A 461,373-nucleotide genomic window follows, 5' to 3' on the forward strand; every position below is an offset into this window, starting at 1 on the left:
TACCTTCTGCTACAAGGATTGCAGACTTCTTCTGACCTTCTGCAATTAAAATAGCCTCACGACGCTCACGCTCTGCCTTCATCTGCTTCTCCATTGCATCCTGAATTGCTGCTGGCGGAATAATGTTCTTTAATTCAACTCGGTTTACTTTAATGCCCCAAGGGTCAGTTGCTATATCAAGGGATACTCTCATCTTCGTATTGATAATTTCACGAGAGGTTAACGTCTCATCTAATTCCAAATCACCTATGATATTACGAAGTGTAGTGGCTGTTAAGTTTTCAATTGCCATAATCGGATTTTCTACACCGTATGCATATAACTTTGGATCAGTAATCTGAAAGAATACTACAGTATCAATTCTCATTGTTACGTTATCTTTTGTAATAACCGGCTGCGGTGCAAAGTCAACAACCTGCTCTTTTAAAACAACTTTTCTTGCAATTTTATCAACTAATGGTAGCTTAAGATGTACACCAACGCTCCATGTAGCTTGAAATCCACCAAGGCGTTCCACTACGTATGCATGCGCCTGAGGTACAATTTTTACACAAGATGCTAAAATTAATAAAATAATGATTCCTAACCCTATAATCAGATAAAGTTGCATATTAATTTTCCTCCCTATATTCTGTTACAATTAGTTTCACTCCGACAATATTTACAATTTTGACCTTTGTTCCCGGTTCATAAATAACACCATCTGTTTCCGAACGAACGGTCCATTCTTGGCCATTTACCAATGCTTCCCCTGATTGATTGTCATTGTCTACCTTTTTTGTGATCTTTACTACTTTGCCTATAAGCCCCTCATAATTTGTTTTCACACGGCTTTTATTCAGATGCTTGACTGCAAATGGTCTTGTTACAAACAATAGCAGTAGGGACACCAGTAAGAACAGAATCATCTGTATCCAGAAGTCCACACCAAGCAAAGAAGCTATGAAAGCAATGAGAGCACCACCTGCAAACCATATCGTAGTCAAGCCGAGGGTAGCAATTTCTATGGCAAGCAGTATGGCAAGAACGATTAGCCAACTAAGTGATACCATAAACATCACCCCTATATGCGGTTGCATATTCCTTTCCTCTTTGATATCTACAGAATATACCATGACAAGAAAGGAATCAATAGTCTTTGCGTGAATTAAGCTTTTTTCTGCTTGAATTTTCTTAAAGCTTGTCCTATCTTAACTAAGATTTTCTCGATAATCATCGTCGTAACTATTTTTGAGATTTATTTCACGCATCCTCTCTTTATCGAGTTCATAATATCTCATGGAACGTAAAGAAAGTAGCCATCCACCGATTGGTATAAAACAATAACATAAAATTGCCACCATTTTTAAGGAACTGGTTAACTTATCATCTATCTGTGGTAGAGAGTATCGAAAACCAATCATAGCAACTACAAGACCAACAAAGGCAGTTCCAAAAGCAGAAACAACTTGATCAATTAAAGAAAATAATGCACCCATAATACCAGGGACATAATTACCACTACGATATACCTCATAATCAGAGCAATCTGCTATCATTGGTACCACTATATTATTACTTACAGCTTTACAGCCATTCAGTAAGATAAATACTCCAAAGAATAATATTGAGATCATATTCCATTTCGTTAATCCTATTTGAGGTAAGTCACCAAATACTAATAGGAATGTCATAAAGATTTGAAATACAATTGCTAACCACGTAAAGGATTCAAAGGCTTTCTTTTGTCCCAAACGCTGTGCCACCATAACACCAATCGTAACAACAATTAAATTCGGTAGCGCAGTTACTAAACCAATCTGCCCTGAAAGTTCATAGTTCTTCATCATGATTCCAAATATAATAACTCCGACTGTTATATTACTATAAACCATGGAGGTGAATTTATTCACAGAAGCAGCGGTTACCAACATTCTGATTGGCTTATTATGTTTTATAATACTAAAATAGTCCTTAACCTTTATTTTCGTTACTTGATTTGAATTACCAAAATACTCTTTTCTATCTTTACTCCATATACCAAATACTGCGCATATCGTACAAATTCCACCGATTAGTACAATCCAGAGAGTTAATTCTTGATATAATCTGGGACTTTGAAACCCGCCATACTTTTTCGTAAGATAAGACTGTGCATAAAGTGCTGTGCCACCATAGCTGGAAGTAATAAAAAGAGAATCAAAATAGGTCGATAGCGGCCTCATCTTCGGATTATTCGTCATTACCGTCTGCCCTGCTTTTGCAACCAACATCTGAAATGTATAACCAATCACAAATAAGACGTAGATTAAAATGAATACCGGTAATCTGAATACTCTTGGTATTGTATACGAACAATAATATAATAACAAAGAACTAATCGCCATTAAAAAATTTCCAAGTACCATAAAAGGTCTGAATTTTCCATATTTGCCTTCTGTTCTGTCTACGATATATCCGATAAATGGATCAATTAATCCATCAAAGACTCTAAGTCCTGTTAAGACGATCGATGTAAATACAACACCGAATCCTATAATGCCATTCACAAAATACGCGGTATATTCCATCAAAGCCATATATAATGTTGCCGCTGCTGTATTTAGAGAGAATAGCGCAATCTGAAAAACACTGGAATTATTATAGCGTGGATCTAATTTTTTTGTATTAAATAACATATGGTCCTCACAACTAGTTTTATTCTATTAATGGTAACATACTTTGCTATAGTATGTCAAATTCTTCCTCTTTTTTTATACTTACCAATATTCTGTAGAACATACATTTCATAATTTCCTATTTCACTCATATATTTTTTTGAAGAGGATTTGGAGTGAATGCGATGCTATTCCATACAATGTCCATACAAGATACCTTAAAAGCTCTCAAAGCAAATTCTTTAGCTGGGCTTACTACGAAAGAAGCACAAAAAAGGCAACAGGAATACGGCAAGAATCAATTGGAAGCAAGAAAGGGAAAAAGCATCCTCTCCCGCTTCCTTTCGCAATTTAAAGATTTTATGATTATCGTATTAATCGTTGCGGCTGTCGTATCCTTTGTTATCTCCCTGTTAAAGGGTCATGCAGATTACATAGACCCCATCATTATTTTTGCTATCATATTTTTAAATGCAACTTTGGGAGTAATACAAGAGGAAAAAGCTGAAAAATCACTCGAAGCACTAAAGAAAATGTCAGCGCCATCCGCAGAAGTGTTACGGGATAATAAACGTACTACGCTTCCCTCCTCAGAACTCGTGCCAGGAGACATTATCTACTTAGAAACAGGACATTACATACCAGCGGATGCACGTCTTATCACAAGCATTAATCTTCGGATTGATGAATCTTCGCTTACTGGAGAATCACATCCTGTTGAAAAAGATGCCAATGCCATATTGAAAGAAAATACAATGCTAGGAGATAGAAAGAATCTCGTTCCCTCAACTGGTATCGTTACCTTTGGCCGTGGTGTCGCTGTCGTTACTGCGATTGGGATGAAAACTGAAGTTGGTGCAATTGCACAGATGATTATGGAAGATGAAACACCAGAAACACCACTTCAAAAACGCCTTGCTAAAACCGGTAAAGCTCTTGGAATTGCAGCACTTGGCATCTGTATTGCTATCTTTTTACTAGGTACCTTACAAGGTCGTGAACTTTTTGATATGTTTATGACTAGTGTAAGTCTTGCGGTTGCAGCTATACCTGAAGGGCTACCAGCGATCGTTACAATTATGCTATCCCTCGGTGTTCAAAGAATGGCTAAGAAAAACGCAATTATCAGGAAATTGCCAGCCGTAGAAACGCTTGGTAGTGCAACCTTTATCTGCTCTGATAAGACAGGGACTCTGACTCAAAATGTTATGACGGTAACTCATATCGCTTCCATGAAAGGGATAGAGCCAGAAAATAATGTGTTTGGAAAGCAACTCCTTGAATGTGCAGCACTATGCAATGATGCCTATCCTTCCAATGATTCGAAAGAAGTAATTGGTGAACCAACAGAAAAAGCTCTATTAGTTGCAGCTATAAGAAATGGTTATGAAAAAAATATTCTTGATAAGAAGCATCCTAGAATCAGAGAAATTCCCTTTGATTCTGCAAGGAAGTTAATGACAACAGTGCACCAAGAAGCCGATGGCAGATATCTGATTATTACAAAAGGGGCCTATGATGTATTATTAATGCATTGCAGCAAGGTATGTAACAATGGGAGTGTAGAAAGTTTTTCTCAATCACATAAAGTAAAGTTTGACCGTAGTAACCTCTCGATGGCAGAAAAAGCACTTCGTGTGATTGCTGTCGCATATAAATATGTGGATCATAATCCAAATGGGATGACAGATTCCTCCTTAGAGCAAGATCTAATACTACTTGGGCTACTGGGTATGATTGATCCTCCAAGAGATGAGGTAAAGGGCGCTGTTTCGATGTGTAAATCCGCTGGAATCACCCCTGTTATGATTACCGGAGATCATATCTTAACTGCTTGTGCGATAGCAAAAGCGCTTGGCATCCTTTCGGAAGCTGAAGCAGAAAGTGTAAAACCACAGCAGAGCAAACTATACGGAAATAAAAATCGGGGTGAGAGTTTTAAGGCATGTGCTATCACTGGCGAACAATTAAGCCATATGTCTGACAAAGAGCTGGAAGATAATATCTATCAGTATAAAGTATTTGCACGTGTTTCTCCTGCCCACAAAGTACGTATCGTAAAAGCACTTCAAAAACGCGGTGAAGTTGTAGCAATGACCGGAGATGGTGTAAATGATGCTCCGGCATTAAAAGCTGCGGACATCGGATGTGCAATGGGAAAAGGAGGTACCGATGTTGCGAAGAATGCTGCGGATATGATTTTAGCTGATGATAACTTTGCAACCATTGTTGCTGCTGTGAAAGAAGGCCGCGGTATTTACGATAATATTCGTAAATCCATCCATTTCTTGCTTTCCAGTAATATTGGAGAGATTATTACCATATTTGTAGCTATTTTGTTTGGACTTCCAGCGCCATTACTTGCAGTGCAGTTACTTTGGGTGAACCTTGTTACTGACTCACTACCTGCCATCGCACTTGGCGTTGAGCCAGCACCAGATGATATTATGAGCAAACCACCAATTTCTCCAAAAAAGGGTATGTTTAGCGATGGTCTTGTTTTTAAGATTATCTTTGAAGGTGCAATGGTTGGTTCACTTGCACTGATTGCTTATACCTTAGGTGGAAGAACGATGGCATTTACTGTATTAAGTCTTTCTCAACTCTTTCATGCCTTTAACATGCGAAGTGAGCACTCTATCTTTAAGATTGGACTTTTTCGAAATAAGCAAATGGTAGTTTCATTCGTGGTATGTACCTTCTTACAAATTATAGTTGTTTCCTTTGAACCACTGACAAAAATCTTTAAGGTCACACCAATGCTACCTAACCAGTGGCTTATCGTGTTCCTTCTATCCGTCATACCAATTGTTATCGTAGAATTGCAAAAGTTTGTATCTAATAGGAATTGATTTAAATAAAAGCTTTATAAAATTATCGATACCATGAATACACGACCATACAAAGTCATCTCTATCTATATCAACAAAAAGTCTTTATCAATATGATAGGAAACTACATAAAAATAACGTGAACCATGCAAAACACTTAGGAATACTTCCTATGTTCCTGTTGAGCTTCTTGCTAGTTCACGTTATTTTTTATTAATCTATTCTGCCATTTTTCCTAATTCTAGCAAATCTTTGAATATCTGATAAACCTCAGGCTTTTCCTTCGCCAATCGAAACATCTTATACTCTGAATTTAAAAAGCAATGTTTTGTTTCTCCTATCGTACATAAATTACCTGTAGCCATGTCGATCACCTGGTATGCTACCGTTAACTTCACCCCGTTAAACTCTGTCACTCTAGGAAGAATCGCAACAATATCATTAAACCTAACCATTGATTTATATTCACAGTTTACACCGATTACTGGAATTATAACTCCACACTCTTCCATTTTCTGATAAGTAAATCCTACTTGCTCTAACAAATCTGTTCTTGCCTCTTCAAACCAACGAATATAATTGGAATGATGAACAATTCCCATCTGGTCCGTTTCATAGTAATGTACTTTATGATGATAAGCTTGTATCTCTTCTTTCACTTCATCTTCCTCCTAACCTTGAGTTTCTCATTGGTATATTAACCTACCTCTGTTCCCCTCGATAAATGGCTCTTTCGCCACCAATAAATTTTGGCCTTGTTCTGGCACATACCAGATTTGCTTCACCGATCCTAGTGATACTGAGACGAACTGGAACCGCAACCCTTTTTAAATGCATCCCGATTAAGGTATCACCGATATCCATTCCAGCTTTTGCTCTTATCTCTTCTACTGCGACAGGAGATTTCATATGTTCATACACTGTAGTCGCAAATGAACCACCTGCATGAGGTTGTGGTACAACACTCACGACTTCATATCCATAGGAAAACGCTGCTTCCTCTTCTAAAATCAAAGCACGATTTAGATGTTCACAACACTGCGCTGCCAAGTAGATTCCATTCTTTGAAAGGATTGGTGCCATCGCATCATATACAGCTCTTGCTGCAGACATCGCACTACTTGTACCAATTTTCTTTCCTACTATTTCACTGGAGGAACAACCGACAACCAAGATGTCTTTCTCCTTTAGTCCAGCGATTTCAATCAATTCTAACACCGCTTGTTCGGTATTTTTCATTATTCCATCGATCACTTAAATCCGACCTTTCTACGTTGTTTCTAATTATTATAGCTCAATTTTAAGATTATGAAAAGGGAAAAGAATACAGAAAAAACTTAAGTCAGCGAATAAGCTTGACAAGAGAAATCGTATGGATTACGATTATCCTATGACATAGGTTTTTTAGAAACCTTGCTGTATTACAGCTATCACAATTTAACAAATTAATGCGAGGTCTTTATGGAGAATACGAAAATACCCCCTTATGAACCATTATTGCCATATGATATTACCTATGGTGAAAATCATCTGTTATACGATAATATGACTTATGTCTGCGACCCAATCTTATGCAACAAGGAAGCGGTACATATGGACAGTGGGAACATAATAAAATTTTATGAATACTTACCATTGGAACCAATAAAAATAGGAGGAGTATAACTCCTCCTATTTTTATTTTATTTCATTTTTCTAAAAAGTAATCATTTGATATGCTATAATCATTCACGAATCAACTCTTGTTTGTCACAATTAATTTTAGTTATTTTAAAACTTTAAATGCTTTTCTACCAGGGTAAATAGCCGCCTGACCTAATTCTTGTTCAATTCGAAGTAACTGATTATACTTTGCAACACGATCACTTCTAGAAGGTGCACCAGTCTTAATCTGCCCAGCATTTGTTGCAACAGCAATATCTGCAATGGTGGTATCTTCTGTTTCACCGGAACGATGAGAAACGATTGCCGTCCATCCTTGATTCTTTGTCATTTCAATTGCATTTAAAGTTTCTGTTAGGGATCCAATCTGATTAAACTTAATTAATACAGAGTTTGAGATATCTTCTTTAATTCCCTTAGTAATACGATTTGTATTAGTAACAAATAAATCATCACCAACAAGCTGAATTCGATTACCAAGACGTGTGGTTAACTTCTTCCAACCTTCCCAATCTTCTTCTGCTAAACCGTCTTCTAAAGAAAGAATAGGATATTTATCACATAAGTTCTCCCAATAATCAATCATCTCATCCACAGTCTTTAACTCACCAGACTTCCAGAATAAATAATCGCCTTCTTTCCCGATCTTCTTCGCTTCATCATACATCTCGGTTGCTGCAGCATCCATTGCAATATAGAAATCAGAACCTGGTTCAAATCCTGCTTTTTTGATTGCTTCTACGATATACTGAAGAGCTTGCTCGTCCGAACTAAATTTAGGTGCAAATCCACCTTCATCACCTACTGCAGTTACATAGCCGTCTGCTTTTAATAATTTCTTTAAGGTATGAAATACTGTGGTACTATGCTCTAATGCTTCAGAAAAACTCTTAGCACCCACTGGCATAATCATAAATTCCTGAATATTTAAACTAGAATCTGCATGCTTACCACCATTAATTATATTCATCATAGGCACTGGAAGTGTTCTTGCATTGGTACCACCTAGGTATTGGTAAAGTGGTAAGGAAACAGCAGTTGCAGCTGCCTTTGCTGTTGCAAGAGAGACTGCAAGAATCGCATTCGCACCAAGCTTACCCTTGTTATCTGTACCATCAGCATCAATCATCGCAGCATCAATCTCAACTTGGTTTAATGGATTTCTACCACATACTGCTTCTGAAAGTTCTTTTTTTACGTGTTCTACTGCATTTAATACGCCATTACCAAGATAACGCCCCTTATCACCATCTCTTAGTTCTACTGCCTCAAATGCACCTGTAGATGCACCAGAAGGCGCAGCAGCCATTCCTACACTGCCATCACTTAAGATAACTTCTGCCTCTACGGTTGGATTTCCTCTGGAGTCTAAGATTTCTCTACCTTTTACTTTTTCAATGCTAAGTAATTTTTTCATATTAACCTCATTTCTGGCTTTGATCGCCTGTTTATTATATTGGCATTGCCTTTGGAAAAGTTGCCTGTTAACAATCAACCTTCCTTTATCAACATATACTCTCTAACTCATTTATAACCATAACTGTGCGTCTCTATACTAGTAATATAATAATAAGTATACCATTTACTTTCTAAACTTCAATACATTTTTCCAGAATCATCAAAATATTCCTATTATTTCGATATGATTACTCAGTATTTTGTCAAAATACCCAAATAGTCAAACAATAGGTGACAAACTTTTGCTCCATTAATTTATAATTAGTTACCTGTGTTTCAGATAAAATCAAACGATTCTACCATGACTTATTATAATAATCTTAGTAGAAGAAGGTGAATAAAACCATCTCTAACAAGTTTCTATCCATAGAGAGTATATTATACATTAGTTTATCTTTTTCTATAAAACAAGAAAAAGCACGCTTCGCGTACTTTTCCTTGTTATGAATAAAGAAGAGTGTTGCAACTCATAAAAAGGCAATGAGTGTTGCAACACCCCTTAGGGTTCATTCGTAATTTTATCTTAACACCTGATTATTTATCTTGAATAAAAGCAGTGATTGCCTAAAATGTAATATTTTTTATAACTTGAAGTTTTTGCTGTGTTTTTCATCCTGAAATACATATAATCGCCAATGTTATTGTTACCGGCAAGAGCTTCAATCGCAGCCTTTTTACAGCTTTCCGTCACCTTAGGTCTGAACTTTTCTATACGACCGGAATTCGCTCCAGAAAACTGACCTGGTGCATAGACAACATCATGAATTGTGTCTCCCCAATAACCATCTAACATACGGTTAACTACAACATTAGCTACTGCTAACTGTCCTTCATAGGATTCACTCATAGCTTCCATTGCTACTACAGTAGCAAGAAGGTAAATCTCTTCGTCAGATACTTCAATCGCTGCACGATTGGTTTTGGTAGGTTTATGCTTTTTCGCTTCTTCTAAATCTTTTGCAATCTGTACTGCTTTTTTTGCTTCTTCAATCTCTTCGATTGTAATCGCTGTTTTTAAGTTGAAGACAGAATCGGATAAGTCTTTACTAACATAGCCGATTTGACTATCATCATATTGGATCGCATACCACTCGTCATTGTCTTTTTCTGAGATGTGAATAAAACTGTCCTTACTTTTTGCTTCTGTTAATATCTCTCCAGTTAAATCAGGAGATTTTCTAATATTAACCGAACCAGCTGTTATAACAACTTGGTCAGCCTTCAGTTCCGATACAAGATTTCTTGCCTCTTCATCAAAATATAAGTATTGATTACTTGCATATCCGGTAACCTTGCCTGAGGTTATCTTTGTCCATTCTTCTCCACGCTCTACGATGGTTGCGTAAGAATTCTTATTTAATTGACCAACAACCGCTGCATCTGGGTTAGCTTCACTGCGTATGTTCAAATATTCATTTACCTTCGGAAGTACTTTCTCATACTCTTGTAAAGCTTCCGCCATACTGAATGTTACAATTTCTTCTTCAGGGTTAATACTTGCTGCAACGCTTCCTTCCACGCTACTAGCTACAGCCCTAGCAATTACATTCTCTTGTACAGCTTTTTGTTCTAAATCTTCTTTCATTGAATCGTTTGCATCTGCATCATTTTCATTTGTTAAACTTGCAACGGATACATTATCATCATTGGAAGATCTTAAGTTATCTGAGCTGTTATCCTCTTGTGCTTCTAAGGAGAACAAATCGATTTTTTCTGTATTCGCAAATTCATCCTGCTTCGATTTCGCAATATCTAATTGATTTGCTTCATCTTCCGAGGTATTTGTTGCAGCAATCTGTGAATCTTCTTCATAAGTGCCCCCTATGCTATAACAAGTAGTATCTGTTATAACCATGGTAGCAAAGAAACATACTAGCATCACAAGTATTACTGAAACTTTTGTTTTTGCTTTCATATTCGTCTAATTCCTTTCGATGTTTTCTATTATGGTCGAATTGTTACATTTGTAACACCATAATGAATGAACTATCTCATAATTATTACAAAAATATTACAAGGGAATTATACCAACGAAATGAAATTTTGTCAACCTCTGGTACAAACTACAGGATTTTCAAGCTCTTTCTTAATCTTCCAACAAGGAATAAACTAGTCTAATGCTAAGTTAAAATAGCCATTTGCATAGGCTTCTGTATTTAAACGAACCATTGCATACGGCATAAGTTCACCCTCAAATGCATAGTAAGATGGAACTGTTACGATTGCTTCCAAACATTCTTCCTCCATCATCAGATATGAAATTGCATCTGCAATCAAATCTTCTGGTAAGGTAGTTTCTTTGATCACTAACTGATTCTCTTTTTTGTAATACATAATGGCATAGGAGTGATTTTCAACGGTTAGTTTTAAAACCTTCCCACCAACAAACCTAGCTTCTTTTACAGCATAGGTAATCGCTTCTAGATTCCATTTCACATATCCTGGCCGATCAAAGTGAAAATCTCTGAGTTGCTTATATTCTTCTGGATTAATATCCTTTTTCTCATAGTTACGTTCATAAGCAAGAGATACCTCATGAACTCTGGTATGCTCTACTTTTAAAGTTGCTACAGAAACCATCTGTTGTGCTGCAGCTTTAAAATATAGTTGCTTTTTAAAGTAGATGGTTTGATAACCACGTCTTTCGTAATATGAAAACAGTTCTTTACTCGCTGGTACAAGAATTGTTCCGGCACTATATTTTTCTTCGCTTGTCCTACTCGCTACTTCCAAAAGTTCGGATGCAATCCCTTGCTCCCTTGCTTTTGGTAATGTAGCAACAGCATAAACATAGTGAATAGGTAGGGTTTCATCATCGGTGTAGCGATATGATGCCGGAAGTAGGGTAAGCATTCCTAAGATTTCTTCCCCTTTCTTATACACGTACGTATTCTCTTCTTCAAATCGATTATCATAATAGAAATCCACATAGGATAATTCGTCTTGAAAGCAAGTCTGCCACACTTTTTTTAGTTGTGGCAGCATTTCTTTCGTCGCTAATGTAATCAAGATACCTCTCCTCTGCTTTCCTTCATCCTCAAACTTATATCATTCGTTAGTCTTAAATACCGCTTTGTATTTTTCTAAAATTATGTCTGGATAATAGGATAATTTTGCTTTACGAAGTCCTTCATCCCCCATGTCATCTTCACGGTTGACATACTCAAAGTCTTGACACTCATGCAATACAAACTGCTGATTTATCATAGGATATGCGCCCTGAATATAAGAAAATGCCTTCTCAATATGAACAATAAACGTATTACTGTTAAGCGCCTCACCCATTGTAAAGGCAACCACTTCACCATCTAATCGAATCAAACCACCAACAAGCTTAAGCTCATCAAAATATTGAAATGCTGTTTTTACTGCACAGGACTCATGTACCAGATTAATATCCTCTCTACAATGGTAAAGCTCACACCACTTCTTACTCATTTTTTTACATTCTTCAATATTCTCCATCGTAATCGGTTCATAAACCCAAGTTGGATTATCTTTAAAACGAGCTATATGATTTCGCTTACCATGTAGCTTCTTACCTGCTAGTGTTGACAATCTCTCTGTCAGATAAACATAGTCTGCCTCATCACGTACAGAGATATAATCAAATTGTTCTGGAAACAGCTCTTTTAGTTCCGCTAGTTTCTCTTCTGGAATACCTCTCATCTCGAATTTGAGTCCTCGTTCTTTTGCGTCTTCCATTAATAGTTCTATTACTTCTTTAAGGTTTCCTTCCCCTGTAGGATATCCATAGGAGCGCATTACTCCAAATCCCCCTAGTGTACAGTAAAATCCATTCACATTGGCACATAATAAATTATATTGCTTTGCCCATAGGAAATTATTTGAGAAGGAATATTCAGCACCCATTAAATCAGATTTTTTAAGACATTCCTCTATCCATTCCCTATCGATTAATTCTAATGTTCTAAACGGTATCATATCTAATCCTTTCTTTTGTTACATTTTTCATTTTATCTTGTATACGCTTTCCAATTCCAAATATCTGTGGATTTTTGAACTGGGTGAAATAAAAAGTAGTTTTAAAGTTTCAAAAAATCAACCTTCCTATCCACAACACAGCGCATACTAAAGTTTGTACCATAACCTATATAAAGTACAAAACTTTTACCCTTTGTAATTGAAACAATTTTCTGAATATATTAACTTTATTATTACAACACAATAATATTGTATTCCTAATCCAGAAAAAATGTCGTGGCAACTGTTTACAATTTCATTAATAAAGCCGCATTTTCCTCCCAGTAACATAATCGTTGTTATCTAGAAGAAAAAGCGGCAAATTCGAAAAGTATGTTACTAGCTTTGATTGTTCACACGAACGTCAAAACCTCTCTTCGTTAAAGCTCTAATAATATCGTCAAAATCATTACATTCTACTCTTACAAACATCTCCTGCAATCCCAACGTTTCAGTATTAATTATTACAATGTTCTTAATATTACCGTCATGTCTTGCAATTGTCTCTGCTATTCTTGCCAGAGTACCTTTATAATCATAGGAATAGATTGTAAATGTATCGTAATTTTCGCCAAAAAGTTTTTGATATTCTTTAAATATTGCTTGTTGTGTTACAATTCCTAACAACTCCTCTTGTTTACCAACGACAGGAATAAAACGGAATTTGCTGGCGATGAAGATGGCTGCCGCTTCTTCAATCGAGGTATGCTCAGAAACCGTTACCATTTTAGTTCTCATCATTTCACGAACCGTGCGTTCTAAGAACTCCTCTTTTGTTCCGTTAAAATCACGGAAATAACTTTCATAAACATGTTGTTTTGATAAAGCTCCAATAAATTTGCGGTGGTCTACAACAGGCATAGATAGTAGTTGGTGTGCTTCTATCGTTTCTAAAGCCTCCCCTATCGTATTGTCCACACTGATGCATTTTAAATCTATAAATGGTATCATAATTGCTTTTACTTTCATATCGTTTCCTCCCTTGATATGCTATGGTACCCAAGAAGAAGTAACATATATCTTCTTTCCTTGTCTTGAATTATAATGATTCTATGCAAAAATTGCAAGATGAACTTGCATTTATGTAAAAAACAAGCTACTATATAACACAAGAAAAGTTTCGAATATGAAACTTTTCTTAATCTATATTCCCGCTATCTATCATAGTTTACATGCTTTTATACAACGAAAATTTGGATTAAGGATAATAATGTAACCAAGATATCTAGTTTGTTTTAACCAAGCGTGTTAACTATAGTGTGAATTATTGAATGAAAACCTATACAAAGTAATCAAAGTTAATAGAATATTTTTTATGATGAACTATTGCTTAAATTAAGAATAAGAAGTGAGGGAACTAATTATGAAGTTATGGGGCGGAAGATTTACCAAAGAAACTAACCAGTTGGTACATAATTTTAATGCTTCGATCTCGTTTGATCAGAAGTTTTATGAACAAGATATCCGTGGAAGTATTGCACATGTGACTATGCTTGCAAAACAAGGAATATTAAAAGAAGAAGAAAAGAATGAAATAATAGATGGTCTCAATGGAATTCGTGACGACATCGATTCTGGTAGTCTAGTAATTGACGGTACCTATGAAGATATCCATAGTTTTGTAGAAGCCCATTTAATCTCTCGCATTGGGGATGTTGGAAAAAAGCTTCATACTGGAAGAAGTCGTAATGATCAGGTTGCACTTGATATGAAACTATATACTCGTGATGAGATTACAGTTCTAGACGAATTATTAAAAAACCTTCTTGAAGTACTATTTACAGTAATGAAAGAACATACAGAGACTTATATGCCTGGTTTTACTCACTTACAAAAGGCACAACCTATTACTCTTTCCCATCATATGAGTGCTTATTTTGAGATGTTTAAAAGAGACCGTGATCGATTAAGTGATATAGTAAAACGAATGAATACTTGTCCATTAGGTGCTGGAGCACTTGCAGGGACTACTTATCCTCTCGACCGTGCTTATACTGCTTCTTTGCTCTCCTTTTCTGAGCCAACTAAGAATAGCATGGATTCTGTATCTGATCGTGATTATCTCATTGAACTACTTAGTGCCCTTTCCACAATTATGATGCACCTAAGCCGTTTCAGCGAGGAAATTATTATCTGGAACACGAATGAATATCGTTTTGTAGAAATTGATGATGCTTATTCCACCGGAAGTAGTATTATGCCTCAAAAAAAGAATCCAGATATAGCAGAATTAGTTCGTGGAAAGACTGGACGAGTATATGGAGCCTTGATGTCTTTATTAACTACAATGAAGGGGTTACCTCTCGCTTATAACAAAGATATGCAAGAAGATAAAGAATTGACTTTTGACGCAATTGACACAGTAAAGGGTTGCCTCTCCTTATTTACAGGAATGCTTCGTACAATGAAATTCAACCGTGAAATCATGAAAGCAAGTGCTGTTTTAGGTTTTACCAATGCTACGGATGCTGCAGATTATCTTGTGAATCATGGCGTAGCATTTCGCGATGCTCATGGTATAATCGGTCACTTAGTTCTTACTTGTATTGAAAAAAACTGTTCGATCGAAGATCTTAGTCTTTCTGAGTTACAAGCAATCTCCCCAGTTTTTAAAGAAGATGTTTATGATGCAATCTCTTTAAAAACTTGCGTAGAAAAGAGAAATACCATCGGAGGACCTGGTGTTGCTGCTATGAATGAAGTAATTAAGGAAAGCGCAAAGTATTTAGAAAATCATCCTTCAATTTCTTAGGAGCTATTATTATTCCTTCTATCCATAAATCAAATTTATCTCTGTGTATGGGTCAAGCTATCCTAAGAATAGAAATGTATGTTAGCTGAATAGCATGATGAATGATATTTTGTAATCTAATTACAATCTATTAATACTCTATCATGAATAAAGTGGGGAGAAATGAAACATCTTATCGAGTTTTCATTCCTCCCCACTTATTTATAAAACTTACATTTGTATTCTAATTTTAATTCTAAGATTGATCTCCAATTCCAGTTGTTTCTCTATAAACGTGCAATGAGTTTTCCACCTTTATTATTTAGATAACCTTGTAATAATCCAGATACTAGTAAAACAACCACTACAGTTGCGTACCCCAGAGCCAGCACATTAATACCGCTTACCATAAATAATAAAGCAATTGGAATCCCGACAGTAACAAAGCAACTTAGTGTTCCTATCATGGAAGCTGCACTTTGTTTTACTACAACAGTTTCATTCTTCCATTCAAGCATTGGTAATTTTAAATTAATGACTAAGCCAAGTACCGCAGTTAGATAACAGTAGGCAATTGGTAATGTTATAGTTAATAGTAAGTGCCAAACCCCCATTTTTAATCCAAATCCAGCAAGTAATGCTGTAAAAAAGGTAACTGGAACGGTAACAAGTAAACTAAAGATAATCTTCGCTCCTAGAATTGTTTTCGTTGCTACTGGTGCAGATTTTAAGATCCAAATATTTTTACCTTCCAATGAGATTGAGGACGCTGTGATAGCTACCATACCTACCATCAAACTCATCATGTAGGGTACCAATTCCTTTAACATTCCTGCAGCCGCAGGTATTTCAAGCATTTGTTCTATCTGTTCCGATTTAAAAAATAATAAAGCAATCGCACCAAATACCATCAGGACTAAACCAAATGCTGTATTAAACACATAGATTGTACAAGAGAAATAACGTTTCGCCTCTTTTTGAATCAACGCTTTTAGCTGACCATTACTCTTCATATCTTTTACATGATACTTTGAAGTAGTTTTTTTCGCACTCATTGCTGTATTCATCCACTTAAAATATCGACCAACAACAATAGAAAATACGATCAAAGCTAGAAAAGAAACACCAAGAAAAGCTGCATAAGAGAGTATATCATACTCAATAATACCCTTTAGATACCAGCCAGCTAACGGATAGATTTCTACCATCTTATCCCTTATTAAAGTTCCAAGTTCCGCAATCTGATTTTCACTCTGCATCTGAAAACTTATCACGAAAATAAGTAAAATTGAAGCAAACATTAATACCGTATGAATTACATTGCTATGCTTAAATCCCGCAGATATTACTGCTAAGATAACCCCAAGTATCGATGCTATGATGATTGGAATGATTGGTACAAAAAGCAACGACACCATAGAAATGATATAAAATACTGGTGACGGCTTTGCCATAATACCATAGATAATAAAGTTCGGTACTAAGAATGCTAAAACGAACACCATATTAATAAGATAAAGTAACATTAATCTACTTGCGACAACAACCCAGGATTTCACTGGTAGCGACATGACAATATCATAATCTTTAAAGCCAAACAATACTCCTTTTACCTTATATATGGAGGTAAATAGGATCATTAGGCATGTCACCGCCATAAATAATCCTGGCAAGACATCAAGTTCTCCAAATGACTTTAGCGCTGTTCCCATCATAAAACTATAAGTTCCTGATAAAAAAGCAAACATAAGAAAGCCAAGTACCAAAATCGTTGTGACACTGATATTCTTCTTTCTATTTTTGTTTCGTTTCATGTTTAAGAATTCAAATGCAGAGCCAAGCTGCATTCTTGTAAGCGTCCAAACCTGTTTCATTACTTCCTCCAATTCTGCACAAACGCCTTATTCTTCGATAAGCTCCATAAAAACTTCCTCGAGACTTTGATTTCCCTTAACCTCGCTTGTCGTACCAGAAGCAATCAACTTACCACCTTTGATAATCGCAATTTTATTACATAATTTTTCTGCTACCTCAAGGACATGAGTGGAGAAGAATATAGCACTTCCACTTTGGCACATTTGTGTCATAATCTGCTTTAATTGGTGAGCTGCCTTTGGGTCTAAACCAACAAAGGGTTCATCCAAAACCATTAGTTTTGGTTCATGAATTAAGGCTGAGATAACCGCAAGTTTTTGCTTCATACCATGGGAATAGGACGCAATGGAATCACCAAGATTCCCCGTAATCTCAAAGATATCTCCATACCTCTTGATACGTTCCTTCCTCTCCTTCTCCCCTACTTTAAATAAATCCCCAATAAAATTTAGATATGCAATCCCAGTTAGATGTTCATACAAATCTGGATTATCTGGTATGTATGCCATCTTCATTTTACATCCAACTGGATCCTTCTTTATCGATACCCCATCAATTAAGATATCTCCTTCTTCAAAATCAAGAACACCAACCACAGCACGTAAGGTTGTTGTCTTACCGGCACCATTGTGTCCAATAAAACCATAGATATCACCAGCCTCTACAGTAAGACTAAGATTATCTACAGCCTTCTTATTACCTTTATAGATCTTTGAATAATTTTTTATTGTAAGCACTTTGCTCTCCTTCCCTATTACAGATATTCTACATATTTTGTCATTTAGATATTTATCTAAATATTGATTATACTATATAATACCAACCTTTTAATGTCAAGAGATTTTTATGTATGAGGTGGTTTATAATTTTACTTATCATATTTACTGATATAGCATTAGGATTATTCCTAGAGTGATGCGAAAATCTATTGTTCGTGATAAAATATATCAAAATATCAATAGAAGAAGGAGATAACCTTCCCTTATCCTAGAAAAACACTTTCTACGAAATTTCTGGTTATCTCCTTAATGTCATTTTTCATCTTAATTTCTAAATCTAAACTTAATAATTCTAGCTATGCTGGTAAATTTTAGTTCTACTCACCAAGCAAAACCCTTTCAGGTGCATGGAATTTTATTCTTATTGGTTCTTTACCAGTTAACTGAATGCTCCTGGCATCTGGTTGAGAATCCCCAAGATACAACTCATAATCCCCTTGATTTAATATAAACTCACCTTCCTCGTTATATAAACCAAAGGCTCTGTCTTTTAACTCAATTAGAATGTCTCTTTCTTCTCCAGGAAGTAAGCTCACTTTTTTAAGTCCTTTTAGCTGACAATTTGGTGCATCTTCTCCTTTATATTTCACATATGCTTGTGTGGTCACCGCACCTTCATAGTTACCAGTATTTTTGACCCTTACCTTACACTCTATGTTGCATCCCTTACTTAATGTATCTGTATTGACACTAAGTAAGGTGTGCTCAAAGGTAGTGTAGCTTAAACCATATCCAAATGGATAAAGCGCCTCATTCTTCATATAGCGATACGTACGGTTTTTCATGGAGTAATCTGTAAACTCTGGCAATTCCTCTGTGGTACGATAGAACGTTACTGGAAGTTTTCCTTCTGGATTTCCTTTACCAAAAATTAATTCCGCAATCGCTCTACCACCTTGCGCCCCTGGATACCACCCCTGTAATATGGCTGGGATATGCTCGTCTGCCCAAGGTACTGCCAAAGCACTACCAGATAGAAGAACTAAAATAACAGGTTTTCCACATTCATAAATTGTTTTTAACACATCTTCTTGTATTCCAGGAAGCCCTAGAGTCATTTTATCTCCACTGGCAAACTGATTTCCCTGATCGCCTTCTTCTCCTTCTAATCCTGGATCAAGGCCCATGCAGGCTATCACGACATCGCTATGTTCACAAACTGCTCGAACCTCAGCAATGCGATCATTTTCCTGACCTAAATTGGAGATTTTCTTTTTATATAAATGACAACCTTCCGAGAAGTATACTCTAACATCTTCAGGCACAAACTGCTTGATACCCTCTAATACAGTAATGTATTCTGAAGCGGTTCCCTCATAATTACCCACTAAAGCATTACGATTATTCGCATTAGGTCCTATGACACCAATAGACTTTAACTTCTTTGGATTAAGAGGCAACATATTTTCTTCATTTTTTAATAGTACAACACACTTTTTGGAAGCCTTGATATTAAGATCTTTATTTAATTTTGTATCTACTTGGTCATAGGTAATATCGTGAAACGGAATCTTATTCTCTTCCTCAAAAAGCCCAAGTTTCATTCTCGTTGTAAAGAGACGTATCAATGCAGTATCAATTGTCTCTTCTTTCACATAACCATCTCTTACAGCCTGTAGCAAATTAACATAGATATTTCCACAGTTTAAATCACAGCCACGATTCATAGCGAGTGCAACTGACTCAACCGCATTGGAAGTAACCATATGGTGCTCGTGAAAATCTTTAATTGCCCAACAATCAGAAGTTACATGACCTTCAAACTCCCATTCACCACGTAAAATATCTTCTAAGAGTCTCTTACTTCCACAGCATGGTTCTCCATTCGTACGGTTGTAAGCTCCCATTACTGCTTCCACCTTGTGCTCTTTTACAAGTTTCTTAAATGCTGGGAGATAAGTTTCTCGTAAGTCCTGTTCCGATACTTCGGCATTAAAGCTGTGTCTAATATCTTCTGGTCCAGAGTGAACTGCGTAATGTTTTGCGCATGCAGCTGCTTTTAAGTAGGTTTCATCATGTCCCTGAATACCATCAACAAAACGCCCACCTAAGGTTCCACTTAAAAATGGATCTTCTCCAAAAGTTTCATGCCCACGTCCCCAACGTGGATCACGAAAAATATTCACATTCGGAGACCAAAAAGTCAAGCCTTTGTAAATATCACAATCTCCATATTTTTGTTGTGCATTAAATTTACCTCTTCCTTCGGTAGAAATGGTATCTGCTATCTCTTCGATTAAATCCTCATCAAATGTTGCAGCTAAACCAATCGCTTGCGGAAATACGGTTGCAACACCTGCTCTTGCAACTCCATGTAACGCTTCATTCCAATAATTATACGCCTTAATACCTAATCTCTCAATTGCTGGCGCTGAATGTAAGGTTTGAAAAACCTTCTCTTCTACTGTCATTTTCATAACTAGCTCTTTTGCTCGTTGTTTAAACTCTTGCTGTGTCTTCTCTGCTGTCATGGTAGGTTCCTCCCTAATTTAGAATTTAATAAATGCTACTCTTTCTCGTATGTTTGGTACAAGACGAGCCAGCAAGCTGTCTCATTTGTCGGAATAAAAGGTATTTCAATTCGTCTTTCTTATGAAAACATGTTGTACTGCGAAAATAGTACTATTTTTCATTCTAACAATAGATTATGATGAATTGGGTAGATAATCATTTCAAATATTGCTATGTTCCTATCATATTGTGCTAATTATTTGACACAGTTAATATATACTGCTAAATTATAGAAAATCTTAAGATTCCAGCTTCTAGGTTCTATTGCAATTTGGTTTCTATCTTAGTATCTTCTTACAAACTTTAGGTTTTGGAATGTGAAAGCTAAACGCAATATATTTACATTTTTATCATTTTGAGGTATTATTTGTCATATATTGCTTTATTTTTATCTATATATAGTGAAGGGTGAAGCATTAGCGTAAAGTAAACTTAAGTAATCCAGCTTAATTCTTATGCCTAGTGATGTATGGAAAAGGTAGGATCTTGGAATATACCAATATTATTAATCCTATCTTACTTGCATAGTAGGAAAAAATACTGTGGCACAATTTTACAAATTAATACTCTTTTGAAAGGAAATGTGATCATGCAACAGATGCAAATGAAAAATCCAATTCTATCTGGATTCTACCCAGATCCATCTATTGTCCGTGTCGGACCTGATTATTACCTTGTAAATTCTACGTTTGCTTATTTTCCAGGTGTTCCTTTGTTTCACAGTACTGACTTAATCCATTGGGAGCAGATTGCAAATATCTTAACTACCAAAGAACAGTTGGATCTGACGAATTCTCCTCATAGTGGCGGTATCTACGCACCTACTATCCGTTATCATAATGGAGTTTTCTATATGATTACTACCAATGTCTCTCATGGTGGAAATTTCATTGTAACGGCAACAAATCCATGTGGACCTTGGTCCATGCCTTATTACCTTAACGGCGCAGATGGCATTGACCCTTCCCTATTTTTTGATGATGATGGCAAATGCTATTATTGTGGAACCAAGGGTCGACGGGAAGGCGCTGCCTTTTTCGGTGATAATGAAATTTATGTTCAGGAACTTGACCTATCCACTATGGAGTTAATTGGTGAATCCTATGCCATCTGGCATGGGGCGTTAAAAGGAGTAGAATGGGTAGAAGGCCCTCATTTATACAAAAAAGACGGATGGTACTATTTAATGATAGCGGAAGGTGGCACAGGCCTAAATCATGCTATTACAATGGCAAGAAGTAGGTCAATCCTAGGTACTTTCGATGGGTGTAAAAGAAATCCAATTTTTACACATAGGCATCTTGGAAAACATTATTGGGCAATTAATACCGGCCATGCAGATATCGTTGAAACACAAGAAGGCGATTGGTATATGGTCCTATTAGCAAGTAGACCAACCAATGGATATTGTCTGTTAGGAAGAGAGACTTTTTTAGTCCCTTTATTATGGGAAGATGGTTGGCCTATTATAAATCCTGGAGTTGGGCTATTAGAACAAAATATCTCAATACCAAATAATAAGAATATTCCCTTAGAAAGCGTATCAGAAGAATCGATGTATCATGAAGAAATTGTGGATTCAAATCATGAACCTTATGAGAATACACCGCCAACTCATACGAATGAATCTAACTTAACCTACAAGGATATGAAAGAAAATTTTTGCTACAAAGAATTACCACCTTATTTTATGTATTTAAGAAATCCCAAGAAAGTATATTATGAGATTGGAAGAAAAGAAGGTCTTCGCTTGTACGCTTCTTCCGTCAAACTAAATGCAGATGATTCACCGACTGCTATCTTTCTTCGCCAAACAGACATAAACTATACCTTGGATACGAAAGTAAATGCTACACTAACCAATGAATCAAGCGAGGCTGGAATTCTATTGATGCAAAGCAATCATTACCATTATCGCTTTTGTTTTAGAAAAAGTACCTTGCCAACCATTACTTTGATCGCTTGCGAAGCTGGTAATGAAAAAATTGTAATAGAAAAAATACTTCCGAGAATTCCCCAATATCTCCGTGTGATAGAAAAAGGACTACACCTTAGTTTTCTCTATTCTTATAATGATGAAAATTATGAAAAACTGATATCCAATGTTGATGCAAGCCTTCTTAGTACAGAACGTGCTGGAGGATTTGTAGGAACTTGCTTAGGACTCTATGCTTACACTCCTTCTACTAACTTTGGTGAGGATTATGCAGATTTTTCTTATCTTCACTATCAGATACATAGGTAATTTTAAATATATCAAAAGTTGGGGCTTGAATATAAATAGGGAAGCTAAGAATTGTGTTTTTATCATTATTTTAACTTTGATGTTTTCTTTTGGCTTTGATGTTTTCTTTTGGCTTTGATGTTTTCTTTTGGCTTTGATGTTTTCTTTTGGCTTTGATGTTTAAAATTTATTAGTAACACAAACTTTAAAAAACGAGATAGGTCAAAATATGAGCGAACTTAGTTCCACTCATATTTTCTACTTATCTCGTTTTTACCCGATCTTATACAATCCTCTTCTAACAATTCTACATCCTTACAAAACAAACAAAAAACCTATTATTTTAGGAATCCATTCACAATCTGTGCTTCTGCCTCAGCTTCCGTTAATCCAAGGGTCATTAACTTTGTAATCTGCTCCCCTGCAATTTTACCTATTGCAGCTTCATGAATAAGACTTGCTTCCAAATGATTTGCTGTAATTTCTGGTATCGCACTAACACTGCCACGATCCATTAAGATAGCATCGCATTCCGTATGCCCATAGCACTTATTATTTCCATTAATTTTAGATAAGAAGATTTGGTGAGAATCCTCCTTTGCGACAGAACGAGAGATTACGTTGGCTCCACAATCTTCACCATTTAGATTCACTTCAAAATCAGTCTTTGCATACTGTTTTCCGTGTGTCATTATCTTCTCTTTAATTATTAACGTTGCCTTATCCTCTAAGGTCGCCTTTGTTGTACGAACAGTGGAATCCACACCTTTGATTTGAACAGTATCCATCTCCATGGTACCGCCCTCTTCAATATGAATAATTGTCTGTGGATTTAAGATTCTCTCACCGCTGCCATCCCCAGAACCATAATGCTTCTCAACATATTTTACTTTTGCATTTTTTCCTATAAAGAAGCTATGAATTCCATCATGCTCTGCCTTATCGGAACCACCGTTATGAATACCACAACCTGCAACAATTGTGACATCCGCATCTTCTCCGATAAAGAAGTCATTGTAAACTAATTCTGTTAAGCCACTCTGGCTTAATACCACTGGAATATGAATACTTTCATTCTTTGTACCCGGCTTTACAATAATATCGATACCTGGTTTATCTGTTTTTGTAACAATATCGATATGTTCTGTTGTATTTCTACCAGCACCTTGACCATTTACTCTTAAATTATAAGCTCCTTGTGGTACCTCATGGAGGTCAGCCACCTGTAAGAGCAATTCTTTTTGTATTGCATCCATTACTTATGCCTCCCCCTTATAAAATTTGCAGCTTGGCGATTGATTCAATAGTTTCGGTAGAATTTTTTCCTTCTCATCTACTTCTACTATACTGCCATTTGCTATTACAATAATATCGTCAGCTATATTTAAAATTCGCTCTTGATGCGAAATAATTACGATAGAACCATGGATTTCCTCATGCATTTTCTCAAATACACGAATAAGGTTATTAAAACTCCATAAGTCAATCCCTGCTTCTGGTTCATCAAATACAGATAGTTTTGTTTTTCTTGCAATTATTGTAGCAATCTCGATACGCTTTAGCTCGCCTCCAGAAAGACTCGAGTTTACTTCACGATTGATATAATCTTTTGCACATAACCCTACCTCAGAGAGGTATTCACAAGCTTTGGCTGTACTGATATTATTTCCAGCAGCCAGTGTGATTAAATCCTTTACCGTAATTCCCTTAAATCTAACTGGTTGTTGAAAAGCAAATCCAATTCCTGCTCTCGCACGGTCTGTAATACTCATCTTTGTAATGTCTTGCCCATCGAAGATAATCTGTCCGGAAGTAGGCTTTTCAATGCCTACTATAATTTTTGCAAGTGTTGATTTGCCACCGCCATTTGGCCCAGTAATTGCAATAAATTTATGATCATCTATTGTTAAATTGATATTTTTTAAAATATCTTTGTTCGTTTCACCGGAAACCCCAAAGGATACATTTTTTAACTCTAGCATGATTTATCCCCCAATCTACGTACCCAATCCGTAGCAAGGTGAATCCATCCCTGACATTCTGGGGTGACACCACGTCCATCTGAGTTTCTTGTTTCTTCATTTGCTAATGCTAACCCATGGCTTCCAACTGGGTACATATGAAATTCAGCAGAAATATTGTTCTTACGTAGTGCATTCAGAAATAATAGAGAATTTTCTACTGGCACCGAAGTATCGGTATAGGTATGCCATAAAAATACCGGTGGCATATTTTCATTTACCTGGTTCTCCAAGGACATTTTATCTACCAAGGTATCATACTGACTTCCAAGTAGTCGTAAGAAGGAGTCTCTGTGTGCATACTCTCCAGAAGTAATTACTGGATAACATAACACACATCCATTCGGTCTTAACATCTCTTTGGTAGTACTTAGTTTTTCAGAAAGAAAGTCTTCTGTCCAAAATACTCCTAGGCTTCCTGCTAAATGGCCACCTGCACTAAATCCAGATACCACAATACAATCTGGGTCTACATTCCATTCCTTAGCATGCTCTCTAACCATCTTAATACTAGCAGCTAGTTCAAGCAAAGCAACTGGATATTCCACTGGCGCTACATGGTAACGAAGAACAAAGGCATGGAATCCTGCTGCAAGGTATTGAATTGCAATCGGTTCAGCTTCACGGTCAGAAGTTCTACTATATCCACCACCTGGACAAATAATAACAGCAGGACGAATTCTATTGCTGTCTACCTGTGGTGTATTGTCCAATACATAAGTATAAAGCTTTGCATTCTCTGAAAGCTCATATCCTTCTAATTTAATATCAATAACTTCGTGCTTCATCTTAAACCTCCAAATGTACATCTGATACTAGCTTATTAATTACTCACTTTAAAAATCATAGCGAAAGTGCAACTATGCATAACATTTATGGTCTATGTATCAAATCCTTAATGTACTATGCTCTAATTTCATTCTGGTTTTTTCACCAACAATTTTCAGTATATCATACGTATGGTATTTTTTCCACAAAAACAAACAATTAGCTATCTTTGTTCCAATGAAGCTCCGCGTACATAATCTTGACATAGCGATAGCTTTCGAATATAATCTAATATGTATATTCTCATTTGGTCAAAAAGAAAAAGAACGTTTGATAAACTTTTTCTTATCAGAAATAAAAAAGAGCATTTGGAGTCTGCTTCTATTATATTATTGACCGAGAAGATATGTTCTGTTCACATAACATGGACATTGTCATGGACAAGTCCATAACACTACTCCATAGCAATATGGAATATTTTTATTATAAGGAGATGATTCTTTGGACCCCGTCGCCACGCAGCTAGTCGTGTTGTTTTTCTTGTTACTATTGTCCGCATTTTTCTCATCTGCAGAAACTTCTCTCACTACCGTGAATAAACTTCGTATAAGAAGTATGGTAGATCAAGGAGTTAAGGGTGCGAAAACTGTCAGCACATTGATTGAAGATCCTGGAAAGATGCTCAGTGCCATCTTAATCGGAAATAATGTTGTAAACCTAACCGCTTCTTCGTTAGCTACAACCCTTGCGATTTCGATATGGGATAGTAAAGCCGCAGGTATTGCTACCGGTGTATTAACCTTGTTAATCCTTATCTTCGGAGAAATTACCCCTAAGACACTCGCAACCATCCATGCCGAAAAATTAGCATTTTTTTATGCACCGTCTATATACTTCTTGACACAGATATTAACACCAGTTATTTTTATTGTGAACAAGATGTCATACCTTCTGTTGTTTCTCATGCGTGTTGATCCTAATAAAAAGTACGCAACGATGACAGAAAATGAACTCCGTACCATTGTAGACGTCAGCCATGAAGAAGGTGTAATCGAAAGTGAAGAAAGAAAAATGATTACCAATGTAGTGGATTTCGGTGATTCCCTCGCAAAGGATGTTATGGTTCCTAGAATTAATATGGCCTTTGCAAGTGTTGATATGTCCTATTCTCAATTGATTGAAGTGTTCCGCGAAGAACAATACTCAAGAATGCCCGTGTATGACGAAAACCGCGATGATATTATCGGTATCATCAACTTAAAAGATGTATTCTTTTTCCGTGGTGATTATAATGAATTTAATATTCGCGATTATATGAGAGAACCATATTACACTTATGAATACAAAAAAACCAGTGAATTGCTAAATGAAATGCGAAAAGAATCTTTACCAATGGCAATCGTACTGGATGAGTATGGTGCAACTGCTGGTTTAATTACTATGGAAGACTTACTTGAGGAAATCGTCGGAGAGATTCGTGATGAATATGACTATGATGAAGAAGATGTAATCACCAAACTTGGTGAAAACGAATACCTTGCCGATGGTTCAGCAAAATTAGATGAAATTAATGAGTTTATCGGATTATCCTTAGATTCTGAGAATTACGACTCCATTGCTGGTCACATTATACATCTGTTAGACCATTTACCAGAACAAGAGGAACAGATCACAGAAAATTATGTAACCTATACTGTATTAAAAGTTGAAAAAAATCGTATCGATAAGGTGCATATTAAAATAGAGCCTGAGTTTTATAAGTCAAAAACAGAAGAAAACGAAGCTTCCTAATGAATATTAGAGAGAGAATTCTGCAATACTTTGAGCAGAATTCTCTCTTTTCATATTAAAATACTTTATTCCAAGCGAACTCTCTTTCTGACTCTCTCGTAGATTATAAGGGAACCAGTTCTTTCTCTTAGTCACAAAATGTACCGGTAAAAAAACTTCATTTTTTTCCTTCATCTTCCATTGTATCATCCTTCAAGAAAATTCCTACACGCAGCGAATACCTATAGATTCATAATCCTCATCGCAATGGAAAAGTAAATCATAATGGAGCAAGTATCTACAATAGTGGTGATTAACGGAGCTGCCATTAATGCAGGATCTAGGTTTAAACGTTTTGCAAACATAGGAAGCATACAACCAATTGCTTTTGATAGGCATACGGTCGCAACTAAGGTAAGACCAACCACCAATGCTAATACTGGATCTTGATACTGTATTAAAATACGTAATGCATTAACAAAACCTAGCATAACACCGACTAAGGCTGCAACACGAATTTCTTTAAAGAATACACGGAACATATCCTTAGAACGAATTTCATCAAGCGCCATACCACGAATAACAAGGGTAGAACTTTGGGAACCACAATTTCCACCAGTGTCCATTAACATCGGAATAAAAGCAACCAACAGTGGAATTGCCTGAAATGCATTCTCGTATTTCGTTATCAGCATACCAGTAACTGTAGCTGAAAGCATTAACACTAATAACCAAACAATACGGTTCTTGGCATGTTGAAATACAGAAGTACGAAAATAAGTATCCTCAGATGGTGCCAGTGCTGCCATACGTTCAAAGTCTTCCGTATTCTCTTCCTGCATTACATCTATCGCATCATCAATGGTAATAATACCTACTAATCGAAATTCCTGATCCACGACTGGTAGTGCAAGAAAATCATATTTATCAAATTTTCTTACTACTTCCTCTTTATCATCATGCGTATTTAACGTAATAAGATTGGTCTCCATGATATCTGATAGAATTGTATCATTCGTTGCAAGGAGTAAGTCTTTTACTGTTACTATTCCTTGTAACCTTCTGCTCTCATCAAGAACATAACAGGTATAAATAGTTTCTTTATCCAATCCAATCTTTCTGATTTTTGCAAATGCTTCATCGACCGTCATCGTTGCTTTAAGATCAATAAACTCAATGGTCATAACGCTTCCAGCACTATCGGATGGATACTTTAAAAACTCATTGATTAGCTTTCGTTGATCTGGATGAGTTTGTCTTAATATCCTCTTTACAATATTCGCTGGCATCTCTTCGATTAAGTCTACTGTATCATCTAAGAAGAGTTCTGCCATAACATCATGTAACTCATTATCTGTCATAGCATGAATCAAACGTTCTTGTAGCTCAGTTTCCATATAGGAAAAGGTTTCTACTGCCGTATCTTTTGATAAGAACCGATATAGTAAAATCATATCTTCATTCTTAACTTCACTTAATATTTGTGCGATATCAGCACTATTTATAGTTTCTAAAACTTCTTTTAACTCATTGTAACGTTTACTTTCTAATAACTGTAATACTTTTTCTTGCATGGTTATGCCCTCCTATCATTTTCACTCAAGTTGGCATAAAACCATAGGCATCTTAATTGATAGCCACCCTTATTGCACGCCAAGGAGAAGAGACGATGTCAATTCAACCTCTATTTTTGCACATACTTCTTGTGCATATGGGGTTTTCAGTGACTTTGCTTTATTTAACTGTTTCCCCTTGACGTTACGCCTCTTTGGTTTTATGCCGCTACTACTGCAACTGCCATCGTCCATTCTCCTCACCTCTCTTTCTATAAAAAACATAGTCTTCGCTTTTGTTGTTGGATACACTACATATCATTATACCCATTACAACAAAAAAAGCCCTGCACTTTTACCAAAATCTTCGGCAAAAGAACAAGGCTTACGAATTCACGTATTCGCAACAATCAACCGTTCAAGCTTTAGCATCGCAGGGCATGGCATCCATTTAGGTGCCTTGAAATTGCGTTAGGTTATGCCTTGATTCGACACAACCTGCTAACCAACTAATAGTGTCTCCATTATTTCGCGGTAGCAATCCATATCCCTGCGGTAGCCTCACCTACCGAAGTTTAATTCCTTACATACTATACTACGTATATTTTCATATGTCAACAAACAATTTTATAATTTATCTGTCAACACTTTTATAAATTACAATTTTTCAATTCCTAATGTCTTCCATATCTTCAAAAAGATGATATTCTTCCTCTTGAAGCAATACTTTTCTTAATGACAACTGCCACAAGAACATCCACCACTGCAATTATGCTCTCCGTCTTTATGATCATGGTGATCACAGTTCGCTTCCGTGGATGGTTTTGTTGCTCCATCTAAGAAAGAAGCTACAGCAACATCAATATCACCTTGCATTCCAGGTACCACCAGGATATCTTCATCCATTAAAAGACCCATTGCAGCGCTACCAATTCCACCACAAATTACAACATCCACACCCATTTCTTTTAATAAATCTACAGTTGCAGCATGACCACTACCTGCATTTTTAAGGGTAGTTTTAGCTATCAATGAGTTTCCTTCTACTTCAAAAACAGTAAAGGTTTCACAATGACCAAAATGTTGGAATACATTATGATTCTCATCTGTTGTCACAGCTATCTTCTTTTTGATTTTTGCTGTTTTTGATTCTACTGGAAGTAATTTAGCAAGTGTTTTAGCTGCCTCATCTAGCCAATCACCCTGTAATTCTTCTGCTTTCCCAGCATCAATTGTCTTTGCAATTTCTGGATTGATTGGAAGCTTAGCCAGTACAGGTACTCCGAATTTCGCTGAGATTTCATCAATATGACTTTCTCCAAACACGCTTATCTTCTCTTTACAGTTATTGCACTCTAAATAAGAATAATTTTCTATAAAACCTAAGGTCTTAATATCCATTGCATTTGCCATGTTAACTGCTTTTGATACAATCATAGATACCAATTCCTGAGGACTAGTAACAATAATAATGCCATCTAGTGGAAGTGATTGGAATACAGTGAGAGGAACATCACCAGTTCCTGGTGGCATATCAACAAAAAGATAATCAACTTCACCCCATACCACGTCAGACCAAAACTGCTTTACCGTACCCGCAATTACAGGTCCTCTCCAAACGACAGGAGTTTCTTCATCCTCTAATAGTAAGTTTACTGACATTACTTCGATTCCATTTTTCGTGATTGCAGGTAAAATACCAAGTTCATTGGCTTCTGCTTTCTTATGAATACCAAATGCTTTCGGAATAGAAGGTCCTGTGATATCTGCATCTAAAACTGCAGTCTTATAACCCATACGATTCATAAGAACTGTAAGATAAGATGTTACGGTGGATTTTCCTACACCACCCTTTCCACTCACAATACCTATCACTTTCTTCACACGACTATACTGATTCATCGGTGCTAAAAAATCTTCCTTGGATGGTTTTCTTGAACTACAATTGGAGCTACAACTACTACAATTGCTGGAACAGCTGCTTTGTTGTTCATATACTTGTTCGCTCATGTGTTATCTCCTTTATGTTCTAGATTCTGCGTTTTTAGTCTCTTTATGGTTTGGAGTCTCTTCCTTTTCCATCTTACAGACTTTACATCGCTTTTTGCAATCGCAATGCGAGGTTGCTATGGAGTAATTTCCTCCTTCAACCAAAACGCCTTTTGCATCGCATAATGCCTCTGCACTCTTTTTTCTTGCTGAGTATAGAATACGTTGAAAAGTTCCTCTTGATACCTGCATTCTGCCTGCTGCATCTTCCTGCTCTAACCCCTCAAGGTCACAAAGCCTGAGTGCTTCCAACTCTTCTACATTCAGTGTTACATACTCTTTTTTTCCGCTTGCAGGTGTAAATACTTTATTCTGAAAATCCGCACACACCCGCCTGCATACTCCATTTCTAGGCATATTCACTCCTATAAAACATTTACTACACTAGCGAGGGTGCGCACGCACTTTCCTTTGGCGAGTATATCTATTCGCGTTTACGCACTCGCTAATACCAGCTAGCTAAGATACATTTTTAATATTTATTGTGCATATGCACACTAATTATTATAACCTAATGAGAAAGTTTGTCAATAGCTTAACTCACTTTCCTTATGTTTAACTTACTTTCCTTGCATATTGTTTTTCAACCTGTTTCATAACAATATGATAGGATACAAAAAGTAAAACAGCTGCTGCTACCCAAGCTGCTGGTCCTGCAAGACAAATACCAGCATATCCAATCAATCCAGGTAGTACAAATGCTGCAACAGAACGAGCTACCAATTCGAAGACTCCTGCCATTAAAGGCATAAAACTTTTTCCGACTCCTTGTAATACATTTCGATATACAAAGATTAGGAATAAGAATGGGAAAAAGATAGAGCATAATCGTAAATACATTAACGCAGCATCCATGATTGCTTGGTTATCTCCAACATCAAATAAATATAATAATGGCTTTGAGAAAATTTGTAAGAGTATCATTGCTAGTACAGCAAAAGAAAGGGTTAGCATCGCACACTTTTTAACACCGACTTTAATTCGGTCAATTCGATTCGCCCCTAAATTCTGTCCTGCATAATTAGCCATGGTAACGCCAAAGGTTCCTGCTGGCTGTGTTACCAACTGTTCCACTTTTGAACCAGCGGTAAATGCCGCAATCTTATCTTCTCCAAAAAGATTAAGTGCGCCTTGTAAGATAATCACGCCAATTGCTGTAATCGAGAACTGAAATGCCATTGGTAATCCAATCTGCAAATGTTTCCAGGCAAATCTTAGGTCCAGCTTAAAGTCCTTCTTTGATAAATGAAGCATTGGATATTTTACATAAGTATAAATTACACAAGCAAGACCAGATAAAAACTGAGATATTACGGTAGCCCAAGCTGCCCCTGCTACCCCCATATCAAAGGTAAGAATAAATAAAAAGTCAAGTCCTATATTTAAAACAGAAGAAACCGCCAAAAAATAAAGCGGTGTCTTGCTATCTCCAATTGCGCGAAGCAGACACGCTATCATGTTATAGAGCATACAAGCAAACACACCTAGAAAAATTACTATAATATAATCGTATGCCTCTTGTAATATTGTATCTGGTGTATTTATCAGTCGTAATAATGGTTTTGCAAGCAATACTGCAAGTACCGTCATAACAACCGTGATAAAAATTCCAAGCATGATGGAAGTAGCAACGGAGCGCCTTAATCCTTCCTCATCTTTCGCACCAAAACGTTGTGCAGCTATTACTGCGATTCCTCCTGTAATTCCAATAACAAAACCTAAAATCAAAAAACTTAGCGGTCCCGTTGTACCTACTGCTGCTAACGCATTTGAGCCAAGACACTGACCAACGATGATTGTGTCAGTCATACTATAGAGCTGTTGGACTACATTCCCTATCAGTAATGGTATGGAGAAGAAAAGTATTAATTTGGTTGGACTCCCCTGCGTCATATCTTTTGCGCTTGATCTAGCCATTTTAACCTCTATTCTGACGCTTCTTACGCCTTTTTTATCGTAGACATTTTGTGCTAACACATAACAATGTCAGTAGAAAAGTAGCTTTTAACTAACCTACTTCCTTGTTTAATATTTTAACCATTAACGCTACCATAGGATACCACGATATACTGGAACTCGCAATATGTTTTTCCTACAGAAAAAACATCTTTCTTATCATAAAGTAGTTCAATTATACTAGTTATCATACTCTCAAAGAAACTATTTCTATCCAAAAAAGAAGGCTATGAAAGCAAGATATTTTATAGAGATATGATTTAGAATCTATGTAAGTTGTAGTTGAGGAAATTCTAGAAGATTAGTATGTTGTGGTTCGGAAAGTTTTAGAAGATATGTATGTTGTGGTTAAGTAAATTTTATAAGATAAGTGTATTATAGTTGAGAAAGTTATAGAATGTAATCCAATAGATGCAACAAAAACAACTCGGATATTTCCTTAAAAAGTACAGGGCTTTCTAAGATTTATCCGAGTTGTTTTTCTTAAAAGGAAGTCTTTTTATAGAACAGCCTTTTCAAAATATATTTGGGAATAATTTGTGGTAAACTAACTTTTATTTTATTATGAAAGATTATCAAATAACTATTTATATTAGTTGTCGATTAACTTTTTCTTCTGAGTCCAGCTCATTAAGCTTCTTAACTCAGCGCCAACTTTTTCAAGCTGATGCTCAGATTCCATTCTTCTTCTTGCATTAAAGTTTGTACATCCAATCTGATTCTCAAGTAACCAGTTACGTGCAAATACACCTTCCTGAATGTCTTTTAGGACCTGACGCATTGCATTCTTAGTATCTTCTGTGATAATCTTTGGTCCGGTTATATAATCACCGTATTCTGCTGTATTAGAGATAGAATATCTCATACCTGCAAAGCCGCTTTCATTGATTAAGTCAACAATTAACTTCATCTCATGGATACACTCAAAGTATGCACTTTCTGGTTCATATCCAGCTTCGACAAGAACTTCAAAGCCACACTTCATTAATGCTGTAACACCACCACAAAGAACTGCCTGCTCACCAAAAAGATCTGTTTCAGTCTCTTCACGGAATGTTGTTTCAAGAACACCTGCTCTTGCACCACCAATTGCTAGTGCATATGCAAGACCTAATTCATGTGCCTTGCCTGTAGCATCCTGATGAACAGCGATCAAACAAGGTACACCCTGTCCTTCTTGATACTGACTTCTTACGGTATGTCCAGGACCTTTTGGAGCGATCATTAAAACATCGACATTCTTAGGAGGAATGATTTGACCAAAATGAATTGCAAAACCATGAGCAAACATTAGTGCATTTCCTGCTTCTAAGTTTGGCTCGATAGACTCTTTGTACATCTTTGCTTGCTTTTCATCATTGATAAGAATCATAATCACATCAGCCCTTTTAGCTGCCTCTGCAGCTGTATATACTTCTAAGCCTGCTGCTTCTGCTTTAGCCCATGACTTACTTCCCTCATATAAGCCGATAATAACATGTACACCGGACTCCTTCATATTAAGTGCATGTGCATGTCCTTGGCTGCCGTAACCGATGACAGCTACTGTTTTTCCCTCAAGTAGAGAAAGGTTACAATCCTGTTGGTAATAAATCTTTGCCATTCTATTATCCTCCTAAATAAAATTACTTTATTCTATGTTCAACCTGTTAAGCTCTCTTACTAAACAAGCGGGCATACCAATTATACGTAATCAGCGATGTCACCAGAACCTCTCGGTAATCCAGTAATCCCTGTTCTTACGATTTCTAAAATTTTAAAACCATCTAATAACTTAATAAATGCATCAATCTTTGCCTGATTTCCCGTCAATTCAATCATTAGGGACTCTTTGGCTACATCGACTATCTTAGCTCGGAAAATATCTGCTACCGCAATTACATCTTTGCGTTCAGATTCTCCTGCTTGAACTTTAACTAAAATTAGCTCACGACAAACGGACTCTTCACTATGTAGTTCTTTTATCTCCACAATATCTTCAAGCTTTTGAAGTTGATTTCTAATCTGCTCTAAGATCTGTTCTTCCCCGCTCACCACGACTGTCATCCTAGAGAATGCAGGATTCTCAGTTTCACCAACGGTCAAGCTATCAATATTATAACCTCTTCTACTAAAGAGGCCTGACACACGGCTAAGTACACCAGCAGTGTTTTCTACCAAAATAGATAAAACCATCTTTCTCATAAGATACTCCACTTCCGGATTCGCAGTCTTACTCGCTTTCCTGTTTTAAATTTACTAATTATTGTAGCAACAGTATATCGCTTTGTCAAGCTAATGTACTATAGTTTTGATATATTTCTCGCTTTTATTATAACCTTGAGTTATGTGTAAGCTGACAGTTAGAATAGTGACCTCTCAACCTACTATAAGGAGGCTCTAACTTAGCACATTGTTCTGAGGCAATTTGCTCGTAAACTTCAGCACTTTCTAAAAGATCAACACGGCCCTACGAAGCTTAATTTTTATTCTACTAAAAGAGCGTCACCAGATAGCTGGTCAAAGCCATTTGGTGACGCTTTAATTAATGACAAGGAAAAAGTTCGCGAAGCGTGCTTTCTCTTGTTACTTTATTACTACCGTTTAATTATTGATATATTACTCACTTACATAATTAACAAGATAATCATGTGCATTGTTAATTGCAACTAATATAGCCTTTGTTGTTATAGTAGCACCTGAGATACCGTCTACCTTAGTACCGTCTACTACTTCTGGTTCTTCTTCCTTCTCAGGCTCTTCAGGTTTTGCTTCCCCAGCTGCCTGACGAAGTGCCTCTTCCACCTGATTTACAAATTCCGTAATGTCAATACTTACGGTTGCAACAACATCAGTCTTTCCATTCTCATCTAAGGTAAGTCCTGTGGTTCCCTGATGCTCGATCACATATTTTGCAAGTGCCTGAGCTTGCTCAAACCAGGTTGCACCAGTTTCTGTCATTACATACTCACCGTTTTGTGACTGAATGCTCTTTAAGTTTCCGCTCTCATCTTCACAGTCCCAAACTACATCTGTAACTTTACCACCAGCTACTGTTAAACTTAATTTACTTAACCAGCCGTTATGAGCTTCGTCTGCTACGATTTCGTAAGTACCATCGTTTAATTTCACTTCTTCTTTCACACCAGCAGCCTGACGAATAGCTTCTTCTACCTGATCAACAAATTCATTGATAGAAATACTTACGGTAGCAACTACATCAGTTTTTCCACTCTCATCAAGAGTAAGACCAGTGGTTCCCTGATTAGCAATAACATACTGTGCAAGTGCCTGAGCCTGCTCATACCATGTTGCACCATCTTCTGTCATCACATACTCACCGTTTTGAGACTGAATACTCTTTAAGTTTCCGTTTTCGTCTTCACAGTCCCAAACGACGTCTGTAATCTTTCCACCAGCTACTGTTAAGCTTAATTTACTTAACCAGCCATTGCTTGCTTCATCTGCTACTATTTCATAAGTTCCGTCATTTAATGCAACAGTCTCTGCGCCCGCTGCCTGACGAAGACAATCTTCTACCTGGTCTACGAACTCATTGATAGAAATACTTACGGTAGCAACAACATCTGTCTTTCCACTCTCATCTAGTGTAAGTCCAGTTGTTCCTTGATTCTCTATGACATATTGTGCAAGTGCCTGAGCTTGTTCATACCAGGTTGCACCAGTTTCTGTCATTACATATTCGCCATTTTGAGATTGAACACTCTTTAAGTTTCCGTCTGCATCAACACAATCCCAGATTACATCTGTAATCTTTCCATCGGCAACCGTTAATTTTACACTGCTGGTCCAGCCATTGCTTGCTTCTGCAGCAACTTTTTCATAAGTTCCATCTTTTAATGTAGTTTCTACCTGTGTACCAGAGGCAAGTTTTAAACATTCCTCCACCTGTGCAACAAAATCACCGATAGAAATACTTACACTTGCTACAACGTCGGTTTTACCTGCTTCATCTATCGTAAGACCTGTTAATCCCTGATTTTCAATCACATATTGAGCTAAACTTTCCGCTTGTTCTGCCCAGTTAGGACCATCTTCTGTCATTACATATTCGCCATTCTTCGCTTGAACGCTCTTTAAATTTCCATCGGCATCAACACAATCCCAAACTACTTCAGTGATTGCTCCACCTGCTACTGTCATAGATAATTTACTAGTCCAGCCATTGCTTGCTTCATCAGCTATCACTTCATAAGTACCATCTTTTAAGGTAGAAGATGTAGTCATAGGTGCAACATCATTTACCTTAGAGGATGCAGAAGTTAAACTAACACCTGGAATGTAAATAGGAAGTTTAACACCCTTGAATTGATCTAAGAATTCTGGCTGTGTCATCTTTGCACCAAAGCCATCAGTCTCAGAATGGGAAACTACTTCAATACCTGTAATTGTATCTTTTTCGGCATTAAAACTGATTGCTAATTCCATTGGGGTTTCGCCAAAGCCTTTGGACTCTACATTTACTGTATAACCAGTAACAGCTCCTGACTTATCCTTTAATACTTGAACCTGTTTAATTCCCATGTCGGTACCTTCTTGAACAATTTCGATTGCTCCTTCTGGTCCTTTGTTTAGATTATTCTTTACAACGACAGCAGTAATTAAAGCTGCAGCAGTAATGCCTGCAAGTGCCGTAACGGCAATCCATCTCTTATTGTTTCTCATTGTTACATCCTCCACCAATAATATGTTCTAATGATTGTATAAGCAACGTTTGCATTAGGGTTTCCTCCCCCCTTCTGCATTAAGCGCTCCATGGATGATAAATCTCCAAACTAATAGCGAGTATCATCTTGTTAATATAATAACATGAAATGGCCTATGCGTAAATACTATAATTATTGGGTTATTTTGTATATTCCCAAGTTAATCGCCTTAATTTTTCCATTATATCACCATTTTAATATTTTTATCGGCATATATTACCATTTATTTTATAGAAAGCTAAAGTATTAAGAAACCACTTCGACATATAAGTATAGAAATTATTTGCATACCTTGACAGTAATCAAACAATCCCTTACAATGAATCTACTATTTTTAAGGAGCTTCTTTATGAGAAAATACCGTACAATTAAGACATTAAAACGAAAAAACTATAAATCAAATCAAGACCATAAAACTTTTTTAGAAAAAAGTGTAATTAGGTGTTGCACGCTAATAACACTAGGTACCGTTATGATAACTTTAAGTTCCTGTTCCGAAAATACCCCATCTGAAGATTCAGTGAAACCTACACCTACTGTAACAGAAATTGAAGCTACACCAACAGTAACGGAACTAGAAGCTACTACTCCAATATCCAAGACTTCATTCAAGTTAAATACAGTTGTGTCCATTACATTATATGACAGTCAAGACGAGAGTATCATTGACGAAGCGTTCCAACTATGCGATTATTATGAAAACCTGTTAAGCCGAACAAAGAAGGAAAGTGAAATCTATAAGCTAAATGAAGAGGGACATAATAGTTATACGATTTCTGATGAAACAAAAGAGCTCCTAACAGCTGGATTTCATTACAGTCAACTATCGAATGGTGCTTTTGATTTAACACTGGAACCACTTACAAGTCTCTGGAATTTTGGTACAAAAGAGGCACGCCTTCCAAGTCAGGAAGAAATAGAGGAAGCGTTAACTCATATTGGTTATCAATATTTAAAAATAGATGGCAATACGGTTACCTTCGATAAAGAGGGTATGGGCGTTGATTTAGGTGCTATTGCAAAAGGATATATTGCTGATAAGATGAAAGAATTTTTAATTTCAAAAGGTGTTAATAGCGCAATTATTAATTTGGGTGGTAACATTTTGTGTGTTGGTGATAAGCCAGATGGTTCTGCTTTCTTGGTAGGAATTCAAAAACCATTTAAAGATCGTAACGAAACGATTGCTGTCATGGAGATCCGTGACTTATCTGTTGTATCGTCTGGTATCTATGAACGATTTTTTACAGTAGACGGGAAGAATTATCATCATATATTAAATCCAGCCACTGGGTATCCTTATGAAAATGACCTTACTTCGGTAACAATCATCTCGAAAGACTCTGTAGATGGGGATGCGTTAAGTACTACTTGTTTTGCACTGGGTTTAGAAGAAGGTATGAAATTGATAAACTCGTTACCAGATACCTATGCTGTTTTTATCACTTCCGATTATGAATTACATTACAGCGACGGTTTTATAGAAAATATTAAGATCGTTGAATAACTAGAACTATAATTTATTTTCTAATTGATCTATTATTAGGACTAAAACGGTATTATTTCTTCCCGTTTTAGTCCTTTTTATACATTAATAAAGCAATCTACTGCTTGCTTCTTAAACGCTCCTTGTTTATTCTAACGCTGCTCTTTTTATTTTTCCATACCTATCGTTTCTCTCTATGATATACCCCACTAAAGTAGTAATAATTCAATGTTTTCAAATTGAATATTCAAACATAACAATTATCAAATAAGAGTATACATCGCAAGCTTCTACTTTACATGAACAATAAAAAGTACGCTTCGCGAACTTTTCCTTGTCATAAAAAAAATACTGAGAACGGCGACCTTAAGTCAACCGTACCCAGTAAATTTATATGATACAAGATCTCTATAGCTTTGTATTCTTCTTTGTTATATATCTACTTTAACTCCCCTGTTAAAAGCTTTCTATCATTTATTTTCTACGAATTATGTCGTCACGTCCAGGACCATTGGACACTAAAGTAACAGGAACTTCTAATTCTCTTTCAATAAACTCAATATACTTTCTGCAATTTTCTGGAAGTTCCTCATATGTTTTTATACCATGAATATCACATTCCCAGCCTGGAAGCACTTCATATACTGGTTTTGCTTTCTTTAATTTAACCGTTGTAGGGAAATCTTTCGTAACTACTCCATCGATTTCATAACCAACACAAACTGGTAATTCCTTTAAATAACCAAGAACATCTAATACTGTTAAGGCTACCTCGGTTGCCCCCTGCATTCTACATCCATATCGACTTGCTACAGCATCAAACCAACCCATACGTCTTGGTCTACCTGTGGTTGCTCCAAATTCACCGCCGTCTCCACCACGCTTTCTTAGTTCATCAGCTTCTTCTCCAAAGATTTCACTGACAAATTCACCAGCTCCTACTGCAGAAGAATACGCTTTTACAACGGTTACAATTTCTTTAATTTCATATGGTGGAATACCGGCACCAATTGCACCGTAAGCTGCTAATGTAGAAGAGGAAGTTACCATTGGATAGATACCAAAGTCAGGATCTTTTAATGCTCCAAGCTGTCCCTCTAATAAGATATTCTTACCTTCCTTCATTGCTTCATGTAAATAGGCAGAAACATCTGCTACATAAGGAGCCACCATATCGCGGTATTCAATCAGAGTCTTAAATAGTTCGTTCTTATCAATTAATGGTTTATGATACATATGCTCTAATAAGATATTTTTCATTTCACAGACACGTTCTACTTTTTCTTTCAGCTCCTCCTCATCAAATAATTCGGATACCTGAAAACCTATCTTCGCATATTTATCTGAATAAAAAGGCGCAATACCAGACTTTGTGGAACCAAAAGACTTTCCTCCAAGTCTTTCTTCTTCATATTGATCAAACAGAATATGATATGGCATCATAATCTGAGCACGATCAGAAACCAAAATTTTAGGCATTGGAACCCCACGATCAACAATTGATTTTATCTCTTTCAATAAGTAAGGAATATTTAAAGCAACCCCGTTTCCGATGATGCAGGTTGTATGGTCATAAAATACCCCAGAAGGAAGTAAGTGAAGTGCGAACTTACCATATTGATTAATAATCGTATGTCCTGCATTGCTACCACCTTGATAACGTACAATAATGTCTGATTCCTGACCAAGCATATCTGTTATCTTACCTTTTCCCTCATCTCCCCAGTTAGCACCAACAATTGCTTTTACCATAATATTGTTCCTCCTTAAGCTAAACTACAAAATAAACTCTGTTTCAAATTTTCCAAAGAATAAAAAAAGCATTGTAACAGTTATGCTACAATGCCCTATTACTTATGTATTATACCGTAGCCTAATACATAAGTAAAATCAATGTTTATTATATTTCATATAAGTCATAATTATACATTTTTTACTTTTTTATTACTTTGTCCCGGTACTACCGAAACCACCATCTCCACGTACTGTGTCAGTTAATTCCTCAACTTCTTGAAAATCAACGGATAAATACGGCATTACCACAAGTTGTGCAATTCGTTCGTGATTTGCAATCGTTTGAACTACATCAGTGTCATTATGAAGTGCAATAATATATTCACCACGATAATCACTATCTGCAACACCGACACAGTTTGCTGGGCGTAATCCGTTCTTTGCAGCAATTCCACTTCTTGCAAAAATTCCTCCAAAGTATCCAGTAGGAACTTCAATTGCTAGCCCTGTTCCTATTTTAACCGTTTCATGTGGTTTTATTTCGCAAGCATCTGTGTCTAAACATGCGTATAAATCATATCCTGCTGCCTCTACACTACCTCTTGTTGGTAACATTGCATTGTCTCTTACTTTTTTTATCTTTATTGTTACTGACATATAAACTCCATTCTAACCTTGTCATTTTTATATACGAACAAATCAACCAGATATGCCTACATATTTGGCTGATTATAGCTACAAGGTTGGAAGTTCTTTTCTATCAACTCTTCAACCTTAAAAACAAGCCCGCTTCATAAGCTGGATATTTGGTACGATGCAGGCACAAGTATCTGTGTGAATTATTTTTCCCCATTCACACTTCATATATGCCCTCTCAGTAGGCTGGAAGTTTGTGCCGAGGATAACGCAGGCACAAACTTCTGTGTGAAATTAGAAATTCTTAGTCAGTGTATTTTACTGGCTTAGAATTACTTTTCACACTTACATCTCACGTAGGAACGCCTCATATCCTCTCATCGCTTCGTAGATATCTGCTTTACTTGTAATCTCCCATGGAGCATGCATATTTAATACTGCGACACCGCTATCAATTACTTCCATGTTATACTGTGCCATAATATAAGCGATTGTTCCACCGCCGCCTTGATCTACTTTTCCTAGTTCTGCTGTTTGGAAGTTAACATCATGTTTTTCCATTGCTGCACGTAAGGAAGCAATAAACTCTGGATTTGCATCGTTACAACCGGATTTTCCTCTGGCACCAGTGTATTTGTTAAATACGATACCTCTACCAAAGTAAGCAGAGTTTTTCTTTTCCATCACTGCTGGATAGTTAGGATCAAATGCTGCGCTAACATCGGAAGAAAGCATATGTGAATTTTGGAACGCTCTTCTTAATTTTAGTTCAGAGTATTCTCCCATCTTATCCATTAATTCTGCAACTGCATTTTCAAAGAATTTGGAATGCATACCGGTTGCACCGACACTACCTACCTCTTCCTTATCAACTAATAAGCAAACTGCAGTACGATCAATCTGATCTAGTTTAAATAATGCTTTCATAGAGGTATAAGAGCAAACTCTATCGTCTTGTCCATATCCCATCACCATGCTACGGTCAATACCAAAATCACGTGCTTTACCAGCTGGTACAACTTCTAACTCAGCGGATAAGAAATCAGCCTCTTCGATGTCATAGAGTTCTTTTAATAGCTTAAGAATATTACCTTTTACCGATTCTTTCTCCTCACCCTTTAATGGTAGGCTACCGATAAGAACATTTAAGTCTTCGCCTTCTACCACCTTAGCAGCTTTCTTATCCATCTGCTCTGCGGATAAATGTACTAGTAAATCAGTAATACCAACTACTGGATCACTGTCTTTTTCACCTATTACGATGTTTACTTTTGTGCCATCCTTCTTCACAACAACACCATGGATAGCAAGTGGTAGGGTTACCCACTGATATTTTTTAATTCCACCATAATAGTGAGTATCAAATAATGCCATCTCGGTATCTTCATACAGAGGAACCTGCTTTAAGTCAATACGCGGAGAGTCAATATGAGCTCCGAGTAACTTCATACCTTTTTCTAAAGGTTCACTACCCACTAAGAATAAGGCTACTGCTTTATCCATGTTATTAAAGTATACCTTATCACCAGGCTTAACTTTTGTTAATGACATTAAATCCTTGTATCCTTCTTTTTCAGCCTGTCGAATCACTTCAAGCGCACATTCACGCTCTGTCTTACAATCCGATATAAATTCTTTATAACCTTCACTTAATTTCTCAACTTTTTTCAGCTCTGCATCCGTATACTTTAACCAAGCATTCTTGTTGGATTCTTTGTTTTTTAAACCTTCTACACTCTTTTTCTCTTTCATAATCTTATCCTTTCTGGTGCTTATTTTGTAATATCTTTCAGAACTAAATTATATTCCGATAGGTAACATACATCACATATACCACACCTTTTATTAGAATCTGCCTCACAGTATCTAATAAGTTGTTTTATCTTTTTTCTCTATTCATGTGTGCTAAGCATATCTTAGTTGAGTTAATAAAATTAATATCTTAGATTATATCTGTACAAAATAATTTCATTTCTTTCAACTTATCCTACCCAAAACAATAATAAACATGCAAAAGTACTCTTCGTGATCTTTTACTTGTCAAAAATTACACTCAGAATCTAAGCCCTAAGTTTGTCATTGGTAAATGCTATATTTTATTATACTTACTTTCCTTTAGTAATGCAAGAAGCTTCCTCGCAGCAGTAGAATGTGTAAACCTCTGATTTTCAACGACACAAAAATGTCTGCTTGGAATATCTGTCTTTAATTTCACCTCAAATAATTCACCTTGTTTCATTAGTTCACTTGCGAAATCTTCCACAACTAATCCAATTCCTAGACTTCTTTTCGCAAACTGCACTATCATATCGCTCGTTGCTAATTCAAACTCTGGTGATAAAACAACGCCATGTGAACTTAAGTATTCATCTACATATCGTCTCGTACTAGTATCATTTTCTAAGCATATCACAGGAAGCTCGGTAAGCTCTTTATAATCTATGGTCTGACCTCTAAGATAATCAAATCGTTTTCCAGCTACAAAGATATCCTTGATTTCTTTAACCTTAAGTACACTATAGTCATCCGGTAAAGAAAATGGCTCACTTACGATACCAAAATCAATTTGTCCATCTTGTAAAAAGGTAAGTGTCTCTGGCGTAGGTCCGTTGGTTACGATTACCTTTATCTTAGGATACTGGATATGAAACTTTTCTAGATAAGGTAGCAAATAGTATTGCAATGTCATATCAGAAGCTCCAATTCTAATTTCTCCAGACTCTAGATTTAGCATCCGCTCTAAGCGTTCCTCCCCCTTTAGGATAAGTTCATATCCTTGCTTCACACATTGATATAAAACTTCTCCCTCCTTGGTTAAACGCATTCCTTTCGCTACTCTAACAAAGAGTTGACAATTAAGAACATTTTCTAATTGTTTTATTGCCTGACTGACCGCAGGTTGTGAAATACATACCCGTTTGGCCGCCAACGAAATACTGCCTTCTTTGGCGACATAGTAAAATATTTTATAGTATTCCAGATTGGCATTTGCCATAGGATCACTCCTTATTTTAAGAATTTACGAATCATCTTTAGATTCTTCTCCGTATATGGATGATATCTCATCGGAAGATCAAGCCAATTCGCTTTTTTCACAATGCTCTTCGTATGACTAAACGTACGAAAACTTTCAATTCCATGATAACTTCCCATTCCACTAGCACCAACACCACCAAATCCCATATATGGTGTTGCAAGATGAATGATCGTATCGTTCACACATCCACCACCAAAAGAGATGTGTTTTAAGACTTTCTTTTCTATCTGCACATTCGTTGTAAATAAATAGCATGCCAATGGCTTTGGATGTCCTGTTACATATTCAATTACCTCTTCTATTGTTTGATAAGTAAATACAGGAAGGATTGGCCCAAAAATCTCCTCTTTCATAATACTTGATTCCGCCAACACATTCTTTAGAACTGTTGGTTCAATTTTCCGTTCGTTCTCCTGTCCCTTCCCACCGATTACGATATCTTCTCCTTCAAGGAGTGAAAGTAATCTATGATAATGATGGTCATTAATTATTTTAGGAAGATTTTCATTCTTTAAGGGTTCCTCCCCAAAGAATTTGTGTATCCACATTCCCATTTTGCAAAGAAATTCTTCTTCAATCTCTTTCTGAACAAAAACATAATCAGGAGCAACACAAGTTTGCCCTGAATTGAGGAATTTACCGAACGCAATACGCTTAGCTGCAAGATTAATATCAGCTGTTTTCTCAATGATACAAGGGCTTTTTCCTCCAAGCTCCAAGGATACCGGGGTTAAGTATTTGGCTGCTGCCTCCATAACAAGTTTACCAACGTGGGCACCTCCGGTAAAGAAAATATAATCAAACTCAGTAGCGAGTAACCCCTGATTTTCTTTTCTACCGCCTTCAATTACCGTGACATACTCCTTGGGAAAGCAAGCACTGATTAGTGTATTGATTATTTTTGACGTCTCTGCTGCATAGGCTGATGGCTTTAACACTGCACAGTTCCCTGCTGCAAGAGCTCCAATTAATGGCTCAATGCATAATTGAAATGGATAATTCCAAGGAGACATGATTAGTACAACACCATAGGGTTCCGGGATAGTAAAGCTTTTTGATGGGAATTGTGCTAGTGGTGTTCTCACTTTTTTTGGCTTCGCCCATTTTCTCACATGTGCAATACAATGCCGTATTTCATCAAGTACCATACCGATTTCCGTCATATAAGCTTCAAAATTCGACTTATTTAAGTCCTTCTTTAAAGCCTCCATAATTTCTGCTTCCCGCTTTTGTATCTCAGATTGAAGTTTCCGTAGTGCTTGAATTCTAAAATCTATTTGCTTTGTCTTACCAGTGCGAAAAAAAATCCTTTGTCTTTTCACAATTTTTTTATACTCTAATTCCATCTCACTCATCGCTACCTCCTATCATTCTCGTAACATTATGGAATCTTTTCCTAAAAGTTTACGCTTTATCAGTACCAATTATAAAGCATCAAATGAAATTATATTTGTCTAAATAAAATTATTACTCATGTTGTCTACTCAATCTTAGTATATTATACTATAACGAGAGAAAGGTTAAAAGGATATTTAATTTTTCACTACTATAAAACATTTATGTAGAAGCTTTAGACTATAATATAATAAAGAAAGCGAATTAGGAGGTGCTATGAAAATTGTAGTGGATGCAGACGCATGCCCAGTGAAGGGAATTATTGAACGAATCGCAAAGATCCATCAAATCGAAGTTATCATGTTTATTGATACTAGTCATGAACTATACTCAGACTATAGTAAAGTAATTACCGTGAGTAAAGCACCCGATGCAGTTGATTTTGCACTTCTAAATCAAACCAATCCTAACGATATCGTAATTACACAGGATTATGGAGTGGCAGCAATGGCACTTGGTAAGAAAGCAAAAGCATTGCATCCAAGCGGAAAGATATTTACCAACGATAACATTAATCAAATGCTATTTGAACGTCATATCGCAAAAGAGCAACGTCGTCATGGGAAGCAAAACTCCCGATGCAAATATAATAAAAAACGGACTGCCCAAGATGACATCCGTTTTGAATCTTCTTTAAATGATTTGTTAAAGTCTTTTCCAAACTGACCGCAGGAATGGTTCCCCACAACCTTCCTGCTAATCAGTGCTTCACGTTTCCTATGTAGCACTACAAGTGCTAACAAATCTTATCCTTCTAGAAAATAACTCCTCCTCGAAATGTTGAATATAACGTTGCCAAATATCGTAATTTGGATGCTTGGGATACTTCGCTGAAAACTGAGCCAACATATCGAGGCAGCGTTCGATATAAGCATTACCAACCTTAGATATTACTACATAATCCCCATTGAGTGTCTGCCACCGTGAATAGTCCTGCACTTCTTCTTGTAGTGCATCATTTGTAAAAATCTTAATATACATCAAAAAATCACCACCCAATAGCCTATTATATGCAGCTACTGGGTGGATCATGTTAAATTCTTTCTCTTGAATATAAAATTAGGTAATTTTGCACAACTTAAAATGCAATTAATCAATTCATTTCACTATAATGCTTGATAGATTTATACGTTAATTTCAGCCTTTAACCCAAGTAACTCTTTATTCTCTTCAAGGATAGGTCGAAGTACTAACTCAATAAATTCTTCGGTTTGCTCTTTGGCTCTTCCGGTATAGCGTGATGGTTCCATTACCTTTTTCAAGTCCTCTAAGGTCATATTAAAGGCAGGATCTGCTGCAATTAATTCTAAGAGGTTATTCTCTAATCCAAGCTCTTTTACATTACGACCAGCTTCCATGCTAAGAGTACGGATCTTTTCATGGAGTTCTTGACGGTCGCCACCAGCTTTCACAGCATCCATCATAATGTTTTCAGTCGCCATAAATGGAAGTTCTGACATTAGGCGTTTTTCAATTACCTTTGGATAAACTACTAAGCCATCTACGACATTCATATATAAGTCAAGGATACCATCGATTGCAAGGAATGCTTCTGGTACACTAAGACGTTTATTTGCAGAGTCATCTAAGGTTCTTTCAAACCACTGTGTAGCCGATGTAATTGCTGGATTTAAGGCATCAACCATGACATAACGAGCCAGGGAGGCGATACGCTCACTTCTCATAGGATTTCTTTTATATGCCATTGCGGAGGAACCAATCTGATTTTTTTCAAATGGCTCTTCAATTTCTTTTAAATGCTGAAGTAAACGGATATCATTGCTAAATTTATGAGCACTTGCTGCAATTCCTGCAAGTACATTTAAAACTCTCGTATCTACCTTTCTGGAATATGTCTGACCAGAAACTGCAAAACAATCCTCAAATCCCATCTTCTTTGCAATCAGCGCATCTAACTTCTTTATCTTCTCATGATCACCATCAAATAATTCTAAAAAGCTTGCCTGAGTGCCTGTGGTTCCTTTTGAACCAAGTAATTTCATGCAAGATAAGGTATGCTCGAGATCTTCTAAATCAAGTACCAATTCCTGTAACCATAGAGTTGCTCTTTTACCTACAGTTGTTGGCTGTGCTGGTTGAAAATGGGTAAATGCAAGTGTTGGGAGATCACGATATTCCATAGCAAATTTCGATAGTTCTTCCATAACACAAACTAGCTTCTTCTTAACCAGTTTTAAACCTTCTGTCATAACAATAATATCCGTATTATCACCAACATAACAGGAAGTAGCTCCAAGGTGAATGATTCCTTTTGCAGTTGGGCATTGAACACCATACGCATATACGTGTGACATTACGTCATGGCGAACCAAACGTTCTCTTTCTTTCGCCACCTCATAATTAATGTCGTCTTGATGCGCTTTTAATTCTTCTACTTGTTCTTTGGTCACTGGTAAACCAAGCTCATGCTCAGCTTCTGCTAATGCAATCCAAAGTTTTCTCCAAGTACGAAATTTCATGTCTGGTGAAAAGATGTATTGCATCTCCTTGCTTGCATATCGTTCTGACAACGGACTTACATAGTTATCTTGACTCATTGTAAACCAACCTTTCCTATCTCTTGTTTTCATTTATTATTCATACTATAGTTCCTACAACAGACTGTTCTAAGGTAATGCTTTTAGTGTAGTACTTTTTTTAGTTCTACAATTGTTTTAGGTAATGCTTTTGTTTTCATTTGTTACCATTAAAACACAAGCAGACTCTTTAAGCATCGTATTCTCCACGGATATCTTCCGTCGGAGGATCGATAGGATAACGCCCAGTAAAACATGCATCACAATATCCTAAATCACCCTCAATTAATTCACTAAGGCGATTCACAGACAGATATCCTAAAGAATCGGCACCAATAATCTTACAAATCTGTTCTACGGTATTATTATGTGCAATTAATTGATCATCCGATGGTACATCGGTACCAAAATAACATGGATATAAAAATGGCGGAGAGCTTATTCTAACATGAACTTCCTTTGCTCCTGCTGCTTTTAACATACCGACAATCCTTGCACAAGTAGTACCTCTAACAATTGAATCATCTATCATGACTACTCTTTTCCCTTTTACTGCTTCTTGTAGCACATTTAATTTAATTCTAACGCTGGACTCACGAATCGCTTGCTTAGGCTTAATAAAGGTTCGTCCGACATAACTATTCTTCACAAATGCCATGCCATATGGAATCCCTGTCTCCATAGCAAATCCCATCGCCGCTGCGTTTCCTGAATCCGGAACACCAACTACCAAATCTGCCTCCGCAGGATGCTCCTGAGCTAAGATACGTCCTGCCATAATTCTACTGTTATAAACACTAACTTGATCAATCTTACTATCTGGTCTTGCAAAATAAATATATTCAAAGATACACTTTGCCTTCTTTGTTTGGCACATAGAGGTATCTGATAATATTCCTTCTTTCGTAATGGTTACAATCTCACCTGGTAAAACATCCCGAATAAATGTTGCATTCACAGCATCAAGAGCACAACTTTCACTCGCAAGAATATACGTATTTTCTCTTTTTCCAATACAAAGAGGTCGAAAACCAAACGGATCTCTTGCCCCTATTAACTTACGTGGGCTCATAACAATCAAGGAATAGGAACCTTTTATCTTCAGCATTGCATTCTTCACAGCACCTTCTACATTTGCTGTCTTTAATCGCTCTCTTGCAATATGATATGCAATAACTTCAGAATCAATCGTTGTTTGAAAAATTGCTCCGGTATATTCTAATTCTTTTCTTAACTCAGGCGCATTCACAATATTCCCATTATGAGCAAGTGCAAGAGTACCTTTTACATAGTTTAATACAAGCGGCTGAGTATTTGCAATATTACTTGCTCCCGCAGTAGAATACCGAACATGCCCCACACCAATATCCCCGCGAAGTGACTCTAAACCTTCTGGCGTAAAAACTTCATTCACCAGTCCCATTCCCTTCATCGAGGAAACTCTACCCTTAGGTCCTAGTGTATCACTAACCGCAATACCACAGCTCTCCTGTCCACGATGTTGTAATGCGAAAAGGCCGTAATAAATCGAACCTGCTACGTCTCCACCATCCAAATCATAGACGCCAAAAACACCGCATTCTTCATGGATTTCCTCTGAGATCAATTCATTGATTCTTTCTGCCATCGCCTTTTCCTTTCTAATGCTAAACTGCTTTCATTGCTGTGAAAATGAGTAACAAAAGGGGATGTCGCATGTTTTTGCGTCAACCCCTTTTACATCATTGTAAAATATTATTCAATTCCAAGTCTTTTAAATACTTCCTGATAAGCGTCCTCAACATTACCAAGGTCTCTACGGAAACGATCCTTATCTAATTTCTCACGGGTCTTAATGTCCCATAAGCGGCAAGTATCTGGAGAAATCTCATCGGCAAGAATGATCTGATCATGATATCTACCAAATTCAATCTTAAAATCAATTAGCTCTATACCAATGCTTTCAAAATACTTTATCATTACTTCATTTACTTTATATGCATACTTAGAAATCGTATCAATCTCTTCCTGAGTAGCAAGACCAAGTGCTCTTGCATAAGATGAATTAATCATTGGATCTCCAAGTGCATCGTCTTTATATGAAAATTCCAAGGTAGGACATAATAACTTCTTGCCTTCTTCCATTCCTAACTTCTTCGCAAAACTTCCTGCGGATACATTACGAATAATAACTTCAAGTGGAACAATCTGAACTTTCTTTACGGCGGTCTCTCTATCACTTAACTCTTCAATATAATGAGTTGGCACGCCTTCTTTTTCTAACTGCTTCATTATGTAGTTAGACATTCTGTTATTAATCACGCCTTTTCCTACAATAGTTCCTCTCTTCTCACCGTTGAATGCGGTTGCATCATCTTTGTAATCTACGATCAATACATCCTCAACGTCGGTTTTGTACACTTTCTTGGCTTTACCTTCATAAAGTTGTTCTAACTTTGTCATGTTAATTATCCTCCTTGTGCAAACACCTTACCCTGCGTTTTAAGCAACCACTTTTTCGCTGTTGCAATTTTAATTATATCGTAGCAACAAAATAAGGCAAGGGCTTTTTCTTACTTTAAGGCTCTAGCGTAAAATTTCGGTTAAATGTACAAAAAGACAGTAGTTTTTTTGATAGTTTCTGTATAATAATTATTGCTTTTTTTCTAGTAAAATCAATGCTTATAAGCGTTATTAATGTCATTTATCATCGGTATTAATAGACTGATTTTTTGACTTTATCTTAGACGTCGATTTTCATATTTTGCCATCATTTGAAGTTTGTTTTTGACGATATCAACACGCTCTTCAATCGTACCTTCAAAAACTGGCAAATCGAGGGCAATTTCGATATTTCCCATCGTACGCTCATCGATATTTTTTCTTATACTATATAAAATTTCAAGTTTCTCCTCGCAATCTTTGGCATCAAGAAATGACATAAGATCAAGATTTGCTTCCGGATGCACTTCATACTTTGAAGAATTATCTGTTGTTCCTGATGGTTCTTTCTTAACTTTATCTATCAAACACTCATTCTTAGCTAACTGTTCCGTTGATAAGTCCTTATTTTGAGTGTCAAACTTTGCCTTCGCCATGCTATTTGAATCTGCATTCTTATTCTGTACGGCTTCCCTATTAAGATCCTCTCTTAACTTATGGGTAAATCGATATTGCCTCGTCACATTCGGATATTTTTCATGATCCACCTCACTAAGAAACATAGAAAGAGGTCTAGCATATGTCTTAAAATCACCATAAAGAGCTTGATAAATCACAAGCTCTTCTCCTGTTTCGGAGTGCTTTGCAACAGTAATGATCTGATATAGCATGCCCTTAAAATGTTGATATAGTTGCCCTGGTTGCGGTATATTTCGATCCAAAATGATTCATCCTCCCTTTTATTAATCCACCTAAAAATCCTTATCTTTATCGCTTATCTACCTATTTCCTAGCAGACAGATAATACTCTGCATATTCTTTTGTAATAAGTCTTGCATTTACCATCTGTTTGATATACAGATGAAATTCATCATTACTTATCTTAGCTTCTGTGAGCTTCTGTAGTAACTTTTTGATTCTTCCTTTAAATTCAGAAACCGTAATAACGCCATCCCTTAACATGATACTAAGCAAGTATGCTGCCTCAAAATATGGATTATGCATTTCGGGATCAGCGAATCTTCCCTCATAACTTAAATCAAGTTTTAACATATCCATTACGGTTCTAACAGAAGTGTTGGTTACTTTGATGTCTGGTGCCAGAACATATAAATTCTTTCGATATCCCTTTCTCCCATCTTTTGAATCCTCGTAAAGAGTTGGTAGATAGGAGGAAAAAACAATATGAAGAAACGATGGCTTTTGAAACCCCTCATAGTCAAGTAGTGGATTTGCTACCGCTCCCTTCTCATAGGTTATTTTTGAAACCTTTGACAAAGGAATCGTTACCTTTCTCGTCTCTTCTTCAAATAATAAGAGATTTAAATATCCTTGATCCGCCCAAATATAAGCAGGACATTGTCTGATTTTTTCACTTTGACACAGATCAATCATAATTGGTTTATGATCTTTGTTTACCTTATATTTTATGAAGATTCCTTTTACAGTCTCTTCATCATATTTTTCATAGATGTTTTCTTCTATGGATTCTTCCTCTTTTTGCTCTGTTGATGGGTTATCACTTAGCGCAAGTTCTGCGCGAGTTTTTTTCATGATTTGCTTCCCGGTTTTTTGAAACGAAAGTGAAGTAATAAAAAGAAACGCAACAAGAAAGCAAAATATCGCACTCATCCCCCATAACGGCGATTTTTTTGCTATCGTAAATCCGATACTAATGCTACCGAATACTAATAAGAATATAGTCGCAAGAATATAACTCTTTGTCTTTTTATTACCGTACCGTAATCCGTTCCAAATTTTATTCATTCGAAGCTCCATCCCATAAAATAATATTTTCTGACCGAAGCGATTCTTTCACCGATATAACTCGTTGATTCTCTGAACCTCGGAAACGAAGATTGATATTTTTCTTTTCTTCGATAAATTTTCCATCCACTAATACATCCAGATAAGATATTAACTCTTTGGTTTCCTGATGCTCCATGGCCATCTTACCTAATATATCGACATCAAACAGATATCCACTATAGCACCAGATATTCTTCGCAGGATATGCTTCCTTTACTCTACGTAATAGTGGCAGTAGCCCAAGCTGATTCTTAAATTCCAACGGCTCTCCACCAAGTAAAGATAATCCAGCGATATAATCCGGCTTTAATAAAGTAAGGATATGTTCGATAGTCTCTTCCGTGAATGGCTCGCCATAATGAAAATCCCAAGCAACTTCATTAAAACAACCTTTGCAGTGATGGGTACAACCACTTACAAACAAAGATACTCTTACTCCAGGACCATTAGCCACATCAAATGGCTTAATTGTTGCATAATTCATGATGTCACCTACCCCAAATTTTATTTCAGATTTACAGTGCTATCAATGCACTCTCTTTATAATAAGTATTAAAATCATATTGTGCTTACATTTAAGTTCATATTGTACTTGCAATTAAAATCGTATTGTACTTACCGATTATGGTGCAAAAGACTCACCTTTTTTGTATTATGATATAGGAAACGTCCCCAACATACTAAAGTAGTTGGCGACGTTTCCATGTTAATCCTATTCTATCATACTTTTTTCAATACTGCACTTTAAATATGCAGAACTCTTGCATTAATCTCTTTTGTTTTTCCTTTATTCCAGAAATTTTCACCTAAATATCCACAGGTTCTACGGGTTACATTCATCTTTGCATGGTCTTTGTTTCCGCAATTTGGACACTCCCATTCAAAGTCTTCATTAATTTTAATCTCTCCGTCAAAACCGCAGATATGACAATAATCAGATTTCGTATTAAATTCCGCATATTGAATATTATCATAGATAAATTTCACTATTTCTTCTAACGCTTCTAGGTTGTGGCGCATATTTGGTATTTCAACATAAGAAATTGCACCGCCGCTAGAGATGACCTGGAATTGGCTCTCAAAATTGAATTTGCTAAATGCATCAATATTTTCACGTACATCCACATGATAGGAATTTGTATAATAACCTTTGTCGGTAATGTCCTTGATCTCCCCAAAACGCTCTTTGTCAATTCTTGCAAAGCGATAGCAAAGAGATTCCGCAGGTGTTCCATATAATCCAAATCCGATTCCAGTTTCTCTCTTCCAAGTTTCAGTAGCTTCACGAAGGCGATTCATAACACGAAGAGCAAATTCGGTTCCTTCCTTCTGTGTATGGCTAACCCCTTTCATAAGCTTTGTCACTTCATACAAACCAATGTATCCGAGAGAAATCGTAGAATAACCATTGTGTAATAACTTATCGATGGTCTCTCCCTTTTTCAGTCTTGCTATTGCGCCGTATTGCCAATGGATAGGGCTAACATCAGATATTGTTCCTTCAAGGGCTCTATGTCTACACATAAGTGCTTCAAAACAAAGTGCTAGACGCTCCTCTAAAAGTTGCCAGAAACTTTCCTCATCCCCATCTGCAATAATACCAATTTGAGGAAGATTTAAGCTGACAACACCTTGATTAAAGCGACCTTCAAATTTATAATCCCCATTTTCATCCTTCCATGGAGATAGAAAACTACGACATCCCATACAAGAAAATACATTACCCTCGTAGTTCTCACGCATTTTCTTAGCAGAAATATAGTCTGGGTAAAGACGTTTTGCAGAACACTGAACTGCCAACTTTGTAATATAGTCGTATTTACCACCCTTTAGGCAGTTATGTTCATCCAGTACGTAGATCAACTTTGGAAATGCTGGAGTAATGTAAACTCCCTTCTCATTCTTAATTCCTTCCAAACGCTGACGAAGGATTTCTTCTATAATCATTGCGTTTTCTTCGATGTACTCATCATCCTTATCAAGATTTAAGAATAGGGTAACAAACGGAGACTGACCATTTGTTGTCATCAAAGTATTTATTTGATACTGAATTGTCTGAACTCCGGAGCGAAGTTCATCTTGTACTCTTTCCTGTACAAATTTCTTAATTACTTCTTCGCTAGCTTCTCCATTAAATAAAGATTCATAGCGTTTTCTATATTTATTCATACTGTAACGAAGATACTTTCCAAGATGGCGAATGTCAACAGATTGTCCACCATATTGGCTACTTGCAACAGCAGAAATAATCTGAGTCATAACGGTACATGCAACCTGAAAGCTCTTCGGGCTTTCAATTAATTTTGCATTCATTACGGTACCATTTTCAAGCATATCCTTAATATTAATCAAACAACAGTTAAATATGGACTGAAGGAAATAATCTGCATCATGAAAATGTAGGATTCCTTCCTCATGAGCTTTTGAAATCTTTTCTGGTAATAATAATCGTTTTGTTAAGTCCTTAGACACCTCACCTGCAATTAAGTCACGTTGTGTAGATGCAATGACAGCATTTTTATTTGAGTTTTCCTCCATAACATCCTGGTTACTATGTCTGATTAAACTCATAATTGACTCATCTGTTGTATTGGCTTTTCTAACTAATTCTCTGCGATAACGATAGATAATGTAGGTTTTGGCTAATGCGAACTTACGCTCTGCCATTAACTTTTGCTCAATGATGTCTTGAATTTCCTCTACATACATCGTATCTTTCTTTAGATTCTCGATGCCTGCAATAATTGCTTCAATTTTAGCCTCAGTAACTTGCTCTCTATGTTCTACCTCATCGTTTGCCTTACGAATCGCAACTAATATTTTATTTCTGTCATAATCCGTTACCCTACCATCACGCTTAATTACCTTCATATAACCTATCCTTTCTTGATTCCAAATTTTTTTCATTGGTATATCCCCAAAATGATGCCCCTTACTTTCCCAATCAGGGCGTAAGAGGCGATTATAATTAAATTATGCTTGTTTCCATGAATAGCCAAAGAAATTGTTAACTTTGACCATATAATTATTATAGCATAGTCAAAAGGATAAGTCTACTACATATTGTTTCTTTTTCACTTTTCAATTACTAGATATAGTGGTTTTAAATTTTCAATCTATTCTGAATTATTCATAGGATGCAGATAGTTTTCTGTTTTTAAGTGACCTAAGTCCTATTAAGATAGCCTCATTTTAAAGTCTTCATAGCCAAATTGTTTGACAATTACGACCCCTTCTTTTTCTGTATAAGCAATAATCGACGGAAGATTTATTCCATTAAAGGTATTATTTTTCACCATACTATAATGAGACATATCACAGAAAACTAAAATATCCCCCTCTTTTAATGGCTCATCAAAAGAGTACTCTCCCACTATATCACCCGCCAGACAGGTAGGTCCTCCAAGGAGATAAGTAAAGGTCTTTTCCCCTGCCTTACCTGCTCCAATAATTTCAGGTCGATAAGGCATCTCTAGAACATCCGGCATATGACAAGCTGCAGAGGTATCTAAGATAGCACATTCGCCATTAGCACCACAAACATCTAATACCTTCGCTACCAAATATCCCGTATTTAAACCAATAGCTTCTCCTGGTTCTAAATAAACTTCCACCCCGTAGGTCTCTTTGATATGAAGAATAGCAGAAATTAATCCTTCCATATCATAATCTACTCTTGTGATATGATGCCCGCCACCAAAATTTAGCCACTTCATTTTTTTTAGTAGGAAGCCAAACTTTTCTTCTATCACCTTTAAGGTACGAACTAACACATCTGAATTTTGCTCACACATGGTGTGAAAATGTAATCCTTCTAACCCTTCCAAGTCCTCTTCTTTTATATTATCTAAGATAGTCCCTAGTCTTGAACCCTTTGCACATGGATTATATAATTCTACTTCAATTTCTGAATACTGAGGATTTATTCTCAGACCACAACTTATTTTTTTCTCTGAACTTTGTATTATTTCCTTATACTTAAGCCATTGTTTTGGCGTATTGAATACCATATGATCACAAAGGGAGATGATTTCTTCTATCTCAGATTCTTGATAAGCTGGATTAAAAATATGTACTTCTCCGCCCATCTCTTCATTTCCAAGTTTTGCTTCAAATAAGGAACTCGCTGTAGTACCTGCTAAGTAAGATCCTATTAATGGATAATAATAAAACATAGAAAATGCCTTCTGAGCCAATAAAATCTTGCAGCCAGTTCGGTCCATAACACTCTTTAATAAGGATAAATTTCGTTTTAATAACCGTTCTTCAATAACATACGAGGGGGTTGGTATTTGAGTAAAGTCAATCTGTTTCATAGGTTCTCCTTTTCATACTCAATTATAGTAGAAGATTCTTATTGTATAGAATCTAAGGAAATAGTTTTCATGACACACATTTGAAAGATTCCTTCTTATAGTAATACAAAACAACTGATGTCTAAAAAAGCTGCTGCAAAAGTAATACGATTTTGCAACAGCTCTACTGCCTTTAATCTACCAATACAGGATTAAAATTTTCTTTCCATGGAAGTCCGAAACGAGTTAACTCCTCCATAAACGGATCTGGATTAAATTCTTCTACATTGAATACACCTGGTTTCTTCCACTTTCCTGTAAGAACCATCGCTGCACCAATCATCGCAGGAACCCCAGTCGTATAAGAAATTGCCTGGGATCCCACCTCTTTGTAGCATTCCTGATGGTCACATACATTATATACATAATAAGTAACTTCTTTCCCATTCTTTACGCCCTTATAAATACAACCTATATTGGTTTTACCAACCGTACGAGGTCCTAGCGTTGCTGGATCAGGTAATACTGCTTTTAAGAATTGAAGCGGCACAATTTGTTTGCCTTCAAACTCGATTGGCTCAATCGAAGTCATACCTACATTCTCAAGACATTTTAGATGTCTTAAATAACTCTCTCCGAATGTCATAAAGAAACGGATACGCTTAATTCCCTTGATATTAATTGCCAATGATTCTAATTCTTCATGATGTAGTAGATACATATCTTTTTGTCCTACTTCTGCAAAATTATAAACTTTCTTGATTTCCATTGGCTCTGTTTCTATAAAGTCACCATTCTCCCAATAGCTACCCTTTGCAGAAACCTCACGAATATTGATCTCAGGATTAAAGTTCGTAGCAAATGGATAACCATGATCACCCCCATTACAGTCTAGGATATCGATCTCATGAATTTCGTCAAAATAGTGCTTCATTGCATAAGCAGAGAAAACTCCCGTTACACCTGGATCAAATCCACATCCAAGAACCGCTGTGATTCCCGCTTTTTCAAAACGATCACGATACTCCCACTGCCACTTATACTCAAATTTTGCGGTATCTAGTGGTTCGTAATTTGCGGTATCTAGATAATCTGTCTTTGTCTCAAGACACGCATCCATAATTGTTAAATCCTGATATGGTAGTGCAACATTAATCACAATATCCGGTTTGTATTCCTTAATTAATGCGACAAGCTCAGGTACATTATCTGCATCTACCTGTGCAGTAGTAATCTTCGTTTTGCCACCATCTAACTTCTCTTTTAGGGCATCAGATTTTGATTTTGTTCTGCTGGCAATACAGATCTCTGTAAACACATCAGAATTTTGACAACACTTGTGTACAACTACACTTGCAACGCCTCCGGCGCCAATTATTAATGCTCTACTCATTATGCTTCTCCTTCAGTTCTGTTATATAAACGTAAAATCCCTTTTATTTTCTTATACTTTTATAGTTAATTCACTTATACTTTATTCCCTTATATCTTAATAACTTATACTTTATTTCCTTATATCTTAATAACTTATACCTTATTTCCTAATCTTAAGATAGTTACTACGTTTTTTATGAAAGTGAACTGCTATTCCAACTTTTCACAAACTTTGCTTTTCTTTATTTATAAGATTCACCCGTTATTTTGCTAGCATAAGCATCAGCTCTCGAAGAAGTTTACACGCTAACGCTGTGGAAGCACCACTTTGGTCATAGATTGGTGAAAGCTCATTCATGTCTGCTGCTACCACCTGTAATCTTGAAACCTTACGTAAGGCTTCAAATAATTGTAGGAAGGTAACTCCACCAGCCTCTGGTGTTCCCGTTCCTGGAAATACGGAAGGGTCAAGTACATCTAAGTCAACCGTAAGATAAACTGGTACTTTCTTTTTTTCCAATTCATCCACTACCAAATCCAAGGTGTGAAAATCGAATTTACAGGTAGTAACGTGTTCATTACTAAATAAAAACTCTTCCTTATCACCACTTCGGATTCCGAACTGATAAATCTTTTTATCCCCTACCAACTCATGACATCTTCTCATCACTGTTGCATGAGATAGTTTTGCCCCAAGGTAATCTTCTCTTAAATCCGCATGTGCATCAAAATGTAGGATATGCACATCCTTATACTGCTTTACAACCGCACGCATAGTTCCTAACGTAACCAGATGTTCTCCGCCAATCATAAGTGGGAACTTTCCATCTTTCAGTACTTTAGCAGTATATTCTTCGATCATCGCAAGCGGCCTTACTGGGTCACCAAATGGAAGTTCTAAATCTCCTCCATCAAAGATTTGGTAATCCGTTAAATCTTTCTCCTGATATGGGCTAAAGGTTTCAATTCCATAGCTTTCATTTCGAATTGCAGCACTTGCAAATCTAGTACCAGGTCGGTAAGAAGTAGTTCCATCGTAGGGAGCTCCAAACAATACCATCCTACTCTCTTCATAGCAAGCATCACAGCCTAAAAAGGTATGTATATTTTTATTCATTGCTGCTTAACAACTCCTTTACGTAATTTGGTAGATAAAAACACCCTTTGTGTAAGTCAGTATTATAATATCTAACCGGTAGCTTCAGATCGTTCCATTTCTTTTCGTTTAAGTCCTTAATTGGATCGTATTTCTTTGAAGCAAATCCAAATAGCCAATGTCCCGACGGATAAGATGGAATATGGCATTGATATACAGTACTTAATGTAAAAACAGAAGTAATGTGACGGTGTGCCTTTTGCACACTTCCGGAATGCTCATTATAAAATGGGCTTTCATGTTGATTAATTAAGATGCCATCACTATGAAGTGCCTTATAACAATTTCCGTAGAATTCTCTTGTAAATAACCCTTCTGCAGGTCCGAAGGGATCCGCACAATCTACGATAATCAAATCGTATTCATCTTGTTTTCCACGTACAAATCGAAGTCCCTCTTCAAAATGCATCGACACTCTTTTATCCTGCAACTTACAAGCGGTAAATGGCATATATTCTGTACAAACCTGTACAATTTCTTTATCAACTTCCACCATGTCAATATGTTCAATCGTTTCGTATTTTGTAAGTTCTCTTATGGTTCCTCCATCTCCTGCTCCAATCACAAGGACATTGCGGACATTCGGATGAACTGCCATAGGAACATGAGTTATCATTTCATGATAGATAAACTCATCTTTTTCGGTTATCATTAATTCCCCATCTAATACAAGTACGCGTCCATACTCGTAAGTTTCAATGATATCGATTCGCTGAAACTCACTTTTCACACTAATTAGCTGTTTTCTCATCTTCATCGAAAAGCGAACGTCTTTTGTGTGTTGATCTGTATACCAAAGTTCCATTACTCTACCTCGACAATATTGATATTTTCAATCTTCATGTCCTGAGTACCAGTCATGAAGCAACCTTTTTCCTTCGCATATGCGATGTAATGCAAGATATCTTCTGTGATGCGTTCTCCTGGCGCTAGAATTGGTATCCCTGGTGGATAACACATTACAAATTCTCCACAAATCTTTCCTTTGCTTTGATTAATAGGCATGGAACGTTTTTTACTATAAAAAGCTTCCTGAGGTCCCATCACAATTTGAGGATTAATATATTCATGATCAAACATTCCTGCCTTATCCTTCTCGTGAAGTCTCTTTATCTCTGAAAGAGCGGAAATCAGACGCTCAATCTCAAGATTTCGGTCTCCAGAAGAGATAATCGCCAGGATATTCCCAATATCACCAAACTCAATCTGTATCCCATAGTCATCTCTTAAAAGATCATATACTTCAATCCCTGCTAGTCCAATATTTCGTGTATGTATCGATAGCTTTGTTGTATCAAACGCATATACCGTATCCCCATTAACTAGTTCTTCACCGAAAGCGTAATAGCCTCCAAGTTTATTTATTTCCTCTCGTGCATAAGTAGCAAAATCTATCGTTTTATCAAACATACTCTTACCGTTTAAACTAAGATTCTTTCTTGCAATATCAAGCGAAGAAAGAAGTAGGTAAGATGCACTTGTTGTCTGTGTTAAATTAATTACCTGACGCACATAGTCAGCATTCACCGAATTTCTTGTTAGTAAAATAGAGCTCTGAGTTAAGGAACCTCCTGTTTTATGCATGCTTACCGCAGACATATCTGCTCCCGCTTCCATGGCGGAAACTGGTAGAGCCTCATGGAAATAAAAATGTGTTCCGTGAGCTTCATCTACAAGCACAAGCATGCCATATTTGTGAGCAATTTTAACAATCTCCCTTAGATTCGAGCAAATTCCATAGTACGTTGGATTATTTACAAGAACTGCCTTTGCATCCGGATTTTCTAGGATTGCCCGTTCCACATTCTCCACTGACATACCAAGGGGAATTCCAAGCTCTTTATTTGTACCCGGGTTGATGTATACTGGTATAGCCCCACACACTACTAAGGCATTAATTGCGCTTCGATGTACATTTCTTGGCATTATAACTTTATCTCCGTTTTTACACACAGCCATAATCATAGCTTGTACCGCCTGCGTAGTACCATTCACTATAAAAAATGCATCATCAGCTCCAAACGCCTCTGCAGTTAGTTGCTGAGCCTCTTTTATGACAGAAACCGGATGACAGAGATTGTCTAATGGCTTCATGGAATTCATATCAAGACTTAATGTTGTGTCTCCTAAAAAATGTTTTAATTCTTTATTTCCACGGCCACCTTTATGACCTGGCACATCAAAGTGAGCCAAACGATTCAGCCTTTGTTCCTCTAAGGCTCTGTGGATAGGGGTATCCTCCTGAGTCAATACCTTCATACTTCTCATACTTCCTTCCTTTTGTCATAACAAGAAGTTCCATGAAACTACATCAAAACTTTTCCATGTTTCCCCATGCGTCGATTTAGTATACACGATGAAAAATATTTTTGCAAGAGTAATATTAAACTACTTTCTTAGTATTACTGTTACTTTTGCCTGCATTTTTTTTACTTTTCAAAAAAGTAGAGGTTTTACTAACCACTAAATTTACTATTACTATACCTAAATTTCCTTTAAAAATCAGCTCTTTTTCTAGTTTGGAATAAATATCTAGTTCGTTTTAAAAAATACTCAAAAAAAAATTTTTTATTTTTTCAAATTCATAAAAGCAGCCAAAATAGATCCCTAAAATCCCCATATTCTAAAATACTTCACTTTGTTAAGAGCTTACTAAGTAATTAATTGTAGCTAACATCATCTTAAGGAAGAGCATACTTCTTAACTATCTAAAATATTTCATAACTCCATTTTATTATTTTAGTAATGTATAGATATGCATTTTGATTGTATAATATATCATTCAATTCATAAATTCTATTAATTTAATTATTTATTTCGATGTACAATATTTCAAAAAAGATAGACATTCGAATCTTCCTATAATAAAATACTACTGTCAAGGTGTATTAAATTGAGTGTTCCTATGCTCACTCATATGTTGATTTATTCAACCATTCTGTGATATTGACTATCTATCTTTTCTGGTTTCTTGCAGAACTTTGTTATTCCTAAGTATACTTGAATTACATTCAATGTAAAAATTTTTGTTGGCTTTTAACCTTTTTAAATCATAATTAAAATACTTGTATGGGGTACTTGAACTGCATATATATCAACAGGAGATTAATAAAGATATGAAAAATTTACAAAAGAATTACATAGCAAAAGATATTATTTCAAAACAACTGGAGAGATTTAGTTTTCACCCTTATACTTTTACTCACTATATTCAATCTCATCCAACAAAACTAAGAAATGAGGCTTTGGTACATTTTAAGATGCTCATCTTACTACATGGTGCATTTGATATCATTAGCAATAGAAAACAATATCATGTATCAATCCCTGGTACAATTATTATCATAGAACCACTTTTATTATTCGATTTATCCTTTCGTGAAAACAGTGGGGTAGAGTTTTATTATATCGATTTTGACATAACTTCAAATTCAGATATAGGCGAGATGACGTCTATATTAAGACCACAACCAATTAATATTCTTGATGATATGAATCATGAACTTATACTCTCTCTCTTTGCAGAAATAGACAAAAAAATTATCCACAAGAGTGCCGGAAATTATTATATGGTCAAATCATTGCTAGAATATATAATAGCCATGGTTTGGAGAACATATGTCAATCAACTACCTAATTTTCATTTTTTTGATTTAGAAAAAACCCCACAAGAGAAAATCGTACTAGGGTGTGTTAACTTCTTAAACCGTAATATGAATCGATATGTATCCGTGAATGAGTTATGCCGAGTCATTAATGTATCACAAAGCTATTTGTATCAATGTTTTATGTCTACACTAAATTGTTCTACAAAAGACTTTTTAACCAGCTATAAGTTGCGTCGTATTGCTTATGATTTAGTACAAAACCAACTATCCATAGAGGAACTAGCACGAAAATATGGATTTACTTCAATCTATTCCTTTAGTACTACTTTTAAAAAATACTTTGGGATTTCTCCTCTAAAATATCGTAAAGAATGGCTCTTAAAAGATCAAGTGAAAGACTATGAAAATAATTCATAATCATAATAGTACAAATTTATGGATTTTCTACCATTTATAAAAAGAGATATTGCATAGTTATGCAATATCTCTTTTACTTATTCTACACGGATCAGATGGATTAGCATGGATTTATAATCTCCCCAGAGACCAGTAATATCAATACCAGCCTGCATATAAGCTTCTCCAGACTGAGTTAAATTCATCTCTTCCCAACTGTACATTGCATCTGGATCAAGTCCTTTTAAATAAATCCTATAGGATTGGAAATTAGGTCGAGCTAAGACCTGTACGTAGGTTACAAGAGCTTCTGACTTATCTTTTGCTACTATCATATAACAGTCTCTACATGGATCATCAAGAACAGATGAAATTCTATAATAGTCTCCAGTACGAATGAGATCATTGTGCTTATGATATAGCGCAACCTGTTTTGGTATCATCTCTTGGTCTTCCTTTGATATTTTCGTTACATCCAGTTCATAACCAAAGGTACCAGCCAGAGCAACATGCCCTCTTGTCTCAAATGGTGTGATACGACCAACTGTGTGATTTGGACAATCGCTTACATGAGCACCTATACAAGAAATTGGATATATCATTGCAGTTCCTCTTTGAATCTTTAGTCTCTCTACTGCATCCGTATCATCGGAACACCATATTTGAGGACTATAATATAACATTCCAGGGTCAAATCTTGCGCCTCCACCAGAACAATTTTCAAGTAATAAATGTGGAAATTCAGTGATTAGTTTCTCTTGAACTTCATATACACCAAGGACATAACGATGGCTTAGCTCTCCTTGATTCTTTGCTTCTAAGGCATAACTTCCGAGGTCACAAAGTGGACGATTCATATCCCACTTTACATACTCAATATTGGCGCTATGTAATATCTTACTTATCCTCTGATAAATATAGTCACGAACTTCTTTTCTAGAGTAATCAAGTACAAATTGCTGTCTGCACTGACTTGGTTCTCTGCCTGGAATCTGAATTGCCCAGTCGGGATGCTTCCGATAAAGTTCAGAATCTGGTGAAATCATCTCAGGTTCAAACCAGATACCAAATTTCATACCAAGCTTATTCACCTCATTTACCAAGTATTCTAAACCACCTGGTAACTTTTCTTCATTCACAACCCAATCACCAAGCGCACAATCATCATTGTTTCTCTTGCCAAACCAGCCATCATCCATAACTAGCATCTCAATCCCTAACTTAGAAGCATTTCTTGCAATATCAAGTAACTTCTCCGTTGTAAAATTAAAGTAGGTAGCTTCCCAGTTATTAATTAATATTGGCCTCTTCTTATCTTTGTACTCTCCACGAATTAAGTGGTTTCGATAAAGATCATGAAATGTTCTTGTCATCGTACCGATGCCTTGCGAAGAGTACACCATAACCGCTTCTGGAGTAGTAAATTCTTCCTTTTCTTTTAATTCCCACTCAAATTCAACAGGATTAATTCCCATCTGAATCCTGATCAAATCAAATTGACTCCGCTCCGCTACTGCTGTAAAGTTTCCAGAATAAACAAAATTAACTCCATAAGCCTCACCTAACTCCTCCGTTGTATGTTCTGAAACAATAGCTATGAAAGGATGTTCCTGATGACCAGACTCACCACGAATACTAGATACACCTTGTATCCCATGTCCGATTTTTCGCCGCTCAATCTGTCTCTCTCTCGCCCAGGAACCATGCAACGTTATCATCTCATATCCCTTATCAGGCAAATCAAAGGATAAGGATAAGGCCTTCGTTAACATAATGGAGTCTTTTGACTGATTTCTTATTTTAACATTTCTTGTAATTGCATCAATATGTTCAAATACAGTATAGGAGAGTATAACCTCTAGATTTAAATGCTGATCTACGCATAAAAGTTCGAGTGTAGTACACTCCTCCTTATTCCCAAAAGTTGCAGGTAAACCTGACAATTTAGGTTTTCCAGCGTAAATTTGATGACTCTTATATGTAATACCAACCGCACGATGTCCTGAAACCGTTTTAACCTCAAAAGCAGACTGTCTAAAATCTCCGATTCCATGGGTTGGATATTCCTGTGGATATGCATCCATAAAAGAAACACGTTCTCTATTCCTACGGGATGGAAGTGGTCCCATAAGTTGTTGTTTCCAGAAACTTAAATTCGTATCTCTCAACCTCTTACCGTAGTATACATGCCCAATAAATCTCTCCTCATCTATTAGGCCAATCATATAAGTCGTATTCGGAGTATCAAGTTTAAAAATATGCTCCTGCTCATGATATATAATCCCCATATTCTCCTCCTGAAAATATATGTACAAAGAAAGCCTAAGAATTAGGCTTTCTAATGCCATCAAAGCTACAGTTTTTTGATATATTATTCTTTTACTTAGAAGTAGAAGGCATTATTGCCTCCGTACAATACTGCATTATTGCCTTTCTGGTTACAATTCCAATAAAACGGTCATCATCATCTAATACAGGGACAAAATTTTGGTTCATTACCAGATTAACTAATTCCTCTACTCTTTTGTCTGCCCTTACTGCAAAATGGTTTTTTCTACGAACAATTTGTTTTATCTTCACCTTACTAAAAGTATCAGGATCCTCATCTCCGTGTTCCAGTACGTACCATAAAAGATCCCCTTCTGTTACTGTTCCAATATATCTTCCATTCTTATCTATCATTGGTATTGCAGAATAACCGCGCTGCTTTAACGTCTCAAGCGCCTGTTTTACCGTAAATGTATCATAGATATACGCCACCTCAATTTTCGGGGTTAAGAAGAATAGTATATTCATCGTATGGCTTCCTCCTGCTTGTCTTACATCAAGATGATTATAGCACTTATCCGCACAACAGTAAAGGAAACTATCCTGATTAAATTCTAAAAAAAAAGGAAAATCTAAGTGCTGATAATGCTATTATGGTAATTCTTTTTGCTTTATAAAAAACGTTTTTTGGACATAAAAAAGCGGGAGAAAATCGTATGGTTTAAGATTGCTATAAGTCTTTTAAACCTTAGATTTGTCCCGCTTTGATAAATTAGATATTAGTTCCATAGTTGTAAAGCATTTAACATCCTTATGTATCTATATTCTTTTTACTAATTTGTAATATTGTTCTGCAACTATTCTTCCAATAATAGTTAACGCTAGGATGACATATACTGTTAAGTTAAAAGCTAATTGCTGATCAGCATAACCACTCTTTACATTAAAGAACGGATCAATAATTTTTAAAATCAACATTATTGATGCTAAACCAATTAAAATTGTGCTGAACGCTCTTCTACAGCTCTCACCGTGTTTCCACTCAAACTTCATCTTTAATCCTGTTAAGAAACTGGATATAGATAATATTAAACCAACTAAGTAGATTACTAATGGAATTGCCGCCATTATCACGAATGAGCCACCATCTGCTGTATCTTTAAAAATTTTATAGAGTAATTTCCAGGAGTTCCATAAGTAATATTGCGTATGACTTTCTAGTACACCTGCTTCATGATATAAATCAAAATAAGCTAATTTGTACAGCATTATAACGGGAATAACTAATGATAATACTAATAGCACATTATACATAACATTCAATGTTTTCATATTTGGTGCTTTTTTGTCAAGACTTTCGTTATTCCATTCATCATCTTTGTTCTTTTTTGACATTGCAATTCCTCCAATCGCCTTACCATATAATGTAAACGCTTACATATATATTATACATAATATTCATTTGTATTACAACATATTTATTGCATATTTTACATATTAATTTACAGTCTTTTCTATATTATTAAACCTATTGTACTATTATTCTTGATTTTATATTATTTTTTTGTGCACATCCATAATTTTAGTATATTTAAATTTAAATAGTAATAATCCATTTTTATTTATACTTTTATTTATACTCAATAAAAACAAATGCAATTAGTAACCTAAAAAATAACAATAAAAAGGTATATTTTATCATCTTTTCCTATTATAAAAGGACAAGCTTAATATTCTAAGTAATTGCTCTATGCAAAGAATGTTAAACTTGTCCTTATTGACTTATTATCCTTGTTAGCTTTCTTAATCCTAGTTAGTTTCTTAATCCTTGTTAGCTATTAATACTCATTATAGTTTCCTATTACTATTAAGCATTATGACTCATTTTTCATTGAAATACTATGATTTCATATTTTGTTGCATGGCTGCCTGCATTTTCTTAATCTTATCCTGTAATAAATTATATGCAATCTTTGTATCAGTTACATTTAATACTGTCTCCTCCATTGGACACATACCATCTCCAGTACGATTAACAATATACGGCACTAAGTTTTGATACTCAAATTCAATGTTATATTTTTGCAAACATTCAGTGGCATGCTCACTGATAACCTCTGCATGGAGATAAGAAATACCTCCCTCAATTAATAGCATTGCTGCAGCCTTACCTATTACTTTATCAGCAACGTAGGCACCACTTAGTAACTCTTTGTTTTCGCTAAGAAGCTCCATAATTGGTGCTATCCCTCTTTTTTCTGAAGTAGACCATTCTCCATCCTTATACAAAACGAAGGAATAGCCTCCTTCCTTTAACTTTTCTGTCACTCTATTTTTCTGATCCATGAAATAAACCACTCTTTCTACCTTGATAAACAATTGGAGGTATTAGTACTAATTGAATAAGAATCCCTGGTATTCCTTGAATAGTAGCATTTACTGCTGCAATTGGCCCCATCATCTGAAGATGTAACAACTTAGTTGCTACAAGCAAACATAATGCATATACTCCTCTTCCTGCTATCATAGCAATCACTAAGGATAAATAAATCCTAACAATAGAATTCTTTAACTTTAAGTTGCGATAACATAGCCCCGCTATAAGTCCATAAATCGCTAATTCAATCACCATAAATGGCAATCTCTGCAGTGGCGGCATTCCTGTTAATAAGGAACTAAGTGCAGGAGTGATACCTCCTACAAGTACTCCCCACCATGGTCCCATAAAAAAACCACATAGTAACACTGAGATATGCATCGGTAATAATACACTTCCGGTATTTCCTATTGGGATAAAATGAAATGCTTGGGGTATTACTACACCCAAGATTAAAAATACTGCACTATACACTATTTGTTTCGTTTTTGTCATATCTATTGTACCTCAAAGCATGTCGCCACTTTTTTCATGACATCACTAATTGGTATCGCTTGTGGACATACTTTTTCACACTTTTTACAACTTCTACAAGAGTCTGCTTTGTTTTCTATTTCTTCGTAGATTTCTTTCGCAGCATTCATCCCTTTTGCAACTGTTGCGTTATAGGCTTCAAATGTTTTTGGAATATCTAGTCCAAATGGACATGGCATACAATAAGCACACTTAGTACAAGATACCAATGCCATGGTATCATAAATACGCTTCGCGTTCACATACATCTCTTTTTGGTCATCGGTTAACATACCAATCTTTGATCTACTCGCATATTTAAGATTATCTTTGGTTTGCTCCATTGTGCTCATACCACTTAACAATAAGCTTACTTCTTTACGATCCCATAGAAAATCCAATGCCCATTCCACTGGTGTTTTTTCTTTACTTAAAACCTCTAATACATTTTGAGGAGGGTTTGCAAGCTTACCACCAAGTAAAGGTTCCATAATGATAACACCAAGCCCTTTGGAAGCAGCATATTCCATTCCTTCTAGCGTTGCTTGATTATGGATATCGATATAATTCATTTGGATTTGACAAAAATCCCAAGAATCATAGCAGTCTACTATGTTTATAAAAGTTTCTGCATTATCATGAAAAGAAAAACCTATGTAACGTATCTTTCCATCCGCCTTTGCTTGTTCCATCTTCTTAATTAGATCAAATTTCTGAATGACATTCTCAAACCGCTCTTTTCCAATTGCATGTAAAAGATAGAAATCAATCGTCTCCACTTGCAATTTACTTAATTGTTCCTCTAAGATACGATCAAAATCCTCTGGACATTTGATTGCCCATACTGGACACTTTGTAGCTAAATATGTTTTTTCTCGGTAGCCATCCTTTAACGCCTTACCTACTAATACTTCACTCATCCCTTGATGATAAGGGTAAGCAGTATCAACATAATTGACACCTTCATCAATTGCATGGCGTATCATTTTAATCGCTTCTTCTTCGTTAATTGTACCATCTTCTAATACTGGAAGTCTCATCGCACCAAAACCAAGTGCAGACACCTTTGCCCCAGTATTCCCCATACTTCTATATTCCATATGTTCCTCCAATCCTGCGCGTCACTTTTTACGCATTATAATCACCTTCTTTCGCTATCTTTTCATAAAAAGAGCCAAGCACTAAGACACAAAAGAAGGTTTTCTACTTCTTATTGTAAGTCTTAGAGTTGGCTCTAAGTCAAGTACTTTTTTTCATATCACCGTATTATATCGCTTTCATATCACTGGTTATGCAAAGTTAATTTCACATTAATAAAATTTCTTAAACTTTTAAGAGGTTCTCAATATTCAAAAGTCCCCATCCTTGTTTACTCTGGGGTTCTCCAAGACTTACACAGCTATCTCGTAGCTTAATTTTTACTTCCTTTGGCGTCAGATTCGGTCTAATTGATAATAGCAAAGCAATTGCTCCACTTACAATTGGAGTTGCCATACTAGTTCCACTTTTTTCAGTATAAAAATTACCATATCGCTCTCTGCCACCCTTCATATTAGCAGTAAAGCGATTTATATTTGAAGCACGAAACATATCCGTCCCATAAGACCTTGCAAGTGCACAACTCATAATATTACTCGCTGGTGCAACTATATCCGGTTTCTTAATACATTCAAAAGTTGGTCCTCTTCCGGAGTAATTTTTCGCACGATTTCCCATTAATTCAACTTCAATATTATCATCTGACGCACCTACGGTAATTATTTTCTTACTACTCCCAGGAACTGCAACACTGCCTAAATTCGGACCGCCATTTCCAGCAGCTGCTACCACTACAATTCCACTATTCCATACATTTTCAACTGCTTGAATTAAATTTCTTCCATCCTGACTAATTTCTTTGTTGCCCATACCAAAAGATAAATTGACAATACGGATACCAAGTTCCTCCTTATGCTTCACAATCCAGTCGAGTGCTATGAGTACATCTGATATATTTCCATCTCCTTTATAGTTCAAAGTTTTCAACATAATCAGATTACAGTTTGGTGCCACTCCCATATATTTACCACCAGAGGCATAACCGCTTCCTCCAATAATTCCTGCGACATGCGATCCATGGCCACAATCATCGTATAATCCATTCCTCTGATGAATAAAATCTTTAAAATAAATCTTACGATTACAATTTTTTAAAAAATCCGGATGCTGACATATCCCAGTATCTACTATTGCTACCCCTATCCCGGTTCCGTATATCCTATGATCATGAGCGTACCTTAGCCGGATGGTCCTGCTCGCTAGGTCCATTGCTGTCTCCATGCTATAAGGATTTTGATAAAGACTTCCTTATGTTTATTCTTTCATTCTCTATTATCTTATTCGTATTCTTTTAATCGGCTACTCCAATTGAAGAGTTCGTGATGATTATATTAGAAATAGAAAGGCTATCATCTATGAAGAGTTAGGCCAGCCTGCAATAATTTGTAACAAATAATTTATTAATACTTCCTACCTGTAGAATATAATTTATCACTTTATTACAATTATTTTCCTTTTCTTATACTTTCTCTGTTCAAAATGTTGACAACATGTTATTAATTTGTTATAATTCGTCTGTGTGATGTAATAATTCTGTAATATTTAACATCACAACTACCATCTATGTATAGTTCAGATGGCATACTTTGGAGGATTACAATGAAAAAAAGAGTCATTATGCAAGCAGCAACCTTGTTTATTGCACTATTTTTGTGGAATCAGGCTACAGCGGAAGCGAAAACTGAAGAAACAAGTTCATCAAGAATAAATAATGAAAGTACATTGTCCGGTGGCGGTATCGGTGGTATGTCAATGGCAATTGATAATTACTATGATGCCAGATTATCAGAATCCGGAATCTCAATAAATAATGCTACTACAACAATTCTAGTTGGAGGTGAACCACTCGCTCCAAGAGAATTTCCGCCAATTCAATTTCAAGGTATCGCAATTGCTAATGTAAATGACTATGTAAATATTCGTACCAAAGCTAATGCGGATTCAAGTCTTGCAGGCCGTCTTTCTCGTGGTTCTGCTGCAACTATCCTAGGAGTGGAAGGCGAATGGACAAAAATTGTATCCGGAAAAGTAGAAGGTTATATCAAGTCTGAGTACTTAGCAACTGGTGAAGATGCGGTAAGATTAGCTCAAAAAACTTATGTGCAATATGCTCAGGTTACTTGTACTACATTAAATGTACGTACGGAGCCTTCAGAAAGCAGCCCTCGCCTTGGACAAATTGCCAAAGGTGAGCAACTTGAAATTTTAGAAATCCTTGATGAGTGGGTTAAAGTCGACTATAACGAGTCTGATGCTTATGTTAATAAGAGCTATGTAGATTTTGTTTATAATTTCAAGTATGCAAAATCTATTGACGAAATAAAAACAGACATTAACTATATGGTTTGGCCATTACCATCAGATCATAATATCTATACGTATTATGGATATCGTAAAGCTCCAACTGCTGGTGCTAGTACTTATCACAAGGGTCTTGATATCGGTGGTGCTTATGGTTCTTCCATTGTATCCGTACTTTCTGGTCGTGTTGTAGGCGCTGGTTATAGTAGTAGTGCTGGCCGTTATGTTGAAGTTGATCATGGTAAGGGTGTTGTTACGAGATATTTACACTGTTCTAAGTTGTTAGTAAATGTTGGTGACTATGTAGACCAAGGACAAACAATTGCTTTGGTTGGTTCCACTGGAATTTCAACTGGACCACACTTACACTTTAGTTTATTAATCAATGGTAATAATGTAAATCCTTACCCTTATTTGAAATCTGTTCATTAATTGAAGTCTATGTTTCTCACGGAATTCTTCTTAAGAATAACAGTAGAAAAGCACTGAAATTTATCTATAGTAAGAATCAAGGGTGCCTAGCAAAAGCTAGACACCTTTATTTATTTATTTATTTATTTACGTTCTTGATACATATTTATCTACTTTCTCTATATGTAATCTTTTTCGCATTCTTTTGTTTGTCTTTATTCCTTCCTTACCTAGTATATGAATCTAATATAATTCTAAAGAATTATCGATATCTAAAAAAGCTCTTCTCCATCATTACCATTATGAAGTTAACTCTGATTAGTTATGACACTCTTAGAAAATCATACCTACAATTTAATTAGCTAGAATAATTAACAGCTTGTGAATTGAATAATTTATAGTATAAGCTATCTTGTTTCTCCATTAATTTCGCATGACTATCGTAATCTGATATTACACCACCATCAATAACTAAGATTTTATCACAGAATACACTGCTTGACATTCTATGTGAGATATAGAGTGCTGTCTTATCGCCAACCAGTTGATTGAAGTTCTCATAGATTTCAGCCTCAGCAAGCGGGTCAAGTGCACTTGTTGGTTCGTCAAGGATAATTAAGGATGCCTCCTTATAAAGGGCCCTCGCAATTGCAACCTTTTGACTCTCACCACCGGACATTTCAATCCCGTCTTCGTCATACGCCTTTCCAAATAGAGAATGGATTCCATTTGGTAATGATTCTACCTTTTCTTTTAGTCCAACCTTTTCTAATAATTCTGATGCCTTCTTTGTATCCTCTTGTGGCTCCTTACATGTAATGTTCTCTTCCATCGTAAAGGCAAATAAGCGATAATCCTGAAAAACAGCAGCCATACTCTTCATATAGCTTTTATGGTCATATTCAAAAATATCATGATCATTGATATAGATTTTTCCTTCCGTTGGACGATACAATCTACAAAGTAATTTGATTAATGTCGTTTTACCGGCTCCATTTAACCCAACAATTGATATCTTCTCACCTTTTTGAATCTCAAAGCTGATATCTTTTAGTACCTGTTTTTCACTACCTGGGTATTGAAAAGTGACATGTTCAAATCGGATAGAATCCACACTACTTTGAAATGGTAAATCTCCTCCAACTTTTTCTTCCTCCGGTAAATCCATAAACTCCATAAATGGTTGTAAGTATCCTAAGAATTGAGTTATTCTTATTACTTCTTCACCTAACGCCATAACAGAGGAGGTGAATTTTATTGCTGCAGTTACATACATTGTGAAGGAACCGATTCCAATCTTTTCACCAAACCAGTTTGTGATTACTCGTACACCCACGTAACCATATGCGATAGCAGCTTGTAAGTCATTAATAATCCTTAATAAACCTGCATATTTTCCTTGAGCTGTATAATACTTTGTAAACCATACGTTTATTTCATCGTTATATTGTCTAACACGTTTGGTTAACATTGGACTCATTCCATATAATCTAATATCCTTTTGCAATTTATCATTGTATGCTAACCCTACATAATAACCATACTTACGATTCACAGGGATAATCTCACTAAAGAAATTTTGCTGATACTTCATAAATTTCTTTTGTGCTACAAAGGTAATTATAATTGTGACAAGCAGAAATAGAACTAATGCTAAACTTAAAGAAAAGATTACTGCTAAAAGTCCAATTAACGTTACAATACTATTCAATAGATTGCCAACACTTATAATAAGATTCTCCATTGCTGATTGATTATTAGATGCAAAAACTGCTCTTTCTTTTAAATCCAAATAATAAGGATTTTCTAAGTAAGAGTATTCTACTTTCATAATCTTTTCTGACATTAGGTGATTCATCTTTTCTCTCATGAAGATTCCTTTTTCATCCATCACCCGTTTCATTGTCATGGTTAACCATGCAAAAAGTAAATTCGATAACACGATAATTCCACCAAAAAGCAATAATCGTTTCGACTGCCTTCCACCAAGCAATTCATCAATCAAAAACTTAGGTAAAACTACATTAATTAATACCTGCCCACTGGAAGCCAATGTATTAAGGAACAGTAATACGATGTACATAGGCGAGATTTTCCAAGATAGTTTAAAAAACATTTTAAAGCACTTCACTGAGTTCATCGTTCATAGCCGAGAAGTCTTCCTCTCGACGTTCCCTCCCTTCTGTATAGTACTTTCCTTGCACAGAAAACATTTGACTATAGGATCCGCCTAATTTCATCAACTCCTCATGATTACCGTATTCCTTTAAACCATCTTTGTCAAAAAGAGCGATTTTGTCACAGAATTTTGTGCTGGCAAGACGATGTGATATATAAACGGCTGTTTTACCTTTGACTAATTCACTAAAGTTCTCATAGATTTCAGCTTCGGCAAGGGCATCGAGCGCAGCGGTTGGCTCATCCATAATTACCATAGAGCTGTCTTTATAAAGAGCTCTCGCAATGGCAAGTTTTTGGCTTTGACCACCTGAAAACTCCGTTCCATCAGCCTCAATTATCTTTAACATCATCTGTTCTCTACCTTTTGGTAATTCATTGATTTTCTCTGTCAAACCTACTCGGTCAAGAGATTTGATAACACGAGTTTCATCTATCTCTTCGGAGGTACATGCTACATTTTCATTCACTGTAAATGCAAGTACATTAATATCTTGAAAAACAACAGCAAACATATTATATAATTCTTTTTTGTCAAATTGCTTGATTGGAATCTGATTAATTCGTATCTCTCCCTCAGTAACATCAAACAAGCCAATCATTAATTTCACTATGGTACTTTTTCCTGCTCCATTAATACCAACAATCGCTAGTCGTTCTCCTTTGTTAATCTTAAAGTTTAGGTCTTTAATTATGTATCGATCCGTATTCGGATACTTAAAGCTTACATTATCAAACTCGATTTCTAATGTATCATCCTTAATTGACTTGTGTTTACCACCTTTTGCACCTAAGTCACGGTCTAAAAAATTATAGAAATCGTAGACATAATGTGTTTCATTGATTACATAACTTATCTGCTCTGAGAAATTCTTTAGCATTGCAGATAAACTCACCACTGCCGCTAGGTACATTGAAAAATCAGCAATTGACATTCCATCCACTACTTTTTTAATTAAAATACCATAGGTCAGAGCGTCACTGAGTAGTAATGTAAATAATCCTAAGAAACCTAAAGCATACTCTCTGTTAAATATTTGCTTTTTGACAGCGATATAGCCATTGATTTCCTTATCATAATTGGATAAGATTCTGCCAGCTAAACCATAGAGCCTAATATCCTTTCCATAGGAAAAATCATGAGTCGTCTGGTAGTAATATCGTTTTTTTCGGTCAGCCTTTGCTAGTTGTTCCTTTCGCTTATATTCCTGTTTATGCACCTTCCTACTAATGTAAATCGTTACAAGAAGGTTTACTAGAAGGCCTAGTAAAATCAGTGGATTTATCATACCGATTAAAACTATAAGTACAATAATCGATATCATTACAGCCGGTATATCAAATAGTTTATGATAAACCCCCTCTACACCATTACTATTCGAACTTGTTGCTTCCATTGCTCGGTCATTTTTATCAAAGAACGTTGAGTCTTCCATGAATTGATAATCTGCACTTACTATCTTATCGAAAATTTCACCGATATAATCAATACGAAGCCTAGTAATTCTTGGATAAGCACAGTTAGATGTATAACTTTTAATAAATCCCACCATGGAAGCAAGGAGCAGATAGCCTACAATGATGATGATGACCGTCTTAACATCTGCTAAATCTCCTAAAACAAGCTCCCCTATTAATAATTTTGGCAATACTATTCCAAAAAACGGATAGATTGCTGCTGCAATTGTGTAAACAAATAACCATGCAAAAAGTGCCTTATTTTGTCGTTTCACATTTGCAAGCATCTTTCCAATTGTTTTAAAAATTGGATACTTTGACTCAGATTCCATTAGATCCTCCCCTTAATAATATTTATTTGTAAGATTTAAGATAGATTTACTTAAACCCTCCAATTTCTCTTGATTTAGCTCATAATATACTTTCTTAGACTTTGATGCATCCACTGTTAATAAGACATATCCCTCCGATAACAGTATATTAATATGGTGAGAAACAGTGGCAGGCGTTAGCTTTAGATTTTCTGCCATTTCCTGAATGTACATTCGTTTCATAGATAACATGTGAAGCATTTTTAATCTTGTTGTATCACTAATTGCTTTTAGATCTGCAACAAGCTGTGCATCATTAAATCTATTCTGATTACTCCTTTTTACTAGCTCGACCAAATAAATACCCACATGAAAATAATAAGTATCATCAACATATTCCATACCAAGTGCATTATATTGGCTGATACTAGGAATTAAAATAAATTTTTTACCACTCTCTATATGAATAAGGATAGATTCTTTTAATACTTCATCTAAATAATCCGGCTCCCTCATACGGACTAATTCTGCCTCAACGATATGCTTAACAATAGGATAGGATTTCTGTCCTAAGTCTTCTGCTATACGCTTTAATTTCATTAATTGATTCTTAATCACTTTACGGTCCATATACAAATTAATCAATCGCATTTTATATGTATCATCAAGGCTTTGACTATCTAAAAATAGAATTAATTCAGTAACATCTTTGACATATACTTTCTCATCCGATATTGTCTCTGAATACTGATCCTTATTTAGCATGTTAACAAATGCCAAATCTTCCACGGTGAATTCCCCAATGCCCTCATCTATTCTTAGCAGATTACGATAGTATAACAACAAAATAGAACCTTCCTCTATTTCTGTATCCGTCAATTTTAGTAAGGCTTTAAGCTTTGGAAATTCTTCTATTACAACACTAAACTGTTCTTTCACTTGATTACAAAAATCTTGAATAGGTTGAATATATTCTAGCATCTCTTCCTGGGTCATTCCAAACTTCTCATAGTTACTCAATATCTCAAATTTATTTTCTTTTGCAGTATAGCAATTGATTGCTTCTTCAAGATAGTCTGGTTTGGTAATTATGTCTTTTTCCAACATAGATAATATTCTCCTTCTATACTCAATAATACCTCAAACAGTAATCTCCTTACATTAATATTACTTTTATACCATATATTGTCATTTCATTTCAAGTATTATAAACAATTTTCTCCTAATATATTTCACATTATACAAACAAATTCTCTTCTTGTCAATTATATTAGATGCTTATCTAATATGTATTATATAAATCTATTATATGATGCATAGACTATTTAGAAACTTAATATAATTATCAATACTGATATTGAACTTATAAAATGTATCCCTAATAATACAGGTCAAATTATTAAAAGTAGAGTTTACACAAACTTTTTAACACAATCATTAACCCTAGGTTAATTTCTAAATCAAGAATCTAAGATAATAATAGGATAGAAAGAATGATATAAGTATGAGAGTGAAAACCTAAAAGAAAGATTTTCACTCTCATACTTTCGATTCTGTATATTAAAATTCTAGTGATTATTATTTGCTATATTTTGATGAGAAATATTCTTTTCCTGCATTTAGTCCTGTACCCCGGTATTCAAACAACTCCGAAATTGTAACCAACTGATAACCTTCTTTTGTTAGTTTTTGAATCACTTTTTCTGCTGCCGTTGCAGTAGTTGGGTAAACATCATGCATCAGTATAATAGCTCCATCTTTTGCACCTTTCATTGCTTCTTTAACTATCATATCAACATTTCTTGATTTCCAGTCTTCTGTATCTACTGACCATTCTATCATCGGATAATGAATTGCTGATCTTACGGTTTGATTCACAGCACCATAAGTCGGACGTACTAGTTTGGGCGTATATCCAGTACAACGTATAATAGCCTCTTGTGTTTTTGCTATTTCTCGTTTGATTTTCTCTACTGTAGATGTGGTTAATAAAGGGTGAGAATAAGAATGATTTCCTATTTCGCTACCTTCTTTAATCATACGATTTAATACTTTACTATGATTGTCAACCCGTTGTCCAAGGACAAAGAAGGTTGCTTTTCCTCCGTATTTCTTAAGAGCATCTAAAATTCTCACCGTATAAATATCATGTGGTCCGTCATCAAAGGTCAATGCAATCATTGGTTTATCTGGATCGATTTTACGACCTAATAATAGCTTCCCTTGCTCATCCAAGCATAAGTTCTTTGATATTGCGGTAATTGCTATCGACGTTGTAGGTGATAAGGACAACCCACTTAATAAATCATACTTAGGAAAGTATACGGTGATTTTATCTTGCGTTAAAGTAAATTGTAATCCATTTTGAACTGCATTCATGACCAAGTTTTGTATCATATCTTCATCTAAATATTTGCCGTAGATTTCCTTTGTTTTTAATTGGTGTATCACTTGATCATAAAAGTCTTGTTGGAAAGAGGTAGCAATAATATCCTCTAATCTAAGGTTTTTCCCTTCTTCTACTTGAAAACATAAAGTTTGAACAAAATCTCTTTTTTTCTCTTCCCATGGCATACCTTCTAAAATACGAAATTTGATACTGTAGATATTCGGATAGGAAGCATAGGTCTCATATTGAACCGCTAGTCTTGGGGTATAATCGAAGGCTATCTCGCCTTGCTCTTGTTTTAGCATCACCTCATTCTTAAAATCCGTTACAATGGAATTTACATATTCCATAATTTTTTGATCCACTACCTCATCCCCTATTTTAGGATAATAGACAGATATTTTGGTAATCCCATTAAATTCCTTGATCACTTGGGTATTTCCTATCTCCTGGTAAATAGAATCAGGTGAAATAACCTCATCATGATTTTTCCTATTATCTTTAGAACAAGAAATCATCGCAATAGATAGAAAAAAAAGAAGTAGCAATTGAAAATACTTCATTGTCCTACCATTTTGTTTATTCATATCAGTTCCCTTTCTGCCCTTTCATTGGACTGTGCTATCAGGGATAAGAAAGTGGCATCGCCGATAGGCTTCATTCTATATTTTTAATTCGAGATTTCCAAACTTTCTCTCTGATGAACCTTATGAATCTATGAAATACTATTAATAATTTAACTAATCATATTATTTGCAAATTTAAAAAAATTATTGTTTGAAAATATATTTCCATAGGATTATCTGCCTTTTCATAATTCAATTGCTTTCCCTAGTCACAAATGAAAAATTTGATGCAGGAAATTTTGGTATAAAAAAAAGGAATCACCTACTATATCAAATAGATGATCCCCAATTTAGCCGTTATTCTTTTCTTTTTCTCTCTTCAAGTGCATCTTTCAGTACAAGTTCTTTCACTTTCATTAATCTTATTTGCGTGCTCCTCTCATTTTCATCTAGTTTCATCATTATGTACTTTATTTTTTCCATCATATCCGGTATTAAAACATGCTCTAATGCATTGACCCGACGTCTTGTTTTTTCAATTTCCGCTGCCATCAACTGACAACCTTTCTCACATTCCGCAAGTCGTAGCATCTTAGGTAATACCACGGATAGTGAATGTACAGCATCATCTAAGTCACCTGATGTAAAGGCATATCCATAGGGATAAATATCGCTTAGATCAGAGGATTTCGTATGATATTCAAAGTTCGGTATCTCGACACTCATAACATTCTTAGTACTCGCCTCAAGATAAACCTCTTGTTTAGGAACCATCATCGCAGCATCTAGAAATTCCTCCTGCATCATAGCTCTAGCAAGAGCAAAGTTTTCATTCGCATGTAAGATTCCTTCTTCGACTTCTTTTCTTAACTGCATATTTTCTTTCACTAGAATTAAGAACTGACGCATTAATTCATCCCGTTTATCTTTTAATAATTTATGTCCTCTCCTAGCTGTTGAAAGCTTCTTTTTAAGTTTTGTTAACTCCATCCGGGTCGGATTAACATGAGTGCTTGCCATATCTTACACCCCCACTGTTTTACCATAATACTCATCAAGGTATTCATCTTTAATTCTCTTTAACTCAGTCCTTGGTAAGATAGATAATAGTTTCCACCCAAGATTCAATGTTTCTTCAATGTCTCTGTTATTATAATATCCTTGCGAGACATATTCTTTTTCAAAAGAATCGGCAAATTCCGCATATAGCTTATCAATGTCAGTCAGTGCTGCCTCACCAAGCACTACCATTAATTCCTTGGCTTCTTTTCCCCTTGCATATGCAGCAAATAATTGATTCATTGTATTGGCATGATCTTTTCTCGTCTTCCCCTCACCAATTCCCTTGTCCTTTAACCTCGATAGGGAGGGTAATACATCAATTGGCGGCATGATTCCCTGTCGATATAGTTCTCTGCTTAGGATAATCTGCCCCTCCGTAATATATCCGGTCAGGTCAGGTATTGGATGAGTTTTGTCGTCTTCTGGCATAGTAAGGATTGGGATCATTGTGATACTTCCATTCTTTCCCTTTTGTCTACCGGCTCTTTCATATAAAGATGCTAGGTCTGTATACATATATCCTGGATAGCCTCTACGACCAGGTACTTCTTTTCTTGCTGCAGAAACTTCTCGTAAGGAATCTGCATAGTTCGTGATATCTGTTAAAATAACAAGCACATGCATATCCTTTTCAAATGCTAGATATTCAGCAGCAGTAAGAGCCATTCTTGGTGTTGCAATTCGCTCAACCGCTGGATCATTTGCTAAATTTACAAACATTACCGTTCGATCAATCGCTCCTGATTCTTTGAAACTTTCAGTAAAGAAGTTTGCTTCTTCAAACGTAATTCCCATCGCTGCAAAAACAACCGCAAATGCTTCATTCGTTCCTCTTACCTTTGCTTGACGTGCTATTTGTGCAGCAAGTTCTGCATGCGGCAAGCCACTTGCCGAGAAAATAGGAAGCTTTTGACCACGAACCAGGGTGTTGAGACCATCGATTGCGGATACTCCCGTTTGAATAAATTCCTTCGGATAGTTTCTTGCGACTGGATTCATAGGAAGGCCATTGATATCCATTCTTTTCTCTGGCAAAATTTCTGGACCTCCATCCATTGGACGACCAAGTCCATCGAATACACGACTGAGCATATCCTCTGAAACTGCTAACTCCATACCGCGGCCAAGAAACCGCACCTTACTATCGGATAAATTAATCCCTGTTGAACTCTCAAATAATTGAACGAGAGCATTTTCACCGTCAATCTCAAGAACTTTACATCTTCTTCGTTCCCCACTTGTTAGTTCTATTTCACCAAGCTCATTGTAGGTAACCTGGGTAACACCCCTTACTAACATCAAAGGGCCTGCAACTTCTTGTATTGTTTTATACTCCTTTGGCATTAGGCATCCTCCCTTCCTACCAACTGCTCCGTTTGTTTTACTATCTGATTTTTTATTGCTTCATACCTTTGATCTAGTTGTTCCTCTTTTTCATATTTAAAACGACCAATTTGTTCCCTTACCGGTAATTTTACTAAGGCATCAATGAATGCTCCCTTTTTAAGAGCAGCAAACGAAGCATCATAAAAATACAGCACTAGCTCCATCATTCGATATTGCTTCTTTAATGTTGTATAAGTGTCTACCTCGTGGTACGCATCTTGATGAAGAAAATCTTCTCTGATCGACCTAGCAGCTTCTAACTTTAATCGATCCTCTGAGGACAGTGCATCCATACCAACTAACTTTACTATTTCCTCTAGTTCAGATTCATCGTGTAACAATTTTACTATCTTTAAACGAAGTGACGTCCAATTTTCATTGACTTCGTTATTAAACCAATTCCCCATCTTATCTGCATATAATGAATAGCTTGTTAGCCAGTTAATCGCAGGGAAATGTCTACGATAGGCGAGGTTTGCATCAAGTCCCCAAAAGACCTTCACGATACGCAGCGTTGCCTGAGAAACCGGTTCTGAAATATCACCACCAGGTGGTGATACTGCTCCTATCACGGATAAAGCTCCTTCCCTGTTGCTAGAACCAAGAGAGATGACACGACCCGCGCGTTCGTAAAATTGTGCTAAACGGCTTCCAAGATAGGCTGGATACCCCTCCTCTCCAGGCATTTCTTCAAGACGTCCGCTCATCTCTCTTAATGCTTCTGCCCACCGAGAAGTAGAATCCGCCATTAATGCAACAGAATATCCCATATCCCGATAATACTCTGCTATTGAAATCCCAACATAGATCGATGCTTCTCTCGCAGCAACTGGCATATCCGAAGTGTTAGCAATTAGTACCGTACGCTCCATTAACGAATATCCTGTCTTTGGATCTTTTAATTCTGGAAACTCATTTAAAACATCTGTCATTTCATTTCCACGTTCTCCACAACCGATGTATACTACGATATCAGCTTCCGCCCACTTTGCTAATTGATGCTGTACAACGGTTTTACCACTTCCAAAGGGTCCTGGAACTGCTGCAACACCACCTTTGGCAATAGGAAATAAAGTATCAATCACTCGCTGTCCAGTTACAAGTGGCATCTGAGGTGCGAGTTTTTCTTTAAATGGTCTGCCAATTCTTACGGGCCACTTCTGTAACATTGATACGGATACTTCTTCCTCATTCTCCGTTCTTATAACAGCTATGGTTTCTTCAATCGTATGTTCCCCTTCAAAAATCTTTGTAATGATACCATGAACTCCATTTGGTACTAATACTTTATGTACTACAATTGGTGACTCCATTGTTGTTCCAAGAATATCACCAGCGCAAACTTCCAATCCAACATAAGCGATTGGTTCAAAGTTCCACTTACGTTCTCTGCTTAACGAAGGTACCTCGATTCCTCTTTCTAGATTATTCCCTGTTCTCTCCATTATCTCATTTAATGGACGTTGAATTCCATCAAAAATAGAGCCGATTAATCCAGGTCCTAATTCTACACAGAGTGGGTAACCAGTTGATTCCACTGGCTCTCCAGGTCCTAAACCAGACGTTTCTTCATATACTTGTATGGATGCTTCCTCACCATGCATCTCAATAATCTCACCAATTAATCTTTGACTGCTAACACGAACCACGTCAAACATATTGGCATCACGCATTCCCTTCGCTATGACTAAGGGACCAGCAACCTTTTTGATTACACCTTTACTCATTTATTTTCACACCTGCCTCTTCCTAATATACAAACTTTCCATCCATATGATTTTTCACATTTCTTCTCTAAATATGATATCCGATCCAACTGCTTGTTCTACCATTTTCTTAATTCTGGTTACCCCATTCTTCGTATTTCCAGCGATACCAGGAATAGGGAGGATGACAGGAAGTGCAATATTCTTATGGCTATCCAAAAGACTTGAAAGTTTGGACGCATAATATTCCGTAATATAAATGATGGCATAGTCTTCTTTCAAAAGTTCCTTCAGTACCCTTTTTGCCTCTTCTTCCTCCTCTACTGGAAAAACTGTAAGTCCTAAAGCTCCAAAACCATAGGTGCTATCTCTATCTCCTAAGACTGCTACTCTATACATATAATGTTCTCATCCTTTCCCTGATGAGCTGTTCCGGCAATGAATTTCTCTTTCCGGAGAGTATCAGCTTTACCATCTTAATCTCAGTTTCACGTGCCAGATAATAAGCGACCACTGGAGCAACTGTATAGGATAAATGCTTCACTCCTTTTAACATCTGCATAATCTCATTATCACACCAGAGCTCAAATGCCGCATACGATAGTTTTAATGACCTTGCTCCTTCTGTATACACTGTTTTTTGAAGATAAGAGATTAACTCCTCTTCTCCCTTTTTTGCTGCTGTAATCAACTCTCGCTTTGAAAGCGTTTCACACGGAACTAAAGCTATCTCATAAAATTCCTGACTCTTCTTTGCCTTACAGGCGCGATACGCGATTGTCATATTGGCAAAGGCAAGCTTTTTTTCCGTATAATTTAAAAGTAATTCAACCTTACTTTCCTTCCCTGCACGAGAAAGTGCAGTAAGACAAGCAGCGTCTAGAAAGACATCACATAATTGTCCATCTCCTGTATGTAACAAATCCTCATATGCTTTTTTTACACAATCTGCTAACATGGGAGGGAGTATCTCAAACTTTCCTTCACGAATGCTCTTTAATACTTCTTGAAAAGGCAGGCTTCCTCGTTCTAAAAATGCTTGTTCTTCCACTCTTCCTTTACTCTCTGCATAAATTAACTTTATTGCTACCTTCGCATTATGAAAATCATATGGAATCTGAAACACTCGTAATACCGTCTCATCTTTTACAAGTTCTGTGAACAATTGATATGCCTTTTGATACTCTGCTTCCATGATATCTTCTGCTTCTTTCTCAGTAGATAGTTTTCCAAATCCTCTCTCTTTTAATAAACGAAGACATTCCTCATAATCTTTACAAGCTAATAGTTGCTCTAATGAAGAAACGCTTAACAAGGAAAGCTCTTTTACTCTAATACGTGCGACCGCATAATAATACATCGTATCTGCCATGTATAATCACTCCATTTCCTGCAAGAATGCTTTTCCTCGTTAATTTATCTCTCCCTCTGCTGCAAATAAAAGAGATGCAATGGGTTCGAGTAATTGATCACGTTTTTCTTCAAATAAAGCTTCTATCGATAGATTATGAGTAATATATCCTTGCTCTAATAAAAAACCTCCGGTTATATTCACCGGCTCCTTCGCTATTGTTAACTTACTTTCCGTTCTTTGTTCATTCCTGCTTTTCAAAGCCTCTATGAATTCGTCCGGTAAGCGTTTTAAATCCCTTTGGTTAAAGCATAAGACTCCGTCATGCCCTAAATCAAGCGTAGCCAGCAATTTTAGGATTAACTCGAAATATTCTTCTTCAGGTAACAAAAGAATACTCTCCTTCGCCTGAAGAATAACCTCCAAAATCAGCTTTTGTTTTGCTTCTAAAATTCTATTTTTCTTAGCTACTAATGCTGTAGAATCTGCCTGCTTTTTGCTGTTTTGAAGTAAATCCTCTCTTGCTTTCTCTCCTTCTAATCGAAGTTTAGCTTCTTCTTTTCTTGCTTCCTCATTGATTTCTTCTACTTTCTTTTCTGCAGCTTTTAGCCTTTCTATAGAAGTTATTGCTGCCTCATCTTCAATCTTCTTAATGATCGATTCTAATCCAGTCATAAGCCCTCCTGCCTACTCTTTACAGGGTCAAGGAGCTTACACCACTCACTGCTAAAAGAGAAATTAGTAAAGCTAGAATAGCATAAGTTTCTACCATTGCTGGTAAAATCATCGCTTTACCAAACTCTTCCGGCTTTTTCGCAACCACACCGATACTGGCAACAGATGCCTTAGCCTGTGCAATCGCAGAGACTAAACCAACGATCGCGATTGGAAGACATGCACACAAAAAAAGAGCACCCTTTTGCCATGATAAATCACTGTCTCCACCTAATACACCGACCTTCGTCATCGTAAGGAAGGCAATCAGTAGGCCATAGATTCCTTGAGTACCTGGAAGCAATTGAAGAACTAGAATTTTTCCAAATTTTGATGAATCTTCTGTTAATACGCCTGCCGCTGCTTCTCCAGCCTTACCAACTCCAATCGCAGAACCGATTCCCGCCATAAGTGCTGCAAGTGCTGCTCCCAATAAAGCTAAAATAACACCTAGATTATCTACCTTATCAATTCCATTCATCACTAAAAAGTTCATATTATCTCTCTCCTTTATCCAATTTATAATACTTTGTTCTCATGGTAAATGGACGAAACTCACGTCCTCCGCCATTATAAAACTTTCCAAAAAACTCTACATATTGCAAACGATTCGTATGCACATAAGCGCCAAGAGCATTGATACCAATGTTGATTGCATGACCAACAAGGAAGATCAGAATAAATGCAATAACTCCAATAATTCCTCCACCCACCATGGATGCCATTTTATTAATAACCGTACAAATGACACCAGAAGCCAAACCAAGAGCTAATAGACGAGAATAAGATAAGACATCGCTTAAATAGCCTGTAATACCATAAAAACCATATAAGCCCTTTAGTAATCGCTTCACTGGATTTCTCGATTCTCTCCCAGCTGTCAATATAATACCAATCGAAGAGACTAACACTATGACTAGTGCAATATCCCCCACTTGCTTACTAAACTGAAAGTTAAGTCCAAAGGTCTTCGTAAATACATCCACCGATAGCAATAAAACAATGGAAGCAGTCAGTACGATATACCACAGAATCACATCATAAAGAACCGACTTATAATCTTTTTGTTTTATGCATTGATATAATTTCATAGCTAATCCAGTATAAATATGTACAACTCCAAACAGCATTGAAAATACAAGCATTTTCATTGGTTCATTCACAGGGAAAAACCATAAGGGAGGAATAGAAATCCTACTCCCAAAAAAGGTTTCTGAGACAACATCGACCATATCTCCAAAATAACTGCCAAACATTACTCCCCAAAACATAGTCGAGACTCCACAATATAAAAACATCTTAAGTGAGTTTTTTAAAGAATTCTCCATATTTTTATACTTTAAGAGAGCAAAAGTACAGCCTAATACCATAATTGCCCCATAAGCCGCATCCGCTAACATTAATCCAAAGAGAACGTAGTAAAAAAAGGACATTACCGTTGTAGGATCTATTTCTCCTTTTCCTGGCAAGCTATATGCTTTCACTGTTCCCTCAAGTGGTTTTGAGAATGCTGGATTTTTTAGTAAGATAGGAACCTCTTCCTCCTCGCTTGGATCCATAATCTCTATCGCAACATCACATTTTTCTTGTAAGCTCTTTACTGTTTTGGCTATTTCAGCTTTTGGAATGTATCCGCTTACAACGAATACTTTTTCTGTCTCAATAAGATGTTTCATGACCTCACACTGTTCTAAACGAACTTGTGCATCATCGAACAGAAACTGAAACTCCTCTTGATACTGCTCATATTCTTTGATTAGATCAATGTATTCTGAAATCTTATCTTCTGAAATTAAGATTTCTTCCTCTAATTTTTCTTTTTCTTTCCGAGGCGGTAGTTTGCTATTGGAAATTTTTTGAGAAAAAGAGGCGTCTCTTAAAATAGAATGAACTTCTACTGCTTGTTGCTTTAGGCAAATTACCATGATATAGGTCATTAGTTTACTTGAACTTATTACCTCTACCAATATGTTTTTCTCTGTGGCTGAAGAACTTGAAAAAAGATTTTCTATGTTTGATTTCTCCCATGCATTTGGTAAAGTACCAAAAAAAACAGCCGTACAGTTCGTTTCTGTACAGCTAAAAGGTATCGTAAGAGTAATCCACGGTACGAGTGCCTCAAGCTGTGCCTTTCGTTTCCTGTTTTCTTGGACTTCTTCCGTAATTAATCTTGCAAGCTGCGTTATTCGTAACGCACGCTCTTTTATATGGTTGTATTCTATTTCGTAAGCTTCGTACTTTTCCGTTGTGAGTGCTTTCCTTCCTGTAAGCGAAGAAACCTTTGTCTTTTTACTACCGTAGGTATCAATCACTTGCAGAGCTTCTTTCGCTATTTGCATATCCTCTGCCACAAGGTTTTCGGCCTCTGGTTGTTTATGAAAATCAAACATACTGTCTTCCGTACCGACATCGGTAACTTCCATCACGCCACATCGCTGAAGTGCTGTAAGCAGTTTTTTTCGGTTTCTCTTCAGTGCACACAATTGAATTCTCTGCATATTAAGCACTGACACTATGTAACACTTCCTTTACAATATAATCGATTGTTTTCTTTTTGTTTTCCTTGCTTTTCCTAGTAAAATACTCAATTTCCCTCTCTGCCTCCATCAAGGCATTCTCTAATTGAAGTTTTTGATATTCCCTTGCTTCTAATAGAGCGCTCTTGATAAGTTCCTCTTCCCCTTTCCTAACCCCAGTTAGATGCGTTTTTACTTCTTCATTTGCATGTTCTAACATCTTGCTTCCTCTTGCTACCGCTACATTTTCTTTCTCTTTTGCTAACTCTTCAACCTCACGCACCCGATGTAACATCTCGCCTGCCATTTCACACCTCCTTTGTTACATTATGTAATATTATGGATATCTTATAGAGTTCATTATAATCTATCTTAGTCCCACCTTCAATCCTGTAGCACCTGTATTGGTGTTAAGAAGCTGTTAAAAAAACTCTTGAAAACCGAATGGGTTATTCGGTTTCCAAGAGTTCTTTCTTACAGTCTACAAGATATACTTATACCTTATTTTATTTATCACTTTATAAAAGAAAAAATCTGCTTTATGATTTCTCTTACACTTTGAAACAATGTTATAATCTTCTTATTGCGCTATGGCATCTGTCTTTGATTGTTCCCCTTCGGTAACTTCTACAATAATTTCATTTGGTAAACATATTATCATTTCATTTTTATTGTGAATCGCTGTGTGATTTACGCAAACTTGATCGGGACATCCTGCGCTTTCCATTTTTGCATATCCATCCTCTATTTTTAATACGTTGTCACCAAGTCTGCCAGGTATTACTATGGTTTGATTTTTATATAGGGAGTACGTACCAAAGGTTTCTCCTTCCATACTTACTACAACCTGACCATACTCACCAACTTCACCTGACATCCACCAATATGCTAAAAAGCTTGCACCAACAATCGCTAATAATACCAATAGTAAAATAATATCCTTTTTCTTCACGCTCGTATCCTCTCAATTAAAGTATATTTGCTAATTTAGCACAAAGTAACATTTCCCATAAGTACAGAAAACTAGCACTATAAACTTTTCTTATTCATAACTAGGATAAAGGACAACCTACTGAAAAGTCAACACTTGTTTCTCTGGAATATTATAGCAATTCGCTAAATACCTAACTTCTTAGGTGATTATCAATGTAAGCTATGGGATCGGAGCCTCTTGTCATAATATCCTACCATTGTTTCTTATCCTCTTATTTTTAATTCTCTATATCTGTGGTCTCGCTCTTTACGTCTGTTTTTGAATTTTTAACTGCTCTCTTCCACTTATCAAGCTTTTCATCCGTTAATAGAGTAAGGCATGCAATTGATACATAGGGATCGGAATATGCTCCGATTGTTTGATGCCAACCATCTTTTTCAAGCTGCCATCTGGTTACATGCTCTCCCCCAAATCCAGATAACACAGTAAAACGAATCGCTGACGTAGTCACAGTCCTAGGAAAGGCAATGGTCTTTGGTGAAAATGAGCTATTCCATTGTCCTTCACATAAAAACTCCCAGTTCTCTTCTTTTTGATACTCTACTCGGTACTCTTTTATATCTCCCTCATGTTCTCTGTGATTCTGGCGTGGGACATATAATATACCATAGAACGTATGTGCTTTGGGCATTTCTAATCTTATGTGAGCTGGATGACCTTTGACTAGCATAAAGTCCTCCGCATTACCATTGCATATTACCTGAATATCCTGTGTTTCATCCTCTTCTAGTATCGCTGATACCTCCAGCAATTCCATCGTATGATTTTCATGATAAATTACTTTCATATCTTCAAATAATATTCTTTCCTCCGGAGCAAACTCCTCACTCTCCATATAGCTAAGAATGCTTTTCAAGAGTGCATTAGCTACCAGTGAATTTTCTTTCTCTGATTCTAATGGAAAGTCCACCGTAGTCATAAGCAGACTTCCATTCCCAGCTTTTGCTTCGAAAAGGAGTGCCAGGGGATAGTTTCTATTCCAGTCATCTATCACACGAATGACAGGAGTAAGCTCTCCCCCAAAACGACTAAGATTGATTCCCCTGGTACCATCTAAGATTTCTTCCCACTGCCATTCGGCATAGGCTTCTGTTGGAAACTGACGAAACACCGGGTGGGCTAAATCACAGATAATGCCTAGCCCTCTTGCCCAAGTTGGACCCATCTGTGCATTCCAAAAGACAGGTTTGAATTTTAATTTCGGACAATCATAGCTTAGAGAATCTGCACATGGGTTAAATAAGACCTTTTTTCCCTCTTCTAATGCTTGATTAGCAGCATCCCAGTCCTTCGTATAGAATACCTGATTGGATTCTTTCAATTCCTTACGACAATTTTGATAACTCCATAATCTCCAGCTATTAACAAAACATTCTCCTTCCTGTGTCTCAATACAAACACTTAGCTCATAAACAGAGGCTTCTTTATTATTGGGAAGTGAAAGCTTTATTGTACCCGCCTCAATATTTTTTCCAATCGGAATATTAAGTTTATTTAAGATACTTTTCTTAATTAGTGCAGTCCCCTCCCTTAGTTCATAAAATACCGTAGCCTGATAAAGTTCTGCTTCTCCAAAATGGCTGATTTCAACAGAAGCTGTGACCGTCTCACCAGCTTCGTAAACGTATTTTGCAAGCCTTGCAAGCGGTACTGTCTTTGAACAAAATCTTCTCCATTCCATCGCATTGATATAGCCTTTCTCATCCCAGAAAGCATCCAGTACACCAACCAAAGCAGTCCCCTGACCAAGATAGTCATGTAAATCTAACAATTCAAATCCATACAAATGAGGAGTTCTTAGATTTGCTTCTATTTCTTCTTTATACATTAAGCTCTGTAATTTGCCAGAATGGTATTGAAACTCTTTGGAGTACTTTTCCACTCCATGTGCTTTTGCTGAGCCTTTAAATACTTCAAAATTACTTGGAGATAAGTATCCGGTAAACTTATCTATCATAGAAAAGTCAGGATAAGAGCACCATTGCCCAAGTTCATGACAGATAACCGGAAGTGTTACATCTTTAAGCGATTCCCTATAATCAGCACCTTTCCATCCACCTGAATTTCTTATCGTTCCCCCCGGTTCTAAACCAAAACCTGAGCGGTGGAAGTAAAGATAATCTGTTCCTGTCACCTGTTTCGGTTCGATCGGATATGGCCAGCCAGATTGAATCGTATACAATTTTCTGGAATCAATTGCTTTGCAATGAGCTACAAATTCAGTTAAAGGCTCTAGCCATTCGCCCTTTGGTTCATTGGTTGGAGATAACATCACAAAAGATGGATGATTTCCGAACGCACGAAGAATCCTATCCGCTTCCATTTTAGCGACCTTAAGCATCGGATCCCCTGGTTCAAAACTATTCCACATTCCACATTCCACTTGAAGATAAATTCCTTCCTCATCAGCTGCCACAAATGCTGCTTCTGGTGGGCAATAAGAATGAAAGCGCATAAAGTTTAGCCCCCATTCTTTTATTACTTTCATCACTTTCTGCCAAAATGTAAAACTGCAATCCGTATATCCGGTGATAGGATAATCTCCACCAAAATGTGTTCCCCTAAAATAGGTAGGACGATGATTTACAAGAAAAATCCCATCTTTCGATTTAGCCTGTATAAAACCAAATGTAATTTCTTTTGTCTCCGTACCAAAACTGCTCGTTAAAGAGATGCTTTCCTTTAAAAGATTCATAGAAAACTCATCCCAAAGCTTTGTGTCTTGATCATAGTTCTTTGTCAAAGTTATAAGAGTAACTCCTTCCTGACACATAACCGATAGATTATGATGCGTGGTAAGTGAAGCAGTTTGCGAATTTTTCTTGTCTTCTACTATCGCAATAGAGGAATTTATCGTTTCTTTTGTATGGTTTTCAATGGTTATTTCAAAAGTAGCTTTCTTTCGATCAATATCCGTAAACACTCTCACCTCATTGATAGAAACCGCTAAATGGCTATGTAATTCTATTCTTCCAACCATTCCGTTCCAGCCTGCACAAAGTGCATCTGAAACACCATGTCCATCCGGACGGTAAGGAAGCTGCATACTATTATCTAAGCATATGGTAAGCTTATAATCCTTCTTTTTTAAAAATCCGAGTGAAAATTCATGCGGAGTACATAAGCTAAAATCTTCTCCAACGTAGGTATCATCACACCAGATATGGCTTCTCCATCTGGTATTTTCAATAAATAAGGAATACCATTTTCCCTCCGTAATATCTTCTGCACTGATGATAGTCTGATACCACGCTTTTCCACGATAGATTTTCGGTGGCTGGCTTAAAAAAGGTATTCTTACCTTTCCTGCATTTTCATACTGATACTCTTCTCTTAGATACCATAAGGGATCACTTAATCCCTCCACCCATTCTGTATGACGGGATACCTCTTCCCCATAACCTTGCTCCTGCAATACACCGGGAATTCGAATGCTGTCCTTAAAATTCTCTCTTTCCCAATGATTTGTAACCCCTTCATTTTTGGGGTCTATTCTAAACTTCCATAGTCCTTTTAATGAAATCATAATTACTCTACTCCTTAAGTATAAAATCGGAGTGCCAAAATATATGCAAGTAATAGTTTCAGCACTCCTGTCTCTTCCTTTATTTTATCATAAGATAAAATATTTTAATAGATTCATACTCTTTTATAAGTTATTCCTTATTAGTTATTCCTTATGGTTAATCTTAACTGCTTCCAATTAAAATTCTTAATCCCATGAATTCGTCCAAAATTCTTCGCTTCTATCGTAATATCTTCAAAGGTAAAGTTCTCAAATGGTGCATCTTCAAATCCCTGGATATCGAATGCTTCCGATACTCCCTCATATTCCTTGCGATATTTTGCATTCACACCTTGAATCACAATATTTCTAGCATGGGGAATTCCTTCTTCCTCGGAAACCTTTCCAGTTAATAATCCCCAACTCTTTGGGATATCACCCTCATAATCCTTTGGGACTTCACAATAACTATACGCTGGGTTCCAGTTAAATTGAAAGCTAAATGGGTATGCAACATCCAACATCTCTAAGTTTTCTACCGTAACCTGTTCCAATATACCGCCCCTGGCTCTAGCAGATTTTAACCGAAAACCACATTGAGTACCATCAAATTCTATTCCACGAACAGTAATATTTCTCATACCACCTGAAGTCTCACTTCCAAGTGTAATTCCAGCACCTAGTAGCAGCTTACAATTTTGTATTATCACATCCTCGCAGATACGGTTAACTCGCAACCCATCTGCATCTCGACCTGACTTAATGCATATATTGTCATCATTACAAGAGATTGTACAGTTTTCCACCAAGACCTTCTTACAAGAATCAATATCGATGCCATCGGTACTCGGTCCTTGATTCTGATCAATAGTCAGATTACGTACGGTAACATTTTCACTATAGCAAAGATGTACATTCCAGAAACCAGAGCGAATACAGGAAAAATCCTCAAGGATAATGTCATAACTCTCGAATACTATGACATTTCTTGTTCGGGTACAATCATAATCCACAGCCCAGCGAAGCCCTTTTGCCTCATATTCTCTTCGCATGCCACCATGACGATCTGTGCCCCAGTACTTATTCCACCAGTACTCTCCTTGTCCATCGATCATTCCCTCTCCATAGATTCTGACATTGGACTCATGAAAAACATTTAGAATCCCTGCGGGCCATTCCATCTCAACTCCAGCAACCCTGGAAAATACAAATGGATATTCCTCTTCTCTAATTGTTCCTAGTAAAACAGCATCTTTTTCAAGATGAAAAGAGATGTTGCTTTTTAAGAATAGGGCACCTGTCAAATAAGTACCTGCTGGAAGTACTACCTCACCGCCACAAAGGGCAGCAGCATCAATCGCTTTTTGTATTGCTTTCGTTGTCAGAGAAGTTCCATCCCTGCAAGCCCCAAAATCAAGAACATTAAATTCTTGTTGCATCCATATTCCTCCCCTTCATCTTTTCTACTTCAACTCCTGCTAATATCACAATACCTGTTCCATGATTGTCATTAATATTCCAAGTCAAATCATTCGCATAGTATTCTTTGCTAAAGGAATAACCAGAGCCACGGCATACACCAAAGAGATTTCCCTGTTGGTCAATGGAAGTTTTACATAAGGCTTCCCAGCCTTTCAGCGCTGCATTCTCGTAGGCAGTATTTTCTTCAAACCATCCATATCGAACACCTCTGGAGAAAGCATAAACAAACATCGCAGTACAAGATGTCTCTGGATAAGACTCTGGCATAGTTAGTACTTGATGCCACATTCCTTCGTTATCCTGTAATGATAAGTAGCCCTGACATAAGGTGCGATAAATCTGAATAATATCGCTATACTCTTTATGCTCTGGAGAAAGTACTTCCAAAAGCTCTGTAATAGAAAAGATCGTCCACCCATTTCCCCTTCCCCAAGGGACCTTGGTCTGTATGCTATAATTCACATCATAGATATGAGACATAATCTGAAGCTCTGGCATGAACAGATAATGATAAAAACGTTTCACCTGGTGTATTACTTCCGCCAGATAACTATCTTCTTTGGTCTTCTGATAATAGCGGCATAAGAAAGGTATACTCATGTACATATCATCCGCCCACACTGTTTTGTTCATAATTGGTAGATAACAATGATCACGATAGAAGGTACCATCTGTTAAACGGTATTGCTTTTCTTTGATAAAATCACCGATTACCTTTGCAATGACTTCTCCATCGTATAAGTCATGGTCTTTTTTATATTCTAACATCGCACTACCAAAGGAACCGCAGTCATCAAGACAATCTAAGGTTGTTATCTGGTTATGAAATGGTGCTGCACCGTACTCTTCTTTATCCCACATACAATACTCATAAAAACCTGCTGCCTTCTCAAAATGGCTGCCCACATAAGAAACCACGGACTCCTCTTCAAAAACGCGCCCTGCTTGAAGCATACCATAAAGCGTAACCCCCAAAGGATAAGACCACTCCCCAAAATTCACACCCTCATTATAAGGACGTACTCGGCAGGATTTTTTATCTACATACCAAAAGTCCATTCCCTTCTCTGTCATCATTGGTACTCTGACCTCTAAGTATTTAAGTAGCTCCTCTTTCTTAAGGACTGAAAATGGGCCTGCATAAAGAAATTGCAATTTAGGGTCCTTATTAAAATCATTTCCTTCTAACTTGACAGGACAACTTGCTTCTTTACAGGAAACCACTGGCTTTACTCCAAATAAGGCCACCTGATATATCTCCTCCTTTAACGGGAAGGTATAAGTAAAGGATTCACTTACTTCTTTTTCAAGGAGCGTTTCATCCTCGGTTGATTTTATATATAATTTTCCCTCTCCACTCACTTGGCCCGAGAGAGAGACAGATCGTTCAACTGTCGTTTCCACCTTGGTATAGACAAGGTACTTTTTATTAAGTTCAGGTGAAGCAGCATGTAGATTATTCTGATTTGGATCAACAAAAATTCGCTCTGTTGGAGTGAGAATTTCTTCCTCCTTATTAAATTCTAGGTCAGGATACCAAGAAAGACCAGTCGTTTTTTCCGAATCCCAAAGTTTAGGAAGTGAAGAAAGAGGTTTCTTTACCGGTTCACTGTAGATAAAACCACCCATCCCCTTTCTTTCCTTGGATGGCGCAAAAAACTGAATTCTTCTGCCTTTATAGGAACTGCTTCCAATGCGAATGCCACATCCAAGTGGTGTTTTGATACACAAAAATAATAGACTATTGCTACCCCTTTTCAAAGGAATGGCAACATCCGCGAGACTGTCACTAAAGCGCTCTCCATATAAAGAACTGCGATAACAAAGCTCTCCGTTCACATAAAGAAACACTGGTCCATAAACGCCAAGTCTTAGATGGAACATTCCCTCCTGCATAGCATCTAGTTTAGCCCATGCATACGCATAGCTTTCATTTTCCATCTTTGGAAACTTCTCATGTAGTTTGACTTCATCTAGATAATCTTCGGTAATGTGAAAATTACCTTTTGGATAGATATGATACGTCACAGGTACCAAAGGATTATCTCCATGATATCTTTCTATCATCTGATGAATGACTGCTCTTGTGTCAGTCTTATATTTGGAATAGATACTTTTTTCGATTGGAAAATAATAATTCATAAACTTGTCCTTTCCCTGCCACACGAACTGGTGGATTCCCGTTCCTCTTATCTGTCACTTAAGAGGCTGTTCCAGGTAGCAGCGATATGCCAGCTTGGTCACAGCCTCTTAACATTCATTATCTTTGAGCGTTTACTTCTTCAATTACATTTGCTCCACCAGCTTTTTCCCACTCTGTCCACTTTGCTCTTAAACCACTTTCATCGATTTCACCACAGATATACTGTGTTCTTGCCTGCTTTAGGATTTCGTCTAAGTTACCTCCATTCATGGAGTAAGTTTTCGAGTTATTTAAGTAACCCGCAGCTGGATTAAATACGGCATACTGTATGTTCTGCTCTTTTACCTGATCCTCAAGAATCTTACGATCGGTTCTCTTAGTACCCATAGAAACAATAGCTTGGTTAGGAATATATGGTGTTAACTGATTTAAACCATTATGAGGAATTGTTGCTAAATCCTTACCCTGAACTAAACTTACTAAGTTACCATCGGTATCTACCTCATATGAGATACCCTCAACACCATAATCACATAATAATAGCATTTCATCATCACACATCTTATCAAGGAAGCTTAAGCATGCTTCTAAGTCAGCTTCCGTTTTCGCTGCCTTTGTAATTACATAGAAACCATTCATACCCGTGGTAGCCTGAGTACGTTTATCTCCGCCTTCTTCCTTCGCAATCGCACCTACAAAGTTCATCGAAGCAATTCCCTCGCCTGTAGCAGCAGGAATTTTGTTATCTTCGAAATAGTCCCAAACTCTTCTTGAATCATCAATAGCTGTTACAAAAATACCAGCTTCCCCTTTTTTCATAGAATCAGTTGCTGTAGATGGTTCACGAACTGGCCAATCTTTCGCTACTAAGCCTTCTTCATAAATCTTACGCAACCAATTTAGTGCCTCCATGTATTCCTCTGTCTGGTGACCTGGAACTAACTTTCCGTCTTTTTCTACCCAGCCATTGCCTGCATCAAACCAAGCTTGAATAATGTCTAGTGGCGCCGTATTTTTTGTAAAGGCAAAACCGTAGGTGTCATCCTTACCATTTCCATCTGGATCATTGTATGTAAACTGATAAGCCATGTTATACAAATCTTCAATTGTTTCTGGAGCCTCTAAGCCTAATTTTTCAGCCCAGTCAGCACGGTATCCAACCGCATTTCTGCCGATAGGTCTTGCACGATAAATACCGATTAACTGACCATTAATTGTTACCTGCTCTAATACTTCTTTGTTCGCCTGTGATAAATTTGGATACTTCTGATAGTCAAAAAGGTATTCAGAAAGATCCCAGAAAGCACCTGCATTTGCAGCTTGAACTATCGTAGAGTTTACAGGACCATTCACTGTGATAATCATTGGCATATTATCTTTATCAAGTAAAGTTAACCCAAGCTTCTCAGTATAAGTATCATTTGCTACCCAAGTAAACGTCTTATCATCAATGATTGTATTGGTATAATCAGATACTTTCTGCTTAATTTCTTCCGAACCTTCCGCAGAAAGTGGAGAACCATTATAGTCAATCGCCATCATTGTGATTCTCTTTTTTTCGCTTGTTTCTCCTCCAGCTTCTTGTGTTGCTCCGTTGGTTGGATTGTTGTTAGAACCCCCGTCTCCTGTTTTACTTCCGCATGCTACACAGGATAACATCATTACTACAGCCATCCCCAATGCCAATAGCTTTTTCTTCATCATAAATAAATCCTCCTTAAAATATCTATGTTAATTTAAATTAACATCCATCTCATTTTGTATCTTGTTGCAGATACGGTACTGTCCCTTAACACAGAAAAGCACGCTATACGAACTTTCCTTATCTTAATTAAGTTAACCTTTTACAGCTCCAACCATAACACCTTGTGTAAAGTATTTCTGAATAAATGGATACACTAGAAGGATTGGTATCGTTGCGACTACAGTAGCTGCCATCTTAACTGCTTTTTCAGGTGGTGCACCAAAGATTCCATAATCAATGGATTCACCGGATAAATCAATACCACCAGCCATAAAGATAATTCTACGAAGTGCTATCTGTACCACTTCTTTCTTCTGGTCAGTAATATAAATCATTGCATTAAAGTAATCGTTCCAGTGACTTACAGCGTAGAACAGAGAAATTGAGGCCAGTACTGGTTTGGATAACGGTAGAATGATTTTATAGAAGATACTAATATCATTGCATCCATCAATTTTTGCAGCTTCCTCTAACTCACTCGGTATCTCTTGGAAGAAGTTCTTCACAATGATAAGATTAAAAGCGTTAATTGCTCCAGGAAGTAACAATGCCCAAAATGAATTTAGTAAGCCTAAATTACTAATTAATAAGTAGTTAGGAATCATACCACCAGAAAATAACATGGTGATTAAAACCATATTCAAACCAAAATTACGAAGTTTGAATTTCTTTCTAGAAACTGCATAAGCAAATGTGGTAGTAAAAAACATATTTATTGCGGTACCTGCAACCGCTACAAAGATTGAGTTCTTTAAACCATGGAAAATGTCACCTGAACTAATGATGTAGTTATACGCATTTAAGGAAAATTCTTTCGGAAAGAGAAAGAACGCTCTTTCTGTTAATTCCTTCTCTGTCGCAAAGGAGCCAGCAATAACGTATACGAATGGTAATAAAGTTAATAATGCAAAGCCTCCGACTCCAAGATAAATGATAACTTGGATAATTTGATCGCCAACACTTCGTTTGATTTTGCTTTTTGATTTTATTTTATTTGTTTTCATTTTTGTTCCTTGTGCTTGTGCCATATTATTCTAACGACTCCTTTCTTAGTAAATTCCCGATTCGCCACTCTTCTTTGCAATCCAGTTTGACGTCAGAACCATACTCATACCTACAACGGATTTAAACAAACCAACTGCAGTTGCGTACGAATATTGTCCCTGTATAATACCTCTTCGGTATACATAAGTGTCAAATACTTCAGCTTTGGCAATATTTAAATCGTTAGACATTAAAAAGATTTGTTCATACCCAGTGTTTAAGATGGAACCGACACGAAGAATTAACATGATAATAATCGTTCCCTTAATTGCTGGAAGTGTAATGTGCCACATCAATCTCCATCTTCCAGCACCATCTACTCTTGCAGCTTCGTATAGCTGTGTATCTACGCCAGAAAGAGCAGCAAGGAAGATAATAGTTCCATATCCAGTTTCTTTCCAAATGCTCTGGCCTACGATCATTCCTCTAAAATACTTTGGAGAACCTAAGAAATTAACTGTATTTCCTGTGATTGCTTCAATAATTTGATTTACAATACCGTCACTGATATTAAAGAGCTGATAAGTTAAGGTAGCAACGATTACGAAAGAGATAAAATGAGGGATGTAAACAAACGTCTGCGCCACCCTTTTAAATTTCTTACTTCTAATTTCATTTAAGAATAAAGCTAAGATAATCGGTGCTGGGAAATAGAACACTAAACTAAGTAATGAGATACCAAGTGTATTCGTTAACAGCATCATAAAGTCAGATCCCATAAAGAGATTCTTAAAATGATAAAGTCCTACCCATTCGCTTCCCTGAAATCCTGCATATGGGCTAAAATTCTGAAATGCAATTACAATACCACTCATTGGTATATATTTAAAAATTATAAAGTACAAAAAGCCAGGTAAAAACAAAAGATAAAGCCATTTCTGTTCATTCCAGTGTTTTTTTAATCGACTTCTCTTCCTGACTGTTACTGATTGTGTACTCATACCCACAATTTCCTCCTTCATCTTTGTTATTCAATCCTTGTTTCATACAAACTACACAAAATAATAAACTTAAACATTTTGTATAGTTTGTCTGTATTCGAATTGATTTCGTAGTGCAATTTTCACATATAGTTATCCAATCGTCAATAATCATTATCTCGCAAACCAAAAACAACAAAACCCTTGATTTTACTGGATATTTCAGATGTAATCACACGGAATAATCATATTTCTACACCTTGATTATGGTGAGTTTTACGGAATAATCGATATGTTGCCGACAGTGGTCATTCTAAAAAAAATGATTACCGATTCTTTGGTTTTCACTGACTGTTTTTGTGACTTTTGACGATGTTTTTTCTAACATCTGCATTTCTTTTCATAAAAAGCGAATCACTAGGAATATCCCCGTAATGAAAAAAAGTAACGAATCAAATGCTACCATTCGATTCGTTACTTTTTTGAACCCTTTGTATTCGTGGGACTCAATCTTTTGTGTAATTTATTTGATTGTAACTAACGCATGTTTCTTATAATCAAAGTAGGTTCCGTCTAGCATATTAGATAGTGTGTTAGTTACCTTTAGGGTAATCTCATTCGTTCCTGTTTTTAAGATATTTTTCGCAACAGGGAAGGTATATGGGGTAAATGCTTTGACTCCAATACTTTCTCCATTCACTATAACTTCCATACAATCATATCTGCTATCGCCAAAATCAAAGCGAAGTGCACCAATACCAGCGGCCTCACTCTCTTTTAAATTTAGACAGGTTTCAAAAGAAGTAGTTCCACTATAATAAGGGAACCCCTCGGTATAAGTATCACGATAGCTTGCCTCATCTGGCATTTTTGTGATAATCATTCCTTGTTCCGATGCCATAACGCCAAAGTCTCCATACAAATATATAGGATCACGAACACCATCGGAATCATTTTTTACTTCTACCTCGATAAAGAGTTCATTCTTTCCTTTTCGTAAGTAAGGAACTACATTACATCTCATGTTATTCTGGTCATTCACAAATACTGATACAAAATCCTCTGCTATGATCCTATGTCCGTTGAGCGTAATTACATAATCACCTGTAATCGTACCTGTATCCATGAGAAGCCATACATCACCAATTGAATCTCTCACTGTAAACTCATTGCGATAATAAGTCTTCATCGGATAAGCAAAATGGATCTTCTTCGGTGTACCAAACATGCTTTGGTAAGTTAACTTTTCTCCTGGTACTAATTTGGTCTCCGCCATCTGTTCCATGAATGTCTTCACATCAACGTTCTTCCAGTTTTGCTGATCAACAGAAATATCAAAATACTCGAATCGATAAATGTTGCTTCCCTCTATGCTTACTTTCATCTCCTGATTCATAGGAATTGTACAGACTTTAGATTGCTTCGCTTCTTCCTTGGTCTCATCCCATACTTTATCCTTTAAAAACTCGATACAGATACTCTCGAAAGCGCCTAACGTCAGTAAAATACTATTATCTTTATAAGGCAGACTGCTCTCTTCTCCAGTTTCAAAACTCCATCGTTTCGCACTTTGGATGCCTTCTAATTGTACGGTTACTTCACCAGTTACCGTCTGATTTCCCTGGTTGGTGATGAATAGCATCACTTCCCCTTGTTTTCCAGTACGAACAGAAGTAATACAGTCCTTTTTATAGATGTCCTTCGTATGGAAGGATACTGCTGCGCATTCTAAATCATGAAGTATTGGAATGACTTCTTCCATAACACCGCTGTTCTTTAATTCCTGATTGGTTTTTAGATATGTTACGTTCGGATGTTTTATAATCTCTTGATAGTGTTTTTCTACGTCTGTATCTTCATCAATGACTTCTGTTGGAATCCTTCCAAGGAAGATAACACGACCTCCCACAGCTAAAAACTCTTCTATTTTTTTTGTCGCAAATAGTTCCATCGCATCACAAGGAGGTACCACAAGAATAGAATAAGAAGCTCTTCCTAACAAAATCTTTCCTTCTTTTATTTCTGCATCCCGTAAGATTTCTGCATCCAGATGGTCATAGTTAAGCTGCTCAAAGAGAATTGTCTTACATACATGAACCCAGTCCCTTACGGTACGTTCACATAGTTCCTTCTCTTTCTCATCTTCTCCAACATAATGGAATTGCCTGAAAGGATTTCCTAGCTTTGTTAGCAAGGTAACTGCAGGGTCAAGCACTGCAATCTTTACATCTGCATTGGTATAAGTATTAAATACGCTCATTCTTCCAACATAATCCGCTAAGAGCCGATAATGCTTCCAATAAGGATTCTGCAAGAATTGAGATGGTGGTGCATCATGCTTTGTAATAGAGTCTATCGTGTAGTAAAAGGCATGAAAGTTAAACAGGTTAATGCCATGTGCCCCCATATGATCTACCATCCATTTTGCATCCTGTAATGTCATTGACCAGCCAATGCTATGAAAACTTTCAATCATACTATATGGTTTATTTAACTGGCTAGCCAAGGAAGTTACTGATTTCGCATTGGCACGATAGTATGGCAGATACGTATCATAAATCCACTCTAAAGACTTCCCTAACTTCTCATGGCAGGTGTCCCCTCCGATTACATCACTATAACGCTGGGTTGACATACGCATAGACGGAACTTCTGTTGCATAGAGAAGGTTATTCTCTCTACACCAGTCTGCTACCTGCTTATGATAGCTAAGGACAAATAGCTGATGTATGGACTGCATAAAATCATAACGTATCTTCGCTGCATCTTTATAATTTGCATTCGTTAACGCTGGTAGTACAGGTAATAGATCATACCCGTTTACCTCTTTAAAATAGGAAATTATCTTTTTACTCCATGGAATAGGACTTAAAAATCCAACCTCATCAGAAAACATTCCATGAATTGTCTTACCAAATTCCGCCCCCAGATGGTGCTTATAGCGTTCATGGGTTGTATCAAGGAAACTCTGCACAGCCTCTTTATTACATGGATCAAAGAAACTGCCGTAATATTTAAAATCCCCCATCGCTTCCTGTGTAAAAACTTCAATCTTATACTTCCCTTCTGGTAATTGACAGGTTAGTATATGGGCTGGTTGATAAGAAAAGAAACGCTTGTGATTATAGGAGGTTAATCCTGTCTGCTGATAGATTTCTTCCTCCTGAAGATTTCCAATACAATCGCTTAAATCAATCGCATTCTCGTAATCATAAATCCCCTCTGAAAGCTCTTTTACTGCTTTTGCATAGAGAACTTCACCAAAAGAAAGCTTTTCTCTAATCCTCTCTCCACCAACCACCTGAAACTGATAGGTTCTTAAAATCATATGCTCTGCATCTGGATTGCGAAGCATTACTTCTCCACCACTCATGCCACTTGGATATGGATACTCATCATAGAGCCAGTTCTCTATTCCATTCTTCTTTGCTTTCTCGCAAGCAAAATGAACTCGTTCAAACCATTCTTTGGAAAGGTAAGGGACCCTTAATCCCTGTCTTGCACAGATAAACGCTCCACCTAACCCTTTTTCTGCCATCTCTGCAATCTGATGTTCAATTTCTTTTTCCTTCATATCACCATTCCAGAACCAAAATGGCTTAATACGATTTTTTGCTGGTGGGTTTTTAAAATCTGTCTTAAAACTCATATTAACCTCCGTATCTGCCATAGTTGAAATCCAAAATTTTCAACCTATTCCTTCTGTTATCTAATTTTAATCTTTATGATAAAGTTCATTCACCTCTTTTATTAACTCGAGGCCACCCGAAACTTTCCATTCCTCAATTGCTTTGTTTAACCCCTCACCATCAATTTCACCTACGATAAATTGCACCCGTGCTTCCTCTATCATTCGATGTAAGGCTTCTCCCTTTTTTATGTAGGTATTCGAGCCATTAATATATTTTAGCGCTGGATTCATGACAGCATATTGCTCATTTTCTACAAAAAGTCTTTCCTGTAAATCATAAATCTCATTCTCTGCTACCACAACAGATGGTACTCGGCGAAAAGCCGAATAAGTCACCAACTGATTTAGGCACGAGAATTCATTTAACTGTTTCATATTTTTAACTCGAACCAGTCTCCCTTCTTCATCGTAATTGTAATGACGTCCCTCTAATCCATAATCTGCAAGCATCACCATCTCTTCGTCATTCATACGGTCAAGAAATTCTAAACATTGACGTACTTCTTCCTCCGTTTTTGCAGCCTTTGTAATTGCAAAAAATCCACTGTTTCCACTGGTACCGAGTGTTCTCTTGACTCCATCATATCCTTTGATAGCCCCTACTAAAGAAAGCTCTGCGTTTATTCCATTCTGTTTGAAATAATCATCCACTCTTCTGCTATCATCGATATTGTGAACCATGATTCCTGCAGTCCCGTTTTTTAAATCATTGGGCCAGGCAGAGAAATCTATGATTGGAAAATCAGGATTAATACAACCAAGTTCATACATCCTGCGAATCCAGCTTAACCCTTCTACATATTCTTCTGTGTAAAAGTTAGGCATTAACTCCCCTTCTTCATTGATATACCATCCATTCGGTACCCCGAACCAGCTTAAGATAGCATCAATTCCCACAGAACTTTTGGACAGTACAAGACCATAGGTATCGTCTACCCCGTTGCCATCCGGATCGTCAAAGGTAAATGCCATCATCATCTTTTCCATATCACCAATCGATTCTGGAATACCAAGTCCTAGTCTTTCCGCCCAGTCTTTTCGGTATCCAAAGCCTATTCTTCCAATGAATCTGCATCGGTTCACCCCGTAAAGCCTGCCATCAATACGTATGTTATCATTGAGGATATCCTTTGCTTGTGACAGATTCTTATAATCCTTCAACATATCTGTCACATCCCAGAACAAATCAGACTTAGCAGCATTGACAACGTTTACATTAGCAACGTCAACGGCAATAATATGAGGAAGATTTTTTTTATTAGCTAATATACTATTTAGTTTCTCCTCATAAGTATCACTTGGAATCCACTGCACTTTTAAATTGGTCTTAGTATAATCCTCAACCATAGTCTTGATCTTGCTGCCATACTCTCCTACAAGAGGTTCTCCCGTATATTCGTAGGTCATCAGCCTTAAATCGAAATATTCCTCTTGTTCTTCCTTTTGCTTGCATCCCCCAAGTACCAAGAAACAGAAAACTGCAAACACCCCAAGTAAGCTTTTCCTCATTCTGTAACCATATACCTTCATGAAAACACCCTTTCATCTTCCTACTTACAAGACAATAAAAAAGTATGTATTCTATCTCCTATTGTCTTGCCTCATTTTAACGAGATATTAAACAATTTGCAATAATCATTAAATTATCTATTGATACTATATGATTGTTTTGCCTAGTAATCAGTACCTTCCTCATAGATTTTTGCGTCATTTTCCATAAGAAAATGATTATTTTACTCAATTCTTTCACGTATCTTTACAATCCAGTGAAACAGTTGCTAATGAAGTATATAACAAGAAGGCCATCACAGACAAAGTACCTCAGGCAAACCATGAGTGACTTATGTTGTGATGGCTAGCTTTTTTTACCTCTATTCCTTCTTCTCCTGTCTGTACTTACCAGGAGTAACTCCACAATGCTTTTTAAAGTAACGAATGAAGTTCTGGGCATTGGTGTAGTTTAATTTCTCCGCTATTTCGGCAACAGATAACGTAGAATGAACTAATAAATCCTTCGCTTTTTCCAGACGAATTTCAGCTACAAATTCGCTAAATGTCTGATCCCTCATATCCTTCATAATTCTCCAGATTGTATTGGCATGACATTCAATCTTTTCTGCGCATTCCGTTAAGGTGATATCACCTTCTGTCTCAAGCACCAGTAGTTCGATTTTTTCTAATATTGCGCTACGGCTATTCTTACGGAAATCCTTTAAGTGTTCAATCATTGGACGGACTAGCTGATATTTATAATAGTCTTCCATCTCTTTTAAGGTATAAAGCTGATGAAACTGTTGGAATATGGTATAGCTTTTAAACTCAAAGATTGAATTAAGTGACAGCCCTGCATCAGCTCCTGTCACAAGAATGGATAATAAGAAGCGGTATAAGAAGTAATACTGCTCATTCCATTTGGATTCGCTTGCTTTAATTTCCTCTAAAAATTCTTCTACAACATGGAACGCTGTGCGTTCATCACATTTATCCACAGCATCCTTAATCCTATTCTGAAGCACAAGATTGTATGTGTTCACTTTTTCTTCCGATAATACCATATCGGAATAGTAAGTGAGCTGTTCCATGTTTTGATTATCGTTAGATTGTCCCTCCATTTTTAAAGCTTCTGTTGCTTCTCGAAAAGCATTCGGGAATATTGTAAGATTATCAAAGGTTCGGCTGATACCTACCTTGGTATAGTGGCTGAAATTCACAAGAACAAACTCACTCATCTCTTTACAAATTTCCATGATTTTTTCTTCTAATTCCTTTTCATCCTTGCCTCCTACCACCATAACTACATCATAGAGATTATTGACAGGACTCATCATCAACTTAGCTCTTACACTGTCTGGAGTCGATTTTGCAATACGAATATGCAACACGTCTTTTTCAAGGTGAGACAATTCTCTCCCTTCTTCGTTCAGACTACAGTTCATTAAAATTACTGAAAAACATTCTTCAGGTTGAATTTTGAGCAGTTGCATATTTGCTGTTATCATCTCCTCAGTCAGCTGACCACGAAGCAGACGAAGTACAAACAATTCAATCAATTGATCCCGTTGTTTTTGCACCATATCTTCTAACTCAACATTATGGTGATAGAGCGTATGAATTCCTTGCTCTATATATTCAAGTTCATTTTCTTTGTTTTGTGCTTCTCCCTCTAAGCAGTCCTTCACTTTCGAATAAGTCTTCTTTATGGGCTGGTAGATTCGATAGGTCCATAAACTAGAGATACAGATAATCAGGAGAAATAATCCAAGTGCTAACCAAAGTGCAATATAAAGAATGCTTCTAGCATCCTCCCTGGCCAGGTCTGTATTGTAATAAGCAATGTACGTCCATCCGCTGCTATCAGACTGTTTTAAACTAATTTGATATACTTCATTCTCCTGTCGATAACTTAATTCTATAATATCTTCCTTGACATCACTGTTTTCAACGTTTTCCTTGATGTACCCGATCATAACGTCATCAATCTTAGCATTGTTTCCATAAACTTTCTCACCATTTTGATCCAAAATAATCATAGAGGCAACACGTTTATTATTTTCCATTAATGTTTCAAAAGCATTGCGATTAATATTAATCACAATCATTGCATTCTTGTCGTTTAGGACAAGGGGCAGGCGATATGCTAAAGAAAGGTATGTTAGGTCTACCGAAGGTTCTTTGGCACTCCAATCTTGATATGTATTGTTAATCCAAAAGATAGAACTACTATCCTGTTCAAAAATATGATTTATTTCCTCAGCGTTTGTAATATCGTTCATCTTTTTCATTCCACTATTACTGTAAATCCAACCGGTATCAAAGTTTATTAAAGAATAACCATTGATATAATTAATAAAGCTGACTTTCGTTATCATCTTATTCATAAAGTCGGAAAGGATAGAGTAATCCTGATAACCGACCTCATTCTCAACCAATCGCTTTACTTCCTCAGAAGAAACAATATTCACATAGTGCTGTTCGATTGTCTCCAAAACACTATCAACGCGTAACATCGTCTGAATGAGTTCACTATGATTGCTATTGTTCATGCGTTCACTGACACTTTTTAAAGAAGTAAAATACGAGATGATACCTAAAATAAGGACAGGAATAATCGAAGCCCATAAAAATCCTGCCAAAATACGCTTCCCATATCTCCCATCCCAATACCTACGTTTACTTTTTGCCTTCATTATATTCATCCTTTGTTACTTCCTAATATTTGTTATTATGTACTTGTAGTACTATTCTACACGAAAAAAGAAAAAACTGCAAAGGATTTTTATGTATTTTGACGAAAACACTCCCATAGGATGTCAAATCCTATGGGAGTAAGTAAGTTTTTTATTCATGATTCATTGATTTTATATGCAATTTCTTCTGAAACAAGTTCGAATCCATGCTTCACTAAAGACTGCTTACCTGCCTCAATATCTGAGATTTTAATTACCATTGAAGCATTCTCATTCGTTGCTAAAGCATACATATATTCAATATTAACATCCTCCAAAACCTTTAATAACTCATGCAGCATCCCAATTTTATTGGGTAGCTTCACTGCTAATACATCAGTTAACATTGCTGAAAATCCTGCTTCCTTTAAAACTCGTTTCCCTTCGTTAGGATTTGACACTATCATACGCAGCAAACCATATTCGCTCGTATCTGCCAAGCTCATAGAGGTAATGTTTATCCCATTTTCCTTCAGTGTTTCTGTTACTTTTTCCAGCCTTCCAGTTCTGTTTTCAATAAATACAGATAATTGTTTAATTGCCAAAGTAAAACCTCCTTTTAGACTAATTTACGTTTGTCAATCACTCGTTTCGCTTTTCCTTCACTTCTCTCGATGGTCTTTGGTTCCACTAACTTAACCTTGACCGAAAGACCTAACGCTTGTTGTAATACATGAGCTATTTTGCCTGTTAAGTACTCTAATTTCCTAATCTCATCAGAGAAAAATCGCTCTTCTACTTCCACCCAAACTTCTAAAGTATCCTGATGATTCACTCTATCAACGAACATTAAATAATGAGGGCTAGTTTCACCTAATTCTAAAAGGGCAGTTTCAACCTGCGATGGAAAGACGTTAACTCCTCGAATAATTAGCATGTCATCGGTACGTCCTTTGAAACGAGAAATTCTTGCAAGCGTTCTACCACATTCGCACTTCTCGTAATTAATACTTGTTAAATCCTTGGTACGATAACGAAAGAGCGGTAAGGCTTCCTTGGTAATCGTTGTAAATGCCAGTTCTCCAATTTCTCCTGATTTACATGGTTCTAAGGTATCTGGATGAAGAATTTCCGGGATAAAATGATCCTCATATACATGAAGTCCAGTATGATATTCACAGTCAGCTGCTACGCCAGGTCCCATAATCTCGCTTAACCCATAAATGTCATGAGCATTAATATGGAGGCGTGACTCAATTTCTTTCCTCATGTTTTCTGTCCATGGTTCAGCACCACAGATTGCCGCCTTTAGTTGAATGCGGTCTATCACTCCTTCTTCCTCTAATGTCTCAATAATATGTAATAAATAGGAGGGGGTGCATGCAATTGCGGTACATCCAAAGTCCTCCATCATTGTTATTTGTTTTTTGGTATTCCCAGATGACATTGGAATCACAGTGGCTCCTAAATTTTCCGCCCCATAGTGAAGCCCCAGCCCACCAGTAAATAAACCATAACCGTAAGAGACTTGTATCTTATCCTCTTTTCCTAATCCAACCATAGCCAAAACTCTTGCAACACATTCCTGCCAATTCTCGATGTCCCTTCTGGAGTATCCGACTACGGTTGCCTTTCCTGTTGTTCCGGATGAAGCATGAACACGCACAATTTCCGATTGTGGTATTGCAAAAAGTCCAAATGGATAGTTATCCCGTAAATCTGTTTTTGTAGTAAATGGGAGCTTAGTCAGGTCCTCTATTCCCCGAATATCTCCCGGCTCTAAGCCCATAGTCTGCATTTTCTTACGATAGAATTCCACATTATGATATACGCGGTCAACCATCTTTACTAGCCGTTTGCTCTGGAGATTTTGCATCTCATCTCGGCTCATGCATTCCTTTGCTTCGTTCCATATCATTGGTGTTTCCTCCTGAATTCATTATTCGATTACACACACATTGTTTTCACGTAACACAGTTTCTGCTTTCTTCATATCATTGATATTTAATACCATCAATGGTGCTTTTTCTCCACGAAGTACAAAGGAATAGATGTAATTAATACTCAAGTTATGTTCTGCCAAAATAGCAAGAACGCGATCCAAATCCCCTGGTTTATCCATTAATTCAACTGCCAATACGTCGGATACTTTCACTGCAAATCCTTTTTCGCAAAGTACCAATTTTGCTTTGTCAGGTTCATCTACTATAATACGTAGTATACTAAAATCCGGTGAGTCAAACACAGAAATCGCCCGCAAATTAATACCATTCTCACTCAGTGCACTTGTTACTTTTCTAAGACTACCAACTTTATTTTCAACAAATACAGATAACTGTTTCATCATAGCTTCTCCTCCTTACAGTTTTATTGATGCATCTCATAACCAATTAAGAAAGCTTTTTTATTGATATCAATAGTCTTTGTAGGTACTGTGTTCTCGATTACTGTAAGCCAGTCTTCTTTGGTAAAATCCATATGAGCTGCTGCGATACCAAGCACTATAATATTAAATACCTTTGTATTACCAAGCTTCTTTGCCTCATCCATTGCATCCACGCTTAATACCTTATGCTCTTTTTTTAGATCCTCAATGATATTCTCTGGGTATACAGCATTTCCTATCACTACTGGCATAGGATCAATTCTTTGATTATTCACAATCAAAATACCAGTCTTCTTTAAGAAATGAGAATAGCGCATTGCCTCTAAACGCTCAAATGCGATTAATACATCTACTTGACCAACTTCTACGATGGGCTCAGTTACCTTATCCCCATATCGAACAAAGGTAACAACGCTGCCTCCGCGTTGTGCCATACCATGTACCTCTGAAAGCTTGACATCATAGCCTGCATTCATCGTAATTCCACCTAAGATTCGGCTGGTAAGTAGGGTTCCCTGACCACCAACTCCAACTATCATAATATTTTTTGTCGCCATGGTGATTTCCTCCTATCTCTCTACCTTTTCTATTGCACCGAACTTACATTTCTCGAAGCATAGATTGCAACCATTACACATAGTATCATTGATTACTGTGACACCATCTTCCTTCCTTGTTATTGCCGGACATCCTGGTTTTAGACACATTCCACACTTTTTACACTTCATTGAAACCACTTTACACTGTGTTTTACTTAGTTTCTTGGTAAGAAGTACACAAGGTGCTTTTGCTATTATTACAGAGAGTTCATCCTTTGCAACTTCTTCTTTCACGATACCTTCTAACGCGTTCGTGTCAAAGGCATTCACCTCAATCACATTTTTTATTCCTATCGAACGACATAAATCAGGAATATTGATTGCTATGGTATCTTCTCCCATTAATGTTTTCCCAGTTGCTGCATGATCTTGATGTCCAGTCATTCCTGTGGTTGAGTTATCCAAAATCATCACAGTACCAGTTCCCTTGTTATATACCATGTTAATCAAAGAGTTGATACCAGTATGCATGAAGGTGGAGTCACCAATGACGGCAACCCAGTTTTTTATGTACTCTTTCCCCTTCGCCTTTTCCATTCCATGTAAGGTACTGATACTTGCCCCCATACAAACAGTCGTATCCACAACATTTAACGGAGCTACTGCACCAAGGGTATAACAGCCAATATCACCAGCTGCATGAATTCCTAACTTCTTTAATACAGAAAATACGCTTCGATGAGGACATCCGGGGCAAAGAATCGGTGGACGATTCGGTACCTGCGCCGCTTGTTTTATCTCAACTTTTTCTTTTTTAATCGCTTTTCTTAATAGATTCGCGCTATATTCTCCCTGAACAGTAAGAATTTCTTTCCCGACTGCTTTGATTCCCCAGGACTTCACCTGCTCTTCAATCACAGGATCTAATTCTTCCACTATGTACAAGTTTTCCACGGAAGTGGCAAACTCCTCAATTAACTTTCTTGGAAGTGGATTTACCACACCAAGCTTAAGAACAGATACTTCTGGCAATGCTTCTTTTACATACTGATAGGGAATACCACTTGTTATGACACCAATTTTCTTATCGTTATATTCGATTCGATTAATTGGAAAAGTACTGCTTTCTTCTATCATTTGTTTCGTACGTGCTTCTACAACAAGATGACGAACTTTTGCATTCCCTGGCATCATTACATTTTTTTCTGGATTTCTAACATAAGGTTTATCTTCTACTTCGATTCTGTCATTTAAGTTAACCATGCCTTGAGAATGAGAAAGCCTTGTTGTTGTACGCACAATTACAGGTGTATCATACTTCTCACTCATATCAAATGCAAATTTTACAAACTCTTTCGCCTCTTCACTGTCGGAGGGCTCTAGTACTGGAACTTGTGCAGCTCTTGCTACCATTCTGGTATCTTGTTCATTTTGTGAACTGTATAATCCGGGATCATCAGCTGCAACAAGTACTAACCCTCCATTAACACCAGCATACGAAATTGTAAATAAAGGGTCAGAAGCAACATTAACACCAACATGTTTCATAGAGGCAAGAGCTCTGACACCGCTAATCGATGCTCCGATAGCTACCTCCATTGCTACCTTTTCATTCGGTGACCATTCACTATAAATCTCTTTATATTTCACAATATTCTCGCTAATTTCCGTACTTGGTGTTCCAGGATAAGCAGCCGAAACTTTCACACCGGCTTCATATGCTCCTCTGGCAATTGCTTCATTGCCTAACATAATTTCTCTCTTTTGCATGTTGCTCTCTTCCTTTCTTTCTTTTCTTTTTACCCTGCTTACTATGTGATAATTATACATTTTATACAACATAGATACAATGGTCCTCCATTTATTTGGATATAACTAATTAATTTACAGACATATTATAGAACTTATCACTATTGCTTTTTCTTTATAACTTCAAAATATAATCTTTTGTTTTTCCTTTACTAAAAGTAATCGACTCTTTCCTTTGATTTCTTTTATTTACCATAAAATTAGTAAATATTTCACATTGTATTAGATTTTTATAAATGGTCTTAATAAATTATTAGAATTCCATTAGGCTTTCCTAACATCCATAGACACTTGAAAAATCACATACTATAATACAGAAAAACCATAAATCCCCTAAATGTTGACATGTATGATTATAAATGGACAAACAAAAGGATACCTTGCTCTTAAAGGAGGGGATCTATGAAAATATGTCTTACGAAGGAGAGAGTAACATGTGGTGTGTAAATAGCATGATATGGCTTTTTGTCTACAGCTTCTTTGGCTGGTGCTACGAAACAATTGTTTGTTCCATACAAGCTGGTGAGTTAGTAAAACGAGGTTTTCTATTCGGACCCTACCTACCGATCTATGGGTTTGGTGCCTTACTAATTATTCTGTGTCTACATAAACGTATGAATAAAGCAAACCTATTCTTGTTTAGTATGTTAGTAACAACTGCCCTAGAATACGCTACTTCCTGGGTACTTGAGATGTTATTCGGCCGCAGGTGGTGGGATTATTCTAACTATACGATTCAGCTAAATGGTCGTGTCTGTTTACTAGCATCCTTATTATTTGGGATACTGGGAGTACTTTTAGTAAAATACATTCACCCTAGGCTGAAACATCGAACAGATCAAATACCTCCGAAGATTAGAGTATTTTGTGCCTCTATTTTATTTGTTGCTATGTCCACTGATTTTGTTTTTTCCGTCTTACGTAATCTTTAAACATAATATTTCATTCTGTCTCATGTTTCGTTTCAGTTGACAATCTTCCCATTTTTTGGTATTATCACTTTAAAGCGCAACGCTTTATAGCGTTAAAGTAGTGAATTGATTATATCTTAAAAAAGGAGATTAAATCTATGATTGTCAAACTAATTATGCTCTTCGTATTCTTTGGAATTATGATTCTTGTTGGCATCCATTCTAGAAAGCATACCAAGAACATTAGTGATTTCGTACTTGGCGGACGAAGTGTAGGACCTTGGCTTACCGCTTTTGCATTTGGAACTTCTTATTTTTCTTCTGTAGTTTTTATTGGATATGCTGGAAGATTCGGTTGGGATTTTGGTGTTTCTGCTACATGGATTGGTCTTGGAAACGCATTAATCGGTAGCTTATTTGCATGGATTATCCTTGGTCGCAGAACTAGAGTAATGACAAAACATTTTAATTCACAGACAATGCCTGAATTTTTTGGCTCACGCTATGAAAGTAAATCAATCAAAATAACAGCCTCTGTCATTGCCTTTGTTTTCCTTGTGCCATATACTTCATCGATTTATAATGGACTATCTCGTCTATTTGGTATGGCCTTTGATATTCCATATGAAATCTGTGTTATTGTAATGGCTACTCTAACCGGAGTGTATGTTATCTTAGGTGGTTATATGGCAACTGCAATCAATGATTTAATCCAAGGTATTATTATGCTTTTTGGTATTGTTGCTATTATTGTCGCTGTCTTAAACCAAAAAGGTGGATTCCTAGAAGCAATTAATCAATTATCGCAAATAAATAGCGAAGCTTCTGTAACACTTGGACAACCTGGTGCATATACTTCTTTCTTTGGTCCAGACCCTTTAAACCTAATTAGTGTTATAATTCTTACTTCCTTAGGTACTTGGGGTCTTCCTCAGATGGTACATAAGTTTTATACTATTAAAGATGAAAAAGCTATAAAAACTGGAACCATAATATCCACATTATTCGCTATTGTCGTATCGGGTGGATGTTATTTTCTTGGTGCCTTCTCACGTTTATTTGACAATGGAAGTATTAGAAACGCTGAAGGGAAAGTTATCTTTGATAGTATCGTTCCCTATATGATTTCATTTTTGCCAGATATCTTAGTCGGCATCACCGTAGTATTAGTTTTATCTGCTTCCATGTCAACCCTTTCCGCTCTGGTTTTAACTTCAAGTTCAACATTAACTCTAGACTTTCTAAAAGAAACCTGTTTTAAAAAGATGAAGACAAAAACTCAACTTCTACTTATGAGAATATTAATTGCATTCTTCATTCTTATATCCGTTGTCCTAGCTCTTGATCCTCCGAAATTCATTGCAGAGCTGATGGGTATCTCTTGGAGTGCTCTCGCTGGCTCCTTCCTTGCCCCTTTCCTCTACGGTCTTTACTGGAAAGGAGTTACAAAAGCTGGTGTTTGGTCTGCCTTTTTGGTTGGTGTTGGCGTAACAGTTGTAAACTTAAAACTCGAGTTCTTCTCTTCCTCCATCGTAGCTGGTGCTTTTACCATGTTACTAAGTCTGATTGTAGTACCAATTGTCAGTATAGTTACACCAAAACTATCAAAAACATCCTTGCTTGATATGTTCTCTTGTTACCAAGAAACTGTAATCGTTTCAAAAAAAGACTCTTTAGAAGAATAAATAATGAGACGAACGAAAATATCTTAGAGAGTAAGAAATTGCTTCTCTAAGAAATTTTTCGTTCATTTATATATTCATTAATCGTTTTTATTCATTCCAATCACTAATAGAATATCAGTGATAAATATGTACTTACAAAATGTAATTGATAACTTTTTTGCTTATAAAATATAATTGATTAAAACATAACATTCTTTCTTAAATCAGTTACACGTTTTGCTTTTCCTTCAAATCGTTGTAAACTTCCTGGCGTTACAAGTTTAATCGTAGCATCTAATCCCAATACTGTTTTTAGCTGATTTCTAATATTCTTTTCCAATCCTTCTAATAAAGAATAAGAATCAAGCACGGTATCATCGATAAGTTCCACTTGAATCTCCATTGTATCCAAATGATTTACACGGTCAACCGTAATCTGATAGTGTGGACCAATCTCAGGAATTTTTAACATGACTTCTTCTATCTGAGAAGGGAACACATTGACACCTCGGATTACTAACATATCATCGGTACGACCAAATAAATTAGCCATACGTACGGTAGTCCTCCCACACTTGCAGGGCTCCTGCATTAACTTTGTGATATCACGAGTACGATAACGGATTAAGGGGACTGCTTCTTTGGTAAGACAGGTGATAACCAATTCACCTTTCGAACCAGGAGGTAACACTTCTCCGGTATCTGGATCAATAATTTCTGGAATAAAGTGATCTTCATTAATATGCATTCCACACAGATATTCACATTCTCCTGATACGCCCGGCCCACATAACTCACTCATACCATAATTTTGAGTACACAGGAACTCCTTACCCCAAAGCTTATACATCTCCTCCCGCATTGGTTCTGTCATACCTTCACCACCAAATAACCCAATTTTAACGTTTAAATCTTTCTTAGGATCAATTCCCATCGAAAGTGCAACTTCTGCAATATGCAATGCGTAAGAAGGGGTAGCCACTAATAATGTCGTGCCAAAATCTTGCATAAACATAATTTGCTTTTTGGTATTCCCAGACGAGGTCGGACATACACTTGCTCCAATGTTCTCTAAACCAAAATGCAATCCTAACGCACCAGTAAACATCCCATAACCAAAGCAAATCTGTGCGGTATCCTCTTTTGTCGCTCCACCCATACATGCAATTCTCGATACGTTATTTGTCCAAACTTCCATATCCTTTTTCGTATAACCGACTACTGTAGGTTTTCCGGTGGTACCTGACGAGGCATGAATACGAACTACCTCTTTTTTTGGAACTGCAAACATTCCAAAAGGGTAATTATCGCGAAAATCCTGTTTCAATGTAAATGGAAGTTTCTTTAAATCTTCTAACGATCTTACATCTTCTGGTTTCATGTCAATTGCATCCATTTTCTCATGGTAAAATGGTATCTTATCATAGACACGTGCAACGGTTTCCTGAAGTCTTTTTAATTGAATTTCTTCTATCTCACTTCTAGACATCGTTTCTTCTTTGGCCCAAATCATGTTGTACCCTCCATTTTTTCCTTTCTAAAATTTTTGCTAAAATATGTGAATTTCTTGTTTGAAACTTAAATTAGTATATTTAGCAAATTGACGACTTTTGTAACTCTATTAGCTTATCTAAAAGTTTTATTACATCAAAGCTGTAATGCGTTAAACTATTGTAATTATATGTTTATTCCTTACGTTTGTCAATGGGCGTTCAATAAATCGAAAAAAGGGAAAAAAAAGATGAAGATTTTTTTATAAATAGTGGAAATAAGGCAAGCTGTGTTTCATAAGATACACTGTAAACATTTATTGGAGGAACTCATATGAGTGATTTAACAGCTACAAACTGCGGCGGATGCGGATGTGATAACGGCTGCGGATGCAGAAATGAATGTGGATGTAGAAATGATTGCGGATGTGGAAATTCAATCTTTGGTGGCGGCAGTTGCTGGTGGATAATTATCATCGTGTTATTCTGCTGCTGTGGTAACGGCTTCGGTGGCGGATGCGGCAATAATTGCGGATGTGGCAATAGTTGCGGCGGCGGCTTTGGCGATGGCGGTTGCTGGTGGATTATTATTATCATTCTCTTCTGCTGCTGTGGCAATGGATTTGGCTGCTAATTACATCTTGTAATTCCAGAAAAAAGCTGCTTTAAAAGCAGCTTTTTTTCTGCCGTAAACATTCACAATCATATTCATAAATTGAAGTCTCATCAAAATCACAGCAGAAGGTATCATTGTCTGTATCACGATTAAGACATTTTTTCATTGCTTCTTCGCAACCACAAGGTTGCTCTTTTTTTATATTTCCACGTCCTTCTTTCAAGTTTTGGCTTATTATAACTCCTGAAGTAAGCATATTAGATTGGCGAGGGTTATAGTACCGATTCTTTCCTACTTGATGTCTCATGCTTCTACTCCTTCCATTCTTTAATAACATCTTATGACACAAAACGCAAAAGGTGTCATTTCATGTAAATAAATTTACAGTCTTTCCTTACAATTCGATTGAAATCCACAGTAACATACAGTATACTATGTTCAAGTAAAGTGGAATAAGTGTGAAGAGATTTTTAAGGAGAGCAAAGTACGCTGCCTAAGAAATTATAAAACTTCACACCAGAAGAATGAAAAGAAGAGGTGATATTATGTCCGGTTCAAGTTTCGGATCTATTTTTAAAATAACTACTTGGGGGGAATCACATGGGAAAGGTATCGGTGTTGTCGTAGACGGGTGCCCCGCAGGTCTTACTCTAAATGAAGAAATAATTCAGGTTTATCTTAATCGACGCAAACCTGGGCAAACGAAATATTCAACCCCAAGAAAGGAAGACGATCTCGTAACCATTCTTTCTGGTGTTTTCGATGGAAAAACGACAGGAACTCCAATTTCTATGATGATTGCGAATGAAACAGCACGATCTACTGACTATAGTGAGATTGCAAGCTATTACAGACCTGGACATGCAGACTATACGTTTGATGCAAAATACGGTTTTCGTGATTATCGTGGCGGTGGTCGTTCTTCCGGACGTGAAACAATTGGACGAGTAGCAGCTGGTGCTATCGCTGCTGCCCTCTTAAAAGAAGTAGGAATCGAAGTTTTTACTTATACAAAATCCATTGGCCCAATTACGATTGACTATCACAGATGCCATAAAGAAAATCTGCTTTTAAGTCCTCTTTATATGCCTGATTTAGAAGCTTCAAAAAAAGCAGAAGATTTCTTAGAACAATGTATACACAATCTAGATTCCAGCGGTGGTATGATTGAATGTATTATCTCTGGAGTGCCAGCAGGGATTGGAGAGCCCGTGTTTGATAAATTAGATGCCAACCTCGCAAAAGCAATCTTCTCTATCGGAGCTGTAAAAGGCTTTGAAATCGGATCTGGATTTGAAGTAGCAAAGCAGCTAGGTTCTGAAAATAATGATGGTTTCGAATTTGATACAACTGGCAAACTTAAAAAATTAACAAATCATTCTGGTGGTATCCTAGGAGGAATTAGCGATGGATCCGAAATTATCTTCCGAGCTGCTATTAAGCCTACTCCTTCCATCAAAAAAGAACAACAAACCGTGAATAAATCAGGTGAAAACATAAAAGTGTCCATCAAGGGACGCCATGATCCAATTATTGTTCCTAGAGCAGTGGTGGTGGTTGAGGCAATGGCAGCCTTAACTCTAGCAGATCTATTACTCGCTGGAATGTCTTCAAAAATTGATTATGTAAAGAAAATATATCAGCCATAAGAACGAGGGCAAAAAGAGGATACCTAAGTAAGAAACTTAAGTATCCTCTTTATTGCCCTTAATTTATGAAATATAATTTTTCTTCCATAGCTCTTATAATTATTATCGGTTTATCCAGTAGGAGCCTATTTAAATTTGAAATATATCGATTTCTTTACTTAATTGATTAGAATGATCATTTAATTTGTTTGCGCCATTGGAAATTTCAGAAATAGTAGCATTGAGTTCTTCAATCGAAGCCATCGTTTCTTCTGTCGATGCTGCATTTTCTTCTGAGATCGCAGAAAGATTCTGGATTGTATCCACAATTTCTTCACGCTCTTTATCAAGAATCTCTGTTTCTTTTCCAATCGTTGAAATGCTATGGATTGTAGATTCAATCCCTTCCTTTAACACTTCAAACTCTTCTTCCGTTTCTTTAATACTTCCACTTTGTATCTTCATTGCACCTGTAATGGAACTCATTGCTTTTACAATCTGATTATAATTTTCTAATAGTGTCAGTAAGACGCGATCAATCTCGTTTGAAGAATCGGCTGACTGTTTCGCAAGGCTACCAACTTGATCCGCTACAACTGCAAAGCCTCTACCCGCTTCTCCTGCGCGTGCTGCTTCAATCGAGGCATTTAAGGATAACAGATTGGTTTGCTCTGCAATATCTCTTATCACATGAATCGCATTTTGAATTTCTTCAACAGATTGATTCGTGATGGTAACTTGCTCGCTGGCACGAGTTACTTCCCTATTTACCTTATCCGCAGCAGTACTTAATTTACCCATATTATCCACTACGACATCTTTCGAAGCATTCATTGTGTTTGCTAGTGCAATCAGCTCTTGTACTCCTTCTCTAATCTGTAAGATACCATTCCCCATTTCAGTGATCGAATTAGTTGCATTCTGAGTATTTTCTGCCTGATCATTTGCACCAGTTGCAATATCTTCTACTGCTTTGCTGATGTCTTGTACATTTGTATTTGTCACCTCCGCAGACTGTTTTAGATACACTGACATATCATTTAGTTGCACGGAAGTTTCCTTTACCGTCATTAGAATATTTTTTAAAACAAGGGATAGGTGATATGCATTATTGCATATTTCCCCGATTTCATCAGTTCTTTTTGTGGTTCCGTCTTCCTCTGAAATATTAAGTTGTCCTTCCGTAATCATACTGACAACTCGATTTGCCTTTTTCAAGGAACCTACCATTCTTCTTGCAAATAACGAACAAATTACAATCGTTAATACAATCATAACAAGGCCTGTAATAATAGTGACACTTGTAGCACGAGTAAGCTCTTTCACAATCATTTCATTTGGCTTTCCTGCAAATATCATACCAATTACATTGTCCCCTTGTTTCAGCGGAACATAGTAACCAGAATAAGACGAGCCGTTCACAGAAACATTAGTGGCGTAATAACTTTTCCCCTCTAAAACAATATTCGATACTTTTTCATCTGCCTTTGTACCAAGCGCATCTGGAATGCTTGTAAGAATTCTCACATCACCTAAAAAGAAGGTAACGTCAACACCGTTTTTATGCTTATAGTTATCCACGATATTTTGTAGCTTGGCTACTTGAACTGGTCCTTTATATAACTCACCATCAATCACTGTAAGTTCTTCATCATTCACATGTTCTAGAGTATTTTGTGCACCATTTATTACTGCTTGTAAGGTTAATCGCATTTCATCCCTCATATTATTAAGCATAGTAAATGTACTTGTAAGACAAAGTACGATACAAATGAGTAAGCATGGTGTAAATACAATCGTAAGTAGCCTCTTTGTAAAATTAAACTTCGTTTTCATTTTTTAGTCCTTTCACTAACTTATCAGAATATACAATGTAATATCGGCTATGTCTGATATTTCATTAATACATATTAGTAAATTAGTACTATTTTTTAAGATTATTTAAACACTTAGGAAACCTGTTTCTATTTTTAGGTATAAAAAATAGGATCATGCAAAAGAACAATCCTTTCTAGCATATATCCTATCTTTTATCACTATAGGGTTATTTTAAGAGTGGGTAATTCGTCTAGAGTATCTTAGAAATAAAAATTCTATGTATTCTAAAGTCCTTGCTTACTAATATTATCTATGGTACGAATGATGTGTTCATGCGCTAGTTTTTCTGCTCTTACACCGTCTCTTTGGCGGATTGCTTCTAAGATGGCAGTATGCTCTTCATTTGATTTTTCTGCACGTTCTGGTTTTGACAAGGTAATTTTTCGAATACGTTGCACATAGTGATGAAAATCTGAGAGTACATGTCTTAGAATTTTACTGTTCGATGCTTCATAAATTAATTCATGGAACTTATTATCTAGTTCCAAAACTTGCTCATGATGCTGTTTCTTAATATGAAATTCTGATAGATAAACAACTTCCTCTAACTCTTGAAGCTGTTCTTCCTTTATATGCTCGCATGCCCATCTGGCACATAAGCCTTCCAAATAAGAACGAATTACGTAAATATCCTGAATGTCTTTTTCTGTGATTCCAGTAACATAAGCCCCTTTGTTTGGAATAATATTCACCAGACCTTCTAATTCTAGCTGTCTTAAAGCCTCTCTGACCGGGGTTCTACTTACTCCCAGTTCATTTCCTATCGTATTCTCCTTTAATTCTTCATTCTGGGCATATTTACCCGATAGAATATCTTCTCTGATACGATTAAACACTCTACCTCGAAGTGAATATTTGTCCGTAACCTCTTGTTGTAGTTCTTTGCTATCCACGAAAACTCCTCCTGTGCATGACACATATAACAATATAGTAATAACGTAAGTATGACAACCCCGTTGCTCTTTACCTATTTACACAACGAGATTGTCATTTATCCTATGTTACATAGCTTCAATTGTCTCCATAATATAATCAGCGAATTCTGCTCCGGTTGCTCCGGTATCGCGTCCAGTAATCGCTAACTTTTTCTCCGTAACTGTACAGATATCAAGTGCACGATATAATTTATCTGCTTCTTTACCATATCCGATATGAGCAAGTAACATTGCACCAGCACGAATTACGCTACAAGGATCCGCATACTGGTCTCTGCCTTCTTGAACCATTCTAGGTGCTGAACCATGGATTGCTTCAAACATCGCATATCGTTTACCGATATTAGCACTTCCTGCAGTACCAACTCCACCTTGGAATTCTGCTGCTTCATCTGTGATAATATCACCGTAAAGGTTTGGAAGAACCATAACCTGAAAATCTTTTCTTCTCTTCTCATCAATGAGTTTTGCAGTCATAATATCAATGTACCAATCATCTGCAGTGATATCTGGATAATCTTTCGCAATCTCACGGAAAATATCTAAGAATTTTCCATCGGTAGTTTTAATGATATTTGCCTTTGTTACTGCTGTTACTCTAGTTTTTCCATTTGCTTTTGCAAATTCAAACGCAGCTCTTATAATACGTTCTGTTCCCTGACTGGTTACTACCGTAAAATCTACGCCTAAATCTTCGGTGACATGGATTCCCTTACTGCCAACTGCATAAGCGCCTTCTGTATTCTCACGATAGAATGTCCAATCGATTCCTTGCTCTGGGATTCTAACTGGTCTAACATTAGCAAATAAATCTAATTCCTTACGCATTGCAACATTTGCACTCTCAACGTTTGGCCACGGATCACCCTTTCTAGGTGTTGTTGTTGGCCCTTTTAAAATTACGTGACATTCTTTTAATTCTTTCAGCACATCTACTGGGATTGCAGCATGCTCTGCTGCTCTTCGTTCAATAGTTAATCCATCAATTACTTTAAACTCAACCTTACCTTTTAAGATATCATCTCTCAGTAAGTACTCCAGAATTCTTTGTGCTTGGCCAGTAATTGATGGGCCAATTCCATCCCCACCACACACTCCTATGATAATTTTATCGAGCGCCTGATAGTTTAAAAAATCACCTTGTGCCTTCATTACCTCAACACGCTTTAATTGCTCCTCAAGGAGCTTTCCGAACGCTTCTTTTGCAGCAGCAATCGATTCCATAGTCATTTCCATATCCTCCTGTCGTTTATTCCGAGATTACACCCAGTTCCTATCAACTCTACTCACAGATTTGATACTGCTCTTACCGTTATTCTTTATCCAATGTTATATTAGGTAGAACCACATTACATTCTGATTTATATGTATTGATCATCTCAACTAACTCTGCATCAGTCATAACGGTAATACGCCCCTCTTCATATTCCTTATCTACTATCAACTTAATCTTATTCACTAAAGGATTTGACTTATCTAACATCGCATCTCCTTTTAGTCTATAGTAGGTATTAATCCAGTGAGCAATTCCTGCTAAACCAGAAGTATTGGAAACAGAAACTAAGACCGGACGATTTAAATACTTCTCTGTATCAAATATATTATATATTTCCTCATTTTTCAAGAGACCATCTGCATGAATTCCTGCGCGGGTCACATTAAAATTCTTACCAACGAAAGGTGTTCTATGAGGAATCTTATAACCAATCTCTTTCGTAAAGTATTCTGCGAGCTCTGTAATCACTGTAGTGTCCATACCATCTAAGCTGCCTCTTAACTGGGCATATTCAAATACCATAGCTTCAAGTGGAGTATTTCCGGTTCTCTCTCCAATACCGAATAAGGAGCAGTTTACTCCACTCGCACCATACAACCATGCTGTCGTTGAGTTCGTAACAGCCTTATAAAAATCATTGTGTCCGTGCCACTCTAACTGTTCCGATGGAACGCCCGCATGAGTAATTAAACTGTAGATGATACCTTGAACACTCCTTGGTATTACTGCACCTGCAAAATTTACTCCATAACCCATAGTATCACAGGCACGAATCTTTACCGGAATACCATATTCGATGCCAAGTTTCATTAATTCAAAACAGAATGGAATTACAAAACCATGAATATCGGAGCGTGTGATATCCTCCAAATGACATCTAGGAGCAACACCCGTTTCCAAACATTCTCTAATTATATTTAAATAATGATCCATCGCTTGACTTCTTGTCATCTTCATCTTATAAAAAATGTGATAGTCTGAACAGCTAACTAGAATACCTGTTTCTTTCATTCCAAGGTCTTTTACTAATTCAAAATCCTTCTTACTTGCACGTATCCAAGAAGTAACCTCTGGGAACTCATAACCACGTTCCATACATTTGTAAACAGCATCCCTATCTTTTTTACTATATAGGAAGAATTCGCTTGCTCGAATGATGCCATTTTGCCCACCCAATCTATGTAAATAATCATATATCGTCACGATTTGTTCCGTAGTATACGGAGCTCTTGATTGCTGCCCATCACGAAAAGTTGTATCTGTAATCCAGATATTCTCTGGCATATTATGAGGTACGATACGATCATTAAAAGCGATTTTTGGGATCTCATCGTAAGGAAACAAATTACGAAATACGTTTGGTTGTACTACATCTACCAATTCATAGATATGCTCCTCAAGAGACAACAAATTATTATGATGATTCATGTAAACTTTACGATTCTCCATGGCGCTCTCCTATACTTCAATTATTTTTTGTTCCATTGTATACAATAATACCTTTTATGTCAATGAAATATTTCCTTTTTATTCATATATTTTCATTGTATAACGAGTATTTATACATTGTATAAAAAAAGTTATACTTGATAACGCATTTAAAAATCTATTACAACTACTGATTGTTAAATTTGAAGTAAAATTCTTATTGTTATCCCTTATTATTTTACTGAAAATATATGCATCAATATAAAAGTTCCTAAATTATCTTAAGGAAACTATATTCATCTATATTAAACTTCCTAAATTATCTTAAAGAAAAGGTACACCAACCAAAGAAATCAAAGTTTACATATAATTCGAAAATTTTTTAGGTACTAATAGGAATGAGATGTAGCAAAATAAATATAGTTTACTACATCTCATGTTTTTTATTTAGAAAACTGATCAATACGCTGTTTCATTGTCTTATTAAAGTTTGTTACCTTACGGTCGTAAGTCTCCTCCATTAATCTACTTTCTAAGAGGAAATCTGCTGTCGCAAGATTATTCGCAATTGGAATATCATAAACTACTGCGATTCGAAGTAATGCTTTTACGTCTGGATCATGTGGTTGGGATTCTAGTGGATCCCACAAAAATATGATAAAATCAATATTTCCTTCCACAATACGTGCGCCAATCTGCTGATCGCCTCCAAGAGGTCCACTATTGAAAGCTCGTACTGGAAGTCCTGTCTTCTCGGCAATTAATTTAGCTGTTGTACCTGTTCCACAAAGAAAATGTTTCTTTAACACTTCCTTGTGTTTCTCTGCCCATTCTACAATTTCTTTTTTCTTACCATCATGTGCAACTAAAGCGATATGCTTCGTTTTATCCATGGTAAAATAGATATATTCATCCTCTAACATATTGTTCTCCTTTGTTACTATTAATATAGGCAATCAGATGTTATTCAAAAAACAACTGATATGTAGTATTCTGTCCAAAGTTTTCGTTCTCATAACTATATCTTATATCAGCTCTTCGTGAAAACATACTACACTTATTCCATGTAATTGACAGAATTACAATCTTTTATTCTATTTTATCATATCAGAGATAAAACGTTGTTTCAAGCAGTATTTCAAATACAAAACTCTTCCTTTTTTTTATTAAAAATGATATGATAATAGTACTTGAAAGAAAAGAGGTAATGCGATGAGTCAGAATATTATTGTTGTAGCACTTGGTCGAAGTGCATTTGGTGAAACCTTCCCAGAACAACGTTCAAATGTAAAAAAAGCTGCTTGTGCTATTGCTGATCTTGTTGATGCGGGATATCAGGTTGTTGTAACACATAGCAATGGTCCTCAGGTTGGTATGGTGCATACCGCCATGACAGAATTTAGCCGTCTTGATTCGAAATATACGGTAGCTCCAATGTCCGTTTGTGGTGCAATGAGTCAAGGATATATCGGATATGATTTGCAAAGTATGATACGTACGGAGTTACTCCTACGCGGAATATATAAACCAGTTTCTACTATAATTACACAGGTAAAAGTAGACCCATTCGATAAGGCATTTTCTCATCCTTCTAAAATTATCGGTAGATTCATGACCGAAGCGGAAGCTGCGAAGGAAGAAAAGAAGGGTAACTATGTAGTAAAACAGGACAAGGGGTATCGCCGTATTATCGCTGCTCCAAAGCCAATAGATATTTACGAAATTGATGCAATCAAAGCACTTGTTGATGCAAATCAAGTTGTTATCGCTGGTGGCGGCGGTGGTATTCCAGTATTAGAACAAGGACCAATACTAAAGGGTGCCAGTGCTATTATTGAAAAGGATTTAGTAGCTGCGAAGTTAGCAAATCTATTAAATGCTTCCACCTTGCTTTTCTTAACTGGTGTTGACAAAGTTGAATTAAATTACGGAACGCAAAATGCAACCGCACTCGATTCACTTTCTGTTTCTGATGCATCAAAGTATATGCAAGAAGGCTATTTTGAAGAAGGTGCAATGCAACCAAAGATCGAAGCAAGCATTGATTTTGTAAGCTCTGGTAAAGGCCGTCGTGCAATTATTACACATCTTGAGAAAGCTCTCGAAGGATTATCTCACAAGACAGGTACTATCATCGAGTAGCTAAGATGAACCATCCTCTGTGATTTAATGTTAGGTTCTTACCTCATAAACAAGAAAAAGTACGCTTTGCGAACTTTTCCTTGCCATAAATCATAAAAACCTGTAAGTTTCTCACTGATAACTTACAGGTTTTTGTTTTACTGATATTGTAATAAAATAAATCTTCAACTAAATTAGGATAAAGGGAGTAACTTTACTTACTCTACTATTCTATCGTTATATACTTTATAGTTTGTCTAGTTTTATAAAATCAACATTAGTCCACAATTTCTAATAATCCCACTTTTTAGATACCCTTGCTTTATCGCAATATAACGTCTCTTAAAAAAGTTTGATTGAAACATCATCAAGTATCCTTCTATGATGGATTTTTGATGTCTTTGTAATTCCTCGTGGAAAAAATGTAAAAATTCTTCCGCTTGATCTCGATTCTTAGCTAGCGTTAGTTTTTGATCTTTGAAGGATGTCATTCGTTTGCGTACATAAGAAGCAAAATTTATACTCCCTACTACATTCGCTGAATGTTGTCTATAATCAATTGTAGCTTTTGGCAAATAGCTTATATGACCAAATGCAGCTGCAATTAACGCTAACCACCAATCATGGTATCTGGCAGCATTTGGTATACGGGATAGATATTGTTCAAAAGCACGATTAATCATTATCGTACATCCAATGCATTTATTTTCCATAAGAAGATGCGATAAATCTATTTTGTTCGAATTAAAGTGCTGTGTTTTAATAAATGATTCGGATATCTCATTTAGATTCTCATCTGCTATTACTGCATCGGTAAATACCAAAAGTGGGCGATCAACTCCAAAACGTTTTTCCATCTGTTCCATTCGCTTTAATGTTTTGCTAACCTTATCCGCATGCCACACATCGTCCTGATCACAGCACATAAAGTACATTGCCTCTTTAAATTTTTCCATAACCGTTTTAATTCCATGCAGAAAGTTCTTTGTAACACCTAGATTGCGATGATTTTTATAAAGGTGTAGCTGGTTCTGGTAGCGATGTTTATATTCATTTAATATCTTTAGGGTCTCATCTGAAGATCCATCATCAAATACATGCAACACTATATTTTGATGATTGCCCGTAAATATAGAATCTATTTGATCCCTTAAAAATTTTTCACCATTATAGGTACTCATTATGATATCTACCCTGCTCATATTACCTCCAATACGACTTATTCATACTAAGCCATATTTTGAATGGCTGTGGCAACAATCGATGTTTCTTACCAAGAAGATAACCCAAGTATTTAAATCCACTTTCCAGTATAAAATCCACTAATTCTATATATTTTCTTTGATCTTTTAAATAACTAACTGTTTGCTTTACAAACTTTGTTCCTTCCTTTTCAGAAGATATATTTTTAAATATTGATTGATATTCCTCTTGAGAAACACCTAAATCAAAATTTCTGCGAAGTTGTTGCATCAGCGTATAATGATGACTATGAATTACTGTTGCTTTGCTTGCATAATAAATCTTATACCCTGTTTTAATCACCCCTGCAGCATAAATCATATCTTCGTTAAAAATTGTTCTTGCAACAAAACCTCCTAAATCTTCATAGACCGATTTACGGTATGCTGCACAAACATTAGAACTGAAGTAAGTTTTGATTCCAAGGCGATCCAAATCCTCTTTCGACTTCAACTGATCTGTGGATGGATAATTAAAAATTCTTGTATATTTTTCAACTAACGTTGCATTCTGGGATGCTTCCTGTCTACCATAAGAGATCGCAACCTCTTCCATCCTTAATGGCTCTACTAGATTTTCCAATAAGTGCTCATCTTTTGGAATCGCATCCTGAGTCATGAATACCATATATTCAGAATCGGAAAGGCTAGCACCATAAGCTCTTGTCCCACCATGATCAAACTCTCTTTGATCAATGGAAATTATGTGAATGTTCACAGATTCACTTCCTACGATTTTCTTATGAGAGAGCAATTCATCTACTCTTTGCTTGATTGTCTCTGTTGCATAATCTGGCAATACCTCTGTGTTAAGTAGCCATATATTCTTGGGCTTTATTGTTTGCTTTAATAACTGGATTAATAGCTTATCAAACTTTTTGTCTGGTCGAAACAGCGGTATAATAACATCCAGATTTTTCTTTTGGTCCATTGGTCTTCATCCCATTCCTTTGTTTATATATTCAAGATTATATCCAGACAGATAAATCTCATTCTTATTTGAAAGAAAACAATTATGTATAATCCATCTCATTATATGATAGAAGAAGGAGTCCGTCAAGAAGGACTCCTATATCACGTTCTTAGCTTAAATTAATTCAATTTTTCCAGCTTCGTTCCCATTTACTACATAATAGGCTGCGTTATCTTCTGGTTTTACATACAGGTCTAATGTTTGTATTGAACTTTTTTGACCATTCCCTACTAGGAATGCTTCTTTGGCTTTTTGAATGAGGCATTGTAATTCAACTTCATTCCCCATATACTGTAAAACAACTTTCGTACTTGTATTCTCAATTTGAGGCAATGTATCTGATAGAACTTTTTTCTTTCTACCACGTTTCTTAGGTGGTAGAATAGATTCTAAAACAGCCTCTGTGCTCATTTCTTCTACAACCTCTTCTTCATCTGTTGCTGTATTTTCATTCGTTATTGCACTTTCGCTCTTTACGGAATCTTCACTCGCTATTACGCTTACTTTCTTTTCTTTTGTTGCACGCTTTGCCTCGCTTATGTTCTGTACTAGGCTTTTATCCTTCTCAATTTTACTCTTCATACTTCCTCGATTCTGGCATTTCATTGCCTTTTCATATTCATAGCTCTTTGCTCTCAATCATATCGCAAGTTACCTATTTTTACAATATGTTTTACATATTTTCCCTGTTTTGCTGAAGAATGCAACTTTCTCTTCTACTCTTTTGTTAGAAATGTTAAAATTATACAAATGGCTTTTCTATTCTTTCAAGCACAAAATGTCCTGGAGCTCGCTCGATCATTCTTAGAGTTTCTCTCCCCTTTAATTCACTTGAAATAACCCCATAATCAATATCCTGTGAATTTAGCTTGCCAGATTTTTGCCAAGTTTTTATTTCTCCTCTCTCCTCCATCTGCTTGTTTTCGATTGGAATAGGTCTTGGGATGGAGGAAAGTAACATCTTCGTATATGGATGAAAAGGATTACTAAAAAGTTCATTCGTAGGTGCTATCTCAACAATTCTTCCATGATAAAGTACTGCGATACGATCTGTAAAGTAACGCATTACTGGCATATCATGTGAAATAAAAAGGTAAGTTAAACCACGTGATTTTTGTAATTTCTTCATTAGGTTTAGTATCTGCGCTCGTACTGATACATCAAGTGCTGAGATTGGTTCATCCGCTACAATAAATTGAGGATTCATAATAAGTGCTCTCGCTATGCCAATTCTTTGCCGTTGTCCACCAGAAAATTCTGTAGGATATCGACTTTTATATTCAGGTCTTAAGCCAACCTCTAACATTGTCTTATCGATTCGATTTTCCCTTTCTATTTTAGAAATCGACTGATTTGTAGCTAGAATCCCCTCACCAATAATGTCTGAAACTTTCGAACGCTCATTTAGGGCTGCCATAGGATCTTGAAATATCATTTGCATTTCATGACATAACTGTCTTTTATTTTCTGTTGATAATCTTTGATTAATTTTCATTCCTTTATATGTTATGTCCCCCTCTACCGTATCAATCATACGCATAATAGCTCTACCTATCGTTGTTTTCCCTGAACCAGACTCTCCCATAAGGCCAAAGATTTCCCCTTTTTTAATCGAAAAGCTTGCATTCTTTACAGCTAGATTTAATCCTCTTATCTTCCCCTTCCCTTCATACCCAATCGAGATTGAATTTAAATTTAGTAATTCTTCCAAGTTAAAACCTCCAGTTTTCTAGTTGATAATACTCTTTTATTATTCTAGGTGGTTCTACTTTTGGCGCTCTTTTTTCCATTAGCCAAGATTTCACCTGATGTGTATCACTCAGTTTAAAATAAGGAGGAGCATAGATAAAATCTCGTTCTAAAGCCCAAGGATTTCTTGGTGCGAATGCATCCCCTTGAATTTCTTCTTGAGGATTTGGTAAAGTACCACCAAGGTAAATCAACTCTTCCCCTGGCACATAAAGCGCTGGTTGAGAAGCCAATAAAGACCAGGTATATGGATGTCTTGCATCCAAAAAGATGTCATTACTAGTCCCAACCTCTATAATTTCTCCAGCATACATAACTGCAACACGATCAGCAACCTTAGCAACTACCCCAAAATCATGAGTGATAAAGACAACCGTAAGTTGATATTTATGCTGTAGATGAATCAATAGGTTGAGTACTTGCTCTTGAATTGTAACATCTAAAGCTGTCGTAGGCTCATCGCACAATAATATATTTGGTTTACAAGCAAGTGCTATCGCTATTACTACTCTCTGCCTCATACCTCCGGAACACTCATGCGGATAATAATGTCTCGTTTTTCTTGGGTCTTTCATTCCCACTTCTGTAAGAAGTCTGATAACCTCCTCTTTTCGCTTTACTTTACGTAGTGGCTGATGGATTGCAATTGCTTCCTCAATCTGGTATCCGATTGTTAATAAGGGATTTAAACTTGTCATAGGGTCTTGTAAAATCATTGCAATCTCATGCCCTCTAATCTTTTGGTAATCTTTCTCTGACTGAAACGATGTAAGATTATTTCCTCGGTATAAAATCCTACCCGCTACTATCTTTGCATTCTGCTCCAAAAGTCCAAGGATCGACTTTAATAATACTGACTTACCACAACCCGATTCCCCTACTATCACTAAGCTTTCTCCTTTGATAACCTCTAGGCTTACACCACGTAGCACATGAAGCAACGCATTTCTTACCGTGAAATCTACGGTCAAATTCTCTATTGTTAAGATATTCTCTGGCATAAGCTCTCCTATCTATGATTTTTCGGATCTGCTGCATCTGCAAAGGCGTTTCCTATCAGATAAAAGGAAATTGTAATAATGGAAACAATCAGCGTTGGAAATAATAGCTGATACCTAAGTCCTGGCATCATTAGTTTCGCTCTTCCTGCTTGAATCAGATTACCAAGGCTAGGTATATTAAGAGGAAGTCCTAGACCAAGATAAGTAATAAATACTTCACTTCCAATTACGGATGGAATGGATAGTGAAACTCTCATCAGAATGATTGAAATCAGGTATGGCATGAAGTTTTTTCGTAAAATCCTTAGGGTACTGGTACCAAGCATTTTAGAAGCAATATTAAATTCCTTATCTCTAATGAGTAACATCTGATTTCTAATAAATCGTGCCATTTGGATCCATCCGGTTGCACAAAGTGCAAGAAGTAAAGTCGTTACTCCTGGTCTTAATATATAAGAAATCAATATGAGTACAATCGTAGAAGGGATATTATCAAGTAAATTATAAATTTCTGTAAAAAATGCATCGAGTTTTCTAACATAGCCCCATAGTAAGCCTACTGTAGTTCCTATGATTGCTTCTATGACGGACACTGCTATTCCTAAGAATAAAGATGTTCTAGCACCTGACCAGGTTCTACTCCATAAATCTTGCCCAATGGAATTTGTACCAAACCAAAAATCCTTAGTCGGCGTCTGATTTCTTATCTGTTGCCCTGTCTTTCTGCTATTATAGATTAAGTTGGGGTCTTTTTGACTTGGTAAATAAGGTTGTATGATAGTAAATAGAATCAAAAGCAAAAGCACACAAACTAAAAACATCGCAAATCGATTTTTAGCAAAGGTTTTTATTGTTGCCATCCAGTAAGTATCTGCTTTTGCATCCCGTATCTTATTGTCCTCTATTTTTCGATTCGCAAATTGAAAGGAACTTAACTCATTTATATTTGCCCACTCTTTCGTATTTTGTTCCCGCCACGTCATCTAGACACCTCCCTTCGAATTTAATTTCACTCTAGGATCGATAAGACAAAGCAGGATATCGCCTAATAACACCCCTAAGATACCTGTTATAGCAAATAAAACAACAACTGCCTGTACCATTGAATTATCTTGTCTTTGAATGACTTGAACAAGTAACCCTCCCATTCCTGGTATACTATATAATGACTCGACATAGATTGAGCCAATTATTGTATTAAAGATGGAATTTGGAAGGTACTGAATCATAGGAACAATTGCATTCTTTAACATATGCTTCTTTAGAATTCGTTTCGAGGAAACACCTTTTACTTTTGCTAGGATAACATAATCTTTCTTTTCTTCCTCTATGAGATATCTTCTAAGCCACGTTGTATAAAATGCTATATTTCCAAGTGACATAGAAACGATTGGCAGAATCCATGTTGTCACATCATTCGCATGATAGAGCATCTTTATATGAAGCTTTTCTGTACCAATCGCTTGTATTAACAATAGGTAAACTGCATAAGGGACTGCCTGTAATATAACTAAAAAAAGTGTTCCAATACGGTCAATTAACTTTCCCTTATGGGAAGCCATTGCCAAGCTAAGTGGAATAGATATAAGAAGTGCCAAAAATAAGGTGCTTAATCCAAATTTCATAGAAATCGGTATTTTTTGTTTTAGGATATCTGTTACCAAAACATTTGCCATATAGGTTCTGGAATAACCCAAATCTCCATGAAGCATATCTTTCACATAACGAAAGAATTGTATCGGTAGAGGATCAAGCAACCCCATATTCTTAAGCCCTGCTTCAATCTGTTCCACTGTTAATTTTTCATAATTTGGGAAATATCCCTCAATTGGCATCAATCTAAGAAGAGAAAAGACGATAAAAACTACAAGAAACAAGGTTATCATTGAGCGAACTAATCGACGTAACATATATTTTCCCATCGTTTCACTCCTTTCCTAACCTTTATTACCCTCGTATGCTTTTATGTATAGAAACATTCTTACCGCACTAATCTCTCTTTTGTTTTTTTCTCCTTCTCCCAAACCGCCTTATTAATCTCCATGATCCGATTATTTAGAATTACTTTATAATATTTCATTCCTTTATACCTAGAGGTAGAAACTCCAAAACTTGCATAGGAACTTTCATAGGTGTTTAACTTTGTCATCTGATAAGACACTGGGGACATGCTAAATGGTATGACTAACGCATGCTTTATTAAATAGGCCTCAGCATTTGCATATGCGATATACCGCTCTTTGATATCTAGTACACTTTCTTTCGCTTCTGATAGTAAATCATAATAGATATCAATCACTGGCATAATCGTAAGTTTTTCTCCCCTAAGCGGTAAATAATTCGTCGCCGAATGCTGATCAAAAACTTCTGTAAACGTCTGAGGATCTGCATAGTCTGCTCCCCAATTTGCCTTTAACATCGCATAATCTCCTCTCTCCCTAACCTGTGACGTAAAGTTTTGAGAAGGTCCAGCTTCTACTACAAATTTTATAAAATCCTTCCCTAGCAGTCCTTCTATCTGCTGTGCTAAAACAATACATTCATTTGCCCAGTCTGTGGAGTTTGCCCGATATCGTAATAGAATTTTAACCGGGAAGGTACACCCAGACTCTTTTAGCTCGCTCATTGCCTTTTCCTTATAAATAACTGCCATATCTTTCTTAAAGCTATCTCTTTTAGATATATTGTTGAGTGCCTGAAACTCGGTATAATCTTTTCCTTCAAAGCTTACGAAATTAGGCGGAGTAATTGTATTTAATAGAAGCTCTTCTGGATGATTTGGCTCTACTACTCGAAGTGCTTTTACTCGGTCCATAGCACTCATGATAGCAAGACGAAAGTTCTCATTTTGAACTGCCTTATTCCAATTTTCTGGTTCATAACGTTTATCAAACTTTGGTTTGAAATTAAAAATATAAAAATAAGAGTAATCTGTTTTCTTTCTACCTCTAGTAACCAGATCTTTTGTATTTTCCTGCTTCATAAAAGTATCTAGTAGATCGGAGTGTATCGCAGCATAATCAATCTCACCACGCAAAGCAAGTGCAGGAGCTAAAGTTGTCGCTTCTGAATTATACGTTTCTTCAATTTTTTCTATGTAAACTCGATCTGCATCCCAATTCGATTCATTTTTCTGAAAAGTGCGTTTTTCCTGTGGCTTAAAGACGGAAAGTACATAAGCACCATTGTAATAGAGTGTATCTGTTCCTGTTGCTGCGCCAAATTGTCCTTTTCGTTCCTCTAACAAAGGACCATAAGCTGGCATAAAACATCCATACGTTAAATAAGAAAGAAAATAAGGACAAGGCTGTTCCAGTGTATATACTAACGTATAGTTCCCATAAGCCTTTACTCCAACTCTTTCAAAGTCTCCCTGGCTTTCATAATAATCCTTTGCATTCTTAATCAAACCAAATAAGAGCTTTGCAGTTTCGCTCTCATATTCTTTCGTTAAGACATACTGCATTGCACTGACGAAATCCTTTGCAGTTACTTCTGCTATCTTTTCTCCTTTTTCGTTCACCCAGTATTCCCCTTCTCTAAGTTCAAAGGTAATCGAGAGACCATCCTCACTTGTCTTCCAACTTGTTGCTAAGGAAGGAATTACATTGCCAAAGGAATCATATTCTACGAGCGTATCAATCACATTTGCACCAATCCTGATTTCATGAGAAGATGAGGTGATAAGATAATTTAATGTAGATACCTCTGAGGAGTACAGTAAGCGATACGTAGAATCCACTTCGTTATCCCTTATTTTACTTGTCCCGAAGCATCCTGAGGATAACAGTAAACTAAAACAAAGTACAAGAAGAACCATTCCTTTCCCTACTTTCATTTACTGCCTTCCGCTCCTTACCTATCGTGATTAAAAAAACTCCTGTCTTATACTTTATTTTTCAAAGGCTAAAAATATGAGTTTATTCCTAAAAATTATTCGACTCAATTTTATCTAGTAAGTATGATAACTGTCTTCCTTTATTCCTCTAAGGGTAATTTGATTCATCATCCGAGTATTCCTAATATACATATGAAACAAGAATAAGCTCGCTTCGCGAACTTTTCCTTGTCATCAATAAAAAAAGGAAGATTTCTCTCCCTTTTTATATCTTCACTATTTCGTTGTTCCATTATATCTTTTTGAAATCATTATCTGAATAAATGTCTCCAGTTCATCACTACTCTGAGCTCCGATTTCGTAAAAATAATTCCAATCCCTGTCTACTTTTTTAAACCGGTGTATCACATTATCAATTACTTTAGATTCAAATCCATGTGATAAGTCAAACATATCAGTTACTTTTTCCAATAATACCGCGAGATCTTTATCTCTACTTGCTCCAGAATCAAAAAAATAATTCCTATGCTTACTGATGATGAACTGCAAAATATATACCAAGCAATAGAAGATAAACAAGTAACTTTACGTGATGCAGCTATTGTAATCACAGGTTTATCCTGCGGAACCCAGACAAGTCTCATTTTTCCAACATTTCTTTAATCTGATATGTTTCGGTTTGCATAATCAACAAAGCTTATATTCAAATCAACATTTCCTTTGATACCTGGAATACTCCCGGAATCTGAATACTGATACATCTGGAAATCATACGGAAATGTTAGGTTATTTCCGTAATAAGCAAACCATAAATCATACGCTGATAATTGCTCTAAATCAATACCCATTACCATCCACTTTGTATTTGCATAAATCATTGGATGGTATCCTGCACTCTGAATTTTCTCACAAAACGTTTTCGTAATATCCGTTCTAAGCTGTCTTGATAAATTATTCGCTCTTGCATCATAGGTTGTAACATATTCAGTATCAAAAATTACCGGATAGGAAATCTTGTAATCTTTGATCTGTTCCAATACAAAATCCGCTTCTTCCATAGCTTCCTCTATCGTTGTTGCTTGTGAGAAGAAGTAGACACCTACGGAAACTCCTGCTTTTATTGCACCTTCTATATTTTGAACAAAATATGGGTCAAGCTCTAACGTGCCTTCATTAAAACCTCGAAATCCCAAAGAATGATTGCAAATTCTACTCCTGATTCCTTTACCTTCTCCCAGTCGATATCCCCCTGATATTTCGATACATCAATCCCATGGATTGATTTCTTAACCCCTTGCTCCACATATTCTAATTTACCATCCGACTGTACAAAATTCTCTAGTTGATAGGACAACCGTGGTATTTTATCGGATATTGGGACCAAATACCGCTTATTTTGATGCCCCCATAACGCTATTCTTTCCTTTAAAATACCTGTACTTGGAATAATTAATCCGCCTTTTTCACTATCCTCTTGATCTGCGGTTACATAAGCACTGTAAATTGTCTTACCTAATGATATAGTGCCATCCTGAAGAATCAGTTTTGCTGATAACTCCCCAAGATACTCTTGTTCAGAAAGTGAGACTACAGATTCAATGGAAATTCCATCCTCTGCAAAAATTAAATTGAAGTCTTTCTCAAAATTTGGTAAAAACTCATCATAATAAACAGCATCAATATAAGCTTCTTTCGTTATAGCATACGTATAAGAAGCAGAACCAATCTTCATAGTCATCCTCATATCACCATCTTGATTGTTGGCACTATGTAGTTCTTCATAATTTAAAACAAATAAATCTTTTATCGCCTGCTTTATCGAAAATACTGGATATTCTCTTAAGGTATCCACATCTATTATTCTTATTTCCTCTGGTATGATATCCTCATCCGTATAGCTAAGAAATGCGAATTGTTTCACTCCTTCTGACAGGAAGGTTCCAACCTCAGGACATAAGTCTTTCAAACCAGCAGATAAATCATAATCCCAATTCATCTCCATCATCTTTGTCCCATTATCAATAAGAATGCGGCGGCGGTCTTCTATTTCTTCCTCTAAAAACTCATTACGATAGCATATCTTTACCGTCCCATCCGTAAATACTAAGTATTCGTATCCGAATAATCGCTCCATTGAAACCTCAAATGGCGCTATTTCATTTTGAAGCTCAGGAGTAATTAAGTTTGCTAGCTCCTCCACTAGCTTTACGGATTTAACCGCTGGGACTATCTCTCCCCCTTGGTTATTCCCCTCTTGAAAGAGGGAACCGCCAGAAGTTGGGACATCACTTTTAGCGCCCAATGTTAAATAAACTGCAAAAGAAATGCCAAGTATCAATAATAATACACCCTCAAAAAGTGCCAATTTCTTAAATGAGACTCTTCCACGTTTGTTATTTTTCTTTTTTTCCATTGATTCTGTAGGTAAGCTTTTTATCGGTTGATCATTTAATTTTTTCTTAACTTCATCTAATTCAGATAAGACAATCTCCAAATAAGCCTTCATATCCTGAAGCTCTCTGTTATCTCTTCCTTCGTTATCCATTATGCTCTCCTATTTGATATTATTTAAGCGAAGAACGCTTTCTGTCTTTCCTAAGTTTTACGCTACCTAGATACCTTCCATTACCCCAACGGTAAAAGGCAAATGGTCAAAATTCATAGCAACTGTAGTTGCAGACTTATTCGACTTACAATAAGCGAAAGATAGCATCATGTATCTTCGTAGCAATGTATGAATTATTCATTGTGTACAAGTGGATTCCATCCACTCCACTGGATACTAAATGCATAATCTGCTCTACTGCATAAGCAATTCCAGCATCTCTTAATGCTTCTTCCTGGTGTTCATAACGTTGCAATATCTTAGCAAGCTTTGAAGGAATACTAACTCCACACATGGTAACCATACGTTCAATTTGCTTCTTATTTACTACTGGCATAATGCCTGCTTCAATTGGAACTGTAATTCCTTTCTTTCTCGCCTTTTCTAAAAAGGCAAAAAAGTAATCATTATCAAAAAATAATTGGGAAATAAGATGTTCTACACCACAATCCACCTTATGTTTCAAATGTTCTATGTCTTCCTCCATACTAGATGCTTCCAGATGAATTTCAGGATAACATGCTCCTGAAAGATGAAAATCTCCCTTTGTCCTAATGTATTCCACTAAGTCGCTGGCGTATGTAAAGTCTTTCTTCGGTTCTATCTCCGGATTTCTATCCCCTCTTAACGCTAAGATATTCATAGTTCCTTGTCTTTTAAGATATTCCAGTATTGTATTCATATCTTCTTTCGTGGAATTTACACAAGTAAGATGGGTGAGTGCATCAATTCCATAGTTTGATTGTATGAATGATGCGATGTCACAAGTAGTATGATCTGCTGTATTTCCTCCCGCACCATAAGTCACACTAATAAAATCAGGATTTAATTTTGTTAATTCTCCTAATACACGATAGATGCTTTCTACAGGACTGTCCTTTTTGGGCGGAAAAACTTCCAAGGAAAATACCGTTCTCCCCTGATCAAACTTTTCTAAAATCTGCATCGGCCTACCTCCAAGACTATCTCTTTTTGAAATCTTATCAGAGGTTTCCCTTCTCTGTCAACAGCTTACGATTGGTTCTAGCAAAAAAATACACGAATCGCAATCCAAATACGAGTGATGGGACATATCGCTTAATCTTTCTTACCCAATTAAAAAAGCTAATTCCTCTATCATCTCTTACGGAGGGAATCAGCTTTCTTAATGTATTATTATTTATACCTGCAATCTCTTTCTTATCTCTTCGGTTAATGAAATTAGCTGCTCCACCTCAAGACGTTGAGCATAAGTAAGATTTGATGCAGCAAGCTTTCGAGTCATCAGATCAAACGGTAAGTTCATACGCTGCATCGCATATTTCGCATTCACAGGATAATTACTGTTTTCTATTAGGGAACACATGGTTAGCACATCAGAGAGAAGTTTTGCTTCCTTAGGGTGTTTTAAGTAATTCTCACAAAGCCAATGGTACAAAGCAGGATGAAAGTTAGCCATAACCCCACTGTATCCAGCTGCTCCTGCACATAGTGAGTCATACAAGGTTGCTGTGTTAGCATTGTAAAGTTTCATTTCTGTTTGCTTAACAATCTCTAATTTCTCATTGATACTATCCATTCTGCAGCTAGTATCCTTAAGGAAATGGAATCTCCCCGTTTCTGCACAATATCTAGTAACTTTTGGAGTTAAGATTCTCTTATACGGATAAGGGCACTCATAAAACCCTAACGAAATCTCTTCGGATAAAGCATTCATGAGGGCCTCAAGATGGAATAATAATTGATCATCCTCCTCTCCTTCTAATACAAGTCGGTTCGATATCAAAATCAGAGCATCAATTCCGGTATCCTCCATCCGTTTTAATTCTTCTATCTGATCCTTTGGGTCATTTGATATGTGACCAGAAGCTATCACAGGACGTTTACCAGCAACTTGCTTTACAAAAGAAGCAATTTTATAACGCTCTTCTAAGGAAAGAAAGAACATCTCACTGGATTGGCAAACTGCAAATAAACCATCACATCCCTGATCAAAGTACCAGTGTACTAAATGCTCTAGCGCATTATAGTCCACTTTATTCTCCTCTGTAAATGGAGTAAGCATAACTGGCCATACTCCATCTGGAAATCTATTTTTCATAAGTATCCTCCCTACTGTGACTGTTGTTAGGAGCCGGTTATTGCGCCTTACCTTTGGTCTTCATATAGTCTTGGTGGCTGGAAAAGTCCGTAAGAAACAACATTATAATTGGAGCTATATTCTGCACCAGTCGTACGGAAACAAGCATCGTTTGTTACAGCTCTTTTCCTCTCACTTAAGTGGAATGGGCCAAATAGGTTCCTTGGTGACCCCATCACTTCAATGACCAATTGATTCATTCCTGTTTTTAAAAATGTAGTAATGTCAAGATTTGATACAGCCTTCCATGGAACTTCTATCGCTTTATCGTTAACATAAACAGTGACACAAGTCCCAAAATAATCTTCTAACTCTAAATAAATTCGTCTTGTTTTGTTTTCTACATAATCAAACGAATATTCATAACAGATTGACCCGGCATAATGTAGAAACCCTTGAATCGTCCAATCACCGGTAACGATCTCTTTTGGCAGAGGAATTATCTTACGATCCCTGCTAACTCCAAACTCACCACACAGATAGCAATCTTCCAACTCCATATCATTCCTATAGTTACAAGAAAGCTGCAGACAATTCTCACCCTCACACAAACCAATTAATTCTACTTTTTTGATACTTCGATCAAGTAGGTAATCCTTAGGTTCCTTTTTTACAAGCTTACCATTGCAATAGATTGTAAAGTATTCCGGATGTTCTATCGCAAGAGAAAGAGAACCTGTCGGTAGCTCGTTTATATCAAAATAAAACTTAAGCTCCAATGGCTTTCCATCCTCTGGATGCGCTTTTGTAATCCATTGATAACGCTGCTCTAATCCGTTTAGATGAATTGGGCGCATACCTAACTGATCACGTACTTCTTTTTGAGCTTCCCAAACTTCCATCTCCTCTGACCAACCCTCTTGCCCTATTCGATATTGACATCGATCTAAAGTGAAGGTGTTTTCCATTGTATTTCGGATTGTTGTCTTTACCGGGAAGTCATAAAGTATTTTCTTTGTAGCTGGCAGCTTGCTGCCTATATAACATGATGTTGTTGCTTTCGCTGTATCCCCAGCTACATCCTTATTTAAAATGCGATATAGCTTTGAATCTGCCCCACCTAGTGTTGCCTGAAAACATAGTTTGCCATGACTCATACTAGATACTACAGGAAATACTTCTCCAGTCAGAGCATTCCATTCCTCAACAACTCCCAAACGGTATAGCTCAATTTTAACATCATAGCCTCTTGTTCTATCATTATTCACTAGAAATAATGTCTCATCTTCCCCAGTGGTTCTTTGCAAAGCCAAACAACGAGTCTCTTCGTTACCAAAGGAATCTTTTACACTGATAGTTCTGATATTGCTTGCTTCTAAGATGCGCAACAAATCATTCGCATCTTCCGCAATGATACAGCCTTGGTTTTGAAAAAGCGCGGATACTTCTGGGTTCTCCTCTCCTTCTAACATTGTAGCAAAAGGCTTCATAACAATCAGTCTTCCACCAGCGTCTAAAAATTCCTTTAACAGTTGATAGGTAGAGAGTAGCATGGTATCAATTGGTGGTATTATTAAGGTACCATACGTTACTTTACCAACTCTTACTTGGTTTCCTTCAACCGTTGCATATTTTGACATAATAATCTCATCTCCAAGATCCATATCAAAATGATGGAAGCAAAGGTCTTTAATAAGTTCATTGTATGCATATCCTATTTCATCTACTTTAGGAACATCTCTTTCATAACGTCGTATCGGATTACCATAGGGACTAGTCCCAAGCATACTCCATGCTGTACTAGAAGGATGTAATAAAAGAATCTGCTGTTTTGGAACTCCCTCTTCTAATACAGAACCAAGCCTTGCAAAATAATCCTCTACAACATGATTTTTCTTCCACCAGGAGGTATTATAATTAAAGCATGGCGGATAATCTCTTTTCCTGCAGCCCTCAATTGTATAAAGCGCCAGATGCTGACATCTTAGATTAACACCAAGAGCATACTGCCAGTCACCAACATATCGCTGCCCCTCGAAGGTAAATTCCCACCCAGTGCAACCATAGGTTTCAGATAGTACATGCTTTCGTCCCAATTGATGGGCTACGCTGGAACATTGCTTCACGGTCATAAACTCTTCTGTTCTCTCTTGTAGCATATCAATTCCGGGAATGTGCTCATACTCATAAAGCGGCATAATTGCTCCACTCACTCTGGTTGCCAACCCAAGCTTGTCCTCTTGTAAAAAATGTCCTGTCAAAGAAAGTCCATGATTCTCACACCACTCTCCAAGTACTTTTGCATAGGATTCACTATACCGAATGGTTATGGTATGCCAATAATCATGTCTGATTTTTCTACTCTTTTCTCCATTAAAATAAAGATATGGTATCAAGTCCAGCGGGTCGTAACCTCGATTTTCTTCAAAATATGTAATAAATTCATAGGTCCACGGGATCCATCCACGATTTGCTGGAAATTTCGTGTGGGTATCTGCCAGACCAGGCTCATCCGTAAATATCCCTGGTATTGTTTTTCCGAATTCTTCACCACATAAATTGTAATACTGATCGTGTGTCAAGGAAATAAATCGTCTTACTGTTTCTGGATTCAGATTATCAGGAGGTGCTTCATTATTAAACCACTCACTCGGTTTAGAAACCTCCAGTCGAGCAATTAAGCACACCTCACCTTCCTCTAATGTATTATGGGTAATAACTTTTAAATTAGTTGACTCTCGCTCTTTCTCTATTCTTCTAAGCGAAAAAATGTCATGCTCTTTTACTTTAGCTGCATAGACTGCAAGAAGTTCTTTCTCCTTCCAATAGTCTTCACAAAAATTTTCGCATACTTCAAGCGTTAACCCTTTACAACGATATTCATCTCCTCCTGCGGTAACTTTCCCTCCCGCAGTACCAGACGGCCATCGGTCTTCATCATAAAGCCAGGCATACATTCCTAGTTTTTTTGCCTCATCAATGGCTGTTACGATACATTGGTTCCACTTCTGTCCCATGTACTCTGTTTCAAGGCCTTCTCTAGAATGCATGAAAAATCCACCGATTCCTTGTTCCTGCATCTGTCTTATCTGTCTTCTGATTTCTTCCGTATCAAGTTCTCCATTCCATGCCCAAAAAGGAAAAGAACGAGAAAATGTTGGTGGATTTATGAATTTATCTTTTATCTTTCTCCTTGTATTTGATTCCATATTAAGAGCCTCACTTTCCTGCTACTTGTCTGTAGCTTTCCTATCACTCATACTTAATTTTAACAAATACAATTCGTTCTCGTTTCCATGTGTATGTTATTAATATTTCATTGTTATCATTGCAGATTACTGCAGGGTATGCAAAACCACCAGGGCCATCCTCAAGTGTTACAAGCTCTTTCCATGTCTCTCCATTGTCCTCGGAATAAGACGCAATCAGTGGGGTCCTTGGTCCTTTATAATAGTTTGGTAAGTTATCTGTAGGATTATAGATTAGCACCAGTACTTCTCCTGGAAGTTTTACAAGATCAATTCCGCTGTTATTGTTTGGTAATGAGGTTGCATAGGCAAGATTCCAAGTCCGTCCATTATCCGTAGAATCGCTTCGAAAGATTTTTGAGCTTGTGCTGCGAAGTAACATATGTACCTCACCCTTATCATCCTGCCACAGGGTAGGTTGAATCACTCCTTTTCCAAAACAGCGATGTTTACTATAAGGATAATCTACCATTTGAATATTATAACCTGCCCTTCTTACAGGAACAATCTCACTTTGTTTCCAGGTAGTACCATCATCTTCTGAAATATCCACGAAGGCATCCCATGTTTCGCCCTCGAAAGACGCTGGTGCTAAAATATCTCCATTACTAAGACGTATCGGTTTATTTTTAACCGGACCTCTCCCTCCAGAGCAATCTCCTTCCACTAACTCTTTTGGCGTTGACCAAGTTTCACCATTATCACTTGACGTAATCACCCACGTCTTCCATTCTGGTATCGTAACGCCAACTTTATAAAACAGCATAACCGTCCCGTCTTCCTTCTGAAATAATACTGGATTCCACATTGCTACTGTTCTAGTCTTTTCTATACATATCGGTCTATTAAAGCCTTTGCTAGTCCTTATACTAATCCAAATAGTAACGTCTGCACCCTTTTCCCAGGAGCCTCCAAACCAGGCTACAAGTATATTTCCATTGGCTAACTCTACTAACGTAGATGCATGCGCACTATCAAACTCTCTATCTTCTTCAAATATAAACTCCTTTGTAATATCAACAATCTTCACTTTCTTTGTCCTCCTGTGTGGTGGTAATTATGCGATACTCATTTGGAGAAACACCTTCTAGCTTACGAAATATTCTAAAAAATGTACTTCTGCTTTCTATCCCAACGGCAACTGCGATATCACCTATTTTCATATTCGTATGAATAAGTAACTGCTTCGATTGCTGGATGCGAACTTTATCAATAAAATCCGTTATGTTTTCTCCCGTTTTTATTTTATATATTTTAGAAATATATTTTGCTGTTAGTCCAAATTCGTCTGCAATAGAGTCGAGACTTAAATTCAAAGCATAATTTTTCTCAACATATTGCTTGATTTTGTAAACTGTTCCGTATTCTTCTCGTTGCTCTTGACCATTTACAAGTTCTAATACATTGGTTAAGAACTCCATAATATTTTTTTTACTTATTATGATATCTTCTTCTCTATTTAAATTTTTTACTACTTCAATCATGGCATACATATTTTCCATTTCTGTGTACTCAAGCTTGTTTTCTTCTAGACAACGTTGACCGACATAGTATACCTGCATAAAAAGTTCTTTCAAGTCTTGATATTCAATGTTTCGTTTTATATTCTCATCCAACAGCTGGTTTAAAAGCTGTAATAGCTTTTCCTTATTACCTATGGTAATGCAGTTTACTATTTTCTTTTGGTCATAGAATGTAAAGGATATCTTATTCTTCCGTGACAATTGCTGATAATCCTTTAATTCAAACGCATTATTTGGATTGCAGTTACGTAGTGCCACCATTGCATGGTTATAAGAATAGTTTAACTTATGAATGAAGCAAGGATAGCTATCCATACCAACTTGTACATGATAAAAATCGATATCCTCTTTAAATATAACTTCAAGTTCATTGATAGAATTCTTAATCTCTTCCAAACTTCTATTCCCATCATAGTTCACTATACAGGTAAATAAGCCCTTCTGTATTTGAAATACATAACATAATTCTTTCTTATCCAATATGGTCTGTAAGATATCACTTAGTTTTTCGGTAATCCTATCCTGTTGTTCTGTAGAAAAACTTTCATAAAATTTTTCTGTGAAGTTAAATAGTATATTGGTACAGATATAATTATCGTAAAGAAATCCATGATGCTCTCTTAAGATTTGCAATAGCTCCTCTTTCTTTACTATATCGATTCCATTAATTAAAAGCTGCATCTGATGTTCCACATAGCTTTCACCATAATATTGGAGTTTACTATTGTAACTTCGGTTTTCCGCAACCATATTTTCGACGCTTTGCTGCAAATAGCTTACCTCATCAACAATCGTATCTCCTGTTTCCTCTGAAATAGACGAAATCACTGTATTAATAGGTTTATATATTCGATAGGAGAAAAATACAGACAACAATATGCCGCTACCGATAAGAGCAACTCCAAGCATTAATATATAATACAAATTCGAATACATCATACTATTTAATTCTATCACAGGTACTAACGCTACAAATTTAAGACTTGAATACTCTGATTTTATGTGAAATACAGAATAATCTGCATTGTCAATTGTTAAGTTATTTCTCCCACTGTTCTGTGATAAACTGTTAATCAGTTTTTCTGTTCCTTCTGTTGAATAACTAACTTCTGAACTTTGTAACAATAATTGATCATCCTGTAGTATCAAAACATTAATACCATTTAATATCGTTGCACAATCCAATATTTCTCTTATCTTTTCACTGCTAACATCCGCAATAAATACGACCTGTTTTCCCCTAATATTTTTTGCATAAACGATAGGTAACACTTCACCCATCGTGCCATATGTATTACTATATACTTTAGAAGGTTGTAACAACCGAAATGAATTATTTTTAAATTCCCCTTTCCAATATTCCTCTGGATATAACTCATATTGAAATAGTTCATTAAAATAAAAATCTTTCGAATAAACTCCTGCTCCAGAATAAACCTTATCTGATAACGAATAAAACGCATAATAGCGTTTCACAAAATCACTGAAAAGAGATTCATTTTGTGTTAAAACCTTACATACTCTGTACTGCTCTGCCTGTATCTCGGTTGTTTGTTCCTCTTCAATTCGGTAAAACTCAAGAACTGACTCACTGTTAAAGAAAGACAACGCCATCTTTTGAACTGTCTCAATCCTAGTATCGATAGTATCTGAGATAAATGATAGGTTCTTCTCAACTTTACCATATATCTGTTCCTTCAATTCTCTACTGGAAATAACGTAATTTATGACTAAAAACACAAGCAATAATGATAATACACTAAGGCAATACATAAATAGACGACGTAAAAAGCTTCTTTGGTGTAAGTTTTGTAGAAATTTATATATCATTTGTAAACACCTCCATAAAGAGCTAGACTCTCCCTTTTTCTCTATTTTAGCAAAAGAGAGAGCCTATTTCACTACTTTTTACGTTGTAAATTATTATCTGTTCTGTGCATTATTATAGATCTCTTCTAACTCTCTTGCACCAAGTTTATTTGCTCTTTCGATTACGGAATCCCAATTGTCAATTGGTTCAACACCCATGATATATTTGTTGTATTCTTGTTCTAGCATAGTGTTTAGTTCAATTAAGATATCAGCTGCACGTTCTGCCTCATCTGTAGTCATGGATGGATCGATATGTGGTGGTTTATATGCATTATCTGTCTGTACGATATTCCAATATTCATCCATATCATTTGTCCAGTCACCAACCATTTTTTGGATTTCCATCGTTGTTTTTATATTACATGCATATAAGCTAAAGTTTAACTTAGTAACACCTAGATCAGCAAATACAGCATAATAGGTGGATGGATTTGCTCCTTTAAATTGCATTACATAATCTTTAATATATTCTGGTTCCCCTTTCTCATTATAAGTAAAGCTGTATCCCTCTTTACCATAATTCGATATATCAGAACCTTCATCTGAGTACATCCAATCAATGAATTTCACAAGTGTATCAATATTGTCAGAACCCGCATTTAGTGCATAGAATCTGTCTGGTAATGCAGTCTCATAAGAAATAGCTCTGCTTTGTCCAAATGAATTTTTTGGAATAGGTATTAGCTGAAGTGTAGCACTCTCATCTCCTGCAATCTCTCTTAACGTTGGGTTATAGTTCATACCAAATCCACTATTATCAATGTATAAAAATGACTTTCCACTGGTCATCTTTGACTCTAATTGTTCTCCTGTAGTAGTTGCAAAGTCAGGATCTAGTACTCCTGCTTCATAAGCTTTATTTAAGAAGGAAAGCACAGCTTTAAACTCTTTTGTAGCAGGTCCATATACATAGGAGCCTCCATCCACATCATAATCATAATATAATCCAGTATTACCATATCCAGAACCAAGCATGTAGGAAGTTGTTTTTAATAATTGAATGGTTCCCTTTCTTCCTGTCCAAGGTATAGAATCCGGATATAACTCTTTTAATTGAACTAAAACATCCAATAATTCATCAAAAGTTTGTGGTATATCTATATTGTGTTTTTCCAAAAGATCAGTACGGATAACCGGTCCAAAGCCATTTGCAATCTCTCCTCTTTGTATTACAGGAAAAGCATATAGTTCACCATCAATTAGATAATTCTCCATCTCTGGATACTCTTTCCAAAACTTATAGAAGTTTGGCATTGTCTCCTCATTTACATATTGCATTAAAGGTTGGAATACTCCAGTAGAACCATACTGCACCAAATCATTTCTTCTCACATAAACAAAGTCTGGAAAATTATTCGTTGCTAATAAAACACTTTTCTTTTCTTCGTAATTACTTGTTGGAACGACTTGATAATCAAGCTTTATATTTGTCTTATCAAAGATTTCTTGTTGTGCAGGAGCAAAGTTCTTAATTGGCTGATTTGTATTATCAGACAATAATACACTTACCGTTATTTCCTTATCTGAAAGCTTTGTTGAAGTTTCATTTGAATTACTTGTGTCACCTGCACTCTGTGTTGGCTGATTTGACGAACCATTATTTGCATCCTCGTTCTTAGTATCCTCTGACTTCTTGCACCCCGTTACGCTTAAAACCATTACTACTGATAAAATTAAGCATAATACTTTTCTTAACATTCTTTTTCCCATAAAATCCTCTCCTTTGTTTTATTTATCCTTTTACAGCACCTACCATAACGCCTTTTGTAAAATACTTCTGTAATAATGGGTAGATCAGTAATATTGGTACTACTGCTACTATTATAACAGCATATTTGTAGTTGGTTGCTACAATATTCAGTGCACTGGAAATATCACTTCCCTGATCCGTCATTTCACCTTGTACAACAATATCACGTAAGATAATCTGTAATGGATACTTTCTGGAATCGTTAAGATACAGCATTGCTGGGAAATAGCTATTCCAATGTTGCACTGCATAAAAAAGCGTCATAGTCGCCATAATTGGTTTTGATAGTGGAAGTACAATTTTAGTTAAAATATGAATATCATTTGCTCCATCGAGGTAAGCAGACTCTGTTAGTGATGTAGGAATCGCCTGGAATGAGGTTCTCATTACAATCATATTGTAGGTACTAATTGCAGATGGTAATACAATTGCCCATATTGTATTAATCAATCCCAAATTCATAATTACTAAGTATAGTGGTATCATTCCACCATTAATAAACATTGTAACTGTAACAAATATCGTAAATACCTTTCTTCCATAAAAATCTGGTCTCGATAGAGGATAAGCACACATTGCTGTACATAATAGATTAATTAGAGTACCTAATCCGGTATAGATAATCGTATTTTTATAGGAAGTCCAGATTCGTTCTGTATTAAGAACTATCTCATAAGCCTTAAATGTGATTCCTTTCGGTAATAAGGTAATATCACCTTTATTAATATGACTCGCTGAACTGATCGAGACAATAAAAATATAATACATCGGATAAAACATAATGATCGCAACGATTGCTAAAATAATGTAGTTAAAGATGTTAAAGCAACGGCTGCCCTTACTGTATATTTGTTTTTTCGTATTTTTCATGCCGTCACCCCTCTACCACATACTAGTCTCGCTGACCTTTTTAGAAATCTTATTCGCGGATATTAAAAGTATCAAGCCTATGATTGACTGAAACAAACCAACTGCAGTTGCATAACTTAAGTCATTGTTTATGATTCCTCGACGATATACATAAGTCGATATAACATCTGCTGTTTCATAGGTAGATCCGTTATATAGCAACAATATCTTTTCATATCCTAAGTTCATAAGTTTACCAATCTGCATGATTAACATAACAGATACGGTAGGTGCGATACTCGGCAACATGACATGACGAATTCTCTTTAATCGTCCTGCACCATCAATCATTGCAGCCTCAACAACCTCTTGATCTACTGCTGTCAATGCAGAAAGATAGATAATAGAATTCCAGCCTGCTGATTGCCAAATTCCAGTCGTTGTAAAAATAGTTCTAAAATACTCTGGAAACATTAAAAATTGAACTGAGTCGTGACCAAAGTAATTAAGAATTTTATTTATCAATCCATCCGATGCTAAGAAGTTTGTTACCATACCGCAAACAACTACGCTTGATATAAAATGAGGTAAATAACTGACACTTTGCACAACTCTTTTAAAAACACCATTTTTTAATTCATTTAACAGTAGTGCTAAAATAATTGGAATTGGAAATCCCCATAGCAAACCGTATATATTCAGCAATAAAGTATTTCTTACCAGCTTCCAAAAATAACTATCTGTCAGAAACTTTTCAAAGTGCTTAAATCCAACCCATTCACTACCACTAAAGCCTTTTACAATGTTATAGTCCTGAAAAGATACGATGACACCATACATTGGTAAATAGTGAAACAATATAAAATAAATAAAAGGAATTACAAAGATAATATAAAGATACATACTTTTTTTTATCATTTTCAGTCTAGAACTTTTGACTCTTGTTGGAATCGCGTTATTTTTATTTCTCTTCATTCTTTCACCGCCTCTCATTTCTCTATTTTTGCAGTAAGTCGTATTGCCATATAGGTTTTTCCAGGCATCGGTACCTCAAATTTACCTTTACCAGTTCCCATATCTGTAATTGTCATATCCCAAGTGTCAATTAATTCAATCTGATACTCTGTCTCATCATCAATATAAAAAGGCTTTCTCATTGGCCTAGTGCGGTCAAAATAGCAAAGTAGAAAACTCGGATGCTCATCATCATCCTCTTGTAAGATTGCTGTTGTACCAAACTTAGATGGTGTTCGAAGCTTAAGACCATGTCCAGGTATTTCATTCATGATTTGCAACAAAAATTCAAGACGAGGTGCTGATTCACCATGAAGGTCTCCTCCGTGAGACCACCAAAGTATCCCTTCTGGGTTTTCAAACGTTTCCCCATGTCCTGCATAACAACCTCTACAGACAGATTGCCAAAATCTTCTTACCATGTCTTCTCCTGTGATATTCCCCCAGTCACCATATATGTTCCCTTCATAGCAGAGTTCATCAATCACTACTGGCTTTTGATACTGACTTCTCCATTGGTCTGATAATTCTACAGGTTTGAAATAATCCGTTCTTTGGATACTGCAATGAGTGATCCAATCTTTTGTGTGATCATAAAATGTTCGCCAGTTATGTATTGACCTGAGATGATCATATGGATCTATGTTCTTGATGGTATTTCCATAATGTTCCCATTCCTCAATCGTTCTGTTTTGCATCAAATCAAATTCATTAGCAAGGGACCACCAAACATTTCGATAAGCAGCAAATCTTGCTACAATATAATGGAGATATAAATCATTTTCTTCTGGAGTCATATAAGAAAATCGCCAACGATCATATGGATGAAATATAATGATATCCGCTTCTATGCTCATATCCATTAGATTTTGTAACTGCTTTTCTATACTTCTAAAAAATTCAGGAACAAATTTTGTACAGTCAAACTGATTTTCATCACTGTAATCATAATCCTTAAAATTATCAGGAGTCATATTTTCAATGTTAACTGGTGTTCCTTCATAAGGAAATTGAATTGGATCTTTATAATTGAACCAATAATGCTTTGGAAAGATACAAAATCGAATCTTATTAAATGGACTTTTAGAAAGTGCCTGTAATGTCTTTGACTGAAGTTTCTCACTTTGGTGTATCCATGCATAACAGGTCGTTCCAATGGAGTAATATGGTGTACCATCCTCGTAAGCAAAATGAAACTGATTCGCTACCTTAACTTTACCATGATTTCCATTCTGCGCTTTGGTTACCACAAAAGCTCCCTTATAGGTAGTGTCAATGGCCGAGCCAATAATATTAAACTGGTACTCTTCTATATAGGATGGCATAAAACGTATCCGGTAAATCCCATCGCCATCGTAAAAGCCTTCTACCTTTTTCGTTTCACTTTTACTCACAAATTCTCCGAATATGTTAAAATCCACATAAGGATTCCCTTCTTTTTTTCCATTTACTGCAACTTCCCATACACACCACTGTTCGATTGTTTTACAAAACTTGATGTCATTCATCTTATCTGTTCCTTTCTTTCATTTTTGCTATGTGATTAAAGATTGTTGCTTGCTCCTTACACCTAAAGTATAAACTGAGCAATTTGTGATGTAAATTTCCACTTTTCCTTCTTTCAGTTCAGTTTTCCCCTATCTTTTTTTGTGTCTTATTTTTCTGCCTATTTATGTGTCATATTTCCTCTTTCCTTTATTTATAAGGCTTCCCGGTATATGAAATGGATCATTTCATTATTTTTTTCTATCAGAATTAAGAAGCGTTTGCGAAATATATATATAAGCGGAGCGGTTTTAATGATAGAACGCAAGTTCCTATAAAAAAAATATCTCCAACTACATAATCATAGTTGGAGATATTTTTATTTTTATTTTCACTTTGCTTTGACAAAGAGTGTTAATCTATTATTTTGATCAACTCAATATTATTTTATGGGTAATTTAATTACTATTTTATGATACTCCTTAGGCGCTGTGAAATGACAGCAGGGTTTATGTGCATCCTCTGGAAATAAGATATATATCATTCCCGCTTTCATTTCTATTGCTGTTCCATTTCCCGTTAGAAACTTACAATCTTTTTCTGTGTTATAAGGTTCACTGATAGTAAGATCATCTATACTTGCCCATTCTACAATTTCCTCACCATGAACCAGAATCTGAACGTCGATGTATCTTTCATGTGCCTCAAACCGTCCTTCATTTATTGGTATCGTAGTTCCTTTTTGTATCATATAAAATCCTTTACTCAACTCATATCTGCCTACTTCTGATTCGTTTTGAGCATATAGTTCATCAAATGCTTTTCTAAGTCCTGGTATCATTGCTTCATATTTCTTAATTTCACTTTCGTTACATAAAATCATGTATTTATCATTCCTTTCGCTTTATTGATAGAAGCATTCCACTAGTAGCTAACGAAATGAACCACTGTTATTCTATTCTAACATTGTTAATCATCTGTAACAACATCTATTCCAATATATACATTGTTTGCAAACACTTGCCATGATTATATTATAGAAGCAATATCGATACGCTACGCATACCTGCATAAATCCGGTGTAAAAATACTCTTTTTTGGTGGGTATATCAGAGGTTTTCCTTCTCTGTCAACAGCTTACGATAGGATCTGTCTATAAAAATTGCTCCCAGTGGTGCTGTGATTAAAATAGAGATCACCGCTACGGTTAAAACAATCTCACCACATGGTAAACCCATGGAAAAAGGAATAGCACCAATCGCTGCCTGAACAGTTGCTTTCGGTGTATAAGCAAGTATACAAAATATTCTCTCTTTCCTGGTCAGAGGGGTTTTGATAAGACAAAGCAGTACTCCTAACATTCGAAAACAGAGTGCACCAAGAACTAAGATAATTACAACTCCTCCTGCCTTCACAGCATAGGAAAGGTCCACAGATGCACCAACTAAAGCAAATAGAATGATCTCCGCAGCCACCCATAATTTGTTGTACTTTGCAGATAATCGTTCCGAAAGCATTGGATAAGTTTGATATAAGGTAATACCTAAGCTCATGATAGCAAGTAACCCTGACATTGACAGAAAACCTTCCATTCTTGTCTCTAACTCTAATAGTAAAAAAGATATGCTTAGCAGTATCAGTATCTTCACAGAATCTCGAAAATGAAAGTTCCGAAAGAACCAATTTGAAAGAATTCCGACAAATACTCCAACTAAAATTCCTAAAACAATCGATACAGGGATTCTTACAAAAGCTCCAACAGATACTCCTTCTCCTTGTGCTAATGACGTAAATGCAGTAAATAACACAATCACAAATACATCATCCACCGATGCACCTGCTAAAATAAGCTCTGGGATACTATGTTTTTTTCCGTATCCTTCTTCCATAATACGAAGCATTCTTGGTACAATGACCGCCGGGGACACTGCAGCAATTACTGCTCCTATTATCGCTGCCTCTAATATAGAAACATGCAACAGAGGGGGAGCTAATAAAATTACACTGACAATCTCAATACTTGCAGGAACAAAACACATTAGAATAGCAGGACGACCAACTTTTTTTAGTGACTTTAAATCAAGAGATAACCCTGCACGTGTTAAAATAATTACTAAGGCTAATTTTCTTAAATCCGGAGATATCAAAAGAATTGAGCCATCTAATAAATTAAATGCATAGGGACTTAATATCATACCAGCTAATAGTATGCCTAATAAGCTAGGTAATTTGAACTTTTGAGCAATCCCTCCTAATAGTAGTCCAAGCAAAAATATGAGAGCTAAACTAGTTAACATACAAATCTCCTTGTATATGTTCTTTATTTTTGTACCTAATTCATTTTTTGTACTTTTATTGTTATTCTTTCCTCTTTCGCTGTTTTTCCCTTGTTTTTATTCTCTTGGTCTTTTTATTCTTTTGTTTTTACACGCGATTTTTCCTTGTCATGTACAAAAAAAGCTGACTTCTCCTGTGATATCCTCACAGAAGTCATCAGCTTAATAAGCGGTTTAGGTTATAACCAAGGGAGAACTTCATTCCCGTTAGTCAGTATATCAGTTATTATCCTGTATGTCAATCTGACTTCGATTCTTTTATTAAGTATTACTTTAACACTATTTCAATCATGTGTTAAGACTCAACAGATTCCAAATCATCGAAAACATCACATAAAGCAACATCCGCACGACAAATTTTATCGTCTGCTGCACCATAGTATATGATTAATGTCTCTTCTTCTAACAAAACACCACAAGTAAACACAACATTACCAAAGAAACCTTCTGTCTCATAGATTGCTTCTGGTTCTAAAATCGGATGTTTGGTGTTTGCTAAAATTTTAGTTGGATCATTGAAATCTAATAATAATGCTCCTAAGCAATAACGATTATCGCGATCCGCAGCGTGGTAAACAACAAGCCAACCTTTTTCTGTCTTAATTGGAACTGCTCCGCCACCGATACGACCATTAATCCAAGAGCTTTCCTCTGATACGCCAAGAAAATGCTTTTGATTTCCCCAATGTAGCAAGTCTGGTGACTTTGCTATCCACATATCCGGATTGCCAATTGCCATCGGCACTGGACGATTTAGGGCGTAATAAGAATCACCAATTTTTTCAGGAAATATGGTAACGTCTTTATTTTCCGCAGCAAAGATGATACCCTTACGATCATATTCCACAAAGTCTTTGGTTACAATTAAGGAGGTGGAAGCTCCATAACAAGATACCGATGTATACGTTATGTAATAAGCTCCATTTATGAATGTAATTCTCGGGTCCTCAATCCCCCAACTTTCCGATTCTTCTGGGAAAATGTCTGGTGTTTCACTAATGGTAAAATTGACTCCATCTTTGGATCTTGCAATACGAAAGTGAGATAGTGAAGTCAAGTACAGAATCTTTCTTGGTCCATTTTCGCCATTGGTCCATACACTTCTGCTGTCTGAAAAGTCATAGTCTGGATGCTCAGATTTTGATATTGTTTCCACTACGATTGTTTCCACACCATCAATCTTTTTTACCATAGGAATGACTACTTTATCCTCCTCAGTGTTATGAACGGATTCCGCAACACGGCAAAGTAAAATCACTTCACCTTGATACTTTGTTACTCCGCAATTAAATACGCCCTCTACTTTAAAGTCTTCCCTACTAGGTTTTACCTGACTTGGAATAATGAGAGGATTTTGCTCACATCTTCTTATTGCTGTCATGTTAATCTCCTTATGTCTATCCTCTGTCTATGCACTCAAAGACAGAGTCACGTTCTATCATCTTACATTCCACTGTTACAGTTCTAATTTCTGCAGCTGGATTTTGAATTCGATATAGCAACATGTCAAGTGCCTGTTTTGCCATATCTTTTCTGGTAATTCTCATCGTAGTAATCGCTGGTTCAGAGATACTACTGTAGATAACGTCATCAAAACCAACCACACTAATCTCTTTTGGTATCTGATAGCCCTGCTTTTTTAACTGCTTTATTAGTAAATAAGCAATGTGGTCATTGTTACATACAAATGCGGTTGGCAAATCATGAGGTAATTTCAATTCATTGAATTCTCCTGATAGATCACGATCATCTATTCTAAAGTCTTGTCGATATTCTATTCCAGCCTCTAAAATTGCTTTATAGTATCCTAAGAAACGATCATTAATGCTACTTGTTACATTTAAATTGCCAACAAAAGCAATCTTTTTATGTCCTTTATCAATCAGGCTAGCTGTTATGTTATAACTTGCTTGATAATTATTGCAGATAATGGTATCTAATCCGCTGTTGCGATAATAAAAATCGACGCAAACTGTTGGTAATGCAATTTTTTTAATTTCATCGATACATGTTTTAGAAAGCTGTCCTAAAACAATGATGCCATTGAAATTTTTCAAATCGCTCTCTATAATTCCTTTTTCACCCTCCATTTTTGTTATCACCTTCAGTGATAACACCATGTTGTGTAACCCAGATAGTTCATTCATCCGTTTATATAATTCTCCATAGAATTCTTCTGTCTTATCTAGGAATATGTCGGTTGCTAAAATAAGAATTTTATATCGAGCCTGCTTACTATATACATATCCAAGTTTTCCAGCGACCTGCATAATTTTTGCTTTCATCTCTTCTGAAATATCATCACTTCCTTGAAAGCACTTAGATACAGTCATTCGTGATACTCCGATTTCATTTGCAATATCTTGCATAGTTACTTTTTTCATAACAATACCCCTTTATGGTAATAATCCTATTATAATTTTAGACTTTCATCCTTTCCTAAACATAAAGCAACTGCATTCATTGGTTTTAGTACCTCTGATTCTTCTTGCGTTCCAAGTACCTTTTGATATCCCTTTGGTAACAAAACTTCTGTTTCTCCAAAATTAAGATAGAACGTAATAGACTGATTTCCACTCGTTCTTCTATAACTTAGTACAAAGTCTTCTAAAGCAATAAAATCATAATTACCTGTTTGCAAGATTTCATTCTCGTTGCGAAATGCGATCATTGTTTGATAAAATTGATAAAAATCCTCATTCAAATCTTCGTCTTTCCACTCTAATAAACTTCGGGAAAAATCTCTCGTGTTCTGATATGCGAGTGCAAATGCTTCTTCCTTGTTAAATCCTTGTTTTATAGCATTATTGTACCATAATCTTCCTTGAATGTCTTGTATTTCCTCGATGCTCTTTGGTCTGAAATCCTTCGTCGGAATTTCTTCTCCTTGATATAAAAATGGAACTCCTTTTAAAGTTAACATCATAAATGCAAGTAATTTCGCATGATTAACCTGTTCTTTACATAACCTAGAAAAGTGTCGTTTCATATCATGAGTTGAAAAAAATAGTGTAGGAACTATCTGATGTTTTTCACATTTTACTAATTCCTCATAGATTTTCTTCAAATCAAAATTTTCAATACTTCCGATATTAAAATTAAAACAAGCATCCAACTTTTCCTTTCCCACGTATGGTAACATATCTTCTAGATAATCTTCTCCTATCTCACCTAATAAGAACTTATCGTTCCAGTTTGATACGAATGATTTCAATTCTTCAATAAATTTTAAGATTCCAGGTTGGTTTTTGTCGTACTTATGAAGCTGTTTCCCATTTTCATACGGATTGTCAGGCCACTTATCTCGCTGCATTTTCAAAAAATTAATGACATCGAATCGAAAGCCATCCACACCTAGGTCTAACCAAAATTTTAAGACCTGAAAGATTTCTTCTTTTACACGTGGATTACTATAATTTAAACATACTTGCTCTTTGGAAAAGGCATGATAGTAATACTCGTTTGTTTCTTTCTCATATTCCCAAGCACTACCTGCAAAGAACGATTCCCAATTATTCTTAGGTTTTTCTTCCCAGATGTAGTAATTACGATATGGATTCTCCTTACTCTTTTTACTTTCTAAAAACCAAGGATGTTGATTCGAAGTATGATTGATAACAACATCAATAATAACTCGAATCCCATACTCATGCGCTCGTTCTAACAAATGTTTAAAATCTTCCATCGTTCCGAAGGTTTTATCTACATCATAATAATTACTTATATCATATCCATTGTCTACACGAGGAGAAGGATAAAATGGAGTCAACCAGATTCCTTTGATGCCAAGTTCGGATAAATAAGGTATTTTTGAAATAATCCCTTGTAAGTCACCAATTCCATCCCCATTGCTATCGCAAAAACTAGGCACATAAATTTCATAAAATACTGTACGCTGATACCACATAGTAATCTCCATTCTATAGCAACAAAATTGTTATCATGCCTTCCCAAATGCACTTAGTGAAGAATGCGTACTTTGCATTCTTCGCGTGTGAAGTTTTAGAATCTCTTAGGTGGTGTCTTATAGCACCTAAGAAACTATCTTCACACTGAAATCAATTATTGAAATGGATTTGGGATGACTAAAGTTTGAACTTCACAGTCAGAAACACCAACAAAAAGTTCCGCTTCATTTTCATTAATTAGATTCAACCCACCACTAAATAATACATCAACTAAATCCTCACGTTTGCTTGGTCCATCAATTAAATCTGCACGTTCTGCAATTATTTTTGCATCTGTATATTCTCCAGTAATCGGATCTAGGATAAAACTCATTGCGTAATAGTGGCGTACATCACCAGGTGTAAACTTTGCTATATGCCCAAGCACACCGATTCTACCATCCTCTAACAATACTGGTTCATTCGCTCCGCCCCATTCTTCATCATCGAATAACTCAAGTAATTCTGCACGATCAATGACATCTGCATTTAAATCGGTAATTGCATCAATTGTTGTAAAACCTATTTTACCACGACCACCTACGATACCTTGTGGACGACTAAAAACACCGATACGCCCATCTTTTAATTCAACGACACGAACGTCCTTCATTCCTTTTGGTCCAGTTGCGAGCTCTTTTAAATTGTCTAAGCTTGTTCCATAATAAAACTTTGTATGCCACCATAGTGCATCTGGATTGTCTGGGTGAGGAAAAATCTCAGTTCCGCCAAAAACATAATAATCAGACACTTTAGTAATGAATGGATCTTGAAGATCATAGCTTTTTAAACCTTCTAATGGATAATAACAATTCTCTTCTTTTTCATAGAAAAATACTGCTTTGGAATGTTCACTATCTCTTTTTTCCACTCTAGCACAGATTACTTTCTTCCCTTCATATAAAAATGCTGCAGTAGGGTTATATACATCGCAGTCTGAAACTTCAAAAAAGGAAAGTTTCTTTGGGTCTTTTACTTGTTTTGTTGCGCGATATTCTTCTAATAAAGTATCAATTAATCTAATTGCCATCTGTCATTCTCCTACTCTAAAATTAAACGAATTTCTGTTTTATCAGTTAAACCACTATTCATAATCACTTCAATGACGAAGTTTTTACTTCCTGTTCCTAAGTCATCTACAGAGAACGTAAGATCATCTAAACTCTTTACCGTTCTCTCTTCATTATTGATTGTTACTTTTACTTCTTTTACTTCATCATCTTTTATTGTGCTTAAGCATTCGGCTTTTATTGTAAACTTTTTAGTTACTTTAGAAAGATTTTCTAAATTAGTGATACTAACTGTCATATAGTCACTTCCGATAACTTCACCGTTTACTTTATATGCATTATTTTCTTTCGTAACAGTCCCACCACTTGGTATCTCAACAATCACAACACTATCCTTGGCATCGATTGTTAGTTCCACGTCACCAGATACCCCTTTTGCTAGATATTGCTTTGTTACATTATCATATAAGTCTACGGATCCATTACTTGTAACAACATAGGACACGGTCTGTTTTGTATCATGTGGATTATACATAAGATATGCAGGATATTCTCTATGGAATAAATCAGCCGTTGTCAAATTAATTCTTAAGATTGCTTCTACATTCGTTGGCTCTATGATTGCTCCTAATAAGCCAACATGGGCAGCACTGTATAAAGAAAAGTCCGTTTCTGCCCAGCCATACACGGTTGGATCTCCACCAAACCATGGAGTTTTCGAATTGGAACTTTTACGAATTCCCTCATAAGGAACAATGCTTTTTGCCACTTGATTAAACTCCCTAGCTTTCTCATAAAGATTGGTGGATTGATTTTCTTTATTTGTCTGATCTGCAAAGAAGTATCTAGAATTACTAACAAGATTTAAGTACCATTTTCCTAAAGTGGAGGCATATTTAGCATCATATTTTACAAGCGGTGAAATGGCATAGGCTGCAGTAAAAGTATTCATGGCAAATGCATAACCGCCACCATCTGTAGTACTTCCCATAAGTCCATTCATGCTGTAATCACCCCAATCACCAACAATAGAGCCCCAGCCACCACGAGGAATGGAGTTCCCATTCATGACGTCATCTAATATATCTTCTACATCAATGCTTGTTCCATAGTTTGCATTAAACATCGCTGCTAGATAAGGTGCAAAATATAATAATGCTTCGTACAACGGACTTCCAAAGTAAGTATTTAAGTAAGCAGTTGCATCGATTGCTGCTTCTAGGTACTCTTCTTTTCCGGTAAGTTCATAACCATAATAAAGTAATAGCGCTATACCAGCTGCACAATCCGGTTCTGTCCAAATATCATTTTTATAAGGTTGCATCGTGCTAAAATTAAAACCTGTATAATCAAAACTTCCACTTTCTTTCATGATCTGATACGCTTGATACCAGCTATCAATACAAGTAAGAGCTTGATCTCTAATCTCAGTTTCATTCGGATAAAGAACCGATACCTGCGTAAATAGAATTGCTGGATAAAGCAGATACCACATGGATGTTGTCTCTGAATTTCCACTTGGATTATTTAACATGATCTTTTCTTTTTCTGAATAAAAAGCACTTAACATCGACACATAATTCCTACCGTCTTGGCTGCTTTTATCAACTCCTAGTTGAGTAGCACTTAATACTGCTGCAATTGCAGTAACAGCCTCCTGAGCGCCATCTTTATGCATTCTTTGATCACCAACATAAGCTGGGATACCAAAAGACTTGTAGGTGTTATCCTCCCAAATCAGTGGTAGGTAAGTACCCTCTGCGGTCTGGTCAAACATAAGTTGGTCTAATTTTAATGCGGTTGCTTCATAATCATAAAAACTATAATTCTTTGGAATTGCACTTTCATATCTAGCAATTCGATTTAACTCTTTTTGAGATGTTGCATCACGTAATGCGGTGGTTGGTTTTGCAATACTACAACCAGTTAAGCTTACGATTAAGGTAAGGCTTAAAATGGAATAGAATTTTTTCTTCATAAAACCTCCATTTTGTCGAAACAAGAAAAAGTACGCTTCGCGAGCTTTCCTTGTCATGAATTAAATTGAATGATTCAAATTCAATGAGTAAATTTGGTCGGCAGCACAATAGTTAGAAATCTTTCGCTTACACACTACCTTCGTTATAGTAAGAAAGGACTCTTGTAATAGATACAAAAGCCCTTATATTTATCAGTCACTAGAAACAAGAGGAAGAGAATGAATTATTTTGTATTAATCACTTTTAATTCAGATACTGATACTGTAGATTCTGGGCCACCTGCTGCAAATACCCATAATTTAACTTTTACTTTAGTGCCGTAGATTGCTTGAAAATCTTCATCTAATACATCAGTTACCTTCACACCAGCGTATTTATTCCACTTTAAGTTGTTATCTGGAACTAAGTAAAGTCCCCACTGATGATCTTCAATTGCATTTTCAGGTACCACTTTTAATCCCCAATTACTTCCGTCTGGATTTTCAAAAATTTGTGCAAAAATCATTGGATCTTTCTCTAAGTCAAGTTCAATATAATCAGACTCTAATCCACCCCAGCCATCATCTGCTGCTTTTATAGTTACAAATCCGTCTGTTGTGTTAGTCTCAACTGCAGAACCACTTCCACTTCCTTCGTTAGGAGTTTTCATTGTTCCCCACTTAGCGATCTCATCATAACTAAAATTCTCTGTTACAGTCCAAGTTTCTAAACCTTCGTCTGCCTTCTTAGAATTACTTGTCCCACATGCTGTAAGCATTAATGCCATACCTAATACTAAACCTGCTACTTTAACTTTTCTCATATGAATCTCCTCCACAATTTAACATTATATTTCTTTTTTAACTACTTTAATGAAATTTTTCTTAATCTATTCTTTGGTTATTACTATTTTATTGACTGATATTATTGCGACTCTTCCTCTTATCTGTTATCTGTTATCACTAACCTTTAATACCTGACATCTTAACACCTTCTACGAAGTACTTTTGTGCATATAATAATAATGCAATGATTGGAACTAACGCCACAAAGGATGCTGCCATTAATGGACCCCACAACACTTCTCCGGTCATACTACTAAAAGAAGCTAAACCAAGTTGAATCGTAAGCTTATCTGTTGAGTTAATGTAAATTAACTGTCCTAATAAATCATTCCATGTTCCCATGAATGCCCACAATGCAATGGTTACAAGTGCAGGTTTTGATAATGGTAAGAATATTTTTGTAAATATTTGACGATATTTTGCACCATCTAAAAGTGCAGATTCTTCATAACTTACTGGGAATGTTTCAAAATACATCTTTAAGAAAAAGATAAAAGATGCAGACCCAAAGTATGCCGGTAATATCAATGGCACATAACTATCTACTAATCCAAGTTCTGACCATACAATAAAGGTTGGAATCATCGTAACCTCATATGGAAGCATCATTGTAGCAAGCAATACCATAAATAAGAAGTTTCTACCTTTAAACTTAAATCTTGAAAATCCGTACGCTACCAATGCAGAGACGAATACTTCACCGATAATTTTACCTCCGGCAATCACCAAGGTATTTTTCATATATTTAAAAATCGGAACTACTTCAAATGCACGAACAAAGTTGTCAAATGTTATCTCTGATGGAAACCACTTAATTGGAACTGAAAAGATATCATTTTCTACCTTTAAACTTGTGCTAATCATCCAAAAAAATGGAAGAAGCATAATAAAGGAACCTGCGATTGCAACGAAATACCATAAAAATTTTCGAAAGCGCTGCATTCCTACTGATTGCTTTTTGCGTGCTCTCTTTACCTTCTGTGAACTCATACTATACCTCTTTTCTTCTTTCCTATTCTGTATGCACCCAGTATTTCTTAGTTGCATTTACAATAATAGTTAAGGTAAGAATGATAGCAAATAATATCCAAGCGATTGCTGTCGCATACCCCATATTATAGTTGCTGAATGCTTCTTCATATAAATGAACCATAATAAAATTACCTTCTTTTCCGGCTCCACCTAAAACATAAGCATCCGTAAACTTTCGAAATGCACCGATGATACCTAAAATCAAGTTATAAAAGATAATTGGTGTCATCAATGGAACAGTTACAAATTTTACTTTTTGAAATGTATTAGCACCATCAATCATTGCTGCCCCATACAAATCCTGAGGAATATCCTTTAATGCAGCTAAGTAAGTTAAGATACTGCCACCTGCACCCCAGACTGCCATAACAAGATAGGATGGCAATACCCAGTCTGGATCGTAAAGCCAATCTGGTCCTTGAATATTAAAAATTGCTAAGACAGAGTTGATTAATCCAAAATTAGGATCTAAAATCCACTTGAATACGATTGCTACTGCCACACCAGAAACAATCGCTGGCATATAATAAATAACTCGAAATACGGATACTCCTTTATGTCCACGATCTAACATAACTGCCATAGAAAGCGAAGTAATGATAATCAATGGAACTGCTAAGATTGCATATCGTACTGTAATCCACAAACTTTTATAGAACTCAGGAGATTTAAAAATGTTCTTATAATTTTCAAACCCAATAAAATGGGCATCTCCTACAATGGACCAATCCGTTAAACTAATATAAGCTGCTGCTATCATCGGTAGCAAAGTAAATAAGATTAACCCTATCAGCCATGGAAGTATAAATAAAAACCCAACTCTTTGTTTTTTCATAACGCCTTCTTTCTACCTACCAAACAAAGCTTTTATTCATCATTTCTTTTTATTTTCTAGTAGATATTTTTTCTCTTGCATAATCTGCAATTGTCTTCATCTCTGACTCATAATCAAATGTTGCATCGTTTAACAGCTTCACATAAAGGTTGTACCAAAGTTTATCATTGATATCAGACCACTCAGGAATGTAGTTTGCAGAACGCGCATTGTTTAGAGTATAAGCTATTGTTTCTAATGCTGGCTCCTTTAATGGGGCTACTACTGCAACATTTTCAACATTACCTTTAACTGGAGCTGCCACTTTCCACTCAAAGAAAGCTAAAGTTAGATCTTCCAATGCTTTATAAGCTAAGCTATTACCTTCTAAATCCTTTTTCATAACGGTAGAAGCTGTCCAGTCAAAGGACCATGCAGTACCATCATCTGCAACTGGCATTGGAGCGTAACCTATTTCAAACTGATCTTTTTCATCCATCTGACTTACTTTGTATTCAAAATTATCTTGTAGCCCACCTATGAACATTCCGACACGCTGTTTTTCAAACCATACGTTATTGGAACCAAGACTTGCTACTTCAGAATATTTTGGAGTTAATTTTTCCTGAATCATTGTTTGCAAATAGCTCACACCTTTTAATGATTCCTGTGTATCGAGTAGGATTGTTTTACCATCTTTGTCGATGATGTCACCGCCTCCAGCCCAGATAAAAGTTTCAATGTTTGGCCATCCATCAACCACAGTTCCGTAAATGGATTCCCCTTTGTAATTTTGCTTTCCGTTCAGTTCTCTAGCAACATCAATAAATTCACTCCAAGTCCAATCATCCGTAACTGATGGAGCTTCTATGCCTAAATTATCAAACATTGTCTTGTTGTAATACACCATTAATGGATTTGCAATCCAAGGTAGTCCCCAATACTTACCTTCGTAAGTCGCTGATGCCAAAACACCTTCATAATAATGATCTGCATTAAGGCGAGTGCTTGCTTCCAACTGATTTGTTAGATCAGCGATTGCACCAAGTTCTGCATATTTAGAGATTAACTCTTGAGTCATCCAAAAGAAATCTGGTGAACGCTTTCCTGCAATTTGCGTTGAAATCTTTACATAATAATCGGAAGGAATACTCTGAACTTCAATGACATACTCTCCGTTTGCCTGTTCATTTACCTTATCTACAATTTGATTTAATTCGTTAAGCTCCGTACCAGCTGCCCAGGTAGCAAATACAAAATGATTGTCTTCTTTGTCTTTCTTACCACAAGCTGATATACTAAAGCCTAATATACAAACCATTGCCAACATAATCAGTTTCTTCATGTCACCACGCTCCTTAAATAACTTTACTATATATTTTGTAACTTTATTATACTCACCCTTTTCCATTTTGTCAATAATATTGTTATTATTGTATATATTATATTTTTATGTCTTATTTTTTTTGTCGAAATGTTCATAATTGTAGACATATATACCAATTTATGATATTTTTTTGTATAAACTGTAATTTTTATCTGAGATAAAAACATTGCTCACACATAAAAGAAAGTGATTATTCTTTACTTTTCACATTTTTGTAACTTTACAATAATCCATTGCAATACATTGTAACTTGACTGATATCCTATTGAATATTATTGTTTATTTTAATAAAATAAATCCATCTATTTCAATCTTCCTCTTTTGCTATCTATGAGTTAGAATGGTATAGATTGGTAGACTAGGTAATCGAAGATGTTACATTAGAACTAATCTCTTGTGTCATACTATAGACAATAACATACGATATCGTTACATATAGCAAAAGATAGGTATGTAATCATCTCATTTTAATTACAGACAACGTACATTTTGATTAATAAATAATGTACGAATATAAATAAAGGAGTTTTATCTTGAAAACATTAAAAGATTTATACAAAATTGGAACCGGTCCATCCAGTTCTCACACCATGGGTCCATCCAAAGCAGCATCACTTTTCCAGGCTGAATTCCCAGATGTAGATTATTATGAAATCGTTCTATATGATTCCTTAGCTAAAACTGGACGCGGGCATCGTACTGACCGTGCACTACGTCAAGCACTTGCACCTAATGAAGTGAAAATCATATTTGATACAACGACGGAAGGACTTCCTCATCCAAACACCCTTGATTTTCGTGCAATGAGGCAAGGAGAGATGGTGGGTAGTTGGCGTGTATATAGCGTAGGTGGAGCAAGTATCCAAATTGAAGGACGTAAAGATGCCGAGTTACCGGACATCTATCCGTTAAATAGTTTTACTGAAATCTCAGAATATTGTCGAACGAACAATTTACGTATCTGGCAATATGTTGAAGAAATTGAGGGGCCTTCGATATGGGACTATCTTTCCGATATCTGGTTTCAGATGAAAACTTCCATTCATCAAGGGCTATCTACACAAGGGGAACTTCCTGGCGGTCTGCATATCCAACGAAAGGCTTACTATCTCTTAAATCAACGCCATATGGATGAATCCACAGAAACCAGAGAAAACCGTACAGTTTGTGCTTATGCCTATGCTGTAAGTGAACAAAATGCAGATAATGGAATTATTGTAACTGCTCCGACTTGTGGTGCTGCCGGAGTAGTACCTGCTGTTCTTAAATATATGCAAGAAAAAAAGGGATTTTCTGATACCGACATCTTACATGCCCTTGCTACTGGAGGAATCATAGGAAACTTAATTAAAACCAATGCTTCCATAAGCGGAGCAGAGTGTGGATGTCAAGCTGAGGTTGGAAGTGCTTGTTGTATGGCTTCTGCCGCTTTAGCAGAATTATTTGGTATGGGAATCAATCAGATTGAATATGCCGCCGAAGTCGCTATGGAACACCATCTTGGACTTACTTGTGATCCAATTAAAGGAATGGTACAAATACCTTGCATTGAGCGAAATGCGGTGGCAGCTATGCGTGCGATTAATGCATTAAGTTTAGCAAACTTTCTTGCGGAAACTAGAAAAATCTCCTTTGATATGGTCATAGCAACAATGTATCAAACTGGAAAAGATATGCTTCGTCATTATAAAGAAACTTCCGAAGGTGGACTTGCCAAGATGTACCCCATTGATGAGAATGACAACACTGAGGAGGAATAAGACTATCCTATCCAGTGATATTAAAGTGAGTTTTCCCTATCCTAAACAAAAGAACTGCCAAGTGACACTACGATACTTCACTTGGCAGTTCTTATAAAACAGGAATAGTATTTCTACTAACCCATAACTAATTCTCTCATTAACTTCTTAACAGTTGTCATTTCTTTCAAACGATAAACTTCTGAACCACAAAATAGTAACGCATTATCGATATTCCCTTTGACTGCATTAATCAATGCTTTTGTAATGCAATATGGGGTATTGCTTGGGTTGCAGCTTACAATACAACGTAAGCAATAATCAATTCTTTCTCTTTCTGTTTTTAATTTCTCTAAAAATTTATTATGAATCGCTCTTCCTGGCATTCCAACAGGGCTAATAACAATTTCAATATCTTCCTTCTTTGCATTTAAATACTCATTCTTATATGCTTGTGAAGCATCGCATTCTTCCGTTACAACAAATCTCGATGCAATTTGAACGCCGTCTGCTCCCAAGGATACGCAATGTATGATATCATCATGATCAAAGACACCTCCTGCTATAATCACTGGTATTTTAACTTGGTATTTCTCTTCGTAACTCTTTTTGCAATCAATGATTTTCTTAATTTCTTCTTCGTAGTTCCAATGTTCAAATCCTTTCAGCTCTTCTAAGGAAAATCCTAGGTGACCTCCTGCTTTTGGTCCTTCGATAACTAGAAAATCAGCAGTTCGTTGATATTTTCTGTCCCACATCTTTAAAATTACATTAGTCGCTTTTACACTAGATACAATTGGTGCAATCTTAGTATGGAATCCTTTCACATACTCTGGTAATGAAATTGGTAACCCCGCCCCTGATATAATAACGTCTGCACCACTTTTTGCTGCACCAATGACATATTCCTTATAGTTTTGCGATGCCACCATGATATTAACGCCAACAATTCCATTCTCAGAAATCTCTTTTGCCTTTTTCAAGTGTTTATCAATAGCACGTAGATTTGCACTCATTGGATTGGTATAAAAATCTTCCTCTTCAAAACCAATCTGTGCAGTGGAAATAATACCAATTCCACCTTCCTTCGCAACATTACCAGCAAGGCGACTAAGACTAATTCCAACTCCCATTCCCCCTTGAATTATTGGAAATTTTGATATTAAGTTACCTATAATAAGCGGTTTTAGTTCCATGATATTACTCCTTTTCATCTTAAAATGCTTAAAAATAAAATCCATTCGATTGGTATTACATAATTACTCTAATCAAATATACAAAAAATCTTTTTATTATACTCATCAGTTTTAGTACCTATTTATCTATTTGGATTTAAAATCTGTGTTTTATAGTCATTATCTCTCTTTTATCTGGTATTAAATACTATATTATAGTTACAATTATCCCTCTAGTAGATCCATGTTTGGACTGTACTAGAGTTAATTATTCAGTTTTTTCTTCTCTCTCCCTTCCTGAGTCAATTTCGATAGAAATGTTTTTAACAAAAATATATGATAAAGCACTTTGTTACTTTCTTACACTCTTATACACTGTACTTAGAGAATTCTTGCGGTAGTATTTTCATTATTTATTCCGCATATTTAATATGTTGTCAATCTCAAACGAAAGAATGAACGCATTGGTGTTTGGTGGAACGCTATTATAAAATAAGATTTGACTATATAAATCCGAGATAGGAAATCCCCATATTTATCGAAAGACACAAAAAAGCCCCCTGCAATGGTGCAGGTGGCTATTATTCATGACAAGGAATTTGATTATGATATCTAAATTTCTTGATTTGTTAATTATATTATTACATTAAATTAAGATAATCTATAATATCTTCTGGCTTTTCAGCTATATATTGAGCACCGCTGCGAACTAATTCATCTCTTGTTCGAAAGCCCCAATCAACTGCTAATAATCTTAATCCAGCATTTTTTGCAGTCTCCACATCTACTTCGGAATCACCGATATACAATACTTCCTCTGCACTACATCCTACTTCTTCAAGAGCAATATTTACAGTATCAGGAAATGGTTTTCTTCGGACCCCTTCCCGTTGTCCAACAGCAACATCAATGAATTTCGAAAAATATAACTGATTTAAATCTTTTACCGCTGCATCAAACTTATTCGATACAATTGCTAGCTGATACCCTTGATTTTTAAGCTGCTCCAAAAGTGTAAGAATACCATCATAGGGTCTAGTCTTATGATTACAATTTTTAGCATAATGCATTTTAAAAAATTCTAAAATTTCTTTTGCTTGCTCATTCTCCAGTTGCCAAGGAACTGCCAATTCCATTAAGCGAGCTACCCCATTTCCAACAAACTTACGTACTTCATCTAAGCTTCTTTCAGGAAAACCATAAGCGGAAAGAGTCGCATTGACACTATCCTTAAGGTCATCTAATGTATTTAATAAAGTTCCATCTAGGTCAAAAATAACTGTCTTTATTTTCTGCATATTTTCCTCCTTACTAGTAATTACTAGCTAACTTCTTACTCCCAATTTTTACACACATCAACCCACTCTACGTAAAGAGAGAATTTTTCTAATTCTTCTAAGGTAAGGCCAATAGCGCTATTACTACTTCCACAAGCAGGATAAACTAGATCAAATCGTCGCAATGAATTGTCTAAATATACTTTAACTCCATCTTTCACAGCAAAGGGACATACGCCTCCAATTGCATGCCCAACTAGATTCTCTACTTCATCCGGAGCAAGCATCTTAGCTTTCGTCTGAAACTTAGCCTTATATTTAGCATTATCTATCTTCGCATCTCCAGCTGCCACAATCAGGATAGCCTTTCCTTCTATCTTGAAAGACAATGTTTTTGCAATTCTTTCTGGTTCGCAGGAAAGCGCCATCGCTGCTAATTCTACTGTTGCACTAGAAACTTCAAATTCTTTCATTCGCTGATCTGCTTTCCATTGTTTTAAATATTCCCGAACTGTTTCAATCGCCATATTGTGCCTCCTAATTTCATCCCTGGTTTTAAATACTATTATTATAACAAGCTGTATTAAAAAATCAAATATGATAAGCATAGAATGTATACCAATTTAGTGATACATCAACAAGAAAAAGCACACTTCGCGAACTTTTCCTTGTCATAAATAAAAAAAGAGTATAGTCTTATCGTATTAATAAATAAGACTATACTCTATGATTATTCTTTAACCCCTGCTATATCATATTTCGATAAATTGTAAATCCAACTAAGATTACAATCGTTAGATAATACCAAATCGTCAGATACTTACCAGAAGCACATTTTCCATATCGAATATATCGAAATATTTGTACTATCCCAATGACCAAGTAGATTGGAAATAAGATAAATAGAGCTGGATTAAAATAAAATGCTTCCTTAAACTTAAAATTAATTAGTGATATACACATTCTAGTTATACCGCATCCAGGGCATAGAAAACCTGTTGTCTTATAATAGAGACACGGAATACCCAGACCAGTAATGCTATAGAATATGGCGTATATAAAACCTAAGAGAAGAATGCAACCTCCCACCTTAAGCAGTCGTATTGCTCTTTGTTTCATATATCTAAGCTAACTTATTAAGCTCATTCTGTAGTAAAATATAATTGATAATTCCAGCACCTACAATAAAAAGAATAAGATATAGTACTCCACTATTATTGGAATATTGACCGCGTGCAGTTTTGATACGATCAAGCTTTTCTCCCATCTTGTAAGACCAATAAAATCCATACAAACCACAGGTTACTATTGTTAAAATCAGTGCCATACCACCTGAAGTCTCAGGTGCCCCCAAAAGCTCATTTGCGTCATTCGTTAAACATACGAACCAGTAAAGACCAAATAATCCGCATGTAACAATAGAAAGTATTACATATAAAGCGATGTTTTTACGTTGTATCATTTATAACCTCCCATAAAATATTTATTAATATTATATAATATTTTTCTAAATTCGTCTATTATTGATTTTATACTACAAATTTCCACTTTTTTTGTATCTAATAGACAAATTATATTATTTACAATATAAAATCTATATAAAGAAATACGTCCTTCTATGTATCTTATTACTGAATTTCTTTACTTATTACTGAATTTCTTGACTCCTTCCTTCATACCTATCTTTAAATAAAAAATTTAGCTCCGTCCATAGTACGCCCCTTTTTTCTCTATTCACAAAGGCCCATCTATTTTAATATATATCTATTCGACATCTTTTTACATTTTTGTCATATTATATTGACGCATGCTTACTATTATGATAGTATATTTATATCAATACTATTGCAATAGTACAAAGGAGTATTTACATGTCTATAAAGTTATTTGATTCCGAACTAAAGGTGATGAATTTGTTATGGGAACGAGGTGATATGACAGCGAAAGAATTGTCCGATTGTTTACTTGAAGATATTGGTTGGAATATCAATACTACTTATACTGTGATAAAAAAATGTATTCAAAAAGACGCCATTGAACGAATTGAACCAAATTTTCTATGTCATGCACTGATTTCTAAACATGAAATTCAAGAACAGGAAACAAATGCTCTCATCGAGAAGCTTTTCAATGGCTCAAGTAACCTATTATTTGCAAACCTTTTACACAAAAAAAAGCTATCTGACCAACAACTCAAAAAGCTCTATGAGATTATACAAGAGAAGGAATAGGGATTTGCTCATGAAATTTTTACAAATACAAATTCTAGGTGCAGAATTCATACTTGTTAACTTACTGGTACGAATCATAGCAAAGCGTATACTTCCAAAAAGATATATTGTTATCTTATGGGACTTTATTATGTTATCATTTCTGCTTCCATTATTATTTACCCTAAAGCCTTTTACGGACACGAACTATCTTAGTTCCTTAAGCACTACGATAACAACAGTAAACCATAATATTTCGGAAATCATGATGCGTTATCTGCCACCTCTTAGAGCTATCTGGTTCATTGGGACAGCATTTATTTTAATTCACTTTACTACGACATATTTAATTTCTATACATAAATTTAAAAAAGCCAATACCATTGCGGATTCCTTTATCATTGATTGGCTGTTATTACATAAAACAAAACGCAAAATCGAGGTACGTGAATCACAAGAAATCGATTCGCCATTAACTTTTGGTTTTCTACGCCCGATTATACTATTACCTGTGTCTTCTATGAAGGAAAATCAAAGCCATTTATCTTTAATTTTGCAGCATGAATATCTTCATATTCGACATTTTGATGCAATTCGAAAGCTAGTAATGCTTGTTGTTGTATCACTCAACTGGTTTAATCCACTCGTTTGGATTATGTGTATAATGTATAATAAAGATATTGAATATGCTTGCGATGAATCTGTAATTAAATCAAAGGGGGTAGATTTTAAAACGGAATATTCACTTATATTGGTTGATTCCGTAAAACGCATTCATAACCATGATATGTTAAATAGTTATTTTAGCAGAAATTCTATGGAAGAAAGGATATCATTGATTATGAAGCAAACTAAGAGATCATTCAGTTACAAACTTCTCTCACTTGCTATTTTAGCAAGCTTACTAGTGATAATGTTTACTGCCCAAAAGATAAACGCTAATTCAGCTGACCAGGGTTATATTGAAATTAATAATTTTCCAGCAGCAAGTCAGAATATACAAGATGCCTATACTGAAAAAGTGACTACTATAGAAGTTCCTTATTTACCAAATATAAATTAACTTTCCTATAAGAAAGAGAGGATACACTATGAAAAAAATTATTTCATTTCTTTTGGTACTTGGATTATTAACTCTTACCATAGCTCCAAGTAATGTAAAAGCTGCATCTACTGAACCAGAAAATATGTTTCAAATTGGAGATTATGTATTTACAGTATCAACTAATATGAGCAATGGGCCAACTACTTTTTCTTCTACCCAAACTCATACCACAATTGTTAACATAACCGATACCTCAGGAGGTTATATCGCTACAGTTTATATGACAACATCATGGATTTACGAAGATGGTTCTTATGTTAGATGCACAGCATGTCAAGCACCTACTTACAATCCAACCACATATAAGCTAACTTATGGAGAAGCAGCTTATTATACAGCCTCTGCCTCTTACACAACCGTATCAAGGCCTATGGTTTTTGCGATTCCTCCAACTCAGATGCTTTTCTATGTGAACGTCACATGTGACACTTATGGGGAAATAACTGCTAGCGTAACCTCCAGCAGACCTTTCTAAGGAATAATTATAATACATTATATTCTTTCGTTTCGTTGCAAGAGAATGTAACTAAAATTTTGGCCCCTTTTTTTATTTTTATATCAATATAGTAAAGCTCTATAATATTGTAAAAGGTATTATAGAGCTTTACGTTTTTTATGTACTTAAACTATAAATTAGTTCCAGACAAATCAATCATATCCCATTCTTTTTTATCATGTTGATGTATGATTTTTTACTTTTCCATTAGACACTCGTCAGCTTATAAAGTAAGCTCTCGTAGCGATTGCCAAGCTATCCGTTTAAAAGCTTCTTTACACTTAATGTCATACTCTATAATACCTTTTCATATATCTTAAACCAGTCAAGACCATAGCAGCTAAGTCCATTTCATAGAGAACTATTATAAGGAAGGACAAATAGAATCATACTCCGAAAAAGTTCTTGCATGGAATATAACTCAACTTGCCCTATATAATTCTAATTAACAAACATAGAATTGCCTAATTAATCCCTCAAACATATAATCTGCCATTTTTAAAGCTTCTTCCTCAATTTCATCATATAGTGCTACATCCTCTGCATATTGGCCACCTAACCTTAAAACAGCTTCCTTTTCCGTCATCTGAAGATGGCTATATAAGAAATCTCTCCATTCCTCAACATCCCAATATGGATTAATTGTAGCTAAAAAATTTGCTATCTCATCTGCATTTTCATACCATTTTCGACGTGCTTCTTCCGCCGCCGCAGTATCTCCTTTTTTCGCAGCATTCACTAAATCAGCAGCAATGAGCAAATGTTGTGTAAATAGACCCTCAAACTCTAGCCCTATCTGTCTTCCATAAAAAAGCCTTAGTAGATTTCCAAAATCAGTTGGGTTTCTTAATAACCGTTTTGTTACAGCCTCTAGATCTCCCAAGGAAGCTGCTGTACTAATGATAAAAGAACGCGTCCAATGAACATGCTGTTCCCATAATTTCCGTAGCTCGTTTAAAAGATCTACCTGTTTTCTTGTGTATTCGTAGTTCATACAATCCATAAAATAACTCCTACAAGAAGCTTTCTATAGTCTATTGTATGCAAGCATAAACTATGGGTTACATGTTATATAAATAAAAGTCTCTTCCTCAGTTTCATAGTATATCAGAACTATTTCGCTTTATACTTATATCCGTTTAGATTTGCATATTGATTTCCATAAGATCCTTTTTTCGCTATTACCGTGTTACTGTCGTCTCTTCCCAAAGCAAAGATCTCAATATTCTTAATTTTATCAGGCAATGTAATTATCATATTCTTGTTATCAAAAGGTACCGCATAATTACAAATCTTCGTTACCGTATTAGGTATAACTAAACTCTTAAGCTTTGCACAATAAGAAAATGCAGACTCACCAAGATAAGTAAGACCTTCCGGTAATGTTATTTTGGTAAGACCTGAGCAATTATAAAATGCACTTGCTTCTATTACTTTCACATTTTTGGGAACCTTAATCTCTTTTATCTCCCAGCAATCATTGAAAGCTTCTTCACCAATCGTTATTAAAGACGATGGTAACGTCACACTTTTTACTTTGTAGGAGACAGAGCCTCCACATACTTTTATAACACCATTTGGAACTTTTACATTCGTAACGGAATCTTTTACTTTTAGTAAATGGCGATTAACTACAACATATTCTTTTTCTTCGCTTAAATTCTCTATCCATGGAGTGGAGGTAAATACATGCGAACCAATCTCCGTTACATTAGTAGAAAACGATACATTCTTTAGACTTTCACATCCAAAAAAAGCTCGATTTAAAATAGATGTCACTCCATCTGGTATACTAATTGTTTCAAGGTTTTTACAATGTACAAAACACTCCTCAGGTATCACATTAACAGAGTTTGGCCAATTAACTTTTTCTAAACCTACACACCATGCAAATGCTTCTCTATCAATCTCTTTCACTGTATCAGGAATATTTATAATTTGTAAACCTGCATTGTCAAAAAAAGCTAACGCTGCAATGGTCTTAACTTCACTTGGAATGGTAACTTCGCCATATGCATTCGAACTGATTAAAATTCCGTTTATGATAACAAATTCATTATCTTTTTCCATACGGTGTAACCAAGGAGTACGAGAAAACGCTGAACCACCAATCTCAGTCACAGTGCTAGGAATTACAATAGTATCTAATTTAAGACAACGTAAGAATGCAGCTTCTCCAATACTTATTAATCCATCATTAAACTTAACTGATTTTAAGAGTTCACATCCTTCAAAAGCCTTAGCTTCTACTACTTTTAAACCCTTCCCAAAAGTAATCTTAGTCAGCTTATTACACAAACGGAACGCTTCTTCTTTAATTGAATGTACGGAATCCGGTATTACTACTTCTGTGACACGCTGGTTAGCACTAAATGCACACTCAGCAATTATTGTCACATTCGATGGAATAATAACCTTACCTTTGGCACTTTCTCCATCAATCAATATATTATTAATAATTACGAAAGCATTTTTCTTCCTTTGCTCTTTCAGCCAAGGGGTATCTTCGAATGCTAAGCATCCAATGTCCGTAACGCTCTCAGGGATGCTTATTGTTTTTAAGTTGGCATATGCAAACGCTGCAGCCCGAATACTTGTAACTGGATAGCCATCAATCGTGCAAGGTATCGTGATACTTGTTAAGGATTTATCTGCTCCTTGGATACAAACTTCCTTATTTTCTATATTATAGAGAAATTTTGATTTGTTCGTTGCTTCTTGAATCCTTATTGGAAATGTCATCGATTTTCCCGATATTCCATCCTTAACTGTTACTTTTACAGTGCCCGCCTTTTGTGGTTTAAAATATCCTGTTTTTTTATGAATCGTTGCCAAGTTAGGTTTATCCACTGAAAATGTAATATCGATTTTACTAGAATCGTATGACTTTACTTTAAACGTATACGAATCATGAATACTGATTTGGCTCAATTGATTCGATACAAAAATTCCCTCTTGTTTTTCTTTTGCATCTACAATAACTATATGAAACATTACGATACAAAACACCATTACTGCTACTATTGCAACAACCTTGTGAAATAAAATGTGTAACTTTTCTTTCAACATATTCTCTCCCCGTCCCTCTAGTCTGACTTTTGAAACCATTCCTGATAAGTTTCATTTGCATCCATTTTTATTCCCGCTTAAATCCATATTTTACCACTTTATTTCTTGCGAAGCAAGAATATATTTTGTTTTCTATGGTTTAGACTTTCATTTATAGATCGAATTCGCTATAATTGAACTTATCAAGGATGAGAGTGGTGTTACTATGATCTATTTAGATTCTTTTACTTTTCCAGACGATGAGATGGAATTTGACTTCATTTTGTCTATTAAACGAAAATGTTATGATACATTTTATCCCTTTAAGATTTTATCAAGAAAAGAACTTCGCATCTTAAATTTTGAGCCCATCACAATTTTATATGGTGGTAATGGTTCAGGGAAAACAACTGCTTTAAATGTGATTTCTGAGAAATTACACCTAAGCAGAGATTCTAGATTTAATCAATCTAACTTTTTTCCTGATTATATTAATCTATGTGATTATTCATTGCTACGTGAGCTTCCTACCCACAGTAGAACGATTACCAGTGATGATGTATTTGATTATATGCTTAATGTTCGCATGATGAATGAAGGTATCGATTCCAAAAGAGAGGACCTTTTTGAGGATTATTTAGAAGCAAAATATTCAACTTTTAAATTCAACTCCATGGCGGATTATGAACAGTTAAAAAAGGTAAATCAAGCAAGAAGCAAAACACAATCAAAATATGTAAGAAATAATCTTATGGAGAATATTAGAGAACATTCCAATGGAGAAAATGCATTTCAATATTTTCTTGAAAAGATTGGAGAAAATGGTTTATATCTTCTGGACGAGCCCGAAAATAGTCTGTCCCCAGAACGACAGATGGAATTAGTAAACTTCATCCAGGACTCTGTAAGATTTTTCGGCTGTCAATTTATAATCTCAACTCACTCTCCTTTTTTATTAGGTATGAAAGATGTTAAGATTTATGATCTTGATGAAAGTCCAGTAAAGGTAAAACCTTGGACGAAACTAAAGAATATAAAAGTATATCATGAGTTTTTTGAAGCACATAGGAGTGAGTTTTAACCCCATACTATCTTGTTTAAGAGTGCGCATCCCTCGGAGAGTTTTTGATTTATAGGATATTGAACGCAATTTCCTATAAACAAGAAAAAGCACGCTTCGCGAACTTTTCCTTTTCATGAATAAAGTAAAGTGACTATCTCCCCTTATGATGATAACGGAGTGATAGCCACTTTCTAATTTTTATCTTGTATTCTTATTTTATACTTATCTACATTAGTTCAATAAATTTCTGTTTTATGGTCTTCTGATCATAATCTGCTTCAAGAACTTCTGCTTTTGATTAGAATTCCTTGTACATCTCCTTTTTCGCACCACAAACTGGGCAATTATCAGGAGCATCATCTAGAATGGTATGACCGCAAATTGGACAAATGTGAACGGATGTAAACTCCATATCTTTGCCTTCCTTCGCACACTCTTGTGCTTTAGCAAACATATCAGCGTGAATTTTTTCTGCTTCCAATGCATAGTGGAAGGAACGTTGTGCTCCTTTTTCCTCTTGAAATTCAGCAGCATTTAAATATACTGGATACATCTGCTCAACTTCATGAAGCTCACCATTGATTGCTCCTTGAAGGTTATCCACAGTTTTTCCAGTACCAAACACACCACCTGCGGTTACTGTTGCATCTGTTGTCTCGCCACCAATTTCACGAAAATGATTGTTCGCATGAACTAGCTCAGCATAAGCGATTGCTTCAAATAATCTTGCAATGTTTTTAAATCCTTCTTTTTCTGCCATCTTAGCCCATGTTAAGTATCTCATATGAGCTAAACTTTCTCCGCCATATGCGGAATGTAAAAAATCACTTGTCATTGGGTTTTTAACTGCCATTTTATAACCTCCTAATTTTTAGGGAAAAATCTTGTATTATTAATTGAATAAGCTTTGCCTATAATCAAAATACAACAAAATTCCCTTGTTTTTATTTAATAAGGTTCCCGCGAAAGTACCAAGATGTTTAATACTTTCCCTAGTTCCTATATTACAAGGTGAACGGAATATCAGACATAATTTGTCATTAATAAATTAAGCAACAAGTATATCAAACAATAAAATAATTATTTAAACAAATTCTTTGATCAAATTATTTATAACCGAATTATCTCTTATTCGATCCACAAGAGGCTCTCGTCCCGCTAGAACTATATTTTTTTGATGGAATGTCTGTTTTTGCTCTTGATAAAGTACACCGATTGGTATTCTATCGTCAAATTCCATCGCACGTTGCATAGCTTCTAACTTATTGGATGGATCATAGTCCTCCTCCAAGTGATATACTCTGCTCTTATAATATGCATAGGTGTTAACCTTATTAAAGCTAATACACGGCTGTAGGATATCTACAATAGCATAACCAGGATAAGAGATTGCCTGCTTCATAATCTCAGTCAAATGCTTCGTATCTCCACTAAACGCTCTGGCTACAAATCCTGCTCCTGCTGCGATTGCCATTAGCACTGGATTTAGCGGTGTATTTACACTTCCCGTTACTTGAACACCAGTGATTTGTCCTTCTGATGTGGTTGGAGATGCCTGACCTTTCGTTAGACCATAAATCTGATTGTCATGAACGAAATGTGTAATATCAACATTTCTACGAATGTTATGAATAAAATGATTCCCACCTTCACCATAGGAATCACCGTCGCCAGTGTCAACAATTACCGTCAGTTTTTCATTGGTAATCTTAGCAGCAACTGCTGCTGGTAATGATCTACCATGTAATCCACAAAAACTATTGGCACTGATATATTGCGGTGTCTTTGCTGCCTGACCAATTCCACCAACCATTAATACTTCATATGGATCTTTCCCTAACTCTTCTAGCGCTGTCTTAAGACATTGTAGAATACTAAAATTTCCGCACCCAGGACACCATGCTGTTTCATACGTTTTAAATTCACACATATTACTTTTGACCTCCTTTTCGTACTCTTTCTACAATCTCTTCTCCAGAAATCTGTCTTCCATCGTATTTTAAAATACTACTAGTACAAAGAATTCCTGTTTGCTCACGAATCAAGTCTTTTAACTGACCTGTCGCATTTTGTTCAATATTAATAATTTGCTTTGCCTTACTAGCTTTTTCCTTTAAAACTTTAGTAGGAAGCGGATAAACATCACCGAACGATAATGCTCCATACTTTCCAGGCTCGGCTTTATTTAGAGTATGGACTGCTTCTGCAATTGGACCATAGGTAGAACCCCAGCCAATTAATAATATCTCACAGTTTACTTCGCCCAAAAATTCTGGCTCTAATAACTCTTTCCTAAGAAGGTCAAGTTTCTTCATACGTTTATCCATCATTTGATTACGTACATCCGCTGATTCCGTAATGAAACCACGTTCATCGTGTTCATCACTGTCCGCAGATACAAAGTTTCTTGACTTCCCAGGAATCAGTCGTGGTGAAATCCCACTCTCCGTTAATTGATACCTTAAGTATTCACCTTCTTGATATTCACCCTTAGATGGTTCCGAAACTTTAATATTAGATAGATCAAATGGCTCCACTGTTGCAGTCGAATCTCCCAAGTATTGATCGCTTAATAGGATAACCGGTATCTGATATTTTTCTGCAATATCAAAAGCACGTATTGTTTGGTAAAATGCATCCTTATGATTCTTTAGTGCAATTACCATCCTTGGGAATTCCCCTTGAGCTGCTGATATTACGAATTTTAAATCACTCTGCTCCGTTCTGGTAGGAAGACCGGTTGCAGGACCCGGACGTTGCACATCTACAGCAACTAAAGGAATCTCTGCTATGCCAGAAAGCCCTAATGCCTCAACTTTTAAGCAAAATCCTCCGCCAGAGGTTCCTGTCATCGCCCTTGCACCTGCATACGAAGCTCCAATTGCCATATTAATAGCAGCGATTTCATCTTCTGCCTGTTCTACTACGAAATCTGCTTCCACACTCTTAGAAGCTAGATATTCCATAATCGCTGTGGAAGGTGACATCGGATATGCAGAATAGAAATTAACTCCTGCTGCGATTGCCCCAAGTGCTAATGACTTACTTCCAGAGATAACCATCCAATCTTTAAAGTTACCATTTGAGATGGAATATCTTGTTTCAACACTATCAAAGCCAAGCTTAACTGCTTTTAAGTTCATATCAAGATACGCTTCTTTTACTAAGGTCTTCATCGTCTCCTCAACATGATCCATACCGATTCCAAAAAGCTTTAATATGGCACCAATTGCTATACTTCCAGAAACTCGGAAATTACCAAGCTCCTTTGCCATGCCATTCATATTAAGCTTGATTGCTTTAGCATCTGTTGTTGATAACTTCGTATCGCATAAAATAAACCCATCTTCTTTTAAATTTTTTTTATGTAATTCGACAGTATCATCATCAAGAGCAATCATACCATCCACTTGATTGCTATGTGAGGTTATCATTTCATTTCCAAAACGTATCATGCAAAAATTATGACCACCTCGTACACGAGACATAAAATCCCTTATCGTGAATACATAATATCCTGCTTTTTTTAGTAAAACTTCTAGGTTTGCAACTGTCGTATCAATTCCTTGACCTGCTGCACCACCAACCAATATATTATACATGTGACACCTCCTAATCTTGTTATTTATTGTATTATATATCTTTTATTACCAAAAAACAACCGATTATAAATAGTATTTTCATTACTTTTAAATATATTTCTTTATTTTAATAGTTAATATGATGATATTTTCGTTTTTTCTCGCCTTATCATGATTAGTTTTATTTACTCAGATTTATTAACGAATTTTTTATTATTACTAATACAATTCTACATAATAACACTTAAAAACTATTTATATAAATAGTCTTACAAGATTCTTTTTAACTTGTAAAACAAAAAACTTCCTCCCAGTCAAGAATTACGTTCACCATAATTTTCAACTGAAAGGAAGCTTATCATTTATTTATATGCAAAGTATTCTACAGTTTTCTCTAGTCTTCATCCTGCAATGCATCGTAACCGTGTTCGTTGGTACGAATCTTGATAACATCTTCCACATCGTAAATGAAGATTTTTCCGTCACCAATCTTTCCTGTATAAAGCACTTTTTGAACAGTGTCAACGAGCGTTTGAGTAGGAATTTTACATATGATAACATCAATCTTAATCTTAGGAAGCAATCTTGTCTCCATAGGTGCACCTCGGAAGTAAGTTTGGTGGCCTTTTTGCATACCATGGCCAAAAACATTCGTAATTGTAAGCCCTGTGATGCCTAGTTTATCAAGCGCATCCTGAAGTTCTGAAAATTTGGTTTGATTTGTAATAATTGTAACCTTTGTCATTTTTGCTCCTGGATGTTCCTTGTGAACAACAGGGATAGCAGTATCTGCCGAAACAGCAGGTGCATTTGTAATATCTAACTTGACATCTTCAATGCCATTTGAAAATTCTGAACCCGTCGCAACTAAAGCGAAGTCTGGATATGCTGAATTTCCATGCTCACCAATGTCAAGACCGGCGATTTCTTCCTCACGTGATACTCGAATCCCAATTGTTTTCTTAATTATCATCCATACGAGGGATGAGGATGTGAATACGAAAGCTCCGACAGCAACTATGCCAAGCAGTTCAACACCGAGTAGCTCAAATCCTCCACCGTAAAATAGACCATTTTTAGTGGAAAGACTTGTAACACCCTCTTTTGCAAATAGTCCAACGCTAATTGTACCTAAAATACCACAACAAAGGTGAACTGATGTTGCACCAACCGGATCGTCAACTTTTATTCGATCAAAGAATAAAACTGCAAATACTACAATGATACCAGCTATCGCACCGATTAATAAGGAGGCTTCGATACTGACATAGGCACAGCTACCAGTAATTCCTACTAAACCTGCAAGACATCCATTAATTGTCATACCTAAGTCTGGCTTTCCTATGAAAATCCAAGAGGTAATGGTGGATGTTAAAACAGCCGCAATCGCTGCAGTGTTCGTTGTCATTAGAATGTACATGACGTCCGAAGGATTCTGAAAGCTCATGGTTGATCCAGGATTGAAACCAAACCATCCAAGCCATAGAACGAACAGACCGATAACGGCAAGGGACATATTGTGACCTGGAATTGCCTTAGCTTTACCGTCTTTACCATATTTACCAATCCGAGGACCTAGAATCAACGCCCCAGAAAGAGCTGCCCAACCGCCAACAGAGTGAACCACAGTGTCGCCAGCGAAGTCCATAAATCCTAGATCTGCAAGCCAGCCACCACCCCATACCCAGTGGCCTACGATTGGGTAGATAACAAGTGTGAGTACAAACGAAAAGATAATGAATGCAACGTATTTAACACGCTCAGCAACAGCACCGGAAACAATGGTTGCTGCAGTACCACAGAACACCAACTGGAAGAAGAACTTACCCCAAAAAGGAACGTTTGAAGTCAGAGTGACATCGTAAAAAGAAAGATCAGTGTTTCCTAAGATAAAGAGATTCTTTGTTCCGACAAAAGGATTGTCACCACCAAACATCAGCCCCCAACCAAGTAGCAGGAATCCTAAGGATGAAACTGCAAAAACGATAAAGTTTTTTGACAGGATATTTACAGTATTCTTAGATCTCGCAAAACCCGCTTCAACAGCTGCAAAGCCAAGGTTCATAAAGAAAACCAAAATAGCTGCAAGAAATACCCACAGTGTGTCAATAATCATAGTAGTATTCATATAAGCACCTCCAAGTTAATTAAAAAAAAGAGGACAAAGACATTCTTTTTAAGAACGCCTTTATCCTCTTTTTTTGATAAACACATGATATTACACCAAATTTATTTTGTCAATATATTTTTTAGTTTTTTTTACCATTTTTTTAGGATGCAATTACCGTTGACTTCTCCATTCTCCGCAGCCACCGATTCTTTTATCAATCGAAAAATAATTATATGGCGCATAGATAACAGGATCTAACTTTTCTAAATCAATCATCTCCATATTCATATCTTCCAAGCTCTTATCTATTTGTATATTTTCAATTCTAGCTAAAAACAAATGACTTCCCTCTAGTTCAATTGTTTTGCTTACACTACATTCATAGACCCATTTACTTTGGTCAAGTATAGGTACTTTTCGATGATTTCCCCAACTATAATGGAAACTCATATCGTTTTTTAGCTTTTCTTCCCCTGTTGTTGTTCCAAAGTAATCTGCTAACCATATCATATCAGTGCTAATTAAATTTGCTGAAAAGGACTGTTCTCTCATAATATTGGTCTTTGTCTGTTTACTCCCTCCTATTGTTAACATAAGATGCGGTCCATTATCAAAGCTAAATCCCAACCAAGTAATGATGCAAAAATTCGGTGTATCATCTTCATTTTTAGTACCTATAAGATACATAGGTTGCGGACTAAATACCCATGCAGGTTTCATATTTATTTTATCCATGTTAATAGGCCTCCCTTTATAATGATATTACTCTCACTTACATTAAGAATGTAATAAAAAAGTATGTTCCTAACATATTGACAGTTTTAAAGTTATTCTCTTATCAGTATCTGCCTCATCATATGATAGATTTCATGTTATGTACATGATAAAGAGATAGCATGTTCCTGCTGTTTTTACTTACTCAGATAAACGAAAAATATCCATTTTGCTCCTGGTTTAAATGCTATATTTTAATATACTTCCATTCATACTGTCTTTCATCGTTATGATATCGCACTTAAAAACATCTGTAAGAATCTGCTCTTTTAGTTGAAATTGGGTTTTAAAAACTTTTGCTCCAAATTTTTTGTAAAATGAGTTCGATGATGAATGATGGAAATTATAAATAATAATCTCCTTTAATCCCAAAGTTTCATAAAAACTTAAAATCTTGGACATTAACATTAACGAAATCCCTCTCCCCCTCTTATCAGGGTAGACCCATAATCCATTTAATTCTACGCCACAAGCCGAAACATAAAGCCCACATAGCCCCAGCGATAGGCATTAGAAGTGGTACTACTGCACCAATCAGTCATATTGGACCAGCCAGTCCTGCTCCAAAGAATAACAATCGGATTGCTTTTTGTTCTTTCTCCTTATGAAAGACGAAGGCTATGAAAAATGATGAGATACATAAAAACAAATAAGACCCCATCAATGCATAGAATATCGAATTGGAGTTGCCTGCGACCAGAATCTCCAATCCATCCAGCTGATAGTTTTTAAGACTTGGTATTACTGTGATAATCTGAATTAGATAATTTGCTGTTGAAATAATCGCATAAATAAGTCCGAAAGCTATCGATAATTCCATCATTACCTCCCAAAAATTTATCATTCCATAATTTACTTTAGAAATGATAAAAAGTATACCTTTTTTACAACAATATTATATATGATTACTTTTATTCCTAAATTATGATAGCATATTACAATGCAGAGTTAAACATAATTTTCCATTAAAATATAATCATCCGATAAACAAGAAAAAGCAAGCTTCGCGAACTTTTCCTTGTCATGAATAAAGTAACCCCTTCTGTTAGGCAAAAACAATTGTCTAATGAAAGGGTTATTCTATGTATGAAAGGAAAAATTATATGATTAACATTTTGTTTTACACACTTATTTCTCTAACAAAATCCTCTAAGCTCTCATGTGAAATCTTCAAATTCTTATAATTTCCTTTTGTGGCAGACTTCACAATTAACTTATCTAAAAAACTCATTTTTTCTAACCGCGCTTCACCACCAAACATCTTTACTGTCTTTGTGTTTTTTAACAATGTTGATGGAAAATTAGCGGACAGATAATCATTTGCTTGTTCTGGAAATGCACAACACAGGAAAATACCTACTCTTTTTTGAGTTAATAACTCAATGTTCTCATGACATAATGTGCGGAGCTTTTTTGAAATCGCGCCTACATAGATCGAACTACCAATAATAATAGTGTCGTATTTTTCTATCTCAATTTTTATGTTCGATTTATTTATGTCAGTAAGTGTCACTTGGCCAGTTAATTTGCCTTTTAAGTTACATGCACAGTCCGCTGTACACCCATATTTACTTGAAAAAATAATAATGGTATTCATTTTATTCCCCTTCCCCAAAAACATTTTCTACTGTTTTTCGCATCGTGTTGCTACTGTAAGTTGCTTATCGAGATTTTTTTAGTCTGGCTTTTCTCTTTATTAGGCTTAAATCCTTCTGCAAAGAGTTGATCAAGCATACTTATTTCCTTGTTAATACTCCTAGTTGTATCATCTTTCAGCTTCATATTCCGTATTTATCTTTTATTTCTTTAGAACACCTACTAACTCCATACACTTTTATTGATTCAACCACTTGCTCAAATAATTCTAAGCTAACATCTTTCGCTAAAAAAAATAATCCTACATGTACTATTTTCATTTTTTTATTCTCGGATATCGCTGTTTCTAAGTCTTTCCTTGTCATACCGCCAATACCAACTATAAGTTGGCAATCGCTGTTTTCTTTTTGTTTGATTAGCCTTTTTGTTTCTTCTTCATGTTTTTCTAACTGCAGCTAGTGTGTCAATCCATATTCTTCTAATGATTTACAATTTTATTTCATATAATGCCATCGACTGGCCATTATCATGATCAATGATTTTTACAATTTTGAACCCTGCATTAAGATATATCTGCACTAATACTTTTTTGTTTACAACTTCTCCCATGTTTAGCTTTAACTCATTCATATAAGAACTCCATAACTAAAAATCTTCCTAATTATCCTTTTAAATTAATTTGATATTTTATAACAATATCGGTATCCTTTTTCAGTTTCCTCGTATTTAGTAAATCCACAGCTTTCAAATAATTTTTGAGAAGATATATTAAACTTGTATATTTCATCTACTCTGATTTCTCCATAGCCTAGTGTTTTAGCTCTATTTATCAATGCAGTGATTACAAGTTTTCCAATTCCTTTCCCCCTATACTTCTTTTCTCCAATCACTATGGGCATATCATCCTTCCAAAATGTCACATCACCTATTGGGACGAATGTTTCACCTTCTATAATTTCAATAAAATATTCTTCTCCCTGATTTGCTAAGAAAGTATACATTCTTTTAAGTCGATCCATATCATATTTATCCGGTGTGTTATTTACAGATAGTAACGTTTCCTCGTCTTGATACCACTTTAATGCAAAGTCAAATACTCCGTCGTATTTTCTTAATCTCAGTTTATTTGTAATAACGATAATTTCAGGTTGTTCAATATTTTTAATTGGCATTTATTTTCTCCTTCGTTTATGTCAGATTTAGCTCTATGTTATTTAATTATACTTTTTCCAATATTATCTAGTCAAGCTTTTAATGAGTATACTCCTTCACCCTATATGCATAAATTCTTTCATAATACCTATTTTTTCCCTACTATAATTACATGATTACTTGCACCTAATACTGATTTTTCACGACATATACTATAATGATAATTGCACCAAACCTCAAATTGGGCAGCACTCAAGGCATCTATTCTCTCTCGCAGCAATGGTGACATTCCATCTTGTGCAAAATGTTCTATTATTTTTAGACCATTTCTTATGTATAACTCCTCCATTTCATCCATACTGGAATAATAAGTATCTGTCCAAAAACAATTCTCATCATCATGTTTTAAAACTCCAGTGTCGATTAACTGCTTTGCTAATTTCATATCCACATATCGTCTATCACTCATAGCTATATGTTGAAAAACATAATATCTAGGAATATAGGAGGTTACTAAAAGTCCTCCCTTTTTAAGAACCCTAAGTGATTCAGAAATACATTTTTGTCTCAGATCTTCCGTAATTAAGTGATAAAGTGGTCCCATATTAAGGACAATATCAAATGATTCATCTTCATAAATCTTCATATCCGTTGCATCTAAAATCGAAGTATTCATATAATATTTTTTATTCTTCAACTTTTGTTCAATTATTTCAATATGTCTTGGAGTTATATCTGTGGCAGTCACCTCATGTCCCTTATTCGCTAAATAAAATGCATATACCCCTGTTCCTGCCGCGCAATCTAACACTTTCATTTTATTTTCGAATAATTCATCAAAGATTCTAGTTGTTGTTATGAACTCAATCCTTCTAGCATTATTGGTTGTTAGTCTATCTTCTTCTTTAGAATTCTCATAGCTTTCTATTATAAAATTTTTCATATCCATTCCTCCTACATAAACAATAATTAATTTAGAACAACAAAAAAGCTCCCTCCTTGCTTATATTTCAAGGACGAGAGCGTAAGCTTCGTGTTACCACCTTAATTCATCTGTATCTCACAATACAGACCTTAACAAGTACGGAATACATTCGATACTCAGACGCTATAATGGGCGCACCCAGTGTAGCCTATACAATGTAGTCAGTACACAGCTCCAAGACTGGTTCAACATTTCATCAATAAAGTTTTTCACCAACCAACTTCTCTCTGTAATATCCAAAATGTTTACTATCTCTTTTCATTGCTTTTCATTCTTTTTCGGAATTATAATCTTTTTACTATTTCATGTCAAGAACTATAATGTATTATAAAATCCAATAATAGGCATTTTTATCATATTCAGAGTAAACTGTGTTAAAGGTGGTCTCTAATCCTTTGATTATTGGCATAAACATAATCTCCTTGTATAATTTCTGTTATTTTTATACTTACATTCCTGCACACATGAGAATTATTCATCGTTTGTGCAGAAATTAGCATACAGCAGATTCAATAACAGTAAAAGATATTTTTTCGCAATCAATTTCTGCCATTGCACCTACAGGCATTATTGTCATTGGAGTGCGATGAGAGAAATCGACATTCTCCAAAACTATAATATCTTCTCTATTTGCCTCATATTTAAGAAATTTCAATAAAATTTTTTCTTCTTCTTCATTCAATTGATGCACTATAAGTCCATTTGCATGTTTAAAAAGTCCAGCTGCATCAAAAGCTCGAAGCTCATGCAGTCCAGCCAATGAACTACCATATGGTGAACCGATTTCTAAAAAGAGAATACAATCATTGAAAAATTCTGGTTTCGGGAAATATTTTGTCCCCATAATCTGTCTTAATGGGGCTCCGCAGCCACCAAATAACCTTCCTTTTACTTTACCTTTCCCTTGTAATAACTTATAACCTGTATTCTTAGTCCATACTATATCATTTTCAGATACATCTCGCCATTCAATATTGGTATATGAATCGCATGGCTTAATTTCTCCTATCATTTCCTTACTAAATAAGCTTTTGTTTATGGCTTGCATTGTATAATCATCAAGCTTTACAGGTTGAGCAATTGGTGTAAGAAGATTAGGACCGTAAAATGACATGACGCCAGCGACCGCAAATAAGGTATTCCAAGATGCTATGTCAGAATATCCCATAAACACCTTAGGATTATTATGTATTACTTCAGCATCTATAAAAGGGAATACGCGATAAGAGTCATCACCACCCATAATACAGATGATTCCATTAACATCTTTATTATTCAATGCCCACATTAAATCAGCTCCACGTGCTTCTGGATGTTGATAAAGATAGTCGCTTCCCTTTAGTGCATTAGGAGTCGTAATAACTTTTACTCCGAATAAACTTTCTAAACGTCTTTTTCCTTCATTAAATCTGGTAAGCAGGTCAGCATCTCCACCCCTGCCACCAGATAATGAAATGAGAGCAATTGTATCTCCTGGTTTTAATACCTTTGGCTTTAATAGTTCCTTCAAAATTTTATCCTCCTAAAATTGCCTTTTTACTCAGTATATTTTTTCCAAACCAGAAAGTCAAATATTTCTTTGGAAAATAGTGTATTTTGACCTGTACATATCATATTCAATTATGCACTCCTCTTATACTCCCTACTTCAAAACCTTCTTCACCCCACTGACATAATATCCATTTAGTAAATCCAAGATTCCTTCCATCATGCTCTCTGTAATTAATCCATCCCCTGATGCAACCATTGCAAAGAATGGCATTTCCTTAATCATTGCTATCATCATCCCTTCTTGACCATCTTCTAACTTAGATACTTTATTCAATATCATATCTGCATACCTATTCACTAATTTTCCAACAAAGGTATGCTTAATATCTTCTAAGGTATGGTTTTGATTAAATGGCCTTGTAATCTGACTGTTACTTACTGGCAGTGATTTTCCATACAGAGCTTCAAATTCTTTGGAATCAACGGTGAAATTTTCTTTTGGTAATTGATAATACGTTGGTGCACTTTTCCTAAAATCAGGTTGTGCCTGTTCCGTACTTTCTAAATTTATCTTTGAATTAAGTGAGCAATCCTTAGTAGAAGCTCCAACCATAATTTCATACTCTCCACTTTCTGCGTACCAATCTTTGATGATTGTGTTATAATACCCAAAAGTCTTGGTATCTAAGGTAAGTGAAATCTCCTTACTCTCTCCCTTATTTAGATGAACTTTCGTAAATTCCTTCATTTCTTTCTTTGGCAAAAATACTTTCTTATTCTTATGTGCTACAAAAACATAAGCAATTTCCTTCGCATCATAATCTCCTATATTTTTAACAGTGAATTTCACCTGAATGTCATCGCCATACTTACAAGCCATCTTATCTAATCTAAGATTCGAGTACTGAAACTTCGAATAGGATAATCCGTAGCCAAATGGAAATAGCACTTCTTTTCCCGCAGCCTCATAATATCGGTATCCAATAAAGATACTTTCCCGATATTCAACGGTTTGATTGCCACCTGGAAAATAAGAATAACTTGGGGTATCCTCTAATTTTAATGGCCAAGTCTCAGCTAACTTACCACATGGTACACTTACCCCTAAGAGTAGATTAACGATTGCTTTTCCTACCCCTTCTCCTCCAAGGTAAGCAAGTAAAACAGCTTTTACTTGATGAATCCATGGTAGTTCTATAGGAGCACCCCCGATTAATATAGCAACCACATTAGGATTACATTTACTAACCTCTTCTACCAAACGATTCTGTTCCCTAGGTAATCCTAAACTAACTCGGTCAAAACCTTCTGATTCATATCCTTCTGGTAATCCAACAAATAGATATACTACCTCTTTCCCTTTTGCCACTTCACATGCTTCTTTTATTAACTGTTCTTGTTCTTCCAATTCTTCTTTATTCAGTTTAGCACCTAACGGCTTCACCTTTAACTGATATCCTTGGGCAAAGACTGCATTCACTCCACGAACAATGAGTTCACTCCATGGTTGATCAACTTGAATCGGATTGATTTTGGAACTACCGGCACCTTGGTAACGAATATTCTTTGCAAATGCTCCGATAACTGCAACTTGTTTCGTTGGATTTTTAAGTAAGTCCTTAGATGGTAATAGAGAGTCTTCATTTTTTAATAATACACAAGATTGTTCTGATGCAGATACCGCTAACTTGTGGTGTTCCTCTTTGTCATAACCAAAGCAATCCTTTTCGGTATTCTCATCCTTCTTATGAAGAGCATCATCATTCTCATTAAGAGCGTTATCTTTCTTTACTTTTCGATTCTCTAGTGCCTCTAAAATAAAGGCAGTTACTCTCTCCGCCACTTGATTTAATTCGCCTTCTGTTAACTCCCCACTCTTAATGGCCGCCAACACTTTATTATCGTTATATCCTTTATTTCCAGGCATTTCAATATCCAGTCCTGCCCTTACTCCAAGTGCCCGATTATTCACCGCACCCCAATCAGAGACAATTAACCCTTCATATCCCCACTCTTCTCTTAGAACCTTAGTCAGTAGATAAGGGTTCTCACTGGAATACACTCCGTTAATCTTATTATAAGAGCACATTACCGTTCCTGGTTTTCCCTTCTTCACCGCAATTTCAAAAGCTCTCAGATAAATTTCCCGAAGTGTTCTCTCATCAATAACAGCATCTATGGTCATTCTTCTCTTTTCCTGATTATTCACTGCAAAATGTTTTAAAGATGTTTTCGTCCCTGTGCTTTCAATTCCGTTAATTGCACTAACGGCTAATTCTCCAGAGAGAATCGGGTCTTCGCTATAGTACTCAAAATTTCTACCACACAAAGGACTTCTCTTCATATTTACACCTGGCCCAAGAACAACCGATACCCCCTCAGCCACACACTCTTCGCCAATTGCCCTTCCTACTTGGTACACCAACGATCGGTCGAAACTACAAGCTAGCGCACTGGCTGTTGGAAAGCAAACCGCTGGTTCACTATTTCCTATGCCTAGATTATCTGTTGATCCTAGTTGCTTTCTTAGCCCATGAGGTCCATCTGACATCATAATGGAATCCATGTCCAACCGTTCTATCGGTTTGGTATTCCAACAATCAAGACCAGAACACAACCCTGCTTTTTCTTCTAATGTCATTTGAGAAACTAGTATATTTGCCTTCTCTATTATTTCACTCCTCATAGCCCACCTCGTTATTCTTTTTCTGAAATCATCTTCTTGGCATCCTCAAAACTAGACTTTTCGATTGGAAGTAACTTCATAAAAATAATAGATACTACTAAGCTAAGAGCTGGAACACATCCCATCAAGAAACGGATTCCAAGCACTGCGCTGGCGGATTGCGTAATTACTGCACCACTTGCACTTTCCACATAACCAAACCATCCCATAGCCGCGGTTACCACTGCAACTAAGATGGCGGAGCTAATTTTATAAAGGAGCATAGTCGCCCCATACATCATTCCTTCTCTTCTGACTCCATTCTTCATCTCATCAACTTCAACCACATCAGGTAAGATGGAGAATACCAACACTTGCGACGCTGAGATACCAACTCCAATAAGTACAGCAATGATAATTGTGATTACAATATTTCCAGCAGGAATCAACATGCAAGATAACAATGGAAGAATGAAGTAAATAGAAGAAATTATATACGCCCTCTTCTTCCCAAGCTTATTACTAACACTAACCCAAAGAGGAGTTGCTATAACTGCTGCAACTAGTGGAACTGCCATAAAGACATAACTTAAATCATCTGAAATCTGAAGTGAATATTTTAAGAAGAATATGTAAATTGCCATAATGATATCAAAAGCAACCATGTTAAAGATGAAAACCCCTAATACAAGGCGGAATTCCTTTAACTTTAGTAAAGATTTTAAATTTCTCCCTATGTTACCGTTGATTTCACCTGATTTATCTTTCACACGTTCTTTGGTCCCTATAAAGGCAAGTAAAATACAGATCATTAAGACTACTCCCATAACAACTCCCATGACCGGAAAGCTCCTTGTGTAGCTTTCTTTCCCTTGAAAAATAGTATCAACAATTAAAGTAACTCCCACTGCTGATAGTAATGAACCAATAAAAGAAAATGCCATCTTAAACCCTGAGATACTGGTACGCTCATTATAATCTTGGGACATTTCTGGTAATAATGCATTGTAAGGGATAGCAACTAGTGAATATAAGGTATTAAAACCAATACCTATTAGAGTATAGTAAAAGACTTGTTGTAGATGATCTTTAAAAGGTACTAACCATAAAAGGCCAAAGAAAATTCCAAGTGGAATTGCTCCGAATAATAAGTATGGTCGTCTTCGACCAAATCTTGATTTGGTATGATCCGAAATCACTCCCATCAATAAATCACATACCGCATTCCACATACGGATCACCATAAATATGTACCCTGCCCATAGTGGCGAGATTCCTGCCACATCCGTTAAGAAAAATACAAAATAAAAACCAATCGCACCATAGGCAATATTATTTCCCATATCACCTAATCCGTAAAACACCTTTTCCCGTTTGGATAAACTGTTCTCTTTCTTCATACGACCACCCTCTCTACATAATTTTTAATTCCTTTGTCACTAATTAATTACGTTCTTCTTTATCTAATAATATGTTACCATTAACGTATTGGAAAAGATATTAATTTATCCCTTTTTATGTCAATATTTCTTGACATTTACATCGGTATTAGAGTATATCTAATAGTAGATAACAATGCATATGAACCAAGTTTGTGCTGCGTCAAACTTGAGCCATTAACTGCTCCTAAAATCAGTCGCAGTATGGAGGCTAAATATGAATTTTGAGATACTAAAAGGCCTATATGAATACAATCGAATTCCCCTTTGGATTTTTGATGGTAATTTAGAATTGCATCAACTTTATTTATCAGACATTTCTACTTCTGTGAAAGAAAAACTCACCACTTATATAAAGAATCTAATTACGAAAATCACTACTCCTGACTTTGATATCCTATGTTTTGAAAATGAACTATACTATCTCTTTTCTTATATTCATAATCAACAAACTTATTATCTCTTTAGCGGACCTATGCTACTAACAGGGTTCTATCATATAGCCGAAATGCATAATCTCTCCTTTGCAAAGGCTATGAACACCAAAGAGATAAAGTCCTTAGTAGAACATCTACCTATCGTTACGTTTGCTACTTTTGGCTCATGCTTAAGAGTAATGATGTTATTATTGAAACAAATCGCGCCCCCCATGGAGGAAATTCAAACTTACAAAGCTTCTAACCTACATCATGCTTTCCATAGAACCTTTGTTAGTGAGCTATTTGATAATATCGAAGAGGTAAGAAGCCATACTCCATATAGTCACGAAGTAGCTGTATTAAATTGTGTAAGGGATGGAGATTTAATCAATTTAGAATCAATTTATAAGACACTTCCCCAGACCAAGTACGGCAATATGTCAAGCAATCCTTTAAAGCAACTCTTTTATGGTTGTATTGCAAATACCACCCTAGTGACAAGATATGCCATCGAAGGTGGTCTGGAAGAAGAAACTGCATTTACCTTAAGTGATGTCTATATTAAACAAATGGAACAATGCAGAAACCTATATGAATTATCTATAATTAACGAAAGAATGGCGGTGGACTTTACAAAGCGAGTTGCAGAAATAAAACCAACAAAAATCCCCCACTATAGCAGGGCTATCTCAAAAACTATAGACTATATATTACGCGAAATACATAAGAATATATCACTTAAGGATCTAGCAAAAGAAGTAGGTCTCACACCCAAATACTTATCTGCTCTATTTCATAAAGAAACAAATCAAACCTTATGTAATTATATTATGGCGCAAAAAATCAAAGAAGCAAAAAGACTACTAACCTATTCCGACTATCGTTATATTCAAATCAGTCAGCTTTTATCTTTTTCTTCCCAAAGTTATTTTGTCGCAACATTCAAAAAGATTGAGGGGATAACCCCGAAGGAATTTAGAGAGCAAACTAGATAAGCTAGAAGGTGTGTGTTCTGTTGTATAAATTTTAATTTTCGATTAGCATGATATGAATTAGTGTTGTTTTGTTTTATCAATTACTAATTTCTATTATCACGATATGTATTAGTCTTATTTTGCTTTATCTTCTCCAAAAGATGATTGCATCCACAACCAATTGATTATTGTGGCTAATATTACCATCAATCCAAATATAAATAAAATTAATCCAATCTCTTGGTATGCCACTTGTTGAATTGCCCATATTGTATCTTCACGAGGCCCGCTATAGCCAAAATTCCCTTTTGGCCAAGACATATCGTATGCAAAGATACGTAATACAAATCCGATAATGGCAAAGATAATGCCAAGAACACCTGCTATCATTTGCTTTGAGTTAAGCATAATTTTCCTCCTTTCTATACTTAGTTATCCCGAATTAAACACATCTTACCTTTTATCTTTGTTAAAACCTATTTAATGTACTTTTGAATGGTTTCATCACTCCAAATATGTGCTTCTATATATCGTTCTGGTCCAAATCTACCGTCATCATTCCAGTCTTGTGGCAAGCCGTATTTTAATATTATATCAAGGATTTCATCATATAAATAAAGTTTTTTACGATATTCCTTGTCATCTGTTATACGAGGGCTGAAGGTTGGGTGAGAATCTCCGTATGTAAAGGATACTGTCGTTAAATCAAACTCCTCTATTGAAATTTTTATATATGCGCAATTGTCAAACCAAGTACTTAACCATGGACTATGTTCCATAACCATATAATAAGGCACTTGCCTATGGATTATTCCGCCCTTTTCCCTAAATTTTTCTCTTAATATTTCTTCATAGTGTAAGCGGTCATCCATATAAGTTGGATGTCTTTTCGCACATTGCACATCAGGTTTCTTACTTTTTATTTCATCTAAGATTCTTTTTGCATCTTCAATGGAAGCATCAGATAGATTCCTAAATGGTCCTATTGTTTTATCATAATAATGATATAGATACATCTTTCACTTGCTCCTATAATAAACAATATGTAGTTTTCTAGTATTCTGAATAGCAACATCTCTATTTTCGTGATAAATTGAAACTTGCTTCTTAGTCAATCGTCAATGTACAAAGATATCTGTTTATACCACTATTATATTTATCGCCTAATGGCAACACAGAGAAACCAACTTTTCTATAAAATCCAACTGCATCATCGTCCGTCTCAGCTAAAATAGTATCTGGTTTAAACGTTTCTACACAAAAAGCAGTAGTATCAGGATTGCTTACGGCTAATTCATGCGCTAATGAAAATGCTGCTTTTACAGGTAACCTAACTATATTTTTAAAGGAATACAATTTTGATGACAATAATTTACTATTTATAATTCATCAATATTAATCATTACTTACCTCCGAATGCTGATACGCCAAAGATGATTTACATTCTTTATTTCCAGTTCTTCCATGATAACATACCTCTCAAAATACAGATAATGTTTAGTTCATAATCTAAAATGATAGTGAATTAATTTTACATCAAATAAGAATATACTTAATTATACTTTTCCTAAAATAGGAAGTCAATATTTTACAGAAGATTATTCACTTTACAAAAATGAACCCCATTAAAACAGACATGATAAAAGATCAGCCATGGGATATCTCTACAATTACCATGAAATTGAGTAAAATCGTTCCTTACATAAACATAGCTTTATAAACTGATCTGACTTCAGTGAATGATTCACACATCCCGCATACATGAATTTAAGTGCAAAAAAATATAAAGCTTGATTTATTAGCTTTCATGTCATTTTTATTATTTAGCGTATAGGTTTTTAACTATGAACAAAAGTACTTACTCCTATTTTTAATATAGCGAACTAATATAATAAACATATTTATAAAAACAACAGCAAATATTATATTCTGTAGATACCATGAAGTACCTAAATAACTATCAGAAAACATAGTTGTAAATATATTTACTGGTCCTAAATCACTTCTGCTATAGCATTCAATCCATGGGTATATTAAGCCATATTTATATACATAGAAATTGTCATATTGAGTTATAGGAGATATTGATTGGATAAACGATAAAAAAATCAACAATAAAATTATTAATAAATTCTGTTTTAATGACAAAGCATATTTTTTTATATATTTTTTTAAACCTTTCATTATGTCTATCCTCTCTCACGATACAAAACTAAATGTTTGGCTAACTTCACAGAGGTTTGCCATTCGACTTCTCTCAGATTCGATCACAACAATCAATGGGGAACAATGCTGACAAATAAGAGCGTTGCTTCCTTGGATAATAGCCAAGCTCAGATAGAATTTATTTCTTTCATCAGGGGGTAATCCTGATAATTTTCCGTAATCTCTCTCAATCAGATTATCTTCTATGCAAACTTTTTCAATCCCAACATAGGATGCAATAATTGATGCTGTTTCTTTTACGCTTTTAATGGGCTAATTGTTAACTTCTGTGTATTTTGAGACATTCTCGCTTTCTATCTTGGGTTGGAGAATTGAAATTCAATATCTTCTTCTCTCCTTGGAAGCAATTTGATTATACCATTTTATTCCATAAATTATACCTTGCTTATTTTATTATGTCAATCTATACATAATGTAGCTTCTACTCTTTTAAAAGTGCACTACCTTTTCAATCAAGAAAATGCGAGATGATCTCCGGAATCATTTCATTACTACTTTTTTAAGCAACAAAAAATCGCTAGCCCTTTGATTTAAAAGATTAGCGACTATTTTTTCATAAAGTACAAGATGGGATTTAAACAAATCCCTGAAAACACAAATGTGTATTACTACGATTAATGCTTACTAGTCACAGAACATTACTTTTTAATAACTGGTATCCAAATTTCACTTTTGTAATCAGACGAACTCATATCACCGTTTGAGTACCATTCTACTTCTGGGGCTTCTGCATGCTCATAACCAGATGTAGGAAACCATTCAGAAAATATTCGTCCCCATATATCTGCCATTGCAGTAGGCATAGGCCCGGTTATCTCAAAAATTGCCCAGGTAAGAGATGGTATCTCAAGCTTGTATAAAGTTTTAGGGAAATCTTTTTCTGTTATCGCGGCAATATAGTAATCAGTTGTATTATCTTCATACATCCCACTGTATACGCCTACTAACCCGTTTCCAAGTTCAGCAATTTGTGAAATAGTTTCCCTTGGAGTTTCACTCCACATCTTCCCAATATTCTCACCCAAGCCATTAATTTGTGAAAACCTCTGTTTTACACCTACAATATTAAATGATTCTTTTTGCTCAATTCTGTAGTTCATCTCAACCACTCCTTTTATTGATAATGAGAACGTTACACGAGGATACGCTTTTAGCGATATACCTTTTTCTCTTGCTTTGGAGGGTGTAACGCCATGCATTGCCAGAAAAGCGCGAGAAAACGAGTCAGGTGAATTATAACCATACTTCAAAGCAAGATCGATAATTTTTTCATTGCTATTTTGCAACTCAAAGGCAGCAAGTGTTAATCGCCTACGGCGTATGTACTCGGATAGCGGTATGCCAATAAGGAATGCAAACATGCGTTGAAAGTGATATTGGGAACATAATGCTATTTGTGCAACCCTCACGTATTCAATTTCAGTATCAAGATTATCTTCAATATAATTAATCGCTTTTTTCATATTCTCAAGTGTATCCATATACTTCTCCTTTCAAAATAAGTGTAATATAATTTTTTCTCTAATACCCGATAATATTTGCAAGATTTTGCAGGTTGTTGTATTTAGAAGTTAGTTCCTACGATTGTATGCTTATTCGTCTTATCCATACAAGATTAAATCCTGTTTATCAATCTCTATTACTATAATATCTCATTAATTATAATAAATAAGCTAAATTTACCACTAACCTGTGTATACCAATTAATAATGTATACCAATTAATAATGTTTACCAAACACTACCTTAAATTGGTGTATGATTCCTACCTACTGGAAATGCATAAAGCAGTTGGTAAGAACATACGGTGTATATATCATTGCAACAAGAAAAGTACGCTTCGTTAACTTTTCCTTATCATGAATAAAAAATCCATTGAAACTCAAGGCATTCCGTACCATTTAATAAGTAATACATCCAAAACTCTCAACTCCCCTATGAGATTGGTTGTTGAGATTACCGGTTTGTTAAATGAATTTCCTATCGCTTTGTTTTACTTTGACTACAGGAGAAAATACTAAAACTATACGGATTTATTTATTTTGCCGTATGGTTGATAAAATCAACTTCATACTGCTGCTCGCCGTATTTTCTTTCATTGTCAGTAATAGTACCCTCTGTAAGGGTGATACGCAGAACGATTGAGGGCGGATTGTCTTCGTCGCCAACTTCATCGAACCAATCAAAGATACTTTTAAATTTTGCTCTGATTTCTGCATTCTTCTCTTCTTTAACCCAACCGAGATTTTCAGCTTCATTTATGTTGTAATGATAATAGAACTACTTGAATTGAAAAATGCTTCAATATTTATAATTCCAAGCTCAGCCACAGAGCAGGACGAACTCCACCACTGTTATCGCCTGTTGAAGGATGAATTGTGTTGCTACTGTATCGGAAGGTACCGTTTCCCTGAATGCCAATATTACCATCACCGTGTATATATACGGCTCTTCTATTGTCACGCCCGGACGACCGAAGCCACCACCACCATACATACCCGTCGAATGTCGATCTTCGCTTGATGTTGTTTATGTCTTTCCTTTGGAACCAATATCGTTGTTTGGCACTGCGATTTTCAAGGTTTTTACTGCTGTCACCGAAATATTTGCAGACTACTTCTTCCATGCTTAGAAGAAATATGTAATCTTTTGTATCTTCACCACCTCTTGAACCGTACCACTGATTGTCGTGGTTTTTGTTCCATACTGGAAGGATTCTTGACTGTTCGGCTTCGGTGAATTTGTTATAAAACTCATCATTAAGATATTTTCTTAGCGAGCAGTCAGCCCACGTCACATCACCAGCGTAATTATTATAGGGGGACTGTTCGATTATGTATTCCGTTATAATCAAAGCCGCATTGCCCTGTATATCAAGAATGCGCCAATGATAACTGCCAAATGGCACGATTGAGCCGATATTATATTCCCTCATTCTCTTTCTCCTCGTAAATTCTTACTTGATTTATCTTTGATTTTAATTAGGTTATTCATTTGACTTGACCTCTTTTCTAGTATTGTGATGAGTCTAGTATAAAGGCTTCCCCAAAGGAAGAGTCAAGGGGTAATGACGCTTTTCTGTAAAGATATAAAATTCTCGTATAGTTGCAGCTTCAGCACAGCTTAAATACTACCCTAGGATAAATCTATAACCGTCTATATCTTCCTGCCTACTTATATATTACCTAATATCATCTTTTAACTTGATTGGAACATATCTTTGAAGTTGTTTATAGCCAAGTCCCTTTTCAATGTCTTTATTGGCTATATCCCCTTCATCCAAATAAGGCATATTGCACATAAAATCGCGGCTATTGTCAAGCTCAAAATTTGTGCTTTCAAGCCACCTGAAAATTTTATTTTGCACTTTATTTATGCTCTCATCATCTTCGTCAATGCTTACCGCCATAGCGTATAAGCCTCCCGGAAAATCGATTAAATTTAAAGGACTTACCTCGGCGTCAGTAACACCTTCTTTCACCGCACATATCCATTCTGCTTTGTCGTTTTTCGGTAGTAAAAAATCAAAACAATCGAAAATCACGCTCTTATACAAATGCAAATGTTTCCATAGTTGATTCATATATCCACCGTTCTCAAATATATCCCCCCACAGTTGGTCACCGGACGTTACCGCTTTGAATCTTGGTATCCGTACGACCATTACATCAGGAATTTTATTATCTAATTTTTCCGTTATTTCAATTAAGCGGTTTACATTGGAAGGCTTACCAATATAGTCAACGCTTATCAACTGTGTTTCTAGTTCTCTCGCTTTATCATACAGCAGTTTTATGTCGGAATTGTCAGAAAAATCTACTCGCTCTATTTCATGTATGAAGTCCAGAACAATATCTTTCAACTCATGCAGGAGAGCAACTTCATCGTCTATGTTTTGCACTTTCTTTTCTAACACTTCTAAAACTATGTCAGAACTGGAAGTGCTGAAAATACGTTGAATGTCCTTTATGCTAATGTTAAGCTTACGTAAAATGAGTATTTGCTCAAGCCTTCTGACCGCATTTTCGTCGTACATCCTATACGCGTAATCATCGCTTCTGGCACTGTTTATCAGTCCCATATCCTCATAATAACGCAATGTGCGTGCTGTAATGCTATACTTGCTTGATACATCTTTGATTTTGATTAGGTTATTCATTTGATTTGACCTCTTTTCTAGTTTTGTAATGAGTTTAGTATAAAGGCTTCCCTAAAGGAAGAGTCAATGGGTAATGGCAATTTTAGAAAAATAAAATTCTCGTAAAGCTGCAGCTTCAGTACAACTCAAATACTACCCTAGATATATCGAAATCCAATATTTATCATAGATTACTTATGTCCTTATCATCCATTAGCACTTTTCACAACAACTTTAATATTATCAATGTCTGTTAATTTTTGCTTTACCCAATTGTTCAGTATCTCTAAGAAAAATCTTCATTCCCAAATATTGATATATCTGATTTCAAAATTATCGCTGTACCCGATGAACCTACTAAGTTGTTAATATAAAGTAAAAGAAAAAATTGGAATACCGCTTAATTCTTCTTACTGATGTAGCTAAAGAAATCATAAGTAAGGCCAGAGAACTTAATCCCGAAAGTGAAATTATCTATGAAAGAAATGATGAGTGAAACTGAAAATTATGAATTAAGCTCTGAGAAAGAGCGACAAACACATGTGATGTGCTATTTTAAAGCTGTTAATTTTTGTCTGATTGAATGAGAATTAAGTCAACTAAAAACGTGAAATTCAAGTCTCATATTCGTTTTAATCATTTTTATAGATGATATTACCAATTTTTCCATCTGCCCGCATAATACCATCCTCTTCATCTACTTTTTTTGCAATATAAGATTGATAAAAACCGTTAAACTCAAAAGGAATCTTGTCGCTTCTCCCATCCATTACTTCTTCACATACGTGAATTATTTCAGTCAATATCTCTTTTTTTGCATCTCTTGGCCTATGTGATAATAAAACTCGGTCGTAGTCAGCTTCTCTTGATTTAATTTTTAATAATGAATTTCTGTAATCGGCTACACTGGTTGATTCTTGAAGATGTACCCATGTACATGGATGACAAGCATCACCAAAAATTATGGTTCGTAATTCTTTGATTAATATCATTACACTTCCTTTGGTGTGTCCCGGACAAGTAAGAACTTCTAAAGAAATATTTCCAAGGTCAAAGACATCACCATCAGATAGAAGCTCAAACTTTCTTTTATATGGGGTGACTATATCCTCAATATCAATATCTCCTATCTGTCGATTTGAAGCTATTGCAAATTCTATTAGTGAGTTTTTCATTTCGTTACACTGATTACTGTTGAATTCTAAATCCAAAAGCTTGGCATCTTCCGACGTCAGATAAACCTGACTAAAATAAAAACTCCCCGCGGAGTGGTCAATGTGTGCGTGTGTCAAAATCACGTATATTGGCAGATTTGTTAAGGATTCTACATATTCGCGGATATTCCCTATACCTGCTCCAGTATCTACTAATGCAGCTTTATTGTTACCAATAATCAAATAACACAACTCATTTCCTATTCCAATAATTCTTATAATACCTTTATAAAACTGTTCATGATGAAAATATTCTTGACGATTCATATGATCTCTCCAGTTGTAATTTTTATATAAAATTATTATCGTTCCATCAAGTCGATAAATAATATTACTTAATTGGCTTATTATACCAATTTTTAGACTAAAACTCAACCAATATGAAAAGTGTATCTCTACACATTTGAAGAAATGTACACCTTCATTATGTTGATAACAAACTTGTCAGAATTCCAGTAAGGAAAATAACCACCAGAATGCTGAATGATTTTCCGAATGATTCCATTGCCACATTTAAGCTTTCACGAAAAGAATTTAATACATGAAAACTATCTTAAATGCAGTCTTTCAGATTGCATTGGATAAGGAACTTCTATCGGTAAATCCACTACTTAACGCACATACGGATGTTAAATTCCACTCTATTCAGAAGAAAAAGGATGGTTCCAGACTATATCTTGAAAAAGAAAAGAAACCCCCTTGAAGAATTTCTTTATCAGAAAGGGACTATAGAAGCCTATACGATTCTGATGGACTTCCAAATCGGTGAGGTGAAAAAGTTTTCACCTGACAGTAAGTACTTGTTTACACAGTCAAACGGTAAAAGAATGACGAGCAGAAGCTTCAACTATTGGCTTGAGAAGTATTGCAGAGAAGCCGAAGTACCGTTTACGATCAGTCATTGTATCCAAAGAACCTTTTACAGCAGATTGTATGCAGAAGCATGCCGTTAGAGGAAACCAGAGTGTATATGGGGCATGAAGATACTGAAACTACAAAAGCTATATCTACAATTACAATGAAATCGAAAAGAATCGTGCCTATATGGACAAAACATTATAGCGGTTCGAGTACGTAAAAGGATGTTGCACACATTATTTTAAGAAAAAAAAACAGGAAAGCTCCTTTACTAGCTTTCCTGCCCTTTTCAATTAAGCACGAGACGGGATTCGAACCCGCGACCCTCGCCTTGGCAAGGCGATACTCCACCACTGAGCCACTCGTGCATTTCATATTCTATTCATTCGCCGTTTGCCGAATGCAAGATATATGATACTATAGGATTATGTTTTTGTCAATGCTCTTTTATAACTTTTTTATTACCACTTTATGGTTATTTTAATTGCTCTTTTAACAGTCTAAAATCACTTCGATGATAATCAATTAATCCTTCTTCCTTTAACTTACTTAACTCATTTGACATGGCACTTCGGTCTACACATAAATAGTCCGCTAGCTCCTGGCGATTAAAAGGTACTGAAAAAATCTTACTATTGCTCTTAGCCGCTTGTTCGGATAAATAAGATAATAATTTATCTCTTGTTGAACGTTTTGTCATATGTTCCATCTTCTGAGTTAGTAATACATTTTTCACCGCAAGAATCTTCATCATATTTTGAATGAGACTAGTATGAAAATAACAGGAACTAGAGCATGTAGTTACAATACGACGATAATCAAGAAACATTACCGTACAGTCTGTAATCGCTACTACCTGAAATGGTAACCTCTGTGATTCTGCACAAGCAAACGCCTCGGCAAACATATCGCCAACCTCAAGATTTGATAAAATATTTCGATTTCCCATAATATCTTCACGTATGATCTGTCCTCTGCCAGATAATATAATTCCAAGGTGAGAAATCACCTCTCCTGCTCTTAATATTGTCTCATTTTTTAAAAATGTTTTCTTTTTTGCTTGAAGGCATGCAAACATACTTCCAATATCTTTCTGATCAATCCCTTGAAATAATGATATCTTACTAAGTAAACCAATATTTGATCCTAAATCCATTGGAATTATACCGCTTATACTATCTTTTTGTTTCATCCTATGCCAAACCCCTTCCTACAGTTTACTGTTGATTATGAAAATATCTTTCAGTACTAAATTATCCTAATTATTTGAGATTGTTCGTATATAGAATTTTATGACAACAATTCATTGCATTTACAATATGTTTGTTTACAATTGCAATATAATTGATATTATCATTTATTAATAGCATTAATCCTGTGATTAGTATTTACAATTTGATTTATGTTATTTGCAATTTGATTTATGGTTTTATAGTTTCATTAATGACTTCTCTATCTTCAAGTTCGTACTCAACGATTCCCTTATACTATTACAGGCTTGCGATATAACTTGATTACGTTATTACAATCTTACAAGTTAATATAACAAGATTACCATAATGCATTTTTCAATAATGTAAGAATACAGTATTACATTAATACTAATCGATTATTGTTGTTTTTACAACAGACTTTTTTCAAATGATATCATAAACTATATCCATAACACGATTGATTTGAAATGACATTATTTATATTATATATTTTGGAGGGGTATTATGATAAGAACAATTATAAAAATTGATGAAGAGGCTTGTAACGGCTGTGGACTATGTGCAAGTGCCTGCAAAGAAGGTGCTATTGTTATGGTAAATGGTAAAGCTAAATTATTACGTGATGATTATTGCGATGGTCTTGGAAACTGTCTACCAGTGTGTCCGACTGGAGCGATTACCTTTGAAGAAAGAGATACCGTTGCCTTTGATGAAGAAGCGGTAATGAAACACATGGCTAATCTATCCGTGAATAAACAACAAGAGCATGATGTAGCAAAGGAAGCAAAGCCTTGTAGTTGCCTTTCCAGTGCGGCAAAGGTCTTAGCTCCCCATACAATGATGAACCATAACGTTGAAATAGAAAGTAATCTACGTCAATGGCCAGTCCAAATAAAATTAGTTCCTGTAAATGCACCTTACTTTGAACAAGCAAATCTATTAATTGCAGCGGATTGCACCGCTTATGCTTATGGAAATTTCCATAACCATTTTATGAAAAACCGCATCACTTTGATAGGATGTCCGAAGCTTGATGAGGTGGATTATACCGAAAAACTTACTGCAATACTTGTAAATAATAATATCAAGAGTGTTCATGTGGTACGTATGGAAGTCCCTTGTTGTAGAGGTATTGAGATGGCTGTAAAACAAGCCTTAAAGATGAGTGGAAAGTTTATTCCATGGCAAATAACTGTAATTGGAACCGACGGTTCTATCTTAGAGGATTAACCTTACAATGAATATTTATTTATTCAATTATTACGCACACTTTACTATCATTTTCTCTTTTAATACCAAAAAGCAAGCTGTTATCAATTTCATTTTCCTTGATAACAGCTTGCTTTTTTGTCGTATTATTTTGATTGCCCTCTTACTCCTAAGGAGCTTTTATTAATCACTTGATTATTTCGTCCTTTACTATTATTATTCTTTCCATTATTGGCTCCTGTAAAGGAACTGGAGTTCTTTGACTTAAATATCTGGCTTAAATCCACGTTACTTTTATTCTTATTTCCCATACCCATACCTCCTAATTTAACCATTAGATATTTTATATAAATTTCCACTCGTTACTACTCAGTGTCTTATAATCATTCTAACCGATAACGAATCTTATCAACTACATAAATTCAACAATTATAAACATCCTTTCGTGGAAATTTACTTACTCTTATTAAAAAAAAAGCAAAGAGCTACATCCATTCTAGGCATTGCATGCATCCTTTGATTGTTGATGCCATATCTACCCAGACATGATACTTCGCCGCACTTTCCTAGGTTTCGTACGCATCCCTCGGAAATTACATATTTAAAGTAACTGTGGTACACTTTATTATATATAAAAAAGCATCTCTGATATTTTCAGAAATGCTATCGTCCCTCTTACATTCACATAAACATTCTTTGTTAAGAATGACTTATCGTAAAATGATATCCACTTGTGAACAACAAACATTCTGAATTGATATGCGTATGATATTTACCATGTTGTTCACCCCTTTCGAGAAAGATGCCATTTTTTTCTACTATACTCTTTTCATTTTTTTATGTCAAGTGTTTCTTCTTCCTTATTATATAGTGGAGATATTGGAGGATGGGATCTCTATCACAACTTAATTCTGACCGATTAACTATAGATAACTACGCAATATACTCGCTTTAGGAAATACCTGTAGAGCATAGCAACTTATTAATGACCCATTATTTTTTATGCTATTTTTTTGACGACTAATATATTGATTTCAAGTAATCATATAATGTATAATGTTGCTATATATTTGGTTGGAAATTGTTTACGATTGCATAACAGAATAGGCGGTGATAGCTCTTTTGATTGAAATGAAAGTTTATAACATCGAATTACAACAAGATATTGACCAGTTTTTTGAAAAATGTTTTACTGATTTAAGGTGGAGTTATGAGCCAAATGGGCGACACTCAGATATTGCTAATATACAAAATAGTTATATGTCAAACGGTTGCTTCTGGTGTATTTATGATGATAGCCGGCTCATTGGCACAGTTGCTGTTAGAGCAATTGATACAAAGAATGAAATCGCGGAATTAAAAAGGCTTTATGTTTTAAAAGAAGAACAAGGAAATGGTTATGGAAGTATGCTTTTTAAAACGGCTTTAAATTATGCAAGAGAAAGCAAATTTCATAAAATTTGTGCCGATACAAGATATGATAGAGATGCCTCTCAACACTTAATGCGTAAGCATGGTTTTGATGAAGTTTCCAAATATAATGACAATCAATTTGCTGAGTTGTTTTTTGAGTTAAAATTATAAGGATAAACAATAAGGTTATGTAAGTTAGGTTGGTATACGGTTTTTCATTGAAGCAAAGGCGGGAAACGAACTCCCTCATTAATTATTACATTCCACTAAACTGTGGTATAATAATAAACAAAATTCACTACCTGAAACGATAGAACAATAGTAATCTTAGGAGGACAGAGCATGAAACTCGGATTTATTGGCTGTGGCAATATGGCAACAGCTATGATTAGTGGCATGATACAAAATCATATCGTAGAGGCAACGGATATTATTGCATCGGATGCCTCAACACAAGCACTAAAACAAGCAGAAGAAACATTAGGTATTCATACAACTTTAGATAATCTTACTGTAGCAACTAATGTAGATATTCTTTTTCTATCTGTAAAGCCTCAATTTTATGAGACTGTTATCAAAGAAATAGCACAAGATATCAAGAAAAGTACGATTATAGTCACCATTGCAGCTGGACAAAGTTTAAAAAAGGTGGAGTCTTTCTTTGAACGTACCTTAAAATTAATCCGTACTATGCCAAACACTCCAGCTTTAGTATCGGAAGGTATCACAGCAGTATGCCGAAACGATCAGGTGACAGAGGAAGAATTTACCCTCGTTATGAATCTTTTACGCGGTTTTGGTATCGCGGAAGAAGTACCGGAGCACCTTATGGATGCTGTTGTTGCGGTAAGTGGTAGCTCACCAGCTTACGTTTTTATATTAATCGAAGCGATGGCGGACGCTGCAGTAGCGGAAGGTATGCCAAGAGATAAAGCATATCGTTTTGCTGCTCAAGCTGTACTAGGAAGTGCAAAGATGGTTCTTGAAACTGGGAAACATCCTGGTGCTCTAAAAGATATGGTATGCTCTCCTGGGGGAACCACAATTGATGCTGTTAAAAGCTTAGAAAAAACAGGATTTCGAAGCAGTATCATGGAGGCAATGAAAGTCTGTGCTGAAAAATCTAAGAAATTATCCTAATCTTAACGTGAGATACTAAAAACCCTCCATTATACCACCAGACTTTTGTCTTATGTCATCCTATTAGTAAATGGAGGTGTTTTTAGATGAAAACTTATCGTACCACACAAGTTGCAAAATCAATTGGGATTCATCCTAATACCGTACGGCTATACGAAGAGTTGGGGTTAATCTCAAAACCAAGTCGTAGAGAAAATGGATATCGTATCTTTACCGACTTCCATATTGAGCAGCTAAAGCTTGCACGTACAGCCTTTCAAATCGAGGTTCTCCAAAATGGCTTACGTAAACTTATGATTGAAATCGTAAAAACCACCGCAAATGCTGACTTCGATAAAGCTCTTTTCTTAACCAAGGAATATCTTACGAGGATTAGACAAGAACAAAAAAATGCCGAAGAAGCAATTGATATTGTAAATCAGCTATTATCAGGTAGGAAACTTACGAACCCTGTTGCAATGAAACGAAAAGAAGTTTCTGAGTACTTACAGTTAACAATGGATACTCTTAGGAATTGGGAAATGAATGGACTGCTTACAGTGAAACGCAGGGTAAATGGTTATCGAATCTACACAGAGGAAGATATCAATCGATTAAAAATTATCCGATCACTCCGATGCGCGAACTATTCCTTAGAATCTATATTAAGGATGTTACATGCATTATCCCATAATCCAACCATCAATATTAAGGAAGTCCTTGATACCCCATCTCTAGAGAGTGATATCGTTTCGGTGTGCGATAAGCTGATAAGCTCACTAGAGTCTGCCGAAGCCAATGCTATAAAGATGAAATACCAAATTGAATTCATGAAACTTAAATTTTCATAAACCTTCCACTTTAACACCAACCTTTAGGTTGGTGTTATTCTTTTTATGAAACTTAGTGCGATTATAGCGGAGATTACTGTAGAGTGGTGCCGTGGATGACATTGGCTCAAACTTCTGTGTGAATAGGAACGCTTTTGCTCCGAAGAAAATCTTAGGCAGCGTTCTTAGATGCCTTAGAATTTCTTTTCACACTTCCAGTCATGCTGCGACTTTATTATAGGAGCAGTTAATCTAGCAAGTTTGTGCGTGGATGTCGCAGCACAAACTTATGATAAGCACTGAGTGTAACGAAACATTGAAAAGAACAAAAAGGAGGATATTGTGTGGAAATAGTTATTCATGTAAAACAGCTTTGTAAATCTTATCATAATATACCAGCTGTTGAAAACGTAAACATCGAAGTGCCTAGAGGAACCATCTTTGGATTACTTGGGGCAAACGGGGCAGGAAAAAGTACAACCATTGAATGTATCTTAGGAACAAAAAAGCCTGATAGTGGCATAGCTACGATCCTTGGTATGAACCCATTTGCAGACCGCAAGAAACTTTTTGAGCGGGTGGGTGTGCAATTTCAAGAGGCTGCTTATCAAGAAAAAATTACAGTTGCAGAACTTTGTGAAGAAATTCAATCTCTTTATCAAAATCCCACCGATTATAAAGATTTGCTAAAACAGTTTGGTCTTTTTGAGAAATCAAAAAATATGATTAGCGAACTTTCCGGTGGACAGAAACAACGATTATTCGTGATTCTTGCTCTCATTCCTAATCCAGAGGTAGTATTTCTTGACGAATTAACCACTGGCCTTGACACCAAGGCGAAACGCGATGTATGGAAATATCTTATGGCATTAAAAGAGAAGGGACTTACCATTTTCCTAACTTCCCACTCTATGGAGGAGGTTTCCATCCTTTGTGATAAAATCTGCATACTAAAAAAAGGAAACACGGTGTTTTATGGAACAGTAGAAGAAGCAATTGAATCAAGCCCCCATCAAAACCTGGAAGAAGCATATCTTTGGTATTCAGAGGAGGAATTTTATAATGAAAACATTTAAAACAATGTTAAAGACGGAACTGAGATTATCCTTACGGGGAATGGATATGGTTATCTTCGCCATCTGCATGCCTCTTGTTATCACGATAATCCTAGGAATTATATATGGAAAAAGACCTGCTTTTGAAGGTGCTAGCTATTCTTTCTTTGCACAATCTTTTGCTGCAATGCCAGCCATATCGATATGTGCTGGTGGAGTCATGGGACTCCCTTTGGTTGTTTCCGATTATCGTAGCAAAAGAATATTGAAACGATTCCAAGTAACCCCGATTAGTCCAATCATGATTTTACTAGTTCAAGTTGTGATTTATACTCTTTATTCTGTCGTTTCTTTCTTAACTACTTATATAACAGCTGCCATCTTTTTTGGTTACCAGATGAATGGTTCCTTAGGCGAATTCTTGGGAGGATATTTTTTAGTGTTAATCACTATTTTTAGCATTGGCATGATGGTCGGAGGAATTTCTCCAAATACAAAGATCGCTAGTATTATTGCCAGCCTCTTGTACTTCCCTATGTTAATCTTTTCAGGAGCAACGCTACCTTATGAAGTTATGCCAGCTGGCTTACAAAAAATAGCTGATCTTATGCCATTAACCCAAGGTATCAAGCTATTAAAAGCTGCATCACTAGGTGTAGCAGTTGATCATGTTCTATTTCCTCTTATATTTTTAGTTGTTCTTGCTATCATTTGTATTACTGTTTCTATTCGATATTTCCGTTGGGAATAATACTGAATGAAGTGGCTACTCCACTCCAACTCTAGGTCCGCAAAATATAAACTAAAGGTGAAATCACGTTATGAAGAGTTGGATACCGCACTTTACAACACTCACAGAGTGGATGTACTTCCCTCGATTCAGAGTGTCTCTCCTTTATCCTATCGATTAATATTTAGTCCCAACCACCCTACAAAAAGTAAAGTTCCCGGTATCTGCAAGGAGCATCTCAACATCCCCGCCACGCTTTAACATTCCAGCATCTTTTAATGTCTTATCCCATAATAACCAATTTTCATATCCGTTTGGCATGGTATCTGCCACCTCAACCTTTAGTTGATCCGAATGTTCCCACAATTTACGCCACCATTCTGGTGTATGGTGCGTATATAAGTAAGGTTCCCAATAAGGCTTTATTCTCTCTGGAATTTCGTCTTTAAACTCTTGCAATACCGATGGAACCACAATACCTATTTGGCCTTGTGGCTTTAGATAGGATAGGATTTCTTCCAAATACATTTCATTTGTACCAAAATAATGATAAGCATCCAGGCTCACAATTGCATCAAAAAAACCTCTGGCAAAAGGAAGTTTCATAGCATCTGCATGGATTGGAGTTACTAAATCTTCTACCTCCATCTCTTTCACACGAAGAAAGTTGTCGGTGGCATGAATCCATAGATCCGTAGCATAAACAGACACTCCGAATTCCTTCGCTAAGAATACCGAACTTAATCCTTTTCCACAACCTAAATCAAGTACTTTCATTCCTTTCTTAAACTGCATCTTTTCAGAAAGAAACTCAGTTAACCACATAGCATTAGGACCCATTTCATTTTCACTGACCCACTCTATATCGTAGGTGGAAGCACGTGGAAACTGTTCTAAGCTTAGCATCTGCTGGGCTTTTGCTATTGTTTCGTTCATAGATTCCTCCATTCATAAGACGATATAAATTATCCATAAGACAGTCTAAAGAGATAATTTATATCTAACGTCAAAGAAAAAAGCACACCAAGGCTCTGTGCCGGTGTGCTTTTCCTGCTTCATTTTTGTGAATACAAACGCGTAATAGTATCTTATATTTAATATCTTACTATACTATTATTGCTGCTGTATCACTCATTTTTTCTTATTCCGGACTTCTTATTAAGAATCATTATAATACATTTTCTTAATATGTCCACTTATTTTTACCTTTTTCTGGCGTAAATCTTGATAGTAATATTTTAATCCTAGTCTACTACAACACCTTTTTGTAGAATTATGTTAGCATATAGGGCTTTTTCCCCAGTCGCTATAATCGCATATGCTTTTTTCGCTTCTTCATAAAAAGCAAATCTTTCAACTGTACCGATTACATTTTCTCCGCGTTCCTCATACTGACGAACTATTTGCTTATATTCCTCCCAAATCGGTATTTCTACGGTATCCCCCGGAACCTTTTCCATTAATAAAACCGGTTTATCAACATAAGTATCTAAAGGAAATACTTTTAAAATTGCATGTAGGAGACTTGGTACATCATGCCCATCGCATCGAATTACAATCGCATCTTTTCCAACACTTTGTGCTGGGAAATTACCGTCGGCAAGAACAATTCGATCACTGTGTCCCATTTCGCATAAAACCTTCAATAATTCTGGTGATAATATTTTAGGTACTCCTTTTAACATAACATTCCTCCAAATAAAGTATTGTACATTAGTTACACACTTTTTTCATGAGATTGCTAACTAATATTCTAATTTCTAAAACCTTCACCTACATAAGTTTAAAAATCTTTGATATGCCTCCTCCCACTTATCTTCCTCGTGTGGCTCGTAACATATCATATCTTCTGAGTTTCTAATGCATTCTCTGGCCTTTGTTATGTCACTGATTTCTCCTAACGCAATCAATTGAAGTGCAACATTTCCATAAACTGTAGCTTCTGCTGGCCCTGCAACCACCTTCTTTTTACACGCATTTGCTGTCATCTGGCAAAGCATACGGCTTTTTGTTCCACCGCCAACCATATAGATCGTATCATAGCTTTTCTGTGTGCAATCCTCAATTTGTTCCATCACATAACGGTATTTGAGTGCCAAGCTTTCATTAATGAGGCGTACATATTCACTGGTCTCCTGTGGAACGTCTTGATTTGTCCTTTTACAATAATCCCGGATTCTCTCCGGTATATTACCAGGGGCAACAAACTCAGGTGCATCCGGATCTATAAAAGCTTTCCATGGAGCCGATTTCTGCGCTTCTTCTTCAAGTTCTGAGAAAGTATAGTTAAGTCCTTCTCTAGCCCACTGTCTTCGACTTTCTTGAATCAGCCATAGCCCAATGATATTTTTTAAAAAAGAAATCTTTCCACCATATCCGCCCTCATTAGTCATATTATATTGTTTTGACTTTTTAGAGATTATTGGCTTTAAAAGTTCTGTACCAAATAAGGACCACGTTCCACAGCTAAGGAATAAGAAATCTTCCTCTTTTGCTGGAACAGCTACCATTGCACACTGCGTATCATGACCGGCAACTGCTACCACACTAGCAGGCTTAATCATTAATTCTTCTAGAATTTCTGTTCGAATCGGAGAAAGAATTGTTCCAGGTTCTATAACATTTGTTAGAATGCCTTCTGGTAATCCAAACGACTGAATTATTTCCTTCGACCAAACCTTTTTTCTTGCATCAAGCATCTGAGTAGTAGAAGCAATCGTATATTCACTTGCTTTCACACCGGTTAGAAAATAATTTAGTAAATCAGGCATTAATAGAAGTGTTTTCGCTTGCGATAAAAATCTTTGTCTTGAATTTCTTAGAGAAAGTAATTGAAATACGGTATTAATCTCCATAAACTGATTTCCACTCAGTTCATAAAACCTTTCCTTATCGTACTGAGAAAACGCAAGTTCAAACATTCCTTCCGTTCGTTGATCCCGATAATGTACCGGGTTTTCTAACAAGTTACCGTCTTCATCTAAAAGTCCAAAATCAACACCCCAAGTATCAATTCCTACACTGTGGAAGTCAACCTGAGCTGCTTTTTGTAGACCAATTTTTATATCATGCATCAGACGCAATACGTCCCAATATAACGTCTGATTAAGCTGCACCGGTTCATTTAAAAACCGGTGCAGTTCCGCTAACTTTATTCGTTTTCCATCAAAACTTCCAAGTATCGCTCTTCCGCTAGAAGCTCCAAGATCAATGGCTAAGACATTTTTCCCTTTCTCCATGGATTAGCGATACATCGGACCATAAGCTGCGCAAGCTCTATAGTCCTGTCCTTCCTTATCCATTCCAAAAGCATTCCATGCAGCTGGGCGGAAAATCTTCTCCTCTGGGACATTATGCATCGCTACTGGAATTCTTAACATGGAACAAAGGGTAATTAAATCTGCTCCAATGTGTCCGTAACTAATCGCGCCGTGATTAGCACCCCAATTGTTCATAACATCATAAGCTGTTTTAAATGCGCCTTCCCCTGTTGTTCTTGGAGCAAACCAAGTACAAGGCCATGTATAATCTGTTCTCTTCCATAGAATATCTGACACTTCGTCTGGAAGTTTCACTGTATAACCTTCTGCAATCTGTAACATAGGACCAAGGCCTTTTACAAGATTTAATCTTATCATAGTACAAGGCATCTGCGCTGTGGTTAAAAATCTTGAAGAAAATCCGCCACCACGGAAATATCCATTATCAGCGGCATTCCATGTAGTAGCATTTAAGATAGCCTCTTGATCTTTTTCATTTACTTCATACCAAGGTTTCATCACACCATTACCAGAAGCATCTTTTGCTTCACCACAGGCATCAAGACAAGCAGCACCGGAGTTAATTAAGTGAATGATTCCACCGGATTCTTTCGCTACTCCCTCAAGGTTATAACCAGTTGCTTTCTTTACTGCCTCTGGGCTCCAGTAAGTACGAACATCGGCAAAAATTTGAGCTGTATTTGTTAATAGTTTACTAAATAGCATACCTAGACCATTTAGTACGTCATTTTCTGTTGCTAAAATATAAGGTTCTCTTGCCCCATTCCAGTCAAAAGAAGTGTTAAGTAATGCTTCTGGGAAATCACAGTTTGGATAGAAGTCAGTCCATTGACGTTGTCCTTGAAAACCTGCCGCTATCGCATTATGACCGGACATCTCCTCTTCACAGCCTTCTGGAAGATTTGCATTCCCGTTCATTAAATCCTTAATGATACACATCATTTTCACAAGAAATTCCCAGTCCTTATCTTTCTGCTCAGGTGTTTTTTGAACTTCTTTTGGATTCTTATCAAATCCTTCCTTACATTTCTCCTTCGTCCATGCAAGTGCCTTCTCATATTCTTCTTTGTCGTAGATTTCCTCTGTCATACGACGAATAATCTCTACCTCATCGACAGATTCAACACGCATTCCAAGATACTCTTCAATAAATGCTGGATCAATTATGGAACCGCCAATACCCATGCAGATAGAACCAATCTGTAGATAGGATTTACCTCTCATAGTAGCTGCTGCTACTGCGGCACGTCCGAAACGAAGTAATTTTTCTTTCACATCCTCTGAAATTTCTTGATTGTCCGCATTCTGAACATCATGACCATAGATACCAAAGGCAGGCAACCCTTTTTGAGCATGAGTTGCTAATACCGAGGCAAGATAAACTGCACCTGGACGTTCTGTGCCGTTAAATCCCCAAACACCTTTGATGGTCATTGGGTCCATATCCATTGTCTCTGCTCCATAGCACCAGCAAGGTGTTACTGTTAAAGTAATGTCTACTCCTGCTTTTTTAAATTGTTCTGCACAAGCCGCAGTCTCCCCTGCTCGTCCAATCGTAGTATCCGATATAATAACTTTTACTGGTTCTCCATTCGAATAACGTAGGTTTTCCTCAAATAATTTCGCTGCTGCTTTTGCCATTCCCATTGTCTGATCCTCTAAGGATTCTCTTACCTTAAGATATCCTCTTCTACCGTCAATGGTTGGTCTGATTCCGATAATCGGATACTCTCCTATTAGTCTGTTTTTTGCCATATGTAACTTCCTCCTTACTAGTTCTTTTTCTATTTGCTTAACCTTATTATAATATTTTACGTAAAAGTAATCTTGTGTTATAATGGCATAAAAATATAACAATATTCACAGGAAGGTTACTTATGCAAGACATCCGTTTTCACGAGTGCAGACAAAGGGGTACCGTGGATTTTCCAATAGAATACCACTATATAAATCATTCACATCCACAATATGAGATGCCTTTCCACTGGCATATCGAATATGAAATTATTCGGATTTTAGAAGGAGAGTTTAAACTAATTCTAGAAGGGAAAGAATATCTTCTTAAGAAGAATGATATTGCCTTTATTAAAGATGGTAATCTACACGGAGGTACACCAAAAGATTGTACCTATGAATGTATCGTATTTGACTTTAATATCTTACGACAGAGAAGTTTTCTAACCGATACGTTCCTTAGAAAAATAGCACACCATAAGATTAGTATTCATCCAGTACATAGTAAGTCAAGTATTACATCCCCATTAACTTCGATGTTTGATGCGATTCGCTCTGAAGGAGAAGGGTATGAGCTAACTGTCCTAGGTTCCTTATTATTATTTTTTGCAGCTCTACAGCAGGAAGAATGCTATAGTAAGTCAAAGGACTCCGAGTTAAAGACTCAAAAATCAATAGAACAATTAAAAGCTTCTTTAGAGATTATTGTAACTGATTATGCCAAACCACTTACCTTACAGGAGTTATCGAAGGCATGCGGTCTCTCTCCCAAATATTTCTGTCGTTTTTTTCAGGAGTACACCAATCGTACCCCTATCGACTATCTAAATTATTATCGTATTGAACAGGCTTGTTATCAGATTAGTCAATCAGAAGATACGTTAACCGATATTGCATTTCGTTGTGGGTTTAATGATTTTAGTTACTTTATAAAAACATTTAAAAAATACAAAGGGATTACACCAAAAAAATATCAGATGATCTGGAAAGAATAAGGTTATTGTGTAAATAAAGGGAAGCACCTCCATGCTTCCCTTTGCTCTCCAATCCTTCTTTGTTTTACGGTTCGATAATAGAAAACGAAACAAATTCTAATATATCTTCCTTCCCTTTTCATCCTCCATCGCAGTCTTCCTATAAAAATAAGAGCAAATCACATCTCTCCATTCCTTTGCATGTTCCAGTTGTTCCTGTAATCGAAGCAATACTCTATGAAAAGGTACTTCCTCAAGTTCACCTTTTAAAGTTTCCCACAACCGAATCATCTCTTCTACATTCTCAACACCTTCAAAGTGCGAATCATAGATATGCTGAATCAAAGTCTTACCAGACTTTAACCTATAGGTATAAGGAATGCGATGGAAAAATAATAACAGCTCTTCTGGACATGTTTCCACTGATTCATATAGCTCTTCATTTGGCTTATGATATTGTGCCGTATACCCGGTTCCATTCTTCGTTCGGTCCACACCGATTGCTTTATGGTCAGCTCGGTGGTAGGTTCCCCAACGGTCATATTCATATCCATCCACATTTGGTCCATAATGATGAGAAGGATTCACCATCCATCCAATACCTAGCGGAGAAGTATAGTTCTCATAAGCTGGCCAGGATATCATTAGAATTTTAGTTATATTATCTATGGCTTGTTCCTTCGTACCGTAGGTTAAGGTAATCCATTCTTTCGCAATCTCCTCTGATGTTAGTTCTGGTTCAAAACTAAGCCTTCCATATCCATAGAGGTTCGCTGCTGCCAAATCATGACCAGTCCAGTTTTCATCAGTTCCTGTATTTGCTACTGCTGCCATTCCAGTGTTTTTATTACCATAGGTATTACCGCTTACGATATCTAGTACTGTATCATTTTCTTCTTTGCAATAAGTCCTAAACTTTAAGATGTCCTTGAACATCGGAATTAAGTAACAAACATGTCTTTGCTGACCTGTATATTCCTGTGCAATCTGAACCTCTAGCATCAGATTTGTTTTCTTCATCCCACCGAATAAAGGGGATACAGGTTCTCTGACCTGAAAATCCATTGGACCATTTTTCACCTGTAAGATTACATTCTCAGAGAAACTACCATCTAATGACTGGAAGTTATCATAACTTGCCCTTGCTCTGTCTGTCTTCGTATCTCTCCAATCCTGTTTGCAGTTATACACAAAACATCTCCAGATAATCAAGCCTCCATAAGGTTTTACTGCTTCAGCTAACATGTTGGCACCTTGTGCATGGGTTCTTTGATAGGTAAATGGCCCCGGTCTTCCCTCGGAATCTGCCTTCACTAAAAACCCTCCAAAGGAAGGTATCTCTTTAAATAATAACTGTACTGCTTCCTTCCACCACAGGCAGACTGCTTCCGCACATGGGTCAGCAGTTGTTAATCCACCTAGTTCCATAGGCGCTGCAAAATTTAAGGATAGAAAAAGTTTAATCCCATAGGCTGCAAAAATTTCACCCATCTGCTTTAATTTGTCTATGTAGCGGTTTGTTATTAAATTAGTAGCAATACCACGAACATTCACATTATTAATCACTACTGCATTGATACCAACGGAAGAAACGAGCCTTGCATAAGCTTTGGTACGTTCATTCACTATCACTTCCCCATGTTCAAAAAAGAAGGAATTTCCGGAATACCCCCTCTCGATACTGCCGTCCATATTGTCCCAATGATTTAACATTCGAAGAGGATTCTTTGGCAAGATCCTTTTATTCAGAGTATGAGCATCTATGTTAAGAATGGCACTGCGTATCAAGTCAAAAGTTCCATAGAGAATACCCTGGGAAGTGAACGCTTCAATTCGAATCATCTCTTCTTTCGATGTAATTCGATATCCTTCCGATGACAGTTCTTTATCATCGCAAATTTTAAGATGAATTCCTTTTCTATTACTACCTGAACTTACATTTATATTCTCTAGTATCGTATCAAAAAAGCTGCTTTTCATTTCAATAGAGAATAACTCTTTTGCAGCTGTTTTTAGTTCAAATACTGCATTTTTTACAATAGAGTCCTCTTTATTATAAGTCACGAATGTAAAATAATTTCGCATCGCTAGTCCGTCGTTTTTACGGTAATTTAACCACGCTTTCTCAAATCCCATTGTTAATCTCCTCCTCTTCCAATCTTAAATGTAAAACAACACCTTAATGATACATACTTTTTTTAATACTCATTATATCCTTAGGTTACTTATAAACCAACTATACGTTATGAATCCTAAGCACACTTCTTATTTTTTGCTCTATTTTTCTCAAATAATGCTATTTTTTAGCGTTATGAAATTTTGTTAATCAAATAATGCTACTTTCATCCAATTTCTCTTTACAATTTTTTCTTAATGATCTATACTAAACATATTAATTGCACGATTTTCACTCAGAATAAAAACAATATTTGTGCATATCTAATAGATTTTTTTGTATTTAAGTTATCGCAACATATGACCAAATGAAGCTTATTAGTGTAAATCTTAAAAGGGAGGGGCCTCTATGATAGAAATATTAAACGGTACACGAGAAACGGTTGCATACGATGAGAACATCGGTATACGACTTTACTTAAATGAGGAGTACGAAGATTATCCAATTCACTGGCATACTGCTGCAGAAATTATTATGCCAATTGAGAATACATATGAGGTTGTCGTAAATAATACACGCTACCATCTGGATGTTGGCGATATTATCCTACTACCTTCTGGTGAGCTTCATCAACTCTATGCTCCAACAAAGGGGCAACGGATTATCTTCCAATTTGATTATTCCTTACTCTATAATCTCAATGGATTTGACTCTGTATTTCATATGTTCCATCCTTGTACTATCATTACAGATGAAACAATGCCTGATATTCATGAGGATCTTCACAATCTCATGCTTCGTATTATGAAAGAATACTTTAGTGACTCTCCTTTAAAAGAAGCAGCAATTTACTCTATGCTCGTTAATTTCTTCGTCATCCTAGGGCGAAACCATATCACCTCAGAGAAAAAGTTTCCGAATGCAAAGAGTCCGAAGCGTCATGAATACATCGATAAATTTCTCATGGTCTGTACCTATATTAATGAACATTGCACTGAACCAATTAACGTAGATGACCTAGCTAAGTTAGCCGGCTTTAGCAAGTATCACTTCATGCGCTTATTTAAAGAGTTTTCAAATATTTCTTACTATGACTATTTGAATAAACAGCGAATCATGCACGCAGAAAAATTGCTCATTGATCCTAACCTAACCATTACTGAGATTGCGATGCACTCCGGTTTTAATAGCCTTGCAACCTTTAACCGAATATTTAAAGAACAGAAACAGTGCACCCCTAGTGAGTATAAGCGCCTTCATGGTCCGAACATCATTCGGTTTAATACTTCTCAGGCATAAAGTAATTCAATCTTATTTGATTACACACTTATTTGATTACACACTTATTTGATTACACACTTGTTTGTTTCCAAACTTATTATATCAGTAATGCAGCAAGCTTTATTAGCATCTTTCGAATATAAGTAAATCCAGTTTTTTATTAATAGTCATAAGTATCAATCATTAACACATCCTTTTACACCTCACTTTTCATAGATTAATGGTATTGGAAATATTAAAAGACTACATGTTTCGTATAAGATGTTACATTGTGGATGCTTCTAAGATGAAATAGAATGAATGGTAGACGTATATTGGCGTAATTTCTAAAGAGAAAAATTGAAAATGGCTAATCTTCAAGAACGAACAATAATTTACTATATAGAAAGGTGAACGAACATGAGCAATCAAATTAAAAATCGAAGATTAATGAATGATGACTGGAGTTTTTCTAAACAACAGCTAGGCGCGACCCTGTCACAAGTATTAGATGTAAAAAACGTATGGCAACCTGTTGATTTACCCCATGACTGGCTAATTTATAATACCTACGATTTGTATGAGACTGGGGAAGGTTGGTATCGAAGGACGTTACCAATGGAACAATTGAAAAATAAGGAGAGATACACCTTACGTTTCGAGGGTGTCTATATGAATTCTACCCTCTACGTGAATGGAAAGGTAGCTGGTGAATGGAAATACGGTTACTCTACTTTCGAATTCGATATTACTGACCTTTTGACAGTAGGTGATAACGAAATCGTGATGCAAGTAATCTATGAGTCACCAAACTCAAGATGGTATTCCGGTGCAGGAATTTATCGTAATGTATGGTTTCATACCTATCCTGAATTACATATTAATCCAGATGGAATTTATATATCAACTCAAAAAACTGGAGACGATTTTTCTGCGTTTCTCTCAACAGAACTCTCCTCCTTACCTATCAGTATGGAGCCAGAAATTATAGTACCAGAAAATTCCTGTGGAATAGCGAAAGATTCATTTTCTTCTACAATTGAACTTCGTCACACTTTATGGTCACCAAACCATGAATTAGTTTGTACTCACACCGTCAACGTTACAGATGAGGTTACGAAGAATGCCTTCTATGTGCAAGACAGTACGTTACATATTGAAACCCCTTTTCTATGGGACCTTGAGACACCAAATCTATATCAGGTGCAAACTGAGATTATAAAAGATAACACTGTAATACAAACTGTGGAGCAAAACATTGGTTTCCGTACCATAGAATACTCCTGTAAGGAAGGCTTTTTCCTGAATGGAAAACATGTTAAACTGTATGGAGTATGTCAGCATCACGATCTTGGCTCCCTTGGTGCTGCTATCAATCGCACTGCTCTTCGCAGACAATTATCCATATTAGCCGAAATGGGTGTCAACGCTATTCGTACTTCTCACAATATGCCGGCGATAGAGTTGATGGAACTTGCAGATGAGATGGGATTTTTAATCGTCTCCGAAGGCTTTGATATGTGGGAACGTCCAAAAACTACTTATGATTATGCCCGCTTCTTCCCAGAATGGGTAGCAAAAGATGTAGCTAGCTGGATTCGCCGTGACCGAAACCACCCGTCTCTCATTATGTGGAGTATTGGAAATGAAATCTATGATACCCATGCAGACGAACGTGGGCAAGAAGTTACAAGGATATTATTAGATCTTGTTCAAAAGCATGATTATCGACTCAATGCCCCTGTGACCATCGGTTCTAATTATATGGCTTGGGAAAATGCTCAGAAGTGTGCAGATATCGTAAAATTTGCCGGATATAACTATGCAGAACGACTCTACGAGGAGCACCATGAGCTTCATCCAGATTGGATGATCTATGGTAGTGAAACAGCATCCACCTTGCAAAGCCGTGGAATCTATCATTTCCCATATTCTCAGCCAGTTCTTGCAGACGATGATGAACAATGCTCCTCCCTTGGTAATACAACTTCAAGCTGGGGTGCACGCAATACCGAATACTGCATAACAAAAGACCGTGATGCCACCTTTAGTGCGGGGCAATTTATATGGACAGGAACTGATTATATAGGAGAACCAACTCCATATTTTACGAAAAACTCTTATTTCGGTCAGGTAGATACTGCTGGTTTTAAAAAGGATACCTTCTATATCTATCAGGCAGAATGGACGGATTATAAAAAATCACCAATGGTACATTTATTCCCATATTGGGACTTTTCAAAAGGGCAAATGATTGACATTAGAGTTTGCTCCAACGCTCCTAAAGTTGAATTGTTCTTCAATGAAAATTCGCTTGGAACCTATGATATTGATCACAAATATGGTACGAAATTATGTGGTCACTGGCAACTGCCATTTGAAGAAGGTACCTTAAAAGCGGTTGCTTATGATGAACTTGGAACCATAATTGCAACAGATACCCGTACCTCTTTTGGTGATGCTGCAACGATTAAATTAACCCCAGATAAAACCACCTTACTTGCAAATAGTGAAGATCTAATCTTTGTAGAGATCAGTATGGAAGACTGTAATGGAAATCCAGTAGAGAATGCAAATAATCGTGTCACTGTAGAAGTAAGTGGTGCTGGTCGTCTCATTGGATTAGATAATGGCGATAGCACAGATTATGATCAATACAAAGGAATCAGCCGAAGATTATTCAGTGGTAAATTACTTGCAGTTATTGCATCAACCTTAACACCGGGTGAAATTACAATGAAGGTTTCCTCAGAAACTTTACAAGCAAAGACTCTTACCTTTACTTCCATTCCATGTGAGTATCCAGAAGGTCTTAGCGATATTATGAGTAATACTGATCACATAATCTATCCGATACTAAATCCAGACGTTGTGATTCCTGCTACGAGGGAAACTGAGATACCAATTCGTAAGCTTGAAATCGTAACCCCTCTTGGTACCACTCTCTCTAAGGACTTAACATCAATTGAAGCTTATGTAATAGTTCATCCTGCAAATGCTACCTATCAAGATATCGATTGGAGAATTACCAATGGTTCGGGTATTGATTCCAATCTTGCTAAACTTGAGAAGGATGGAACCAAGGTGAAGGTAAATGCTCTTGGTGACGGAAAAGCATATCTACGCTGTACTTGTCAAAATGGTGCGGATAAGGTACGTATGTTTACTGAAGTCGAACTTAACTTTAAGGATCTTGGAGAGGCAACCATGAATCCTTACGAGTTTATCTATGGTGGTTTATACTCCTGGTCCAATACGAACCTAACGAATGGAATCGAACGTGGTATTTCTTCTCTGTTACAAATGGATACTTATATCTGTTTTCATAATGTAGACTTTGGTTCCTTTGGTTCTGATGAAATTACTGTTCCAATCTATTGCCTAAATGCGGAGCCACCAGAATTTCAAATTTGGGAAGGTATCCCTCATGAAGAAGGTAGTGAGTTACTGGCTGACTGTATCTTCACGAAAAAACCAATCTGGAATCACCATCAACCAGAAACATATAAATTAAAGCGAAGAGTAAAAGGCATCGTAACGATTTCCTTCGTTGTTTTCGTCAGATTAAGCGTCCAAGGATTCCAGTTTACGAAACCACAAAAAGGATTTGCAAAATTAAACGCAACCGATTGCGACCTTATCTATGGGGATACCTTTACTAAGAAAGAATCTTGTATTGAAGGTATAGGAAATAATGTTGCATTGGAATTTTCAGAGATGGATTTTGGTGAGCAAGGTATTACAAAACTCTCTATTAGTGGCCATTCTCCGATAGAGAAGAACACGATTCATGTGAAATTCGTTTCTGAGGAAGGTAGTATAGAAGAGCTTGCCGAATTTAATTATACGGAAGGTTACGAAGTAAAAGAGTTTGAATTCTCAAAGAAAACAGGAAAATATAATGTTACCTTCTTATTCCTTCCGGGAAGTAATTTTGACTTTGAGTGGTTTCAGTTTGAGTAGGATTATTAAGAAGTTAGTGAAGGTAAATTTAATAAATCATTGCGAATAAGAGCACTGTAATAGAAATAGTAATATATGAGGATAATTTAATGTGAGGTAATGTTGCATGAAAGACGTGGATATAATAAAACGATTACGACGTATCTGCTATTTTGATATTGCTTTATTGCTTTTTGCAGCTGGTTTAAGATTTATTTTAGACCTTAACTATATCATATTATTTTTAGTCGTAGCCTTCAGTTGTTTTATTATCTGGAAATATTACAGATGTCCTTATTGTAAGGAAAGTCTCGATACTCGACTGAAATTAAATGAGAATACCCACTGTCATAACTGCGGTCATATCATCTCTCAATGGAAGAATCATAAAGAATAAGCTCAGATGCATAATTTTATGTTGTAGTAATAACAAGTGGGATGATAGCGTATAATTCTACTATATGCTTATAAAGTAAAAATTCTCGTGTTCTAAGGTAGGTTCAAATTTTGCAAATATGGATATGATGCCAGATGAAAGAGGGTATCGTAAATTCTAAACAATTTACGATACCCTTTTATTTGCATCTTAATTAGATATAGATGTTTTCTTACTCGTCCAGTAGGATTTTAAGTCTGAAACCGATTTGTAACACATTGTAAACTCGTATAAACATCATGATTTTGCTATATTGCAGCATTCTTACCTTTTACCATATCAGCTTTTTGAACTCTTATTCTATCTTTCACTGTTGGAACAGAATTTCCTACTGTTTTCCACTCATCATACTTTGGAATATAGCCTAAATAAACAAGTATCTATTAATTCTCTATCATCAGATTTAGAATTTCAACATCGGTCTCTTTCATACCGACTCTTCCCATCTGGCTAATCGTTTCGATGGTACGCTCTATGTTTTCTTTGACTAAACCTTCGCCGGCACCATACGTATTGTCATCCATTGCTAAATAATGTCCCATCAATGCTGCATCCACCGCTGACGCAATTTTCGCTGCACAAGATGATTTTGCACCATCACAAACAATACCTGAAACATTTCCTAAAACATTCGTGATCGTTTTTGCTATCGTATCAAAAGAAGCATTGCATAAGTAAGATATTGCCGCACCACTACCACAAGCAGCACTAACTACACCACAATACGCGGACAGCTTACCAATTCCACTCTTTAAATGGATGGCTATTAGGTTGCTTAAAACTAACGCACGATATAACTGCTCTTTACTAGAATTTAAATGATGCCCATAAACAATCACGGGTAGAGAAACGGTCATTCCTTGGTTACCACTTCCGGAATTAATGATTACTGGTAATGTGCAACCTCCCATACGTGCATCTGATCCTGCAGCGGGATAGGCTTTTGCTAGCATCTTTACATCATTCCCGTAATTCTTTACTATTGTTTTTCCTACATTGGCACCATAAGAGTTGGTTAAGCCCTCATTTGCTATCTTTAGGTTATATTCAATCTGTCTGCCTAATACCTCCGAGACATCTTCTATCTTTACAGTATTAGCAAACTCATAGATTCGCTCTAATGTAAGTTGATCTTTTGGTAAAGAGGCAGATTCTATTGTATTACATCCATCTCCTTGCTTTACCTCATCTCTTTGTTGTTCTATCAACACGCCGTTCTTTTTGATACTGACAATGTTGGTATGACTCTCTTTTATCTCAACGGTAGCAGTATCGCTTCCCTTAGTCGCAGTTACAATTATGTGTAAATTGGAAGATCCAGAAAGTAATTTCACTTCGCAAATACTTTTATTAAGAAGCTCTTTTGTTTCTTTAATGTGTTCTGGTGTAATGTATTTTAACACCTCAAGCTTTCCGTCTGGATCACCGCCTACAGCTCCAAGGATGGCACTGGTATCAATTCCCCTCATATTCTCTGTCGTAGGAACAATGACACCTTTTACGTTCTTAATAATATTACCACTGCATTCCACAATAATGTGCTCTGGCATACTCCCAAGTACGTTACGAGCCTTTGCAGATGCATAAGCAATCGCAATTGGTTCCGTACAACCAAGTGCAGGTATTAGTTCACTATGTAGTATCGTTAGAAAATCTTGATATACATGATCTTTCACTCTGTTATCCTCCGTTATTTCTATTTCAACATTCATTATTATAACAAGATGCGCCATCACGCTAGTCGCTATAATATAATAAATTTATATCAATCATCCACTTTTCTACCATTTCAGTCTTCTAGAAATCTGACACCAGAGTACAAAAAAACGGTACTAAAGATTCGTTTAATCTATAGTACCGTAGCATACAATTTTTAACTCGTCAATATATGATTTTCATAGGAATAATATTTTTATCGCTCACTTCAGATCTTTCTAAAAGCGAATTCGCATCCATAGAATATCTATTTCTCATAAAAGAGTATTCCCAACGTATTAGGTCCGCAATGAGAAGATATTACCCCACCAGCTCTAGTTATAAGTATCTCTTTAAAGTAATTCAGTCCCTTTAGAAACTGATAGACTTCTTCTTCAATCTGCTTATCAATCCCAGAATGAGTGATAAATACTCTCCTTGGATCTGCCTTTTGTAGCTGTTCTTTTAATTCACCTGCATAATTCATAACAACTGTATGCTGTCTTCCTCGATATTTCTTCTCTACTCCCATCTTACCATTTCTCACAACAATCATGGGCTTTAGTCGTAACGTATTTCCTAAAAGTGCTGTTACAGCGTTACATCTTCCTCCACGGTGAAGATAGGTTAATGTATCCACAACAAATGATGCTCGAATTTTATCCTTATCATTCTCCAACCTCTTGACTATCTCCTCTGCTGTAAATCCTTCCTTCACTAGATCTGCTGCCCGTAGTACTAAAAGACCTATTCCAGTGGAAAGATTTGCAGAATTCACAACAAATAACCTATTATATTCCTGTTCCTGCGCTACCATTCTTACTACCTGACAGGTCACAGACATTTCTTCTGAGATACCAAAGAAGATAATAGTAACCTTTTTCTCCATGTATGGTCTTAATAATTCTAAGACAACCCCAGGTTCCGGTGCTGCTGTCTTAGGCGTTACCCCTTCACGGTCTGACCATTCATAGATATCCCCCGGAGTTATCTCTTTACCATCTTGATAACTCGTCATCCCCAATACAATATTCAGTGGAATTATTGTAATATCATATTTACTTAATAATTCATCCGATAAATCACAAGTACTGTCTGCAAAAATTTTGATTTCACTCATCACTCTTCTCCTTATCTTCTATGTAAATTATGACCTCTATTTTTACAACTCAACCAAGAAAAATATCAAATCATTTCAAGTATATGGTAACATACCACTTTGAATTATAAAAATCAATCCCCTTTTTCTACCAGACATATATTATATAAACATCAGAAGATAGGGCCTGATTACATAAACATCTAAGGATTTTACTCTATGGAGCCAATCTAAAAACCTAACTCTTTCATAGATGGTTGCTTTTCTTCAAGCCAATAAATTGAACCATTCTCTTTTCGATTGATAAATCGTAAATCATACAATTCTCTCCTAATTAATGCAGCATCTTGAAAACAACAAACAGAGTTAATCATATCATTCATTTCCTTCTCTTTATACTCCCTCCCACTTTCAAACTCCTTTGCGATCAAAAACAAAGCTGCATTCTTTAGTTTTCGCTTTGCTGGATATTCGATAAGTTGATTTTCTCTATTTAAAAAATTCTTTAACAACGAGAGTACGTTCTCTTCTAATTGCTTATGTTCCATAAAAATACTCCTTTCTTCTCTACCCAGTACTATTTTTCAGAATCACTACTTAAATCTTGCTGTAAAATGTGGTATCTATATGAGATAACATATGGTAAAATATCTATGAAGATATTCAAACAGATAAATTCATAAAATTGATTGAGGTGAATGAAATGAAAAAACAAAATGTAGGGTTTGCATTTCTTTTATTAGGTTTGATTTTTGCAGTTCCAGCAGATACATTTTTATTTTATATCGGTGCTATATTAGGATTGATTGGTCTAATTATTGTTATAATCCATTCCAAAGACGAGGAATAAGACCTATTCCCTCACTAAGTTAGTGAATACAGTATCCAACAGAGGTAGAAGATCCGAAGTACTCATCTTTATCATCGCCTGGATAAGACTCTTTTATTGATTTCAAAATAATTGGAGAGCCAAATAAACCAACTACTATTCGATTTATAACTCAATCTTAATAAAACTTTATTCATAACTAATAGTAGCAAATCCCACCATATCGATATGCATTGGGGCCTCATTAGTACCACCAAACATATGGTTAGCACCAATCGCAATATGAATAGTTCCATCCATCTTTTCATCTAATACAGTACAGCCAGTAAGTTCTCTAATGTTTGGATTCAATCCAATACCAAACTCACAGACCACACGACCATTCTCAGGTAGCTCCATCAGATATTCCTTAATTAAATCATGATTACTATCCACAATTTTGCCCCCACATATGGTAAGTATCACTTGCTTACATACTGGTAAGTCATCCAGATAAAGAGTTTCAAAATACATGGTCCCTTCTGTTCTATCCTCCAGTGGAGCAACGTAGACTTCACCGCATGGCAAATCACCATCTCCAGCATCGATAAACCACTCACGGTTCTCATATTCTATTGTTAAAGTCTCATGTTCACCAGTATGTAGGATTGCTTTTTTAGTATTCTTAATTTTTTCTACCTTTTCTTCTCCAAGAAGACGTATCTCTTCGTAATTAACATCATAGGCACTTGTCATTTTTTCTATAAACTCTTGTGGTTTCATTTGAAATTCTTTTGCATTGTCCTCCGTTGGTATTCTTAATTGAGTAAATCGTTTCGCTTTCCTTAAGGTACCAAACAAACCTGACATATATCTGCGATAGTTTTGCATAGCTTCTTCACTTAAGTTACCCCCAATTACTACCGGCTGATAAGCAAATAAATCAATTACAGCATCAAAATTCTTAAATATCTCAAAATAGCGTTCGTTAAAACAACAATCCCCCGCTTTCGTAAATAACTCACGATTTACAGTTCTTGATTGCATTACTTCAAAAGGTGTCGCACCTAAAGAAGCTACCTGTATTGAAAAATCATGTAATATCTGCCTATCCTTATCATCCCCCCAAAAATGCAAGAGAATTAGCTCTCCTTCTTTCACTCCCGTCGCTTTTAAAAGTTTCTTGATTAATTCCTTTTCCATCGTCTTCCTCACTTTCACATTAGCATAATAAGTGGATAATTTATGTATCTGTGTCTAATAGTATTAGTGTATCTGTATCTAATAGTATTGTTGTATCTATATCTAATTGCATTGTTGTATTTATTATTATATTAATCTATTTATATTATGTCAATATTGATTTTATATCTATCTAATTATATTTAGCATCTATTTTCACAATACTCATTTTTTATGTGCTTAGTATACTTCAAAAAACTTTTCAAAGTATCTATGCTGTATGGATATCTCCCTAAACAAGAAAAAGCACGCTTCTCGAAATTTTTCTTGTCATGAATTAAAAAGGCGGTAGAAAACAATTTTGCTTTCCACCACCTTATTTGGGTTATTACATCTAATTTTTTATGATAATAGATTCAGAACTATTACTTTCTTATTCAATCTTACAAAATACAAACTATATTTAGAATACAAGCTGCACCAAAAGCATATACACTATTGTACCTCCGCCAATACTCAATAAGACATTGTTCTTTAAACGATGTAAAATAAGAATTACCCCAATTGCTAGTAATTCTGGTAGCCCATGGCTGCCTTTTATTATATTTACACCTTTTAAGCAATAAACAACCAATAGCCCCATCATTGCTGTAGGAAGTGCCTTTCCTAAAAATTCTATGTATTCAGGTATTTTCTTATGTTCTGGAAATAAAAGAAATGGAAGAAACCTTGTAATCATCGTTCCAAGTGCTACTGCCACTATAATTCCAATCGTTTGAAGTGAAGTTAAATGCATAACTTTTTCCTCCCTCCACTTAAGCATAGCACTATAAGTATCATTGCAGGAATTACCATCTGGTCTGCTCCAAAGATAAGTAAGCTTAGAATGGAACACATGATACCCACAACTCCCATAACACGATTCTCTTTCTTCTTCCACTGCTCTAAAAATAATACAACAAACAATGCTGTTAATACAAAATCCAGCCCTTCTGTGTTAAACGTGATAAAATTACCAGCAATACCACCTATTAATGTACCAAATACCCAATATAGATAATTTAATAAAGAAATTGCGAAGTAAAAGTACCTCCGCTCCACCCCTTCTGGTGGTTCAACTCCATATGTTATAGAGAATGTTTCATCACATAGTACATATATTAAAAAGTATCGCATCTTGCCGAGCCCACGATACTTACTTAACATAGAAATTCCATAAAATATATGTCTGGCATTTACCATAATACTAAGCAAAAATGCCTGTAAGGGCTGAAAAACTGTAGTCAATAAGGCAATTGCAACAAACTGCATACTACCACAAAATGCTACTGCACTCATTAAAACAGACCAGACAGGCCCATAACCCTTAGTTTTCATTAATACCCCATACGCCATACCTAAAAATAAGAATCCTGTTAATATGGGTATCGTATGAGGAAATGCTTCTTTCAATGCTTTTTTCATAGTGTACCTACTTTAATATAATATTGATATACCGAAGAGACGTTATTAATAATCCTCCACATCAAATTCACGGTTCTTAAAATAATACTTTCTATCTTCTTCCGTAATTTGACGAATGACACGACAAGGATTCCCCACTGCGATTGAGTTATCTGGAATATGCTCTGTAACTACACAATTACAAGCTGAAAACTTTATTTTCAGCTTGTTACGATTCGTGCGCAATAGCACAAACTTCACTGTTCCCTCTCCTGCAAGTAAATCCCAAAATTAGAATACCTCTTTAACGAATTGCAGTCAAGTTTTATGAACTCCCATGTCTCCTCATAATCTCCCTTAACAGCTAAATTGTCTTCTTGAAAAAGTTTCGCAAACTCTCCTGGCTTTTTATAAAAGCGATTCTCAAATTCCTCTGCCAAACGTTCCTTCTCTTCACGAGTTAAATTAGGATTATTATGAAGGACATGATCCATATTAGAAGAAAAGTAATACACATGATAAGGAATCGTTCTCCATACCTTCTCTATTGATAACATTCTTTCAATAACATCTGACTTTTGTTCGTTACGCTCTTTTATATTCTGTGGATCTGGCGTTAAGATTTCTTCTGACTCGTATTTCGTATGTGGTGCCCCCTCCTCCACCTTAGTCTCCTTTTTTATATGCTCCTCTGATATAAATGCACCATCTGTATCGATAATATGGACAACCTCATAAAAATCTTTTGGTTTAAAGATACTTCCACTAAAGTTTTTAACAATGCCACCAATTCGCTCACTAATATTACTTGCATTAGTCCCATATCTTGACGTAATATCTCCATGAGTTAAGACAAAGTGAACCGATGCCCCCTCAAGGAGCTCACTAAGACAGATAGAGAGACTAGTCTTATCATGAATTCCCTCCACAATAAATAATATAATTTTTCTACTTTCCATCGTTATCACCTGCCATCTTCAATGCTCTTCTTATGACATAAGGATTGGTCATCTCATAGATACACTCCTTCTGTCCTCCAAGAATAATATCATGATAGTAAAAGTCTCTTAAATTCTGATTCGTTCTCACATTTTGAAGGCGCAGATATCGATGATTTTCATTGGTTGTGGTAAAAAGTATATTTTTCTTATTTAATACTTCAAGTGGCCGTAAATTATGAGAAGTAAAGAGGAGTTGTCCTTGACCAGACTCTTCAAAAATTTGCAGTAGCTCTCCAAGTAAAAACTCAAAAATCCCACTGTCAAGCTCGTCAATCGCTACAGTAACTGATGAATCCTTATAAGCAAGTATCACCGCATAGAGAATAGAAATTAGCTTTTTGATGCCATCGGATTCGTATTGAAGTAAGATTTCATGTTCTCCCCGTCTTGCATATAATTGAGTCTCGATTAGATCTTCTCCATTCTCTCCTTTCTGTTCTTCTAATTCCACCAAACGAATACTAAGGCCTGGCACTAATTCTCCAAGAACTACATTTACTAGCTCTATCTTTTGTTGGATCATAGGTGTAAATTCTTTCGGAAGTAAGGATGTTCCGTTCAGTTTTAAACTACCATATAACATCGATACTGTTTTTTTATCATCTAAGACAAAAGAAAAAGGTAATGCAATATTCGCATTGATAACACCGCTCTGGACATTGCTGATAATATGAAGTTGATAGGTTGCATAGTAATTGAGCTGACAGATTATTTTTAGAAGATCAGAGTTACTTACTTCCGATATCATAGTTAACATATCTTTTGAAAAAAGATATGAAATCCCATTCTGATGTGCCCTAGTTAATAATTCTTCAAGATGATATTCCTTCTTATCTCTGAATAGGTCTGATAAAAGATTCTTCGGTGAAACTTTTATACTAAGCATCCCGTTCTCATTTTCATATTCTTTTTTTACAAAAACCTTTACAGTCTTTGATTTTTCATAACGGTTCGATTGAAGTTTTGATATACTTAGTATTTCACTGGTTATTGTAACACTTCTCTCCACTTGAGTATCTCGTTTTGCTTCCAACTTAGAGTTCACTTTAAGATTTGATTTAAGGTCAATTCGAGTTCTCTTTTGATCCTCAGATAATTCTTCTTGATCCTCAGCTAGTTCTTTTCGACACTTAGCTAATTCTTCTTGATCCTTATCCAAGAACTTTCTTTGGATTATGTCCACCTCTTTTGAAAAAGTCACTTCATAGACTACCTTGTACTTTTCCTGTTCTTCCGTTACCACGCTAAACTCAAACGAGCAGACTGCTGCCTGCTCGCCGCATGTAATCATATTACTAAAATTCATTGGTAATGCAGTACCACTCATCAATCCTTTTAACAAAGATAATGCACATATAAGTGTTGTTTTTCCAGAACCATTCTGACCATATACTCCGAGAACATCCGCTTTTCTCTCATAGATATCTTCCCAAAGATTACAAGTAAACCGAATATTTCCCATTCTGACATTCTTTAAGTTCTGTATCGTTATCTTTTGTAATCGAATCATTGATTTTGCCATACTGCATCCCTCTCGTTATTTTTATCGCTAATGGTATGTTAACTATTTAATACGATTTTATTCACACTATTTACGAGGGCTAGTGCACTTGCTTTCATAACATCTCTTTCAATTGCTTTACCAAAATAAAATTTTCCGTCATATTGGATTTGAACAACTACCTTTCCTAAGGACTCTTTTTCTGCACCGATATTTTGAATTCGATAATCAATCAGATGAATTGGCATATCTACCGCTTTTAGTATTGCTGCATATAATGCCGATATTGCACCATTTCCAGCCTCACTCACTACAGCTTCCTGATGATTTCGAACTAATTTCACTGTTGCTGACGGTAGATTCATATTGACATTCATTTGAAAATCTTCTAACATCCACAGCTTTTTTTCACCATTCTTTTGAACTCTATCATCCCCATCCAGTAAATCGATGACGTCATTATCATAAACTTCTTTTTTCTCGTCCGCTATGTTTAGGAACTTGGCATGAATATCATTTAATACATCAGGTGCAATTTCATATCCAAGCTTTTTCGAGATATATTCAAATGCATGTTTTCCAGAACGAGCGGTAAGTACAATATCCATAGGAGGGGCACCGATATCAGAAGGTTCGAAAATTTCATACACATCCTTAGACTTAAGTAAACCATCCTGATGGATTCCAGAAGAATGTGCAAAGGCATTTTCCCCTACAAGTGCCTTATTTACTTGAACATCAAGACCCATTGTTCGGCTTACAATTCGGGAGGTTTCATAAATTGCTGAATGATTAATATCAGTGTATCCGTCATAATATTCCGGATGAAGTTTAATCCCCATAACCACCTCTTCTAATGAGGTATTCCCTGCTCTTTCTCCTATTCCGTTAATGGTACATTCTACTTTATTCGCACCATTTCGTACAGCAGCTAAGGTATTTGCAGTTGCAAGACCTGAATCATTATGGCAATGGACACTTAATAATACATGTGGAGCCACATTCTGAAGACGTTCATAGATTTGATGGATTAAACCACCAAACAACTCAGGAACCGCAAATCCTACCGTATCCGGTATGTTTACACAAGTAGCGCCCGCTTTTACTACTGCCTCAATTGTCTTCCACATATACTCTAAATCGGAACGGCTCGCGTCCTCAAGAGAGTATTCCACCTGCGAAGTATAGCGTTTAGCATAGGCTACCGCATCCACACCCATCTGTAAGATATCTTCTGGATTCTTATTGAATTTTTTAGTGATATGAACGTTGGAAGAACCTAACACAATATGAATCATAGGATTTACAGCTTCCTTTAAACTTTCATACATGCGATCAATATCAGATTTTACAGCCCTTCCTAACGCAACTACGGAAGAATCCTTTATCTGCCTGCTAATTGCTCTTACTGCTTCAAAATCTCCTTGGGAGGAGGAAGGAAATCCTGCCTCCATATAGTCTACCTTTAGTTTCTCTAACTGTCTCGCGATATACATCTTTTCATCAAAATTAAGTTTTGCTCCCGGTACCTGTTCTCCATCTCGTAAGGTAGTGTCAAATACATAAATTTTTCTCATCGTTACCCCTTTCCTGCGCTCTAACGCATCGAAACATTCGTGCTATCCTATAGCATGCCTATCGTCTTCTTAGGCGTAAAAAATCCCCCAATCGTCTTGTAATCCAAGAGACGAATTGGGGGATTTCCGCGGTACCACTCTTCTTCATGCCAAAAGCATGCGCTTTATCGATACAGTCTATAAAAAATTTGCTTCGCTATTCTAGGCTTACCAAATCTTAAACTTGGAGGGCGAAGACACCTATTGCATCGAACCAGCAGAGAAACTTCCTACTGTATAAAAAAACTTCTGTCTCCAAAGAGACAGAAGTTACTCTGCTATACCACTCTTACGTGTTTGTTCGATACATCTTTTATGATCTATATCTATCCCCTGTAACGGTGGGCTTCCGTCTTAACCTACTATAACTTTTCAGTCAGCTACTCCAAGGCGAGTTCACCCTACTTAGATTCTTGCTTCGCACCAACCAGCAAGTCTCTGAAAATCCTCCTACGGTTACTATTCCTTTTCAAAGTATTTATCATATAAATTTTCATTATTCTACCAAAGTTTTTTCACTCTGTCAAGATAAATCGCTAAATTATTTTTATAATTTTTTTATGAAAGATTCTGCTAATGAGCCGTCCTCAGTCTCATAAATCTTCTGAGAAAAAAATCCATGATTCGTCAATATTTTCTTCGATGCAAGGTTATTTGGTTCTACTATAGCTGTCACTTGTTTGATTGTTTTTGGTTCCTTGATTTTCTCTAACAAAACATCAACGATACCGCTTCCATATCCAACACCCCAATACTCAGGGAAAAGCATATATTCAATTTCAGCTTCCATATCATCCTCATTTAATATCGCGGCACCCAATCCAATATACTCGTTCGTCGTTTTTAGAAATACTTTGAAGTATCCGTAGGCAGCTTGTTCCTGATTCATTTTAAGCATATACCCGTACAAATACTTAGCTTCTTCCTGCGTGAATACTCTGCCATAATTCATCTGCATTGCCATTTCATTGGAAACGAGCATCCAATATGCTGAAAAATCCTCCCAAGAAGCATACTTTTCAAGTATTAACATATCCTTCATGTAATCACCTTTTTATTCTGGTTGTTTTGGAATACCATCAAATCCTTGCTGTAAGTCAGCATCAGTCGGAATATAATCCGTCATCTCTCCATTATGAAAACGTTCGTAAGCAACCATATCAAAGTATCCAGTACCAGTTAAACCAAATACAATCGTCTTTTCTTCCCCTGTTTCCTTACATTTTAATGCTTCATCGATTGCTACACGAATTGCATGGCTACTCTCAGGTGCAGGTAAGATACCTTCAATCCTAGCAAATTGTTCTGCTGCCTCAAACACTGCAGTCTGCTCCACTGCACGAGCTTCCATCAATCCATCCTCGTAAAGCTGAGATAATACAGAGCTCATACCATGATAACGAAGCCCTCCTGCATGATTTGCTGATGGAATGAAGTTACTTCCTAACGTATACATCTTAGCAAGCGGACAAACCATACCAGTATCACAGAAATCATATGCATATTTACCTCTTGTTAAACTTGGGCAGGATGCCGGTTCCACAGCAATAAATTGATACTTCTTTTCGCCACGTAATACTTCTCCCATAAAAGGTGAGATAAGACCACCTAAATTCGATCCGCCACCTGCACACCCTATGATAATATCTGGCGTAATTCCATATTTATCAAGAGCTGCCTTTGTTTCTAGCCCAATGATGGATTGGTGCAATAATACTTGTGATAATACACTTCCAAGCACATAACGATAACCTGGTGTTGAAACTGCAGTTTCCACCGCTTCTGAAATTGCACAACCTAAACTTCCTGTAGTCCCAGGATGTGCTTCTAGAATTCTTTTCCCGACTTCCGTAAATAACGAAGGAGACGGGGTAACCGAAGCACCATAAGTTCTCATTACTTCTCTTCGGAAAGGTTTCTGTTCATAAGATACCTTAACCATAAATACTTTACAGTCTAAGTCAAAATAGGAACAAGCCATCGAAAGGGCAGTTCCCCACTGACCGGCACCTGTTTCCGTTGTAACACCATGTAACCCTTGTTTCTTTGCATAATAAGCTTGTGCAATTGCAGAGTTTAATTTGTGACTGCCACTGGTATTATTTCCTTCAAATTTATAATAAATCTTAGCTGGAGTCTGTAACTTTTCCTCCAAACAATATGCTCGTACCAACGGTGCTGGGCGATACATCTTATAAAAATTTAATATCTCTTCTGGAATCTCAATATAAGCATTGGTGTCATCCAGCTCCTGTACTACTAATTCATCACAAAACACCTGCTTTAATTCATCAAATGTCATCGGTTTTAACGTTCCTGGATTTAATAGTGGCGCTGGCTTATTCTTCATGTCAGCACGTACATTATACCACTTTGTTGGCATCTCGCTCTCTTCAAGATAGATTTTGTAAGGTATTTCTTGCTTTTTCATAATCCTTTCTCCTTTCAATTATGTAATTTTTGAGACATAACATTTGGGAAAAGGTATAAAAAAAATACCCTTATCCCATACAAAAAAATCTGCAGGGACAAAAGTATCGAACTTCTGCGGTGCCACCCGGCTTGACGTTATACGTCCACTCTATGCATACAACCATATGCTTCTCTTTGATAACGGAGGATTTCTCCGGCTAACCTACTAATTTTCAGTTTGCCCTCCAAAGCCCATTCCTCTTAGCCTTTACCTGCCACAATCTCACCACCTGTGGCTCTCTTTAAAGAAAGTTTCTAAGAGTACTTACTCTTTGTCAACGGTTTTTAATTAACTTACCACAATATTCCATTTTAGTCAATAGTATTTTTGCTCTAGAGTTTAAATGTAATTTTATAGGTCAAGAAACTCTTAGAATTTTTTTATTGGTAACCCTTAATGATTATTATATTGGTATATCTTTCCTCTCTTTTTTAGTTGCATACGCAACCATTTTGTGTTATTATCCATATTGTTGCGCATGCAACTAATTATCTGTAGCGTAATTAACTATAGATTGTGAAACTAATTTATAAAGGAGAAACTAAAAAATGGTTCATGCAGAAGACAATAATCTCTTAGGACAAGAAAAGATAGGAAAACTTCTCATTAAGTATTCTATACCCGCGATCATCGGTATGGTTGTAAATATGCTCTATAATGTGGTGGATCGAATTTATATTGGAAAGATTCCTGACGTAGGTGGACTAGCCATTACAGGCGTTGGTATTACCATGCCAATTACATCAATTATCACAGGAATTGGTATGCTAATTGGTATCGGTACCTCTGCAAGTATTTCTTTATCTTTAGGTGCTAAAAATAAAGAAAAAGCTCAAAATATCTTAAGTACTGGATTTCTTAGTATTATCATTGCCAGTATCGCTGTTGCACTCTTTGGTAATATGTTTGCTGAATCAATTGTCCATTTATTTGGTGGCAGTGATAGTACTACACCCTATGCCCTTCTTTACTTAAGGCCTTTAATGTTTGGAACAATATTTAATCTCTGCGCCTTTGGTTTAAATCACTCGATTAGTTCCGATGGAAACCCAAATGTCAGTATGTTTACAATGATTATTGGCGCTATCATCAACATAATTCTTGACCCAATCTTTATCTTTGTATTTGACATGGGTATAAAAGGTGCTGCTTATGCGACTGTAATCTCTCAGTTTGTTGCTACTCTTTGGGTTCTTTACTACTTTACCAAAGGAAAAAAATCTTCTCTTCATTTAAGTAAATCTACTCTACGTTTTGATTTTGCTATAGCAAAAGCAATCCTTTCCATTGGCATGGCTCCATTTTTTATGCAGCTAGCAGGTAGTATGGTTCAAGTAGTATCTAATAAAGCATTATTAAAATATGGCGGCGATATGGCGATCGGTGCTATGACTGTTATCACTTCCGTATGCACCATCTTTATCATGCCTATCTTTGGCTTAAATCAAGGTTGCCAACCAATCATTGGGTATAATTACGGAGCTCGCAAATATGACCGTGTAAAAAAAACATACTTGTTAGGACTTACCTGGTGTACTATAATACTAGTAATATCCTTTGCAGCCATTCAGCTATTTCCAGAAGCTTTGATATCACTTTTTAATAATGACAAAGAGCTTACAGCTATCGCGCTAGATGGAATACGTATTTATCTTTTTTCTTTACCGATTATAGGTATTCAGATGACTGCATCAAACTATTTTCAATCCATTGGTAAATCAAAAAACGCTATGATTATTGGATTAACCAGACAAGTAATCTTCCTGATTCCTGCGTTCCTTATCTTTTCAAAGTTATGGGGGTTGCAAGGCATTTGGTTTGCTGGTCCTATTGCTGATACCTTAGCGGTCTGTATCTCAGGTTTTGCTATTTACCATGAGTTTAAACTATTAAAAAAAGGAGAATAACAATGTCCAACCCAAATTGCTCTGAGAATTCCCTCTCTCTTGGAAACTATATCAGTATCTTTTATCGAATTGGCTCTTCTTATCTTTCACGTAAATACGAGACCTATCAAATTGGTTTTGGTCAATATCAGTTTTTACTTATGTTATATTTAGAGGATGGTTTAAGCCAAGATGAACTTACCAAAAGAGTTTATGTGGATAAAGCTACAACAGCCAGAGCAATTAATAAGTTAAAAGAGAATGGATATGTTACCGTAATTATAGATCGTAATGATAAGAGAAAACACCAAGTTTATCTAACAGAAAAATCATTAGCCTTAAAAGAAGAGCTTTTAACTATTGCTATGGAATGGGAGGATAAATTGCTTCATTCTCTTACCCCTGAGGAACAAAAGACTATGTTTCAATTGTTTCATAAAATATCCATTGCGAATGAATGGATTTCTAATACAAAAGATGGTAAATGAATATTCTTTATACCAAGAAACCCACAAAGATTGTTCCTAATCTTTGTGGGCTTTTTACGTTTTATAAAATTACTTCCTCGCATGTATGGTGTGTTTCTTTTTGTAAAATGAAACTATACTAACTAGACAAACAGTAAACAAAATACCGAAAAAGGCATACACTACTATCCAAAAATACATCGGAGTAAGTGGTTTTGCTTCTTCTATCTTATCGTTAAAATAGTAAAGATCGATTTGATTTTCTTGATGTTTCACTGGAATACCACGAATATCAACTTGATACCCTTTTCCAGCCTCATCATGATAAAAAATAAAACCATCTTCTTTTCTATAACTTGTTGTTAAAACATTTCCCTTTACTATTAACAGTATTTCTTTCGTATGCATAAAAAGAATTAGCATTAATAGGAAAGAGAAAATAACCAAAAATACTATACGAAGAACTGGTGTCTTCTCAAAATCATCATCACTATAATCCATCTTCTTATCCCACCCCTTATGTTAAATAATTCACGTAATATCCAAATTATACCACGTTAAAATTATATGTCAATTTAAGGTATTTTTATATAGAAGGCATCCACTTTACTTTCTTTAGATATATAAATAAAACAATCGCACTACATGTCCATGTGATTGGATATGCCCAGTATACAATATGAATATCATTTACAAATTTTAAAGCTACAGTCATATAGATAACTCGCAAAATACACCAAAAGCTAATCATTGTAATCATAGGTACAACAGATTTACCAGCACCTCGCAAAACACCAGCAATCCCGTGTGAAACTGCAACTAGAAAATAAGCCGGTACAACATTTCGAGCCATTTCACTTCCATAGGCAATCACCTCTGGGTCTTGATTAAACAGTGCAATTAGATAAGGAGCAAAAATAAAAATAACTACACCTATTATTTCAGCAGTTATCATTCCAGCAAGTAAGGAAAAAGTGGTTCCTTTTCTAACTCGTTCTAGCTTTCTAGCACCTATATTTTGGCTAACAAATGTGGTTACAGCTAAGGCAAAGCTACTTGCTGGCAACAATGCAAAACCATCAATCTTCCAATAAGCCCCACAGCCTGCAATGGCTAATTCCCCAAACGAATTAATATTAGATTGAACAATAACATTCGATAAAGAAACAATCGAATTTTGCAGACCTCCTGGTAAACCAATCCTAATTATCTGTTTTAGTTCAAACCTATGAATTCTTAATTTATGTAACTTTAATTGATAGACAGAATTCTCAGATATTAATTTATGAAAAGTTAGAAAGCAGCTCACTGTTTGTGCAATTACTGTTGCTATTGCTGCACCTGCAATTCCCCAATGAAAGATAGCAATGAAAACTAAATCCAATATAACATTTAGTATCGTAGATATAATTAGATAATAAAGAGGACGTTTGGAATCTCCAACTGCTCGAAATATCCCACTCCCGATATTATACATTACAGTTGATGCGATTCCCGCAAAGAAGATACGAAAATATAAAATTGAATTTTGCATTACACTATCAGGTGTCCCCATCCACTCTAAAATATATGGTGACATTACTACTCCAAGAATTGTTAACACAATACTGCCTAAGATTCCAAAGGCTACCATCGTATGAACTGCTCGTTCTACACCTCCCTCGTCTTTTGCGCCATAATATTTAGATATCACAACACCTGCTCCAACTGAGATTCCCATAAATGCACTCACTAATAGATTGATAACAGAACTGGAAGACCCTACTGCTGCCAATGCGCTGCTACCAAGAAAATTACCTACAATAATCGAGTCCGCAGCATTATACATCTGTTGAAATATATTTCCTAACAACAACGGTATTGTAAATAGAATTATTTGCTTCCATATAGGGCCTTCGGTCAATGATACTTGATTCTTACTGTCACTTAACATTTTAATCTCTCCTTGGTTTTCTTTCGTAGCTGCATGAATTTATCGTAACAAAGAGAAACATAAGGCCATCGAAATGTCCTTATGTTTCATCTTTCTTTTCTATCATAAGTTATGGTTCATGTTAATTTCATTTTTATATCTTTACGAAGCTTGCTACTTAAAATGATTTCTATTGTATTATAGACCTCTTAAAAATAGAAAGCAACCTATCTCTTTAGTACATTGTTTACATTATATCTGAATCATCTTAAACTCATCGTTAGGTTTGCAGGGGAATGCACGCCCTTTATTTTGTAATTCTCATAGTATAAGAGTCTGAATAAACATTACATATCTACGCTACTAATTATTACTATCATAGATCCTCGTACTAGAAATCTAAAAAATTATCCGAATTGTATTGACAAATAAAACAATATCTGATATGATATCTCTTGTCTTCAAGAAGACACAATAAAATACAAATTGCACGAGTGGCTCAGTGGTGGAGTATCGCCTTGCCAAGGCGAGGGTCGCGGGTTCGAATCCCGTCTCGTGCTTACTACATAATCTCAAAAACATCAGTAAATATGATGCTTTTGAGATTTTTTTGTTTGCTTACTGTTGAGTACCTATGAGTACGTTTATTCCATTGAGGTTATTTAGTGCACTTGTAATGAGTGCATTTGTTTCTAACTTGCTACGATTGTTAAGGATATATCCTCTCGTTGTCTGAATGCTGCTATGACCTAGGTACTGTCGGATGATTTCAAGAGATACTCCTTCATTGTAGAGTTCCGATGCTACAGTTCTGGGAATATCATGTGCTGATTTTACTGGTATATCCGCACATGTGCATTGTGTTCTAATACAATTATCAATTTCTCGAATCTTGGTTCTACCATTTTCATCACAGAATATAAAGTCATCATCCGAATAGCAAAACCTCAAATTGATTTCTTTTACTCTCTGAAATAGAGAGATTTCGTAATCGCTAAGAGGTAAATAACGATTACCGTGAGGACTTTTCTTTTTCGTATATTCATGAATTACTGGACGAAGCTCACCGTTCTCAAATAATATTTCAATTTCATCAGGAAGATAAACTCTACTTGTATCTTTGAGATTATTCGGTGGTTCACAGCCAGTAAGATTGAGCTCAATATCGTCGAATGGATAAGTAGAAATCAAACCTTTCTTTTTTGAAAGTTTCATCAGTTCTTTGAATATTAGTTTCATGTTGTTTAGTGCTTTTCGTGTAAGATGATAGTTACTAATACATTCATAAAAGAAACTTTCGATATTGTAATACGGTCAATCGAATTGTTTACAATTCTAGAATTACGATAATATTTATCCCAATCATTTTGATTACGATGAATCGTACTATCACTGATTTGCATGGCTTTTCGTTTCTCTACCCATTGAGAATATAAAGATTGCAAGGATTCTTTCTGAGTTGGATAGTAGAATTCATACAGTTTTTGATATAATCCTTTTTCACTATACGAAGTGATTTTTTGTCTTTGATTTTTCCCAGTATCAAAGATATAGGTCATGTAGCGTCCACCTTCTTTGGCTGGTGGAATAATTTTGTATGTATGTTTTCTAGTACTTTTGTTTTGATCATGTTGTTTTCAAGTTGTTCCAACACATCTACAGGCATTATATCATAAGAGATACAGTCATGTAAAATTTGATAATACTGATTATTATATTTATGCATATGAAATGCCTCGCTTTATTAGAGATAGCACTTCTGTTTGTTATCAATGTATTTATCTATCTTTTGTTTGTCAGAGTTTCTTTTGTGCTTCCAATACAATATGAGAGATAGTTTGAAAAACAAGTAAAAACAGCAACATTTGCAGATAAGAAATCAATACCACCGGCTTAGCCAGTGGTTTGCTCTGCCCCTATAAGGGGCTCTTACCTGCTTGCGCCCGGAAGGCGCCTGAAGGATTTGCCAACCGCACTTTTTTCTCAGGCTAGCCCTAAAGGGCTTTCTTTATGCCTCCTTACTTCTGCAAGCTCCTTGAGCCTTTCATGATAGCTTTATTCCTCAGCTTCCCTTTCAGGGATTACTTTTTGCTTTTTTGTACTGACTCACCCGTGAACGGGTCAATATATTCATTCAATGTAAGTTGATCTGCTTCTAGGTCATCTTTCAACTGATTTGCAATATATTCTTGTATCTTTTTTGTATTTTTTCCTACAGTATCAACGTAATATCCTCGACACCAGAAGTGGCGATTTCCATACTTATATTTCAGATTTGCATGTTTCTCAAATATCATTAGTGAGCTTTTTCCTTTTAAGTACCCCATAATTTCTGAGACGCCAAACTTTACAAAGGGCGAAAACAGACCGTGAAACGGGCTGCTGACAACAAACGGCGGTATGTTCCCAGAGAGGGCAGCATACCGCCTGTTTTGTTGTCCGGGGTTTCCAAAGGGGCTTGCCCCTTGGCACACGACTTTGCTTGCAAAGTGTAGTGTGTTATACACTCTGTCGGCGTTGCCGTGAAAATGCCGTTGCCGCCGGGGAGGGCAAGGGCGTTTGAAGCGGCAGGAAAACAGGGCTGTGATTGCATGGCGTGAAGCCGCAAGCGCAGGACTGGTTTCATCAGCAGACAGGGCGTATATGAAAGCCCCCGTCCCGCTGAATGGGTGGACAAGGCGGCCAATCCCTCAAAGTGCTTGGCCGCACTCTTCCTGATTTTTGAGCGTTTTCTATCTCAAAATTGAAATGGGTGGGAAAGCCATTTTAGGGCTTTCCCGCCTTGATTACCCTTTAGCAAAGACGGGCGGGGCTGTCAACGGCGGCGCATGAAATGCTCCGTTCATCTTAACCGTTGATTGGCTCGGCTGGCTTTGCTATTTCCCTGATAAACTGGGATTTATCGCATACAGGCATTGACAAATTTCATAGGTACGTCCATGCGTTCTGCTACTTGTTCTGGTGTCATTCCACTATTTAAGAAACGCTTGCATACTATTTTCATGTTCTCGCCAACTTCGATAATATGTTTATCCGGGTCATAGAAACGAACAACACGCTGTCCCCATGAATGTTCTACAATAGGGTGGACATATTCAACATTACATTCTTTCAGCTTATCCGCAAATTCATCAAAATTATCTTCTTCAAAGTAAATTTCAAAGTTATTGCCACCAAAAGAAATATCGCTTTTCCCGATAAAGTCTTTATATGTTTCAATTGTCTGCAAAGCCAAACCGCCTGTTAAAGTTTTATTTGCTCCAAAATCCATAATCACATGAAGCCCGAAAACCTTTTTATAAAACTCAACTGATTTGTCTATATCTGTTACCACCAGCATAGGATTTTTTAATTTCATTTCCGTTACCTCCACAAAGATAATTTATCCTTTCAAATTCCTCAAAGCGGATGGATTATTCTCTAAGATTACCCCGACAGTGGGACAACTTTTCAAATCCGAACAGTCGCCACAAGTAGCAACACCCTTTTTCAATGCACACTGGCGAATACCACATATACTATCACAAAATACGGTTTTAATTCCGTCAACACGACAGCCTTGGCAGTTAATATGCTCTGGCAGAATAGGTGCATTATTCAATTCAGCCCATAGTTTCGCAGTCTTTTTTCGCAAGTCTTGGTCGTCATTGATTGTTGCAAGATATGCGTCACATTTTTCACAATCAAGTCCACAATATGCAATCATCTTTTTCATGATTATGTACCTCTACAAGTTTCAATTTGTCGTTCTTTTACTTTCTCCCCCGCTGTGGATTTGGATTTTTCAGCAAGTCCGATTTCTCCGCAATCTTTTTCAGCCACTTCTTTTCGTCCTCTGACAGCTTTTTCAAATTCAATTTGAGCCGTTTACAGATAAAAGCCATAGCCGCCTGTTCCGGGTCGCTGTCTGGGCAGGCGGTTTCCTCGGCGGTCTGCAAAAAATCTTTCAATGGGTTATCCTCCGGGACGCTGAAAAAATTGTCCTTGTGGGTTTCCCGCAAGTCAAGGGCTATCCTGTTTATGTCCTGCTGTATCACATAGCGGCAAAATTATCCTTTAGCAAGGGCAGGCGGGGCTGTCAACGGCGGCGCATTTATGCGCCGTTCATCTTGACCGTTGACTGGCTCGGCTGGCTTTGCTATTTCCCCGATAAGCTGGGATTTACTTAATAATATGTGCTGTGATAATTGTATAACTATATGAATTGATAGTGATTTTGATATTTTCAACTTCACAATACCAATTTTTTCCCTGTTTGTATATGTTGCAATTTTTATCCAACACCTTATTTTTGCAATACTCAACAACATCTACTGTATCTATTTTTAGATTTCTTTTAATTCTATCAACTCCCATTTCAGTTGTATGAATTTTGTCAATATTATCAAGTAATATCTTTTTGTCTTCCATTCTTTCTTCTCCTCAAATATAAAACCATTACTTCCTGTTAGGTTTTCTTTTTATTCCCAGCAGTTTGACAAAATCATCAAATAAGGCTGTATCTGTTGGCTCAAACATTAACCATTTTCCGTCGTGATAGGTTTTAGTTTCATCATAGATTTTTTGAACTTCTTTTGAATAACTGTTTCTATCCGTATCAAATTTTAATTGTTCATTTTTCCCTAAGACAATCATAAATCCTATACAGTTTTCCCTTGCATATAATGCACAAAGCGTTTTTCCACCACGACGATATTTATACTCATAAGTCCACGCTTTACCACCTTTGCTCCATAAACATTCCATGTCATACTTTTCATCAATTAAAGCACAAAGTTTATTCCATATATCACATAACGATTGTCCGATTAAAGCAGTCATTTCTTGTGCATTAGGTATTTTATCCAGCATACTCGTTTCTCCTTTATAACTTCCGATTTGTCGCTCTCTTATTTTCTCCCCCGCTTCGGGTTTGGATTTTTCAGCAAGTCCGATTTCTTCGCAATCTTTTTCAGCCACTTCTTTTCTTCATCGGACAGCTTTTTGTAATTCAGTTTGAGCCGCTTACAGATAAACGCCAAAGGCGCTTGCTCCGGGTCACTGTCCTCGCTGGCGGCTTCGTCTGCGACCTGTAAAAATCCTTTCAGCGGATTATCCTCCGGGACGCTGAAAAAATCGTCCCTGTGGGCTTCTCGCAGGTCAAGGGCTATGCCGTTTATATCCTGCTGTATCACATAGCGGCAAAAGCTGTCATCGTCAATGTGGGCGGCGATAAGTTGTCTTAACTGCGGGTCGGTCAAGCCGGGATTGTGCTGTTTCATAATGGTTGCGCTCACAGCGTCCACAATGGCGTTTGCGCCCTGCACCTGCCTTGTCGCTACGCCGTTCACATAGATTTCAAGGTCGGCCATGAGCCGGGGAAAATCCGGGTGTGCCGCCAGTTCACACAAGAGAGAATTGTCTACCAATCCGCTTTTTAAGAGTTCAATCATATCATCACTCAAACGCAGGTCTGCAAGATCGGCGTTTGGGTGATTTTTTGTTTCGGTCAATCCCAACAGATAATCAGCGGTCACGCCATAAAACTTCGCCAGCTTGATAAGGGCATAGTGGCTGATGTCCTTAAAATCATCCGCTTCATAACTGCCCAAAGCAGACTTGGAGAGGTGCGTCTGCTCTGCAAGCTGCTCCAATGTCAGGCCGTACTCTACACGCAGGTCTTTTAAGCGTTCCTGTATTGTCAACGCCAATTTGCACACCCCCTTATACTTATTTCATGCTTTCTTGACACTCGCTACACTCTCTGTCATGGATAGAAATGATACCCCCACATTTTGAACAAGTATATTTCTCTTTCTGCTGTTCCATGAACCTTTCTAAACCGTGCTGGCGAACAAACTCACTATTCTCCATGAGGCTCGCCTGATACCTTTTGTTGTAGCTTTTTTCAAGGTTTTTTATCAGCTTGCAAGGGTAGTCGGTACAGTCAAAACAATAGGACAGTCCTTTGTCCTTGATACAATCTTTTATCCTACATTTACGGCAGTGCTCCGGCTTTCCTATATCGCTGTTTAAGCAGCCAGCACACGGCTTTTTATGATAACAATGTTTATAGCAAACCAAACAGTTCATGCCGCAGGGGGCAAACATAGCCGTATCAATTTTTTCTGTTGGCATTTTCATGGCTCACCCTCCTTGTCGGCTTACCGTTTCTTTCATTTTACCACAATTCCAAGAGCGTGGAAATAAAGAGTTGTTCAGGCTGATTTCCTACCTTTCGGATATACGGCACAGGCGGTCAAAAAGGTCTACACTTAAATCAGTTCATCGGTGGACAGCACCTTGAAAACAGAATGACCGTCCGAAAAGGAATATCCGGCGGGGGAAGTACGCAGGGAGCCGACTTCTGGACAAAGTGTCCAGAGGTGGCTTCGGGTCACGATGGCCCGAAGCTGTGGGGAGCGTGCCAACGCCGGAACACGCCGCAGGAATGGGGCAGGAAGCCTTTTGGGGAGAACGGCAACGGAGAACAGACGGAGGGACGCATGATAGAAAATCCATATAAACGCCTGACGCCGTTAGAGCGCAGGCCAGACGGCACGCCCTACCGCATGACACCAGCGCAAAGGAAACAGGCCAATGCCTTGATACGGCGGGAGTGCTGTAACTGTGAGGACGGCAACTGCATTGTCCTTGACGATGGGGACACCTGCACCTGCCCGCAGATGATTTCTTTCTCGGTCTGCTGTAAATGGTTTCGGTGGGCGGTCTTGCCGCTTGCCGGGACGCTGGAAGCGGAGATCTACCGGGGCAGGGATTTGAAACGCTGTGCGGTCTGCGGCGGCGTGTTCGTCCCCAAATCCAACCGGGCTAAATACTGCCCGGACTGCGCCGCCAGAGTTCACAGGCGGCAGAAAACAGAAAGTGAACGGAAAAGGAGGTCTGCTGTGGACAGTTAGACAGGAAAAAAGCCTTGATTTACAAGGCTTCGCAAGCCCCAAACCGGGGCGGGTGGTATCAAGTATCATCTTCCCCGGAAAACGGGCTTCTAACCGTCCACAAAACACACTATGACAAGCACGATTTATGTTCATCAACCGGAAAAGGCGTTCAGCTTCACCCGGCTCCCGAATTTCCTCTTTGAAGCACCTACATTCCAGCCCTTGTCCAACGAAGCAAAGCTACTGTACGCCTTTATCCTGCGGCGGGCGGAGTTATCCCGGAAAAACGGGTGGGCGGACGAGTACGGGCGCATTTACCTGTACTATCCCATCTGTGAGGTGGTGGACTTGCTTCACTGTGGGCGGCAGAAGGCCGTCAACACCCTGCGGGAGTTACAGTACGCAGAGTTGATCGAGATTAAGAAACAGGGCTGTGGAAAACCCAACTGTATTTACCCAAAATCTCATGAAGCGGTTTCAAACACCGACTTCAAGAAATCCGGTTTTGGAACGCCGGAGGGCTGAAAACCGTACCCAATAAGTACGATAATCAATCCTCTTGAAGTACGGAAATCGGACGGTATATAGAAATACAAAGATTAAAAATATTTTATTTATATCCATTCCAATCCGATCAGAGATAGTTTTGGCGGGATTTTTCCTGTGGAAAACCCGCCGGAAAGGAATGGAACGGGGAAAGGAATAGGAGGTTTTTTGCTTGAAGCTAAAGCTAGTTGGGGACACACCGGCATAGCCGGTGGTTTTATTGCACCTAGATACAATAAAAAAAAGTTATCCTACAAAGTAGGATGACTTTTTTTATTGTGTTTGAAATGAAATTAGAATCTGACGGCACGAGCCTTTTCCAGAATAGAAAAATGGTTTTAGTTTCTATTCTGGACATGTCATTGCTTGCAATGACACCCGGAGGAGTCGCGGGCACGCCTGCAGTAGCAGGCGTAGGAGGAATGTTTGCAAGGCAAACTTCCTAAGGCACGCATACGTGCCTTAATCCAGTCTCGCGCTTAAGTGAAAAGTATCGCTAATCCTTATAAATCAGGGGCTAGCGATTTTTTGTATTTCGATTTCCTCTTTTTTGAACTGTATAATTTAGATATTTGAGAAGGATTTTAATTTGATAATAATAATTTTGAGAAACTATATATTAATCTAATATCAGATAAATTACAATTTGTTATTTTCCTAAAAAAGGGGCTAAAAACCAGCCCCTGCGCAATTAATCTTTTTCTACAACAACTAATTCAATACCTTGTTCATCAAATGCGGACAAATCTTCTTCTAAAGCATCCCAATCAGTAATAAGTTTATTGAGTCTGTTAGCCGGGCATATACTCACAACTGATTCAAAACCGATTTTTTCAGTTGGATAAAGCCCAATTGTTTCTTTTGATGAATCAATAAGTGCATTCCAAAAACTAATTGCTTTTGATTTTTGAATTGATAATCCGAAATTGGATGAAATAAATGCCGATGTGATAAAACATTTGTCAAAACGTAAATGCTTTATCATGTCAATTGCAAACGCATCATAACAATTTCCCTTGTTATCCATTTCACCCCCAAGAAGAATAGTAGTAATATTATCCTTTATTCTTAGTTCTTCTGCAATGACAATAGAATTAGTTACAACTCGAATACGTAAATTGTCTGGAATATTTTGAGCCATAAGATAACCAACAGAAGCAGAAGTAATGAATACTACATCATTATTATTAATCATAGATACTGCTTTTTTTGCAATGGCTAAATAATTTGGGTAAATTTCTGTTACTTTGCAAGTAACCTTTGATGGCTTTCCAAGCGCAACTTGATGCGTGGGAATTGCACCTCCATGTGTTCTCTTTAAAAGTCCTTTTTCTTCCAAGATACGTAAATCTCTGCGAGCAGACTCAACTGAAATCCCAAATCTCGCTGTGATTTCTTCAACTGATATTCTGCCATTATGATTTATCATATCAAGAATAGTTTGATGTCGTTCTTCAATAAACATAATTCTACCACCTTTCATTATTTAAATTAAAGCCATTAGTGTCGACCCAAATGACCCCTTATTAACATATTAGACCGTTTATTACTGTTTGTCAAGTATTAACATTAACAATCGGTAACTTTCATTTCCATAATTCCGTAATAGAGATTTTCTTACTTTTATACAAAAGAAGGTCTACACAATTTAGGAAGTGTAGGAGATACATATTTATAAAAGGTGTACACGAATTATTAGGAATATTGGTTTGTTAATTTTTATCAATATGGTATTATGATTTTGTAACGAAGATTATTTATAATACATGGGGGTAATGACCTTGAAAAAATTATCTATAGATTATTTTATAAGATTGAGAAAACTGGTTTATCGCAATGCAAGACCGCTTGACTTTACCAAGTGGAAATATCTTTTTGAGAACGGGAGCTGTGAGGATTTCCTTTCGGTTCTGTCCAGCTATCAAAATGAGGATGGCGGTTTTGGATACAACATTGAGTGTAATAACTGGAACCCTAATTCTTCCCCCTATACGGTATGCATAGCATTAGATTATTTGGACACGACAGACGATTATGTTAGCAGTACAAAAGATACGATTATAATGGGTATAATCAAATACCTTGCTTCCGGTATATACTTGTTGGAAAACGGCTGGGTGGGAATGCAAGGAATCCCCAGCAACAATGATTTCGCACATTTGCCATGGTTTCATTTCGACCCAAAGAAAGCCACGGAAGCTGATATTGGAGTGACCAAGCGTCTTTCAGACTTTATACTCAAACATGCAGACGAAAGCAGTGATATCTACCACAAGGCAGTGGTTTTAAAAGACAAGTATAAGTTGAGTGGGCAAATTTTTCTTAATGGCGTCCCGGATTATGACCCTGTATCTTTGGAAATGAAATCGTTTGACCCTGCAACATGGCCCTTTTGGTTGCCGTTGCCTGTGTACTTTGTTGGTTCGCCAAATAGCAAACATTATCCAGAACTTAAACATGTCGTGGATATAAATCTGGATTCGATTATTAATACACTGCAAAATACAAATGAGATTCAATTAGCACCAGAGGAAGAATTAAACGCATTTGAACAAAACAACCCGCACCCAGATGGCAAACGATGGTGTGTCGCTGAGCAAGCAATCGGAAATTATTATTGGGGTACTCATAATATTACATCCAATTTGGATATATTGAGGAAGTTTAATAGATTGGATTTTCATCTACCTATTCACATAAAATGAGCATAATACGAAGCTTACGAATTAAACCTAATAAGCATACTTTCAAGATAAATATTGGAGTAAAATGTAATGTTTAAGGAGAGGATATTTATGAAAGTAATGAGTTTGAAAAAAGATAATATCCCAGCAGTTATGGATTTACTATCCAAAGGAAAGCCATATGTCGTTCCTCACCATGACTATGTTTATTGGATCATGGCGGAGTATTTCCCTTTAAGCAATTATGTTGTATTTAATGAGAATAAGATTATTGGATTTATATGCGCTCTCCCATCAATAGATAAGCAATGTTACTTTATATGGCAGATTGTGATAGATGCAGACTATCGAGGTAAAAAAGTAGCTACTATATTAGTTAAACGTATTATAGATGAGGCAAAACATAATGGATTTAATAAATTAGAGTTAACCATAAACTGCGACAATAATGCAAGTTACAAATTATTCGAGCAGACTGCTTATAAACATAAAGGTAGTCTTAAAAATATAGGTGAGTATACATATGAGAATTCTAATGAAATTGCATATTCCATTGAATTTTGTTCCTAATCCTATCGAATTATGTTACTCTAAATGTAGATATCACCAACAAAAAATCGAGGTAATACTATGGTAAAATATACAAGCGAAGAGTTGCATGAGGCTCTGCAAGTTGTATCTTCCACTATTAATCAATGTGAAAAAATGCATCCAAAATTTGCTGAGGGTACCTCTCAGCACTCACTCCTAAAGAATAGGATTAAATCGTTGTATGTCTCAAAATCATTAATAACAAATGATAATGTGATAAACCAATATACAAAAGAAGAATTAATGGAAGCGTTACGCCCCATAACATCAATTATCAGCAAATGCGAAAAAGCTCAGCTAAAATTTGAGGAGGGTACCTCACATCATACCCGCTTTCAAAATATCATAAAAGCAATGTATATTTCAAAATCATTAATAACAAATGAAATTAATAAAAGAAATTAATGTTTGTCTCATTATTATGATACGAAATTTTAAAACCGATAAATAATTTCGTATACTACATATTTTCTAAGTATGCTCAAAAGAACATCTAGAGGAAGCTATGCACTTTTTGGTTGCGAAAATGAACTTTTAAGATGGTAGATGTAACTTAATGAAATTATTATAATGATATTTAAGCAATGTCATTTATCTAATTTCCTATGGAGGTACATAATGAAAAAAATAATTTTAACATCGGCAGGGTTTGAAAACAAATTAATTGATCAAAAGTTTCTCGAAATGGTAAACAAACCATCAAATGAAATCAGGGCAATGAAACTATCTGAAAAAATACAATCCTTGAGAAAAGAAAACGGGTATTCACAAGAAAATTTAGCAGAAATCTGTAATGTTAGCAGACAGTGCATATCAAAATGGGAAGCAGATATCGCATTACCAAATGTAGATAAACTTTTGATCCTAAGTAGACTATTTCAGGTATCGTTAGATGTCTTGTTAAAAGATGATTTGCTAATTGATGGTGCAAAAGAGGTATTAACTTGTGGAAATAATGTTATTCTTAATGAAGAAGCTGGTTTGTATGAAGGCGTTCTAATTAAAGAAAGTATTGAAAATGATTTAGTACTTGATTATCTTAGCATTAATAAAGTAGAATTATGGAAAACACAAGGAAGTCCAAAATATTGGACAGTTCTATTTTTTACTTCAACAAACAGGGATTTACCAAATCTGATATCAAAAGTAATGATTTCTGATGAAACTAAAGGCGGAAATTGGTTTGTTGATTTTAAATCAGGAAATATCAAATATATTGTATTCCGAGATAAGATTTTAAAATACACGATCGGAAATAATATCGAAAAGCAATCTGTTTGTGAAGAATGCAAAAAGATGGGTATCTCATATGAAGAAATGCATTGGTCAGAATGAAAGCATTAGGATTTAACTTCCAACTCATATCGAACAAGAAAAAGCACGCTTCGCAAACTTTTCCTTGTCATGAATAAAAAAATGATCGCTAATCCTTTAAAAGAAGGGTTAGCGATTTATTTTGCGAAAGTACCTGCATAGCTATGTTTACAGGCATCAAAATTCTATCTGTGTTTATGACTTAATCGTCAAGTCATTAGAAACCTTTATCCATTTCTCTGGAAATTTTTGTTTAACATTTTCAATCAGTATGGTACTATGAATAATAGAATAAACTAAACGTATTTTCACTTATTTTAGAGAGGTAACTAGTATTATGTTGACTTTTGGGTCTATTTCATTATTTGTTGATGATATGGAGAAAATGGTGAAATTCTATCGGGATGCCATTGGTCTTAATATTGATTGGGATGGAGGTTGTTTCACTGGTGTAAAGTTAGAAAGTGGAATCTTTTTTAATCTCTGCAAAAGAACAGCTATGGAAAAAGATTGTAGTGAAAAATTAACTTATCCTGAAAGTATTAATGGGACGATGGAGGTTTGCTTTCATTTAGAAAATCCTTCAGATGTTGACAAGGAATTTGATCGTCTCATAACCGCTGGTGCAACGCCAGTAATCAATCCCAAAACCTTACCCTATGGATTAAGATCGTGCTTTTTGGCTGATCCAGAAGGTAATTTAATTGAAATTGTAGCATCTGATGAAAATTAAAAGTATATACGCATTAACATATAACTCCATTACTAATGTTACATAATGTTTCAATGAGATTACGAATAGGGGGATAGGGAATGAAAACTATATTAAAAGAAGAAAGATTTCATATAATATCAGAGGAAAATAAAGCATTTATTTTAGCATTTAACGATGAGATTACTAAACTCGGGTACGATTTTGGCGGTAACATAGGAAGTGGCTTTTGTTGGGGTCCCTATATGATTATTTATTCCAAAAGTGGCGTTAAAAACAAACAAGTTGCCGCTAGAATTTACATACGAGAATACAGCATCGTTCTTCGCCTTTTCCTAAATAAAATAGATAATCACCGTGAATATATTGAAAATTCAAAGGATTTTATTAAAAGTGCTTTTATCAATGATTATGGTACCTGCAATCATTGTCGTAATGAAAAAGAAGTACTTTGTAAATTCAGAAAATCATATACTCTAGATAATAGATTTATTGAAAAATGTAATGGGTTGACCTTTGAATTTTGGGAACCAAACCTAGACAAATTATCAGACTACATAAGTTTACTTAAAGAATTTTATCCTGTTAGACGAGCACTAACCTTATCTTAAGATAAGGTTCGGTTATTTTAATTACTGGCAGCTCTCATGCTGGAAAGACTGTATTTGCCCAAAAGTTATTAATAAAATACGAATTCCCATATTTATCGCAAGACCATCTAAAAATATAGAAAGGCTCTTAAACTTGCTTAGAGAAGGAAGATTAGATATGAAACAACCAGATATTATGTTCGAACAATTAAAGGCAAAGGATTATAATATTGCACATGAGATTCTGAGTCAGGATATTAATTCAGGAGAGGATCTTCTCCGAGAGCTCACCGATGAGCCAGAATCACTTACCGCAGCCTTTTTAGATGAAAAGCTAGTTGGATTAGCTCAAATTGAAGCTAAAGTACCGCAATCTTATTTAGTTGTATTTGTAGCCCCTAGTTTCCGTAGACAGGGTATTGGTTCCACAATTGTAAAGTATGCCGAAGATATGTTTCAAAAAGGTGGGACCCAATCAATCATGAGTGCGATTCATGCAGATAATGAATCCTCCCTTGCATTTGCGAGAAAGCACGGATATAACAGCTACTATTCTTCTACTTTTATGCAACGAACTGGTACGCCATTTCCTATAGAGACGCTTTCAATAAGGCCTTATACGGATGAAGATTACCTTGCTAGTCAGGCACTCTATGCAAAAGCATTTCATGAGATGCGTGTTCGTGTCGGTAGCTTTCCTAACTCAGTGGTTGCCAAGCCTAGCGAGAGTAACCGAAAATCATGGAAGGAGGATTCTGCAAACCGCTTTGTTTACATAGAAAATGGCGAAATTGCCGCTCATGGTCATCTACACGGTAATGAACTCGGAAGCATTTCCGTCCGTACAGACTTACAAAGTCAAGGGATTGGTAAAAAGTTTATCATGTATTTATGTAATGAACTATATCAGCGTGGGAATGAAACGGTTAATCTTTGGTGCGTCGTAGGAAATCACGCTAAGAATATTTATGACTCTCTTGGTTTTAAAGAAAAATACATAGCAGAATACCAGTACAAAACACTACAATCCATAGAATAGCTGTGGTAGAAATGAGGTGAAATGAAAAAAATAATTGCCCTAGTTTTAAATATGAGCTCTTACCAGTTGTTAAGACTACATCTGACACTGAAACCCTAAGTTTTCTTCTATCTAATAAAAAGATTAAGGCTCTTACAGTTCATGAAGATTATTATAATGAAAATTATATTGAAAAAGTAAATTATCCAATAGAAAAGGATGCTAATGAGAAACTTTCAATAGAAATTAATCGACGAAGGAATACTCCTACTCAGTTTGGAGTGTATTATATTTCCATTGGAAAGGGCGTATATGTATTTAAGTTAATGTTTGTAACCAATAATATCTCTGGTACTGCAGATTCATTAGCAAGTAAATACTTTGTTGAACATAGGGATATATCTGGATACAACACAGGTTGGAATTATACAGGTGGAAAATTACTATTGCTACACTTAAATCGACAAGAACATATACTGCGCAAAGTATTATGCCATTCGGATATTAATATTTTATGAAAAAGAGAATAACTATATTAATTATATTCTTTAGCTTCTTAGTTATAGGAGTATGTACCTTTAAGTATTTCCAATATGTAAATGACTCTTCTCCCATACCGATTAAAATTAGATATAATGCTTTGGTGATGTCCGGTGATGATGTAATTAACATTACATCAGTATCTATTAGTGGTAACTCATATAAATATAACAAACAAACTGAATCTATATGCTTCGAAGGTAAGATATATTCCAATACAATGGGCGTGGATGATTTGGAGATGGAAATTGTTCCACTAATAAAAAGTCCAAAAAGTAGCAGAAAGAATACATCTTTTGTAGGACATATAAATTTTTATGATCCTAATGTAGATTTCATAAATAGATTTCAAATTAATTTATATAAGACGCATTTGATTTACTGCGATAGTATCTATTTTAAAGAAATCGTAATTTTTATATCACATAATAATGTTACCTATGATGAAATTCTTATTGCACCAGCAGATACAAAAGATGAAGCATTAGATATATTAAAAAAATTTGGGTTACGCTAAATGTCATGAAAAGTTATATTGATCAAAAATAACAATTGCTCAAAATAAAGTAATTGTCATATCAGACTGTAGACAAAATGGCACTAGGATGCGAATCCCAGTGCCATTTTTTTCTGAGTTTTGAATAATTGTTAAGATAAATGAGTTTTGTTACCATATCAAACAAGCTATTTTTAATACGCCACTTTCTTTTACAATCGTCATATTATTAATTCCATATTCTTTCATTTCCTTACCACTAACACTATAATATTTCTCATATTCACTACTTACCAGTATACTTATATCATTTTCAATTACTTTCACATTAACTTGCTTCTCTTGAAACCCTTTCTCAAAGCACTCCGGATGAAATTTGATTAAGGAAGTAAACTCAGAAGCATATTCATTGATCGTTTTTCTATGATAAATTCCATCTTTGCACTCCATTAAAACTGCATCGTTTAAAAAAAACTCACGAAATGCTTCTTCTTTCCATTCTTCTCCCTTATCAAATGATATGGTGCTATAAAAATCTTTTATAAATGTATGTAACATATTTTTCCCCTCTACTTTCCTTATGAAACAATGTATTCACCTCAAACATTTTCCATGATTGTTCTTTTATTCTTTATAACTCTTTATTACTTTATAACTCTTTATTCTTTTACAGTTCTTTAACTCTTTATTACTTTATAACTCTTTATTCTTTTACAGTTCTTTATCTCTTTAGTTCTTATTCCTTTATCGTTCTTTTTTTTAATCATTCTTTATTTCTTTATCGTTCTTCTTTTCCTATTGGATTTTTGTAACCAATTTCGATAAATTTTTATTTGCTCATTAAAATAATTATCGTTATACCAACAACAACCTGCATTTCGCTGCATTACATCGGCATGAAGTCCCATTAACCATAATTGCCTTAGTGCAATAAACATCTCAATCGATTGCACTTCCTGGCAATCAAGTCTGCGTATTTCTTCATACCCCTCAACCATTGCCCTCCATTCTTCGCCTTCTAAATATTTTTTATCTCGATACGACTCGTTCCATGCATAGACACAAAGATCATAAGCTCGATATCCATATCCCATACAATCAAAATCAAACAGTACCGGTGTTGTTCCCTCACAAAATATATTTCCAATATGTAAATCCCCATGGCAGAATCCGTAATAAGGCTCTATCGGAGGAAGCTTATCTTCAATCCGCTTTCCAAGTATTTCACTCGATTTACAAAGAAACTCATAGTCTTCCTCACGATTCTTTAAATATGGCTGTATTCGTTCTAAAGGTTTTTGAATTAATTCTTTTAAATCAATTGGTTGCCTACTGCATATGTAATGTTGCTCATCTGCTCTTTGATGCATTTTAGCAATATTTCTGCCTAAATTTTTAATACAAGTAATCTTATCTTTGGATGGTTTATTTTTTGCTTCTGAAAACAACACACCATAACGAATTCCTTCTGGCGCATTAATTTCCCAAAGAAAAGAATCATCTTTTGCCTTTATAGGATGAACTACTGGTATACCTGCATATGATAAATCTTGAAGTATAGAAATTTCTTCTTCATAGTCCCTCTTATTATGCATTCCTGTTTGCGAAATTCTTAAATAATAGCACTCATTTTTAGTTTTAATACGGTAAATATCATTCATACCACTATCATAAAACTCACATTGGATGCATTCATTTATTTCATATCGCTTCAATAATTCGTTCTTTATTGCATCTGGAGATAACTGAGAATAGCGCACTTCAAATACAGAATCCATAGTTTAACCAATCCTTTCTTAATAATCGAATAACCTTAAACAATTACGATATTTATCGATATGTTTTAGTTTTGAAAAATCAAATCTATGTAATAAAATAATTTTGAGGAGTGATTTAACACTCCTCATTACATAAATAAAATTTGAGGGTTTCTTAGAAAAATTGATAATGTGGCTTTTCTTCTCCAAATAACCAATATCTTAAGTAATCATCCAATATAATGGCGAAGCCAGATAAAACACACCAAAGTAATGAAAATGGTAAGCAAACCTGTCCTAGAACTTGAAACGCTTGATTGGAATAATCCCAAACATTTAACTGAAATACTATGTTGATTAGGATTCCTGAGATTAATTCTACAATAGTTACGATAACTCCTCCAAATAAGGCTTGTAACCAAAAAGGAGATCTCGGAAGGTATTCATTCAGCATACCAATTAATACAAAACAAATCCCACCTACAATACCCATAGTCCAATGAGTATAACCACGTCTTGAAATAATTTCGATTAACAGATATAATGTTCCGCCAATTAAAAATAAAGTCAAATATTTATTAATCAAAGCTTTCATAACATTCCTCCTAATCATAGTTTCACCTAGATTAGGATTTCAATGCTGAGAATAACTTCAAAAGGCTATAGTATATGGAAAGTCTATTTTTTTATACAATGAATGAAAACAAATGGTACTAATATATAAAGGTAGTGATATATTAGTAGTTTATTTTCATTTTGAAACATATTCCATATTATAGTAAAAATATTCAATTCTTACAAGATAATTTTTCAATAGATAACTCTTTCTATCTTTACTAATTCACCTTTTTATCAATAAATTCCACCTCACAAATAGCACTTTGTCCCGCATTAAGCCATTCTGTTTGAATTTGCCTGCGCTCCAGTAAATAAAAATCTACAGCCTCCCATAAAGAAAAGGTTCCCGCAATACTCAAAAACTCCATAAAAAGTGGATTCTGATTTGTTATCTCTAGTAAAAAGTATAGTCCGAGCAGTAGAAATCCTAACACTGTAAGACAAACTATTTTCAATGTATTTATTTTTAAATCCAATCTCTTGTCTTGTAAAATCAGCGTATAATGTTCTTTTATATAAGAACTAATTTTCTTTTCCTCTTGTGCAATCAGATTTGAGTTTAAGAAACGGATAATAATCGGATAACGTACCGGAATATAGTATATTTTAGAATCTATATATTCATAGATGTCCCCAGAAAGATCCTTTTGACAACCATAAGAAAATGGCTCATAAAGGGTAGTATCTTCTTGTAGTATGACATTAACGACAGCTCTCCCATTTTCGACATATTCCTTATCTATATGCTCTCGCAGTGAATTTCTCTGTTTTTCGAATAGTCTTACCCTTTTAATTTGCTCTCTTCTTAAATTTTTCATACGAATTTCTAACGTTCAATCCTTCCTGTAAATGTGCCTATCTATAATGAATTTCATAAATTTATATTCATAAAATTATGAAAAAACTAGGTTATCCTACTCTGTCTCAAGTATAAAGATAACCTAGTCTTTTTATCGTTCTATCATAGTTATTAACTCATACTCTTTATCCTATTCCTTTTTACGATAGTAGAGTTGAATTAATTTTATTTATAAAATTGGAAGTAACGCTGTCATTTTTCCATAAAATAAACTGGAAAACATTTAATTTGAACTAACCAACGTAACATTAGCTGGTGGCGCAACAGTTTGTGTATCATGCGATGCAATGAATCCAAAGGTCATGCTTTGCCCTGGTTCTAGATTCATAGCCCATGCTGGTCCCTTCACTGTAATAGTACCAGAAGTCTGACTAACTAAGTCAGCAGCCCAGATCTGATCGATATATCCAGTATAAGTAAAGGAGACTACATAATTCTTAAGTGCTTTGCTAGAGGTGTTTGTTAATGTAATACTCGCCTGTGTATGTTTATCCCAAGTATTTGTTACTTCATATTTTAATGAAACTGGTCCTGTTCCTGGGATTGGAGTAGGCGTTACCGTTGGGGTTACAGATGGTGTTACGCTTGGTGTTGGTGTAACAGTAGGCGTCACGGTTGGTGTCGGAGTTGGTGTCACCGTTGGCGTTGGTGTTGGTGTTACTCCTGTTGCGGTACCTGTTATCGTACCATTTGATTTATTTAGGTTATATTTCGCCTTTTGCCCATCATAGAATTCCATCTCAAATGATATATTGCCATCATAAACGGATCCATCTTTAAAGAAATCGGACTTAATGGTTAATATATTATCGGTATAATTTGCCTGATAATTAGAACCATACTGTAGGTACATCCACCAGCTTTGGTTTGGTCCAACACGATTAGAACCTATATAAGCAGTGGAACGACGGAGTTTACTTCCGTTAAATTGAACTGGAATATTAATTCCATTTGATACAGTTCCGCTTGCATTCTGAAATACCGGTGCTTTAAATTTCACAAGATACTGATGCCAATCAGCTCCACTTGAAAACTTAAGCACTAATTCAGCTACAGTTCCATAATTGCTACCCATTGCATCATAAACTTTCTTAACATAAGAAGATTTTAAGGTCAATGTTGCACTGGATTGGTTATATGTATAATCGGTACCGTTAGTTAATCCAGTAACTCCAACAAAAGTGTTACCATTTAGTGTAAGTGGTATATTGATATCAGTAAAGGAACTACCATTTAAGTAAATAGTATCAAGACCAGTTGCATAAGAGGAACGTCCCGTCATAGAAGCTTCTAACATCTTTCCAACCACTGGTTTTCTCCAACTATACTGAGAATCATTACGATTGATACCAGATCCATTGTCCCAAAACATTAAACAGATTTTCTTCTGTCTAGCTACATGATTCATATACTCATAGTATTTTAGTTCTTCACCTGGTTGATTACATTCAAATGCAGAGTCATATCCCAGAAGACCAAACTCTCCGATTACAACACCGATTCCTTTTGCTGTAAAGGCATTATAGACAGTATCTAATGCCTTGTTGACTGCATCACGAGGAGTGTAATCACCATTTCCCCATAGGTCTTCATCAAAGCCTGTTTTTCCTAAGTTTGCACTAAATACCCATTCACTATAATAATGAACAGTTGCAATAACATTAGGATCATTTAATTTGGTAATGAAATCAGCCAATGGAGCACTCTTCTCATGGTTCGTATTCAAGGATGGTAAAACAATCATTCTCTTTGCATTCAATCCACCAGAAGCACGAATAATATTATAAGCTGCTTGGTTAATCATATCCAATTTATTCTGCGCCGTAATACTTCCGGAATCTGTAAAATTCGGCTCATTAATCGTTTCAAAACTTACTTGTAATGGATAATCTTTAAATGCCTTCGCAAGTTGATCCCATATCTGAGTAAATCTTACATATTGCACAGAACTCTTATTTCCATCCCATGAGGATAACCATATCCAAGAGTCATGGTGAATGTTTATCATTACGTATAGACCTTCTGCAACCGCATAATCTACTACTTCTTTATAACGTGCAATCCATGCACTATCGACAGTGCAAACACCATTACTCTCCGTATATCTACGATATAAAGTTAATGGTATACGAATACTATCGTATCCTTTTTGTTTGACTGCACGGATTAGCTCTTTTGTAACCTTAGGATTACCCCAAGCTGTCTCGCCCAAATCTGGTTTAGAGGTATCTGAGTCAAAACCATCAAAGGAATTTCCTAAGTTCCAACCTTGGCCCATCGCCTCAACATACTGTTGAGAGGTAAGACCGTCTGCTGTTACTGCTTGTGCTGGCATTCTCCCCCATTGCAACGATGCTATCATTGTTGCAACTGCCACTAAAACAGCACATCTTTGTTTCAGTTTTCTTTTCATTGCTATTCCTCCTTATAATTATTTGATAGGACTGCATGTCCTACGTGGAAATCGTATACCATTTATTTACATTTTTCAACCCATGAAATTTTACATGTTTTATATTATTTTATTTACATTTTTAGTTAATGATATTTTATTAACATTGTTGTCCGTTTACTTTTACATTTGTTATTAAATAGAACTATTTTTTCACAAATCACATAATAATTGTAATTTATATTAATTATTATCAAAATAGTTTTGTATTAATGCGAATTATACCATTTATGGTATTTAATAATGTAAAAAAGAGATAATTAGTATGCTTTTCAAAAGCATACTATTATCTCTTTTATTCTAATCCTTCTAATTTAATTTACTTTTTATCTATTTTACTTTCAAGCTCAATCATTAACTCAATAATATGAGTTTCTAACTCATCAATTTTCTTATCCTTTTCTGCTAAATTCATTTCTAATAATTGCTTCTCTTTATATAGGTTCTCTTTATTAAGCTTCTCATTATCGACTGTATCATCTATTATTGATTTTTCCTTCTCTTTGAACTCCTTGATTTCAGTAGTTAAAGTATTATTTATTTGTTGAAGTTCTTCATTTTTATCTATTAATTGCTGTATTACTTTTGTCTGCTCTTCTACTCTATCTTTTTGCTTTGCTATATTCATCGTTTGTTCAATAGAGATGTCACGTTGCCTCTCTAATGCAAGCTTTGCTGAGTTCATGATAGCATCTTTTTGATCTATTTTACTTAATAAAGTATTCTTCTCAGATTCACTCACTTTTATTTTTTCTTCTAACTGGCTAATAAGTTCTTGTGCTCTTTTTACCTCACTTGAAAGAACTTCTTTATCATTCGTAATTTGTTTCATTGCTTCTTGCAGCTGATTCATATCATTTGCTTTTGTTACATCTTCTTGATGAATCTTATATAATTTTTGTTCTAATTGATAAATATGTTCTTTCCGTTGTTCTAAAAGCTTATCTTTTTCATTGATAAGTACTTCGTAATCAATCACTTTTTGCTCAACTACTTTTAAGCTTTCCACCTCATTTTCAATCTTTTCTTCAAGTAATTTAATCTTATTGTCAGCTTGTTCTTGTAACGCTTGAGTTTCTCCTCTTAGATCTCTATTCTCAAACTCAGCTTGTTCTAGCTTCTTATTTAGATTATGAACTTCTTCCTTGGTTAACTCTATATAATCCTCTAACTCACTAAGCTTAGCTTTCAGGGATATCTCTTCTTCATTTAACTTTTTAATGATACACTGTAATTGCTCTTTTTCCTGGAATTCTCTTGCTATCTGATCTTCTAATAACTTTTTCTCTTTTCTTGCATTTTCTTTTATCTCATCTTGTTCCATTTGAGCAAGTTTCTTATATTCTTCAAGTTTATTCTCTGATAATTTTTTATATTCTTCTAATCTAGTTTCTGCTTCTACATATAGATTTTCTTTCTCTTGTTCTGCAAATTTCTTGAATTTTTCTAGTTCCAGTTCTGAGTTTGTTTTAATTGCTTCTTTTTCAACTTTTGCATCTTCTTTTATTAAAAGAATCTCTTGATTAAATTTTTCTTGTAACTCTTCATTTTCTTTGATGAATGTTTTTTTCAGGTTTTCGACCTCAAGACTTGCTTCAGCTTTCAGTCTTTTCATTTCCTCCTGTACCCTATGATTCTCTTCTGTAGAGTGTTTTAGTTTAAAAGAGACTTCGGAGACTTCCGCTTCAGATAATTCTATAAGTTCTTCTAATTCTCGAATCTTTGACTCCAAATTAGCTTCTGTTTCTCTTGAATTCTCAACTTCTTCCTTTAACTGTTCTCTTTCTTTAGCTGCAACGATTAACTTCTCCTCAAGGAGGTTTCTCTCTTTTACCGTCTTCTCTTTTAACTCTTCTTGTTCAAGAGCTACAAGTTTCTTATATTCTTCTAATTCGTTTTCCTTAGAAGTTTTTATATCTTCTTTCTCTTTTTCAACTACTGTCTTTATATTTTCTATCTCAAGTTGTGCAAGCTTCTTGTGTTCTTCTAACTCACGTTCCGCTTTCACCTTCATATCTTCTTTTTCCCTTGTTACAAGCTTCTTATATTCCTCTAAGTCTTGATTTGCTTGCGATCTAATAGCTTCCTTCTCTTGTTCCGCAAGCTCCAAGTATTCTTCTAAATCTTGCTCTGCTTGCGCTCTAATGTTGCTTCTCTCTTGCTCAAACTTTTCCTGTAACTTTAAATTTTCTGCTTGAAATTGTTTTTTCAGAATATCTATCTCGTTGCTTGCTTGTTTTTTCAGAGTATCTATCTCGTTGCTTGCTTGTTTTTTAACCGTTTCTACTTCATTCAGTAGCCTAGTATTTTCTTCCTCTCCCTGCTTTAGCTTCTCAGATATTTGAGCAACTTCATTTCCTGATAACTCCAATAGTTCTTCAAGCTCGCTAACCTTAGATGTTAGGTTTTCAGCTTCTTTACTTAAGTTTTCTAGCTGTTTTATTAGTTGCTCTTTCTCGAGTCTGGAAGAGGTTAGTAAACCTTCAAGCTCCAGTTTTTCAGCATCTAACTTCTCTTTTTCTTTGGTTAAACCATCCAGTTTTTGAGACAGGATATTAATTTCTTCTAATGACTTTTTATGATCCGAGTTTGATTTTTCGACTAGAGTTGAAAGCTCCTCAATTTCATTTACCTTTATCAGATTTTCCGAAGAGGTTTCCTTAAGCTCTTGCTTCGTATGTTCAAGCTGAATCTTTATTTCTTCTAAAGAATTCGTTAACCCTTGGTTTTTCTTCTCCTCATCTTCTAGCTTAAGTATGAAAGATTTATGTTCTTCCGTTAGAATTACTTTTTCCTTCTCTAAATCTTTGACTAAATTCTTACTTTGCAGTAATTCACTCTTTATGTTCTCATGAGTATCTAGACATTGATTTAATTCAATTTGTAGCTTTTCTATGTTCTCTACTAATTTGCTATGTTCTAACTCTTTTTCTTCAAGCTGTTCCTTTTGCTGTAAGAGTTCATTCTTCCCAAGCTCATATTTCGCCTTTAGATCCTCTAATTGAATATTCAGACTATCTTGGCTTTTCTTAGCTTCCTCCGACTTAAGTTTTAATTCTTCATTAAGGGCTTTGGCCTTAGTTAGTTCTTCCTTTTGCTTCTTTTCTTCTTCCTCTAAACCATGGATGAGATCAACCTTATTTTTAATGATGGAAGTTTTTTCCTCAAGCTCCATCTCTAGACTCTTCACGTTCTCCGAAAGTTTAGAAATTTCATCCTCTTTTTCCGTGAATATAGTCTCTGATTCTTCTAATAGCTTTGCCAGCTCTTTTAGCTGGTTTTCATTCGCTTCTATTTTTGCTTTCCCAGACAAACGTTCTTCTTCGCTTATTTTTAATTTATTTTCCAACTCATTCAATGCTTTTTGCTTTTCTTTCACTGTGCTTGAGAGGCTTTCCTTATCAAGACGAAGCGCTTTTAGTTTTGAGTCATAATCGTTAACTTCACTGTTCAATCTTGAAATCTGGTCTTCTCTTTCTTTCACATAAGCTTCCACCTCAGCAGTAATTTCATTGTACTTTGCAATCTCACTTTTGAAAAAAGTAACGCTTTGCTGAAGCTGTCTCATTTCCTGCTCTCGTTTTTCTATAAGTACCCTGCTTTCTTTATAACTATTACTTAAATCCTCTATTGTTAACAGACTATTCTTATATTCTTGTTCTATCTCTAATAAACGTTGTTTTTCCTGCTTGGATAATAGCATTTGCGTGCTCCCTTCTATCTTCCTTCTACTTTTGTACATATACTTTGGTAAATGTAATTACCTCTATAAGATAAATTCTATCAATATTCCTTTGTTAAATGGATTACTTGGGCTTTATTATACTTGTTTTTGTTATAAAAATCCATGCTTTCTGAAGGTTTCCTTTTTTTCTCAAATTAAAATTGGTGATATCACATTTTACAAAATTAAAGCTTTTTATGCCCTCTGTAAGATATTCTCCAAAACAACAATTAGAAATATTTGATTACCTAATATTGACATTAAGAAAAGCAAAAAGTATACTATGGATACTGAAATATTTTTTTAGTATACATAGAGGTAGAGCAATGAAAAAGATAAATTCTATCAATTATGGCCATAAGATAATTAGCAGTGCGTCAATTTGTTTGATTGTTGTACCAGTGATCTGTTATTTTCTTTGGTCGTTAACGAAGCAAGAACAGTTTCAACTATTTGCAATAGCATCGCTGGTATTAGGTTTTCTAATTCTTTTATTCCTTTTTGTTTTACTAAAGATTGAGCTTTATCAAGATAAAAAAATAGCGGAATATTTTAAAGCAAATGAAAAAACCAGAGTAGCATTAAAGAACGGTTTCTACGAATGTCAGACCTGCGGTAATACTCGGATACAACAGGAACAGAAAAGTTGTATTATCTGTGGGACAAAGTTTAAAGATTGGAGTGATGATGATGGTAGCAAATAGTAGCAGTAAATTTATATGGATACATCAACGATAGATTAAGCATTAATATGCTACGTGACAATCTCTTCTATCTCTTTATTGACTGATGCTACTATATTGCTGCCATAGGAAATTCCAACTAAAATTCGCACTTAATGGATCTGGTAAATAGACCATTTAAAGTTTCTGGAGCATCCTTCTCGCGGTATAATATCTCATAAACTGCCATACAAATTGGTAAGTCCACGCCGTAGTTTTTTCCAAGGCTTACAATCGCCTTAACGGTATAATAACCTTCCGCTAATTTATCAAACTTTTCTTTTTTTACAAAGGCCTCGCCAAAACGGCGATTATGGCTATACTGAGAAAATACCGTAGCTTCATAGTCTCCTAAATGGCACAATCCATAGGCTGATAACTCATTTCCACCCATCGCTTTTATTAATCTTGCAATTTCTCTCGTTCCTCTTGACATTAAGGCACCCTTTAACGAAGATAGTCCTAAACCATCTAACATACCAGCAGCGATACCTATTACATTCTTAGCTGCCGCACCGATTTCATTTCCAATCAGATCCTGTCCGTAATAAAAACGAATCAAATCACTTGAAAATGATTCCACCAGTAACTTTTTCACTTGCTCATTCTTACTATCAATTACCATGCAATTTGGCACCCCACGATAGAACTCTTGTACATGACCAGGCCCAAGCCATACCGCTACCTCATTGGAGAAATCCAAATTGTCGTTCACAATTTGGGTTAATCTTCTTCCAGATGAGATTTCGATTCCTTTCATACATAGGACAATAACTTTATTCTGTATATGGAGTGGCTTTAATTCGTCCATTAGGCTTTGAAGTCCCTGCGAATTTATTGAAATAACAATAATCTCAGATTGTATAACTACATCAAGCTCATTTGTTAACTCTACGGATAGAGGTAATTCCAGTAAATCATTCTTTCTCTCATGCATAAATCTTTGCATATGTTCCGAGTCTTTCCGACCATATAACGTGACTTCTTGTCCAATCTTATCTAAATACCATGTTATTAAGGAGCCCCAGCGTCCGCAACCAATCACTGTAATTTTCATACTAATCTCCATTCTCTCGAAATTATGTGAATTTGTACTAAGACACAAATTCGCATTTCTATAGCCTCCAGATTTAACTCTCTAAAGTCGTTTTAAAAAGAAGTACTCTGAAAAACCATCCTTCTGATTTTCATAGAAACCAACTTGCTCATAACCTAAAGCAAGATAAAAATCTTTTCCTTGCCAATCAAACGTATCTAACCTTATCATATTGGCACCTAGAGAAATCGCTCTTCTTTCTAATTCGCTCATTAACTGTCTACCGATTCCTTGTTGACGATATTTCTCCTCAACAAATACAGTGGAAACATACAATATCTTAAATGCCGTCATACACGCATCAATTCCACCAACTATGGTATCCCCTATTCTTGCTCCAATATGTATCCTTCCATCTAATTTGTATGAGATATACTTCTCATCAAAATCATTTAACCTAGTTTCAAGAGCTTCCACTTGATCTTCATTTAATTCAATTATTGTAATATCATTCATTAAAATCACCACCCTTATTGAGCTTATATTTTACCATGTTTTTATTATGAGAACAATCAAACATTTTCTATAAAACAAATAATAAAGGTAGAAATAATGCCGTACTATCTGACACAATAGCTTAATAAATGCCCGCTAACACGATATAGTAAAATCAAACTTCCTATCGTAAATAACTTTCATTAGTATTTACGATGAGGATAATTTACATATCATCTTTAGCAGGCATTTTTTATGTGCATTCAGTAGATTTTTCTTAAAGGCAATCCGTCTTAACATACTCATTTACAGGATTTGATGAGATACTTCTTAAAAAGTAAATAATTATTAATTTGGCTCTGTCACAACTTATAGTTGATATTTATTCTTGTTTGAGCAGAGCATTTATGCTCTGCTCAATTAATATATCTTTAACCCATTTTGATGAAATAAAAGTAATAGACTAATAGAGGATTATGAGTATTCATTTATGGCTGTTTCATGGCTTTAATAACAATTATATAAATCATACCCTTCTCATAAACACTACAATTATCAAAATATAATTTAAGAACTAAGCAAATAACTTACTTTCCACAAAATCTATAATCTTTTTCACACTACCATCTTTTAGAGGGTTACTAAGCCCTGCATAAGATAACGTCTCAAAATACCCCTTACTACCACCGATTTTGCAGAGTTTATAATAATCCTCCCATGCTTTTTTGCTATCCTCGCACATCTTTGCATAGAATTCAAACGCTCCCATCTGTGCCAGTGCATAATCAATATAATAAAATGGATATAGGAAGATATGCTGTTTCTGCATCCAGAAACCTCCCTGCTCTAAGAATTCATTTCCATCGTAATCTCTCCATGGCATATACGTTAACTCTAGTTCACGCCATACTTTTCTACGATCCTTGGCAGTTAGATTTTCCGAAAAGACACGATGCTGGAATTCATCAACACATACCATATACGGTATTACTAAAAGAGCTGAGGCAAGATGAGCATATCGATACTTATCCGCTTTTTCACCAAAGAAACTCTCCATCCAAGGATAAGTAAAATGCTCCATCGACATCGAGTGAATCTCATTAATCTCACTTGTTGAAAATACCATTACAGTCAGCGGTTGAATCCTACCAGCTGTAAATGATTCAAAAGCATGACCAGCTTCATGTGTTAATACATCCACATCTGCACTCGTTCCATTAAAGTTAGAAAAGATAAATGGTGCCTTGTGTGCAGCAAGGTACGTACAATATCCACCAGGTCGTTTTCCTTGCTTTGTCTCAAGATCAAATAACCCGTGTTCCTTCATAAAATCAAAAAACTCACCTGTTTCCTTGGAGAGCTCTCGATACATTATTTGTGCTTTATTTATTAATTCATCTTTATCTCCAATTGGTTCCGGATTTCCTTCTGGATAAGAAAGAGACTCATCATAATAATGCAAATTGTCAATTCCTAAACGTTCTTTCTGTTCCTCATAAAGTCTTTGACAAACCGGTACAATTACTTCCTTAACTTGCTTTCTAAAGTTTTCCACATCCTCAGATTTATAGTCAAAACGACCCCTCTTTAAATAAGCCATATCAATATAATTGGAAAATCCTAATTTCGTAGAGATACCTTTTCTGAGTGTAACTAATTCATCATATAACTTATCTAAGTCAGGAGCTGCCTCTTTATATAAATCAGCCCATGCTAAAAATGCTTCTTTTCTCTCCTTGCGATCTGTACTCTGCATGTGCTTTAATAGCCCATAAAAGTTACAGCTTTTTCCTCGAAAAGTTGTACTGCATGCTGCCGCAGTCTTTGAATAATTTTGTGTTAACATAGCTTCCATTGCTATATCATCAACAATAGCTTTATTTGCAAGCATCTGACTTACTTCCATTTTCTTAATTAGAAGTGGGCCAAATTCCTTTTCGAAATCATCTTTATATTTAGAAGCAAGAATTACTGCATTTTCTTCTTGGCTTAATAAGGTGAATTCGCCAAGCTCTTTGTGAAACGCTTTCATTTCTTCTTCATAAAATATATCCGTTGTATTCACCGTATTACGAATGCTCGCTATCGTCTGCATCGTACGCATATTCTCGCTATCTTTTTCTTCTTGTAGAAACAAATTACGCATCTCTTCATAACTGGATGCTTTTTTTAATTCTTGAATATAATTTCTTATACGTTCCTTTTCTTCATTAAAATCAGGTCTTTGGTATTCTAATTCCATGAAATTTTTCATTCTTTCCTCCTTTAGTAGCATTAATGGCTAATAATAAATAGTCTAAATAACTTTAAAAATAGCAACAAGAAAAAGCGCGCAATACGAGCTTTTCCTTGTTAGAAACTAGTAAATCTAGAAAGCCCATCACATGGTATTTCTTCTAAATTTACAGCAATAATTGTTACAGTAATGATTGTGCGTAGATTAACATAACTCAGAATCAATGTCAAGGTACGCTAACTGCTTCGCGAACTATTCCTTTTTATGAACATACGATCCTCAGAGTACTAGACCTTAAAGAGCAATTTTGGGGCTTTTTAAGGTTTAGTACTCTGAGGATCGTATGTTCTCCTATTCTATCTTAAATAATTGAATCGCTTGAATTAAAGAAAGTGCCTCTTTCTCAAGTTCTTCTGCTTCCCGCTTTAAAACCTCAACTGCATGTAACTGATTGTCAGCAGTTGTTACGAGTTCTACCGAAGCTGCAGCTGTTTCTTCTGATGTCGCAGAGATAGTTTCCAGTGCTTCTAAGGTTACATTCTTCTTATCTGTCACAACAACAATTCGTTCACTAATCGATACTATGCTTGCAACAAGTTTTTCTACTTGATTTCCGATTAATTGAAATGCAGCTACCGTATCTCCCATTGCATGTGCTTGATTTTCCAGCATTTTTTCTGCTTGATACGCACTTTCCATTGTAGAATCAGAGAGACTTTGAATGTAGCTAACAATCTTACTTATCTCAGCAGCAGATGCCTTCGATTGTTCTGCCAGTTTTCTTATCTCATCTGCTACCACAGAAAAACCTCTTCCTGCTGCTCCTGCTCTGGCTGCTTCAATGGAAGCATTGAGCGATAAGAGATTTGTTTGTGTCGCAATATTATCAATGGAACTTACTATATTAGATATTGTTTTTGATTCTATGCCAAGTCTTTGTACCTGAGCGATAACTCCTTTTGTGATATCAGCAGTATTTCTTGCATTTTCTCCTAACTCTTTTACCATCTCTGTATGATCAGTCAGGATAAGCTTCGTATCATCGGATACTTTTACCATCTCATTCATACTTTGATACACGCTTATAATCTGTTCTGCCAAATCATTCATATGCAAATAACACTGCTCAATCTCCCTTGCCTGATCTCCTGTCCCAACTTCAATATCCGAGATTGATGAATGAATCCCCTTTGAAGTTTCAAACAAAACCTGAGATGTTTTCGTTACTTCCTTTGAAGAGAAAGACACAACTTCACCAATTTTTACAGTTTTATGGATAAGCCCTCTCATGTTCTCATTCATTTTATTGATTGCCAAGCCCAGATATGAAAATTCATCTTTTCTTTTTAAATCAAGCTGATTCGTTAACTCCCCTTCTGCTGTCGCAGCTAGAACAAAACTCACTTTTTTTATAACTCCAGCAATACTTCGTGCAAATAAAATTCCGCATAAACATGCTATCGTGCTGGCACATATCACTATGATTACTGTTACCGCTTTTACCGAATCCACTTGTTTTAGTACCGCTTCTTTGGGAACTAAGGCACAGGTATAGGCTCCGCTTGTTTCCAATCTGGAATATAGAACTAAGTAATCTTTTCCTTGATAATCCACATAAGAATACCCATGTTCTTCTAAATCTCTCTCCGGAGAGAATATATTGTTTTCTATTAGAGGTATGTAATTCTCACCTTTTGAAACAATGATTTCCTTTCCATCATCAGTAATAAATGCAACCATGCTACCATTAGGGAATTCGCTCTCTGTGAGAGTATTCTTTATAAACTCATTCGAAATATCAAGTATCATAATTCCAACTTTCTTACCGGAGGAACTTAAGATATATCGAATACATGAAATTCCATATTCCTTCTGCTTGTTCACAGCTTTATCAAGTATCTTATGAGAGCCAATCCATGCTATCGTTTTACCAGAGTCTAAGAATTCTTTAATTTCTCCCTCACTACTAACCGCTTGGTAAATTTCATCGCTATAGATTTCCGATCCGATGATGGACTTATGACTACTTCCAAAAAAGTATAGATTGCTTACGTCTTCATCAATGCTGACTACATTCCCAAAGGTTGAGGATAATTTCTTTACCAGTTCCAACTCTTGTACAACATCTTTTTGGCTACTACCATAATAATCACGCACAGAATTGTTCATGATGTATTCCAAAGATTTTGTTTCTTGTTTTTTGAGTCCGTAAGAATAATACTTACTCATCATATCAAGCGTATTCAGAGTGGCCTGCTCATAGTTTTTTACAATAGCATTGGAAGCCACCAGATAAGAAACTACTCCTAAAACAATCAAGAATATGACCGGAATAAAATAAATGATGACCATCTTAAAACCAATACTGATAAAACCTTTCTTCCTATTTACCGGTTTATCTTCTTTCCTTATCCTTGGCTCAGAATCCATATTAATACTCAATTCGTTCCTTCTAATCGGCTCATTTATCCTATTCGTCTCATTACTTCTATGTAACTCATTACTCCTATGTAGCTCATTTTCTGTTTTTGATTCATTTAGTCTTCTTGATTCCTTCTTCCGTAAACCGACCTGAATGTTAGATACCTTCTTCTCCCTTTTTGGTTCCTTCTCCTTCATATTCATCTCCACCTAATGAACGCTCCTTAATAGCACAATACTAACGCCATAGATAACTATCCTACTTCCAGATACGATAATTTCCACTCAACGCTAGCAGTGCAAACAAAAATAAGCAATTGTCATAGTATCTTCTGTCTCCATCTCTTAAAGCAGTATGATAAAACTTCTCAACACACTCTTTTGCATAAGGACCATCTGCTGCTAAGGATGCCTGGGCATTGGTGGCGATTATTGCAACTGGATGTAGAGCTTCTCCTTTTATAATTGTTCCATCTACTCCATAGATGCCACTTGCATGATGTTTCACCGTTTCACAAAAAAACTTCTGAAGGTTATTCGCACAGGTCACCTGCCACTCATCCGCAGCAAACCATAGATAATCAAGACCAATGTTTGCGATTGTTCGATAGGCATCGCTATAATACCAATCATGGCGTCCAAATCTTTTTTTATCTCCACTATGCACAGAACCATCATATTCCGCATATTCTGCACAAAGTCCTGTTTTTTCATGGCATGCAAGTTTAAGGTAAGAACGGCTTGCATCCGCTGCTTTTTTAAAAAATTCTCGGTCTTCTTCATAAGCCCAAAGCGCAAATAGCTCATAAAAATGTGGTAAATGATACGATGGATCTGTAAACTTGCAATTTGGTATAAATTTGATTAGATAGTTTGAAGGCTCCCACATAGGCTCTCCAATTCCATCCAATTCTCCTTTGTGAATGCATTCATGAAGAAGTTCTCTCGCTTCTTTGCTATAATCAAAAATACCATTCCCATCCCCCCATCGATTGGATGCAAAAAATAACGCCAGTGCAAAATACTCCTCACCATCTGGTGCTGGACCATAGGAATTTTTGGTGCCATCTGTTTTACAAGACCAAGCGAAATAGCCTTTATTTACCCCTGTATCCATATACATATAGGTCTTAGCCCAATTCCATAATCGATCAAACTCTTCCTTTTTATCTAGCTGCACACACATCATCATTCCATAAGACATTCCCTCGGTTCGAACATCATGATTACCGGTATCTACGATATATCCGAGATCTTCGCCTACAGGATAATAGATGCGTTCTTCTGGTAAACCATAGAACAGGAGTTGAAAGCTATCCAAGATTTTCTTATTCACATCCTCTTCTAGATAGCCTAGCTCGGTAAATACATTTCGATAACACCCACTCTTAAATGCTCCATCCATCCTAACTCCTCCATTACAACAAAGGTTAGCAATACAAACTTTTTTATTCTTTCACTCCACCAATGGTTAATCCTGTTACAAAATATCTCTGTAAAAATGGATATAAACATACAATTGGAAGCGAAGTGATAATGGTTGCTGCTGCTCGTATCGAGGCTGGTGTTACTTGATTTCCGGCATTTTTCATAGTTTCTGCATTCGAACTATTGTTTGTGACGGCAGACAGCAGCTTCATTAATTCATATTGAAGTGTAGTATATTCACTTCTCATTCGGTTATAAAGCATCGTATCAAACCAAGAGTTCCATTGATAGACTGCTATAAATAGGGCAATTGTTGCAAAAACCGGCTTACATAAAGGCACGATAATTCTTAGAAAGATGGTAAAGTGCCCTGCTCCATCAATCTCTGCAGATTCTTGTAGACTATCCGGTAAGGAAGCCATATAGGTACGTATTACTAGCATATTAAAAGCGCTAACCATCCCCGGGATAATATAAACCCAGAAGCTGTTCGTTAGTCCGAGGCCCTTATAGAGCATAAAGGTCGGAATTAGCCCTCCATTTACATACATCGTTAACACATATAATAGTGAAATTTGCTTACGGAATATAAAATTTTTTCGACTTAAGACATATGCTAACAGTGCTGTTACAAATAATTGCGATACTGTAGCAATAACAGTCCTTAAAATAGAAATCTCTGTTGCAGTTAAGAGATTTTGCTTATGTATTATGGTTTGGTAATTTTTCCAAGTAAATACCCTTGGCCATAGATAGATGCCACCTCTTAATGCATCGGTTCCATCATTAAAAGAGATCGCTAATGTATTTAGAATAGGATATAAAGTAATAATTACAAAAATTGTTAATATTACTGTATTAACAATAGTAAAAACTTTATCACCCACACTGCTTTTCCTTTTTCTTGTCCTCACAAATTTTTTGTTCATCTTTACCTCATTTCTACGCTACTAATTGTCTTCTAACAAGCTAATGCGTATCATTCCTTTGATTCCTTGCTAGAATAAACGTTCTTCACCCGCCATTTTTGCTGCCTTATTCGCTAAAAAGATGATAATAATACTTACCACGCTCTTGAATATACCGGCTGCCGTACCAATAGAATAATCTCCCATACTGATACCGTACTTTAAAACATAGATATCAATTGTTTGTGATACGCTCTGAACAAGGCCATTTCCTAATAAGTATTGAACTTCAAATCCTGCATTTAGGACATTTCCAACATTGATTAACAATAAGATAAAAATCGTAGGTTTAATCCCCGGTAAAGTGATATGAAAAATCTTTTGCAATCTGCCTGCACCATCGATTGATGCTGCTTCGTAAAGGTCTGGATTAATGGAAGTAATGGATGCTAAATAAATAATCGATCCCCATCCTGTTTCCTTCCATACATTCGAAAATCCGACAATAAGCCAAAAGAATTTTGGATAAGCCAGCCAATTAATTGGCTTCTCAATAATATGTAATGCGACTAAAGCTTGATTAATAATACCTGTCTCTAAAGACAGCACATCTAATACAATTCCGGTTACAATAATCCAAGATAAAAAATGAGGTAGATAAGAAACTGTCTGTACAAACTTCTTTCCTCTTCGATTTCGAACCTCATTTAGTAAGATTGCAAGACCAATAGAAAAAATAAAACTTAATACTAGGTTGATAATTCCCATACATAGCGTATTACGAATTACTCGTATAAACACATCATTTGAAAAAAGTGTTTTAAATTTTGCTAATCCTACAAACTGAGAGTGCAGTAATCCTCCCTTTGGCTTATAGTTCTGAAAAGCCATGATCCAACCACCAAGAGGCGCATAGTAAAAGATTAGCGCATAAATTACGAATGGAATTGATAAAAAAATTAATTCCTTCTGCTTTTTCATCTCTCTCCTGGTTATTTTAGGGCCTTTATCTTTGATGATTTTTTGTTTTCTCTGTTTCGCCACTTCCATTTTGTTCACTCCCATTATGATGCAATATCAATAATCACTCTCTGTTTGCCTAAGTTATCTGCTAAGTACTACGGGTGCTAAGAAAACTTTGATAAGAAAGAGGACGGTTGCCCCCAAACTTCTGCATAAAAACCGCCCTCTTTCCACTAATTCAAGGTAAGTCGGCAAGCTGCCGCTACACCCATCATGAATTATTTGCCTTCCGCAACAGCTATTCTTCTATCAACTTCTGCTTTTAACGCTTTTAAGTAAGCGTCAACATTTACTCTATCGTTGTATACATTCATGTAATCCTGCCATGCAGCTTCAAAGTCTTTTGCCATAACTGCTTTAGGTAAATATTCATGTTTTACTTCATCCATATTTACCTTTGCCATTCCATGCTCTGTATCCGAAGTAAATGTATTAGAATAAGACCACATTGGGAACCAAGGTGAATTTTCCTGTGAAGGATTCAACATTTGAACATAAGTTTCCGCACCATATGCCTTTAAGCATTCCTGAACCTCGGTACTAAGAGCCTCAAAGAATTCTCCTGGCTGGCTGCCTGGTTCCCAAGCATTAATACCATCCAGATTCATGCCTTCGTATTGTGGGAAATAGGAATACTTACATAAATTAGCCACCTGATAATCCTGACTTACGAAGTTTTTACGTTGCTCTTCTGTACGGTAGAAAACTCCACCATCACCAACCATATAATCTTGACCTTCAATGCCCCAGAAGCGAAGTGTTAATGCTTCTTGTGATAATAAATCATTCAGGAATTTCATTGCGCCTTCGACATCATTACAGCTCACTGTTATTCCTAAACCATTTGATACGTCAAGAGCACTTGCAGAATGGTAGCGTTCTTTCGTGCCTTCATTCATAACAATTCCAAGTGGGACATAGGTACAATCATCTAATTCCTGTGTCTTGATTGCATCTTCTGCCTGTTGGAAATTCCAATGCTGATCAACCATTCCTAACACACGTCCGGAAGATACTTTTGCTATGTACTGATCGTATGACATGGTAAAGGTTTCTGGGTCAATAATACCCTTCTGAAACTCTTCATTTAATTTAGCAAAGTATTTCTTTGCAGTTTCTGTAGTATTATAGTCAGAAACTTCTAAAGTATTTGGATCTACAATAACACATCCATCATTTGGATAACCATCTAAGAAAAATGGTGGGTTTTCGAGACAGAAATATCTCCAGTCATCACTTAAGATTTCATATCCAATATTCGGTGTTCCATCTGGCATCGTAGGGTTTGCTGCAAGATATCTTTCTATTAAATCAAAGTATTGATCAAGAGTTGTAATCTTAGGATAGTTATCCCATTTTAATACTCTCGTCTGAATCCAAAATGCTTCGTCATTATGTACACATTCGGTATCTTTTTCATTGATAATACCAAATTGAGGAATAATATATACATGCCCGTCCTCAGCTCTAACCTTGTTCCACTCTTCTTCCGATAAGTAGTTCTTAACATTAGGATAGTTATCCCAATACTGATCAATCGGAATATAAGCTCCTGCCTCTAATAACTGAGCATGGCCTGTGGAACCGCAGATAAAATCTGGGTATTCACCACCAGCAATTAAAGTACCAACTGCTTCTTCTGCTGTCTGACCTGTTAACCATGTTTCTTTACACTTTGCTCCGGTTAACTCAGCTAATTTTTCCATTGACACATTATCATCGTTGATTTCTGTTCCAGGTACTGCAAAGAATGCTGTGAATTCTTTAATTTCTTTCTTTTTTCCATCGTCGGATGGTTTGTCTTCTGGTTTATTCGTTACTCCCACCTTCGTATTATCTACATCCTTGGTATCATCTTTTTTACTGCATCCTGGTAATAGAGCAATTATCAGTAATAGTACGAGTAACAGTGACAAGAATCTTTTTTTCATTGCTTTTCCTCCCTACTCTTATTGTTTCATCACCACTTAGTGACTAAATATAGAATACTATTATTGTGCATTTATAACAACCTTACAAACTATAGATAATACACATATAAACTATATGTATATCTATGGTTTTATTTTTTTATCACTAATATACATATTGCACAAAATCAATGAGTAATTCCCCAATTACCTACATTGATTTCGAAATCTTGTTGGAGTACAGCCCTTTATTGAAACAAACCGATTAATAAAGTAATCAAGGTTATGATAACCAACCAATTCCGCTACTGCATACACCTTTTCGTCAGAACGTAATAATATCTCTGCAGCCCGGTCGATACGATAATTATTTAAGTAATCCTTAAATGGTAAACCATACTGTTTCTTAAATACCTGTCCTAAATAAGCACTGTTAATGAAATACTTCTCACTTAAAGACTTTAAACTAATATTCTCAGCATAATTTTCTTCAATTTCTCTCTCAATGCTTGCTAGAATTCCTTTGGAAACATTTCTACGAAGCTGTTGTAAATAATCTGAGAAATCAATTGCAAATAATTTAAAATGCTTTCGGCTACCTCGCATAGCATCTCTGTGGAAAGCATTTCTGCTGATATATTGAAGTATTTCTTCTTGATTAAGATTATCATCCTGTTTCGTGGCTAAATAGATAAGTTGATATAATATATAGCTGATATTTAGATTAATCAAGCTATAGTCCATATTGGACTGATTGATATCATCATAAATGCGATCCACCATGGAGGATATCTCCTCTTTATTGTTTTCTTCTACTGCCTGAATAAAGGTATCTAATTTTCTTCTTTCCAGAAAGGATGTACCGCTTGTTTGCATACTTTCTTCATAAAAGGCAATATCCTTATTATTTCGAAACATTTGCAGTGTCTTTGCAATCAATGCGGTTTGATACGATTCGGATATCTTTGCAATCGAATCCACCTTATTTCCGACAAATAATACGATTTTATACGGGAATCCTTCTCCTAGTTGTTGGCTTAGTTGCTTTAAGTAATCCCCTTCTGTTAGCCTAGCCTCTTTTGCTAGATAGTCGCAATAAACAAATCCAATCTCATAAGAGGTATCTTGTTTTCCAACATCAAATATAATATGATATTCTTCTTCTCCAAGTAGTTCTTTTGCCTGCATATAGAGGTTCTTTTGAAGCATACGTTTCTCAGAATCTTCTAGATCCTTTGCGTCCGTGAAATCAATACTGATGGTTATGTACTTTATTTCATTTGATACTCTTAAATGGGTTGTTACATGCTCGATATTGAAACTATCATACTTCCCCCAGATAAGTGCTAAAAGATTACGATCAAAAAGTGCTCTTTCCTTTTCTCTATTTTCTTTTTGTCGATTATTTAATTCTTTGCTCTTTTGAGAAACTCTACGTAGTACCTCTAGCAACTCATCTTTTTGTACTGGCTTTAATAGATAATCACAACAGCTATGCTTAATCGCAGATTTTGCATACTGAAAATCATAATAACCACTCAGAATAATATAAGAAGCATCGGATAACTTTTCCCTTTTTATGTACTCTAATAACTCGATACCGTTCATTTCAGGCATCTTAATATCTGCAATGATAAGATCTACTTTTGTTTTTTGTAAAAACTGTATTGCTTCGTTTCCATTTGATGCTTCACCGATGATTACATATCCTTCCGACTTCCAATCAATAAGCATTGCTAAACCCTGTTTGATATATGGCTCATCATCCACTACTAAGACTCTTAGCATCTTACCCTCTCCTTCTTTATGGCTTACTGTGCTTAACAGGTGATTATTGGCACCTTTATAACAATCGTAGTACCGACCTTCTCTTCACTCTCAATTTTTATATCAAACGTTTCCCCGCAAAACATTCTTAGTCTTACACAAGCATTTAAGATACCAATTGACTCACTATTTTCAATTGTTTCAATATTAGAATTTTTCATACAATACTGAAGCTTCTTTGCTTGCTCTTCTGACATTCCAATACCGGTATCCTCTATTTCTATGGTTACACTGTCCTTCTGTTTTTTTATGTAAATAAATAACCACCCCTCACTACTTATACTCTCGATTCCATGCACACAAGAGTTTTCTACAAAGGTCAGAATTGTGAGTTTCGGAATTTTATATCTTAGGCACTCTTCCTCCACTTGAATTCGATACAACAACTTATCGCCAAAACGATACCTTTGGAGTTGTAGATAAGCTTCCACAAAATCCATCTCTTCCTTAATCGTAATGGTATCTGCTCCCCAATCCACAGACTTTCTCATTAAAACAGCTAACTTTCCTATAATATGTGCTGTTTCATCCTCTCCCTTTATTAAGCTTCTCATACGAATACTCTCTAGAGAGTTGAACATAAAGTGAGGGTTTATCTGACTATGGAGTGCCAAAAGTTCTGCTTGCTGCTTTGCTAGGTTAAGTTCGTGTCTTTCAAGTTTATCCTTATATACAACCTGAATTAAGTCTTTCATCTTAGAAACCATTAAGTTGTAGTTCTTAATTAAATAACCAATCTCATCTACACTCTCTTCCTTTGTAATCTTCTCGAACTTTTCTTCTTTTACTTTGTCTAAGTATTGTCCTAGAAGAAAGATTCTTCTGGTATTTGACTGATTCACCAGGTACATGATAGTAATTGGAAGGAATAAGTTTGCTAATACTAGAATACCAAATACTGGTATATTGTCCTTCAGGCGTTCTACCATATTAGACTGATAACCAACGATATAAATATCCCAATCCCTGCTATATAGATGCATCTGCCTTTCTGCGTGCTCTCCTTTTAGTTTACTCTCGTCCCACTTAGAAAATTCATTGCTTCCAGAGGTATTCCCATCATTGGAAAATATAATATTATCACCATCGCAGACATAAACTTTCGCGTCGCACTTTGTATTCGTAATATCTTTTTGAATAATACTGTAGTCAACATCAAGTTTTACAATCTTCTCGGGGCTGTTCTTTCCGTAATAATTCAATCTCCTGATAATCGATATTGTCCTTCCAGTGTCATGGGTATATAAATTCTTTTTGTTATAATCATAGTATGGAAAAAGTATTAAATTTCTCCCACTAGAAGTAAAATACTGATACCATTCTGTATTTACAACCTCACTGACTTTTGCAAATTTACCACCATTGGTAATTGTTTCATTGTCCACATAGAGTATAACATTACTTATCTTTAGTCCAAGACTTTGATGTAAGATATAGTTTCTTTTTAAGGAATCGTAAGCATTATAATAGTCATAAGGTGATCTATATACGGTATCCAAGAACTTGCTAATAATACGATTCGTATACATATCATTTGTTATGGAAACGGCATTACTAAAGGATGAGGTGATATTATATTCCACCGCTTCCGCTATATTCTCTAAATTCCTTTTTCGAGATGCTTTTTCCGCATCATATACAATCTTCAAAATCAATCCGTTTGTAACAATCACTGGGATAGCTACACAAAAAATGTATAGAAAATAAAGCTTTTTTTTCAAAGTATAATTATCTAGCTTTTTTATCTGATTTCTAAAAAACTTGGATAATAAGTCACTTTTCATGAGAACCTCATTTCCTGCAAAGAAGTGCACTTTATAATAGTATCATTAAGTTGATTATAGCATATTTTTCCTATCAAATCTTTTCATTTATTGCTCGATACTCTTTATTGATTGCTTTTTTTAATGGTTGCAATACTTAATTGATGACAAGCTCTGACGCAATATCTCAGACTAGTTGATTTTTTCCTATTATTTGTGATATACTATGGAAAATTTAACATGTAAAAAGCGTTGAAAAGAAGAGTAGGCAAATTATGCATTTACAGAGAGCCCAGTTGCTGAGAATGGGCAATGTTAGAACTTGTTGAACATGGTCTTGGAGCTGCGTACCGACTAAGAATATGAATTCTTATAGGCTACGACGGGTGCACCCGTGACAGTGCTAAGCTATCGACAAACCATTTCTTGTCCGTAGTTGATAAGGTCTATATCGTGAGGTATAGACGAATTTGGGGTGGTAACACGAAGCCAAGCTCTCGTCCCCGAAAAAGAAATTTTTCGGAGAGGAGGGCTGTTTTTTTATCCTTTTGGCACATCTTCTGTTATCTAATCAAAGAAAGAAATGAGGTTATATTATGAAAATTTTAATTGGTAGTGCGTGGCCTTATGCAAACGGTTCATTGCATATCGGTCACTTGGCAGGACTATTACCTGCTGATATTATCGCTCGTTATCATCGTGCAAAGGGTGATGACGTATACTTCGTGTCAGGTAGTGATTGTTTCGGTACTCCTGTAGCTATCCGTGCGAAACAGGAAAACTTCACACCGCAGGAAATAAGTGACTTTTATCACAATGAATTTGATGAGTGCTTTAAAAGACTGGGCTTTAGTTATGATTTGTACGGCAAAACATCTTCCGAACAGCATCAATCATTTGTAAAAGAGTTTCATAAAAAAATGTATGAAAGCCAATATATCTATGAAAAATCCACTCCTCAAGCGTTCTGCAAAAATTGTAACACTTTCCTTCCTGATCGCTTTGTCAATGGCTTTTGTCCGTCGTGCGGTGAAAAATCCCGTGGGGACCAGTGCGATGCTTGCGGAAAGGTATTGGAGCCAGAAACACTGGTTAATCCGACTTGCTCTGTATGTGGAACAACACCTACTTTTAAAGAAAGCAAGCATTTATTTATAGCGATTTCACAATTTGAGGAAAAATTAAAAGAATTTGTAAACGTCCATCCACATTGGCGTAAAAATGCAATCGCATTCACCAACCGTTATATCAAGGAGGGCCTGCGGGATCGTGCCATAACTCGTGATCTAGACTGGGGTATTGATGTCCCATTAGAAGGCTATGATGACAAGAAAATCTATATTTGGGCTGAGAATGTTTTAGGTTATCTTTCACAAAGCTATGAGATATGTAAGCAGCGTAAAACTGACTATTGCGAACTTTGGGGAGAACATGCACGACATTATTATGTACATGGCAAGGATAACATTCCGTTTCACACCATTATTTTACCTGCGCTTCTGTTTGCAAATGGTGGTGGATGGCACTTACCAGATGAGATTGTATCAAGCGAATATCTAACACTAGAAGGTAGAAAAATCTCCACAAGCAACAACTGGGCTATATGGATTAAGGATATTCTAGACAGATACAATCCAGACTCTCTTCGGTATTTTCTTATTGCTAACGGCCCAGAACGAAGAGATTCCGACTTTTCATGGCAGGAATATTTGAACAGCCACAACAGTGAACTTTTAGGGGCATATGGAAATTTTGTCAACCGAAATCTTGCCTTTGTAGAAAAGTATTTTGGTAGTATTGTTCCCACAGGAACTATGGATAAAGAAATTAAGCAAATGATAAATAAAACTTTTATTAGCGTTGGTAACAATATTGAAAAATCAAAATTGCGAGATTCTCTTGAAGAGATATTTGGACTTGTACGCTTTGGTAATAAATTCTTTGATACAGAAAAACCATGGTATACACGAAGTAGTGACATCACAGCCTGTGAAAATACCATCTTTAACTGTATTCAACTTATCGCAAATTTATCCGTTTTACTTGCACCATTTTTGCCTTTTTCCTCTGTTAAAGTAGGTACATGGCTGAAATTAACTACGCAGTGGAAACCGCAATATGTGGAAAGCGGATTTTTTATTCCAAAATCAGAGATTCTATTTGAGCGACTTGATAAAATGATTGTAGAATATGAGCTAGAACAACTAAAACTATAGAGAATATGTACAAGAATAGCTAATACAAGCAAGATAGATTATGTGTAAAAATTATTACACTAAAGAAAAAAAGTTACCCTTGGGTAACTTTTTTTCTCTTATCTTTCAGTTAGGTGGATTTCTTCCTTTGTACATTCCTCTGATTCATACAATTTATTCTTTGAGATTTGATATGGTTCTTCATATCGAACTCTTCCATTTACACGAAGTCCATCCACACATCTTGCATAAACAGCAGGAATACTGTGTGGATATACATGTCGAAGGGATGGTTGCTCATCAAAATATCCAGATTTTTGAGTTCCCTGACTGCACATCGTAACCTCTAAATCGGAAATTGTTATATTTTCTATTCTCGCATCCGTTTCTCCAGCTACGAATACACTGGATTCTGCCTTCATATAGATATGGTCAAAAGTTATATTTCTTATTTTTCCTGGATAATTACGATTATCATTACGGTACGTTGCATTAATAAAGATTGGCTCTCCATTCCCCCACCACATCGTTGGGCCTTCTTTTCTTACTCCATCTGCATATTTTAATACACTTCCGGTCACATGATGAATATGAATATCTTCAATCGTTGCACCGTCTCTAACCCAGATACCAACTCCTCTGGAGCAATCCTTAATGACACAGTCACTAAGCATAATATTACGGATATCTCCATGAGTCTCTGTTCCAATCTTTAATCCAGAATCACGAGAATAAAGAATACAGTTATTAATCACGATATTTTCACATGCTCCGTATTTTTGAGACATTGGTTTCGTTGCTTTCACAACGATCGCATCATCTCCTGTCTTTACTAAGCATCCGCTAATAATAACATCCTGACAGCAGTCTGGATCAATCCCATCATTATTGGCACCACGAATATCATTAAGTATCTTTATATCTTTTACCAGAACATGACGGCAACCAGCCATATGTAACGTCCAAAATGCTGCATCTTTAATCGTAATATCCTGTACTGTAAGATTCGTAACATCTTCTAAGAACGTTGTTCTTGGACGAAAGGCTGCTACATTCAATGGGCATTCATGTGCACCATTGTCTGCATTGTCATCAAAAAACACCTTGTCTCCCTGTCCGTAGATGGTTCCTTGCCCTGATATTGTAATATTCTCTTCATGACAGGCAAATAGAAAGCATCCACCATCCCAGCCTGTTGTTTGATTATCATCCTCAAAAAGCTTTGCAAAATCAAGGATATCTTCTTCCTTTAGGCTACTTATTAATACAGCACCCATCTCCAGATGAAAATCTATATTACTCTTTAAGATAATTGTTCCACTTAAGAAACTACCTGCAGGAACAATTACTTGTCCTCCATTTATTGTAGCCTCATCAATTGCTTTTTGTATCGCTGTGGCATTGTTAGTTACACCATCTGCAATAGCACCATAATCTAATATATTATAGATTTTTCTATCCATATATTCTCTCCTTTTAACGAAACCTTCCTGCTCCCATACGCACTCTCTTGAAATTTGATATCAAGCAAGGTGTTGCACATTACTTTTAAGCAGAAGCTTCTTTTTTATACATACTATATAATATATAGCTACTACCGTATTATATAGTAGTTTTTCATAGACTTCAATTCATTGTTAACTTACTTAGGTCTTCTATATTATGGAATATTCTTTTTTCCACCGAGGATTTTCGTGAAAAGAAAACATGAAAAAGCACGCTTCGCGTACTTTTCCTTGTCATGAATTAAGTTGAACTTTTCTCACTATGCGATAGTATATAAAGTAGCAGATTATTCTATAATGCATATCTTAAATTAAAGATAACTTGGAGTCCTTTATGGAAACTGAACGGTATATAATTACTTTATTTGGAGTCAATACCAAGTATTATACTGTGGATTTTGTTGCATATCTATGGGATCAGATTGCACAAAAGGAGTATGAAAAAAGTGGGATTTATATAACAGCTATTCTTGATGTAAGAAGCTTTGTTTGCGGAGAAGTGAGAGGTTGTGTTTTAGGTGATGATGCTCATGTTATCACTACAGTTCGAAATCCTAGTGAGGCAAGTGATTCAAGTATATTTTTTGAATCATTCAAAAACGTAGTTCAAGAAATAAGAGAAGAACTTGGAAATCCCAACATGACAATGGCTATTCAAACGATAGATTTTTACTATTTTGTTCAACCAATATAATGATATATAGTAGTATCACGTGATGCTGTAAAGGATGTAAATGTTTTTGCTTAAATTGTCGACAATAAAAGCATATGCCAAATAACGGCATATGCTTATTTATTTGAATATGATATAAGAACAGTTTTTTCAAAGAATTAAAGATAAAACGTTAATTAATGCGATTTCACTGAAAAGTAACCCAATGAAAAATGACTTAATTATCAATCGTTATTTCTTTATCGGTCTTATTGGAACCCAAACTTCACAGGCATAGTCTGCAGAGTCTATATCTCCAGTCGGATACCATTCTATTTCTGGTCCTTCTTCATGTTCATAACCGGAGGTCATAAACCACTCTGTATTCATACGCTTACAAGTCTCTTGAATTCCAGCCACTCCTTTACATTCGAACTTCACCCATGTAAACCCAGGAATATCCAATACTTCGAAGCCTTCTGGAATCTGAGCTTCTGGTTTTGCTGCTATCATATAGCGGAATCTTTCTTCCTCAAAATGAAAATCATAGCAGACACCATACATCACTTCCCTATCTCTACTATTCATTCCAAAGATTTTATCACAAGTACCATCTGAATTTACATCACACCACATCTTTGGTATTAGTTTAAAGTTCTCACCATTATTTGTGGTAATCTCTCTTGATATCCCAGCCAAACGAAATCCATCCATCTTTTCAATACGATACTTCATAGCTTCTGCTCCTTTAATTGATATTTGAAAGGAGATTCTTGGATAGAGCTTTAACTTCACTCCCTGGATGCGCGCTTCCTGCGGAGTAATTCCATGAATTGACGTAAATGCTCGTGCAAACGATACCGGAGAATCGTAGCCATATTTCATTGCGATCTCAAGAACAGAAACCTTATTTTTCGAAAGTTCCAGCGCAGCATCTGTCATACATCTGCGTCTTATATAAACTGCAAGTGTGACATTTGCTATAAAGGAAAACATTCTCTGAAAATTATAAGAAGAACATAATGCCCTTTCCGCTATTTTTTCATAATCTATCTTGATGCTTAGATTCTCTTCGATATAGTTAAGCGAAGCATTCATATAATCGAGCCACTCCATAACACCGCTCCTTTCATAAATCATAATAAAACAATTACGAAGAAAAGTCGCAACTATTTGTGCACGGATTTATTTATCTTTTATAACTCTTCTCGGATCATCAATTCGATGCAATTTCCCTGTATACTTCTGTCTCCATACTCGGCTTTCCCTTATTTCAACCTGCTTTTTCCGTACTCAGCTTTTCCTTACTTCAATCTACTTTCTCTTATTTCCCTTAGGCTAGCTTACCTCTTTTTCAATCTCATCTTGATAATAATGCGACTGTTTTTCAAACATATCCGCATATCTTCCTCGAAGCTTCATGAGTTCTTCATGCGTACCCTCTTCTATAATCCTTCCCTCTTCAAACATATAGATATGATCCGCATCTTTGGTTGTAGATAAGCGATGGGATATAAAAATGATAGAAGCATCTTTTACGTTCTCCAGCATATTTTTCGTTAACTTTGCTTCCGCTAACGCATCAAGTGCAGAGGAAGGTTCATCTAAGATGGCAATCGAAAGTTCATTTCCTTTTGCAAACATTCGTGCAATAGCAACCTTTTGTGTTTCCCCACCAGATAACATCGTTCCCTTCTCTGAAAATTCCTTTGTCATCTCAGTATTAAGACCATCGGATAGCTTTGAGAGCTTCCTTGTAAAATCTGCCAAATCTAGTGCTTTTCTTACTATTACTTCTTGTTCTTTACTATATTCACCCATCACAACATTTTCCGCTAAGGTAGCACCATATAATTGAAAATCTTGAAAAACAGCACCGATAATACTACGATATTCTTCTGTGGAAAAATCCTTAATATTTTGATTACCATAAGTGATACTGCCCTCAGTGGCATCATAAAGTCGCATAAGAAGTTTAACAAAAGTCGTCTTACCAGCACCATTTTCACCGACAATTGCGATCCGCTCACCTGGATTTATCGTCATATTAATCCGATGTAAGGTATCTTTCTTAGCTCCTTCATAACGAAAACTCATATTTTCAATTTTTAATACTTGTCTGCCCCTTGGTACCGCTTTGATACCACATTGTTTTTCAATCTTTATTTCATAATCTAAAAATCTACGGAATCGCTGTGCAAACTGTCCAACTTCTTGAAAAGCGACCAAGGAATAATTAAAACCATCCAAGTTATTTCTTACTGCCTGCTGTGCATTGTTCATCGCTGCCACATCTCCAAGTGCGATTGTTCGCTTTACCAGTGATAGATAACCTAGATATAGCGGTACACATAAGTATGATAGAATTGTAAAAACTGAAATCCAGTTAATCAAGGATAAGATAGCAACTTTTACCCCCATCTTCCTAGCCGTAGTTTCAATCTCTATAATTGCCTCATCAAACTGTTTTCGAAGTGGTATTTCAATATCCGATAATTTGATTTCTTTCGCATACTCTGGCTGGTAAAATACCCGTTTCGAATAATCTGCTTTTCTCATTAACCTTTTATATTCCATGTCATAATCATATTCTAACTTGGTGATTCGAAACCTTGTTACTAAGTTAATAATAAATCCAGCAATAGGGAATATTGCTATGATTGGATTTATGGTCATAATCAGTGTTCCAAGTGTTAGGATACCAATAGAAAGCCCTAGCATCTGTGCAGTACATATGACTGCTTTTGTAATCATTTCGTCAGATTGAGAAGCTGCAATAACGAAATCATCAAAGTATTGCTTTTGATCATAGCAGAGCAGGTCAATGTCTGCTGCTTTCTTTATAAATTCTCTTTGTATTGTTCCTGTAACCTTAACGAACCTCGCTATAGCCCAATTCTCAACTAAAACTTCAATTGCACGGCCAAGGATCATGATCCCGATTCCTATTATAACATATACGATTGTCTGTCCCAGCAGAAATTTATTCTCCGATAGCATCTGAATAAATAACTTTAAGAACAAGGTACTATAAAATGCATCAATAATAAAGCAAGAAAAAAACGCAAGATAAACGATAAGAACAACCGCTTTGTCTGCCTTCCAAGCAAAGGAAATACTGTATCTAACATTGGAGAACAATTGCTTTACTAAAATTTTGTCATTTTTAACTTTCTGCATCGCCTCTTACCTCCCTTGCACTCTCTTGTTCTTCTAATAACGAAAGACGCTCTTCTGAAATAGTTTCTTTATATTGCTTTGCTTGTAGTTCAAACATCTTCGCATATTTACCACCCTTTTTTATCAGCTCTTCATGATTACCGCTTTCCACAATCTTGCCATCCTCTAGGTAAAAGATGCGATCAGCTATTCTTGCAGAAGATAACCGATGAGAGATAAAGAAGACCGTTTTCCCTTCTGATGCTAACAACATATTATGATACATCTGATATTCCGCAATTGGATCAAGAGCAGAAGAAGGCTCATCTAAAATAACTATATCGGGGTTTTTTGCAAATACTCTAGCTATTGCTATTTTTTGAGCCTGACCACCAGAGCATACAAATCCATCCTCATCGAATTCTTTGGAAATCATAGTATCTATCCCATTGGGAAGGTTCTTTAACACATCACCAAACTGAGCTTTCTTTAGCGATTCTATAATAAGTATCCGTTCTTCCTCATTTCTTGGCTCCCTCATTAGCACATTATGAGAAAGAGGAAGTGCAAATATCTGTAGATCTTGAAATACTGTACCAAAGTGCTGATGATATTGTTTTGGTTCAAATTCACTAATGTCGATTCCATCAATAGTGATATTACCTTTCTGCAATGGGTAAAGGCCCATTAATAATTTAATTAATGTTGTTTTACCAGCACCATTTTCACCAACTAATGCAATTTTTTCACCTTTTTTTATCGATAAGGATAACCCATTGATAACGCCAGAGCTAGCTCCTTGATATGTAAAACAAATATCTTTTATCTCAATCTCACCAAGAGGTTTCGTAACCAAACGCTCTCCTGCCTTGGTTTCTAATGATTCATATTCTAAGAACTCTTTGAGATTATTCATATATATACAGCATTTTCCTGCATTGTTCATATGTCTTATCACTTCTTTGATACGCCAACAAACATAATCGATACTGGAAATCATCGCAACATAAGCACCTATTTTTGCGATATCGCTTGTCTTAATCACATAGGTTACATATACATATGCAGATAGAATCGTTAATCCAAAAAATACTGCATATTGTAAAAATGCATACCATCCAATTTTTCTATATATTCTCCTGCTGATTTGATATCGATTTTCGAAGCTATCTGCATGCTTTTTATAGAGAAGTTTTCGTATCTCATAAAGCCTAATTTCACCAGCATATTTTTTCTCATAGAAAACTCTCTTTATGTACTCTGTGACACGCTTATCCCTTGTTTCTTCTTCACGAAGCTTTAAATGTAATTGATTTAATTTACCTCCTATGAAAAGTGCAGCTACCAATGGTGGAATTACAAACAGAACCAGCAAGGGATCAACCTTTGCAATGATTGCGAGCGCAGAAATACCTGCTAGGAAGCATCCAATTGACCATGTCAGGCTCTGTAGACCTTCTAACCCTTTCGTTAGACATTCATCCAAAGCCTTTGAAAAACGATCATAAAAATCTGGCTGCTCATATCTGCTTAATTCTATAGTAGTAGCTTTATCTATTACTTTACGAAACACATAAGAATATACCTTTGGCATTTTTAAACGTTTGCAATAAGCATGTCCAGCCGAAAAGAAATGGAAGATAATATGAATAGTACAAAATAATAAGACCATCCTTATTAACCCCTGATAGGACCGCTCCTCTTCAATGCAAGAATAGATATATTGCATCAGGTAGATAACAAAAAAAGTGATAAACACTTCCTCTGTTGTATTCTTAAAAAACGTATAGAAAACAAAGCTCTTATCCGCATGCCATAATGTCTGAATGGTATAAACCATGCTTTGAAATACACCAAGCCGTTTCCCCTCTTCCTCGTTGTGATTTGCTTTCCGTCCCACTGTATGTAATTCCCCCTCAATACAATTCTTGTATATAACCTCCATATAATAACACATTAAGTATATTATTGTAAATTGTAATTATTAGTGCTACTCTTATGTCGTAGCACATACCTAACCCAGACATATCTAACCCATACCAAATTCTTTTTTAAGAATTTAAACTTGATAAAAATCAAAATTGATTATAAAATGAAATTAATAAATCATAATATAAAATATCAAAAATCAAATATCATGACATCTTGATTTCTTGATTTCTTGGATAGCGTCAAGAATTTTGTGTAAACACTTCCTACCAGGTAGACCACTCCTGGGCTAACTTTAATCAAAGAGTTCATTTAGTTCAGCTGACGCCTGAGCAAAACCTTTATGAATTCTTGTGCTGAAACGGTTGTTATAATCACTACAAAAGCTACAGACATAACGCTCCAAGGAATCCTCATTTGGAAACTGTTCTTTGCGTTTGGTTCCTCTTTTGAGATTTTTATTAAAGCCTTCTATCAGATTAGTAGTATAAATGCTTGCTTTAATCTGAGTAGGAAATTCATAAAAAGTAAACAGGCTATCATTATCTTTAAGAACCTTGACTGCCTTTGGATATACAACAGCATACTTTTTCATGAAGGAATCTAAGAACTCTTTCGCTTTTTCAATGGTTTCAGCTTTATACACTGGTTTTAAGTCATCCATCACTTTGGATTTATCCTTTGCACGAACATGTTTCATTACATTTCTAGCAACGTGAGTCCAGCAACTTTGATGCTTTGCTTTTGGGTATACTTCTAAGCAAGCATTTTTAAAACCATTGAGTCCATCTGTAACAAAGAGTAGAACCTGTTCCAAACCACGCTGTTTTAAGGACTGTAGCATTTCTCTGTAATTATCAGCTGTTTCACTTGGGTAAAGAGCATAATCTAAGACTTCTTTCTCTCCCTCATGAGTGATACCAATAAGGATATGCAGAGCTTCCTTGGCAACACTATCACGACGTACACTAAGGTAAGTCGCATCGCCATAGATAATGGCATATTTATCAGAAATAGGACGCTGATGAAAAGCCTCAACTTGCGCCTGGACAGCTTTGGTTATATTTGAAACAGTCGCTGGACTGTAGTGATGACCATACATTTTTTCTATAAGATCAGCAATCTCACGGGTTGTGATTCCTTTTTTATACAGCTGTATCACAGTGGTTTCTAAAGAATCCGTGTTTCTTTGATAAGCCGGAACTGTCTTCTGCGAAAACTCTCCATTACGATCGCGAGGGATTTTAATATTCAGGTCCCCAAAATGAGAATGAATCGTTCTTTCATAGTAACCGTTTCTAGAATTGCCTGAATTATAGCCTTCTATAGAGTATTTCTCATAGTTGAGGAAAGCAGTAAGCTCAGTAGTTAGTATTTCGTTAGTAGCCGTTTCAAGTTCCTGACGAAAAATTTCATCAACTGATTCATTTTTTAATAGTGCAGACAATAATTTTGTGTTAAGATAAGACATAAGGGAACTCCTTCTTTTGTGTTTATTGTTTGGTCACTTTAAACTATAAAAGAAGTCGGTTCCCTTTTCTAGTATTATTTTTCTAGAAGAACCTGTTTACACATAATATTTTACACTACCATTTCTTGTTTTCTTGATAACAAATTATTTATCATAAAGTTAATATTAATACATAAAGGAAAGACCTAAAGCCGGTAAGATATTGTTATGGTTTAGGAGGTATGAATGAATGGAGGGAAAAAAATTTATCAAAAATACAAACGATGGTCTATCCTATATCACTGCAACTCATGATGAAAATAATCCCAGAAGTGGCGCGGTTATGAAAAACTGGGTATGACTTACCGATATTCTTATGAGGAGCGATGGCAACCGAAAGATATTCTAGTTACATTTAGAATGTATCAATTAAATTTTGATGGAGCAAACGATAGAACATTTAATAAATATTGGGAGCAGTATCCTGTCCACTTTATAGAAGAAAATATTTAGTACAAGGAGGTTACAATGAACGAGGACATCAGTAATTACATAAATAGCTTTGATATGGAAACTAAACATCGGTTTCATGAATTGTATGATTTAATTGAGCAATGCGCACCAAATGGTTCCTATGAAAAATTATGGGCGAAAATTCCTTCTATTTATTATAAGGATCAATTTATCCGTCTTATACCATTTAAAGATCATATTAATATTGAAGCGAAATCAGTACCATTATTTAAAGATCTTCTAGCGGGTTATAACATTACGCCAAAGGGGATGCTTCAAATCTATCATAGCGAACCCATACCTTATGAGGCGGTAAAAAAAATAATCATAGAAAGTTTTAACTCATAAGAAAAAAGTACGCATTACGAGCTTATTCTAGTCATAAAGGCAACAAATCCTTAGAAGTTTTTTTTTAAGACTTCTAAGGATTTATTTATTTAGTATTCTATTTTTTATTCAATATTGATTAACTTCATAGCACAACCGTAACATTCGCTACTTTAACGTATATATTTCAAGAACTTTATATTAGTACATGATATGTTAGTATTGATTGAAAGCTGTTATCATGTGTTACTACTGATCTCATAGGCAGAACGTTAATCACAAATTAAATACACTTACACTTACTGCAGATCATCAAAATCAAAAACTGCTGCTTTGGTGTAGTTCGTTACTTTTGCCTCAAAAAAGTCGGTTTTCGTACTATTGATATTAGAAAATGACTCAATCCATTCCATCGGATGCTTCGTGATTTCTGGATAAAGAATTTCAAGGCCAACTGCTCGTAATCTTTGATTTGATAAATACTTGATATATTGATCGATAAGTTCATTATTGATACCAAGGATCTGATTATTCGTAACATATTGTCCCCATGCAATTTCGTGCTCGACACCAGTTTTCATCATCTCACGAAGTTCCTCATCTAAACCTTCCGTAAATAGTTCTTTCTGCTCCAAACGAAGTTCCTTTAACATATTTTGAAATAGAACCAAATGTGTTATTTCATCTCGATTGATATATTTAAAAATGGTACTGGTAGCTGTCATCTTTCCTTGTCTAGCTAAGGTATAGAAGAAACTAAATCCGGAGTAAAAATAAATACCCTCAAGTATATAGTTTGCAAATACCACATGTACAAAGTTTTCATCGCTAGGTTCATCACTAAATCTTTGATAAATATTCGCTATAAATTTATTACGTTCCAGAAGATATTTATCTTCTCTCCATATATCATAAATTCGGTCTCTTGTCACTGGATTTGTCACAGTATCTAAGATATAAGAGTAACTTTGCGCATGAATTTCTTCTTGGAATGCCTGTACATTTAACAAGGAGGATACTTCTGGTGCAGTAATATACCTTGATATGTTTGGCAGGTTTTCACTTTGAATTGAATCAAGGAAGTTAAGGAATGCGATGATTTTATCAAAAGCATTTCGCTCTCCATCTGTTAAGTAAGGAAATTGTTTTACATCCTCTTGCAGTGAGATTTCTTCCGGTATCCAAAAATTATTTAACATCGTACGATAAATAAGGCGTGCCCAGTCGTATTTGATTCGATTCCACTCTCTAAGATTTGTTGTATTTCCCTTGATTAAACAATCAGTTCCACGATCACCATATTCATTAAAAATTTTCTTTTTCTCCATGACTTTCCTCCCATTTAACTAGAACAGCTGGTACATTCATCCATCTCAAGTGACTGGTTTCTAACATAGTATATCGTCTTTAGTCCCTTTTTCCAAGCTTCCATGTATAAATTTAAGATATCAATTGCCTTGTATTCCGGTGTGATATATAAGTTAAACGACTGAGACTGATCGATGTGACGTTGACGTATTCCGCAAGCACGAATACTAAACTGTTGATCAATTGTATGAGCTTCTTTATATAACCAGAAGTTCGATGTATTTAATTCTGGAGCAGTTTTCGGAATAAAACTACCCTTCTTTTCTTCTATAAAATATCTCTTAAAGATAGGATCAATCCCTGCTGAGGTATTTGCAATATTGGAAGTACTTCCGGTTGGTGCAACTGCTGTAATATAACCATTTCTCATACCATACTTTGCTACCTCTTCTTTTAATGCCAACCAACGTGGACTAGTATAACCTCTTCGATTAAAATACTCTCCTGTTTCCCACTCAGAACCTTGAAAAGCATCATATCTACCCTTTTCTTTTGCAAGCTCCATCGAAGCTTTAATGGCTTGGTATGCAATTTCTTCAAATAAAGCATCTGCTTCCTCAAGATGTTTTTGTGTCTCCCAGCCAATTCCATGATTCACAAGATAATGATGATAACCACTTGTCCCAAGTCCAATTGCACGGTACTTATCACTGGTAGTACGTGCTTCTGCTACCGGTGTCTGGTTTAAGGTAATGACATTATCAAGCATACGAATCTGCAGCGGAATATTAACTGCCAAATCTTTTTTTTCAATTCTTCCTAAACTAATCGAATTTAGATTGCACGTTACCATATCCCCCGGCTTAACCTTTGTGATAATCACTTTATCACCAGATTCCTCTTTGATTACTTCTTCTATCAGTTCACTCTCACTCATATTTTGAGCGATCTCCTGACATAGGTTTGAGGAATAAATCATTCCAGCATGCTTATTCGGATTCGCTTGATTCACCGTATCTCGAAAGAAGATAAAAGGTGTTCCGGTCTCAACCGCACTTTTCATAATCCTTTTCATTACTTCAAGTGCTGGAACTGTAACTCTTGGTAACTCTTTGCATTCTTCACACGCAAGATAGCGCCTTGTAAACTCTTTATCCTCCACTTCATCATAACTATCTTCTAAAGAGAAACCCATTACCTTTTTTACCATATAAGGATCAAATAGCGACCACTGTTCACGTCTTTCTAATCGTTCCATAAATAAGTTTGGAACACTTAGTGAGGTAAATATGTCATGTGCCTTTCTTCGATCGTCTCCATTGTTTGTTTTAAGGTCAAGAAAATCATATAGATCAGCATGCCAGATGTCTAACGTAATGGTAGCTCCTCCTTTTCGTCTACCCAATTGATCTACCGCAATCGCTGTATCATTGTAGAGACGAATCCAAGGAATCACTCCTCCAGAAGCATTCTTATTCCCACGTATCTCACTATTTAGGGCACGGATTTTACCAACATAGATACCAAGAGCCCCTCCATGCTTGCTCACACTGGAGAATTTCTGGTTTACATCATAGATAGACCACAGATTATCTCCAACCACCGAGATAAAACAGCTACTTAATTGATAAAAAGGCGTTCCCGCATTGGCAAGAGTAGGTGTAGCAACCGTCATCTGAAGACTGCTAAGCAAATCGTAGAATTTCTTCGCATATTCCACACGTATTGACTTTTCTTCTGGAATAGCAAGGTGCATTGCAATCGCCATAAACCTCTCTTGAGGAAGTTCAAGAATTTCCTTCTTATTCCCCTTCACAAGATAACGATCGGATAACAGCTTCACACCCTCGTAATTAAATAAATAATCACGCTCTGGTTTTATATATTCTCCTAATTCTTTTATCTCTTCCTGTGAATATTTTTCTGTTAGATATGCCCCATAATATTCTTTCTCTACCAGGTCATTCACAAGATCTAAAAAGTCTCCATATCCAAAGTGCTTATAATGACGTTCAATTGCTGCCTCTTTGTACAAATCAAAGACATACAGTCTCGCTGCAACATACTGCCAATTCGTATGTGTTTCACGCATGATATTACCAAGCTCATCCTTCTTGGTATGGATTACTTTTTCAATCGCTGTTTGTATTAACATCTTCTGAATTTCTTTCGTACTCATACCGTCAACAAACTGGATCTGAGCATCCAGTTCTAACTCAATTGGATCACACCCTTCCAAACCTTCGCAAGCAAACGCTATCATTCTCTTGGTCTTTTCTACACATAACGGCTCATAAGTTTGATTTCGCTTTTTAATCATAATATCCATAGTTTTTGTTCACCCTATTCTTCTTTGTTGGTTGCAATATATAGTATTGTCTTTTTAGATATCTTTAAGTTTAATACTATATATTGTTGTAGTAATAATTATCGTTATTATTTATATATTATAACTTTACAATAAAATAATCAAGTGTGAAAAATATTTTTTTACTTATTTCGGGGCAATTTTGTGTATATTAATCTTTAAAAAACATAAGAAGAGGAAGAACAATCTTTGCAGAATGTTCTTCCTCTGTAAGTCGTTATTAATAACCAATTTCATAGAATCATATTGGAGTTCGTCTAATTCGTCTTTTCTGTAATCAATTGCCGTTACATCTTTTCCATAGATACTACTGATTACACCTTCGCCTCCACCTCCAATATCAAGGATACTTCCTTGTATCTCATGTTTCATCTTTATCAAAATAATCACTCCTCTCTTTGATCTTAATCTCCTAGAAAAGTGTTAACTCCATTTGAGATAACAATCGCTCATAATATGCTTTCTGAAATGCCAATTTATCCATCCACATTTCTCTTCCCGTTTCTGTACCAAAATAATAATCCCTTAGTTCATCTAATCTAGCAATACGCTTTAATGATAATGTTGCTATTTCCTCTTGTTGCATTTTTTCAATTGCACTATACTTTAAGTTCTCATATAAACGATAAGCATCAAAGCGATCAATATTATCTGCATCAGCGATGCTAGACTCAAACGGTGTAGGATCTTTTTGTGGTTTTTCCTCCGTATGAATATAGATACCATAACAGATTGTTTGAATCCAATCCTCATCATACTGAATCGATTCAAGGAATTCCCTTGCGATTCTTGCAGATATTCTACCATGCAAATCATAATCTTCTTCGGTTGAACATTCTATGTATCCTATATCATGTAATAGACATCCAATGACAAGAGCTTCCTCATTCATGCCTTCTTTTACTGCTATTTGTTGACCGATGGCAGCAACCCGTTGGGTATGTTCGTAACGATATTGAAATTTTTTATCTTCACTATCAATAAGAAATTTATCCTTAAGAAAAGATATTGTATGTTTTATATTCTCTGTAACCATCTACTTTTCCTCCTAAATTTTACAACCGTTACAACCGTTCTAATTCTACAAATACGAGCAAATACGAATTGATAGAAGGTTATACTTTGATTTTATTTAACCCTAGCATTCATAGGATGATTCTCATGAAACTGTACTAAATCCCATAGGTTTCCATATAAATCTTTAAATACAGCAACTTTCCCGTAATCCTGTACTTTAGGTTCTCTCACAAACTCAATTCCTTGCTCAATCATTTCTTGATAATCCCTATCAAAATTGTCAGTTCCTAAAAACAAAAAGACTCTTCCACCCGCTTGATTACCAATAAACGTCTCCTGCTCTGGTTTAGACGCTTTGGCAAGCAATATCGTTGTTCCATTTGAACCTGGAGGTGATACTACCACCCACCTTTTATCTTGTTCCGCTTGATAGGTATCCTCAATCAGATTAAAATGTAATTTTTTAGTGTAGAAATCTATCGCTTTATCATAATCTTCTACAACTAACGCAATATGAATAATCGCTTGTACCATTGTATAGCTCCTTTCTCTTCTAAAGTTTTAAATCATCATTACGTAATATATTTCGCATATTCGTTTTATCGATTTAATATCGTTAATTTATATGACATATGTTAATTATTAATATTATTAATAAAGATACTCATACAATAAAAACCCATCAAAATAAATCCCACATGAAATGAACGATGGTTGGAACTCATATATGATTTATCCAAATTATACCTTTTTCATATATAAAAAATCAATGAAAAGGTATATTCACAAGAACCAATCAAACACATAGAAAACCTCTTTTGTTAGATTATCTTAAATAACAAAAGAGGTTTTTTAGTTTTAATGCCTACCATCTTATTTGAATAGGAATATATCTGTAAAAGATCAGTCCCTTGCTTCTAATACCAATATAATTTCATGACGATTATCCCTGTTGTCTGCCTAGATTAAGTCTACTCTGAGATTATACTAAACAGTGCATTTACCATACTTCCATATCCATAAATTTCTGATACATATTTTAACCCTTCCGCTATTTCTCTTTTAGAATAATCATGATCACTCAGAAAATCATCATCTTTATCATTTAAATATGCGTAAAATATAAGCGCTCTCTTATATTGTTGTATATCCTTGGAATTTAGCTTTTCAAACAGCTGGTTTTCTGCTTCGTTAATCTGTCCCTGATCTATGAGGTTAAGTAGCTCATCATACTTTTCTTCTGTCTCATTTACAATAATAATCAGTTCTTCCTTCTTTTCTGTATCTATATTAAAAAGCAACTTTAATAAAGTTCTGATTACTTGATGAATTAGACGCATAATATAATCTTCTTCAAACATACGTTTCTCCTTTTTTTTATTCATATAAATGATAAAAAAGGGTTCAATTATTCATACGTACTCTCATAACAACAGGTGTTTTAACCTTTGATAATATCACTCCAGACATCAAATACTTAATTAGAATAATTATTATTACAAGTAATAACCATTCATACTCTAATTTCATCTGTTCTCTTACTGGTTTTGGTTTATAGCGTTTTTTAATACTATATTTTATTGATTTCGATAGGATACTACGCTCTTGTTTCTCCACGGCTACGTTTGAGGTTAATTCTCCAAATAGTCCATAGCTTTGGATAATCCCACTCGGTATGACACTAAAAGAAATATCAATCATAAAAAGAAGGATAAAAATTCTATAAATGAACTTTTTTGAGGATGTTATTCTTTTCATGTGCCCACCCGCTCCTTCTGTATCAATAAAATTACTATATAAAGTGAATTATTTTAGTATTATAGTTAATTTTTTTCATGTACCCCATTCCTAATATTAAAAAAGGAAACTGAACAATCAATAGTTTCCTTTTCAAATTACAAATTTGTGACTTATTATTTGCATTAAATAAATAAGCAATTCTAATATCATGTATTAATTACTTTGCTTTTTCACCTTCATAAAGAGAAACAAAATCATCGTAATATGGATTCTTCCAAGTTGTTCCATCATAAGCTTCATAAGAAACAACGATAGCTTTGAAGGTGCTGATCTCACATTTCTCATCTACTGAAAAACCTGAGTCTTCTCCAAATTCACCGCCTGGAATCATATTAATATCTGAATAATCAACTTTCTTTAAATAATCTCCACCAGTAAAATCAAGAGAACCCTTTATTTTAACAGGTAAGTTGTTTTTATCCCATCCAACAAACGCTACAATGGCATTTTTAATATCTAGCTCCGTATTATTTTTCAATATAACTTGTAACATGTCTGGATACAGGCTTTTATAATTTTCGTCTTGAACAACATATTTTGTACTTAATACAGCAATATCTTGATTTTTAATAATTTCATCTAACTCAGCATTACTAATAGATTCTTCCTTAATATCTTCTGATTTTTTTTGATTTTCCACAATAACTTCTTCTATTTCTACCTCTACTGTTAATGAAGAGTCAAACTTTTTTCCTTCATATAGGGAGACAAATTCATCATAATATGGATTTTTCCAAGTGGAACCATCAAATGCTTCATACGAAACAACGATAGCTTTGAACGAACTTATACCACATTTTTCGTTGACAGAAAATCCTTTGTCTTCTCCGGTTTGCCCCCCGGGTACCAAATTCATATCTGAAAAATTTACCTTTTTTATGTAGTCACCACCACTAAAATCAATGTTACCTGATATTTTAACTGGTAAGTTATTTTCATCCCATCCAACAAAAGCTACAACGGCATCTTTAATGTCTAACTCCGTATTATTTTTTAGTATAGCTTGCAACATATCTGGATATAAGCTTTTATAATTTTCATCTTGTACTACATATTCTGTACTCACAACAGCAATTGGCAAACTTGATAAAAGCTCATCAAAATCTTCTAAAGTTAAATTCTCTTTCTTTTTGCCTTCTTTTGCTTTTTCTGTTGAATTTTTCGCATCTGTTGTACTTGAACCTTTTTCAACACATGCTGTTAATGCCAAACACATGATTCCCACTAAAAATATAGCTTTCATTTTTTTCATTATAAAATCCCCTTAAGTAAATATTCATAACCTTTAACATAAATTGGCTTAGTATCTTTCATTATATCCCATATTATTCCACGCTTCAATAGTAATAGTTAAATTTTGCTATATAGCTTCAACAAATATGTACGATTACGAAACAGATTAATCTAGCCTCTTTATGTAAAGTATTCCAAATCACTTAATGGGTAATATTTCATTAAATAAAAACCTCTTAAGTTCTTGTAAGTCTTCTCTATACTCCAGTCCTTTCTCACCTAAATACCACTCAAGGATGCTTCCATTTCCTTAACCCAACTATTGATGGTATAAGAATTGAACCTGACAATAATAAAACAACACCTATAAACCAGTTGTTAACTTACTATTAAACTCTATGTTGCTTGAGATTAAGTAATTTTTATTATATCATTACCAAGTCTAATTTACAATATATACCAGATTAGCAATACCATATTTTTCTATATGTCTAATTAATGAAATATTCAATAGCTTTTTTTAACTTAATAATTAAAAAACTAATAACAAGAGAGAAGCAGGCAAAATGACATCAGCTTATGTCCCCTATGCTCAACTTCTCTCTATCCATATTGCTCCCAATGAAGGTACCAATTAGTTTATCATTAGTTTTTACTACTCTATGCTTTTTAGAGCCTCTATCGGATCAATTACATCTAACGACCGGTCAGTTATCAAATTCACCAACAATGCAAAAACATAGGCCATTACAGCAGAAATCACATAGCTAATTGGGTGTATGGAAACTGCGAAATAAATAGATGGCATTTTAAGTGCAAAAGTTAAACCGTTTCCTAGCAAATATCCTAAGGGTAATCCAAGAAGAATACCTATTCCCGTCAATATAAATGTCTCTTTATTCACATAAAGATGTACTTCTTTATCATAAAAACCAAGTACCTTAATCGTTGCCAGTTCTCGCTCTCGTTCTGAAATATTTGTCGTAGACAATGTGAACAATACCGTAAATGCCAATCCTGCTGCCATTATAATTATGAGATAGACTACCATATTGACGAGGGAAAATGCAGATGAAAATTCCTCTTTTAATTTTTCTGTACTAATTACAGAAAGTACTCCATCTTTTCCTGCTAGTTCCTCTGAGTAATCAGACGGATTCCTAACCGTATCTGTCAAATTGGCTAACACACCATTTGGTTCATACGGGCCAAACAAACTTTCATAAACTTTCTGAGACATATACACGTTATTTCCGAGATAATTTTTGACTATTTCACTGACTTCCACGTTTGCCTGTACAAGTTTTAAATTTTGCAGAGAAACCATGTCCCCCTTTGTAAAATCCAGTACATCACCTGCATTCTGGGTAACTATAATTCCCCGTTCATCTAAACTAACTTCTTTACCTTCTATGTTTTCCAAATGAATAAACGACTCTAAGGTTTTTCCATCTGGCACTACAAGCAGTTGCACCTTTTCTTCTCTACCATCTATACTTTTTATTTTAATCGAATCAATTTGAACATTGATATAATCGGTAATATTTTCATCCTTATTGATATAGGACAGCAACTTTTCATTTTCTTTCGTAGATGCTACTGCCATTATGTCATAACGATAGGTATTTTCATATTGCCTTGGCATCAGATCAGTTACAGAATCCTTAATGGCAAATCCACAAAGCACCAGAGCAGTACATCCCATAATTCCAAATACCGTCATTATCATACGTTTTTTATATCGAAATAAGTTTCTGGCTGTTACTTTATTTAAAAAAGACAGCCTTCTCCATATAGGTGTCGCATACTCTAAGGCAACTCGTGATCCTGACCGTGGAGATTTTGGCCTCATCAGCACGGCTGGCATATGTTTTAATTCTGCATGACATGAGAGAGTCGTTGCTCCGACGATTCCAATGATAAATAATAAAATTCCTCCTAGACCATAAATCAGATCAAACTTCAAGAGATATTCTGGTAGAAGATACATTGTTTGAAAGATGATAAATATTATTTTGGGTAATACAATAAACCCAAAGAGATCTCCCAGAATTCCTCCTAAAAGACATGCCATAAGAGAATACAATAGATATTTTCTTCTAACTTCCCTGTTCTTAAAGCCCAATGCCTTATATGTGCCTATTAACCCACGGTCTTCCTCAACCATTCTGGTGATTGTTGTCAAACTGATTAGAATTGCAACAACAAAGAAAAGAATAGGAAATATGGTACCAATTGTTTCTATGCTGGCAGCATCATTTTTAATATTCCCATAACCACTTAAAGAGGTACGGTCTTGTACATACCACTGTGGCATATCAATATCTTCAATTTCTTTCCGCGCTTTCTCTAGTTTTACCTCTGCTTGTGCTCGCTTTGCCTCAAATTCTTTTTTGCTATCTATAACTGCTTCTGCTCCAAATTCGGCTTCTACATTTGCAATTTCTTGCTCTGTCTTAGCAAAGGCTTCTTTCATCTCCTGTTCAGAATCTGAAAGCTTCCTGTAAGCCTCGCCAGTAATCTCTTCATAACGCGCTTGTTCTCTTTTCCCTTTCAGCTGGGATTCAATCGTCTCTATTACCTGTGTTATATAGTTTTCATAATCCTTTGAATAGCATAACAGTTTACTGCTATCAGCCAGTGTCAGATAAACTGCTGTGTAGATATCCGAATTTACTGCTTCTGGTAATACAAAAAATGTATAATCTGTTGTAGTGGTGGAACGAAATGATGCCGCTCCATCGTTACTATTGACATCCATAACATCTGTAACAATTCCGGTAATTTTATAAACCTTATTTGTAAACGTCGGTTCCTCGTTTTCCTTTTTGATATCTCCTATCTCTTTAACTTCTTGATTATCTGCTTCATTAACTGCTTTTTTAACTGCTTCATTATCTACCTGTTTATCTGTTTCTTTATCTGCTTGTTTATCTGTTTCTTTATTTGTTTCTTTATTTGCCTCCTCTTTTGTATCTCCCTCTATTTTTGTGTTATTCTCTGCTTCCACAATTTTGTCTTCAATAATTACCGTGTCACCAATTGATTTTCCGGTCTCTTTCCTGTATTTTTCTGTTACCGCAATCTCATCTGCTTCTCGTGGAAGGTTTCCTTCTATAAGATAAGGAACATTGATTCCTGTTTCACGAAAAGTTTTAATTTCAACACTCTGCTTTTTTTCCCCGTTCTGAGTATAGACGGTTTTACTAAACGCTCCCTCTACCTGAGAAACTTCTTCCAGATCTATAAGCAACTGTACATCATCTTTAGTTAATCCCAATGTTGAAACAACACTAATATCAAAGAGCTTCTGCTTGTCAAAAAAGTGGTCCGCAGAATAACGTAAATTCTCACAAGCAGCTTTAATTCCTGTCAGCATGGTAACCCCTAAAGCAGTAATTAACATAATGGAGATAAAACGCTTTTTCCCTTTTTTCATAGAACGCCATATATCTTGATTGTATGCTTTTTTCATATTTCCTCTCATTCTGTCATCAGACGGTCTTTCGTACTTTTTACCATTCAATTTCTGCTATAGGCGTCGGATTCTCATTCTGAGTAATTTCAATTACTTTCCCACTTTTAAATCGGATTAAACGGTCTGCCATTGGAGCTAGCGCCGAGTTGTGGGTAATGAGTATCACGGTGATATTGTCTTTTCTACAGGTATCCTGTAATAACTGCAGTATCTGCTTTCCCGTATTGTAATCTAACGCACCAGTAGGTTCATCGCATAACAGAAGTTTCGGATTTTTTGACAACGCTCGTGCAATTGATACCCGTTGCTGCTCACCACCAGAAAGCTGTGCTGGAAAATTCCCCTTTCGCTCTGAGAGACCAACCTTATCCATCGTGTCCGATGCATTCAATGCATCTTTACAAACCTGAACAGCCAGTTCTACATTTTCTAATGCGGTCAGGTTTGGAACTAGATTATAAAACTGAAAAACGAATCCAATATCTGAACGCCGATAATCAACCAACTGCTTTTTATTGTATTTTGTTATATCCTTACCATCCACCAGTATCTGCCCCGAGGTCGGAACATCCATACCTCCTAATATGTTAAGTGCTGTTGTCTTTCCAGCACCGGAAGCCCCTAATACAACCGAAAGCTCTCCCTTTTCCACATGAAATGTAGCATCGTCAAGTGCTTTTATGGATGTTTCACCTGTTTGGTATTCTTTAGATATATGATTAAATTCAATGTATCCCATAATTTTCTCTCCCTTTTGTTATTCAACAACCTGTTGACTAAATTACAGTATACACATCCTGAATCCGTTCATCAATCAACAATACTAGACAGAATGTTGAGTAACTTGAAGCAAGCTTGTTGTTGTGTTATCATATTTTCAAAGGAGGATATCCGTATGAAAAAGCAACCCCAGATTACGAAACAAACCAAGGCAAACTTAAGAGAAGCCTTTTGGATACTTTATACCGAAAAGCCAGTCGAAAAGATATCCATTAAGGAAATCACTGAACTTGCCGGATATAATCGTGGAACTTTTTATCTATATTACAAGGATGTCTATGATATCCTCACTCAAATTGAAAACTATATTTTGGATAAAATACAAGAAGCAGTTATGGAATATCTATGTGTAAATGATACCTTTGAAATTTCTAAAAATATGGGTACCTTTGTGGAGCTGATGCAAACCTATTCAAAGTATTCTGCAGTACTATTAAGCGATCACGGTGATCCCCAATTCACAACCCGCCTAAAAGAAATCCTTTGGCCACTTTTAAACCGATTATTTGTCCAAACCGAGGGTTATAGTGATTATCAGATCGAGCTTTTAGCAGAATTTTATCTTTCCGGAATATTAGCCACGGTAACCAAGTGGAACTTTAATTCGCAAATGACGATTGATCAGTTTATTACTTTTATGGTTCCAACTATTTTTCCAAAGAGATAAATTGAAGCAGAAAAAAGTGGCTTCACCACTCAGGCTTATTATCTATTAAAAAAGTGTTGTAAAATGATTGCTACTGCGATCATTCTACAACACTCCCAAACTCTAATTCTTGAGTTGCTTTTCCTTTACCAATTCAATTGCCTCTTTCCCTGTCATATGCTCAATCTCCAACTCGACAAGGCAAACACGATTGAGTTGCTTCTCTATTTCCTGTAAACTCCCCTGCTCATGATTCGGCGAGTATTTTTTCGCTAATTTTTCAAGTGCACTCCTCTTTTCTGCTTCCTCTTCTAAGACACGTGCCTTACCAAAAACAATAACACTTCGAAAATAAGTTGTATATTCTTGCGGAACAACATTATCCTGATCAATCACACAAAAAGATACTTTGCTATTCTTTGTAATAGCCTCTAGCTTGTGACCAGTATACGCACAATGGAAATAGAGTTTAGAATCGGTATGTACATAACTAAGTGGGACAGCATATGGATAATCATCATCTCCATGAACAGCCAATACTCCAGACGTACCTCTGTTGAGGATTGTTATGCTCTCCTCTGTTGACAATGCCTGTTTTATTCTACGCATTTCTCTAAACATGTAGACACCTCTTTCATTGAATTTTATATGTTTGTTCTTTCTACTCACTATGACCAATAGAATAAATAAGGAAAAGCAAGTCATGATTGCAAGCTTTTCCTTGTCTTTAATAAGAGACATAATCAGCAGCAATTTATAGAAATTAATTTTAAAAAACATACCATAAATAGAAAGATAAATCAAGCTTATTGTTAAGCTTATCTATCTTTCTATTATTAAGCTTATCTATCTTTCTGTTAAGAGGTTTCCTTTCTGAATTGAAGGAATTGATCCGCTCTGATGAAGTCTAAACACTTTACATGAAATTACTCATACGATAAATCAAGAAAATTCTACACTCCATTGGATTATGTACAGTTTAAATTCCACCCGTTATTCACTAAATATATAGGTGTTATGAATTAGTTACAGTTCTTTCTTAGAAATCTTTCTACAATATCTAATACTTCATTACCCCAAAATGTTGGTGGACAATGATTTTCCTTTTCTAATTCATAATACTCTACCTCTTTATCGAACTCTCTTAACTTTTCAAAGAAATCACGACTATGTTTTATGGAAACAATTTCATCCTGCATGCCATGAAACATCAGTATTGGCGGAATATTTCTTTCTTTGGATAGATATGTTGCGCAGGATGCACTTTTCGCAAGATTTGGGACGTTTGAGATATGATCTGTTCCCAATAAATCCTCTATCGGTCCCTTTCCCTCTGAAAGCATCATATCAGTCGGTGCACAATAACTAATGATTCCTTTAATCTTATAAGTCCCTTTGTTCTTTCCTTCTAAATCAAGTTCACCATAATCGGCAGTAAGCCCAGTCAAAAGTGCGATATGACCTCCCGAGGAATCCCCGCTAATAAATATATTCTCAGTATCAATATGAAACATTTCTGCAATCGACGGGATAAAACGAATGGCATTCTTAGCATCTATCACTTGCGCAGGGAAAAGAGCCAATTCTGATTCCCGATATTGCACCTGTGCTACTGCAAAACCTCTTTTTGCTAATTCAGCACGATCTGGTATGTTATTATACATTTCTTGTCTGTGCCATGCAGAACCTTGGATAAATAGAACTAATGGATATTTTTTATTTTCTTCCCAGTTTCGTTTGTATGGTATGATTAACTGTAAATACCTCTTACAATTTTCATATTCAAAATACTCGACATCAGGAACATATAACCACTCTAATTCTTTCTTTTCTAAATCTAACTTTGTTAACTGTTGTATTGCCATAGGAAATCTCCTTATTCAATATTTATATATAGGTTAGGAATTGTCGTAGCTCTTATATAATTTATTAAATACAAGACCAACTAACTATTTTATTCCACATAAAACAATAACGAATATAGATGCATCGTCAAACTCATTATCATTACCTTTACAGTAAGTTTGAGCAATTAAATATAAAAGAGCGGGACATATCCTTATATGACACCTACCATATACTTACACGTTTCTCTGGTGGCACATACATTCCATCTTTTTCTATAACATCGTATACATCGTAAAATAAATCATTGGAACTCAACACTGCATTCACTCGAATGGTATTGTGTGCATGATCATTCGTAAGATAAACTAAAGCTGCAAGATCATCCGACTCGAAACCTTCCGCCTTGCAATATGCATAATTTACATATAACTTTTTTAAATCTTCCTCTTTTGTTAGCAGAGCTGTCACACATGAAATTGCACCAAGATCAGCTATATTTTCATCTAAGGTAATATCTCCATTGACAAAAACGCCTGGAACCATCTGAAGCGAATTATAATAATCTACCACTAGCTGTGTTCGTTTTAAATATTCGTCCCTATCTTCCTCGAGCCACCAATTGATTTGATTCCCATCGCTATCATATCTAGAACCTTTCACATCAAATGCATGTGATATTTCATGTGCGATTAACACTCCAACACCGCCAAGATTTGTTGCATAATCTGCATTTTCATCATAAAATGGTGGTTGAAAATTAGCAGCTGGTAAAAATATTGTATTCTGTTTCTCATCATAGTAGGCATCCGCGGCATAAGTTGGAGAACGCCAGGTTATTGCTGAATTTGTCTGCTGTAACTTAGAGTAAGCTTCCATGGTCTTCTTTTGCTCAATCTCAAGTAGATTTGATAATAAACTTCCCCCTTGGTTTACAGATTTAATTATTAGATTTTGTTTGTATTCTGGTAGTTGTTTCGGGGATCCAAGTTCTACTTGAATTGAAGCCAATTTCTTCCTAGCTTGTTGCTTCGTTATGTCTGACATCCAAGTTAATTTGCTTATATTTTTATCATATTGTTGAAGAATGTCTTGAATCATAGCTTGAATATCTTCTTTTGAATCATCGGTTAGATACTTCCTTGCATAGAGCTGCCCAATCTCCTCAGACATCACTTGAGTAGTTGTCCATACTGCCTGAATATCAACTTCAGAACTTTCTTCTACAACATCCATATTACTTTCAGAATTCATCCCTCCATAGGTTATTCCACAATCAAACTCCCGATAAATACAGTACATGGAATACTCCTTTAGTAACTGAAGCGATTCTTCGCTTAAATATTCATTCATCAATTCAAGTAGTTTTTTAGATTCTTTTGTATAAAGTTTTTGCTCCTGTTCGAATCCCATATGCTTTAATAATTCGTATACGTTTATATTAGTAATTATTTTAGCAAGTTCATCACTGGTATATGTAGTAACTTCTTCATCGGTACCCTTATACTTCTGCATTTCCCCTTTCAGAAGTGCAAAGTTTTTCTCAAATTCTATTAATTGTTTTACTGAATATTCTGCTTCAGCATCCGTTTTCCCAAGAAGCATGAAAAATCCATTTGCCTTGCTCACATATTGTTTATATTCTTCAGTTTCCTCTAAATGCTCATAGCTTTTTTGCTCCAAAGAAAGAGATGGTAGTTCAAGATATGCACTATATTCTTTCGTATTTTTTGAATCAGGTGCAATTGTAATACAGAATAAATTATCCTTTCCATACTTATGAGTATAATCTGCGACTGCATTCACGTAATCTTGTACTGTTGTCGAAGTTCTAATATCCCTCATCACATCTACTAATAGATTCCATTGCCTTCCTTGATCCTTAGAACTTCCTTTCGCACAATAATAAATAGAAAGTATATTCTTTTCAATACTACCATCTGCTAGGCTTTCTTCCATTTCCACCAAATCACGTATAATACCTTGAATTTTATTATTTGAATCTATTTCAAATTCTATTTTCCAATTCCATCGCCCAAATCCTTGTGTTAATTTCTCCTCAATAAGACTTTTATTTATACTTTGATAAAAATCCTCCGATGGTTTGATTTGATTACTGATTGAACCGTTTGCCTCCTTATTCGTAACTTGATAATAATCGGGATATTCCCCATTTCTTGCTGAACACGCTATGAATCCTATTAATAATATGCTGATTGTCAGGATAGCAATTATCGTCTTAAGTATCGTTGGTTTATTATTTTTCATTCTCCTCCTCATATAAGACTAGCACTTTAAAATCACTTAATAATTAGCTCCAACATAAAATTAATTCACATTTATTTTATTCCATATTATACCACTTATCTTTTGTCTTTTTTAGTTTGATAACACACTTAATAAGTTAACCTCAGCAGTTAAGGAACCTCTTGTTTACACAAGTCTATAAAGCAATCTGTTTATTTTAGTAGTTTCTAGAATTATTTTGATTTGTCGCTATTTTCTCGCAATGTTCATTTACCAATTGAACCATCACTCGTTTTTCATTATCTGAAAGCCATTCTCGTAATCTTGCTGCAGCAACAGGCAACTCCCATCGATTAATATCTTCAATATTTCTTTTTGAAATCATAAGATATTCTTTTATATATATCTTATATATATGATGTTGAAAAAAAGAAAATAGTTTTCTCAAAACCCAAGGTGCCTGTGCAACTTCTCCATACTTTAACATAATGCATGTACGCGCAACATCAGCACATGCATCCCCTCTGCAAGCGGTCATCCAATCTATAAAAACCGCTTTATTATCTGTTATCATAATATTCCCTGGATGAAAATCAAAATGGCATAATTCATCGCCTTCGGGCAACTGCATTAAATATTTTCGAACGATTTCCTTATTTTCATTAGAAAGTACATCTACAGCATTGACATCCTCTTCTAGTTTCTCTTTTACTGTGCAGATATTATTTATAATCGGTATTTGTAAATCTAAATGGTAATGTGCTAATTTTTTTGCATAATCATTAATCTTCCACAACGAAGTCACCATGACTTTTAGCATATCTGTTCCTTTAATTTCTTCATATATTATTCCTAATCTGTCATTTATCTCAACCATATCATATACTTTAGGAATACAATCTAATTTGTTTTGTATGTAATTACCATTTCGATATTCTCTTTCAATAATTTCTTTCGAAATTCCATGCCGAAACAATTTTAATATTTTATTATCATCAAGCCTGTATATTTCAGCTGTATTACCTTGCCCTATCATGTATTCTTTTTTGATTTCCATGTGGTTCCCCTCTATTCGATAGCATAAGTTATTTATATTACACTTTATCCAACCATAACGATAGGATTTCCATTGGGTATACCGATATGTTTACTTAGTTATTGCTGTTTAATTTATATCTAACTTTACATTAACATCAATTTCTTATTTGATAATCACGCTACAAATTCTAAATTCGGTTTAATAATGCTATTATAGCTAATATATGAAAAACATTCTACCATAATTTGTATATTTTAAAAAGACCTCTAGCACATGGTCACTTAATAATAATAAGCTTTTATAAAGATACACAAATATGAGATTACATACATCTAATAATCATATATATTAAATGGTGGCATTTTCTATAAATGACAATCAGCAACTTGCTGATGAACTCAGAGAAAAATACATCAAACCTCTACCAGAAGGGAATTACACCAGCACCAGTAAAAAGGAAGAGTGTTGATGACCTTCTGGGTAAGCACTATTAACTTACTTATAAAGTTAAAAAAGAAGGTTCTTAACAAAGAACCCTCTAATTCTGGCAATCTGCTTCATTACATTAACTAACTCCTAATAATCCAAATGGTTCCTGGTTCATACATGCAGCCGGTTTTGCTATTGTCCCATAACTCACTATCCACTTTTATGGATATTTTAAAGCTATTCGGTGAATCACTTTTTTAGCACGTATTACGACAATGATTTTTCTAGCCATTCATCCAGCATTCCATCCTCGTAGCTACTACTTAATACTTTGTAACCCTGATTTCATGGCTAACTGTCTTAGAAATGGGTGAAACATTGCAGGAGATTTTAGATTTTTTAAAAGTATATTTAGTTTAATCTTCTTTACTTTGTGTTCATATCTGCCCAAAAATCCTTCTATTCCCTCTTCCAAACTTTCTGCCAAGTATGCAGAACTTTTTAATGCATAGCTGATTCCTTCTGCTGAGCTAGGACTGATTGCACCTGCCGCTTCCCCAATCAGAGCTATCTTATCCCTTCCAACATAAAATTGTGACACCTTCTTAGGTCTATAGATAAATGCACCCTCTGTTTTTATCTTATCCTTAAAATCAAAACCCAACTCTGTTAACTTTGTCTTTAATATCTCGTACTTCTCTCTAGTATTCTCCCTTGGTCTAAGAGCCGCCCCTAATAATATATAATTGTCCTTAGGTATTACCCACGAATAAAAATCACTGATTTCTTCATCAAAGATAGCTGTGTAATAAGGTATGGGATTGGAACACTCATACCATTCCTGAATTGCAATGTAGGTTTCAGGCATATTAATATCTTTACTAATCGTCCGCCTTATCTTAGAAATGGCACCATCTGCACCTACAATAACTCTTGTTTTTGCAGTTATCTCTTGCCCCTTATCCTTATATCTAATTTCATAACCTTCTGGTATTTCTGTAAACCCCTTGAAAATAGCATTAAACTTTTTATCAACATTATCTGGAATGAAAGACACTAACCATCGGTCGAATTTTTCTCGATCCATATTATAATAGAATCTTTGATATAACCTTTCTAACTGATTCGTCAAATCTATCGTTCTCACCGCAAAAAGCTGCGGGTTCACTAATAGGTCCTTTGGAATTCCTAATCCCAACTTTGCAATCATTTTCTGTGCATCCGGGGATAATAATCCTCCACAACATTTATGAAAGTGATTTTGAGGATTTTCATTCTCCATATCTCTTTTATCTATTAATAGAACCTTATATCTACCTCCAATAAGTCGTGCAAGGTTAGAACCCGCAGGACCAGCCCCTACAATAACAATATCATACATAACTACACCTCATAAACTTCCTTTATTCCATATCTGAAAAAGGTACTTCTCTACCTTGTAAACTATGGAGAGTATACAAAAAACATTTCCTCATCCTTGCGATTCTTCCTCATATCTATATTCCAAAATATCACCCGGTTGACAATCAAGTGCTTTGCAAATGGCTTCTAACGTGGAAAATCGAATGGCTTTCGCTTTCCCATTCTTTAGTATAGAGAGGTTTGCCATAGTAATTCCAACCTTCTCCGTAAGTTCAGTTACGCTCATTTTTCGTTTCGCAAGCATAACATCAATATTAATTATTATTGGCATGTTCTTCACCTCACACTGTCAAATCATTCTCAGATTTTATGTCAATTGCATCTTGCAATAACCTTTGAAGAACTGCAGCAAAGACAGCAATCACCATACCAACGAAGACAGGTATCAATCCAAAGAATACAAGCCCTGGAGCATCATCTTTGTCCGCTACCAGATAAACAAATGGCATAATTATTACATAAACGAAGCTAAATGCACTGGCACAGCGCTTTATGCTCTTGAGCGCATTCACAGAAAGCTGTGAGAAAGCTATGTTATTATCAATGTAACATAAAAGTCGAAACGCATGATATAACGCAATGTAAAATGGGATAGCAGATACATAAGCGCCTGCTATCAATGGGTATAATATATGTGCGTAATCTTGATTGATGGGGTCAGTAACCAGCTTCACAACCCCAAATATACATAAAGCAAGAACTGGACTTCCAATCAGAAAAATAGCAATTTTTAGAAAAATTGTTGAATACCGTTTCATAATAAACACCTCACATTTCAATTATGTATTTAGAATATCACGTTATTTATCGTTTATCAATATATTTTTATTATTTTACATATGTTTTTTATTGAAATAGAATGTTGATGTGTTTACATACAGAATTAATAGAATATATCGATAGGGTTGCATTCAGCTTGCATTTCGATTTGCAATTAAGGTAGAATATATTGATACTACTCACATTCACATATTTCTGGAATGCCAGTCTTACATCATAAGTATAAAATATAGACATATCCCCCCTTTCCCCCAACTCTTTTAGGATATATGAATCTTAGGAAAGCAAAAAAAGACTGGTATCAACCAATCTTTTTGTAAGCCAAGGTACAACCACTCATAGATATTTAATTTTTTAAAAACTCAGTCTCTAATCGGAAGGATTGCATACGTTTCACAATCATACACCAATTCCGAGTAAAATAACTTACCGTGTGTAGCAGATCACTTTCATTATAGAAATAAAATTTCCCTAAAATATTTTTATTTCTGCCTACTTATGCTTTTATTTTCTAACAGCCCTAATTGCTACATACGAATTCATATATTTATCGAATAGTCCACCACCGTCACAGTCTTCGAAAATATCAGTTATCTCAAAACCAGCTTTAATGATACCGCCTATCTGTTCTGTTAATGTATGGCTAAAAGCTATAGGTTTTTTCTCATCATACTTTTGTTTTAACTTTTCTTCTGATAAATCTGTTAATGGATTAAACGGCAAGGAATGTCTTGTGATAAGAAAATCTTCCTTTTGATAATCTGGTTCAAACATGAAGACCTCTTCTTTTATAAAACCCATCATTAATATTCCACCGCTTTTAATAACTCTGGCACACTCCTCCCATAGAGGCTGAATATGCTCAATATAACAATTCGATACTGGATGAAAAATCAAGTTAAATGAATTATCATTAAAAGGAAATTTTTTCGACATATCCGCTTTTACAATGTTTATTTCATATTTCTCACGCTCTGCAACAACTCTTTCATTATCAAGCTGTCTATCAGATAAATCCATAACCGTTACATTTGCGCCATGTGCAACAAATACTGGGCATTGTTGACCACCCCCGCTTGCTAAGCCTAACAGATTCATACCTTTTAAAGGTGGAAACCATTGTTCTGGCACCAGTTTCACTCCAGCTAAGGTGACCTTCAGCTCACCATGCTTAGCACATAAAAATTCTTCATGGCTAATTGATGTGGCTTTGTCAGTCAAACATTCATTAATATTATCCCAGACCTGCGCAATTATGGATTGATAGTTAAGATTTGTAATAGTTCTATTATCATCTATTATCTTTTCTTTAAAATTTCCAATGCTCATTTTATGTATCCTCCATAGATTTCAGCTATTAATGACGGGAAATTGTATCGTGAATTTATTACCATATATAAAAATGCACGCTTCGCGAAACTTTTCCATGTCATGAATAAAAATCGCAAACCCTTGTTTTATAATGATTTGCGATAATTTTTCATTAAACATGATACAGGATTTAAACTGTTTTTTCCTTATTCTAAACAATTCGAGAACGACTATGAATATAAAACTCTTCCTGACTCGGTTTGAATTTCTTCTCCATTTTCTCAAAAGCAGAATCAAATTTCTCTACTTCTTTCTCATCAATATCATAAACATCACTCTCTTTATAACACCATTTTTTCCCCTCAAGACTTCCTTCTCTTAGTTCTTTAACGAGCATGGCTGACGGATAGTAATCATTCTTTATGCATACATTATATTTTTTACAACTCTTAAAGCCACGTGAAACATAATTATCGGGATTACCAAAAATTACAATCGTATCGTATCCTAATTCTTTTGCTTTTTCAAACGAATATTCTAGCAATAACTTTCCATATCCCATTCTTTGATATTCTGGAAGGACACTCACAGGACCAAACGTTAAAATCTGCTTTTCATACCCGTTTTCATCCATAAGCTTTGCTTTGGTGTACATTACATTCCCGATAATCATATTATTTTCTTCAAGAACAAAATTTAATTCTGGTATAAAATCGGGATGATTCCTCATGATATGAACAAGATAATGTTCATTACATCCTGGAACATTCAGATTCCAAAAAGCCTTCCTTGTCAATTCCTCTACTTCGCGCATATCCTTTGTCTGTTCATTTCTGATATTATATTTTGATTCTATAGTTACCAATTCCTTGTCCTCCTCCAAAAAATCCTATTTATCATCTCACAGAATTATACCATATAATATATTCTGTATTCTAGTTAAATCAATTACATGCTAGTATTCTACGCATTTATTTCTAATTCATATTGATAGTCTGAAAACTCTAAATCTGTCCCACTCTTCTTATAGGATTTTTCACCAACTATCTTAAATCCAAGTTTTCTTACAATTGCATTTGACGCTGCATTTTCCTTATTAACAACAACTGTTATTTTTTTAGCATTATGTTGTTTGGCATAATCTATCATCCCTTGTGCCATTTCTGTTGCATAACCATTTCCCCAGAATTTTTTATGTACACAATATGCAATATCATATGCAACTCCATCTTCACTTGGTATAAAACTACATGTTCCAATTCTCTCGCCTGTCATTTTTGATTCAGATATAAGATAACAACATGTCTCATCCTCTCCCAAAGTTTCCAATGATTTACGATATTCCTCATCCATATTCTCAAACGACGGGTCTGGTAAATACTCTCCCATTTCCGGGTCATTCCAGACACTCATTGCAAACCCAACATCCGTTTTTTCAAACCCTCTCAAATATAATCTTGGGGTAGTTACTTTTTCTATCTTCATACTTGTAACCTCTATTAATCCTAGATTTTCTTTATATTGAAGCAATTTAATGTCCTTGCCCTCCAGTCATAGAAAGGGACTTTCCAGTAGATCCATTTTAAACGTACTCATATACATACTCAAATTAAATAGTGAAGCATTTTGTAAAGATTGCGTACTAATTAATCCTGCCTTTTAAGCTTTATCCTCTCTTTATTATCTTGCCACTGAATAGATAAATCCACATTCAAATAGCTTGAATGTCTTAAATTTCATATAGCCAATATTATAGTATTTTCTATATATTACCACTCTCTTCTTCACCTCGTCAAATCTTATACGTTTAGAACCTACTATATCCCTGTTAAAATTCTATACTTTCCTCTGCTAAGACACTAGTACAATGTATAACCTTTTATGAGAAGTGTAAATACTACACTTTCTCTTCAGTTTGTTCTGTGATTACCAGATTTGAACTGTTTGAACATTACCAGAACCCGCATAGAAAGGAGGTTTTTCAATCTCTGATACTGGTTGCACCTAACTATTTATTAAACAATTGTTAAGTTCCAATATTCTATCACCAACATCTTCAGGGCAATGAGCATCCGATGCTGTAATGATTTTCACATTATTATTTTTCATTATTTTTAGCATTTCTTCATCCATACCTAGCGTAGCTGTATTAGGACAACGTCGAAATACTCCACTATTTTGTTCTGCGTACATATTATTTTTTGAAAGCTCCTTTGCTAAACTATCATAATAATCCGTTAGAGAATATGATGGTTTTTGTCCAAAAAGTTTAATCGAATCGGGATGAGCTATACCGTCATATATGCAGCTTTGAGCAAGTGAAATAGATGTTTCAAAATATCTATGATATATTTCATCGACATTAATTCTATTCCAATGCTCTGCCTTATGGTCAAAGGCAAAATCATCAACAAAATGAACGCTACCCAACAAGAAATCAAAATCTTTACCTTTAGTTAATTCTACAACTAAATCTTCAAACTCTTTAAAATAGCATATCTCAAGACCAAACTTAATCTTAACAGGAAACTGATTATTTCTGATTTGTTTGATAAGTGACAAATAATTCTCTAGTTTCAAAACACCTGCATTTCTATGGAACCATGTATCTATATAATCGCTATATGCACAAACAGAATCATACATGGGAACAAATTCTTCAAACCGATAACAATGCTCAAGAAGCCAAATCTCATCTAATTGCTTTTCAACTGCTTTGATAACGAATTGATTTACCCATTCGTGCGTATATTCTCCTCGTTCAATATGAATATGACCATCTACCATACTACCACTTCCCTATTTATAATTTATTGAAGGAAATACCTTAATGATTTCAATTTTTTTCCAACTTAATAATATCATATTTGGTAAAATAATTAAACTAAATATTTCAGTAGTCTGTGTACACCAATTATTAATGCGTATCATCTACACTTTCTTAAATGGTGTTTAATCCCGATGGTGAGTTTATCTTTGAAAAGAATAGGGAACGACTAACTGCAAGAGCAGTAACCTATTGGCTAAGTAAATATTGCAGAGATGCAGGAATTACATATAAAAGTCCTCATTGCATAAGAAGGACTACTGCAAGCCGATTAAGCAAGACTGGAATGCCACTTGATAAGATTCGGGATATGCTAGGACAAGTTGATGAGAAGACAACCCTTAGCTATATTTACAATCCAAATACGGAACAAGAAAACTTGAACATTATGAATAATGCTCTGAATAGTAGCCACAAAAAGAACAAGAAAAATTAGTGCACATACGATGCACATATCTGCGCACACAAAAAATCCCTTGAAATTCAAGGGATTTCGTAAGCACGAGACGGGATTCGAACATTCCCCGTCCTCTACAAACCGCATAGAAAGGAGGTTTCCAACACATCTTTTTTCTGCGGACTCAGGAGGGGACTCAAGATGTACGTGAAAAATATATACTACTTTTAATTTAACCTTAGTAATCTATTCTTCAATTCCATAATCCTTAAATTAGAATTATCGATTTTTGTTAAGTAAGAATTATCAGACTTAATCAATTCAATTATAGCTTCATAAATATCATAGAAGTCATCTGGCATAAGTAAAATATCAATACCTGCTTTAAGTGCCATTTTAGCAATTTGCTCATTTGAATAGTTTTCAGTAATAGGTTTCATATTTAATGAGTCCGAAATAATAACTCCTTTAAACCCAAGATCTTTTCTCAAAATCAAATTGCATGTTGACGGTGATAATGATGACGGACATTGTGATGTGGTTATAGTCTCAAAAACTGCATGCGATACCATTATTAGATCTGTCATCGATTCAATTCCTGCTTGGAAAAGTTTAAATTCTGTTTTATACATATCATCAAGACTTCTAGTTATTATTTGTGTTTTTTCATGTAAATTACCATCAATTGAACCTATACCAGGAAAATGTTTCAAAGTGGTTCCAATATTAAATTCATGCATTTCTCTTACAATTTCTTTAATCATTTCACTAGCATGTTCCGCTGTGACCGTAAAATATCGTTCATTAACATTATTACTAATATTTATATCTGATACAGGAGCAAAATTTATATTAATATCGTTTAAGCTTAATTCTTTCCCCATCTGCCTTCCAATATTTTTAGCTTCGTCAAGAGTTGTTAGCTTACCCATAGGCAACATTTTCTTATTGCTAATTTGAGGATATAGCCAATTAACGTTACCACCTTCATGATCAATTGCAATGAGTATATCTTCTTTTGAATTCTTTCTTATAGAATAAATTAAGCTTTTGAGTTGTTTTTTACTTTTTATATTATCTTTAAACAGAACAATACCACAAATAGAATACTTTTTTAAAAAGTCCACGGCCGCCTTATTTAAACTTTTACAACCATAAGTATTTGCAATATAGTCTAAGCTCAACATAAATAACCTAGATATATTACTATAATCAGTAGGTTCTTCCGAAGTAGCAGATAAGATATCTACTACGTACTGATATTCATTTCTTTCAAACCTGGTAATAGTACGATAAATCTGTGTTGCCTGATTAACATATTCCTCATGGCGGTTATAATCTAAAAAAAGTTCTCTTATTAATATATCTTCATATCCATAATCATTTGAATCTAAATTTGCTTCTTTTATATAATCCTTATACTTTGTATATATTTTCTTACATGCTAACCTTATACTTTCTTTATTAGTAATTATTTTGTCTGATTGAATTTGCATAATGCCTAACGTCAATTCTTTTCCAAACAGAATAGAATATATATTTTCAAAGAATCTCACTGTGTTAGGACGATAAAAGTTCTCTAGAATCATTAATGAATATATTACACTCGTTAGTATTTTATTATCTTTAGCATTTAGTTCCGTTCCAAATTGAATACATTTTTTGTATCTATCTTGAAAAGTTACATATCGACGTTCAATATATTTTTCCTTAGATTTATCAGGATATATTTTGTCACCATCAAACCTGTTGCCCAACTTATCATATACCCATTTTCCACTTAACGCTAAAATAATCAACCATATTTCATTCTTTAATTCATTAAACGGAATGAAGAATAATGATTCTCCTGTAAAATATTTATGTAATAAACATTCATAGTCAAGAAACAAATTACTAGAATAATAGCAAAATGGACATGTTTTAGTAATAAATGCAAAATAACTAATGATTGATATTAGTATTCCAACTATTGCCATCTGAAACTCATATCTAAAATTATAAAGTTCTTTTTGATGCTTTATGAATGCCTTATGCAAGAACCTTAGTACATAATACATAGGAACAATCGTCCATATACCAATCAACTTTTCCTGATAATCTAAACGTGAAAATAATTCTGCTAATAAGAAAACTACAATATTAGGAAATATAACGCTCCATAAAAAGTTAGCACGAAATGATATTTTTTTCTCACTACCACTAAGAAAATTTACTGTGCCATAACTCCAACCTTCTATTTTATTATCCTTAGTTCCATTACCAACTAAACAAATTAGAAATAAAATTAGTATGGAGATACAAAGAAAAAACATATTTACTTTATTATTAACGTTAATCAATATTTCTAAGTATTTCATCCTTCCTCCATATTACTGTGCTTACTTTATTATTAACTACCTATAAAAATTACCATATATAGTCAAAAAAAACAATAGTAATATGTGTTTACCGGTTACTCGCTTATTTTTACCTCAAAATGTACGAGTAAACTGTTATTGCAGATTTTTATGACATTTTAGATCAAATCACAAGTTATTTATACCTTTGATATTACATACTACTTATGTATATATGACGAATAGAGTTGTTACCGAAAGAATCGCATGACGATTCTTTTTTATTACTCAAGATTAGATTTGCTGAAATGTCACCTCCCATTTCATAGCATAAGGTTTGAATTCCTTCGCTTTACAAAACTTCACAAACTTCCATTATTCGATTGAGGGAACCAGTCGTCCATAAGACTGTCTTACACACGATGTAAGTAAACAGAGTGGGTTGTGCTTCGCTTTAACTGTAACTATTAACTTTATCTCATTCAAGGAGAAATTATTATGTCCCACAAAAACAAGGTATCCCTTGTGGACCAAGTAAAACTTGCCTTAGATGAGAAGCTAGCGATTGGGCAATCCAAATATCTTGACAAGTCACTAAATCAGACCAGCGATAAAATCTATAGCTGGGAAACCTACCACAACTATTTAAAACACAACTGCTACTTCGCTTTATGGTGCAAGGAAAATTATAAGTGTAAAACGTTAGAACAGTGTCGATCTCATGCGAATGAATGGATTTCCTCTCGTTCTCATCTTTCTGCTTATACGATCAAGCTAGTGGCAGCTGCACTTGCCAAACTCTTTAGTATACCGATCCATATGCTGTTCACTATTATTCAAGATTGGACTTCGAATAGGGGAAGTTGTTGCTCTAAAATGATGCGACATTAATTTTGAGACAAGAAAGGTTCACATCCATCGTATGGAAACCTGGCTTGAAAATGCTACTGGAGAATTACGTCTAGTCGTTGTTCCATATACGAAGAAAAAGAGTCCTCATGGTGACCGATTTTTACCGCTTAGCCCCTATGAAATCAATATCTTCTTAAAAATCAAAGAAATCAATGAATTAATTGAATTTTACGATGGTGATTATGTGTTCTGCAATAGCGAAGGCCGCACTAAAATCAGAGAAATTGATTACTGTATCCGTACCCTATGTCAGAATGCAGTGATTCCTGAAAAGTCAGCACATGACATCCGAAGAACAGTTGCTTCTGAGATGTACAATGTCGGTCATGTTAAAATTGAAGTTATTTGTGATTACTTAGGACACGCTGATGTTAAAACTACCTGGGGTTACATTTTGAATACTCACGATGAGGAAGAAACCAGAGACATGATTATCAATGCCTTAAAAGGATTAAACGGACTCAGTATTTCAAATCAAAGCAAGATTTAAAACTCGGCTTGAGCATACGTTAAAAAGTTACGGACTCAAGCGGACTCAAATCCGTAGAAATGAAAAAACCCTCGAAACCATATAAATACTGGATTTCTAGGGAAATAAGTTAAGCACGAGACGGGATTCGAACCCGCGACCCTCGCCTTGGCAAGGCGATACTCCACCACTGAGCCACTCGTGCATTTTATATATCTTGTCTTTTTGCTATCTCGTGAAGACAAGATATATAATAACCCATATTGTTTGTTTTGTCAACACAATTCGAATAATTTTTACAGATTTTTTTCGTTTCTATGATCAAAATACCTTTTCCTTTAACATAACAGTGGTAATGTATTCTGTATTCTTTAACTCCTTATTTGAGAAAACTTCAGATTTCGTAAGTATTGCATCCATCCATAATTCATCCGCTGCCTGAACTATATTAGCTAATGCTATTCCCATGTCAATTAACTTCATATCGCTAACCACAGATGTAAAAAACCTAGCTTTTTTACAAAATACATGAATACGGTTACGATATACTACAAAACGCCAAGGCTGATTATTCATGGAGGATGGAGAAAGTATAGCTGCTTGCATAATAACTTTCATATTTTCACTAACTTCTTCCTTATATACAATTAAGCTGTCTTCCGACAGACGCTTTGCCTTCTCTGGAGAGCGGTACATCGATTTGTCACTTTTACCAAATGCAATTGCTATTACATAATCATACTTTAACTTAGACTTTAACTCTGAATTTGGTTTAATACCTCCCTGATAACAGGTTGCAATTCCTCTTGCTGTCAGATAAAGCATCAACTGATGCATTAGAAAACCTGCATTGATTAGATAATCCTGTTTTAATTCTGAGGAGATAAGCAGGTAATAAGGTGCTTTTACATGAAATAAGCCCTTTAATTTTTCATTTTCCTTCGTATTGTCAACAATTATTATGTCATATTCAATGTTACTCTTATATGGCTTTAACTGCTCTATATACGATGTTATATGACTAAGCAGTTTCTCCTCTAGTGCCTCCATATTATAATTTCTCACTGATTTTCTGACAAACATTGCTTCATACAGATTCATGGTACTACCTCTGCCTTTCCGATATGCTATTGTAATTCCGTCGTATGCTGCGCGGTTAGGGACTTTCGATAATTCTGGGGTGAAATACCGAAATATTTTTTAAATAACTTACTGAAATGATATACATCATCATAACCAATATCATTTGCAATATTTTTAATACTTCCGCCTTCTCGTTCTGATAAGATTTCCTTCGCCTTCTCTAATCTGATCTTGATTAGATAGTTGATTGGTGACTCTCCAGTTTCCTCTTTGAATATCTTTGAGATATAAACGGGACTTAAGTACATGTTATGCGCAATTTGATCAAGGGATATTTTATGTTCGTAATTCTCCATCAGGTAATTAATAATCCGTTTGACAGCATAGCTTTTGCTATAAGTCTCAAAATTACATCCCTTCTGGGTTACCTTTGGTGCTTCAATCACTTCTCGCATCAGAAGCATTAGCATCTGAATAAGTTGTGCTTTTAACATAAAGTACTTTCCAACCTGACCTGCTTCGTTCTCCGCCAACATATCATAACAAAGTCTGGAAATTTCACGCTTTGCTTCTGAACTTAAGTGAACGACATGGCCTTGGTTACTTAACTGAATCGTATTTTCCGGCATATTCTTAAATTGAAAATCTGTAAATCCGGTACAAAATTCAACCAACGGTTCTTCACCATCCAATAACATGTTCTGATGGAATACACCCGGATTACATACAATCATATCACCAGCTTTTACATCATAATATATGTCATCGATACGATATTTACTCGTACCGGATAAAATATATGTTAATTCTGTAAAATCCTGATGTGCATGGTATGCTGTCCGTTTGGTCACACGCATCTTACTAGCAAAAAAAACCGTTGGATTAAAATCACTGTAAGTTAAATCATAATCACCATTGCCCACATTACCACCCCTTATCGATTACTTTTCATCCTTTGAAATTCGCTCTAATTGTCCATAATTTTTTTTCTCCATAGCCCCAGTTTCTTTTGGGTTTGGTAACTCCTTAGTTAAACTTTCTGCATTGCTATGGTTCTTACTTTTGACTAAATTTTTCATCATCCCCTGCGATGCCTTATGAACCTCTTTTGTATTTCCTTCCTTAAGTTCATAAAAGGATTCTTTCTTTGGATTTAGCTTCGTTCCTAATGATTCCTTCTCTAAAACCGCTCGCTTTCCCTCTTGTAAGGGCTCATCCTTCATTGCTTCTTTTATTATTTCATTACTATTTTTTTTTACTTCCTTATTTATTTCTTTTGTTACTTCCCTATCAATTTCTTTTGTTACTTCCTTGGTTTTATTTATTTTCACTTCATTTATTATTTCTTTTGCTACTTCTTTTTTAGCATTACTCTTATTATTACCTTCTGGAACCTGCTCCTTTTTTATCCTTCGATATCTTCTTGCAATTCTTTTTTCTTCTTCTTCCTCTAACGTTTTGCTTATTGGTATAGGTGAACTATCCGAGGAATATGCATACTTCTCTTCCGGTATTCGCCTTATGAATAATCGTACCTTTACATTTTCACGTAACAAAGTATAGAAAACTGACATTAACGGGATAAAAATTAACATTCCCATGACACCCATCAAACTACCACCAACAGTCACAGCAAACAATACCCAGATCGATGGAAGTCCAACTGATCCTCCAACAACATGAGGATAAATTAAATTCCCCTCAATTTGCTGTAATACATTAAAGATGATAATAAACCAAAACGCCTGAACAGGGTCTACCATTAAGATCAAAAATGTCCCTATAATAGAACCGATAAACGCTCCAAAAATAGGAATCAGTGCTGTGAATGCAATTAATACACCAATTAAAAGAGCATATGGAAAACGTAAAATACTCAAAGTAAAATAGAACATAGAACCTAATATTACAGCTTCAATGCACTGACCAGACAAGAAATTCGAAAACGTTCGATGCGTTAACTGTAATACCATAATAACTCTTTCTGCTCTTTTATGAGGAAGAAAACTATAGCAAAGCTTCTTACCTTGTTCCGAGAGTTTTTCTTTGTTCGCCAAAATATATACTGCAAATACAAATCCTATAAAAAAGGTGGTTACACCGCTTATAATATTTTTTATTATACTGAAAGCAGAACCTACAATTCCATCAAATAGCCCTTTTGATATGTTGATTAATGTAGTACTTATTTTAGCCCAATCAATCGAAAATTTTTCTAATATGCTATCAACATCTGGGAATTTCACAATCAGTTCTTCTGCCATTCCTTCTACCCACTTTTGCACTTCAGGTATGGATTCATTTACAGAATTAGCCAGATCCCCAACGGTTTTAGCAACCTCTGGAATAATTAAAAATGTCACTGTAAACAAAATGCTTACTACTAAAATAATACTTAATAAAATACTTACTGGCCTTCTTATTTTATTAACGAACTTATTTTTTGTCTTACCTTTCCGAAATAATTTGTCTTCAAATAAACATAAAGGAACATTTAATATAAAAGCGATACATCCACCTAAGATGAATGGGGAAAGAATACTAATAACACTACCAAAAGTATTCATTACCACATCAAAATGCTGTATCCCAACAAATAATAAAACGGTAAAGGTAATTATTAATAATATTTTTCTTACATTGTTTCGATTCAGTTCCATGTACCCTCCCGTTACATTTCTAATAATCTTTTTACTAAGGTGACCGCTTCCTGTGCATCTTTCGAATAACCATCGGCACCAATTTCGTCACAATAATCTTGTGTGATTACCGCACCTCCGATGATTACCTTTGCTTTTAAAGAAGCCTCATTTCTTAAAGTTACAACTTTTTTCATCTCAAGCATCGTTGTTGTCATTAGTGCAGAAAGAGCTATAATATCTGCCTCAACTTCTTTGGCAGTTTTTATGATTTTTTCTGATGATACATCTTTACCAAGGTCAATTACAGTGAATCCATAATTCTTTAGCATTAATGCAACAAGATTTTTTCCAATGTCATGAATGTCTCCAGCAACCGTTGCGATTATAATAGTACCTGACTTTTCCTGTGAAGAATCCTTCTTTAACATAGGCTCCAAGTAATCGATGGCTGTCTTCATGGCCTCTGCTGATGCAATCAGTTGTGGCAAATAGTACTTTCCATTGTCAAAATATTGTCCTACTTGATTTATGGCAGGAATTAACATTGTGTCAAGTATTTCGGCTGCTTGGGTTTTATTATTAACCTCCTCTTCGACAAGAGATAAAATTTTTCTTTTATTACCTTTTATAACCGCTTCATAGATTGGAGAGTTTATGGATGAAGTTAAATTCTCATTGGAATTATCACTTGAATTTGAACTTAAACTAGTTACATTATCAACCTCTTTACTGACTTTCTGCGCTACTTTTTTGGCTGTAGTGTCTGTTATTACCATAGGATGTGCAGTTACTCGTTCTATATAACGAAGATCCGCCCCCTCTTTGTTACGAAGTAGGTCTGCCGAATAAGCAGTATTCATAAGAAGGTCTTGACTTGGATTTGCAATCGCCATCGTTAAACCCGCTTGAATTGCAAAGGATAAAAACGTAGCATTGACAAACTGACGCTCTGGCAATCCAAAAGAAATATTAGACAACCCAACAACAGTAGCAAGTGACAATTCCTCTTTACAATAACGGATTGTTTCCATTGTCTGTATGGCTGCTTCTTTATTTGCTCCAATCGTATTGACTAGCCCATCCACCACAATATCCTCATCCTCTAGCCCAATTTCTTTCGCTGCAGACACGATTGTGTTGATGATTTGCTTCTTTTCCCCTAAATCTTTTGGTAGTCCAGCATCAGATAATGGTAGCAAAATGAACATCGCACCATATTTTTTTGCAATCGGCAGAAGTTTTTCAAATTTTTCTTTTTCTAATGAAATAGAATTTATAAGCGCACGACCCGGATATCTTCGAAGAGCAGCTTCTATAACAGAAACATGACTAGAATCAATACTAAGAGGTAGATTGGTTACTTGGAGAACTTCCTCTATTACCTTAAGCATCATCTCTTTTTCATCGATACCATTCATACCCATATTAATATCTAAGATATCTGCGCCAAGTTCCTCCTGCTGGGCCGCCATCTCGCTAACTAGATCTAAAACCCCTTCCTTAAGTTGAGCTTGAAGTGCTTTTTTCCCTGTTGGATTTATTCGTTCTCCAACAACTAAAAAACGATCCTCCAGAGTAAATTCCATTGACCTTCGTTCTGTGGTTAAAACTCGTAGAGGTTTTTTATGAATCACTGGAACCCTATAAGACATTGCTAATTCGTTTAATAACTTAATATGCTTCGGTGTCGTTCCACAACATCCTCCAAGAATAGATACCCCAAGTTCTAAGAAAATCTTACAGCTTTCTGCAAATTCCTCTGCCCCCATGGTAAATACGGTCTTATCTTCCACAAGTTTTGGAAGTCCAGCATTTGGTTTTGCTATGAGTGCAACATTGGCAACTGGAAGCATCTGCTTGATTACTTCACTCATCTTCTCTGGCCCACTAGAACAATTTACACCAATCGCATCTGCTCCTAAGCTTTGAAGCACGATCATTACGGTCTTAGGATCTGTTCCATATAGGGTTCGGTTATCCTCACCAAAGGTTAATGTTACCATGACTGGTAACTCGCAAACTTCCTTGGCTGCTATCAATGCTGCTCGACATTCCTGTAGACTTAACATCGTCTCTATCACAAGCAAATCTACTCCTGCTGCAACAAGATACCCAATCTGTTCTTTATAGATATCGATGAGTTCTTCGAAATCCATCTTTCCAAGTGGAGAAAGTTGCTCTCCTGTCATTGTGATATCTCCTGCAATCATAACGGAACGTTTTTCCCCAGTCTCCTCACGATATCGCGAAATTGCTTCCTTTGATAAAGCCACTAACGAATGATTTATTTCTTCTATTCTATGCTCTAAATCATATTCTGCGAGTTTGATACGGTTACTAGTAAACGTTGGTGCATATAAAATATCCGTACCTGCAACGAGATACTCTTTCTGTAAGGTGATCAATACCTCTTTGTTGTCTAAAATCCAAGTTTCCGGACATACACCAGAAGGCATACCAGAGTTCTGCAAATTGCTTCCCGTTGCTCCATCAAGAATTACGATTTTTTGTTCTATCAGCGCTTTGAATTCATTTTTAGTCATGTATCTCAACCTTTCTATACACAGTGTAACCACTCAATTCCCCATCTGACATTTTGACTTTGTTAGAGCTTGTTATATCAGTCAAGCTTTGATCGCTTTGTTCTACTATTAAGCATTCCCATAACCTTCTAAAGGCAGTCCAGTCAAAGCGGATATTTGCAATCCTCTTACGCTATTTGTTACTAACCTCATAGCCACTGCGTGGCATTTATCTAGTATAGCTACTCCCTCTTACTCCTCGCCTTCGGGTAAGAACTCTAGCATCCCATAATACCAACCAATCACACCATTTTTCTTAACCAGATAACCACGACTTGTTACTTCGCTAACAGAAACAATATCACCATAGGTAAGAGGAATCTGATAATCAGAGATATCTTCCGTATGCCATCCATCTCGATCCTCGCATAGATAAGAATTAGGAATCCACATTTTATTACCAGAGGAAATGTGTTCACAGTACGTAAAATCTTTCTCGGTACGTAACAACTCCACAAGGCTGTCTGTCCAAGGAATGCAAAAGGATTTTTCGCCAGCTTCTTGTGTATTTAATACTTTCGCCTTTCTTAGCTGATCTACGTATGTAAAAGTCACTTCATTCTCGAATAGATCTGGTATTATCAACGCATTTAACTGCCCATCACGCTTTAGTACATTTCCGCCGTCAATACTAATAATCTTATTTTCTTTATCGATTCTTGGATTGCAATCAGGAATCTCTTTGCAATAAAGAGACGTAGGCCAATGACCAACCACATGATATTTTTCAAAATGATAACCTTGATTCATAAAATCGTCAGCTTTCATCGCTTGGGAGGGTTTCATCTCTTCCATACGACCAGGATAAACTGCAGCATGGGCAAATACATATTGTCCTATTTCTATAATGTGAGGTAATTCACAAATAAAACTTAATTCCTCCTTATATCTCTCTCGTAATTCCTTTTTTACCTTTCCCATATCGGTATCTCGATTTAACTTGGCACCTGCTGCACGACACATTTCTCCGACTAAGGTTTGCTTTCGTAGTAAAATATATTTTAATAAGTCTTCATTTCTGGTATCCTTAAGTACTTCCATGGCAATCGCATCGCAGTTGCCACAAACAGCATATACATTATGTGTCTTCTTAAGTTCCATCACATAATGAAGCATATCTAAACTACTTTCCCCTTTTTCTACTATATCACCGAGTAGAATAAGGATATCCTGTTCAGAAAAGTCTACCTTCTTTAATAACTCAATAAAAGCCTTTAAATTTGCATGGATATCGCTGATTACAATTGCACGTTGGCCCTTTTTTCCATTAGGCCGTTCCACTCTTACCGCCATCTTGCAACACCTCGCTATCTGTGTGGTTTTTCTATTTTAATTTTATCCATCAAACTTACTCTGTTAAACGGTAGCATAAAGTAAAATCCATCTGCTATCTCCCAAAGTTTCTCTATTAATTCGTTGGCCAAATTTGCAGCCACGAGTTCTGCTTCTTCCCTTGACATGTCCTTATGGTAGCGATTTACCACCTCATCTGGAACCTCAATTCCGGCGAACTCATTCTTAATAAAACAAGCATTCGTATAACTTACCAATGGCATGATTCCACAAAGTATTTTAGCACCAGTTTTCTCTTTTAAAAGCTGTATACGCTCAATCCCTTCGTCACTATAAATAGGTTGTGTCAAAAAGTAGGAGGCACCAGCTGCCATCTTTTTTTCCATACGCTCAATAATCTTATCTACATTCACTCCATTTGGATTTAACGCACCGCCATATACAAAAGGATCCTGTGAAAAATGTTCCGTATTCATCTCTTTCACAAATTCCATTAGACGTATGGAATTGTAATCAAATACTCCAGAAGATAAGGTACGTCCATCCCTTGGTACAGGATCACCAGTAACTAATAACAAATTGCGAATTCCATTGATATAAGCACCTAATATGGCTGACCGCATCGCTATCATGTTTTTATCTCGGCAGCAAAGATGAGGCATAACCCTCATATGAGTCTGGCTATTTAACTTAATACTCATTAGAATCGAGTCGATTCTACTTCTACCAGACGGTGAATCTGCCAAGGTTATTACATCAATGTGTCTTAGTTGTGATAGCTTTTTTGCACATTCTAAGATTTTAGTATCTTCTGCATCAAAGGGTGGATCTAATTCTACTGCAATTACTTTCCTTCCTTCTTTTAAAAGTTCAGTTATTTTTTTAGTTGATATACTAATTTCACTAAGGTTCCTTATATTGTCTTTCGGCATTTGGCTGGAATCTAAGTTGTATAATGTTTGCTTTGGATTTTCTTCTAATACAACCGGTGGATAATTATCGATAAGTTTTGCTATCCCTCTAATATAAGAAGGTGTAGTTCCACAACAAGCCCCTACAATGGAAACTCCAGAATCTAGTACCTTTTTCATATTGCCAGTAAAGAAACTTGCATTATCAAGATAGATTAATCGATTCTGCATCTGCTCTGGGTATCCCGCATTCGGAGAAATCATTAGATACTTATTCCGTGGGAGTTGGAAATTACGAATTAACTTAACCATATGACCAGAGCTAATTCCACAGTTAAATCCGACTGCATCGATTTCTTTTCGTGCAGCTGCCCTTGCTAATAGTTTATCTGCACGAATCCCATTGCTGGTGTAACCACTTTTATTAAGACAAAACTGCGTAATAACAAAGGTTGTAGGACTTTTTTCCTTTATATATCTACTTAATTCACCAAAGTATCGATCATCTGAAAATGTTTCAAAAAGTATAGCATCCAAATCTTGTGATAAAAAGACATCAATAATTTCTTTATATTGAGCTATGATATCTAATTCTTCATCTCTGGCAAATTCTGGTATTGGACCAATATCTCCTGCAAGAAACGCATCACAATTACTTTCTATTCTTGCTTCTTTCGCAATTTCGCACCCTCTTTTTAGTAAGTATACCAGTTCCTCTTTCGTAATCTTTAATGCAGGCCGATTTGCCATAAAGGTGTTAGTTCTTATTAATTTTGCACCTGCTTTTAAATATTCTATATGAATTTGTCTGATAATCTCTGGTTCCTCTATTAATGCATTCTCACAAACAGCATAATCATCATTACGAATTTTCGCATAATAAGTCCCCATTGCACCATCTGTAACTAATCTATGTTTTTGTAAATACTCTTGAATTCTCATATAAACTATGTTTCTCCCCACATATTTTCCTTATCCTTAATCATAGCAATATTTGAGCTAAATGAAAAGAAGAATTCAATAAAACTTTAAAAACTTTTTAGAAAAAAAGTCTAGACTATTTGGACGTTTTATGAGAGAATATGGAGAAAGCAAAAACGGTCCTTGATTGATTGATATGTTTTGTTAAATTAATAACAGACATTACCATTTAATCAATGCCACATAAATAGGAACTTAATCTTATGGCTTTCTTTGAAAGACACAGTGGATTTTTGTTCTATTTTTTTGATGCTTAAGCGAGAGGCAAGGTTTCATAGTATCGTTTAACCTGCGCTTTGAAAAGGTAGAATAGAAGTCAGCAATAAGTTGTCTACAAAAAAGTACTATAATACTTTTTTGTCATGAATATAATGATATGATTGAAAGGAGTCTCAACATGATTTATTCACATGAAGTAGAAAAAATGTGTCCTGTAGCACAGGGTGTTCACCATGGTGCTGCACCAATCCCTGAAGAAGCAAAATGGGTTCAGAGCAAACAAGTAAGCGATATCTCCGGTTTAACACACGGTGTAGGCTGGTGTGCACCACAGCAAGGTGCTTGTAAATTAACCCTTAATGTAAAAGAAGGTATTATTCAGGAAGCATTAGTAGAGACTATTGGTTGCTCCGGTATGACTCATTCCGCTGCTATGGCAACAGAGATTCTTCCTGGACTTACTGTATTAGAAGCTTTAAACACAGATTTGGTTTGTGATGCTATCAATACTGCTATGAGAGAGTTATTCCTTCAGATTGCTTATGGTAGAACTCAGAGTGCTTTCTCTGAAGATGGTCTTCCAATCGGTGCTGGTCTTGAAGATTTAGGAAAAGGGTTAAGAAGCCAAGTTGGTACTATGTATGGTACTTTAAAGAAAGGTCCTCGTTACCTTGAGATGGCAGAAGGTTATGTAACTGGTATTGCTTTAGATGAAGAAAATCAGATTATTGGTTACCAGTTCGTAAGTCTTGGTAAGATGACAGACTTCATTAAAAAAGGTGATGATCCTAACACAGCATACGAAAAAGCAAAAGGTCAATACGGCCGTGTTGAAGATGCAGTGAAGATTATCGACCCAAGAGTAGAATAGAAAAGGAGGATACATAGCGATGGCTTTATTTGAATCATATGAAAGAAGAATAGATAAAATTAATGCTGTACTAAGCAGCTATGGAATTGCTTCCATTGAAGAAGCTGAAAAGATTACAAAAGATGCCGGCCTTGATGTTTACAATCAGGTAAAAGGTATCCAACCAATTTGTTTTGAGAATGCTTGCTGGGCTTACATTGTAGGCGCTGCAATTGCTATTAAAAAAGATTGTAGAAAAGCTGCTGACGCTGCTGCTGCAATTGGTGAAGGTCTTCAGGCTTTCTGTATCCCAGGTTCTGTTGCTGACCAGCGTAAGGTTGGTATTGGCCATGGTAACCTTGGTAAGATGTTACTTGAAGAGTCTACAGAATGTTTCGCATTCTTAGCAGGTCACGAGTCCTTCGCTGCTGCTGAAGGTGCTATCGGTATCGCTATGAGCGCAAATAAGGTTCGTAAGAATCCACTTCGTGTTATCCTTAATGGTCTTGGAAAAGACGCCGCTCAGATCATCTCCCGTATCAACGGTTTTACATTCGTTGAAACTCAGATGGATTACTATACAGGCGAAGTAAAAGAGTTATTCCGTAAATCCTACTCCAAGGGACCTCGTGCTGCCGTTAACTGCTACGGTGCTAACGATGTTACTGAAGGTGTAGCAATTATGCACAAAGAAGGTGTTGACGTTTCCATCACTGGTAACTCAACTAACCCTACTCGTTTCCAGCATCCAGTTGCAGGTACTTACAAGAAAGAATGTCTTGAACAAGGCAAGAAGTACTTCTCCGTAGCTTCCGGTGGTGGTACTGGTAGAACACTCCATCCAGATAACATGGCTGCTGGTCCTGCTTCTTATGGTATGACAGATACTATGGGTAGAATGCATAGCGATGCTCAGTTCGCTGGTTCTTCTTCCGTACCTGCTCACGTAGAGATGATGGGTCTTATCGGTATGGGTAACAACCCAATGGTTGGTGCTACTGTAGCTGTTGCTGTTGCTATTCAGGAAAGCGCTGACGCTAAGAAATTCTAAGATTGGCATGAAGTTAAATCAAAAGCGTTCTATAGAATAAGTGTTTCTTGAATACGAAATAAAATAATGTCTACATTTTGCCCACCAAATTGTTTGGTGGGCAAATATTTTTATTAAACTCATAGCCATAGAATCGCTCTTCAATATAAATACTTTATTTTAGAAGATATAAAAACTTTTTTTAATAATGCATTAATTTAGCTTGACTTATGATTTGTATTGTGATACGATAAATGAGTATTTTAAATAAAGTTTTGATTTCACATATTTTTGTAAGTCATTATTGTATTGATGATTTACAAAAATATGTGATTTTTTATTTAAAGGAAATATAATATAATTTAGGAGGTATCTTTCATGAAAAAAGGTACAGTAAAATGGTTTAACTCACAAAAAGGATTTGGTTTTATTTCTGACGAAGAAGGCAATGATGTATTCGTACATTTTTCCGGCCTTGCTATGGATGGATTTAAGACATTAGAAGATGGACAGGCTGTAACATTTGAAGTAACAAATGGTGCTCGTGGATTACAAGCAGTTAATGTTTGTATTGCGTAACTAATATCACCTCAAAGACCACTTATGAAGTGGTCTTTTTTTTATTTCATACTAATTCTTCATTTTTCGTAAAGCGACAAGATTTTAATTATGATTTTCTTTCTTTTTTTAGTTTTAGTGACGTAAAATGACACTCTTTAGTATTTCTTAGAATATAGTATATTAGCTGTAGTATCTATCCGTTTAAAAATTTGCTTATCATTTATTACCCCAATATCACCACAAAATATATATGATATGTACTATAGTAATATAGAAAAGAGGTGCCATCATGCAACGAATAAACCCTTACGAATCAATCTATAACGATGAACAAGATTTCTCACGCGAAATCCCATACTCTAGACATCATTCTGAGTGTGGTAGGACTCAAGTCTCACATTCTTGCAATCCATGTTTCCCTTGCTGCCCAGCATGTATTATAGGACCTACCGGTCCTACTGGCCCTAGAGGTGCTACCGGTCCTACTGGGCCTAGAGGTGCTACCGGTGCTACAGGTCCTACTGGTCCTAGAGGTGCTACTGGTCCTACCGGTCCTTCTGGTGCTGCTGGTGCTACCGGTCCTACAGACCCCGTGATTTAAGGAAAACTGCAAAAACCCTTATTCTATGCGGGATAAGGAGATATCAAAATAAAATATGAGCTATCACATTACACAGGATACCGCCCAATTGGACAAGATGGGCGGTATTTTTGTATCTGGATAGCAGAACTTCGGGTCAAGTTGGCCCGAAGTCGAAAGGAGGGATTGCGAATATCCCGTTGGGGCTTGACCTAAAAATCAAGCCCCTTTTTTCATGCCATAAAACAGACAAGGAGAAAAAACGCATGGTAAAAAATGAGCCAAACAAACCGGAGGGAGTAAAAACCGCTCCCGCACAGGAAGCAACAACAGAAGAAAAAAGCACTCCCAAACCCATGCCGGAGATTAGCGGCGAAGCTCCTGCCCCGGAAAAGACTGCCGAAGAAACAGCGGCACTTCTCCATGAGAACGGAGTCGCCCTGCATGAATCTGATAAGGACAAGCCGGAAGTACCTACCCCCATTGACATTCCCGCCCCCGGTGATGTAGTGGTTTCCTTTGACAAAATCAATGAGATTGTTTCCGGGAAACAGGCGGCGGTAAAGGAAGCGGAGCAGACCTCCCCCGGAAAAAAGGACGTGGAAAAATCAGCACATACCGAAAAAAGGGCAGAGCCAGAGAAACCTGGTATGGATTAGGGAAAGGAAAACGAGCCGAAAACGGCTGACAGCAAGCCCAAATCCCGCTCACAAAAAACCACTGAAAAAGCGGACAAAAAGCCTACTCGCCCTGCCAAACAGGAAAAAGCCCCAAAGGCTATAAAATCGGAAAAGTCGGATAAACCGAAACAAGCCGCAGAAATTGGCGGCGGGGCTTCTGATTCCCCGCAAGCTACGGAACAGGCACAGCAGGAAACGCCGCCCCCTGCCCCGGAACTGCCACCCGAACCGAGGGAAGCACCCCGCCCCGGGGAACAGGAACAAATTGTTTACCTCAATCTTTCCGAGCTTTTCGCTTTCAAAGACCACCCGTTTCAAGTCCGCAATGATGAAGAAATGACGGCTATGGTGGAAAGCGTTAAGGATAAGGGAGTTACCCAGCCTGCCATTGTGCGTCCCCGCGAAGATGGAGGGTACGAAATCGTATCGGGCCATCGCCGCCAGAAAGCCAGCGAATTAGCCGGATTTGCGGATATGCCTTGTATTATCCGCAACATGACAGACGAGCAGGCTATCACGCAGATGGTAGAGGACAATACCAACCAGCGTGAAAATATCCTGCCCAGCGAACGAGCCAAAGCTCTGCAAATGCAGTTGGAAGCCATTAAAAAGCAGGGCGCACGAACCGGCAACGGACAGCGTTCCAATGAGGTAGTAGCCGAGCGCAACAAAATGACGGTGAAGCAGGTTCAGCGGTATATCAAGCTCAATGAGCTGGTTCCCGACCTCATAAAAATGGTGGACGAAAAGAAAATCGCGTTCACTCCCGCCGTTGAGCTTGCGTTCATTGCACCCAAAAGTCAACGGTATATTGCTATCGCTATTGAGGGTCAGCAGTCGGCTCCCTCACTGTCACAGGCACAGCGTATGCGTGACCTTGACCAAAAGAAGCTCTTAAACCCCGATGTGATTGACGGAATTATGTTAGAAGAAAAAAAGGAGGCAGACAAAGTGATTATTTCAAGTCAGGAACTTTCCCAGTATTTCGGCAAGGAGAAAACACCCCGAGAAATGAAGGATACCATTATGAAGCTGCTTGAGGAAAACAAGGCAAAGCTAAAAGAGGTTTCGGTTCCCCAAAAGAAAGCCGAACAGGAAAAATAAGCACTTCGGGTCAGGTTGGCCCGAAGTCGTTGTATGCGGGGCTTTGCCCCGCGCCCCAAAGCTCTAAGGATATGAATATATTCCCCGTCGCCGCTTGTTGGGTAGCATAATCCGGAAAATCCGTCAAGAGTGCGGAGCACCGCCAACGGCGGCTATGCTCTTGATGGATTTCTTCCGGTTATGCTTTAAGGCAGTCAAGCGACGGGGATATAGATTCCTTTGAGCCGCTCCCTTTCCAAGCGTGGAAAGGGCAGGGGGATAGGTTGACACATTCAGCGCAACAAGAACGGAGGTGCTTTTATAATGAAACGACCTTTAGCATACATTACTGCCGCGTGGTGCGGCAATCACGATACGGACACCAAACAGGCGGCGCAATATTGCCGGGCAGTCTATGAAGCCGGGTTTTCCCCGATTTGCCCGCCCCTGTATCTTCCGCTTTTTCTCAATGACGCAATCCAGGAGGAACATAAAAGCGGCATTGATATGAGCCGGGATCTTCTGCGCCGCTCGCATGTGCTTGTCGTATGCGGAAGCGATATTGACGAGGACGTAAAGAACGACATTGCCGTTGCCGGGCGGCTGAACATCACGGCAACCACGCTGGACGGAATTCTGACCGTAAAAACACAGGGACAGGAAAAAGACCATGCTTGAAGCCTTTGTTACCAATCTTGGACGGTATAACGAGGGCTATTTGGACGGGAAGCCTTTAAAGCTTCCCGCCACCACCGAGGAAGTACAGGCTCTTTTGAAGCATATCCATGTGGACGGTGTGCGGTATGAGAAAATTTTCATTACCAATTATGAAACCGACATTTCCGACCTGCGTGACTGCTTGGGAGAATATGAAAGCATTGACGAGTTGAATTATTTGGCTTCCCTGCTGGAGGATTTGGAAGAATGGGAAGTCGAAAAGTTTGCCGCCGCCGTGGACTTCGGAGAATATAACAGCGTACCCGCCCTAATTAACCTCACGCAAAATCTGGATTGTTTTGAATTTACGCCGGAATTGAGAATGAGGAAGATTTGGGCCGCTTCTATATTGAAGAAATGTGTACGCTGAAAATCCCAGAGCATTTGGAGAATTACATTGATTATGAAGCCTACGGGCGGGACATGAGCTTGGACGAGGACGGACGCTTTGCCGATGGCGGCTATGTGGTGCGGACAGGCGACAGCTTTACCGAGCATTATAGCGACAGGAGCGATATACCGGACGAATACCGTATTTTTGCTTATCCCGAACCGGAAAAATCCATTAAGAAAACACTGGAAAGCTATGGGAAGATGATAGGCGAAACCGTCCACGCCACCCATGAGCGTCCCCATCATGCCAATGTAGAACGATAACCAGCTTCGGGCCAACTTGTCCCGAAGTGCGAAAGGAGGTTAAAACCTATGGCAAAAACGAAAACCACCCCCGAACCGATTTTAGAAAATGAGCATGTGAAAGAGCTTTTGGCGATACTGCGGGATAACAATTCTCCGTCCACAAAGGATTTTCTTGCGGTTCTGAATCAGGTCGGCGCAATGGAAAAACAGCTCGACGCCGCTGTAAAAGAGCTTGCCGCTATGCGGCAGGAATTAAAAATGGCGCAGGAACAGAATCACCCGGTTAAGACCGCTTTGCAAAAAGCGGTCATTGTTATGCAGGGGCAGATATTGGACTTGCGGGATAAATTAGCGGAACTAAAGCAAAACGTCATAGACGGTTGCAGGAACGCCGTTGCCGCTTTTAAAGAAACTGGCATTTCTGCTCTGGATAACGTAGCTCGCTTCTTCAAGGTACGCCCCATCTTAGAAGCCATGCGGGATATGCTCACGGAGAATATTCAGTATGATGATAAGGCTATTGCCAAAATTGAAGCCATCAGCACCGAATACCATCAGGCTGGGCGGCACTTAAAAAATATGGGCCGTACCATGCTTGGCAGAGAAGCGGCACTGGAAGTCAAACAGCCCGGTAAGCTGGCGGCGGTCATATCCGCCCCATTCCGTGCGGAGCGTTCCCATTTTTCCAGTATAAAAAGCCATGTAGAAAAATCTTTGAATACGTTGGCACGGTTGGAGGAACGGGCGACAGAGAAAAAGCCCTCTATTCGGGAAGCTCTTGCAACCCACAATGAAAAAATCGCACAGGCACAAAAGGACGCTCTCGCCACAGAACGCCCCCACCCTGCCAATGTGGAGCGTTAGTCAACTTCGAGCCAACTTGACCCGAAGTCTGGAAAGGAGGTTGATTTTTTGCAGGAAGATATTGAACGCCGGACGGTTGCCCTATCCGTCAATGCCACAAAGCTGACGGGCCGGACGCTGGCAAAGGTGCTGGCGGCAGCACTCCGGCAGATACAAAAGGGTCATCAGAAACGGCAGACCCCGCAGGGCAGGCAAAGCGTAAAAAAACTGATGAACCACGGTGTTTCGACCAACAGCCTTGATTTATCCGGGGATACGAAGCTCTTTGACCGTGTAGCCCGGAAATACAATGTAGATTATGCGTTTCACAAAACCGGGCCAGACAAATATTTGTTATTCTTCAAGGCCGGTCAGGCTGACACAATTACCGCTTGTTTTGGCGAATACACAAAGTTAGTGCTGAAGCGGGGCAAGAGCCGCCGCCCCTCTATTCTGAAACAACTGAAAAACTTTGCTGACAGGGAGCGTACCAAACCGCGCCAAAAGGAACGAAAACGGGAGGTGACACGGAATGAACGATAAAATCCGTAAATATGTGATTCCCAATGTTCCCTATCTGTTCGTGCTGTGGTTCTTTCTAAAGCTCGGCACAGCCTACCGCCTTGCGGCAGGTGCAGACTTCGGAAATAAGCTGGTTGGCATGATAAAAACCATAAGCCCGGCGTTTGCTTCCTTTGTGCCGGGCTTTGTGCTGTCCGATTGGCTCATTGGCCTTGCCGGGGCAGTCCTGCTCCGGCTGGTGGTATGGCATAAGGTAAAAAACGCAAAAAAGTTTCGCAGGGATGTGGAATATGGCTCCGCCCGGTGGGGAACGGCAAGGGACATCAAGCCCTTTATCGACCCCAAATTCAGCAACAACGTAATTCTTACAGGAACAGAGCTTCTTACCATGAACACCCGACCCGCCAATCCCGCCAACGCCCGAAACCTTAACTGCTGTATCATTGGTTCGTCCGGTTCGGGGAAAACAAGATTTTGGCTGACCCCACAGCTTTTGCAGGCTCATTCGTCCTATGTGGTGGTTGACCCAAAGGGCGGTATTTTAGAACAAGTCGGCTCTTTTCTGAAAAAGCAGGGCTACAAAATCAAGGTATTCAACAGCATAGATTTTTCAAAATCCATGCACTATAACCCGCTGGCTTACTTAAAAACGGAAAGCGATATTTTGAAGTTTGTAAATGCTCTGATTGAGAATACAAAGGGCGACGGAAAGGAAGGCGACCCGTTCTGGACGAAAGCGGAAACGCTTTTGTACTGCGCTTTAATCGGTTATATCGTCTTTGAGGGGCCGGAGGAAGAAAGGCATATCAATACCCTTGTGGATATGCTGAACAGCATGGAAACACGGGAAGATGATGAAAATTTTAAAAACGCCGTGGATTATATGTTCCTTGGCTTGGAAAAGCGCAATCCTAACCATTTTGCGGTGCGTCAGTATAAGAAATTTAAGCTCGCCAGCGGGAAAACCTCCAAAAGTATTCTAATTTCCTGCGGAGCCAGACTTGCCCCATTTGATATTGGACAGCTCCGGGAGATTATGAGCTATGATGAAATGGAGCTTGACCGCATGGGCGACAATAAAACCGCTACCTTTTTTATTATCAGCGACACTAACACGACTTACAACTTTATTGTTGCCCTTGCCTTTTCGCAGATGTTCAATCTTTTGTGCGAACGGGCTGACAGCAAATACGGCGGCAGGCTCCCCCATCATGTAAGGGTATTATGGGACGAAGCCGCCAATACGGGACAGGTTCCGCAACTGGAAAAACTGGTTGCCGTTATCCGTTCCCGCGAAATCTCCCTGTGCCTGTTTTTACAGGCGCAAAGCCAACTAAAAGCCTTATACAAAGACCACGCGGAAACCATCATGGGAAATATGGACAGCGTGATTTTTCTTGGTGGGCGGGAACATTCCACCATCAAGGAGCTTTCGGAGGTTTTGGGGAAAGAAACTATTTCCATGCAGACGGAAAGCCGGACACGGGGCCAGTCGGAAAGCTACGGGCAGAATATGCAGCGGCTCGGAAAGGAGCTTATGACAATGGACGAATTGACCACTATGCCGGGTAACAAGTGCATTTTACAGCTTCGCGGCCTGCGTCCATTCCTATCTCCGAAATATGATTTAAAACAGCACCCCAATTACAGGTATACCGCCGAAGCCGACAAGCGCAACGCTTTTGACGCTTCAAAGCTGGTAAACCGCCGCATGAAAAAGCTCAACCCCAATGAGCAGTACACCGTTTTTAAAGTAAGTGCCGATGAGGAAACCGCCGCCATAGACGAGAACGAGGACATTCTCAACTATGATGATGTGGACGACCCGGAAGCATTTGCATAAAACTAAACCTCGGGTCAACTTGGCCCGAGGTGAGTTAGCTGTTATCTTGAAAAAATGCACCTTAATCTTGAACCGATTCCTCAGCCTTTCGTAGAACCACAGAACAGGGGTCTTGGTCCTGAATACTGACTCCTGTTTTGAATGAAACATTTCTCATTTTTACCGCTTGATTCATGTCAATAATGAGATTACTTTCTTCAATTGGTTTTTTTAAGTCTTTTATACCGACAGGCATTAAAAAGAATCCTGTTCCTTTATTGGTGAGTTGCTGAAAAAAATCTCTATTTTTCGATCCACTTATTTCGTCCATCCATTGATAACGGCTCACAGTTGCAAGTAATAGTTCCTCTGGTGGTATTCCAGACTTTATCGCTCGTTCAATAGACGCATCCGTATTTGGTCCGACGTGTATGAAATATCCCTTCCCGAAATTACGATCCTTATCAGAATACACCCAAGAATTTTTGGGGAATGGAGGTATCACAAAATCCACTTTAATAAAAGCATCTACATATTCACCCTTTGAATCTTCTTTCCAATCCTTAAAAATTGATAATGCTGATTCATAATTATGATAAAGCAAACCTAATACGGGAGGATAGCCAGGAGAAAATAGGTACAGTGTGCCCCGCCATTGTGCTGCGTTCCACTTATCCAAGTCAATTGGTGTTGAGAAGAACATTGTTTTCTGCTCTTTTTCTGGCAATGGCCGCAATTTTCCCAGCGGAGGTCTTTGCGTCTTAGCTAGTCCTCGCAATCTCCAATATAATTTATCAAATCCTTCTTGTGAACCAATGTTGTAAAACGTAAAAGGTTTTAATGGCGTCAAAATGTATTGTTCATCATCTGTATCGAAATAGATCGGAATAAATTTAGTGTTTTGGGATGTAGCGTCATAAATATGTTGATAGACGATATTTACTTCCCATGAAATTCCCTTACCCTTTTTAATATCTGAATAACATTTTTGATAATAAGACTTGCTACTTACTATCAAAACAAAATCTGCATTGTTTATCTGGTTTTCCATCCAACGAGGCCAACCTTCAGCAGGGGATTCCTCATACAAGTCTACATTTGCATCAATTCCCTCTGAGCGCAACCGATTGGAAAAATCTAAAACTTTTTTTTCATACTTTGCATCTTGATGACTATATGAAATAAACACTTTTGGGTGTTCTGACATTGTGAAGCCCTCCTCCTTATTATTCTGGACGTGCATTAAAGCTATAAGCGTATCAACTTGTCTAAGAACCACTTGCAAAGTACATATAATTTAATTAATTATATACCAAGATTCCCCACAAAACAACGAGAAAAGAGGTGTTTTTAATGGTTCGTGCTCCCCCCTATACCTTTCTAAAACTGAGTATAGAACTTCGGGCCAAATTGGCCCGAAGTAGAAATCGCTTGCCGAATAATTTATCGAGCAATCATAACATAATGGGAAAACATTATTCGTTTTATCTTTTTTAAATTTGGTTAATGTTTACACACCTATTGCAGTTGCAATTTTATTGTAATCCCACACCCATTGATTCCCACTCCAGCTCCACATTTCTTTGTGTGTTCCTTTCCATTTAACAACATCCGGGCATTTTTCCTTATCAATAGAGCCAGAATTGTAAAGGACAACAATTTGTAGGCCGTCACGAACAGCTTTTTCACATTCAAAATCTATATAGCTGCGATAATCAGCGGAGCGTCCTCTAACACAATAATGGTTATAACTATTTAAGCTTCCACAATATTGGCAACTACCACTACGAACCGTCTTTGTGCTATTACCTACAATAAGGATAAACTTATGTGATTCATCAAGCCGAGAACTTAAAGAAGCTTTAATGCTACAATTTAAGCTACTATCCCTTGCCTGTACTAAATCATGAGCATCTTTAAACGACATGGATTTTCGGTAATCATTATTCCATTTTTGAATAATCTGTACTGCGCTACTATCACCGTCCCAATCAGCGGCGATATATGTACAAGGTCTTAAATATGAATTAATCATAGCGTATTAAATCCTTTCAAATTATAAAAATTTATTTCATTTATTCTATCGTAAATCACAATAGTAATGGGTGCTTTTAGCTGAATATTACTTGTTTTTAGAGTGCAAAGCATACACCTTAATAATTCAAATGGAGAGGGCTTTTCGGATACGCCATCAAAGCGAATTATACCGTCTCCCAAAATTGGTAAATAAATTGGCTTCCCTGAATAAATTCGACCTATTTCTTGCCACATTTTTCGCAAAGTGCTTTCATATTTTGTGTTGTCAGTATGCGCTTCATTATCACTATTTAACCTCGTCAAAGCTAATAGAATATAGTCATTGTATGTTTTTACACAGCCAAGCGAAATATCACGACTATCCTTTGAAATAGCAGTTTTAAATGCTTCAATTTCGCCATTTTGTTTAAGCTGCTTGATAAGCTGTCCATGAAGAGATGAATGTGAAATTATCATGTCATCTTCTGATGTACTGAAATTATCATCAACGCCAATTACTTTCCATCCCTTTTCTTTAAAAATATCACCTTGTCGAACCGTAACATTAATTCCTCTAATTTTCAGAGTGACGTTATCTTTTATGTTCCACCATTGCCAAACAACAGCAGCTAAATACGAAAATATAAGAGATGCAATCGTTGCCAAAAGAATTATCCAGACATTATCTGAAATTTCTGAAAAAGAGACTCCCAACACCCCTAATATGGCCGAGACAACACCAAAAATTGCGAATCCAATTGCAACACTATCCTTCCAAAGCCTTTTACTTTTAAATTGGTAAAATATGTTTTGCTTTTCCATTTACAAACTGTCCCTACCTTTCAAATCCACTGTCTTTCGCTCTGTATAATCCACATTGGTCTTTATATTCAAAATACTATACATTTAATAATCACTTGTTAAAATCAAGTGGTTATTTTCATTATATACCAAAATTACCCACAAAACAACGAGAAAAGAGGTGATTTTCATGGTTCGTGCTCCCCCAACCTTGCTCAACTAAATATAGAACTTCGAGCCAATTTGACCCGAAGTGACAGCCGCCGAAAAGGGCGGTTTTTTTGTACCCAAAAACAAAATCAAAAACATGGAGGTAATCAAATTATGCAATTTTTTACGAGTGCAGTTAGTACATTACAGACCCTTGTTGTAGCTCTTGGCGCGGGCCTTGCCGTATGGGGCGTTATCAACCTTTTGGAAGGGTATGGGTCAGACAATCCGGGCGCGAAATCACAAGGGATTAAACAACTCATGGCCGGGGGCGGCGTTATCCTGCTGGGAACAACGCTTGTACCCATGCTTTCCAGCTTGTTTTAAGGTAGGCCGGTATGGATTTTCTCACCGACTGGATTAACGAATGGATAAAGGGTCTGCTGGTAGACGGTATCATGGGCAATTTAAGCGGCCTTTTCCAGAACGTGAACGACCAGATCGGAGAGATTGCAACGCAGGTGGGAACCACGCCGGGGAATTGGAACCCCGGCGTATTCTCCCTCATGCGGCAGCTTTCCGAAACGGTTGTCTTGCCGATTGCCGGACTGGTGCTTACCTTTGTCATGTGCTATGAGCTGATTCAAATGCTTATTGACCGGAATAACCTGCACGACATTGACACATGGATTTTCTTCAAGTGGATATTCAAGACCTTTGTCGCGGTACTGCTTCTTTCCAACACGTTCAATATCGTAATGGCGGTATTTGATGTTTCCCAAAGCGTTATTAACAGTGCAGGGGGCGTGATTGCAGGATATACAGGGGTAAGCCCCGATATGCTGGACAGCTTGGAAGCCCAGCTCATGACAATGGAAATCGGCCCCTTGCTTGGCCTGTGGATGCAATCTTTTCTGATAAAGATTATTGTCGTAGCAATCAACATTGTTGTGTTCGTCATTGTGTGCGGCAGAATGATTGAAATTTATTTACTCACCAGTTTAGCCCCTGTGCCGATGGCAACCTTGGTCAACAGGGAAATCGGCAGCATGGGCCAGAACTACCTGAAATCCCTGTGCGCCGTGGGCTTTCAAGGCTTGCTGATTTTGGTATGTGTGGGAATCTACGCAAAGCTGGTGCAGAGTATCGCCGTAGACGGCGACCCCATTGGAGCCATATGGACGGTTATCGGCTATACGGTTCTACTTTGCTTCACCATGTTCAAGACGGGAAGCCTTGCGAAATCTATTTTTGGAGCGCACTGATGACTTCGGGCCAACTTGGCCCGAAGTGAGAAAGGAGAATTTTTTACTATGAGCAATGAAAAAACAACGGTTCCGCAGGAAACGGAACAGGCGGCTCTGTCGCTAAAATTGGACGTTACCACCCGGCTCATTGAGCCAAAGGGCAACCTTGTAGGCTTTGCCAGTTTGAAACTGAACGACTGCTTTGTGATTGATGATTTCAAAATTTTGCAGAACGACAAGGGTATTTTTGTAGGTATGCCGAGCAAGCCGGATAAGACCAGCAAGACTGGATACCGAGATACGGCCCGCCCCATCACAAAGGAGTTTCGCGCAGAACTGACCGAAGCCGTGACAGCGGCCTACCATGCAGAGCTTGAAAAATTACAGACCCGCACCGCTGCCATTGCTTCCCCCGAAAAGCAGTCTATCCCGAAACAGCTTGCGGAGGGAACCAAACAGGCGGCACAGGAAAACGCCGCCCGGCCTGCTCCCGCAAAGGCAGGTAAAGCCAAAAATACAGAAAGGTAACAGTGCTACTTCGGGCCAACTTGACCCGAAGTGCCGGAAAGGAGGATTTTATGCTTTACCAACAGCCGGAACAGTCACCGTGGGGCAAGGTGCAGACCTGTGATGTTCTCTGCCCCGGTGTGTTTCTTGTGAGTACCGCCAGTCACGGCGGCACAATGGTTGCAAAGGATATGGCGGCGGTGCTTTCTCCTGCCGCTATCAAGTGCGGCTTCCGTCAAAGCGGTTTTCTCTGCTTTGAGGAAGATACGCAGGAAGATGTTGCCCTGCGGGAGCTTTTGGATAAAAGGCTGTGGGCGGTTCCAGACCGTATTAAGGATAAGGCCGCTTTTGAGGAAAACATCAACAAGTCACTCCGGGAACATAACCCGGACTATTGGCGGGTACGGCAGGCCGGACTGGAAAAAACTCCAGCACGGCAGACGGTTCCCGCTCACAGCGCAGAACACTGACACTTCGGGCCAACTTGGCCCGAAGTCAGAAAGGAGGATTTTTCATTGGCCTATGTAAATGTACCGAATGATTTATCAAAAATTAAAACCAAAGTGGCGTTCAACCTTACCAAACGCCAGCTACTATGCTTCGGAGCGGCGGCGGTAGTCGGGATTCCGGCCTATCTTTTTACCCGTACCGCCATTGGCAATACCGGTGCTATGCTCCTGATGATTGCCCTTATGCTCCCTTGCTTTCTCATTGCCATGTATGAGCGTGACGGACAGCCGCTGGAAAAGGTGGTGCGAAATATTGTCCGCACTAAATTTCTATGGCCCCGCACACGCCCCTATCAGACACACAATTTCTATTCCTATCTAAGCAACCACGGAAAGGAGGTTTCACCCAATGGCACAAAAAACAAAACACACGCCCGTTCCCACAAAAAGCGGAAAGCCTAAAAAACGCGGGCCGCAGTCGGCACAGCAGACCATTCCCTACAAGGAAATGCTCAAAGACGGTATCTGCAAGGTGCGGGAGGGTTACTATACCAAAACCCTTTCCTATGAGGATATTAACTACGCCGTGGCTTCCAGTGATGACCAAAGCACCATTTTTGACGGGTACTGTGGCTTTCTCAATTACTTTGACAGTGCCTTGCCCTTTCAGCTTTCCTTTATCAACCACCGCTCCCGCCCGGAGAACCGTTACAGCGTGAACATATCTCCGCAGGACGACGATTTCAACAGTATCCGGGGCGAATTTACCACTATGCTGGAAAACCAGATTGCCAAAAGCAACAACGGCATTGTTCGTTCCAAATACATCACATTCTGTATCAATGCGGACGGCATTGCGGCGGCCCGGCCCCGTTTGGAGCGAATCGAAGCGGATATTATAGGGAACTTCAAGAAGCTGGGCGTACAGTCGGCACCCCTTTCCGGGCGGGAACGATTGGAAGTTCTGCACAGCCAGCTACACCCCGGAGGACGGGAGACGTTCCACTTTTCATGGGATATGATACCCAAAACAGGCATGGGGACAAAGGACTTCATTGCGCCCACGTCCTTTGACTTTCGCCAAAGCCGCGCCTTTCGTGTGGGAACCACATGGGGCGCGGCTTTGTATATGCAGATTATGGCTTCCGAGCTTTCCGACAAGCTGTTAGCGGAGCTTTTGGAGGTGGACGCGGAAATGACCATCACCCTGCATATCCAGACGGTAGACCAGACCAAAGCGGTGAAAACGGTCAAGGCCAAACTGACCGACATAGACCGTATGAAAATGGACGAGCAGAAAAAAGCTGCCCGGGCCGGATATGACATAGATATTCTGCCCCCGGATTTGCTCACTTACAGCAAGGACGCGGCGGCACTCTTGGCAGATTTACAGAGCCGCAACGAGCGAATGTTTCTTCTCACATTCCTTGTGGTAAATACAGCCCCCACCCGCCAGCAGTTGGAAAACGACATTTTCACGGTGTCGGGCATTACGCAGAAATACAACTGCTTTTTGAAGCGGCTGGACTTTCAGCAGGAACAGGGCTTTATGTCATCGCTCCCTCTTGGGTATAACGGAATCGAGATACAGCGGGGTATGACAACAAGCTCTACGGCGATTTTCGTTCCCTTTATGACACAGGAGCTACGAATGGACGGGCAGGCATTGTACTACGGCATGAACGCCCTCTCCCATAATGTTATCATGGCAGACCGCAAAAAGCTGAAATCCGCCAACGGCCTGTATCTTGGCAGTACCGGCTCCGGCAAGAGCTTCGCCGCAAAGCGTGAGTTAATCAACGTATTCCTTGCCACCAAAGACCGAATTATCGTGGTAGACCCAATGGGCGAATACGCTCCGTTAGTCAGGCGGCTTGGCGGGGAGGTCATAGAAATATCGCCAAACAGTTCCCATCACATCAACCCAATGGACTTAAAACTGAATTTAGCCGGAGAGGACAGCCCGCTTTCGATGAAAGCGGATTTTTTATTGTCCTTATGCGAACTGATTATCGGCGGCAAGGAGGGATTACAGCCTATTGAAAAAACCGTGATTGACCGTTGTGTGCGGCTGGTGTACCGGGAGCTTGCCCTTGGTATCGGGGACAGAAAAATGCCGCTTCTGCAAGATTTATATGAAACCCTGTGCCAACAGCCGGAACCGGAAGCCAGACGGATTGCAACCGCCTTGGAGCTTTACTGCACCGGCTCCCTCAATATGTTCAACCACCCAACCAACGTGCAGACCGACAGCCGCATTACCTGTGTCGTGCTGAAAAGCATGGGCGAAAACCTAAGAAAAATCGCTATGCACATCACAAACGAGCTGGTGACACAGGCGGTAGTCGAGAACTTTTCCAGAAGCCTTGCGACGTGGTGTTATTATGACGAATTTCATATTTTGTTGCAGGACGCACTTTCTGCCAGCTACTTTGTCCGCGTGTGGAAAATGCTTCGTAAAAAGGGCTGTGTACCGAGTGCCCTCACGCAGAATGTGAAAGACCTTTTAGCCAGCCGGGAAATCGAAAACATCTTGGAAAACAGCGACTTTATGATACTGCTGTCACAGGCGCAGGGCGACCGCGCAATACTTGCCGAACAGCTTGGCATATCGGAACATCAGCTTTCGTATATCGCCCACAGCAATTCCGGGGAGGGGCTTTTGTTCTTCGGCAATACCACTATTCCCTTTGTAGACCGATTCCCCCGTGGTGAGATTTACAATCTGCTGACTACCCGCCCAGAGGACATAAGGGAGGCCCAAAATGCGTGACACGGGCAGGCCGGGTCGCTTGCGGTTTAAGCCGGAAGGACAGGCGTCAACTTCGGGTCAACTTGGCCCGAAGTCAAAAAAGCGGGCTACACCGAAAAAGGGCGGCTCCCGCAATATGACACCGCCGGACGCTTCCCCTCCTGTTAGAAAAAGTGATAACCCGGTTTCGCCTGACACGGTAAATACGAAGCTACGGTTTGAAGAAGCTGCCGCCCCGGACACCGCTACCCTGCCTAAATCTTCTGACCCTGCCACTTCGGGCCAACTTGGCTCGAAGTCGGGAAAGCTCCGGCAGAATAGCAAGAAGCCCCGACCATCAGAACGCCTGCGGCGTGACGGAGATCCACCGCCCGGTGATGAAACCACCGCAAACAGTGCGGATTACCGTGATGGCTCTACCAACAAAAAGGCGGCGCAGGACGGCAAGCGTATGGAGAAATCAAAGCTCCGTATGGAAAAAAGCGGCGAAAAGCTGAATACTGCCCGTGAGAAATTAGCAGGCCAGAAACCACAGAAAAAGCACGGCCCGGTAAAAACCATCAGCCATGCCGCCGGGTGTCAGTCATGGCGGTATGTGCATGGGAAAATTCATCAGGTGGAGCATGAAAACGTGGGAACGGAAGCCGCCCACAAAACGGAGCTTGCCGGGGAACACCTTGTCCGGGGCGGTACACGCTTTATTAAACACCGTATCCGCACCCGTTCCGTCCGGCAGGTCCGCAAATGGGAAAACAGGCATATCAGCGCAAGAGCCGATTACACCTATCGCCAGCTTGTGCGGGAAAATCCGGGCTTGCAAAGCAACCCGGTTTCCCGGTTCTGGCAGAAGCAACAGTTAAAAAAGCAATACCGAAAGCAAGCAAAGGAAGCCGCAAAGCAGGGCAAAAAAGCGGTGCGGTTCACAGAAAAAGCAGCCCGGACGGTTACGGCCTTTGTAAAGCGCAATCCAAAGGTTTTACTGCTTGGGCTGGTACTGTTCCTGCTGATTGTGGTTCTGCAATCCTGCATGGCGGGAATCACCACCATTGGCAACGGCCTGATTAGCGTGGTAGGCGGTACTTCCTACGGTTCGTCGGACAGTGATATTGAAGCCGTGGAAGAAAGTTATACCGCACTGGAAAAGGATTTGCGGGAACGGCTCTCCCGGATAGAAAGCGATTATCCAAACTATGACGAGTACCGCTATTTGGTGGACGAAATCGGACATGACCCCTTTGAGCTGGCTTCCTACCTGACTACCAAATACGGCGGCTACACTCCGGCACAGGTACAGGCAGAACTGCAAGCCCTGTTCGGACATCAGTATACCCTGACCATAACGGAAATGGTGGAGGTACGCTACCGCACAGAAACCGACACTTGGACGGACGAGAACGGCGAAACCCATACCGACACCTACGAGGTTCCCTATGATTACTATATCCTCAGCGTATCTTTGAAAAACAAGTCATTGGGAGCCGTGGCTCTTGCCCATCTCGACCCGCAACAGACGGAACGCTATGCCATTTACCAAAAGACCAAAGGCAACCGCCCGTATCTGTTTGAGGGAAACATTTATGCCCATGCCGGGGAATACACCGATTACGACATACCGCCACAGGCTCTGGCTGACCCGGAATTTGCCGCCATGATTGCCGAAGCGGAGAAATATTTAGGCTACCCTTATGTTTGGGGAGGTTCTTCTCCCTCCACTTCCTTTGATTGTTCGGGTTTTGTCTGCTGGGTCATCAATCAGTCAGGCGTGGGAAGCGTGGGACGGACTACCGCAACAGGGCTTTTCAATTCCTGTTCTCATATTCCACCGGACGAAGCACAGCCCGGCGACCTAATTTTTTTCAAGGCACTTACGATACTTCCGGCGCAAGCCATGTGGGAATTTACGTTGGAAACGGAATGATGATCCATTGCGGATCGCCCATACAGTACACTTCTATCAATACAACCTACTGGCAAAGTCATTTTTTAGGCTATGGGCGTTTGCCATAACAAAAAAGGAGGTAACTTTTGAACGCAAAAATTGAACGTGTCTGCAAGGACATACAGAAAACAAAGGAAAAAATCAATGAGTTTCAAACAAAGCTGCGGGAGCTGGAAAAGCAGAAAACCGAGCTGGAAAATCTGGAAATCGTGGACGCGGTGCGCGGCATGGATATTTCCCTAACCGACCTTGCCGACCTGCTGAAAACGGCAAAGACAGACGGTGCAACTTCGGGCCAACTTGGCCCGAAGTCCGCAGTAGCCGTTCAAACTGAAAAGGAGGAAATCGAAGAATGAAGAAATTTCGTATGATGGCGGCGCTGTGCGCCGTTTTTTTAATGGCATTTTCCTTTAGCACCGTGGCCTATGCCAGCGGAGGTGAGGAAACCCCGGAAGTAACGGAAGCTCCTGCTACTTCTGAAACAAGCAGCGCCCCCAATCCCTTTACCCCTGCCGGGACGGGAACGGTAGTCAATACTGCCACGGACGAGGACGGCAAACAATTCTACACCATTACTACCCCGGACGAAAATGTATTTTACCTTGTGATTGACCTTCAGCGGGAAACGGACAATGTGTATTTTCTGAACGCCGTGACAGAAAAAGACCTGCTGGCTCTTGCGGAAAAATCCAAGGATACCGAGGAAAATGAAACCGCCGCTATTTCTACTCCCGAACCGGAAAGCGGTTCTGAAACAGACATAAGCCCCGAAACTTCTTTAGAAACCTCTGCGGAATCGGAGCAAAAAAGCAATACTACCATGCTCCTGCTGGTGCTGGCGGTTGTAGTGATTGGCGGCGGAGCCGGATATTACTTTAAGATTTATCGTACGAAGCAGGAACAGGCCGCTTTGGCAGAGGACGAATTTGACGAATACGAAACCAATCCTTACGACGAGCAGGAGGACGATACCCCTCCGTGGGAAGTGGATGGGGAGGATTCGGATACCGGGGAGGACGAGGACGCATGAACTTTACCAACAGCCCCTATGAAAAAATGATGAAAGAAAAGCCCCGTCCCTGTCGCCCGGTTCCACCGCGCAAGCCGCCGAAAGGCTCCCCTTGCCGGGATTGCAGTTATTGGAACGACTCTGTCTGCGTGGGCGTTAGCTACCGGGATTTGATTTTGCCGCAAAGGGAGGGAACTTCGGGCCAACTTGTCCCGAAGTCAGACGTATGAGTGCTGAACCCCGCGAACTGACCCACCGGGAACGCGCCGCAATCCGCAGGTTGGTAACAGGGATGTGTGCCAACTATGACCCGGAATATGGCTGTCTGCCCCTTGATTACGGCGGCTGCTATATGCTGGATAAATGCTGGACAGGCGCATACTGCAAGTATTTTCAAAAGGCCGTACTTCCTTTTGATCTGGTGCTGGAAGCTACGCTGACAGGCCAGAAAGTTCCTGAACTGGACAACTGCGTTATTTGCGGTAAGCTGTTTATCCCAGTGGGAAAACAAGCGTATTGTTCATCAGCCTGTGCCGATACCGCCCGGCGCAAGCGACAACGGGAATATATGAGGAAAAAGCGGGGCTGACTGTTAGCTTTTAGAGGTCAGCAAATCCGCTTATTATGGGGCTTCCCATAGCTGAAACCGGGGTGGGACGTACTTTTATATTGCTCGCCCCGGCAAAAGCTAACATTTCCCTTAATGAAGAAGAAACACACACTTCGGGCCAACTTGGCCCGAAGTCACAAAAAGGAGGTTTTTTAGAATGGAAAAGGAGAACTATTTGAAAAATGCAGAGCTTTCCACGGAACAGAATTACAACATGATTGATGGGATTCCAAATAATGCCCCTCTGCCTGTTGTGCAGGCCGTGCCGGAAGAAAGACCGAAAGACCGGGTAAAGGAGCCGCCGGCAAAACGCAGGAGTCGGGAACGGGAAGAACGGTGAGCCGACCTAAACGCAAGCGGGGCGTTCCCCTTTATGTTTGGGTGAGTGAGGATGAATACGCCGCCATTGGGGAACGTATGGCGCAGGCTGGAACGCAGAATTTAAGCGCCTATATTCGCAAAATGGCACTCAACGGCTATGTGCTGAATGTTGACCTTGCTCCCGTCCGGGAATTGGTTTCCCTGCAACGCAGATGCGCTAACAATCTGAATCAGGTTGCGATTCACGCCAATACCTACGGCGTTTATCCGTCCGAGATTGCCGCCCTGCAAAAAGATTATACCGAGTTATGGGGCCGGGTTTCAGAGGTACTCAAACAGCTTACGGCGATAGTGGAGCTATAAAGAAAGCGGGGAGCGTTGGCACAATGCCGCCGCTCCCCGCTTTCTTTAACAAGTACAACATTATTTGTTATCAAATGACGATTTTTCGCCTATTTCTAGTTACCTTGTTTAAGTCTCTTTATCAGTACCCTCGCAAATAATAGTGCAACGTCTTTTTCCTCTCCGCTTTTATATTCAATCATCTTTATATTCTCTAAAAACGGGTATTTAGATATGACTGTATTCACATCAATATTTAATAATAATGGCAATATGGTTTTGCGATTCTCCAACTCTTGTCTCTCTGCCAACTTATGTAATTCTTTTTCACACCAAGGTCTGTCAAAAAAATGTTTAGAGAGTACGACTATTCCGAATTCACAGTTTTTCAATCCATCATCAATCCGGTCTGAAAGACTATCGCCCCATTCAATAGAATCTGAATCATACCATACATCTACACCCATAGACATTATTCCGTTTCTTAAATCATTAACAGATTCAAGTTTATCCTGCGTTGCATGAGAAATGAAAACATCATATTTTTTTAACATTGGAGTGCGAAATGCCAAACTGTTTTCTTCAACTCTCGCCGTTAAGTACGAAAATTTATCCAGTATTGTTTTAACTTTTATATACTGCTCATCCTTAATCATGTCTGATGAAAGATCTTGCTTTACTATTTCATAATGTTCTACCAAATCATAGGATAGCTGAATAATCAATGAAGTACTGGCTTCGTCAATAAAGCTTTCAAGGGAACGACCTTTTGACAACTTATATTTTTCGCAGATTTTAATGCCGACACTTTGATATGTAAATGAATCAAATGAAGAGGTGGAAAAATTTAGTACATACCCTCCGGTGTTAAAAAATCTCTTTAATATGTATTTCTCCTTATTATCAAGTAAAAGCATTTTTGTCTCCTTAATAATCACCATATTCCTGTTGCATTTCGTATTTCCATTCCAGAATCTGATCAACTTGAAAGTCTATAAAGCCAGTACAAGAATCTAAAATATGAAAAACACGAATAACCCATTGCCTAAATACGTCCAAATCAATAGTAACATTGTCTTTTTCCTTAACATAAAAATGTTGTTCACCTTTAGATGTTACAGGATATCTTGCAAAAGTCATGTCATCCGTATTTGCATATAAGATATCAATAAATCTTTTTATGAAAGTAAGCTCCACAAGTAAATCTTTGTCATTATTATCCTTTACTAAACTGATTGCCACTTGACAAAGTTGGCGTATATCGTGTTTTCCTTCAATTTTGGTAGCTTGATATTCGTCTCTTTGTAATTTAGCCAGTATTCTATATTGAGAATTAAATCCTTTTAGATAGACTTCTATACCATGAACAACGTTGAACATAATTGGAAAAATCCAGATATCGGCCTTATGCCCAAGATTGTCGGATAAGCAGTTTTCTATTAATGAAAGGGAGGTTTCAAAATAACCTTTTGCCATATCGTAAAATTGGTTTTCTAAGTCACGATTAAACTCAAAGCGCCAATTTAAATATGCCGTTCTCTGCATATCTCCTGAAAAATCAAAATAGTTCGGCAAACTATTCATTAATTTACTGGTTTCAATGTCACTTAAATCATCTGTTATATATCTCTGTTCTTCCATGCAAAATTACCTCTTAGTTTTGTAGCCGATAAAACATGGAAATGTGTAGAAAGGAACACCATAACTCATATTTAATCGACATTAATTTACTTCACAATTTATAATAATTATACAGTATTTTCCTCAAAAGGACAAGAACTTCGGGCCAACTTGTCCCGAAGTCCCTGGACAAGATCGGTGCGGCCTCGACAACATTGTTGCGCCCTACTCAAAATGGTAAAATATAGGTAGGATACAACAAGAAAGCCACCCAATGAAAGGAGAATTTTTATGAAGTTTATCAAGCTGATATTTAAGATTATCGCCGCACCGTTTGTGGTTTTGCTGACGATAGTAACACCCATGATTGAATTTGTGTTCTGCTATGCAGCCGCTTTCTTACAGGTAGTTTCTGGGATAGGCGTTCTTATCAGTATTGCCCTGCTGATAAGTGGTGAAAAGCTGGGCTTCGGTGTGTTCCTGTTCCTGTCGTTTTTGATTTCTCCCCTTGGGATTCCCGCCATTGCGGAACACCTGATTGGTGGTCTGCACAGCCTGAATAATTCGCTTCGCTTTTTCATTGTCAGCTAATAGCCGTATAACAGAATTGCCGGGCAACTTCGGGGCAACTTGGCCCGAAGTTGTTTTTTCGAGGAAAGGAGGAAACGGACATGGCAACCACCCGCCTTATGACCCGTCACACGGGAAGTGGCATGACCATTATGGAAACCTTAAAGGACGGTTTTGACTACGGTAAAAATCCAGATAAGACCTGCAACGGCAATTTAATTCTTGCTTATGAATGTGATCCCACCACCGCTGACGCAGAGTTTTTACTCTCCAAAGCAAAGTACAAAGCTATCACAGGCCGGGAGCAAAAACGGGAAAATGATGTTCTGTATTATCAAATTCGGCAGTCGTTCCCGTCCGGCGAAACAGACCCGGAAACTGCTCTTAAAATCAGCTATGACCTTGCCATGCGCTGGACGAAAGGCCGACACGCCTTTTTCGTGGTTTCCCATGCTGACCGTCCCCACCCTCATTGCCATATTTACTACAATTCTACTTCGCTGGACTGCACCCGGAAGTTCCGGGATTTTATCGGTTCAGCCCGTGCGGTGCGGCGGCTCTCTGACCGGATATGCCTTGAAAACGGACTGTCTGTTATCACCAATCCCAAACGCCACAGCAAGAGTAAATTCAAACACTACGGGGAATGGTTGGGCGGTCACAAGCCGCCCACCTTTCAAGAGAAATTAAAGGCGCAGATTGATATTTGCCTTGCAATGAAGCCGTCGGATATGGACACTTTTTTACAGACAATGGCGGCGGCTGGTTATGAAATCAAGCATGGGCGTGGCGGTACAATCAGCTTCCGGGCAGAGGGACAGGAACGCTTTACTCGGCTCCATGCTTCTACGCTTGGCAAGGGCTACGGGCAAGAGGATGTACAAGCGGCGATTGAGGGCAAAGCTGCTCCGCAGGAACGGCGAAAGGTCAATCTGATTGTGGATATTCAAGCCCGTATGAAAGCCGGAAAAGGCCCAGCCTATGAACGCTGGGCAAAGGTATTCAACCTCAAGCAGATGGCGGCAGCCTTACAATATTTGCAGGAAAATGGCCTGCTGGAATATGCAGAGTTAGAACAAAAGACCACAGAGCTTACTGACCATTTCCATACGCTTTCAGACAGCATAAAAGCCACCGAAGCCGCTCTGCGTATCAATACAGAGCTAAAGGCGGCGGTGGTGGATTATGCGAAAGCCCGACCTGTGTTTGAGGGGTACAAGGCGGCGAAGTACAGCAAAAAATATCTTGCGGAGCATGAAGTGGATATTGCCGCCTACCGAGCGGCGCAGGACACGTTCCGGCGGTTGCTGTCCGGGGCGAAGCTCCCCAAAATGGATACGCTGAAAGCAGAATTTCAGCGGTTGTCGGCTGACAAGAAAACGGCTTATCGGGAGTATCGGGAAACCAAAAAGGATATGCAGGAAATTGTTACAGTGAAAAGCAATATAGACCATCTGCTCGGCCTGACGGACGCGCAGAAAAATAAGGAAATGGAGCGATAGCGAACATGACGCAACATGAGGTGCAACGCACCGACTTCGGGCCAAGTTGGCCCGAAGTCGCAGGGTTTGGGGAAGGCACTCCCCAACAAGCAATTTTTGAGTTTTCCCGCAAGGGAAAATCTCAAAAATGTGCAAGTGTCAATACACTTGCCCTGCTTGCCGGTTAGCGGAAACCCTGCCTTATATGAGAATCCTATTTTTGTTTTCTGTAACCTTGATAACAAATTTTTATTGCGCTAAAGTTAAGTTTACAAAAGAGGACAGTAAAAGCGAGGAATAAATTTACTATTTACAGTATGATTTAGTCAGGAGGTAAAGAAATGGAATGGTTGAAAAATCTGAGCAATGCCATTGATTATATTGAAAAGAATTTAGATGGCGAGATTTGTTACGAAGAAGCCGCTAAAATTGCATGTTGTTCCACCTACTATTTTCAACGAATGTTTTCATATGTAGCGGGTATAACCTTATCCGAATATATTCGCCGCCGGAGAATGACACAGGCTGCTTTTGAAATACAAACAACAGATACAAAGGTTTTGGAGGTTGCATTAAAATATGGCTATACTTCTCCAACTTCTTTTAACCGGGCATTTCAAAATGTGCATGGAATATCCCCCATTTTCGCAAAGGCAAAAGGAAGTATATTAAATGCATACCCACCTATCAAATTTTCAGTCAATATAATAGGAGGTAATGTCATGCCCTACCGGGTCGAAGAAAAAGAAGCTATGAGAATTGTAGGTATCCGTATTCCATTGACAATGGATATGGAAGAAAACAAAAGAAATGTTCCGCCTTTCTGGGAAAGCACATTGAAAAGCAAGCAGTTTGCAAAAATCTGCAACTTGTCAAACAGGCTTCCCATGAGTGTTTTAGGAGCCACAGTTTGCAAAAATGATGATGAAATATATTATTACATTGCGGCGGCAACTGACCAGCCTGTACCAGACGGAATGTTTGAATATGAAATTCCAAATGCTACATGGGTTGTATTTGAAAGTAACGGATTCTTTAAAGAATCCGTACAGGATATTTTCAAGAGATTTTTAACAGAATGGCTTCCTTTTTCGGGATATGCTTATGCGGAACTGCCGGATATAGAAGTCTATCCGATCAGCAAGGAATTAAACCGTTCAGGGCATTCCGAAGTATGGATTGCAATAAAAAAAGAAAAGGAGAATTAAACTTATGGAATGTCAAATTGAAATTAGGAATATTGAACCAATTCGTGTTGCTTTCCTGCATTATAAAGGAGTTGCAACAGAAGCAAACAAGTTTTTCCCTAATGTTTTCAAGTCCATTCAGGGTAAAGCAAATGGTGCGCCGTTTTTCTGTTACTATGTTATGAATCCAGAAACCAAAATGGGCGAAATGGACTTATGCGTACCAACAGAACAAAATCCTTTGGGAAATGGAATTGAAATAAAAGAAATACCTGCTATTAAGGCAGTCTGTGCAACACATACCGGTTCTTATGAAACTTTACATCAGACTTATGAAGCAATCGACCAATATGCCGCAGAGCATAATTTACATTTGCAACCACCATTTCGTGAGGTTTATATTAAGGGGCCGGGACTGTTATTGAAAGGAAAGCCAGATAAATATATCACCGAGATTCTGTTCCCAATCAGGGAGGACTAAAATGACTGCTATTTGCGTAAATGAGTTAGTTAAAAAATATAAAAGCGGAGTACAGGCGTTAGATGGCCTTACTTTGACGGTAAAAGAAGGCGAAATATTTTCTCTCTTGGGACAGAATGGAGCAGGAAAATCTACACTTATTAATGTGTTGACAACTTACCTGAGTCCTACTTCTGGCAACGTAACAATGTTTGGAAAAGACGCTTATCGTGAAGCGGCTGAAATCCGTTCAAAAATTTCTTGTGTGGCACAAAGAACTTCTATTGATACGCACTTATCACTCACAGAGAACATGATGTTTCAAAGCAAGCTATATAAAGTGCCAAAGTCAGAAGCTATAAAGCGTATGGAAATGCTAATTTCCTGTTTTGGATTAGAGAAGTATTTGAAATACCCGGTTTTTTCCTACTCCGGTGGAGTAAAAAGGCGGCTTGATATAGCACTAAATCTAATGTCCAATCCCAAAGTGTTATTTTTAGATGAACCAACCGTTGGAATGGATATTCAATCTCGAATGGCAATGTGGGATATGGTAAAAAAGATTAGAAACGATTTTGGGACTACTATTTTTTTAACAACGCATTATTTGGAAGAAGCCGACGAGTTGAGTGATACAATCTGCATTATGAAAAATGGAAAAGAAGTCATTCAAGGTTCTCCAAATTCTCTCCGGGCATACCTGCGGCAGGATATGCTGAAAATCAGCTTTTCAGAAAAGAAAGAGGCTGAAAAATGTTTTGATACCCTAAAGGGAACCATTGCTCTCAAAGAGTCCGATTTACGCCATGATAAAATCATTACCAGCTTAAAAAGCGGACGAAGTGATTTAGAAAAAACAACCCGCCTACTGTTGGAGCATAGTCTTCCGTTCTTGGGAATCGAAATTATACAGCCCACATTAGAAGATGTTTTCATCAGCCTGACCAGTGACAATGGAAAGGAGGCCAGCTAATGGATATTCTAACCTTGTTACACCGCAATATAAAATGGCGTTTTCATAATGCTTTTACTATCGTGATTACCATTTTACAGCCTATGCTATGGCTTGTTTTGTATAGTGCTGTTGCAGGACAATCCATGAAAGGGATTGGAATTGCAAATTATACGGCTTTTGTTCTTCCCGGACTGATTGTGTTGGTTAGTTTCGGAGCGTGTAGCAGCAGCGGCATTATGAATTATTTGATGAAAGCAGATGGGAGCTTTTACCGGATACTGATTGCCCCTTTCAAAAGGAGTTCTATTGTGCTGGGGCAGGTATTAGAAGCAGTCGTATGTACTTTCATTGAAGTTATTATCATGTGCATAGTCAGTTTGTTTTTTTCGGTAAACATTGCGACTGGATTCAAAGGTATACTCTTGATAGCTCTCTTAGTATTTTTAACTGCTTTTTTTATTTCAGGACTTACTTATGCCATTAGCCTTTGTCTGCCAAATGAAGTCATGTATGAAACGGTAATGAACGCAATTGTTCTTCCCATCTTTTTTCTAAGTACCGCATTGTTTCCGGCAGATGGATTGTCCGGGGGATTGAAAATTACAGTCAATTTAAATCCATTTACACACGTTATAAATGTTTTGCGTGACTTGATTTTACAGGGCGATATTGTTTTCCAGGATGTCAGCTTTGTTATTCTTCTGCTTATAGGTATGTGCGGCATCAGTTTTTCATGGGCTTTTCACAGATTGAAAAAAGAAACTGCTTTGTAGAAACACATAAGAAATGCCGCTCAACGGTAATAAAAAAAACCGTTGTTTGAGCGGCGAGGTTGTTATGCGCCAAACAGAATATTATAGCCTAACAGCGGTTTTGAAATAACATTCAAGACCGCTGTATTCTACTTTCTTATGAGCTTTCGGAGAGCATAATCAGTACGTCCTTTAAATGCGGCTTTGAGAATGGAGGTTTTCCGTGGATACAAAGCCGTTGATTTATGTATGGGAGGAACCGTTGCCTTACTGTAACGGTTTGGCTTAGCTGAATTTCCAACCATTCAAAATATTAAAAAGTCTATAAAAAATACAGGTCACTTCTGCGCCCAATTTTCATACGACACCATTCGAGTAATTTCTCGGATCGGTGTTTTTTTGTGCTTCGGGCCAACTTGGCCCGAAGTCCGGGCAGGCCCGCCAAAGCATAGCGGCCCCGGTTGTCGTTCCCCGCCCCTCTCCATTCATCAGTCCGTAAACTCTGCGGAGCAATCCGCAAACATGATGAATGGAGGAATAACAATGGACAAGCCATTAGTAACGATAAAATATAAGACCGCCAATGGGAGTGAAATTTGTGTTGAGGTTTCAACTCCGGTTAAGGAACTGCTGGAACAGTCCACCCGGCAAATTCAATCCCAAAGGCGGCAAGACAGGCGGTATCTTGATTATACGGACTTCACAGACGGTTTGACCGACGCAGCTATGAGGTATCCAGACCAAAACAATCCCGCCGACCTTGTGATAAGAATGGAAAGTTATAAACGGCTCCATCTTGCTATGAACCAACTTCCCGAAGCACAGCGCAGGAGGTTACATCTACATTTTGTAAACGATCTGACACACCGCCAGATTGCCGAAATGGAGGGCGTGAACCGGGCAACCATAAGTCATTCGATTGACCGTGCCCTCAAACAGCTTCATAAGCTCCTTGTCGATTAGCAATACTGTACTTACCGGGCGGCTCCGTCTTTTGGCGGAGCCGTTTCCTGTTTCAAGATAAGTGTAACAAAAATTCATATAGTACGCAAGTGCGTATACGTTGGAGCGTATAGATTGATATGCTTATCACATACCTTTGGAAAGGTGGTGAGGGCATAAAAATCAAAGACGCAATAGTCGAAAGATTCCGGCAGCTATGCACGGAACGAGGTATCTCATTTACGGAGCTTGCTAGGCGGGCAGGAGTAACGCCCTCCACCGTATACAGTATGTTACAGCCGGAACGCCGGGATATAAGTGCGGTGACGGTCAAAAAGCTGTGTGACGGATTAGACTTGTGCATTATAGATTTTTACGATTGCGATTTGTTCCGCAATCTGCCGCCGGAAATTGAATAAGCTGAATAGTAAAAACGCCTTGCAGTTCAAAACTGCCGGGCGTTTTTACTTTGAAATTTTTTCAATATAGGGTCACACCTTTTAGCGTGTAACTGTCCTAAGAAGTGAGAAAAAGTTATTTTTCTTTTCAGTACCTTGACAATCGAATACCGATAACCCGGATACGTTCAATCAAGAGGGAGCCAGGCCACAGGGTACGCCAAGACCGCCCGTTGAAAGGGGGAAAGACCAAACGGAGCGCGAGCGATTCCTACCAACTGTAACAAGGCAGATATGGCAATCTGCCCGGCGATAATTTTTTGATTGATACAATGATACTTACGGTTTGAACGCTTCACCGCATTGACCGTCGCGCCATCAGCATGGGGCGGGGTGAAATTCCCATGAGGGCGGTTGCCGCCGCCCGTCCGGGTTATCGTTTTTTATATAAAGGGAGTACCGCGCCGCTTTTTCTGTCTTACGACAAGCCGACTTATAACGGCGCGGCATACTCCCGATTGACGAATGGAGTTTTTATCATGGATAAGGAATTACAGTCTTTGCTGTTTCAGCAATGGAGCAACGGCGCTTGCCGTGGCTATGTCATTCGGGCTATGGAAAATTGTGATTTTAGCCCGGACGATATAAAGCGCGTGGTTTCCGAACTTAATTATGTTTTCGACACTTGCGGCATAGAAGAAGCGGAAGCATACTATCAAAACAGCCCTTATTGACTTCGGGACAACTTGACCCGAAGTATGAGGAAAGATTAACAGCCATCACTTTTGCTGATAAAAGTGGTGGCTGTTTGTGTTTCCTCATAGGACAATCAGAGCATTTCATATACATAGAAAGGAGGGGGCGATTGTGATTGAAGAAACGTATCCCAATTTCAGAGTTGGCAAACGTGGACATAGAAGCGGTGAACAAAGAGGATTTAGTTGATGTAAGCGGCTTCATCTTTGATACGACTGTGCCGCAGGAACAACGTGCGGCAAAAGTCATAGCGGCAGTAAAAAATCCCTATTGTTTTCGTGTGGGTGATATGGGTGTGAAGCTGGAATTTTCAGAGAACGCTCCCACTTTGCAAGATGTGTTTGCCGACTTCCTGAAACGCAAGAAAAGCGGCCTGTAAAGCCAGTTTTCAGGCCGCGACAACATTGTTTGCATTACGCTGAAATGGTATAATATAGGTGTAATGTGATAGGAAGGAGGACACATGGCAAGAACAAAAAACAGGGGCTTTGAGGAAAAAATATCAGCACCTCAAATGATCCGCTGGAAACTTGGAGAATATATCCGCTTATCCAAAGAGGACTTAAACCGTGGAAAGGACGACAGCAACAGCGTTACCAACCAAAAAGCGTTACTTGATGATTACTACCAACAGCACATAGACGAGTTTGAAAGCGTTCAGCCGCCTTATGTGGATGATGGATACACCGGAACGGACACCAATCGAGACAGCTTTCAAAAACTGCTTTCCGACATATACGCCAAAAAGGTAAACTGTGTTATCGTCAAAGACCTCTCCCGCCTCTCCCGTAACTATACGGACGCAGGGAGCTTGATTGAAAATCTGTTTGTACAGATGAATGTACGGTTTATCAGCTTGGCAGAGGGTATTGACAGCTACTTAAACCCGGACAGCATTTCCAATCTTATTGTGCCGATTACCAATGTTATCAACGACAATTTTTGCTATCAGACTTCAAAGAAGATACGGCAGGTTTTTGATATGAAGCGGCGCAATGGCGAGTTTATCGGCGGTTTCGCGGCGTATGGTTACATGAAAAATTCAAAGGATAAAAACGCTTTAGTCGTTGATGATGAAGCCGCCGAGGTTGTAAAAAGTATCTACGAATGGTTTTTAGACGGCATGAGCAAAAACGCCATAGTACGAAATCTCAATGACCGTGGCATTTTGTGTCCGTCCGAATACAAGAAAAGCAAGGGCTTAAACTACCAAAATCCGAGCGGTTCAGAAAGGCCCTTATGGAGTGCAAAGACGGTAAGCGACATTTTGAAAAACCGCCTTTATGTAGGGGACATGGTGCAAGGCCGCCAGCGTGTGAAAAGCTATAAGATACATACGCAGGAACAGGTTCCAGAAAGTGAATGGTACATTGTGGAGAACACCCATGAACCAATCATAGAACGGCCTATCTTTGAAAAGGTGCAGGAGTTGCTAAAGCGTGATACTCGCACCGCGCCACAGAAAAAAAAGCTCTATCTATTTAGCGGCTTTCTCCGTTGCGCTGATTGCGGTAAGGCTATGAGCCGCAGTCAAGTAAAAGGCACAGTCTACTACTTCTGCCGCACCTACAAAGACCAGTCAAAAACGGCTTGCACCAAACATTCCGTGAAGCACAACCGGCTGGAAGCGGCTGTCCTGTATGCCATTCAGCAACAGGTATATCTGGCAGTACACTATGCCAACACTTTGGAATATATCAGCACAGCCCCGCTTCAAAAGAGCCAGTCCATACGGATTGAAGCATTGATAGACGCAAAAGAAAAGGAACGCTCCAAAGTCATGCGTTATAAGCAATCTATTTATCAGGATTGGAAAGACGGAGAAATCACTCATAGCGACTACCGCCATATGAGCGAAGATTATGAACGGCAAATAGGCGCTTTAGGCGAAGTTTTGAAAAACCTCCATGCAGAGCGTGAGGAATTGCAAAACGGTATTACCGCCGAAAGTCCTTGCTTAGTGGTTTTTAAGAAGTTTGAAAATATCGACAAGCTGACAAGAGAGGTTTTGGTTGAACTTGTAGACCATATCAAGGTACATGAGAACGGCAATATCAGCGTAAAGTTTAAGTTTGCTGACGAACTACGCCGTGTAATGGAATACATAGAAATCAACACCCAATCCGAAGCGGTTTAACAGACCGCTAATAAAAAGGCAGTTTGTTTTCCTAATATTACCGGGTCAACTGGTCCTACCGGTCCTACCGGTCCTTCTGGCGCTGCTGGTACTACAGGTGCCACTGGTCCTACCGGTCCTACCGGTCCTTCTGGCGCTGCTGGTACTACAGGTGCCACCGGTCCTACTGGTCCTACTGGTCCTTCTGGTGCTGCTGGTACTACAGGTGCCACCGGTCCTACTGGCCCTACTGGTCCTTCTGGTCCTACTGGTGGTAGCGGTCTGGGTGCAATCATACCTTACGCTTCAGGAAGTAACGTTTCCTTAGGTGTTAACACTGGAACTGGTGCACGAAATGTTGCTATCATTGGTTTTGGTGAAGATACTACTCAAATTACTACAATTGGCTCTATCATATCAGTAGTTAATGATTTGCAGTCCTTTGCATTTGTAGCTCCAAGAAACTTAACGATTACTGCAATATCTTCTGCAGCGGTAGGTCAATCGGTAACAGCAGACAATCCAGGAATAACAGCTCAGATTTACACTGCTCCAATCAATAGCACTGACTTCACTCCTATTGCAGGTGCATCTGTTTCCTACACGGCTCCAGCATCTAATGCTTCCAATGGTAGTACTGCTAATGTTAATATTTCAATCCCTGTAAACACAAGAATATTAATGGTTGTCTATGCTACAAGCACTGCAACCAGTGGTACTGTCAATGTATTCCTTAACGGTTCCATTGCAATAACCTAATAACACATCACGTTATAGATAAAAATATTGTCAATAGAATAATTAAATAAAAAACACCAATCATGATAAATGATTGGCGTTTTTTATTAATTATCTAAAAATTCTTCCCTATTTACTAAGTCACAAACACTTGAAACAATAGCATCAGCCCCTGCTGCTATCAGCTCCTCTTGATTACCATAGCCATTCAAAACTCCAATAGAATCTATCCCCACTTCTTTTGCACCTAAAATATCATATTTACGGTCACCAATCATAACAGCTTTTGTCCGATCTGTTACCTTTCCTTCCTTTAAAACATACTGTATCACCTCGGATTTTTCAGCACGATCTCCATTTAATTCACTCCCACCAACAAAATCAAAGTACTGGAGTAATCCAAAATGTTCTAATATTTGCTTTGCAAAGACTTCTGGCTTTGAAGTCGCAAGCATTATTTTCTTCTTTCGCTCTTTTAATTTTGACAATAACTGTGCAACACCCTCATAGACTTCATTCTCATAGATCCCATAGTCCTTAAAATATTCTCGATACTTGTCCACAGCCTCTAATGCTTTCTCCTTACTAAATCCAAAATCCATAAAACTATCCACTAGAGGTGGTCCAATATATTTACATAAGGAATCTAAATTCTCTATTTCAATATCAAAAAATTTTAGGGAATATGCAATAGACTTAGTTATACCAAGCTTTGGGTCAGTTAATGTTCCATCTAAATCAAATAAAATATAATCATAGCTCATAAGTTCTTCTTCCATCTCTTTCTCTTAACATTTTACTAACTATTATATCAATTAGAAAATTTTTCTTCAATAGATATGCTATTTTCTTGGACATACACATTAGGGTAATGTAGATTCACTTTTTAACCCAATCTAACGCTTCATTGTAATTACATAACTATAACCATGTAACCTCAGTTTTATACCTTACTTTTTTGTGCTATAATAAATAGGATAAATGGAATCTACAAAAGAACATACGAAGGAGTGGAGAAAAGAATGAGAACAATGGAGTTTAAGATGGAACGAGAAGGTTTAGTAAAAGCAGGGGATCAAGTAGAAGTTATGGAAAGCAAACTTCCAATGAGCTATTATTACACCATCATCCCAGCTGTGGCCATGTCTGCAAACTATACCTTCTCGGAACGTTTAAAGAATCTTACAGGCACAGTGACTGATGTTCGTGGTAGTTCTGAGGGTTGGTATGTAACTGTAGAATTTGAAGAATAATTAAAACCAGAAAAGTGATAATATTACAATAAAAATAGAAGGTATTCTCATGATACCTTCTATTTTTATACACAAGTACGCAGTGCAAACTTGTCATCTTTTCTACATAATATCTTTCATGCTTCATAATTCATAGGAATAGGCTAACTTTTATTACGCAATTTTAGATACCTTCCAACAGACCTATCGGAAGCATTCGATCTCCCACTTACGATAGCTCAAACATTCCAGTATATAATTGATAATACTTACCCTTTTGTGCAATTAACTCGTTATGGTCTCCTCGTTCGATAATTTCACCATTCTCAAGTACCATAATGGCATTTGAGTTTCTAACTGTGGATAGGCGGTGGGCGATGACAAATACTGTTCTTCCTTGCATTAAACTATCCATACCCTTTTCAATTAAAGCTTCTGTTCTAGTATCTATCGAAGAGGTGGCTTCATCAAGAATTAATACCGGTGGGTCCGCAACAGCTGCTCTTGCGATTGCAAGAAGCTGTCTTTGTCCTTGGGATAAGTTTGCGCCATCCCCTGTAATTTGTGTTTCATATCCCTTTGGTAAATGTTTGATAAAAGAGTCTGCATTCGCAAGCTTTGCAGCTGCCAATACTTCTTCTTCCGTTGCATCCATCTTACCATAGCGGATATTATCCATAATCGTCCCGGTAAATAAATGAGTGTCCTGTAAAACCATTGCCATAGATCTGCGTAGATCTGGTTTCTTAATCTTATTAATATTAATCCCATCGTAACGAATCCTACCATCTGGTACATCATAGAACCGATTAATTAAGTTAGTAATCGTCGTTTTTCCTGCACCTGTAGAACCAACAAAAGCAATCTTCTGTCCTGGCTTCGCATAGAGACTGATATTACGAAGAATCGTTTTATTATCTTCATATCCAAAGACAACATCATCAAATTCTACAGCACCACGCACTCTTGTATACGTAGTAGTTCCATCTTTGTGGGGATGCTTCCACGCCCATATTCCAGTACGATCTTCTACTTCAGTAAGACTACCATCTGAATTTTCCTTAGCATTCACTAATGTTACATATCCATGATCCTCTTCCGGGTTTTCATCAATAAGTTCAAAGATTCGTTCCGCTCCTGCTAACGCGGTTAATACTGCATTAAACTGCTGTGAAATCTGAGTAATTGGCTGTGTAAAGTTTCTTGTAAACTGTAAGAAGGAAATTACGGTACCAAGTGTTAGGATGCCATTAATCGTAAGAATACTACCAACAATTGCAGTTACTGCGTACTGAATATGAGATAAGTTCCCCATAATTGGCATCAATACATTCGCATACGTATTGGCATTGGTAGAAGCTTCACATAAAGCTTCATTTAATTGATTAAATTCGTCTTTAGCAACTTCCTCATGACAGAATACTTTCACAACTTTTTGACCTTCCATCATTTCTTCGATATAGCCATTCACCTTACCGATGTTTTGCTGTTGCTTCATGAAGTATCTACTACTTCTTCCACCGATAAACTTAATCGCATTTAAGGAAATGAATAACATACAGATTACTACAATGGTTAACTGCCAGCTATAGATTACCATCATGGTAAAGACACCGGTAACCGTTATCGCTGAGGAAATTACATTAGCAACACTGTTACTAAGCATTTCACGAATAGCATCGGTATCGTTTGTATAGCGGCTCATTAACTCGCCATGGGTATGTGTATCAAAGTATTTGATTGGGAGGGATTCCATTTTACGAAATAAATCGGTTCTAATACGATATAAAGATTTTGTTGAAATCATTAACATTAATCGACTATACATGTAACTTGACAATGCACCAAGCAGATAGATTCCTGCCATGAGTAATATTGTCTTTAAAAAACCTGCCATCAATTCACTACTATAAGATTTAAGCATTGGCTCTAGGTACTGATCAATAACTCTTTTAAGCATGGAAGTACCTGCTACTTGCGCTCCTGCGCTAATTGTAATTCCAAGGATAACTACAATAAGAAGCGGTTTATTTTCTGCAATATAACCAAGAATACGGCTAAATGTTTTTACTAAGTTCTTAGGTTTTGCTCCTGGTTTTTGTGATTTCATCGGACCTGCCATCTTATTTGTCTCCTTTCTGCTGGGATTCATATACTTCCTGATAAATCTGATTCGTTCTCATTAACTCTTCATGAGTACCAAAGGCATCTATTTTACCGTCATCCATCACGATAATTCGGTCTGCATCACTAACGGAAGTAATACGCTGTGCTATGATAATCGTTGTTGTTCCTTTGAGATTTTCACGAAATGCTCTACGAATATTGCTATCCGTTGCTGTATCAACCGCACTGGTGGAATCATCAAGAATAACAATCTTAGGCTTTTTAAGCAAAGCTCTGGCAATACAAAGACGTTGTTTCTGACCACCAGAAACATTCACTCCACCCTGCCCTAAGTCAGTCTCATAACCATCAGGAAATGACATAATAAAGTCATGTGCACAAGCTGCCTTACAAGCTGCAACAATTTCTTCCTCGGTTGCATTCTCATCCCCCCATAAGAGATTCTCTCTTATCGTTCCTGAAAATAAGACATTCTTTTGTAGTACCATCGCAACTGAATTACGTAACGTGGTTAAATCATAGTCCTTAACATTATGTCCTCCAACTTTTAATTCGCCGCTTAGGACATCATATAGTCTTGGGATTAGTTGTACTAAGGATGTTTTAGAGGAGCCAGTACCCCCGATAATACCGATGGTTTCCCCTGATTTGATGGATAAATTAATATGATCTAAGGCTGTTTTTTCTGGATCTTTTGAATAACTAAAGGAAACATCTTTAAATTCAATGGAACCATCTTCAACAGAAAGTGTACTCTCTGGCTCTGTAATATCAATTTCCTCATCTAATACTTCCACTATACGAGTTACGGATGCTCTTGAGATGATTGTCATAATGAATATCATAGAAAGCATCATTAATGACATCAGAATTTGTGTAACATAACTGATAAAACTAGATAGTTGCCCGATCGCAAAGGTACCATCCACCACCATGTTACCACCAAACCAAAGAACTGCTACGATACAACCGTACATACATAACTGCATCAAAGGCATATTTAAGATAACTAATTTTTCTGCAAATACTTGTGCTCTTCGTACTTCATCTGCGCCTAATTCGAATTTTTTCTTTTCTTGTTCTTCTCTAACAAATGCTTTTACAACACGAATACCAATTAAGTTCTCCTGTACATTTGCATTCATCTTATCATATTTTGCAAGCATTGCTTCAAATCTAGGGTGTGCATTTTTAATAATAAAGAATAAAGCACACCCTAGAACCGGTATCGCAATTAAAAATATCATTGCTAATTTTGTGTTAATAGAAATTGCCATGGCTGTTGCACCAATTAACATAATCGGAGCTCTCGCAGCCATTCGTATTAACATCATAAAGGCATTCTGGGTATTGGTTACATCTGTTGTTAACCTCGTTACTAAAGATGCTGTAGAAAACTTATCGATATTAGAGAATGAAAACTCCTGAATTTTATCAAATAAAGTCTTTCGAACATTTTTTGCAAATCCCATACCAGCTACTGCTGCTAACCTTCCGCCTAACGCTCCAAACATAAGAGAAACTAATGCCATAAGAACCATCAAAAGTCCCATCTTAACTGTGTAGGAGATTCCTCCATCTCCTTGAATTCCCTTATCTATAATTTGAGCCATTACAAAGGGAATTGAAATCTCCATGATTACTTCACCAATCATTACAATAGGTGTTAGAATTGCATGTTTTTTATACTCTCCAACACACGGTACTAATTTTTTAATCATATTTTCCTCAATTCTAGCGCTTTAGCGCCTTTACACTTACTACTAAATCATTATAAAATCCTCGAATTCTAGCTATATAAGCAGAAATACATCGAACCTAATCTCTTTTCATGTTTTCTGCTACCTTTCTAAGTAAACAGCGAAATTCATCCTTCTCGTCATCCTTCCAACCTTCGAGTATTTTTTTCTCCAGAAGATCGAGCGATTCCTCAATTCCATGTTGAACCTGATTTCCTTTCGGAGTAATTACAATACTCTTCACTCTCCCGTCAGAATGATTATGATAGCGCTCTATAAATCCTTGCTTCTCTAAATTCCCCATGACACTTGTAACGGTAGAGCTTCGTAGAAAGAATACCTTTTCAATATCTTTTTGTATGATCTCGCAATCCTGATTATGATAGAGATAGGACAATACTTTCGCTTGTTTTGTTGTAATACCATACTGACTCAAAAGAACATTATGATAGTTTCCTATCAGATGTGACGTAAAATCAATTAATATAGCCACATTATCTCCCTTGGGCCGTCTTGGCTCATTCATGTCATCGCTCCTTTCAATTACCTCGAATTCTAGTTATATAGAATACTGCTTTTTATTATTATTGTCAATCATATTTTTTTGCTTTTTACTAACCAAATTTTAGTTCCTGTCATAAAAAACGTTCACAAGAAAGAGAACCAATTTGTGAACGTTTTTTAACTTATAGATTACTTAGAAATTATTCTGAATTACGCGATTTACATAAAATATTACATTTCAGTACCATATACCATACGGGATTTAAACAGAGAAACATCAAAAATGAAGCACAAGCCACAAGACCTTGCTAGGGCATTTTTTCAAGGTAAGTAAAAGATTTACCTCATCTTTATTAGCGTTTTCCCTTATCGTAAGGAATGCCTTCTGCCTTTGGCGCTCTAGATTTCTTAGACGTAAAGGCCAAGACAACCATCGTTGCGATATAAGGTAACATCTTATAATAAGTTTGATTGATATTTAAATTATTTAAGAATGGAATTAACGGTACGGAATAAGCAACCGTACGTAAAAATGCAAAGAATAATGCTGCATAAAATATCTTTATAGGCTTCCATTGACCAAAAATCATAACAGCAAGCGCTAAGAAACCAAAGCCAGCGGCTCCGGTATGTCCATTAACATTACCTGACATTACACCTACAGAATAAAAATATCCTCCGATACCACCAAGAAAACCTGACAAGGTAACACCTGCATATCTCATATGATATACATTAATACCTACTGAGTCAGCTGCCTGTGGATGCTCTCCACAAGCACGTAATCGTAAACCAAATCTTGTCTTATAGAATATGATGGTTGCAATTATTAAGAATGCAATACCAATGTAAACCGTAAGATATGTTTTTTGGAAAAACAGCTCTCCAATGATTGGGATATCGCCTAGTACAGGTACTTTTTGAATATAAAATTTTACATTTGTCGTAATACCATCACTGTTAAAACTCATCTTAGAAAATAATAATACCATTGCTGGTACAATCATATTGAGTGCTGTGCCTGTAATTGTTTGATCTGCCTTCATACTTACAGCAGCGAAAGATAACAATAAGGAAAAAATAATTCCAGCCAGTGCAGCAACTAACATCGCCAATAATAAAATTACCTGCGGATTTAATCCAGTTCCTTGAACGAAATAAACAAAAAGACACCCAAAAAATGCACCAAATAGCATGATACCTTCGAGCGCGATATTAATTACACCGCTTCGCTCACTAAACATTCCTCCAAGAGCAACCAACAAAAGAGGTATCGCTACTGGAAGTGTATTTTGAATTAAATAAAATATAACATCCATCTTTACTTAACCTCCTTTTCTGGTGTCGTATCTTTTAGGTTTTCACTATTCGATAGAACATCCTTTAAGTCAGGTTCGATTGGATTCTCAATATCTTCATTGCTACTTAAAATCTCTGTGTTCTCGTTATTTTCAGTATTCTTACTATTATCTGTTTTCTCTGAACTCCCTATATTTCCTGATTTCTCTAGTTCTTCTGGAATCGTAGTAACAGTATCCTTTTTATCTAGTGTAGCTACATCCTTTGAAGCTTGGGTTTTCTCTATATACTTTTGATGTCTCTTATCTTTCCTTCTCTTAAAGAACGTAACCATCATATGATTCATTAACATCGCAAACGCTGAGAAATAAATAATAACTGATATTACGATATCAATAATTTCTGGTTTATATCCATAAAGTGCGGTCAAGGTACCACCACGCTGAATATGAGAAATAAAAATGGCAGAAAAGATAATTCCAAACGGGCTAGAATTACCAAGGAGTGCTACCGCGATACCATTAAATCCATTGGCTGCAATAACACTAATAGGCTCATAGGTCATACTACTTCCCGCTATTGTGGATGGGGCTAATATACTAAACGCACCACCAAGACCTGCAAGCCCACCGGCGATAAGCATCGTAAGAACAATATTTTTCTTACCATTCATTCCAGCATAGTTACTAGCAAACTTATTATATCCAGTCGCTTTTAACTCATATCCAAATATAGTTTTATTTAGAATGATAAATAAAATAATCGCTATTCCAATTGCTATAAATATCGATACATTTACGCTACTTCCTGTAACACCCAAAGATGGGATTTGAGCTGATTTCGGAAGATATTCTGTTCTTGCTTTTGTAGATACATACATCACAGAATTCCCCATAATAAGCATATCAACTAAGAACATACCGATATAGTTAAACATGATAGAGGTTATTACCTCGTTCACATTTAAGAATGCCTTAAATAATCCTGGTATAATTCCCCACAACATACCACCTACCATACCTGCAAATATGCATGCGATCCAGTGAATATTATCTGGAAGGTCCCACATAAATCCAACATAGAGTGAAAAAAACATACCCATCGTATATTGACCAGAAGCTCCAATATTAAATAACCCCATCTTGAAGGCAAAACCGACCGCCAAACCAGTCATTAATATAGGAGTTGCAAAATAAAACACATCACCAATACGCTTAAATCCACCCGTTAATACCGTACGAAAACCATTGACTGCATTCGAAGGGCTTGCAACCAGCATAATAAAAAATCCAAATATTAAACCTAGTACAATGGCAAGCAGCGCCGAGGTAAAGGCAGAAAAACTCTTTGTTTTGGTTATATTACCTAATTTATTCATTGGCGCTTGATTCCTCCTTCTTCTTTGGCATCAAAGTATTACGTTTTGCACCAGACATATAAAGACCAAGTTCCTCTACTGTGGTTGTCTTTGGATCAAGCTCACCAACGATTTCACCTTCATACATAACTAATATTCGATCGCTGACATTCATAACTTCTTCAAGCTCTAAGGATACGAGAAGAACTGCCTTGTTTGCATCTCTTCTTGCTACCAGTTGCTTATGTATATACTCAATCGCGCCGACATCAAGTCCGCGGGTTGGCTGAACGGCAACTAAAAGTTCATGTTGTTTGTCAATCTCACGAGCAATAATTGCTTTTTGCTGATTACCACCTGACATACTGCGTGCTATCGTAATTGGTCCCTGACCACTTCTGACATCATATTGTTTAATTAGCCTATCGGCATATTGACGAATTGCATGTCTACGTATAAAACCTTTTTTCTGAAAAGCAGGTTCCCAATAACGCTGCAATACCATATTTTCTTCTAGCGTATATTCAAGAACCAAGCCATGTTTATGACGATCCTCTGGAATATGACTCATTCCAGTTTTAGATCTGGTTCTAATATTCGCTTTCGTAATGTCTTTTCCGCATAAGGTCACTTTACCACCAGACATTTTTTCTAATCCAGTCAATGCGGATACAAACTCTGTCTGTCCATTACCATCAATACCAGCGAGACAAACTATTTCACCTGCTCTAACATCAAAGGATACATTTTTCACAGCATTGTTTTTATGAATCTTTGATGGCACGGTAACATCCCGTACAGAGAGAACAACCTCGCCTGGGGAGGCTTCCTCTTTCTCAACTGAAAAACTAATATCTCGTCCAACCATCATTCTTGATAATTCTTCTTTGGTTGTATCCTTAATGTCTACAGTTCCTATATATTTTCCTTTACGCAAAACTGTGCAACGGTCTGCTACCGCCATAATCTCATTTAGCTTATGAGTGATGAATAAGATAGATTTCCCCTCTTTTGCAAAGCCTCGCATTATTTCCATAAGTTCGTCGATTTCCTGTGGTGTCAATACCGCCGTAGGCTCATCAAATATTAATATATCATTATCTCGGTAGAGCATCTTTAATATCTCTACACGCTGTTGCATCCCCACTGATATACTCTCAACAATTGCATCTGGATTTACTTTAAGCCCATATTGTTCACATAGGTTTACTACTTTTTTTCTTGCTTCCTTCTTCTCAAGAAAGCCCAAGGTATTAGGTTCTACCCCTAAAATAATATTCTCTAAAACAGAAAAAATCTCTACCAGCTTAAAGTGCTGATGAACCATACCAATACCAAATGCATTGGCATCATTTGGGTTATTAATCTTGATTACTTGACCATTCTTTCTAATCTCACCTTTTTCAGCCTGATAAAGGCCAAATAGCACACTCATCAAAGTAGATTTTCCCGCACCATTTTCTCCTAGGAGTGCATGAATCTCCCCTTTTTTCAGACGGAGTGTGATATCGTCATTTGCTACTATTCCAGGGAATTCCTTTGTGATATGAAGCATCTCAATAATATAGTCTTCCACAATAACCCTCTTTCCTATTGTTTATTGTCGGAGCAACTTAGCTCTCTATCCTTTACAAGTACTGCCATGTACAATGATAAGTATGCTTTACAAACTTTTCCTTGTCATGAATAAGGGGGAATGGCTTTCGCCCTTCCCCCGTTGGTTTTCTTATTCCATGCGAGGTACATGTTCTAAGTTTTCTTCTATGTTCCTCGATAAAATACCCTTCTATACCTTATGATATAGAGATAATCCATGTTATTATCTAGTAGTTACTGCAACCTTAGTAAGAGATAAACCATCTGTTAATTCTTGTGCTGTTGCAATACCATTGGCATCTGCTACAGTAATCTCACGGATAGGATCAACTGTACCATCCACTAAAGTCTTAAATACTGCTTCATAATCAGCTTTTTTAAATGTGCTGAAACGATCAAAAGCATCTGCCTTATCATCTCCGATAACAACAGTTGGAAGACTAACACCATCATTCGCAGCATTAAAGTAAGTTGTCTTTCCGCCATAAGTATCCCAGCTATTAGACTCATAAATTGATTTAAGAACTGCTACTACCGATGCTCCAAGACCTTTTGTTGCAGAAGTCATAACAGTTTCACTATCGTATCTTTGGTCAACGTCAACGCCGATTACCTTAGCATTTGCCTCTGTTGCAGCTGACATAACACTCTTACCTACGGAACCGCCACAAGCAAAGATTACCTGAGCGCCTTCTTGGTAGATAGACTTAGCTGTACTCTTATTTGTATCTGTTTCTGCAAAATCACCCGTATAATGGTAGGTAACAGAAACTGCACCATCTGCGAGGCCTAATTCTTTTGCAGCATTTTCAGCACCCTGTAAGAAACCATAACCAAAGGAACGTACTGCTGGAACTGCCATACCACCCATGAAACCAAGTTTTGTCATACCATCTTTTACTGCAGCATATCCTGCAAGATATCCTGATTCTTCCTCTGCATACATAACGCTTGCTACGTTTGACTTAGTCTCATATGTAGCATAATCTGCAGTATGAGGAGCTCCGTCAAGTAAGATAAACTTAACATCTGGATACTTTGTCTGTGCTTCGTATACTGCTACTTCAAATAAATAACCAGGAGTTACGATAACCTTAGCACCACCTGCTACTGCTAAATCAATTGATGCAAGGTAACCAGCATCTGTAGCCTCTTCTGGTTTATAATATTTGTGTGAATATTTGTCTCTTGCAAACTCCACAACGCCTTCCCAAGAACCTTGGTTAAAGGACTTGTCATCGATGTTACCCTTGTCTGTAATCAGAGCAATCTCATATCCATTGCCTGTATTATTTCCTGATCCAGCACCAGTTTCAGTGTCTTTCTTACCACAGCCTGCTAATAAAGAACAGGTCATAACAAGTACTAAAGCTGCTGATAAAATCTTTCTCATAAATGTTTTCCTCCCAAATATAATTTGACGTAAATCCTGTCATCTCCATTATACAACTTTTTATGAAAATTTCAACTATTCTTCCATAAATTGAATCCTATTCGTGTTTAAATAATAACATAAATTAGCCTTTATTTATCTGAAAATTCGATGATATAACCCTTTGCTTTCATAACTTCTACTTAGATAGTGAAACAAGGCCTTTTTGTATCCAAGTTATTTTAATTTTATAGTAAAATATGTAGTGAAAAATTCAGTTCTTAATTAAATGATTTTGGTACTTAATATGAAAAGTCATTTTTGAGATACACAATGTATAATAGTTCCATCTTATGGTCTAAATATTTGCCCTTGTTTACAAAAAACTTAAGATGACCTTTGATTCGAGAACCCTTTTACATTCGTTAAGCATATGCATCTGGTTGTCTTCCCATGAAAAAGGCCATTATAAAGTACTTTTTTCTATTCAAGCAACGAAAAAAAACGCTTCGCGAACTTTTTCTTGGTATGAATAAAAAAAGAGATTCCTTAATTACTTCACGCCCTCGCATCTAAAGTAATAAGTAATCTCTACTTTGCTATATTATTTTCCAGATATACTCTGTCTTGTTATATTGTATTTACTGCTATACCTGTTTTACTATTTCATATAGTAGCTTTACGCTGCCTTACTATATTGTATTTACAGATATACTTCCTATATCTTATCCTTCTAATATCTCTATCTATGCATCAAAATCCGCATGATATACCTTATCTTTCACATGGATATCAACATAAGATAAGTTAAATTCCTCTTCCATCACATCAACTTTATACTCAAAAAAGCAGTCCTCTGTTTTCTTAGACATAAAAATATAGGTTCCCAATTCTTTTTCTTCAATTTCATCACAGATCTCGTTGTATATCTCATAACCATCGATTTCTCCAAGGTATCCAGATGCTTTTATTCTCTCTTCAATCATATCATAAAATTCCTGCATGATCATAACCTCCATTCATGTGTATTTTCCCTACAACTCTGAAGTTTGCGAAGTTAGCATAGGCACAAAACTTCCCGATAAAAATACTTAACTGAAATCATCCTGTTTTTTTGCAATCTCTCCAGCCTTTTTAAATATGCTGTGCTCTGGAATATATCCTCGTACAGACGATAGCGGATATACATTGGTCTCTCTACCAATAACGGTACCAGGGTTAAGAACGCTACCACATCCAATCTCCACCATATCTCCTAGGATAGCTCCCATCTTCTTTAATCCGGTTGGGTATTTTTCATTTTGAAATCGTACGGTAACTAAGGTTTTATCCGATTTTACATTGGAAGTAATGGAACCAGCACCCATATGTGCTTTATATCCTAGAACGGAGTCCCCTACATAGTTATAGTGTGGCACCTGAACTTTATTAAATAATACTACATTTTTAAGCTCTGTTGAGTTTCCAACGACTGCTCCCTCACCAACGATAATATTTCCACGTAGATATGCACAGTGACGGATTTCTGCGTTTTTATCGATAATACAAGGTCCATGAATATCTGCGGAACGAGCTACCGTAGCAGATTTCGCAATCCATATATTTTCTGCAATCCTATCATATTCCTCGCTTGGCAAGCGTTCTCCAAGTTTAATAATAAATGATCCAATGTTAGGAAGTACTTCCCATGGGTAGATTACCCCCTGAAATAAATCCGTAGCTATTGTCTGTGATAAATCAAATAAACTTTGTATCTCTAATTCTATCATACAACCTCCTATACTTGTGATGATTATTACGTATATATAATTTCGCGAAAAGAACGTTTCGTTAATGACATACTTCCGTGTGAGATTTAGAAGTTCTTATCTTCTGTATTCTGATAATAAAACATCTTCTCACACTTTATCCATTTCTACTCTTACCTTTTATAATTTTGCGCTACTTGTTCAAAATACGGTAATAATAGATTCGCATTATTGATTCCCTTCACGCCTTCAGTCATTCGACCTACAAAGCCCTCCAGTTTTGCTATATACTCCTCTTTCGTAATTGTACCGTCTGCTACCATCGTTAGACCTTTTTCCCAACTTGCAGTTAAATCTGCATTTAACAACGACCGAATGGAAGCATTCACAACATCATAAATTAATTCTCCCATTAAAGAGGGAGTCATAATCTGTGTTTTTTTATTTAAAGAGAGGTAATTTATCTTAACGAGTTTGTTCAAGATTTCAGCTCTTGTAGCACTTGTTCCGATACCACTTCCTTTTATCTGAGCACGTAATTCTTCGTCTTCAATAAACTGTCCCGCATTTTCCATCGCAAGAATTAAAGAACCGGAATTATAGCGTTTTGGAGGAGCTGTTTCTCCTTCTTTAATTGTGAAATTACGAACTGGTAGTTTCATTCCTTTTTTTAGACCTTTGATTACCTCAAAGAACGTGGCATCATAATCTTTTTCTTCTTCTGATTCCTCTTCCGAAGGTTTATCTTTCCCATCTACCTCTGTTTTTGTGGATGCTTTATCATTTGCTTGTGCTTCCGACTTTGAATTATTTGTGTTTCCCTGATAACCTGCAACCTTTAGATAACCTTCTTCTATTAGTACACGGAAACTTGAGAAAAAGCTTTCCGTAGCTATCTTCGTTGTAATTGCTATCTTCTGATATACTGCTGGTGGATAAAAGATACTTAAGAATCGTTTTACAATGGATACATATATCCTCTTTGCAGTCGCCGATAGGGATGATAACGCTCCAAAACCCTGACCTGTAGGAATTATTGCGTAGTGATCCGTAATCTGTTTGTCATTTACATAACGAGTCTTTGCTATATTTTTATATGACCCTAGTGCTAATACTTCTTCTGCAAATGGTTGAAACTGTGAAAGAGCAGCTAATCCCTTGATATTTTTATAGATTTCTTTCGATACCGCCGTAGATAACACTCTGGCATCCGTTCTTGGATAGGTTACTAGCTTCTTTTCATATAGCTCTTGTGTATATTTTAATGTTTCATCCGGACTAATTTTAAAGAGCTTAGAGCATTCATTTTGAAGTTCTGCAAGGTTAAAAAGAAGAGGTGGATTCTTATTTTCCTTCTTTTTCTCCATACTTACAATTTCAGCTTCTAAGCACGCTGTCTCTTGATCCTGTTTTAATTTTGCAAGATAACTATTTTTATTATTATTCTCAATTCTTGTTTCATATTCCGGTTCGTAGCCAGTAAGCATTGTAATTAATTTTTCTGCTTCTAACTTCTCACGGAAACCATTCTCTTTATAAAGCACAGGAGATAGATAATACTTTGATCCTTCTACTGCTCTAAATTCACCGTCAAAGGTCTTATCTGATGCCTCTATTGTCATCATTACACGGTAAAATGGAGTTTTCACAAATTCACGAATTTCTCGTTCTCTTCGAACCACCATTCCAAGCACGCAAGTCATAACACGTCCTACTGCTATTGCAGAATGTTTTTCGTTCTTAAGAAAATTATTTACGGTATATCCGTATTTTAGTGATAGCACACGAGAAAAGTTGATTCCCATTAAGTAATCTTCCTGTGCTCTTAGATATGCTGCTGCGGAAAGATTATCATATGCAGTAAGTGGCTTTGCTTCACGAATTCCTCTTAAGATTTCTTCCTCTGTTTGAGAGTCTATCCAAACTCTTCGTTTTTCTTTATTCTTTGGTACTTTAGCCATCTGGTCTACCAACCGATAGATGTACTCTCCCTCTCGCCCAGAGTCAGTGCAAACATATATTTTATCAACATCAGAACGATTTAAAAGTCCCTTAACTACCTGAAACTGTTTACTAACCGATGGAATAACCTCATATTTAAACTCCTTTGGTAAAAACGGAATCGTTTGTAATGACCACTTTTTTAAAGCTGGATCATAGCTTTCAGGATAGCTCATTGTCACAAGATGTCCAACACACCAGGTTACAATACTATCCTCTGATTCCATAAACCCATCTGACCTTTTAAAATTTGATTTTAGTGCTTTTGCAAATTCCTGAGCCACACTTGGTTTCTCAGAAATATATAAGCTTTTTCCCATGAATTTTCCAACTTTCATTGTTTACTGGCACAAAAACTTTTTTTGTGATACACAAAATGCTTTTCTTGTGATACACAAATGCTTTTTTTCGATACACAAATGCTCTTAAGTCTTGTGCTCTTCCAAATGTCCTATATTTTATTGTAGCATAATCCGAAACGTTTGTGAAGTTGAAAGACAAGTACCAATTTTGTGCAGTTTTCTCATTTCTGTGCATCTTTCTTCTCATCCAATACTAATCTTTTATCCCGCCCAATTCTCATCTTTTCTCACTTCCGAAATTAATACCGAAGATTATGCAGGCACAAACTTTCTGGGTTAACCACTTTTTTGTAAAAATCAAATGCCGTGCTGCGAAAAGCCCAACAAAATCTAATTATTAATAGATAACAATAATACATAGGATTACGATTAAATTACTAGAATTTAAAAATTAAATGTGATAAAGTTAAATGTTATATTTTGTAGCACTATGTCGAATTATACATATAATATAGTATCACTAGAAAGAAAGGAGCTAATAAATCTATATGTATAACCAAGATTGCTATGATTACAAAGAGCAGAAAAAATCTAAAGAAGAATTTTGTACTAAATTAAATGTCTTTTGTGATGAAGATAAAAAGAAAGAACGCAAAGAACACAAGGATGAAGAATTTTGCGTTCAGGTAAATATCTTTTGTGATGAAGATAAAGATGAACCTAAGCATAAAGAAGATGGATGTAAAAAAGAGCATAAGGAAGAAGAATTTTGCGTTCAAGTAAATATCTTCTGTGATAAATGCAAGAAGAAATAAAGCATTTTAAGTTAAAAGTAAATAGCTTGTCACGTAATTGTGACAGGCTATTTACTACTCACACCCTTCGGCTGTATCCATCTTTCACTCTTGAAAACAGGACTGTGATTAGTCTAGTTATTTGTTTTTGAGAACAAAGCAGGCATAAATATCCGTGTAACTTCCTCTATTTTCATTGCAACTTATTTAAAAGTTATGTAGAATAAGAAATAAGAAAATATCATGTACTTGAGTTTCAAAATGAAAGGATGGTTCTCTATGTCTTCACCAAAAAAGCAATACTATGAAAACCTAGCAGATAGCTTGATTGAGAAATTTAATCAACGTGGAATCGAAGGTTATTACTGCGATAGCAGAGAAGAAGCCTTGACAGTAGCCAAACGTTTTTTAACTCCTGGCTGTTCCGTTAGTTGGGGCGGTTCCATGACCTTGGATGAGATTGGATTACTTGATGAATTCCATAACTCCGACTACATAATCTACGACCGCACAAAAGCCAAATCACCAGAAGAACGTTCTGAGCTTTATGGTAAGATGGTGACAGCTGACTATTACTTTATGAGTTCCAATGCCATTACACTAGATGGAAAACTTGTTAATATCGATGGTAATGGAAACCGTGTTGCATGCTTAATTACCGGTCCTAAAAATGTAATTGTGATTGCAGGAATGAATAAAATTGTTACCGACGAAGCTGCTGCAATGGAACGTGTAAGAAATATGGCAGCACCTCCAAATGCAATGAGATTAAACAGAAAAACCCCATGTGCAGAACTTGGACGATGTGTAAATTGTCTCGTTGAGGAATGCATCTGCAGTAGTACTGTTATCACTCGACGTTCCCATATACCATACCGAATCAAAGTTATTCTAGTGGGAGAAGAATTAGGTTATTAAAAAACTCGTAAGTTCTATCATGAAGATTTAAACTTCAGTAAGAACTTACGAGTTTTTTATTCTCTTAAAACATTATTCTATATAAAACCTATGAATTCAACTTAAACTATGTTTCATACTTCTTCATGAGTATCAAGAGTAAAAGAATTTTATTCTTTCACTCACCAAGTCTGTGCTACAACAAACTTGAGCCATTCGCTGCTCCTATAAATAGTCGCAGCATGTAGGCTAACTATGACGTACTCATAACGCTATCTAAGGGATTGCATAATGGTTTCCCAACATTAATTAATAGAGTGGATAAGCATCTGTTAACATCTTAACCAATGCTTTTGCCTGATCCTTATTCTTCTCTACATCCTTAACTACGAGAGAAATAGCTTCTGCAACCACAGCCATATCTTTTTCATTAAAACCTCTTGTTGTTACAGCTGCAGTACCGAGACGGATTCCGCTTGTTACAAATGGAGACGCTGGATCATTTGGAACAGTATTCTTATTACAAGTAATGTTTGCTTCATCTAAAATGTGCTCTGCTTGCTTTCCTGTAATGTTCATATTCTGTAAATCAATTAGCATTAAGTGATTGTCTGTACCACCGGATACTAAATTGAATCCACGTGTTGTCAACTCTTTTGCTAACGCTTGTGCATTAGAGATGATTTTTCCAGCATAATCTTTAAAACTATCATCCAAAGCTTCTTTAAAGCAGATTGCTTTTGCTGCGATTACATGCATTAATGGTCCACCTTGAATTCCTGGAAATACAGATTTATTTAACTTATGTTCTTCTGCAAATTCAGCACTAGATAGAATCATTCCGCCTCTTGGTCCGCGTAATGTCTTATGAGTTGTTGTTGTAGTAACATGAGCATAAGGGATTGGTGATTGATGATAACCAGCAGCTACCAAACCAGCAATATGCGCCATATCCACCATTAAATATGCACCAACTAAGTCAGCAATTTCGCGAAAACGCTTAAAGTCAATCTTTCTAGCATAAGCAGAAGCTCCTGCTACGATAAGCTTTGGCTTTGATTCCTTTGCTATCTTTTCTACCTCATCATAATCAATAAAACCGTTGTCATCTACGCCATAAGGTACGATATTAAAATAGGAACCGGAGAAATTTACTGGGCTACCATGGGTTAAATGTCCGCCATGAGCAAGATTCATACCCAATACAGTATCCCCTGGCTGTAATAAAGCAAAAAATACTGCCATATTAGCCTGTGCTCCAGAATGTGGCTGAACATTTGCATAAGTGCAACCGAATAACTCCTTTGCTCTTGCAATTGCTAAATTCTCAGCTATATCAACAAATTCACATCCGCCATAATATCTTTTTCCTGGATATCCTTCCGCATATTTATTTGTTAACGGACTACCCATAGCAGCCATAACTGCCTTACTCACAAAATTCTCTGATGCTATTAATTCAATATGATCGTTCTGTCTTGCGATTTCCAATGTGATACTATCCGCTAATTCCGGATCAAATGCTTTTACATCCTCAAATGAATACATATCTCCTTGTCCTTTCCTGTAATTTCTATTACTTTCCATTATACCATATCAAAATGGCATTGAAAAGAAATACCAATAGGTCTTTTATTATTTTATCTAATAAGATTCATAATGAAAACTGTCGAATACCTACGATCAGCTTCACTCATGAAGATTATAAAAAGTAAAAAACTAATGTTTAGTAGTTGGAATCAAACCATACAATTCTTTTATAAAGAATAAAAGTGTAGATAAAAGGAATCGTCATTCTTGAAGTCACTCTCTTCTCCAAATACTCCTTATCTACACTATTCATCTTAAAGAATGTATCTCTTTTTTACTTACTATTTCATTTATTATTCAATCTTACAATTTCTTTTATTATTCAATTTTACAATTTCTTTTATTATTTAAGCTTACTATTTCATATTAAAAATACTATTTCTTTTATTATTAAAAAAACTATTTCTTTTATTATTAAAATTACTATTTCTTTTTAAAACCTATATTTATTAAAATTTATAATTTTCTCCAACAAATGTTAGCGCACACATACCCGCACCTGTGTGAGATCCGATGACTGGACCGATATTCGAAAACAAGTAATCCTTTACTAATCCTCGCTCAGTTAGAATATCTGCTAATGCCTTAGCATAATCAGGGCAAGCTGCATGACCAATAATCACTGTTTGATTATTTGTATCAATTCCATCTTCTTCTAAGCGATTTACAAGGTATTCTATTGCTTTTTTGTTACCTCTTACCTTTGATACCACCAGTAATTTTCCTTCTTTATCCACACTTAATACTGGACAAATACGAAGCGCTGTTCCTACCATAGCCTCTAAGGAATTTAATCTGCCACCTCTTTTTAAATGGTGTAAATCTTCTACCATAAACCAATGGCAACACTTTCTTTTTGTATCTTCCACAAAGTTTACTACTTCTTCTATCGACTTACCTTTTTGTCTTTCTTTTGCCGCAAGGTAAACAAGCAACCCCTCACCAATGGAGGCACATAAGGAATCAATACAGATTATTTTTCTATCAGGATATTTCTCTTTTAATCCTTCTGACATCAACCTACCTGTGTTATAAGTACCACTTAATCCCGAAGAAAATGCAATATATAATACGTCTTTTCCACTTTCTAAGATTGGAGTTAAAAAATTTTCGAAGACCACAGGATTAATCTGACTAGTCACAGAATTTTCTCCTGCTTTTAATCGTTTGTAAAACTCCTCACAACTTAATTCTCTTTCATCTGGATAGTGTGTATACGGCGTATCACCTAGGTGGAAATCCATAGGGATAATGTTTACATCCAACTCATCTACGATGTCCTGAACTAAATCCAACGTCACATCACTTACTATACAATAATCTGCCATAACTTTCTCCTTAATTCTTGTCCATTAGCTCTAACTGAAAGTATATCATATTCCAAAAGAGAAATAAACTGAAAGATGTATAAACTTCCTTAAGATAAATAAAATTCCATTCATAAATTACTCATTGTATTCTATTATTTGTGGTGCTATAATACCTCTGTTTCTTATAATATTACTTACGGAGTATTCCTATGCAAAAGTTAAAATCGAAAAGTTACCAAAATGCTATTACGGAAGGTCCAATCCTTACCCGACTATTATTATTTTTCTTTCCAATTGTCTTAGGCACCTTCTTTCAGCAACTGTATAACACCTCAGATGCAATTATCGTTGGGAACTTTGTTGGGAAGCGAGCACTCGGAGCAGTAGGTGGTACTACTGGAACTATAATAAACCTTTTAGTAGGCTTTTTCGTTGGCCTCTCTTCTGGTGCTACTGTAATTATCTCGCAATACTTCGGTGCCAAGGAAGAAGAGAAAGTTAAAAATTCAGTCCATACTTCATTTGCCCTTGCAATTAGTGGTGGAATTGTATTAATGATTCTTGGATTATGCTTGTCTCCCATGATGTTAACTGCAATGAATACCCCGGATGATATTTACCCACTATCTCTACAATACATAAGAATTTACTTTCTTGGTATTATTCCAAATTTAGTGTACAATATAGCCTCCGGTATTTTAAGAGCAATTGGCGATACGAAACGGCCTTTGTACTTTCTAATCATCAGTTGTTTTGTAAATATTGTATTGGATTTACTTTTTGTTGGGGTTTTCCATATGGGAGTCGCTGGTGCTGCAATCGCCACGATAATCTCTCAATTCGTAAGTGCTACTTTAGTAGTTATGACTTTATTACGGACGAAAGCTTCCTATCATTTAATACCAAGATGCATTCACTTTGAGATGCCAATTTTAAAACGAATTACAAAGATAGGTCTTCCTGCTGGGTTACAGTCCGTGATGTACTCGATATCCAATGTGATTATTCAAAGTTTTATCAATTCTTTTGGTACTGATACCGTTGCTGCTTGGACAGCTTATGGTAAAATTGATGGATTATTTTGGATGATAATTGGAGCTCTTGGAATCTCTGTAACTACATTTATCGGTCAAAACTACGGGGCACAAAAAATCTCACGCGTTCATAAATGTGTTAAAGTTGGACTTGTTTTAGCTTTTGGGATTTCTATCTTATTTAGTATTGTTTTATACTTCTTTGGCCATTATGTTTACCGACTATTTACAGACGATCAAACCGTATTAATGATAGGTATGAAAATACTACATTTTCTTGCGCCAACCTTCTTCACCTATGTTTGTATTGAGGTTTTAGCAGCTGCACTGCGTGGAATTGGCGATGCTTTCGTTCCAATGATTATTACTTGTCTAGGAGTCTGTGCTTTACGAATTGTATGGCTATATACTGCAGTACCTTCATCCCCAAGTATCATTACCGTTATCTTTAGTTATCCTCTTACTTGGGTGATTACCTCTTTATTATTTATCATTTATTATTGCTTTTTTAGCCATCTTGGATTTCGTAAGAGAGTGATGTTTGATTAATTAGTTTATCCACTAAGAATAAGCATTTTATATAATAAAGTAAAAAGAGATAAGTAGAGAACTTTTATAACTCCTACTTATCTCTTTTATTGTTCTTTAACAAAACATTTTTAATACTATCCTCCGCTTCTCAAGAAAATAAAAACTAATTTTGATTGAATATTTTAATGCTATCTTACCCATATCTTTGAGTATTGGTAATGACTTAATGATTAATTATAGATTGGTATAACCCATAAGGTAGGAATCTACTGCACGAGCTGCCTCTCTGCCTTCCCAGATAGCCCAGACTACCAGTGACTGTCCACGATGCATATCCCCTGCAACAAATATATTTTTTACATTTGTTGCATAACTATCCATCTCTGTTTTTACATTCATTCTCTCATTTTGTTCTACACCAAAGGCATCTGTAACGTATTTTTCAGTACCAAGGAATCCTGCCGCAATAAATACAAGGTCAGCTTCTACTTCATATTCACTTCCATCCACTTCCTCCATAAGGAAGCGTCCCGTTTTCTCTTCTTTTTTGCTTTCAAGTTTTACTAGCTTTAGCTTACTTAGTTTTCCTTCTTTATTTTTGAGGAATTCCTTCACTGTTGTTTGATATACACGTGGATCATTCCCAAATACTTCTATGGCTTCCTCCTGACCGTAATCTGTCTTTAAGACCTTAGGCCACTCTGGCCATGGATTGTTTTCACTACGGGTAACGGGTGGTTTTGGCATCATCTCTAGTTGTAAGACGGATTTTGCTCCTTGCCTTATTGCTGTACCGACACAGTCATTTCCAGTATCACCGCCACCAATGACAACTACCTTTTTCCCTTTTGCCATCATCACTTTCTCGTCTGTTAAAGTACCATCTAATAATGCTTTCGTTACAGTACGAAGATAATCAACAGCGAAATAAATTCCTTCTGCATCACGGCCCGGTACTTTGATATCTCTTGGATTAGAAGCTCCGCATGCCAAAACAATAGCATCAAAATCTTTATATAAAGTCTGAGCTTTTTCCCCTTTCCCGATATCTGTTCCAGTAACAAAGGATACCCCTTCTTCTTCCATCCTATTGATTCTACGAAGAATAATCTCCTTCTCAAGCTTCATATTCGGAATACCATACATTAACAAACCGCCAACTCTGTCATTTCGTTCAAACACAGTCACTTGATGACCTCTGTGATTTAACTGATCCGCTGCTGCTAGACCAGATGGACCAGATCCAATCACCGCTATCTTTTTTCCGGTTCGAACTTTCGGTGGTTTTGCTTTCATAAGTCCATGCTCATATCCATATTCTATGATTCCATATTCATTCTCTTTAATTGCGACTGGTTTCGTGTTAATGTTACAAGTACATGCCGATTCACATGGTGCTGGACATACCCTAGCAGTAAATTCCGGAAAATTATTTGTTTTTAATAATCGACCTAATGCCAGCTCCATATTTCCATGATACAACGCATCGTTCCATTCCGGTATTAAATTACGTAATGGACAGCCGGAAGTCATACCGCCAATCATCATTCCAGATTGACAAAATGGTACACCACATTCCATACATCTAGCACCCTGCTTTTTTCTTTCTTCCATGGATAGCTGGATATGAAACTCACCAAAGTTTTTTATTCTATCTTTTGGTTTCACAGCAATACTATCCTGTCTTTCATAATCTATAAATCCTGTTGGTTTCCCCATCGTATTATCCTCCTTAAAAACATTACTGATGTAAGCACTGATATCACACTTTCTTTGCATTGGCAAAGAAGGCTTCAATTTGCGCTTGCTCACTGCTAAGTCCTTTTTCTTCCATCTGGACAATCATTTGGAGCATTCTGCGATAATCATGAGGAATAATTTTCTTAAACTTTGGTAAGTATTCTTTAAAGTTATCTAAAATCATCTTACCCTTTTGAGAATTTGTATACATCACATGGTCTGCTATCATCTGCTTTAATTCGAGCACATCGTATTTATCGTTTACTGATTCAGACAACCATCTGTTTATTTAACTTTTTATAAAGGTTGCTGTCTTCATCAAGAACATAAGCAATCCCTCCACTCATACCAGCTGCAAAGTTTTTCCCAGTACATCCAAGGACAACAACTCTTCCACCAGTCATGTATTCACAACCATGGTCACCGACACCTTCTACTACTGCAATAGCTCCAGAGTTTCTAACACAAAAGCGTTCTCCCGCAACACCGTTAATATAGACCTTCCCACTGGTTGCTCCATAGAGTGCTACATTTCCAATAATAATATTGTCTTCTGCTCTAAATATGCTGCCCTTTGGTGGATAAACAATTAATTTACCTCCAGATAAGCCCTTTCCAAAATAATCGTTGCTATCACCAGATAATTCTAAGGTTAAACCACTTGGAATAAATGCTCCAAAGCTTTGCCCACCGCTACCGTTGCAACGGATTACATACGTATCCTCTTCCAAGGAGTCACCACAGGTTCTCGTTATCTCAGATCCTAAGATAGTTCCAAAGGTACGATCAATATTTGTAATCGTTACTTCTAGTGTTTTTGGTTCTTTCTTCTCCATGAATGGTTTTAATCTCTTAAGTAATACCCGTTCATCCATGGTCTTTTCCAGTTCAAAATTATAGACTTTCTTAGGATCAAACGCATAACTCTTTGTTTTATCAGAATATTTAGAATTAAGAATATTCGATAAATCAATCTTAAGTGCATGAGAATTATCCTTTAACTGTCTAGGTTTTAATAAATCTGTGCGCCCAACTAACTCATTAACACTACGAATTCCAAGCTTCGCCATATATTCTCTTAATTCTTGTGCAATAAAGCGCATAAAGTTCTCAACGTATTCTGGCTTTCCTTTAAAATTTTTTCTAAGTTCTGGATTCTGAGTTGCTACACCTACTGGACAAGTATCGAGATTACAAACTCGCATCATGACACAGCCAAGTGTCACTAACGGTGCTGTAGCAAACCCAAATTCTTCTGCTCCTAACAATGCCGCTACTAATACATCACGCCCAGTCATTAACTTACCATCCGTTTCAATTACAACACGAGTACGAAGTCCATTCGCAATTAGGTTCTGGTGTGTTTCTGCAAGCCCAAGCTCCCATGGCAATCCAGCGTTGTAAATAGAGTTTCTTGGCGCTGCACCAGTTCCTCCATCAAAACCTGAAATTAAGATTACACCTGCACCAGCTTTTGCAACACCTGCTGCTACCGTACCAACACCAGCTTCTGATACTAATTTTACAGAAATTCTAGCCTCTTTATTCGCATTCTTAAGGTCATAAATTAACTGAGCCAAATCTTCAATCGAGTAGATATCATGATGTGGGGGTGGTGAAATTAACCCAACTCCTGGGGTTGAATGTCTGGTTTTTGCTACCCAAGGATAAACTTTCTCTGCTGGAAGCTGACCACCTTCCCCTGGTTTCGCCCCTTGCGCCATCTTAATCTGTATTTCCTTCGCACTGACTAAGTAACGTGAGGTAACACCAAACCTTCCAGATGCTACCTGCTTAATTGAAGAACAGCGATTGATACCATCCTTCCCAAGAGTTAATCTCTCTAAGCTTTCTCCACCCTCCCCGCTGTTTGATTTTCCACCCAGTCGGTTCATTGCAATCGCAAGTGTCTCATGAGCTTCTTGTGAAATCGAACCATAGGACATCGCACCTGTCTTAAAACGTTTCACTATTTCTTCTACACTCTCCACTTCTTCTATTTTTAATCCAGATTCCGGATAGTTAAAGTCTAGCAAACCACGAAGATTGATCCCCATCTCCTCCTCTGTGATTGCCTTGGTATACTGCTTGAATACTTTGTAATCTCCAGTTCTTGTGGAGTGTTGTAATAAATGTATGGTCTGTGGATTATATAAGTGCTCCTCTTTGTTACTACGGTATTTATGACTACCGGAGCTTTCTAAAGATAACTCTACAGAAAGTCCAAGTGGATCAAATGCCTTTGTATGAAGTTCATCTACCTGATGTTCAATATCCTTAAGGGTTATTCCACCAATTCGACTTACGGTATCAGGGAAATATTTTTCCATAATATCTTCTACTACACCGATTGCTTCAAATATCTTAGAACCTTGATAAGACTGAATCGTTGAAATTCCCATCTTAGAGGCAATCTTTACAATACCGTGTAAGATTGCACTGTTATAATCATCCACTGCTGCATAATAATCTTTGTCTAGCAGATGTTCATCGATCATCTGACGAATACTTAATTGGGCAAGATAAGGATTGACTGCACAAGCTCCATATCCAAGTAAGGTAGCAAAATGATGTACTTCTCTAGGCTCTGCACTCTCTAATATCATAGCAACAGAAGTTCTTTTTTTCGTCTTAACCAAATGCTGTTGCATCGCAGCTACTGCTAAAAGTGATGGAATTGCTACGTGATTTTCGTCTACTCCTCGGTCCGATAAGATTAATACATTAGCTCCATCCTTATACGCACGATCTGCATCTAAAAATAAATGGTCAATCGCTTTTTCCAAGGAAGTATTTTTATAATAGGTAATAGGTAATACCGTTACCTTAAATCCATCCACTTTCATATTCTTTATTTTTAGAAGATCAGTGTTTGTTAGGATTGGATTGTTAATCTTTAATACCTTGCAGTTTTCAGGCTTCTCCTCCAAAAGATTACCATCCTCGCCGATATAAACGCTGGTGCAGGTAACGATTTCTTCTCTAATCGCATCAATTGGTGGATTGGTTACCTGCGCAAAAAGCTGTCTAAAATAATGAAACAGTGGTGGATTTTGTTTACTTAATACAGGAAGAGCACTGTCCGCTCCCATAGCAGATACTGGCTCCGAACCGATTGCAGCCATTGGTAAGATGGAAGTCTTAAAATCCTCATAGGTATATCCAAACGCTTTTTGAAGTCTTGATCTTTCTTCGTTTGAATATTCTTCAATTCTTTGATTTGGTATATGTAGTTCTTTTAAGCTCACTAAATTATTATCTAACCATTCTCCGTATGGTTGGCGAGTTGCATAAAGATTCTTTAGATCCTCATCATCAATAAGACTGCCTTTTACGGTATCTACTAATAACATTTTTCCCGGACGAAGGCGCTCTTTTTTCTTAATTTTCTCTGGTGGAAAATCAAGGACACCTACCTCAGAAGATAAGATTAATTGGTCGTCGTCTGTAATATAGTAACGTGACGGACGTAATCCATTTCTGTCAAGTACTGCCCCCATGATATCTCCATCACTAAATAGAATGGAAGCAGGACCATCCCAAGGTTCCATCATTGTGGCATAATATTGATAGAAATCACGTTTTTCTTGACTAATACTTACATCATTCGCCCATGGCTCTGGGATCGTTATCATAACAGCAAGAGGCAGCTCCATACCACTCATTACAAGGAATTCTAACGTATTATCAAGCATGGCAGAGTCAGAACCTTCGGTACTTACTACAGGAAGCACTTTATGAAATTCACCATGAAGATATTTAGATTCCATGGTTTCTTCTCTGGCTAACATCTTATCAGCATTTCCACGGATCGTATTAATTTCACCATTGTGCACAATAAAGCGGTTTGGATGAGCTCTTTGCCAGCTTGGATTTGTATTTGTACTAAATCTAGAGTGTACCACAGCAATGGCGGATTCATAATCCCTAGACTGTAAATCCGCAAAGAAAGACCTTAGCTGCTTCACTAAAAACATTCCCTTATACACAATGGTCCGACTGGATAATGACACAACATAGGTATTATCATTACTCTGTTCAAAGATACGTCTTGCAATATAGAGTTTTCGGTCAAAATCTAAGCCTTGTTTTACATTCTTTGGACGTTCTATAAAACCTTGCATGATACAAGGCATACAAGAAAGCGCTTGATGACCTAAAGTTTCTGGATGGATAGGTACCACTCTCCAACCTAAGAATTTAAGACCTTCCTTTTCTACAATGATTTCAAACATCTTTTTTGCTTGGTTTCTCTTTAGTTCATCTTGTGGGAAAAAGAACATTCCGATTCCATAGTCTCTTTCCTCACCTAGTTCAATTCCTAATTGCTTGCCTTCTTTTTTAAAAAAGTTATGTGAAATTTGCAGTAAGATTCCAACTCCATCCCCGGTCTTACCTTCTGCATCTTTTCCTGCCCTATGTTCTAGATTCTCTACAATTTTTAACGCTCCGGCAACTGTACTATGTGTTTTTCTACCTTTGATATCAACAATAGCACCGATACCACAGTTATCGTGTTCAAATCTAGGATCATAAAGTCCTTGCCTATGACGCTTTACCTCTTCCTTCCTATCCATCCGAATCCTACCTCTTTTCTTTATAGCTTTTGTGTCGATATTTTGAATATCCATATCTATGCTAGAGAAAAAAATAACACAAATATTTCTTTCGCACTTACATCCCGATAAAAAAAGAAGGCGCTCTCACTGCTTAATTGCAATAAGAACGCCTTTGTTCGTAAAAGGATAATATCACAGGTTTTCTCATTACGCAATACTTTTTTTATTCATTTCCAGTTTTTTATAATGTTTTAACTCTCTTAACGTCTTCTTACTGGTCTTATATAATCTCAGCTTTTATCCGATATAACAATTACCAATAGGTAGGCTTTTATGTATCTTACTTGTTATAAAAGAAAGCATAACTCATATCGTTTCTTATATAAAAATACTGCAAAGGAGTAGCCTTATGGACTATCAATCAATCACATCATCTAATTTCATCGGAGTAAGCCAATCTACTACTCTGACTGCTTCCAAAACGCCAAGTGAAGAAACAGAGGGTAAAGTCACGGTACCCACTGCCTCGGATAGTTTATCCCAAGCAACTTCTTCCCAAAAGACCTATGACTCGAATTATACAATAGAGAAAGCCCTTATGGAGGCTTCACTTCCTAAAACAGAACGTAACATTCATATTGTACAGGAATTACTACGACAAGAACTATCTATTAATAAATATAGTATTCTGGACATCTTGAAATTATCTGCAACTTTTCGAGAAACCTCGATTGAAACCTTAATTCTTATGAAAAAGCTAGAACTACCAATCACACAGCAGACAATCAACCAGATGGAATCCTTCCAAAATAACAATCATTCGATTCTTTCTCAGTCACAGCATTTGATTGATTCCTTCCTTGGTTTTATATCAGAAGAATCTGCTCTATCAGAAGGATTTCACCATGAGTTATTATCTCTTTTCCTAAATGATAAGGTAGAACATTCTATTCCATATCAATCTCTTTTATCCACTCATTTTTCAAATGAAGAGATGCAGCAGCTAACTCACTCGTTAACATCCATGGATATACCAGAACAGGTAGTAAAACACTTAACTGATCCTTCTATTACAGTTTCTGAATTTCGTGAATTAATAGTTAAAGCCGCTAATGATAACAATTTAAACCTTATTGATCACCCGGAATTAAAGCAGTTGTTATCGAATACACCAGAAATAAATACCAATGTAACCTTACTAAGTGATGTATTATCAAAAAATGAGCAGGAGAATCTCTTTTTGTTGTTATCTAATGTCTTACCAAAAGAGGTATTAGCTTCTCTTAAAGATAGCAATGATTCCATTTATAACTTTAATGATTCTATCACCAACTTAATGAAACAGCTTCTGGATTCTGGTAATATGACCTCCCTACAAAATGAAGATTCTTTGTCAATTACATTGTCGCAGGGAAATAATATACCACCTTCCTTCAATGCGCTTTTAAAGTCACCAGAATATCAGAAGTTGATAAAATCTGAGTTGCTCTCAAAACTTACTCTTGAGCTAAAAGACTTTACAAAAAAAGAAGGGCCTACAGAGTTTTATCGTAAGTTAACTCATGACCTAGAAAGCCTATTGACATTTTTTGAGAGAAATGAAGCAAATACAAACTCTGAAGCTTTTCATCAAGCCAAAGAACAGACTCAGTATCTAAGGGATCAGATTGATTTTATGAAATCGGTCAATCAATTTCTCGGTTACGTACAATTGCCTGTTAAACTTACAAAAGACTTAACGAATAGTGAACTTTTCTTTTATACAAAGAGACGACAAAAAAAGGAAGGAGAAGAAAACCTTCATGTTTTATTACATTTATCTATGACTCATTTAGGAGAAATGGACATCCATCTTAGATTGCGAAACAAAACCGTTCATGCTACCCTAAGTATGGAACGAGAAGAGTCCCTTTATTTAGTCAGTACTCATATCAATCAACTATCAGATGCCTTAATAGAAATGGGTTACGGTCTTACCTATGAATTTGAAGAAATGAAGAAGAAACAAACCCCTATGGATCGCCTGTTATTAAAAGAAGAGGAAGATATCCTATACCGCTGCTATACTTTTGATACGAAAGCATAATTTCCTTAGGTTGAATTTATTAAATTTTTATAATATAATGTGTTTATCTATGTAGGTAAAATAAGAGAAGGAACATACCTTAGTAAGCATAGTACGCAGCTAATTTATCTTTCTACTAAAAAGAGTAACATATTATATTGGTGCTAGTATAAATAATATACACAGGAAGCTTGGTTGAAATAACAAATTTGTTCAACTTACGGTTATAGAAAAAATCGAAAGCGCCGGAATTGAGGTTAGTATGAATAAGTATACGAGACGAAGCCAAAAAGAGAATGAGAATTTAATTTTAGATATCGGTATCGGTGTAGTATGGACCTTATTTTTTATTTCCTTGGGTCTTATCCTCGCAATCAATTTAAGACCGCTATATTATGCAAACATTCACTGGTTTGATTTAGATAAAACCTCGGGACTTTCTATCAATGAGATAAAAGCAAATTATAATGCACTGATAGATTATTGTTCACCTCTTTATCATGGGGTGTTAAAGTTTCCATCCTTAAGGACCTCTGTTTCCGGCTTATCTCATTTTGAAGAAGTCAAAGTAATATTTAATTTATTTTATATTACTTTTCTTATTAGTACTCTTTTCCTTATTGGTGTTATTGTATGGAAGAAAAAGCAAAATAAATACCGTTATTTAAAGGTATCTTCTATCACAGCCATAGTACTACCGATTATTACGTTAATAGGCTGTTCGATTGACTTTGAGACTGCTTTTGTTATCTTCCATAAAATATTTTTTCGAAATGATGACTGGCTTTTTGATCCTTATACTGACCCAATCATCACCCTGTTGCCAGAAATGTTTTTCTTACAATGTGCATTGATTATCATATTCGTTGTATTAGTTGGTAGCCTTATTCTGTTTCTTTGCTACCGCCATCAAAAAAAGAAAAACTATATTACACCGCTTTTAAAACCAAAAATGAACTACTATTATTAGTTTTTTTATCTCCTAGATTGTAGAATATCTTTCAATAAAGTAATTAATTTACATATAAAACACAAGGCACCTACTTAATAACTATCTTATTATTATTTAATAAAGATAATTATTAAGTAGGTGCCATTTTTATATCTTTAAATTTATTTTAAAACCAATATCGATCCATAGTGTATTTATAAACTTTATAAAAAGATTTTTCATTTCCTATCTGATATGTCGCTACGATATTTCCTTTATCATCATATTCAAAAAATTGTTTTTCTGCATCAAAAGATAAGATAATATGATTTCCATAAAGCATGGAACTACATTGACCCTTATGATATGGAAAAATGACCTTTTGCATTAAGCGATATCGGTTCTGGCTTTCCTCCACAAGATATTTATAAAAAACAGAATACTTCGTATTATTCGTAACATCCATGTTTTCGTAATTAATAAATGATAAATAAATCTGACCTGCACCTAACTTTCGATTGGTTCCAGCATACATGCTGTCAATAGAATTCTTTGAAGTCTTCTCTCCCGATTCTGACAAAAGAAAGGATTCATATTCACTACTATTCCATTTTTTATCTTCACTGATAATCCAACGAACAACAGGCCCCGTATATAAGTTATTAATACGTATTATCATAGATAACTCTCTCGAGCAAACTAAAATATCTTTTCCGTCTAATATTTGAATACTAGTTAGATCAAGCCAATCCTTTCTATCTCCTTCTTCTGTTTTAACGTTCGCTTTTCCTTTCGATAGCAAAGTTTCAAAATTAATAATATCTTTCCATTCACCTTTTGCTATATCAAGCCCTACACCTCTGCTTATCATCGAACTTTCATCGGTATTAGCTAAAAATATTACTTTATTATTTACTTCATCGTATTCACAATCATAAAGTTTTCCATCGCCATTCCAAGTATATCGATTGGTTACATTTCCAAGGTTATTCACTAAAACATATTCATTTTCTTTGATTGCATAAAAAATCTCATTTTTAACCTGAAGAACTTTAGGATTCTCACTTTGATACTTTGTTGGGATATTTGCTCTTAACACACCGTGATTATCGTAAAATAAAAAACTAGAATTTACTCCATCTTTATGAAAAAAGGAAAATAAACCTCTTGTAAAGGTTAGTTTTTCTCCATATTGCGTATTTAGTTTTGTTTCTATTGCATGAGTGGATGTGATATCAAAATAGTATGCCTTTTGGCTTATCACTGTTCCATTTAAGTCGGTAATTCTTAACACTATTTTATTTCTTTGACCATCCATAAGGCCTATGATTTGACCTTCTACTTCTGTTCCAATGGTACGATTAATATAAAGGTTCTCTCCAAAGTCTGGTATCGATTCCGTAGGAACTGATATGATATAGCTTATTCTAACCTTTTGCGACGGTGAACCTACATAAACATACAATCCATCTGAATTGGTTCCAAATGGATTTTGTATAAATAAAGGATTTTCTATGGTATAAACTTTACTTTCTTTTACTGTCTTTAGTTGTTTTAAAGCTCCTTCTTGGTATGCAGAAGAATAAACATCATCACCTCTTACTGTTGATGATTCCAAAATCATTGCTTCAAACTCTTTGGCAGAATAAAATGTATAAGAATTCTCTACCGCATTTGTTGCATTTTCTTCCTTATACGTATTTTCATAAGGCAATTCCACCTTATTACCAAATCCCCATATATTATTTCCTTGCTCAGGACCTTCTACATAACGTTTATTACAGCCATAGGAGAGCAATGCAAATGAACCAACGAGTAAAACTATCATACAACGGTTATAATAAAATAATCCTTTCACACCGCGAAAATGAAACATAGAAATTGCCTCCTGTTCAGCTTAATTTCGATAACAATCTACTTCATTACTCATTATCTCCCAATTAGGCTTAAACTTACGAGGTATTGTATGCCAAGTTAACCATTTACACTTAACACTTATTTCATTACTTTTGTTATTTGATTTCAACTTAATGAAATAACAATTATTTTTACCCTCTATATTATGATTTATGTAAAAATAATTAATAATAAAACGATAAGGATTGCGACTGCGAGACCTATAACGGTATATTGTTTCATTCTTAGTATTTTTCTTTTTCTTTGCTTCCATTCTCTTTCTGTTAACACATCGATATCCTCCTTAATTAATATATGAATTTATTACTTTCTTAAATCTGAATTATAATATAACTTAATAAAACTTATCAAAAGATGCAAAGCAGATTCTGATATAAGGTGCGGGTTTTGCACCATCAATTTTCTTCTATTATTTCATATAAATCTTTCAATTGCAATAATAATAGACTGTATTAAAACATTTGTGATGCCATCTGCTCCATAAATCTGCATTGAGTTTCGTTTCATACAAATATTTATTTGAAACAAGAAAAAGCACACTTCACGTACTTTTCCTTGTCATGAATAAAAAAAGCATACAGGATAAATATTTTTGACAAAGCTTATTGTCAATCCTATTTTTCTGCATGCTTTTCTTATTTATAACAATAAATATCTCGTTTATAAAACTCGAATTCCATTGTTTCTATGCTAAATAACAATACTAAATTTCTATGCTAAAATTATAGCCCCTATTTCTAGCAATCTTAATTATTCGTCAACACTATAATTTGGAGCCTCTTTCGTAATATGAATATCATGTGGATGACTTTCTTTTAAGGAAGCTGCGGAAATCTTTACGAAACGTCCAGTCTCCTTTAAAGTTTCAATATCTTTCGCTCCACAATAACCCATACCAGAACGAAGACCACCCATTAACTGGAATACCGTATCTTCTACAGTTCCTTTGTAAGCAACACGTCCTTCCACGCCTTCTGGAACTAATTTCTTAGCATCCGCTTGGAAATAACGATCTTTACTTCCATTTTCCATGGCTGCAATTGATCCCATACCACGGTATACTTTATATTTTCTACCTTGGAATAATTCAAATGTTCCTGGGCTTTCATCACAACCTGCAAAGATACTTCCCATCATACAAAGATTAGCACCTGCTGCGATAGCTTTTGTTATATCACCAGAATACTTAATACCACCATCTGCAATAATTGGAACTCCATATTCCTTTGCAACGCTATAAGCATTCATAATTGCTGTAATCTGTGGAACACCAATACCTGCAACAACACGTGTCGTACAAATAGATCCTGGTCCGATACCGACCTTAACGCAGTCAACTCCTGCTTCAATTAATGCCTTCGTTGCTTCACCAGTTGCAACATTACCAGCAATAATCTGAAGCTCTGGATAAGCTTCGCGTACCATCTTAACAACCTTTATAACGTTAGCAGAGTGTCCATGAGCAGTATCAATTACAATTGCATCTACTTTCGCTTTTACTAATGCATCCACGCGGTCAAGAATGTTTGCTGTCACACCAACACCCGCTGCACAAAGAAGTCTTCCCATGGAGTCTTTTGCTGCTAAAGGATATTTGATTGTTTTCTCAATATCCTTAATTGTAATAAGTCCTTTTAAGTTACCGTCTTTATCAACTATAGGAAGCTTCTCTTTTCTTGCTTGTCCAAGAATTTTCTTTGCTTCTTCTAAAGTAACACCTTCTCTGGCTGTAACAAGGCCTTCACTTGTCATAGATTCCTTAATTTTTTTACTAAAGTCAGTCTCAAATTTTAAATCACGATTTGTAATGATACCAACCAATTTCTTACCTTCCGTAATTGGTACACCGGAAATGCGGTATTTTCCCATCAATTCATCCGCATCATGTAACGTATGTTCAGGAGATAATGAAAATGGGTCAGTAATAACTCCGTTCTCTGAACGCTTTACCTTGTCTACTTCCTCTGCCTGACTTTCGATTGACATATTCTTATGAATAACACCTATTCCGCCTTGTCTTGCCATAGCGATAGCCATGCGATGTTCCGTAACCGTATCCATTCCTGCACTCATCATAGGAATATTTAACTTGATCTTTTTAGTTAATTGTGTGGAAAGATCAACCTGATTAGGTATCACTTCCGAATACGCTGGAACAAGCAGTACATCATCAAAGGTAATTCCTTCACCGATAATTGCTCCCATTTCAAATATCCTCACTTTCTTTATAGTAAATTAATAATTAGGGTATCAAACGTACGTAAGTATTGTATCCATTTCGAATCATCTTACTCCGTTTGCAGTAGAATAAACCATCCCGCAGGTTATAAAAAATCAGCCAAAAGATTCGAAATTACCTTGGATCTTTTGCCTGCGGACAATAATAATTTTCACAAGTATACTCATTTTTATAGATCTTGTCAAGACCTTTACAAAAACTTGATATTTTTAGTAATACATTACTGTTATAAAGTAAAAAAGTGCTGCAATATATATTTCTTCTCTTTCATAAAAGGATAACTCATGTTCTTAGAATCAGTTGTCCCAATAATCAAACAAGAAAAAGCACGCTTCGAGAACTTTTCCTTGTCATAAATAAAAAGATGGTAAAGTAACATCATCTTTACCATCTCTTAGTAATCACAATATCTATTCGTAATCACAATATAAAATTGCAATTCCTTTTTCGAAAAATTAAACCTCAACTACTTTACGAGGAGCTTTTTGCTTTATACATGCAATCATCTTCTCATTTGGCTCAAATAATACCTTGTTCACTTCATTATCCTTACGAACAATAATCGCATAAACTTTAGCTTCTGGATTTTGTGAAGAGAAGTCTTTCACCTTTAATTGCTGTATATGGTTATAACTATCTAGAGAATGGGATTTTGCTGGTGCCATTATCTCAACCTTATCAAAATCAATACGAAGAGCTGTTTTTCTCTTTGCATTACCCATAATCTTATCGAAATCTAATTGTCCATCACAAAATACATACTCATATTCTATAGAGTTCATTCTAGGGAAAAAGAATACACAAAGTACCACTAATACTGATGCTATAAAAGTAGCAATACTACCTAAAAACATTCCTCCCACAAAGAACACTACTAAAATCCCAAATACCGCAGCAATTTGAATCATAAGCGTCGTTGCTGATTTTTTTCTTTTCACGCCAGCTTCTGCGTAAGATTCATTCATATTACCTAATCCTCCTATGTCAATTTTTCCGTATGAGTTCCCCTAAAGTATCTTACGGATAGGAGAAATCATGATTCTTGCTACATTTCATTATACTAAATTTTTTATAAAAGATAAAGAACTTTATTATCTTTTAAGGAATTAACTAATCCTTCACAGATTAGGTGTAAGTAACAGATTAGGTGTAAGTAACAAATTCTGACGAAGTTACCTTTCCTTAACCCCTATGTAAAAAACAAGAACATCATTATTAAAAAGCTACCATTATAAGTATCTGCTTTTTATGAATAGATTGGATGTCCTTATCATGTGAGAGTTATTTTTACTTAGAAAGGAATCCATGTGTGTTTGTATGCACACATGGATTCTAAAATGATAAATATCGTATTTTTCTAGTTCTTAATCAAATTACATCATACCCATTCCGCCAGGGCCACCTGCTGGCATAGCTGGAGCTGGCTCTTTAATGGAAGCAACTGCTGCTTCTGTTGTTAAGAAAGTGGAAGCAACGCTGGTTGCATTCTGAAGAGCACTTCTTGTAACCTTGGAAGGATCAAGAATTCCATCTTCTACCATGTCTACATATTTCTCTGTTAAAGCATTGAAACCAACACCTGGTTTCTTTTCTCTAACCTTATTAACAATAACTGCACCTTCTAAACCAGCGTTTTGAGCAATGCATGATAATGGAGCTTCTAATGCCTTTAAGATAATCTGAGCACCAGTTTTCTCATCGCCTTCTAGCTTAGCTGCAAGCTTAGCAACTTCTTTTGAAGCGTGGATATAAGCGGATCCACCACCTGCAATAATACCTTCTTCTACTGCTGCTCTTGTTGCTGCAAGTGCATCTTCCATACGAAGCTTCTTCTCTTTCATCTCAGTCTCTGTTGCAGCACCAACACGAATTACAGCTACACCACCTGCAAGCTTAGCAAGTCTCTCTTGTAATTTCTCTTTATCAAATTCTGAAGTTGTTTCAGCAATCTGAGCCTTGATCTGAGCAATTCTTGCTTCGATTTCTGATTTATTTCCTTCACCATCCACGATGATTGTGTTTTCTTTCTGAACCTTAACTGATTTTGCACGACCAAGCTGATCTAATGTAGTTTCTTTTAAATCAAGACCTAGTTCGTCAGAGATTACAGTACCACCAGTTAAGATAGCGATATCCTGTAACATAGCTTTTCTTCTATCACCATAGCCAGGAGCCTTAACACCAACAACAGTGAAAGTTCCTCTTAACTTATTGATTACTAATGTTGTTAACGCTTCACCTTCAATATCCTCAGCGATAATTAATAATCTAGAACCGCTCTGAACGATTTGCTCAAGCACAGGAAGAATTTCCTGGATGTTGCTAATCTTCTTATCTGTGATTAATATATATGGATTATCAAGATTTGCTTCCATCTTATCCATATCAGTTGCCATGTACGCAGATACATATCCACGATCAAACTGCATACCTTCAACTAAGTCAAGCTCAGTCTGCATTGTCTTAGACTCTTCAATGGTAATAACGCCATCTTTGCTAACCTTATCCATAGCATCTGCAACCATCTCACCTACGGAATCATCACCAGCAGAAATTGCAGCAACCTTAGCAATCTGATCTTTACCGTTAATGCCTGCACTCATACTGCTAATTGCTTCTACTGCACAATCAGTAGCTTTCTTCATACCTTTTCTTAAGATGATTGGGTTAGCACCAGCTGCAAGATTCTTCATACCTTCATTAATCATTGCCTGAGCAAGAACAGTAGCGGTAGTTGTTCCATCACCTGCTACGTCATTTGTCTTTGTAGCAACTTCTTTTACAAGCTGAGCACCCATGTTCTCAAATGCATCTTCTAACTCAATTTCTTTCGCAATAGTAACACCATCGTTGGTAATTAAAGGTGCACCAAAGGACTTATCAAGAACTACGTTTCTTCCCTTTGGTCCTAGAGTTACTTTTACTGTATTTGCTAACTTATTTACACCAGCTTCCATAGCTACTCTGGCGTCTGCACTATATTTAATATCCTTAGCCATATTTGTATCCTCCAAAATTTAAATTTATGATAATCTGATTATTCTTTCACGTTTCATATAATTCATATTATATAATATGGATCATACCTTATCCGTACTAATCTGCTACAATAGCTACGATATCGTTTTGTTTTACTACGATAAATTCTTCTTCTTCTAATTTCACTTCTGTTCCAGCATATTTGGAATAAATAACTTTGTCGCCAACTTTAACTTGCATGGTAACTTCTTTTCCATCTACCATTCCACCAGGGCCAACTGCAACAACCTCTGCCTGTTGTGGTTTTTCTTTTGCCTGACCAGGTAATACAATACCTGACTTTGTAGTTTCTTCTGCTACGAGTTGCTTTAATACAACCTTGTCTCCTAATGGCACTAATCTCATATTTATTTCCTCCTTTAATACTGTTGATACCAGTTATTAGCACTCACTCTGTTTGAGTGCTAATCGTTGACTATATATTAGTAAATTTTACTTCAATGTGCAACTTCTTTTTTTAATCAAAACGTTTCAAATACCCTACTTATCTAGTATATACTTTTATATTCTCTTATATTCTCACTTTTTTACACTTTTTCATATATTATACCAGTATTATTCCTATGCAAGTAGCAAATTTACTTGATATTTTCTTTTTACGATATAGTTTCTAAGAATTTACATTAAATGATTACCATGATATAATTGTTAACATAGAACATACTTTACATACCATCAATATACGAAACACTTTTAATCTTAACTCAAGTAAAATAACAACTACATATGATTGAGAGGAAACTACATGGTTATAAAAATAATTAAGCGCACTTTTTCCGCTATTTTTGGATTACTTTGTCTTGGCCTTATCCTAGTTACCGCTGTTGAAATACTGAGCTTTCGCGTTACATATGATCCAGGTGGCGTCTTTTTAGGCTTATTTAGCATCACCTTACTCTCATTGTTGTCATCATCACTTCTTTCCAGTTCTTTTGAAGAGATTCAATGGAAACAGTATTCTATGAGAGCCGGACTATTTCTAGTCTTTGTGTTTTATTGCCTTATCCTTCTTAATCTACTATTTACAAGTAGACATAGATTTTTTGATTATGCCCTGACTAGTAATATCACTGAACGTATTACATCAGGTACAAACTTTATACCATTTCATACATTGATAAGCTATTTTAAAAATTCTGATTCCCTCGATCCAAGGATTATAAGCACCAATATTTACGGTAATTTACTTGCATTTGCACCAATGGGATTTTTTCTGCCTGTGTTATTTCAGAAACTTAGAAAATATCTCCCCTTTGCTTGTGTTATGTTTACAATGATTATTGTAATTGAGTTAGCACAATTTATTACTAACCTAGGTATTTTAGATATCGATGATTTGATTATAAATCTTCTTGGAGCAACGATTGCTTTTTTCCTATTTCGTTTACCATTTATCAAAAAGTTCTTTCGAAAGCTTCATTGGATATCCTAATTAAGTTCCTTCTAATATAAAAATAAGGACAAGCAAAAGTCACTTGAGTGAATCTTATTCCTCTCCTCTTGAAACTTTTTGTTTGTCCTCTTTTATTATGGTTGTAGTAAATCTATATTCATAAATTTATTTCTCTGAATCATAAATTTATTATCATTAATTATCATTTATTATACTTATTTATCTTCTTACTTATTTATCTTCTACAGGAACACTATTGGTCTTTCTGATTGATCTTGGAAGAGCATCTTTTGAATTCTTCCACGGTTCATTGACATAACGGTAGTCAAATTTATCCGTAAACCATTCTAAGTCATCTCTCACTCTCTTCATGTTATCTACATAAAGAGTGCCAAGTTCTGAACGAAACTCTTCTAGTGCTGCACCATTTAAGTGTTTCTCTGCCAAATCATAAAGCATACCAAAATGCTTAGTGCAAAAACCTTTTGATGTGCGAAACTTCTTTTTAAATTCATCTTCTTTACGGTATAGATAGAAAAAAGAAGCAAGGTAAAGCTCAAACATCCCTCGTATTTTATTACATACAAAACAGGAGTGTTCTAAACTTCTAGTAAAATCGACAACAGGATGAAGTCCTTCTTTTTTCTTAAAGAATCCTCCACCAGTTGCTTGCTTTTGCTGTAGCAGCTTTTCTGTCTCTTTGATAGACCGATCCATATGTGTCTTTAGCATCAACGCTAATCCAAGACGATTCTGATTTTCATACAGTAACTTGATATGATTGGAGCAAAAACCTGTTTGATCCGTTACCATACGAACATCGTCCTCCATGTAGCTAGGCCCCATGGTAAAATCAATCGCATTCTTTTGTAAAGTTTCATACATCTCGCAAACAGGGCATTCACAATCTTTGTCGAATGCATCATTTACTGGTATGGTATATAATTGCTCTTTCATAACAGCTCCCAACTAAGTGCTTTAGCACGAATACAAACAAGAAAAAGCACGCTTCACGAACTTTTCCTTGTCATAAAATAAGATGTTGAAAATTTTTTCAACATATTCAAAATTCAGCGCTTTAGTCCCTTTTTAACAATAATTTGTTTGTCATTCAGTAATTCTACTTACTCATCAAATCCTTTAGCTGTCTTGCCTTTTCTTTGATACGTTCATTGGCATCTCTTGATACAATTACTTTAGAGATATAACGAAGTGAATCCTCTGTTTTTCCCGTTCTTCTTGCTAAATCAGCGAGAAGGTATGTAATGGTAGCCTCATCCATACCACACATTGGGAAATTTTCTTTTGAGTAAGCTTCTGAAAATCCTTCATAAGCTTTTGTTAAAAATTCAACTTCTTCGGCCTCTAACTGTGCTACTACTTTGTTATAGTTTGGTGTCGTAGTAGGAAGAGTTTCTCTCTTCCCACGTACTAACCAACCTGTTTTTAAACAAGTATATGCTCTTTCACTTAACTTTCCTCTTTTTACGATGGTGTTAACCAAAGCAAGCTTATGCTTTGTAATAGCCTCATCGTATGTTAGCATATCACCACTAGATTTTGCCCCCTTATAAACTGTAGAAATGTTAGCCTTAATTAATTTTGCTTGCGGCGAAGTCATAAAATTAAAGAAACGATTGAGCGCTGCATAACCGCATACCGGACAATCCACTACGTCGTATTTTAAAGAATCGACTAACTGATATTTCGGGCGTAAATCCGTATCTGCAGATACCAACTTAACCTTTCCCGTTTTCACAGTCTTAGATTTAAACTCATTATCACACACAGGACAAGTATAGGTCTTATCAAAGATGAAATCTGCCTCGGTAATCTGTGGCTTTTCTTCCTGCTCTGATTTCCCCTGTTGCCCTTCATTCGCTTCATACACTTCCATGTTGGTAAGCTTTCCTAGCCCCATTGCTTCTAACCCAGAAAATAAATTGGCCATGCCATTCCCTCCTTATGCAGGCTTATAACTGCTCTTTAGTGACGCAATCCTGTTAAATACTAGTTTTTCCTCTGTGGAATCTTTACAGTCCACACAGAAGAATCCATTTCTTAAGAATTGGAATCTATCAAATGCTTTTACACCCTGTACGCTTGGTTCAACGTAACACTCTCTGACTATAATAGAATTCGGGTTAAGATTAACAGAACCATCTTCGCCATATACACCCTTTTCCTCATCTACTAGATTCTCATATAGTCTGGCTTCTGCTTTGATTGCATGCGGTGCAGATACCCAATGAATCGTACCTTTCACTTTTCTTGCATTAAAACCAGAACCACTCTTTGTTTCCGGATCATAAGTGCAGTACACTTCCGTAACATTACCAGCTTCATCTGTCTTATAATCGGTACAGGTTACAAAATAAGCATTCATTAGTCGAACTTCATTACCAGGGAAGAGGCGAAAATATTTCTTAGGAGGCTCTATCATGAAATCATCTCTTTCAATATAAAGCTCTCTACTAAATGGTACTTCTCGTGTACCCATCTCTTCATTTTCCTGATTATTTGCTGCCTCTAAATACTCTACTTGTCCTTCTTCATAATTCGTAATTATTAATTTGATTGGATCTAAAACTGCCATAACACGATTTGCTTTTAACTTTAAATCTTCACGGATACAATACTCAAGCATTGCATAATCTACAGAACTATTACTCTTTGAAACACCGCAAAGCTCCATAAACATACGAATCGATTCTGGTGTAAATCCTCTTCTTCTTAAGGCACTGATACTTACTAATCTTGGATCATCCCATCCATCTACAATACCGTCTTCTACTAATTTCTTAATATAACGCTTTCCGGTAATTACATTCGTTAAATACATCTTTGCAAACTCAATCTGTTTCGGTGGATTCTCATACTCAAGTTCACGTACTACCCAATCATAAAGTGGTCTATGGTCTTCGAACTCAAGAGTACAAATGGAATGTGTGATTCCTTCGATTGCATCCTCAATTGGATGGGCAAAGTCATACATCGGATAAATACACCAGGTATCACCTGTATTGTGATGTGTCATTCTCGCTACACGGTAAATAACTGGATCACGCATATTGATATTTGGAGATGACATATCAATTTTCGCTCGAAGCACTTTCGAACCATCTGGGAACTCGCCGTTCTTCATTCTTTCAAATAAATCAAGGTTCTCTTCCACGCTACGATCACGGTAAGGGCTATTCTTTCCTGGCTCTGTTAAGGTACCACGATACTCTCTTATCTCTTCTGCTGATAAATCACAGACAAATGCTTTCCCTTTTTTGATAAGTTTCACTGCACCTTCATACATCTGCTCAAAATAATCGGAAGCGAAGAATAGGCGATCCTCAAAATCTCCACCAATCCACTTTACATCCTCAATGATAGATTCAACAAATTCTGTTTTTTCCTTGGTTGGATTCGTATCATCAAATCTTAGATTGAAGGCTCCGTCATATTTTTTAGCTAATCCACTATTTAATATAATAGATTTCGCATGTCCAATATGAAGATATCCGTTTGGTTCCGGCGGGAATCTAGTTACTACCTTTTTACAATGTCCCTCCGCTATATCTTTATCAATAATCTGCTCAATAAAGTTTTTGGAGACAACTTCTTTCTCTGCTGTCTCATTAACCTCTGGTTTATTAACATCGATGTCCATGATGTTCCTCCTAAAATAATATCTCGATAATTCTGCCTTAATGGCTACTTGAATTTAAACAATCTACTTCTTATCATATCACACATCTTTCAAATAGAAAAGATAGAATCTTTTGTAGTGGTAATAATTGAGATTTATATCTGAAACTAGAATTAGTATCTTCATCATTCGTTTTTTCATGTTATAAACAAGAAAAAGTACGCTTCGCGAATTTTTCCTTGACATGAATAAAACCTCTTACCTAGCATGTTACTATCATGCCAGGTAAGAGGCTTCTTTACCAACTATTTTTTTCTATTCTTTATTTTTATCTCTTCTTTATCTAATTATTAATTATATTCCTAGTTATAATTTACTATATCTAGATAGAGCAGAACTTCTAATAAAATCTTTCAAAAAAGATATGGTTTCCGATAATTTTATATGGAATTTTTGCTTTCACACACTTTGCTTTGGTTGAGGCTATATGGCTATTAAAGTATAGATAATCACCAATTACATTCGTACCATTCAAAGCAGCTTTTGCAGCTTTCTTGCATTCTTCCATTACTTTTTTTTGTTCTTCACTTTTATAATTTCCGTAGGTATAAAGCTTTAAAGCTTTTTCAAATGGTGCACCCTTGGGAGTATATTTACCACTTGAAGTTAAAATATAAACTGGTTCAAACTGCCGTCCCCAACGTTTTAAATCATACACTGCTTCTCTAATGGTTGTTACGTGGTCGAATTTGTTACTTTCCACACGGTTTAAAATAACGTTACCGACTGCAACTTTTCCTTTATAACTTTCCCATCCTGCTTCGCAATAGATGATGGCAGTTAGTAATCTTAGTTCTGAGCTGGTATAAGATTTTGTAGTACTGGCTTCTGTTTTTATCGGAGTATTTGTTACACCTGCTAACAAACAGATAATCAAGAGTAGGGTAAGTAGTTTTTTTAATTTCATATCAATTCTCCTTACTTTAAACGGTAGGAAACATGGTTTCTTACCTCTTTAGAAGCACCTAAGTATGTATCTTTCCATATAATTCATCCTTTACATCAGAAAGACATTTTACATAGAACTTCATATGTTTGTAACATTTATGTAACAATTGTACCACTCTTGTAGAATATTGTCAAATCCTATAACTTCCAAAACACAGGCCTCGCTTTTTATTCCATGCCCCGTCACAAACAAGAAAAAGCACGCTTCACGAACTTTTCTTTGTTAAGAATAAGAAAAACACGCTTCGCGAACTTTTCCTTGTTAAGAATAAAAAAGAAGACCAATGGTGGTGAGTCCCCTTAGAAGTTTTTCGCTCTTCTGGTCACTCCATTCGTCTTCTTGATTCCGTCCATTCTTAATCTAATGGAGAAATTCATCCCATTAATTTTTTAGTTTTATTCCGTCTGTCTATGATTTATTCTAGTTCTTCTTTTTTATGTTCTCGGTACTCTGCTAGCAAAAGATCAACCATTCTTCCATAGCTTTGTACTCCATCTTCTTGATTATTTGCTTTTAAATAAGTATCATTCATCATCGTTACGGTATTACTTACAATAGTATTCTCAAATTGACTCCAATAAGCAGAGTTATCTGCTAAATCAGCATGTACTCCTTCATTATAAAGATTCCTAACCTCCATGTAACGTTCTTTATTCTTATCATAAAGAGCATTGCCCGCAATGATTAGCGCTTGCATTACACCGCTATAGTTAAGTTCTACATTGTCGGAGGCGGTGCAAACTAGATAACCAATATAGTTTGCTTCATCTTCTCTCATAAATCCACGTAAATGAGCCAATTCATGTCCTACCGTCGATGCTACAGAGTAATCTGGAATATCCACATTTACATTTGCCTCCATCGTGAACGGAATAAAGATACCGGTTAGTTCCATTCTAGACATGACACGTGAAAATATCATTGGTTTGGCTGATGGGTATTTACCTGCTAATATAGGATACTCTTTCGCAATTTTTTGATAAGCTTTTTTTGATTCCTTCATTAACTCTTTCGTACTCATAGTGGAAACATAAATACCTTTATCATCCATCGAAGAGATAGAATCTCTCAGCTCATTTGCACGTAATGTTAACGACACACATAAATCATATAATTCATCCTCGGAAGATTCTAATATCGTTAATCCACTATAATAACTAAATGGATAGCGATAATAATTAATACCACATCCTAAGATATAAAGAGTAAAAACAATACTAATACCGCAAAAAATATTAATAATACCTTTCCCAACTACTATGTAACGATTTTCTCTCGCTTTGATACTACGTATGAGGAAACGTATTAGAAGGAACGTTAATATCAATGGTCCTAGTATTATGATTAGTTCTGCTAGAGAAAAAGGTAGTATACCAGTTAGAGTTGATAAAAATTGCGACCACGGATGATAGAAAAATCTCACAAACACTTTTTCTGCAAAATAACTGCTCTGCTTTGCTAATTGAAGCAACAAAAAAGAAATGGGTAATAACAATAGAAAGAAATTACGTTTCAATCGTAATAATTGTCGGAACTTTAGCCACTGTTGATTCAGTCTCTTTTCTCTCATCGCATTACTCCATTTCTATTACTTACAATTTATCGGAAAGAAACTTTAACATTACCACTTGATAAATACAATTTAATGCGTTTCGCTCCACCTTTATCTATGAGAATCGAACCGTCATATTTTTTCTTTCCAACCCAGACATCACCATACTTTGAAGTGATATCCAGACAATAATCCTCTTGCTTCCCAATCAAGTATAAATCTACCTTACCATAGGAATTATTCATATCTACCTGTTCTATGTTACAATCCTCTATGGTGGAATCTCCACTGCTTAACTTCCCTTTCAGTGATGTAATCATAGATTCTTCTATCTTAACATCACCATACGAATTATCAAACTGTAATTCCTTAGCCTTCAGTTTTTCTATTTCCAGACTACCACTGCTAAGCTTCATAGTAAAGCTAGCATCTGGGTATTCTTTTGTTAAAAATTCATCTTTTTCATTGATATTTCTTACATCTATATCACCATATTGATTCGTAATATCTGCCTCTCCTATTGCACTTCTCTCAATCGTAAGATTTCCAGAGGAAGTTACAGCTGTAAGATTATCAATTGCTGTCGTAGTTATAATGGTATCTCCATACGAATTCTCTATCTTAACATCCTTTGCTAAGAAGCTTCCCATTGAGATACTACCACTTGAAACAGTTACTTTCACGTTATTTAACTCTGCGGATGTTGGTACATATACTTTAAAATAATTAGGCTTTTTTAGATTAATGGAATAACCACCTTGATTCATATTACTATCATTAAAAGTCAAAACACCATCTATGATTGTAAGAACAGGTTCCTCATCAACATAATAATAGGAATATTCCACATAATAACCATCGGAAGCTATAATCTCAAAGTCTGCATACTGTGTACTCACATCGATTGCTGAAATCTCCTCAACAGGCTCCTTCACAGTCCCAAAATAGTTCATATTATCTTCGGTATATCGTTCACCATCCGTAGTGAAAATAAACTTATCCTGACATCCACTTACTATAATTATTAAAAATAAGCTAACCAAGAGCCATACTTTCTTATGCTTCATCTTCTACATCCCCTAACTTCCAGTCATCTATGTTATTACACTATATTCGCAGGTATTCCTGTACAAACACTCTACGTTGTCATAAGTGTAAGCACTAATGGTATAATTTTGTATTTATTATACCATACGAATCGTAAGAAAAAATTAAGAAAGCATTAGATTTCTACATTATTATAAATTAACGACCTATAGTAAGCTCTTAAACTCGTCAATTTGATCAGCAAATGTTTGTAATGCCTTACGGAAGAACTCAGGATCGGTTAAATCAATTCCAGCAATCTTTGCAGCATCCTCTACATCACTCACTGTTGTCGCATATAATAAATCACGGTATTTTGGTAAGAATTCCTCTCCTTCTTCCATATACTTTGCATATAGACCACGAGCAAATAAACCACCGAAGGCATATGGGAAGTTATAAAAACTAACTTGACCGGAATAGTAATGCCCTTTACATACCCACATATAAGGATGTAAATACTCAGAATCAAGTCCATCTCCGTATGCTTCCTTTTGAGCTGTAAGCATCATCTCACTAAGCTCATCTGCAAACATAAAACTATCACTGCGCTTTTCAATTACAGCTGTCTCAAAGAGATAACGTGAATAGATATCACAAATAATCTGTGCTGCATCCTGAAGCTGACCCTCAATTAGCGCCAACTTTTCAGCACCGCTTGCATCTTTAATCGCTGCATTTAGAATAACATTTTCATTAAAGGTAGATGCAGTTTCTGCAACTGGCATAGAATAATCGCTATTTAAGATACGATGCCCATGAATATTATGATTATGATAAGCATGACCAAGTTCATGTGCCAGTGTAACTATATCAGAAATCGTACCATCGTAATTGGCTAGAACTCTGCTTTGTTTTAATGGATGAAGGTTGCAGCAAAAAGCTCCACCAACCTTTCCTGTCTTTGGATAAAAGTCAATCCAATTTTCGTCAAATGCTCGCTCAACCATCTGAGCCAAGTCTGGAGCAAAGGTCCGGAAATGTGTTAATAAATATTCTTTTGCTTCTTCGATACTATATTTTTTCTCACATGCCCCCATCGGTGCAAATAAATCATACCAAGGTAGACCCTTATCATGTCCTAACGCTTTTCCTTTTAATCGCAGATATTCATGAAATTTTGGCATATACTCTTTCATAGCCGTAAACATCGCATCCAATGTTTCCTTTTTCATATTCGATTGCTCTAATGTCATATCAAGGACTGAACTATATCCGCGTAACTTAGCCAACGTTAATACCTGAAGCTTAATACTGTTTAAAGAATATGCGATACTGTCTTTTATCTTATCGTAACATTCTAGTTCTGCTTTATAGGCTCTCTTTCTTATCGATTCGTCCGTACTATATGCCATATTGCGGATTTCCGAAAGTGTTACTTCCTTATCATCAAATATAGCTTTCACAGTGGAAGTAAGATAGCTTTGTAATTCACTCCATGCGTCCGCACCGGAAATTGACATCTTAGCAATAATTTCTTCTGCTTCATCACTTAATAGATGTTTATTGTTTTCTTTTATTTTACGGATAAGATATGCATACTCACTAAGTCTTTCATCTTCTTTGATTAGTTCCTCAATATCATCGATTTTTGCAATGTATTTCATAAAGATAGTATTAGACTTTGCTAAATTGGAGGATTTTTGATTGATCTGTCCCAGATAAGAAGTTGCTTCAGTTTCTGATGTATTTGTAGATTGGCGTAGGGAACAGTATACAGAGAGATAATCCAATCGAAGCGCTTCTTCTAAACAATCAAATATTTTATTTAACGCCTGCTTTTTTGGTAAATTTTCAAGTTCCTTTGATAGATTCTCCATTTGGGTGATGAGAGCATCATATCGATTCATATCATCCTTAAATTTTTTATCATCGTAACCTGTGTATAAATCATCTAATGACCATGTTGTCTTCATATAATTCTTCCTTTCTTCCTTGGATTGCTCTTATTCGCAAACTTTTTATGAAATAGCTTTTATTTTACATAATCGCCTCATTTTTTTACTACTCTTTAGTTTACAGACAAACGATATGTACTATTATCCCTTTACCAACAGTTGTTATTTTTGTATGTAAACAGTAAAAAAGAGATAATTTATTATAACATAAATTTTCCCTTATGTTATAATAAATCATCTGGATTTTTCTTACATAATCGAGGAGACTAGCATAAATAACTTAAAGTTCTCTGCGAGTTACTTTTCTATCCATTCTACACTTATTTTGCACGATTGATTGGTGCAATCCCTTCCTTCTTAGAATTATGCGTTTGGTTTTGATTCTCTACCTTTGCCTTCTCCGTAATACTATTAAACTTTTCGTTTTGCTTTTTTTGCTCTCTTTTCTCTGATGCATTTGATTGAAATGAACTATTTTTATTCATACGTCCTCCCTTAGTGAGTTGCTATATAGTCTGCGGCACTTTTTGCAGCGATTCTTCCAAATACAACTATATCACAGACCGCATTGCCACCAATACGATTCGCACCGTGAATTCCTCCGGTAACTTCTCCTGCAGCAAATAATCCTTTGATTGGTTTGCCATCTGTAGAAATTACCTCTGCTTTTGTATTAATCTCAACTCCACCCATCGTATGATGAATGGCAGGAGCAACTTTTATTGCATAATAAGGTGCTTTGGATATCGTTGTGTCCATACCAGTTGTACGATTGAATACGTCTTGTTTCTTTTCCGTAATTGTCTTATTCCAATCCGCAACCGTTGCTATTAATTTCTCAGGATCTACATCAATATCATCTGCAAGTTCTGAAAGATTATTCTCCTCTTCCACGATATCTGCATTAATATAGCTTTCCACTGCACTTAAATTTTCTCTAAGCTGTTGATCAAAGATCAGATAGGCATAACTACCAGCTTGCTGCATAATTGCATTCGATACTAAGTTTCTCGTACTTAACTCATTATAAAAACGATCTCCATTTTTATTTACAAGGATTGCACCTTGACCTCGTACCGATTCTGTGATCATGATACTGGTTTCTTGCTCTACGGTTGGATGAGTTTGAATCTGGTCCATATCTACCACATTCGCACCGATGGCTTCTGCCATTCTAATACCATCACCGGTTGCACCTGGTGCATTCGTTGTTTTAAAACCAGCAAGTTTACTATCATATTCTTCCACCATGGTTTCATTAGCTCCGAATCCACCTGTCGCAAGAATAATAGCTTCACACGCTATTTTATAATTTTTCTCTTTTCCCTTTGCCATCACACCAGATACTTTTCCGTTATCCATTAAGATTTCTGTTGCTTTTGTATTATAGAGAATATCAATCTCATTACTTTCTATATTATTCAGAAAAGTATTCACGATATAATTTCCTATCGGAGCTCCACCCTCTGGCGCATGCATTCTCTTAAAGGTAGCTCCTCCAGAAAATGATAATTTCGCTAATGGTGCCCCTAATGATTCCAGCCACGCGATGGCATCTGCAGATTTTTCCGCCATTGTACGTACTAAAGCCTCATTGTTTAAGTGATTTCCACCTTTCATTGTATCCGTGACGAAACTCTCAATCGTATCAGCAATCCCTAGTTCCTTTTGAAGAGGAGTATTAGCAGCATTGATACCACCAGTTGCCTTTACGGTATTTCCACCCGCCATAGACATCTTCTCTAGGATAACAACAGTAAGTCCTGCTGCCTTAGCTTCAATTGCAGCAGTCATTCCAGCTCCACCTGCTCCAATCACGCATAAATCAACTGCTATTAATTCTTCTGGTAAAGCAACCTCTTTGGTTGGTTGCGGTGATACTGGAGTTAACTTTGATACATCCACACCAGCGCTAGTAAGTGCAGCAGTTACTGCTTCTATAATTGCTTTACTAGTCGTTGTTGCCCCACTGATAGCATCGACCTGAACAGATTGTTGCTCCTCTATTTTTGCTTGCAAATCACGAATTGCTATGGAACCTATATTTTCAGTTTCATTAGGTCCATATAAGGTAACCGATTCAATTCGATCATTACTAAGGACGACAGTAGCGGTTATTTCTCCGCCATACCCGGTGGCTTTGCCCTCATAAGTTCCGGGTGTAAACCTTCCGCCCGCGGAAGGCGTGACTGAGGGTGTAGCTCCTCCCTCATTTTTGCTTCTACTACAAGACATTAATACAAATGCCATGACAGCAATCATGACGATTGCGACAATACGCCTTTTCATAATATTCTCCTTTACTAACAATAAACACTTATATCCATAACAATCGCTTATTGTTTACATATTGCACTGCCAGTATTCACAGTTGCTACCCATAGTCTGCATAGTTTAACTGGAATTTATGTGTAAAAAAGAATATTATTGAAGTTCACAATAATTTTACGGATGATTAAGTGCTCAATGGAATATGTGAAATGACAAACGGCTCTTTAATTTTCAGATCTTCTATTATTTTTCTACTATTATTTTTCAATTCTATTATTTTTCAATTCTATTATTTTTCGATTCTATTATTTTTCAATTCTACTATTTTTCGATCTTCCACTCTTTCATTGTTTTTCCTAGCACATTTTTTATTCGCTTTCCTGCTTTCTCTAGAGCTGTAGTAGCTTTTCCATTATGAAACTCTTTTTGTGTCGGTACTACTACAAAACGTTTCTTTTCATAAACAGAAAAAACCTTAAGTGGATAATATCCGGGTTGCTTTAATGTCACTTTCCCTTCTACTTTTACAATCTCAAGACGTAGAATTATCGTGTCATTATTTGCTTCGCTAACCATACTTGATACAAAATTCCCCATAGAATACATACACAGTACTTTTCTATTGTCGCTTGTCTTTAAGTATACTGCTTCTTGCAAGCAATGTGGATGTGATCCAAGAATAATATCCACCCCAGCTTCTGCCATTTCCATAGCATGTAGTTGCTGAAGCTTCGTAACTTCTGTTGTATTCTCTGTACCCCAATGGTTATATGCGATAATATACTCCGCACCAGCCTCTTTTGCTTCTTTCACATCACGTTCCACTGCTTGTTTACTATAACAGTTGACCGTACTATTTAAGTCCTTAGACGATAGACTATAACGAAAATTTATGTACTCAGTATAGCTTAAAATTCCAAGCTTGATTCCATTTACTTCATAGAGAAGAAACCTAGGTACATCATTCCTAAGGTAGGTTCCAACTTGTGCTATATGATATTCTTTTAATTTTTCTATTGTTTCTCTAATTCCAGTCATCCCACCATCAAGGCAATGATTATTTGCAGTAACAACAGCATCAAAACCTGCATAACGAAGGGCATCTAAAAAAGTAGCGGGAGCATTGCAGTTAGGTGAATCTTTCATTATTTTTTGCTCAAAAGTATAATAGTTTGAGTGTGACGTTAAGGTTTCAAGGTTCCCAATGACTAAATCACTATTTGAAAATATTTTTTTTACATAGGAAAAACTATCATTAAATTGAAATGTATTTTTACTCATTGCCCCATACTGTTGTGCACGTAGACACATAAGATCTCCAGTTAGCATAATCGTAGCTTTTTGTTCAGTTTCATCTTGTTGCGCTATTTCTTCTTGTTCTTCCAAACCATTTAGTGATAATATCTCGTCATTTCCTATTTTACTATTTACTATTGATCCTGTTTTATCATCTATCGTTTTTTTATTGTTCTCACCACTGGTTTTAGTGTCATCTTTTATTTTAGCGTCTTCACTTATTTTAGCGTCCTCACTTATTTTAGTGCTTTCACTACTAATTCTATCATTCTGTTCCTTCTTGTCTTTCATTCCTTTAGTCGTTATTCGATAAAATCCATCATCCTCTAATACATAACGATTCCGACCTATCTTACTTAAAGGAAGGTATGCTTTTCTTTCCAAATTATCTTGCTTTTCAGCAAATACTATCTGCCCTTTGTAGTTAGTACACAACAGGGCTATCGCCATAATGGCGATAAGGAAAGCGCAAAAATTCCGATGAAAATGTCTAATAGTCATAATATTCTTATACTCCGTTTTAAAATAAATGGGTTATTATAAAATGCGTCCTAATAATCAATAACGTCCTAATAAAAAATTGCGTCCTAATAATAAATTGCGTCTTAAAATAAAGCGTCTTACATAACATATGCTCACTTGTCCCAAAATATTCCACTAGTATTCGTTATTGTTTTTTTATACCATATTTCAAACGATTATTATGATATCGAATAATTCTACTCTACGGAGGGCCCTTCCGTGACGATACACATTTTTTAATCACTGAGCTATCTGATATTGTTTAGCATGATTAATGCACTACTTATTAGCTTATAGAAATTACTAGATTATTAGACATGAGGATTTTTTATGAAAGGAAAAGCACATATTATCGGTGGTCTTGCTCTCTCAGGATTACTACTTTATTGGAATAAAACAAGTCAATGGGATTTGTCCATTACAACATTTGATTATATCACTGGCTCCGTATTAGGTTCTTTATTACCAGATATTGACCATAAGAAGAGTTTTCTTGGATCGATTTTTCATCTTCCTATCAAACACAGAACTCTCACTCATAGTCTCCTTTTTTTATTTTTAACCAGTATTATCGTACTTCAATTTAACTTAAGCATTGGCTTTGGACTTTTTCTTGGTATTAGTAGTCATCTACTTTTAGACATGTTACCAATACGTTCCAAAGGTATTTGTTTATTCTATCCATCAAAAAAACGCTACAGTTTCTTTCGTATTCCTAAATAAAAGTACGAAATTTATATAATTATTAAGAATTTAATTGAAAGAACATAGAATATAAGTACTTTGCATTTTGACAAACTTTGCATTTACATTTTGGTATATCCTTAATGGGATATGCATATACTATTATAATACCTCAAAAGAAATTAAGGCTTGAACTTCATTAGATAACTGTCGCACCTCGCACCTTACTTATAGCAAGCCTTTTTTTTACTCACAAGAGAGGAATGGTAGAAAGAAAATAAGAATGTTAGAAAGGTGCCACTATGTAATTCTTTCCCACATTTATAATATGTGGCAGTAACGATTGGTATCAATATGAAGGAAACAAAACAATTAAAATGTTATACCATAATCAGTACTATCTTTACAGTAATTCTTGGCCCGCTGCTTCATTTTGCTTATGAATGGTCTGGAAAAAATGATTTTGTTGCTCTTTTTTCCCCAGTGAATGAAAGTACTTGGGAGCATCTAAAGATGCTCTTTTTCCCAATGTTTTTATTTTCTCTTTTTGAATTTATTAAACTGGGCACACTGTACAATAACTATATCATAAGCAAAGCACTTGGCATTATAGCTGGATTAATTACAATACCTATATTGTTTTATGGATACACAAAAATCCTTGGAACAAACTACCTGATTCTTGATATAATAACTTTTATCTTAGGAGTAATTATTTCTAATATCATAAGTTATGTTTTAATGTCCCACGGTTATTTATCAGGTAAATACTACCAGCTCCTCGGTGGTATTGTCCTAATTTTACTCGCAATCTCTTTTTTATGGTTTACCTTTTACCCACCAAATCTTGCTATTTTTACATCATCATAAGAATCTTAACATGTTGTTAAATGATAGAAAAAAGGCCTGTTACAAAAAGTTTCAGCACTAAGGCTGGGCAACTTATTTTGCAACAGGCCCTTTTTCGGCCCCTTTTACAAATCTTTTCTTTTATCCCTCGCATGAAGCATAAAGGCTCCTAACAGCATAAAACCAATGATCACTAGTAGTATGTACATATTATCTACCTTAGCAGGAGCTTCCTCTGTATTCGCCCGTCCTTCTTGTTCAGGATTCTCTTCAATCGGCTCTTTCGCCTGTTCACTAGGCAAGGGTTCCGATTTCGTTAGGAAGGTATCAAATACCATGGTCTGTAATACGGTTATGTTATCAATTTCATTGTCAGATTCCTCAGAATATGCTGGTATAATTCCAAACGCCTCCATTGGATGAACTGAAGCTGATAAACATAATGTTATCATTAGCATGAAAATGACTTTCTTCAATAAATTCACCCCTTAATCGTATACCCATATGTTAAATTTTGATATCCCCATATTTATTATAAGTCGTTTGGAATTATATGTCAAACATTCCTTTATATTTTTTTACATTTCTATACAGTAATTCACATATCATAAGGTTAGATGGTCTTTTTCTGCTATTATGAAATTAATTTGGGTATCATTTTTCACCATTATAAAAAGTCAGGATTTTTAGGGTTCTTTTATATTATAAACTTTATCCACATTTAAATTAAATGCTCTTTTATTGTTCCTCTAAACTGTTTTTTCTGTCACTAAGTGTTATCTTTTTACTTCACAATCAGCATGATTCTTATTTAACATCACACATTCTACAGTATTCATAAAAAATATTTTTATTTCTACATTATCATTAGGTGATTTGTATTATTCAAATACAAGATTCCACGTTTTCCTTGCTCGTATCGCAAACAATGAATTCCTGTATCACCAGTTGCATGCCGTATCCCTTCATGTACTTCCCTTAAATCGCCCTCTGATTCTCCATGGCGCAAAAGTAATATAATCATAGTACCTCCATTTTCTTCAATCAACCTTATTTTCTACAAATAAACACGCCCGCCTGCTTTGTTATCTCAACTTGTCTTTTTTGTCTAAACAGCTCTGCTAAGTAATACTCAAACTCCTTATGATGGCCATGTAGTACCTCTGTCTGGTTTCCATGACAGGAAAGAACATAGTGAAACAATGGATGGTAATCATTAAGAATTAATCTATCCTTATAATCCACTCGATTAACAGAAGAAAAATGAGGTTGCAGATACTCCATCGCATTTTCTAATCCAAATAAATCTGAAAGGTTTACTTCCGATAGTGCTATTTTAGGATTGAATTTCTTCGTAATTTCTTCAATTTCTTTCATGTGTTGCTGCCCATAGGCGGTACAAACAAATACTCCATTCGGTTTTAAGATACGTGCAATTACTTCACAAGCCTTATTTCTATCATTTGCATAGAATAGTACATGATTTGCCATCACAAGGTCAAAGGATTCCTTCGGATACGTAATATGATTAAGATCTAAAACATCATAGGTACAAGATAGCTTTGTCTGATCGATGGCCTCCTTTGCAACCTTTACCATACCGCTTGAAATATCTGTTACTACAATTGATAATTTATCTGGTAGATTAGCTTCGTTTTCTACCCAGAAAGCCCCATTACCGCAGCCTAGTTCTAATATCTTTTGATTATTAGTAAAAGGGATATGATTTGCTAAAAAAGGATACCAACCTTGAGGATTCTTGGAATACTTTTTATGTAATAGAATTCTGACATTCAGATGATCTGAATTCTTATAATTCTCTCGGATACTTTGTTTCATGTTCATGGCATGAATTATATCCATAATTTTCTCCCAATTAATCTCATTATCTGACTGTAACATTTTTTCCGCTTGATCTATCGTACATTTTATTACTTCTAACTGATTAATCTTTGCTTGCAGAAATTGCTTTTGTAGATGGAGAGAATCCTTAAAACTCTCCAGGTCCACGCTACTGCTTGCCATACCCTCAATATCTTCTAAACTGAAATCAAAAAACTTTAGCGCCAATATTTTCTGGAGTTTTAGAAAATCAGAATTCGTATATAATCGATATCCCGAATCCGTTAGTTTTGATGGCGGTAGTATCCCTATCTTGTCATAATAACGCAGTGTTCGTATTGATACATTAGCACACTTTGCAAATTCACCAACCGTAAAATAATTGTTTTTCTGATTTATTTTCATGAATTACCTCATTTCCTTCACTCATCTGGTTTATCCTAAAATACTAACATAAACTAGAGGAGTAAAGCTTGATTTTTCACTCTCACTTCTCATGTCTTTATCGATTAATGAAATTTATACTCCTTTCGATACCAATCTATTGTAACAGCCATTCCATCCTCAAGACCAGTTTTTGGTGTCCACCCAAGATTTCGCTCTATTTTATCGGTATCTACTGCGTATCTTCTATCATGACCAAGGCGATCCTTTGTAAATTCAACCAGATTCATGGATATGGAAGGATCCACGTGTTCTTTTAGATACCCAATAATCGTAGTGACAATAGAAAGCACACTTATTTCTTGATGGCTCGAAATATTATATACCTCTCCTAATTTACCACTAACTAATACTTCATTCATCGCTATACAGTGATCCTTAACGAAGAGCCATTCTCTTATGTTTTTTCCATCACCGTACACTGGTATCTTCTGATGATTCAAACAATTTTTGATGCACTTTGGAATTAATTTTTCCTCATGCTGATAAGGACCAAAATTGTTGCTACATCTTGTCCTAACGATTGGTAATCCATAGGTCTTATGATAAGCCATAGCTATCATCTCTCCTCCCGCTTTGCTTGCGGAATAAGGATTATTAGGGTGTAGCGGCATATGTTCTATAAATTGTCCGAATTCCTCTAATTCACCATAAACTTCATCGGTTGATACATGCAGAATCCTCTTATCGCCGATATCATCTCTCCATATGTTATGAATCACCTGATAAAGCATCCTTGTCCCAAGGACATTGGTTTGAAAAAATTCAACGTCTGATTCCAGACTCCGATCCACGTGAGACTCTGCTGCCAGATGCACCACATAATCTATCTGCTCTTCCTTAAATATAGTGGTTAGCAATTCTTCATCTAAAATATCCCCTTGCACAAATCGATAGTTATCTTTCTTTTCTAATTCTTTTAACCACTCACGATTTCCTGCATAAGTTAGCTTGTCATAGTTGATAATCCTAACCTTTTCACCATAGGATTCGATTAGATATTTGATAAAATTAGTTCCAATAAACCCTGCACCACCAGTAATAAAATATGTTTTCATAGAAACCTCCAATCCAGCGCTTTCGCATACTACAATAATAATGGTGACTTTGTGCGCAACATAAATCACTTTTAATAACTTAACTCATCACGTGATAATTGGAGTATAAAGGGTGACGCAAGGATAGAGTCAAATACTATTATAAAAATTTTTTAATTTACAATAAGAAAAAGCCTTCGCGAACTTTTCCTTGTCATGAATGAGAAAGAAATGGTTGCATAAAATCATGATTCTTCTTATCATAATTCCCTCAACCATTTCCTTTACACCAATCATATACACTATGATTCTAACAAGCTATATGAATGTAGTTTTCTTTTATAATACTTGAATTCTAATGGCAACCGTCTGTGGTGGTATACTTGCCGTCATAAAATTTTCATGAGTAATCATAATCGTTTGCCCTGGTCTTAACTGCGATAAGGAAATACGATTTCCTCGTAGCCCAAATATCTCTGTATTATTATTCACTACAAAACGAATTTGACTTCCAGGATCTAGAGAACTTCCAGTGAGTATCATTCGATTTCTCTCATCAACTCGTAAGATATTTTCAATCCTCGTTGGATACCTATCTTCACCAACAACAGTGATCTGAAAAGCAGTGGTTTGAGGCGGATTACTTCTTGTAAAGTTCGGTGAAACTATAACATCTACAAGCATACCACGCTGTAAATCTCTCAGTGTTATTCTTTGACCGAAACTACCCAATATTCTGGTTTGAGCATCTACAAGTAAAACAAGTACCTCTTTCAATATCAATTGATTCCTCTGCGGTACTGCATAAGATATCGTAACTCTTCCTTGATTTCCTCTTAAATCTATGTCTTCAATTAGTGCGCCATTTATACTCATTCGGTTAGGTCCTTGGGGACAACATTGGTGACCTCTCATAGCAACCTCCTATCATCCTTTGATAGATATTATGTAATATTATATGTTCTCTTCTAAGTAGCGGTGTGCTATTTTTATGGCAATGTGAATAGATTGAAAACTTTTAGCATGAAAAAATCTCGTTCTAACATCTCTTATATTTATATTCTCTTTAAAAGTAGATGAATCTTCTAAAGAAAGTATACAACTAGTTTTAGTATGATTCCTAGTACAATTACAAGTACAATAAAATTTACCCCATAACTTATATTCTTCGTATATTTTAACAAACGTAGTTTTGTTAATTCTTCAAGTTCCCCTGTCGATAAACCAGATGGAATACTATAGTATAACTTCTCACGTTTTGGATCATAGTTTAAATTATCTGGTAAGGGTTGTCCTTCTTTCTTTAACTTAGCTAAATCTTCATGTTGCTCTTTCGAGCAGTAATCTTTGTATAAATACCCAAATTCTTCATAAAGAGTCGTTAGCTCTTTACGAATCTCTTTTTCCTGTTCTATTGGATTCCTTTGCATCTTATCTCCTATTCTGGCTCTTTATCGCCTTTTTAGTAACAAGTAAAATGTAAATCACTTTCTAGATTACTATTTTAATGTTATTGAGCACTTTATTACAATTTTATTTACTATAATCTTAGCATAAGTTATTGCTTTATTCCATATTTTTCTACCATTTTTTAGATTAATAGCTATTAGTCAAAGCAAATATTCACAATCCGCTTCGCTACTTACCTGATATGGTTAAAAAACATGTAGAATTGATTTGAGTACAGTTTTAAAACTGTCATTCAAATCAATTCTACATGTAATTTTATAAGGATTACTATAAATTATTTTGAAACGTTCTTATTTCTGCCATAAGTTAATCATAGTTCTTAATAGTCTCTATTGGTTTGCAGTTTCCTCCATCTGACCATAGAGAATCACTCGGTAATCACCAGTAACAAAACCCAACTTCTTCTTTTAGGAATTATCTAATCTGAAGTAAACATCTAATGATATACTTCTAATTCTGCAATCTGTCCCGCCGCTGCACCTGAGTTTGCAGTAAAAGATAACTGAACATAACGAGCCTCTAAATTATCTAGCTTAATCTGGACTTCATTTCCCCTATCTGGATCAAAGGTATACTGTTTGGTTGGTACTATCTCTGTAAATATCTCATTATCGCTACTTATTGAAACAGAGAAATCCTGCGTTCTCTTTCCCCAGATACTCATTGGAGAAAGGCAGACACGTATCGTATGTATCGTGTATAACTCTTCTAAGTCTAGTGTAATAATATTGGGATAGCTCTTAGGCTTTCCCTCCCAATAAGATACTCCAGTTGCTATTCCATCCGTTACTTTCCTTGCTGTATAACTTTGAGTAAAACTATCTGAGGTAGCCTTTTTTCCAAGAGCAATATTTTCTCCCTCTGGTATGGAGGAGGCGTATTCTTCTTTTACAAAATCAGGGTGTTCTATCGCTTCTGTTTGTTCCATTGCTTCAACCGTAGTTACTTTTGTTTCTATCGTTTCCTTTACCTTCGGTTCCTGCTTTGGTAATCGAAGAGTATAGATTAATAGTATGGCATTAAGAACTACTAACAATAAGATTATCACTCGTTTTTTGTTCATCTTTGCACCCATTGCATGCCACAAACAAGAAAAATCACACTTTCCGAACTTTTCCTTGTAAATAAGAGAGAGTGAAAGAATTTGTATGTGGCATCCTTTCTTCTATCAATTTTTTTTCACTCCGTAACACCAAACAATCCATGTGCGCTGCTTTACTTAAAACTTACTCTAGGACAATATTCTTTGCTGTCTCTGCATCAACTTCAAATTTACCTTGTTCCAAGTTCGTTATCTTTTCTCCTAGTACCATAATGTTTTTCATAAACACACCATCGATGTTATGTTCAGCATCAAACCCTTTTATTCTTGAAGCGCAGTTTTTACCAGCAAGTACACTCACTCCGTCAATTACAACATTCTTAATGCTTCCTCGCTCTCCTGTTGAAGACCAATTCGAACTCTTTGCAATGTTAACATCAATGAGGTATGGCATCTCATCCCCATCGCCACTTCCCATCTGAGCATTCTCTACAATGATATTTTTGAATGTAATGTCACTGACTACCGCATCGTCTGCATTATGAACGGATATTACTGGCTTGTGGAAGTTATGTAGTACTGTGATATTTTCAAAGGTTATATCAGAGATAAATGCATTCTCTCTCTTTCCTTTATTCGTTTCATAACCTACTTCCATGGACTGCGCGAAATCCGTCCATAACTGCATGTTATGAAAAGTAATATTCTTTGAATTATCATCGTAATTTTTAATTACCAAGGAATCATCCCAACTACGAACAAAACTGTTTGTGACCGTGTAATCCTGACATGACTGTAGCGTAATTCCATCACCGTTTGGCCTAGAGGAAATAATTTTGATATTATCAATTGTTCCTTTTTTAGAGTTAAATGCCTGACATACCCAAGCATTCGGATTAAGTACAATGATATCTCTAATAGCTATATTCTCACAATTATCAAATTTTAATGGAATATAAGCTTCTTTTCCCTTCCATCCATCAAACTTAGATCCATCGATAATTCCTCTTCCGCGAACCGTGATATTTTTAGCAAAATTAGCATTTACAATGCCATGAACTACAGCACCACCTGAGATGTATAGGGTTTGATTATCTTCTAAAATGATGTTTTCAATATTCCATTCGCCAGGACCAATGTATACCACATCTTCGTCCTCTTTCGATGGGATATCAGTTTCTATCTCATTTGCGAATAAATGCACTGCTCTTTCTGGTGAGTTATTAAAACTAATGGTATATTGATCTGGTTTTGTAAGCGTAAATGTAACCGTATGTTTTTCCTTATCTATTACCGGCGTAATTCCGTACCGCAATGGACTTACGCTAGCTGCTTCAAGTGCAATATTAGGAACTTCAATCGTTACTTCTACGACACCTTTAAAATCAAAATATGTAATCGGTGTTCTTGCATTCGGAGGCATGTAGTCGCTATACCATTTTCTAGAATGATTTACGTTTGTATCATATACATAACAATCGTAACCATTTACTGAGACTAAGGTATCAATACAATGAAGCAGTGAAAAATCCTTTGCACTCTCATTTGCAGAAATCAAGTCCTCTTCGGTAGCATCCCTCAAAGACTTAGGTCCCTCATACAAAACTAGCTTTGTTTCCTGAATCGAGATTACCTCCTTTGCAGGCCTTTTCTTATTCACTACAGTAATCAAAAGACCTATCAGACATAAGAACAATACTACAATTACGATTCCTTCCAACTTAACGTATTTTTGTTTCATATAGTTCCTCCCTTGTCCAGTGTGCTGTTTACTTGATAACTTAACGAATTCTCCAACGGACAGCACACTATGATATTTTTAACATCGCTTCCCAATCTGTCTCACTTAATAATGTCTCTGAATCATAATCAGCCTCTAATAACTTTCGTTCTGGTCCTACCGCCAGACTCTTCATTCCTGCTGCCTTTGCTGCTACTACACCCGCATAGGAGTCCTCCACAACAAGACATTCCTTAGGGAGTAGTCCTAGTTTTTTAGCAGCAATTAGAAAAACTTCTGGATCTGGTTTTGATTTAGTTACATCGATTCCACAAGCAACTGCATCAATTTCTGGTGCGAGTCCTGTTTTGTCTAAGATGATTGGAGTATTTTTTGACGCGGAACCAACGCCTATCTTGATTCCTTTGGATTTTAATATAGCCAATGCCTCTTTTACATCCTCTAATACAGCAGATTCATCGAGTGAGTCTAACATTTCGACATAATAGTTATTCTTTCTCTCTGCAAGTTCTTGTTTTTCTTTCTCCTGATAAGTTAGACTTCCTTTCCTTAGTACAATTTCTAAAGACTCCAGTCTACTAATCCCTTTTTGTGCTTTGTTATCCTCCTTTGTGTAATTGTTTATATTTAATTCACTCGCTAATTTAGTCCATGCTTTAAAATGTAGTTCATCGGTAGAAACCAAAACTCCATCTAAATCAAAGATGACTCCTTTAATCATACTGTTTTCTCCTTTCTGCTGTGTGTTATGATTCGTTACTGGTATGAGTGACAGGAATCCTATATCGATTCACTCTTATGAAGAAACTATTCTGCCTAAATAAAAGTACTCATTGACTTTTCCTACCCACGCGATATCCTTTTGAAAACCTCTATACATTTTCAAGGTTTAATGGTAAACTTAGTCTATTAGGTTTAACCTTAAACCTGTTGAAAGGAAGGGAATTTTTATGGCAACTATTAAAGATATCGCTCAAATCGTTGGTGTTAGCTGTACCACCGTTTCTAATGTTATTAATGGAAAGTCAGGTCGTGTATCCGCTGAAACCATTGCTAGAATAAATGACACGATTAAAGAACTTGGCTATGTACCGAATATGTCTGCTCGTTCTCTGGTTTCCAATAATTCAAAAGTGATTGGAATTATCAATCACTTAATCGTAAATAAACAGGAAAACTTCATGGAAGACCCTTTCCACTCTGCATTTATCGGTGCAATTGAGGCTACCTTACGGGAAAACGGTTATTATTTAATGTTACGAACCGTTGAAACCGCCGACGACTTACATACCTTTCTTAGAAACTGGAATGTAGATGGCTTGTTCTTTACCGGTATATTTAAAGATTCCTTTTATGAGGCATTGACAAAACTTTCGATACCAATTGTGTTAATTGATAGTTATGTCAGCCATCCAAACATGTGCAATGTTGGTCTTGAAGACTACCAAGGTGGCTACCTTGCTACAAAATATTTGTTAGAACATGGCCATCGAAACATTGCCTTTGTTTCTCCACTAATTAAGGAAAACGGTGTTCTCTACCAACGTTTGCTTGGATATAAGCAGGCATTACAGGAATTTCATATCCCAATCCGTGAAGAGTTAATCCTGCAGGCTGGCATGGATGTTGCCTCTTGCTTACGTACCGGTGCTTCAATTGCATCGAATAAAGAGATTACTGCTCTATTTGCAACTGCAGATATTATGGCTGCTGGATTGATCGCAGGATTACGTCAAGCTGGAAAGCGTGTTCCAGAAGATATCTCCATTATTGGTTTTGACGATTTAAGTATTAGCCGTATTACCGATCCTCCATTAACCACCATCCATCAGGATGCAAATGAGAAAGGTAGACAAGCGGCCTACTTTATGTTAGACCGCCTGGAAAATCGTACTCTAAAACAGCGGGAAATCATACTTCCGGTTCACCTAGTAGAGAGAGACAGTGTATTAACTATCTGATGTATCGTAAACTTATAATTACTTATATTGTTAACGATACGCTAAATAAGCACTGCAACAGCCTCTTCCTTCGTTACCGTAATTCGATATTTTTTTCCACCTATTTGTACTGAAAAACTTAACTTTGTGATAGACGAAGGAAGGCATGGCTTTACAGCGATACTTCCTTCTTTTATGCTTAGCCCTGCAAATCCATATACCGCTGTCATATAAGCACCTCCCGCAGCAGCAGGATGAGTTCCTCCAATATATAAAAGTCCTGCCCATTCCTTGCCGCCACCTTTTAAGTCAGCCATTGCTGATTTTAAAAAGAAGGGATATGCTTGATCTGGATTGCCACAATAACATGCTAATAACGCATACATACAAGCGCTTAAAGATGACCCATGTTCTGTTCTAGGCTCATAATAGTCCCAGTTCTTTTGTAATACTTCTTGTTCATATTCGTCACGAAACAAGGTCAATGCTGTTACAACATCTGCTTGTTTTATAATTTTTGTATCAGCAGCAACCCCATATGCTCCACCCCAGTATTCTTTTGGATGGATGATCTTACTACGAACTTCCTCTAGAGAAGTATCCTTTAACTTATAATAGCCATCAAATTGTTCAATTAACTTAGTGTATTTGTCCGGAACTTTTAAGAAAATTCGTTTGGAAGCTTCCTCAAACTTCGTTAATAAAGCAGATAACCCATACTGTTTTGCTATTTTATTTTGTGTGTCACTTGATAACTTAGGCGCGCTATAAATTAGCTCCACTGCCATATCAAACGTATACTTTGCCATTCGATTCGTGTAAAAATTATTATTCACTCTCTCATGATATTCATCTGGCCCTACTACATCATGCAACTCATATTGTCCAAACGGAACTTTTTGAAGTAACATAGAGTAATAAAACTGTGCACATTCAAGAACTACCTCTACTCCACCTTCCTCAAGAACAGAATAATCTCTCGTTGTATGAACATAAGTCATCAAGCCATACACAACCGCCGCTGAGATATGAATCTGCTTATCACGAAAGAAAGTACGCATAGGACGTCCTGTAAATACATCCGTAACATTATAATCCGAACAAGCCTCGTGTCCACCTTCTTGGCTTTCCCATGCATAAAATGCACCAAGATAACCATACTCTTTCGCCTTTTTTCTAGCACCTTCTAAGGTATCAATCCGATATTTTACTAAACTTCGCGCAACCTTTGGATCGGTATAGAGATAAAAGGGAAGTAAAAACATCTCCGTATCCCAAAATACAGCTCCTTTATACGTCTGTCCAGATAGTCCTCTTGCTGGAATTGACATACTCTTACTATGTCTTGGTGCGATAGTAATCAGATGATATAAAGAGTAATTAAGCGCCTGCATCGCTGCTTCATCCCCTTCTATTACTACCATATCTTTTTCCCAGCATTTTCTCCACCATTCCAGATGCTCGTTCTTTAAAGTACCATAGCCTTGTAGCAGGGCATGATTTAATTGCTCCTTATTATCTTTTTCATAAGAAGTGCTATCTTTCTCTGTATATATTCCAATGTATTTATATAAACATACCATACCATTTGCAGGTAACGAAATTGTAAACCGATTTAGCACTTTTTGCTCTGATTTCACAACCTCATGATTATATTGTTGTTTCTTTCTTTGCTCCAAACAATCTGGAATGATATCCTCTAAGATTCTTAAGGAGGATATCTCTTGAACATGTAGACCAACCTTCTTTTCTGTAGTCACTGCATGAACAGATAATTCAAAGGTGTTCTCTTCTTTACTAGAACTCGCAAATTTTACCTTGTTAAGGTGCGGTCCATTGATATCCCAAACATCTGCATCAATTCCTGATACTAATGTAACCTCCATCGCTTCACTTACGTGAATGCTATACTTCATACAAATCATATGAGGCTGCTCCATGCAACAAAAGCGCTCACTTTCCACGGTGACTTCTCCCTTTTTAGTAGGATAGGAGGTCTTCCTACTAAAAAGCCCGTGTGAGAAATCTAATGTAATTTGATGAGATACCATCTCTGAATTAGGTAATCCAATTCGCTCACCTGCAACCTCACAAAATGTATATAGGGCATTCGGAGCATTCACTGGTTCTCTAAATTGATCTCCAACTTGATCATATATACCTGCAAGATTAATCGCTACCAATTGATCCTTCTCATATTCCTCGAGAGCACCTCGGATTCCTAAGTATCCGTTGCCGATCAAATACTTATTTCCATGTGTTGCAGCAAGACTGCTGTCATAACCATTTTCTGTCAATATCCATTCCATCGTTACCTCCATTCTGGCGCCAGTATCCTTATGGCAATTCAACCTTTAATCTTGATTGACCTAATGTATACTCTGTCTCATAAATTTTGACAGGAACATCATTTCCCTCCAGCACCTGAAATGCAGTTTCATTCTTTGTTACCTCAACCTTAATTACGCTGCCCTGGTACCTTATACGGAAGGAATAGGAATTCCAACTTTCCGGAATACTCGGCGTAAAACTTAAGATTGGTCCATCTGACCTCATACCACCAAATCCATATACAATATTCATCCATGCCGCTGCAATTGAGGTTGTATGCAGACCTTCACCAGTATTACGGTTGTAATTATCTAAATCCATTCTGGTAGCAAAACCAAAGAACTGATAAGCCTCTTTGTGCTTCTTTAACTGACTTGCTAAAATGGAATGAACCGACGGTGATAAGGAACTTTCATGGATACATCTTGGCTCATAGAACTCATAATTTGCTTGTAGCTGTTCTAATGTGAAGCTAGAATTAAATAAAAGCATCATCATTAAAACATCGGGTTGTTTTATCATATCATTTCGATAGATTCTATCGTAGGTCCAGTGATGATAGAGAGGAAAATCCTCAATTGGAATCGCATCTACATCCACATGCGGAAGTTCAAAATAACCTTGATGCTGCTCAAATAACTTGGTATCAGTATGATAAGGTATCCACATATTATCTGCTTTTTTCTTGAAATCTTCTATCTCCTCATGAGATACTTGATAGCGTCTTGCTATCTCTTCTTCACTAAACCCTTCTTTTTTTAGTTGCTCGATGACATCATAGGTATACCTAAGTGTCATTTTACCCAGCGCATTCGTGTAACAGTTATGATTTACCATCATCTGAAATTCATCCGGCCCCATTACACCATAAAATCCATACTTTGTTCCATCAGCGTTATAATCTCCTCTTGTGGCTAACATACGACTTATCTCAATTAGCATAGGAATACCATATTGATGTAAAAATTCCATATCCTTTGTTAATTTCACATAAGTATAGATTCCATAGGCTACTCCCGTGGAAGCCTGTAGTTGGAGACTTGCATGCTGCCATAAACTACAACATTCTTTACCACTAATTGTTGCAATCGGATAAAAAGCTCCCCTACAATCCAACTCCTTCGCACGAAGCTTTGCTTCCTCTAACGTCTCATAACGAAACATTAATAGATTTTTTGCTGCTTTAAGATTGTTAAACAAATAAAATGGTAAGCAATATGTCTCTGTATCCCAAAAAGCATTCCCGCTATATGCCTCACCAGTTAATCCTTTTGCACCGATGTTCGTGCCGGCTTCCGTTCCGTGATAGGTCTGATGCATTTGAAAAATACAGTAGCGGATACCTTGCTGATTTAAATCATCTCCCTCAATCACAATATCCGATTCTTTCCACTTTTTTTCCCACCACTCAATGCTCTCTGCAAGAAGCTGATCGTAATGGAAGTTTGTTCTCTCCCTCCACTTGTCTTCACATTTAACGTTAAACTTTTTGTAGTTAGTTTCCTCTGATTTCTTACATACAATATTACAAATCACTTTTGTAATCACTGCTTCACATTGTTTTTTTAAATCAATCTGATAAGTCAAAGTAATTTTATTATCTTCCTTCTCAATTACTCCTATTGGTGAATTTGGCAATTCGATTTTACACATGGAAGCAATTTTTTGTTTCGTATTTTTAGTAGTTCCTACAATAAATAAATTATCATTTTCTGCTCTTTTTTCATCACAGCTAAAATAATTCTTACCTGACATATAATGAGGTCTTGTAAAATCTAATCCAAGACTAACACAGATGCTTCCATCAAAATTAAGTGGCATAAAGCGTATTCTCTGACCAGCCATATTAGCATCACTCATGGATAAGAAGCGCTCAAACAGGATTTCCACTTGTTTTCCATTATTTAATTCCCAGATAAAACTACGTCTTAAAACACCTGTTTTTAAATCAAGGCATCGACGAAACTTGTGAATCTTTGCAGTCGCTAAATCTAATGTTTCTCCATCTAACAAAACTTTGGTATAAAAATAGTCTACCGAATTCACCATAAACTCAGTATTGTCAATAATTCCTTTATAGTTTTGAGAAGAAACCTCTTCTCTTTCATAAATGCCATTAAAATAACTTCCCACTAAACTATCTAACGAAAATCCTTCCTCAAAATATCCGCGCACCCCCATATATTCATTTCCTAAGGAAAATATGGATTCCGATATTTTTGCGTAGTTTGGATCAAACCCTTCTTCTATAATCTGAAAAGGATCTGCTTTATAATATAAATCTGCTATTTTTGCCATAGTTTATCCCTTTAATGCGCCCATAGTGGCACCCTCTGTTATTTTTTTCTGGAAGATGATAAATAAAATGGTTGGTGGTATCATAGAAAATGCTACTGCGCGTAAAACTTCAACATCGGTTGCATTCGAGGTACGGAATGCAAACAAACGAACCATTACTGTTTCCTTCCCAGAACCATCCAAAACTAGATAAGGTAATAGGAAATCTGACCAAGAAGCAGTGATTGCAAAGATCATAATTACAGCGATAATTGGTTTTGATAATGGTAAGATAATCTGTTGAAATACTCGCAAAATACCACAACCATCTAGTTTTGCAGCCTCCAATAATTCCATTGGTAGACTTTCAAAAAACTGTTTAAACATAATAACATAAAAGGCATTTGCCCCAAATGCCAGCCATAGAGGGATAAAGGATTGATTCAGCCCCACACGATTTATGTTGACAAAAAGCGCAACAACACTCGTTGTTGCAGGAATTAATAAACTCCACATAACGAGTCCAAAAATAATTTTATGTCCCTTTGGACGCAGAATAGCCAACCCATATGCAAGTAATCCATTAAAAATAACTGCGCATATAACACAACCCGCAACGGTGATGAATGAGTTAACATAGTATTTTAAGAATCCTAAATCCGCCCAGGTCTTTGCAAATACACCCAAATCATAATGACTTGGAAGAATGGTTTCACTTTTTCTGAACTCTTTCAGGTCCTTAAAACTCGCTAAAAATACCCAAACTGCTGGAAATACAGATATAACAACCATGAATAAACATAGAAGTAATATAAGAATACAGAGTACTTTAATCTTCTTCGAATGAAGATCGTAAAAGCGTATGGTGCCATCCTTTTTTTTACGGAATTTTTCAAAAAACATACTCTTTCCTCCTAATCTTCTTTCTTCGTAGTAAGTTTAAAGTAAATGCCACTTAAAATAATCAATACAATACAAATCATAACTGACAATGCCGCTGCCATTGGATACTTGTAATCACGGAAAGCATAATTATAAACAAGCTGCATGATAGAAATACTTGCATTGTTTGGTCCACCATTGGTCATTACCAGTGGTTCATAGAGTATCTGAAATACTGCAATAATCTGTAGTATCAATAATGTCTTTGCTAAAGCTATTACACTTGGTAGCGTTATGTAACGGATTCTTTGTCTAATTCCTGCTCCATCAATTGTTGCTGCTTCATATAATTCAGGATTAATACCACTGATACCTGCCATATAAATTAAGGCGGTGGAACCAGCACTCTTCCAGGTCATCGCTATTACAATCAGCGGAATTGTCAATGCTGCATTATTTAACCATACCTGACCTTCAATTCCTATTTTAGATAATAAAATATTTAACACACCCGTCTTACCTGGGCGAAAGAAAAATCCCCACATCATTACTGTAGCAAGTCCAGGGATTATATTGGGAAAGTATACCCCCACACGAAATAAACTACGAAGATGTATGGTCTCCGTGATAAGAAGTGCAATGATTATTGGCACCGCAAAACCAATTACTAATGACCAACCTATGTAAACAAAAGTATTTTTTAAAGCATCCAAAAAGTCCGGATGTCTTAACACTCTTAGATAGTTATCAAATCCAACAAAATCCTCTGTTTGAATCCCCTTTGCCGTATATAACGATAGCCGAACGCTTTCAATAAGGGGTTCCCATACAAAAAATGCGAACAAAATAATGGAAGGCAGCATGATCATCCAGCCAAGGAAATCTTTTTTCTTCCAAGATGTTTTAGGTATTTTCTTTTTTTCATTCATTCCTTATATTCTACCTCCATTCTTGTCAATGTTAGAAATCATTTGCGTATGCAGTCTACTCGAATCCACATACGCAAATGATATACTCATAATTAATTTCTAATTAAGCTGCGTAAGTAAAGGCTATATGGAACTACTGATTCTTTCAAAAACCATCATCTCTACGCTATCACTATTTACATTTCTTTATTTTTTGTAGAGATCATCCAATATGCTCTGATAGTTAGCATCTGCTTTTTGCATTAATGCAGCAACATCTGCATCCTTATCTGTTACTACAGCTTGTAATACTTTGGTTAACTCTGCATATAAATCCTGAGCGGAACCTACTTCTTCCATTCTAAGATTACCGCTTTGTTTTGTTGCATTAAAATAGCTTTCAAACATCTTAGTATCTACATTACCATAATCTTTGATAATCTGAGCCTCTGCATCTAAGACATTCTGATCGATCCAGCATGGGAATCTTGGAATTACTGGAACACCATTTGCCACTCTGTTCTGAGCATCTGCTTTCATACCAGCAACTGCTTCTTCTGTAGCAACCGGAGCTTTCCCCATAATCTCAAGGTAATCAAGAGCTGCACTTATTTCTTCTACCGTTGCATCTTTAGAGAACATGTATGGAGTACCACCAGATAAAGAGTACTGTGCACCATTCGGTCCTGCTGGTAGAGCACACATAGCTAATTTATCAACAGGCAGACCATTTACCTGTGTTGGCTGATTGACTGCGTCATTTGCGCCTATGTACATTGCTGCTGTACCAACACCAAGATTAGCAAAACCGGTACCCCAGTCTTCGTTGATTGGATCTGGTGTTAATACATCATATTTCCATCTTAAATCTTTGATATATTGCATTGCTGCGATTGCTTCAGCGGAGTCTACATTAGCAGTAAAAGTTCCATCACCATTATCAACGGTAAAGGTTGCACCAAATGCCCATGCAATATTAGAAAAATGCCATCCACCAGCATTGTCTTTAGCAAGTAAGCAAAAACCTGCCATACCAGTAGCATCTTTAATCTTCTTTGCTGTCTCAGCTAATTCCTCCCAAGTCTTTGGATAGATTGGGTAACCATTCTCATCTACAAGACCTGCTTCTTCAAATAATTCCACATTCATCATTAAACCAAGAGCATAACCATCACGTGGAATACCGTAGATTCTTCCATCTTTACTTAATAATTCACGAATAGATGGGTTAAGAGTATCTAACCATCCTCTTTCCTGTAAGATATCAGTAATATCGGCAACAAATCCACCTGCAATAAGTTTTTGTGGCTCTGTATACCAAGATTCAAAGATAGTTGGTAAGTTACCAGACTCAGCCTTTGGAACAAAGGTATCTACGGAGTATTTATAATAAGCAGGGACAACTTCAACATTCGGATGTTTTTCATTAAATGTCTTTACAAATTCCTTGTGCATTGCAATATCATCCGTAAGAGTATCTTCAGGCCAGATACCTAATTTTAATTGGAACTTTTCTTCTACTGGATTACTTGCTTCCTTTGTTGGTACAGGAGTATTTGTCTGTTTTACTTCCCCCGTTGGTTTCGTTTCATCTACTGTGGATTTTGCATCATATTTCTTACATCCCGAAAGCATACCAACTGCTAACGTTAGGCATAACAATAAACCGATTGTTCTTCGTTTCATAAAACTTATCCCTCCATCTTAATTAGATTTAACGTTAAACGTTAGAGATTTTATCATTTACTATTCAATTGTGCACATTGTATAGATTTAACGTTCAACCACATTCTATCATTTATATATTATGATGTCAATATGTGAACTAAAATTTTTATTAACACTATTTTCTTTGTTCAAATATACTATTTTCTCTAATATCGTCTGTGAATAATTCAATACTCTTTTTATCTATAAAAAGCTATAGTTAGACTTCCTTGGTTCCACTTACTGTATATGATAGGAATTATTGTTATATCATATTAAACTTCGAAGAATTTTCATAAACAAGGATGATTAGAGAGCATGACCTTTATCCATAATAAGTAGTGCGAGCAGCATATAAAGCAGCACATAAAATTCTTTCTATATTTTTTATTGACAAAAACTATTCTTTCCAGTACCATAAACTCATATATAGTTCAAATTTGAACTATTTCTAACACGTATCTTCTCTCCTATAGGAACAGTCGGAAGAAAGGATTTTAATTATGGAAAGCTTTCTTGTTAATTTCATGAAAATGGATAAAGTCTATTTCCAAACCTGCCATGATGCAGTAAGTGATTATCATCTTACACGGAATGAAGTATTGTGTTTGTTATTCCTTCAGAATAACAAGCCGTACGACAGTGCAAAAGATATTGTAAAATACCGAAAAGTATCGAAAGGAATTGTAGCAAAAAGCGTAGAATCCCTTGTAGAATCAGGTTACTTAACCGTAGTAAAAGATGCAATGGATAGCCGTATCTTGCATCTTCATACGACGAAAGAATGTGAACCAATTTTAACTAGATTGGCAAAAGCTCGTAATGAATTTCGTAACTGTTTAATGGAAGGAATCAATGAAGATGATCAGTTGTTGTTAGATAGAATAAGTCAGAAAATGGTAAATAACCTAGAAGGGATGATTTCATGAACAAACAGTTAAATGCTGATTTAGGGAATGGAAGTATAGGTAAGCTTCTTTTCCAACTTTCTGTTCCTGCTATTGCAGCACAAATTATCAACGTACTCTACAATATGGTTGACCGAGCATATATCGGACATATCCCAGAGATAGGCTCACAAGCGTTAACCGGAGTTGGGGTGACCATGCCAGTAATCATGGCAATTAGTGCATTTGCGGCTTTAGTTGCTATGGGAAGTGCCCCAAGAGCGGGCATCATGTTAGGAAAAAAGGATTCCAACACGGCAGAAAAAATTCTTGGTAACTCTTTTTTCTCCTTAATAATCGTAGCTATCATATTAACCATAACTATATTACTCTTTGGCGAACCGATTTTAATGATATTTGGTGCCAGTGAGAATACAGTCGGATATGCTCTCGACTACCTTAATATCTATGCAATTGGCACCATCTTTGTACAAATTACCCTTGGTATGAATGCTTTTATTTCCACTCAAGGCTTTGCTAAAACAAGTATGTTGACGGTTGCAATCGGTGCCATTATCAACATTATCTTAGACCCTATCCTTATCTTTGGTTTTGATATGGGGGTTAAGGGTGCTGCCTTAGCAACAATATTATCACAAGGTGTATCCTGTTTCTGGGTAATTCGTTTCCTGACCTCAGAGAAAACAGTACTTCGAATTAAAAAGGAAAATGTGCAATTTAATCCAAAGATTATGTTACCATGTATTGCCCTAGGCCTAGCACCATTTATTATGCAGTTTACAGAAGCCGTTATTGCTGTTTGTTTCAACTCAAACCTATATAAATATGGTGGTGACACCGCAGTTGGTGCAATGACTATCTTAACAAGTATCATGCAGTTTTCAATGTTACCACTACAAGGACTCACCCAGGGTTCACAACCGATTATTTCTTATAACTTTGGTGCTGGTAACTTTGATCGTATTAAGAAGACATTTAAACTCTTAGTTATTTCTTGTTTATCCTTTTCCACCTTAATTTGGGCTATTTCTATGTTTGCACCAAAACTATTTATTATGATATTTGCTAATTCGCCAGAGCTTATTGACTATTCGGTATGGGCTGTTCGTATCTATATGGCTGTTTCTTGTATCTTTGGCATTCAGATTGCTTGCCAGCAAACCTTTATAGCGATAGGAAATGCGAAAATAAGTATGTTCCTTGCTTTATTAAGAAAAGTATTTTTACTAATTCCACTTATCTTCATCCTACCAGCCTTTTTTGAGGATAAAGCATTTGCTGTTTTCCTAGCAGAGCCAATCGCAGATTTCTTTGCTGTGGTGACTACAGCGTCGATGTTTATTTATACTTTTAAGAAGCTTGGTGTGAATAAGGAAAATGTCATGGATTCAACGAAGTCCTAACTTGTGAGAGTTAAGAAGAAAACAAAACCGATTTGCTGACTGTTCGCAGAGGAGTGCGCATCTCTCGGAGAGTTTTTATTTATAGGAGATTACTCACAGAGTAATTTCCTGTTTATTAAAAAGAGTGCTGTTATGATTTCATATGCACTATCTATTCAGGCAAGTACGCCAATAAAAACTTGTCACGAAGAAGGTAGCATATTAGAAGAAGAACAGCACTCTTTTCATTTTTTAAAACTTTGTACTAAATACATATATCTTCTTTTTTAGTTTACATATTGTCATTTATGACTATTGAATGCTAAATCTTTGTGCATATTACGCATTTACATTTTATGTAATATATTGTAAACTAAAAACACATTAGCTAATGAAAATTCAGACGATATTTTAGGAGGTTTTATCAACAATGGATAAGAGGATTATTACCCTTGATACAACAATGAAAGAACTTGCATCAGCTATAAAGACCTTCCAATATAATCAATATGACAGTACTTATCATTATGTAAATGATTTCTATCCAAGCTAAAAATAGCATGATGAAGAAAAAAATATATATTACTATAATAGCTTTTATGTTTTGTATAATAATAATTTTTGTAGGTAAATCATTAAAACTAAACTCAATTGAAGATGAATCTACAAAAGAGATTGTATTCAATAAAATCTTAGATTCAAAGAATGTTACTGCGTTGGAATCTATAGAAATAGAAAAAGACGGAAAAACCTTTTTCTTAACTCTAACTGAAAATGAGGTTACAGTTATAGAGTTAGAACCTAGGAATGATTCTAATTGGAGAATGTCTGGAGAATATTGTATTGATAATATAGTATTACATGATTTTTTAGAGGTTAATGGATTATATTGGGACACTATACTTGTAGGCGATGGTACGTTACTAATTTATGGCATATGTAGTCTTGAACTTGGTATAAAAGAAATCAGAGCTATAGTATCAAGTAGGGATACTTACGTATACACCCTTGAAGACAATCGGCAATTGTTTTTCTTTGATATTAATGATAAAAATCCTTTAACAATAACCGTCCAAGGTATTAACGATTTTAATAGTGTTGTTGCAGAACATTTACGTTCAGAGTATTGATAAAAACCATTTGTTAAAGAAGGTATCTCTAACATTATTTAATGACTTTTTAGATACCCTCATACCATTCCAACAATTTTTCATAGAAAAGAGAGCTGTTATGATTTAATATGCACTCTTCTAGGCAGACAAGTTTACTAATAAAATACTTGTCACTTAGGAGGTAGTGTATCAAAATAAGAACAGCACTCTTTTCATTTTTTAACTTAATACATACTAAAATCTTTAGCCTCTTTTCTAACTGTACAATCCATCGGAGCCTTATCATCTCGAAATCCTTTGAATACAGGTTGTCTAAAAGAGTCTTTTTCACTAGGCATCGATTCCACGATACCAACTAATTCTGGTTTTAACCAAATTGTATTCTCATTTCCTTTGGGTATATATCCAAAAGGACTTTCTGTTATGGCTGTGTATTTTCTTTGCTCTAATGCTCTAATACTTACCCCAAGCGTTACATGCCCTTTATAAACTAATACACCACCATCATATTGCCCTAACGCTAAACTAACCCACTGATTGTCTTTAATACTATACCCACAAATAACACAATCGTCGGAGGCCATGATTTTACACTTAATCCAATCTTTCGTTCTTTTATCAAACCAGTATTTACTCTCTTTCTTCTTAGCAACAATACCCTCTAAATTCTTTTCTTTCGCTAATTGAAATAATGAAATTCCTTGTGTCTCAATAAATCTTGAAATCGCAAGGCGTTCATTTTCTGCAATTACTTCATTTAATAGCTGCTTTCTCTCTAATAATGGTAATTCATTGACCTGATGATCGGTTAAGTATAGGATATCAAAAGCTACAAAACTAGCAGGATACTTAGACTTTGCCAACTGTATTTTAAAAGGGTCTGATAGAAGTGCTCTCTTTTGTACTTCAAAGAAGTCTGGAGATCCATTCTTTAATACGATCAATTCACCATCTAAGATACACCTATTTCTAGCTGCCTTATGAATTTCACCAAGTTCGGGTACTTTGGGTAATAATCTCATATCGCGTTTATTTCTTAATTCTGTTCCTGCAGCGTCAAGATAAGCGATACAACGTATCCCATCTAGTTTTAACTCATAGATATGCTCGGTTGAGTCGAAGGGCTCCGTCATCTCGCTAATTAACATAGGTTTGATCGCCTTATAATCAAAGATGTCCATTATGCTGTCCCCGCAAATGGGTTGTTCTTATTCATTTCGATTGTCTTCTTTAATGCATCCATAAAATCAATGACATTATCCGGTCTGTTCTCATCCACATCTACAATCTCTTGACCCTCGATCTTTTTCTGGATAGCTTCTCGAAGCCTCTCCTGGTACTCATCGTGGTACGCTGATATGTCAAATTCCTTCGTCATGGATGAAATCAAGGTTTTTGCCATCATAAGTTCATTCTCATCAAGCTCTACTTTTGCTTGTAGCTTCGGTATTTCTTGAATCTCTTCTTGATAATAAAGCATCTTTGCAATAATCCCGTCATCGGTTGGATAAAGAACGATGAGGGATTCATTCGTTCCAATGACTGTTTTAGCGATTGCTACCTTTTCTTCTGTTAATAGTGCTTGACGAAATAGTTCGAATGCTTTTTCTCCACCTGTATGTGGTACAACATAATAATTCTTTTCAAAATAAATGGAATCGACATCTTCCATCTTTGCAAAATGAAGAACATGAATTGTTTTATCCTTCTTCGTCTTTATCTTTTCTAGTTCTTCTTCTGTAATTGTTACATAACGATCCTTCTCAAACTCATACCCTTTGATAATATCATCGGTTTTTACTTCTTTGTTACAGGAAGGGCAATATTTCTTATATCGTACTCTTTGATGGGTATCCTTGCACAACTGATTAAAGCTAATACTAATATCTCTTGTTGTTTTAAATAAATCCACTGGGATATAAATTAACCCAACCGAAATTGCACTTTTATGTGCTACTGCCATGAAAATCACCTCCAATGGTAGTATGTTATGTTCGGTTGGGTTCTATGTAGATAATATTAAAATGTGATTGCTAATAAACTTAATTTATCTTATGAATAAAAAGCAATTACAGGAAATTTGTTTATATATATTTATTAATAACTCAACTTACCCAGCTTGAAAATCCAGCTGCGAAAGCGATATTTTTGTTACTCCTTGCTTTTCAAGGAAAAAACTTATATCGATTCCTGAATTCCAAACGTAACGAGTGTGCTGTCTCCAAGAATACTTACTATAGATTTCTTAACACCTCTACCTATAACTGGCGTCGCTTTCTGGCAATGCTATCTGCGAAAGTTATTTCTTCGTTCAGCAAGTTTAGGTGTGCAACCATGACACCCAAATTATGATATAAAAGATTAAGTTATGGAAAACAAGATATTATATTACAATATAATCTACGCCTAAGGTATGATGGGTAGAACTTACTTTTTCAGTTGAATTATTTTTGTAAAATATATGCAATTTTATTGTATCAAAAATTATACTATGATATGATTATTGTAACATAATTCCAATAGTGCTTAAATGAGATTTGCTATTTTAATAACTAATGGAGGTGGTTACATGATTGTATAAGAAAATCAAAGTGAATTGCTGTTTCATAAGAATTTATAAACACAACCTTATAATGAAAATATGGAGGACTTAATTGATAAATAATATTACTAAAAAAACATTAAGTGTTATTTTTGCTACAGTTTTATTGGTAGTAATTGCTTTACCTGATATGGTATTTGCTACAGAGAATACCAATGATTGCACCTCTAGCTGTGACCATGATCACGGTACTGATTATATTGAAGGTCAAGAGATTACATGGGAACAAGAAGTCATTGTAGAAGTGAGTAGTGAAGAAGAATTTTTACTCTATCCGAAGAATCTAAACTACAAATATACTTTTGTTATTACAAGGCCTTCGTTAACTAGAGCGGTTTGTTATAATTGTGGCAAATCAGCGATGTCAACTGTGACATATAAAGAACAAGCTTCCGGATCTGCAAGGATGTGCCCGATAATAAAAAATGGATTTACTGATCTTTTGTGTAGCTGGAATAATAATTCATATGAGCGGTGTATGATGTAAAGCATGAAACGATTTCTTACGAAACATAGGAATAAATGTCTTTGGAAATAGGAGAATTACATGAAAAAATATATATCCTATCTATTAGCAGTTACTATATATCTTGGTTTATTATCAGGATGTAAAAAACAAACCTTACCCGTACCAGAATATCCGTTGAAATCTGATACAATTGCCGAAGCGTTACAAGAATGGGGTCTATCTTGTATAATAGAAGAAGATAAAGCAGCGGCAGAGATTCTTAAAGGACAATCTCTGTACAACATTTATGATACGGAAACTGGAGTGTTCGTAGCAGGTGTTTCAAGTAATTATAAAGACGGAGAACGAATTATTTATATTACCTTTCCATCCTTTTATATGGATAACACGATTGGATCACAGGACTACGAAAATGCCATTACATTTGCAACCCTGATGTTTGGTGGATTTCAAAGTAAAGAACAGGTATATAATAAGTTTAACAAAGAATATGACAAGAAAAATACCATAAGGGGACAAAGTGAGAATGGTGTTACAAGCTCGTATTCCCATGAGGGAGCTTCCCGTTGGGAGAGATTAATTGATGGTAACACCTGCCAGATAACGCTAGTTCAGCCCAAGTTAAGTGAAACACAGGAATATATAGAAACGATTTTATTTGCTAGCGATTGGAATACCTTCCATTCGGAATAATTGATTGTATTCTTACCATAAAAAATACAATTTCTTAACACCTCTACCTATAACTGGCGTCACTTTATGGCAATGCTATCTGCGAAAGTTATTTCTTCGTTCAGCGGAACGGGTTAAGGTCTTTATTCTGGATGATTCTATTGTCACCAGAAATCGAAGCAAGTCTGTCGATTTACTGGCTACGGTTTTTGACCATGCATCCCATAAGTTTCAGAAAGGATTTACCATGCTGACTCTTGGATGGTCAGATGGTATAGTTTTATCCTTGTTGATTTTTCCATGATGTCCTCTGCTAATGAAGAGAACCGCATTCAAGTTATAAAATTGCAACTCCAGCAATGGATTGACAGTCAGGTCTCATTTATTAAGGCTTTGTTCATAAATTTAATCCCTCCACTCCAACATCAACCTATAAAAAGAATATTACTCAATACATTGAGCAGTAAAAGTACTACAATAGATATCCTATATCCAGCTATATCACTTAGGAATCAACAAATTTTGGTTAATATTAAAACAATTAAAACAATTTAGTGAATTTTTGATTTAACTGTTGCATTTTACTTCTTTATATGGTATTATACAAATCGGACGTGATGTTTAACGTTAAGCTGCCATGGCTCAGTCGGTAGAGCGTCGCCTTGGTAAGGCGGAGGTCGGCGGTTCAAGTCCGCTTGGCAGCTCTCTTAGAAACCCTTGTAAAATCAAGGGTTTTTTGTGATTTTAAGGGTAAGAAAAAGCACTCAGTGAAGGGTGCTTCTCATGTTTAAATGCAATAATATCGTATGTTTTCTTAAGATTTCCCCTGCAAATCTTTCAGTGCAGTATTTAGCTTACGCTTGATACGCTGCAAGCCATTATCGATTGCTTTTGGTTCTTTCTGTAACATCTGTGCAATTTTACTGTAGCTATAGTCATTGAGATATAAAGTAAGGATCTTCTTCTCAAAAGAGCTTAAGGAGTCCATCAGTTTCGTCTCTAATTGTGATGTATTCTCTCTGTCAATTAGCATCTCCTCAGGATTCATACTCCTAGCATGAGCCAAATGAGCCACATAAGAGATAGAATTAGCACCTTCTGCATCATCATTGTAATTTGAACTATCGATGGAGATATAGTTATTTAGTGGCTGATTCTTTTTGGTATTTGAATTCTTAATGGCTGTATACATCTGCCTTGAAACGCATAAATCAGCAAAGGTAAGAAAGGAAGCTTCTTTCTCCTTCTGATAATCACGAATCGCTTTGTATAAGCCTATCATTCCTTCCTGGATTAAGTCATCCCTGTCTCCGCCTATCAAAAACAATGCTTTCGCTTTCTTACGCACTAAATTCTTGTATTTGTCAATTAAATAATCCATCGCCAGGCGGTCATCCCCGCGAATGAGCGAAATGATTTCTTCATCGCTAACCATTTCATACTGCTTCTTGGACATTGCTCCCCCTCCTTGTGGTAAATTATTCATATCTTTCTTATTTTTGGCTACTGTTATCCACTCTACCTGCTAATTTTCTCACTTCAATCCACTTTTTATTGTTTCTATCCACATTGAGACGAAGCCAGTTGATTTTAAAATGAAAGTCTTCTGAATATTTGTATCTTTAATATTAATCAATATTGAAAGAAAAGTAAACCGCCTCAATAAAAAATATCGGCGGTCTACATTTTCATTTTACAAAACTTATTAATTTTGTAAAACCTCTTAATTTTGTAAATCTTATTAATTTTACAAAACTTCTTTATTTTTAAAACTTCTTTCTCTATTTTGCAAAGCTTCTCTGTCTAACAATTTCATATGTTAAAACACCCATAGCTACCGATGCATTCAGTGAATCAATATCACCTACCATAGGAATCTTGGTTACGAAGTCACATTTTTCCTTTACAAGACGTGAAACTCCCTCTCCTTCACTACCAATTACTAAGCCAATTGGTCCTGTTAGATTCTGGCGGTACATCACTTCACCGCTCATGTCAGCACATACAAACCATAAGCCCTTTTGTTTTAAATCCTCCATCGTAGCAACAAGATTGGTAACCTTTGCTACCGGAGTATAATTGATTGCTCCTGCGCTTACCTTAGCTACAGTAGCTGTAAGCCCTACTGCACGACGCTTGGGAATAATGATACCATGTGCTCCTGCTTGATTTGCAGTTCGAAGCATTGCACCTAAGTTATGAGGGTCTTCAATACCATCTAATATAATTAAGAATGGTGCTTCTCCCTTCGCTTTTGCAGCTTCTAACAAATCATCAACTTCTGCATATTCATAAGCAGCTGCGTATGCAATAACCCCTTGATGTTTTCCTTCTTCCGACATCTGGTCAAGACGTTCCTTCTTAACGAAGGTAATGATGGTATCCGTCTTCTTTGCCTCTCTTAAAATAGATTTAATTGGACCATCCTGACAACCGTCCAAAATGAATAATCGGTCTATTGTTTTTCCAGCGCGAAATGCTTCTAATACAGCATTTCTACCTACCATTGTTAATTCCTCGTATCTCATTTAACCTCCATGATTAAAGTATGAATCATTTTCTTCATACTCTCTAACATACCGCTTTAGCGGCTTAAGCATCCTTATGTGTACTATTTTATTAATTAAATCCTATGATTCTACTTTTTTCCATCACAAATGACAGCCATTACTTCGCTTTCCTATCATCAAACAAGTAAATCAGTTTTACTTAAACCTTCTTTAATCAAATAGAGTATTCGCTCCATCTGCTCCGTCATATACAGGTAACCTATCATAGCTTCAAATCCAGTTGCTATTCGATAATCCGTCACGGATGCATTCTTTGCAGTTGTAACTGACTTCGCATTTCTTCCCCGTTTGAATACACCAAGTTCTTCCTCTGTTAAATTATCCTGTATCGCATGGAGGATGTCCTTCTGTGCAGCAGCTTTCACCAAGCTACTAGCTTTTTGATGCAGTTTATTTACCTGTGAATTTCCCTTCTCCACTAGCATCGTACGAATGATCAAGTCATAGATGCCATCCCCTATATAAGCAAGGGTTAGTGGAGAATAGGTTTTAATGTCGGTCTGTGGCAGTGCAAAGGTATCACGTACCCTAGCAATTAAGCTCTCTTCCATTTTACTCCTTCTCTGGTATCTTCTAAGATAATTCCCTTTTCAAGGAGAAGATTTCTTATCTCATCTGCTTTCGCAAAGTCTTTTGCTTTTCTGGCACTTTGTCTATCTGCAATGAGCTGTTCGATTTCTTCGTCCAGAATTTCTACTTTTTTCTCTGTTTCCAATCCCAGTATATCACAAAGTGTTGTAATACCCAAAAGAACTTTTTGAATCATTTCTAAACTACTGTCTGCAGTAACATTGCTATTCGATAATTTTACCATCTCAAAAATAGCACTAATGGCATCTGCGGTATTAAAATCATCATCCATCGCTTCTTCAAATTTCTTTGTGAGTGCATCAAATTCCTTTAAAAGAGCCTTTTCCTGCTCTGTTAAAGTTGTCGATACTTCCCCTTTATCCTCTTTTACTTTGGATAAGAAATGAAGTTGTTCTACTGCAGTTTGGATACGCTCTAAACCATTTTTTGACGCTTCAATGATATCGCGGCTAAAATTAATCGGACTACGATAATGCACGCTTAAGAGGAAGAAACGAAGAACTGCCGGAGCATATTCTGCAAAGATTTCACGTACTGTAAAGAAATTACCTTCCGACTTTGACATCTTCTTGTTATCTACATTTAAGAAGCCATTATGCATCCAATACTTCGCAAACTCTTTCCCTGAGCAGCTTTCTGTCTGAGCGATCTCGTTCTCATGATGTGGGAAAATTAAGTCTTCACCACCTGCATGGATGTCGATCTGCTCTCCAAGATATTTTTTACTCATGACAGAACATTCAATATGCCAACCTGGTCTGCCATCACACCATGGTGCACTCCAAGCTGGTTCGCCCTCTTTCTTTGGTTTCCAAAGAACGAAGTCCATTGGATCTTCCTTCTCGTCTGCAACAGCGATACGAGCCCCTGCTTCTAAATCGTCTATATTTTTCTTTGATAACTTTCCATATTGCTTAAAACTTCTTGTCTTAAAATAAACGGTTCCATTTTTTTCATAAGCATGACCTTTTTCTATGAGCTCTTCAATCATAGTAATCATACCGTCAATTTCTTCCGTTGCCTTTGGTCTGGCAGTCACAGGTAATACATTAAGTGCACTCGTATCTTTTAAGTATTCTTTAATGTAACGTTCTGAAATTTCCTGTGCAGCAACCCCTTCTTCGTTCGCTTTTTTAATAATTTTATCATCAACATCAGTAAAATTCGACACAAATCTAACGTCATATCCTTTATACTCTAGATAACGTCTTACTGTATCAAAAACAACGACTGGCCTTGCATTTCCAATGTGGATATAATTATATACAGTTGGGCCGCATACATACATGCTAACCTTTCCCTCCTGTAAAGGTATGAATTCTTCTTTTGATTTTGTTAATGTGTTGTATATCTTCATACGTTTCTCCTTCTTAAATTTTGTATATTAATTAGTATTGCCAACATTTTTAAAGTTTTTGTTCCAGTTTTTCTAGTCTTTGCCTCATCTCTCTTAATTCAGTACAAAGACGTTCATTTTCTTTTTGCAGTTGCTCACAGTCATTACGGACTGGGTCTGGTAAATGTACTTGATCCATCTCTTCTCGAGGCACTTTTTGATTATTTCTTTTCACAACACGGCCAGGAACACCAACCACAGTAGAATTTGGCGGTACCTCAGAAAGCACAACAGACCCTGCACCTATTTTTGAATTCTCACCAACCGTAAAGGAACCAAGTACCTTTGCACCAGCACTTATCATGACATTATCACCTATCGTTGGATGACGTTTTCCTTGTTCTTTTCCAGTTCCACCAAGTGTAACTCCCTGATAAAGAGTAACATTATCACCTATAATTGCTGTCTCCCCAATAACTACACCATTTCCGTGATCAATAAATAATCCTTTTCCTATGGTAGCACCAGGGTGAATCTCTATTCCTGTCTTTCTTACAGTACGTTGAGAATACCATCTTGCAAGAAAATAATGTTTTCTTTTATATAGCCAGTGGGCAACACGGTGTCTTAACAATGCTTTAAAGCTCGGATAAAGAAAAACTTCTAAATTCGTCTTTATTGCAGCATCTCTCTCTCGTATTACTTTCATTTCTTCTTTTACATATCGGAAGAAACCCATATTATTACCCCCTTATGTTAACACTACCATCCCTGTTTACGCAATACTTATCCGCGCCAAACTCGCCGGGTGAGTGTGCATCTCTCGGAGAGTTATATTGAAAGGTAATTGAATCGCAATTTCCTATCAACAAGAAAAAGTATGCTTCGCGAAGTTTCCTTGTCAAGAATAAAAAAACTTCGTCTCTTAATCTAAGAGACGAAGTAATCCGCGGTTCCACTCTAATTCGCAATGTTGCGAGCTCAAAACAGGTAACGGCTGTAACCGAGTTAAGCTACTTTCTTCACTTAACCAGCTCACGGATGCACTTCACTTATAGGAAATTCAAGAATGCTTTCAGCCGGTGACATTCTCTCTCTGTGATTTCAAATTAAGCTACTCTTTCCGATCAATGCTTTTCACATATTTTGTAATTATTCTATGAAAAGATTTTGACTTTGTCAACCTTAATTTTTGATAAGTCAAATTCAAATTATCATTTATTTCTACAACATCCCTGACAACTCGCACAATTTCTTGTCTCTGTAGCTTCAGGATCATAAACATATGCAACACTATCTGTACCATTATATGCATAGTTATCAACTGTATTTAACAAACAAATTGCCTGAGCGGATATTCCTTCTCCGCTTCCAGTAAAGCCAAGTCCCTCTTCTGTGGTTGCCTTGACATTAATCTGTTTTTCTGAGATATGAAGAGTTTTCGCAATGTTAGTAATCATTTGTGGGATATACGGTGCCATCTTTGGACGTTGCGCAATAATTGTAGCATCGATATTTCCAATGATATAACATTCTTTCTCTACTAATTCTTTTACTTTTTCTAATAAAGCAATACTTGATATACCCTCGTATTCTTTCGCAGTATCCGGAAAATGCTTCCCAATATCGCCAAGCGCTGCAGCACCGAGGATAGCATCCATGATGGCATGGACTAAAACGTCCGCATCGGAATGACCCAATAAACCCTTTTCATAAGGTACCGTAACGCCTCCAATAATTAATTCGCGTCCTTCCACTAATTTATGAACATCATAACCCATTCCTACTCTCATATGGATTCCTTTCTTACGCATGTGTTAATTGTATCATAAATCATTTCCTATAAGAAAACAAGGGGCATCAGCCAACATATTTACCTTCCATCAGCTTCCCCATTAATCTAGCACGATATTCGGATGGATTAAGTCCAGTACTTCTACGGAATACTTTGGTAAAATAATTATTATCGGTATAACCAACTCTAGCGCCAATTTCCTTAATGCTGATATTTTGTTTTATCATTAATTGCTTTGCCATTCTTATACGATATTGTGTAAGATACACAGTAAAGTTTATATGAAAACACTGTTTAAATAACCTACTAAAATAAGCTTCGGAATAACACATGGTCTTTGCTGCATCTTGAAGTGAGATATCTTTAGAATAATTTTCTTGTATGTATCTCTGCATCTGAGTAGCTACTTGAGCCAAATAAGTTCCTTGCTCCAAATCCTCCGCTTGTACTCTGCATGCTTCCACTCGGTCCATCTTCTCATCCTCTATTAACAATACATTGTACATTCCTAAATCTCCTTTCTTTAGGCAATCACAGCAAGCAACAATGAAACTTAATCTCCATCTGCTCCCTAACACGAATCTTAAAGTTTTCATTTCTTCCTGCTTTAATCAATCTGAGACACACACTGCTTTTCCCCGAACATGTGCAGTATGCTTTTACTATAACTACTATGATAGCATGAATTTCGTTAAGTTGGTGTTAAGATTCACTTTATTTATACTATTTTACTAGGAATTGTAGATAATTCTTAAAAAGCCACTGTTTTGTAGCATTAAGAATCTCTCCTTAATGGCATACTTAGCAGTAGCTTTTTTATTTACACCTTATTCAATTGCCGCCTTCTTATAAATAGGATCTTTCATGTTTACGCAATTTGTTCAGCCAAACTTTTCACTTCTTCTTTGGAGTGGTGTCTTTGATAACCACATTTCTCACACTCCAGGTATTATTCGGTATGACAGATGCCACTCCATTCACAATCACTGCAGATATCCTTCCACCGACCAGTACTTTTTAGTTTCATATCTATTAACCTTGAATAGTCACGAAACATCATTTGATCACCTTCTTTGATGCCGCATCCATCCAAACATTCTTTATCATATCTCTTCACTTTTTCATTTGTCTCACAGCCATTCTTATTATGAGGACAACATTCACAAAGAATATCCTCATTAAGACTTATCATAATTGGTTCTTTTTCTAACTGCTCTATCACCCTTGTCATATTTTCAACGAATTCTTTGTTATAACCTTTCCCCTCAAACTTCTTAATACACATGCCATGATGCGCTCTTAACTGTATCATGTTTTCTCCCTTCCATGAATCGTTAGCTCTTCATTTAGAATTCTCTATCATACCTTTACAGAATCTCTACTTTACTTACCTTGCCAAACACTACTTAACAGGAATAAGATTGAAAGAATTAAATTTCTCTCAACCTTATTCCTATCGTGCATTGAACCAACTTAGGTAGTTCTTATTATAAATAATTTTATCAAATAACTTAGGTTATCAAATGAATGGTGAATCATTTTATTCTCGAAATTAACTTATTCTGTATAAAACGAAGAAAGTCTCATTTCTCCCAGTAATACAATTTTTAATGTAAAAGCTTCTTTACAGGTTACCCTATCCCAATCCATTGGTAGGATAACCTCATTAAACAAATCTTGCTTACTTAATGTAATCTCTCCCAGTTTTAACTCCATCGATTCTTTCTCGGCACTTTGATATAGGCTGGATACAATCATGCTTCCTTTCCCCTTACATTGAAGTGTAGCATGAAAATTGGTTGGAGTCTCCTCTATCATAACATCTCGGTAATAAAGAATCGTTTCCTCGTTCTTATTCAGAACTACAACAGCAGTATCGCCTAAGCTTCCAAGATGGAGATAGGAATTCTTACAATCATCATAATGATCTGCCAATGTCTTTTTCGCAAGGTTTCGATATCCTGCCTTTACACCATTTAGGAAAATTGTATCCTGCAGTTTAATATCCTCGGAAGATGCCCCTACTAAGATTGTATAGTCCGATTCCTCTAATATCATACCACCACTAACAACATCATAATAGGTTAAATCACTGGTAGGAATTGTAAATTCTATCTCTCTTTTCTCCCCAGGTAAGATGTTCTTTACTCGCTCAAACGATTTTAATTGTAAGCGAGGTCTCAGTGTTCTTGATGTTTCTTGTCTTACATATACCTGTACCACTTCATCGCTGATTCTATCTCCAACATTGGCTATTGTTACTCTAATCAATAGATTCGTAAAATCAACTAATTGTAACGTGAGATTTTGATACTCGATTACTGTATAGGTTAATCCATGTCCAAATGGATAAAGCACTTCTTTGTTAAAATACTGGTAAGTTCGGTTGCCACGTATAATGTCATAATCCTCCATTGGTGGTAAATCCTTCGTATCAAGATACCAAGTCATAGGTAATTTACCAGAAGGGGAAGCCTCCCCAAACAATACCGCTGCAATCGCATTACCAAGCTCTTGGCTTCCGGAATGCCGCTTTTAGGGTGAGTGCTTTATTTTCATCACTATTCATATAATCTTCTGATATTCTTGTGTACGGATTTTGTCCTGAAGCATCAAAATAGCCAAGACGAATTCTAGTTGCAAATGAATTACGAATCGAGGTATCCAAATCTTCCTCTGAAATGAGCCCAGCTTGATAGGCTTCTTTTGCTGCTTTGATTACCAATTCTCGGTTATCTGTAAAGCAATCGATACCAGCCTTTAACCCATAAGCAACGGTTTGGGCATGGGAACCAAAATATTTATGATCATTTACGGTTTGTATCATGTCACCTCCATCACATACGACATGCCCACTAAGCCCCCATTGATCCTTCACTATGTTCTTTACTTCGTTATTGACAATGCAAGGAACTCCATTAATTTCATTATATGCCGTCATAATGGCTTCTGCCTTTCCCTCTGTTATTGCGCGTCGGAAGGGCTCTAAATAATACTCATATTTATTTCTAGGATCGATAGATGAGGATGCGGATACTCTATTTTTTTCAGTATTATTTGCATAGAAATGCTTTAAGGTCGCACCACACCTGATATAAAACGGATCCTCACCACGCATTCCACGAATGTAGGCAGAAGCCATCTTCCCAGTAAGATAAGGATCTTCTCCGTAAGCCTCCTCTGTTCGCCCCCAGCGTGGATCACGTTCCATATCGATTGTTGGTGCCCAACGGCACAAACCGCCATTCTTGTGACGTTGATACAACACTCTGGCTTCATTACCAACTGCTTCCCCAATCTTTTTTAGAAGAGCCCTATCCCAAGTAGCACTCATTCCGATTGGCTGTGGAAATATTGTCGTTGGTTCAGGTTCTCCCTTATTAAATGATTGATCGTGTCTTGCTTCTATACCGTGCGCAGCCTCTCCTCCGTGAAAGGTACTAGAAATTCCAAGACGTTCTATCGCTGGACAACCTGTCCCTAGAAACTCAAACTTTTCTTCCAAGGTCAAGTTTTCTATCAGATAATCTAACCTCTTCTTAAGTGGTAAATGATTGTTCCATAACGGTGTTTCAAGATATGATATGTTCCCCATTAGCCCATCTCCTTTCTTAATTTCATTATACGAAGATGAGGTTTTTAAGCAATGTAGTATCTTCTAAATATCATAGATAATATACTCTATCAAGGATTTATGTCATATCTTGTTGTTCCGTATCGTTATGACTCACCTAACATTATCTTTCTTTATAACCAGCTTTCGCCGTTGTTCTAAAACAATTCTTTGAATACTCTTCTCCGAGAGATAGAATTCATTTGCTAGTATCTTATAATTCTTTCCCTGTAAATAGCACTTGTAAATAGCAGTATTTCTTTGTTCTAGCTCTAATCTAGTATTCGTTTTTGTACCCCAAGGACTCTTATTATCCTCTTTCTTTGGTATATAAATGGATGCTCCATCAATATAATCTTGTATTTGTTCAATTAATTCAAAAGGCAATATAGTTTCAGCCTTCACATAGCTCATAGTTGCTCCTCCTAAATCATTTCATCCTAGGACTAGCAATCGCTATTGGCCAAATGAACAGAACGCAATAGCTATTGCTATGCGTTAGTGATTAATTTTCTCATGAATACCTCCTTAATTTATACTATGTAATTCATTTTTATAGTATAGGTCTCTTATTACATCTAGATTCTATCTTTTTATGGTATCTGTTTTAGGTAAGTATGTCAAATATAATCCTTCTTATCAAAAAAGCAGAGTTAAATTGCCTTACTTCGTGATAAACACGCAGCCTCCTCAATTTGATCTCTGCTTTTGAAAATCTAATATATTAATTAATGAATAATTCTATTATGATATATAAATAATTTTTTCTTTTCTACACTCTACTGCTTCACAATACGATAATACGTTCTCGCAGTTAGCGTATAAACTAGCGCATAAAATACTATAAATACTCCCAATGTCACTAACGTACAGGTTGCAAAAAGAGCAATATTAGTTAAATTAAAGATTGCCAATAGTTTTGTAATCACATTAAAGGCAAACGCAATGTGAATGGCTGCCGCTACGATTGGTAGGAAGAATACCATTAAGACCTGACTGTGTATCGTCTTTTTTACCTCCTCTTGACTCATACCAACTTTTTGCATAATCTCAAAGCGCTCTCTATCATCATTTCCCTCTGAAATCTGTTTATAATACATAATCAATACTGTTGCCATTAAAAACAGGGTTCCTAAAAAGATACCAAGGAAAAAGAGCCCGCCGTATAAAAATAAAAATTCACTTCTCATGTATTCTGAACTTTGGATACGAAGACTCTGAAAAGGTTCAACATCCGCTTGCCTACGAAGCGCTAGGATATCCTCAAATACCGCTAATTGTTTTTCGCTTGGTGCATCGGTATTAAATCCATAAAAGTATTGAATTCTATTAATATCTTCTGTTACATTTCCTAATTCGTGATTGATTTTCGCAAAGGCATCCTTATCTGGTAAGATGATATAATACGTTTCTACCATATCTGGAGAAAAGACCAAGTTTACTTCTGATGCATTCGCCATAGCTTTTATATGATAGTTTTCCTTGCCAAAACTTATCGTGTCATCTGTTAGCTTGTTATTGGTATAATAAACAAAGACTTCATCCGGTTTTAGTGTATTAGTTTCTCCAAGTAATCTGTTATAATCTTCGAGCGATATCATATAAAGAACCGCTCCATCATTATAAACGTAAGTATCAGCATCTGTCATTAAAAACTGATTTCCTTCTTGCTTCGCCATTTGATACATATACCGATAAGTTACTATCTCTTTTTGTTCTAATTGATGGCTGTCTGTAATCTCTTTGATTACTTCTTCTATTGTTTCACCCTCATCCTTAGTAATATCATATCCTGTTACCTGAATCTCCCATGGATACATGGCTTTTAAAGAATCCTCAAACCCGATATAAAGAGATACCGTGGAGGATATCATCACAAGCACCATGGTACTTAAGATACAAATATTCGCTAACCCTACTGCATTTTGTTTCATTCGGTATATCATACCGGAGACTGAGATAAAATGATTTACTTTGTAGTAATATCGTTTGTTTTTACGAAGTACTTTTAAAACTGCGATACTGCCTGCGGTAAACACACAGTAAGTACCTATAATAACTAAGATAACTGCGATAAAGAATAATCCGATTGCATCCAGCGGAGATTTTGTCGTTATTGAAATATAATAACCACCCGATAAGCAAACCAAACCAATCAACGCCAGAATCCATTTCGTTTTTGGTTCCTTCTCACCTACTTGTTTTCCGCGTAATAACTCAATTGGATTTGCTAGATGAATCTGGCGCAAATTATTCAACAATAATAAAACAAAGATAGCCGCGAACAAAATTAAGGTCGTGACAACAGCACTTCCAGATATCTCAAATCCAAAGGATATCTTAAAACTTAACATCTTTCCCAATGCTAAAACCATTAATTTACTAAGTAAAATACCAAAGGATAAGCCTAGGGAAATACTGAGTACCGCTACATAAAAACTTTCAAACGCTAATACTTTAGCTATGTGCTTTTTTTCCATACCTAGGATGTTATATAAGCCGATTTCTTTTTTTCTTCGTTTAATTAAAAAACTATTCGTATAAAATAGAAAAATAACTGCAAAGATTCCGATTACTACCGTTCCAAGGCCTAAAATCATAATAAGCGAATCCCCGCCTGACATGGTACGTAGAGCAGTGTTTTTTGCTAAAAAACACATCATATAAAACATCATAATCGTTATGAGGCAGGTGAGGATATATGGTACGTAATTTTTCGCATTTTTTCGAATGTTCGTTGCAGCAAGTTTTGCATATAAGGAACTATTCATGTAAGTCACCCCCGCGAGCAGATCCGGTTGCTATCATCGTTAATGTGTCAGAGATTTTAGCAAACATATCTTCTTTTGACATCCCTGCACGGTATAGCTGATGATACACTTCACCATCTTTGATAAAAAGAACTCTTTTGGCATGACTTGCAGCCTTCGTACTATGGGTTACCATTAAGATGGTCTGACCTTCCTCATTGAGTTCTGTAAATAATTTAAGCAAACTATCTGTAGCTCTGGAGTCAAGTGCACCTGTTGGCTCGTCTGCAAGAATTAATAACGGATTTGTAATTAAAGCCCTTGCAACTGCTGCTCTTTGCTTCTGCCCACCAGATACTTCATATGGATATTTATTTAGCAGATCTGAGATTCCTAATTTAGCAGCGATTTTTTGGAGTCTGCCTTTCATCTCATCATACTGCTTTCCAGATAAAACTAACGGTAAAAAAATATTATCCTGCAGAGAAAAAGTATCCAGCAAGTTAAAATCTTGAAAAACAAAGCCTAAATTATTACGACGAAATGCAGATATCTCTGACTCTTTTATCGTGTTAAGGCTTTTCCCTTCTAAAAGCACTTCTCCACTGCTTGGCTTATCAAGAGAAGCTAGGATGTTTAGTAAGGTTGTTTTACCAGATCCGGACTCACCCATTATGGCTACATATTCCCCCTTCTCTACCGAAAAGGATACATTGGATAAGGCTTGTACCTGATTTCCACCAAATCGTGTGGTATATATTTTTTTTAAGTTTTTTACTTCTAATAATGACATGTTTCTTCCTCCTAAAATATTTTCAATCACGAATTATGGTGTTAGTATAGCAAAGAAAGAGAATGTGATGCCATCGCTTTGGCTTACATTCTCTTTTTCAAACTTACATTATTGTAAGATAAAACTTTTTTCCCTTATTCCACAGTTAATTCTTTCGTAGCAAGGCCTATATACACCTTGGTTCCTTTCGAAACCTCGGAAGTGATCGTCAGGGTATGGGATAACTTATTTAGGATGCGTTTGCAAAGATATAATCCGATTCCGGTAGATTTTTTATCTGCTCTGCCGTTATATCCTGTGTAACCCTTCTCACAAACTCTCGGTAAATCCTCGGAGCAAATACCGATCCCAGTATCTTCTATTACTAGGGTATCTACTTGTTCAGGGTCGAGGTAAATTGAGATACTACCTGAACTCGTATATTTTAATGCATTCGATATTAACTGCTCTAATACAAACACAAGCCATTTTTCATCGGTTAAAACTTTTTTATGAACTTTTTCATAATTTAGCGTAATTTTCTTTCTGATAAATGATTTTGAATGTCTTTTAATCGCCTGCTTCACTAAATCATCAAGTTCATACCGTGATAATAACATATCTCCTGACATACTTTCCACACGTAGATATTGGAGTACCATTCCTACATATTGCTCGATTTTAAATAATTGATCCTGTAATTCCTCTGACATAGGCGTATCTTCACTCTGCAATAACAAACGCATTGCAGCGATTGGAGTCTTAATCTGATGCACCCACATGGTATAATAATCCATCATATCAGATAATTTTCCGTCCACATCAGATAACATCTTTGTATATCTTTCACTTAAGATACGAATGATTTCTTGATAATCCTCCTCTATCCTATCCTGAGGTTGTGGAAACTCTTCTTCTGAAAAGGTGATTGTATGCATCAGCCATTGAAGTTTTTGCTGCCTCTTGTAATAGAAATAAAAACGTATCAGACCAAATAAACTGACTGCTATAATCGATAATACGGAAGCATATAAAACCGCTTCGAGTGGAAGATCATACAAACTAAATACGATAAGAAACAGTACTATCGCGATCCCTGCAGATATAATGATTGAGATATGTCTTTTTATATAAGAGACTAAGAGCTTAAAGACTCGATTCATATTTTGTTTCCTGTTCTTTCTTACTTTCTCCATCTCTTCTCCTTACCATGTTACATTACCATATACCCAACACCTTTTTTCGTTGTAATGTAATTTTCTAATCCTGCATCATCTAATTTTTTTCGGAGTCTATTCACATTTACAGTTAACGTATTGTCGTCAACAAAACTGTCGTTTTCCCATAAACGTTCCATAATTGCTTCTCTTGTGATCGCGCGTCCGATATTCTCCATTAAAATCTGCAGAATACGGAACTCATTTTTTGTAAGTTCTACCTTCTCATGCCCACAGACCATAGACATATCACTTAGGTTTAAAATTGCGCCATTATGTTCAATCGCATTTAATTGTCCTTGAAAGGAATAGGTCCTGCGAAGGATAGCTTGAACTTTTGCTGTCAGTACATTAAGATCTACCGGTTTTGCTATGAAGTCATCGCCTCCCATATTCATCGCCATTACGATATTCATATTATCTGCAGCAGATGATAAAAACACCACAGGTACTTTTGATACCCGCCTTATCTCGCTACACCAATGAAACCCATTAAAATAAGGCAGACAAACGTCAAGTAGAACTAGATGTGGTTCGAACTTTATTACCTGTTCCGTTACGTTCTGAAATTCCGTAATATATTCTGCCTCATAACCCCATTTACACAGGTGATCCTTAATTGCTTTTGCAATGGTCATATCGTCTTCTATCATTATGATCTTATACATTGTTTTCCTCATTTCTAACATGCATACAGTAAGCTTTTGATGCACTTTATCTTTATCATACTTGTGATGCAATTTACTTTATCAAGTTTAGGATTAACTTTATCTCTTTCTAATTTATTATTTTATCTCTATCTAATTTAGTTTAACCTTATACTCAACAAGTTGATTCTGTGCGCTGGGCATCCCAAGTTCGTAGTTCAACTCTGACACAACTATAAAGTAAAAGATTTATCCCCCTCTCTTAGCAGCTGAAGTCCTACTCTCCACTTCTTGAAACCGTGATAACCGCTAGATAATCTTTCAACTCTTCTCTACTTACCTTCATAGAAGAAAGATAGTAATCTGCTAACTGCTCTCTCATTTTTATCAATTTCTCCACCCCAGGCATATTCTCTGGCATCGGTGTATATTGAATTAAATACAGGCTCCTAGCGATATCATATTCTCTAGGACCCTTACAGCAGTTCATAAAATCAATGACAGTTACTTCATCCTCTTCTATAAACATATTACCCGGATGATAATCTCCATGGCATAGATTCTCTCCATCTTTTAATGTTGTAAGCAGATGAAGCATCTCTTCACCTTTATTTTTAGCTTCCGTATTCCCCGATAGGATGAAACGCTGTAGATTGTTATGTAGGAATTCTTTATAATCCATAAAACCATATGCTTTATTCTCATTAATTTCATCCTGTAGCTTTGCTATTTTTTTGGCACAGCCTTCGATATCTCCTGTTCTCATTAAGTAATCTAATAGGGAAATACCATTCACCTTTTCATACAAGATACCATTTTGCTCTGATACTGACATGATTTCAAACACCTTAGGCTTTCGAAAGCTCATTTGATTTAGTCTCTTTGCATTCTCATATTCTCTTTTTACAGAGTCAATTGGATAGCCTTTGTGGAATAGCTTTAATACTTTACTGTCTTCCCAGTCATATACATCTGCAGTATTTCCTTGTCCAATTAATTTGAGCTCCATAGTTAATCTCCTTATGTTTAATTTATTTGGCATAACGTTGCATTATTTACAATGTAGTTAATTACAGTACAATCATAATTCTATCGAAACGAAATCTTTCACAATACTGTCTTATCCTTATATTAATTTCGTTCTTATTGATTAAGTTGCATTCATTACTTAGGACTCTACACTCTTCTAATTTTGGATTCAGGAATACAAATAGATAGATATCAATGTTAAAACAAGAGATTTTTTACTAAAGCCTATTAAGTTGTTCCTATATCATTTTTTCTAACCTACCATTTATTCTTATCTAGCATTTATTCTTATCTACCATTTATTCTAGCATTTTCCTCCACATTCGTAAAGAATGAGTTCCTTTTACAATAGGCGATTTTACTTAGAATAATGATATAAAATTAAATATTCTTGATTAGAACATACACCATATCTACTAGAAAAGCAGAACTTAGTTGCATAGATTCTCTGTCTATGATTCCTCAGTTCTGCTTATCAAAAAACTTATTAAATTGTTTCCTATAATTAAGGAATCTGAGTCCAGCCTTCTTCAGTTAAATAAAATTTCCCAATCTCTTCTTCTGTCGCATTTTCTAATGTTTTCTCTGGATTTTTTGAATACTCTACCTTAACTCCTTGTTCCATAATAGAAATTCGAGTACCTCCAATTGTATTAAGCGTAATTACTTTGGTTTTTACTTCATCAAAATTATTATTAAAAACAGCAAGTATTAATTGATCTACTTTTGATGAATTGTCAGTCATTGTACTCCTATGCACTACAACCGCCTGGCCTAATCCACATGGTATAGTTTCTACCTGATATTGCTTCGTTACTAATT

393 protein-coding genes, 4 tRNA genes, 7 pseudogenes, 2 riboswitches and 5 other annotated features (2 of these 411 cut by a window edge) are annotated in these 461,373 nt (G+C 36.4%); of the genes and pseudogenes, 105 read left to right on the forward strand and 299 right to left on the reverse strand.

The features are described from left to right. From CC92_RS0106215 to CC92_RS0106225, 3 genes are all read right to left on the reverse strand, one after another. A protein-coding gene (locus CC92_RS0106215) for an SPFH domain-containing protein (RefSeq protein ID WP_029503829.1) crosses the window boundary here: on the reverse strand, window positions 1-610 show its 5' portion. Its footprint begins 320 nt before the window's first position; only the first 610 of its 930 coding nucleotides appear in the window; its start codon is at window positions 608-610; its stop codon lies off the left edge, out of view. Between the two features lies 1 nt (window position 611). Beyond that, window positions 612-1,052, reverse strand: a complete 441-nt coding sequence (locus CC92_RS0106220) for an NfeD family protein (RefSeq protein WP_029503827.1) — start codon at window positions 1,050-1,052, stop codon at window positions 612-614. A gap of 138 nt (window positions 1,053-1,190) precedes the next feature. Then, window positions 1,191-2,657 carry an MFS transporter gene (locus CC92_RS0106225; protein WP_029503826.1) on the reverse strand — a complete coding sequence of 489 codons (1,467 nt, stop codon included), beginning with the start codon at window positions 2,655-2,657 and terminating at the stop codon, window positions 1,191-1,193. A 164-nt stretch (window positions 2,658-2,821) separates the two neighbouring features. Between CC92_RS0106225 and CC92_RS0106230 the strand changes: the two genes are divergently transcribed. Next, the gene (locus tag CC92_RS0106230) at window positions 2,822-5,488 is read left to right on the forward strand and encodes a cation-translocating P-type ATPase (protein WP_081842058.1); all 2,667 of its coding nucleotides are present in this window, start codon (window positions 2,822-2,824) and stop codon (window positions 5,486-5,488) included. Between the two features lie 197 nt (window positions 5,489-5,685). On the opposite strand, the gene CC92_RS0106235 is transcribed toward CC92_RS0106230, so the two are convergent. Both CC92_RS0106235 and CC92_RS0106240 read right to left on the reverse strand, forming a co-directional pair. Next, entirely contained in the window at window positions 5,686-6,126 is a 441-nt protein-coding gene (locus CC92_RS0106235) for an acyl-CoA thioesterase (protein ID WP_029503824.1), read from the reverse strand. A gap of 43 nt (window positions 6,127-6,169) precedes the next feature. Further along, window positions 6,170-6,706 carry a TIGR01440 family protein gene (locus CC92_RS0106240; RefSeq protein WP_029503823.1) on the reverse strand — a complete coding sequence of 179 codons (537 nt, stop codon included), beginning with the start codon at window positions 6,704-6,706 and terminating at the stop codon, window positions 6,170-6,172. 222 nt (window positions 6,707-6,928) lie between these two features. On the opposite strand from CC92_RS0106240, the gene CC92_RS0106245 reads away from it, so the two are divergent. Next, window positions 6,929-7,132, forward strand: a complete 204-nt coding sequence (locus CC92_RS0106245) for a hypothetical protein (RefSeq protein WP_029503822.1) — start codon at window positions 6,929-6,931, stop codon at window positions 7,130-7,132. A gap of 100 nt (window positions 7,133-7,232) precedes the next feature. On the opposite strand, the gene eno is transcribed toward CC92_RS0106245, so the two are convergent. The 5 genes from eno to CC92_RS0106270 form a co-directional block, all read right to left on the reverse strand. Next, on the reverse strand, window positions 7,233-8,546 hold the full coding sequence (gene eno, locus CC92_RS0106250; RefSeq protein ID WP_029503820.1) for a phosphopyruvate hydratase: 1,314 nt from the start codon (window positions 8,544-8,546) through the stop codon (window positions 7,233-7,235). Between the two features lie 579 nt (window positions 8,547-9,125). Continuing rightward, window positions 9,126-10,502 (reverse strand): cell wall hydrolase, encoded by a 1,377-nt coding sequence (locus CC92_RS21485; RefSeq protein ID WP_029503818.1) that lies wholly within the window; start codon window positions 10,500-10,502, stop codon window positions 9,126-9,128. A gap of 194 nt (window positions 10,503-10,696) precedes the next feature. After that, the gene (locus CC92_RS0106260; protein WP_029503817.1) at window positions 10,697-11,596 is read right to left on the reverse strand and encodes a GNAT family N-acetyltransferase; all 900 of its coding nucleotides are present in this window, start codon (window positions 11,594-11,596) and stop codon (window positions 10,697-10,699) included. Between the two features lie 39 nt (window positions 11,597-11,635). Beyond that, window positions 11,636-12,532, reverse strand: coding sequence for a DUF2156 domain-containing protein (locus CC92_RS0106265; protein ID WP_029503815.1), 897 nt, complete (start codon window positions 12,530-12,532; stop codon window positions 11,636-11,638). Window positions 12,533-12,910: 378 nt separating this feature from the next. Next, complete coding sequence (locus tag CC92_RS0106270) at window positions 12,911-13,540, reverse strand: CBS domain-containing protein (RefSeq protein ID WP_029503814.1); 630 nt, start codon at window positions 13,538-13,540, stop codon at window positions 12,911-12,913. Between the two features lie 391 nt (window positions 13,541-13,931). On the opposite strand from CC92_RS0106270, the gene argH reads away from it, so the two are divergent. Next, entirely contained in the window at window positions 13,932-15,323 is a 1,392-nt protein-coding gene (gene argH / locus CC92_RS0106275) for an argininosuccinate lyase (protein ID WP_029503813.1), read from the forward strand. A 266-nt stretch (window positions 15,324-15,589) separates the two neighbouring features. On the opposite strand, the gene CC92_RS0106280 is transcribed toward argH, so the two are convergent. The 3 genes from CC92_RS0106280 to CC92_RS0106290 form a co-directional block, all read right to left on the reverse strand. Continuing rightward, window positions 15,590-17,176 carry a hypothetical protein gene (locus CC92_RS0106280; RefSeq protein ID WP_029503812.1) on the reverse strand — a complete coding sequence of 529 codons (1,587 nt, stop codon included), beginning with the start codon at window positions 17,174-17,176 and terminating at the stop codon, window positions 15,590-15,592. A 27-nt stretch (window positions 17,177-17,203) separates the two neighbouring features. After that, complete coding sequence (locus tag CC92_RS0106285) at window positions 17,204-17,914, reverse strand: ABC transporter ATP-binding protein (protein ID WP_029503811.1); 711 nt, start codon at window positions 17,912-17,914, stop codon at window positions 17,204-17,206. A gap of 359 nt (window positions 17,915-18,273) precedes the next feature. Beyond that, a complete protein-coding gene (locus CC92_RS0106290) occupies window positions 18,274-20,427 on the reverse strand; it encodes a glycoside hydrolase family 3 C-terminal domain-containing protein (protein WP_029503810.1) in 2,154 nt (717 codons plus the stop codon). Between the two features lie 629 nt (window positions 20,428-21,056). Between CC92_RS0106290 and CC92_RS0106295 the strand changes: the two genes are divergently transcribed. Further along, window positions 21,057-22,712: a glycoside hydrolase family 43 protein gene (locus CC92_RS0106295; RefSeq protein ID WP_051650802.1), complete on the forward strand. Its 1,656-nt coding sequence runs from the start codon at window positions 21,057-21,059 to the stop codon at window positions 22,710-22,712. A gap of 317 nt (window positions 22,713-23,029) precedes the next feature. Here the strand turns inward: CC92_RS0106295 and CC92_RS0106300 are convergent, their stop codons facing one another. The 3 genes from CC92_RS0106300 to CC92_RS0106310 are packed head-to-tail and all read right to left on the reverse strand — an operon-like array spanning window position 23,030 to window position 25,500. After that, window positions 23,030-23,947, reverse strand: coding sequence for a SufB/SufD family protein (locus CC92_RS0106300; RefSeq protein ID WP_029503807.1), 918 nt, complete (start codon window positions 23,945-23,947; stop codon window positions 23,030-23,032). Window positions 23,948-23,950: 3 nt separating this feature from the next. After that, on the reverse strand, window positions 23,951-24,673 hold the full coding sequence (locus CC92_RS0106305; protein ID WP_029503806.1) for an ABC transporter ATP-binding protein: 723 nt from the start codon (window positions 24,671-24,673) through the stop codon (window positions 23,951-23,953). Continuing rightward, the gene (locus tag CC92_RS0106310) at window positions 24,667-25,500 is read right to left on the reverse strand and encodes an alpha/beta hydrolase (protein WP_029503805.1); all 834 of its coding nucleotides are present in this window, start codon (window positions 25,498-25,500) and stop codon (window positions 24,667-24,669) included. Before CC92_RS0106310 ends, CC92_RS0106305 begins: the two co-directional genes overlap by 7 nt. A gap of 481 nt (window positions 25,501-25,981) precedes the next feature. Here CC92_RS0106310 and CC92_RS0106315 point away from each other — a divergent pair, with 481 nt between their 5' ends. After that, window positions 25,982-27,271, forward strand: coding sequence for an HlyC/CorC family transporter (locus tag CC92_RS0106315; protein ID WP_029503804.1), 1,290 nt, complete (start codon window positions 25,982-25,984; stop codon window positions 27,269-27,271). Window positions 27,272-27,277: 6 nt separating this feature from the next. Here CC92_RS0106315 and CC92_RS0106320 read toward each other — a convergent pair whose 3' ends face one another. The 10 genes and pseudogenes from CC92_RS0106320 to CC92_RS21490 all read right to left on the reverse strand — a co-directional run bounded on the left by CC92_RS0106320 (window position 27,278) and on the right by CC92_RS21490 (window position 37,473). Next, the gene (locus CC92_RS0106320; RefSeq protein ID WP_155998404.1) at window positions 27,278-27,445 is read right to left on the reverse strand and encodes a hypothetical protein; all 168 of its coding nucleotides are present in this window, start codon (window positions 27,443-27,445) and stop codon (window positions 27,278-27,280) included. Window positions 27,446-27,492: 47 nt separating this feature from the next. Next, the gene (gene mgtE, locus CC92_RS0106325; protein WP_029503801.1) at window positions 27,493-28,824 is read right to left on the reverse strand and encodes a magnesium transporter; all 1,332 of its coding nucleotides are present in this window, start codon (window positions 28,822-28,824) and stop codon (window positions 27,493-27,495) included. Between the two features lie 69 nt (window positions 28,825-28,893). Continuing rightward, a complete protein-coding gene (locus CC92_RS22475) occupies window positions 28,894-29,058 on the reverse strand; it encodes a hypothetical protein (RefSeq protein ID WP_155998402.1) in 165 nt (54 codons plus the stop codon). Window positions 29,059-29,205: 147 nt separating this feature from the next. After that, a riboswitch (M-box (ykoK) riboswitch) is annotated at window positions 29,206-29,383 on the reverse strand. A gap of 152 nt (window positions 29,384-29,535) precedes the next feature. Then, the gene (locus CC92_RS23475) at window positions 29,536-29,919 is read right to left on the reverse strand and encodes a NifB/NifX family molybdenum-iron cluster-binding protein (RefSeq protein ID WP_334290909.1); all 384 of its coding nucleotides are present in this window, start codon (window positions 29,917-29,919) and stop codon (window positions 29,536-29,538) included. Window positions 29,920-29,964: 45 nt separating this feature from the next. Further along, a pseudogene (locus CC92_RS0106335) lies at window positions 29,965-30,813 on the reverse strand (P-loop NTPase); the annotation flags it as partial. 12 nt (window positions 30,814-30,825) lie between these two features. Continuing rightward, window positions 30,826-31,209 (reverse strand): DUF134 domain-containing protein, encoded by a 384-nt coding sequence (locus CC92_RS0106340; RefSeq protein WP_051650801.1) that lies wholly within the window; start codon window positions 31,207-31,209, stop codon window positions 30,826-30,828. A gap of 198 nt (window positions 31,210-31,407) precedes the next feature. Then, window positions 31,408-32,769 (reverse strand): MATE family efflux transporter, encoded by a 1,362-nt coding sequence (locus CC92_RS0106345; protein WP_029503798.1) that lies wholly within the window; start codon window positions 32,767-32,769, stop codon window positions 31,408-31,410. A gap of 631 nt (window positions 32,770-33,400) precedes the next feature. Next, complete coding sequence (gene ilvC / locus CC92_RS0106350; RefSeq protein ID WP_029503797.1) at window positions 33,401-34,411, reverse strand: ketol-acid reductoisomerase; 1,011 nt, start codon at window positions 34,409-34,411, stop codon at window positions 33,401-33,403. Window positions 34,412-34,491: 80 nt separating this feature from the next. Further along, complete coding sequence (gene ilvN / locus CC92_RS0106355) at window positions 34,492-34,992, reverse strand: acetolactate synthase small subunit (protein WP_029503796.1); 501 nt, start codon at window positions 34,990-34,992, stop codon at window positions 34,492-34,494. A gap of 414 nt (window positions 34,993-35,406) precedes the next feature. After that, on the reverse strand, window positions 35,407-37,473 hold the full coding sequence (locus tag CC92_RS21490) for an FMN-binding protein (RefSeq protein WP_051650800.1): 2,067 nt from the start codon (window positions 37,471-37,473) through the stop codon (window positions 35,407-35,409). Window positions 37,474-37,863: 390 nt separating this feature from the next. Here CC92_RS21490 and CC92_RS20795 point away from each other — a divergent pair, with 390 nt between their 5' ends. Continuing rightward, window positions 37,864-39,021: an FAD:protein FMN transferase gene (locus tag CC92_RS20795; RefSeq protein WP_034218448.1), complete on the forward strand. Its 1,158-nt coding sequence runs from the start codon at window positions 37,864-37,866 to the stop codon at window positions 39,019-39,021. A gap of 453 nt (window positions 39,022-39,474) precedes the next feature. Here the strand turns inward: CC92_RS20795 and CC92_RS0106380 are convergent, their stop codons facing one another. The 5 genes from CC92_RS0106380 to CC92_RS0106400 all read right to left on the reverse strand — a co-directional run bounded on the left by CC92_RS0106380 (window position 39,475) and on the right by CC92_RS0106400 (window position 45,762). Continuing rightward, a complete protein-coding gene (locus CC92_RS0106380) occupies window positions 39,475-40,752 on the reverse strand; it encodes an adenylosuccinate synthase (protein ID WP_029503794.1) in 1,278 nt (425 codons plus the stop codon). 192 nt (window positions 40,753-40,944) lie between these two features. After that, window positions 40,945-41,391, reverse strand: a complete 447-nt coding sequence (gene dut, locus CC92_RS0106385) for a dUTP diphosphatase (protein WP_029503793.1) — start codon at window positions 41,389-41,391, stop codon at window positions 40,945-40,947. A gap of 324 nt (window positions 41,392-41,715) precedes the next feature. Beyond that, window positions 41,716-43,122 (reverse strand): aminopeptidase, encoded by a 1,407-nt coding sequence (locus CC92_RS0106390; protein ID WP_029503792.1) that lies wholly within the window; start codon window positions 43,120-43,122, stop codon window positions 41,716-41,718. A 337-nt stretch (window positions 43,123-43,459) separates the two neighbouring features. Beyond that, the gene (locus tag CC92_RS0106395; RefSeq protein ID WP_029503791.1) at window positions 43,460-44,365 is read right to left on the reverse strand and encodes a LysR family transcriptional regulator; all 906 of its coding nucleotides are present in this window, start codon (window positions 44,363-44,365) and stop codon (window positions 43,460-43,462) included. 11 nt (window positions 44,366-44,376) lie between these two features. Next, window positions 44,377-45,762, reverse strand: coding sequence for an aldehyde dehydrogenase (locus CC92_RS0106400; RefSeq protein ID WP_029503790.1), 1,386 nt, complete (start codon window positions 45,760-45,762; stop codon window positions 44,377-44,379). A 256-nt stretch (window positions 45,763-46,018) separates the two neighbouring features. Between CC92_RS0106400 and CC92_RS0106405 the strand changes: the two genes are divergently transcribed. Next, window positions 46,019-46,468 (forward strand): YaiI/YqxD family protein, encoded by a 450-nt coding sequence (locus CC92_RS0106405; RefSeq protein WP_029503789.1) that lies wholly within the window; start codon window positions 46,019-46,021, stop codon window positions 46,466-46,468. A gap of 51 nt (window positions 46,469-46,519) precedes the next feature. Here the strand turns inward: CC92_RS0106405 and CC92_RS0106410 are convergent, their stop codons facing one another. From CC92_RS0106410 to CC92_RS0106470, 13 genes are all read right to left on the reverse strand, one after another. Then, a complete protein-coding gene (locus CC92_RS0106410; RefSeq protein ID WP_155998400.1) occupies window positions 46,520-46,783 on the reverse strand; it encodes a hypothetical protein in 264 nt (87 codons plus the stop codon). Between the two features lie 143 nt (window positions 46,784-46,926). Further along, window positions 46,927-48,360, reverse strand: a complete 1,434-nt coding sequence (gene purB, locus CC92_RS0106415; protein WP_029503786.1) for an adenylosuccinate lyase — start codon at window positions 48,358-48,360, stop codon at window positions 46,927-46,929. Between the two features lie 169 nt (window positions 48,361-48,529). Beyond that, window positions 48,530-49,966 (reverse strand): amidophosphoribosyltransferase, encoded by a 1,437-nt coding sequence (gene purF, locus CC92_RS0106420; RefSeq protein ID WP_029503784.1) that lies wholly within the window; start codon window positions 49,964-49,966, stop codon window positions 48,530-48,532. Between the two features lie 107 nt (window positions 49,967-50,073). Then, complete coding sequence (gene purC / locus CC92_RS0106425; protein WP_029503782.1) at window positions 50,074-50,781, reverse strand: phosphoribosylaminoimidazolesuccinocarboxamide synthase; 708 nt, start codon at window positions 50,779-50,781, stop codon at window positions 50,074-50,076. Window positions 50,782-51,056: 275 nt separating this feature from the next. Then, a complete protein-coding gene (locus CC92_RS0106430) occupies window positions 51,057-51,650 on the reverse strand; it encodes a DUF1653 domain-containing protein (protein WP_081842032.1) in 594 nt (197 codons plus the stop codon). A gap of 112 nt (window positions 51,651-51,762) precedes the next feature. Then, the gene (locus tag CC92_RS0106435; RefSeq protein WP_029503778.1) at window positions 51,763-52,746 is read right to left on the reverse strand and encodes a hypothetical protein; all 984 of its coding nucleotides are present in this window, start codon (window positions 52,744-52,746) and stop codon (window positions 51,763-51,765) included. Further along, window positions 52,739-53,272, reverse strand: a complete 534-nt coding sequence (nrdG, locus tag CC92_RS0106440) for an anaerobic ribonucleoside-triphosphate reductase activating protein (RefSeq protein WP_029503776.1) — start codon at window positions 53,270-53,272, stop codon at window positions 52,739-52,741. Before nrdG ends, CC92_RS0106435 begins: the two co-directional genes overlap by 8 nt. Window positions 53,273-53,532: 260 nt before the next feature. Next, a complete protein-coding gene (gene nrdD, locus CC92_RS0106445; protein WP_029503774.1) occupies window positions 53,533-55,659 on the reverse strand; it encodes an anaerobic ribonucleoside-triphosphate reductase in 2,127 nt (708 codons plus the stop codon). A gap of 305 nt (window positions 55,660-55,964) precedes the next feature. Continuing rightward, window positions 55,965-57,104 (reverse strand): carboxynorspermidine decarboxylase, encoded by a 1,140-nt coding sequence (gene nspC, locus CC92_RS0106450; RefSeq protein WP_029503773.1) that lies wholly within the window; start codon window positions 57,102-57,104, stop codon window positions 55,965-55,967. A gap of 172 nt (window positions 57,105-57,276) precedes the next feature. Then, window positions 57,277-58,476, reverse strand: a complete 1,200-nt coding sequence (locus tag CC92_RS0106455; RefSeq protein ID WP_029503772.1) for a saccharopine dehydrogenase family protein — start codon at window positions 58,474-58,476, stop codon at window positions 57,277-57,279. 243 nt (window positions 58,477-58,719) lie between these two features. Next, window positions 58,720-59,574 carry an agmatinase gene (speB, locus tag CC92_RS0106460; protein ID WP_029503771.1) on the reverse strand — a complete coding sequence of 285 codons (855 nt, stop codon included), beginning with the start codon at window positions 59,572-59,574 and terminating at the stop codon, window positions 58,720-58,722. Beyond that, window positions 59,567-60,418 carry a polyamine aminopropyltransferase gene (gene speE, locus CC92_RS0106465; protein ID WP_029503770.1) on the reverse strand — a complete coding sequence of 284 codons (852 nt, stop codon included), beginning with the start codon at window positions 60,416-60,418 and terminating at the stop codon, window positions 59,567-59,569. Before speE ends, speB begins: the two co-directional genes overlap by 8 nt. Next, on the reverse strand, window positions 60,418-61,872 hold the full coding sequence (locus CC92_RS0106470) for an aminotransferase class I/II-fold pyridoxal phosphate-dependent enzyme (RefSeq protein ID WP_155998628.1): 1,455 nt from the start codon (window positions 61,870-61,872) through the stop codon (window positions 60,418-60,420). The genes speE and CC92_RS0106470 overlap by 1 nt, the downstream gene beginning before the upstream one ends. Before the next feature lie 857 nt (window positions 61,873-62,729). Between CC92_RS0106470 and CC92_RS0106475 the strand changes: the two genes are divergently transcribed. Beyond that, window positions 62,730-63,638, forward strand: coding sequence for an AraC family transcriptional regulator (locus CC92_RS0106475; RefSeq protein ID WP_029503768.1), 909 nt, complete (start codon window positions 62,730-62,732; stop codon window positions 63,636-63,638). Between the two features lie 77 nt (window positions 63,639-63,715). On the opposite strand, the gene CC92_RS0106480 is transcribed toward CC92_RS0106475, so the two are convergent. From CC92_RS0106480 to CC92_RS0106510, 7 genes are all read right to left on the reverse strand, one after another. Next, window positions 63,716-65,905, reverse strand: coding sequence for an alpha-galactosidase (locus CC92_RS0106480; RefSeq protein WP_029503767.1), 2,190 nt, complete (start codon window positions 65,903-65,905; stop codon window positions 63,716-63,718). 91 nt (window positions 65,906-65,996) lie between these two features. Further along, window positions 65,997-66,413: a CBS domain-containing protein gene (locus CC92_RS0106485; protein ID WP_029503766.1), complete on the reverse strand. Its 417-nt coding sequence runs from the start codon at window positions 66,411-66,413 to the stop codon at window positions 65,997-65,999. A gap of 291 nt (window positions 66,414-66,704) precedes the next feature. After that, the gene (locus CC92_RS0106490) at window positions 66,705-67,280 is read right to left on the reverse strand and encodes a hypothetical protein (RefSeq protein ID WP_029503765.1); all 576 of its coding nucleotides are present in this window, start codon (window positions 67,278-67,280) and stop codon (window positions 66,705-66,707) included. 504 nt (window positions 67,281-67,784) lie between these two features. Next, window positions 67,785-68,231 carry a DUF1893 domain-containing protein gene (locus CC92_RS0106495; RefSeq protein ID WP_029503764.1) on the reverse strand — a complete coding sequence of 149 codons (447 nt, stop codon included), beginning with the start codon at window positions 68,229-68,231 and terminating at the stop codon, window positions 67,785-67,787. Then, a complete protein-coding gene (locus tag CC92_RS0106500) occupies window positions 68,215-68,757 on the reverse strand; it encodes an ECF transporter S component (RefSeq protein WP_029503763.1) in 543 nt (180 codons plus the stop codon). Before CC92_RS0106500 ends, CC92_RS0106495 begins: the two co-directional genes overlap by 17 nt. 2 nt (window positions 68,758-68,759) lie before the next feature. After that, entirely contained in the window at window positions 68,760-69,875 is a 1,116-nt protein-coding gene (locus tag CC92_RS0106505) for an aldo/keto reductase (protein ID WP_029503762.1), read from the reverse strand. Between the two features lie 223 nt (window positions 69,876-70,098). After that, the gene (locus CC92_RS0106510) at window positions 70,099-71,082 is read right to left on the reverse strand and encodes a S8 family peptidase (RefSeq protein WP_029503761.1); all 984 of its coding nucleotides are present in this window, start codon (window positions 71,080-71,082) and stop codon (window positions 70,099-70,101) included. A 390-nt stretch (window positions 71,083-71,472) separates the two neighbouring features. On the opposite strand from CC92_RS0106510, the gene CC92_RS21495 reads away from it, so the two are divergent. Next, a complete protein-coding gene (locus CC92_RS21495; RefSeq protein WP_051650798.1) occupies window positions 71,473-72,606 on the forward strand; it encodes a peptidoglycan DD-metalloendopeptidase family protein in 1,134 nt (377 codons plus the stop codon). 337 nt (window positions 72,607-72,943) lie between these two features. Here CC92_RS21495 and CC92_RS0106520 read toward each other — a convergent pair whose 3' ends face one another. From CC92_RS0106520 to iorA, 28 genes are all read right to left on the reverse strand, one after another. Continuing rightward, on the reverse strand, window positions 72,944-74,668 hold the full coding sequence (locus CC92_RS0106520) for an ABC transporter ATP-binding protein (protein ID WP_162175520.1): 1,725 nt from the start codon (window positions 74,666-74,668) through the stop codon (window positions 72,944-72,946). Window positions 74,669-74,702: 34 nt separating this feature from the next. Continuing rightward, entirely contained in the window at window positions 74,703-76,553 is a 1,851-nt protein-coding gene (locus CC92_RS0106525) for an ABC transporter ATP-binding protein (protein WP_051650797.1), read from the reverse strand. A gap of 12 nt (window positions 76,554-76,565) precedes the next feature. After that, window positions 76,566-77,639: an ArsR/SmtB family transcription factor gene (locus CC92_RS0106530; RefSeq protein WP_029503757.1), complete on the reverse strand. Its 1,074-nt coding sequence runs from the start codon at window positions 77,637-77,639 to the stop codon at window positions 76,566-76,568. 471 nt (window positions 77,640-78,110) lie between these two features. Further along, complete coding sequence (locus CC92_RS21500; RefSeq protein WP_051650796.1) at window positions 78,111-79,508, reverse strand: polysaccharide deacetylase family protein; 1,398 nt, start codon at window positions 79,506-79,508, stop codon at window positions 78,111-78,113. 336 nt (window positions 79,509-79,844) lie between these two features. Continuing rightward, the gene (locus tag CC92_RS0106540; protein ID WP_029503755.1) at window positions 79,845-80,507 is read right to left on the reverse strand and encodes a V-type ATP synthase subunit D; all 663 of its coding nucleotides are present in this window, start codon (window positions 80,505-80,507) and stop codon (window positions 79,845-79,847) included. Window positions 80,508-80,510: 3 nt separating this feature from the next. Continuing rightward, entirely contained in the window at window positions 80,511-81,893 is a 1,383-nt protein-coding gene (locus tag CC92_RS0106545; protein ID WP_029503754.1) for a V-type ATP synthase subunit B, read from the reverse strand. Next, the gene (locus CC92_RS0106550) at window positions 81,893-83,662 is read right to left on the reverse strand and encodes a V-type ATP synthase subunit A (RefSeq protein ID WP_029503753.1); all 1,770 of its coding nucleotides are present in this window, start codon (window positions 83,660-83,662) and stop codon (window positions 81,893-81,895) included. The genes CC92_RS0106545 and CC92_RS0106550 overlap by 1 nt, the downstream gene beginning before the upstream one ends. Before the next feature lie 54 nt (window positions 83,663-83,716). Beyond that, window positions 83,717-84,040: a V-type ATP synthase subunit F gene (locus tag CC92_RS0106555; RefSeq protein ID WP_029503752.1), complete on the reverse strand. Its 324-nt coding sequence runs from the start codon at window positions 84,038-84,040 to the stop codon at window positions 83,717-83,719. Beyond that, complete coding sequence (locus CC92_RS0106560) at window positions 84,033-85,013, reverse strand: V-type ATPase subunit (RefSeq protein ID WP_029503751.1); 981 nt, start codon at window positions 85,011-85,013, stop codon at window positions 84,033-84,035. Before CC92_RS0106560 ends, CC92_RS0106555 begins: the two co-directional genes overlap by 8 nt. 39 nt (window positions 85,014-85,052) lie before the next feature. Beyond that, window positions 85,053-85,667: a V-type ATP synthase subunit E gene (locus CC92_RS0106565; RefSeq protein WP_029503750.1), complete on the reverse strand. Its 615-nt coding sequence runs from the start codon at window positions 85,665-85,667 to the stop codon at window positions 85,053-85,055. A 19-nt stretch (window positions 85,668-85,686) separates the two neighbouring features. Continuing rightward, window positions 85,687-86,202 (reverse strand): V-type ATP synthase subunit K, encoded by a 516-nt coding sequence (locus CC92_RS0106570; protein ID WP_081841910.1) that lies wholly within the window; start codon window positions 86,200-86,202, stop codon window positions 85,687-85,689. A gap of 1 nt (window position 86,203) precedes the next feature. Then, window positions 86,204-88,219, reverse strand: coding sequence for a V-type ATP synthase subunit I (locus CC92_RS0106575; RefSeq protein WP_029503748.1), 2,016 nt, complete (start codon window positions 88,217-88,219; stop codon window positions 86,204-86,206). Beyond that, window positions 88,206-88,529 (reverse strand): hypothetical protein, encoded by a 324-nt coding sequence (locus CC92_RS0106580; RefSeq protein WP_029503747.1) that lies wholly within the window; start codon window positions 88,527-88,529, stop codon window positions 88,206-88,208. The genes CC92_RS0106575 and CC92_RS0106580 overlap by 14 nt, the downstream gene beginning before the upstream one ends. Before the next feature lie 273 nt (window positions 88,530-88,802). Next, complete coding sequence (locus CC92_RS0106585; protein ID WP_029503746.1) at window positions 88,803-89,174, reverse strand: NusG domain II-containing protein; 372 nt, start codon at window positions 89,172-89,174, stop codon at window positions 88,803-88,805. Window positions 89,175-89,433: 259 nt separating this feature from the next. Continuing rightward, the gene (locus CC92_RS0106590; protein ID WP_029503745.1) at window positions 89,434-92,742 is read right to left on the reverse strand and encodes a discoidin domain-containing protein; all 3,309 of its coding nucleotides are present in this window, start codon (window positions 92,740-92,742) and stop codon (window positions 89,434-89,436) included. A 140-nt stretch (window positions 92,743-92,882) separates the two neighbouring features. Next, on the reverse strand, window positions 92,883-94,160 hold the full coding sequence (locus CC92_RS0106595) for a glycoside hydrolase family 28 protein (protein WP_029503744.1): 1,278 nt from the start codon (window positions 94,158-94,160) through the stop codon (window positions 92,883-92,885). Continuing rightward, window positions 94,144-96,345 carry a glycoside hydrolase family 88/105 protein gene (locus CC92_RS0106600; protein WP_155998396.1) on the reverse strand — a complete coding sequence of 734 codons (2,202 nt, stop codon included), beginning with the start codon at window positions 96,343-96,345 and terminating at the stop codon, window positions 94,144-94,146. The genes CC92_RS0106595 and CC92_RS0106600 overlap by 17 nt, the downstream gene beginning before the upstream one ends. Window positions 96,346-96,463: 118 nt before the next feature. Next, window positions 96,464-98,050 carry an extracellular solute-binding protein gene (locus tag CC92_RS0106605; protein ID WP_029503742.1) on the reverse strand — a complete coding sequence of 529 codons (1,587 nt, stop codon included), beginning with the start codon at window positions 98,048-98,050 and terminating at the stop codon, window positions 96,464-96,466. Between the two features lie 132 nt (window positions 98,051-98,182). Continuing rightward, complete coding sequence (locus CC92_RS0106610) at window positions 98,183-99,118, reverse strand: carbohydrate ABC transporter permease (protein WP_242841358.1); 936 nt, start codon at window positions 99,116-99,118, stop codon at window positions 98,183-98,185. Window positions 99,119-99,139: 21 nt separating this feature from the next. Beyond that, the gene (locus CC92_RS0106615; RefSeq protein ID WP_029503740.1) at window positions 99,140-100,075 is read right to left on the reverse strand and encodes an ABC transporter permease; all 936 of its coding nucleotides are present in this window, start codon (window positions 100,073-100,075) and stop codon (window positions 99,140-99,142) included. A 502-nt stretch (window positions 100,076-100,577) separates the two neighbouring features. Next, window positions 100,578-103,703 (reverse strand): glycosyl hydrolase, encoded by a 3,126-nt coding sequence (locus CC92_RS0106620; RefSeq protein WP_029503739.1) that lies wholly within the window; start codon window positions 103,701-103,703, stop codon window positions 100,578-100,580. Window positions 103,704-103,769: 66 nt separating this feature from the next. Beyond that, window positions 103,770-105,275 (reverse strand): extracellular solute-binding protein, encoded by a 1,506-nt coding sequence (locus CC92_RS0106625; protein ID WP_051650794.1) that lies wholly within the window; start codon window positions 105,273-105,275, stop codon window positions 103,770-103,772. Between the two features lie 341 nt (window positions 105,276-105,616). Then, window positions 105,617-107,941, reverse strand: coding sequence for a helix-turn-helix domain-containing protein (locus tag CC92_RS0106630; RefSeq protein WP_029503736.1), 2,325 nt, complete (start codon window positions 107,939-107,941; stop codon window positions 105,617-105,619). A gap of 146 nt (window positions 107,942-108,087) precedes the next feature. After that, window positions 108,088-108,516: an ACT domain-containing protein gene (locus CC92_RS0106635; RefSeq protein WP_029503735.1), complete on the reverse strand. Its 429-nt coding sequence runs from the start codon at window positions 108,514-108,516 to the stop codon at window positions 108,088-108,090. A 14-nt stretch (window positions 108,517-108,530) separates the two neighbouring features. Continuing rightward, entirely contained in the window at window positions 108,531-109,829 is a 1,299-nt protein-coding gene (locus CC92_RS0106640; protein WP_029503734.1) for a phenylacetate--CoA ligase family protein, read from the reverse strand. Between the two features lie 21 nt (window positions 109,830-109,850). Beyond that, window positions 109,851-110,258, reverse strand: a complete 408-nt coding sequence (locus CC92_RS0106645) for an ACT domain-containing protein (RefSeq protein ID WP_029503732.1) — start codon at window positions 110,256-110,258, stop codon at window positions 109,851-109,853. Window positions 110,259-110,278: 20 nt separating this feature from the next. After that, window positions 110,279-110,854, reverse strand: a complete 576-nt coding sequence (locus CC92_RS0106650; protein ID WP_029503731.1) for an indolepyruvate oxidoreductase subunit beta — start codon at window positions 110,852-110,854, stop codon at window positions 110,279-110,281. Window positions 110,855-110,866: 12 nt separating this feature from the next. Continuing rightward, entirely contained in the window at window positions 110,867-112,606 is a 1,740-nt protein-coding gene (gene iorA / locus CC92_RS0106655; protein ID WP_029503730.1) for an indolepyruvate ferredoxin oxidoreductase subunit alpha, read from the reverse strand. A 449-nt stretch (window positions 112,607-113,055) separates the two neighbouring features. On the opposite strand from iorA, the gene CC92_RS0106660 reads away from it, so the two are divergent. Together CC92_RS0106660 and CC92_RS0106665 are read left to right on the forward strand one after the other, a co-directional pair. Further along, a complete protein-coding gene (locus CC92_RS0106660) occupies window positions 113,056-113,577 on the forward strand; it encodes a putative ABC transporter permease (RefSeq protein WP_051650793.1) in 522 nt (173 codons plus the stop codon). 137 nt (window positions 113,578-113,714) lie between these two features. Further along, window positions 113,715-115,241 (forward strand): sodium/proline symporter, encoded by a 1,527-nt coding sequence (locus CC92_RS0106665; protein ID WP_029503728.1) that lies wholly within the window; start codon window positions 113,715-113,717, stop codon window positions 115,239-115,241. Between the two features lie 178 nt (window positions 115,242-115,419). On the opposite strand, the gene CC92_RS0106670 is transcribed toward CC92_RS0106665, so the two are convergent. Then, the gene (locus CC92_RS0106670) at window positions 115,420-116,733 is read right to left on the reverse strand and encodes a phenylacetate--CoA ligase family protein (RefSeq protein WP_029503727.1); all 1,314 of its coding nucleotides are present in this window, start codon (window positions 116,731-116,733) and stop codon (window positions 115,420-115,422) included. Between the two features lie 311 nt (window positions 116,734-117,044). Between CC92_RS0106670 and CC92_RS22090 the strand changes: the two genes are divergently transcribed. Further along, entirely contained in the window at window positions 117,045-117,344 is a 300-nt protein-coding gene (locus CC92_RS22090; protein ID WP_081841907.1) for a keratin associated protein 6-2-like protein, read from the forward strand. Window positions 117,345-117,375: 31 nt separating this feature from the next. Here the strand turns inward: CC92_RS22090 and CC92_RS0106685 are convergent, their stop codons facing one another. After that, a complete protein-coding gene (locus CC92_RS0106685; protein ID WP_029503725.1) occupies window positions 117,376-117,633 on the reverse strand; it encodes a hypothetical protein in 258 nt (85 codons plus the stop codon). A gap of 238 nt (window positions 117,634-117,871) precedes the next feature. Here CC92_RS0106685 and aroC point away from each other — a divergent pair, with 238 nt between their 5' ends. Continuing rightward, complete coding sequence (gene aroC, locus CC92_RS0106690; RefSeq protein WP_029503724.1) at window positions 117,872-118,975, forward strand: chorismate synthase; 1,104 nt, start codon at window positions 117,872-117,874, stop codon at window positions 118,973-118,975. A 129-nt stretch (window positions 118,976-119,104) separates the two neighbouring features. Here the strand turns inward: aroC and CC92_RS0106695 are convergent, their stop codons facing one another. The 5 genes from CC92_RS0106695 to CC92_RS0106715 form a co-directional block, all read right to left on the reverse strand. Then, on the reverse strand, window positions 119,105-120,790 hold the full coding sequence (locus CC92_RS0106695; protein WP_081841906.1) for a methyl-accepting chemotaxis protein: 1,686 nt from the start codon (window positions 120,788-120,790) through the stop codon (window positions 119,105-119,107). 266 nt (window positions 120,791-121,056) lie between these two features. After that, window positions 121,057-121,725, reverse strand: coding sequence for a GntR family transcriptional regulator (locus CC92_RS0106700; RefSeq protein ID WP_029503722.1), 669 nt, complete (start codon window positions 121,723-121,725; stop codon window positions 121,057-121,059). 108 nt (window positions 121,726-121,833) lie between these two features. Next, complete coding sequence (locus CC92_RS0106705; protein WP_029503721.1) at window positions 121,834-122,997, reverse strand: isocitrate/isopropylmalate family dehydrogenase; 1,164 nt, start codon at window positions 122,995-122,997, stop codon at window positions 121,834-121,836. An 82-nt stretch (window positions 122,998-123,079) separates the two neighbouring features. Then, window positions 123,080-124,492 carry a 2-isopropylmalate synthase gene (locus tag CC92_RS0106710; RefSeq protein WP_029503720.1) on the reverse strand — a complete coding sequence of 471 codons (1,413 nt, stop codon included), beginning with the start codon at window positions 124,490-124,492 and terminating at the stop codon, window positions 123,080-123,082. A 422-nt stretch (window positions 124,493-124,914) separates the two neighbouring features. Further along, window positions 124,915-125,394, reverse strand: a complete 480-nt coding sequence (locus CC92_RS0106715) for a methylglyoxal synthase (protein WP_029503719.1) — start codon at window positions 125,392-125,394, stop codon at window positions 124,915-124,917. A gap of 289 nt (window positions 125,395-125,683) precedes the next feature. On the opposite strand from CC92_RS0106715, the gene arcC reads away from it, so the two are divergent. Further along, window positions 125,684-126,613: a carbamate kinase gene (arcC, locus tag CC92_RS0106720; RefSeq protein WP_029503717.1), complete on the forward strand. Its 930-nt coding sequence runs from the start codon at window positions 125,684-125,686 to the stop codon at window positions 126,611-126,613. A gap of 242 nt (window positions 126,614-126,855) precedes the next feature. Here arcC and CC92_RS0106725 read toward each other — a convergent pair whose 3' ends face one another. From CC92_RS0106725 to CC92_RS0106870, 31 genes are all read right to left on the reverse strand, one after another. Next, on the reverse strand, window positions 126,856-127,794 hold the full coding sequence (locus tag CC92_RS0106725; protein ID WP_029503715.1) for a glycosyltransferase family 2 protein: 939 nt from the start codon (window positions 127,792-127,794) through the stop codon (window positions 126,856-126,858). Between the two features lies 1 nt (window position 127,795). Further along, complete coding sequence (locus CC92_RS0106730) at window positions 127,796-128,764, reverse strand: glycosyltransferase (protein ID WP_029503713.1); 969 nt, start codon at window positions 128,762-128,764, stop codon at window positions 127,796-127,798. 156 nt (window positions 128,765-128,920) lie between these two features. After that, complete coding sequence (locus CC92_RS21505; RefSeq protein ID WP_051650792.1) at window positions 128,921-129,388, reverse strand: DUF6465 family protein; 468 nt, start codon at window positions 129,386-129,388, stop codon at window positions 128,921-128,923. Window positions 129,389-129,548: 160 nt separating this feature from the next. After that, the gene (locus CC92_RS0106740; protein WP_051650791.1) at window positions 129,549-130,517 is read right to left on the reverse strand and encodes an ATP-binding cassette domain-containing protein; all 969 of its coding nucleotides are present in this window, start codon (window positions 130,515-130,517) and stop codon (window positions 129,549-129,551) included. 1 nt (window position 130,518) lies between these two features. Next, window positions 130,519-131,556 carry an ABC transporter ATP-binding protein gene (locus CC92_RS0106745; RefSeq protein ID WP_029503708.1) on the reverse strand — a complete coding sequence of 346 codons (1,038 nt, stop codon included), beginning with the start codon at window positions 131,554-131,556 and terminating at the stop codon, window positions 130,519-130,521. An 8-nt stretch (window positions 131,557-131,564) separates the two neighbouring features. Continuing rightward, the gene (locus CC92_RS0106750) at window positions 131,565-132,539 is read right to left on the reverse strand and encodes an ABC transporter permease (RefSeq protein WP_029503705.1); all 975 of its coding nucleotides are present in this window, start codon (window positions 132,537-132,539) and stop codon (window positions 131,565-131,567) included. Beyond that, window positions 132,540-133,478, reverse strand: a complete 939-nt coding sequence (locus tag CC92_RS0106755; RefSeq protein ID WP_029503704.1) for an ABC transporter permease — start codon at window positions 133,476-133,478, stop codon at window positions 132,540-132,542. A gap of 59 nt (window positions 133,479-133,537) precedes the next feature. After that, complete coding sequence (locus CC92_RS0106760) at window positions 133,538-135,394, reverse strand: peptide ABC transporter substrate-binding protein (protein ID WP_029503703.1); 1,857 nt, start codon at window positions 135,392-135,394, stop codon at window positions 133,538-133,540. A gap of 276 nt (window positions 135,395-135,670) precedes the next feature. Then, window positions 135,671-135,943, reverse strand: a complete 273-nt coding sequence (locus CC92_RS0106765) for a hypothetical protein (RefSeq protein WP_029503702.1) — start codon at window positions 135,941-135,943, stop codon at window positions 135,671-135,673. Window positions 135,944-136,053: 110 nt separating this feature from the next. Then, window positions 136,054-136,587, reverse strand: a complete 534-nt coding sequence (locus CC92_RS20805) for a glycoside hydrolase family 25 protein (protein ID WP_051650790.1) — start codon at window positions 136,585-136,587, stop codon at window positions 136,054-136,056. Then, window positions 136,554-137,939 carry a hypothetical protein gene (locus CC92_RS21510; protein WP_051650789.1) on the reverse strand — a complete coding sequence of 462 codons (1,386 nt, stop codon included), beginning with the start codon at window positions 137,937-137,939 and terminating at the stop codon, window positions 136,554-136,556. The genes CC92_RS20805 and CC92_RS21510 overlap by 34 nt, the downstream gene beginning before the upstream one ends. 145 nt (window positions 137,940-138,084) lie before the next feature. Further along, a complete protein-coding gene (gene metF, locus CC92_RS0106775) occupies window positions 138,085-138,945 on the reverse strand; it encodes a methylenetetrahydrofolate reductase [NAD(P)H] (protein WP_029503700.1) in 861 nt (286 codons plus the stop codon). A 213-nt stretch (window positions 138,946-139,158) separates the two neighbouring features. Next, complete coding sequence (locus CC92_RS0106780) at window positions 139,159-140,079, reverse strand: dihydrodipicolinate synthase family protein (RefSeq protein ID WP_029503698.1); 921 nt, start codon at window positions 140,077-140,079, stop codon at window positions 139,159-139,161. A 47-nt stretch (window positions 140,080-140,126) separates the two neighbouring features. Next, window positions 140,127-143,267: a glycosyl hydrolase gene (locus CC92_RS0106785; protein WP_029503696.1), complete on the reverse strand. Its 3,141-nt coding sequence runs from the start codon at window positions 143,265-143,267 to the stop codon at window positions 140,127-140,129. 43 nt (window positions 143,268-143,310) lie between these two features. Next, on the reverse strand, window positions 143,311-144,336 hold the full coding sequence (locus tag CC92_RS0106790; RefSeq protein WP_029503694.1) for a sialidase family protein: 1,026 nt from the start codon (window positions 144,334-144,336) through the stop codon (window positions 143,311-143,313). Continuing rightward, window positions 144,323-146,659 carry a helix-turn-helix domain-containing protein gene (locus tag CC92_RS0106795; RefSeq protein WP_029503693.1) on the reverse strand — a complete coding sequence of 779 codons (2,337 nt, stop codon included), beginning with the start codon at window positions 146,657-146,659 and terminating at the stop codon, window positions 144,323-144,325. Before CC92_RS0106795 ends, CC92_RS0106790 begins: the two co-directional genes overlap by 14 nt. 93 nt (window positions 146,660-146,752) lie before the next feature. Continuing rightward, window positions 146,753-148,411, reverse strand: a complete 1,659-nt coding sequence (locus tag CC92_RS0106800) for an extracellular solute-binding protein (RefSeq protein ID WP_029503691.1) — start codon at window positions 148,409-148,411, stop codon at window positions 146,753-146,755. 22 nt (window positions 148,412-148,433) lie between these two features. Further along, window positions 148,434-149,321, reverse strand: coding sequence for a carbohydrate ABC transporter permease (locus CC92_RS0106805; RefSeq protein WP_029503689.1), 888 nt, complete (start codon window positions 149,319-149,321; stop codon window positions 148,434-148,436). Window positions 149,322-149,333: 12 nt separating this feature from the next. Further along, window positions 149,334-150,275, reverse strand: a complete 942-nt coding sequence (locus CC92_RS0106810; RefSeq protein ID WP_029503687.1) for an ABC transporter permease — start codon at window positions 150,273-150,275, stop codon at window positions 149,334-149,336. Window positions 150,276-150,289: 14 nt separating this feature from the next. Beyond that, entirely contained in the window at window positions 150,290-151,822 is a 1,533-nt protein-coding gene (locus tag CC92_RS0106815; protein WP_029503686.1) for a DUF5605 domain-containing protein, read from the reverse strand. 419 nt (window positions 151,823-152,241) lie between these two features. Continuing rightward, window positions 152,242-152,682, reverse strand: a complete 441-nt coding sequence (locus CC92_RS0106820) for a YhcH/YjgK/YiaL family protein (protein WP_029503685.1) — start codon at window positions 152,680-152,682, stop codon at window positions 152,242-152,244. Window positions 152,683-152,908: 226 nt separating this feature from the next. Further along, window positions 152,909-154,096 (reverse strand): cation:proton antiporter, encoded by a 1,188-nt coding sequence (locus tag CC92_RS0106825; protein WP_029503683.1) that lies wholly within the window; start codon window positions 154,094-154,096, stop codon window positions 152,909-152,911. A gap of 180 nt (window positions 154,097-154,276) precedes the next feature. Further along, window positions 154,277-154,350: riboswitch (Fluoride riboswitch) on the reverse strand. 80 nt (window positions 154,351-154,430) lie between these two features. After that, the gene (locus CC92_RS0106830) at window positions 154,431-155,516 is read right to left on the reverse strand and encodes a glycoside hydrolase family 130 protein (RefSeq protein ID WP_029503681.1); all 1,086 of its coding nucleotides are present in this window, start codon (window positions 155,514-155,516) and stop codon (window positions 154,431-154,433) included. Between the two features lie 16 nt (window positions 155,517-155,532). After that, the gene (locus tag CC92_RS0106835) at window positions 155,533-156,519 is read right to left on the reverse strand and encodes a LacI family DNA-binding transcriptional regulator (RefSeq protein WP_051650788.1); all 987 of its coding nucleotides are present in this window, start codon (window positions 156,517-156,519) and stop codon (window positions 155,533-155,535) included. 29 nt (window positions 156,520-156,548) lie between these two features. Further along, entirely contained in the window at window positions 156,549-158,042 is a 1,494-nt protein-coding gene (locus CC92_RS0106840; RefSeq protein ID WP_051650787.1) for an alpha-amylase family glycosyl hydrolase, read from the reverse strand. Between the two features lie 155 nt (window positions 158,043-158,197). Further along, entirely contained in the window at window positions 158,198-159,112 is a 915-nt protein-coding gene (locus CC92_RS0106845) for a DUF1861 family protein (protein ID WP_029503675.1), read from the reverse strand. Between the two features lie 11 nt (window positions 159,113-159,123). After that, complete coding sequence (locus tag CC92_RS0106850; RefSeq protein ID WP_029503673.1) at window positions 159,124-161,070, reverse strand: hypothetical protein; 1,947 nt, start codon at window positions 161,068-161,070, stop codon at window positions 159,124-159,126. A 224-nt stretch (window positions 161,071-161,294) separates the two neighbouring features. After that, a complete protein-coding gene (locus CC92_RS0106855; RefSeq protein WP_029503672.1) occupies window positions 161,295-161,873 on the reverse strand; it encodes a hypothetical protein in 579 nt (192 codons plus the stop codon). A gap of 139 nt (window positions 161,874-162,012) precedes the next feature. Then, complete coding sequence (locus tag CC92_RS0106860; RefSeq protein ID WP_029503670.1) at window positions 162,013-162,885, reverse strand: carbohydrate ABC transporter permease; 873 nt, start codon at window positions 162,883-162,885, stop codon at window positions 162,013-162,015. Between the two features lie 22 nt (window positions 162,886-162,907). Further along, complete coding sequence (locus tag CC92_RS0106865) at window positions 162,908-163,762, reverse strand: carbohydrate ABC transporter permease (RefSeq protein ID WP_029503668.1); 855 nt, start codon at window positions 163,760-163,762, stop codon at window positions 162,908-162,910. A gap of 49 nt (window positions 163,763-163,811) precedes the next feature. After that, complete coding sequence (locus CC92_RS0106870) at window positions 163,812-165,086, reverse strand: ABC transporter substrate-binding protein (RefSeq protein WP_029503667.1); 1,275 nt, start codon at window positions 165,084-165,086, stop codon at window positions 163,812-163,814. Window positions 165,087-165,661: 575 nt separating this feature from the next. On the opposite strand from CC92_RS0106870, the gene CC92_RS0106875 reads away from it, so the two are divergent. Next, on the forward strand, window positions 165,662-166,888 hold the full coding sequence (locus CC92_RS0106875; RefSeq protein ID WP_029503666.1) for an L-serine ammonia-lyase, iron-sulfur-dependent, subunit alpha: 1,227 nt from the start codon (window positions 165,662-165,664) through the stop codon (window positions 166,886-166,888). Window positions 166,889-167,004: 116 nt separating this feature from the next. On the opposite strand, the gene CC92_RS0106880 is transcribed toward CC92_RS0106875, so the two are convergent. The 5 genes from CC92_RS0106880 to CC92_RS0106900 all read right to left on the reverse strand — a co-directional run bounded on the left by CC92_RS0106880 (window position 167,005) and on the right by CC92_RS0106900 (window position 170,781). Beyond that, window positions 167,005-168,063, reverse strand: coding sequence for an NAD(P)H-dependent flavin oxidoreductase (locus CC92_RS0106880; RefSeq protein ID WP_029503665.1), 1,059 nt, complete (start codon window positions 168,061-168,063; stop codon window positions 167,005-167,007). A gap of 620 nt (window positions 168,064-168,683) precedes the next feature. Then, entirely contained in the window at window positions 168,684-169,340 is a 657-nt protein-coding gene (locus CC92_RS0106885; protein WP_029503664.1) for an HAD family hydrolase, read from the reverse strand. A gap of 35 nt (window positions 169,341-169,375) precedes the next feature. Further along, window positions 169,376-169,846: a YbaK/EbsC family protein gene (locus tag CC92_RS0106890; RefSeq protein WP_029503663.1), complete on the reverse strand. Its 471-nt coding sequence runs from the start codon at window positions 169,844-169,846 to the stop codon at window positions 169,376-169,378. A 220-nt stretch (window positions 169,847-170,066) separates the two neighbouring features. After that, complete coding sequence (locus CC92_RS22095) at window positions 170,067-170,438, reverse strand: DUF2752 domain-containing protein (RefSeq protein WP_081841902.1); 372 nt, start codon at window positions 170,436-170,438, stop codon at window positions 170,067-170,069. Window positions 170,439-170,442: 4 nt separating this feature from the next. Next, window positions 170,443-170,781, reverse strand: coding sequence for a DUF4234 domain-containing protein (locus CC92_RS0106900; RefSeq protein WP_029503661.1), 339 nt, complete (start codon window positions 170,779-170,781; stop codon window positions 170,443-170,445). Between the two features lie 409 nt (window positions 170,782-171,190). Here CC92_RS0106900 and CC92_RS0106905 point away from each other — a divergent pair, with 409 nt between their 5' ends. The 3 genes from CC92_RS0106905 to CC92_RS0106915 are packed head-to-tail and all read left to right on the forward strand — an operon-like array spanning window position 171,191 to window position 173,109. Next, window positions 171,191-171,550 carry a BlaI/MecI/CopY family transcriptional regulator gene (locus CC92_RS0106905; protein WP_029503660.1) on the forward strand — a complete coding sequence of 120 codons (360 nt, stop codon included), beginning with the start codon at window positions 171,191-171,193 and terminating at the stop codon, window positions 171,548-171,550. A 10-nt stretch (window positions 171,551-171,560) separates the two neighbouring features. Then, the gene (locus tag CC92_RS0106910) at window positions 171,561-172,592 is read left to right on the forward strand and encodes a M56 family metallopeptidase (RefSeq protein WP_029503659.1); all 1,032 of its coding nucleotides are present in this window, start codon (window positions 171,561-171,563) and stop codon (window positions 172,590-172,592) included. A gap of 28 nt (window positions 172,593-172,620) precedes the next feature. Further along, a complete protein-coding gene (locus tag CC92_RS0106915; RefSeq protein ID WP_029503658.1) occupies window positions 172,621-173,109 on the forward strand; it encodes a hypothetical protein in 489 nt (162 codons plus the stop codon). Between the two features lie 466 nt (window positions 173,110-173,575). On the opposite strand, the gene CC92_RS0106920 is transcribed toward CC92_RS0106915, so the two are convergent. Further along, window positions 173,576-174,133: a hypothetical protein gene (locus CC92_RS0106920; protein WP_031420245.1), complete on the reverse strand. Its 558-nt coding sequence runs from the start codon at window positions 174,131-174,133 to the stop codon at window positions 173,576-173,578. Between the two features lie 110 nt (window positions 174,134-174,243). Beyond that, window positions 174,244-176,199: a leucine-rich repeat domain-containing protein gene (locus tag CC92_RS0106925; protein ID WP_029503655.1), complete on the reverse strand. Its 1,956-nt coding sequence runs from the start codon at window positions 176,197-176,199 to the stop codon at window positions 174,244-174,246. Window positions 176,200-176,404: 205 nt separating this feature from the next. On the opposite strand from CC92_RS0106925, the gene CC92_RS0106930 reads away from it, so the two are divergent. After that, window positions 176,405-177,259, forward strand: a complete 855-nt coding sequence (locus CC92_RS0106930; protein WP_029503654.1) for an AAA family ATPase — start codon at window positions 176,405-176,407, stop codon at window positions 177,257-177,259. A 280-nt stretch (window positions 177,260-177,539) separates the two neighbouring features. Here the strand turns inward: CC92_RS0106930 and CC92_RS0106935 are convergent, their stop codons facing one another. The 15 genes from CC92_RS0106935 to CC92_RS0107015 all read right to left on the reverse strand — a co-directional run bounded on the left by CC92_RS0106935 (window position 177,540) and on the right by CC92_RS0107015 (window position 192,995). Next, entirely contained in the window at window positions 177,540-178,094 is a 555-nt protein-coding gene (locus CC92_RS0106935) for a rubrerythrin family protein (protein WP_029503652.1), read from the reverse strand. Window positions 178,095-178,325: 231 nt separating this feature from the next. Next, entirely contained in the window at window positions 178,326-179,171 is an 846-nt protein-coding gene (locus CC92_RS0106940; protein WP_029503651.1) for a 2-oxoacid:ferredoxin oxidoreductase subunit beta, read from the reverse strand. Window position 179,172: 1 nt separating this feature from the next. Then, window positions 179,173-180,843: a 2-oxoacid:acceptor oxidoreductase subunit alpha gene (locus CC92_RS0106945; RefSeq protein WP_029503650.1), complete on the reverse strand. Its 1,671-nt coding sequence runs from the start codon at window positions 180,841-180,843 to the stop codon at window positions 179,173-179,175. A gap of 373 nt (window positions 180,844-181,216) precedes the next feature. Then, window positions 181,217-182,950 (reverse strand): ammonium transporter, encoded by a 1,734-nt coding sequence (locus tag CC92_RS0106950; RefSeq protein ID WP_029503648.1) that lies wholly within the window; start codon window positions 182,948-182,950, stop codon window positions 181,217-181,219. A gap of 153 nt (window positions 182,951-183,103) precedes the next feature. Beyond that, window positions 183,104-183,667, reverse strand: coding sequence for a flavin reductase family protein (locus CC92_RS0106955; protein WP_029503647.1), 564 nt, complete (start codon window positions 183,665-183,667; stop codon window positions 183,104-183,106). Between the two features lie 219 nt (window positions 183,668-183,886). Further along, window positions 183,887-184,207, reverse strand: coding sequence for a GNAT family N-acetyltransferase (locus tag CC92_RS23615; RefSeq protein WP_081841899.1), 321 nt, complete (start codon window positions 184,205-184,207; stop codon window positions 183,887-183,889). A 37-nt stretch (window positions 184,208-184,244) separates the two neighbouring features. After that, the gene (locus CC92_RS0106965; protein WP_029503643.1) at window positions 184,245-184,526 is read right to left on the reverse strand and encodes a hypothetical protein; all 282 of its coding nucleotides are present in this window, start codon (window positions 184,524-184,526) and stop codon (window positions 184,245-184,247) included. A gap of 300 nt (window positions 184,527-184,826) precedes the next feature. Then, window positions 184,827-185,303 (reverse strand): flavodoxin domain-containing protein, encoded by a 477-nt coding sequence (locus CC92_RS0106970; RefSeq protein ID WP_029503642.1) that lies wholly within the window; start codon window positions 185,301-185,303, stop codon window positions 184,827-184,829. A gap of 181 nt (window positions 185,304-185,484) precedes the next feature. Then, window positions 185,485-185,757 (reverse strand): hypothetical protein, encoded by a 273-nt coding sequence (locus CC92_RS23620; RefSeq protein WP_162175535.1) that lies wholly within the window; start codon window positions 185,755-185,757, stop codon window positions 185,485-185,487. Window positions 185,758-185,788: 31 nt separating this feature from the next. Further along, window positions 185,789-185,932 carry a hypothetical protein gene (locus CC92_RS22480; RefSeq protein ID WP_155998394.1) on the reverse strand — a complete coding sequence of 48 codons (144 nt, stop codon included), beginning with the start codon at window positions 185,930-185,932 and terminating at the stop codon, window positions 185,789-185,791. 44 nt (window positions 185,933-185,976) lie between these two features. Continuing rightward, entirely contained in the window at window positions 185,977-186,474 is a 498-nt protein-coding gene (locus tag CC92_RS0106990; protein WP_029503638.1) for a GNAT family N-acetyltransferase, read from the reverse strand. 128 nt (window positions 186,475-186,602) lie between these two features. Beyond that, window positions 186,603-187,397 (reverse strand): class I SAM-dependent methyltransferase, encoded by a 795-nt coding sequence (locus CC92_RS22100; RefSeq protein ID WP_029503635.1) that lies wholly within the window; start codon window positions 187,395-187,397, stop codon window positions 186,603-186,605. Between the two features lie 66 nt (window positions 187,398-187,463). Further along, window positions 187,464-187,710, reverse strand: a binding site (T-box leader). 222 nt (window positions 187,711-187,932) lie between these two features. Beyond that, window positions 187,933-188,949 (reverse strand): S66 family peptidase, encoded by a 1,017-nt coding sequence (locus CC92_RS0107005; protein ID WP_029503634.1) that lies wholly within the window; start codon window positions 188,947-188,949, stop codon window positions 187,933-187,935. Between the two features lie 132 nt (window positions 188,950-189,081). After that, on the reverse strand, window positions 189,082-191,616 hold the full coding sequence (locus CC92_RS0107010) for a beta-glucosidase (protein ID WP_034218444.1): 2,535 nt from the start codon (window positions 191,614-191,616) through the stop codon (window positions 189,082-189,084). An 11-nt stretch (window positions 191,617-191,627) separates the two neighbouring features. Further along, window positions 191,628-192,995 carry an MFS transporter gene (locus tag CC92_RS0107015; RefSeq protein ID WP_029503630.1) on the reverse strand — a complete coding sequence of 456 codons (1,368 nt, stop codon included), beginning with the start codon at window positions 192,993-192,995 and terminating at the stop codon, window positions 191,628-191,630. A gap of 256 nt (window positions 192,996-193,251) precedes the next feature. On the opposite strand from CC92_RS0107015, the gene CC92_RS21525 reads away from it, so the two are divergent. Next, complete coding sequence (locus CC92_RS21525) at window positions 193,252-194,448, forward strand: helix-turn-helix domain-containing protein (RefSeq protein ID WP_051650785.1); 1,197 nt, start codon at window positions 193,252-193,254, stop codon at window positions 194,446-194,448. Window positions 194,449-194,562: 114 nt separating this feature from the next. Here CC92_RS21525 and CC92_RS0107025 read toward each other — a convergent pair whose 3' ends face one another. The 7 genes from CC92_RS0107025 to CC92_RS0107055 all read right to left on the reverse strand — a co-directional run bounded on the left by CC92_RS0107025 (window position 194,563) and on the right by CC92_RS0107055 (window position 202,271). Further along, the gene (locus CC92_RS0107025; RefSeq protein ID WP_029503627.1) at window positions 194,563-194,835 is read right to left on the reverse strand and encodes a hypothetical protein; all 273 of its coding nucleotides are present in this window, start codon (window positions 194,833-194,835) and stop codon (window positions 194,563-194,565) included. Window positions 194,836-194,903: 68 nt separating this feature from the next. Then, a complete protein-coding gene (locus CC92_RS0107030; RefSeq protein ID WP_029503626.1) occupies window positions 194,904-195,443 on the reverse strand; it encodes a hypothetical protein in 540 nt (179 codons plus the stop codon). Between the two features lie 1,848 nt (window positions 195,444-197,291). Further along, on the reverse strand, window positions 197,292-198,134 hold the full coding sequence (locus tag CC92_RS0107040; RefSeq protein ID WP_029503624.1) for an AraC family transcriptional regulator: 843 nt from the start codon (window positions 198,132-198,134) through the stop codon (window positions 197,292-197,294). Window positions 198,135-198,685: 551 nt separating this feature from the next. Next, window positions 198,686-198,871 (reverse strand): hypothetical protein, encoded by a 186-nt coding sequence (locus CC92_RS22105; protein ID WP_197035786.1) that lies wholly within the window; start codon window positions 198,869-198,871, stop codon window positions 198,686-198,688. Window positions 198,872-198,960: 89 nt separating this feature from the next. After that, entirely contained in the window at window positions 198,961-199,587 is a 627-nt protein-coding gene (locus CC92_RS0107045) for a DUF6273 domain-containing protein (protein WP_029503623.1), read from the reverse strand. Between the two features lie 246 nt (window positions 199,588-199,833). Further along, the gene (locus CC92_RS0107050; RefSeq protein ID WP_029503622.1) at window positions 199,834-200,811 is read right to left on the reverse strand and encodes a MerR family transcriptional regulator; all 978 of its coding nucleotides are present in this window, start codon (window positions 200,809-200,811) and stop codon (window positions 199,834-199,836) included. Between the two features lie 611 nt (window positions 200,812-201,422). Continuing rightward, complete coding sequence (locus CC92_RS0107055) at window positions 201,423-202,271, reverse strand: MBL fold metallo-hydrolase (protein ID WP_029503620.1); 849 nt, start codon at window positions 202,269-202,271, stop codon at window positions 201,423-201,425. 392 nt (window positions 202,272-202,663) lie between these two features. Here CC92_RS0107055 and CC92_RS0107060 point away from each other — a divergent pair, with 392 nt between their 5' ends. Continuing rightward, window positions 202,664-202,957 (forward strand): hypothetical protein, encoded by a 294-nt coding sequence (locus CC92_RS0107060; RefSeq protein ID WP_029503619.1) that lies wholly within the window; start codon window positions 202,664-202,666, stop codon window positions 202,955-202,957. A 201-nt stretch (window positions 202,958-203,158) separates the two neighbouring features. On the opposite strand, the gene CC92_RS0107065 is transcribed toward CC92_RS0107060, so the two are convergent. Both CC92_RS0107065 and CC92_RS0107070 read right to left on the reverse strand, forming a co-directional pair. After that, window positions 203,159-203,230 (reverse strand) — tRNA-Gly (locus tag CC92_RS0107065). A gap of 107 nt (window positions 203,231-203,337) precedes the next feature. Continuing rightward, complete coding sequence (locus tag CC92_RS0107070) at window positions 203,338-204,054, reverse strand: Crp/Fnr family transcriptional regulator (protein WP_081841898.1); 717 nt, start codon at window positions 204,052-204,054, stop codon at window positions 203,338-203,340. Window positions 204,055-204,580: 526 nt separating this feature from the next. Here CC92_RS0107070 and CC92_RS0107075 point away from each other — a divergent pair. After that, complete coding sequence (locus CC92_RS0107075; RefSeq protein WP_029503616.1) at window positions 204,581-205,306, forward strand: ATP-binding protein; 726 nt, start codon at window positions 204,581-204,583, stop codon at window positions 205,304-205,306. Window positions 205,307-205,431: 125 nt separating this feature from the next. Here CC92_RS0107075 and CC92_RS22485 read toward each other — a convergent pair whose 3' ends face one another. After that, window positions 205,432-205,596, reverse strand: a complete 165-nt coding sequence (locus CC92_RS22485; protein WP_155998390.1) for a hypothetical protein — start codon at window positions 205,594-205,596, stop codon at window positions 205,432-205,434. 820 nt (window positions 205,597-206,416) lie between these two features. On the opposite strand from CC92_RS22485, the gene CC92_RS0107085 reads away from it, so the two are divergent. The 5 genes from CC92_RS0107085 (at window position 206,417) to CC92_RS0107105 (ending at window position 210,453) form a co-directional block, all read left to right on the forward strand. After that, window positions 206,417-206,869 (forward strand): GNAT family N-acetyltransferase, encoded by a 453-nt coding sequence (locus tag CC92_RS0107085; RefSeq protein WP_242841393.1) that lies wholly within the window; start codon window positions 206,417-206,419, stop codon window positions 206,867-206,869. Window positions 206,870-207,040: 171 nt separating this feature from the next. After that, window positions 207,041-207,838: a pyrroline-5-carboxylate reductase gene (proC, locus tag CC92_RS0107090; RefSeq protein WP_029503613.1), complete on the forward strand. Its 798-nt coding sequence runs from the start codon at window positions 207,041-207,043 to the stop codon at window positions 207,836-207,838. A gap of 86 nt (window positions 207,839-207,924) precedes the next feature. Next, window positions 207,925-208,668 carry a MerR family transcriptional regulator gene (locus CC92_RS0107095; protein WP_029503612.1) on the forward strand — a complete coding sequence of 248 codons (744 nt, stop codon included), beginning with the start codon at window positions 207,925-207,927 and terminating at the stop codon, window positions 208,666-208,668. A gap of 323 nt (window positions 208,669-208,991) precedes the next feature. Next, the gene (locus CC92_RS0107100; RefSeq protein ID WP_029503611.1) at window positions 208,992-209,723 is read left to right on the forward strand and encodes an ABC transporter ATP-binding protein; all 732 of its coding nucleotides are present in this window, start codon (window positions 208,992-208,994) and stop codon (window positions 209,721-209,723) included. Next, window positions 209,710-210,453, forward strand: a complete 744-nt coding sequence (locus CC92_RS0107105) for an ABC transporter permease (RefSeq protein WP_029503610.1) — start codon at window positions 209,710-209,712, stop codon at window positions 210,451-210,453. The genes CC92_RS0107100 and CC92_RS0107105 overlap by 14 nt, the downstream gene beginning before the upstream one ends. A gap of 156 nt (window positions 210,454-210,609) precedes the next feature. On the opposite strand, the gene CC92_RS0107110 is transcribed toward CC92_RS0107105, so the two are convergent. The 4 genes from CC92_RS0107110 to CC92_RS0107125 all read right to left on the reverse strand — a co-directional run bounded on the left by CC92_RS0107110 (window position 210,610) and on the right by CC92_RS0107125 (window position 215,468). Beyond that, complete coding sequence (locus tag CC92_RS0107110; protein ID WP_031420255.1) at window positions 210,610-211,368, reverse strand: SAM-dependent methyltransferase; 759 nt, start codon at window positions 211,366-211,368, stop codon at window positions 210,610-210,612. Window positions 211,369-211,676: 308 nt separating this feature from the next. Further along, on the reverse strand, window positions 211,677-212,117 hold the full coding sequence (locus tag CC92_RS0107115; RefSeq protein ID WP_029503608.1) for an RbsD/FucU family protein: 441 nt from the start codon (window positions 212,115-212,117) through the stop codon (window positions 211,677-211,679). An 84-nt stretch (window positions 212,118-212,201) separates the two neighbouring features. Further along, entirely contained in the window at window positions 212,202-213,671 is a 1,470-nt protein-coding gene (locus tag CC92_RS0107120; protein ID WP_029503607.1) for a rhamnulokinase, read from the reverse strand. A 3-nt stretch (window positions 213,672-213,674) separates the two neighbouring features. Next, complete coding sequence (locus CC92_RS0107125) at window positions 213,675-215,468, reverse strand: L-fucose isomerase (RefSeq protein WP_029503606.1); 1,794 nt, start codon at window positions 215,466-215,468, stop codon at window positions 213,675-213,677. A 122-nt stretch (window positions 215,469-215,590) separates the two neighbouring features. Here CC92_RS0107125 and CC92_RS0107130 point away from each other — a divergent pair, with 122 nt between their 5' ends. After that, window positions 215,591-216,442: an AraC family transcriptional regulator gene (locus tag CC92_RS0107130; RefSeq protein WP_029503604.1), complete on the forward strand. Its 852-nt coding sequence runs from the start codon at window positions 215,591-215,593 to the stop codon at window positions 216,440-216,442. Between the two features lie 96 nt (window positions 216,443-216,538). Here CC92_RS0107130 and CC92_RS0107135 read toward each other — a convergent pair whose 3' ends face one another. Continuing rightward, window positions 216,539-218,557: an alpha-glucuronidase family glycosyl hydrolase gene (locus CC92_RS0107135; RefSeq protein WP_029503603.1), complete on the reverse strand. Its 2,019-nt coding sequence runs from the start codon at window positions 218,555-218,557 to the stop codon at window positions 216,539-216,541. A 388-nt stretch (window positions 218,558-218,945) separates the two neighbouring features. On the opposite strand from CC92_RS0107135, the gene CC92_RS0107140 reads away from it, so the two are divergent. The 3 genes from CC92_RS0107140 to CC92_RS22490 all read left to right on the forward strand — a co-directional run bounded on the left by CC92_RS0107140 (window position 218,946) and on the right by CC92_RS22490 (window position 224,136). Continuing rightward, window positions 218,946-219,836: a helix-turn-helix transcriptional regulator gene (locus CC92_RS0107140; RefSeq protein WP_029503602.1), complete on the forward strand. Its 891-nt coding sequence runs from the start codon at window positions 218,946-218,948 to the stop codon at window positions 219,834-219,836. A 381-nt stretch (window positions 219,837-220,217) separates the two neighbouring features. Continuing rightward, window positions 220,218-223,760: a glycoside hydrolase family 2 TIM barrel-domain containing protein gene (locus CC92_RS0107145; RefSeq protein ID WP_029503601.1), complete on the forward strand. Its 3,543-nt coding sequence runs from the start codon at window positions 220,218-220,220 to the stop codon at window positions 223,758-223,760. A 106-nt stretch (window positions 223,761-223,866) separates the two neighbouring features. Then, complete coding sequence (locus CC92_RS22490) at window positions 223,867-224,136, forward strand: hypothetical protein (protein ID WP_155998388.1); 270 nt, start codon at window positions 223,867-223,869, stop codon at window positions 224,134-224,136. A gap of 422 nt (window positions 224,137-224,558) precedes the next feature. Here CC92_RS22490 and CC92_RS0107150 read toward each other — a convergent pair whose 3' ends face one another. The 3 genes from CC92_RS0107150 to CC92_RS0107160 all read right to left on the reverse strand — a co-directional run bounded on the left by CC92_RS0107150 (window position 224,559) and on the right by CC92_RS0107160 (window position 227,517). Next, window positions 224,559-225,851 (reverse strand): serine dehydratase subunit alpha family protein, encoded by a 1,293-nt coding sequence (locus CC92_RS0107150; protein ID WP_029503599.1) that lies wholly within the window; start codon window positions 225,849-225,851, stop codon window positions 224,559-224,561. Between the two features lie 287 nt (window positions 225,852-226,138). Then, complete coding sequence (locus CC92_RS0107155; RefSeq protein ID WP_029503598.1) at window positions 226,139-226,990, reverse strand: DegV family protein; 852 nt, start codon at window positions 226,988-226,990, stop codon at window positions 226,139-226,141. Between the two features lie 209 nt (window positions 226,991-227,199). Continuing rightward, window positions 227,200-227,517 (reverse strand): DUF2087 domain-containing protein, encoded by a 318-nt coding sequence (locus CC92_RS0107160; RefSeq protein ID WP_029503597.1) that lies wholly within the window; start codon window positions 227,515-227,517, stop codon window positions 227,200-227,202. Window positions 227,518-227,672: 155 nt separating this feature from the next. Here CC92_RS0107160 and CC92_RS22500 point away from each other — a divergent pair, with 155 nt between their 5' ends. After that, on the forward strand, window positions 227,673-227,819 hold the full coding sequence (locus CC92_RS22500) for a hypothetical protein (protein ID WP_155998386.1): 147 nt from the start codon (window positions 227,673-227,675) through the stop codon (window positions 227,817-227,819). A 168-nt stretch (window positions 227,820-227,987) separates the two neighbouring features. Here the strand turns inward: CC92_RS22500 and CC92_RS0107170 are convergent, their stop codons facing one another. The 9 genes and pseudogenes from CC92_RS0107170 to CC92_RS0107210 form a co-directional block, all read right to left on the reverse strand. Next, window positions 227,988-228,980: an aminopeptidase gene (locus tag CC92_RS0107170; protein ID WP_029503596.1), complete on the reverse strand. Its 993-nt coding sequence runs from the start codon at window positions 228,978-228,980 to the stop codon at window positions 227,988-227,990. A 442-nt stretch (window positions 228,981-229,422) separates the two neighbouring features. Then, entirely contained in the window at window positions 229,423-229,755 is a 333-nt protein-coding gene (locus CC92_RS0107175) for a branched-chain amino acid transporter permease (protein ID WP_029503595.1), read from the reverse strand. Continuing rightward, complete coding sequence (locus tag CC92_RS0107180) at window positions 229,746-230,423, reverse strand: AzlC family ABC transporter permease (RefSeq protein ID WP_029503593.1); 678 nt, start codon at window positions 230,421-230,423, stop codon at window positions 229,746-229,748. The genes CC92_RS0107175 and CC92_RS0107180 overlap by 10 nt, the downstream gene beginning before the upstream one ends. Window positions 230,424-230,468: 45 nt before the next feature. After that, a pseudogene (locus CC92_RS0107185) lies at window positions 230,469-230,597 on the reverse strand (sugar O-acetyltransferase); the annotation flags it as partial. 62 nt (window positions 230,598-230,659) lie between these two features. Beyond that, window positions 230,660-231,361, reverse strand: a complete 702-nt coding sequence (locus tag CC92_RS0107190; protein ID WP_029503590.1) for a hypothetical protein — start codon at window positions 231,359-231,361, stop codon at window positions 230,660-230,662. Further along, window positions 231,351-232,925, reverse strand: a complete 1,575-nt coding sequence (locus tag CC92_RS20815; protein WP_029503589.1) for an AAA family ATPase — start codon at window positions 232,923-232,925, stop codon at window positions 231,351-231,353. Before CC92_RS20815 ends, CC92_RS0107190 begins: the two co-directional genes overlap by 11 nt. 38 nt (window positions 232,926-232,963) lie before the next feature. Further along, on the reverse strand, window positions 232,964-234,481 hold the full coding sequence (locus CC92_RS0107200) for a 2-isopropylmalate synthase (protein ID WP_029503588.1): 1,518 nt from the start codon (window positions 234,479-234,481) through the stop codon (window positions 232,964-232,966). 103 nt (window positions 234,482-234,584) lie between these two features. Beyond that, window positions 234,585-235,002, reverse strand: a binding site (T-box leader). A 65-nt stretch (window positions 235,003-235,067) separates the two neighbouring features. Beyond that, entirely contained in the window at window positions 235,068-235,562 is a 495-nt protein-coding gene (locus CC92_RS0107205) for a GNAT family N-acetyltransferase (protein WP_029503587.1), read from the reverse strand. Window positions 235,563-235,574: 12 nt separating this feature from the next. Beyond that, the gene (locus CC92_RS0107210; RefSeq protein WP_029503586.1) at window positions 235,575-236,951 is read right to left on the reverse strand and encodes a TrpB-like pyridoxal phosphate-dependent enzyme; all 1,377 of its coding nucleotides are present in this window, start codon (window positions 236,949-236,951) and stop codon (window positions 235,575-235,577) included. Window positions 236,952-237,041: 90 nt separating this feature from the next. After that, window positions 237,042-237,280, reverse strand: a binding site (T-box leader). A gap of 261 nt (window positions 237,281-237,541) precedes the next feature. On the opposite strand from CC92_RS0107210, the gene CC92_RS0107215 reads away from it, so the two are divergent. Next, complete coding sequence (locus CC92_RS0107215; RefSeq protein ID WP_029503585.1) at window positions 237,542-238,900, forward strand: MATE family efflux transporter; 1,359 nt, start codon at window positions 237,542-237,544, stop codon at window positions 238,898-238,900. A gap of 2 nt (window positions 238,901-238,902) precedes the next feature. Then, window positions 238,903-239,367: a MarR family winged helix-turn-helix transcriptional regulator gene (locus tag CC92_RS0107220; RefSeq protein ID WP_029503583.1), complete on the forward strand. Its 465-nt coding sequence runs from the start codon at window positions 238,903-238,905 to the stop codon at window positions 239,365-239,367. Window positions 239,368-239,436: 69 nt separating this feature from the next. Here CC92_RS0107220 and CC92_RS0107225 read toward each other — a convergent pair whose 3' ends face one another. Together CC92_RS0107225 and CC92_RS0107230 are read right to left on the reverse strand one after the other, a co-directional pair. After that, window positions 239,437-239,847, reverse strand: a complete 411-nt coding sequence (locus CC92_RS0107225) for a hypothetical protein (RefSeq protein WP_029503582.1) — start codon at window positions 239,845-239,847, stop codon at window positions 239,437-239,439. 85 nt (window positions 239,848-239,932) lie between these two features. Beyond that, window positions 239,933-241,279, reverse strand: a complete 1,347-nt coding sequence (locus CC92_RS0107230; RefSeq protein ID WP_029503581.1) for an MATE family efflux transporter — start codon at window positions 241,277-241,279, stop codon at window positions 239,933-239,935. Window positions 241,280-241,746: 467 nt separating this feature from the next. Here CC92_RS0107230 and CC92_RS0107235 point away from each other — a divergent pair. Then, window positions 241,747-241,818, forward strand: a tRNA-Gly gene (locus tag CC92_RS0107235). 58 nt (window positions 241,819-241,876) lie between these two features. Here CC92_RS0107235 and CC92_RS0107240 read toward each other — a convergent pair. From CC92_RS0107240 to CC92_RS0107295, 11 genes and pseudogenes are all read right to left on the reverse strand, one after another. Next, complete coding sequence (locus CC92_RS0107240; protein ID WP_029503580.1) at window positions 241,877-242,497, reverse strand: tyrosine-type recombinase/integrase; 621 nt, start codon at window positions 242,495-242,497, stop codon at window positions 241,877-241,879. Between the two features lie 5 nt (window positions 242,498-242,502). Beyond that, a complete protein-coding gene (locus CC92_RS0107245; RefSeq protein ID WP_029503579.1) occupies window positions 242,503-242,817 on the reverse strand; it encodes a hypothetical protein in 315 nt (104 codons plus the stop codon). Next, window positions 242,814-242,984, reverse strand: coding sequence for a hypothetical protein (locus tag CC92_RS22505; RefSeq protein ID WP_155998384.1), 171 nt, complete (start codon window positions 242,982-242,984; stop codon window positions 242,814-242,816). Before CC92_RS22505 ends, CC92_RS0107245 begins: the two co-directional genes overlap by 4 nt. A 355-nt stretch (window positions 242,985-243,339) precedes the next feature. After that, window positions 243,340-243,630 (reverse strand): annotated as a pseudogene (gene tnpA / locus CC92_RS0107255) (IS200/IS605 family transposase); the annotation flags it as partial. Window positions 243,631-244,157: 527 nt separating this feature from the next. Then, the gene (locus tag CC92_RS0107265; RefSeq protein WP_029503577.1) at window positions 244,158-244,616 is read right to left on the reverse strand and encodes a VOC family protein; all 459 of its coding nucleotides are present in this window, start codon (window positions 244,614-244,616) and stop codon (window positions 244,158-244,160) included. Between the two features lie 24 nt (window positions 244,617-244,640). After that, the gene (locus CC92_RS0107270; RefSeq protein ID WP_029503576.1) at window positions 244,641-244,973 is read right to left on the reverse strand and encodes a DUF3795 domain-containing protein; all 333 of its coding nucleotides are present in this window, start codon (window positions 244,971-244,973) and stop codon (window positions 244,641-244,643) included. Window positions 244,974-245,010: 37 nt separating this feature from the next. Further along, window positions 245,011-245,307 (reverse strand): annotated as a pseudogene (locus tag CC92_RS20820) (transcriptional regulator); the annotation flags it as partial. Window positions 245,308-245,419: 112 nt separating this feature from the next. After that, the gene (locus tag CC92_RS0107280) at window positions 245,420-245,668 is read right to left on the reverse strand and encodes a DUF3781 domain-containing protein (protein WP_029503574.1); all 249 of its coding nucleotides are present in this window, start codon (window positions 245,666-245,668) and stop codon (window positions 245,420-245,422) included. Between the two features lie 27 nt (window positions 245,669-245,695). Further along, window positions 245,696-246,109 (reverse strand): DUF3788 domain-containing protein, encoded by a 414-nt coding sequence (locus CC92_RS0107285; protein ID WP_029503573.1) that lies wholly within the window; start codon window positions 246,107-246,109, stop codon window positions 245,696-245,698. Between the two features lie 38 nt (window positions 246,110-246,147). After that, entirely contained in the window at window positions 246,148-246,948 is an 801-nt protein-coding gene (locus CC92_RS0107290; RefSeq protein WP_029503571.1) for a helix-turn-helix domain-containing protein, read from the reverse strand. 19 nt (window positions 246,949-246,967) lie between these two features. Next, window positions 246,968-247,381, reverse strand: a complete 414-nt coding sequence (locus CC92_RS0107295) for a DUF3795 domain-containing protein (RefSeq protein ID WP_029503570.1) — start codon at window positions 247,379-247,381, stop codon at window positions 246,968-246,970. 362 nt (window positions 247,382-247,743) lie between these two features. On the opposite strand from CC92_RS0107295, the gene CC92_RS22115 reads away from it, so the two are divergent. Both CC92_RS22115 and CC92_RS22120 read left to right on the forward strand, forming a co-directional pair. Continuing rightward, window positions 247,744-248,157, forward strand: a complete 414-nt coding sequence (locus tag CC92_RS22115; RefSeq protein ID WP_081842031.1) for a cysteine-rich VLP domain-containing protein — start codon at window positions 247,744-247,746, stop codon at window positions 248,155-248,157. A 111-nt stretch (window positions 248,158-248,268) separates the two neighbouring features. Further along, window positions 248,269-248,664 carry a replication initiator protein A gene (locus tag CC92_RS22120; RefSeq protein WP_081841897.1) on the forward strand — a complete coding sequence of 132 codons (396 nt, stop codon included), beginning with the start codon at window positions 248,269-248,271 and terminating at the stop codon, window positions 248,662-248,664. Between the two features lie 712 nt (window positions 248,665-249,376). On the opposite strand, the gene CC92_RS0107320 is transcribed toward CC92_RS22120, so the two are convergent. Then, window positions 249,377-250,150, reverse strand: a complete 774-nt coding sequence (locus CC92_RS0107320; protein WP_029503568.1) for a DeoR/GlpR family DNA-binding transcription regulator — start codon at window positions 250,148-250,150, stop codon at window positions 249,377-249,379. A gap of 316 nt (window positions 250,151-250,466) precedes the next feature. Here CC92_RS0107320 and CC92_RS21530 point away from each other — a divergent pair, with 316 nt between their 5' ends. The 8 genes from CC92_RS21530 to CC92_RS0107365 all read left to right on the forward strand — a co-directional run bounded on the left by CC92_RS21530 (window position 250,467) and on the right by CC92_RS0107365 (window position 256,651). Continuing rightward, window positions 250,467-251,390: a hypothetical protein gene (locus tag CC92_RS21530; RefSeq protein ID WP_051650783.1), complete on the forward strand. Its 924-nt coding sequence runs from the start codon at window positions 250,467-250,469 to the stop codon at window positions 251,388-251,390. A gap of 90 nt (window positions 251,391-251,480) precedes the next feature. Beyond that, window positions 251,481-251,939, forward strand: a complete 459-nt coding sequence (locus CC92_RS0107330) for a GNAT family N-acetyltransferase (RefSeq protein WP_029503566.1) — start codon at window positions 251,481-251,483, stop codon at window positions 251,937-251,939. Window positions 251,940-251,999: 60 nt separating this feature from the next. Next, window positions 252,000-252,365 carry a hypothetical protein gene (locus tag CC92_RS0107335; RefSeq protein ID WP_029503565.1) on the forward strand — a complete coding sequence of 122 codons (366 nt, stop codon included), beginning with the start codon at window positions 252,000-252,002 and terminating at the stop codon, window positions 252,363-252,365. A gap of 213 nt (window positions 252,366-252,578) precedes the next feature. Next, complete coding sequence (locus CC92_RS0107340) at window positions 252,579-253,295, forward strand: helix-turn-helix transcriptional regulator (protein WP_242841357.1); 717 nt, start codon at window positions 252,579-252,581, stop codon at window positions 253,293-253,295. 316 nt (window positions 253,296-253,611) lie between these two features. After that, complete coding sequence (locus CC92_RS0107345; protein WP_029503563.1) at window positions 253,612-254,007, forward strand: VOC family protein; 396 nt, start codon at window positions 253,612-253,614, stop codon at window positions 254,005-254,007. A gap of 80 nt (window positions 254,008-254,087) precedes the next feature. Further along, complete coding sequence (locus tag CC92_RS0107350) at window positions 254,088-254,597, forward strand: hypothetical protein (RefSeq protein WP_029503561.1); 510 nt, start codon at window positions 254,088-254,090, stop codon at window positions 254,595-254,597. Window positions 254,598-254,754: 157 nt separating this feature from the next. After that, window positions 254,755-255,615: a GNAT family N-acetyltransferase gene (locus tag CC92_RS0107355; RefSeq protein WP_029503560.1), complete on the forward strand. Its 861-nt coding sequence runs from the start codon at window positions 254,755-254,757 to the stop codon at window positions 255,613-255,615. A 493-nt stretch (window positions 255,616-256,108) separates the two neighbouring features. Further along, window positions 256,109-256,651, forward strand: coding sequence for a hypothetical protein (locus tag CC92_RS0107365; RefSeq protein WP_029503558.1), 543 nt, complete (start codon window positions 256,109-256,111; stop codon window positions 256,649-256,651). A 150-nt stretch (window positions 256,652-256,801) separates the two neighbouring features. Here the strand turns inward: CC92_RS0107365 and CC92_RS0107370 are convergent, their stop codons facing one another. From CC92_RS0107370 to CC92_RS0107395, 6 genes are all read right to left on the reverse strand, one after another. Beyond that, window positions 256,802-257,188, reverse strand: a complete 387-nt coding sequence (locus CC92_RS0107370) for a hypothetical protein (protein ID WP_029503557.1) — start codon at window positions 257,186-257,188, stop codon at window positions 256,802-256,804. 212 nt (window positions 257,189-257,400) lie between these two features. Beyond that, window positions 257,401-258,408 carry a phosphotransferase enzyme family protein gene (locus tag CC92_RS0107375; RefSeq protein WP_029503555.1) on the reverse strand — a complete coding sequence of 336 codons (1,008 nt, stop codon included), beginning with the start codon at window positions 258,406-258,408 and terminating at the stop codon, window positions 257,401-257,403. A gap of 154 nt (window positions 258,409-258,562) precedes the next feature. Next, window positions 258,563-258,982, reverse strand: a complete 420-nt coding sequence (locus tag CC92_RS0107380; protein WP_029503554.1) for a putative ABC transporter permease — start codon at window positions 258,980-258,982, stop codon at window positions 258,563-258,565. A 241-nt stretch (window positions 258,983-259,223) separates the two neighbouring features. Continuing rightward, window positions 259,224-259,823, reverse strand: coding sequence for a hypothetical protein (locus CC92_RS0107385; RefSeq protein WP_029503553.1), 600 nt, complete (start codon window positions 259,821-259,823; stop codon window positions 259,224-259,226). 264 nt (window positions 259,824-260,087) lie between these two features. After that, window positions 260,088-262,277 (reverse strand): cellulase family glycosylhydrolase, encoded by a 2,190-nt coding sequence (locus tag CC92_RS0107390; RefSeq protein WP_155998378.1) that lies wholly within the window; start codon window positions 262,275-262,277, stop codon window positions 260,088-260,090. A 358-nt stretch (window positions 262,278-262,635) separates the two neighbouring features. Continuing rightward, window positions 262,636-266,019: a hypothetical protein gene (locus tag CC92_RS0107395; RefSeq protein WP_029503551.1), complete on the reverse strand. Its 3,384-nt coding sequence runs from the start codon at window positions 266,017-266,019 to the stop codon at window positions 262,636-262,638. 347 nt (window positions 266,020-266,366) lie between these two features. Between CC92_RS0107395 and CC92_RS0107400 the strand changes: the two genes are divergently transcribed. After that, a complete protein-coding gene (locus CC92_RS0107400; protein ID WP_029503550.1) occupies window positions 266,367-266,744 on the forward strand; it encodes a hypothetical protein in 378 nt (125 codons plus the stop codon). A gap of 118 nt (window positions 266,745-266,862) precedes the next feature. On the opposite strand, the gene CC92_RS0107405 is transcribed toward CC92_RS0107400, so the two are convergent. The 10 genes from CC92_RS0107405 to CC92_RS0107450 form a co-directional block, all read right to left on the reverse strand. Then, window positions 266,863-267,819, reverse strand: coding sequence for an NAD(P)H-dependent glycerol-3-phosphate dehydrogenase (locus CC92_RS0107405; protein ID WP_029503548.1), 957 nt, complete (start codon window positions 267,817-267,819; stop codon window positions 266,863-266,865). Between the two features lie 81 nt (window positions 267,820-267,900). Further along, window positions 267,901-268,314, reverse strand: coding sequence for a GNAT family N-acetyltransferase (locus CC92_RS0107410; protein ID WP_197035787.1), 414 nt, complete (start codon window positions 268,312-268,314; stop codon window positions 267,901-267,903). 553 nt (window positions 268,315-268,867) lie between these two features. Continuing rightward, window positions 268,868-270,547, reverse strand: a complete 1,680-nt coding sequence (locus tag CC92_RS0107415; RefSeq protein WP_029503546.1) for a M3 family oligoendopeptidase — start codon at window positions 270,545-270,547, stop codon at window positions 268,868-268,870. Between the two features lie 333 nt (window positions 270,548-270,880). Continuing rightward, window positions 270,881-273,148: a methyl-accepting chemotaxis protein gene (locus tag CC92_RS0107420; protein ID WP_029503545.1), complete on the reverse strand. Its 2,268-nt coding sequence runs from the start codon at window positions 273,146-273,148 to the stop codon at window positions 270,881-270,883. A gap of 61 nt (window positions 273,149-273,209) precedes the next feature. Then, window positions 273,210-274,355: a glycosyl hydrolase family 8 gene (locus CC92_RS0107425; RefSeq protein WP_029503544.1), complete on the reverse strand. Its 1,146-nt coding sequence runs from the start codon at window positions 274,353-274,355 to the stop codon at window positions 273,210-273,212. Between the two features lie 43 nt (window positions 274,356-274,398). Continuing rightward, window positions 274,399-275,307 carry a carbohydrate ABC transporter permease gene (locus CC92_RS0107430; RefSeq protein WP_029503543.1) on the reverse strand — a complete coding sequence of 303 codons (909 nt, stop codon included), beginning with the start codon at window positions 275,305-275,307 and terminating at the stop codon, window positions 274,399-274,401. Window positions 275,308-275,376: 69 nt separating this feature from the next. Beyond that, window positions 275,377-276,336: an ABC transporter permease gene (locus CC92_RS0107435; RefSeq protein ID WP_029503542.1), complete on the reverse strand. Its 960-nt coding sequence runs from the start codon at window positions 276,334-276,336 to the stop codon at window positions 275,377-275,379. A gap of 191 nt (window positions 276,337-276,527) precedes the next feature. Further along, window positions 276,528-278,240 (reverse strand): extracellular solute-binding protein, encoded by a 1,713-nt coding sequence (locus tag CC92_RS0107440; protein WP_029503541.1) that lies wholly within the window; start codon window positions 278,238-278,240, stop codon window positions 276,528-276,530. A 186-nt stretch (window positions 278,241-278,426) separates the two neighbouring features. Next, window positions 278,427-280,007, reverse strand: a complete 1,581-nt coding sequence (locus CC92_RS0107445; RefSeq protein ID WP_029503540.1) for a response regulator transcription factor — start codon at window positions 280,005-280,007, stop codon at window positions 278,427-278,429. Between the two features lie 32 nt (window positions 280,008-280,039). Then, complete coding sequence (locus tag CC92_RS0107450) at window positions 280,040-281,830, reverse strand: sensor histidine kinase (protein WP_029503539.1); 1,791 nt, start codon at window positions 281,828-281,830, stop codon at window positions 280,040-280,042. Window positions 281,831-282,052: 222 nt separating this feature from the next. Beyond that, window positions 282,053-282,317: a binding site (T-box leader), on the forward strand. A gap of 88 nt (window positions 282,318-282,405) precedes the next feature. Here CC92_RS0107450 and metG point away from each other — a divergent pair. Then, a complete protein-coding gene (gene metG, locus CC92_RS0107455; RefSeq protein ID WP_029503538.1) occupies window positions 282,406-284,025 on the forward strand; it encodes a methionine--tRNA ligase in 1,620 nt (539 codons plus the stop codon). 98 nt (window positions 284,026-284,123) lie between these two features. On the opposite strand, the gene CC92_RS0107460 is transcribed toward metG, so the two are convergent. Next, window positions 284,124-285,467, reverse strand: a complete 1,344-nt coding sequence (locus CC92_RS0107460; RefSeq protein WP_029503537.1) for a glycoside hydrolase family 28 protein — start codon at window positions 285,465-285,467, stop codon at window positions 284,124-284,126. Window positions 285,468-285,843: 376 nt separating this feature from the next. Here CC92_RS0107460 and CC92_RS0107465 point away from each other — a divergent pair, with 376 nt between their 5' ends. Further along, the gene (locus tag CC92_RS0107465) at window positions 285,844-286,203 is read left to right on the forward strand and encodes a hypothetical protein (RefSeq protein WP_029503536.1); all 360 of its coding nucleotides are present in this window, start codon (window positions 285,844-285,846) and stop codon (window positions 286,201-286,203) included. A gap of 210 nt (window positions 286,204-286,413) precedes the next feature. Here CC92_RS0107465 and CC92_RS0107470 read toward each other — a convergent pair whose 3' ends face one another. The 4 genes from CC92_RS0107470 to CC92_RS0107485 form a co-directional block, all read right to left on the reverse strand. Further along, the gene (locus tag CC92_RS0107470) at window positions 286,414-287,277 is read right to left on the reverse strand and encodes an AraC family transcriptional regulator (protein ID WP_029503535.1); all 864 of its coding nucleotides are present in this window, start codon (window positions 287,275-287,277) and stop codon (window positions 286,414-286,416) included. 222 nt (window positions 287,278-287,499) lie between these two features. Then, window positions 287,500-289,341: an ABC transporter ATP-binding protein gene (locus CC92_RS0107475; RefSeq protein ID WP_029503534.1), complete on the reverse strand. Its 1,842-nt coding sequence runs from the start codon at window positions 289,339-289,341 to the stop codon at window positions 287,500-287,502. Continuing rightward, entirely contained in the window at window positions 289,328-291,220 is a 1,893-nt protein-coding gene (locus CC92_RS0107480) for an ABC transporter ATP-binding protein (RefSeq protein WP_081841892.1), read from the reverse strand. Before CC92_RS0107480 ends, CC92_RS0107475 begins: the two co-directional genes overlap by 14 nt. Window positions 291,221-291,544: 324 nt before the next feature. Then, entirely contained in the window at window positions 291,545-292,720 is a 1,176-nt protein-coding gene (locus CC92_RS0107485; RefSeq protein ID WP_029501701.1) for an IS256 family transposase, read from the reverse strand. 507 nt (window positions 292,721-293,227) lie between these two features. On the opposite strand from CC92_RS0107485, the gene CC92_RS0107495 reads away from it, so the two are divergent. Next, window positions 293,228-293,560, forward strand: coding sequence for a DUF1801 domain-containing protein (locus tag CC92_RS0107495; RefSeq protein ID WP_029503532.1), 333 nt, complete (start codon window positions 293,228-293,230; stop codon window positions 293,558-293,560). A 278-nt stretch (window positions 293,561-293,838) separates the two neighbouring features. Here CC92_RS0107495 and CC92_RS0107500 read toward each other — a convergent pair whose 3' ends face one another. From CC92_RS0107500 to CC92_RS0107545, 10 genes are all read right to left on the reverse strand, one after another. Then, window positions 293,839-294,867, reverse strand: a complete 1,029-nt coding sequence (locus CC92_RS0107500; RefSeq protein WP_029503530.1) for a ribonucleotide-diphosphate reductase subunit beta — start codon at window positions 294,865-294,867, stop codon at window positions 293,839-293,841. 14 nt (window positions 294,868-294,881) lie between these two features. Beyond that, on the reverse strand, window positions 294,882-297,176 hold the full coding sequence (locus tag CC92_RS0107505) for a ribonucleoside-diphosphate reductase subunit alpha (protein ID WP_029503529.1): 2,295 nt from the start codon (window positions 297,174-297,176) through the stop codon (window positions 294,882-294,884). Window positions 297,177-297,341: 165 nt separating this feature from the next. Beyond that, the gene (locus CC92_RS0107510) at window positions 297,342-297,596 is read right to left on the reverse strand and encodes a hypothetical protein (RefSeq protein ID WP_029503528.1); all 255 of its coding nucleotides are present in this window, start codon (window positions 297,594-297,596) and stop codon (window positions 297,342-297,344) included. 31 nt (window positions 297,597-297,627) lie between these two features. After that, window positions 297,628-298,251 (reverse strand): HD domain-containing protein, encoded by a 624-nt coding sequence (locus tag CC92_RS0107515; RefSeq protein WP_029503526.1) that lies wholly within the window; start codon window positions 298,249-298,251, stop codon window positions 297,628-297,630. A 92-nt stretch (window positions 298,252-298,343) separates the two neighbouring features. Continuing rightward, window positions 298,344-298,766: a VOC family protein gene (locus CC92_RS0107520; RefSeq protein WP_029503525.1), complete on the reverse strand. Its 423-nt coding sequence runs from the start codon at window positions 298,764-298,766 to the stop codon at window positions 298,344-298,346. Window positions 298,767-299,203: 437 nt separating this feature from the next. Then, window positions 299,204-299,593: a DUF6483 family protein gene (locus tag CC92_RS0107525; protein WP_029503523.1), complete on the reverse strand. Its 390-nt coding sequence runs from the start codon at window positions 299,591-299,593 to the stop codon at window positions 299,204-299,206. A gap of 43 nt (window positions 299,594-299,636) precedes the next feature. Further along, complete coding sequence (locus tag CC92_RS0107530; RefSeq protein WP_029503522.1) at window positions 299,637-299,990, reverse strand: hypothetical protein; 354 nt, start codon at window positions 299,988-299,990, stop codon at window positions 299,637-299,639. 199 nt (window positions 299,991-300,189) lie between these two features. Further along, complete coding sequence (locus CC92_RS21535) at window positions 300,190-301,284, reverse strand: DUF5780 domain-containing protein (protein ID WP_051650781.1); 1,095 nt, start codon at window positions 301,282-301,284, stop codon at window positions 300,190-300,192. 636 nt (window positions 301,285-301,920) lie between these two features. After that, window positions 301,921-304,740 (reverse strand): ABC transporter permease, encoded by a 2,820-nt coding sequence (locus tag CC92_RS0107540; protein ID WP_029503520.1) that lies wholly within the window; start codon window positions 304,738-304,740, stop codon window positions 301,921-301,923. A gap of 40 nt (window positions 304,741-304,780) precedes the next feature. Next, window positions 304,781-305,485 carry an ABC transporter ATP-binding protein gene (locus CC92_RS0107545; RefSeq protein WP_334290908.1) on the reverse strand — a complete coding sequence of 235 codons (705 nt, stop codon included), beginning with the start codon at window positions 305,483-305,485 and terminating at the stop codon, window positions 304,781-304,783. Between the two features lie 153 nt (window positions 305,486-305,638). Between CC92_RS0107545 and CC92_RS0107550 the strand changes: the two genes are divergently transcribed. Beyond that, window positions 305,639-306,190, forward strand: coding sequence for a TetR/AcrR family transcriptional regulator (locus CC92_RS0107550; protein WP_029503518.1), 552 nt, complete (start codon window positions 305,639-305,641; stop codon window positions 306,188-306,190). 102 nt (window positions 306,191-306,292) lie between these two features. On the opposite strand, the gene CC92_RS0107555 is transcribed toward CC92_RS0107550, so the two are convergent. The 11 genes from CC92_RS0107555 to CC92_RS0107605 all read right to left on the reverse strand — a co-directional run bounded on the left by CC92_RS0107555 (window position 306,293) and on the right by CC92_RS0107605 (window position 318,029). After that, window positions 306,293-306,790: a pyridoxamine 5'-phosphate oxidase family protein gene (locus tag CC92_RS0107555; RefSeq protein ID WP_029503517.1), complete on the reverse strand. Its 498-nt coding sequence runs from the start codon at window positions 306,788-306,790 to the stop codon at window positions 306,293-306,295. A 401-nt stretch (window positions 306,791-307,191) separates the two neighbouring features. After that, entirely contained in the window at window positions 307,192-308,034 is an 843-nt protein-coding gene (locus CC92_RS0107560) for an alpha/beta hydrolase (RefSeq protein ID WP_051650780.1), read from the reverse strand. Between the two features lie 205 nt (window positions 308,035-308,239). Continuing rightward, complete coding sequence (locus CC92_RS0107565; protein ID WP_029503515.1) at window positions 308,240-310,282, reverse strand: M13 family metallopeptidase; 2,043 nt, start codon at window positions 310,280-310,282, stop codon at window positions 308,240-308,242. 196 nt (window positions 310,283-310,478) lie between these two features. Beyond that, window positions 310,479-311,318 (reverse strand): aminoglycoside phosphotransferase family protein, encoded by an 840-nt coding sequence (locus CC92_RS0107570; protein WP_029503514.1) that lies wholly within the window; start codon window positions 311,316-311,318, stop codon window positions 310,479-310,481. A 730-nt stretch (window positions 311,319-312,048) separates the two neighbouring features. After that, complete coding sequence (locus tag CC92_RS0107575) at window positions 312,049-313,110, reverse strand: FAD-binding protein (RefSeq protein ID WP_029503513.1); 1,062 nt, start codon at window positions 313,108-313,110, stop codon at window positions 312,049-312,051. A 90-nt stretch (window positions 313,111-313,200) separates the two neighbouring features. Beyond that, window positions 313,201-313,422: a helix-turn-helix domain-containing protein gene (locus tag CC92_RS0107580; protein ID WP_029503512.1), complete on the reverse strand. Its 222-nt coding sequence runs from the start codon at window positions 313,420-313,422 to the stop codon at window positions 313,201-313,203. Between the two features lie 10 nt (window positions 313,423-313,432). Continuing rightward, window positions 313,433-313,909, reverse strand: a complete 477-nt coding sequence (locus CC92_RS0107585) for a DUF2975 domain-containing protein (protein WP_029503510.1) — start codon at window positions 313,907-313,909, stop codon at window positions 313,433-313,435. 526 nt (window positions 313,910-314,435) lie between these two features. Next, window positions 314,436-315,260 (reverse strand): class I SAM-dependent methyltransferase, encoded by an 825-nt coding sequence (locus tag CC92_RS0107590; RefSeq protein WP_051650779.1) that lies wholly within the window; start codon window positions 315,258-315,260, stop codon window positions 314,436-314,438. A gap of 193 nt (window positions 315,261-315,453) precedes the next feature. Beyond that, window positions 315,454-316,056, reverse strand: coding sequence for a GNAT family N-acetyltransferase (locus CC92_RS0107595; RefSeq protein ID WP_051650965.1), 603 nt, complete (start codon window positions 316,054-316,056; stop codon window positions 315,454-315,456). 149 nt (window positions 316,057-316,205) lie between these two features. Further along, window positions 316,206-316,727, reverse strand: coding sequence for a GNAT family N-acetyltransferase (locus tag CC92_RS0107600; RefSeq protein ID WP_029503507.1), 522 nt, complete (start codon window positions 316,725-316,727; stop codon window positions 316,206-316,208). 519 nt (window positions 316,728-317,246) lie between these two features. Beyond that, window positions 317,247-318,029 carry a PHP domain-containing protein gene (locus tag CC92_RS0107605; protein WP_029503506.1) on the reverse strand — a complete coding sequence of 261 codons (783 nt, stop codon included), beginning with the start codon at window positions 318,027-318,029 and terminating at the stop codon, window positions 317,247-317,249. Between the two features lie 158 nt (window positions 318,030-318,187). On the opposite strand from CC92_RS0107605, the gene CC92_RS0107610 reads away from it, so the two are divergent. After that, on the forward strand, window positions 318,188-318,505 hold the full coding sequence (locus tag CC92_RS0107610; RefSeq protein ID WP_029505428.1) for a tyrosine-type recombinase/integrase: 318 nt from the start codon (window positions 318,188-318,190) through the stop codon (window positions 318,503-318,505). A gap of 188 nt (window positions 318,506-318,693) precedes the next feature. Here the strand turns inward: CC92_RS0107610 and CC92_RS0107615 are convergent, their stop codons facing one another. Next, window positions 318,694-320,826: a glycoside hydrolase family 3 N-terminal domain-containing protein gene (locus CC92_RS0107615; protein WP_029503505.1), complete on the reverse strand. Its 2,133-nt coding sequence runs from the start codon at window positions 320,824-320,826 to the stop codon at window positions 318,694-318,696. Window positions 320,827-321,303: 477 nt separating this feature from the next. On the opposite strand from CC92_RS0107615, the gene CC92_RS0107620 reads away from it, so the two are divergent. Together CC92_RS0107620 and CC92_RS0107625 are read left to right on the forward strand one after the other, a co-directional pair. Then, window positions 321,304-321,696 carry a hypothetical protein gene (locus CC92_RS0107620; RefSeq protein ID WP_029503504.1) on the forward strand — a complete coding sequence of 131 codons (393 nt, stop codon included), beginning with the start codon at window positions 321,304-321,306 and terminating at the stop codon, window positions 321,694-321,696. A 31-nt stretch (window positions 321,697-321,727) separates the two neighbouring features. Beyond that, window positions 321,728-322,207, forward strand: coding sequence for a tyrosine-type recombinase/integrase (locus tag CC92_RS0107625; protein WP_029503503.1), 480 nt, complete (start codon window positions 321,728-321,730; stop codon window positions 322,205-322,207). 112 nt (window positions 322,208-322,319) lie between these two features. Here the strand turns inward: CC92_RS0107625 and CC92_RS0107630 are convergent. From CC92_RS0107630 to CC92_RS0107660, 7 genes are all read right to left on the reverse strand, one after another. Beyond that, window positions 322,320-322,391: transfer RNA gene (locus CC92_RS0107630), tRNA-Gly, on the reverse strand. Between the two features lie 116 nt (window positions 322,392-322,507). Next, window positions 322,508-323,287, reverse strand: a complete 780-nt coding sequence (locus CC92_RS0107635) for a nitroreductase family protein (protein ID WP_029503502.1) — start codon at window positions 323,285-323,287, stop codon at window positions 322,508-322,510. Window positions 323,288-323,313: 26 nt separating this feature from the next. Then, a complete protein-coding gene (locus CC92_RS0107640; protein WP_029503501.1) occupies window positions 323,314-324,192 on the reverse strand; it encodes an AraC family transcriptional regulator in 879 nt (292 codons plus the stop codon). 18 nt (window positions 324,193-324,210) lie between these two features. Further along, on the reverse strand, window positions 324,211-325,929 hold the full coding sequence (locus CC92_RS0107645; protein ID WP_081841888.1) for an AI-2E family transporter: 1,719 nt from the start codon (window positions 325,927-325,929) through the stop codon (window positions 324,211-324,213). Between the two features lie 11 nt (window positions 325,930-325,940). After that, window positions 325,941-328,454 (reverse strand): homocysteine S-methyltransferase family protein, encoded by a 2,514-nt coding sequence (locus CC92_RS0107650; RefSeq protein ID WP_029503498.1) that lies wholly within the window; start codon window positions 328,452-328,454, stop codon window positions 325,941-325,943. A 231-nt stretch (window positions 328,455-328,685) separates the two neighbouring features. Further along, on the reverse strand, window positions 328,686-329,786 hold the full coding sequence (locus CC92_RS0107655; protein ID WP_031420286.1) for a metallophosphoesterase: 1,101 nt from the start codon (window positions 329,784-329,786) through the stop codon (window positions 328,686-328,688). A gap of 14 nt (window positions 329,787-329,800) precedes the next feature. After that, a complete protein-coding gene (locus CC92_RS0107660; protein ID WP_029503495.1) occupies window positions 329,801-331,639 on the reverse strand; it encodes a bifunctional homocysteine S-methyltransferase/methylenetetrahydrofolate reductase in 1,839 nt (612 codons plus the stop codon). A 436-nt stretch (window positions 331,640-332,075) separates the two neighbouring features. Between CC92_RS0107660 and CC92_RS0107665 the strand changes: the two genes are divergently transcribed. The 11 genes and pseudogenes from CC92_RS0107665 to CC92_RS0107710 all read left to right on the forward strand — a co-directional run bounded on the left by CC92_RS0107665 (window position 332,076) and on the right by CC92_RS0107710 (window position 341,245). After that, a complete protein-coding gene (locus tag CC92_RS0107665) occupies window positions 332,076-332,768 on the forward strand; it encodes an iron-sulfur cluster assembly scaffold protein (RefSeq protein WP_029503494.1) in 693 nt (230 codons plus the stop codon). A gap of 19 nt (window positions 332,769-332,787) precedes the next feature. Further along, complete coding sequence (locus CC92_RS0107670; protein WP_029503492.1) at window positions 332,788-333,798, forward strand: GGGtGRT protein; 1,011 nt, start codon at window positions 332,788-332,790, stop codon at window positions 333,796-333,798. Between the two features lie 357 nt (window positions 333,799-334,155). Then, window positions 334,156-334,356: a cold-shock protein gene (locus tag CC92_RS0107675; RefSeq protein ID WP_029503491.1), complete on the forward strand. Its 201-nt coding sequence runs from the start codon at window positions 334,156-334,158 to the stop codon at window positions 334,354-334,356. Between the two features lie 271 nt (window positions 334,357-334,627). Beyond that, a complete protein-coding gene (locus CC92_RS0107680; protein ID WP_029503490.1) occupies window positions 334,628-334,939 on the forward strand; it encodes a collagen-like protein in 312 nt (103 codons plus the stop codon). Between the two features lie 245 nt (window positions 334,940-335,184). Continuing rightward, the gene (locus CC92_RS23315; protein WP_330372739.1) at window positions 335,185-335,577 is read left to right on the forward strand and encodes a hypothetical protein; all 393 of its coding nucleotides are present in this window, start codon (window positions 335,185-335,187) and stop codon (window positions 335,575-335,577) included. 357 nt (window positions 335,578-335,934) lie between these two features. Then, window positions 335,935-336,702 (forward strand): ParB/RepB/Spo0J family partition protein, encoded by a 768-nt coding sequence (locus CC92_RS23320; RefSeq protein WP_420323175.1) that lies wholly within the window; start codon window positions 335,935-335,937, stop codon window positions 336,700-336,702. Between the two features lie 303 nt (window positions 336,703-337,005). Then, the gene (locus CC92_RS0107690; protein WP_029503489.1) at window positions 337,006-337,359 is read left to right on the forward strand and encodes a hypothetical protein; all 354 of its coding nucleotides are present in this window, start codon (window positions 337,006-337,008) and stop codon (window positions 337,357-337,359) included. Then, window positions 337,352-338,055 (forward strand): annotated as a pseudogene (locus CC92_RS23485) (antirestriction protein ArdA). The gene CC92_RS0107690 and the pseudogene CC92_RS23485 overlap by 8 nt, the downstream one beginning before the upstream one ends. Before the next feature lie 48 nt (window positions 338,056-338,103). Then, window positions 338,104-338,901 (forward strand): DUF6674 family protein, encoded by a 798-nt coding sequence (locus tag CC92_RS0107700; RefSeq protein ID WP_029503488.1) that lies wholly within the window; start codon window positions 338,104-338,106, stop codon window positions 338,899-338,901. A 48-nt stretch (window positions 338,902-338,949) separates the two neighbouring features. Further along, a complete protein-coding gene (locus tag CC92_RS0107705; RefSeq protein ID WP_029503487.1) occupies window positions 338,950-339,423 on the forward strand; it encodes a PcfB family protein in 474 nt (157 codons plus the stop codon). Further along, on the forward strand, window positions 339,413-341,245 hold the full coding sequence (locus CC92_RS0107710; protein ID WP_029503486.1) for a VirD4-like conjugal transfer protein, CD1115 family: 1,833 nt from the start codon (window positions 339,413-339,415) through the stop codon (window positions 341,243-341,245). Before CC92_RS0107705 ends, CC92_RS0107710 begins: the two co-directional genes overlap by 11 nt. Before the next feature lie 61 nt (window positions 341,246-341,306). Here the strand turns inward: CC92_RS0107710 and CC92_RS0107715 are convergent, their stop codons facing one another. The 3 genes from CC92_RS0107715 to CC92_RS0107725 form a co-directional block, all read right to left on the reverse strand. Next, window positions 341,307-342,431: a toll/interleukin-1 receptor domain-containing protein gene (locus CC92_RS0107715; protein WP_051650778.1), complete on the reverse strand. Its 1,125-nt coding sequence runs from the start codon at window positions 342,429-342,431 to the stop codon at window positions 341,307-341,309. Between the two features lie 303 nt (window positions 342,432-342,734). Continuing rightward, window positions 342,735-343,259, reverse strand: coding sequence for a TIR domain-containing protein (locus tag CC92_RS0107720; RefSeq protein ID WP_031420290.1), 525 nt, complete (start codon window positions 343,257-343,259; stop codon window positions 342,735-342,737). Further along, window positions 343,256-344,062 carry a macro domain-containing protein gene (locus CC92_RS0107725; protein WP_051650777.1) on the reverse strand — a complete coding sequence of 269 codons (807 nt, stop codon included), beginning with the start codon at window positions 344,060-344,062 and terminating at the stop codon, window positions 343,256-343,258. Before CC92_RS0107725 ends, CC92_RS0107720 begins: the two co-directional genes overlap by 4 nt. A gap of 303 nt (window positions 344,063-344,365) precedes the next feature. Between CC92_RS0107725 and CC92_RS0107730 the strand changes: the two genes are divergently transcribed. From CC92_RS0107730 to CC92_RS0107795, 12 genes and pseudogenes are all read left to right on the forward strand, one after another. Next, window positions 344,366-344,578, forward strand: a complete 213-nt coding sequence (locus CC92_RS0107730; RefSeq protein WP_029503481.1) for a Maff2 family mobile element protein — start codon at window positions 344,366-344,368, stop codon at window positions 344,576-344,578. A gap of 11 nt (window positions 344,579-344,589) precedes the next feature. Next, on the forward strand, window positions 344,590-345,456 hold the full coding sequence (locus tag CC92_RS0107735) for a VirB6/TrbL-like conjugal transfer protein, CD1112 family (RefSeq protein ID WP_029503479.1): 867 nt from the start codon (window positions 344,590-344,592) through the stop codon (window positions 345,454-345,456). Between the two features lie 48 nt (window positions 345,457-345,504). Beyond that, the gene (locus tag CC92_RS0107740) at window positions 345,505-345,966 is read left to right on the forward strand and encodes a SpoVG family protein (RefSeq protein ID WP_029503477.1); all 462 of its coding nucleotides are present in this window, start codon (window positions 345,505-345,507) and stop codon (window positions 345,964-345,966) included. Window positions 345,967-346,016: 50 nt separating this feature from the next. Continuing rightward, the gene (locus tag CC92_RS0107745; protein WP_029503476.1) at window positions 346,017-346,415 is read left to right on the forward strand and encodes a DUF7007 domain-containing protein; all 399 of its coding nucleotides are present in this window, start codon (window positions 346,017-346,019) and stop codon (window positions 346,413-346,415) included. 45 nt (window positions 346,416-346,460) lie between these two features. Next, window positions 346,461-346,856, forward strand: coding sequence for a PrgI family protein (locus CC92_RS0107750; RefSeq protein ID WP_029503474.1), 396 nt, complete (start codon window positions 346,461-346,463; stop codon window positions 346,854-346,856). Beyond that, window positions 346,804-349,167: a VirB4-like conjugal transfer ATPase, CD1110 family gene (locus CC92_RS0107755; protein WP_029503473.1), complete on the forward strand. Its 2,364-nt coding sequence runs from the start codon at window positions 346,804-346,806 to the stop codon at window positions 349,165-349,167. Before CC92_RS0107750 ends, CC92_RS0107755 begins: the two co-directional genes overlap by 53 nt. Then, window positions 349,160-351,153, forward strand: a pseudogene (locus tag CC92_RS23625) (C40 family peptidase). The gene CC92_RS0107755 and the pseudogene CC92_RS23625 overlap by 8 nt, the downstream one beginning before the upstream one ends. 18 nt (window positions 351,154-351,171) lie before the next feature. Beyond that, complete coding sequence (locus CC92_RS0107765) at window positions 351,172-351,441, forward strand: DUF4315 family protein (protein WP_029503472.1); 270 nt, start codon at window positions 351,172-351,174, stop codon at window positions 351,439-351,441. Continuing rightward, window positions 351,438-352,115 (forward strand): DUF4366 domain-containing protein, encoded by a 678-nt coding sequence (locus CC92_RS0107770; protein WP_029503471.1) that lies wholly within the window; start codon window positions 351,438-351,440, stop codon window positions 352,113-352,115. The genes CC92_RS0107765 and CC92_RS0107770 overlap by 4 nt, the downstream gene beginning before the upstream one ends. 205 nt (window positions 352,116-352,320) lie before the next feature. Continuing rightward, window positions 352,321-352,683 (forward strand): cysteine-rich VLP domain-containing protein, encoded by a 363-nt coding sequence (locus CC92_RS0107780; protein ID WP_029503469.1) that lies wholly within the window; start codon window positions 352,321-352,323, stop codon window positions 352,681-352,683. A gap of 178 nt (window positions 352,684-352,861) precedes the next feature. After that, the gene (locus CC92_RS0107790) at window positions 352,862-353,044 is read left to right on the forward strand and encodes a DUF4316 domain-containing protein (protein ID WP_029503468.1); all 183 of its coding nucleotides are present in this window, start codon (window positions 352,862-352,864) and stop codon (window positions 353,042-353,044) included. Beyond that, on the forward strand, window positions 353,041-353,388 hold the full coding sequence (locus CC92_RS0107795; RefSeq protein WP_029503467.1) for a plasmid mobilization protein: 348 nt from the start codon (window positions 353,041-353,043) through the stop codon (window positions 353,386-353,388). The genes CC92_RS0107790 and CC92_RS0107795 overlap by 4 nt, the downstream gene beginning before the upstream one ends. 95 nt (window positions 353,389-353,483) lie before the next feature. Here the strand turns inward: CC92_RS0107795 and CC92_RS21540 are convergent, their stop codons facing one another. Beyond that, on the reverse strand, window positions 353,484-354,284 hold the full coding sequence (locus tag CC92_RS21540) for a toll/interleukin-1 receptor domain-containing protein (RefSeq protein ID WP_051650775.1): 801 nt from the start codon (window positions 354,282-354,284) through the stop codon (window positions 353,484-353,486). A gap of 10 nt (window positions 354,285-354,294) precedes the next feature. Continuing rightward, window positions 354,295-355,008, reverse strand: coding sequence for a hypothetical protein (locus tag CC92_RS0107805; protein ID WP_029503465.1), 714 nt, complete (start codon window positions 355,006-355,008; stop codon window positions 354,295-354,297). A 270-nt stretch (window positions 355,009-355,278) separates the two neighbouring features. Here CC92_RS0107805 and CC92_RS0107810 point away from each other — a divergent pair, with 270 nt between their 5' ends. The 11 genes from CC92_RS0107810 to CC92_RS0107865 all read left to right on the forward strand — a co-directional run bounded on the left by CC92_RS0107810 (window position 355,279) and on the right by CC92_RS0107865 (window position 364,625). Further along, on the forward strand, window positions 355,279-355,578 hold the full coding sequence (locus CC92_RS0107810; protein WP_029503463.1) for a CD1845 family protein: 300 nt from the start codon (window positions 355,279-355,281) through the stop codon (window positions 355,576-355,578). 80 nt (window positions 355,579-355,658) lie between these two features. Beyond that, window positions 355,659-357,059 carry a relaxase/mobilization nuclease domain-containing protein gene (locus CC92_RS0107815; RefSeq protein ID WP_029503462.1) on the forward strand — a complete coding sequence of 467 codons (1,401 nt, stop codon included), beginning with the start codon at window positions 355,659-355,661 and terminating at the stop codon, window positions 357,057-357,059. Window positions 357,060-357,379: 320 nt separating this feature from the next. After that, a complete protein-coding gene (locus tag CC92_RS0107825) occupies window positions 357,380-358,246 on the forward strand; it encodes an AraC family transcriptional regulator (protein ID WP_029503461.1) in 867 nt (288 codons plus the stop codon). A gap of 4 nt (window positions 358,247-358,250) precedes the next feature. Then, window positions 358,251-358,706: a GyrI-like domain-containing protein gene (locus CC92_RS0107830; protein ID WP_029503460.1), complete on the forward strand. Its 456-nt coding sequence runs from the start codon at window positions 358,251-358,253 to the stop codon at window positions 358,704-358,706. 1 nt (window position 358,707) lies between these two features. Beyond that, complete coding sequence (locus CC92_RS0107835) at window positions 358,708-359,658, forward strand: ABC transporter ATP-binding protein (RefSeq protein WP_029503459.1); 951 nt, start codon at window positions 358,708-358,710, stop codon at window positions 359,656-359,658. Continuing rightward, window positions 359,658-360,413 (forward strand): ABC transporter permease, encoded by a 756-nt coding sequence (locus tag CC92_RS0107840; protein WP_029503458.1) that lies wholly within the window; start codon window positions 359,658-359,660, stop codon window positions 360,411-360,413. The genes CC92_RS0107835 and CC92_RS0107840 overlap by 1 nt, the downstream gene beginning before the upstream one ends. Before the next feature lie 522 nt (window positions 360,414-360,935). Then, window positions 360,936-361,355 carry an RNA polymerase sigma factor gene (locus CC92_RS0107845; protein ID WP_051650774.1) on the forward strand — a complete coding sequence of 140 codons (420 nt, stop codon included), beginning with the start codon at window positions 360,936-360,938 and terminating at the stop codon, window positions 361,353-361,355. Between the two features lie 119 nt (window positions 361,356-361,474). Next, on the forward strand, window positions 361,475-361,753 hold the full coding sequence (locus tag CC92_RS23500; RefSeq protein ID WP_242841354.1) for a helix-turn-helix domain-containing protein: 279 nt from the start codon (window positions 361,475-361,477) through the stop codon (window positions 361,751-361,753). A gap of 518 nt (window positions 361,754-362,271) precedes the next feature. Continuing rightward, on the forward strand, window positions 362,272-362,466 hold the full coding sequence (locus CC92_RS0107855) for a hypothetical protein (RefSeq protein ID WP_029503454.1): 195 nt from the start codon (window positions 362,272-362,274) through the stop codon (window positions 362,464-362,466). A gap of 137 nt (window positions 362,467-362,603) precedes the next feature. Next, complete coding sequence (locus CC92_RS0107860; protein ID WP_029503453.1) at window positions 362,604-362,867, forward strand: DUF6870 family protein; 264 nt, start codon at window positions 362,604-362,606, stop codon at window positions 362,865-362,867. A gap of 84 nt (window positions 362,868-362,951) precedes the next feature. Next, the gene (locus CC92_RS0107865) at window positions 362,952-364,625 is read left to right on the forward strand and encodes a recombinase family protein (RefSeq protein WP_029503452.1); all 1,674 of its coding nucleotides are present in this window, start codon (window positions 362,952-362,954) and stop codon (window positions 364,623-364,625) included. Here CC92_RS0107865 and CC92_RS22970 read toward each other — a convergent pair. Beyond that, window positions 364,622-364,900 carry a hypothetical protein gene (locus CC92_RS22970; protein ID WP_051650773.1) on the reverse strand — a complete coding sequence of 93 codons (279 nt, stop codon included), beginning with the start codon at window positions 364,898-364,900 and terminating at the stop codon, window positions 364,622-364,624. The two genes, CC92_RS0107865 and CC92_RS22970, sit on opposite strands and share 4 nt — an antisense overlap. Before the next feature lie 136 nt (window positions 364,901-365,036). On the opposite strand from CC92_RS22970, the gene CC92_RS22975 reads away from it, so the two are divergent. Further along, window positions 365,037-365,363 carry a hypothetical protein gene (locus CC92_RS22975; RefSeq protein ID WP_051650772.1) on the forward strand — a complete coding sequence of 109 codons (327 nt, stop codon included), beginning with the start codon at window positions 365,037-365,039 and terminating at the stop codon, window positions 365,361-365,363. Between the two features lie 86 nt (window positions 365,364-365,449). Here CC92_RS22975 and CC92_RS0107880 read toward each other — a convergent pair whose 3' ends face one another. Then, window positions 365,450-366,121, reverse strand: coding sequence for an HAD family hydrolase (locus CC92_RS0107880; RefSeq protein ID WP_242841353.1), 672 nt, complete (start codon window positions 366,119-366,121; stop codon window positions 365,450-365,452). Between the two features lie 243 nt (window positions 366,122-366,364). Between CC92_RS0107880 and CC92_RS0107885 the strand changes: the two genes are divergently transcribed. Beyond that, the gene (locus CC92_RS0107885; protein ID WP_029503448.1) at window positions 366,365-366,595 is read left to right on the forward strand and encodes a hypothetical protein; all 231 of its coding nucleotides are present in this window, start codon (window positions 366,365-366,367) and stop codon (window positions 366,593-366,595) included. Between the two features lie 208 nt (window positions 366,596-366,803). Here CC92_RS0107885 and CC92_RS0107890 read toward each other — a convergent pair whose 3' ends face one another. The 10 genes from CC92_RS0107890 to CC92_RS0107935 all read right to left on the reverse strand — a co-directional run bounded on the left by CC92_RS0107890 (window position 366,804) and on the right by CC92_RS0107935 (window position 380,637). Next, window positions 366,804-368,696, reverse strand: coding sequence for an ABC transporter ATP-binding protein (locus tag CC92_RS0107890; RefSeq protein WP_155998372.1), 1,893 nt, complete (start codon window positions 368,694-368,696; stop codon window positions 366,804-366,806). 1 nt (window position 368,697) lies between these two features. Next, entirely contained in the window at window positions 368,698-370,422 is a 1,725-nt protein-coding gene (locus CC92_RS0107895; protein WP_029503446.1) for an ABC transporter ATP-binding protein, read from the reverse strand. A 97-nt stretch (window positions 370,423-370,519) separates the two neighbouring features. Beyond that, a complete protein-coding gene (locus CC92_RS0107900) occupies window positions 370,520-370,966 on the reverse strand; it encodes a MarR family winged helix-turn-helix transcriptional regulator (protein ID WP_029503445.1) in 447 nt (148 codons plus the stop codon). 331 nt (window positions 370,967-371,297) lie between these two features. Then, entirely contained in the window at window positions 371,298-372,263 is a 966-nt protein-coding gene (locus CC92_RS0107905; protein ID WP_029503444.1) for an ABC transporter permease, read from the reverse strand. Window positions 372,264-372,265: 2 nt separating this feature from the next. Further along, on the reverse strand, window positions 372,266-373,621 hold the full coding sequence (locus CC92_RS20865) for an ABC transporter permease (protein WP_029503443.1): 1,356 nt from the start codon (window positions 373,619-373,621) through the stop codon (window positions 372,266-372,268). Then, window positions 373,614-375,176 (reverse strand): ABC transporter ATP-binding protein, encoded by a 1,563-nt coding sequence (locus tag CC92_RS0107915; RefSeq protein ID WP_029503442.1) that lies wholly within the window; start codon window positions 375,174-375,176, stop codon window positions 373,614-373,616. Before CC92_RS0107915 ends, CC92_RS20865 begins: the two co-directional genes overlap by 8 nt. 243 nt (window positions 375,177-375,419) lie before the next feature. Continuing rightward, complete coding sequence (locus tag CC92_RS0107920; protein ID WP_029503441.1) at window positions 375,420-376,589, reverse strand: BMP family lipoprotein; 1,170 nt, start codon at window positions 376,587-376,589, stop codon at window positions 375,420-375,422. 725 nt (window positions 376,590-377,314) lie between these two features. Continuing rightward, on the reverse strand, window positions 377,315-377,572 hold the full coding sequence (locus CC92_RS0107925) for a hypothetical protein (RefSeq protein ID WP_029503440.1): 258 nt from the start codon (window positions 377,570-377,572) through the stop codon (window positions 377,315-377,317). Window positions 377,573-377,659: 87 nt separating this feature from the next. Then, a complete protein-coding gene (locus tag CC92_RS0107930) occupies window positions 377,660-378,337 on the reverse strand; it encodes a UDP-N-acetylglucosamine pyrophosphorylase (protein ID WP_029503438.1) in 678 nt (225 codons plus the stop codon). A 152-nt stretch (window positions 378,338-378,489) separates the two neighbouring features. Continuing rightward, entirely contained in the window at window positions 378,490-380,637 is a 2,148-nt protein-coding gene (locus tag CC92_RS0107935; protein WP_029503437.1) for a DNA topoisomerase, read from the reverse strand. Window positions 380,638-381,167: 530 nt separating this feature from the next. Here CC92_RS0107935 and CC92_RS0107945 point away from each other — a divergent pair. Both CC92_RS0107945 and CC92_RS0107950 read left to right on the forward strand, forming a co-directional pair. Further along, complete coding sequence (locus CC92_RS0107945) at window positions 381,168-381,434, forward strand: hypothetical protein (protein ID WP_029503435.1); 267 nt, start codon at window positions 381,168-381,170, stop codon at window positions 381,432-381,434. 258 nt (window positions 381,435-381,692) lie between these two features. Continuing rightward, the gene (locus tag CC92_RS0107950; RefSeq protein WP_029503434.1) at window positions 381,693-382,331 is read left to right on the forward strand and encodes a lactate utilization protein; all 639 of its coding nucleotides are present in this window, start codon (window positions 381,693-381,695) and stop codon (window positions 382,329-382,331) included. Between the two features lie 288 nt (window positions 382,332-382,619). Here the strand turns inward: CC92_RS0107950 and glyA are convergent, their stop codons facing one another. Continuing rightward, complete coding sequence (gene glyA / locus CC92_RS0107955; protein WP_029503433.1) at window positions 382,620-383,858, reverse strand: serine hydroxymethyltransferase; 1,239 nt, start codon at window positions 383,856-383,858, stop codon at window positions 382,620-382,622. A 491-nt stretch (window positions 383,859-384,349) separates the two neighbouring features. Continuing rightward, entirely contained in the window at window positions 384,350-385,228 is an 879-nt protein-coding gene (locus CC92_RS0107960; protein WP_029503432.1) for a DegV family protein, read from the reverse strand. A 191-nt stretch (window positions 385,229-385,419) separates the two neighbouring features. Here CC92_RS0107960 and CC92_RS0107965 point away from each other — a divergent pair, with 191 nt between their 5' ends. Further along, entirely contained in the window at window positions 385,420-386,793 is a 1,374-nt protein-coding gene (locus CC92_RS0107965; RefSeq protein WP_029503431.1) for an MATE family efflux transporter, read from the forward strand. Between the two features lie 216 nt (window positions 386,794-387,009). Here CC92_RS0107965 and CC92_RS0107970 read toward each other — a convergent pair whose 3' ends face one another. Together CC92_RS0107970 and gltB are read right to left on the reverse strand one after the other, a co-directional pair. Further along, window positions 387,010-388,494 carry a glutamate synthase subunit beta gene (locus CC92_RS0107970; protein WP_029503430.1) on the reverse strand — a complete coding sequence of 495 codons (1,485 nt, stop codon included), beginning with the start codon at window positions 388,492-388,494 and terminating at the stop codon, window positions 387,010-387,012. A 43-nt stretch (window positions 388,495-388,537) separates the two neighbouring features. Beyond that, a pseudogene (gltB, locus tag CC92_RS20870) lies at window positions 388,538-393,092 on the reverse strand (glutamate synthase large subunit). Between the two features lie 391 nt (window positions 393,093-393,483). On the opposite strand from gltB, the gene CC92_RS0107980 reads away from it, so the two are divergent. After that, window positions 393,484-395,160, forward strand: coding sequence for a flagellar hook-length control protein FliK (locus CC92_RS0107980; protein ID WP_029503429.1), 1,677 nt, complete (start codon window positions 393,484-393,486; stop codon window positions 395,158-395,160). Window positions 395,161-395,401: 241 nt separating this feature from the next. After that, window positions 395,402-396,109 carry a TIGR01906 family membrane protein gene (locus CC92_RS0107985; RefSeq protein ID WP_051650771.1) on the forward strand — a complete coding sequence of 236 codons (708 nt, stop codon included), beginning with the start codon at window positions 395,402-395,404 and terminating at the stop codon, window positions 396,107-396,109. Window positions 396,110-396,257: 148 nt separating this feature from the next. On the opposite strand, the gene CC92_RS0107990 is transcribed toward CC92_RS0107985, so the two are convergent. The 5 genes from CC92_RS0107990 to CC92_RS0108020 all read right to left on the reverse strand — a co-directional run bounded on the left by CC92_RS0107990 (window position 396,258) and on the right by CC92_RS0108020 (window position 403,610). Beyond that, complete coding sequence (locus tag CC92_RS0107990) at window positions 396,258-397,946, reverse strand: aryl-sulfate sulfotransferase (protein ID WP_029503427.1); 1,689 nt, start codon at window positions 397,944-397,946, stop codon at window positions 396,258-396,260. Between the two features lie 791 nt (window positions 397,947-398,737). Then, window positions 398,738-400,192, reverse strand: coding sequence for an IMP dehydrogenase (guaB, locus tag CC92_RS0108000; RefSeq protein ID WP_029503425.1), 1,455 nt, complete (start codon window positions 400,190-400,192; stop codon window positions 398,738-398,740). Window positions 400,193-400,681: 489 nt separating this feature from the next. Next, complete coding sequence (locus CC92_RS0108010; RefSeq protein ID WP_029503424.1) at window positions 400,682-401,191, reverse strand: DUF6106 family protein; 510 nt, start codon at window positions 401,189-401,191, stop codon at window positions 400,682-400,684. Between the two features lie 408 nt (window positions 401,192-401,599). Continuing rightward, the gene (gene groL, locus CC92_RS0108015; RefSeq protein ID WP_029503423.1) at window positions 401,600-403,225 is read right to left on the reverse strand and encodes a chaperonin GroEL; all 1,626 of its coding nucleotides are present in this window, start codon (window positions 403,223-403,225) and stop codon (window positions 401,600-401,602) included. A gap of 97 nt (window positions 403,226-403,322) precedes the next feature. Continuing rightward, entirely contained in the window at window positions 403,323-403,610 is a 288-nt protein-coding gene (locus CC92_RS0108020; RefSeq protein WP_029503422.1) for a co-chaperone GroES, read from the reverse strand. A gap of 400 nt (window positions 403,611-404,010) precedes the next feature. Here CC92_RS0108020 and CC92_RS21555 point away from each other — a divergent pair, with 400 nt between their 5' ends. After that, window positions 404,011-404,697, forward strand: a complete 687-nt coding sequence (locus tag CC92_RS21555) for a VanZ family protein (protein WP_051650770.1) — start codon at window positions 404,011-404,013, stop codon at window positions 404,695-404,697. A gap of 192 nt (window positions 404,698-404,889) precedes the next feature. Here the strand turns inward: CC92_RS21555 and CC92_RS0108030 are convergent, their stop codons facing one another. The 10 genes from CC92_RS0108030 to CC92_RS0108075 form a co-directional block, all read right to left on the reverse strand. Further along, a complete protein-coding gene (locus CC92_RS0108030) occupies window positions 404,890-405,615 on the reverse strand; it encodes a DUF6062 family protein (RefSeq protein WP_029503420.1) in 726 nt (241 codons plus the stop codon). Window positions 405,616-405,778: 163 nt separating this feature from the next. Continuing rightward, window positions 405,779-406,609, reverse strand: coding sequence for a DUF2225 domain-containing protein (locus tag CC92_RS0108035; RefSeq protein WP_029503419.1), 831 nt, complete (start codon window positions 406,607-406,609; stop codon window positions 405,779-405,781). 12 nt (window positions 406,610-406,621) lie between these two features. Continuing rightward, a complete protein-coding gene (locus CC92_RS0108040) occupies window positions 406,622-408,319 on the reverse strand; it encodes a glutamine--tRNA ligase/YqeY domain fusion protein (protein ID WP_051650769.1) in 1,698 nt (565 codons plus the stop codon). 379 nt (window positions 408,320-408,698) lie between these two features. Next, entirely contained in the window at window positions 408,699-409,265 is a 567-nt protein-coding gene (locus CC92_RS0108045) for a cell wall hydrolase (RefSeq protein ID WP_029503417.1), read from the reverse strand. 457 nt (window positions 409,266-409,722) lie between these two features. Next, window positions 409,723-410,877: a DUF3810 domain-containing protein gene (locus CC92_RS0108050; protein WP_051650768.1), complete on the reverse strand. Its 1,155-nt coding sequence runs from the start codon at window positions 410,875-410,877 to the stop codon at window positions 409,723-409,725. Window positions 410,878-410,906: 29 nt separating this feature from the next. After that, window positions 410,907-411,926 carry a DUF4097 family beta strand repeat-containing protein gene (locus CC92_RS0108055; RefSeq protein ID WP_029503415.1) on the reverse strand — a complete coding sequence of 340 codons (1,020 nt, stop codon included), beginning with the start codon at window positions 411,924-411,926 and terminating at the stop codon, window positions 410,907-410,909. A 186-nt stretch (window positions 411,927-412,112) separates the two neighbouring features. After that, window positions 412,113-413,861 carry a M3 family oligoendopeptidase gene (locus CC92_RS0108060; protein WP_029503414.1) on the reverse strand — a complete coding sequence of 583 codons (1,749 nt, stop codon included), beginning with the start codon at window positions 413,859-413,861 and terminating at the stop codon, window positions 412,113-412,115. A 302-nt stretch (window positions 413,862-414,163) separates the two neighbouring features. After that, entirely contained in the window at window positions 414,164-414,328 is a 165-nt protein-coding gene (locus CC92_RS22795; RefSeq protein WP_197035788.1) for a hypothetical protein, read from the reverse strand. Between the two features lie 10 nt (window positions 414,329-414,338). Next, window positions 414,339-416,132, reverse strand: coding sequence for a flavocytochrome c (locus CC92_RS0108070; protein ID WP_029503413.1), 1,794 nt, complete (start codon window positions 416,130-416,132; stop codon window positions 414,339-414,341). A gap of 303 nt (window positions 416,133-416,435) precedes the next feature. After that, window positions 416,436-417,911 carry a CapA family protein gene (locus CC92_RS0108075; RefSeq protein WP_081841883.1) on the reverse strand — a complete coding sequence of 492 codons (1,476 nt, stop codon included), beginning with the start codon at window positions 417,909-417,911 and terminating at the stop codon, window positions 416,436-416,438. A gap of 351 nt (window positions 417,912-418,262) precedes the next feature. On the opposite strand from CC92_RS0108075, the gene CC92_RS0108080 reads away from it, so the two are divergent. Continuing rightward, entirely contained in the window at window positions 418,263-418,655 is a 393-nt protein-coding gene (locus tag CC92_RS0108080; RefSeq protein WP_051650767.1) for a metal-dependent hydrolase, read from the forward strand. Between the two features lie 315 nt (window positions 418,656-418,970). Then, window positions 418,971-419,486: a DUF6512 family protein gene (locus CC92_RS0108085; protein WP_155998369.1), complete on the forward strand. Its 516-nt coding sequence runs from the start codon at window positions 418,971-418,973 to the stop codon at window positions 419,484-419,486. Between the two features lie 104 nt (window positions 419,487-419,590). Here the strand turns inward: CC92_RS0108085 and CC92_RS0108090 are convergent, their stop codons facing one another. From CC92_RS0108090 to pgmB, 9 genes are all read right to left on the reverse strand, one after another. Continuing rightward, complete coding sequence (locus tag CC92_RS0108090; protein ID WP_155998367.1) at window positions 419,591-419,941, reverse strand: hypothetical protein; 351 nt, start codon at window positions 419,939-419,941, stop codon at window positions 419,591-419,593. Between the two features lie 380 nt (window positions 419,942-420,321). Then, on the reverse strand, window positions 420,322-420,489 hold the full coding sequence (locus tag CC92_RS22520) for a hypothetical protein (protein ID WP_155998365.1): 168 nt from the start codon (window positions 420,487-420,489) through the stop codon (window positions 420,322-420,324). A 26-nt stretch (window positions 420,490-420,515) separates the two neighbouring features. Continuing rightward, window positions 420,516-421,712 carry a MerR family transcriptional regulator gene (locus tag CC92_RS0108100; RefSeq protein ID WP_029503406.1) on the reverse strand — a complete coding sequence of 399 codons (1,197 nt, stop codon included), beginning with the start codon at window positions 421,710-421,712 and terminating at the stop codon, window positions 420,516-420,518. 104 nt (window positions 421,713-421,816) lie between these two features. After that, window positions 421,817-422,809 (reverse strand): dTDP-glucose 4,6-dehydratase, encoded by a 993-nt coding sequence (gene rfbB / locus CC92_RS0108105; protein WP_029503405.1) that lies wholly within the window; start codon window positions 422,807-422,809, stop codon window positions 421,817-421,819. 318 nt (window positions 422,810-423,127) lie between these two features. Then, entirely contained in the window at window positions 423,128-423,703 is a 576-nt protein-coding gene (locus tag CC92_RS0108110) for a hypothetical protein (protein WP_029503404.1), read from the reverse strand. A gap of 170 nt (window positions 423,704-423,873) precedes the next feature. Beyond that, on the reverse strand, window positions 423,874-424,218 hold the full coding sequence (locus CC92_RS0108115; RefSeq protein WP_029503403.1) for a hypothetical protein: 345 nt from the start codon (window positions 424,216-424,218) through the stop codon (window positions 423,874-423,876). 476 nt (window positions 424,219-424,694) lie between these two features. After that, window positions 424,695-425,321 (reverse strand): discoidin domain-containing protein, encoded by a 627-nt coding sequence (locus CC92_RS0108120; RefSeq protein WP_162175516.1) that lies wholly within the window; start codon window positions 425,319-425,321, stop codon window positions 424,695-424,697. A 163-nt stretch (window positions 425,322-425,484) separates the two neighbouring features. Continuing rightward, window positions 425,485-427,041 carry a glycosyl hydrolase family 28 protein gene (locus tag CC92_RS0108125; RefSeq protein WP_051650764.1) on the reverse strand — a complete coding sequence of 519 codons (1,557 nt, stop codon included), beginning with the start codon at window positions 427,039-427,041 and terminating at the stop codon, window positions 425,485-425,487. 67 nt (window positions 427,042-427,108) lie between these two features. After that, window positions 427,109-427,762, reverse strand: a complete 654-nt coding sequence (gene pgmB, locus CC92_RS0108130; RefSeq protein ID WP_029503399.1) for a beta-phosphoglucomutase — start codon at window positions 427,760-427,762, stop codon at window positions 427,109-427,111. A 229-nt stretch (window positions 427,763-427,991) separates the two neighbouring features. Between pgmB and CC92_RS0108135 the strand changes: the two genes are divergently transcribed. Further along, a complete protein-coding gene (locus CC92_RS0108135; RefSeq protein WP_029503398.1) occupies window positions 427,992-429,002 on the forward strand; it encodes a LacI family DNA-binding transcriptional regulator in 1,011 nt (336 codons plus the stop codon). Window positions 429,003-429,043: 41 nt separating this feature from the next. Here the strand turns inward: CC92_RS0108135 and CC92_RS0108140 are convergent, their stop codons facing one another. The 5 genes from CC92_RS0108140 to CC92_RS0108160 form a co-directional block, all read right to left on the reverse strand. After that, a complete protein-coding gene (locus tag CC92_RS0108140; protein ID WP_029503396.1) occupies window positions 429,044-431,290 on the reverse strand; it encodes a glycosyl hydrolase family 65 protein in 2,247 nt (748 codons plus the stop codon). A gap of 28 nt (window positions 431,291-431,318) precedes the next feature. Next, window positions 431,319-433,610: a glycoside hydrolase family 65 protein gene (locus tag CC92_RS0108145; RefSeq protein ID WP_029503394.1), complete on the reverse strand. Its 2,292-nt coding sequence runs from the start codon at window positions 433,608-433,610 to the stop codon at window positions 431,319-431,321. Between the two features lie 3 nt (window positions 433,611-433,613). After that, on the reverse strand, window positions 433,614-434,492 hold the full coding sequence (locus CC92_RS0108150) for a carbohydrate ABC transporter permease (RefSeq protein ID WP_029503393.1): 879 nt from the start codon (window positions 434,490-434,492) through the stop codon (window positions 433,614-433,616). Between the two features lie 11 nt (window positions 434,493-434,503). Continuing rightward, window positions 434,504-435,400: a carbohydrate ABC transporter permease gene (locus CC92_RS0108155; RefSeq protein ID WP_029503392.1), complete on the reverse strand. Its 897-nt coding sequence runs from the start codon at window positions 435,398-435,400 to the stop codon at window positions 434,504-434,506. Window positions 435,401-435,586: 186 nt separating this feature from the next. After that, a complete protein-coding gene (locus tag CC92_RS0108160) occupies window positions 435,587-437,065 on the reverse strand; it encodes an ABC transporter substrate-binding protein (protein ID WP_029503391.1) in 1,479 nt (492 codons plus the stop codon). 524 nt (window positions 437,066-437,589) lie between these two features. Here CC92_RS0108160 and CC92_RS0108165 point away from each other — a divergent pair. The 4 genes from CC92_RS0108165 to CC92_RS0108180 all read left to right on the forward strand — a co-directional run bounded on the left by CC92_RS0108165 (window position 437,590) and on the right by CC92_RS0108180 (window position 440,506). After that, entirely contained in the window at window positions 437,590-438,015 is a 426-nt protein-coding gene (locus CC92_RS0108165) for a MarR family transcriptional regulator (protein WP_029503389.1), read from the forward strand. Then, window positions 438,012-439,397: an MATE family efflux transporter gene (locus tag CC92_RS0108170; RefSeq protein WP_029503388.1), complete on the forward strand. Its 1,386-nt coding sequence runs from the start codon at window positions 438,012-438,014 to the stop codon at window positions 439,395-439,397. Before CC92_RS0108165 ends, CC92_RS0108170 begins: the two co-directional genes overlap by 4 nt. Before the next feature lie 409 nt (window positions 439,398-439,806). Then, window positions 439,807-439,929: a hypothetical protein gene (locus CC92_RS23205; RefSeq protein WP_278245230.1), complete on the forward strand. Its 123-nt coding sequence runs from the start codon at window positions 439,807-439,809 to the stop codon at window positions 439,927-439,929. A 7-nt stretch (window positions 439,930-439,936) separates the two neighbouring features. Beyond that, entirely contained in the window at window positions 439,937-440,506 is a 570-nt protein-coding gene (locus CC92_RS0108180; RefSeq protein WP_155998363.1) for a hypothetical protein, read from the forward strand. Window positions 440,507-440,712: 206 nt separating this feature from the next. On the opposite strand, the gene CC92_RS0108185 is transcribed toward CC92_RS0108180, so the two are convergent. Then, a complete protein-coding gene (locus CC92_RS0108185; RefSeq protein WP_029503386.1) occupies window positions 440,713-441,669 on the reverse strand; it encodes an RNA ligase family protein in 957 nt (318 codons plus the stop codon). Beyond that, on the reverse strand, window positions 441,669-442,451 hold the full coding sequence (locus tag CC92_RS0108190; RefSeq protein ID WP_029503385.1) for a Ku protein: 783 nt from the start codon (window positions 442,449-442,451) through the stop codon (window positions 441,669-441,671). Before CC92_RS0108190 ends, CC92_RS0108185 begins: the two co-directional genes overlap by 1 nt. 691 nt (window positions 442,452-443,142) lie before the next feature. Here CC92_RS0108190 and CC92_RS0108195 point away from each other — a divergent pair. From CC92_RS0108195 to CC92_RS0108210, 3 genes are all read left to right on the forward strand, one after another. Further along, window positions 443,143-443,577 (forward strand): hypothetical protein, encoded by a 435-nt coding sequence (locus tag CC92_RS0108195; RefSeq protein WP_029503383.1) that lies wholly within the window; start codon window positions 443,143-443,145, stop codon window positions 443,575-443,577. 60 nt (window positions 443,578-443,637) lie between these two features. Beyond that, entirely contained in the window at window positions 443,638-444,252 is a 615-nt protein-coding gene (locus CC92_RS0108200; RefSeq protein ID WP_029503382.1) for a hypothetical protein, read from the forward strand. Between the two features lie 610 nt (window positions 444,253-444,862). Further along, window positions 444,863-444,935, forward strand: a tRNA-Thr gene (locus tag CC92_RS0108210). Between the two features lie 110 nt (window positions 444,936-445,045). Here CC92_RS0108210 and sigH read toward each other — a convergent pair. From sigH to CC92_RS0108290, 17 genes are all read right to left on the reverse strand, one after another. Next, window positions 445,046-445,687: an RNA polymerase sporulation sigma factor SigH gene (gene sigH, locus CC92_RS0108215; protein WP_029503380.1), complete on the reverse strand. Its 642-nt coding sequence runs from the start codon at window positions 445,685-445,687 to the stop codon at window positions 445,046-445,048. Between the two features lie 325 nt (window positions 445,688-446,012). After that, window positions 446,013-446,759: a 23S rRNA (guanosine(2251)-2'-O)-methyltransferase RlmB gene (rlmB, locus tag CC92_RS0108220; RefSeq protein WP_029503379.1), complete on the reverse strand. Its 747-nt coding sequence runs from the start codon at window positions 446,757-446,759 to the stop codon at window positions 446,013-446,015. A gap of 158 nt (window positions 446,760-446,917) precedes the next feature. Next, the gene (locus CC92_RS0108225; protein WP_029503378.1) at window positions 446,918-447,352 is read right to left on the reverse strand and encodes a Mini-ribonuclease 3; all 435 of its coding nucleotides are present in this window, start codon (window positions 447,350-447,352) and stop codon (window positions 446,918-446,920) included. Further along, window positions 447,337-448,749, reverse strand: a complete 1,413-nt coding sequence (cysS, locus tag CC92_RS0108230; RefSeq protein ID WP_029503376.1) for a cysteine--tRNA ligase — start codon at window positions 448,747-448,749, stop codon at window positions 447,337-447,339. Before cysS ends, CC92_RS0108225 begins: the two co-directional genes overlap by 16 nt. A 49-nt stretch (window positions 448,750-448,798) precedes the next feature. Then, window positions 448,799-449,467, reverse strand: a complete 669-nt coding sequence (gene epsC / locus CC92_RS0108235) for a serine O-acetyltransferase EpsC (protein WP_029503375.1) — start codon at window positions 449,465-449,467, stop codon at window positions 448,799-448,801. A 191-nt stretch (window positions 449,468-449,658) separates the two neighbouring features. Beyond that, window positions 449,659-449,868, reverse strand: a binding site (T-box leader). A 74-nt stretch (window positions 449,869-449,942) separates the two neighbouring features. Then, window positions 449,943-450,521, reverse strand: coding sequence for a 2-C-methyl-D-erythritol 2,4-cyclodiphosphate synthase (ispF, locus tag CC92_RS0108240; protein WP_029503374.1), 579 nt, complete (start codon window positions 450,519-450,521; stop codon window positions 449,943-449,945). A 67-nt stretch (window positions 450,522-450,588) separates the two neighbouring features. Further along, on the reverse strand, window positions 450,589-451,119 hold the full coding sequence (locus tag CC92_RS0108245) for a helix-turn-helix domain-containing protein (protein WP_081841882.1): 531 nt from the start codon (window positions 451,117-451,119) through the stop codon (window positions 450,589-450,591). A 353-nt stretch (window positions 451,120-451,472) separates the two neighbouring features. Continuing rightward, entirely contained in the window at window positions 451,473-451,835 is a 363-nt protein-coding gene (locus CC92_RS0108250; protein WP_029503372.1) for a DUF1284 domain-containing protein, read from the reverse strand. 245 nt (window positions 451,836-452,080) lie between these two features. Continuing rightward, window positions 452,081-453,010: a glycoside hydrolase family 3 protein gene (locus tag CC92_RS22980; RefSeq protein WP_242841352.1), complete on the reverse strand. Its 930-nt coding sequence runs from the start codon at window positions 453,008-453,010 to the stop codon at window positions 452,081-452,083. Window positions 453,011-453,026: 16 nt separating this feature from the next. After that, window positions 453,027-454,118 carry a glycoside hydrolase family 3 protein gene (locus CC92_RS22985; protein WP_051650761.1) on the reverse strand — a complete coding sequence of 364 codons (1,092 nt, stop codon included), beginning with the start codon at window positions 454,116-454,118 and terminating at the stop codon, window positions 453,027-453,029. A 132-nt stretch (window positions 454,119-454,250) separates the two neighbouring features. After that, on the reverse strand, window positions 454,251-454,550 hold the full coding sequence (locus tag CC92_RS0108260) for a CD3324 family protein (RefSeq protein WP_029503371.1): 300 nt from the start codon (window positions 454,548-454,550) through the stop codon (window positions 454,251-454,253). Window positions 454,551-454,915: 365 nt separating this feature from the next. Beyond that, the gene (locus tag CC92_RS0108265) at window positions 454,916-456,907 is read right to left on the reverse strand and encodes an ABC transporter permease (RefSeq protein ID WP_029503370.1); all 1,992 of its coding nucleotides are present in this window, start codon (window positions 456,905-456,907) and stop codon (window positions 454,916-454,918) included. Then, entirely contained in the window at window positions 456,900-457,679 is a 780-nt protein-coding gene (locus CC92_RS0108270; protein ID WP_029503369.1) for an ABC transporter ATP-binding protein, read from the reverse strand. The genes CC92_RS0108265 and CC92_RS0108270 overlap by 8 nt, the downstream gene beginning before the upstream one ends. Before the next feature lie 134 nt (window positions 457,680-457,813). Further along, window positions 457,814-458,854 (reverse strand): sensor histidine kinase, encoded by a 1,041-nt coding sequence (locus CC92_RS0108275; RefSeq protein ID WP_197035789.1) that lies wholly within the window; start codon window positions 458,852-458,854, stop codon window positions 457,814-457,816. Window positions 458,855-458,871: 17 nt separating this feature from the next. Further along, window positions 458,872-459,543 carry a response regulator transcription factor gene (locus CC92_RS0108280; RefSeq protein ID WP_029503366.1) on the reverse strand — a complete coding sequence of 224 codons (672 nt, stop codon included), beginning with the start codon at window positions 459,541-459,543 and terminating at the stop codon, window positions 458,872-458,874. Between the two features lie 256 nt (window positions 459,544-459,799). Further along, window positions 459,800-460,531 (reverse strand): aminoglycoside phosphotransferase family protein, encoded by a 732-nt coding sequence (locus CC92_RS0108285; protein ID WP_029503365.1) that lies wholly within the window; start codon window positions 460,529-460,531, stop codon window positions 459,800-459,802. A 525-nt stretch (window positions 460,532-461,056) separates the two neighbouring features. Next, window positions 461,057-461,373, reverse strand: the final stretch of a protein-coding gene (locus tag CC92_RS0108290) for an RCC1 domain-containing protein (protein WP_029503364.1). 2,008 nt of this gene lie beyond the right edge of the window; 317 of the gene's 2,325 nt are visible here — the last part of the coding sequence; the start codon falls outside the window, past its right edge; the stop codon is at window positions 461,057-461,059.

Source organism: Lachnoclostridium phytofermentans (assembly GCF_000733755.1).
GTDB classification, from domain to species: domain Bacteria; phylum Bacillota; class Clostridia; order Lachnospirales; family Lachnospiraceae; genus Lachnoclostridium; species Lachnoclostridium phytofermentans_A.

Excerpts from the sequence above, each read along its gene's own strand:
- CC92_RS0106220 (WP_029503827.1), bottom strand. The coding sequence starts at position 1,052 with ATGGTATCACTTAGTTGGCTAATCGTTCTTGCCATACTGCTTGCCATA.
- CC92_RS0106225 (WP_029503826.1), bottom strand. The coding sequence starts at position 2,657 with ATGTTATTTAATACAAAAAAATTAGATCCACGCTATAATAATTCCAGT.
- CC92_RS0106230 (WP_081842058.1), top strand. The coding sequence starts at position 2,822 with ATGCTATTCCATACAATGTCCATACAAGATACCTTAAAAGCTCTCAAA.
- CC92_RS0106240 (WP_029503823.1), bottom strand. The coding sequence starts at position 6,706 with ATGAAAAATACCGAACAAGCGGTGTTAGAATTGATTGAAATCGCTGGA.
- CC92_RS0106245 (WP_029503822.1), top strand. The coding sequence starts at position 6,929 with ATGGAGAATACGAAAATACCCCCTTATGAACCATTATTGCCATATGAT.
- eno (WP_029503820.1), bottom strand. The coding sequence starts at position 8,546 with ATGAAAAAATTACTTAGCATTGAAAAAGTAAAAGGTAGAGAAATCTTA.
- CC92_RS21485 (WP_029503818.1), bottom strand. The coding sequence starts at position 10,502 with ATGAAAGCAAAAACAAAAGTTTCAGTAATACTTGTGATGCTAGTATGT.
- CC92_RS0106265 (WP_029503815.1), bottom strand. The coding sequence starts at position 12,532 with ATGATACCGTTTAGAACATTAGAATTAATCGATAGGGAATGGATAGAG.
- CC92_RS0106270 (WP_029503814.1), bottom strand. The coding sequence starts at position 13,540 with ATGAAAGTAAAAGCAATTATGATACCATTTATAGATTTAAAATGCATC.
- CC92_RS0106280 (WP_029503812.1), bottom strand. The coding sequence starts at position 17,176 with ATGAAACAGGTTTGGACGCTTACAAGAATGCAGCTTGGCTCTGCATTT.
- CC92_RS0106290 (WP_029503810.1), bottom strand. The coding sequence starts at position 20,427 with ATGACAGCAGAGAAGACACAGCAAGAGTTTAAACAACGAGCAAAAGAG.
- CC92_RS0106295 (WP_051650802.1), top strand. The coding sequence starts at position 21,057 with ATGCAACAGATGCAAATGAAAAATCCAATTCTATCTGGATTCTACCCA.
- CC92_RS0106300 (WP_029503807.1), bottom strand. The coding sequence starts at position 23,947 with ATGGATGCAATACAAAAAGAATTGCTCTTACAGGTGGCTGACCTCCAT.
- CC92_RS0106305 (WP_029503806.1), bottom strand. The coding sequence starts at position 24,673 with ATGCTAGAGTTAAAAAATGTATCCTTTGGGGTTTCCGGTGAAACGAAC.
- CC92_RS0106310 (WP_029503805.1), bottom strand. The coding sequence starts at position 25,500 with ATGAAGCACGAAGTTATTGATATTAAATTAGAAGGATATGAGCTTTCA.
- CC92_RS0106320 (WP_155998404.1), bottom strand. The coding sequence starts at position 27,445 with ATGAAGGAAAAAAATGAAGTTTTTTTACCGGTACATTTTGTGACTAAG.
- mgtE (WP_029503801.1), bottom strand. The coding sequence starts at position 28,824 with ATGCAAGAAAAAGTATTACAGTTATTAGAAAGTAAACGTTACAATGAG.
- CC92_RS22475 (WP_155998402.1), bottom strand. The coding sequence starts at position 29,058 with ATGGACGATGGCAGTTGCAGTAGTAGCGGCATAAAACCAAAGAGGCGT.
- CC92_RS0106340 (WP_051650801.1), bottom strand. The coding sequence starts at position 31,209 with ATGCCTAGAAATGGAGTATGCAGGCGGGTGTGTGCGGATTTTCAGAAT.
- CC92_RS0106345 (WP_029503798.1), bottom strand. The coding sequence starts at position 32,769 with ATGGCTAGATCAAGCGCAAAAGATATGACGCAGGGGAGTCCAACCAAA.
- ilvC (WP_029503797.1), bottom strand. The coding sequence starts at position 34,411 with ATGGCAAAGATTTATTACCAACAGGATTGTAACCTTTCTCTACTTGAG.
- ilvN (WP_029503796.1), bottom strand. The coding sequence starts at position 34,992 with ATGAGAAAGATGGTTTTATCTATTTTGGTAGAAAACACTGCTGGTGTA.
- CC92_RS21490 (WP_051650800.1), bottom strand. The coding sequence starts at position 37,473 with ATGAGAAACAATAAGAGATGGATTGCCGTTACGGCACTTGCAGGCATT.
- CC92_RS20795 (WP_034218448.1), top strand. The coding sequence starts at position 37,864 with ATGAGAAAATACCGTACAATTAAGACATTAAAACGAAAAAACTATAAA.
- CC92_RS0106380 (WP_029503794.1), bottom strand. The coding sequence starts at position 40,752 with ATGGTAAAAGCAATTGTTGGTGCTAACTGGGGAGATGAGGGAAAAGGT.
- dut (WP_029503793.1), bottom strand. The coding sequence starts at position 41,391 with ATGTCAGTAACAATAAAGATAAAAAAAGTAAGAGACAATGCAATGTTA.
- CC92_RS0106390 (WP_029503792.1), bottom strand. The coding sequence starts at position 43,122 with ATGAAAGAGAAAAAGAGTGTAGAAGGTTTAAAAAACAAAGAATCCAAC.
- CC92_RS0106395 (WP_029503791.1), bottom strand. The coding sequence starts at position 44,365 with ATGGCAAATGCCAATCTGGAATACTATAAAATATTTTACTATGTCGCC.
- CC92_RS0106400 (WP_029503790.1), bottom strand. The coding sequence starts at position 45,762 with ATGAGTGAGATGGAATTAGAGTATAAAAAAATTGTGAAAAGACAAAGG.
- CC92_RS0106405 (WP_029503789.1), top strand. The coding sequence starts at position 46,019 with ATGAAAATTGTAGTGGATGCAGACGCATGCCCAGTGAAGGGAATTATT.
- CC92_RS0106410 (WP_155998400.1), bottom strand. The coding sequence starts at position 46,783 with ATGTATATTAAGATTTTTACAAATGATGCACTACAAGAAGAAGTGCAG.
- purB (WP_029503786.1), bottom strand. The coding sequence starts at position 48,360 with ATGAGTCAAGATAACTATGTAAGTCCGTTGTCAGAACGATATGCAAGC.
- purF (WP_029503784.1), bottom strand. The coding sequence starts at position 49,966 with ATGGCAGAAAGAATCAATGAATTGATCTCAGAGGAAATCCATGAAGAA.
- purC (WP_029503782.1), bottom strand. The coding sequence starts at position 50,781 with ATGACAAAGTTAGAACAACTTTATGAAGGTAAAGCCAAGAAAGTGTAC.
- CC92_RS0106430 (WP_081842032.1), bottom strand. The coding sequence starts at position 51,650 with ATGCTATATCAGATCATTACTGTTGCAAAGCACTCCGAAACAGGAGAA.
- CC92_RS0106435 (WP_029503778.1), bottom strand. The coding sequence starts at position 52,746 with ATGAATAAAATTTGGAACGGATTACGGTACGGTAATAAAAAGACAAAG.
- nrdG (WP_029503776.1), bottom strand. The coding sequence starts at position 53,272 with ATGAATTATGCAACAATTAAGCCATTTGATGTGGCTAATGGTCCTGGA.
- nrdD (WP_029503774.1), bottom strand. The coding sequence starts at position 55,659 with ATGAAGGTAATTAAGCGTGATGGTAGGGTAACGGATTATGACAGAAAT.
- nspC (WP_029503773.1), bottom strand. The coding sequence starts at position 57,104 with ATGAAACAGATTGACTTTACTCAAATACCAACCCCCTCGTATGTTATT.
- CC92_RS0106455 (WP_029503772.1), bottom strand. The coding sequence starts at position 58,476 with ATGAGTAGAGCATTAATAATTGGCGCCGGAGGCGTTGCAAGTGTAGTT.
- speB (WP_029503771.1), bottom strand. The coding sequence starts at position 59,574 with ATGAATAAAAATATACATACCTTTTTAGGCTGTGATGCTTGCTATGAA.
- speE (WP_029503770.1), bottom strand. The coding sequence starts at position 60,418 with ATGGAACTTTGGTATACAGATCAACACACAAAAGACGTTCGCTTTTCG.
- CC92_RS0106470 (WP_155998628.1), bottom strand. The coding sequence starts at position 61,872 with ATGAAGGTATTGACTCAGGAGGATACCCCTATCCACAGAGCCTTAGAG.
- CC92_RS0106475 (WP_029503768.1), top strand. The coding sequence starts at position 62,730 with ATGAAAAATTTACAAAAGAATTACATAGCAAAAGATATTATTTCAAAA.
- CC92_RS0106480 (WP_029503767.1), bottom strand. The coding sequence starts at position 65,905 with ATGGGGATTATATATCATGAGCAGGAGCATATTTTTAAACTTGATACT.
- CC92_RS0106485 (WP_029503766.1), bottom strand. The coding sequence starts at position 66,413 with ATGAATATACTATTCTTCTTAACCCCGAAAATTGAGGTGGCGTATATC.
- CC92_RS0106490 (WP_029503765.1), bottom strand. The coding sequence starts at position 67,280 with ATGTCAAAAAAGAACAAAGATGATGAATGGAATAACGAAAGTCTTGAC.
- CC92_RS0106495 (WP_029503764.1), bottom strand. The coding sequence starts at position 68,231 with ATGGATCAGAAAAATAGAGTGACAGAAAAGTTAAAGGAAGGAGGCTAT.
- CC92_RS0106500 (WP_029503763.1), bottom strand. The coding sequence starts at position 68,757 with ATGACAAAAACGAAACAAATAGTGTATAGTGCAGTATTTTTAATCTTG.
- CC92_RS0106505 (WP_029503762.1), bottom strand. The coding sequence starts at position 69,875 with ATGGAATATAGAAGTATGGGGAATACTGGGGCAAAGGTGTCTGCACTT.
- CC92_RS0106510 (WP_029503761.1), bottom strand. The coding sequence starts at position 71,082 with ATGGACCTAGCGAGCAGGACCATCCGGCTAAGGTACGCTCATGATCAT.
- CC92_RS21495 (WP_051650798.1), top strand. The coding sequence starts at position 71,473 with ATGAAAAAAAGAGTCATTATGCAAGCAGCAACCTTGTTTATTGCACTA.
- CC92_RS0106520 (WP_162175520.1), bottom strand. The coding sequence starts at position 74,668 with ATGTACATCGTATTACTGTTCCTTAATACATTGGCTTCCAGTGGGCAG.
- CC92_RS0106525 (WP_051650797.1), bottom strand. The coding sequence starts at position 76,553 with ATGGAATCTGAGTCAAAGTATCCAATTTTTAAAACAATTGGAAAGATG.
- CC92_RS0106530 (WP_029503757.1), bottom strand. The coding sequence starts at position 77,639 with ATGTTGGAAAAAGACATAATTACCAAACCAGACTATCTTGAAGAAGCA.
- CC92_RS21500 (WP_051650796.1), bottom strand. The coding sequence starts at position 79,508 with ATGAATAAACAAAATGGTAGGACAATGAAGTATTTTCAATTGCTACTT.
- CC92_RS0106540 (WP_029503755.1), bottom strand. The coding sequence starts at position 80,507 with ATGGCAAGCACTCATGTTAATCCGACCCGGATGGAGTTAACAAAACTT.
- CC92_RS0106545 (WP_029503754.1), bottom strand. The coding sequence starts at position 81,893 with ATGCCAAAGGAGTATAAAACAATACAAGAAGTTGCAGGCCCTTTGATG.
- CC92_RS0106550 (WP_029503753.1), bottom strand. The coding sequence starts at position 83,662 with ATGAGTAAAGGTGTAATCAAAAAGGTTGCTGGTCCCTTAGTCATAGCG.
- CC92_RS0106555 (WP_029503752.1), bottom strand. The coding sequence starts at position 84,040 with ATGTATAGAGTAGCAGTCTTAGGAGATAGAGATAGCACCTATGGTTTT.
- CC92_RS0106560 (WP_029503751.1), bottom strand. The coding sequence starts at position 85,013 with ATGGCAGATACGATGTATTATTATGCGGTCGCACGTATTAGAGTAAAA.
- CC92_RS0106565 (WP_029503750.1), bottom strand. The coding sequence starts at position 85,667 with ATGACTGGATTAGAATCGATCATTAAGAAGATTGAAGATGAGGCAGCA.
- CC92_RS0106570 (WP_081841910.1), bottom strand. The coding sequence starts at position 86,202 with ATGAACTTTTTAGTGATGAATGGAATTGATAAGGTAGATAATCTAGGT.
- CC92_RS0106580 (WP_029503747.1), bottom strand. The coding sequence starts at position 88,529 with ATGGCAGGCGAGATGTTACATCGGGTGCGTGAGGTTGAAGAGTTAGCA.
- CC92_RS0106590 (WP_029503745.1), bottom strand. The coding sequence starts at position 92,742 with ATGATTTCATTAAAAGGACTATGGAAGTTTAGAATAGACCCCAAAAAT.
- CC92_RS0106595 (WP_029503744.1), bottom strand. The coding sequence starts at position 94,160 with ATGCAACAAGAATTTAATGTTCTTGATTTTGGGGCTTGCAGGGATGGA.
- CC92_RS0106600 (WP_155998396.1), bottom strand. The coding sequence starts at position 96,345 with ATGAATTATTATTTTCCAATCGAAAAAAGTATCTATTCCAAATATAAG.
- CC92_RS0106605 (WP_029503742.1), bottom strand. The coding sequence starts at position 98,050 with ATGATGAAGAAAAAGCTATTGGCATTGGGGATGGCTGTAGTAATGATG.
- CC92_RS0106610 (WP_242841358.1), bottom strand. The coding sequence starts at position 99,118 with ATGGCACAAGCACAAGGAACAAAAATGAAAACAAATAAAATAAAATCA.
- CC92_RS0106615 (WP_029503740.1), bottom strand. The coding sequence starts at position 100,075 with ATGAGTACACAATCAGTAACAGTCAGGAAGAGAAGTCGATTAAAAAAA.
- CC92_RS0106620 (WP_029503739.1), bottom strand. The coding sequence starts at position 103,703 with ATGAGTTTTAAGACAGATTTTAAAAACCCACCAGCAAAAAATCGTATT.
- CC92_RS0106625 (WP_051650794.1), bottom strand. The coding sequence starts at position 105,275 with ATGAAGGTATATGGTTACAGAATGAGGAAAAGCTTACTTGGGGTGTTT.
- CC92_RS0106630 (WP_029503736.1), bottom strand. The coding sequence starts at position 107,941 with ATGAATATAATGAAGGCAAAAAGTAAACGTAGGTATTGGGATGGGAGA.
- CC92_RS0106640 (WP_029503734.1), bottom strand. The coding sequence starts at position 109,829 with ATGATATGGAACGAAGCAAAGGAATGCATGAGCCGAGATGAGATGCAA.
- CC92_RS0106645 (WP_029503732.1), bottom strand. The coding sequence starts at position 110,258 with ATGATGAAACAGTTATCTGTATTTGTTGAAAATAAAGTTGGTAGTCTT.
- CC92_RS0106650 (WP_029503731.1), bottom strand. The coding sequence starts at position 110,854 with ATGGCGACAAAAAATATTATGATAGTTGGAGTTGGTGGTCAGGGAACC.
- iorA (WP_029503730.1), bottom strand. The coding sequence starts at position 112,606 with ATGCAAAAGAGAGAAATTATGTTAGGCAATGAAGCAATTGCCAGAGGA.
- CC92_RS0106660 (WP_051650793.1), top strand. The coding sequence starts at position 113,056 with ATGTCTTACGAAGGAGAGAGTAACATGTGGTGTGTAAATAGCATGATA.
- CC92_RS0106665 (WP_029503728.1), top strand. The coding sequence starts at position 113,715 with ATGATTGTCAAACTAATTATGCTCTTCGTATTCTTTGGAATTATGATT.
- CC92_RS0106670 (WP_029503727.1), bottom strand. The coding sequence starts at position 116,733 with ATGATTTGGGCCAAAGAAGAAACGATGTCTAGAAGTGAGATAGAAGAA.
- CC92_RS22090 (WP_081841907.1), top strand. The coding sequence starts at position 117,045 with ATGAGTGATTTAACAGCTACAAACTGCGGCGGATGCGGATGTGATAAC.
- CC92_RS0106685 (WP_029503725.1), bottom strand. The coding sequence starts at position 117,633 with ATGAGACATCAAGTAGGAAAGAATCGGTACTATAACCCTCGCCAATCT.
- aroC (WP_029503724.1), top strand. The coding sequence starts at position 117,872 with ATGTCCGGTTCAAGTTTCGGATCTATTTTTAAAATAACTACTTGGGGG.
- CC92_RS0106695 (WP_081841906.1), bottom strand. The coding sequence starts at position 120,790 with ATGAAAACGAAGTTTAATTTTACAAAGAGGCTACTTACGATTGTATTT.
- CC92_RS0106705 (WP_029503721.1), bottom strand. The coding sequence starts at position 122,997 with ATGACTATGGAATCGATTGCTGCTGCAAAAGAAGCGTTCGGAAAGCTC.
- CC92_RS0106710 (WP_029503720.1), bottom strand. The coding sequence starts at position 124,492 with ATGGAGAATCGTAAAGTTTACATGAATCATCATAATAATTTGTTGTCT.
- CC92_RS0106715 (WP_029503719.1), bottom strand. The coding sequence starts at position 125,394 with ATGTTAGAGGATGAATATATCTATTTTACCATGGATAAAACGAAGCAT.
- arcC (WP_029503717.1), top strand. The coding sequence starts at position 125,684 with ATGAGTCAGAATATTATTGTTGTAGCACTTGGTCGAAGTGCATTTGGT.
- CC92_RS0106725 (WP_029503715.1), bottom strand. The coding sequence starts at position 127,794 with ATGAGCAGGGTAGATATCATAATGAGTACCTATAATGGTGAAAAATTT.
- CC92_RS0106730 (WP_029503713.1), bottom strand. The coding sequence starts at position 128,764 with ATGGACCAAAAGAAAAATCTGGATGTTATTATACCGCTGTTTCGACCA.
- CC92_RS21505 (WP_051650792.1), bottom strand. The coding sequence starts at position 129,388 with ATGAAGAGTAAAATTGAGAAGGATAAAAGCCTAGTACAGAACATAAGC.
- CC92_RS0106745 (WP_029503708.1), bottom strand. The coding sequence starts at position 131,556 with ATGCCAGAGAATATCTTAACAATAGAGAATTTGACCGTAGATTTCACG.
- CC92_RS0106750 (WP_029503705.1), bottom strand. The coding sequence starts at position 132,539 with ATGACGTGGCGGGAACAAAATACGAAAGAGTGGGCAAATATAAATGAG.
- CC92_RS0106755 (WP_029503704.1), bottom strand. The coding sequence starts at position 133,478 with ATGGGAAAATATATGTTACGTCGATTAGTTCGCTCAATGATAACCTTG.
- CC92_RS0106760 (WP_029503703.1), bottom strand. The coding sequence starts at position 135,394 with ATGAAAGTAGGGAAAGGAATGGTTCTTCTTGTACTTTGTTTTAGTTTA.
- CC92_RS21510 (WP_051650789.1), bottom strand. The coding sequence starts at position 137,939 with ATGGATAACGAAGGAAGAGATAACAGAGAGCTTCAGGATATGAAGGCT.
- metF (WP_029503700.1), bottom strand. The coding sequence starts at position 138,945 with ATGCAGATTTTAGAAAAGTTTGATCAGGGGAGAACGGTATTTTCCTTG.
- CC92_RS0106780 (WP_029503698.1), bottom strand. The coding sequence starts at position 140,079 with ATGAAAAATAGATTTCCAGATGGAGTATGGCCAGTTATGCTTACTCCA.
- CC92_RS0106785 (WP_029503696.1), bottom strand. The coding sequence starts at position 143,267 with ATGGAATCAAATACAAGGAGAAAGATAAAAGATAAATTCATAAATCCA.
- CC92_RS0106795 (WP_029503693.1), bottom strand. The coding sequence starts at position 146,659 with ATGATATATAAATTTCTACAAAACTTACACCAAAGAAGCTTTTTACGT.
- CC92_RS0106800 (WP_029503691.1), bottom strand. The coding sequence starts at position 148,411 with ATGGGAAAAAGAATGTTAAGAAAAGTATTATGCTTAATTTTATCAGTA.
- CC92_RS0106805 (WP_029503689.1), bottom strand. The coding sequence starts at position 149,321 with ATGAAAAATACGAAAAAACAAATATACAGTAAGGGCAGCCGTTGCTTT.
- CC92_RS0106810 (WP_029503687.1), bottom strand. The coding sequence starts at position 150,275 with ATGAAGAGAAATAAAAATAACGCGATTCCAACAAGAGTCAAAAGTTCT.
- CC92_RS0106815 (WP_029503686.1), bottom strand. The coding sequence starts at position 151,822 with ATGAATGACATCAAGTTTTGTAAAACAATCGAACAGTGGTGTGTATGG.
- CC92_RS0106820 (WP_029503685.1), bottom strand. The coding sequence starts at position 152,682 with ATGATTTTATGTAACGAAAGTGAAATTAAGAAATATGAAGCAATGATA.
- CC92_RS0106825 (WP_029503683.1), bottom strand. The coding sequence starts at position 154,096 with ATGTTAACTAGTTTAGCTCTCATATTTTTGCTTGGACTACTATTAGGA.
- CC92_RS0106830 (WP_029503681.1), bottom strand. The coding sequence starts at position 155,516 with ATGACAGCAATAAGAAGATGTGAGCAAAATCCTCTCATTATTCCAAGT.
- CC92_RS0106835 (WP_051650788.1), bottom strand. The coding sequence starts at position 156,519 with ATGAAAAAAGTAACTATGCAAGATATTGCAAATGAAATCGGAGTATCA.
- CC92_RS0106840 (WP_051650787.1), bottom strand. The coding sequence starts at position 158,042 with ATGTGGTATCAGCGTACAGTATTTTATGAAATTTATGTGCCTAGTTTT.
- CC92_RS0106845 (WP_029503675.1), bottom strand. The coding sequence starts at position 159,112 with ATGGCAATTAGATTAATTGATACTTTATTAGAAGAATATCGCGCAACA.
- CC92_RS0106850 (WP_029503673.1), bottom strand. The coding sequence starts at position 161,070 with ATGAAGAAAAAATTCTATTCCATTTTAAGCCTTACCTTAATCGTAAGC.
- CC92_RS0106855 (WP_029503672.1), bottom strand. The coding sequence starts at position 161,873 with ATGAGAAAAGTTAAAGTAGCAGGTTTAGTATTAGGTATGGCATTAATG.
- CC92_RS0106860 (WP_029503670.1), bottom strand. The coding sequence starts at position 162,885 with ATGAGTTCACAGAAGGTAAAGAGAGCACGCAAAAAGCAATCAGTAGGA.
- CC92_RS0106865 (WP_029503668.1), bottom strand. The coding sequence starts at position 163,762 with ATGAAAAAACAAAGAGTTGGGTTTTTATTTATACTTCCATGGCTGATA.
- CC92_RS0106870 (WP_029503667.1), bottom strand. The coding sequence starts at position 165,086 with ATGAAGAAACTGATTATGTTGGCAATGGTTTGTATATTAGGCTTTAGT.
- CC92_RS0106880 (WP_029503665.1), bottom strand. The coding sequence starts at position 168,063 with ATGGAACTAAAACCGCTTATTATAGGTAACTTAATATCAAAATTTCCA.
- CC92_RS0106885 (WP_029503664.1), bottom strand. The coding sequence starts at position 169,340 with ATGCAGAAAATAAAGACAGTTATTTTTGACCTAGATGGAACTTTATTA.
- CC92_RS0106890 (WP_029503663.1), bottom strand. The coding sequence starts at position 169,846 with ATGGCGATTGAAACAGTTCGGGAATATTTAAAACAATGGAAAGCAGAT.
- CC92_RS22095 (WP_081841902.1), bottom strand. The coding sequence starts at position 170,438 with ATGAAACAAAGAGCAATACGACTGCTTAAGGTGGGAGGTTGCATTCTT.
- CC92_RS0106900 (WP_029503661.1), bottom strand. The coding sequence starts at position 170,781 with ATGATACAACGTAAAAACATCGCTTTATATGTAATACTTTCTATTGTT.
- CC92_RS0106905 (WP_029503660.1), top strand. The coding sequence starts at position 171,191 with ATGTCTATAAAGTTATTTGATTCCGAACTAAAGGTGATGAATTTGTTA.
- CC92_RS0106910 (WP_029503659.1), top strand. The coding sequence starts at position 171,561 with ATGAAATTTTTACAAATACAAATTCTAGGTGCAGAATTCATACTTGTT.
- CC92_RS0106915 (WP_029503658.1), top strand. The coding sequence starts at position 172,621 with ATGAAAAAAATTATTTCATTTCTTTTGGTACTTGGATTATTAACTCTT.
- CC92_RS0106920 (WP_031420245.1), bottom strand. The coding sequence starts at position 174,133 with ATGGATTGTATGAACTACGAATACACAAGAAAACAGGTAGATCTTTTA.
- CC92_RS0106925 (WP_029503655.1), bottom strand. The coding sequence starts at position 176,199 with ATGTTGAAAGAAAAGTTACACATTTTATTTCACAAGGTTGTTGCAATA.
- CC92_RS0106930 (WP_029503654.1), top strand. The coding sequence starts at position 176,405 with ATGATCTATTTAGATTCTTTTACTTTTCCAGACGATGAGATGGAATTT.
- CC92_RS0106935 (WP_029503652.1), bottom strand. The coding sequence starts at position 178,094 with ATGGCAGTTAAAAACCCAATGACAAGTGATTTTTTACATTCCGCATAT.
- CC92_RS0106940 (WP_029503651.1), bottom strand. The coding sequence starts at position 179,171 with ATGTGTGAATTTAAAACGTATGAAACAGCATGGTGTCCTGGGTGCGGA.
- CC92_RS0106945 (WP_029503650.1), bottom strand. The coding sequence starts at position 180,843 with ATGTATAATATATTGGTTGGTGGTGCAGCAGGTCAAGGAATTGATACG.
- CC92_RS0106950 (WP_029503648.1), bottom strand. The coding sequence starts at position 182,950 with ATGAATACTACTATGATTATTGACACACTGTGGGTATTTCTTGCAGCT.
- CC92_RS0106955 (WP_029503647.1), bottom strand. The coding sequence starts at position 183,667 with ATGGATAAAATAAATATGAAACCTGCATGGGTATTTAGTCCGCAACCT.
- CC92_RS0106965 (WP_029503643.1), bottom strand. The coding sequence starts at position 184,526 with ATGGAATTATCGATAGCTTTCGGACTTATTTATGCGATTATTTCAACA.
- CC92_RS0106970 (WP_029503642.1), bottom strand. The coding sequence starts at position 185,303 with ATGAATACCATTATTATTTTTTCAAGTAAATATGGGTGTACAGCGGAC.
- CC92_RS22480 (WP_155998394.1), bottom strand. The coding sequence starts at position 185,932 with ATGAATGAGTTAAAGCTAAACATGGGAGAAGTTGTAAACAAAAAAGTA.
- CC92_RS0106990 (WP_029503638.1), bottom strand. The coding sequence starts at position 186,474 with ATGCCAATTAAAAATATTGAACAACCTGAAATTATCGTTATTACAAAT.
- CC92_RS22100 (WP_029503635.1), bottom strand. The coding sequence starts at position 187,397 with ATGAAAAATTTTATAATAGAAAGCTATGAGAATTCTAAAGAAGAAGAT.
- CC92_RS0107010 (WP_034218444.1), bottom strand. The coding sequence starts at position 191,616 with ATGAGGAGTGAAATAATAGAGAAGGCAAATATACTAGTTTCTCAAATG.
- CC92_RS0107015 (WP_029503630.1), bottom strand. The coding sequence starts at position 192,995 with ATGAAGAAAGAGAACAGTTTATCCAAACGGGAAAAGGTGTTTTACGGA.
- CC92_RS21525 (WP_051650785.1), top strand. The coding sequence starts at position 193,252 with ATGAATTTTGAGATACTAAAAGGCCTATATGAATACAATCGAATTCCC.
- CC92_RS0107025 (WP_029503627.1), bottom strand. The coding sequence starts at position 194,835 with ATGCTTAACTCAAAGCAAATGATAGCAGGTGTTCTTGGCATTATCTTT.
- CC92_RS0107030 (WP_029503626.1), bottom strand. The coding sequence starts at position 195,443 with ATGTATCTATATCATTATTATGATAAAACAATAGGACCATTTAGGAAT.
- CC92_RS0107040 (WP_029503624.1), bottom strand. The coding sequence starts at position 198,134 with ATGGATACACTTGAGAATATGAAAAAAGCGATTAATTATATTGAAGAT.
- CC92_RS22105 (WP_197035786.1), bottom strand. The coding sequence starts at position 198,871 with ATGCAGAAATCAGAGCAAAATTTAAAAGTATCTTTGATTGGTTCGATG.
- CC92_RS0107045 (WP_029503623.1), bottom strand. The coding sequence starts at position 199,587 with ATGAGGGAATATAATATCGGCTCAATCGTGCCATTTGGCAGTTATCAT.
- CC92_RS0107050 (WP_029503622.1), bottom strand. The coding sequence starts at position 200,811 with ATGAATAACCTAATCAAAATCAAAGATGTATCAAGCAAGTATAGCATT.
- CC92_RS0107055 (WP_029503620.1), bottom strand. The coding sequence starts at position 202,271 with ATGAATCGTCAAGAATATTTTCATCATGAACAGTTTTATAAAGGTATT.
- CC92_RS0107060 (WP_029503619.1), top strand. The coding sequence starts at position 202,664 with ATGGTTCCAGACTATATCTTGAAAAAGAAAAGAAACCCCCTTGAAGAA.
- CC92_RS0107070 (WP_081841898.1), bottom strand. The coding sequence starts at position 204,054 with ATGAAACAAAAAGATAGTATAAGCGGTATAATTCCAATGGATTTAGGA.
- CC92_RS0107075 (WP_029503616.1), top strand. The coding sequence starts at position 204,581 with ATGATAAGAACAATTATAAAAATTGATGAAGAGGCTTGTAACGGCTGT.
- CC92_RS22485 (WP_155998390.1), bottom strand. The coding sequence starts at position 205,596 with ATGGGAAATAAGAATAAAAGTAACGTGGATTTAAGCCAGATATTTAAG.
- CC92_RS0107085 (WP_242841393.1), top strand. The coding sequence starts at position 206,417 with ATGAAAGTTTATAACATCGAATTACAACAAGATATTGACCAGTTTTTT.
- proC (WP_029503613.1), top strand. The coding sequence starts at position 207,041 with ATGAAACTCGGATTTATTGGCTGTGGCAATATGGCAACAGCTATGATT.
- CC92_RS0107095 (WP_029503612.1), top strand. The coding sequence starts at position 207,925 with ATGAAAACTTATCGTACCACACAAGTTGCAAAATCAATTGGGATTCAT.
- CC92_RS0107105 (WP_029503610.1), top strand. The coding sequence starts at position 209,710 with ATGAAAACATTTAAAACAATGTTAAAGACGGAACTGAGATTATCCTTA.
- CC92_RS0107110 (WP_031420255.1), bottom strand. The coding sequence starts at position 211,368 with ATGAACGAAACAATAGCAAAAGCCCAGCAGATGCTAAGCTTAGAACAG.
- CC92_RS0107115 (WP_029503608.1), bottom strand. The coding sequence starts at position 212,117 with ATGTTAAAAGGAGTACCTAAAATATTATCACCAGAATTATTGAAGGTT.
- CC92_RS0107120 (WP_029503607.1), bottom strand. The coding sequence starts at position 213,671 with ATGGAGAAAGGGAAAAATGTCTTAGCCATTGATCTTGGAGCTTCTAGC.
- CC92_RS0107125 (WP_029503606.1), bottom strand. The coding sequence starts at position 215,468 with ATGGCAAAAAACAGACTAATAGGAGAGTATCCGATTATCGGAATCAGA.
- CC92_RS0107130 (WP_029503604.1), top strand. The coding sequence starts at position 215,591 with ATGCAAGACATCCGTTTTCACGAGTGCAGACAAAGGGGTACCGTGGAT.
- CC92_RS0107135 (WP_029503603.1), bottom strand. The coding sequence starts at position 218,557 with ATGGGATTTGAGAAAGCGTGGTTAAATTACCGTAAAAACGACGGACTA.
- CC92_RS0107140 (WP_029503602.1), top strand. The coding sequence starts at position 218,946 with ATGATAGAAATATTAAACGGTACACGAGAAACGGTTGCATACGATGAG.
- CC92_RS0107145 (WP_029503601.1), top strand. The coding sequence starts at position 220,218 with ATGAGCAATCAAATTAAAAATCGAAGATTAATGAATGATGACTGGAGT.
- CC92_RS22490 (WP_155998388.1), top strand. The coding sequence starts at position 223,867 with ATGAAAGACGTGGATATAATAAAACGATTACGACGTATCTGCTATTTT.
- CC92_RS0107155 (WP_029503598.1), bottom strand. The coding sequence starts at position 226,990 with ATGAGTGAAATCAAAATTTTTGCAGACAGTACTTGTGATTTATCGGAT.
- CC92_RS0107160 (WP_029503597.1), bottom strand. The coding sequence starts at position 227,517 with ATGGAACATAAGCAATTAGAAGAGAACGTACTCTCGTTGTTAAAGAAT.
- CC92_RS22500 (WP_155998386.1), top strand. The coding sequence starts at position 227,673 with ATGAAAAAACAAAATGTAGGGTTTGCATTTCTTTTATTAGGTTTGATT.
- CC92_RS0107170 (WP_029503596.1), bottom strand. The coding sequence starts at position 228,980 with ATGGAAAAGGAATTAATCAAGAAACTTTTAAAAGCGACGGGAGTGAAA.
- CC92_RS0107175 (WP_029503595.1), bottom strand. The coding sequence starts at position 229,755 with ATGCATTTAACTTCACTTCAAACGATTGGAATTATAGTGGCAGTAGCA.
- CC92_RS0107180 (WP_029503593.1), bottom strand. The coding sequence starts at position 230,423 with ATGAAAAAAGCATTGAAAGAAGCATTTCCTCATACGATACCCATATTA.
- CC92_RS0107190 (WP_029503590.1), bottom strand. The coding sequence starts at position 231,361 with ATGGAAAGTAGAAAAATTATATTATTTATTGTGGAGGGAATTCATGAT.
- CC92_RS20815 (WP_029503589.1), bottom strand. The coding sequence starts at position 232,925 with ATGGCAAAATCAATGATTCGATTACAAAAGATAACGATACAGAACTTA.
- CC92_RS0107200 (WP_029503588.1), bottom strand. The coding sequence starts at position 234,481 with ATGAGAAAAATTTATGTATTTGACACTACCTTACGAGATGGAGAACAG.
- CC92_RS0107205 (WP_029503587.1), bottom strand. The coding sequence starts at position 235,562 with ATGAAGGATATGTTAATACTTGAAAAGTATGCTTCTTGGGAGGATTTT.
- CC92_RS0107210 (WP_029503586.1), bottom strand. The coding sequence starts at position 236,951 with ATGAAAAAGCAAGAAATACCTTACAAAATCTATCTTGAAGAGAGCGAG.
- CC92_RS0107215 (WP_029503585.1), top strand. The coding sequence starts at position 237,542 with ATGGTTCATGCAGAAGACAATAATCTCTTAGGACAAGAAAAGATAGGA.
- CC92_RS0107220 (WP_029503583.1), top strand. The coding sequence starts at position 238,903 with ATGTCCAACCCAAATTGCTCTGAGAATTCCCTCTCTCTTGGAAACTAT.
- CC92_RS0107225 (WP_029503582.1), bottom strand. The coding sequence starts at position 239,847 with ATGGATTATAGTGATGATGATTTTGAGAAGACACCAGTTCTTCGTATA.
- CC92_RS0107230 (WP_029503581.1), bottom strand. The coding sequence starts at position 241,279 with ATGTTAAGTGACAGTAAGAATCAAGTATCATTGACCGAAGGCCCTATA.
- CC92_RS0107240 (WP_029503580.1), bottom strand. The coding sequence starts at position 242,497 with ATGAAACTAATATTCAAAGAACTGATGAAACTTTCAAAAAAGAAAGGT.
- CC92_RS0107245 (WP_029503579.1), bottom strand. The coding sequence starts at position 242,817 with ATGACCTATATCTTTGATACTGGGAAAAATCAAAGACAAAAAATCACT.
- CC92_RS22505 (WP_155998384.1), bottom strand. The coding sequence starts at position 242,984 with ATGCATAAATATAATAATCAGTATTATCAAATTTTACATGACTGTATC.
- CC92_RS0107265 (WP_029503577.1), bottom strand. The coding sequence starts at position 244,616 with ATGAAATTAAAAAATCCTATGCTGGTGGTAACAGATATAGACAAATCA.
- CC92_RS0107270 (WP_029503576.1), bottom strand. The coding sequence starts at position 244,973 with ATGAAAAAGATGATTGCATATTGTGGACTTGATTGTGAAAAATGTGAC.
- CC92_RS0107280 (WP_029503574.1), bottom strand. The coding sequence starts at position 245,668 with ATGGAAGACAAAAAGATATTACTTGATAATATTGACAAAATTCATACA.
- CC92_RS0107285 (WP_029503573.1), bottom strand. The coding sequence starts at position 246,109 with ATGCTGGATAAAATACCTAATGCACAAGAAATGACTGCTTTAATCGGA.
- CC92_RS0107295 (WP_029503570.1), bottom strand. The coding sequence starts at position 247,381 with ATGAAAATGCCAACAGAAAAAATTGATACGGCTATGTTTGCCCCCTGC.
- CC92_RS22115 (WP_081842031.1), top strand. The coding sequence starts at position 247,744 with ATGATAGAAAATCCATATAAACGCCTGACGCCGTTAGAGCGCAGGCCA.
- CC92_RS22120 (WP_081841897.1), top strand. The coding sequence starts at position 248,269 with ATGACAAGCACGATTTATGTTCATCAACCGGAAAAGGCGTTCAGCTTC.
- CC92_RS0107320 (WP_029503568.1), bottom strand. The coding sequence starts at position 250,150 with ATGTTTATTGAAGAACGACATCAAACTATTCTTGATATGATAAATCAT.
- CC92_RS0107330 (WP_029503566.1), top strand. The coding sequence starts at position 251,481 with ATGAAAGTAATGAGTTTGAAAAAAGATAATATCCCAGCAGTTATGGAT.
- CC92_RS0107335 (WP_029503565.1), top strand. The coding sequence starts at position 252,000 with ATGGTAAAATATACAAGCGAAGAGTTGCATGAGGCTCTGCAAGTTGTA.
- CC92_RS0107340 (WP_242841357.1), top strand. The coding sequence starts at position 252,579 with ATGAAAAAAATAATTTTAACATCGGCAGGGTTTGAAAACAAATTAATT.
- CC92_RS0107345 (WP_029503563.1), top strand. The coding sequence starts at position 253,612 with ATGTTGACTTTTGGGTCTATTTCATTATTTGTTGATGATATGGAGAAA.
- CC92_RS0107350 (WP_029503561.1), top strand. The coding sequence starts at position 254,088 with ATGAAAACTATATTAAAAGAAGAAAGATTTCATATAATATCAGAGGAA.
- CC92_RS0107355 (WP_029503560.1), top strand. The coding sequence starts at position 254,755 with ATGAAACAACCAGATATTATGTTCGAACAATTAAAGGCAAAGGATTAT.
- CC92_RS0107365 (WP_029503558.1), top strand. The coding sequence starts at position 256,109 with ATGAAAAAGAGAATAACTATATTAATTATATTCTTTAGCTTCTTAGTT.
- CC92_RS0107370 (WP_029503557.1), bottom strand. The coding sequence starts at position 257,188 with ATGTTACATACATTTATAAAAGATTTTTATAGCACCATATCATTTGAT.
- CC92_RS0107375 (WP_029503555.1), bottom strand. The coding sequence starts at position 258,408 with ATGGATTCTGTATTTGAAGTGCGCTATTCTCAGTTATCTCCAGATGCA.
- CC92_RS0107380 (WP_029503554.1), bottom strand. The coding sequence starts at position 258,982 with ATGAAAGCTTTGATTAATAAATATTTGACTTTATTTTTAATTGGCGGA.
- CC92_RS0107385 (WP_029503553.1), bottom strand. The coding sequence starts at position 259,823 with ATGAAAAATTTAAGAAGAGAGCAAATTAAAAGGGTAAGACTATTCGAA.
- CC92_RS0107390 (WP_155998378.1), bottom strand. The coding sequence starts at position 262,277 with ATGAAAAGAAAACTGAAACAAAGATGTGCTGTTTTAGTGGCAGTTGCA.
- CC92_RS0107395 (WP_029503551.1), bottom strand. The coding sequence starts at position 266,019 with ATGCTATTATCCAAGCAGGAAAAACAACGTTTATTAGAGATAGAACAA.
- CC92_RS0107400 (WP_029503550.1), top strand. The coding sequence starts at position 266,367 with ATGAAAAAGATAAATTCTATCAATTATGGCCATAAGATAATTAGCAGT.
- CC92_RS0107405 (WP_029503548.1), bottom strand. The coding sequence starts at position 267,819 with ATGAAAATTACAGTGATTGGTTGCGGACGCTGGGGCTCCTTAATAACA.
- CC92_RS0107410 (WP_197035787.1), bottom strand. The coding sequence starts at position 268,314 with ATGAATGATATTACAATAATTGAATTAAATGAAGATCAAGTGGAAGCT.
- CC92_RS0107415 (WP_029503546.1), bottom strand. The coding sequence starts at position 270,547 with ATGAAAAATTTCATGGAATTAGAATACCAAAGACCTGATTTTAATGAA.
- CC92_RS0107420 (WP_029503545.1), bottom strand. The coding sequence starts at position 273,148 with ATGAAGGAGAAGGAACCAAAAAGGGAGAAGAAGGTATCTAACATTCAG.
- CC92_RS0107425 (WP_029503544.1), bottom strand. The coding sequence starts at position 274,355 with ATGGATGGAGCATTTAAGAGTGGGTGTTATCGAAATGTATTTACCGAG.
- CC92_RS0107430 (WP_029503543.1), bottom strand. The coding sequence starts at position 275,307 with ATGAACAAAAAATTTGTGAGGACAAGAAAAAGGAAAAGCAGTGTGGGT.
- CC92_RS0107435 (WP_029503542.1), bottom strand. The coding sequence starts at position 276,336 with ATGGAAGTGGCGAAACAGAGAAAACAAAAAATCATCAAAGATAAAGGC.
- CC92_RS0107440 (WP_029503541.1), bottom strand. The coding sequence starts at position 278,240 with ATGAAAAAAAGATTCTTGTCACTGTTACTCGTACTATTACTGATAATT.
- CC92_RS0107445 (WP_029503540.1), bottom strand. The coding sequence starts at position 280,007 with ATGCTAAGAGTCTTAGTAGTGGATGATGAGCCATATATCAAACAGGGT.
- CC92_RS0107450 (WP_029503539.1), bottom strand. The coding sequence starts at position 281,830 with ATGAAAAGTGACTTATTATCCAAGTTTTTTAGAAATCAGATAAAAAAG.
- metG (WP_029503538.1), top strand. The coding sequence starts at position 282,406 with ATGAAAATTTTAATTGGTAGTGCGTGGCCTTATGCAAACGGTTCATTG.
- CC92_RS0107460 (WP_029503537.1), bottom strand. The coding sequence starts at position 285,467 with ATGGATAGAAAAATCTATAATATATTAGATTATGGTGCTATTGCAGAT.
- CC92_RS0107465 (WP_029503536.1), top strand. The coding sequence starts at position 285,844 with ATGGAAACTGAACGGTATATAATTACTTTATTTGGAGTCAATACCAAG.
- CC92_RS0107470 (WP_029503535.1), bottom strand. The coding sequence starts at position 287,277 with ATGGAGTGGCTCGATTATATGAATGCTTCGCTTAACTATATCGAAGAG.
- CC92_RS0107475 (WP_029503534.1), bottom strand. The coding sequence starts at position 289,341 with ATGCAGAAAGTTAAAAATGACAAAATTTTAGTAAAGCAATTGTTCTCC.
- CC92_RS0107485 (WP_029501701.1), bottom strand. The coding sequence starts at position 292,720 with ATGTCTTATCTTAACACAAAATTATTGTCTGCACTATTAAAAAATGAA.
- CC92_RS0107495 (WP_029503532.1), top strand. The coding sequence starts at position 293,228 with ATGAACGAGGACATCAGTAATTACATAAATAGCTTTGATATGGAAACT.
- CC92_RS0107500 (WP_029503530.1), bottom strand. The coding sequence starts at position 294,867 with ATGGAGAAAAAGAAAATTTTTAATGAATATGGTGATCGTGGAACTGAT.
- CC92_RS0107505 (WP_029503529.1), bottom strand. The coding sequence starts at position 297,176 with ATGGATATTATGATTAAAAAGCGAAATCAAACTTATGAGCCGTTATGT.
- CC92_RS0107515 (WP_029503526.1), bottom strand. The coding sequence starts at position 298,251 with ATGGTTACAGAGAATATAAAACATACAATATCTTTTCTTAAGGATAAA.
- CC92_RS0107520 (WP_029503525.1), bottom strand. The coding sequence starts at position 298,766 with ATGGTACAAGCGATTATTCATATTGCGTTAGTTGTAGAAGATTATGAT.
- CC92_RS0107525 (WP_029503523.1), bottom strand. The coding sequence starts at position 299,593 with ATGTTTGAAGAAGATTATATTATGCGTCTAATTCATCAAGTAATCAGA.
- CC92_RS0107530 (WP_029503522.1), bottom strand. The coding sequence starts at position 299,990 with ATGAAAAGAATAACATCCTCAAAAAAGTTCATTTATAGAATTTTTATC.
- CC92_RS21535 (WP_051650781.1), bottom strand. The coding sequence starts at position 301,284 with ATGAAAAAAATGAAAGCTATATTTTTAGTGGGAATCATGTGTTTGGCA.
- CC92_RS0107540 (WP_029503520.1), bottom strand. The coding sequence starts at position 304,740 with ATGAAAAAAGCATACAATCAAGATATATGGCGTTCTATGAAAAAAGGG.
- CC92_RS0107550 (WP_029503518.1), top strand. The coding sequence starts at position 305,639 with ATGAAAAAGCAACCCCAGATTACGAAACAAACCAAGGCAAACTTAAGA.
- CC92_RS0107555 (WP_029503517.1), bottom strand. The coding sequence starts at position 306,790 with ATGTTTAGAGAAATGCGTAGAATAAAACAGGCATTGTCAACAGAGGAG.
- CC92_RS0107560 (WP_051650780.1), bottom strand. The coding sequence starts at position 308,034 with ATGGCAATACAACAGTTAACAAAGTTAGATTTAGAAAAGAAAGAATTA.
- CC92_RS0107565 (WP_029503515.1), bottom strand. The coding sequence starts at position 310,282 with ATGAAAAATAATAAACCAACGATACTTAAGACGATAATTGCTATCCTG.
- CC92_RS0107570 (WP_029503514.1), bottom strand. The coding sequence starts at position 311,318 with ATGGAAATCAAAAAAGAATACATGATAGGGCAAGGTAATACAGCTGAA.
- CC92_RS0107575 (WP_029503513.1), bottom strand. The coding sequence starts at position 313,110 with ATGTATGATATTGTTATTGTAGGGGCTGGTCCTGCGGGTTCTAACCTT.
- CC92_RS0107580 (WP_029503512.1), bottom strand. The coding sequence starts at position 313,422 with ATGCCAATAATAATTAATATTGATGTTATGCTTGCGAAACGAAAAATG.
- CC92_RS0107585 (WP_029503510.1), bottom strand. The coding sequence starts at position 313,909 with ATGAAACGGTATTCAACAATTTTTCTAAAAATTGCTATTTTTCTGATT.
- CC92_RS0107590 (WP_051650779.1), bottom strand. The coding sequence starts at position 315,260 with ATGAGCATTGGAAATTTTAAAGAAAAGATAATAGATGATAATAGAACT.
- CC92_RS0107595 (WP_051650965.1), bottom strand. The coding sequence starts at position 316,056 with ATGCGCGAAGTAGAGGAATTGACAAGGAAGGCTTTTTGGAATCTGAAT.
- CC92_RS0107600 (WP_029503507.1), bottom strand. The coding sequence starts at position 316,727 with ATGAAGATAGAAAAAGTAACTACCCCAAGATTATATTTGAGAGGGTTT.
- CC92_RS0107605 (WP_029503506.1), bottom strand. The coding sequence starts at position 318,029 with ATGGTAGATGGTCATATTCATATTGAACGAGGAGAATATACGCACGAA.
- CC92_RS0107610 (WP_029505428.1), top strand. The coding sequence starts at position 318,188 with ATGGTGTTTAATCCCGATGGTGAGTTTATCTTTGAAAAGAATAGGGAA.
- CC92_RS0107615 (WP_029503505.1), bottom strand. The coding sequence starts at position 320,826 with ATGAAATACTTAGAAATATTGATTAACGTTAATAATAAAGTAAATATG.
- CC92_RS0107620 (WP_029503504.1), top strand. The coding sequence starts at position 321,304 with ATGTCCCACAAAAACAAGGTATCCCTTGTGGACCAAGTAAAACTTGCC.
- CC92_RS0107625 (WP_029503503.1), top strand. The coding sequence starts at position 321,728 with ATGGAAACCTGGCTTGAAAATGCTACTGGAGAATTACGTCTAGTCGTT.
- CC92_RS0107635 (WP_029503502.1), bottom strand. The coding sequence starts at position 323,287 with ATGAATCTGTATGAAGCAATGTTTGTCAGAAAATCAGTGAGAAATTAT.
- CC92_RS0107645 (WP_081841888.1), bottom strand. The coding sequence starts at position 325,929 with ATGGAACTGAATCGAAACAATGTAAGAAAAATATTATTAATAATTACC.
- CC92_RS0107650 (WP_029503498.1), bottom strand. The coding sequence starts at position 328,454 with ATGACTAAAAATGAATTCAAAGCGCTGATAGAACAAAAAATCGTAATT.
- CC92_RS0107655 (WP_031420286.1), bottom strand. The coding sequence starts at position 329,786 with ATGGCGGTAAGAGTGGAACGGCCTAATGGAAAAAAGGGCCAACGTGCA.
- CC92_RS0107660 (WP_029503495.1), bottom strand. The coding sequence starts at position 331,639 with ATGAGAATTCAAGAGTATTTACAAAAACATAGATTAGTTACAGATGGT.
- CC92_RS0107665 (WP_029503494.1), top strand. The coding sequence starts at position 332,076 with ATGATTTATTCACATGAAGTAGAAAAAATGTGTCCTGTAGCACAGGGT.
- CC92_RS0107670 (WP_029503492.1), top strand. The coding sequence starts at position 332,788 with ATGGCTTTATTTGAATCATATGAAAGAAGAATAGATAAAATTAATGCT.
- CC92_RS0107675 (WP_029503491.1), top strand. The coding sequence starts at position 334,156 with ATGAAAAAAGGTACAGTAAAATGGTTTAACTCACAAAAAGGATTTGGT.
- CC92_RS0107680 (WP_029503490.1), top strand. The coding sequence starts at position 334,628 with ATGCAACGAATAAACCCTTACGAATCAATCTATAACGATGAACAAGAT.
- CC92_RS23315 (WP_330372739.1), top strand. The coding sequence starts at position 335,185 with ATGGTAAAAAATGAGCCAAACAAACCGGAGGGAGTAAAAACCGCTCCC.
- CC92_RS23320 (WP_420323175.1), top strand. The coding sequence starts at position 335,935 with ATGACGGCTATGGTGGAAAGCGTTAAGGATAAGGGAGTTACCCAGCCT.
- CC92_RS0107690 (WP_029503489.1), top strand. The coding sequence starts at position 337,006 with ATGAAACGACCTTTAGCATACATTACTGCCGCGTGGTGCGGCAATCAC.
- CC92_RS0107700 (WP_029503488.1), top strand. The coding sequence starts at position 338,104 with ATGGCAAAAACGAAAACCACCCCCGAACCGATTTTAGAAAATGAGCAT.
- CC92_RS0107710 (WP_029503486.1), top strand. The coding sequence starts at position 339,413 with ATGAACGATAAAATCCGTAAATATGTGATTCCCAATGTTCCCTATCTG.
- CC92_RS0107715 (WP_051650778.1), bottom strand. The coding sequence starts at position 342,431 with ATGTCAGAACACCCAAAAGTGTTTATTTCATATAGTCATCAAGATGCA.
- CC92_RS0107720 (WP_031420290.1), bottom strand. The coding sequence starts at position 343,259 with ATGATTAATTCATATTTAAGACCTTGTACATATATCGCCGCTGATTGG.
- CC92_RS0107725 (WP_051650777.1), bottom strand. The coding sequence starts at position 344,062 with ATGGAAAAGCAAAACATATTTTACCAATTTAAAAGTAAAAGGCTTTGG.
- CC92_RS0107730 (WP_029503481.1), top strand. The coding sequence starts at position 344,366 with ATGCAATTTTTTACGAGTGCAGTTAGTACATTACAGACCCTTGTTGTA.
- CC92_RS0107735 (WP_029503479.1), top strand. The coding sequence starts at position 344,590 with ATGGATTTTCTCACCGACTGGATTAACGAATGGATAAAGGGTCTGCTG.
- CC92_RS0107740 (WP_029503477.1), top strand. The coding sequence starts at position 345,505 with ATGAGCAATGAAAAAACAACGGTTCCGCAGGAAACGGAACAGGCGGCT.
- CC92_RS0107745 (WP_029503476.1), top strand. The coding sequence starts at position 346,017 with ATGCTTTACCAACAGCCGGAACAGTCACCGTGGGGCAAGGTGCAGACC.
- CC92_RS0107755 (WP_029503473.1), top strand. The coding sequence starts at position 346,804 with ATGGCACAAAAAACAAAACACACGCCCGTTCCCACAAAAAGCGGAAAG.
- CC92_RS0107770 (WP_029503471.1), top strand. The coding sequence starts at position 351,438 with ATGAAGAAATTTCGTATGATGGCGGCGCTGTGCGCCGTTTTTTTAATG.
- CC92_RS0107780 (WP_029503469.1), top strand. The coding sequence starts at position 352,321 with ATGAGTGCTGAACCCCGCGAACTGACCCACCGGGAACGCGCCGCAATC.
- CC92_RS0107790 (WP_029503468.1), top strand. The coding sequence starts at position 352,862 with ATGGAAAAGGAGAACTATTTGAAAAATGCAGAGCTTTCCACGGAACAG.
- CC92_RS21540 (WP_051650775.1), bottom strand. The coding sequence starts at position 354,284 with ATGCTTTTACTTGATAATAAGGAGAAATACATATTAAAGAGATTTTTT.
- CC92_RS0107805 (WP_029503465.1), bottom strand. The coding sequence starts at position 355,008 with ATGGAAGAACAGAGATATATAACAGATGATTTAAGTGACATTGAAACC.
- CC92_RS0107810 (WP_029503463.1), top strand. The coding sequence starts at position 355,279 with ATGAAGTTTATCAAGCTGATATTTAAGATTATCGCCGCACCGTTTGTG.
- CC92_RS0107815 (WP_029503462.1), top strand. The coding sequence starts at position 355,659 with ATGGCAACCACCCGCCTTATGACCCGTCACACGGGAAGTGGCATGACC.
- CC92_RS0107825 (WP_029503461.1), top strand. The coding sequence starts at position 357,380 with ATGGAATGGTTGAAAAATCTGAGCAATGCCATTGATTATATTGAAAAG.
- CC92_RS0107830 (WP_029503460.1), top strand. The coding sequence starts at position 358,251 with ATGGAATGTCAAATTGAAATTAGGAATATTGAACCAATTCGTGTTGCT.
- CC92_RS0107835 (WP_029503459.1), top strand. The coding sequence starts at position 358,708 with ATGACTGCTATTTGCGTAAATGAGTTAGTTAAAAAATATAAAAGCGGA.
- CC92_RS0107840 (WP_029503458.1), top strand. The coding sequence starts at position 359,658 with ATGGATATTCTAACCTTGTTACACCGCAATATAAAATGGCGTTTTCAT.
- CC92_RS0107845 (WP_051650774.1), top strand. The coding sequence starts at position 360,936 with ATGGACAAGCCATTAGTAACGATAAAATATAAGACCGCCAATGGGAGT.
- CC92_RS23500 (WP_242841354.1), top strand. The coding sequence starts at position 361,475 with ATGCTTATCACATACCTTTGGAAAGGTGGTGAGGGCATAAAAATCAAA.
- CC92_RS0107855 (WP_029503454.1), top strand. The coding sequence starts at position 362,272 with ATGGATAAGGAATTACAGTCTTTGCTGTTTCAGCAATGGAGCAACGGC.
- CC92_RS0107865 (WP_029503452.1), top strand. The coding sequence starts at position 362,952 with ATGGCAAGAACAAAAAACAGGGGCTTTGAGGAAAAAATATCAGCACCT.
- CC92_RS22970 (WP_051650773.1), bottom strand. The coding sequence starts at position 364,900 with ATGATTGCACCCAGACCGCTACCACCAGTAGGACCAGAAGGACCAGTA.
- CC92_RS0107880 (WP_242841353.1), bottom strand. The coding sequence starts at position 366,121 with ATGGAAGAAGAACTTATGAGCTATGATTATATTTTATTTGATTTAGAT.
- CC92_RS0107885 (WP_029503448.1), top strand. The coding sequence starts at position 366,365 with ATGAGAACAATGGAGTTTAAGATGGAACGAGAAGGTTTAGTAAAAGCA.
- CC92_RS0107890 (WP_155998372.1), bottom strand. The coding sequence starts at position 368,696 with ATGGCAGGTCCGATGAAATCACAAAAACCAGGAGCAAAACCTAAGAAC.
- CC92_RS0107895 (WP_029503446.1), bottom strand. The coding sequence starts at position 370,422 with ATGATTAAAAAATTAGTACCGTGTGTTGGAGAGTATAAAAAACATGCA.
- CC92_RS0107900 (WP_029503445.1), bottom strand. The coding sequence starts at position 370,966 with ATGAATGAGCCAAGACGGCCCAAGGGAGATAATGTGGCTATATTAATT.
- CC92_RS0107905 (WP_029503444.1), bottom strand. The coding sequence starts at position 372,263 with ATGGATGTTATATTTTATTTAATTCAAAATACACTTCCAGTAGCGATA.
- CC92_RS20865 (WP_029503443.1), bottom strand. The coding sequence starts at position 373,621 with ATGAATAAATTAGGTAATATAACCAAAACAAAGAGTTTTTCTGCCTTT.
- CC92_RS0107920 (WP_029503441.1), bottom strand. The coding sequence starts at position 376,589 with ATGAGAAAGATTTTATCAGCAGCTTTAGTACTTGTTATGACCTGTTCT.
- CC92_RS0107925 (WP_029503440.1), bottom strand. The coding sequence starts at position 377,572 with ATGCAGGAATTTTATGATATGATTGAAGAGAGAATAAAAGCATCTGGA.
- CC92_RS0107930 (WP_029503438.1), bottom strand. The coding sequence starts at position 378,337 with ATGATAGAATTAGAGATACAAAGTTTATTTGATTTATCACAGACAATA.
- CC92_RS0107935 (WP_029503437.1), bottom strand. The coding sequence starts at position 380,637 with ATGGGAAAAAGCTTATATATTTCTGAGAAACCAAGTGTGGCTCAGGAA.
- CC92_RS0107945 (WP_029503435.1), top strand. The coding sequence starts at position 381,168 with ATGTATAACCAAGATTGCTATGATTACAAAGAGCAGAAAAAATCTAAA.
- CC92_RS0107950 (WP_029503434.1), top strand. The coding sequence starts at position 381,693 with ATGTCTTCACCAAAAAAGCAATACTATGAAAACCTAGCAGATAGCTTG.
- glyA (WP_029503433.1), bottom strand. The coding sequence starts at position 383,858 with ATGTATTCATTTGAGGATGTAAAAGCATTTGATCCGGAATTAGCGGAT.
- CC92_RS0107960 (WP_029503432.1), bottom strand. The coding sequence starts at position 385,228 with ATGGCAGATTATTGTATAGTAAGTGATGTGACGTTGGATTTAGTTCAG.
- CC92_RS0107965 (WP_029503431.1), top strand. The coding sequence starts at position 385,420 with ATGCAAAAGTTAAAATCGAAAAGTTACCAAAATGCTATTACGGAAGGT.
- CC92_RS0107970 (WP_029503430.1), bottom strand. The coding sequence starts at position 388,494 with ATGGGGAAACCAACAGGATTTATAGATTATGAAAGACAGGATAGTATT.
- CC92_RS0107980 (WP_029503429.1), top strand. The coding sequence starts at position 393,484 with ATGGACTATCAATCAATCACATCATCTAATTTCATCGGAGTAAGCCAA.
- CC92_RS0107985 (WP_051650771.1), top strand. The coding sequence starts at position 395,402 with ATGAATAAGTATACGAGACGAAGCCAAAAAGAGAATGAGAATTTAATT.
- CC92_RS0107990 (WP_029503427.1), bottom strand. The coding sequence starts at position 397,946 with ATGTTTCATTTTCGCGGTGTGAAAGGATTATTTTATTATAACCGTTGT.
- guaB (WP_029503425.1), bottom strand. The coding sequence starts at position 400,192 with ATGGGAGCAATTATCGGTGAAGGAATTACCTTTGATGATGTACTGCTT.
- CC92_RS0108010 (WP_029503424.1), bottom strand. The coding sequence starts at position 401,191 with ATGAATGAATCTTACGCAGAAGCTGGCGTGAAAAGAAAAAAATCAGCA.
- groL (WP_029503423.1), bottom strand. The coding sequence starts at position 403,225 with ATGGCTAAGGATATTAAATATAGTGCAGACGCCAGAGTAGCTATGGAA.
- CC92_RS0108020 (WP_029503422.1), bottom strand. The coding sequence starts at position 403,610 with ATGAGATTAGTGCCATTAGGAGACAAGGTTGTATTAAAGCAACTCGTA.
- CC92_RS21555 (WP_051650770.1), top strand. The coding sequence starts at position 404,011 with ATGGTTATAAAAATAATTAAGCGCACTTTTTCCGCTATTTTTGGATTA.
- CC92_RS0108030 (WP_029503420.1), bottom strand. The coding sequence starts at position 405,615 with ATGAAAGAGCAATTATATACCATACCAGTAAATGATGCATTCGACAAA.
- CC92_RS0108035 (WP_029503419.1), bottom strand. The coding sequence starts at position 406,609 with ATGGCCAATTTATTTTCTGGGTTAGAAGCAATGGGGCTAGGAAAGCTT.
- CC92_RS0108040 (WP_051650769.1), bottom strand. The coding sequence starts at position 408,319 with ATGGACATCGATGTTAATAAACCAGAGGTTAATGAGACAGCAGAGAAA.
- CC92_RS0108045 (WP_029503417.1), bottom strand. The coding sequence starts at position 409,265 with ATGAAATTAAAAAAACTACTTACCCTACTCTTGATTATCTGTTTGTTA.
- CC92_RS0108050 (WP_051650768.1), bottom strand. The coding sequence starts at position 410,877 with ATGAGAGAAAAGAGACTGAATCAACAGTGGCTAAAGTTCCGACAATTA.
- CC92_RS0108055 (WP_029503415.1), bottom strand. The coding sequence starts at position 411,926 with ATGAAGCATAAGAAAGTATGGCTCTTGGTTAGCTTATTTTTAATAATT.
- CC92_RS0108060 (WP_029503414.1), bottom strand. The coding sequence starts at position 413,861 with ATGAAGACAACATGGTCATTAGATGATTTATACACAGGTTACGATGAT.
- CC92_RS22795 (WP_197035788.1), bottom strand. The coding sequence starts at position 414,328 with ATGAATAAAAATAGTTCATTTCAATCAAATGCATCAGAGAAAAGAGAG.
- CC92_RS0108070 (WP_029503413.1), bottom strand. The coding sequence starts at position 416,132 with ATGAAAAGGCGTATTGTCGCAATCGTCATGATTGCTGTCATGGCATTT.
- CC92_RS0108075 (WP_081841883.1), bottom strand. The coding sequence starts at position 417,911 with ATGACTATTAGACATTTTCATCGGAATTTTTGCGCTTTCCTTATCGCC.
- CC92_RS0108080 (WP_051650767.1), top strand. The coding sequence starts at position 418,263 with ATGAAAGGAAAAGCACATATTATCGGTGGTCTTGCTCTCTCAGGATTA.
- CC92_RS0108085 (WP_155998369.1), top strand. The coding sequence starts at position 418,971 with ATGAAGGAAACAAAACAATTAAAATGTTATACCATAATCAGTACTATC.
- CC92_RS22520 (WP_155998365.1), bottom strand. The coding sequence starts at position 420,489 with ATGATTATATTACTTTTGCGCCATGGAGAATCAGAGGGCGATTTAAGG.
- CC92_RS0108100 (WP_029503406.1), bottom strand. The coding sequence starts at position 421,712 with ATGAAAATAAATCAGAAAAACAATTATTTTACGGTTGGTGAATTTGCA.
- rfbB (WP_029503405.1), bottom strand. The coding sequence starts at position 422,809 with ATGAAAACATATTTTATTACTGGTGGTGCAGGGTTTATTGGAACTAAT.
- CC92_RS0108110 (WP_029503404.1), bottom strand. The coding sequence starts at position 423,703 with ATGAGAGGTCACCAATGTTGTCCCCAAGGACCTAACCGAATGAGTATA.
- CC92_RS0108115 (WP_029503403.1), bottom strand. The coding sequence starts at position 424,218 with ATGCAAAGGAATCCAATAGAACAGGAAAAAGAGATTCGTAAAGAGCTA.
- CC92_RS0108120 (WP_162175516.1), bottom strand. The coding sequence starts at position 425,321 with ATGAACAAAAAACGAGTGATAATCTTATTGTTAGTAGTTCTTAATGCC.
- CC92_RS0108125 (WP_051650764.1), bottom strand. The coding sequence starts at position 427,041 with ATGAAACAAAAATACGTTAAGTTGGAAGGAATCGTAATTGTAGTATTG.
- pgmB (WP_029503399.1), bottom strand. The coding sequence starts at position 427,762 with ATGATTAAAGGAGTCATCTTTGATTTAGATGGAGTTTTGGTTTCTACC.
- CC92_RS0108135 (WP_029503398.1), top strand. The coding sequence starts at position 427,992 with ATGGCAACTATTAAAGATATCGCTCAAATCGTTGGTGTTAGCTGTACC.
- CC92_RS0108140 (WP_029503396.1), bottom strand. The coding sequence starts at position 431,290 with ATGGAATGGATATTGACAGAAAATGGTTATGACAGCAGTCTTGCTGCA.
- CC92_RS0108145 (WP_029503394.1), bottom strand. The coding sequence starts at position 433,610 with ATGGCAAAAATAGCAGATTTATATTATAAAGCAGATCCTTTTCAGATT.
- CC92_RS0108150 (WP_029503393.1), bottom strand. The coding sequence starts at position 434,492 with ATGTTTTTTGAAAAATTCCGTAAAAAAAAGGATGGCACCATACGCTTT.
- CC92_RS0108155 (WP_029503392.1), bottom strand. The coding sequence starts at position 435,400 with ATGAATGAAAAAAAGAAAATACCTAAAACATCTTGGAAGAAAAAAGAT.
- CC92_RS0108160 (WP_029503391.1), bottom strand. The coding sequence starts at position 437,065 with ATGAAACGAAGAACAATCGGTTTATTGTTATGCCTAACGTTAGCAGTT.
- CC92_RS0108165 (WP_029503389.1), top strand. The coding sequence starts at position 437,590 with ATGGAAAGCTTTCTTGTTAATTTCATGAAAATGGATAAAGTCTATTTC.
- CC92_RS0108170 (WP_029503388.1), top strand. The coding sequence starts at position 438,012 with ATGAACAAACAGTTAAATGCTGATTTAGGGAATGGAAGTATAGGTAAG.
- CC92_RS23205 (WP_278245230.1), top strand. The coding sequence starts at position 439,807 with ATGGATAAGAGGATTATTACCCTTGATACAACAATGAAAGAACTTGCA.
- CC92_RS0108180 (WP_155998363.1), top strand. The coding sequence starts at position 439,937 with ATGATGAAGAAAAAAATATATATTACTATAATAGCTTTTATGTTTTGT.
- CC92_RS0108185 (WP_029503386.1), bottom strand. The coding sequence starts at position 441,669 with ATGGACATCTTTGATTATAAGGCGATCAAACCTATGTTAATTAGCGAG.
- CC92_RS0108190 (WP_029503385.1), bottom strand. The coding sequence starts at position 442,451 with ATGGCAGTAGCACATAAAAGTGCAATTTCGGTTGGGTTAATTTATATC.
- CC92_RS0108200 (WP_029503382.1), top strand. The coding sequence starts at position 443,638 with ATGAAAAAATATATATCCTATCTATTAGCAGTTACTATATATCTTGGT.
- sigH (WP_029503380.1), bottom strand. The coding sequence starts at position 445,687 with ATGTCCAAGAAGCAGTATGAAATGGTTAGCGATGAAGAAATCATTTCG.
- rlmB (WP_029503379.1), bottom strand. The coding sequence starts at position 446,759 with ATGAGATACGAGGAATTAACAATGGTAGGTAGAAATGCTGTATTAGAA.
- CC92_RS0108225 (WP_029503378.1), bottom strand. The coding sequence starts at position 447,352 with ATGGAAGAGAGCTTAATTGCTAGGGTACGTGATACCTTTGCACTGCCA.
- cysS (WP_029503376.1), bottom strand. The coding sequence starts at position 448,749 with ATGAAGATATACAACACATTAACAAAATCAAAAGAAGAATTCATACCT.
- epsC (WP_029503375.1), bottom strand. The coding sequence starts at position 449,467 with ATGGGTTTCTTCCGATATGTAAAAGAAGAAATGAAAGTAATACGAGAG.
- ispF (WP_029503374.1), bottom strand. The coding sequence starts at position 450,521 with ATGAGAGTAGGAATGGGTTATGATGTTCATAAATTAGTGGAAGGACGC.
- CC92_RS0108245 (WP_081841882.1), bottom strand. The coding sequence starts at position 451,119 with ATGAAAACTTTAAGATTCGTGTTAGGGAGCAGATGGAGATTAAGTTTC.
- CC92_RS0108250 (WP_029503372.1), bottom strand. The coding sequence starts at position 451,835 with ATGATACAGTTAAGAGCGCATCATGGCATGTGTATTAAGAAGTTTGAG.
- CC92_RS22985 (WP_051650761.1), bottom strand. The coding sequence starts at position 454,118 with ATGGGGAACATATCATATCTTGAAACACCGTTATGGAACAATCATTTA.
- CC92_RS0108260 (WP_029503371.1), bottom strand. The coding sequence starts at position 454,550 with ATGAGCTATGTGAAGGCTGAAACTATATTGCCTTTTGAATTAATTGAA.
- CC92_RS0108265 (WP_029503370.1), bottom strand. The coding sequence starts at position 456,907 with ATGAATAGTTCCTTATATGCAAAACTTGCTGCAACGAACATTCGAAAA.
- CC92_RS0108270 (WP_029503369.1), bottom strand. The coding sequence starts at position 457,679 with ATGTCATTATTAGAAGTAAAAAACTTAAAAAAAATATATACCACACGA.
- CC92_RS0108275 (WP_197035789.1), bottom strand. The coding sequence starts at position 458,854 with ATGGAGAAAGTAAGAAAGAACAGGAAACAAAATATGAATCGAGTCTTT.
- CC92_RS0108280 (WP_029503366.1), bottom strand. The coding sequence starts at position 459,543 with ATGTATAAGATCATAATGATAGAAGACGATATGACCATTGCAAAAGCA.
- CC92_RS0108285 (WP_029503365.1), bottom strand. The coding sequence starts at position 460,531 with ATGGAGCTCAAATTAATTGGACAAGGAAATACTGCAGATGTATATGAC.